General features: G+C 63.5%; 446 protein-coding genes, 3 tRNA genes and 5 pseudogenes (2 of these 454 cut by a window edge). 248 read left to right on the top strand and 206 right to left on the bottom strand.

Translation table 11 applies throughout. The features are described from left to right. Window positions 1-21: the end of a phosphoribosyl-ATP diphosphatase gene (locus AC3EML_RS05050; protein WP_023681408.1), read on the top strand. It extends 303 nt beyond the left edge of the window; only the last 21 of its 324 coding nucleotides appear in the window; its start codon lies off the left edge, out of view; its stop codon occupies window positions 19-21. Window positions 22-153: 132 nt separating this feature from the next. Further along, a complete protein-coding gene (gene coaA, locus AC3EML_RS05045) occupies window positions 154-1113 on the top strand; it encodes a type I pantothenate kinase (RefSeq protein ID WP_023672313.1) in 960 nt (319 codons plus the stop codon). Here the strand turns inward: coaA and AC3EML_RS05040 are convergent. From AC3EML_RS05040 to AC3EML_RS05020, 5 genes are all read right to left on the bottom strand, one after another. Then, window positions 1100-2260 carry a phosphatase PAP2 family protein gene (locus AC3EML_RS05040; protein WP_352520635.1) on the bottom strand — a complete coding sequence of 387 codons (1161 nt, stop codon included), beginning with the start codon at window positions 2258-2260 and terminating at the stop codon, window positions 1100-1102. The genes coaA and AC3EML_RS05040 overlap by 14 nt on opposite strands. A 37-nt stretch (window positions 2261-2297) precedes the next feature. Further along, window positions 2298-3386: a phosphatase PAP2 family protein gene (locus AC3EML_RS05035; protein ID WP_352520636.1), complete on the bottom strand. Its 1089-nt coding sequence runs from the start codon at window positions 3384-3386 to the stop codon at window positions 2298-2300. Window positions 3387-3468: 82 nt separating this feature from the next. Then, window positions 3469-4104, bottom strand: a complete 636-nt coding sequence (locus tag AC3EML_RS05030) for an alpha-ketoglutarate-dependent dioxygenase AlkB (protein WP_352520637.1) — start codon at window positions 4102-4104, stop codon at window positions 3469-3471. Between the two features lie 153 nt (window positions 4105-4257). After that, the gene (gene arfB, locus AC3EML_RS05025; RefSeq protein ID WP_023672309.1) at window positions 4258-4692 is read right to left on the bottom strand and encodes an alternative ribosome rescue aminoacyl-tRNA hydrolase ArfB; all 435 of its coding nucleotides are present in this window, start codon (window positions 4690-4692) and stop codon (window positions 4258-4260) included. An 86-nt stretch (window positions 4693-4778) separates the two neighbouring features. After that, on the bottom strand, window positions 4779-6389 hold the full coding sequence (locus AC3EML_RS05020) for a phosphoenolpyruvate carboxykinase (RefSeq protein WP_023752326.1): 1611 nt from the start codon (window positions 6387-6389) through the stop codon (window positions 4779-4781). A 346-nt stretch (window positions 6390-6735) separates the two neighbouring features. On the opposite strand from AC3EML_RS05020, the gene AC3EML_RS05015 reads away from it, so the two are divergent. The 14 genes from AC3EML_RS05015 to AC3EML_RS04950 all read left to right on the top strand — a co-directional run bounded on the left by AC3EML_RS05015 (window position 6736) and on the right by AC3EML_RS04950 (window position 25191). Further along, window positions 6736-7437, top strand: coding sequence for a response regulator transcription factor (locus tag AC3EML_RS05015; RefSeq protein WP_010912942.1), 702 nt, complete (start codon window positions 6736-6738; stop codon window positions 7435-7437). Between the two features lie 85 nt (window positions 7438-7522). Further along, window positions 7523-9304 carry a stimulus-sensing domain-containing protein gene (locus AC3EML_RS05010; RefSeq protein ID WP_352520638.1) on the top strand — a complete coding sequence of 594 codons (1782 nt, stop codon included), beginning with the start codon at window positions 7523-7525 and terminating at the stop codon, window positions 9302-9304. A gap of 12 nt (window positions 9305-9316) precedes the next feature. Continuing rightward, window positions 9317-9778, top strand: a complete 462-nt coding sequence (locus AC3EML_RS05005) for an HPr kinase/phosphorylase (protein ID WP_023681402.1) — start codon at window positions 9317-9319, stop codon at window positions 9776-9778. A gap of 164 nt (window positions 9779-9942) precedes the next feature. After that, a complete protein-coding gene (locus tag AC3EML_RS05000) occupies window positions 9943-10344 on the top strand; it encodes a PTS sugar transporter subunit IIA (RefSeq protein ID WP_023672304.1) in 402 nt (133 codons plus the stop codon). After that, window positions 10341-10631 carry an HPr family phosphocarrier protein gene (locus AC3EML_RS04995; protein WP_023672303.1) on the top strand — a complete coding sequence of 97 codons (291 nt, stop codon included), beginning with the start codon at window positions 10341-10343 and terminating at the stop codon, window positions 10629-10631. Before AC3EML_RS05000 ends, AC3EML_RS04995 begins: the two co-directional genes overlap by 4 nt. Before the next feature lie 206 nt (window positions 10632-10837). Further along, on the top strand, window positions 10838-12238 hold the full coding sequence (gene ahcY / locus AC3EML_RS04990; protein ID WP_023681401.1) for an adenosylhomocysteinase: 1401 nt from the start codon (window positions 10838-10840) through the stop codon (window positions 12236-12238). Window positions 12239-12545: 307 nt separating this feature from the next. Then, window positions 12546-15110: a sensor histidine kinase gene (locus AC3EML_RS04985; protein WP_023672300.1), complete on the top strand. Its 2565-nt coding sequence runs from the start codon at window positions 12546-12548 to the stop codon at window positions 15108-15110. An 8-nt stretch (window positions 15111-15118) separates the two neighbouring features. Next, window positions 15119-16630, top strand: a complete 1512-nt coding sequence (tsaE, locus tag AC3EML_RS04980) for a tRNA (adenosine(37)-N6)-threonylcarbamoyltransferase complex ATPase subunit type 1 TsaE (protein ID WP_352520639.1) — start codon at window positions 15119-15121, stop codon at window positions 16628-16630. Window positions 16631-16644: 14 nt separating this feature from the next. Beyond that, the gene (locus AC3EML_RS04975; protein ID WP_031197320.1) at window positions 16645-17349 is read left to right on the top strand and encodes a nucleotidyltransferase family protein; all 705 of its coding nucleotides are present in this window, start codon (window positions 16645-16647) and stop codon (window positions 17347-17349) included. Next, on the top strand, window positions 17346-20483 hold the full coding sequence (gene addB / locus AC3EML_RS04970; RefSeq protein WP_352520640.1) for a double-strand break repair protein AddB: 3138 nt from the start codon (window positions 17346-17348) through the stop codon (window positions 20481-20483). Before AC3EML_RS04975 ends, addB begins: the two co-directional genes overlap by 4 nt. Continuing rightward, complete coding sequence (addA, locus tag AC3EML_RS04965; RefSeq protein WP_352463445.1) at window positions 20480-24001, top strand: double-strand break repair helicase AddA; 3522 nt, start codon at window positions 20480-20482, stop codon at window positions 23999-24001. Before addB ends, addA begins: the two co-directional genes overlap by 4 nt. 73 nt (window positions 24002-24074) lie before the next feature. After that, window positions 24075-24398 carry a thioredoxin gene (gene trxA / locus AC3EML_RS04960; protein WP_023672297.1) on the top strand — a complete coding sequence of 108 codons (324 nt, stop codon included), beginning with the start codon at window positions 24075-24077 and terminating at the stop codon, window positions 24396-24398. 190 nt (window positions 24399-24588) lie between these two features. Beyond that, on the top strand, window positions 24589-24870 hold the full coding sequence (locus tag AC3EML_RS04955) for a cupin domain-containing protein (protein ID WP_023696001.1): 282 nt from the start codon (window positions 24589-24591) through the stop codon (window positions 24868-24870). 72 nt (window positions 24871-24942) lie between these two features. Beyond that, window positions 24943-25191: a hypothetical protein gene (locus AC3EML_RS04950; RefSeq protein WP_023827359.1), complete on the top strand. Its 249-nt coding sequence runs from the start codon at window positions 24943-24945 to the stop codon at window positions 25189-25191. Window positions 25192-25213: 22 nt separating this feature from the next. On the opposite strand, the gene AC3EML_RS04945 is transcribed toward AC3EML_RS04950, so the two are convergent. From AC3EML_RS04945 to AC3EML_RS04920, 6 genes are all read right to left on the bottom strand, one after another. Beyond that, entirely contained in the window at window positions 25214-25633 is a 420-nt protein-coding gene (locus AC3EML_RS04945; protein WP_023681395.1) for a VOC family protein, read from the bottom strand. Window positions 25634-25659: 26 nt separating this feature from the next. Further along, complete coding sequence (locus tag AC3EML_RS04940) at window positions 25660-26985, bottom strand: bifunctional folylpolyglutamate synthase/dihydrofolate synthase (RefSeq protein WP_023672293.1); 1326 nt, start codon at window positions 26983-26985, stop codon at window positions 25660-25662. Between the two features lie 62 nt (window positions 26986-27047). After that, entirely contained in the window at window positions 27048-27974 is a 927-nt protein-coding gene (gene accD / locus AC3EML_RS04935) for an acetyl-CoA carboxylase, carboxyltransferase subunit beta (RefSeq protein WP_352520641.1), read from the bottom strand. A gap of 102 nt (window positions 27975-28076) precedes the next feature. Further along, entirely contained in the window at window positions 28077-28916 is an 840-nt protein-coding gene (gene trpA / locus AC3EML_RS04930) for a tryptophan synthase subunit alpha (protein WP_352520642.1), read from the bottom strand. Between the two features lie 2 nt (window positions 28917-28918). Beyond that, window positions 28919-30169 carry a tryptophan synthase subunit beta gene (trpB, locus tag AC3EML_RS04925; protein WP_023681393.1) on the bottom strand — a complete coding sequence of 417 codons (1251 nt, stop codon included), beginning with the start codon at window positions 30167-30169 and terminating at the stop codon, window positions 28919-28921. Window positions 30170-30259: 90 nt separating this feature from the next. Further along, window positions 30260-30919, bottom strand: coding sequence for a phosphoribosylanthranilate isomerase (locus AC3EML_RS04920; protein WP_286461238.1), 660 nt, complete (start codon window positions 30917-30919; stop codon window positions 30260-30262). A gap of 109 nt (window positions 30920-31028) precedes the next feature. Here AC3EML_RS04920 and AC3EML_RS04915 point away from each other — a divergent pair, with 109 nt between their 5' ends. Next, the gene (locus AC3EML_RS04915) at window positions 31029-31247 is read left to right on the top strand and encodes a hypothetical protein (RefSeq protein WP_023672288.1); all 219 of its coding nucleotides are present in this window, start codon (window positions 31029-31031) and stop codon (window positions 31245-31247) included. Between the two features lie 18 nt (window positions 31248-31265). Here the strand turns inward: AC3EML_RS04915 and AC3EML_RS04910 are convergent, their stop codons facing one another. The 4 genes from AC3EML_RS04910 to AC3EML_RS04895 form a co-directional block, all read right to left on the bottom strand. Next, entirely contained in the window at window positions 31266-32024 is a 759-nt protein-coding gene (locus tag AC3EML_RS04910; protein ID WP_023681391.1) for a M48 family metallopeptidase, read from the bottom strand. A 198-nt stretch (window positions 32025-32222) separates the two neighbouring features. Continuing rightward, window positions 32223-32708 carry a DUF2852 domain-containing protein gene (locus tag AC3EML_RS04905; RefSeq protein WP_023672286.1) on the bottom strand — a complete coding sequence of 162 codons (486 nt, stop codon included), beginning with the start codon at window positions 32706-32708 and terminating at the stop codon, window positions 32223-32225. Between the two features lie 117 nt (window positions 32709-32825). Continuing rightward, window positions 32826-33968, bottom strand: coding sequence for a benzoate/H(+) symporter BenE family transporter (locus AC3EML_RS04900; protein ID WP_023681390.1), 1143 nt, complete (start codon window positions 33966-33968; stop codon window positions 32826-32828). Between the two features lie 6 nt (window positions 33969-33974). Further along, window positions 33975-34745, bottom strand: a complete 771-nt coding sequence (locus AC3EML_RS04895) for an alpha/beta hydrolase (protein WP_023681389.1) — start codon at window positions 34743-34745, stop codon at window positions 33975-33977. A gap of 247 nt (window positions 34746-34992) precedes the next feature. Here AC3EML_RS04895 and infC point away from each other — a divergent pair, with 247 nt between their 5' ends. The 8 genes from infC to AC3EML_RS04855 all read left to right on the top strand — a co-directional run bounded on the left by infC (window position 34993) and on the right by AC3EML_RS04855 (window position 42259). Then, window positions 34993-35529: a translation initiation factor IF-3 gene (infC, locus tag AC3EML_RS04890; RefSeq protein ID WP_023744911.1), complete on the top strand. Its 537-nt coding sequence runs from the start codon at window positions 34993-34995 to the stop codon at window positions 35527-35529. Between the two features lie 132 nt (window positions 35530-35661). Further along, on the top strand, window positions 35662-36300 hold the full coding sequence (locus AC3EML_RS04885; protein WP_023681388.1) for a methyltransferase family protein: 639 nt from the start codon (window positions 35662-35664) through the stop codon (window positions 36298-36300). Between the two features lie 348 nt (window positions 36301-36648). Continuing rightward, window positions 36649-36852, top strand: coding sequence for a 50S ribosomal protein L35 (gene rpmI / locus AC3EML_RS04880; protein ID WP_006201248.1), 204 nt, complete (start codon window positions 36649-36651; stop codon window positions 36850-36852). A 39-nt stretch (window positions 36853-36891) separates the two neighbouring features. Further along, a complete protein-coding gene (gene rplT / locus AC3EML_RS04875; RefSeq protein WP_023672281.1) occupies window positions 36892-37293 on the top strand; it encodes a 50S ribosomal protein L20 in 402 nt (133 codons plus the stop codon). Between the two features lie 296 nt (window positions 37294-37589). Continuing rightward, on the top strand, window positions 37590-38642 hold the full coding sequence (gene pheS, locus AC3EML_RS04870; protein ID WP_032885996.1) for a phenylalanine--tRNA ligase subunit alpha: 1053 nt from the start codon (window positions 37590-37592) through the stop codon (window positions 38640-38642). Then, entirely contained in the window at window positions 38639-39085 is a 447-nt protein-coding gene (locus AC3EML_RS04865) for a GFA family protein (protein WP_023696009.1), read from the top strand. Before pheS ends, AC3EML_RS04865 begins: the two co-directional genes overlap by 4 nt. 2 nt (window positions 39086-39087) lie before the next feature. Then, window positions 39088-41496, top strand: coding sequence for a phenylalanine--tRNA ligase subunit beta (gene pheT, locus AC3EML_RS04860; RefSeq protein ID WP_352520643.1), 2409 nt, complete (start codon window positions 39088-39090; stop codon window positions 41494-41496). A gap of 160 nt (window positions 41497-41656) precedes the next feature. After that, window positions 41657-42259 (top strand): nucleotidyltransferase family protein, encoded by a 603-nt coding sequence (locus AC3EML_RS04855; RefSeq protein WP_352520644.1) that lies wholly within the window; start codon window positions 41657-41659, stop codon window positions 42257-42259. A gap of 148 nt (window positions 42260-42407) precedes the next feature. On the opposite strand, the gene AC3EML_RS04850 is transcribed toward AC3EML_RS04855, so the two are convergent. Then, window positions 42408-43403 carry an aldo/keto reductase gene (locus AC3EML_RS04850; protein ID WP_352520645.1) on the bottom strand — a complete coding sequence of 332 codons (996 nt, stop codon included), beginning with the start codon at window positions 43401-43403 and terminating at the stop codon, window positions 42408-42410. A gap of 95 nt (window positions 43404-43498) precedes the next feature. Between AC3EML_RS04850 and AC3EML_RS04845 the strand changes: the two genes are divergently transcribed. The 4 genes from AC3EML_RS04845 (at window position 43499) to AC3EML_RS04830 (ending at window position 46827) form a co-directional block, all read left to right on the top strand. Then, entirely contained in the window at window positions 43499-44389 is an 891-nt protein-coding gene (locus AC3EML_RS04845; RefSeq protein WP_352520646.1) for a LysR family transcriptional regulator, read from the top strand. A gap of 150 nt (window positions 44390-44539) precedes the next feature. Further along, complete coding sequence (locus AC3EML_RS04840; protein ID WP_352520647.1) at window positions 44540-45118, top strand: cytochrome b; 579 nt, start codon at window positions 44540-44542, stop codon at window positions 45116-45118. A gap of 68 nt (window positions 45119-45186) precedes the next feature. Beyond that, a complete protein-coding gene (locus AC3EML_RS04835; protein WP_352520648.1) occupies window positions 45187-45762 on the top strand; it encodes a YceI family protein in 576 nt (191 codons plus the stop codon). A 78-nt stretch (window positions 45763-45840) separates the two neighbouring features. Next, on the top strand, window positions 45841-46827 hold the full coding sequence (locus AC3EML_RS04830; protein WP_352520649.1) for a Gfo/Idh/MocA family protein: 987 nt from the start codon (window positions 45841-45843) through the stop codon (window positions 46825-46827). A gap of 85 nt (window positions 46828-46912) precedes the next feature. On the opposite strand, the gene AC3EML_RS04825 is transcribed toward AC3EML_RS04830, so the two are convergent. Both AC3EML_RS04825 and AC3EML_RS04820 read right to left on the bottom strand, forming a co-directional pair. Then, window positions 46913-47770, bottom strand: coding sequence for an alpha/beta hydrolase (locus tag AC3EML_RS04825; RefSeq protein ID WP_352520650.1), 858 nt, complete (start codon window positions 47768-47770; stop codon window positions 46913-46915). 53 nt (window positions 47771-47823) lie between these two features. Further along, window positions 47824-48189, bottom strand: coding sequence for a VOC family protein (locus tag AC3EML_RS04820; RefSeq protein ID WP_352520651.1), 366 nt, complete (start codon window positions 48187-48189; stop codon window positions 47824-47826). Window positions 48190-48336: 147 nt separating this feature from the next. Here AC3EML_RS04820 and AC3EML_RS04815 point away from each other — a divergent pair, with 147 nt between their 5' ends. Together AC3EML_RS04815 and AC3EML_RS04810 are read left to right on the top strand one after the other, a co-directional pair. Then, a complete protein-coding gene (locus AC3EML_RS04815) occupies window positions 48337-48645 on the top strand; it encodes a hypothetical protein (protein ID WP_023681378.1) in 309 nt (102 codons plus the stop codon). A gap of 32 nt (window positions 48646-48677) precedes the next feature. Beyond that, the gene (locus AC3EML_RS04810) at window positions 48678-49568 is read left to right on the top strand and encodes a sigma-70 family RNA polymerase sigma factor (RefSeq protein WP_352520652.1); all 891 of its coding nucleotides are present in this window, start codon (window positions 48678-48680) and stop codon (window positions 49566-49568) included. A gap of 30 nt (window positions 49569-49598) precedes the next feature. Here AC3EML_RS04810 and AC3EML_RS04805 read toward each other — a convergent pair whose 3' ends face one another. Beyond that, the gene (locus AC3EML_RS04805; RefSeq protein ID WP_031202946.1) at window positions 49599-50327 is read right to left on the bottom strand and encodes a GntR family transcriptional regulator; all 729 of its coding nucleotides are present in this window, start codon (window positions 50325-50327) and stop codon (window positions 49599-49601) included. 146 nt (window positions 50328-50473) lie between these two features. Here AC3EML_RS04805 and AC3EML_RS04800 point away from each other — a divergent pair, with 146 nt between their 5' ends. Next, the gene (locus AC3EML_RS04800; protein WP_352520653.1) at window positions 50474-51070 is read left to right on the top strand and encodes an autotransporter; all 597 of its coding nucleotides are present in this window, start codon (window positions 50474-50476) and stop codon (window positions 51068-51070) included. A gap of 189 nt (window positions 51071-51259) precedes the next feature. Here the strand turns inward: AC3EML_RS04800 and AC3EML_RS04795 are convergent. Both AC3EML_RS04795 and AC3EML_RS04790 read right to left on the bottom strand, forming a co-directional pair. Beyond that, window positions 51260-51336, bottom strand: a tRNA-Arg gene (locus AC3EML_RS04795). 193 nt (window positions 51337-51529) lie between these two features. Next, window positions 51530-53062, bottom strand: coding sequence for an ATP-binding protein (locus tag AC3EML_RS04790; RefSeq protein ID WP_460221919.1), 1533 nt, complete (start codon window positions 53060-53062; stop codon window positions 51530-51532). Window positions 53063-53429: 367 nt separating this feature from the next. Between AC3EML_RS04790 and rpmH the strand changes: the two genes are divergently transcribed. From rpmH to yihA, 6 genes are all read left to right on the top strand, one after another. After that, a complete protein-coding gene (gene rpmH / locus AC3EML_RS04785) occupies window positions 53430-53564 on the top strand; it encodes a 50S ribosomal protein L34 (protein ID WP_008833937.1) in 135 nt (44 codons plus the stop codon). A gap of 16 nt (window positions 53565-53580) precedes the next feature. Then, window positions 53581-53934 carry a ribonuclease P protein component gene (rnpA, locus tag AC3EML_RS04780; protein ID WP_023681360.1) on the top strand — a complete coding sequence of 118 codons (354 nt, stop codon included), beginning with the start codon at window positions 53581-53583 and terminating at the stop codon, window positions 53932-53934. 14 nt (window positions 53935-53948) lie between these two features. Further along, window positions 53949-55763, top strand: a complete 1815-nt coding sequence (yidC, locus tag AC3EML_RS04775; protein ID WP_023681359.1) for a membrane protein insertase YidC — start codon at window positions 53949-53951, stop codon at window positions 55761-55763. 339 nt (window positions 55764-56102) lie between these two features. Next, window positions 56103-56669, top strand: a complete 567-nt coding sequence (locus AC3EML_RS04770) for a fasciclin domain-containing protein (protein WP_023673244.1) — start codon at window positions 56103-56105, stop codon at window positions 56667-56669. Window positions 56670-56987: 318 nt separating this feature from the next. Beyond that, window positions 56988-57626, top strand: coding sequence for a CatB-related O-acetyltransferase (locus AC3EML_RS04765; protein WP_023732746.1), 639 nt, complete (start codon window positions 56988-56990; stop codon window positions 57624-57626). After that, window positions 57623-58282, top strand: coding sequence for a ribosome biogenesis GTP-binding protein YihA/YsxC (gene yihA, locus AC3EML_RS04760; protein ID WP_023673242.1), 660 nt, complete (start codon window positions 57623-57625; stop codon window positions 58280-58282). The genes AC3EML_RS04765 and yihA overlap by 4 nt, the downstream gene beginning before the upstream one ends. Window positions 58283-58348: 66 nt before the next feature. Here yihA and AC3EML_RS04755 read toward each other — a convergent pair whose 3' ends face one another. After that, complete coding sequence (locus AC3EML_RS04755; RefSeq protein ID WP_023681357.1) at window positions 58349-59092, bottom strand: TetR/AcrR family transcriptional regulator; 744 nt, start codon at window positions 59090-59092, stop codon at window positions 58349-58351. Between the two features lie 146 nt (window positions 59093-59238). Here AC3EML_RS04755 and AC3EML_RS04750 point away from each other — a divergent pair, with 146 nt between their 5' ends. Both AC3EML_RS04750 and AC3EML_RS04745 read left to right on the top strand, forming a co-directional pair. Then, entirely contained in the window at window positions 59239-60420 is a 1182-nt protein-coding gene (locus AC3EML_RS04750) for an HlyD family secretion protein (RefSeq protein ID WP_023732747.1), read from the top strand. 21 nt (window positions 60421-60441) lie between these two features. Further along, window positions 60442-62043, top strand: coding sequence for a DHA2 family efflux MFS transporter permease subunit (locus AC3EML_RS04745; RefSeq protein ID WP_023732748.1), 1602 nt, complete (start codon window positions 60442-60444; stop codon window positions 62041-62043). Between the two features lie 118 nt (window positions 62044-62161). Here the strand turns inward: AC3EML_RS04745 and AC3EML_RS04740 are convergent, their stop codons facing one another. The 5 genes from AC3EML_RS04740 to AC3EML_RS04720 form a co-directional block, all read right to left on the bottom strand. Beyond that, window positions 62162-63709, bottom strand: coding sequence for an FAD-dependent monooxygenase (locus tag AC3EML_RS04740; RefSeq protein WP_352520654.1), 1548 nt, complete (start codon window positions 63707-63709; stop codon window positions 62162-62164). 153 nt (window positions 63710-63862) lie between these two features. Beyond that, window positions 63863-64363 (bottom strand): peptide-methionine (R)-S-oxide reductase MsrB, encoded by a 501-nt coding sequence (gene msrB / locus AC3EML_RS04735; RefSeq protein ID WP_352520655.1) that lies wholly within the window; start codon window positions 64361-64363, stop codon window positions 63863-63865. A 212-nt stretch (window positions 64364-64575) separates the two neighbouring features. Continuing rightward, window positions 64576-65133, bottom strand: a complete 558-nt coding sequence (locus tag AC3EML_RS04730; RefSeq protein WP_023681353.1) for a fasciclin domain-containing protein — start codon at window positions 65131-65133, stop codon at window positions 64576-64578. A 222-nt stretch (window positions 65134-65355) separates the two neighbouring features. Continuing rightward, entirely contained in the window at window positions 65356-66078 is a 723-nt protein-coding gene (locus AC3EML_RS04725; RefSeq protein WP_023673235.1) for an anti-sigma factor, read from the bottom strand. Then, window positions 66075-66614 (bottom strand): sigma-70 family RNA polymerase sigma factor, encoded by a 540-nt coding sequence (locus tag AC3EML_RS04720; protein WP_023673234.1) that lies wholly within the window; start codon window positions 66612-66614, stop codon window positions 66075-66077. The genes AC3EML_RS04725 and AC3EML_RS04720 overlap by 4 nt, the downstream gene beginning before the upstream one ends. Before the next feature lie 147 nt (window positions 66615-66761). Here AC3EML_RS04720 and AC3EML_RS04715 point away from each other — a divergent pair, with 147 nt between their 5' ends. After that, window positions 66762-67184, top strand: a complete 423-nt coding sequence (locus tag AC3EML_RS04715) for an amidase (protein WP_245270238.1) — start codon at window positions 66762-66764, stop codon at window positions 67182-67184. A gap of 100 nt (window positions 67185-67284) precedes the next feature. After that, a complete protein-coding gene (gene argB, locus AC3EML_RS04710) occupies window positions 67285-68178 on the top strand; it encodes an acetylglutamate kinase (RefSeq protein WP_013528489.1) in 894 nt (297 codons plus the stop codon). A 42-nt stretch (window positions 68179-68220) separates the two neighbouring features. Here the strand turns inward: argB and AC3EML_RS04705 are convergent, their stop codons facing one another. The 3 genes and pseudogenes from AC3EML_RS04705 to AC3EML_RS04695 all read right to left on the bottom strand — a co-directional run bounded on the left by AC3EML_RS04705 (window position 68221) and on the right by AC3EML_RS04695 (window position 70861). After that, window positions 68221-68619: a RidA family protein gene (locus tag AC3EML_RS04705; protein ID WP_023710405.1), complete on the bottom strand. Its 399-nt coding sequence runs from the start codon at window positions 68617-68619 to the stop codon at window positions 68221-68223. A 108-nt stretch (window positions 68620-68727) separates the two neighbouring features. Beyond that, a pseudogene (gene bchE, locus AC3EML_RS04700) lies at window positions 68728-70273 on the bottom strand (magnesium-protoporphyrin IX monomethyl ester anaerobic oxidative cyclase). 111 nt (window positions 70274-70384) lie between these two features. Next, the gene (locus AC3EML_RS04695; protein ID WP_023687465.1) at window positions 70385-70861 is read right to left on the bottom strand and encodes an Lrp/AsnC family transcriptional regulator; all 477 of its coding nucleotides are present in this window, start codon (window positions 70859-70861) and stop codon (window positions 70385-70387) included. A gap of 139 nt (window positions 70862-71000) precedes the next feature. Here AC3EML_RS04695 and phhA point away from each other — a divergent pair, with 139 nt between their 5' ends. After that, window positions 71001-71837, top strand: coding sequence for a phenylalanine 4-monooxygenase (phhA, locus tag AC3EML_RS04690; RefSeq protein WP_023687466.1), 837 nt, complete (start codon window positions 71001-71003; stop codon window positions 71835-71837). Between the two features lie 196 nt (window positions 71838-72033). Here the strand turns inward: phhA and AC3EML_RS04685 are convergent, their stop codons facing one another. The 3 genes from AC3EML_RS04685 to AC3EML_RS04675 form a co-directional block, all read right to left on the bottom strand. Continuing rightward, window positions 72034-73473 carry a GMC oxidoreductase gene (locus tag AC3EML_RS04685; RefSeq protein WP_352520656.1) on the bottom strand — a complete coding sequence of 480 codons (1440 nt, stop codon included), beginning with the start codon at window positions 73471-73473 and terminating at the stop codon, window positions 72034-72036. Then, window positions 73470-73640 carry a hypothetical protein gene (locus tag AC3EML_RS04680; RefSeq protein WP_023725316.1) on the bottom strand — a complete coding sequence of 57 codons (171 nt, stop codon included), beginning with the start codon at window positions 73638-73640 and terminating at the stop codon, window positions 73470-73472. Before AC3EML_RS04680 ends, AC3EML_RS04685 begins: the two co-directional genes overlap by 4 nt. 177 nt (window positions 73641-73817) lie before the next feature. Further along, entirely contained in the window at window positions 73818-74579 is a 762-nt protein-coding gene (locus AC3EML_RS04675) for a GGDEF domain-containing protein (RefSeq protein WP_023696034.1), read from the bottom strand. Window positions 74580-74754: 175 nt separating this feature from the next. Here AC3EML_RS04675 and AC3EML_RS04670 point away from each other — a divergent pair, with 175 nt between their 5' ends. After that, window positions 74755-75474, top strand: coding sequence for a pyrimidine 5'-nucleotidase (locus tag AC3EML_RS04670; protein ID WP_023687469.1), 720 nt, complete (start codon window positions 74755-74757; stop codon window positions 75472-75474). 80 nt (window positions 75475-75554) lie between these two features. Here the strand turns inward: AC3EML_RS04670 and AC3EML_RS04665 are convergent, their stop codons facing one another. Then, complete coding sequence (locus AC3EML_RS04665; protein ID WP_023681343.1) at window positions 75555-76400, bottom strand: LOG family protein; 846 nt, start codon at window positions 76398-76400, stop codon at window positions 75555-75557. A 148-nt stretch (window positions 76401-76548) separates the two neighbouring features. Here AC3EML_RS04665 and dapD point away from each other — a divergent pair, with 148 nt between their 5' ends. The 3 genes from dapD to AC3EML_RS04650 are packed head-to-tail and all read left to right on the top strand — an operon-like array spanning window position 76549 to window position 78596. Continuing rightward, the gene (gene dapD, locus AC3EML_RS04660; RefSeq protein WP_023673222.1) at window positions 76549-77403 is read left to right on the top strand and encodes a 2,3,4,5-tetrahydropyridine-2,6-dicarboxylate N-succinyltransferase; all 855 of its coding nucleotides are present in this window, start codon (window positions 76549-76551) and stop codon (window positions 77401-77403) included. Continuing rightward, the gene (locus tag AC3EML_RS04655; protein ID WP_081725464.1) at window positions 77400-77804 is read left to right on the top strand and encodes a DUF805 domain-containing protein; all 405 of its coding nucleotides are present in this window, start codon (window positions 77400-77402) and stop codon (window positions 77802-77804) included. The genes dapD and AC3EML_RS04655 overlap by 4 nt, the downstream gene beginning before the upstream one ends. Before the next feature lie 21 nt (window positions 77805-77825). Then, a complete protein-coding gene (locus AC3EML_RS04650) occupies window positions 77826-78596 on the top strand; it encodes a hypothetical protein (RefSeq protein WP_352520657.1) in 771 nt (256 codons plus the stop codon). 66 nt (window positions 78597-78662) lie between these two features. On the opposite strand, the gene AC3EML_RS04645 is transcribed toward AC3EML_RS04650, so the two are convergent. Beyond that, window positions 78663-79676, bottom strand: a complete 1014-nt coding sequence (locus AC3EML_RS04645) for a 2-dehydropantoate 2-reductase (protein WP_352520658.1) — start codon at window positions 79674-79676, stop codon at window positions 78663-78665. Window positions 79677-79791: 115 nt separating this feature from the next. Between AC3EML_RS04645 and dapE the strand changes: the two genes are divergently transcribed. Then, a complete protein-coding gene (dapE, locus tag AC3EML_RS04640; protein ID WP_023673218.1) occupies window positions 79792-80982 on the top strand; it encodes a succinyl-diaminopimelate desuccinylase in 1191 nt (396 codons plus the stop codon). A 2-nt stretch (window positions 80983-80984) separates the two neighbouring features. Beyond that, window positions 80985-81590, top strand: coding sequence for a transporter (locus tag AC3EML_RS04635; protein WP_352520659.1), 606 nt, complete (start codon window positions 80985-80987; stop codon window positions 81588-81590). On the opposite strand, the gene truA is transcribed toward AC3EML_RS04635, so the two are convergent. Genes truA through def form a run of 4 tightly spaced genes read right to left on the bottom strand, consistent with a single transcriptional unit; the run spans window position 81587 to window position 84337 of the window. Beyond that, window positions 81587-82342, bottom strand: coding sequence for a tRNA pseudouridine(38-40) synthase TruA (gene truA / locus AC3EML_RS04630; RefSeq protein ID WP_023681338.1), 756 nt, complete (start codon window positions 82340-82342; stop codon window positions 81587-81589). The two genes, AC3EML_RS04635 and truA, sit on opposite strands and share 4 nt — an antisense overlap. Window positions 82343-82353: 11 nt before the next feature. Next, window positions 82354-82860: a GNAT family N-acetyltransferase gene (locus tag AC3EML_RS04625; protein ID WP_023819252.1), complete on the bottom strand. Its 507-nt coding sequence runs from the start codon at window positions 82858-82860 to the stop codon at window positions 82354-82356. Then, window positions 82857-83801: a methionyl-tRNA formyltransferase gene (gene fmt / locus AC3EML_RS04620; protein ID WP_352520660.1), complete on the bottom strand. Its 945-nt coding sequence runs from the start codon at window positions 83799-83801 to the stop codon at window positions 82857-82859. The genes AC3EML_RS04625 and fmt overlap by 4 nt, the downstream gene beginning before the upstream one ends. Before the next feature lie 5 nt (window positions 83802-83806). Further along, window positions 83807-84337 carry a peptide deformylase gene (gene def / locus AC3EML_RS04615; protein WP_023828841.1) on the bottom strand — a complete coding sequence of 177 codons (531 nt, stop codon included), beginning with the start codon at window positions 84335-84337 and terminating at the stop codon, window positions 83807-83809. 103 nt (window positions 84338-84440) lie between these two features. On the opposite strand from def, the gene AC3EML_RS04610 reads away from it, so the two are divergent. Beyond that, window positions 84441-85694, top strand: a complete 1254-nt coding sequence (locus AC3EML_RS04610; protein ID WP_023828842.1) for a DNA recombination protein RmuC — start codon at window positions 84441-84443, stop codon at window positions 85692-85694. A 101-nt stretch (window positions 85695-85795) separates the two neighbouring features. Here the strand turns inward: AC3EML_RS04610 and AC3EML_RS04605 are convergent, their stop codons facing one another. The 4 genes from AC3EML_RS04605 to AC3EML_RS04590 form a co-directional block, all read right to left on the bottom strand. Then, a complete protein-coding gene (locus AC3EML_RS04605) occupies window positions 85796-86602 on the bottom strand; it encodes a class I SAM-dependent methyltransferase (RefSeq protein ID WP_352520661.1) in 807 nt (268 codons plus the stop codon). Window positions 86603-86683: 81 nt separating this feature from the next. Continuing rightward, window positions 86684-87088 carry a GFA family protein gene (locus tag AC3EML_RS04600; protein WP_023692994.1) on the bottom strand — a complete coding sequence of 135 codons (405 nt, stop codon included), beginning with the start codon at window positions 87086-87088 and terminating at the stop codon, window positions 86684-86686. Continuing rightward, window positions 87085-88119 carry a cation diffusion facilitator family transporter gene (locus AC3EML_RS04595; RefSeq protein ID WP_023692993.1) on the bottom strand — a complete coding sequence of 345 codons (1035 nt, stop codon included), beginning with the start codon at window positions 88117-88119 and terminating at the stop codon, window positions 87085-87087. Before AC3EML_RS04595 ends, AC3EML_RS04600 begins: the two co-directional genes overlap by 4 nt. A gap of 110 nt (window positions 88120-88229) precedes the next feature. After that, window positions 88230-89039 carry a transglutaminase-like domain-containing protein gene (locus AC3EML_RS04590; RefSeq protein WP_023687480.1) on the bottom strand — a complete coding sequence of 270 codons (810 nt, stop codon included), beginning with the start codon at window positions 89037-89039 and terminating at the stop codon, window positions 88230-88232. 213 nt (window positions 89040-89252) lie between these two features. On the opposite strand from AC3EML_RS04590, the gene AC3EML_RS04585 reads away from it, so the two are divergent. After that, the gene (locus tag AC3EML_RS04585; protein WP_006200611.1) at window positions 89253-89378 is read left to right on the top strand and encodes a hypothetical protein; all 126 of its coding nucleotides are present in this window, start codon (window positions 89253-89255) and stop codon (window positions 89376-89378) included. A 214-nt stretch (window positions 89379-89592) separates the two neighbouring features. Next, window positions 89593-89907: a quaternary ammonium compound efflux SMR transporter SugE gene (gene sugE, locus AC3EML_RS04580; protein ID WP_352520662.1), complete on the top strand. Its 315-nt coding sequence runs from the start codon at window positions 89593-89595 to the stop codon at window positions 89905-89907. An 85-nt stretch (window positions 89908-89992) separates the two neighbouring features. On the opposite strand, the gene AC3EML_RS04575 is transcribed toward sugE, so the two are convergent. Continuing rightward, complete coding sequence (locus tag AC3EML_RS04575; protein ID WP_023673205.1) at window positions 89993-90421, bottom strand: DUF6481 family protein; 429 nt, start codon at window positions 90419-90421, stop codon at window positions 89993-89995. Window positions 90422-90655: 234 nt separating this feature from the next. On the opposite strand from AC3EML_RS04575, the gene AC3EML_RS04570 reads away from it, so the two are divergent. From AC3EML_RS04570 to pmtA, 7 genes are all read left to right on the top strand, one after another. Then, window positions 90656-91717 carry an LLM class flavin-dependent oxidoreductase gene (locus AC3EML_RS04570; protein ID WP_023681325.1) on the top strand — a complete coding sequence of 354 codons (1062 nt, stop codon included), beginning with the start codon at window positions 90656-90658 and terminating at the stop codon, window positions 91715-91717. 110 nt (window positions 91718-91827) lie between these two features. Continuing rightward, window positions 91828-92997 carry an AI-2E family transporter gene (locus AC3EML_RS04565; protein ID WP_023673203.1) on the top strand — a complete coding sequence of 390 codons (1170 nt, stop codon included), beginning with the start codon at window positions 91828-91830 and terminating at the stop codon, window positions 92995-92997. Between the two features lie 82 nt (window positions 92998-93079). Next, a complete protein-coding gene (locus AC3EML_RS04560) occupies window positions 93080-93283 on the top strand; it encodes an arylamine N-acetyltransferase (RefSeq protein ID WP_023673202.1) in 204 nt (67 codons plus the stop codon). A 22-nt stretch (window positions 93284-93305) separates the two neighbouring features. Then, on the top strand, window positions 93306-94304 hold the full coding sequence (locus tag AC3EML_RS04555) for an LLM class flavin-dependent oxidoreductase (protein ID WP_023673201.1): 999 nt from the start codon (window positions 93306-93308) through the stop codon (window positions 94302-94304). A gap of 371 nt (window positions 94305-94675) precedes the next feature. Continuing rightward, complete coding sequence (gene dnaK / locus AC3EML_RS04550; RefSeq protein ID WP_023673200.1) at window positions 94676-96592, top strand: molecular chaperone DnaK; 1917 nt, start codon at window positions 94676-94678, stop codon at window positions 96590-96592. Window positions 96593-96811: 219 nt separating this feature from the next. After that, window positions 96812-97942: a molecular chaperone DnaJ gene (gene dnaJ / locus AC3EML_RS04545; protein ID WP_023681322.1), complete on the top strand. Its 1131-nt coding sequence runs from the start codon at window positions 96812-96814 to the stop codon at window positions 97940-97942. 117 nt (window positions 97943-98059) lie between these two features. After that, on the top strand, window positions 98060-98665 hold the full coding sequence (pmtA, locus tag AC3EML_RS04540) for a phospholipid N-methyltransferase PmtA (RefSeq protein ID WP_023681321.1): 606 nt from the start codon (window positions 98060-98062) through the stop codon (window positions 98663-98665). 78 nt (window positions 98666-98743) lie between these two features. Here pmtA and AC3EML_RS04535 read toward each other — a convergent pair whose 3' ends face one another. Continuing rightward, on the bottom strand, window positions 98744-99652 hold the full coding sequence (locus tag AC3EML_RS04535) for a LysR family transcriptional regulator (protein WP_352520663.1): 909 nt from the start codon (window positions 99650-99652) through the stop codon (window positions 98744-98746). A 122-nt stretch (window positions 99653-99774) separates the two neighbouring features. Here AC3EML_RS04535 and AC3EML_RS04530 point away from each other — a divergent pair, with 122 nt between their 5' ends. From AC3EML_RS04530 to AC3EML_RS04515, 4 genes are all read left to right on the top strand, one after another. Continuing rightward, complete coding sequence (locus AC3EML_RS04530; RefSeq protein ID WP_352520664.1) at window positions 99775-100386, top strand: LysE family translocator; 612 nt, start codon at window positions 99775-99777, stop codon at window positions 100384-100386. Between the two features lie 120 nt (window positions 100387-100506). Continuing rightward, window positions 100507-101103 carry an NADPH-dependent FMN reductase gene (locus AC3EML_RS04525; protein WP_023701964.1) on the top strand — a complete coding sequence of 199 codons (597 nt, stop codon included), beginning with the start codon at window positions 100507-100509 and terminating at the stop codon, window positions 101101-101103. Beyond that, window positions 101100-101813 (top strand): orotidine-5'-phosphate decarboxylase, encoded by a 714-nt coding sequence (gene pyrF, locus AC3EML_RS04520; protein WP_023696050.1) that lies wholly within the window; start codon window positions 101100-101102, stop codon window positions 101811-101813. Before AC3EML_RS04525 ends, pyrF begins: the two co-directional genes overlap by 4 nt. Window positions 101814-101826: 13 nt before the next feature. Further along, a complete protein-coding gene (locus tag AC3EML_RS04515) occupies window positions 101827-102114 on the top strand; it encodes a DUF1330 domain-containing protein (protein WP_023681317.1) in 288 nt (95 codons plus the stop codon). A gap of 18 nt (window positions 102115-102132) precedes the next feature. Here the strand turns inward: AC3EML_RS04515 and AC3EML_RS04510 are convergent, their stop codons facing one another. The 8 genes from AC3EML_RS04510 to AC3EML_RS04475 all read right to left on the bottom strand — a co-directional run bounded on the left by AC3EML_RS04510 (window position 102133) and on the right by AC3EML_RS04475 (window position 111306). Further along, entirely contained in the window at window positions 102133-103386 is a 1254-nt protein-coding gene (locus AC3EML_RS04510) for a low temperature requirement protein A (RefSeq protein WP_352520665.1), read from the bottom strand. A 91-nt stretch (window positions 103387-103477) separates the two neighbouring features. Beyond that, window positions 103478-104539 (bottom strand): D-alanine--D-alanine ligase family protein, encoded by a 1062-nt coding sequence (locus AC3EML_RS04505; protein WP_352520666.1) that lies wholly within the window; start codon window positions 104537-104539, stop codon window positions 103478-103480. A 95-nt stretch (window positions 104540-104634) separates the two neighbouring features. Continuing rightward, window positions 104635-105510 carry an SMP-30/gluconolactonase/LRE family protein gene (locus AC3EML_RS04500; protein ID WP_488505163.1) on the bottom strand — a complete coding sequence of 292 codons (876 nt, stop codon included), beginning with the start codon at window positions 105508-105510 and terminating at the stop codon, window positions 104635-104637. Then, a complete protein-coding gene (locus AC3EML_RS04495; RefSeq protein ID WP_023710385.1) occupies window positions 105510-106151 on the bottom strand; it encodes a 2-dehydro-3-deoxy-6-phosphogalactonate aldolase in 642 nt (213 codons plus the stop codon). Before AC3EML_RS04495 ends, AC3EML_RS04500 begins: the two co-directional genes overlap by 1 nt. Window positions 106152-106172: 21 nt before the next feature. Further along, on the bottom strand, window positions 106173-107117 hold the full coding sequence (locus AC3EML_RS04490) for a 2-dehydro-3-deoxygalactonokinase (RefSeq protein ID WP_031199008.1): 945 nt from the start codon (window positions 107115-107117) through the stop codon (window positions 106173-106175). A 5-nt stretch (window positions 107118-107122) separates the two neighbouring features. Beyond that, complete coding sequence (locus AC3EML_RS04485) at window positions 107123-107890, bottom strand: SDR family NAD(P)-dependent oxidoreductase (protein ID WP_352443612.1); 768 nt, start codon at window positions 107888-107890, stop codon at window positions 107123-107125. Window positions 107891-108059: 169 nt separating this feature from the next. After that, a complete protein-coding gene (locus AC3EML_RS04480; protein WP_023681311.1) occupies window positions 108060-109409 on the bottom strand; it encodes a putative bifunctional diguanylate cyclase/phosphodiesterase in 1350 nt (449 codons plus the stop codon). A gap of 100 nt (window positions 109410-109509) precedes the next feature. After that, window positions 109510-111306, bottom strand: a complete 1797-nt coding sequence (locus AC3EML_RS04475) for a GtrA family protein (protein WP_352520667.1) — start codon at window positions 111304-111306, stop codon at window positions 109510-109512. A gap of 127 nt (window positions 111307-111433) precedes the next feature. Between AC3EML_RS04475 and AC3EML_RS04470 the strand changes: the two genes are divergently transcribed. From AC3EML_RS04470 to gshB, 3 genes are all read left to right on the top strand, one after another. Continuing rightward, window positions 111434-112438: a glycosyltransferase gene (locus tag AC3EML_RS04470; RefSeq protein WP_023710382.1), complete on the top strand. Its 1005-nt coding sequence runs from the start codon at window positions 111434-111436 to the stop codon at window positions 112436-112438. A 4-nt stretch (window positions 112439-112442) separates the two neighbouring features. Continuing rightward, window positions 112443-112817 (top strand): GtrA family protein, encoded by a 375-nt coding sequence (locus tag AC3EML_RS04465; RefSeq protein WP_352520668.1) that lies wholly within the window; start codon window positions 112443-112445, stop codon window positions 112815-112817. An 80-nt stretch (window positions 112818-112897) separates the two neighbouring features. Then, window positions 112898-113851 carry a glutathione synthase gene (gshB, locus tag AC3EML_RS04460; protein ID WP_352520669.1) on the top strand — a complete coding sequence of 318 codons (954 nt, stop codon included), beginning with the start codon at window positions 112898-112900 and terminating at the stop codon, window positions 113849-113851. Window positions 113852-113943: 92 nt separating this feature from the next. On the opposite strand, the gene AC3EML_RS04455 is transcribed toward gshB, so the two are convergent. After that, window positions 113944-115017: a glycosyltransferase family 2 protein gene (locus AC3EML_RS04455; RefSeq protein WP_352520670.1), complete on the bottom strand. Its 1074-nt coding sequence runs from the start codon at window positions 115015-115017 to the stop codon at window positions 113944-113946. 184 nt (window positions 115018-115201) lie between these two features. Between AC3EML_RS04455 and AC3EML_RS04450 the strand changes: the two genes are divergently transcribed. Together AC3EML_RS04450 and AC3EML_RS04445 are read left to right on the top strand one after the other, a co-directional pair. Further along, window positions 115202-116266 carry a glycosyltransferase gene (locus AC3EML_RS04450; protein WP_352520671.1) on the top strand — a complete coding sequence of 355 codons (1065 nt, stop codon included), beginning with the start codon at window positions 115202-115204 and terminating at the stop codon, window positions 116264-116266. 250 nt (window positions 116267-116516) lie between these two features. Then, a complete protein-coding gene (locus AC3EML_RS04445) occupies window positions 116517-118049 on the top strand; it encodes a YifB family Mg chelatase-like AAA ATPase (RefSeq protein ID WP_023687500.1) in 1533 nt (510 codons plus the stop codon). A 208-nt stretch (window positions 118050-118257) separates the two neighbouring features. On the opposite strand, the gene AC3EML_RS04440 is transcribed toward AC3EML_RS04445, so the two are convergent. Next, entirely contained in the window at window positions 118258-120429 is a 2172-nt protein-coding gene (locus AC3EML_RS04440) for a malate synthase G (RefSeq protein WP_352520672.1), read from the bottom strand. Window positions 120430-120805: 376 nt separating this feature from the next. Beyond that, entirely contained in the window at window positions 120806-122827 is a 2022-nt protein-coding gene (locus tag AC3EML_RS04435; protein WP_352520673.1) for a hydantoinase/oxoprolinase N-terminal domain-containing protein, read from the bottom strand. Window positions 122828-123022: 195 nt separating this feature from the next. Between AC3EML_RS04435 and AC3EML_RS04430 the strand changes: the two genes are divergently transcribed. The 3 genes from AC3EML_RS04430 to AC3EML_RS04420 are packed head-to-tail and all read left to right on the top strand — an operon-like array spanning window position 123023 to window position 125006. Beyond that, window positions 123023-124000: a threonine ammonia-lyase gene (locus AC3EML_RS04430; RefSeq protein WP_488505162.1), complete on the top strand. Its 978-nt coding sequence runs from the start codon at window positions 123023-123025 to the stop codon at window positions 123998-124000. 8 nt (window positions 124001-124008) lie between these two features. Beyond that, a complete protein-coding gene (locus AC3EML_RS04425; RefSeq protein WP_023681284.1) occupies window positions 124009-124389 on the top strand; it encodes a nuclear transport factor 2 family protein in 381 nt (126 codons plus the stop codon). A gap of 17 nt (window positions 124390-124406) precedes the next feature. Continuing rightward, window positions 124407-125006 carry a DNA-3-methyladenine glycosylase gene (locus AC3EML_RS04420; RefSeq protein ID WP_023748245.1) on the top strand — a complete coding sequence of 200 codons (600 nt, stop codon included), beginning with the start codon at window positions 124407-124409 and terminating at the stop codon, window positions 125004-125006. A gap of 4 nt (window positions 125007-125010) precedes the next feature. Here the strand turns inward: AC3EML_RS04420 and AC3EML_RS04415 are convergent, their stop codons facing one another. Genes AC3EML_RS04415 through AC3EML_RS04400 form a run of 4 tightly spaced genes read right to left on the bottom strand, consistent with a single transcriptional unit; the run spans window position 125011 to window position 128715 of the window. Next, window positions 125011-126147, bottom strand: coding sequence for an ABC transporter permease (locus AC3EML_RS04415; RefSeq protein ID WP_023696062.1), 1137 nt, complete (start codon window positions 126145-126147; stop codon window positions 125011-125013). Next, a complete protein-coding gene (locus tag AC3EML_RS04410) occupies window positions 126144-127064 on the bottom strand; it encodes an ABC transporter ATP-binding protein (protein ID WP_352520674.1) in 921 nt (306 codons plus the stop codon). The genes AC3EML_RS04415 and AC3EML_RS04410 overlap by 4 nt, the downstream gene beginning before the upstream one ends. Beyond that, window positions 127061-128014 (bottom strand): HlyD family secretion protein, encoded by a 954-nt coding sequence (locus AC3EML_RS04405; protein WP_352520675.1) that lies wholly within the window; start codon window positions 128012-128014, stop codon window positions 127061-127063. Before AC3EML_RS04405 ends, AC3EML_RS04410 begins: the two co-directional genes overlap by 4 nt. Beyond that, on the bottom strand, window positions 128011-128715 hold the full coding sequence (locus AC3EML_RS04400; protein ID WP_352520676.1) for a CerR family C-terminal domain-containing protein: 705 nt from the start codon (window positions 128713-128715) through the stop codon (window positions 128011-128013). Before AC3EML_RS04400 ends, AC3EML_RS04405 begins: the two co-directional genes overlap by 4 nt. A gap of 91 nt (window positions 128716-128806) precedes the next feature. Between AC3EML_RS04400 and AC3EML_RS04395 the strand changes: the two genes are divergently transcribed. The 3 genes from AC3EML_RS04395 to AC3EML_RS04385 all read left to right on the top strand — a co-directional run bounded on the left by AC3EML_RS04395 (window position 128807) and on the right by AC3EML_RS04385 (window position 131198). Next, window positions 128807-129304, top strand: coding sequence for a CYTH domain-containing protein (locus tag AC3EML_RS04395; protein WP_023728787.1), 498 nt, complete (start codon window positions 128807-128809; stop codon window positions 129302-129304). An 86-nt stretch (window positions 129305-129390) separates the two neighbouring features. Further along, complete coding sequence (locus AC3EML_RS04390) at window positions 129391-130329, top strand: CHAD domain-containing protein (protein WP_352520677.1); 939 nt, start codon at window positions 129391-129393, stop codon at window positions 130327-130329. Window positions 130330-130370: 41 nt separating this feature from the next. Continuing rightward, window positions 130371-131198: a C40 family peptidase gene (locus AC3EML_RS04385; protein ID WP_023741343.1), complete on the top strand. Its 828-nt coding sequence runs from the start codon at window positions 130371-130373 to the stop codon at window positions 131196-131198. Between the two features lie 50 nt (window positions 131199-131248). On the opposite strand, the gene AC3EML_RS04380 is transcribed toward AC3EML_RS04385, so the two are convergent. Beyond that, the gene (locus AC3EML_RS04380; RefSeq protein WP_352520678.1) at window positions 131249-132625 is read right to left on the bottom strand and encodes an adenylate/guanylate cyclase domain-containing protein; all 1377 of its coding nucleotides are present in this window, start codon (window positions 132623-132625) and stop codon (window positions 131249-131251) included. A gap of 116 nt (window positions 132626-132741) precedes the next feature. Next, on the bottom strand, window positions 132742-133542 hold the full coding sequence (locus AC3EML_RS04375) for a helix-turn-helix domain-containing protein (RefSeq protein WP_352520679.1): 801 nt from the start codon (window positions 133540-133542) through the stop codon (window positions 132742-132744). Window positions 133543-133657: 115 nt separating this feature from the next. Here AC3EML_RS04375 and AC3EML_RS04370 point away from each other — a divergent pair, with 115 nt between their 5' ends. Continuing rightward, the gene (locus tag AC3EML_RS04370) at window positions 133658-134515 is read left to right on the top strand and encodes an SMP-30/gluconolactonase/LRE family protein (RefSeq protein WP_352520680.1); all 858 of its coding nucleotides are present in this window, start codon (window positions 133658-133660) and stop codon (window positions 134513-134515) included. 18 nt (window positions 134516-134533) lie between these two features. Here the strand turns inward: AC3EML_RS04370 and AC3EML_RS04365 are convergent, their stop codons facing one another. Beyond that, entirely contained in the window at window positions 134534-136255 is a 1722-nt protein-coding gene (locus tag AC3EML_RS04365) for a SulP family inorganic anion transporter (RefSeq protein WP_352520681.1), read from the bottom strand. Between the two features lie 79 nt (window positions 136256-136334). Continuing rightward, the gene (locus tag AC3EML_RS04360) at window positions 136335-136604 is read right to left on the bottom strand and encodes a helix-turn-helix domain-containing protein (protein ID WP_023673276.1); all 270 of its coding nucleotides are present in this window, start codon (window positions 136602-136604) and stop codon (window positions 136335-136337) included. 79 nt (window positions 136605-136683) lie between these two features. Between AC3EML_RS04360 and AC3EML_RS04355 the strand changes: the two genes are divergently transcribed. Then, window positions 136684-136875: a hypothetical protein gene (locus AC3EML_RS04355; RefSeq protein WP_352520682.1), complete on the top strand. Its 192-nt coding sequence runs from the start codon at window positions 136684-136686 to the stop codon at window positions 136873-136875. Between the two features lie 16 nt (window positions 136876-136891). Here the strand turns inward: AC3EML_RS04355 and AC3EML_RS04350 are convergent, their stop codons facing one another. Next, window positions 136892-137602, bottom strand: coding sequence for a phosphatase PAP2 family protein (locus AC3EML_RS04350; protein WP_023687516.1), 711 nt, complete (start codon window positions 137600-137602; stop codon window positions 136892-136894). A gap of 4 nt (window positions 137603-137606) precedes the next feature. After that, on the bottom strand, window positions 137607-137948 hold the full coding sequence (locus AC3EML_RS04345) for a hypothetical protein (protein ID WP_023681268.1): 342 nt from the start codon (window positions 137946-137948) through the stop codon (window positions 137607-137609). A gap of 240 nt (window positions 137949-138188) precedes the next feature. Between AC3EML_RS04345 and AC3EML_RS04340 the strand changes: the two genes are divergently transcribed. Continuing rightward, window positions 138189-138413: a hypothetical protein gene (locus tag AC3EML_RS04340; protein ID WP_023736970.1), complete on the top strand. Its 225-nt coding sequence runs from the start codon at window positions 138189-138191 to the stop codon at window positions 138411-138413. A 118-nt stretch (window positions 138414-138531) separates the two neighbouring features. Here AC3EML_RS04340 and AC3EML_RS04335 read toward each other — a convergent pair whose 3' ends face one another. The 3 genes from AC3EML_RS04335 to AC3EML_RS04325 form a co-directional block, all read right to left on the bottom strand. After that, entirely contained in the window at window positions 138532-139212 is a 681-nt protein-coding gene (locus tag AC3EML_RS04335) for a GNAT family N-acetyltransferase (protein WP_023703859.1), read from the bottom strand. Then, window positions 139209-139694, bottom strand: a complete 486-nt coding sequence (locus tag AC3EML_RS04330) for a MarR family winged helix-turn-helix transcriptional regulator (RefSeq protein WP_023703860.1) — start codon at window positions 139692-139694, stop codon at window positions 139209-139211. The genes AC3EML_RS04335 and AC3EML_RS04330 overlap by 4 nt, the downstream gene beginning before the upstream one ends. A 395-nt stretch (window positions 139695-140089) precedes the next feature. Then, entirely contained in the window at window positions 140090-141292 is a 1203-nt protein-coding gene (locus tag AC3EML_RS04325) for a flavin-containing monooxygenase (RefSeq protein WP_352520683.1), read from the bottom strand. A gap of 133 nt (window positions 141293-141425) precedes the next feature. On the opposite strand from AC3EML_RS04325, the gene AC3EML_RS04320 reads away from it, so the two are divergent. Then, on the top strand, window positions 141426-142457 hold the full coding sequence (locus AC3EML_RS04320; protein ID WP_352520684.1) for a phosphatidylglycerol lysyltransferase domain-containing protein: 1032 nt from the start codon (window positions 141426-141428) through the stop codon (window positions 142455-142457). A gap of 192 nt (window positions 142458-142649) precedes the next feature. Here the strand turns inward: AC3EML_RS04320 and AC3EML_RS04315 are convergent, their stop codons facing one another. Further along, window positions 142650-143411 (bottom strand): ABC transporter permease, encoded by a 762-nt coding sequence (locus tag AC3EML_RS04315; RefSeq protein WP_023681263.1) that lies wholly within the window; start codon window positions 143409-143411, stop codon window positions 142650-142652. After that, entirely contained in the window at window positions 143408-144334 is a 927-nt protein-coding gene (locus tag AC3EML_RS04310) for an ABC transporter ATP-binding protein (protein WP_352520873.1), read from the bottom strand. Before AC3EML_RS04310 ends, AC3EML_RS04315 begins: the two co-directional genes overlap by 4 nt. A 269-nt stretch (window positions 144335-144603) precedes the next feature. Here AC3EML_RS04310 and AC3EML_RS04305 point away from each other — a divergent pair, with 269 nt between their 5' ends. After that, entirely contained in the window at window positions 144604-145965 is a 1362-nt protein-coding gene (locus tag AC3EML_RS04305) for a cytochrome ubiquinol oxidase subunit I (RefSeq protein ID WP_023732790.1), read from the top strand. Between the two features lie 108 nt (window positions 145966-146073). Beyond that, window positions 146074-147078, top strand: coding sequence for a cytochrome d ubiquinol oxidase subunit II (locus AC3EML_RS04300; protein WP_023732791.1), 1005 nt, complete (start codon window positions 146074-146076; stop codon window positions 147076-147078). Between the two features lie 246 nt (window positions 147079-147324). On the opposite strand, the gene msrA is transcribed toward AC3EML_RS04300, so the two are convergent. The 3 genes from msrA to AC3EML_RS04285 form a co-directional block, all read right to left on the bottom strand. Further along, window positions 147325-148050, bottom strand: coding sequence for a peptide-methionine (S)-S-oxide reductase MsrA (gene msrA, locus AC3EML_RS04295; protein ID WP_023732792.1), 726 nt, complete (start codon window positions 148048-148050; stop codon window positions 147325-147327). A 111-nt stretch (window positions 148051-148161) separates the two neighbouring features. Beyond that, entirely contained in the window at window positions 148162-148446 is a 285-nt protein-coding gene (locus AC3EML_RS04290; protein ID WP_023732793.1) for a hypothetical protein, read from the bottom strand. 79 nt (window positions 148447-148525) lie between these two features. Continuing rightward, window positions 148526-149227 (bottom strand): DUF1223 domain-containing protein, encoded by a 702-nt coding sequence (locus AC3EML_RS04285; protein WP_023732794.1) that lies wholly within the window; start codon window positions 149225-149227, stop codon window positions 148526-148528. 194 nt (window positions 149228-149421) lie between these two features. Here AC3EML_RS04285 and AC3EML_RS04280 point away from each other — a divergent pair, with 194 nt between their 5' ends. Continuing rightward, window positions 149422-149793 carry an endonuclease domain-containing protein gene (locus AC3EML_RS04280; RefSeq protein ID WP_023681256.1) on the top strand — a complete coding sequence of 124 codons (372 nt, stop codon included), beginning with the start codon at window positions 149422-149424 and terminating at the stop codon, window positions 149791-149793. A 141-nt stretch (window positions 149794-149934) separates the two neighbouring features. After that, entirely contained in the window at window positions 149935-151740 is a 1806-nt protein-coding gene (gene lepA / locus AC3EML_RS04275) for a translation elongation factor 4 (protein WP_023824050.1), read from the top strand. 855 nt (window positions 151741-152595) lie between these two features. Here the strand turns inward: lepA and AC3EML_RS04270 are convergent. Beyond that, window positions 152596-152805, bottom strand: coding sequence for a YegP family protein (locus tag AC3EML_RS04270; RefSeq protein ID WP_352520685.1), 210 nt, complete (start codon window positions 152803-152805; stop codon window positions 152596-152598). A gap of 499 nt (window positions 152806-153304) precedes the next feature. On the opposite strand from AC3EML_RS04270, the gene AC3EML_RS04265 reads away from it, so the two are divergent. From AC3EML_RS04265 to AC3EML_RS04250, 4 genes are all read left to right on the top strand, one after another. Next, window positions 153305-153772, top strand: coding sequence for a hypothetical protein (locus AC3EML_RS04265; protein WP_352520686.1), 468 nt, complete (start codon window positions 153305-153307; stop codon window positions 153770-153772). A gap of 338 nt (window positions 153773-154110) precedes the next feature. Next, on the top strand, window positions 154111-154458 hold the full coding sequence (locus AC3EML_RS04260) for a hypothetical protein (RefSeq protein WP_352520687.1): 348 nt from the start codon (window positions 154111-154113) through the stop codon (window positions 154456-154458). Between the two features lie 319 nt (window positions 154459-154777). Continuing rightward, window positions 154778-155149, top strand: coding sequence for a hypothetical protein (locus AC3EML_RS04255; protein WP_352520688.1), 372 nt, complete (start codon window positions 154778-154780; stop codon window positions 155147-155149). A 96-nt stretch (window positions 155150-155245) separates the two neighbouring features. Continuing rightward, window positions 155246-155617 carry an endonuclease domain-containing protein gene (locus tag AC3EML_RS04250; protein WP_352520689.1) on the top strand — a complete coding sequence of 124 codons (372 nt, stop codon included), beginning with the start codon at window positions 155246-155248 and terminating at the stop codon, window positions 155615-155617. 168 nt (window positions 155618-155785) lie between these two features. On the opposite strand, the gene AC3EML_RS04245 is transcribed toward AC3EML_RS04250, so the two are convergent. Continuing rightward, complete coding sequence (locus AC3EML_RS04245; protein WP_023728762.1) at window positions 155786-156106, bottom strand: hypothetical protein; 321 nt, start codon at window positions 156104-156106, stop codon at window positions 155786-155788. Between the two features lie 163 nt (window positions 156107-156269). Here AC3EML_RS04245 and mbfA point away from each other — a divergent pair, with 163 nt between their 5' ends. After that, window positions 156270-157253 carry an iron exporter MbfA gene (gene mbfA, locus AC3EML_RS04240; RefSeq protein ID WP_023673250.1) on the top strand — a complete coding sequence of 328 codons (984 nt, stop codon included), beginning with the start codon at window positions 156270-156272 and terminating at the stop codon, window positions 157251-157253. Between the two features lie 160 nt (window positions 157254-157413). Here mbfA and AC3EML_RS04235 read toward each other — a convergent pair whose 3' ends face one another. The 3 genes from AC3EML_RS04235 to AC3EML_RS04225 all read right to left on the bottom strand — a co-directional run bounded on the left by AC3EML_RS04235 (window position 157414) and on the right by AC3EML_RS04225 (window position 158400). Continuing rightward, on the bottom strand, window positions 157414-157758 hold the full coding sequence (locus AC3EML_RS04235) for an antibiotic biosynthesis monooxygenase family protein (protein ID WP_023819290.1): 345 nt from the start codon (window positions 157756-157758) through the stop codon (window positions 157414-157416). Next, the gene (locus AC3EML_RS04230) at window positions 157755-158111 is read right to left on the bottom strand and encodes an NIPSNAP family protein (protein ID WP_023692959.1); all 357 of its coding nucleotides are present in this window, start codon (window positions 158109-158111) and stop codon (window positions 157755-157757) included. Before AC3EML_RS04230 ends, AC3EML_RS04235 begins: the two co-directional genes overlap by 4 nt. 85 nt (window positions 158112-158196) lie before the next feature. Beyond that, complete coding sequence (locus AC3EML_RS04225; RefSeq protein WP_352520690.1) at window positions 158197-158400, bottom strand: DUF1127 domain-containing protein; 204 nt, start codon at window positions 158398-158400, stop codon at window positions 158197-158199. A gap of 69 nt (window positions 158401-158469) precedes the next feature. On the opposite strand from AC3EML_RS04225, the gene AC3EML_RS04220 reads away from it, so the two are divergent. Then, window positions 158470-159174 (top strand): ArsR/SmtB family transcription factor, encoded by a 705-nt coding sequence (locus AC3EML_RS04220; RefSeq protein ID WP_352520691.1) that lies wholly within the window; start codon window positions 158470-158472, stop codon window positions 159172-159174. Window positions 159175-159384: 210 nt separating this feature from the next. Here the strand turns inward: AC3EML_RS04220 and ligD are convergent, their stop codons facing one another. Together ligD and ku are read right to left on the bottom strand one after the other, a co-directional pair. Beyond that, on the bottom strand, window positions 159385-161895 hold the full coding sequence (gene ligD / locus AC3EML_RS04215; RefSeq protein WP_352520692.1) for a DNA ligase D: 2511 nt from the start codon (window positions 161893-161895) through the stop codon (window positions 159385-159387). An 11-nt stretch (window positions 161896-161906) separates the two neighbouring features. Next, window positions 161907-162773, bottom strand: a complete 867-nt coding sequence (gene ku / locus AC3EML_RS04210; RefSeq protein WP_023825849.1) for a non-homologous end joining protein Ku — start codon at window positions 162771-162773, stop codon at window positions 161907-161909. 345 nt (window positions 162774-163118) lie between these two features. Here ku and AC3EML_RS04205 point away from each other — a divergent pair, with 345 nt between their 5' ends. From AC3EML_RS04205 to AC3EML_RS04195, 3 genes are all read left to right on the top strand, one after another. Further along, window positions 163119-163268 (top strand): hypothetical protein, encoded by a 150-nt coding sequence (locus tag AC3EML_RS04205; protein ID WP_196813601.1) that lies wholly within the window; start codon window positions 163119-163121, stop codon window positions 163266-163268. Between the two features lie 179 nt (window positions 163269-163447). Then, window positions 163448-163873 carry a thiol-disulfide oxidoreductase DCC family protein gene (locus AC3EML_RS04200; RefSeq protein ID WP_352520693.1) on the top strand — a complete coding sequence of 142 codons (426 nt, stop codon included), beginning with the start codon at window positions 163448-163450 and terminating at the stop codon, window positions 163871-163873. A gap of 62 nt (window positions 163874-163935) precedes the next feature. Next, window positions 163936-164124 carry a hypothetical protein gene (locus AC3EML_RS04195; protein WP_352520694.1) on the top strand — a complete coding sequence of 63 codons (189 nt, stop codon included), beginning with the start codon at window positions 163936-163938 and terminating at the stop codon, window positions 164122-164124. 32 nt (window positions 164125-164156) lie between these two features. On the opposite strand, the gene AC3EML_RS04190 is transcribed toward AC3EML_RS04195, so the two are convergent. Then, window positions 164157-164618, bottom strand: coding sequence for a RidA family protein (locus AC3EML_RS04190; protein ID WP_352520695.1), 462 nt, complete (start codon window positions 164616-164618; stop codon window positions 164157-164159). A 235-nt stretch (window positions 164619-164853) separates the two neighbouring features. On the opposite strand from AC3EML_RS04190, the gene AC3EML_RS04185 reads away from it, so the two are divergent. Both AC3EML_RS04185 and AC3EML_RS04180 read left to right on the top strand, forming a co-directional pair. Next, on the top strand, window positions 164854-165222 hold the full coding sequence (locus AC3EML_RS04185) for a YciI family protein (RefSeq protein WP_023681239.1): 369 nt from the start codon (window positions 164854-164856) through the stop codon (window positions 165220-165222). 7 nt (window positions 165223-165229) lie between these two features. After that, the gene (locus AC3EML_RS04180) at window positions 165230-166474 is read left to right on the top strand and encodes an RNA polymerase sigma factor (RefSeq protein WP_023732802.1); all 1245 of its coding nucleotides are present in this window, start codon (window positions 165230-165232) and stop codon (window positions 166472-166474) included. Window positions 166475-166483: 9 nt separating this feature from the next. Here AC3EML_RS04180 and AC3EML_RS04175 read toward each other — a convergent pair whose 3' ends face one another. The 3 genes from AC3EML_RS04175 to AC3EML_RS04165 all read right to left on the bottom strand — a co-directional run bounded on the left by AC3EML_RS04175 (window position 166484) and on the right by AC3EML_RS04165 (window position 169082). Further along, a complete protein-coding gene (locus AC3EML_RS04175; RefSeq protein WP_352520696.1) occupies window positions 166484-167110 on the bottom strand; it encodes a glutathione S-transferase family protein in 627 nt (208 codons plus the stop codon). 200 nt (window positions 167111-167310) lie between these two features. Continuing rightward, complete coding sequence (gene cysK, locus AC3EML_RS04170; RefSeq protein WP_023672045.1) at window positions 167311-168285, bottom strand: cysteine synthase A; 975 nt, start codon at window positions 168283-168285, stop codon at window positions 167311-167313. A gap of 179 nt (window positions 168286-168464) precedes the next feature. Next, window positions 168465-169082, bottom strand: a complete 618-nt coding sequence (locus tag AC3EML_RS04165; protein WP_023698059.1) for a LysE family translocator — start codon at window positions 169080-169082, stop codon at window positions 168465-168467. 178 nt (window positions 169083-169260) lie between these two features. On the opposite strand from AC3EML_RS04165, the gene AC3EML_RS04160 reads away from it, so the two are divergent. Further along, window positions 169261-170166, top strand: coding sequence for a hypothetical protein (locus tag AC3EML_RS04160; RefSeq protein WP_156937162.1), 906 nt, complete (start codon window positions 169261-169263; stop codon window positions 170164-170166). 23 nt (window positions 170167-170189) lie between these two features. Here the strand turns inward: AC3EML_RS04160 and AC3EML_RS04155 are convergent, their stop codons facing one another. From AC3EML_RS04155 to hrcA, 3 genes are all read right to left on the bottom strand, one after another. Continuing rightward, on the bottom strand, window positions 170190-171539 hold the full coding sequence (locus tag AC3EML_RS04155) for a PQQ-dependent sugar dehydrogenase (RefSeq protein ID WP_023732804.1): 1350 nt from the start codon (window positions 171537-171539) through the stop codon (window positions 170190-170192). A gap of 106 nt (window positions 171540-171645) precedes the next feature. Further along, window positions 171646-171846, bottom strand: a complete 201-nt coding sequence (locus AC3EML_RS04150; RefSeq protein WP_023672050.1) for a hypothetical protein — start codon at window positions 171844-171846, stop codon at window positions 171646-171648. A gap of 36 nt (window positions 171847-171882) precedes the next feature. Further along, the gene (hrcA, locus tag AC3EML_RS04145) at window positions 171883-172968 is read right to left on the bottom strand and encodes a heat-inducible transcriptional repressor HrcA (protein ID WP_023681233.1); all 1086 of its coding nucleotides are present in this window, start codon (window positions 172966-172968) and stop codon (window positions 171883-171885) included. A 148-nt stretch (window positions 172969-173116) separates the two neighbouring features. Here hrcA and rph point away from each other — a divergent pair, with 148 nt between their 5' ends. The 6 genes and pseudogenes from rph (at window position 173117) to AC3EML_RS04115 (ending at window position 177004) form a co-directional block, all read left to right on the top strand. Then, window positions 173117-173833, top strand: a complete 717-nt coding sequence (gene rph / locus AC3EML_RS04140; RefSeq protein ID WP_023672052.1) for a ribonuclease PH — start codon at window positions 173117-173119, stop codon at window positions 173831-173833. A gap of 190 nt (window positions 173834-174023) precedes the next feature. Next, the gene (locus AC3EML_RS04135; protein WP_023692947.1) at window positions 174024-174434 is read left to right on the top strand and encodes a VOC family protein; all 411 of its coding nucleotides are present in this window, start codon (window positions 174024-174026) and stop codon (window positions 174432-174434) included. After that, on the top strand, window positions 174434-175081 hold the full coding sequence (gene rdgB, locus AC3EML_RS04130) for an RdgB/HAM1 family non-canonical purine NTP pyrophosphatase (RefSeq protein ID WP_023692946.1): 648 nt from the start codon (window positions 174434-174436) through the stop codon (window positions 175079-175081). The genes AC3EML_RS04135 and rdgB overlap by 1 nt, the downstream gene beginning before the upstream one ends. Further along, a complete protein-coding gene (gene hemW, locus AC3EML_RS04125) occupies window positions 175081-176238 on the top strand; it encodes a radical SAM family heme chaperone HemW (protein ID WP_023681230.1) in 1158 nt (385 codons plus the stop codon). Before rdgB ends, hemW begins: the two co-directional genes overlap by 1 nt. A gap of 68 nt (window positions 176239-176306) precedes the next feature. Beyond that, on the top strand, window positions 176307-176678 hold the full coding sequence (locus tag AC3EML_RS04120) for a hypothetical protein (protein ID WP_023672057.1): 372 nt from the start codon (window positions 176307-176309) through the stop codon (window positions 176676-176678). 3 nt (window positions 176679-176681) lie between these two features. Then, a pseudogene (locus AC3EML_RS04115) lies at window positions 176682-177004 on the top strand (low molecular weight protein tyrosine phosphatase family protein). A gap of 113 nt (window positions 177005-177117) precedes the next feature. Here AC3EML_RS04115 and AC3EML_RS04110 read toward each other — a convergent pair. Together AC3EML_RS04110 and AC3EML_RS04105 are read right to left on the bottom strand one after the other, a co-directional pair. Next, a complete protein-coding gene (locus AC3EML_RS04110; protein ID WP_023672058.1) occupies window positions 177118-177306 on the bottom strand; it encodes a hypothetical protein in 189 nt (62 codons plus the stop codon). 7 nt (window positions 177307-177313) lie between these two features. Beyond that, window positions 177314-177499, bottom strand: a complete 186-nt coding sequence (locus AC3EML_RS04105) for a hypothetical protein (protein ID WP_023672059.1) — start codon at window positions 177497-177499, stop codon at window positions 177314-177316. 172 nt (window positions 177500-177671) lie between these two features. On the opposite strand from AC3EML_RS04105, the gene rsmI reads away from it, so the two are divergent. Both rsmI and AC3EML_RS04095 read left to right on the top strand, forming a co-directional pair. Further along, window positions 177672-178580 (top strand): 16S rRNA (cytidine(1402)-2'-O)-methyltransferase, encoded by a 909-nt coding sequence (gene rsmI, locus AC3EML_RS04100; RefSeq protein ID WP_488505161.1) that lies wholly within the window; start codon window positions 177672-177674, stop codon window positions 178578-178580. After that, on the top strand, window positions 178573-178950 hold the full coding sequence (locus AC3EML_RS04095) for a YraN family protein (protein ID WP_488505160.1): 378 nt from the start codon (window positions 178573-178575) through the stop codon (window positions 178948-178950). Before rsmI ends, AC3EML_RS04095 begins: the two co-directional genes overlap by 8 nt. 175 nt (window positions 178951-179125) lie before the next feature. On the opposite strand, the gene AC3EML_RS04090 is transcribed toward AC3EML_RS04095, so the two are convergent. Beyond that, window positions 179126-179932 carry an undecaprenyl-diphosphate phosphatase gene (locus AC3EML_RS04090; RefSeq protein ID WP_023745885.1) on the bottom strand — a complete coding sequence of 269 codons (807 nt, stop codon included), beginning with the start codon at window positions 179930-179932 and terminating at the stop codon, window positions 179126-179128. A gap of 169 nt (window positions 179933-180101) precedes the next feature. Here AC3EML_RS04090 and AC3EML_RS04085 point away from each other — a divergent pair, with 169 nt between their 5' ends. The 9 genes from AC3EML_RS04085 (at window position 180102) to AC3EML_RS04045 (ending at window position 189252) form a co-directional block, all read left to right on the top strand. Beyond that, window positions 180102-180794 (top strand): glutathione S-transferase family protein, encoded by a 693-nt coding sequence (locus AC3EML_RS04085; RefSeq protein ID WP_023672063.1) that lies wholly within the window; start codon window positions 180102-180104, stop codon window positions 180792-180794. Then, window positions 180775-181929 carry a tRNA epoxyqueuosine(34) reductase QueG gene (gene queG, locus AC3EML_RS04080; protein ID WP_352520697.1) on the top strand — a complete coding sequence of 385 codons (1155 nt, stop codon included), beginning with the start codon at window positions 180775-180777 and terminating at the stop codon, window positions 181927-181929. Before AC3EML_RS04085 ends, queG begins: the two co-directional genes overlap by 20 nt. Beyond that, window positions 181926-183026: an SDR family oxidoreductase gene (locus AC3EML_RS04075; RefSeq protein WP_352563437.1), complete on the top strand. Its 1101-nt coding sequence runs from the start codon at window positions 181926-181928 to the stop codon at window positions 183024-183026. Before queG ends, AC3EML_RS04075 begins: the two co-directional genes overlap by 4 nt. Before the next feature lie 46 nt (window positions 183027-183072). Continuing rightward, window positions 183073-184155, top strand: a complete 1083-nt coding sequence (gene mepA / locus AC3EML_RS04070; protein ID WP_373420153.1) for a penicillin-insensitive murein endopeptidase — start codon at window positions 183073-183075, stop codon at window positions 184153-184155. 137 nt (window positions 184156-184292) lie between these two features. Then, a complete protein-coding gene (locus AC3EML_RS04065; RefSeq protein ID WP_352520699.1) occupies window positions 184293-185312 on the top strand; it encodes a glucokinase in 1020 nt (339 codons plus the stop codon). 279 nt (window positions 185313-185591) lie between these two features. Beyond that, entirely contained in the window at window positions 185592-187451 is a 1860-nt protein-coding gene (locus tag AC3EML_RS04060; protein WP_352520700.1) for an ABC transporter ATP-binding protein, read from the top strand. Then, a complete protein-coding gene (gene dapB, locus AC3EML_RS04055) occupies window positions 187448-188269 on the top strand; it encodes a 4-hydroxy-tetrahydrodipicolinate reductase (RefSeq protein WP_023747442.1) in 822 nt (273 codons plus the stop codon). Before AC3EML_RS04060 ends, dapB begins: the two co-directional genes overlap by 4 nt. Window positions 188270-188296: 27 nt before the next feature. After that, a complete protein-coding gene (locus tag AC3EML_RS04050; protein WP_352520701.1) occupies window positions 188297-188917 on the top strand; it encodes a 2,3-bisphosphoglycerate-dependent phosphoglycerate mutase in 621 nt (206 codons plus the stop codon). Window positions 188918-189167: 250 nt separating this feature from the next. Next, window positions 189168-189252, top strand: a tRNA-Leu gene (locus tag AC3EML_RS04045). A gap of 102 nt (window positions 189253-189354) precedes the next feature. Here the strand turns inward: AC3EML_RS04045 and AC3EML_RS04040 are convergent. The 3 genes from AC3EML_RS04040 to AC3EML_RS04030 form a co-directional block, all read right to left on the bottom strand. Next, the gene (locus AC3EML_RS04040) at window positions 189355-189699 is read right to left on the bottom strand and encodes a low affinity iron permease family protein (RefSeq protein ID WP_023672069.1); all 345 of its coding nucleotides are present in this window, start codon (window positions 189697-189699) and stop codon (window positions 189355-189357) included. A gap of 198 nt (window positions 189700-189897) precedes the next feature. Then, window positions 189898-190206 carry a DUF1236 domain-containing protein gene (locus AC3EML_RS04035; protein WP_023681217.1) on the bottom strand — a complete coding sequence of 103 codons (309 nt, stop codon included), beginning with the start codon at window positions 190204-190206 and terminating at the stop codon, window positions 189898-189900. Between the two features lie 48 nt (window positions 190207-190254). After that, entirely contained in the window at window positions 190255-190485 is a 231-nt protein-coding gene (locus AC3EML_RS04030) for a hypothetical protein (protein WP_033001362.1), read from the bottom strand. A 206-nt stretch (window positions 190486-190691) separates the two neighbouring features. Here AC3EML_RS04030 and AC3EML_RS04025 point away from each other — a divergent pair, with 206 nt between their 5' ends. Continuing rightward, entirely contained in the window at window positions 190692-190991 is a 300-nt protein-coding gene (locus AC3EML_RS04025; RefSeq protein ID WP_023681215.1) for a DUF1236 domain-containing protein, read from the top strand. 47 nt (window positions 190992-191038) lie between these two features. Here AC3EML_RS04025 and AC3EML_RS04020 read toward each other — a convergent pair whose 3' ends face one another. Beyond that, window positions 191039-191704 (bottom strand): hypothetical protein, encoded by a 666-nt coding sequence (locus AC3EML_RS04020; RefSeq protein ID WP_352520702.1) that lies wholly within the window; start codon window positions 191702-191704, stop codon window positions 191039-191041. A gap of 445 nt (window positions 191705-192149) precedes the next feature. Here AC3EML_RS04020 and AC3EML_RS04015 point away from each other — a divergent pair, with 445 nt between their 5' ends. The 3 genes from AC3EML_RS04015 (at window position 192150) to AC3EML_RS04005 (ending at window position 197548) form a co-directional block, all read left to right on the top strand. Then, a complete protein-coding gene (locus AC3EML_RS04015; RefSeq protein ID WP_352520703.1) occupies window positions 192150-195341 on the top strand; it encodes an amino acid permease in 3192 nt (1063 codons plus the stop codon). Between the two features lie 234 nt (window positions 195342-195575). Further along, window positions 195576-197243, top strand: a complete 1668-nt coding sequence (locus AC3EML_RS04010) for an FAD-dependent oxidoreductase (RefSeq protein ID WP_023745894.1) — start codon at window positions 195576-195578, stop codon at window positions 197241-197243. Further along, window positions 197243-197548, top strand: coding sequence for a UBP-type zinc finger domain-containing protein (locus tag AC3EML_RS04005; RefSeq protein WP_023698083.1), 306 nt, complete (start codon window positions 197243-197245; stop codon window positions 197546-197548). The genes AC3EML_RS04010 and AC3EML_RS04005 overlap by 1 nt, the downstream gene beginning before the upstream one ends. A 39-nt stretch (window positions 197549-197587) precedes the next feature. Here AC3EML_RS04005 and AC3EML_RS04000 read toward each other — a convergent pair whose 3' ends face one another. From AC3EML_RS04000 to AC3EML_RS03975, 6 genes are all read right to left on the bottom strand, one after another. Next, complete coding sequence (locus tag AC3EML_RS04000; protein WP_196814852.1) at window positions 197588-197779, bottom strand: hypothetical protein; 192 nt, start codon at window positions 197777-197779, stop codon at window positions 197588-197590. A gap of 132 nt (window positions 197780-197911) precedes the next feature. After that, window positions 197912-199093: a trans-sulfuration enzyme family protein gene (locus AC3EML_RS03995; protein WP_352520704.1), complete on the bottom strand. Its 1182-nt coding sequence runs from the start codon at window positions 199091-199093 to the stop codon at window positions 197912-197914. Continuing rightward, a complete protein-coding gene (locus AC3EML_RS03990) occupies window positions 199090-200523 on the bottom strand; it encodes a pyridoxal-phosphate dependent enzyme (protein ID WP_352520705.1) in 1434 nt (477 codons plus the stop codon). The genes AC3EML_RS03995 and AC3EML_RS03990 overlap by 4 nt, the downstream gene beginning before the upstream one ends. 227 nt (window positions 200524-200750) lie before the next feature. Beyond that, the gene (locus AC3EML_RS03985; RefSeq protein ID WP_023692935.1) at window positions 200751-202118 is read right to left on the bottom strand and encodes an FAD/NAD(P)-binding protein; all 1368 of its coding nucleotides are present in this window, start codon (window positions 202116-202118) and stop codon (window positions 200751-200753) included. 16 nt (window positions 202119-202134) lie between these two features. Continuing rightward, on the bottom strand, window positions 202135-202611 hold the full coding sequence (locus tag AC3EML_RS03980) for an RrF2 family transcriptional regulator (protein ID WP_023672084.1): 477 nt from the start codon (window positions 202609-202611) through the stop codon (window positions 202135-202137). A gap of 415 nt (window positions 202612-203026) precedes the next feature. Further along, entirely contained in the window at window positions 203027-203188 is a 162-nt protein-coding gene (locus AC3EML_RS03975; RefSeq protein ID WP_023681206.1) for a hypothetical protein, read from the bottom strand. Between the two features lie 231 nt (window positions 203189-203419). On the opposite strand from AC3EML_RS03975, the gene tauA reads away from it, so the two are divergent. The 8 genes from tauA to AC3EML_RS03935 all read left to right on the top strand — a co-directional run bounded on the left by tauA (window position 203420) and on the right by AC3EML_RS03935 (window position 210475). Beyond that, entirely contained in the window at window positions 203420-204433 is a 1014-nt protein-coding gene (gene tauA, locus AC3EML_RS03970; RefSeq protein ID WP_023710332.1) for a taurine ABC transporter substrate-binding protein, read from the top strand. 161 nt (window positions 204434-204594) lie between these two features. After that, window positions 204595-205386, top strand: a complete 792-nt coding sequence (locus AC3EML_RS03965; protein WP_352520706.1) for a taurine ABC transporter ATP-binding protein — start codon at window positions 204595-204597, stop codon at window positions 205384-205386. Further along, window positions 205383-206243, top strand: a complete 861-nt coding sequence (locus tag AC3EML_RS03960) for an ABC transporter permease subunit (RefSeq protein WP_023702434.1) — start codon at window positions 205383-205385, stop codon at window positions 206241-206243. The genes AC3EML_RS03965 and AC3EML_RS03960 overlap by 4 nt, the downstream gene beginning before the upstream one ends. Window positions 206244-206323: 80 nt before the next feature. Further along, window positions 206324-206506: a hypothetical protein gene (locus AC3EML_RS03955; protein WP_023672089.1), complete on the top strand. Its 183-nt coding sequence runs from the start codon at window positions 206324-206326 to the stop codon at window positions 206504-206506. Between the two features lie 194 nt (window positions 206507-206700). Then, complete coding sequence (locus AC3EML_RS03950) at window positions 206701-207654, top strand: sulfonate ABC transporter substrate-binding protein (protein WP_352520707.1); 954 nt, start codon at window positions 206701-206703, stop codon at window positions 207652-207654. Between the two features lie 67 nt (window positions 207655-207721). After that, window positions 207722-208891: an FMNH2-dependent alkanesulfonate monooxygenase gene (gene ssuD, locus AC3EML_RS03945; RefSeq protein WP_352520708.1), complete on the top strand. Its 1170-nt coding sequence runs from the start codon at window positions 207722-207724 to the stop codon at window positions 208889-208891. After that, window positions 208888-209664, top strand: a complete 777-nt coding sequence (locus tag AC3EML_RS03940; protein WP_352462797.1) for an ABC transporter permease subunit — start codon at window positions 208888-208890, stop codon at window positions 209662-209664. The genes ssuD and AC3EML_RS03940 overlap by 4 nt, the downstream gene beginning before the upstream one ends. Before the next feature lie 7 nt (window positions 209665-209671). Then, window positions 209672-210475, top strand: coding sequence for an ATP-binding cassette domain-containing protein (locus AC3EML_RS03935; protein WP_352520709.1), 804 nt, complete (start codon window positions 209672-209674; stop codon window positions 210473-210475). Between the two features lie 231 nt (window positions 210476-210706). On the opposite strand, the gene AC3EML_RS03930 is transcribed toward AC3EML_RS03935, so the two are convergent. Then, window positions 210707-210892: a hypothetical protein gene (locus AC3EML_RS03930; protein WP_023710328.1), complete on the bottom strand. Its 186-nt coding sequence runs from the start codon at window positions 210890-210892 to the stop codon at window positions 210707-210709. A gap of 310 nt (window positions 210893-211202) precedes the next feature. On the opposite strand from AC3EML_RS03930, the gene AC3EML_RS03925 reads away from it, so the two are divergent. The 4 genes from AC3EML_RS03925 (at window position 211203) to AC3EML_RS03910 (ending at window position 214401) form a co-directional block, all read left to right on the top strand. After that, on the top strand, window positions 211203-211562 hold the full coding sequence (locus AC3EML_RS03925; protein WP_352520710.1) for a septal ring lytic transglycosylase RlpA family protein: 360 nt from the start codon (window positions 211203-211205) through the stop codon (window positions 211560-211562). 252 nt (window positions 211563-211814) lie between these two features. Continuing rightward, window positions 211815-213092, top strand: a complete 1278-nt coding sequence (locus AC3EML_RS03920) for a polyhydroxyalkanoate depolymerase (protein WP_023710326.1) — start codon at window positions 211815-211817, stop codon at window positions 213090-213092. A 192-nt stretch (window positions 213093-213284) separates the two neighbouring features. Further along, window positions 213285-213902, top strand: a complete 618-nt coding sequence (locus AC3EML_RS03915) for a transglutaminase-like cysteine peptidase (protein ID WP_023672098.1) — start codon at window positions 213285-213287, stop codon at window positions 213900-213902. A gap of 292 nt (window positions 213903-214194) precedes the next feature. Continuing rightward, window positions 214195-214401, top strand: coding sequence for a hypothetical protein (locus AC3EML_RS03910; protein WP_023710325.1), 207 nt, complete (start codon window positions 214195-214197; stop codon window positions 214399-214401). 90 nt (window positions 214402-214491) lie between these two features. Here the strand turns inward: AC3EML_RS03910 and AC3EML_RS03905 are convergent, their stop codons facing one another. The 4 genes from AC3EML_RS03905 to AC3EML_RS03890 form a co-directional block, all read right to left on the bottom strand. After that, window positions 214492-214860: a helix-turn-helix domain-containing protein gene (locus tag AC3EML_RS03905; protein WP_023687588.1), complete on the bottom strand. Its 369-nt coding sequence runs from the start codon at window positions 214858-214860 to the stop codon at window positions 214492-214494. Next, a complete protein-coding gene (locus AC3EML_RS03900) occupies window positions 214860-215378 on the bottom strand; it encodes a Smr/MutS family protein (protein WP_023672101.1) in 519 nt (172 codons plus the stop codon). Before AC3EML_RS03900 ends, AC3EML_RS03905 begins: the two co-directional genes overlap by 1 nt. Then, window positions 215375-216475, bottom strand: coding sequence for a murein transglycosylase A (mltA, locus tag AC3EML_RS03895; protein ID WP_023832972.1), 1101 nt, complete (start codon window positions 216473-216475; stop codon window positions 215375-215377). Before mltA ends, AC3EML_RS03900 begins: the two co-directional genes overlap by 4 nt. Before the next feature lie 79 nt (window positions 216476-216554). Further along, window positions 216555-217259 carry a Tim44/TimA family putative adaptor protein gene (locus AC3EML_RS03890; RefSeq protein ID WP_023672103.1) on the bottom strand — a complete coding sequence of 235 codons (705 nt, stop codon included), beginning with the start codon at window positions 217257-217259 and terminating at the stop codon, window positions 216555-216557. A gap of 196 nt (window positions 217260-217455) precedes the next feature. Here AC3EML_RS03890 and AC3EML_RS03885 point away from each other — a divergent pair, with 196 nt between their 5' ends. After that, window positions 217456-217956 (top strand): FxsA family protein, encoded by a 501-nt coding sequence (locus AC3EML_RS03885; protein ID WP_352520711.1) that lies wholly within the window; start codon window positions 217456-217458, stop codon window positions 217954-217956. Between the two features lie 139 nt (window positions 217957-218095). After that, a complete protein-coding gene (secB, locus tag AC3EML_RS03880) occupies window positions 218096-218596 on the top strand; it encodes a protein-export chaperone SecB (RefSeq protein ID WP_023672105.1) in 501 nt (166 codons plus the stop codon). A 242-nt stretch (window positions 218597-218838) separates the two neighbouring features. On the opposite strand, the gene dnaQ is transcribed toward secB, so the two are convergent. The 5 genes from dnaQ to AC3EML_RS03855 form a co-directional block, all read right to left on the bottom strand. Further along, complete coding sequence (gene dnaQ / locus AC3EML_RS03875; protein ID WP_023672106.1) at window positions 218839-219543, bottom strand: DNA polymerase III subunit epsilon; 705 nt, start codon at window positions 219541-219543, stop codon at window positions 218839-218841. A 125-nt stretch (window positions 219544-219668) separates the two neighbouring features. Beyond that, window positions 219669-220253, bottom strand: a complete 585-nt coding sequence (coaE, locus tag AC3EML_RS03870) for a dephospho-CoA kinase (RefSeq protein ID WP_023687592.1) — start codon at window positions 220251-220253, stop codon at window positions 219669-219671. A gap of 27 nt (window positions 220254-220280) precedes the next feature. Further along, window positions 220281-221108, bottom strand: coding sequence for a shikimate dehydrogenase (locus AC3EML_RS03865; protein WP_023685038.1), 828 nt, complete (start codon window positions 221106-221108; stop codon window positions 220281-220283). Continuing rightward, window positions 221101-221700 (bottom strand): Maf-like protein, encoded by a 600-nt coding sequence (locus tag AC3EML_RS03860; RefSeq protein WP_023685039.1) that lies wholly within the window; start codon window positions 221698-221700, stop codon window positions 221101-221103. Before AC3EML_RS03860 ends, AC3EML_RS03865 begins: the two co-directional genes overlap by 8 nt. Before the next feature lie 58 nt (window positions 221701-221758). Next, on the bottom strand, window positions 221759-222697 hold the full coding sequence (locus tag AC3EML_RS03855) for a pyruvate, water dikinase regulatory protein (protein ID WP_488505159.1): 939 nt from the start codon (window positions 222695-222697) through the stop codon (window positions 221759-221761). Window positions 222698-222980: 283 nt separating this feature from the next. Between AC3EML_RS03855 and hemE the strand changes: the two genes are divergently transcribed. The 4 genes from hemE to yddG all read left to right on the top strand — a co-directional run bounded on the left by hemE (window position 222981) and on the right by yddG (window position 227181). Further along, window positions 222981-224012 carry a uroporphyrinogen decarboxylase gene (gene hemE / locus AC3EML_RS03850; RefSeq protein WP_023687594.1) on the top strand — a complete coding sequence of 344 codons (1032 nt, stop codon included), beginning with the start codon at window positions 222981-222983 and terminating at the stop codon, window positions 224010-224012. Beyond that, window positions 224012-224554, top strand: a complete 543-nt coding sequence (gene hemJ / locus AC3EML_RS03845; protein ID WP_023692917.1) for a protoporphyrinogen oxidase HemJ — start codon at window positions 224012-224014, stop codon at window positions 224552-224554. Before hemE ends, hemJ begins: the two co-directional genes overlap by 1 nt. 163 nt (window positions 224555-224717) lie before the next feature. Then, complete coding sequence (gene rho / locus AC3EML_RS03840; RefSeq protein ID WP_023672113.1) at window positions 224718-225983, top strand: transcription termination factor Rho; 1266 nt, start codon at window positions 224718-224720, stop codon at window positions 225981-225983. A gap of 265 nt (window positions 225984-226248) precedes the next feature. After that, window positions 226249-227181, top strand: a complete 933-nt coding sequence (gene yddG, locus AC3EML_RS03835; RefSeq protein ID WP_352520712.1) for an aromatic amino acid exporter YddG — start codon at window positions 226249-226251, stop codon at window positions 227179-227181. Between the two features lie 276 nt (window positions 227182-227457). Here the strand turns inward: yddG and AC3EML_RS03830 are convergent. Beyond that, window positions 227458-227620 (bottom strand): annotated as a pseudogene (locus AC3EML_RS03830) (DUF255 domain-containing protein); the annotation flags it as partial. Between the two features lie 46 nt (window positions 227621-227666). On the opposite strand from AC3EML_RS03830, the gene mnmE reads away from it, so the two are divergent. The 5 genes from mnmE (at window position 227667) to AC3EML_RS03805 (ending at window position 233738) form a co-directional block, all read left to right on the top strand. Further along, entirely contained in the window at window positions 227667-228989 is a 1323-nt protein-coding gene (gene mnmE / locus AC3EML_RS03825) for a tRNA uridine-5-carboxymethylaminomethyl(34) synthesis GTPase MnmE (protein WP_352520713.1), read from the top strand. A gap of 432 nt (window positions 228990-229421) precedes the next feature. After that, entirely contained in the window at window positions 229422-231296 is a 1875-nt protein-coding gene (gene mnmG / locus AC3EML_RS03820) for a tRNA uridine-5-carboxymethylaminomethyl(34) synthesis enzyme MnmG (protein ID WP_352520714.1), read from the top strand. Beyond that, window positions 231293-231925: a 16S rRNA (guanine(527)-N(7))-methyltransferase RsmG gene (gene rsmG / locus AC3EML_RS03815; protein WP_352520715.1), complete on the top strand. Its 633-nt coding sequence runs from the start codon at window positions 231293-231295 to the stop codon at window positions 231923-231925. The genes mnmG and rsmG overlap by 4 nt, the downstream gene beginning before the upstream one ends. 65 nt (window positions 231926-231990) lie before the next feature. Then, window positions 231991-232788, top strand: coding sequence for a ParA family protein (locus tag AC3EML_RS03810; RefSeq protein ID WP_023692913.1), 798 nt, complete (start codon window positions 231991-231993; stop codon window positions 232786-232788). 62 nt (window positions 232789-232850) lie between these two features. Beyond that, window positions 232851-233738 (top strand): ParB/RepB/Spo0J family partition protein, encoded by an 888-nt coding sequence (locus tag AC3EML_RS03805; RefSeq protein ID WP_023819327.1) that lies wholly within the window; start codon window positions 232851-232853, stop codon window positions 233736-233738. A gap of 272 nt (window positions 233739-234010) precedes the next feature. On the opposite strand, the gene holA is transcribed toward AC3EML_RS03805, so the two are convergent. Further along, window positions 234011-235054: a DNA polymerase III subunit delta gene (holA, locus tag AC3EML_RS03800; protein ID WP_352520716.1), complete on the bottom strand. Its 1044-nt coding sequence runs from the start codon at window positions 235052-235054 to the stop codon at window positions 234011-234013. Between the two features lie 510 nt (window positions 235055-235564). Between holA and AC3EML_RS03795 the strand changes: the two genes are divergently transcribed. The 4 genes from AC3EML_RS03795 (at window position 235565) to lpdA (AC3EML_RS03780) (ending at window position 240840) form a co-directional block, all read left to right on the top strand. Continuing rightward, window positions 235565-236797, top strand: coding sequence for a 3-methyl-2-oxobutanoate dehydrogenase (2-methylpropanoyl-transferring) subunit alpha (locus AC3EML_RS03795; protein WP_352520717.1), 1233 nt, complete (start codon window positions 235565-235567; stop codon window positions 236795-236797). Between the two features lie 2 nt (window positions 236798-236799). Then, window positions 236800-237813: an alpha-ketoacid dehydrogenase subunit beta gene (locus AC3EML_RS03790; protein ID WP_023687603.1), complete on the top strand. Its 1014-nt coding sequence runs from the start codon at window positions 236800-236802 to the stop codon at window positions 237811-237813. A 2-nt stretch (window positions 237814-237815) separates the two neighbouring features. Then, on the top strand, window positions 237816-239216 hold the full coding sequence (locus tag AC3EML_RS03785; protein WP_352520718.1) for a dihydrolipoamide acetyltransferase family protein: 1401 nt from the start codon (window positions 237816-237818) through the stop codon (window positions 239214-239216). Between the two features lie 235 nt (window positions 239217-239451). Further along, window positions 239452-240840 (top strand): dihydrolipoyl dehydrogenase, encoded by a 1389-nt coding sequence (gene lpdA, locus AC3EML_RS03780; RefSeq protein WP_023672169.1) that lies wholly within the window; start codon window positions 239452-239454, stop codon window positions 240838-240840. 160 nt (window positions 240841-241000) lie between these two features. On the opposite strand, the gene AC3EML_RS03775 is transcribed toward lpdA (AC3EML_RS03780), so the two are convergent. Then, the gene (locus tag AC3EML_RS03775) at window positions 241001-242104 is read right to left on the bottom strand and encodes a saccharopine dehydrogenase family protein (RefSeq protein ID WP_023672168.1); all 1104 of its coding nucleotides are present in this window, start codon (window positions 242102-242104) and stop codon (window positions 241001-241003) included. 150 nt (window positions 242105-242254) lie between these two features. Here AC3EML_RS03775 and AC3EML_RS03770 point away from each other — a divergent pair, with 150 nt between their 5' ends. Further along, window positions 242255-242683 (top strand): Lrp/AsnC family transcriptional regulator, encoded by a 429-nt coding sequence (locus AC3EML_RS03770; RefSeq protein WP_023672167.1) that lies wholly within the window; start codon window positions 242255-242257, stop codon window positions 242681-242683. Window positions 242684-242772: 89 nt separating this feature from the next. Here AC3EML_RS03770 and AC3EML_RS03765 read toward each other — a convergent pair whose 3' ends face one another. From AC3EML_RS03765 to AC3EML_RS03745, 5 genes are all read right to left on the bottom strand, one after another. Then, complete coding sequence (locus AC3EML_RS03765) at window positions 242773-244806, bottom strand: aldo/keto reductase (RefSeq protein WP_352520719.1); 2034 nt, start codon at window positions 244804-244806, stop codon at window positions 242773-242775. A 29-nt stretch (window positions 244807-244835) separates the two neighbouring features. Then, the gene (locus AC3EML_RS03760) at window positions 244836-245915 is read right to left on the bottom strand and encodes an ABC transporter ATP-binding protein (protein ID WP_352520720.1); all 1080 of its coding nucleotides are present in this window, start codon (window positions 245913-245915) and stop codon (window positions 244836-244838) included. Between the two features lie 12 nt (window positions 245916-245927). Further along, window positions 245928-246764, bottom strand: a complete 837-nt coding sequence (locus AC3EML_RS03755) for a carbohydrate ABC transporter permease (protein WP_023672164.1) — start codon at window positions 246762-246764, stop codon at window positions 245928-245930. Then, complete coding sequence (locus AC3EML_RS03750; RefSeq protein WP_023752837.1) at window positions 246761-247621, bottom strand: carbohydrate ABC transporter permease; 861 nt, start codon at window positions 247619-247621, stop codon at window positions 246761-246763. Before AC3EML_RS03750 ends, AC3EML_RS03755 begins: the two co-directional genes overlap by 4 nt. A gap of 202 nt (window positions 247622-247823) precedes the next feature. Then, window positions 247824-249092: an ABC transporter substrate-binding protein gene (locus tag AC3EML_RS03745; RefSeq protein WP_023685055.1), complete on the bottom strand. Its 1269-nt coding sequence runs from the start codon at window positions 249090-249092 to the stop codon at window positions 247824-247826. Window positions 249093-249198: 106 nt separating this feature from the next. Between AC3EML_RS03745 and AC3EML_RS03740 the strand changes: the two genes are divergently transcribed. Next, on the top strand, window positions 249199-250068 hold the full coding sequence (locus tag AC3EML_RS03740; RefSeq protein ID WP_023706782.1) for a helix-turn-helix domain-containing protein: 870 nt from the start codon (window positions 249199-249201) through the stop codon (window positions 250066-250068). Between the two features lie 119 nt (window positions 250069-250187). Here AC3EML_RS03740 and AC3EML_RS03735 read toward each other — a convergent pair whose 3' ends face one another. Then, on the bottom strand, window positions 250188-251576 hold the full coding sequence (locus tag AC3EML_RS03735) for a HAMP domain-containing sensor histidine kinase (RefSeq protein ID WP_352520721.1): 1389 nt from the start codon (window positions 251574-251576) through the stop codon (window positions 250188-250190). A gap of 56 nt (window positions 251577-251632) precedes the next feature. Further along, window positions 251633-252304 (bottom strand): winged helix-turn-helix domain-containing protein, encoded by a 672-nt coding sequence (locus AC3EML_RS03730; RefSeq protein ID WP_352520722.1) that lies wholly within the window; start codon window positions 252302-252304, stop codon window positions 251633-251635. A 224-nt stretch (window positions 252305-252528) separates the two neighbouring features. On the opposite strand from AC3EML_RS03730, the gene AC3EML_RS03725 reads away from it, so the two are divergent. Continuing rightward, window positions 252529-253530 (top strand): LacI family DNA-binding transcriptional regulator, encoded by a 1002-nt coding sequence (locus AC3EML_RS03725; RefSeq protein WP_023692902.1) that lies wholly within the window; start codon window positions 252529-252531, stop codon window positions 253528-253530. Between the two features lie 6 nt (window positions 253531-253536). Here the strand turns inward: AC3EML_RS03725 and ocd are convergent, their stop codons facing one another. Both ocd and rocF read right to left on the bottom strand, forming a co-directional pair. Further along, on the bottom strand, window positions 253537-254598 hold the full coding sequence (ocd, locus tag AC3EML_RS03720; protein WP_352520723.1) for an ornithine cyclodeaminase: 1062 nt from the start codon (window positions 254596-254598) through the stop codon (window positions 253537-253539). Continuing rightward, entirely contained in the window at window positions 254595-255530 is a 936-nt protein-coding gene (gene rocF / locus AC3EML_RS03715; RefSeq protein WP_023692900.1) for an arginase, read from the bottom strand. Before rocF ends, ocd begins: the two co-directional genes overlap by 4 nt. A 146-nt stretch (window positions 255531-255676) precedes the next feature. On the opposite strand from rocF, the gene AC3EML_RS03710 reads away from it, so the two are divergent. The 5 genes from AC3EML_RS03710 (at window position 255677) to AC3EML_RS03690 (ending at window position 260312) form a co-directional block, all read left to right on the top strand. Then, window positions 255677-256117: an Lrp/AsnC family transcriptional regulator gene (locus AC3EML_RS03710; RefSeq protein WP_023818377.1), complete on the top strand. Its 441-nt coding sequence runs from the start codon at window positions 255677-255679 to the stop codon at window positions 256115-256117. A gap of 99 nt (window positions 256118-256216) precedes the next feature. Then, window positions 256217-256477, top strand: coding sequence for a hypothetical protein (locus AC3EML_RS03705; protein WP_023672151.1), 261 nt, complete (start codon window positions 256217-256219; stop codon window positions 256475-256477). A gap of 229 nt (window positions 256478-256706) precedes the next feature. Continuing rightward, complete coding sequence (locus AC3EML_RS03700) at window positions 256707-257921, top strand: glycosyltransferase family protein (protein WP_352520724.1); 1215 nt, start codon at window positions 256707-256709, stop codon at window positions 257919-257921. Between the two features lies 1 nt (window position 257922). Continuing rightward, the gene (locus AC3EML_RS03695; RefSeq protein WP_352520725.1) at window positions 257923-259167 is read left to right on the top strand and encodes a glycosyltransferase; all 1245 of its coding nucleotides are present in this window, start codon (window positions 257923-257925) and stop codon (window positions 259165-259167) included. Beyond that, complete coding sequence (locus AC3EML_RS03690; RefSeq protein WP_023824401.1) at window positions 259164-260312, top strand: glycosyltransferase family protein; 1149 nt, start codon at window positions 259164-259166, stop codon at window positions 260310-260312. Before AC3EML_RS03695 ends, AC3EML_RS03690 begins: the two co-directional genes overlap by 4 nt. Here AC3EML_RS03690 and AC3EML_RS03685 read toward each other — a convergent pair. Beyond that, window positions 260290-260961, bottom strand: a complete 672-nt coding sequence (locus tag AC3EML_RS03685) for a class I SAM-dependent methyltransferase (RefSeq protein ID WP_081731654.1) — start codon at window positions 260959-260961, stop codon at window positions 260290-260292. The genes AC3EML_RS03690 and AC3EML_RS03685 overlap by 23 nt on opposite strands. Window positions 260962-261223: 262 nt before the next feature. On the opposite strand from AC3EML_RS03685, the gene AC3EML_RS03680 reads away from it, so the two are divergent. From AC3EML_RS03680 to AC3EML_RS03670, 3 genes are all read left to right on the top strand, one after another. Continuing rightward, the gene (locus AC3EML_RS03680) at window positions 261224-263938 is read left to right on the top strand and encodes an ABC transporter transmembrane domain-containing protein (RefSeq protein WP_023732839.1); all 2715 of its coding nucleotides are present in this window, start codon (window positions 261224-261226) and stop codon (window positions 263936-263938) included. Window positions 263939-263972: 34 nt separating this feature from the next. Continuing rightward, on the top strand, window positions 263973-264440 hold the full coding sequence (locus tag AC3EML_RS03675; RefSeq protein ID WP_023672144.1) for a cyclic nucleotide-binding domain-containing protein: 468 nt from the start codon (window positions 263973-263975) through the stop codon (window positions 264438-264440). Window positions 264441-264551: 111 nt separating this feature from the next. Next, the gene (locus AC3EML_RS03670) at window positions 264552-265403 is read left to right on the top strand and encodes an MBL fold metallo-hydrolase (protein ID WP_352520726.1); all 852 of its coding nucleotides are present in this window, start codon (window positions 264552-264554) and stop codon (window positions 265401-265403) included. Window position 265404: 1 nt separating this feature from the next. Here the strand turns inward: AC3EML_RS03670 and AC3EML_RS03665 are convergent, their stop codons facing one another. Together AC3EML_RS03665 and AC3EML_RS03660 are read right to left on the bottom strand one after the other, a co-directional pair. Beyond that, window positions 265405-266163 carry a polysaccharide deacetylase family protein gene (locus AC3EML_RS03665; protein WP_352520727.1) on the bottom strand — a complete coding sequence of 253 codons (759 nt, stop codon included), beginning with the start codon at window positions 266161-266163 and terminating at the stop codon, window positions 265405-265407. Beyond that, window positions 266160-267248, bottom strand: a complete 1089-nt coding sequence (locus AC3EML_RS03660; RefSeq protein WP_023816112.1) for a glycosyltransferase family 4 protein — start codon at window positions 267246-267248, stop codon at window positions 266160-266162. The genes AC3EML_RS03665 and AC3EML_RS03660 overlap by 4 nt, the downstream gene beginning before the upstream one ends. A 74-nt stretch (window positions 267249-267322) precedes the next feature. Here AC3EML_RS03660 and AC3EML_RS03655 point away from each other — a divergent pair, with 74 nt between their 5' ends. The 7 genes from AC3EML_RS03655 (at window position 267323) to AC3EML_RS03625 (ending at window position 276957) form a co-directional block, all read left to right on the top strand. Beyond that, window positions 267323-268501: a DUF3095 domain-containing protein gene (locus tag AC3EML_RS03655; RefSeq protein ID WP_488505158.1), complete on the top strand. Its 1179-nt coding sequence runs from the start codon at window positions 267323-267325 to the stop codon at window positions 268499-268501. 304 nt (window positions 268502-268805) lie between these two features. Continuing rightward, window positions 268806-270146: an adenylate/guanylate cyclase domain-containing protein gene (locus tag AC3EML_RS03650; RefSeq protein ID WP_023672139.1), complete on the top strand. Its 1341-nt coding sequence runs from the start codon at window positions 268806-268808 to the stop codon at window positions 270144-270146. Between the two features lie 151 nt (window positions 270147-270297). Then, complete coding sequence (locus AC3EML_RS03645; RefSeq protein WP_352520728.1) at window positions 270298-272193, top strand: ABC transporter ATP-binding protein; 1896 nt, start codon at window positions 270298-270300, stop codon at window positions 272191-272193. Further along, window positions 272190-274088 carry an ABC transporter substrate-binding protein gene (locus AC3EML_RS03640; RefSeq protein WP_023672137.1) on the top strand — a complete coding sequence of 633 codons (1899 nt, stop codon included), beginning with the start codon at window positions 272190-272192 and terminating at the stop codon, window positions 274086-274088. Before AC3EML_RS03645 ends, AC3EML_RS03640 begins: the two co-directional genes overlap by 4 nt. 2 nt (window positions 274089-274090) lie before the next feature. Then, window positions 274091-275089 (top strand): ABC transporter permease, encoded by a 999-nt coding sequence (locus AC3EML_RS03635; RefSeq protein WP_023672136.1) that lies wholly within the window; start codon window positions 274091-274093, stop codon window positions 275087-275089. Next, a complete protein-coding gene (locus tag AC3EML_RS03630) occupies window positions 275086-276267 on the top strand; it encodes an ABC transporter permease (RefSeq protein ID WP_031198424.1) in 1182 nt (393 codons plus the stop codon). The genes AC3EML_RS03635 and AC3EML_RS03630 overlap by 4 nt, the downstream gene beginning before the upstream one ends. Window positions 276268-276477: 210 nt before the next feature. Next, window positions 276478-276957, top strand: a complete 480-nt coding sequence (locus AC3EML_RS03625; protein ID WP_023672134.1) for a class I SAM-dependent methyltransferase — start codon at window positions 276478-276480, stop codon at window positions 276955-276957. Window positions 276958-276972: 15 nt separating this feature from the next. On the opposite strand, the gene AC3EML_RS03620 is transcribed toward AC3EML_RS03625, so the two are convergent. Then, on the bottom strand, window positions 276973-278388 hold the full coding sequence (locus tag AC3EML_RS03620) for an adenylate/guanylate cyclase domain-containing protein (RefSeq protein ID WP_352520729.1): 1416 nt from the start codon (window positions 278386-278388) through the stop codon (window positions 276973-276975). A gap of 226 nt (window positions 278389-278614) precedes the next feature. Between AC3EML_RS03620 and AC3EML_RS03615 the strand changes: the two genes are divergently transcribed. The 3 genes from AC3EML_RS03615 to AC3EML_RS03605 all read left to right on the top strand — a co-directional run bounded on the left by AC3EML_RS03615 (window position 278615) and on the right by AC3EML_RS03605 (window position 281539). Beyond that, complete coding sequence (locus tag AC3EML_RS03615; protein WP_352520730.1) at window positions 278615-279511, top strand: hypothetical protein; 897 nt, start codon at window positions 278615-278617, stop codon at window positions 279509-279511. A 136-nt stretch (window positions 279512-279647) separates the two neighbouring features. Then, entirely contained in the window at window positions 279648-280166 is a 519-nt protein-coding gene (locus tag AC3EML_RS03610) for a GNAT family N-acetyltransferase (RefSeq protein ID WP_352520731.1), read from the top strand. Next, complete coding sequence (locus AC3EML_RS03605; RefSeq protein WP_352520732.1) at window positions 280166-281539, top strand: hypothetical protein; 1374 nt, start codon at window positions 280166-280168, stop codon at window positions 281537-281539. The genes AC3EML_RS03610 and AC3EML_RS03605 overlap by 1 nt, the downstream gene beginning before the upstream one ends. A gap of 20 nt (window positions 281540-281559) precedes the next feature. Here the strand turns inward: AC3EML_RS03605 and AC3EML_RS03600 are convergent, their stop codons facing one another. Continuing rightward, window positions 281560-283323, bottom strand: a complete 1764-nt coding sequence (locus AC3EML_RS03600; protein WP_352520733.1) for an adenylate/guanylate cyclase domain-containing protein — start codon at window positions 283321-283323, stop codon at window positions 281560-281562. Between the two features lie 290 nt (window positions 283324-283613). Between AC3EML_RS03600 and AC3EML_RS03595 the strand changes: the two genes are divergently transcribed. Both AC3EML_RS03595 and AC3EML_RS03590 read left to right on the top strand, forming a co-directional pair. After that, the gene (locus tag AC3EML_RS03595) at window positions 283614-286898 is read left to right on the top strand and encodes an adenylate/guanylate cyclase domain-containing protein (RefSeq protein WP_352520734.1); all 3285 of its coding nucleotides are present in this window, start codon (window positions 283614-283616) and stop codon (window positions 286896-286898) included. A 19-nt stretch (window positions 286899-286917) separates the two neighbouring features. Beyond that, a complete protein-coding gene (locus AC3EML_RS03590) occupies window positions 286918-287598 on the top strand; it encodes a redoxin domain-containing protein (protein WP_023672127.1) in 681 nt (226 codons plus the stop codon). Window positions 287599-287618: 20 nt separating this feature from the next. Here the strand turns inward: AC3EML_RS03590 and AC3EML_RS03585 are convergent, their stop codons facing one another. Next, window positions 287619-289826 (bottom strand): SAM-dependent methyltransferase, encoded by a 2208-nt coding sequence (locus AC3EML_RS03585; protein ID WP_352520735.1) that lies wholly within the window; start codon window positions 289824-289826, stop codon window positions 287619-287621. Between the two features lie 143 nt (window positions 289827-289969). Beyond that, window positions 289970-290044, bottom strand: a tRNA-Gly gene (locus AC3EML_RS03580). 218 nt (window positions 290045-290262) lie between these two features. On the opposite strand from AC3EML_RS03580, the gene AC3EML_RS03575 reads away from it, so the two are divergent. From AC3EML_RS03575 to AC3EML_RS03560, 4 genes are all read left to right on the top strand, one after another. Further along, entirely contained in the window at window positions 290263-290760 is a 498-nt protein-coding gene (locus AC3EML_RS03575; protein WP_488505156.1) for a prolyl-tRNA synthetase associated domain-containing protein, read from the top strand. An 80-nt stretch (window positions 290761-290840) separates the two neighbouring features. After that, on the top strand, window positions 290841-291848 hold the full coding sequence (gene trxA, locus AC3EML_RS03570; protein ID WP_352520737.1) for a thioredoxin: 1008 nt from the start codon (window positions 290841-290843) through the stop codon (window positions 291846-291848). Window positions 291849-291959: 111 nt separating this feature from the next. After that, window positions 291960-292631 (top strand): LON peptidase substrate-binding domain-containing protein, encoded by a 672-nt coding sequence (locus AC3EML_RS03565; RefSeq protein ID WP_023685086.1) that lies wholly within the window; start codon window positions 291960-291962, stop codon window positions 292629-292631. A 30-nt stretch (window positions 292632-292661) separates the two neighbouring features. Further along, window positions 292662-292904: a Trm112 family protein gene (locus AC3EML_RS03560; RefSeq protein ID WP_023672122.1), complete on the top strand. Its 243-nt coding sequence runs from the start codon at window positions 292662-292664 to the stop codon at window positions 292902-292904. Window positions 292905-293141: 237 nt separating this feature from the next. On the opposite strand, the gene AC3EML_RS03555 is transcribed toward AC3EML_RS03560, so the two are convergent. From AC3EML_RS03555 to AC3EML_RS03545, 3 genes are read right to left on the bottom strand one after another with little or no spacing between them, the layout of a single operon-like run. Continuing rightward, window positions 293142-296414, bottom strand: a complete 3273-nt coding sequence (locus tag AC3EML_RS03555; protein WP_352520738.1) for an error-prone DNA polymerase — start codon at window positions 296412-296414, stop codon at window positions 293142-293144. Continuing rightward, window positions 296411-297889 carry a DUF6504 family protein gene (locus AC3EML_RS03550; RefSeq protein ID WP_023736736.1) on the bottom strand — a complete coding sequence of 493 codons (1479 nt, stop codon included), beginning with the start codon at window positions 297887-297889 and terminating at the stop codon, window positions 296411-296413. The genes AC3EML_RS03555 and AC3EML_RS03550 overlap by 4 nt, the downstream gene beginning before the upstream one ends. Continuing rightward, window positions 297831-298883 (bottom strand): ImuA family protein, encoded by a 1053-nt coding sequence (locus tag AC3EML_RS03545; protein ID WP_023747409.1) that lies wholly within the window; start codon window positions 298881-298883, stop codon window positions 297831-297833. The genes AC3EML_RS03550 and AC3EML_RS03545 overlap by 59 nt, the downstream gene beginning before the upstream one ends. A gap of 229 nt (window positions 298884-299112) precedes the next feature. On the opposite strand from AC3EML_RS03545, the gene AC3EML_RS03540 reads away from it, so the two are divergent. The 3 genes and pseudogenes from AC3EML_RS03540 to AC3EML_RS03530 all read left to right on the top strand — a co-directional run bounded on the left by AC3EML_RS03540 (window position 299113) and on the right by AC3EML_RS03530 (window position 300207). Beyond that, window positions 299113-299535 (top strand): metallopeptidase family protein, encoded by a 423-nt coding sequence (locus AC3EML_RS03540; RefSeq protein ID WP_023673918.1) that lies wholly within the window; start codon window positions 299113-299115, stop codon window positions 299533-299535. Window positions 299536-299600: 65 nt separating this feature from the next. Continuing rightward, window positions 299601-299916: pseudogene (locus tag AC3EML_RS03535) on the top strand (type II toxin-antitoxin system RelE/ParE family toxin). 9 nt (window positions 299917-299925) lie between these two features. Further along, entirely contained in the window at window positions 299926-300207 is a 282-nt protein-coding gene (locus AC3EML_RS03530; protein WP_352520739.1) for a helix-turn-helix domain-containing protein, read from the top strand. A 30-nt stretch (window positions 300208-300237) separates the two neighbouring features. Here the strand turns inward: AC3EML_RS03530 and AC3EML_RS03525 are convergent, their stop codons facing one another. Together AC3EML_RS03525 and AC3EML_RS03520 are read right to left on the bottom strand one after the other, a co-directional pair. After that, window positions 300238-300444 (bottom strand): DUF1737 domain-containing protein, encoded by a 207-nt coding sequence (locus AC3EML_RS03525; protein ID WP_023673921.1) that lies wholly within the window; start codon window positions 300442-300444, stop codon window positions 300238-300240. A gap of 39 nt (window positions 300445-300483) precedes the next feature. Then, window positions 300484-301380, bottom strand: a complete 897-nt coding sequence (locus tag AC3EML_RS03520) for an HpcH/HpaI aldolase/citrate lyase family protein (protein ID WP_352520740.1) — start codon at window positions 301378-301380, stop codon at window positions 300484-300486. Between the two features lie 631 nt (window positions 301381-302011). On the opposite strand from AC3EML_RS03520, the gene AC3EML_RS03515 reads away from it, so the two are divergent. From AC3EML_RS03515 to AC3EML_RS03500, 4 genes are read left to right on the top strand one after another with little or no spacing between them, the layout of a single operon-like run. Further along, a complete protein-coding gene (locus AC3EML_RS03515) occupies window positions 302012-303550 on the top strand; it encodes a DUF4153 domain-containing protein (RefSeq protein WP_352520741.1) in 1539 nt (512 codons plus the stop codon). A 4-nt stretch (window positions 303551-303554) separates the two neighbouring features. Continuing rightward, the gene (locus AC3EML_RS03510; RefSeq protein ID WP_027050469.1) at window positions 303555-304250 is read left to right on the top strand and encodes a response regulator; all 696 of its coding nucleotides are present in this window, start codon (window positions 303555-303557) and stop codon (window positions 304248-304250) included. Next, window positions 304238-305833, top strand: coding sequence for a sensor histidine kinase (locus AC3EML_RS03505; RefSeq protein ID WP_352520742.1), 1596 nt, complete (start codon window positions 304238-304240; stop codon window positions 305831-305833). The genes AC3EML_RS03510 and AC3EML_RS03505 overlap by 13 nt, the downstream gene beginning before the upstream one ends. A gap of 23 nt (window positions 305834-305856) precedes the next feature. Continuing rightward, window positions 305857-307023 (top strand): NAD(P)/FAD-dependent oxidoreductase, encoded by a 1167-nt coding sequence (locus tag AC3EML_RS03500; protein WP_352520743.1) that lies wholly within the window; start codon window positions 305857-305859, stop codon window positions 307021-307023. 206 nt (window positions 307024-307229) lie between these two features. Here the strand turns inward: AC3EML_RS03500 and AC3EML_RS03495 are convergent, their stop codons facing one another. Together AC3EML_RS03495 and AC3EML_RS03490 are read right to left on the bottom strand one after the other, a co-directional pair. After that, window positions 307230-307961, bottom strand: coding sequence for a DUF72 domain-containing protein (locus AC3EML_RS03495; protein ID WP_352520744.1), 732 nt, complete (start codon window positions 307959-307961; stop codon window positions 307230-307232). 145 nt (window positions 307962-308106) lie between these two features. Next, entirely contained in the window at window positions 308107-308532 is a 426-nt protein-coding gene (locus AC3EML_RS03490) for a GNAT family N-acetyltransferase (RefSeq protein ID WP_352520745.1), read from the bottom strand. 163 nt (window positions 308533-308695) lie between these two features. On the opposite strand from AC3EML_RS03490, the gene leuD reads away from it, so the two are divergent. From leuD to leuB, 5 genes are all read left to right on the top strand, one after another. Continuing rightward, window positions 308696-309301, top strand: coding sequence for a 3-isopropylmalate dehydratase small subunit (gene leuD, locus AC3EML_RS03485; protein WP_023694556.1), 606 nt, complete (start codon window positions 308696-308698; stop codon window positions 309299-309301). A 64-nt stretch (window positions 309302-309365) separates the two neighbouring features. After that, the gene (locus tag AC3EML_RS03480; protein ID WP_352520746.1) at window positions 309366-310289 is read left to right on the top strand and encodes an Ivy family c-type lysozyme inhibitor; all 924 of its coding nucleotides are present in this window, start codon (window positions 309366-309368) and stop codon (window positions 310287-310289) included. A 306-nt stretch (window positions 310290-310595) separates the two neighbouring features. Further along, entirely contained in the window at window positions 310596-310979 is a 384-nt protein-coding gene (locus AC3EML_RS03475; protein ID WP_023683820.1) for a RidA family protein, read from the top strand. 13 nt (window positions 310980-310992) lie between these two features. Continuing rightward, a complete protein-coding gene (locus tag AC3EML_RS03470) occupies window positions 310993-311343 on the top strand; it encodes a VOC family protein (RefSeq protein ID WP_023671691.1) in 351 nt (116 codons plus the stop codon). Between the two features lie 149 nt (window positions 311344-311492). Beyond that, the gene (gene leuB / locus AC3EML_RS03465; protein WP_352520747.1) at window positions 311493-312596 is read left to right on the top strand and encodes a 3-isopropylmalate dehydrogenase; all 1104 of its coding nucleotides are present in this window, start codon (window positions 311493-311495) and stop codon (window positions 312594-312596) included. Between the two features lie 12 nt (window positions 312597-312608). Here the strand turns inward: leuB and AC3EML_RS03460 are convergent, their stop codons facing one another. The 4 genes from AC3EML_RS03460 to AC3EML_RS03445 all read right to left on the bottom strand — a co-directional run bounded on the left by AC3EML_RS03460 (window position 312609) and on the right by AC3EML_RS03445 (window position 316216). Further along, window positions 312609-313037: a DUF805 domain-containing protein gene (locus AC3EML_RS03460; protein ID WP_352520748.1), complete on the bottom strand. Its 429-nt coding sequence runs from the start codon at window positions 313035-313037 to the stop codon at window positions 312609-312611. Continuing rightward, window positions 312982-313257, bottom strand: coding sequence for a S1 domain-containing protein (locus tag AC3EML_RS03455; protein ID WP_352520749.1), 276 nt, complete (start codon window positions 313255-313257; stop codon window positions 312982-312984). The genes AC3EML_RS03460 and AC3EML_RS03455 overlap by 56 nt, the downstream gene beginning before the upstream one ends. A gap of 70 nt (window positions 313258-313327) precedes the next feature. Further along, entirely contained in the window at window positions 313328-314050 is a 723-nt protein-coding gene (locus tag AC3EML_RS03450) for a DUF805 domain-containing protein (RefSeq protein WP_352520750.1), read from the bottom strand. A 324-nt stretch (window positions 314051-314374) separates the two neighbouring features. After that, window positions 314375-316216 carry a DEAD/DEAH box helicase gene (locus AC3EML_RS03445; protein ID WP_352520751.1) on the bottom strand — a complete coding sequence of 614 codons (1842 nt, stop codon included), beginning with the start codon at window positions 316214-316216 and terminating at the stop codon, window positions 314375-314377. Window positions 316217-316639: 423 nt separating this feature from the next. On the opposite strand from AC3EML_RS03445, the gene AC3EML_RS03440 reads away from it, so the two are divergent. Together AC3EML_RS03440 and AC3EML_RS03435 are read left to right on the top strand one after the other, a co-directional pair. Then, a complete protein-coding gene (locus AC3EML_RS03440) occupies window positions 316640-317674 on the top strand; it encodes an aspartate-semialdehyde dehydrogenase (RefSeq protein ID WP_023671698.1) in 1035 nt (344 codons plus the stop codon). 179 nt (window positions 317675-317853) lie between these two features. Further along, window positions 317854-318306: a GNAT family N-acetyltransferase gene (locus AC3EML_RS03435; RefSeq protein ID WP_023671699.1), complete on the top strand. Its 453-nt coding sequence runs from the start codon at window positions 317854-317856 to the stop codon at window positions 318304-318306. 3 nt (window positions 318307-318309) lie between these two features. Here AC3EML_RS03435 and AC3EML_RS03430 read toward each other — a convergent pair whose 3' ends face one another. Next, window positions 318310-318717 carry an ACT domain-containing protein gene (locus AC3EML_RS03430; RefSeq protein ID WP_023671700.1) on the bottom strand — a complete coding sequence of 136 codons (408 nt, stop codon included), beginning with the start codon at window positions 318715-318717 and terminating at the stop codon, window positions 318310-318312. A gap of 357 nt (window positions 318718-319074) precedes the next feature. Between AC3EML_RS03430 and AC3EML_RS03425 the strand changes: the two genes are divergently transcribed. From AC3EML_RS03425 to AC3EML_RS03415, 3 genes are all read left to right on the top strand, one after another. After that, the gene (locus tag AC3EML_RS03425) at window positions 319075-319485 is read left to right on the top strand and encodes a DoxX family protein (RefSeq protein WP_023687655.1); all 411 of its coding nucleotides are present in this window, start codon (window positions 319075-319077) and stop codon (window positions 319483-319485) included. Between the two features lie 14 nt (window positions 319486-319499). Beyond that, window positions 319500-320027, top strand: a complete 528-nt coding sequence (locus tag AC3EML_RS03420) for an SRPBCC family protein (RefSeq protein WP_352520752.1) — start codon at window positions 319500-319502, stop codon at window positions 320025-320027. A 153-nt stretch (window positions 320028-320180) separates the two neighbouring features. Next, entirely contained in the window at window positions 320181-320444 is a 264-nt protein-coding gene (locus tag AC3EML_RS03415; RefSeq protein WP_023687657.1) for a YMGG-like glycine zipper-containing protein, read from the top strand. Window positions 320445-320531: 87 nt separating this feature from the next. Here AC3EML_RS03415 and AC3EML_RS03410 read toward each other — a convergent pair. From AC3EML_RS03410 to AC3EML_RS03380, 7 genes and pseudogenes are all read right to left on the bottom strand, one after another. Next, window positions 320532-321378 (bottom strand): annotated as a pseudogene (locus tag AC3EML_RS03410) (acyl-CoA thioester hydrolase/BAAT C-terminal domain-containing protein). Window positions 321379-321465: 87 nt separating this feature from the next. Beyond that, window positions 321466-321867, bottom strand: coding sequence for a 30S ribosomal protein S16 (gene rpsP, locus AC3EML_RS03405; protein WP_023671705.1), 402 nt, complete (start codon window positions 321865-321867; stop codon window positions 321466-321468). 105 nt (window positions 321868-321972) lie between these two features. Next, the gene (locus tag AC3EML_RS03400; protein ID WP_023671706.1) at window positions 321973-322299 is read right to left on the bottom strand and encodes a chorismate mutase; all 327 of its coding nucleotides are present in this window, start codon (window positions 322297-322299) and stop codon (window positions 321973-321975) included. A gap of 7 nt (window positions 322300-322306) precedes the next feature. After that, window positions 322307-323902 (bottom strand): signal recognition particle protein, encoded by a 1596-nt coding sequence (gene ffh / locus AC3EML_RS03395; protein ID WP_352520753.1) that lies wholly within the window; start codon window positions 323900-323902, stop codon window positions 322307-322309. A 383-nt stretch (window positions 323903-324285) separates the two neighbouring features. Beyond that, window positions 324286-325236 carry a CPBP family intramembrane glutamic endopeptidase gene (locus AC3EML_RS03390; RefSeq protein ID WP_352520754.1) on the bottom strand — a complete coding sequence of 317 codons (951 nt, stop codon included), beginning with the start codon at window positions 325234-325236 and terminating at the stop codon, window positions 324286-324288. A gap of 147 nt (window positions 325237-325383) precedes the next feature. Beyond that, window positions 325384-325983, bottom strand: a complete 600-nt coding sequence (locus AC3EML_RS03385) for a DUF1236 domain-containing protein (protein ID WP_023683834.1) — start codon at window positions 325981-325983, stop codon at window positions 325384-325386. A gap of 62 nt (window positions 325984-326045) precedes the next feature. Then, complete coding sequence (locus tag AC3EML_RS03380) at window positions 326046-327143, bottom strand: zinc-binding metallopeptidase family protein (RefSeq protein WP_023730269.1); 1098 nt, start codon at window positions 327141-327143, stop codon at window positions 326046-326048. Window positions 327144-327436: 293 nt separating this feature from the next. Here AC3EML_RS03380 and AC3EML_RS03375 point away from each other — a divergent pair, with 293 nt between their 5' ends. Next, window positions 327437-328234 carry a lytic murein transglycosylase gene (locus tag AC3EML_RS03375; protein WP_023671711.1) on the top strand — a complete coding sequence of 266 codons (798 nt, stop codon included), beginning with the start codon at window positions 327437-327439 and terminating at the stop codon, window positions 328232-328234. A gap of 100 nt (window positions 328235-328334) precedes the next feature. On the opposite strand, the gene AC3EML_RS03370 is transcribed toward AC3EML_RS03375, so the two are convergent. From AC3EML_RS03370 to AC3EML_RS03360, 3 genes are all read right to left on the bottom strand, one after another. Beyond that, window positions 328335-328613 (bottom strand): hypothetical protein, encoded by a 279-nt coding sequence (locus AC3EML_RS03370; RefSeq protein WP_352520755.1) that lies wholly within the window; start codon window positions 328611-328613, stop codon window positions 328335-328337. 215 nt (window positions 328614-328828) lie between these two features. Further along, window positions 328829-329251: a hypothetical protein gene (locus tag AC3EML_RS03365; protein ID WP_023755652.1), complete on the bottom strand. Its 423-nt coding sequence runs from the start codon at window positions 329249-329251 to the stop codon at window positions 328829-328831. Between the two features lie 140 nt (window positions 329252-329391). After that, window positions 329392-330624 carry an argininosuccinate synthase gene (locus tag AC3EML_RS03360; protein ID WP_023698861.1) on the bottom strand — a complete coding sequence of 411 codons (1233 nt, stop codon included), beginning with the start codon at window positions 330622-330624 and terminating at the stop codon, window positions 329392-329394. Window positions 330625-330812: 188 nt separating this feature from the next. On the opposite strand from AC3EML_RS03360, the gene AC3EML_RS03355 reads away from it, so the two are divergent. Next, window positions 330813-331454 carry a LysE family translocator gene (locus AC3EML_RS03355; RefSeq protein WP_352520756.1) on the top strand — a complete coding sequence of 214 codons (642 nt, stop codon included), beginning with the start codon at window positions 330813-330815 and terminating at the stop codon, window positions 331452-331454. On the opposite strand, the gene AC3EML_RS03350 is transcribed toward AC3EML_RS03355, so the two are convergent. The 5 genes from AC3EML_RS03350 to AC3EML_RS03330 all read right to left on the bottom strand — a co-directional run bounded on the left by AC3EML_RS03350 (window position 331426) and on the right by AC3EML_RS03330 (window position 334829). Beyond that, window positions 331426-331893 (bottom strand): hypothetical protein, encoded by a 468-nt coding sequence (locus AC3EML_RS03350; RefSeq protein WP_023694539.1) that lies wholly within the window; start codon window positions 331891-331893, stop codon window positions 331426-331428. The genes AC3EML_RS03355 and AC3EML_RS03350 overlap by 29 nt on opposite strands. Next, on the bottom strand, window positions 331890-333122 hold the full coding sequence (gene rlmN / locus AC3EML_RS03345; protein ID WP_023828747.1) for a dual-specificity RNA methyltransferase RlmN: 1233 nt from the start codon (window positions 333120-333122) through the stop codon (window positions 331890-331892). The genes AC3EML_RS03350 and rlmN overlap by 4 nt, the downstream gene beginning before the upstream one ends. A 110-nt stretch (window positions 333123-333232) precedes the next feature. Continuing rightward, window positions 333233-333736, bottom strand: coding sequence for an invasion associated locus B family protein (locus tag AC3EML_RS03340; RefSeq protein ID WP_023671718.1), 504 nt, complete (start codon window positions 333734-333736; stop codon window positions 333233-333235). Between the two features lie 314 nt (window positions 333737-334050). Beyond that, a complete protein-coding gene (locus AC3EML_RS03335; RefSeq protein WP_023671719.1) occupies window positions 334051-334413 on the bottom strand; it encodes a YkvA family protein in 363 nt (120 codons plus the stop codon). 119 nt (window positions 334414-334532) lie between these two features. Beyond that, a complete protein-coding gene (locus AC3EML_RS03330; protein ID WP_352520757.1) occupies window positions 334533-334829 on the bottom strand; it encodes a 4a-hydroxytetrahydrobiopterin dehydratase in 297 nt (98 codons plus the stop codon). 104 nt (window positions 334830-334933) lie between these two features. Between AC3EML_RS03330 and AC3EML_RS03325 the strand changes: the two genes are divergently transcribed. Then, window positions 334934-335461 (top strand): low molecular weight protein-tyrosine-phosphatase, encoded by a 528-nt coding sequence (locus AC3EML_RS03325; RefSeq protein ID WP_352520758.1) that lies wholly within the window; start codon window positions 334934-334936, stop codon window positions 335459-335461. Here AC3EML_RS03325 and thpR read toward each other — a convergent pair. Both thpR and AC3EML_RS03315 read right to left on the bottom strand, forming a co-directional pair. Then, a complete protein-coding gene (gene thpR / locus AC3EML_RS03320; protein WP_023671722.1) occupies window positions 335365-335961 on the bottom strand; it encodes an RNA 2',3'-cyclic phosphodiesterase in 597 nt (198 codons plus the stop codon). The two genes, AC3EML_RS03325 and thpR, sit on opposite strands and share 97 nt — an antisense overlap. Window positions 335962-336234: 273 nt before the next feature. Further along, a complete protein-coding gene (locus tag AC3EML_RS03315) occupies window positions 336235-336897 on the bottom strand; it encodes an arylesterase (RefSeq protein ID WP_488505155.1) in 663 nt (220 codons plus the stop codon). Window positions 336898-336983: 86 nt separating this feature from the next. On the opposite strand from AC3EML_RS03315, the gene AC3EML_RS03310 reads away from it, so the two are divergent. From AC3EML_RS03310 to AC3EML_RS03295, 4 genes are all read left to right on the top strand, one after another. Further along, the gene (locus AC3EML_RS03310) at window positions 336984-337685 is read left to right on the top strand and encodes an ABC transporter ATP-binding protein (RefSeq protein WP_023687673.1); all 702 of its coding nucleotides are present in this window, start codon (window positions 336984-336986) and stop codon (window positions 337683-337685) included. Then, a complete protein-coding gene (locus AC3EML_RS03305; RefSeq protein WP_352520759.1) occupies window positions 337685-340234 on the top strand; it encodes an ABC transporter permease in 2550 nt (849 codons plus the stop codon). Before AC3EML_RS03310 ends, AC3EML_RS03305 begins: the two co-directional genes overlap by 1 nt. Window positions 340235-340473: 239 nt before the next feature. After that, a complete protein-coding gene (locus AC3EML_RS03300; protein WP_023826872.1) occupies window positions 340474-341214 on the top strand; it encodes a Bax inhibitor-1/YccA family protein in 741 nt (246 codons plus the stop codon). 117 nt (window positions 341215-341331) lie between these two features. Beyond that, complete coding sequence (locus AC3EML_RS03295; RefSeq protein WP_023698867.1) at window positions 341332-341913, top strand: GNAT family N-acetyltransferase; 582 nt, start codon at window positions 341332-341334, stop codon at window positions 341911-341913. Window positions 341914-342041: 128 nt separating this feature from the next. Here the strand turns inward: AC3EML_RS03295 and AC3EML_RS03290 are convergent, their stop codons facing one another. The 3 genes from AC3EML_RS03290 to acnA form a co-directional block, all read right to left on the bottom strand. Beyond that, entirely contained in the window at window positions 342042-342428 is a 387-nt protein-coding gene (locus tag AC3EML_RS03290) for a DUF2794 domain-containing protein (protein ID WP_023683844.1), read from the bottom strand. A gap of 610 nt (window positions 342429-343038) precedes the next feature. Next, window positions 343039-343818: a DUF1223 domain-containing protein gene (locus AC3EML_RS03285; protein ID WP_023671730.1), complete on the bottom strand. Its 780-nt coding sequence runs from the start codon at window positions 343816-343818 to the stop codon at window positions 343039-343041. Window positions 343819-344265: 447 nt separating this feature from the next. Beyond that, a complete protein-coding gene (gene acnA, locus AC3EML_RS03280; RefSeq protein WP_352520760.1) occupies window positions 344266-346956 on the bottom strand; it encodes an aconitate hydratase AcnA in 2691 nt (896 codons plus the stop codon). Between the two features lie 285 nt (window positions 346957-347241). Here acnA and ccmA point away from each other — a divergent pair, with 285 nt between their 5' ends. The 4 genes from ccmA to AC3EML_RS03260 all read left to right on the top strand — a co-directional run bounded on the left by ccmA (window position 347242) and on the right by AC3EML_RS03260 (window position 349637). Further along, a complete protein-coding gene (gene ccmA / locus AC3EML_RS03275) occupies window positions 347242-347850 on the top strand; it encodes a heme ABC exporter ATP-binding protein CcmA (protein WP_023687677.1) in 609 nt (202 codons plus the stop codon). A 229-nt stretch (window positions 347851-348079) separates the two neighbouring features. After that, on the top strand, window positions 348080-348745 hold the full coding sequence (ccmB, locus tag AC3EML_RS03270; protein ID WP_023687678.1) for a heme exporter protein CcmB: 666 nt from the start codon (window positions 348080-348082) through the stop codon (window positions 348743-348745). A 122-nt stretch (window positions 348746-348867) separates the two neighbouring features. Continuing rightward, entirely contained in the window at window positions 348868-349059 is a 192-nt protein-coding gene (ccmD, locus tag AC3EML_RS03265; protein WP_023671735.1) for a heme exporter protein CcmD, read from the top strand. Then, window positions 349056-349637 carry a DsbE family thiol:disulfide interchange protein gene (locus AC3EML_RS03260; protein WP_023671736.1) on the top strand — a complete coding sequence of 194 codons (582 nt, stop codon included), beginning with the start codon at window positions 349056-349058 and terminating at the stop codon, window positions 349635-349637. The genes ccmD and AC3EML_RS03260 overlap by 4 nt, the downstream gene beginning before the upstream one ends. Window positions 349638-349822: 185 nt before the next feature. Here the strand turns inward: AC3EML_RS03260 and AC3EML_RS03255 are convergent, their stop codons facing one another. Beyond that, window positions 349823-349990 carry a hypothetical protein gene (locus AC3EML_RS03255; RefSeq protein ID WP_023671737.1) on the bottom strand — a complete coding sequence of 56 codons (168 nt, stop codon included), beginning with the start codon at window positions 349988-349990 and terminating at the stop codon, window positions 349823-349825. A 286-nt stretch (window positions 349991-350276) separates the two neighbouring features. Here AC3EML_RS03255 and AC3EML_RS03250 point away from each other — a divergent pair, with 286 nt between their 5' ends. Beyond that, the gene (locus tag AC3EML_RS03250) at window positions 350277-351197 is read left to right on the top strand and encodes an SMP-30/gluconolactonase/LRE family protein (RefSeq protein WP_023671738.1); all 921 of its coding nucleotides are present in this window, start codon (window positions 350277-350279) and stop codon (window positions 351195-351197) included. A gap of 164 nt (window positions 351198-351361) precedes the next feature. Then, the gene (locus AC3EML_RS03245) at window positions 351362-351568 is read left to right on the top strand and encodes a tautomerase family protein (protein WP_023683852.1); all 207 of its coding nucleotides are present in this window, start codon (window positions 351362-351364) and stop codon (window positions 351566-351568) included. 83 nt (window positions 351569-351651) lie between these two features. Here the strand turns inward: AC3EML_RS03245 and AC3EML_RS03240 are convergent, their stop codons facing one another. From AC3EML_RS03240 to AC3EML_RS03205, 8 genes are all read right to left on the bottom strand, one after another. Next, the gene (locus AC3EML_RS03240; protein WP_023683853.1) at window positions 351652-352200 is read right to left on the bottom strand and encodes an NADPH-dependent FMN reductase; all 549 of its coding nucleotides are present in this window, start codon (window positions 352198-352200) and stop codon (window positions 351652-351654) included. Window positions 352201-352259: 59 nt separating this feature from the next. Continuing rightward, window positions 352260-352880 carry a pyridoxamine 5'-phosphate oxidase family protein gene (locus AC3EML_RS03235; RefSeq protein WP_023683854.1) on the bottom strand — a complete coding sequence of 207 codons (621 nt, stop codon included), beginning with the start codon at window positions 352878-352880 and terminating at the stop codon, window positions 352260-352262. Between the two features lie 60 nt (window positions 352881-352940). Continuing rightward, window positions 352941-353612 carry a septation protein A gene (locus tag AC3EML_RS03230; protein ID WP_023687683.1) on the bottom strand — a complete coding sequence of 224 codons (672 nt, stop codon included), beginning with the start codon at window positions 353610-353612 and terminating at the stop codon, window positions 352941-352943. Window positions 353613-353673: 61 nt separating this feature from the next. Next, on the bottom strand, window positions 353674-355665 hold the full coding sequence (gene ftsY / locus AC3EML_RS03225) for a signal recognition particle-docking protein FtsY (RefSeq protein ID WP_352497729.1): 1992 nt from the start codon (window positions 355663-355665) through the stop codon (window positions 353674-353676). A 3-nt stretch (window positions 355666-355668) separates the two neighbouring features. Next, a complete protein-coding gene (mtaB, locus tag AC3EML_RS03220; RefSeq protein ID WP_031195600.1) occupies window positions 355669-356997 on the bottom strand; it encodes a tRNA (N(6)-L-threonylcarbamoyladenosine(37)-C(2))-methylthiotransferase MtaB in 1329 nt (442 codons plus the stop codon). Continuing rightward, entirely contained in the window at window positions 356997-357881 is an 885-nt protein-coding gene (dapF, locus tag AC3EML_RS03215) for a diaminopimelate epimerase (RefSeq protein WP_023687687.1), read from the bottom strand. Before dapF ends, mtaB begins: the two co-directional genes overlap by 1 nt. 73 nt (window positions 357882-357954) lie before the next feature. After that, window positions 357955-358116: a DUF1328 family protein gene (locus AC3EML_RS03210; protein ID WP_023683859.1), complete on the bottom strand. Its 162-nt coding sequence runs from the start codon at window positions 358114-358116 to the stop codon at window positions 357955-357957. A gap of 98 nt (window positions 358117-358214) precedes the next feature. Further along, window positions 358215-358838, bottom strand: coding sequence for a hypothetical protein (locus AC3EML_RS03205; RefSeq protein ID WP_245263098.1), 624 nt, complete (start codon window positions 358836-358838; stop codon window positions 358215-358217). 373 nt (window positions 358839-359211) lie between these two features. Between AC3EML_RS03205 and AC3EML_RS03200 the strand changes: the two genes are divergently transcribed. Both AC3EML_RS03200 and zapE read left to right on the top strand, forming a co-directional pair. Further along, the gene (locus AC3EML_RS03200; protein ID WP_023687689.1) at window positions 359212-359751 is read left to right on the top strand and encodes a protease inhibitor Inh/omp19 family protein; all 540 of its coding nucleotides are present in this window, start codon (window positions 359212-359214) and stop codon (window positions 359749-359751) included. 30 nt (window positions 359752-359781) lie between these two features. Then, a complete protein-coding gene (zapE, locus tag AC3EML_RS03195) occupies window positions 359782-360966 on the top strand; it encodes a cell division protein ZapE (protein ID WP_352520761.1) in 1185 nt (394 codons plus the stop codon). Between the two features lie 209 nt (window positions 360967-361175). Here zapE and AC3EML_RS03190 read toward each other — a convergent pair whose 3' ends face one another. Further along, window positions 361176-361604, bottom strand: a complete 429-nt coding sequence (locus AC3EML_RS03190; protein WP_023687691.1) for a GNAT family N-acetyltransferase — start codon at window positions 361602-361604, stop codon at window positions 361176-361178. A gap of 233 nt (window positions 361605-361837) precedes the next feature. On the opposite strand from AC3EML_RS03190, the gene mdh reads away from it, so the two are divergent. From mdh to lpdA (AC3EML_RS03135), 11 genes are all read left to right on the top strand, one after another. Then, window positions 361838-362806, top strand: coding sequence for a malate dehydrogenase (gene mdh / locus AC3EML_RS03185; protein ID WP_352519378.1), 969 nt, complete (start codon window positions 361838-361840; stop codon window positions 362804-362806). 19 nt (window positions 362807-362825) lie between these two features. Beyond that, a complete protein-coding gene (gene sucC / locus AC3EML_RS03180) occupies window positions 362826-364019 on the top strand; it encodes an ADP-forming succinate--CoA ligase subunit beta (RefSeq protein WP_352520762.1) in 1194 nt (397 codons plus the stop codon). 6 nt (window positions 364020-364025) lie between these two features. Then, entirely contained in the window at window positions 364026-364397 is a 372-nt protein-coding gene (locus AC3EML_RS03175) for a cupin domain-containing protein (RefSeq protein WP_023670539.1), read from the top strand. 2 nt (window positions 364398-364399) lie between these two features. After that, on the top strand, window positions 364400-364897 hold the full coding sequence (locus tag AC3EML_RS03170; RefSeq protein ID WP_023752711.1) for a DUF1579 family protein: 498 nt from the start codon (window positions 364400-364402) through the stop codon (window positions 364895-364897). Window positions 364898-364909: 12 nt separating this feature from the next. Continuing rightward, window positions 364910-365815 (top strand): succinate--CoA ligase subunit alpha, encoded by a 906-nt coding sequence (gene sucD / locus AC3EML_RS03165; RefSeq protein WP_023724452.1) that lies wholly within the window; start codon window positions 364910-364912, stop codon window positions 365813-365815. 113 nt (window positions 365816-365928) lie between these two features. Next, entirely contained in the window at window positions 365929-368916 is a 2988-nt protein-coding gene (locus AC3EML_RS03160; protein WP_352520763.1) for a 2-oxoglutarate dehydrogenase E1 component, read from the top strand. Window positions 368917-368963: 47 nt separating this feature from the next. Next, the gene (gene odhB, locus AC3EML_RS03155) at window positions 368964-370256 is read left to right on the top strand and encodes a 2-oxoglutarate dehydrogenase complex dihydrolipoyllysine-residue succinyltransferase (protein ID WP_352520764.1); all 1293 of its coding nucleotides are present in this window, start codon (window positions 368964-368966) and stop codon (window positions 370254-370256) included. A gap of 10 nt (window positions 370257-370266) precedes the next feature. Beyond that, window positions 370267-370851 (top strand): hypothetical protein, encoded by a 585-nt coding sequence (locus tag AC3EML_RS03150; RefSeq protein ID WP_023706736.1) that lies wholly within the window; start codon window positions 370267-370269, stop codon window positions 370849-370851. Further along, the gene (locus AC3EML_RS03145) at window positions 370848-371363 is read left to right on the top strand and encodes a hypothetical protein (protein WP_352520765.1); all 516 of its coding nucleotides are present in this window, start codon (window positions 370848-370850) and stop codon (window positions 371361-371363) included. The genes AC3EML_RS03150 and AC3EML_RS03145 overlap by 4 nt, the downstream gene beginning before the upstream one ends. Continuing rightward, window positions 371360-372115, top strand: coding sequence for an SDR family oxidoreductase (locus AC3EML_RS03140; protein ID WP_023683871.1), 756 nt, complete (start codon window positions 371360-371362; stop codon window positions 372113-372115). The genes AC3EML_RS03145 and AC3EML_RS03140 overlap by 4 nt, the downstream gene beginning before the upstream one ends. Before the next feature lie 23 nt (window positions 372116-372138). Beyond that, window positions 372139-373545 carry a dihydrolipoyl dehydrogenase gene (gene lpdA, locus AC3EML_RS03135; RefSeq protein ID WP_352520766.1) on the top strand — a complete coding sequence of 469 codons (1407 nt, stop codon included), beginning with the start codon at window positions 372139-372141 and terminating at the stop codon, window positions 373543-373545. A gap of 847 nt (window positions 373546-374392) precedes the next feature. On the opposite strand, the gene AC3EML_RS03130 is transcribed toward lpdA (AC3EML_RS03135), so the two are convergent. Both AC3EML_RS03130 and AC3EML_RS03125 read right to left on the bottom strand, forming a co-directional pair. After that, entirely contained in the window at window positions 374393-375454 is a 1062-nt protein-coding gene (locus tag AC3EML_RS03130; protein ID WP_352520767.1) for a TraB/GumN family protein, read from the bottom strand. Window positions 375455-375527: 73 nt separating this feature from the next. Further along, the gene (locus AC3EML_RS03125) at window positions 375528-376466 is read right to left on the bottom strand and encodes a tyrosine recombinase XerC (protein WP_023670529.1); all 939 of its coding nucleotides are present in this window, start codon (window positions 376464-376466) and stop codon (window positions 375528-375530) included. A gap of 118 nt (window positions 376467-376584) precedes the next feature. Here AC3EML_RS03125 and rimM point away from each other — a divergent pair, with 118 nt between their 5' ends. Further along, a complete protein-coding gene (gene rimM, locus AC3EML_RS03120; RefSeq protein ID WP_023814767.1) occupies window positions 376585-377184 on the top strand; it encodes a ribosome maturation factor RimM in 600 nt (199 codons plus the stop codon). Continuing rightward, complete coding sequence (gene trmD, locus AC3EML_RS03115) at window positions 377181-377879, top strand: tRNA (guanosine(37)-N1)-methyltransferase TrmD (RefSeq protein WP_023706729.1); 699 nt, start codon at window positions 377181-377183, stop codon at window positions 377877-377879. The genes rimM and trmD overlap by 4 nt, the downstream gene beginning before the upstream one ends. Here trmD and AC3EML_RS03110 read toward each other — a convergent pair. Further along, window positions 377861-378613, bottom strand: a complete 753-nt coding sequence (locus AC3EML_RS03110) for a sulfite exporter TauE/SafE family protein (RefSeq protein ID WP_023683874.1) — start codon at window positions 378611-378613, stop codon at window positions 377861-377863. The genes trmD and AC3EML_RS03110 overlap by 19 nt on opposite strands. Before the next feature lie 326 nt (window positions 378614-378939). Here AC3EML_RS03110 and rplS point away from each other — a divergent pair, with 326 nt between their 5' ends. From rplS to leuC, 8 genes are all read left to right on the top strand, one after another. Then, window positions 378940-379500: a 50S ribosomal protein L19 gene (gene rplS, locus AC3EML_RS03105; protein WP_023687704.1), complete on the top strand. Its 561-nt coding sequence runs from the start codon at window positions 378940-378942 to the stop codon at window positions 379498-379500. A gap of 153 nt (window positions 379501-379653) precedes the next feature. Beyond that, window positions 379654-380082 (top strand): organic hydroperoxide resistance protein, encoded by a 429-nt coding sequence (locus AC3EML_RS03100; protein ID WP_023670524.1) that lies wholly within the window; start codon window positions 379654-379656, stop codon window positions 380080-380082. Continuing rightward, window positions 380079-380576, top strand: a complete 498-nt coding sequence (locus AC3EML_RS03095; RefSeq protein ID WP_023683877.1) for a MarR family winged helix-turn-helix transcriptional regulator — start codon at window positions 380079-380081, stop codon at window positions 380574-380576. The genes AC3EML_RS03100 and AC3EML_RS03095 overlap by 4 nt, the downstream gene beginning before the upstream one ends. 236 nt (window positions 380577-380812) lie before the next feature. Next, the gene (locus AC3EML_RS03090) at window positions 380813-381613 is read left to right on the top strand and encodes a transporter substrate-binding domain-containing protein (protein ID WP_023726051.1); all 801 of its coding nucleotides are present in this window, start codon (window positions 380813-380815) and stop codon (window positions 381611-381613) included. A gap of 242 nt (window positions 381614-381855) precedes the next feature. Further along, window positions 381856-382662 (top strand): amino acid ABC transporter permease, encoded by an 807-nt coding sequence (locus AC3EML_RS03085; protein WP_023683878.1) that lies wholly within the window; start codon window positions 381856-381858, stop codon window positions 382660-382662. A 58-nt stretch (window positions 382663-382720) separates the two neighbouring features. After that, window positions 382721-383356 (top strand): class I SAM-dependent DNA methyltransferase, encoded by a 636-nt coding sequence (locus tag AC3EML_RS03080; RefSeq protein ID WP_352520768.1) that lies wholly within the window; start codon window positions 382721-382723, stop codon window positions 383354-383356. Continuing rightward, window positions 383353-383562: a hypothetical protein gene (locus AC3EML_RS03075; protein ID WP_196813720.1), complete on the top strand. Its 210-nt coding sequence runs from the start codon at window positions 383353-383355 to the stop codon at window positions 383560-383562. The genes AC3EML_RS03080 and AC3EML_RS03075 overlap by 4 nt, the downstream gene beginning before the upstream one ends. 71 nt (window positions 383563-383633) lie before the next feature. Then, window positions 383634-385043 carry a 3-isopropylmalate dehydratase large subunit gene (gene leuC / locus AC3EML_RS03070; RefSeq protein WP_023670518.1) on the top strand — a complete coding sequence of 470 codons (1410 nt, stop codon included), beginning with the start codon at window positions 383634-383636 and terminating at the stop codon, window positions 385041-385043. Between the two features lie 108 nt (window positions 385044-385151). Here leuC and AC3EML_RS03065 read toward each other — a convergent pair whose 3' ends face one another. After that, the gene (locus tag AC3EML_RS03065) at window positions 385152-385463 is read right to left on the bottom strand and encodes a hypothetical protein (protein WP_023706723.1); all 312 of its coding nucleotides are present in this window, start codon (window positions 385461-385463) and stop codon (window positions 385152-385154) included. A 163-nt stretch (window positions 385464-385626) separates the two neighbouring features. Between AC3EML_RS03065 and AC3EML_RS03060 the strand changes: the two genes are divergently transcribed. After that, window positions 385627-386823 (top strand): GGDEF domain-containing protein, encoded by a 1197-nt coding sequence (locus AC3EML_RS03060; protein ID WP_023698369.1) that lies wholly within the window; start codon window positions 385627-385629, stop codon window positions 386821-386823. Window positions 386824-386860: 37 nt separating this feature from the next. Here AC3EML_RS03060 and AC3EML_RS03055 read toward each other — a convergent pair whose 3' ends face one another. Beyond that, window positions 386861-387232, bottom strand: a complete 372-nt coding sequence (locus AC3EML_RS03055; protein WP_023708760.1) for a hypothetical protein — start codon at window positions 387230-387232, stop codon at window positions 386861-386863. A gap of 252 nt (window positions 387233-387484) precedes the next feature. Here AC3EML_RS03055 and AC3EML_RS03050 point away from each other — a divergent pair, with 252 nt between their 5' ends. From AC3EML_RS03050 to AC3EML_RS03025, 6 genes are all read left to right on the top strand, one after another. Continuing rightward, complete coding sequence (locus AC3EML_RS03050) at window positions 387485-387955, top strand: hypothetical protein (RefSeq protein WP_023709350.1); 471 nt, start codon at window positions 387485-387487, stop codon at window positions 387953-387955. 240 nt (window positions 387956-388195) lie between these two features. Then, window positions 388196-388615: a succinate dehydrogenase, cytochrome b556 subunit gene (sdhC, locus tag AC3EML_RS03045; RefSeq protein WP_023683884.1), complete on the top strand. Its 420-nt coding sequence runs from the start codon at window positions 388196-388198 to the stop codon at window positions 388613-388615. Continuing rightward, a complete protein-coding gene (sdhD, locus tag AC3EML_RS03040; protein WP_023683885.1) occupies window positions 388615-389013 on the top strand; it encodes a succinate dehydrogenase, hydrophobic membrane anchor protein in 399 nt (132 codons plus the stop codon). Before sdhC ends, sdhD begins: the two co-directional genes overlap by 1 nt. Window position 389014: 1 nt before the next feature. Next, complete coding sequence (sdhA, locus tag AC3EML_RS03035; protein ID WP_023815320.1) at window positions 389015-390844, top strand: succinate dehydrogenase flavoprotein subunit; 1830 nt, start codon at window positions 389015-389017, stop codon at window positions 390842-390844. 40 nt (window positions 390845-390884) lie between these two features. Continuing rightward, window positions 390885-391664 (top strand): succinate dehydrogenase iron-sulfur subunit, encoded by a 780-nt coding sequence (locus tag AC3EML_RS03030; protein WP_023670510.1) that lies wholly within the window; start codon window positions 390885-390887, stop codon window positions 391662-391664. A 151-nt stretch (window positions 391665-391815) separates the two neighbouring features. Then, the gene (locus AC3EML_RS03025) at window positions 391816-392445 is read left to right on the top strand and encodes a YceH family protein (RefSeq protein WP_023683887.1); all 630 of its coding nucleotides are present in this window, start codon (window positions 391816-391818) and stop codon (window positions 392443-392445) included. Window positions 392446-392655: 210 nt separating this feature from the next. Here the strand turns inward: AC3EML_RS03025 and AC3EML_RS03020 are convergent, their stop codons facing one another. Further along, complete coding sequence (locus AC3EML_RS03020; protein ID WP_023807689.1) at window positions 392656-393081, bottom strand: OsmC family protein; 426 nt, start codon at window positions 393079-393081, stop codon at window positions 392656-392658. A 219-nt stretch (window positions 393082-393300) separates the two neighbouring features. Between AC3EML_RS03020 and AC3EML_RS03015 the strand changes: the two genes are divergently transcribed. Together AC3EML_RS03015 and AC3EML_RS03010 are read left to right on the top strand one after the other, a co-directional pair. After that, window positions 393301-393516 carry a hypothetical protein gene (locus AC3EML_RS03015; RefSeq protein WP_023834681.1) on the top strand — a complete coding sequence of 72 codons (216 nt, stop codon included), beginning with the start codon at window positions 393301-393303 and terminating at the stop codon, window positions 393514-393516. Then, entirely contained in the window at window positions 393513-393869 is a 357-nt protein-coding gene (locus tag AC3EML_RS03010) for a YciI family protein (RefSeq protein ID WP_023670506.1), read from the top strand. The genes AC3EML_RS03015 and AC3EML_RS03010 overlap by 4 nt, the downstream gene beginning before the upstream one ends. Before the next feature lie 24 nt (window positions 393870-393893). On the opposite strand, the gene AC3EML_RS03005 is transcribed toward AC3EML_RS03010, so the two are convergent. From AC3EML_RS03005 to AC3EML_RS02965, 9 genes are all read right to left on the bottom strand, one after another. Further along, complete coding sequence (locus tag AC3EML_RS03005) at window positions 393894-395501, bottom strand: GMC family oxidoreductase (RefSeq protein WP_352520769.1); 1608 nt, start codon at window positions 395499-395501, stop codon at window positions 393894-393896. Continuing rightward, window positions 395498-397036, bottom strand: a complete 1539-nt coding sequence (locus AC3EML_RS03000; protein WP_352520770.1) for an FGGY-family carbohydrate kinase — start codon at window positions 397034-397036, stop codon at window positions 395498-395500. The genes AC3EML_RS03005 and AC3EML_RS03000 overlap by 4 nt, the downstream gene beginning before the upstream one ends. Beyond that, the gene (locus AC3EML_RS02995) at window positions 397029-397871 is read right to left on the bottom strand and encodes a class I fructose-bisphosphate aldolase (protein ID WP_352520771.1); all 843 of its coding nucleotides are present in this window, start codon (window positions 397869-397871) and stop codon (window positions 397029-397031) included. Before AC3EML_RS02995 ends, AC3EML_RS03000 begins: the two co-directional genes overlap by 8 nt. Continuing rightward, window positions 397783-399591, bottom strand: a complete 1809-nt coding sequence (locus tag AC3EML_RS02990) for a glycerol-3-phosphate dehydrogenase/oxidase (protein WP_352520772.1) — start codon at window positions 399589-399591, stop codon at window positions 397783-397785. Before AC3EML_RS02990 ends, AC3EML_RS02995 begins: the two co-directional genes overlap by 89 nt. A 77-nt stretch (window positions 399592-399668) precedes the next feature. Beyond that, entirely contained in the window at window positions 399669-400664 is a 996-nt protein-coding gene (locus tag AC3EML_RS02985; protein ID WP_352520773.1) for an aldo/keto reductase, read from the bottom strand. Next, window positions 400654-401634, bottom strand: a complete 981-nt coding sequence (locus AC3EML_RS02980) for a sugar-binding transcriptional regulator (RefSeq protein WP_352520774.1) — start codon at window positions 401632-401634, stop codon at window positions 400654-400656. The genes AC3EML_RS02985 and AC3EML_RS02980 overlap by 11 nt, the downstream gene beginning before the upstream one ends. 1 nt (window position 401635) lies before the next feature. Next, window positions 401636-402622, bottom strand: coding sequence for an ABC transporter permease (locus AC3EML_RS02975; protein ID WP_352520875.1), 987 nt, complete (start codon window positions 402620-402622; stop codon window positions 401636-401638). 17 nt (window positions 402623-402639) lie between these two features. After that, on the bottom strand, window positions 402640-404166 hold the full coding sequence (locus AC3EML_RS02970) for a sugar ABC transporter ATP-binding protein (RefSeq protein WP_352520775.1): 1527 nt from the start codon (window positions 404164-404166) through the stop codon (window positions 402640-402642). 68 nt (window positions 404167-404234) lie between these two features. Next, window positions 404235-405194: a substrate-binding domain-containing protein gene (locus AC3EML_RS02965; RefSeq protein WP_352520876.1), complete on the bottom strand. Its 960-nt coding sequence runs from the start codon at window positions 405192-405194 to the stop codon at window positions 404235-404237. A gap of 400 nt (window positions 405195-405594) precedes the next feature. Here AC3EML_RS02965 and AC3EML_RS02960 point away from each other — a divergent pair, with 400 nt between their 5' ends. Then, on the top strand, window positions 405595-406125 hold the full coding sequence (locus tag AC3EML_RS02960; RefSeq protein ID WP_352520776.1) for a hypothetical protein: 531 nt from the start codon (window positions 405595-405597) through the stop codon (window positions 406123-406125). A gap of 224 nt (window positions 406126-406349) precedes the next feature. Here the strand turns inward: AC3EML_RS02960 and AC3EML_RS02955 are convergent, their stop codons facing one another. Continuing rightward, window positions 406350-407606 (bottom strand): ubiquinone biosynthesis hydroxylase, encoded by a 1257-nt coding sequence (locus AC3EML_RS02955; RefSeq protein WP_023726060.1) that lies wholly within the window; start codon window positions 407604-407606, stop codon window positions 406350-406352. 112 nt (window positions 407607-407718) lie between these two features. On the opposite strand from AC3EML_RS02955, the gene tesB reads away from it, so the two are divergent. From tesB to xth, 6 genes are all read left to right on the top strand, one after another. Beyond that, a complete protein-coding gene (tesB, locus tag AC3EML_RS02950) occupies window positions 407719-408594 on the top strand; it encodes an acyl-CoA thioesterase II (protein WP_023683895.1) in 876 nt (291 codons plus the stop codon). Window positions 408595-408812: 218 nt separating this feature from the next. Next, window positions 408813-409151, top strand: coding sequence for a P-II family nitrogen regulator (locus tag AC3EML_RS02945; RefSeq protein WP_023670499.1), 339 nt, complete (start codon window positions 408813-408815; stop codon window positions 409149-409151). Between the two features lie 31 nt (window positions 409152-409182). Continuing rightward, a complete protein-coding gene (locus AC3EML_RS02940; protein ID WP_352445001.1) occupies window positions 409183-410613 on the top strand; it encodes an ammonium transporter in 1431 nt (476 codons plus the stop codon). A gap of 346 nt (window positions 410614-410959) precedes the next feature. Next, window positions 410960-413629 carry a DNA translocase FtsK gene (locus tag AC3EML_RS02935; protein ID WP_352512776.1) on the top strand — a complete coding sequence of 890 codons (2670 nt, stop codon included), beginning with the start codon at window positions 410960-410962 and terminating at the stop codon, window positions 413627-413629. A gap of 138 nt (window positions 413630-413767) precedes the next feature. Next, entirely contained in the window at window positions 413768-414448 is a 681-nt protein-coding gene (locus AC3EML_RS02930; RefSeq protein WP_023834675.1) for an outer-membrane lipoprotein carrier protein LolA, read from the top strand. 198 nt (window positions 414449-414646) lie between these two features. Further along, entirely contained in the window at window positions 414647-415453 is an 807-nt protein-coding gene (gene xth / locus AC3EML_RS02925) for an exodeoxyribonuclease III (protein WP_352520777.1), read from the top strand. 159 nt (window positions 415454-415612) lie between these two features. Here the strand turns inward: xth and AC3EML_RS02920 are convergent, their stop codons facing one another. Continuing rightward, entirely contained in the window at window positions 415613-416068 is a 456-nt protein-coding gene (locus AC3EML_RS02920) for a cyclic nucleotide-binding domain-containing protein (protein ID WP_023730228.1), read from the bottom strand. A gap of 177 nt (window positions 416069-416245) precedes the next feature. After that, the gene (locus tag AC3EML_RS02915) at window positions 416246-416929 is read right to left on the bottom strand and encodes a response regulator transcription factor (RefSeq protein ID WP_023670493.1); all 684 of its coding nucleotides are present in this window, start codon (window positions 416927-416929) and stop codon (window positions 416246-416248) included. Window positions 416930-417074: 145 nt separating this feature from the next. Between AC3EML_RS02915 and AC3EML_RS02910 the strand changes: the two genes are divergently transcribed. Then, entirely contained in the window at window positions 417075-417611 is a 537-nt protein-coding gene (locus AC3EML_RS02910; RefSeq protein WP_198037337.1) for a L,D-transpeptidase family protein, read from the top strand. Window positions 417612-417759: 148 nt separating this feature from the next. Here AC3EML_RS02910 and AC3EML_RS02905 read toward each other — a convergent pair whose 3' ends face one another. Continuing rightward, a complete protein-coding gene (locus tag AC3EML_RS02905) occupies window positions 417760-417999 on the bottom strand; it encodes a hypothetical protein (protein ID WP_023670491.1) in 240 nt (79 codons plus the stop codon). Window positions 418000-418132: 133 nt separating this feature from the next. On the opposite strand from AC3EML_RS02905, the gene gcvA reads away from it, so the two are divergent. Beyond that, window positions 418133-419053: a transcriptional regulator GcvA gene (gene gcvA, locus AC3EML_RS02900; protein WP_023683901.1), complete on the top strand. Its 921-nt coding sequence runs from the start codon at window positions 418133-418135 to the stop codon at window positions 419051-419053. Window positions 419054-419068: 15 nt separating this feature from the next. Here the strand turns inward: gcvA and AC3EML_RS02895 are convergent, their stop codons facing one another. The 6 genes from AC3EML_RS02895 to tsaD form a co-directional block, all read right to left on the bottom strand. Beyond that, a complete protein-coding gene (locus AC3EML_RS02895; protein ID WP_352520778.1) occupies window positions 419069-419488 on the bottom strand; it encodes a DUF1761 domain-containing protein in 420 nt (139 codons plus the stop codon). A gap of 105 nt (window positions 419489-419593) precedes the next feature. Continuing rightward, window positions 419594-420292, bottom strand: coding sequence for a class I SAM-dependent methyltransferase (locus AC3EML_RS02890; RefSeq protein WP_196815008.1), 699 nt, complete (start codon window positions 420290-420292; stop codon window positions 419594-419596). Next, entirely contained in the window at window positions 420247-420672 is a 426-nt protein-coding gene (locus tag AC3EML_RS02885) for an EVE domain-containing protein (RefSeq protein ID WP_023826897.1), read from the bottom strand. The genes AC3EML_RS02890 and AC3EML_RS02885 overlap by 46 nt, the downstream gene beginning before the upstream one ends. 87 nt (window positions 420673-420759) lie before the next feature. Beyond that, the gene (locus AC3EML_RS02880) at window positions 420760-421056 is read right to left on the bottom strand and encodes a YciI-like protein (protein WP_023687732.1); all 297 of its coding nucleotides are present in this window, start codon (window positions 421054-421056) and stop codon (window positions 420760-420762) included. A gap of 23 nt (window positions 421057-421079) precedes the next feature. After that, window positions 421080-422096 (bottom strand): NAD(P)H-dependent glycerol-3-phosphate dehydrogenase, encoded by a 1017-nt coding sequence (locus tag AC3EML_RS02875; protein WP_352520779.1) that lies wholly within the window; start codon window positions 422094-422096, stop codon window positions 421080-421082. Next, complete coding sequence (gene tsaD / locus AC3EML_RS02870) at window positions 422093-423178, bottom strand: tRNA (adenosine(37)-N6)-threonylcarbamoyltransferase complex transferase subunit TsaD (RefSeq protein ID WP_488505390.1); 1086 nt, start codon at window positions 423176-423178, stop codon at window positions 422093-422095. Before tsaD ends, AC3EML_RS02875 begins: the two co-directional genes overlap by 4 nt. A 120-nt stretch (window positions 423179-423298) precedes the next feature. On the opposite strand from tsaD, the gene hemC reads away from it, so the two are divergent. The 8 genes from hemC (at window position 423299) to AC3EML_RS02830 (ending at window position 430583) form a co-directional block, all read left to right on the top strand. Next, window positions 423299-424222 carry a hydroxymethylbilane synthase gene (hemC, locus tag AC3EML_RS02865; RefSeq protein WP_023730223.1) on the top strand — a complete coding sequence of 308 codons (924 nt, stop codon included), beginning with the start codon at window positions 423299-423301 and terminating at the stop codon, window positions 424220-424222. A 1-nt stretch (window position 424223) separates the two neighbouring features. Further along, complete coding sequence (locus AC3EML_RS02860) at window positions 424224-424937, top strand: uroporphyrinogen-III synthase (RefSeq protein WP_352520780.1); 714 nt, start codon at window positions 424224-424226, stop codon at window positions 424935-424937. Window positions 424938-425049: 112 nt separating this feature from the next. Then, window positions 425050-426540: a COG4223 family protein gene (locus AC3EML_RS02855; RefSeq protein ID WP_023730221.1), complete on the top strand. Its 1491-nt coding sequence runs from the start codon at window positions 425050-425052 to the stop codon at window positions 426538-426540. 10 nt (window positions 426541-426550) lie between these two features. After that, a complete protein-coding gene (locus AC3EML_RS02850; RefSeq protein ID WP_023806421.1) occupies window positions 426551-428152 on the top strand; it encodes a heme biosynthesis protein HemY in 1602 nt (533 codons plus the stop codon). Between the two features lie 76 nt (window positions 428153-428228). Next, complete coding sequence (locus AC3EML_RS02845; RefSeq protein WP_023730219.1) at window positions 428229-428708, top strand: tellurite resistance TerB family protein; 480 nt, start codon at window positions 428229-428231, stop codon at window positions 428706-428708. A gap of 14 nt (window positions 428709-428722) precedes the next feature. Then, window positions 428723-429439, top strand: coding sequence for a glutamine amidotransferase (locus tag AC3EML_RS02840; protein ID WP_023752685.1), 717 nt, complete (start codon window positions 428723-428725; stop codon window positions 429437-429439). Window positions 429440-429627: 188 nt separating this feature from the next. Beyond that, window positions 429628-429891: a YMGG-like glycine zipper-containing protein gene (locus tag AC3EML_RS02835; RefSeq protein ID WP_023670477.1), complete on the top strand. Its 264-nt coding sequence runs from the start codon at window positions 429628-429630 to the stop codon at window positions 429889-429891. A gap of 56 nt (window positions 429892-429947) precedes the next feature. Further along, on the top strand, window positions 429948-430583 hold the full coding sequence (locus tag AC3EML_RS02830; protein ID WP_023687739.1) for a LolA family protein: 636 nt from the start codon (window positions 429948-429950) through the stop codon (window positions 430581-430583). 30 nt (window positions 430584-430613) lie between these two features. Here AC3EML_RS02830 and AC3EML_RS02825 read toward each other — a convergent pair whose 3' ends face one another. The 9 genes from AC3EML_RS02825 to AC3EML_RS02785 all read right to left on the bottom strand — a co-directional run. Continuing rightward, the gene (locus AC3EML_RS02825; protein ID WP_023694470.1) at window positions 430614-433817 is read right to left on the bottom strand and encodes an efflux RND transporter permease subunit; all 3204 of its coding nucleotides are present in this window, start codon (window positions 433815-433817) and stop codon (window positions 430614-430616) included. Further along, a complete protein-coding gene (locus tag AC3EML_RS02820; protein WP_352520877.1) occupies window positions 433814-434920 on the bottom strand; it encodes an efflux RND transporter periplasmic adaptor subunit in 1107 nt (368 codons plus the stop codon). The genes AC3EML_RS02825 and AC3EML_RS02820 overlap by 4 nt, the downstream gene beginning before the upstream one ends. A gap of 360 nt (window positions 434921-435280) precedes the next feature. Next, the gene (locus tag AC3EML_RS02815; protein ID WP_352520781.1) at window positions 435281-436522 is read right to left on the bottom strand and encodes an MFS transporter; all 1242 of its coding nucleotides are present in this window, start codon (window positions 436520-436522) and stop codon (window positions 435281-435283) included. Window positions 436523-436680: 158 nt separating this feature from the next. Further along, window positions 436681-437781: a pyridoxal phosphate-dependent aminotransferase gene (locus AC3EML_RS02810; RefSeq protein ID WP_023687742.1), complete on the bottom strand. Its 1101-nt coding sequence runs from the start codon at window positions 437779-437781 to the stop codon at window positions 436681-436683. Window positions 437782-437914: 133 nt separating this feature from the next. Continuing rightward, the gene (locus AC3EML_RS02805) at window positions 437915-438379 is read right to left on the bottom strand and encodes a Ros/MucR family transcriptional regulator (RefSeq protein WP_352520782.1); all 465 of its coding nucleotides are present in this window, start codon (window positions 438377-438379) and stop codon (window positions 437915-437917) included. A gap of 214 nt (window positions 438380-438593) precedes the next feature. Continuing rightward, window positions 438594-439298: an ROK family protein gene (locus AC3EML_RS02800; protein WP_023807698.1), complete on the bottom strand. Its 705-nt coding sequence runs from the start codon at window positions 439296-439298 to the stop codon at window positions 438594-438596. Between the two features lie 118 nt (window positions 439299-439416). Then, window positions 439417-440790 carry a glucose-6-phosphate dehydrogenase gene (gene zwf, locus AC3EML_RS02795; RefSeq protein ID WP_023687745.1) on the bottom strand — a complete coding sequence of 458 codons (1374 nt, stop codon included), beginning with the start codon at window positions 440788-440790 and terminating at the stop codon, window positions 439417-439419. A gap of 23 nt (window positions 440791-440813) precedes the next feature. Next, a complete protein-coding gene (gene gnd, locus AC3EML_RS02790; protein ID WP_023694463.1) occupies window positions 440814-441827 on the bottom strand; it encodes a phosphogluconate dehydrogenase (NAD(+)-dependent, decarboxylating) in 1014 nt (337 codons plus the stop codon). Window positions 441828-441869: 42 nt separating this feature from the next. Then, a protein-coding gene (locus tag AC3EML_RS02785) for a glucan 1,4-alpha-glucosidase (RefSeq protein ID WP_488505154.1) crosses the window boundary here: on the bottom strand, window positions 441870-442169 show its 3' end. Its footprint extends 2121 nt past the window's final position; 300 of the gene's 2421 nt are visible here — the last part of the coding sequence; its start codon lies beyond the right edge, outside the window — the gene reads right to left on this strand; the stop codon is at window positions 441870-441872.

Below are 442169 nucleotides of genomic sequence, written 5' to 3'. Positions count from 1 at the left end.
GCATCCCGGCCGAAAGGCTGACCGCGAGAGCCGGATGATTTCGGGCCGAGGCCTTAAATCTGAATCCGTCTCTAAATTGATAGAGGGAGCATGATGTCGCCCGAAAACCGCTTCACACTTTTCGGCCTCATGCTCTAGAGGGCAGGAAACTCGATGGACCAGCTCGCTCCGACCGAGAAATATTCCCCCTATCGTTTCTTCTCGGCCGAGCAATGGTCGAACTTCCGCGCCGACACGCCGATGACGCTGGGCGAAGACGAGATCAACCGTCTGCGCTCACTGAACGATCCGGTCGACCTGGAAGAAGTCAAGCGCATCTATCTGTCGCTCTCGCGGCTGCTTTCGGCGCATGTCGAGGCCAGCCAGTTGCTGTTTCGCCAGCGCCAGGCCTTCTTCAACGCGCTGGATGTGGTCAAGACACCGTTCATCATCGGCATTGCCGGTTCGGTTGCGGTCGGCAAATCGACCACGGCGCGCGTGCTGAAGGAGCTTCTGGCGCGCTGGCCGTCGAGCCCCAAGGTCGATCTCATCACTACCGACGGGTTCCTGCTGCCCAACAAGGTGTTGCGACGCGACAATCTGATGGAGCGCAAGGGCTTTCCCGACAGCTACGATGTCGGTGCGCTGCTGCGTTTCCTCTCGGGCATCAAGTCGGCCCAGCGCAATGTCCGCGCGCCCGTCTATTCGCATTTGACCTATGACGTCATTCCCGGCGAGTTCGTCACCATCGACCGGCCAGACATTCTGATCTTCGAAGGCATCAACGTTCTGCAACCCGGCAAATTGCCGAAGGACGGCAAGATAGTGCCGTTCCTGTCGGATTTCTTCGATTTCGCCATTTATATCGACGCCGACGAAAAGCTGATCCACCAATGGTACATCGCCCGCTTCATGCGCCTGCGCGAGACGGCCTTCCGCAATCCGGACTCCTTCTTCCACCGCTATTCGCAGCTTTCGGAAGACGCCGCGCGTGCCATTGCGGAAGGCTTGTGGGCCAACATCAACCTGAAAAACCTGCGCGAGAACATCGTGCCGACACGAGCGCGGGCCGACCTCATCCTGCGCAAGGGCGCCAATCATCTGGTCGAGGAAGTGGCGCTCAGGAAACTGTGACCGCCGCCTCCGGGCTGGTCGCGATATCGGCCGGTTGCGTATCCAGCGCCGGTCGCCGGAGATAGTGCCGGTCGGCCGGGACGAGTTTGCGCGCCGCGACATAGACAATCACCGAGACAGCTGCTGCGGCATAGCCGTCGATTGCATAGTGCCACGCCAGATAGACCGAGCTGACGGCAACAAAGGCCACATAGACAAACGCTACAGCGCCGAGACGGCGATTGTACTCCCATGCAAAAAGCGCGTTGAGCATCGCCAGGCCGACATGCACGCTGGGAAAGGCCGAAATGCCTGACGCGAAACCGGTCTGCCTGGCCTCATGAAGCCTCCACAAATATTGCTGGTAGGAAACAGCGGAATTGGAGGATTCGGCGCCGCGGGCCAGGAATGCGAGCTGTTCGCCAAACCGCGCCGTGTCGCCCGTGGCCATTCCGTAAAACGCCGGACCAGCCGACAGGAACAGTCCAGCCAATATGTTGCCGACGACGATCCAAACCACCATGAAGCAGATGACATAGCGCGTTCGAGCCGACGCCGTCCGGGGCGATGTCGCGACGAAGAACAAGGCGCCAAAATTGAGAACAAACCAGAATACGTTGTAATTCCACTCGATGGCGGCCCGCACGAAATCATTTTTTGCCACCAGATAGAGCCAGCGCCACGGATCGGCGCCGAAATGCAGGAACGCATCGATGTCGGCATGCAGCACGTCAAATGGAAAGCCGTCCTGCCAGACCGGCATTCCGTTCTTCACCGAGGTGAATGTGCCTTGAAAGATCATGAGCGCCATGAGGAGGCATAGACCCGAGAGCGAATATGCCAGCCGCGATGTCGAGAACACATATTTCGCCGCCAGACGGCGCCTGCTGTCGAAGCGATGTATAAGCAGGCTTATGTCAACAATAATGGCGAAGGTCGGCAGCATCAGGCCGTTCAATAATATCCACCGCCCGAAATATATCGAATACGCGCTGCGGTCGGCCGCGCCTATTGCATACAGAAAAACCAGTCCGGCCAATGTGTAGACGACTATGAACAGATAAACGCCTGAATCCCGGCGAATCAGCGGGATCGCTTGTTTGATGACTGCCCACAACTGACGGAAAACCACACTGCTCTTTGTCATTGTCCCGAGCCGACGTTGCAATGCCCGGGCACTTTATAAGGAAAATCTGTAGAATCGGTTAGTGCTGTGCGAGGACGCGCGCGCTCAAGAAAGTGTCGTCATTCGCCAGCCCCAATTTGCCACAGCCCCACCAGATGGCGAGCGCCGCGGCAATGCCGACAATTCCGTCCACGGCATAGTGCCATCCGAGGTGAATCGAGCCGAAGAACAACAAGGCGCCAAAGGCCAGCATGGCGTGACCGAACCTGCGATCAATTGAGTACGCGACAGCCACAAACAGCGCCGCCTGCGCGTTGTGCATGCTGGGCATGGCCGAAATGCCACCGGGCAAATCGACACGGCCAGTATAGACCTCCCAAAGAAAATCCTGTGTCAAGGATGACGACAGCGGATAGATCGACGCAACCTCGTCGAGATAGCGCATCAGATCGGCATATGGCGAGGGTGCGCCCGGCACCACTTCCGCAAAGTAACAAGGTCCTGCCGAGGAGAACAACGTTGCTATGACCAGGCCGATCAGGATCCACGAAATGACCGTCGCCCGCCAGTAGCGAAGGCGGATCCGCTCAGGCACGCGCGGACTGACAAGCAACCCCACCCAGAACAAGAACACCAGCAGCATCCACAGAGTGTACACTATGTCCAACAGGCGAGTTACCCAAGGCATGCCGACGACCGGCTGAATGATTTGCCACGCCTGATTCCCACCCAGGAGATTTGCATCCCAGTGGGAGAAAGTTTCGTCCCACTGGAAGGGGGCGACAATCGGAATCATCATTTTGTTGTAGAGGAATGCCGCCATGAAGAGAGCCAACACGACGCTAGCGCAGAAACCCCGCGCAAGGGTATTCGACATGCCTCCGAGGGAAGCGATAGCGATGCTGACTGGTGACCCATGGCGACCCTGAACGAGCGCGCAGGAACCAACCACGGCAACAAGGATAGAGCCCAGCAAAGGCAAAAAGCGCACAATTCGACCGGTATATTCAACAATATGGGGCAGGATCGAATCGCCCCTGATTGTCGCGATGAGAAAGGTCAACACGACAAATGCGAAGATCATTGCACTGCGGCGGCCCTCACGCGCGAGCCATGCGGGAAACCGGTCCACATGCGAAGGACTCTGCACGATTTCAGAAGAAGCCATAGGAACGGCCCCAATCTTTTTGAGAACAGTCCTTTGTGTCGCACCTATACTTTAATAAACAGTAAGTCGAAGAATACCCCTGCTACTCCAGGGTACGGTTGACCCGCCGCAGCGTCAGATTGATCCGGCCGCCATTTTTCAGCAGCGCCGAGGTCGACGGATAGATGCGGTCGACGCCGTGGAAGCAGAGCCGGCCTTCGCCGCCGAGCACGACGACGTCGCCGCTTTTCAGGCGGAACGATTTGGTACCGCCGTCGCGTGTGGCCCCCCTGCCCGTCACTTGGCCGACCCGGAACAGGCAATCGTCGCCAAGTGACACCGAGACCACTGGGGCCGAGAAATCGGCTTCGTCGCGATCCTGGTGCAGACCCATTTTGGCGTCCTGCGTATAGAAATTGACCAGGCAGGCCTCCGGCGGATTCGGATAGGCGGCGACCTCCCGCCACAATTGCAGCAGCGCGTCCGGGATCGGCGGCCATGGCTCTCCGGTGAGTGGGTGCGTTGGCTGGTAGCGATAGCCCAGCTCCTTGTCGGTGACCCAGCCGAGCGTGCCGCAATTGGTCATGCGCACGCTCATCTCCTTGCCGGTCCGCGGCATCGCCGGCACGTACAGCGGCGCCCGCTGTACAATTGTCCTCACCTCTTCGACCAGCGCTTCCTGCGCCGCGCGGGACAGATAACCAGGCATGTGGCGGACGCCTTTGGGCAGAACGAGCATGACTTCGCCTCCGGTTGATACTGAAACCATGCCACCGCCAATCAGAAACGGCGACCCGAAAGCCACCGTTGTCGGCCTCCCTTTCTGTGGCAATGGTGAAACCTTGCGGCTGCGGCAGGGGAGGCCGCTTTATGCACGCAGTCGGCGCGGTCCTTAGTCGTTCTCTACCCGGCCGCGCAGCTTTTTGATCGTGCCGCGCCCTGCCTTGCTTTGCAGCCGCCGCTCCACCGAGCCTTTCGACGGCCTGGTCTTCTTGCGCGGCGGCGGCGGCGGTTCCGCGGCCTTGGCGACCAGCGCCGTCAGCCTTGCCCGGGCATCGGCCCGGTTCTGCTCCTGGGTGCGGAAGCGGCCGGCCTCGATGACGATGACGCCGTCCTTGGTGGCGCGCTGGCCGGCGAGCTTGATCGTGCGCGCGCGCACGCGTTCGGACAGGCCAGCTGCATTGGCGGCGTCGAAGCGCAATTGGACGGCGGTCGCCACCTTGTTGACGTTCTGGCCGCCGGGACCCGACGAGCGGATGAAATCCTCGTGCAGGTCGCCCGGATGGATTACGGCTTCGTCTGATATGATGATGTCGTCGATAGGCATGCCGCAGTCATGGCGCGGCGGACCAAAAAAGAAAAGGCCCGATCGAGACCGCGCCTTTCAAGGATGCTTCGGTGAAGATGCCTGGACTATTCCGCAGCTTCCTGCAGGCGGGGTGCTGCGCCGAGCACGACGGCATCGACATGGCTCTCGAATTTCTCGAAGTTGACGGCGAACATGCCGACCAATCGCGCTGCCTGCCGGTCATAGGCTGCCTTGTCGGCCCAGGTCGAACGCGGGTCGAGAATGGCGCTGTCGACGCCAGGCACAGCAACCGGCACCTCGAAGCCGAAATTGGCGTCGGTGCGGAAACCGGACGCCTTCAACGAACCGTCAAGCGCTGCGGCCAGCAAGGCGCGCGTCGCCTTGATCGGCATGCGCTTGCCGGTGCCGTAGGCGCCGCCGGTCCAGCCGGTGTTGACCAGCCAGCAATCGGCGCCGTGGCGGGCGATCAGCTCGCGCAGCAGATTGCCGTATTCCTTGGGGTGGCGCGGCATGAACGGGGCGCCGAAGCAGGTCGAGAAAGTCGCTTCCGGCTCGGTAACGCCCTTCTCGGTGCCGGCCACCTTGGCGGTGTAGCCGGAGAGGAAGTGATACATCGCCTGCGCCGGGGTCAGCCGTGCGATCGGCGGCATGATGCCGAAGGCATCGGCGGTCAGCATGATGATGTTTTTCGGATGGCTGGCGCGTCCGCTCTTCGAGGCATTGGGAATGAAGTCGAGCGGATAGGCGCAGCGCGTGTTTTCGGTGAGCCGGCCGTCGTTGAAGTCCGGCACGCGGTCGGCGTCGAGCACGACATTTTCCAGCACCGTGCCGAAACGCTGCGTGGTGGCGAAAATCTCCGGCTCGGCCTCGGCCGACAGCCGGATCGTCTTGGCGTAGCAGCCGCCTTCGAAGTTGAAGATGCCGTGCGGTCCCCAGCCGTGCTCGTCGTCGCCGATGAGCGTACGTGACGGATCGGCCGACAGCGTCGTCTTGCCGGTGCCCGACAGGCCGAAGAAGATCGCTGCGTCGCCGCCCGGGCCCTCATTGGCCGAGCAGTGCATCGGCATGACGCCCTTTTCCGGCAGCAGATAGTTCAGCATGGTGAACACCGACTTCTTCATCTCGCCGGCATAGGAAGTGCCGCCGATCAGCACGATCTTGCGGGCGAGATCGACCGCAATCACCGTATCGGTGCGGCTGCCGTGACGGGCCGGATCGGCGCGGAAGGACGGCAGGTCGATGATCGTCATCTCCGGCACGAAATCTTCGAGCTCGGCGGCCTGCGGGCGGATCAAAAGATTGCGGATGAACAGCGAGTGCCAGGCGAATTCGGTGATGACCCGCGTCGGCAGCTTCAGCTCGGCATCGGCGCCGCCGACGAGGTCCTGCACATAGAGATCGCTATTCGCGGCGTGGACAAGGAAATCGGCGAGCAGCATTTCGAACTGGCCCGCCGAAATCGCCTTGTTGTTGTCCCACCAGACATGGGGCTCGGTGGCGCCATCGCGGACGACAAACTTGTCCTTGGGCGAGCGGCCAGTGTGCTGGCCGGTCTCGGCAAGCAGCGCGCCGCCGGCGGTCAACCGGGCCTCGCCACGACGGATCGCTGCCTCATAAAGGGCGGCCGCACCAAAATTATAATGCACCGTGCCGGTGGTTTTCAGGCCGATACGATCGATCGCGCAAGCAGAATTGCGTTTGCCGACTTCCGACATCAAGGGTCCCTTCTTCTGGATTCGCCGCACTTTGCCGGCGCGTTTCCGGCGAGCCCGCGTTAGGGGCTGAGACGGTGAGAACCAGAAAACTCGAATGATATCAAATCATTAATCGATTTAAAAATTTTGAAAGTTGTTTAAATCGTTTATATGTGCAAAAAATCACGGTGGTTCCCCAAAGGATTGGCACACAGTGTTCGTCCAACCCGTGTAGAGGTTCCGATGGGGCCGCCGGCAAGCCGTCCGCGACAGCGGGTGGAGCCTGTGCCACATTTTGTACCTAATTTGTCCTGCAAAAGCCCCTTCTCTAAGACAGAAGGGACAGCTCATGAGGGAGCCGCTTGAAATGGCAACAATCGCGCTTGTCGATGACGACCGCAACATTCTGACATCGGTGTCGATCGCCCTCGAGTCCGAGGGGTATCGCGTCGAGACCTACACGGATGGTGCGTCGGCGCTGGAAGGCCTGGCGGCGCGGCCGCCGAATCTCGCCATCCTCGACATCAAGATGCCGCGCATGGACGGCATGGAGCTGTTGCGCCGGATGCGGCAGAAGTCCGACCTACCGGTGATCTTCCTGACCTCGAAGGACGATGAGATCGATGAGCTTTTCGGCCTCAAGATGGGCGCCGACGATTTCATCCGCAAACCGTTCTCGCAGCGCCTGCTGGTCGAGCGGGTGCGCGCCGTGCTGCGCCGCGCCAGCGCCCGCGAAGCTGCGGCAAAGGCGCCCAGCCAGCAGGCCCGTTCGCTGGAACGCGGGCAGCTGGTCATGGACCAGGAACGCCATACCTGCACCTGGAAGGGCGAGCCGGTGACGCTGACGGTCACCGAATTTCTCATCCTGCACTCGTTGGCGCAGCGCCCCGGCGTGGTAAAAAGCCGTGATGCGCTGATGGATTCGGCCTATGATGAGCAGGTCTATGTCGACGACCGCACCATCGACAGCCACATCAAGCGGCTGCGCAAGAAGTTCAAGGCCGTCGATGACGACTTCGAAATGATCGAAACCCTTTACGGAGTCGGATACCGGTTCCGCGAAGCTTGAGTTGATGCATGTCGCCCAAAAGTGGTCGCGGTTTTTGGGACGACGACATGCATAAAACCAAAGACTAGGCGGGAGCTGCTATTCGATGGCAGTGGATGTACAGCGGAGCAGGCGACCGAGCGCTGTCAGGCGGTCGCGGATTCTGCCCGCATTCCTGTCGAGGTTGACGGTGCCGATGCGCCGCTTCCTCGGCCACCACATCTTTTCCAGCCTGACCCGGCGCATCCTGTTCCTCAACCTAGCCGGCCTCGCCGTGCTGGTCACCGGCATCCTCTATCTCAACACCTTCCGCGACGGGCTGATCGACGCCCGCGTCGAAAGCCTGATGACGCAGGGCGAGATCATCGCCGGCGCCATTGCCGCGTCGGCGACGGTCGAGACCGATTCGATCAGCATCGATCCGGAAAAACTGCTCGAACTGCAGGCCGGTGAAAGCCTCGGGCCGGGCTCAGACCAGCTCGACAATCTGGATTTCCCGATCAACCCCGAGCGCGTCGCGCCGGTGCTGCGGCGGCTGATTTCGCCGACGCGCACCCGGGCCCGCATCTATGATCGCGACGCCAATCTGCTGCTCGATTCGCGCCATCTCTATTCGCGCGGCCAGATCCTGCGCTACGACCTGCCGCCGGTCGAGGACGAGCAGCCGGATATGCTGGAGCGCGTGCAGAAATTCGTCTTCGACTTCTTCCGCAACAAGGACCTGCCCGTCTACCACGAGCAGCCCGGCGGCAACGGTGCGGCCTTCCCGGAAGTGGTCAAGGCGCTGACCGGCAGTCCATCGACGATCGTGCGGGTGAGCGAACAGGGCGAGCAGATCGTTTCCGTGGCGGTGCCGATCCAGCGCTTCCGCGCCGTTCTCGGCGTGCTGATGCTGTCGACGGAAGGCGGCGACATCGACAAGATCGTCGCCGCCGAGCGCAAGGCTATTTTGCGCGTGTTCGGCATCGCCGCCCTGGTCACCGCCATCCTGTCGATGCTGCTCGCATCCACCATCGCCAATCCGCTGCGCCGGCTATCGGCGGCGGCAGTGCGGGTGCGGCGCGGCGTCAAGAGCCGCGAGGAGATCCCCGACTTTTCCGACCGCCAGGACGAGATCGGCAATTTGTCGGTCGCGGTGCGCGACATGACCAACGCGCTCTATGCCCGCATCGAGGCGATCGAAAGCTTCGCCGCCGATGTCTCGCACGAGCTGAAGAACCCGCTGACCTCGCTGCGCAGCGCGGTGGAGACCTTGCCGCTGGCCAAGAACGACAATTCACGCGGCAGGCTGATGGAGATCATCCAGCACGATGTCCGGCGTCTCGACCGGCTGATCACCGACATTTCCGATGCCTCGCGCCTCGACGCCGAACTGGCGCGTGAGGATGCCGCCACGGTCGATTTGAAGAAATTCATTACCGATCTCGTCGCCGTGTCGCGCGAAGCGACGCGCAACAAAAAGGCTGTCGAGATCGAATTCAAGGCCGCCAAGCTGCCGCAAGGCGTCAAAGGCTATTTCGTCACCGGCCATGATCTGAGGATCGGCCAGGTCATCACCAATCTGATCGAGAATGCCCGCTCCTTCGTGCCGGAGGACCACGGCCATATCGCCATTTCCCTGGCACGCTCGGGCAAGGTCAACATCGTCACCGTCGACGACAACGGCCCCGGAATCCGCGCCGACGCCATCGACCGCATCTTCGAGCGCTTCTACACCGACCGCCCGGCGGGCGAGGCGTTCGGCCAGAATTCGGGGCTTGGCCTGTCGATATCCAGGCAGATCGTCGAAGCCCATGGCGGCACGCTGACCGCCGAGAACATCCCCGGCACCAAGCCCGGCGACATCAAGGGCGCGCGCTTCGTCGTTACGCTGCCGGCCGAAGGCTGATCGCGGCTGCGCATGCCCGATCCCACCGCGGAACCCGAGAACATCCATGCCACCGCAGTCCTGATTGGCGAGCGGGGCGTCCTGATCACCGGGCCGTCCGGCTCGGGCAAGACAACGCTGGCGCTGGCGCTCATCGACCATTTCAGCCGGCTCGGGCTGTTTGCGCGGCTGATCGGCGACGACCAGCTGTTTGTCGCGGCGCGTTTCGGGCGGCTGGTCTGCCATGCGCCCGCCAGCATTGCCGGCCTCGCAGAGGTGCCCGGGCTTGGTCCGAAGCCGCTTTTGTTCGAACCCGTGGGGGTCATCGACCTTACGATCCAGCTGGTTGCCGCAAACGCTGTGGAGCGTTTCCAGGAAGAGGCGAGCGCGACCATTGCCGGCTGTGTGGTGCCGCGCATCGACCTCGTTCAGCGCAACGTCACTGCGGCTTTGCCGGCGGTAATGGCGCGGCTGGCGATTGCGCCTTTCGTATGATCCGCCGCCGGTTTTTTGCTGCAATGCGTCAAATTGGCCATGGCCGACGCAATTTTGGGCTTGTCAACGCGCCGCGCGTCGACAAGATAGCGCTCCCGCCGCCTGGGATGGCCGGCGAGCATAAAAAGCGCCTGTGAAGCGGCGATGACGGGAGCCACCATAGAATGATCGGACTCGTGCTTGTAACGCACGGTCAACTGGCCGCCGAGTTCCGCCATGCCGTGGAACATGTCGTGGGGCCACAAGACAATTTCGAAACCGTGGCAATCGGCGCCGATGACGATATGGAGCAGCGTAGGCGCGATATCGTCGACGCCGTCGGCCGCGTCGACACCGGGACCGGGGTCATCGTTCTGACCGATATGTTCGGCGGCACGCCTTCCAACCTTGCCATTTCGGTGATGGAATCCGGTCGCACCGAGGTCATCGCCGGCATGAACCTGCCGATGCTGATCAAGCTGTCGTCGATCCGCAAGGGCGACAACATGGCGACCGCGCTCGACGAGGCGCAGGCTGCGGGGCGCAAATACATCAACGTCGCAAGTCAGCTGCTGAGCAGCAAATGAACGCGCTGTCGCCCGGTGAGATCGTGCGCGAGTTCCCGATCGTCAACCAGCGCGGCCTGCATGCGCGAGCCTCGGCGAAGTTCGTCCAGGTCGCCAGCGGCTTCGACGCCACCGTCCATGTCGAGAAGGATGGTCTCAAGGTCGGCGGCACCTCGATCATGGGGCTGATGATGCTGGCGGCGAGCCCCGGTTATTCGATCCGCGTCACAGCCAGCGGCGCTGAAGCCGCAGCGGCGATGGACGCGCTGGAGCAGCTGGTCGCCTCGCGCTTCGGCGAAGAGTGCTGAAGTTTTTGCTTTGAACGCCGTTGTCCCAAAACCGCGGGATACTTTTGGGCGGCATGCATCCCCGTAAACACATACGCGCATAAAGATTTCTTTATATCCCATTGTCGTCTTGGCGGCGATCTGCTAGTCAGGCCGGCATTCCGCGCCCTTCGACGCGCCGTGTGGCGCAGGCGCATTCTGAAGACAAATCACACCGGAGCACTGCCATGACAGGTAGCAAGGACTATGTGGTCGCCGACATCTCGCTTGCCGGCTGGGGCCGCAAGGAACTCGATATCGCCGAAACCGAAATGCCGGGCCTGATGGCCTGCCGCGAGGAATTCGGCGACAAGAAGCCGTTGAAAGGTGCGCGCATCACCGGCTCGCTGCACATGACCATCCAGACGGCGGTGCTGATCGAGACGCTGAAGGCGCTTGGCGCCGATATCCGCTGGGCCTCGTGCAACATCTTCTCGACCCAGGACCATGCGGCCGCGGCCATCGCCGAGGCCGGCATCCCGGTGTTCGCCGTCAAGGGCGAGTCGCTCGAGGAGTACTGGGACTACACCGACAGGATCTTCCAGTGGGCCGATGGCGGCCTTTCCAACATGATCCTCGACGATGGCGGCGACGCCACCATGTACATACTGATCGGCGCCCGCGCCGAAGCCGGCGAGGACGTGCTGTCCAACCCGCAGAGCGAGGAAGAGGAATACTTCTACGCCCAGGTCAAGAAGCGGCTGAAGGCTTCGCCCGGGTTCTTCACCAAGCAGAAGGAAGCCATCCGCGGCGTCACCGAAGAGACGACCACGGGTGTCAACCGACTCTACCAGCTGCAGAAGAAGGGCCTGCTGCCCTTCCCGGCGATCAACGTCAACGACTCGGTCACCAAGTCGAAGTTCGACAACAAATATGGCTGCAAGGAATCGCTGGTCGACGGCATCCGCCGCGGCACCGACACCATGATGGCCGGCAAGGTTGCGGTCGTCTGCGGCTACGGCGACGTCGGCAAGGGCTCGTCGGCTTCGCTCAAGGGCGCCGGCGCCCGCGTCAAGGTCACCGAAGTCGATCCGATCTGCGCGCTGCAGGCGGCGATGGACGGCTTTGAAGTCGTCACGCTGGAAGATGCCGCACCGACCGCCGACATCGTCATCACCACCACCGGCAACAAGGATGTGGTCACCCTCGACCACATGCGCTCGATGAAGGACATGGTGATCGTCGGCAATATTGGCCACTTCGACAATGAGATCCAGGTCGCGTCGCTGCGCAACCTGCAATGGACCAACGTCAAGCCGCAGGTCGACATGATAACCTTCCCGGACGGCAAGCGGATGATCCTGCTGTCCGAGGGGCGCCTGCTCAACCTCGGCAACGCGACCGGTCATCCGAGCTTCGTGATGTCGGCTTCGTTCACCAATCAGGTGCTGGCGCAGATCGAGCTCTACACCAAGCCCGGCCAGTACCAGAACCAGGTCTATGTGCTGCCCAAGCACCTCGACGAGAAGGTGGCGCGTCTGCATCTCGACAAGCTTGGAGCCCGCCTGACCGAACTTTCCGGCGAACAGGCCGCCTATATCGGCGTGACCCCGCAGGGTCCGTTCAAGCCGGAACACTACCGCTATTAGCCAAAGCGGCGTTTACCACTAGATATTGAAGCCGGGCGATTGACTTTTCGCCCGGCTTCTTTTTTGCGCGGATGATTCTTCACGCCGATTCCAGCACGCGCTATTGTGCTGATTCGTGGGCCGGGGACGAGGCCGGCGTACGCATCGAGAGCATGATTCGAACCGAAGGACCGCGTCAGCGAAAAGTGGGAAGCGGTTTTCGGAAAAGATCATGCTCTTTAGAAAAGAGTTAGGTCAGAAGGGCGTTTCATCAAACGTGATCCTGATCTAGGCGGTCTTGCATTCAGGCGGCGAAGAGGACCAAGGCATGCCGGGGGAAAACCCGCCTCGCGCGGGATCGGCCGTTTCCGGCGGCCATGACGATTCCGATAGCAATGGCTCCGTCACGACAGGCGGTGGCCTGAAGAGGCGCGTTGGCGCCCGCACCGCCGGCTTTCTTGCCACCTCAGCTCTTGCCGGCCCGCTCACCTCGTTTGCCGCCCATGCCGAGCCGGCCATTGCGCAGAAGGCCGGACTGTCGGTCAGCGCGGTCGAAGTCATCCAGCTCGCCATGTTCGTCGGCGTCATGGGCGCGGCACTGGTCTCGGCCATCTTCCTGATCCGCGAAAGAGCCCGCACCTCGGCGCAGAATGTCGAACTCAGAGCCCGCATTGCCGACATCAATGCGGCGCTGCAGCGCTCCGAGGCGCTGCTCAATCTGCGTGACCAGCGCGTCATCGTCTGGGCGTCGGAGAACAAGAAGCCGGAGCTGATCGGCACGCTGCCGCTGGAAAGCGGTGCGCCGGACGACCGTGCAGCCTTCCTCGCCTTCGGCCGCTGGCTGATGCCGCGCTCGGCGGCGGCGCTCGAAAATGCCGTCGCTGGTCTGCGCGAGAAAGCGAAACCCTTTGATCTCGTGATCGAATCGCAGGCCGGGGCGCCGCTTGAAGTGCATGGCCGCAAGAGCGCCGCGCATGTGCTGGTGCGCTTCGTCTCGCTGTCGGAAACTCAGAGGAGCCAAGCCAGGCTGAAGATCGAGAACCAGCGTCTGGCCGCCGACTACGAGACCATGATCGGCCTGCTCGACGCCTTGCCGATGCCGGCCTGGCTGCGCGCCACCGACGGGCGGCTGAAATGGGTCAACCGTGCCTATGCCGGAGCGGTCGAGGCACCGAACGCCGAGACCGCCGTGCGCGAAGCCAAGGAATTCCTCGGCGCCCAAGCGCGCGAACAGATCGCCGCGCAGCACAAATCGCGCCCGATCTTCGAACAGACGCTGTCGACGGTGATCGAGGGCGACCGCCGGGTGTTCGCCGTCACCGACTTCGCCGGTGCCGACGGCTCGGCCGGTCTTGCCTGCGACACCAGCGCCACCGAAACCATTCGCGGCGAATATGAGCGCACGGTGCGCAGCCATGCCGACACGCTCGACCAGCTCAACACGGCGGTGGCGATCTTCGATGCCAACGAGAAGTTGCGCTTCTTCAACCAGGCGTTCCAGAAACTGTGGGGGCTGGACCCGGGCTTCCTGCACAGCGCGCCCGACAATGCGCTGCTGCTCGACCGGCTGCGCAGCGAAGGCAAGATCGCCGAGCAGCCGGAATGGCGGCGCTGGAAAGAAGGCCTGCTTGGCGCCTACCGCGCGGTGGAATCGCAAGAGCATTGGTGGCATCTGCCCGACGGCAAGACCATCCGCGTGGTGGCCAACCCGCAGCCGAAGGGCGGCGTGACCTGGGTGTTCGAGAACCTGACCGAGAAGATGGACCTCGAAAGCCGCTACCAGACGGCGGTGCGGGTCCAGGGCGAAACGCTCGACAATCTGGCCGAAGGCGTCGCCGTGTTCGGTCCCGATGGGCGGCTGCGCCTGTCGAACCCGGCCTTTGTCGCGCTGTGGGGACTGAGCCAGGATGTGATCAAGCCCAACGTCCATGTCTCGGCGATCCGCGATCTCAGCGACCAGCGCGCCGTCGACAGCCCGTGGGGCGGGTTCGTCGCCGCCATCACCGGTTTCGACGACGAGCGCCGCGACCGCCATGGCCAGACCGAACTGAAGAACGGCACAGTGCTCAGCTACGCCGTCATCCCGCTGCCCAACGGCCAGGTGATGATGACCTTTGTGGACGTCACCGACAGCGTCAATGTCGAGCGCGCGCTGAAGGACAAGAACGAAGCGCTGCAGAAATCCGACCAGCTGAAGAACGAGTTCGTGCAGCATGTCTCCTACGAGCTGCGCTCGCCGCTGACCAACATCATCGGCTTCACCGAGCTTCTGTCGCTGCCGGCGACCGGGCCGCTCAGCCCAAAGCAGCGCGAATATGTCGAGCATGTCGGCTCGTCATCCTCGGTGCTGCTCACCATCGTCAACGACATACTCGACCTCGCCACCGTCGACGCCGGCATCATGCAGCTCGACATTTCGGAAGTAAGCGTCGAGCGCACCATCGAGGCCGCGGCCGAACTGGTCGCCGACCGGCTGCAAGAGCATTCGATCAAGCTCCGGATCGACGCCGCTGCGGCGCCGAAGAGTTTTCACGGCGACGAGACCCGGGTTCGCCAGATCCTCTACAATCTGCTCAGCAACGCCGCCAATTACGCGCCGGAGGCGAGCACTATCACGCTTGCCTGCCGGCATTTGGAGCAAGGTGTGGAATTCTCCGTCCATGACAACGGCCCCGGCATGCCGCCGGACCTGCTCGATTCGGTGTTCCGCCGCTTCGAGCCGCGCACCAATGGCGGGCGCCGGCGCGGTGCGGGCTTAGGCCTGTCGATCGTCAAGAGCTTTGTCGAGCTGCACGGCGGCAGCGTGCGCATCGAGACCGGCAAGGACAAGGGCACCACCGTCATCTGCACCTTCCCCGATGCACCGTCGGGCATCCGCGCCGCGGCCGAGTAGCGCGCTCGATGACCGTTGTTGTGCTGGAGCGTTTTCTCGCCGACGAGGCTGCGACCGCAAGGCTCGGCCAGGACCTGGCCATGGCGCTGCGGCCGGGCGACGTGCTGGCGCTCAAGGGCGATCTCGGCGCCGGCAAGTCGACGCTGGCGCGGGCCCTGATCAGGGCGCTGGCCGACGATGCCGGCCTCGATGTGCCGAGCCCTACCTTCACCTTGGTGCAAAGCTACGACACGCGCATCCCCGTGCACCATTTCGATCTCTATCGCCTGTCCTCGGCCGGCGAGATGGACGAGCTGGGTTTCGACGAGGCGCTGCTGCAGGGCGCTGCCCTTGTCGAGTGGCCGGAACGGGCGGAGGCCGCTCTGCCCAGGACGTCGATCTGGATCGAACTCGTCCATCAGGGCGAAGGCCGCCTGGCGAAACTATCGGGCCAAGGCGTTGCCTTCGAACGCGTGGCCCGATCGCTGGCGATGCGCGATTTCCTCAAAACGGCCGGTTGGGGCGACGCCGCGCGGCGCCATTTCGTCGGCGACGCCTCGGCGCGCTCCTATGAGATCGTCTCGCGCGCCGGCCTTGCGCCGCGCGTGCTGATGAATTCGCCGCGGCTGGTGCTGGGGCCGCCGGTGCGCGACGGCAAGCCCTATGCCGTGATCGCCCACACCGCGCAGTCGGTCACCGCCTTCGTCGCCATCGACAAGGCGCTGCTGGCGCAAGGTGTCAGTGTCCCAAAAATCCATGCCGAGGATCTCGAGCAAGGGTTTCTGCTGCTGGAGCATCTGGGCTCGGAAGGTTTTCTCGACGGCAATGGTGAGCCGGCGGCCGAGCGCTACACGGCAGCAGCCGAATTGCTGGCCATGATGCATGGCAAGACCTGGCTGCAGCGCATGGAAGCCGTCCCAGGCGTCTTCCACGAGGTGCCGCCCTTCGATCGCGACGCCATGCTGATCGAAGCCGATCTCTTGGTCGATTGGTATGTGCCGATGGTGACCGGCAGCCCGGCAAGCGAGGCTTTACGCGCCGGCTATCACAGGGAATGGAACGCGGTTCTCGATCGGCTGGACACACAGGAATACACGCTGATGCTGCGCGACTTCCATTCGCCCAACATCATCTGGCGCGGTGACCGCAAAGGCCACGACCGCCTCGGCATCGTCGACGTCCAGGACGCGCTGATGGGTCCGGCGGCCTATGACGTTGCGTCGCTGGCCATGGATGCCCGCGTCACCGTTTCGCCCGATATCGAGCAGCGGACCGTGGACGCCTATGTCGCTGCGCGCCACGCCGCCGGCGGCTTCGATGAGGACGCCTTCCGCGCGGCCTATGCGATCATGGCGGCGCAGCGCAATTCGAAGATCCTCGGCATTTTCGTGCGGCTCGAAAAGCGCGACGGCAAGCCCTATTATCTCCGACACCTGCCGCGCATCCGCGATTATCTCAGGCGGGCGCTGGCGCACCCGGCGCTGGCTCAGCTGAAGGAGTTTTACATGGCACATGGCCTGCTGGAGGAACGGCTCCCGTGACCTTGACCACAGCGATGGTGCTGGCGGCGGGTCTTGGCAAGCGCATGCGGCCGATCACCGACACCATGCCGAAGCCGCTGGTGCGGATCGCCGGCAGGACCTTGCTCGACTGGGGGCTGGACAGTCTCGAAGCGGCCGGCGTCGAGAAAGCCATCGTCAACGTGCACTATCTGCCGGACCAGATCGTCGCCCATATCGCCCACAGGCGGGCGCCAAAGATCGTCATTTCCGACGAGCGCGACGCACTGCTGAATTCGGCGGGTGGCATCGTCAAGGCATTGCCGCTGCTGGGCAGCGACCCCTTCTACATCATCAACGCCGATACGTTCTGGATCGACAGCGGCCAGCCCAGCCTCGAGCGCCTTGCCCTTGCATGGGACGGCGCGAAAATGGATATTCTGCTGATGCTTACCGATCTCGACTCGGCCACCGGACACGGTGTCGGCACGGATTTCCTGATGGCGCCGGATGGCGGCCTGCGGCGCTCGAAAGGCGATCCGGCCGGGTTGATCTATGCCGGAGCGGCAATCGTCAATCCCGCCATCTTCAGGGATGCGCCGGCCGGGGCGCATTCGCTCAACACCTATTTCGACAAGGCAATCGCCTCTGGCCGTCTGTTCGGCATGCAGATGCGCGGAAGCTGGATCACCGTCGGCACTCCCGACGCCATTCCGCAGGCGGAAGCGGCCGCCGCCGAAGCTCTCGCGAAGGTGGTATGAGCGGCGCGCGCCGCGTTCTTTCGATCCCGCCCGGAGCGCCATTCCTGCCGACTCTGGCCGAGGCCTTGCTGGCCGGACGGCTGGTGCCCGGCTTCCGGTTCGACGGCGATCCGCTGGCGCTGGCTGATGTCACCATCTATGTGCCGACACGGCGCGCGGCCCGTGCGCTGCGCGGCGCCTTTGTCGACGCGCTTTCGGGACCGGGATGGAGCCGCCGTTCGGCGATCCTGCCGGTCATCCGCCCGCTCGGAGAGTTCGACCAGGACGAAGCCGCCTTCGACGCCGGCACGCCGACCGAGCTTGAAATGGCGCCGCCGATCGCAGCCATCGAACGCCTGCTGCTGCTGGCGCCGCTGGTGCAGGCCTGGAAGCGCACCCTGCCGGCGCATGTCCTTGATATGTTCAACGAAGAGATTGTCGTGCCGGCCTCCGCCGCCGATGCGATCTGGCTGGCGCGCGACCTCGCCCGGCTCATGGACGAAATCGAAACCGAAGGCACGGACTGGACCAGGCTTGCCGATCTGGTCACCGGCAATCTTGCCGGTTGGTGGCTGGTGACGCTCGATTTCCTCCGTATCGTCACCGAGGCCTGGCCGAAATTGCTGGAGGAGCGCGACCGCTCCAACCCGGCCGCGCACCGCAATGCGCTGATCCGGCGCGAGGCGAAGCGGCTGGAACGCAACCCGCCCAAAGGCCCGGTGATCGCCGCCGGCTCGACGGGCTCTATTCCGGCCACGGCTGAACTGCTTGCCACGGTCGCCAGCCTGCCTAACGGCGCCGTGGTGCTGCCCGGGCTCGATGGGATGCTGGACGAACCGTCTTTTGCCGCGATTGCGGCGCCCGGTGCGCGGCCGGCACTGCTCGGCCACCCACAATACGGCATGGCCAAGCTGATCGGCAAGGTTGGCGTGCTGCGTGGCGATGTCGAGGAAGTGGTCGCCGCCGAGCCCGCACTGGTGCTCCGCGCGGCCCTTGTCGGCGAGGCGCTGCGTCCGGCCGAGACCACGGAACTATGGGCCGAGACCCGCATACGCTTCAACGCCCTGGATATCGCCGAGGCCTTCGCCGATGTGACGCTGGTCGAAGCCGCCAGCGAACGCGACGAGGCGGCGGCGATCGCCATCGCGCTGAAAACCGCCGTGGAACAGCCGGGGCACAGGGCAGCGCTCGTTACCGGCGACCGCGGGCTGGCGCGGCGCGTCTCGGCCGAGCTGTTGCGCTTCGGTGTGATCGCTGACGATTCCGGCGGCACGCCGCTCGCCAACACGCCTGCCGCCAGCCTGCTGCGGCTCACACTTCAAGCGGTATTCCGGCCCGGCGATCCCGTCGGCCTTTTGTCGCTGCTCAAGCATCCGCTGCTCGGGCTCGGACTTGAGCGCACCGGCGTGCGCCATGCCGCCGAGCTCATCGAACTCGTGGCGCTGCGCGGCGGCACCGGACGCCCCGACATCGCCGCCTTGCCAGCACTGTTCGAGGAGCGTCTCGCCGGGCTGAGCGGGGACAAGCGCCAGCCCTTCTGGTTTTCGCGCCTGAGCGTGCGCGGCATCGACGATGCCCGCGATATGCTGAGCCGGCTTGTGACGGCACTGGCGCCGCTGACCGCCTTTCGCGGTGAAGAGAATGCCGATCTTGTCGCGTTGACCAGAGCGAGCGTCGCCGCGCTGGAAAATCTCGGCCGCACGGCGGAGCGCAGCCTGGCTGAATTTTATGCCGGCGACGCCGGCGAGAAACTCGCCGAGCTGCTGCGCGGTGTGGTCGCGGCCTCGGCCTCGTTCGACTTCCCGGCCGACGAATGGCCTGATGTGATGGACGCGCTGGTAGCACCGGAAACGGTCAAGCCCGGGCAAGGCACCGACCGCAACATCGCCATTTGGGGGGCGCTGGAAGCGCGGCTGCAGAATGTCGACACGCTGGTCATTGGCGGGCTGAACGAGGGCGTGTGGCCACGCAAGCCGGAAAGCGATCGCTTCATGTCGCGGTTGATGAAGACCGGCATCGATCTCGAGCCGCCGGAGCGCCGTATCGGCCTTGCCGCCCACGACTTCCAGATGGCGATGGGGGCGAAAAAGGTGGTGCTGACGCGCTCCGCCCGAGCCGGCGACGCACCGGCGGTGCCGTCGCGCTGGCTGCAGCGCATCCTCACCTTCATCGGCAAGGATCCGGCGGCCGCATTGCGCGGGCGCGGCGACGAATTGCTTGCCTGGGCGCGCGCGCTCGATGCCGGCGAGCGGCAGCATTTCGCGCCGCGACCGCAGCCGAAACCGCCGCTGAGCATGCGGCCCACCCACTTCTCGGTGACCGAGATCGAGACGCTGCGCCGCGACCCCTATGCGGTCTATGCCAAGCGTATTCTGAGCCTTCTGCCGCTCGAGCCGGTGATCCGCGATCCCGGTGCGGCCGAGCGCGGCACGCTGTTTCATGACATCCTGCATCTGTTCTCGACAGAGGTGGCGGATCCCCGCGCGCCCGAAGCTCTGGAACGCCTCATCGCTGCCGGCCGGACCTGCTTCGCCGACATTGCCCTACCCGCCGATGTCGAGGCGGTGTGGTGGCCGCGCTTCGAAAAGCTCGCCGCCAACATCATCGAATGGGAGCGCGGCCGCGCCCCTGCCGTCGCCCGGCGGCATGCCGAGGAGCGCGCCGAAAAGACGGCTGTCGGCCGTACCGGTGTGACGCTGTCCGGCTATGCCGACCGCGTCGACCTTTTGGCCGGTGGCATGGCCGACATTCTCGATTACAAGACCGGCTCCTCGCCGTCCAAGGCGCAGGCGCACACGCTGCTGGCGCCACAGCTGGCGCTCGAAGGGGCGCTGCTCCGGCGCGGCGCCTTCAAGGGGCTTGGCGCGCGCGAACCCTCGCAGCTTGCATTCGTGCGGCTGAAGCCGAATGGCGAAGTGTTCGAGGAATCCATCCTCGACTACAACCGCCAGCCCCGGACCGCAGAAGACCTCGCCGAAGAGGCCTGGGCGCGGCTGGAAAAACTGCTCATTCACTATGCCGATCCGGCGACCGGCTATCTGTCGCGGGCGCTGCCGTTTCGCGAAGGCGAGAGCGATGGCGACTACGACCACCTGGCGCGCGTGCTCGAATGGTCGGCCGGCGGCGACAGCGATGACGAGGCGGGGGAGGCATGAAAAAAGCCTATCCCATTCCCGGCGAAACCGCCGCCAGCCAGACGCGCGCTTCCGACCCGAAGAACTCGGCCTGGGTGTCGGCCAATGCCGGATCCGGCAAGACGCATGTGCTGGCCCAGCGCGTCATCCGGCTGTTGCTCAACGGCACCGATCCGTCGAAGATCCTGTGCCTGACCTATACGCGGGCGGCCGCCGCCAACATGTCGAACCGCGTGTTCTCGACCCTGTCGGAATGGACGGCGCTCGGCGATGCCGAGCTTGCCACAAAGATTGAGGCGGTGGACGGCCGCCGACCCGACCGCGACACGATGCGGCGGGCGCGCCGGCTGTTTGCCGAAGCGCTGGAAACGCCGGGCGGGCTGAAGATCCAGACCATCCACGCCTTCTGCGAATCGGTGCTGCACCAGTTTCCGCTGGAGGCCAACATCCCGGCGCATTTCGAAATGCTCGATCCGCAGATGGAGGCCTCGCTGTTTGCTGGCGCCCGCCGCGACATGATTTCGGGCACGTCAGCCGGAGACGCCGGACTGGCCGAGGCCTTTGCCACCGTGCTGGAGCGCGGCGGAGAACACGGGCTCGATGCGCTGCTCGCCGAAATCGTGCGCAAGCGCGACGGGCTGCGCGGCTTCATCGATGCGGTCCGGCGCGACGGCGGCGGCTTTCAGGCCCTGTTCGACGAATTCCATTTTCGCCCCGGGCGGAGCGCCGAAGACATAGCGGCATCGGTATGGCCGCTGCCGGGTTTCCTGCCGGACTTCTTTGCAGTGTTCGCCAGTGCCGCCGAGGCCGCCGACGCCCGCACCGTGCTCAACAATCTCTTGCCCTATGCCCGGTTGGCCTTTGCCGAGACGGACCCGACCCGCCGGCTGCAGATGCTCGGCAAAGCCTTTCTCAAGGCCGATGGCGACCCCTATGATCCCTCAAAGTTGTTCAAGAAGGCGCTGCTCGGCCGGCTGCCCGACCTTCCCGAGCGCTATCTGGCGGCCGTCAAGTCGATAACAGACGTCTCCGACCGGCTGGCGCTGTTCCGGATGCTGGAAGGCACGGTCGCGGCGTTGACCATAGCCGACTGGCTGATCGTGCGGTACGAGCGCCTGAAGCGCAGCCGCGGCTTTCTCGATTTCAACGACCTCATCACCCGCACCGTCAACCTTCTGGCGCGGCCCGATGCCGGCCCCTGGGTGCAGTACAAGCTCGACCAGGGCATCGACCACATCCTGCTCGACGAGGCGCAGGACACCAGCCCCGACCAATGGGAGGTGGTGAAGCGGCTGGCGGAGGAGTTCTTTGCCGGCCACGGCCAGCGCGGCACGGCCAATCGCACGGTGTTTGCCGTCGGCGACGAAAAGCAGTCGATCTATTCCTTCCAGGGTGCCGCACCGGATTCCTTTGCCGACAGCCGGCTCTTGTTTTCCGGACGCGTGAACGCAGCCAATGCTTCGTTTGCCGACCTGAAACTGACCTGGTCGTTCCGTTCGACCGACGACGTGCTTGCCGCAGTCGACCGCGTCTTTGCCGATCCGGGCGTGCGGCGCGGCATCAGCCACGACCCCGATCCGCTCGACCACAAGGCGATCCGCAACGACGCGCCTGGCTATGTCGAGGTCTGGCCGTCGCTCGGCGCTGACGCCGTCGAGGAGCCCGACGACTGGACGTTGCCGGTCAATCATGCCAGCGCGCCGGCTGTGCGGGTGGCCGAGCACGTGGCTGCGACCATCCAGACCTGGCTCAAGGACCGCGAGATCATCGAGGGCAAGGGACGCAGGCTGAGGGCCGGCGACATTCTTGTGCTGGTGCGCAAGCGCGACCGCTTCGTCCATGCGCTGTCGCGCGCGCTGAAGGACCGCGATATTCCCGTCGCCGGCGCCGACCGGCTGAGCCTGCCCGGCCACATCGCGGTCAAGGACCTGATCGCACTCGGCCATTTCCTCATCCAGCCGCAGGATGACCTGTCGCTCGCCGCCGTGCTGCGCAGCCCGGTTTTCGACGTGTCGGAGGAGACGCTTTTTACGCTTGGCGCCGGACGGCCAGCCGGAACATCGCTGATCGCCTCACTACGCCAGCATGCTGGCGACAATACCGCGCTGACCGATGTCGTTGCCCGGCTCGACGGCTGGGCCAACGAGGCGGCGTTCCGGCCGGTGTTCGAATTCTACGCCGGGGTGCTGGCGCGCGACGGCCTGCGCAAGAAGATGATCGCCCGGCTTGGACCGGAAGCCGGCGACATCCTCGACGAATTCCTGAGTTTCTGCCTGGCCGAGGAACGCACCGGACTGCCGGGGCTGGAGGCCTTCCTGGCGACGCTGGAAAACACCGGCCCGGAGATCAAGCGCGAGATGGACCAGACGCGCGACGAGGTCCGCGTCATGACCGTGCACGCCGCCAAGGGCCTGGAAGCGCCTGTTGTCTTCCTGGTCGATGGCGGGTCGGCGCCGTTCAGCGACCAGCATCTGCCGCGGCTGATGCCGTTCGACGCTTCGGGCCGCAATTTCGACGGCAAGGGCTATCTCTGGCGCTCGGCCGCCGATGTCGCGAACGGCTTCTCCAAGGCGGCCTCGGCCAGGGCGCGGGAGCTTGCCGACGACGAATACCGCCGGCTGCTCTATGTCGGCATGACGCGCGCCGAGGACCGGCTGATCGTCTGCGGCTATCACGGCAAGCGTTCGCCGAGCACCGGCACCTGGCATTCGATTGTCAGCCGCGCGCTGCTTGCCGCGCCGGAAAGCACGGAGCGCCATCATCCCGCCAGCGGCGAGCCGGTGCATCGCTTCGTCATCACCAAGCTGCCGCCGGTGGCGCTGGCAGCCGCCGACGAGGCGCGGCTGCCGCAACCGCTTTTGCCGTTCTTGCCGGCAAACCTGTTTCGCCCTTTGCCGCCTTATGAAGAACTGCCGCGCCCGCTATCGCCCTCTGGCGCTTCGGCGCTGATCGACGAGGGCAAGGAGGCGGTCGTCGATACGCGTTCGCCGGTGCTGGACAGCGAAGCGGAGCCCGGTTTTGCCGTGATGCGCGGGCTGGCGCTGCACAAGCTGCTGCAGATGCTGCCCGGTTTTGCCGAAGACGAACGGCAAGGCGCGGCGGCGCAGTATCTCATTCGAGCCGGCGCCGACTGGCCGGAGGCCGAGCGCAACAAGGCGCTGGCTTCGGTGATGGCGATCCTCAGAGATTCGCGTTTTGCCGGGCTGTTTTCGCCGTCGTCCCGCGCCGAAGTTGCTGTGATGGGCAGCCTTGAGGTCAAGGGCAGACTGCGCTCGATCTCCGGCAAGATCGACCGGCTGGCGGTGACGCCCGGGCGCGTATCGATCGTCGACTACAAGACCAACCGGCCGGCGCCCGCAGGCCTGGCCCAGGTGCCGCCGGCCTATATACTACAGCTGGCGCTCTACCGCGCGCTGCTGAAGCCGCTTTACCCCGGCCGCGCGGTGACGGCAGCACTGCTGTTCACCGAGGCACCGAGGCTTATCGAACTGCCGGCGCAGGCGATGGATGACGCCCTTGCCCGACTCACGGGAGCGTGACACAAGTTCTGCTTGAAGAAGGGCTGCTGAACCACCACATTTGGTGCGAGATAAATTTCGAAAGGATTTTCGTATGGCCACCGTCAAGGTCGACAAGAGCAATTTCCAGGCCGATGTGCTCAACGCCTCGCAGCCCGTCGTCGTGGATTTCTGGGCCGAATGGTGCGGCCCCTGCAAGATGATCGGTCCGTCGCTGGAAGAGATCGCCAATGAGCTCGGCGACAAGATCAAGATCGCCAAGCTGAACATCGACGAGAACCCCGAGCTTGCCGCCCAATTCGGCGTGCGCTCGATCCCGACGCTGATGATCTTCAAGGGCGGCGAAGTCGCCGACATGAAGGTCGGCGCCGCGCCGAAGACCGCGCTGTCGCACTGGATCAATGGCAGCCTCGCCTGATCTGGCTTTGTTTTGATGCATGTCGTCCTCCCAAAACCGGGACCACTTTTGGGCGACCTGCATTAGTTCCCGAGATCGAAGCCCGGCCCTCGCGCCGGGCTTTTTCTTTGGCGTCATCGCCCGGCCGCCTCTGGCCCTCGCATCGGCGCACTCCATGTCATCTGCTTGAGGCAGGACAGGGAGAAACAGAATGACCGGATCCGCCAAGGCCACCGTCTTCATCGACAATGAGCGCGTCATCGTCACCGAGTATCGGTTCCAGCCCGGCGACAACACCGGCTGGCATCGCCACGGCCACGACTATGTCGTGGTGCCGCTGATGGACGGCAAGGTGAAGCTGGTGACCAAGGACGGCGAGAGTTTTGCCGAGATGAAGAAGGGTGCGCCCTATTTCCGAAAGGAGGGCGTCGAACACGACGTCATTAGCGCCAATGACGGCGAGTATGCCTTCATCGAGATTGAGCTAAGGTGATGGCTTGCCATCCTCTGCCATCTTGATGGCTCGTCCTAAATGGGGGATATATTTTCTCGAAGGTATTTTGAAATGGCCGAACCCCGGCTTTCCGCCCGCAGCGCAAAAGCACGAGATCTTGCGCATCGTCTTGCTCATCGCGAAAACCGCTCGATAGCGGATATCGTCGAACGCGCGCTTGAATCCTATGAGATTCGGGAGGCGGGGCGAGAACCGGCGTCCACCTTCTACTCCCGCCTGACGGCAAGCAGTGGCGCGGATATCGATCTGGAAGAAATCATCCGGAAAAGCCTCAAGGTCCATACAGGGCCGGAGCTTTGATCCTCGTCGACACCAACACAGCTCACCAGTCGGCGATGCGGTCGCCTCCGGTAAATTGCGCGCTTTTGGCGGTGTATTCGAACAGCTCTATCTTCACGCCGTTGGGATCGCGGATCCAGGCCTGAAAAGTGTCGTCGCAGGCGTGCTTCTTGGCGGTGACGTCGATGCCCTTCGATTTGATATGGGCGATCGCCGCGTCGAGATCTTCGACTTCCAGGCAGAAATGGTTGATCTGGTTCTGCTCGCTGTATGCAGTGCCGTCCTTCTGGAACACCTCGACATGGCTGCGGCCGCCGCAATTGAGGTAGAAGCCGAAGACCTTGTCGTCGCGCAGGAAATTGAACTGCGTGTCGAGGCCAAGCACGTCGCGGTAGAAGCTTCGCGTCGCCTCCAGATCATGCGCGAAGATGCAGACATGGGCGAGTTGCTTGACCTTGATCATGATGGGCTCCTCGCAGTGAAATGGCTTCAGGTTGGCGGCGTGCCGTTTTCGGCCAGCACCGCGCCGGCGAGATATAACGACCCCCCGATCAGGATGCGTGGCGCCGGCCCGTCCCAGGTGTCGCGCAGCAGCATCAGCGCACTGGCGACGGAACTGACCGGTTCGGCCGTGAGGCCGGCTTCGGTCGCCCGCACCGCCAGCTCGTCATTCGGCACGCCGGCATCGCTCATGCTCACCGGCACGGTGTAGACGTGCCGAGCCAGGCCCTTGAAGGCGTGGAAGTAGCCGCTCTGGTCCTTGGTGTTGATCATGCCGGAGATCAGAAACAGCGGCCGCGGGTTCTTTTCCTCCTGCTCGGCCAGCGCCTCGGCAATGACCATGCCGGCGCCCGGATTGTGGCCGCCGTCGAGCCAGATGTCGGCGCCCTTGGGCGCCAGCTCCATCAGCCGGCCCTGTACCAGTTTCTGCATGCGGCCCGGCCATGCGACGCTCGCCATCGCCTTCTCAGTGGCGCGATGACTGATTTCGAAACCGGTGGCCTTGACGGCGGCAATCGCTGCCGCCGCATTGGCGAACTGGTGGCGCCCGGGCAGGCGCGGTGGCGGCAGGTCCATCAGCCCGTCCTCATCCTGATAGACCATGCGGCCGTTTTCCTCGAAGGCGAGAAAATCCTGGCCGTAGACGAAGGTCGGGCAATCCAGCCGCTCGGCGGTTTCGATCAGCACTTGCAGCGCCGTCTCGCTCTCCTGCGCGCCGATGACCACCGGGCAGCCGCGCTTCATGATGCCGGCCTTTTCGGCGGCGATCAGTTCGACCCGGTCGCCGAGATAGGCTTCGTGATCCATCGACACCGGCATGATCACCGACACCGCCGGCCGGGCAACGACATTGGTGGCGTCGAAGCGGCCGCCAAGGCCGACCTCGATGATGGCGGCGGCAGCCGGATGCTCGGAAAACAGGATGAAGGTGACGGCGGTTAGGATTTCGAAGACGGTGATCTTCTGGCCGGCATTGGCCCGGGCGACGCGGGCGATGGCCTCGGCGAAGGTCTCGTCGTCGACCAGCCGGCCGCCGCCCTCGGCCGCCAGCCGGTAGCGCTCGGCCCAGTTCACCAGATGCGGCGAAGTGTGGACATGGACAAGGTGGCCGCCGGCTTCGAGCAGCGCGCGCGAAAAGGCCGCGCACGAGCCCTTACCGTTGGTGCCGGCGATATGGATGACCGGCGGCAGCCGCTCCTGCGGATTGCCGAGGCGTTCGAGCAGCCTTGTGATGCGGTCGAGCGAAAGGTCGAAGCCTTTCGGATGCAGCGCCATCAGGGCTTCGATTTCACGATCTGCGGCAAGCGTTGTCATGAGCGAATCCTACGCATGCGCGCAGGTGCACGCAATCGCGGTTTGCGGCCAGAAATGTCGCGTCAGGCTTGCGGGCGGGCTTCCGTCGGGATGACCGACGGCGGCAGGATTTCCGGCTCCAGCGGCTTTTGCTCCTGCGGCAGTTTGAGCAGGATTTTCAACAGCCGTGAAATCGTCTCGCGCAGTTCCAGCCGCGACACCACCATATCGACCATGCCGTGCTCCATCAGATATTCGGAGCGCTGGAAACCGTCCGGCAGTTTCTCCCGGATGGTCTGCTCGATGACGCGCGGGCCGGCAAAGCCGATCAGCGCGCCGGGCTCGGCAATGTGGACGTCTCCCAGCATGGCGTAGGAGGCGGTAACGCCGCCGGTGGTCGGGTTGGTCAAGACGACGATGTATGGCAGGCCGGCTTCCTTCAGCCGGTCGACGCCGATCGTGGTGCGCGGTAACTGCATCAGGGACAGAATGCCTTCCTGCATGCGCGCGCCACCGGAGGCGGCAAACAGGATCAGCGGCCGCTTGCGCTGCAAGGCGACCTCGAAACCGTGCACAATGGCGTCACCCGCGGCCATGCCGAGCGAGCCGCCCATGAAGGCGAAATCCTGCACCGTCACCACAACCGGCAGGCCTTTGACCGTGCCCAGCGCGTTGATGATGGCGTCTTCCAGGCCGGTCTTGGCCTTGGCGTCCTTCAGCCGGTCCGTGTAGCGCTTCTCGTCGCGGAACTTGAGCGGGTCCTGCACGACCTTGGGGTTCTCAAGCTGCTCGTATTTGCCGTCGTCGAGGAAGAATTTCAGCCGTTCCTTGGCCGAAATCTTCATGTGATGGCCCGATGACGGGATGACGAACTGGTTGGATTCCAGGTCCTTGTGGAACACCATCTCGCCGGTCTCGGGATCCTTGATCCAGAGATTCTCGGGCATGTCGGTGCGCCGGCCGAGCATCGAATTGATCTTCGGGCGAACGTAATTGGTGATCCAGTTCATCGCTTCGGCTCCTGTCCTGACGAAGAGTTGGCTAGTCCATGTCGCCCAAAAGTGGGAACCGGTTTTGGGATAACGACTTGCACGAGACTTTAAGTAGGAGAACTATTCGGCAGCAGCAAGGCGGGCTGAACGCACGCCCTGCGCCAGGCCGCTGACCAGAGTGGCGACGGCCTCGGCCGGGTCGGCGGTCTTCTCGCCCTTCGGTCCCAACACATTGGCGACCGCGTTGACGATCGCGGTGCCGACGACGACGCCATCGGCATTGGCGCCGATAATGCGCGCCTGCTCGGCGGTCTTGACGCCGAAGCCGACGCAGACCGGCAGATTGGTGTGGCCCTTGATGCGCTTGACCGCGGCGGCAACCTTGCCGGTGTCGGCCAAAGCCGAGCCGGTGATGCCGGTCATCGACACGTAATAGACGAAGCCCGACGTATTCTGCAGCACCTTGGGCAGGCGCTTGTCGTCGGTGGTCGGCGTTGCCAAGCGGATGAAGTTGATGCCGGCCTTCAGCGCCGGAATGCAGAGTTCTTCGTCCATCTCCGGTGGCAGGTCGACGACGATCAGCCCGTCAATGCCGCTGGCGATGGCGTCCTTGAGGAAGCGATCGACACCGTAGATGTAGATCGGGTTGTAGTAGCCCATCAGCACGATCGGCGTTTCATTGTCGGTGGCGCGGAAATCAGCCGCCGTCTTCAGCGTCTTGACCAGGGTCTGGCCACCTTTCAGCGCCCGCAGGCCAGCGGCCTGGATCGCCGGTCCATCGGCCATCGGATCGGAAAACGGCAAGCCCATTTCAATGATGTCGGCGCCGGCCTTGGGCAGCGCCTTCATGATCGACAAAGCGGTGTCATAGTCGGGGTCGCCGCTCATGAAATAGGTGACGAGCGCCGGGCGGCCCTCGGCTTTCAGTTTTGCCATGCGGCGGTCGATGCGGGTCACCATGATCAGATCTCCATGCCCAGCATCGAGGCCACTGTGTGCACATCCTTGTCGCCGCGTCCCGACAGGTTGACGATGACGATCTGGTCCTTGTCCATATCAGGCACGATCTTCACCGCATGCGCGATGGCGTGGGCGGATTCCAGCGCCGGGATGATGCCTTCGACGCGCGTCGTCAGCTTGAAGGCTTCCAGCGCCTCGTCGTCGAGGATCGGCACATATTCGACGCGGCCGGAATCGCGCAGCCAGGAATGTTCGGGGCCGACGCCGGGATAGTCGAGGCCGGCTGAGATCGAATGGCCGTCGAGGATCTGGCCGTCGGCGTTCTGCAAGAGATAGGTGCGGTTGCCGTGCAGCACGCCGGGCGCGCCGGCATTCATCGAGGCGCAATGCTCGATGCCGTCAAGGCCGCGGCCGCCGGCTTCGATGCCGATGATGCGGACTTCTTTGTCATCCAGGAACGGATGGAACAGGCCGATGGCGTTCGAGCCGCCGCCGACAGCCGCGATGATGGTGTCGGGTAGCCGGCCTTCCTGTTCGAGGATCTGGGCGCGCGCCTCGATGCCGATCACCGACTGGAAGTCGCGCACCAGCTCCGGATAGGGATGCGGGCCGGCGGCAGTGCCGATCAGGTAATAAGTGTCCTCGACATTGGTGACCCAGTCGCGCAACGCTTCGTTCATGGCGTCCTTCAGCGTGCCGTGACCGGCGGTCACCGGCCGCACTTCGGCGCCGAGCAGCTTCATGCGGAAGACGTTGGGGCTTTGGCGGGCGACATCGGTGGCGCCCATATAAACGACGCAGGGAAAGCCGAAGCGCGCCGCGACCGTGGCCGCGGCAACGCCGTGCTGACCAGCGCCCGTCTCGGCGATGATGCGCTTCTTGCCCATGCGCTTGGCCAGCAGGATCTGGCCGAGGCAGTTGTTGATCTTGTGCGAACCGGTGTGGTTCAAATCCTCGCGCTTGAAGTAGACTTTGGCGCCGCCCCCGAGGCCCTTCGCCGAGGAAACCTCACGAAGGTGTTTTGTGAGCCCTTCGGCGAAATACAGCTTTGATGGCCGACCGGCATAATGGGTCGACAGGTCGGTCAGTTCGGCCTTGAAGTCCGGATCGTTCTTGACCTCGTTCCAGTGCCGTTCGAGGTCGAGGATCAGCGGCATCAGCGTCTCGGCCACGAAGCGGCCCCCGAAGATGCCGAACATGCCCTGTTCGTCGGGTCCCGTGCGGAAGGAATTGGGTGTCGCCGGCTTGTTCATCGCCGATCTCCTGGTCTTGGTTCTGAGCATGTCTTATCGGAAAACCGGTTCCCACTTCTCCGGAACATGCTCGGGTTCGAAAGAAGTGCCTCAGGCAGCGCGGTCGTCGCGCGCGGCCCTGACGGCCCGGAAGAACTGCTCGATCAGCGCCGGATCCTTGACGCCCGGGCCGCTTTCCACCCCCGACGAAATGTCTATCGCGGGCGGATTGGCTGATATCAGGGCGTCGCCGATATTGGCGGCGTTGAGCCCACCGGAAAGCATGTAATCGAGCCCGGCGTCAAGGCCGGCCAGGATGCGCCAGTCAAAGGCGACGCCATTGCCGCCCGGAAGTTGCGAGCCCTTTGGTGGCTTGGCATCGAACATGAAGCGATCGGCAACGCCGATGAACGGCTTTAGCCGCTCGAGATCGGCTACCTCACTGACGGAGAACACCTTCATGACAGGCAGGCCGTAGCGAGCTTTCACCTCGGCCACCCGCTCGGGCGTCTCCGTGCCGTGCAACTGCAGCATGTCGGGGCGCATCTTTTCGACGATCTCGTCCAGGAACGCGTCATCGGCATCGACCGTCACGGCGACCGCCCTGGCCTTGCCGATTGCCGCCTCGCGCAGGCGGCCGGCTGCCGCAGGCTCGACATAGCGCGGGCTTTTAGCAAAGAAGATGAAGCCGACATGGCTGGCGCCGCCGGCCAGGGCCGCGGCCATTGCCTCATCGGTCTTCAATCCACAGATCTTGATATCGAGCGCCATGGCGCGGGGCTTGGCACGAAACCGGCCAAGAGTCGAGAAAAAGCATGCTGTTTGCCGGCAACGCCAAAGGCGCTACCTATTGATGGGAGAAGCAAGGCGGAGCAGACGAATGGCCGACCAGAGCATAGCCGAACTCAGGCAGAAGATCGCGCAAGCGCGCGACGTCATCGCCCATCTGATGCAAAAGGCCGCCTTCGACGGGGCGGAAGCGCACCGGGTCCTGGATTATTTCGGCAGCGATGCGTTCGAGCAGAATTTCCTGCCTTGGCCGCGCCATGGCGACGAAGGGCTGCGGCCTGAAGAGCTTAATGCGGCCAATGATGATTGAGCGCGCCGCCGGCGAAGGCTAATCGAACACAATCGCCTGCAATGCCCCACCATTCCGCTTCAGCCAGTCCTTGCAGCGGTCGGTGTCGGGGCAGAGCTGCTCGCACAGTTTCCAGAATTTCGGGCCGTGGTTCATCTCCTTGAGATGCGCCACCTCATGCGCGACCAAGTAGTTTATCACCGGCGTCGGCGCCATCATGATGCGCCATGAGAAGGACAAATTGCCGTCGGAAGTGCAGGAGCCCCAGCGGCTCGACGTGTCCTTGAAGCGGATAGCCTTGGCGCGCTTGCCGATGGCCTCGGTATGCTTGACCACCAGCTTCTCGATGTCCTTCTTGGCCTCGCGCCTGAGGAAATCGGCGATGCGGCGCGGCAAATGTATGCGCTCGCCATGGACGATCAGCAGCGGACCGCGCTCGTCGCGCGACACGGTGACGGTGCCGCGTTTCGACGGTTCGTGGACGATGCGATGCGCGACGCCGCGTATCGGGATCTTGATGCCGGGGCGCACTTGCGGCCGTGTCGGTACCTTGGCCAGACGCTGCTCCAGCCAGCCCTGATGGCGGTGAAGGAATTTCTCCACCTCGCCGCGGCGCAGGCCCGGCGGCACGGTGATGCGCAGCCCCTGGCCGCCCGAATCGATGCGCAGCGTCAGCCGCCGTGCGCGGGCGCTCTCGACGATCCTGAGCGGCAGTGTGCGGCCGGCAACGACGTGCTCTCGCTCTTCGACAGGCGAGGGTTTTGGTTTGGTCAGGTTGCGGAAAAAGCCGAAGGACATGGCTGAACGATACGCGATTCGAGGAAAACGACCAGAACAAAAAAGAAACGGCGCCGCTCGCGCGACGCCGTCCATCATGCCAAGGCCTGTCTTAGAGCGCCGCGCGTCTCTGACGCGCAAAGGACGCTGTAGCACTCTAATTCGGCGCATGAACCTTTCCGAAAATCGGTTTCGATTTTCGGGGTCATGCGCGCAGCCTCAGTCGTCAAGCAGGTTCGGGCCCTTGCGCTTGGGCGTCGCGGGCTTGGCCGTTTCGGCCGAGCCTGTCTTCGCAGGCGCTGTCGACTTGTTGCGGTTGGCCATGAAGCGGTCGAACTCGTCCTGGTCCTTGGCGCGGCGCAATTCGCGGGCGTACTCGTCGAACTCGCTCAGCATCTCATCGAGCTTGCGACGCTCTTCGGCGAGGCGTTCGAGTTCCTTCTCGCGCCAGTCGTCGAAAGCGACATTGCCGGTGCGGGCCGAACCGTGGCCCCAGCGCGCGGCCTTGTCGGAACCGCGGCGGCAGCCGGCGAAGATGCCGTCGGTGGCCCGGTTGACGTCGCGCTTGAAGCCGTCAAGCCGGTCGCCCCAGATGATGTAGGCGAGCATGGCGAAGCCAAGCGGCCAGAACACCATGAAGCCGATCACCATCAGCGCGATGGTCGCCGGCGTCCAGGCCGGGCGGATCAATGCGGATGTGTTCATTTTCTCCCATTCCTTCGGTTGGAGACAGCCAAGAGCGGCTGCGTGGATTCGAAATGGGATGAGAAAAACGGCGATTCAAGACAACGTCCGCCAAAACCGGACAAGGTCCTGAATTGATTATCGCTTTTTGACCGCTTCGAGGAAAAGCACGACCAGGCCGGCGACCAGACCCCAGAAGGCGGCGCCAACGCCGAACAAAGTCAGCCCCGACGCGGTGACAACGAAGGTGACAGTAGCCGCCATGCGCTGGTCCTCGTCCTTGAGCGCGATCGCCAGCGCGTTGGCCAGCGACCCCATCAACGCCAGGCCGGCCACCAGCACGATCAGGCTTTGCGGCAGCACTGCGAAGATCGCCACCAGCGAGGCGCCGAAAACCGCGAAGATCAGATAGGCAAGTGCATAGAAGGGTCCGGTCTTCCAGCGCTCGGCCGGGTCGGGATGGACGTCCGGCCCGGTGCAGATCGCCGCAGAGATCGCGGCCAGATTGGTGGTCGAGCCGCCAAACGGCGCCGACAGCAGCGAGAACAGGCCGGTGACGCCGATCAGCGGGCCGGGTTCGGGGTGATAGCCGGCGGCGCGCAAGACGGCGAGACCCGACAGGTTCTGCGACGCCATGGTGACGAGGTAGAGCGGCAGCGCCAGGCCGATGACAGCTGCGGCGCTGAAATGCGGAGCAATCAGCGTCAGCGTCGACAGTTCCGGTGCCGGCAGTCCGCCGACGCGGCCTGTCAGGAAGGCGGCGATGCCGCCGCCGATCAGCACCGCCAGCACCGACAGCGCCGGGTTGAACAGGCGAATGACGAAGAAGGCCGCGATCAGCGGCAGGATCAGCCAGGGGTCGACCGGAATGGTCTTGACGGCATTGAGCGCGAAGGTGACGACGATGCCCGCCAGCATGCCGGACGCGACTGACGCCGGTATCCTTGATATCAGCTGGGTCAGCGGCTTGAACAGGCCGGTGGCGATCAACATTAGGCCGGTGACGATGAAGGCGCCGACCGCATCGGCCATGGTAAACCCGCTCGATGCCGCCATCAGCGCCAGGCCCGGTGTCGACCAGGCGGTGATGATGGGTATTTTCGTGCGCCAGGACAGCCACAAGCATTCGATCGCCATCGCCACGCACACTGCCGTCACCCAGCTCGCGGTTTCGGCTTGCGTGGCGCCAACCGCCTTGGCGGCGGCAATGACGACGGCCAGCGTGCCGCCGAAGCCGACGATTGCCGCGACAAAGGCGGATATCGGGATGGAAATGCGCATTCTCGCCTACCCCGCCCGCTGAACCATGTCGCCCACCGCCCTCAGCAGCATGTCGAGATCCTGCGGCCGCGACAGGCGGTGGTCGCCGTCGGGAATGAGCGACAAGGTGACGTCGTCGGCCGGCAGCAGCGAGACCAGCTTCAGCGCATGGCTTGCCGGCACGTCGGCATCGGCCAGGCCCTGCAGGATGTGGACGGGGCAATGGGTATCGATCGGCCCGGTCATGACCCGGTTCGCCCTGCCGTCCTCGATCAGCGCGCTTGTGTAGATGTAAGGCTCGGCGGAATAGTCCGAAGGTTCTTCGAAAAAGCCTTTCTCCCGGAGGTCGCGCCTCTGTTCCTCCGTCAGAGCCGGCTCGACCAGCTCGGCGGTGAAATCCGGCGCCGGCGCGAGCAGCACCAGGCCAACCACATTGCTGTCGCCCGCCTTGCGCAGTTCCTGCACCATGCGCAGCGCGATCCAGGCGCCCATCGACGAGCCGACCAGGATTTGCTTGCCCTCGGTGAAACGCCGGAAGACGGCGAGGCTCTCGCCAAGCCATTTCGAAATGGTGCCGTCGGCAAAGGCGCCGCCGGATTCGCCATGGCCGGAATAGTCGTGGCGCAGATACGCGCGGCCTTCCCTTGCCGCCCAATCCGACAACGTCTGCGCCTTCGTGCCCAGCATGTCGGATTTATAGCCGCCGAGCCAGACGATGCCGGGCGTTGCGCCCGAGGAATGGCGAACCGCGATATCAATGCCGTCGACATCCAGCAGGGTTGGGGTGGTCGCGGTCATGGCTGTGGATCAATCCTGGTTCTGGGGGCCTGATTGCGGGAGCCTGATTTTACTCGCCGGTCTTTTGACACAGGCACAGGCGAGGCGGAAAGTGCTCGCGACATCCTTTGTTTGGTGCAGGCCTGCGATCAGGGTGATTTTCTGTCAGCGCTGTGCTATTGACTCCGCCCGCGCGCTCACCACATTGGCGCGTCCCGAACATTTCTAGATTTGAACCCTGAACGAAACGGCCAAGGAGACCACGACCATTCGCAGACCTTTCAAAGCAGCGGCGCCCACCAAGGATGGCCCGCGCTCCAACCGTGATATCCGGGTTCCCCGGGTCCAGCTGATCGACGCCGATGGCCAGAACCGCGGCGATATTTCCATCAACGACGCATTGCTGCTCGCCGAAGAGGCAGGGCTCGATCTGGTCGAGATCTCGCCCAATGCGGTGCCGCCTGTCGTCAAGATCCTCGATCTCGGCAAATTGAAATACGCCAACCAGAAGAAGGCGGCCGAGGCGCGCAAGAACCAGAAGGTCATCGAGATCAAAGAGATCAAGATGCGCCCGAACATCGACAGCCATGACTACGAAACCAAGATGAAGGCCGTGCGGCGCTTCTTCGAGGAAGGCGACAAGGTCAAGCTGACGCTGCGCTTCCGCGGCCGCGAGATGGCGCATATGGAACTCGGCATGCAGCTCCTGAACAAGGTGCGCGAGGAGACGGCTACCATCGCCAAGGTCGAAGCCGAGCCGAAGCTGGAAGGCCGCCAGATGATGATGGTGCTGGCCCCGCGCTAGATCAGTTCGGGCGTTGCGCTCTAAATCCGCCTGAATCCTGTCTCATGGCGTCCCGGCGATCGGCGGGACGCCAATTCTCCTGTCCAGACGCCGCGATCGCCGGCAAAGCTTCTCGACGATCGGATTCCCGACATGGCCAATGAAATCAACCCTGCGCCCATCAAGGAGCTGGGCGGCTACCAGCACATGCGCCGCATGGTGCTTGCGGTGCTGGTGGTGGTGCTGTTTGCGGCACTGCTGTTCGGCCAGTCGACCTTCCCGCCCGATACCCCGGTGCATGAAACGATCGAGATGGTCGGCGTGCTGCTGATCTTCCTTGGCGTCGTCGGCCGCTTGTGGTCGACACTCTATATCGGGGGGCGCAAATCCTCCGAAGTGGTCACCGGCGGACCCTATTCGATCACCCGCAATCCTCTCTACGTGTTCTCGACCGTTGCCGCCGCCGGCGTCGGGGCGCAGATCGGCTCGTTCTCCGGCATCGTCCTGTTTGCGCTGTTGTGCGCCGGCGCCTTCCACATCGTCATCCTGCGCGAGGAAAGGTATCTCAAGGAGGTTCTCGGCGCGCCCTACACAGCCTATCTGGCGCGGGTGCCGCGTTTCTTCCCCCAGCTGTCGCTCTACCAGGAAGGCGACACCGGCAGCTTCAAGCCGCGCCTCTTGCTGACCACCTTGCTCGACGGGCTGGTGTTTCTGGTGGCGTTGCCGGTGTTCGAGACCATCGATGGCGCCCAGCAATCGGGTATACTCCCGGTGCTGTTCAGGCTCCCCTAGGTAGGCTGATATTCAGGTGAGGCCGACCTGCAAACGGCCGATCCCTGCGCTTCCGGTGTTCACGTACTTAAGTACGCTCCGCTCCGGTTCTCGGCATCAGCCGTTTTCGGCTCGGCCTGACCTGAATCTCGACCCACCTATCGGAGCCCAGGCTTGCACCGTGAATTAAGACAGAGCGTCGCAGCCGCTCGGGTGTTGCGCGCCAGCCCGCTTTGAAGTATAGGACCGCCGTTCCAAGAAAACCGCCCGGCAGGGCATGCCGTGGCGGTTTCATTTGCTTTTCGGGCTTTTGGTCCGCCCGAAGCGAACAAGAAGCGCGATTGTGCGCCACCAATACGGAGTAGCAAAATGCCCAAGATGAAGACCAAATCGGCCGCCAAGAAGCGGTTCAAGATCACAGGTACGGGTAAAGTCCTGTCGGCTGCGGCCGGCAAGCGTCACGGCATGATCAAGCGTTCCAACAAGTTCATTCGAAATGCCCGCGGCACGATGGTTCTGGCTGAACCGGATGGCAAGAAGGTCATCAAGAATTTTCTGCCGAACGGCCTCTGAGCATTCGGTTTCAGGAACAGCGTTTAAGGAGATCATGACATGGCACGCGTAAAAAGAGGCGTCACCTCGCACGCCAAGCACAAGAAGGTCCTGAAAGCCGCGAAAGGCTTCTACGGCCGCCGCAAGAACACCATTCGCATCGCCAAGCAGGCGGTCGAAAAGTCGATGCAGTATGCGTATCGCGACCGCAAGAACCGCAAGCGCTCGTTCCGCGCGCTGTGGATCCAGCGCATCAACGCCGCGACGCACGAGCATGGCCTGACCTATGGCCGCTTCATCGACGGCCTCAACAAGTCCGGTATCGAGATCGATCGCAAGATCCTGTCCGACATGGCCATCCATGAACCGCAGGCGTTCGCCGCACTCGTGGCCAAGGCCAAGGTCGCGCTCGAATATCTGAAGAACACCACCCCGAATGCTTTTGAAAGCGCTGTCGCCTAGAGCATGATGCCAAAAAGTTGCTGACTTTTTGGACAACATCATGCTCAGGGAAATTTAGCGAGGAGCGCGATCTTTCCGAAAAGTCTGCAACTTTTCGGGATCGGGCTCCGAGCCCAGCGCTTCCCAGCATTCGCAATTCTGATTGGGGAACCCGCGCTGGCACGGCTGGCGCGGGTTTTTCTTATGGCTGAACTTTCAACTTGAAAGTGACTTTCACCTCAAAGTTGACTCCCAACACAGCGAGTTTGACCGTGAACGACATAGCTACCGGCTTGGATACTCTCGAAAACTCCCTGATGGCCGACGTCGCGTCGGCCGCCGATGAGGCTGCTATCGAAGCCGTGCGCGTCGCGGCTCTCGGCAAAAAGGGGTCGATCTCGGAATTGCTGAAGACACTGGGCGCGATGAGCGCCGAGGAGCGCCAGGTCAAGGGCCCCGCGATCAACGGCCTGAAGAACCGCGTCACCGAAGCGCTGACGACACGCAAGGTCGAGCTGAAGGATGTGGCGGTCACGGCGCGCCTTGCCGCCGAGACGGTCGACGTGACGCTGCCGGTGCGGCAATCGCCGGCCGAGCGCGGCCGCATCCATCCGATCAGCCAGGTCATCGACGAGATCGCGGCGATCTTCGGCGATCTCGGCTTTGCCATCGCAGAAGGTCCCGATGTCGAGAGCGACTATTACAATTTCACCGCGCTGAATTTCCCCGAAGGGCATCCGGCGCGCGAGATGCACGATACCTTCTTTTTCCAGCCGGACGAAAAGGGCGAGCGCAAGCTGTTGCGCACGCACACCTCGCCGGTACAGATCCGCACCATGGAGAAGCAGAAGCCGCCGATCCGCATCGTCATTCCCGGCAAGACCTACCGGCAGGATTCCGACGCTACACACTCGCCGATGTTCCATCAGGTCGAGGGGCTGGTGATCGACAAATCGGCCAATGTCGCCAACATGAAGTGGGTGCTGGAAGAATTCTGCAAGGCTTTCTTCGAGGTGCCGCAGGTCAAGATGCGCTTCCGGCCGTCCTTTTTCCCGTTCACCGAGCCCAGCCTCGAGGTCGACATCCAGTGCGACCGCTCGCGGCCCGGCGAAGTGCGATTCGGCGAAGGCTCCGACTGGATGGAGATCCTCGGCTGCGGCATGGTCCACCCCAATGTGCTGCGCGCCGGCGGGCTCGATCCCGACGAATATCAGGGCTTTGCCTGGGGCATGGGCATCGACCGCATCGCCATGCTGAAATACGGCATGCCGGACCTGCGCGCCTTCTTCGACGCCGATGTGCGCTGGCTGTCGCATTACGGTTTCAGGCCGCTCGACATGCCGACGCTGTTCGGAGGTCTTTCCGCATGACGGCGCCGCACACGGGTGGCTGCCGCTGCGGCGCGGTACGGTTCGAGGCATCAGTCGAACCGCACCATATCAGCTATTGCCATTGCGGCGATTGCCGGCGCGCCAGCGGCGCGCCGGTGTCGGCCTTTGTCGGCTTCCTGACCGAGCAGGTGGCTTTCACCGGCAAGGCGCTGAAGATGTACGAGAACGGGCCGGTGACGCGCTCGTTCTGCGGCATTTGCGGCTCGCCTATCGCCTATGTCGACGAGCGGCTGGAAGACCACATCTATTTCATGCTGGGCGCCATGGACATGCCGGCCTATTTCCGGCCGACGCACCATGCCTATGTGCGCGAGCAGCTGCCCTTCGTGCATATGCCCGACGACTTGCCGCGCCATTTGAAGACAAGCGTGCCCAGACCCGATGGACAAGGTCCGGGCGGGTACAGACAAAACGGAACATAGTGATGAAACTCACCCTTTCCTGGCTCAAGGATCATCTCGACACCGACGCCACGCTCGACGAGATCGTCGAGAGGCTGACCTCGATCGGCCTCGAAGTCGAGCATGTCGACGACAAGGCCGGCCTGAAGCCGTTCGTCATCGCCAAGGTGCTGACGGCGGTGCAGCATCCCGACGCCGACCGGCTGCGGGTGCTGACCGTCGACACCGGCAATGGCGCAGCCCCTGTCCAGGTGGTGTGCGGTGCGCCGAATGCCCGCGCCGGCCTGATCGGCGCCTTCGCCGCGCCCGGCGCCTATGTGCCCGGTATCGACGTGACGCTGACCGTCGGCAAGATCCGCGGCGTCGAGAGCCATGGCATGATGTGTTCCGAGCGCGAGCTGGAGCTGTCGGATGAGCACAATGGCATTATCGACCTGCCGGCCGATGCGCCTGTCGGCACCAGCTTCGCGGCTTACGCGCATCTCGACGATCCGGTGATCGAGATCAATCTGACGCCGAACCGGCCGGATGCGACCAGCATTTACGGCGTCGCCCGGGACCTGGCGGCAAGCGGGCTTGGCCGGCTCAAGACCGCGCCGGTCGAAGCGGTCCTTGGCAAAGGTGAAACGCCGGTCAAGGTGACCATCGAGGCGCCGGAGCTCTGCCCCGGTTTCGCGCTGCGCCTGGTGAAAGGCGTGAAGAACGGGCCGTCGCCGAAATGGCTGCAGCAAAGGCTGATCGCCATCGGCTTGCGCCCGATCAGCGCGCTGGTCGACATCACCAACTACGTCACCTTCGACCGTGGCCGGCCGCTGCATGTGTTCGATGCCAAGAAGGTCGCCGGCAATCTCGTCGTGCGCCGCGCACGCGACGGCGAGAAGGTGCTGGCGCTCGACGGGCGCGAATACACGCTGACGCCGCAGATGTGCGTGATCGCCGATGATAATGGCGTCGAATCGATCGCCGGTGTCATGGGCGGCGAGCATTCCGGCTGCGACGAGAGCACCACGGACGTGCTGATCGAATCCGCTCTTTGGGATCCGATCACCACGGCCCGCACTGGCCGTACGCTCGGCATCATCACCGATGCCCGTTACCGTTTCGAGCGTGGCGTCGACCCAGAATTCATGGTGCCCGGCGTCGAGCTGGCGACAAAGCTTGTGCTGGAGTTCTGCGGCGGCGAGCCGACGGAAATCGAGGTCGTCGGCTACGCCGGCCATACGCCGAAGACCGTTTCCTTCCCGCTTTCGGAAGTGAAGCGGCTGACCGGCATCGAGGTGCCCAGGGCGGAGAGCCTCGACATCCTGTCGCGCCTCGGCTTCAAGCCGCAGGGCTCGGGCGATGTCGTCGATGTAGCGGTGCCGTCCTGGCGCCCGGATGTCGACGGCAAGGCCGACCTGGTCGAGGAAGTCATGCGCATCCACGGTGTCGACAACATCGCACCGCAACCGCTGGGCGCGCATGATGCGGTCAATTCCAAGATCCTGACCACGCTGCAGGTCCGCACCCGCACCGCCAAGCGCTCGCTCGCCGTGCGCGGCATGATGGAAGCCGTCACCTGGTCGTTCATCCCGGCCAGGCACGCCGAACTGTTCGGCGGTGGCCAGACGGCGCTGAAGCTCGCCAATCCGATTGCAGCCGACATGTCCGATATGCGGCCCTCGCTGTTGCCCGGCCTGATCGTCGCCGCGCAGCGCAATGCCGACAAGGGCATTGGCGATGTGGCGCTCTTCGAGGTTTCGGGCACCTATGAGGGCGACGGCCCCGACCAGCAGCGGCGCGTTGCCGCCGGCGTGCGCCGCGGCACCGCCAAGCTCGACGGCTCCGGCCGCAGTTGGGCGGGCAATTCCGGCCCGGTCGGCGTGTTCGACGCCAAGGCCGACGCGATTGCGGCGCTGGAAGCCTGCGGCGCGCCGGTCGACAGGCTGCAGATCGAGCCAGGCGGTCCGGCCTGGTATCATCCCGGCCGCTCCGGCACGATCAAGCTCGGCCCGAAGACGGTGCTCGGCACCTTCGGCGAGTTCCACCCGAAGACGCTGGAGGGGTTGGACGTTTCCGGACCGATCTGCGGTTTCGAGGTCTATATCGACGCCGTGCCCGAGCCGAAGGCCAAGCCGACGAAAACCAAGCCAAAGCTGGAGCTGTCCGCCTTCCAGGCGGTGAAGCGCGACTTTGCTTTCGTCGTCGACAAGACGGTGGAGGCCGGCGCGCTGGTGCGCGCGGCGCTCGCCGCCGACAAGAAGCTGGTCACCGGCGTTTCGGTGTTCGATGTGTTCGAGGGGGCATCTCTCGGGACCGCCAAGAAGTCGATTGCCATCGAAGTATCTATCCAGCCGGTTGAAAAGACGCTCACCGACGAGGATTTCGAGGCGCTGGCCAAGCGCATCGTCGACAATGTTGGCAAGCAAACGGGCGGCATGCTGAGAACGTAGAGCGGCTAACGCCGCCCTACGTATTTCGACTTCACGCAATTCTTAGGGAAAGCGCGTCTTAGGGAAAGCGCGGCGCGCTTTCCCAGTAAAACCGCTACACACTTTTCCTGGAATTGCTTCTGAGGATTGCCGGCAGTTGCGAATCGCTCTCCAAAGGGCGATGGACCATCTGCGCTATTCCGGTCTGCCGTTCGAAGCCCAGCGCGGAGCGTTTCTCGCCATCGTGTTGGCGGATGCGCTCGTCAGCGACGCGCTGGAGCGGGCCCGCACGCTGGCGTTGCCGGACTGGCTGGTGGTGTCCGGCGCGCTTTACAACAGCATCTGGAACCACCTGACCGGCAAGCCGCCGGGCTACGGCATCAAGGATGTCGATCTCTTCTACTTCGATGACAGCGACCTGTCCTACGAGGCCGAGGACGCGGTCATCCGCCGGGCCGCGCAGCATTTCGAGGGGCTGGCTCTGCCGGCCGAGGTGCGCAACCAGGCACGGGTGCATCTGTGGTATCCGCAGAAATTCGGCCAGCCCTGCCCGCGCTATACGAGTTCCAGCGAGTCGGTGAGCTATTTTGCTTCGAAGACGCATGCGGTCGGGGTGCGATACGATGCCGACGGGCAGCTTGAGGTCGTGGCGCCGTTCGGGCTGGATGACCTCTTCGCGTTTCGCATCACGCCCAACCGGCTGATGGATAACAGGCGCACGCATGAGGCCAAGGGGGCGAGGGCGAAGGCGTGCTGGCCGGAGATTACGGTGGTGCCTTGGTGAGACTTACCCTCCCCGTTGTGGGGAGGGTCGGCTCGCTGTCGCAGCGAGGCGGAGACAGAGAGACGGGGTGGGGGTGCGCCTCACGAGGACCCCCACCCCGATCCGCTTCGCGGATCGACCCTCCCCACAAGGGGGAGGGTAAAGGCACTCACCCATTCACCAGCGCCAACAGTTCCTCCGTATAGCGCTTACCCACCACCTTATCCGGCGACAGCGCGTCGCCAATCGCCGCCACCTCGGCCGCGCTCAGCTCGATCCCGGCCGCCGCCGTGTTCTGCTCGAGATGGCGTATCTTTCTTGCGCCGGGGATCGGCACGATGAAGTCGCCCTGGTGCAGCACCCAAGCCAGCGCCAGCTGTGCCGATGTGACGCCTTTTTCCACCGCCAGCTTTTCCAGCGTCGCAATGACCTTGGCGTTTGCCGCCATGGCGTCGGCCTGGAAACGCGGCAAGGTGCGGCGCCAGTCGTCGTCGCTGAGGGCCTCGGGCTTGGCGATGGTGCCGGTGAGCAGGCCGCGACCGAGCGGGCTGTAGGGGACGAAGCCGATGCCGAGTTCGCGGCAGACATCGAACACTTCGTCTTCGGGGTCGCGGCTCCACAGCGAGTACTCACTCTGCACGGCAGCGATCGGATGCACGGCGTGCGCCCGGCGGATGGTGGCGGCACTGACCTCCGACAGGCCCAGCCCCCGCACCTTGCCATCGCGCACCAGCTCGGCCATGGCACCGACCGTGTCCTCTATCGGCACGTCGGGATCGACGCGGTGCTGGTAGTAGAGGTCGATAACATCGGTATCGAGCCGCTTCAGCGAGGCTTCCGCCACCGCCTTGACGTGCTCCGGGCGGCTGTCGACGCCGACCATGCGTTCGAGGCCTGAGCCTTCCTCTGAAATCTTGAAGCCGAATTTGGTGGCGATCGTCACCCTGTCGCGCACCGGCTTCAACGCCTTGCCGAGAAGGATCTCGTTCTCAAAGGGACCATAGACTTCGGCGGTGTCGAAAAACGTCACGCCGATCTCGACAGCGCGGCGCAGCGTGGCGATTGCGTCAACCTCTGCCTGACCGCCATAGGCGAAGCTCATGCCCATGCAGCCGAGGCCGACGGGGAAGACTTCGAGTTCAGTACCAAGTTTGCGGGTTTTCATGGCGCGTCTCCTTGTTGCGATGAAAGGGAGATAGCGCCTGGCTTTACGTTCGATAATCGGCTGTCATTCGCACGGGCTGTTCTATAAAAAGAGCAATGAACCGAGCGCATCTTTCTCAACTGGCTGTACTGGCAACAGTCGCCCAATGCGGCAGTTTTCGTGGCGCGGCGCGCGAACTGGCCATCGCGCCCTCGGCAGTGAGCCATGCCGTTTCCAGCCTGGAGGCGCGGCTCGGCGTGCGGCTTTTGGCGCGCAGCACCCGCAGCGTAGCGCCAACGGAAGAGGGCGCGCAGTTGCTCGAACGGCTGCGGCCGGCGCTGTCCGAGATCGATCTGGCGCTGGAAACGGCGATTGAGGCGCGCGACCGGCCGGCCGGCAACCTGCGGCTGACCGTGCCGCGCACCGCGGCCCACCTGGCATTGACGCCCAGGCTCGGCGGCTTTGCCGCGGCCTATCCCGACATCGTGCTGGAAATCGTCATCGAGGATCGCTTCACCGACGTCGTCGAAGGCGGCTTCGATGCCGGCGTGCGGCTCGGTGAGAGCCTGCAGCGCGACATGATCGCGGTGCGCATCGGACCGGACCTTCGCGGCGCCGTGGTCGGCGCGCCATCCTATTTCGCGACCATGCCAAGACCTCGTCATCCGCGCGATCTTGCCGACCACCGCTGCATCCGCTTCCGTTTTTCCAGCGGCATTCTTTACCGCTGGGAATTCGAGAAGGAAGGCGAAGAGATCGAGATCGCGGCGCAAGGGCCGCTGATCCTCGACGAAGACCATCTGATCGCCCAGACGGCGGTCGACGGCGCTGGGCTCGCCTTCGTCTTCGACGATTATGTGCGCGCGCCGCTCGCCGACGGCCGCTTGATCCGCGTGCTGGAAGACTGGTGTCCGCCCTTCGACGGTTTCTTCGTCTACTACCCCAGCCGCCGCCAGATGCGCCCGGCGCTGCGGGCGTTTGTGGATTTCTTCAAGGTCGGTGCTTAGCCACCTCCCCCTTGTGGGGAGGGTCGATCCGCGTAGCGGATCGGGGTGGGGGTCTTCGTAGGGCGCTACCCCCCACCCCGTCGCTTCGCGCCGACCCTCCCCACAAGGGGGAGGGTGGAAGAAAGCCCAGCTGCCATTCGTTCACCAACCATGCCGGCATTCATCACCAACAACTCAACCCGCTACGGCTGGGCGGCGATCGTCCTCCACTGGCTGATCGGCATCCTGTTCATCGGCCAGTTCATGCTCGGCTTCATCATGGTGCGGTTGACCAGCCAGCGCACCGCCTTCGAGCTGATCCAGCTGCACAAATCCTTCGGCTTCCTGCTGCTCGGCCTCCTCATCCTGCGCATTGCCTGGCGGCTCGGCAATGCGGCCCCGGCCTTGCCGGCCTCGGTCGGAGGCCTGGAGCGTCGGACGGCGCCGCTGGCGCATCTGGCACTTTATGGCTTCCAGCTCGCGGTGCCGCTGTCCGGCTGGGCACTGGTTTCGGTGTCGATGCTGGAGATCCCCAGCATGCCGTTCAACCTTTTCGTGATGCCGAACCTGCCGCTCGGCGTGTCCGACGAGGCGGAAAACTTCTGGGCGCTAGCACACTGGTATCTCGCCTATGCCGGCATTGCCTTGGTTGCGCTGCATGCGCTGGCGGCGCTGCGGCATCATTTCTGGCTGCGCGACAGCGTGCTCACGCGCATGATCACGCCTTCGTCAGATCAGGACATGGAATAGCGCGCGCCGCGCATTCGTTCATTGGAGTGAGGGCGCAACACTTCGCCTGCCCCAGAAGGACAAAACCCATGTATGCGCGCATCTTCGGATTGGCGGCTGTTGCCGCTTGCCTTGCCATGCCTGTCTCCGCCGCTGTGGACCTCGGCGACGCCGCCGGCAGCTACACGGTCAACCCGGCCAGCTCCAGCATTCGCTTCTCCATCGGCAAGGTCGGTGGCGGCGGCCTCGACGGCGCCTTTGGCCGCTTCAAGGGCTCCATCCGCATCGACAACAGCGATGTCGGCCGTTCCGCGGTCAACTTCACCATCTATCCCGAAAGCGTCGGCACCGGCCAGGGCCGCATCGACGCCTTCCTGCGCTCCGATGCGGTGTTCGACGCCGCCAACAGCCCCGAAATCCAGTTCCGCTCGACCAGCGTAACCCGAACCAGCGACACCACGGCGCTGGTCAGCGGCCGGCTGACGGCGCGCGGCAAGACGTTTGCGGAAAAGTTCACTGCCGAGCTCGGCGGGCTGAAGGGCGGCGTCATTAAATTCCACGTCACCGGCAAGGTGCTGCGCTCCCGCTACGGCATGGATGTCGGCACGCCGATCTATTCGAATATTGTCGATTTCGACATGACGCTGACGGGCAAGCGAGGCTAGCAGGACCAGCGATCCGCATTGGCTTTTCCCGCAATTTCGGGCAAACCTCCTCGCCTGTAAATCGATAGGAGAAGCCTGATGTTCCGATGGGGTGTTTTGTCGACGGCCAAGATCGGCCGCGAGCAATTGTTGCCGGCAATCGTCGAGGCCGAGAATGGCGTTTTGTCCGCGATCGCCAGCCGCGACCTGTCGAAGGCCGAGGCCCTGGGCGAGCGGTTCGGCGCCAGGCATGCCTTTGGCTCCTATGAGGAGCTGCTGGCTTCGAAAGACGTCGACGGCGTCTACATCCCGCTGCCGACATCGCAGCATGTCGAATGGACGGCCAAGGCCATCGAAGCGGGAAAACATGTGCTGGTGGAAAAGCCGCTGGCGCTCGACGCCAAGGACATCGCGCCGCTGATCAAGCTGCGCGACCAGAAGAAGGTGCTGGTCTGCGAGGCCTTCATGGTCATCTACCACCCGCAATGGATCAAGGTGCGCGATCTCATCGCCGATGGCGCCATCGGCCGGCTGCGCCATGTGCAGGGCGCCTTCTCCTATTACAATGTCGATCCCACCAACATGCGCAACCAGCTCGATCTCGGCGGCGGCGCGCTGCCTGATATCGGCGTCTATCCGACGGTGTCGACGCGGTTTTCAACCGGCAAGGAGCCGCTCCGCGTGCAGGCGACGATCGAGCGCGACAAAAAATTCGGCACCGACATCTACTCCTCGATCCGCGTCGATTTCGGCGACTTCGAACTGTCCTTCTACCTCTCGACGCAGATGGCGGCGCGGCAGGTGATGGTGTTTCACGGGGAGAAGGGTTTCATCGAGGTGTTCTCGCCGTTCAATGCCGGGCTCTACGACCATCACCGCATCGAACTGCACAACCAGAACCATACGGAGGCGCAGGTGTTCCGCTTTCCCGGCACCCAGCAATACCGGCGCGAGGTCGAGACGTTTGCCAGGGCGGCACAGGGCGGCAAGGAGCGTGTCTTCACGCTGGAGGAGTCCGTGCTCAACCAGAAGGTCATCGACGCCATCTTCCGCGCCGGCGGCAAGGAAGGCTGGGAGGCCGTCTGATACACCAATCTTAGCCGGTAATTTCATGGGAGAAGGGCGTCCGCATTGTGCATGCGGACGCTCCTTTCCTATTGGACTGACGATCTCACGCGCCTCTGAGCGTCAGGTGCAAGGTCTCGGCGAAGCGATCGGGATAGGGCGCAAAGCCCATATGGTCGCCGGGGAAGGCGGCGCGCTTGCTGCCGAGCCTGTCGGCCAGCGCCTTGCCCATGCCGTCGATCGGCTGGCCAATGGACTCTTCGCCGATGCCGACCACGACCGGGCGGCCGCGCAACGCCTCGATATCAGGATGGTAGAGCGACAGCGGCATGACGCCATGCGCCAGCCAGTATTCGAAATTGCCGCTGACCCTGGCAAAGGTCTCGGCCTCTTCGGGCGACGGTTCGAACGAAGGCGGTCCGTCTTGCGGCTCGTGCGGTCCGGCTTCACCCTGGTCCGGCCCTTCCGACAGGCCGTTCTCGCTGAAGAATTTCTGCATCGCCGCCTCGACGCCCTGGCTGCGATAGGTGTCGTGCAGGTCGCGCATGCCGGCCAGTGACGGCGACGGGTCGTCGAGCAGCATCATGCTGGGCGGCTCATGCGCCACCAGCGCACGAACCCGGCCGGGATGGCGGGCGGCGAGGTTGAGCCCGATCTGGGCGCCGCCGCTGGTGCCGAACACATAGGCCGGTCCGGCGCCAAGCGCCTCGATCAATCGCGCGGCATCGTCGCCATGGACATCGAGGTCCTGCTCTTGCGGCTCTCCGTCGAAGGTGCTGCGCGAATTGCCGCGCGGATCATAGGCGACCACCGTGTAGCGGTCGGCGAGGTAGCCCGCGACATCGGCGAAGACGCCGGCATCCTGCGGTCCGCCGGGGATTATCAACAGTACGGGGCCGGAACCGCGCATCTCATAATAGAGGCTGGCGCCCGGTACTTTCAGCGTCGACGTTTGGGGGGTCATGTCCATCTCTCCTGTTGTTCTCATGTCAAAGTTCGGGTTTGCGCCGGGTCCGATCATTTGCCGGTCACAACCATGAGGTTGCCCTCGCTGTCGCGGAATTCGGCGACCGTGCGGCCCGGCTGCCAAGGCGCTTCCTGCGGCTCGGTGATGATTTCGACGCCGCGCGCCTTCAGGCCCGCGACCGTTGCCTCGACATCGCCATCAACGAGCACCAGCACGGGCTCAGTGCCCGGCGTGTCATCGGGGCGTTTGACGAAATGCAAATTGGTGACGGCGCCGGGAAATGTCAGCTCGATCCAGCGCCAGCCGCTGTCGCCCATCAGCTGGTCCTCCGCCACCTGGCAAGCAAGATGTCCGGTGTAGAAGGCCTTGGCGCGGTCCTGGTCGAACACCGGCAATTCGGCAAACTGGATGTGCATGATGGGTCTCTCCTGCTCCTGGACGGCTGCCGCGCAGCCGTCGACGGGAAAGACGATCCGGACGATCGAAAAGATTCGCCGGGCGACGAATCTTTTCGAGGCCGCGAAACGTCTTCTCCGTGCAGAGTTGAAAAACAGGAGACGACAATGGGCTACAATCTCATCCGCTACGGCGTGAAGGACGAAAGCATCGCCGAGAACCGTATGCTGGTTGCACAGGTGTTCGAGGCACTCGACGACACGAAGCCGCAATCCGTGCGCTACCTCGTCCTGGAACTGGAGAATGGCGAGTTCATCCATCTTGTCAGCCAGGATGGCGACGGCCTGACGGGGCTCGCAGCCTTCAAGGCCTTCAGCGCCGATCATGCCGGGCGCCGCTCGACGCCGCTTGCCAGATCGCCGGCAAAGATCGTCGGCAATTATCGTATGCTGGCCGGCGAGGTCGTGCCGGCTTGAATGCAAAGACCGGCATTTTGGGAACGGACAGGATGAACACAGCAAAACTCGACCGCGTTGCCCTGGAGGCGATGCTCGGCGCCTTGCGACCGAAGCTGCACCGCTACTGCGCCCGCATGGCCGGCTCGGTGATCGATGGCGAGGACATCGTCCAGGAGACACTGATCAAGGCACTGCAGGCCATCGACGGCGACGCCACCGTTGGGCGTCCGGAGCAATGGCTGTTCCGCATAGCCCACAATGCCGCGCAGGATTATCTGCGCCGGCGCCAGCGGGAGCAGGCGCGCATGAGCGAGACCGACATGACGACGATCGAAGACCCCTCCGCAAGCGCCGATGCGAGGCTCGCCACCGCCGCCAGCCTGCGAAGCTTCATGCAGCTGGCAACAGTGCAGCGCAGCGCCGTGATCCTTGTCGACGTGCTTGGCCTCAGCCTGCACGAAACCTGCGAAGTGTCCGGCGCGACGCTGGCCGCGACCAAGGCAGCGCTGCATCGCGGGCGGTCGCAGCTGCGCCTACTGGCGTCACAGGACGAGCAGGCGCCTGCCCCAAAACTCGACGCCGGTGACGAGCGGCGCCTGCGCCGCTATGTCGACCTGTTCAACGCGCGCGACTTCGACGCCGTGCGCGCGTTGATCGCCGAGGACATCCAGCTTGAAGTCGTCAATCGCACCCGCATGCGCGGCAAGGCGCAGGTTTCCAACTATTTCGGCAATTACGACCGTGTCCAGGATTGGGCGCTGTCGCTCGGCTTCGTCGACGGCAGGCCGGCCATCCTGATCCGCAGCCCGCAAGCGGGAGATGACGCCGTGCGCGGCTTCATGCTGGTCGACTGGCAGGATGGAAAGGTCAGCCATATCCGCGATTTCCGCTACGCGCCCTATTGCCTTGCCGATGCGGACATCCGCTTCATCGACGAGTAAGCATCGGCCAGAGAGCGCGGGCTTCGCGCCTCAGGCGAAGCTTTGCAAATTGGCGTCCTGCAGCTTGGAGCCGGCGAGCAAGGCCTCGAGCACCTGCTTCTTGAGCGACAGGCACTGCGAGCGGGCAAGCTTTGCGATGGCCGAGACTTCGGCCAGCTCGCAGGCAAGCACCAACTCCTTCTGCTGGCCGATGATCGCTTGCGTGAAGTCGCGCGATTTGAAGCCGAGATGGAGGACACGCTCCGACTGGTCGAGCGTTTGGTCGAGCAGGCGAACCAGCCGCAGATTGCCGGAGAGTTCGGCCAGGGCCAGGCGAAAGGCGCGGTCGGCCGCCAGAAAGGCGACATGGCTGCGCAGCGTCTCCGGCTTCAGCACCTTCTGCGCCGCCAGCCTGATGTCGTCGAGCCCGCGTTCGGTGAGGTTTGCCGCGGCCACCCGGAACACTTCCGGTTCGATCAGGCTGCGGAGGTCGAAGATCTCGTTGACGTCGCGCAGGCTAAGCGGTGCGATGACATAGCCGCGGCGCGGCTCGCTCTTGATCAGCCCTTCCTGCGTCAGGCGGGCCAAAGCCGAGCGGATCGTCGCCTTTCTGATCTGGTAGCGGTCGCCGATCTGCTTTTCGGTCAGGCTTTCGCCGGGTTGCAGGACGCAGGCGACGATGTCGCTCTTCAGCTGCTCATAAGCTTCCTCGCTGCGCAATATGTCGGCGGTCGACGGCGCCTTGACGGCGGACGGTGACACTGATTTCGGAGGAGCCATATCTGCCTGCCCGTGTGGTCTGCCCGCGTGGTCTGCCCGCGTAGTCTGCTTGCCCGTTCGACCATCCGGTTGACGGGTCTGCCGGCATTCGCTAGCCTGAGCATCTCAGTTGTATTGGTTGAGCTTGCCAATGGAGATGACGACAAATGTCTCTTGCCGCCAACTCGCCTCTCTACGCCGTAACCGCCGATATCGTCAACGCAGCCAAAGGTGCTCATGCATTCGAACGGGTCAAGGCGGTGCTGCGCGAACACACCGATCGCTTCCATGCATCAGGCGTGCTCGCGCATGAGGAAGACGACGATGAGGTGCTGCTGCATGCCAGCCCTGACTTGACCATCTACCACATCACGCTGTCGCCCGGCCTGCAGTACCCGCCGCACAACCATCTGATGGATGCGCTGATCGGCATCTACAAGGGCAGCGAGACCAACTTCATCTATCCCGTCGACGGCAGCGAGATCGATGCGCCGGAACGCCACGACATCGCGGCGCCCGCGGTGGTGCATATGAACCCGGATACGGTGCATGCGGTCGCCAACACCGGCAGCGCCCGCTCGGGCGCACTGCATGTCTATCTCGGCAATCTGACGGAGACCCACCGCCACATGTGGAGCCCGGACAGCAACCAGGCAGAGCCGTTCGACAATATGCGGTATCTGGCTGGTGCGAGGCCGATCCGGGATAGGCGGAATAACGGTCGCCGCATACCGGCCCATTTCAAGAACACCGCAGCGCGTTGATTGGCGCAGTTAGTGCGGCAGGCTGATGCTGGCGACTGGGGTAATACATGAAGAAGCCTGGAATAGGCGGCGTCCAGTTCCCCAGCACTCGAATGAGGCGGTGCTCGGCAACCTGTTCCGCGACCTGCTCTTCATATGTGAGGCCAAGACCGGCTAGCGGATCGCAGGAAATCACAGTTTCGGCGGAAATGGCGCGCCCGAAGAGATTCGAACTCCTGACCCCCAGATTCGTAGTCTGGTGCTCTATCCAGCTGAGCTACGGGCGCGCAACAGGCCATGCTTTACATAGCCCCGCTAACCGATCCTGACGACCGGCCGCGACAAGACGTGTTCCCTAGCGACTGAATTTCCGAAAAGCAAGCCAATCCGGCAAAAGTTTTGTCGCAGCTGCTTCGACGGTCCGATCAAGGGGTGCTGAGATTCAGCTAAGTCCGGCTTCGGCTGAATATCAAATACAGCTCAGGCCGGGCGGCGCAGGCCGCTGCGGGCCTGGTCGAGGCGGACCGGCTGGTCGGGGATGGTGACGGCGAAGGTGGTGCGTCCGCCGATCAATTCGACCAGCTCCACCGTGCCGCCATGGGCGCGGATCAGTTCATGCGCGATGGCCAGGCCAAGGCCGGTGCCGCCGCTGCGGGCCGAGCCGCGAAACGCCGCGAACAGGTTTTCTCGCGCCTTCGCCGGCAGGCCGGGACCGGTGTCGGTGACAATGATGCGGCTTACGCTGCCTATGCGCTCGGCCGATACGGCGAGCCGGCGCACCAGCGCGCTCTCGGCGTCGGCCGCCATCGCCTGGACCGCGTTGCGACACAGATTGGTGAGCACGCGAAACAGCTGGTCGGAATCGGCATCGACCTCGAAGGCGAGCTCGACGGCATTGACGAACTCGATGCCATCTTCGATGTCGAGCAGGCCGTGGACGTCGTCGACCAGCTGGCGCAGCCGCAAGCGGCGGCGTGAGGGCGCCGGCTCCTGCGTGCGGCCATAGTGGAGCACGCCTTCGGAATAGGAGACGGCTCGGTCGAGCGCGCGCAACAGCTTTGGCGCGAAGGCCTGCACCGTCGGGTCCTTGACCAGGCGCAGGCGGTCCGACATCAGCTGCGCCGAGGCCAGGATGTTGCGCATGTCGTGGTTGATCTTGGAGACGGCGAGGCCAAGGTCGGCAAGGTGCTTCTGCTCCGACAGCATCTTTTGCAGCCGTTCCTGCATCTGCGACAGTTCGCGCTCCGCAACGCCGATCTCGTCGGCACGGGCGGCCGGGTGGATGATGCGCCCTGGATCGTCGGGCGCCTCGGAAAAGGACAGCATCGAGCGCGTCATGGTGCGGATCGGGCCGATCATGATCAGGTCGATCGCGGCATAGACCAGCATTGCGGTGAACAGCGAGATCAGCAGCGAGACGAAGGCGACGTTGCGCGAATAGCGCAGCATGGCGTTGCGCAGGGAATAGTCGGGCATGATCAGCTCGAATTCCTTGTCGCTGTCGCCGACGGGGCCGAACACCCGCAGCATGCGCTTGCCGCCGAAGAACAGCGTATCCAGCGCCCCGGTCATGCCCTTGATCATGCCGACATTGGCGATGTCGATATGCTCGTCGACCTGCGGCGGCATCTCGGCCACCACCAGCAGGCGCGATACGCCGCCGTCGCGCACCGCGATCGCCTTGGCGCCGATTGCCATCAGCACGTCGTTCTGGGCGGCGCGGGAGAGCGAATTGGGCTCGCCCTGCACCAGCACGATCGACACCGCGGCAGCGGTGCTTAGCCGCTCCTTCAGCCAGGCCAGGCGGTAGCTGGCGATCCAGGGCAGGAAAATGAGGACTTCGGCCAGGAGCACGAAGACAATGGTGAGCAAGAGCAGCTTGGTCGACAGGCCGCGCGCCAAGGGCACTGAACGATTGGGCACCGAACGGCTCGCAACCGGGCGAACGGTCGCCGGGCTGGCATCGGCTGTCGCCGGGCCGCTCCCTTCATCCGCTGATGCAACTTCGCTCATTAAGGCCTGTCTTCACAAACGCTTGATCGGTTGAGATTAGGTGATTGCGGCTTTTTTGCCAATTTCATCCTTCGTTGGACGATGGTGCCAGCAATAAAGATAGCCTCGAACTGGGTGTTCGCGCCGCGACGAACGGGGTGTCGCGTCGTGACGAACTGGCAGTTCGCACTGCGACGAACTGGCGTTCGCGCTGCGACGAACTCATAGTTCGCGCTGGATTGACTCCCAAAACCCTTCTTTCTATAAGCCGCTCACGCTCGGGCCATTCGTCCCGGCGCGGTTTCGATCGCGCCAATGCCGGCCCGGCAAAGCTCCTGTTACACAGTGACAGAATCAAGAAGGGCCGCACCCCGCGGTATTAAAACAAATGAAGCGTACCTACCAACCGTCCAAACTCGTCCGCAAACGCCGGCACGGTTTCCGTGCTCGCATGGCCACCAAGGGTGGTCGCGGCGTCGTCGCAGCTCGCCGCAACCGCGGCCGCAAGCGGCTCAGCGCCTGAACGGAAGACGAGATCGTTGCCCGCAACCGGCAAGCCAGTGGGACCAAACCCCAAGCGGCTTCTGAAACGTGCGGAATTCCTGGCCGTCCGCCGCGGTGAAAAGCGGCGCGGGCGGCTTTTTCTCGTTGAAGTTCTCGACCGCAAAGACGGTCTGCCGCCGCGCGTCGGCTTCACCGTCACCAAGAAGGTCGGCAATGCGGTTGTGCGCAACCGCGTCAGGCGGCGGCTGAAAGAAGCCGTGCGCACCCATGCCGCAAGTGACATGGCGCCCGGCAATGACTATGTCATTGTCGGGCGTGAAGACGTGCTCACCATTCCGTTCGGCCACTTGAAGGCCGAACTCTCCCGCCGTCTCAGCGGAACACGATAGGCCAAGGGCTTTCGATGGAAAATAACCGGAACTTCTACATCACCATCGTCTTGTCGGTGCTGATCCTCGGGCTGTGGCAATATTTCTATGTGCTGCCGCGGAGCGAACAGCAGCGCGAGGCGGCCCGCATCGAAGAGCAGCGGGCGGCGGAGCAGAAGAAGGCGGCCGAGGCCGCCAATCCCGGCGGCACGCCGGCGCCCGCGGCGCCCGGCGCCATTCCAAACGCGCCCGGCACCTATGTCACGACGCCGGAAGGCCGCGCGCAGGAAGTGGCCAAGACGGCCCGCGTCAACATCGACACGCCGAGCCTGTCGGGCTCGATCAACCTCACCGGCGCCCGCCTCGACGACCTAAAGCTCAAGCACTACACCGAGACGGTCGACAAGACATCGCCGCAGATCCAGCTGCTCAATCCGCAGGCGCTGCCCACCGGCTATTATGCCGAGATCGGCTTTGTCGGCAGCGACACGACCGGCACTGTGCCGGGCCCGGAAACGGTCTGGAGCGTCGACGGCAATGCGACGCTGACGCCGGCGACGCCAGTGACGCTGACCTTCACCAACGACAAGGGCCTGACCTTCAAGCGCACGATCTCCGTCGACGGCGACTACATGTTCACCGTTTCCGATGCGGTGCAGAATTCAGGCTCGACCCCCGTCACGCTGTCCAATTACGGCCGCGTCATCCGTTTCGACAAGCCGGCCGTCGCCAGCTCCTATGTGCTGCATGAAGGCCTGATCGGCGTCACGGGAACCGAAGGCCTGCAGGAGCACAAATACGCCGACATCGAGAAGAACAAGCTCTATACGCCGAGCAAATCGACCGATGGCTGGCTTGGCATCACCGACAAATATTGGGCGGTCACCCTGGTGCCGACCGAGAAGCAGCCCTTCCAGCCGCACTATGCCTATTACGACAATGGCCGCCCGCGCTACCAGTCGGACTTCCTCACCGACCCGATCACCATTGCCGCCGGCCAGTCGGCGACGGTCGAGACCGAGATCTTCGCCGGCGCCAAGGAAGTCAACAAGATCAACGCCTACGCCCAGGATCGCCAGATCAGGCTGTTCGACCGGCTGATCGATTGGGGATGGTTCATCTGGATCACCAAGCCGATGTTCTACCTGATCGACACGCTGTACAAATTCTTCGGCAATTTCGGTCTGGCCATCCTTGCCACCACCGTCGTCGTCAAAACCCTCTTCTTCCCGCTCGCCAACAAATCCTATGCGTCGATGGCGAACATGAAGAAGGTGCAGCCCAAGATGCTCGAGATCCGCGAGAAATACGCGGACGACAAGATGAAGCAGCAACAGGCGATGATGGAGCTGTACAAGACCGAGAAGATCAATCCGCTCGCCGGCTGCTGGCCGGTGGCGCTGCAGATCCCGGTGTTCTTCTCGCTCTACAAGGTGCTCTACATCACCATCGAGATGCGGCACGCGCCGTTCTTCGGCTGGGTCCAGGATCTGGCCGCGCCCGATCCGACCTCGGTCTTCAACCTGTTCGGCCTGCTGCCCTTCGCGCCGCCGGCATTCCTGCCGCATATGGGCGCCTGGGCGGTGGTCATGGGCATCACCATGTTCCTGCAGATGCGCATGAACCCGACGCCGCCGGATCCGACGCAGGCGCAGATCTTCACCTGGATGCCGGTGATCTTCACCTTCATGATGGGCAGCTTCCCGGCCGGCCTCGTCATCTACTGGGCCTGGAACAACACGCTGTCGATCCTGCAGCAGGGCGTGATCATGAAGCGCCAGGGCGCCAAGATCGAATTGTGGGACAATCTGACGGCATTGTTCCGAAAGAAACCCTCGCCAGCTGAATAAACAGCGTGGCAATCAAAGCCCCGGCTCGTCCGGTGTTTTTGTGGACGAGGCGCGCATCACGTTCCCGTGAGGCGCGAAACTTGCGGCGTGCAACCGGCGTGGCTGCTGCTTGTACCGCCAAGGCCGATCAACACCGATCAGCTCTAATCCGAAGACCGCTGTTTTTGATCCGTGACCCCGTCATGTCCATCGCGGGGATGCGGCGCGTGGAATGGGCATTCGTCTTTAAATATTTGTTATCATTATCCTTTTTTACTCTGCACCGAAACTTTCCCGCAATCGCCGCGTAACTCTTCCCGACAATCGAATCAACAATTGTCGCACCAGAAGGGTTCTCCAATGGCAAAGTCCATCCTCAAGGCATTCTGCTTTTCCGCCGGCCTGGCTCTATCGGGCCTCGCAGCTACGACGGCCTATACGCTCGCCAATCCCGCCGTTGGCGGCGCTGCGATGCTGACCTCGAAGAACATCGTCGAGAACGCCCTCAACTCGCCGATCCACAAGACGCTGGTTGCCGCCGTCAAGGCCGCCGGCCTGGTCGACACGCTGGAAAGCGCGGGACCCTTCACGGTGTTTGCGCCGACCGATTCCGCCTTCAAGAAACTGCCGGCCGGCACCGTCGCCACGCTGGTGAAGCCCGAAAATAAGGACAAGCTGACCAAGATCCTGACCGCCCATGTCGTGGCCGGCAAGATCTCGGCCAAGGATATGATGACCAAGGCCAAGGCGATGGGTGGCAAGTATGAAATGAAGACCGTCAGCGGCGACACGCTGATCGCCGAGGTAAAAAAAGGCGCGCTTTATATCGTCGACGAATCCGGCGGCGCCGCCAAGGTAACGGTCGCCGACGTCAACCAGTCGAACGGCGTCATCCACGTCGTCAACAAGGTGCTGTTGCCGAAGTAACGGCTTTACGCAACGGGGAATGACGGCGGGCTGCGACGGGCTTTCTCGGTCTGCCTTCCCCACCTCACGAGGAGGTGCCATTCTTTTGAAGCCGTCTTCGACACCACCGGGGTCCTGCTTGTCCTTCGCAGGGCCCCGTTTTTTTTGTTTCAGGGCGCCTTAGCCGACGGCGGCGGTCGACCTGATCGTGATCTGCCGCGGCACGAACTGAACATCGAAGCCCAGCAGGGCTCGCTCATCGGGCGATTGGTGCTATAGGGCGGATCACGCCATCTCGAATGGCGGCTTTAATTTGCGCCACTCTCGACGGATCTCGCCATGGACGGACCCAACCCAGACATCAAACACCCGATCCCGATGCACCCCCGCGTCGGCTTCCTCAAGCCCCTGGTCACCGCGCCGAATATCGAGATCGGCGAGTTCACCTACTATGACGATCCTGACGGACCGGACAAATTCGCCGAGCGGTGCGTGCTGCATCATTATCCCTTCATCGGCGACAAGCTGATCATCGGCAAGTTCTGCGCCATCGCCGAGGGCGCGCGCTTCATCATGAACGGCGCCAACCATGCCATGTCCGGCTTTTCCACCTATCCGTTCAACATTTTCGGCCATGGCTGGGAGCAAGGCTTCGACCCGAAGACGTGGTCGCAGGAACTGCGCGGCGACACGGTGGTCGGCAATGATGTATGGATCGGCATGGATGCGGTGATCATGCCCGGCGTGTCGGTCGGCAATGGCGCCATCGTGGCGGCGAAATCGGTGGTGACGCATGACGTGCCGGCCTATGCGATCGTCGCCGGCAATGCGGCAAAGGTGGTGAAGATGCGTTTCGACGACAGGACGGTCAGGCGGCTGCTTTCCGTGGCGTGGTGGAACTGGCCGGTGGACAAGATCGGCCGCAACCTCAACGCCATTCGGGGCGCCGATATTTCCAGGCTGGAGGCAGCGATTTGAACGCGCTGGGCAACACCGTCATCGGAACCGACCTGTTCACCAAGGGGTGGATCTTCATCCGCGGCGTGCCGGCGATGAAGTTCCTGCCGCCGGAGGGGCCGCCGGAGATCGCCTTTGCCGGCCGCTCCAATGTCGGCAAGTCGTCGCTGATCAATGCGCTGGTCGGCCATAACGGGCTGGCGCGCACCTCCAACACGCCGGGGCGCACGCAGGAGCTCAACTATTTCGTGCCGGGCGGGTTTTCCGGCGAAGGCACCGACTTGCCGCCAATGGCGCTGGTCGACATGCCGGGCTACGGCTATGCCAGCGCGCCGAAGGAAAAGGTGGACGATTGGACCAAGCTGGTCTTCGACTATCTCAAGGGCCGCGTGACGCTGAAGCGGGTCTATGTGCTGATCGATTCCCGCCATGGCATCAAAGCCAAGGACGACGAAGTGCTGTCGCTGCTCGACAAGGCGGCGGTGTCCTACCAGATCGTGCTGACCAAGACCGACAAGATCAAGGCCGCCGGCGTGCCGCAGCTGATCGAAGAGACATTACTGAAGATCAAGAAGCGGCCGGCGGCGTTTCCGTTCGTGCTCGCCACGTCGTCGGAAAAGGGCGAGGGTCTGGACGAACTGCGCGCGGCGATCGTGCTGGCGGCCAATGGCGGTTAAAAGCAACTCCGGGAAAAGTGTGAAGCGGTTTTCCGTCCGGAGTTGCGAAAAAAGACCTTTGGCTAACTAGGCCTTTGCCTTGGACTTCGCCTCGAGCGCGATCATCTGGTGGCTTTCTTCCTCGGCAAGCTTTTCGGTGCCGTAGGACTTCAGGAACAGGCTGACGCCCGACCGCACGATGTGGTCGATTTCATCCTGGCTCGGCGCCTTGGTGCGGTAGGCGAAGATGCACTGGCGAAACAGGCCGGCGAGGCACAGTTCGGTGAATTGATAGGCGGCAAGATCGACATCATCGATCTTGAGCAGGCCGCGTTCTATGGCTGCATTGAGGAACTTGACCACCTTGTCGTGGCCGCGTTTGGGGCCGCGTTCGTAAAACCGCGCGCCCATGTCCGGTATCCTGTCGGAGGCGCCGATCACGGTGCGTTGCGCCTGGATGACCTTGGCCGAGGTGATCTTCATCGACAGCACCTTGCCGAACTTCACCAGCGTCTGGCGCAGATCGTCGGCGCGGTCGAGCATGTCGTACATGTTCTTGAAGATGGTGCCGCGCTCTTCCTCGATCAGCGCCTCGAACAGCTCTTCCTTGTTGGCGAAGTAGACATAGATCGTGCCCTTGGAGACGCCGGCCTCGCGGGTAATGTCGTTCATCGACGCCGCTTCGAAGCCCTTGTCGATGAACACGCGCCGCGCGCCCTCGATAATCTGGCTGCGCTTGACCGGATCCTGGCCCGCCGCCGGGCGGCCGCGACGCGCACTATCCAGCACATCGCACGGATCATTTTCGACGTCGGGTAACGTGTCGGCCATTAAAGTCACACCTCGCGAAATAATTCGAACCGAGCGGTTCGATTGCTCTTGATATGGGCCTGCTTTAGCGCTATGTCAACGTTCGCATCGAACCGAACGGTTCAGTATAACACATTTTCCTTATGTAGCTACGGTAGCGAGATATCATGTCCTCGAACACGCCAACCACCGCCGAAGTCCGCCCCTTTCCCAACGCCAAGGTCTCGCCGGTTATCGAAGCGCCGGAAGCGCCCATCAAGCCTGCCGCCGAAGTTTTGGCCGAGGTGCCGGCCAAGAAGAAGCGGTCGGCTCGCTCGTTCATGCTGCCGATCATCGGCCTCGCTCTGCTCAGCGCCGGCGCCTGGTATGGCTATAATTACTGGACCGACGGCCGGTTCCTGATCTCGACCGACGATGCCTATGTCCAGGCCGACATGTCGTTCGTCTCGCCGAAGATTTCCGGCTATGTCGATCAAGTCAAGGTCTCGGAGAACCAGCAGGTCAAGGCCGGCGATCCGCTGCTGACGATCGACGACGGCGACTACAGAATAGCCGTTGCCCAGGCGGAGGCGCAGATCGCCACGCTGGCCAAGACGCTCGACCGTATCGACGCGCAGACCAAGGCGGCGCAAGCTTCGCTGCAACAGGCGCAGGCGCAGAAGGTCGCCGACCAGGCGGCAGCCGACAACGCCGCTCGCGCCCAGCAGCGCGCCGCGCAACTGGTCAAGACGCATGTCGGCACACAGGCGCAACTGGACGATGCCCAGACCGCTCTCGACCAGGCCAATGCGGCCCTCGTCGGCGCCGACGCGCAGATTGCAGCCGCACAGGCCAATATCGGCGTGTTCGAAGCGCAGCGCGCCGAATCGGCCAGCACGCTGGCTTCGCTGCGGCTGAACCGCGACAAGGCCGCGCGCGATCTGTCCTTCACCGTGCTCAAGGCGCCTTATGACGGCGTCGTCGGCAACCGCTCGGTCGAGCAGGGCGACCTCGTCAGCCCGGGCCAGAAGCTCGCCGTCGTGGTGCCGCTGGACAAGCTCTACATCGTTGCCAACTTCAAGGAGACGCAGCTGGCCAAGCTGGTGCCCGGCGAGAAGGTGCGGGTCTCGGTCGACGCCACGGACGGCCATGATTTCGAAGGCACGGTGTCGTCGCTGGCGCCGGCTTCGGGTGCGGTGTTCTCGCTGCTGCCGCCGGAAAATGCCACCGGCAACTTCACCAAGGTGGTGCAGCGCATCCCGGTTCGCATCGACGTTCCGGCCGATGTGCTGAAGGCAGGCAGGCTGCGCGCCGGCCTGAGCGTGGTCGTCGCCGTCGACAGCCGCACGGCTCCGGCTACGGCGAACTGAGCGAAAGCCGGGAGCAACGCCATGGCAACCGCAACCATAACCGCAGGAGCGGCGCCGGCGCCTGCCATGCCGGCGGTGCCGACGACCATCTCGACGCGCCGCCTCATCGCCTTCCTGGCGATGGTGTTCGGCATGTTCATGGCGATCCTCGACATCCAGATCGTCTCAGCCTCGCTGGCCGAGATCCAGGCCGGCCTCAGCGCCAGTTCCGATGAAATTCCATGGGTGCAGACCGCCTATCTGATCGCCGAGGTGGTGATGATCCCGCTGTCGGGCTTCCTCAGCCGGATGCTGTCGACGCGCGTGCTGTTTGCAGGCGCCGCGGCCGGCTTCACGGCGGCCAGCGCGCTGGCCGCGACCGCCACCAACATCGACCAGATGATCGTCTACCGAGCCATCCAGGGCTTTATCGGCGGCGGCATGATCCCGAGCGTTTTCGCCGCCGCCTTCACCATCTTCCCGCCGTCGCGCCGCGCCATGGTGTCGCCGATGATCGGCCTGGTGGCGACGCTGGCGCCGACCATCGGCCCGACCGTCGGCGGCTATATCAGCCATGCCATGTCGTGGCACTGGCTGTTCCTCATCAATGTCATTCCAGGCATTCTGGTGACGGTCACGACCTGGACCCTGATCGATTTCGACAAGCCCAATCTCGGCCTGTTCAGCAAGTTCGACTGGTGGGGCCTTGCCGGCATGGCGGCGTTTCTCGGCTGCATGGAATATGTGCTCGAGGAAGGTCCGAACCATGACTGGCTGCAGGAACAGGCCGTGTTCATCTGCGCCATCATCATGGTTGTCGGTGCGGCGCTGTTCTTCTGGCGTGCCTTCACCGCCGAGGAGCCGATCGTCGATCTCAGGGCCTTCACCAACGTCAATTTCGCCTTCGGTTCGCTGTTCTCTTTCGTCATCGGCATCGGCCTGTACGGTCTGACCTATCTCTACCCGGTGTTCCTCGGGCGCATCCGCGGCTACGATTCCATGATGATCGGCGAAGCCTTGTTCGTCAGCGGCCTGGCGATGTTCGTCACTGCGCCGATTTCCGGCATCCTGTCGAGCAAGATGGATTTGCGCATCATGATGATGATCGGGCTGTTCGGCTTCGCTGCCGGCACATGGTGGATGACGCATCTGACCGCCGACTGGGATTTCTGGGAATTGCTGATCCCGCAGATCCTGCGCGGCAGCTCGATGATGCTGTGCATGGTGCCGATCAACAACATTGCGCTCGGCACCTTGCCGCCGGACCGGCTGAAGAACGCGTCGGGCCTGTTCAACCTGACCCGCAACCTCGGCGGTGCGGTCGGCCTTGCCGTCATCAACACCGTGCTGATCGATCGCAGCGCCTTCCACTACGCCAGGCTGGCCGAGCATGTGGAATGGGGCAGTGCGGCGGCGCAGACCAAGCTGCAGAACATGACGCTCGACTTCCAGCAGACGCCTGGTCTCGACGCCACCAAGGCCGCGATCTCCAAACTGTCGGGCATGGTCCAGCAGCAGGCGTCGCTGCTGTCGTTCATGGATGTGTTCACCATGCTGACCGTGCTGTTCGCGACCATGGCGGTCTTCACCCTGGTCATCGCCAAGCCGGCGCCGCCCGCGGGCAGCGGTGGCGGAGGCCATTGAGCGCGCCGGACCCCCCCGCCTGGCGCCCTCATGTGTGACCCCGGAAATCACCCCCGATTTCCGGGGTCACGCTTAAGCATCGATCGTTATCAAGCTCCTTGGTCGAACACCCGGCGCGCTATGCTGCGGCAGGCGGCCCAAACCATTTGGTCAGCGAGTCGGTTAGCCCGGCTGCTTCAGGGCCGCCGACCCAGGCCACATAACCGTCAGGCCGGACCAGCACTGCGCGTGGGGCTTCGACTGCCCCCAGCACCGGAAGCTCCCATGCGCCATCGTAGCTGGCGTCGACCAGCTGAATCCGCTCCACCCACTGGCCGATACCAAAAGCGCCGGGCTCACCAAGATTAAGCAGCAGCGGCCGGGCGTCATGCAGCAGGGCGAAAACCGGCAGCGGACCGGCAGCGGTGACGAGGTCGAGATCCGGCATGCGACGCCCCAGCAGCGGATGCCCCTCGCCAAGATCGTAGTGGATGTCCAGGCCGGACAACATGCCGGCAAAACGCTTGCGCGGTTCTTCCATGCCGAGAAGTTCCGACACTGTATCGCGCAGCGCCTTGGTGCGCTCGTCTTCGCGACGGAGCACGACCGACGCCATGGTGTTTTTCATCACACGCGCGGCAATCGGGTGGCGCTCTGCCTGGTAGCTGTCGAGCAGGCTTTCGGGCGCAGTTTTCCTGACCACCTGGGCAAGTTTCCAGCCCAGATTGACCGCGTCCTGCACGCCGGTCTGCAGCCCCTGTCCACCGTCCGGCGGATGCACGTGCGCGGCGTCGCCGGCCAGCAGCACCCGCCCCTTGCGGTATGAGGCTGCCTGCCGGGTCATGTCGGTGAAGCGGGCCAGCGATGTTGGATTGTGGACGCCGTAATCGGTGCCGTAGACGGCAATGAGCGCCTCGCTGAGCTCATGCAATGTGGGCACGCCGCCGGCCCCGACCTCGCGTTCGGTCACCAGCACCCGTACCGTACCGTCTTCCAGTCTGCTGAGGCCGTGAATTCCGATGGCGTCGCGGTGGATACCCCATTGCGGCTCTTCTGTTACCTCGACCTCGGCAATCAAATTGCTGATTGTCGGCTCGGAACCGGGGAACTCTATGCCAGCCGCCTTGCGCACGAGACTTCTGCCGCCGTCGCAACCGACAAGATAATCGGCACGAAGCGACCCGCCATCTGTCAGCGCGACATCGACGCCGCCTGCATCCTGCACGAAGCCTGTCACCTCGCGGCCACGGTAGACCGTGACGCCAAGTTCATCGACCCAGCAGGCAAGGATGCGCTCGATGTGCTTTTGCCACAGCGCCAGCCCGTAATTGTGGCGGGTGGGGAAGTCGCTGATATCAAGCGAAACGCCGGCGAAACCCGCGACCTGGGCGGTCTGGCCTTGCGACAGGAACCGATCGGCAATGCCGCGCTGGTCGAAGATCTCGATGGTGCGCGAATGCAGGCCGCCGGAGCGCGCGCCCGCGAGATCCTGGTTCTCGCGCCGCTCGACGATGGCGACATCGATGCCGGCCAGGGAAAGCTCGCCGGCCAGCATCAACCCGGTCGGGCCGCCGCCGGCGATCACCACGGAATGGGATATTCGCGGCCGGTCCGCATCAACACCGTCGGTCGATTTGGCGCTCGATTTGGGCTCGCCGTCGCGAGCCCGTGCTTCAGTTCGTTGCATAGGTCCTGGCCCTCTCGTTAAGGGCTGCGGAATCTACGCATAAAAAGCCGTCTGCCAATTCTTGAAGTTGACTGTTTTCGCCCCATTTCAACAGATAGGAGGCGGTCGTCACGCCGGCGCCAAATCCCCACCCCGCTAAAAGACGCCGAACGGTCAGGCAGTGGCCGGCTTGAAGCTGAGCGCAACGCCGTTGATGCAATGGCGCAGGCCGGTCGGGGCCGGGCCATCGTCGAAGACATGGCCGAGATGGCCGCCACAGCGGCGGCAGTGGACCTCGGTACGGGTCATGCCGAGCGAACGGTCCTCGGTCTTGCCGACGGCGTTGGCAATCTCCTGCCAGAAGCTCGGCCAGCCGGTGCCGGACTCGAACTTGGTGTCTGAGGGGTAGACCGGCAGGTCGCAACCGGCGCAGGCGAAAATGCCCTTGCGGTGCTCGTTCAGCAGCGGGCTGGTGCCGGGATATTCGGTGCCTTCCTTGCGCAGCACGTTGAAGGCTTCGTCAGACAGGATGGCGTGCCATTCGGCGTCGGTCTTGGTGACCTCGAAGGTTTCGGCAGCTCTGGCGGGTTGGGGTCCGCCCATGCGCAGCGTTGCCACCGCGCCGGCACCGGCGGCAAAGGCGACGCCACTCAAAAGCAAGTCGCGACGGTTCATGACAGAAATCCTCCTGCGGGTTGTTTTGCCAGATTTAGCCGCCACTGGAAAATCAAAAGCCGGTGACGGTTGTCCTGCAGACGAACGCTCCACACCGGCTCCGCGCTTGTTGCGGACGGGATGGAGCGATCGGTCGTTTGCGCGGCCCACGGGGGCGGGGCCGCGCAATCTGCAGGGAGCTTACCGCCTGTTCGTCGGCGGCAAGGGCTTTGTTACATCTTCGGCAGCAGGACCTTGTCGATGACGTGGATGACGCCGTTCGACTGCTCGACATCGGCGATCGTCACATTGGCGACATTGCCGTTCTCGTCGGTCACGGTGACCTTGCCGCCGTCAGCCTTGAGCGACAGCTCGCAGCCGCCGACCGTCTTGACCTTATGGGTGCCGCCATCGGCCTTGGCCATCGAGGCGACATCGGCGCCCATCGCTTTAGCGCCGATGACATGGCAGGTCAGGATCTTGGTGAGCTTGTCCTTGTTCTCGGGCTTGAGCAGCGTCTCGACCGTGCCAGCCGGAAGCGCGGCGAAGGCCTCATTGGTCGGCGCGAAGACGGTGAACGGGCCTGCGCCCTGCAGCGTCTCGACCAGGCCGGCAGCCTTGACGGCGGCGACCAGCGTGGTGTGGTCCTTCGAATTGACGGCGTTCTCGACGATGTTCTTGTTGGCGTACATGGCGGCGCCGCCAACCATCGGATTCTCGGCATAGGCGATTGTGGCGAGGGCGGAGACGGCAATGGTACCGGCGAGCAAAAGGGTGGCGATTCTACGCATAGTGTTCGAACTCCTCGGGGTTATTGTTTCCTCTTTCGGAACATGAGGAGATACGAAATAGAACTGCCTGAGTTTCCGCGCGCCGGGAAAAATTTCCTTTATTTTGTCGACGAATTAATCTCCGGAGATCGAACCTCTAATCTCCAGCAGCGTATCCAAAACGAAAACAGCGGAAGATGTACTTCCGCTGTCTTCATTGTGACGTCATGGTTTTACGATTTATCAGATGCCCTTCAGGTCGCCCGCGGCAACGACCGGTCCGGTCGGCTGTCCGGTCGTCGAACCGCCCGTCGGCTCGACGCTGACGGCAAGCACGGCGCCTTGCGCCAGCTTCTGCTGCACTGCCGGGGTAACCGGAATGTGCGTGACCTGGCCGGCGGGAATGACACCCATCGAGACCGGCGCATTCTTGCCTTCGATCATCCACAGTTCGAAGTCCTTGCCGGCGGCGCGTTCGCCCGAAACCAGCGACAGGCCGACATCGCGGCGGGAAGCGTCGTAGACGACGAGGTATTTGACATCGCTGCCTTCGGCAGCCAGCGAGGCGACGAGGCGCTCCTGCGGCACGACGACCGGCGACCTGACGTAAGGCACGGCGACATAGAGCACCAGGGCCGCGAGAGCCGCTGCGGTGAGGCCGCGCCAGAAGCTAAGGCTGGACCACAGGCTGCCGCTCGGGGCCGTCGTCGACGCCGCGGTGGAGGAGAACAGCCGGCGATCGATAGCCGGCTTGATGGTGGCCGGCGGCTCTACCTCAGCATAAGCGGCAGCCATCGGCGAGAGATTCACTTCCCAGGAATCGACGAGACGGGCAAAGCCGGTCTCCGCGTCGATGCGTCCGGAGGCTATCTGGCGCTCATCCGCCGGCAGCACGCCGAGAACGTATTCGGCTGCGAGCAGGTCGTCGCCTCCACGTTCCGGTCCATTTTCTTCTGCCAGGGTCATCTTTCCAGACATTCTCTAAGTTTCAACAGGCTGCGGCGCAGCCATGTCCGCATCGTGTTGAGCGGAACCTTGTGACGTTCCGCGAGCTCGGCGTAACTTTCGCCGTTCAAATAAGCACCCCGAACGGCTTGCGCCCGGTCTTGTTCCAACTCTTCAAGGCACTGATAGATGCGCTCGGATTCACCGCCCGCAACAACCATAGCCTCTGGCCCCGGACCGGGGTCAGCCACGTCGAGCGCGGCATCGATATCGGCAGCGGGCTTGCGTCGCGACCGGATGCGATCAATCGCATGATTGCGTGCTATGGCCACCAGCCAGGAGATTGGGCTTAGATCGGAAACAGCGAAACGGTCCGCCTTCGTCCACACTTTGACGAAGACCTCTTGCAGCGCTTCTTCCGCATCTCCGCGATCCTTCAATACACGAAGGCACACGCCGAAAAGTTTCGCACTGGTTTGCCGGTAAAGCAGATCGAACGCAGTCCGATCCTTCATCGAGGTCCGGACAATCAGGGTGGAGATATCCTGCGGCGTCATACGGACAAGCTAAGCGATCACGATTTATTTGCAAAGGCAGAAATCTTGTTGTCCACGCAAACGATGTCCGCGCCCGATCGCCAGTAATCGCCGGTCGGTGCCAAGGAAATCGGCTGTCGTTAGCCTCCCGCAGAAAGGGGAACAGCAATGTCGGCCGAACAGATGCTGTGGGAGAACGATGCAACCGGCTTGGCGGAGCTGGTGCATAGAGGCGAGATCTCGCCGCCGGACCTTGTCGATGCTGCGATCGCGCGCGCCGAGGCAACCCGATCATTGCGCATCCGCCGCTTGCCTGAGGCGCCATGGACCCGAAGGGGGCCGCGAGCTCATCGAAAACCTGCTCGACAAATTGCATTTGACCCGTCTCTTGGAGATCAGATCCCTGTTTGGGCAATTGATGGACAAGAGCCTGTGGTTCACCACTGGCCGGCGATCCAGAATGGCCTGCCGCTCGACATCCAGGGCGTCGGCCGCCCCGGCGACGAGCAGACGTTCTTGTCGCTCGCCGCGCAGATGGAGAAGATTTCCGGCTGGCTGACGCGGCGGGCGCCGCTCAAGGTGCCGGCCTGATCCGGCAGATTTCATCATCGTGATAGCAAAGCTGTTTGCGGCCTAGGCCAATTCCCGCTAAGACGCCGCCGTCCTTACCCGCATCCAGGGAACCATGCCGATGACGGAGATCACCGCCACCGCCGAAATGCAGGCCGCCCTGCTCTCGCGGGCCCTGCCCTATATGCAGCGCTACGAGCACAAGACGGTGGTGGTGAAATATGGCGGTCATGCCATGGGCGATATCGAGCTCGGCAAGGCTTTCGCCCGTGACATCGCGCTGCTGAAGCAGTCCGGCGTCAACCCGATCGTCGTCCATGGCGGCGGGCCGCAGATCGGCGCCATGCTGGCCAAGATGGGCATCGAATCCAAGTTCGAAGGCGGGCTGCGCGTCACGGACCAGAAGACGGTCGAGATCGTCGAGATGGTGCTGGCCGGTTCGATCAACAAGGAGATCGTCGCGCTGATCAACGCCGAGGGCGAATGGGCGATCGGCCTGTGCGGCAAGGACGGCAACATGGTGTTCGCCGAAAAGGCGCGCAAGACCATGATCGACCCGGACTCCAACATCGAGCGTGTGCTCGATCTCGGTTTCGTCGGCGAGCCGGTCGAGGTCGACCGCACCCTGCTCGACCTGCTGGCACGCTCGGAAATGATCCCGGTGCTGGCGCCGGTGGCGCCCGGCCGCGACGGCCACACGTACAACATCAATGCCGACACCTTCGCCGGTGCCATCGCCGGCGCCTGCCAGGCGACGCGCCTTTTGTTCCTGACCGACGTGCCCGGCGTGCTCGACAAGAACAAGAAGCTGATCGACGAGCTGACGGTGGCCGAAGCCAAGGCGCTGATCAAGGACGGCACGGTGTCGGGCGGCATGATCCCCAAAGTCGAGACCTGCATCGAGGCGATCGAGCGCGGCGTCGAAGGCGTCGTCATCCTCAACGGCAAGACGCCGCATGCGGTGCTTCTGGAACTGTTCACCGAACACGGCGCCGGCACGCTAATCGTGCCCTGATCGGCAAATGGCTTGGCGGCCAGTCGATCGGCTGGCCAGCCGTTAGGCAGGCTGGGGCAGGCGCGCGATGACCTTTATCTCGAAGTCGAAGCCGGCTAACCAGTTGACGCCGACCGCCGTCCAATTGGTGTAGGGCGGTTCACCGAACACCTTCAGCCGAACGGCATCGATCACGGGCCATTGCGCTGCCGGATCGGTGTGGAAGGTGGTCACGTCGACTATATCGTCGAACGTGGCGCCCGCTGCTTTCAGCACTGCCGCGAGATTGTCGAAGGCAAGCTGGACCTGCTTTTCGAAGACAGGTTCGGGCGACCCGTCCTCGCGGCTGCCGACCTGGCCCGAGACGAATAAAAGATCGCCCGATCGGATTGCAGCAGAATAGCGATTGATCTCGTAGAGAGCCTGCCTGCCGGCAGGAAAGATCGCGTCACGTTTGGTCATTTTCACTCCATTGTCCGGGGCACTCACATACGTCCCGTATGCATGAGGTGGGTACATACGCTGCGTATGTCAATACGCATGCGGTAGGTATGAAGGGCAGCGAGCCCGTCAGGCGCCGGCCGAGATCGCGACAGCCGCTTCGGCCGGCTTGCGCGACGGGCGCATGACGACCATGGATTCCTCATCGGCATCCTGCGGAGCGCCCCAGAACTCAGCCAGCGTCGGACCATCCTTGAGGCGGCGGTTGCGGGCCAGAAAACCCCAGACCTCGCGGAACCACACGCGGCGGCCCATTTGCGTGTACCAGCGCATCGAATGGCGCTGTTCGGGATCGGGGTGGAAGAGAATGCGCGCCAGCGCCTTCGGCCGCGACTGCACCGCGACCTCGATCAGCTTCACCGAGAAGAACAGCATCCACGGTTTCAGCCGGGTCATCTGCAGCACCTGGTGCTTGTAGTCCCACAGCCGGGCATCCGTCTGGATCACCTTGCGGTCCCTGGCGATGCGGAAGAACGGCGTCCAGCGGTGCGGCGTGACATAGAGCGCCTGGATCTGGTCGGGGTCGTAGGCAAGCAGCTGGCGAAAGCCGCGCCACAGATCGCGAAAGGTCTCATCCTCGAACCCGGCCACCCAGGTCGCCATGGACGGTATGCCATGCTGGCGGAGCAGCCGGATCGCCTCGCGGTCGGATGAGGTGCTGCCGCCCTTGCGGATCAATTGAAGCGTCTGTTCGTCGGTGTTTTCCATGCCGAGCAGCCAGCGGATGACGCCGGCCTTGCGATGGAGGTGCAGGATGTCGGCATCGCGCACGATGTCGTCGGCCCGGGTCGAGCCGACGATCAGCACCGGCACGTTCTCGGCGATCAGCGCATCGAGAAGGGCGCGCCAAACCTTCTTCGACACGGTCGGGTTTTCGTCGGCGAGGTTGATCAGTTCGACGCCGTGCTGGCGGTACAGCCAGGCAATCTCCTGCGCAAATTTCTTGGGGTCGCGATGCCGCCAGCGGGTCCAGAAACCACGTTGGCCACAATAGTTGCACAGATGCGGGCAGCCCCGCGAAAACTGCATAACCACGGCGCGCTTGCCGCCCCAATAGCTGTAGCGGCGGTGATCGATCAGCTCCCAGCTGACGCGGTACTCGTCCAGATTGGCAGTGGTCCCGGCCGGCCGCGTCGCGAAGGGGCGGCCGAGATCGTCGCGATAGGCGATACCCGCGACATCGCCCAGCGGCCGGCGATTGTCCAGTGCCACGACCAGGGCAAGGATGGTTGCCTCGCCCTCGCCGCGCACGATGAAGTCGAAGACATCGCTCGCCGCCAATATGTCGCGCCAGTGATAGGTCGGGAACACGCCGCCATAGATCACCAGCGTCGCCGGCTCGAGCGCCTTGACCATGCGGGCGATCGCGAGCGCGGTGGGATGCGCCGAGGTCGAGCCGGAGTGGCCGATCAGGATGCAATCGGGCTGGCCGCTGAGCGCATCGCGCACCAGAGTTTCCAACGGCATCGGCCCGAATTCGGCATCGACCAGCCGGACTTTATGGCCGGCGTCGATAAGCGGGCCGCCCAGCCAGCAGGCCGAGCGGTGGCAGATGGTCATCGGGCACGCGGCTGCCGATGGCGGTGTGCGGCGGATTGATCAGCACGATGTTCATGACGGACCTTTGAGCGACGGTCCGCATGGCGTAGCCGGCGTTTCAGTTTCGCATTTGGGCTCCGTTCAGCAGTTTGCGTGCAGCTTTTCCGCAGAAATGGCGGTGCGTGTCCTACCGCCTGAGGTGGGCGAGCGGCACGTGGCCCGGGCCCTTGATGTTCTGCAGCACCAGCTGGGTGTGAACGTCGCGCACGCCGGCAAGGCGCATCAGGCGGTGCATGACGAAGGCGTTGAGTTCGTCGACCGACGGCACCATGACGTGCAGCAGGAAATCGTGGTCGCCGGTCATCGTCCAGCATGACGACACTTCGTCCATGCGTTGCACGGCGGCGATGAAGGTTTCGGGCGAACCGTCGCTGTGGCTGGTGAGCCGCACCTGGATGAACACCTCGACCATCAGGCCGACGGCGCGGCGGTTGAGCACGGCGGCAAAGCCCTTGATGATGCCGGCCTCCTGCAGCGCCTCGAAGCGGCGGGCGCAAGGCGTCGTCGACAGGCCGATCTCCTGCGCCAGTTCGGACACGGGCTTGCGTCCATCGCGCTGAAGAACATCCAGCATCTTGATCTCGAAATCGTCGAACTGAGGCATTTTCACTCTCTTTCAGCTTCTGCTTGGTGATTTTTACCTCAAATCATGGACCCAAGCCATCATCAAAGCTGAATTGCCTCGCCGGCCGCCGCTAAACTCTGCGGACAGATTCAAGTGTCACGATCAGGGGAGAAGAACCATGACGACGATGAGCGTTGCCGAATATGCCCGTGATTGCGCGGCGCAAGGCCTGCGTGGCGACTATTCAGTGTGCCGTTCCGATTTCACCGTGGCGCAGGGCTATGATTACAGCGCCGACGAACAGGCGGTGTGGCGCACGCTGTGCGACCGGCAGACCAAGCTGACGCAGAAGCTGGCGCACCATTCCTATCTCGATGGCGTCGCCGCACTCGGCCTGCTCGACAAGATCCCGGATTTCGGCGCGGTCTCAGACAGGCTGCGCAAGCTGACCGGCTGGGAAATCGTCGCCGTGCCTGGCCTCATCCCGGCCGCGCCCTTCTTCGACCATCTCGCCAACCGGCGCTTTCCGGTGACCAACTGGCTGCGCACCAAGGACGAGCTCGACTACATCGTCGAACCCGACATGTTCCACGACTTCTTCGGCCATGTGCCCATCCTGACACAGCCGGTGTTTGCCGACTTCATGCAGATGTATGGCGAAAAGGCCGAGAGCGTGATTGCGCTGGGCGGTGACGAGATGATCACCCGGCTCTACTGGTACACCGCCGAATACGGGCTGATACAGGAGGAGGGCCAGAAGCTGAAAGCTTTCGGCGCCGGGCTGATGTCGTCGTTCACCGAATTGCAGTTCGCCGTCGCGAGCCCGGACGCGCACCACGTGCCCTTCGACCTCGAAACGGTAATGCGCACCGGTTACGAGATCGACAAGTTCCAGCGCGCTTATTTCGTGCTGCCGTCCTTCGACGTGCTGCGCGATGCGTTCCGGACCGCCGATTTCAAGGCGATCGTTGCCCGCCGCAAGGGGCAGCCGACCCTGGATCCAGCGACGGTTTAGCAAATCCTGAAGGGTTTGCGCGGCACCTATCCCCACCCTTAATCCTCCCCACAAGGGGGAGGGAGATCTCGTTGGCGCTGATTTCCGAGGGTTTCGACACCAAGGCATGGGTAGCGCCGGTAGAAATCCTGTCGCGCCGTTCGCTTTTTTGACAATCAGACGGTGATGACTTCGTCACACCGGGGGGATGACTTCGTCACACCGTGATTACTTTGGTCAGATGGTCGCCTAGCCGGCAGGCAAGTGCGGTGATCGTCGTCGTCGGGTTGCATTCGCCCGACGTGCAGAATACCGAGGAACCGCCGACATAGAGATTGTCCATGCCGTGCACCTTGCAGTTGGCGTCGACCACGCTCTTGGTGATATCGGTGCCCATGCGCGTGCCGCCCATATGATGGTGGCCGGCCAGTTCCTCATCCGTCGGGTAGTCCTCGCCATTGGTCAGCCAGTCCATGATGCGGACGCGGCCGAGGTCCTTCTCGATCAGCGTCGTTCCGAACAGCTTGAGCCCCTCGAGGATGGTGCGGCGCTCCAACGGCGACTTCTTCCAGTGCAGCTCGATGCGCGGCACGCCGGCACGGTCGACATCGGTCTTCGACAATTCGATATGGTTCGAGGCCAGCGGCGCCTGTTCCCAGGCGACGTAGAGCTGGGCGGCGCAGCGCAGGTTCTGGCTGAGCTGGTAGGCGATCCATTCGGCGGCCTCGGGCGCGGTGCAGGCGAGGTCGGCAATCAGGCTCTTGACGCCGGCATAGGGCGTCTCGATCAGGCGTATGCCGAAATTCATGATCTGCAGCCGCTCCATGGCGGCGAGCGTCGGCGAGAAGAACGCCTCGTTGACGGCATCAACCTCGAACTCCCTGTAATCGGCCAGGATGGCATTGCCGCCCTCGAAGGTCGGGTGCTCCATCCAGTAGCGGCCAAGTGCCGTGGCGTTCGGCACCACGCCGCCATTCGAGCGCTGGTTCGACCATAGAAGCAGCCGCGAATTCTCCAGCCCGCCGGCGCAGACGATGAAATAATCGGCGCTGAAGGCGCCGGCATCCTTGCCGTTCGACCACAGCCTGGCGCCGGTCACTCGTTTGCCGTCCCCGGCAAGTTCGGTGGCATAGGTGTTGAGCACGAGCGCTATGTTCTTGCTCTTGTCGAGCTCGTCGGAGAATTTCTCGCCAAAGCGCACGGCCGGGCTCTTGATCAGCTGCACCCAGCGTATGTCGTCTGAAATCGGCACATCGGGCTTGAAGTCGGGAAGCTCGAGTATGTCGTGCACCTCGGACAGATAGGGCTCGATGTCGGTCCGGGCGATTGGCCAGCCGGTGTCCGGCGCCCATGCCTTGGGCTCAAAGTCCTGCTTGTCGAGCACGCGGCACCAGCCGGCCCAGTGGTTCGACGACCCGCCCATGAAGCGCAGCCGGGTGATGTCGAGATCGAAATATTGATCGCCGACCGTGGAGCCGCGGTAGAAATCCTGCGACTCGTCGCTGAATTCGCGTGCGCCGGCCTCCAGCACCACGACCGGAATGCCGGCGGCGCCGAGCTTTCTGGCAATGGTGGTGCCGGCCGGCCCGGAGCCGAGAATGCAGACCTTGGGCTTGAAATCCGAGGCTCGAAACGCCTCATAGCTGTCGAAGATCATGCCAGGTCGCTCCGCTTCAGGATCCAGCCATTGACCACGACGATCTCGTCGGGATCGGCCGGGGGGCGGTCGCTGTCAGGCAGCTTGCGAAAAAGCTGTAGCGCCGGCATCGCAATCAGCGCCTGCACGATGGTGCGGCGCGATATTTTCCTGATGAAGAAACTCATGACACGTCTCTGGATGGGGGCTTCAATCCACGCCTGGCGTTCCCTGAACGGCACAGGTACCGGCCAGACATGCCATTCCCGTGCCAAGCCTTGCCTGTAAACGAGTTACACCCCGGTAAACGGCGCAGTTGCGTGGAAACAATGTTGGCGAACCATTAACAGCCCCACCACCAACACCTAGGCAGCTTCGGAAATGTCCCGGTCGAGGATCGACAAATTGCGGCCGCGGTGCTTGGCCTCGTAGAGCCGGCGGTCGGCGGCGCGCATCAGGTCCGAGACATCGGCATCTTGCGCACAGGTGATGCCGCCGATCGAGACGGTCAGCGGCACCGTGCGCTCGTCGACCGGACGAAAGCGGACCAGCTCGACTTCACGGCGGATGCGCTCGGCCACGCGCCGGGCTTCGGCTTCCGTAGCGCCGACCAGGAAGGCGCCGAACTCCTCACCGCCAATGCGGCCGAGCACGTCGCCGCTGCGGACGCCGCGCTCGATGGCGCTGGCGATCAACAGCAGTGCGTCATCGCCGGTCAGATGGCCGAAACTGTCGTTGATCGCCTTGAAATGGTCGGCGTCGATGATCAGCAGCGCGCCGCGATCGGATTTGCGCCGCGAGCCGTCCAACGCGGCAAAGAAGCTCTCGCGGTTGAGCATGCCGGTCATGTCGTCGCGGCTCGCCTTCGCCGACAGGCGCCGATGCGCGGCGGCGAGCTGGGCATGCGCGCGGGCGAGATCGCGATGCGCGTTTTTCAGTCGGTCGCTCTGCCAGAAGGTGCTGGCGCAGGCGATCCAGGCGAGCGCCAGCGGGCACACCGTCGATGTCAGCCAGACAGTGCGGTCGACCGGAAAACCCATGGCCGGAACGATGATCAGCGTCAGCAAAAGCGAGATGGCTACCGAGCCGAATGCGACCGCGGCGGACTTTAAGACTATGCGACTCATCGCTGGCTCCCACTGAACCGTCTCTGTGCCAGCAAGCCCTGAAGGCCACCTTTCCGTGATGGCTAAAATTTGAATGGTGAGCCCATTTTTACAACTCTAGATGCACATAGGTTGTGGATAAGCTCTACATCAGAAAGGGGTTCGAACGGCAGATATTTCATGCCATAAGGACGCCATGACCACGCTGCCCGATCCCGCCCGCTTCGCCCATGTCACCGACTGGGTGTTCGACCTCGACAACACGCTTTATCCGCACCATTCGAATCTGTTTTCGCAGATCGACGTCAAGATGACGGCCTATGTCGGAGAACTGCTCACGCTGCCGCGCGAGGAAGCGCGCAAGCTGCAGAAGGAACTCTATCTCGAATATGGCACGACGCTGAACGGGCTGATGACGCGTCACGGCATCGACCCCGACGACTTTCTCGAAAAGGTGCATGATATCGACTATTCGTGGCTGGTGCCGGATCCGGTGCTGGGCACCGCTATCCGCCAGCTGCCCGGCCGCAAGTTCATCTTCACCAATGGCGACCGCAGGCACGCCGAGCGCACCGCGCGCCAGCTCGGCATACTCGACCATTTCGACGACATTTTCGATATCGTCGCCGCCGGGCTGACGCCGAAGCCGTCGCGGCAGACCTATGAGAAGTTTGCCGAACTGCACGCCGTCACCGGACACAATGCGGTGATGTTCGAGGATCTCGCCCGCAACCTCGAGGTGCCGAAATCACTGGGCATGACCACGGTGCTGGTGGTGCCGCGCAATTTCGAGCCGACCTTTGCTGAAATCTGGGAACGCGATCCGGCCAATGAGGACGACGTCGATTTCGTCACCGACGATCTGGCGACGTTTCTGACGGGGATAGTGGAGGGGGTAGAGGAATTGAGGAGCTGAAGAATTGAAGAACTGGTGAAAGGGAGAACGATCCGGACCTCCCTTTCCTCAATTCTTCAGTTCCTCAATTCCCGGTTCCCCTACTCCCCCAACTTGTAGAAGCGGCTGATGATCCCCCAGGCCTCGTCGGCGGTGTCGACAAAGTCGATGATATCCTGGTCGCCGGGCGTGATGGTGCCTTGTTCGGCCAGGAAATCGAGGTCGATCGCGCGCTGCCAGAACGCCTTGCCGAACAGGATCACCGGCACGCGCTCCATGCGGCCGGTCTGGATCAGCGTCAGCGTCTCGAAGAATTCGTCCATGGTACCGAAGCCGCCCGGAAACACCGCGACGGCCTTGGCGCGCATGACGAAATGCATCTTGCGGATGGCGAAATAGTGGAAGTTGAAGCACAGCTCCGGGGTCACATAGGCGTTCGGCGCCTGCTCGTGTGGCAGGACGATGTTGAGGCCGATCGACGGCGCGCCGACATCGTCGGCGCCGCGATTTCCCGCCTCCATGACGCCTGGACCGCCGCCGGTGACGACGACGAATTCGCGGTAGTAGGACGTGGCCGATTGCTGTGAGCAGAGGCGGGCGAATTTGCGCGCCTCCTCGTAATATTTGCTGTTTTCCTCGAGGTTTTTCTTCTGCGTCTCGTTCTTGGCGGCCCAGGCCTCGCCGCCGGGCTCGGGAATACGCGCGCCGCCGAACAGGATGACCGTCGAGCGGATGCCGCGCTCGGCCAGGATCATTTCGGGTTTCAAGAGCTCAAGCTGCAAGCGCACAGCGCGCAATTCCCGGCGCGTCATGAAGTCGGGATCGTTCCAGGCCAGCCGGTAGGTTTCGGCGCGCGTCTGCGGCGTGTCGGGAACGCTTTTCGAGCGCTCCAGATCCTCGTCCGAATGCGGCAGCGGCGTCCATCCCGCCTTTTCCATAGGAGTCATATGCTTTCTACCCGTCCCAACAGTTCACTTGCGCCGTCCCATGGCGCACGCGCGATTGACCCCCAATACGCCTTAACATAGGGTCCGCGCGACTTTCAAAACAAGGTTAAGGCCGACGGCCTTAACAGCGTGGTAACGGAGCGAATTCATGTCGAAGCCTGATCTGGCCAGCCTCGAAAAGACGATCGAGAAGGCCTTCGAGGAGCGCGACACGATTTCGACCGCGACCCGGGGCGAAACGCGCGACGCCATCCAGTCCTCACTCGACCTGCTCGACCGTGGCACCGTGCGCGTTGCCGAGCGCCAGGCCGATGGCAAATGGCATGTCAACCAATGGCTGAAGAAGGCGGTGCTGCTCTCGTTCCGGCTCTATCCGATGGAGATCATCAAGGGCGGCCCCGGCCAGGCGGTCTGGTGGGACAAGGTGGCGTCGAAGTTCGACGGCTGGAGCGCGGTCGATTTCGAGAAGGCAGGCTTCCGCGCCGTGCCGTCTTCGATCGTGCGCCGCTCGGCCTATGTCGCGCCGGGCGCGGTGCTGATGCCGTCCTTCGTCAATGTCGGCGCCTATGTCGATAGCGGCACCATGGTCGACACCTGGGCCTCGGTCGGCTCCTGCGCCCAGATCGGCAAGAATGTGCACCTCTCGGGCGGCGTAGGCATCGGCGGGGTGCTGGAGCCGATGCAGGCCGGCCCGACCATCATCGAGGACAATTGCTTCATCGGCGCGCGCTCCGAAGTGGTCGAGGGCTGCATCGTGCGCGAAGGCTCGGTGCTCGGAATGGGTGTGTTCATCGGCCAGTCGACCAAGATCGTCGACCGCGCCACCGGCGAAGTGTTTTATGGCGAGGTGCCGCCGAATTCGGTCGTCGTCGCCGGCTCGATGCCGGGCAAGGCCTTTCCGAACAACGAGCCGGGCCCTGGCCTCTACTGCGCCGTCATCGTCAAGCGCGTCGATGCCAAGACCCGGTCGAAAACCTCGATCAACGAACTGCTGCGTGATTGATCCTGTCCGAGCAACCAGAGCGCTCCAGATTGCCCAACACACCACCACTTCCCTGGCTTTTCTTCAGCCTCTCAGGGCGCGTCAGCCCAAGTGCCTACGTGCTCGCCGGGCTGCTGCTGGTGCTTGCACAGTTTTTCCCGCTCTACCAGTTGTCGAGACTGGAACCCGGCACCGCAACCAGCCAGAACTGGGCACTTGTGTTCTGGGTCGTTTTGCTCATCTCGACATGGTCGAGCTTTGCGGTAACCGCAAAGCGGTTTCATGATTTCGGCAAGCCGACTTATTACGCGTTGATCTCTCTTATCATCGGCCCCATTCTTCTCATCGTTCTAGCGTGTTTCCGCGGTGACCCCGGTCCGAACCGCTACGGCAAACGCAGCAACGCGCCGGCTGAACCATGAGCGCCGACCGGATATCTCGCCATGCGCTACCGCACGCTTGATCCGAAACTGATCATCGACACCGCCGAGCGGCTGGAAGAGCGCGTCGCCGAGCGTTTTCCCGATGCCGGCCTGCGCGGCGTCGCCGCCGAACTGGTGTCGCTGTCGCGCGACCTGGCCAAGGCGGCGCAGGCGCTGGAAGCGCCGATCTGGTGGCTGCGCGGCGCCATCGTCGCCGCTGTTGCCGCCGGCGCGCTGATCTTCCTGTTCGTCGGCACCATCCTGCCGCTCATCCATATCTCGCAGGCCGACGATGCGGTGCAGTCGGTGCAAGGCATCGAAGCCACGATCAACATGATGATCCTTGCCGTGCTCGGCCTGCTGGCGCTGATCCGCACCGAGGAGCGCATCAAGCGCAAGCGGGTGTTTCGCCAGCTGCATGGGTTGAGATCGCTGATCCATGTCATCGACATGCACCAGCTGACCAAGGATCCGGCAGCATTGTCCGCCAATTTCAGGCCGACCGCGCATTCGCCGGCTCGCATCACCAATGCCGCCGACCTGGCGCGCTACCTCGACTATTGCTCGGAAATGCTGTCGATCACCGGCAAGATCGCGGCGCTGTTTGCGCAGTCGGTCAATGACGATGTGGTCATCGACGGCGTCAACGACGTCGAGAACCTGGCGTCCAACCTGTCGCGCAAGATCTGGCAGAAGATCACGCTGATCGAGAACCACCCGGCGGCGCAGCCCGTGCCGGCGCCAGCCCCGGCGAGCAAAGCGCCGGCTCCGAGGCGCGCACCAAAGCTGTGACGCGGCGGGCCCACGCGCCTCTTTTCGGGCTATGCGGGCCAAGGCCCGAGGCTCGCGGCAAGTAGACTATCCAGTGACGGCTTCCGGCGTCAGCCCGGGTGAGCCGCGCTTTTCCCGCTCGGCCTGCCGCACCAGCACGGTGACCCGCTTCAGCAGAGGCGCCGGCGTGCCGGCCTTTTCGGCGAGGCTCAGGACGGCCCCCTGCAGGTCACCGATCTCGGTCGGCCGACCGCGCTGGAGGTCGTCCCACATGGACGAGCGCGCCTGCGGGTCGATGGCGAGCATGCGGCGGGCGACCAGCCGGAACAGCCAGTCCGGCAGCCGGAGCAGCTTCGGCAGCAGGCCGGGACGCAAGCCGCCGATCCGCGCCGGCGCGATATGTAACGCCTTCATCGCCGCCAAGGCCTCGTCGATCTGACCGGCCAGGATCCGCCGCCAGCGGCGGTCGGCAAGTTCGCTCGCCAGCGGCAGGCCGGACAAGGCGACAAGCGCGTTGTTGAGGTTGATCAGCAGCTTGCCCCACTGAACGGCTTTCATGTCGGGATGGGTTTCCACGCCAAGCCCTTCGACATCGAGAAGGCCGGCAAGGCCGGTCACGCCATCTTCGATCATGACCTTGCCGTTGCTGGCGCGATGCACGTGAAGCTGCAAATTGCCTATGGCCGACTGGACGACATTGAACGGCACCATGCCGGCGAGCACAGTCCGTCCACCGAGCCCGGCGCGTAACCGGTCGGCATTGCCGACGCCGTTCTGGAGGCTGACCACCACGACTTCGCCGCGCGCATGTCCGGCAACAAGCGACGCCATCTCCTCGGTAGCGCCGTTCTTGACCGTCACCAGCACCACGTCGGCACTGGCCAGGGCAGCGGCGGGATCAGTGGTGACGGACTCCGGCCGGATGGATCGGTCGCGATTATCGAGATCGGTGATGCGCAGGCCGCCGTCCAGCAAGACCGTCGCGATGCTTGGCCGCGCCAAAAACACCACCTTGCGTCCGGCCAGCGCCAGGCAGCCGCCGACATAGCAGCCTATGCTGCCGGCGCCGGCAATGACGATGGTCTTTTCGGCGTTGGCCATGCGATTATCTCGTGTTGGCCTGCACTATACGACAGGAAAACCATAATGTCGGCGGCAGGACCGGTCATCATCTCTGGCCGTGACAGGCCTTTCGCTTTCGACTATCGCTTTGCCCATGAAACTGCCGACCGATCCCGCCGCCAACCTCGCGACCCTCATACGCTGCGCCTCCGTAACGCCCGCCGAGGGCGGCGCGCTGGCTGCCCTGGAAGGCATGCTGAAGCCGCTCGGCTTTTCCGTCGAACGCCCGGTGTTTTCCGAAGACGGCACCCCCGACATCGAGAACCTCTACGCGCGTCGCTCCGGCAATGGGCCGCATCTGATGTTTGCCGGCCATACCGACGTGGTGCCGGCGGGCGACGAGGCGTCGTGGACGCATCCGCCCTTCGCCGCCGAGATCGCCAAGGGCGAGATGTATGGCCGCGGCGCCGTCGACATGAAGGGCGGCATCGCCTGTTTCATCGCCGCCGTGGCGCGCCATGTCGAGAAAAAGGGTGGTCCGAAAGGCTCGGTCTCGCTGCTGATTACCGGCGACGAGGAGGGGCCGGCGATCAACGGGACGACAAAACTGCTCGACTGGGCGGCGGCCAGGGGCGAGAGATGGGACGCCGCGATCGTTGGCGAGCCGACCAATCCGGACACGCTCGGCGACATGATCAAGATCGGCCGGCGTGGCTCGATGTCGGGCAGTGTCACGGTCAACGGCCGCCAGGGCCATGTCGCCTATCCATTGCTCGCCGACAATCCGGTGCGCGGCCTGATCAGCCTGGTCGACGCCTTGCTGTCGCCCGTCTTCGACAAGGGCACGAAGGATTTTCAGCCGACCAATCTGGAAGTGACCTCGATCGATGTCGGCAACCCGGCGACCAATGTTATTCCGGCCAAGGCGACAGCCACCTTCAACATCCGCTTCAACGACACATGGACTGCCGAGACGGTGCAGGCCGAGATCCATAACCGCCTCGACCAGGCGGCGAAGCGCAAGAAATACCGGACCGGCAAGACGCCGGTCGACTACGAGCTGATCTGGCGCGACCGGCCGAGCCATGTCTTCCTGACGCGCGACGACAAGCTGATCGAGACGCTGCGCGGGTCGATCAAGGCGACAGTCGGCAAGGAGCCGGCGCTGTCCACCTCGGGCGGAACCTCGGATGCGCGTTTCATCAAGGACTATTGCCCGGTGGTCGAGTTCGGCCTCGTCGGCAAGACCATGCACATGGTCGACGAGCGCGTCGCACTGGCCGACCTCGAGACGCTGACCCAAATCTACCAGCGCTTCATCGATGACTGGTTCGAGCAGGGCTGATCATGCTTTCGGTTGACGAGACCTCTTCATCGCTTAACGGCGCCTGGCGGCTGATGCTCGGAAAGGCCGACGGCTTGCGGCTGCTCGACCTTTCGGCGGACGGCTTCTGGAATTCCTTCTTCGCCATCGTCGTCGCCGCGCCGGCGATGATCGTCGGCTGGGTCGGCACGGCCAACGAGATCGGCGATCCCAATGCGTTCGCCGGCCGGCTGGGCATGTTGATTCGCCTGGCGACCGTCGACCTCGGCTCGTGGCTGCTGCCCCTGGTTGTGCTTGCCCTGGTCGCATCGCGCGCCGGCATCGGCGACCGCTTCGTCCACTATGTCGTCGCCAGCAACTGGGCGTCGGCGATCACTGCCTGGATGCTGCTGCCTTCAGCGCTGATCAGGCTTTTCCTGCCGTCTGGCAACCCGGTTGCCGAATTGGTGTGGCTGGTTCTGGTGGTGCTGTCGCTGGTACTCTCCTGGCGGATGACCAACGCCGCGATCGGCAAGGGCGCGGCTGTCGGCAGCGCCATGTTCGCAGGCATGTTGGTGGTGTCTCTGGCCGTCTTGTTCGGCCTGGTGGCGCTGCTCGGCATCACTGTGCCGACCGCCGCTCCGGCTTAGAACTTTTCCGGATAGTCTACACCGACGAGAAAAAGCCCGTCGGGCGGCGCCACCTGGCCGCAGGCGGCGCGGTCTTGCGCCGCGAGCGCTGCCTTGAGGTCGGCGGCGGTCCAGCCGCCGTCGCCGACGCGTTTCAGCGAACCGACCATGGAGCGCACCTGGTTGTGCAGGAAAGAGCGCGCCGAGGCCCTGACTTCGATCAGGTCGCCCTGGCGGCTTACATCGAGCCGCTCCAGCGTCCGCACCGGACTGTTGGCTTGGCATTGCGTCGAGCGGAAGGTGGTAAAGTCATGTCGGCCGAGCAGGACTTTCGCCGCTTCGTGCATGGCGTCCGCATCGAGCCGCTTCGGCACCCACCAGACCTTGCCCTTTTCCATCGCTGCAGGCGCGCGCCGGTTGAGGATGCGGTAGAGATAGTGCCGTCCGGTGGCCGAGAAACGGGCGTCGAACTCATTGGGGACAACCGTGGCCTGCAGGATGGCGATGCGCGCGCCTGCCGCCTGCAGGTGCGCGTTGACGGCGTCGCGCACCTTGTCGTTTGGCCATGCCTTGGCGAGGTCGACATGCGCCACCTGGGCGGTCGCATGCACGCCGGCGTCGGTGCGGCCGGCGGCGCGTATCCGCACCGCCTCACCGCAAAATTTCTCGATCGCCTGCTCTATCGCCTGCTGCACCGAAGGCTGATCCGCCTGGTGTTGCCAGCCGGCGAAGAGGCTGCCGTCATATTCGATATCGAGACGAAAACGCGGCATACACCCTTCGTTCAGGCGGCGAGTGCGGTAAAGGCCTGGGCGTAGACCAGTTTGCCTTTTTCGGGTGCGTCACCCCAGGCCAGCGCCTGCAGCGCTTCGCCCTGATATTCGCTCTCGAACTCTTCGGCCCGCGCATGATTGTAGCCGAAGCGGCCGTAATAGGCCGGATCGCCCAACACAACGGCGAGCGTCTCGCCGGCATCCCTGAGGCGGATATGCGCCTCGCGGATCAGCGCACCGCCAATGCCCGAGCCGTGGAACGAAGGTTCCACCGCCAACGGCGCCAGCGCCACGGCTGCGAACTGCTTGCCGCCGTTCTGGACGAACAGCCTGGAAAACAGGATGTGGCCGACCACCTGGCCGTCTTCTTCCGCCACCAGTTCGACAACGGCGTCGCCGCCGGTGACCAGAGCGTCGACCAGCCCGGCCTCCGCCTGCTGGCCGAATGCGTGTTCCTCGACCAGGCGTATGGCCTCGCGGTCCCGCGGCGTCGCGCCGCGTATCGACATCATGCTCATGAGAACTTCATTCCTTTTTCGATCTTGGCCCCGCGCAGAAACTCCTTCGCGGCAGCAGGCTTTCCGCCCGCCCGTTGAACTTCGACCAGCCTGACCGCGCCCGACCCGCAGGCGACCGTCAGCCGGTCATCGAGAATTCCTCCCGACTCGCCCATGCTTTCAGAAAGCGTACCTTCAGAAAGCGTCGAGCGAAGCAGTTTCAGCCGTTCCGTGCGGCCGCCGATGTCGGCCTCGCACCAGGCGCCGGGGAATGGCGACAGCCCGCGAATGTGATTGTGGACCTCCGCAGCCGGGCGCGTCCAGTCCACACGTGTCTCCGACTTATCGATTTTCCTGGCGTAGGTCACCCCGTCAGCCGCCTGCAAAGTCGATGCCAGGGTATTTGTCTCCAATCGGGACAGCGCTTCCACCATCAGCGTGGCAGCAATATTCATCAAGCGGTCGTGCAGATCGCCGGCCGTCATATCGGGCTCTATGGCGCATTTTTCAACCAGTGCCACCGGACCGGTGTCCAGGCCCTCTTCCATGCGCATCACCATCATGCCGGTCTCGACGTCGCCGGCCATAATGGCGCGCTGGATGGGAGCTGCACCACGCCAACGCGGCAAAAGCGAGGCGTGGCCGTTGAGGCAGCCGAGGCGCGGAGCCTCCAGAATAGCCTTCGGCAACAGCAAACCATACGCGACGACGACCGCGACATCGGCACGCAACGCCTGGAAAGCAGCTTGCTCGGCCTCGCCCTTCAGCGACAGCGGCGTGCGCACTTCGATGCCCAGCCGCTCAGCCTCGCGCTGCACCGGCGACGGTGTCAGTTCCAGCCCGCGGCGGCCCGCGGCGCGCGGCGGCTGGGTGTAGACGGCTGCTATCTCGTGCCCGGCAATCGCGCGCAGCACCGGCACCGAAAACTCCGGCGTGCCCATGAAGATGACGCGAAGCGGCATCTTCCCTATCCCACCAGCTTGCCCGGCGCCTTGTCCTTGGCGAGCTTCTTGAACTTCTTGACCACCATGTCGCGCTTCAGCTTCGAGATGTGGTCGATGAACAGCACACCGTTGAGATGGTCGATCTCGTGCTGCAGGCAGGTCGCCATCAGGCCTTCGGCCTCGATCTCCCGCAGCTTGCCGTCGCGGTCGAGATATTTCACGCGCACCGAGGCGGGACGCTCGACCTCGGCGTAATAGTCCGGGATCGACAGGCAGCCTTCCTCGTAGACCGAGCGGGCGTCGGCGCTTTCGAGGATTTCGGGATTGATGAACACATGCGGCGCCGTTGGCTCGTCTTCCTTGGCGAGGTCGATGACCAGCATGCGCAGCGGCTCGCCGATCTGGATTGCGGCCAAGCCGATGCCCGGCGCATCATACATCGTCGCCAGCATGTCGTCGGCCAGTTTGCGCAAAGGCGCGTCGACGCGTTCGACTGGTTTGGAAACCTGGCGCAGGATGGGATCGGGAAGGATGATGAGCGGCTTGATCGACATGGCGCCTCACCTAAAACGTCGCAGGAGAAGCGTCAACCGGTGCGAATCGGTCTCGTTCACGTTTTGATCTGTGCCAGGTCTGCGAATCGGCTATGCTGGCGGGATGAACGACCTGAGCACCATCCTTTCCGAACCCGTTGCCCGGCTTGGCGCCACGACGATCACGCTCGGCCATGCACTGACCCTCGGCGCGCTGGTGTTTCTCGGCCTGTTCCTGGCGCTTGTCGTGGCGCTGTGGCGATCGGCCAAGGCGCGCACCATCGCCGCGGCGGAAGCCGCCGACCACGCCCGCGACGCCGAGGCGCGGATGGCCGGCATTTTGCAAAGCCAGGCCGAGATGCAGGGCCGCATGGGCGCCATCGCCGACGTGTTCGGCGCAAGGCAGGCCGAACTCAACCAGTCGATCGGCCAGCGCCTCGACGCCATGACCGGCAGGCTCGGTCAAACCATGACCGAACAGACCAAATCGACGCATGAGAGCCTCGCCAAACTGCAGGAACGGCTGGCGGTCATCGACACCGCGCAAGGCAACATCCAGTCGCTGGCCGGCCAGGTCGTGCAATTGCAGGCGATCCTGTCCAACAAGCAGACGCGCGGCGCCTTCGGCCAGTCGCGCATGGAGGCGATCGTCGCCGACGGCCTTCCGATGGGCGCCTACGAGTTCCAGGCAACGCTGTCAAACGGCAGCCGTCCCGACTGCCTGGTCAGGATGCCGAACGGTGCGCCGCAGCTTGCCATCGACGCCAAGTTTCCGCTGGAAGCCTGGAACGCCATCCGCGCCGCCGATGGCGCCGAACAACAGAAGATCGCGGCCCAGGCTTTCCGCCGCGACATCGAAATTCACGTCCGCGATATCTCGGAAAAATACCTGATCCAGGGCGAGACGCAGGACACCGCCTTCATGTTCGTGCCGTCGGAATCGGTGTTCGCCGAAATCCACGAGAATTTCGACGCCGTGGTCCAGAAGGCGCACCGGGCGCGTGTCATCATCGTCTCACCGTCGCTTTTGATGCTGTCGATCCAGGTCATCCAGGCCATCCTCAAGGACGCCCGCATGCGCGAACAGGCGCATCTGATCCAGGGCGAGGTGATCCGGCTGATGGAAGACGTCGCGCGCGTCGACGAACGCGTGCGCCGGTTGCAGACGCATTTTGGCCAGTCGGCCAAGGATATCGACGAGATACTGGTGTCGACGTCGAAGGTGACCAAGCGCGGCCAAAAGATCGAAGCGCTGGAGTTTGGCGAAAGCGAAGCCGAAGTGCGCGGTGGCGGACCCGCCAAGGCCGAAGCCGGGGTGCGGGTGGCGGATTCCAAGACGGGGCAGCTCAGGCTACGTGTCGTCGAAGGCGACGATTAAAGCGCGTCGCGCTGAACGGATTCATACGACGCGCTTTAAAAGTCTTTGTTTTGATGCATGTCGTTGTCCCAGAACCGCGGCACACTTCTGGGCGCCATGCATTAGACCGTAGCCACGATCACGTGCGCCTGGATCTTGGCCGCAACCTCGCCGCTGCCGTGTCTGGCTGCAATCACGGACGCGGCGTGATCGGTTGCGGCTTCCAGTTTTCCTCTGGCCTCGATTTCGTTGCGAAGCGGAGTTCCCTGGCAATAGGCAACCGCCGGAAGGCGCGGCGAGGAGGCACGGCTTTGTTCGGCCCTCGTGTCGATCACCACACGGGAGAAACCTGCGGCTTCCAACTCGCCGCGGATCAATGCAATGTCATTGTAGCCGTGCGGCGTGCGGGCGAGAAAGCGGGGCGGATCGTTCGGAAAAATCTCCGCAAGAGCATTCGTCACATCATTGGCGAATACATTGTCTTCGATGCGATCCCACACGTTGAACAGGAAATGGCCGCCGGTCTTCAGGACCCGCTTTGCTTCGCGATAGCCGGCGGCTCGGTCGGGAAAGAACATCGCGCCGAACTGACAGCAAACGAGATCGAAAGCCGCATCTTCGAACGGCAGCGCCAGAGCATCCGCCTGACGCCAATGTATACGACTGTCGGGAGCTTGTCGCGAGGCCGCGTAGTCGAGCATAGGCTGGTTGAGGTCGGTCACGACATAGCTTACGCCGGGAGACAGTTTTGGAGCCAATGCGCGGGTGACAACGCCGGTGCCGGCGGCGACTTCCAGGACGGCGCCGGGCGACAAGGACGCTGCCCGTCGTGCCAAATCCGCGGCGAACGGCTCGAAGATCAGCGGCACCATGTAGCGGTCGTAGTTTTCCGGAATCGAGCCGGCAAACACTTTGTCCGTTTCCGACATTGCTATCCCCCGCCATCCGTTTGATGGCTAGCCTAGCACATTATTGGCTGGTTTGGGCCGCGTTTAACCGGGAGGCAGGTGCTACTGCGCCTCTACGATGCTTACGCCCTCGAAATCCGGAAGCCAGTGCAGGGCCGATCGGTGCCATTTCTGTTGGGTCGGAACGAGATCCTCGCGTTGCCGCGCGGTCCCCGCCCTGATCCCATAGACCTTCGGCCCGTCGCCAACCGACGTTGCGTAAAGATGCGAACCGCAGTCGCCGCAGAACGCCTGGGCACGCTTGGCGCCGCTCGATCCCGTCTTGATATAAACCTTCGGTGTGCCCTTTGTGATCCTATAATGATCCTCAGGCGCGGGAACAGTGACACGAAAGGCGGTACCGGTCAGTTGCTGGCAGTCGGTGCAATGACAGATAGAGGTCTTTTCCGGGTCGACGTCTGCTTCATAAGTTATGGCGCCGCAATGGCACCCACCATCGATTTTCATGGTTGATTCTCCGAAATCCGTCGGGTGATCTTAGCGGGACCAGGCGACGGGGCCAACGGTGGACTGCTGGTCCAGAACGAGTCCGACGCCGCCTCGACCTGCTTGCGCCGGTGCTCCCAGGTTCCGGTCGTCTGCGGCTTGACGAACAGTCTGGTGATCTCCGGTATTTCTTTTTTCAAGAGCGCCTCGATGCGCTCGACACAGGCTTCGATCTCAGGCGCCGTCAGATGGTCCTCGAATTCGATGCTCAGCCCAGCGACGATCTGTTGCGGGCCGAGATGGACGGTGAGAACGCCGTTGGCCCGCTGCACCGCCGGATCCTGCTGGGCGATGGCCAGCACCTTGGCCTGCACTTCCGGCGACGCCGGCTCACCGATGAGCAATCCCTTGCTTTCGCGCGCCAGAAAGATGGCGGTGGCGCCGAGGATCATCGCGATGCCGATCGAGGCGACGCCGTCGAGTTCGGGCATGTCGAGGAGTTCGGCCGCCAATATGCCGGCGAAGGCGACGAACAGACCGAGCAGGGCGGCGCTGTCCTCGAACAGGATCGTGTAGACGCTCGGATCCTTGCTCGATTGCACAGCCTGCAGCCAGCCTTGCTTGCCCTTCTGCTGGCGGAACTCCTTCAGCGCCACGTACCAGGAGCTGCCCTCGAACAGCATTGAGAGGCCCAGCACAATGTAGTTGATTTTGGGATTGGCGACCGGCTCAGGCGCCATGATGTGGACGACGCCTTCATAGAAGGACACGCCGGCGCCGAGCGCAAAGACGAGCAGGGCGACAATGAAGCTCCAGAAATAAAGCTCGCGGCCATGGCCGAGCGGATGCGTGCGGTCCGGCGGACGGGCGGCGCGGTGCATGCCGTAGAGCAGCAGCCCGCCATTGCCGGTATCCACCAGCGAGTGCACGCCTTCCGACAGCATCGCCGAGCTGCCGGTGAAGAAGGCGGCGACGAATTTGGTCACAGCAATAGCGAGATTACCGGCGAGCGCCGCGTAGATGACCGTCTTCGACCCGCCATGTGCTGCCATGCTGTCCCTCCAAGGAACCTGATGTAACGCCCCTGAGCTCCACAGGCATCACAACGCACGAATCGCCCGGTCGTTCAGGGTCTTGTAGGCCAGCTTGCGGAAACACGCCCCTATTCGATGATCTCGTCCGTCCACACCTTGAAACCAGCCAGCGTGCCCGGTCCGAAGATGTGGGTCAGCGGCACGTCGGCGGCGTCGCGACCCGACGCGATCAGGATGCGGCCGATGCGCGGCGAATTGTTGCGTGGATCGAAGACATGCCAGCGGCCGCCGAGATAGACCTCCATCCAGGCTGCGAAATCCATGCTCGCCCAAGGTTTGGGCAGGCCGATGTCGCTGATGTAGCCGGTGCAGTAGCGGGTCGGGATGTTGAGCGCACGGCAGAAGGTGACCGCAAGGTGGGCAAAGTCGCGGCAGACGCCGCTTTGCTCGCGATAGGCTTCGGCCGCGGTGCGCGTCGGTCGGGCATTGCCGTAGCTGAAGACGATGTGGTTGTGGACGAAATCACAGACCGCCTGGACGCGGGCAATACCGAGCGGAGTGTGCCCGAACAGCCGCCAGGCTTCGCTGGCCAGCAGATCGCTCTCGCAAAAGCGGCTGGGCAACAGGAACAGCAATGTGTCCGACGGCAGGTCGCGCACCTCATGCTGCCAGGCCATCAGGTCGCCCATCTCGAAGGTACCGGGGTCGCGGATTACCGAATCGGTGCCGAAGGTGAAGCGTCCGGGCGGGGCGACGAAACGGTTGCACCAATTGCCGAAACTGTCGCGGTAGCTCTGGATCGGCACCGGCGGGTTGGAGGTCAGGAAATCCGGGCGCTCGAGATCGGAGGCCCTGGAGTAGTGGACGTTGAGCATCGCGATGAGCGGCGTTTCCTGCGGAAAATCGAAACTCATCTCGCTGCCGATGCGGATTCGCATTGTCGTCCTGACCGCACTGCCTGATCATCGCCGGGCGAAGGCATGGCCGATGCTGCAGTGCGAAGGCAACCATGGCACGGACCGGAATGGTTTACGAGCAAATTAGAAACCGGTTGAAAGCGGCCCGACGGCGCCGGCGACAGACGCCCGCCCCCTTGCAGTCCGGCGTTTCTCTTGTTTCACTTGGCCTCCCAGCAACTGGAGGAACGAATCATGGCTAAAGGTGCGATGAAGGCGGGCAAGGAAGCTCGGAAGCCGAAAAAAGACGCCAAGAAGCCCGCAGCGGCTCCGGCACTCAAGGCGCCGCCCGTGAAGGCGATGAGGCTCAAGGAAAAGTAAGCCCGCCTTAGGTCGTCAATATCTTGGGACGGCTGAGATCCGGGCAAACCGTTTCGGCGCAGATTTTGACACCGGCGGCATGAACGATGCGGCCGGTGTTTTTGTTGATCGCACCGGCGCAGCCGCTTGTGTCGAAGCGGCGAGGACGACCTCGCGCCTTTCTCAAAAATCCGGCCGGGACGCCCCGCCATCCTCATGGAAGGAGTGCATCCCGATGTCGTGGATTTTTCTGTTCTTCGCTGGTCTGTTCGAAATCGGCTGGGCGATCGGCCTCAAATACACCGACGGCTTCTCGAAGCCGCTGCCGACGGTGCTCACCGTCGCCTCGATGATCATCAGCCTGGGGTTGCTCGGCCTAGCGCTCAAGATGCTGCCTGTCGGGACGGCCTATGCGGTGTGGACCGGCATCGGCACGGTCGGCACGGCGCTGCTTGGCATCTGGCTGCTGGGCGAGCCTGCGACGGCCATCCGGCTCGCCTGCATTGCGCTCATCGTCTGCGGCATTATGGGGCTGAAGCTCGCCGCCTGAGCAAAGCAACCAAGGAAATCGACGCACAAACACATTCAGGGCCGCTTGAAGGCGACCCTGATGTCCGATCGTTTCGATCGAAGCGTTAGCGGGCGGAGAAGCCCGGAGGCGTCCTGCCGGTACGCTGCTTGCGCGCCGCATAGCGTGCGTCGCGCTTGGCCTTGCGTTCGGCTTCGTCGGCCAGCAAACGGGCGATGCGCTCGTTTTCTTCGGCTTCCTTGATCTTCGCTTCAGCCTGCGCTGCCTCTTCGGCCGCAATACGCGCCGCTTCGGCTGCTGCCTCGCGCTCGGCCTTCTCGACCGCCTCGCGTGCCAGCTTTTCCTGCTTCAGCCTGGCCTTTTCGGCCTCGCGTATCTCGCGAGCCTCAAGAATCGCCTTGCGTTCGGCCTGTTTGGCCAGAACCGCAGGATCATCAGCCGCCGGCTTTGACTTGAAGCGCTCCAGAAGCGCCTTCTTTGCCTCGTTCGCGGCATTGCGCCGCTCGAAAATGTCTTTTTCCCTGTAGATAGCCAAGTCCACTTCCCTGAAGTCAATTCGCGACGCTTACATACGCGCGAAAACCGAGAGTTCAAGCGCCAAAACGGTATGCCAGCCATGAAAGTTTATGCTGTTGCAGCCGGGAGACGCGTTTCCCCTGAAACAAAGCCGGCCGAAACCGACATGCACTGTTCACCATCCGCCCCTCTGGCGGCCGGGGCGGCTCGCCGCTACCTCTAGCGGCAAATCAGAACATTTGGATGACATGCCATGGAACTCGGTCTCTACACTTTCGCCGACGTCAGCCCGGAGCCCGGCCCCGGCGCGATCGGCCCGCATCAGCGACTACGCAATCTGATCGAGGAGGTCGAGCTGGCCGACCAGGTCGGCCTCGACGTCTTTGGTCTGGGCGAACATCACCGCCCCGACTATGCCGCGTCCGCGCCGGTGGTGGCGCTGGCCGCTGCCGCCGAACGCACCAAGCGCATCAAGCTGACCAGCGCGGTCACCGTGCTGTCCTCCGATGATCCGGTGCGTGTCTTCCAGCAGTTCGCAACGCTCGACCTTTTGTCGGGCGGCCGGGCCGAGATCATGGCCGGGCGCGGCTCGTTCATCGAATCCTTCCCGCTGTTCGGCTACAATCTCGAGGACTATGACGAGCTGTTCGCCGAAAAGCTCGACCTGCTGCTGGCCATACGCGACAGCGTCAAGGTCACCTGGTCCGGCAATCTGCGCGCGCCCATCAACGACCGCGGCGTCTATCCGCGGCCGCTGCAGGACAAATTGCCGATCTGGATCGCAATAGGTGGAACGCCGCAGTCTGCGGCCCGCGCGGGGGTGCTCGGCCTGCCGCTGGCGCTGGCCGTCATCGGCGGCGAGCCGGCGCGGTTTGCACCGCTGTTCGACATTTATCGCGATGCCGCCAGGCGGGCCGGTACCGACCCCTCGGGCCTTGCCACCAGCATCAATGTGCACGGCTTCATCGCCGGGACCACTGAACAGGCGGCCGACGATTTCTACGGCCCGCAGGCCGAAGTGATGAACCGCATCGGCCGCGAGCGCGGCTGGGGCCCGACCTCGCGGGCGCATTTCGATCAGTCGCGTGGTCCGAACGGCGCGCTGTTCGTCGGTAATCCGGAGCAGGTGGCGGAAAAGATCGTCGCCCAGCACAAGATCTTCAACAATGACCGCTTCCTGCTGCAGATGGCGATCGGCGCCATGCCGCACGCCAAGATCATGAAGGCGATCGAACTTTACGGCACCAAGGTGGCGCCGATCGTGCGCAAGGAGACCGCCAAGCCCGGCGTCGCCGTCGCAGCGCCAGCCGCCTGAGCGACGGGCGGCCCGGATTGAGGGCCTTGCCGGCTAACGGAACCTTGGGCTTGCAGAGGCGTTTCCGTCAGGGGAATGCACCAATTGCGGTGCGCCGCTGAGGGAAAATCATGAAAGCCGAACCCGCCGCTTTGGGTGCTGGCCTTGCCGAAACCGAAGAGGCGAGAGTTGTGGCGCGTGCCGACACGCATCTGATGCGTTCGCTGCTCATCGGGATCTTCCTGTTCATGGCCATCTACGCGCTGTATTTCGCGCGTGCTTTCTTCATGCCGGTCATCCTCGCCTTCCTGCTGACGCTGACGCTGACACCAATCGTGCGCTTCCTGCGCAAGCGCGGCATTCCGGAAGTGGTTTCGGCGACAATGTTGGTCGTGCTGTCGATCTGCGTCTTCGGCGTTGCCGGCTATCTGCTCAGCGGCCCGGTCATCGACCTTCTCAACAACACCTCGTCGATCGGCCAACAACTTACCGAACGGCTGGCGCAATTACGGCGTCCGCTCGAGAGGATCATGCAGATCTCGCATCAGATCGAACAGATGACGGAGACCTCGCAGGAGCCGGGCATCCAGAAGGTGGCGATGGCACAGTCCGGCGTCCTGTCGGCCGCCGCCAGCAACGTCCTGTCGGCGGGGACAAGCCTGACCATCATCTTCGTGCTGTCGCTGTTCCTGCTGGCGTCAGGCACGATGTTCTATGAGAAGATCATCCAGTCCTTCGCCAGCCTCAGTGAGAAGAAGCGGGCCTTGCGCGTCGTCTATGACGTCGAGCGCGAAATCTCGCATTATCTGCTCACCGTCACCGTCATCAATGCCGGTCTCGGCGCGGTTATCGGCCTTGGCCTGTGGGCGCTCGGCATGCCCAACCCGCTCGTCTGGGGAACGATGGCGGCGCTGCTCAACTTCCTGCCCTATGTCGGCGCGCTGATCACCATCGTGCTGGTCAGCGTCATTGCGATGATCAGCTTCGACTCGATCACCTACGCCCTTTTGGCGCCGGGCTTCGTGCTTTTGTGCGACATCGTCGAAGGCCAGTTCGTTACGCCGATGGTTGTCGGCCGACGCCTCGAGATCAACGCCGTGGCGATCTTCATCGCCATCGCCTTCTGGTCCTGGCTTTGGGGCTTTGTCGGCGCGCTGATGGCGGTGCCGCTGTTGGTCGTCGTCAAAGTGTTCTGCGATCATTTCGATGGCCTCAGCCATGTCGGCAATTTTCTCGCCGCACAGCAGACGGCCGTGGTGGAGGAAGAAGCGGCCGAAGAGAACGGAAAGGCAGCGGCATAAGCTTGCCGCGCCTGCCCGTCATCGCGCATTTGTTGTCTTCAGGCGGAGTGCCTATATCGAGCCGGTCAAGCCGGACCCTGCGATGAAAGATGCCTCCTTCGACCTCGATTCCTATTTCGACCGCATCGGCTATCGCGGCCCGATCGATGCTCCGCTCGGCACGCTGAGCGCGCCGCATCGCCAGCGTCCGCAGGCGATCCCGTTCGAGAATATGGACCCGTTGCTTGGCACCAGCTCGACATCGTCATTCCCGACCGCGCCTTCGAAACCAGGGTCAGGCAGTTGAACATCGTAAAGGCTTGAGGCCCATGACCGCACTTTCCGTTCTCGACCTGTCGCCGATCGTCGAAGGCAGCGACGCCTCGCAATCGCTGGCAAATTCGCTCGACCTGGCCCGCCATGCCGAGCGGCTCGGCTACAGGCGCTACTGGCTGGCCGAGCACCACAACATGCCGGGCATCGCCAGCGCGGCGACCGCCGTCGTCATCGCCCATGTCGCCGGCGGCACCAAGACCATCCGCGTCGGCGCCGGTGGCATCATGCTGCCCAACCATGCGCCGCTGGTGATTGCCGAGCAGTTCGGCACGCTGGCGGCACTGCACCCCGGCCGCATCGACCTCGGCCTCGGCCGCGCGCCCGGCACCGATATGGGAACAGCGCGCGCGCTGCGCCGCAATCTCGAGGCGTCAGACAATTTCCCCCAGGATGTCGTCGAGCTGATGGGCTATTTCCAGCCGGCCGCGGAAGGCCAGCGTATCCACGCCGTGCCCGGCGAAGGCCAGAAGGTGCCGGTCTGGATCCTCGGTTCCAGCCTCTATGGCGCGCAGCTCGCCGCCATGCTCGGCCTGCCCTATGCCTTCGCCTCGCATTTCGCGCCGGCCGAACTGGACCATGCGCTGGAGATCTACCGTTCGCGCTTCCAGCCTTCGGAACAGCTGGACAAGCCCTATGTCATGCTCGGCCTCAACGTTTTCGCCGCACCGACCGATGGAGAGGCAAAACTGCTGTTCACCTCGCTCCAGCAGGCCTTCGTCAATCTGCGCACCGGGCGGGCCGGCCGCCTGCCGCCGCCGGTCGAGGGCTATGACCAGACGCTCGAGCCGATGGCAAAAACCATGATTTCGCAGGCGCTGTCCTGCGCCGTCGTCGGCTCTCCCGAAACCGTCCGGCAAGGCATAGACGCGTTCGTGCGCCGCACCGGCGCAGACGAGCTGATGGTGACCGCGCAGATCTTCGACCATGCGGCACGCGTGCGCTCGTTCGAAATCCTGGCCGAGGCGCATAAATCGCTGTCGCAGGCCGCGTGACGCTTTTGCCTGTGTCTGCTGTGGGCAGGCGCCTTCCTCAGCCAGGAGCCGCCTCTCTCACGCATAGGTGACGTTTTCTTGTGGTTTCGAAGCCCTGACTGGGCGCTTCGCCGGGGGATCGCGCAGATCCTGGGGTTTTGAGCGCGGTTGGAGCACATCCGGGCCGCTGGGCGGCTGTTCAAAGGCGCCAAGTGCGGCGCGGTGGATGCCATGCGCAGAATGCTTGCGCCCGATGCCGCCTGTTCTTATATACGCGCCAAGCCGCCCAGTGCCGGAATGCCGGTTGCCGGAGCGGAATTTCTTGTGAACAGGGGCTTTCGTCGGAACGCCTTAAGGGTCCTGAGAGCCTGCTTAGCGGAGAGACTAGAAAAATGGCAAAAGTAATCGGTATCGATCTCGGCACCACCAACTCCTGCATCGCCATCATGGATGGCAAGGAGCCCAAGGTCATTGAAAATGCGGAAGGCGCGCGCACGACGCCTTCCATCGTCGCCATCTCGGGCGACGGCGAACGTCTCGTCGGCCAGCCGGCCAAGCGCCAGGCGGTCACCAATCCTGAAAACACCATCTTCGCGGTCAAGCGCCTGATCGGCCGCCGCTATGACGACCCGGTGACGGAGAAGGACAAGAAGCTTGTCCCCTACAAGATCGTCAAGGGCGACAATGGCGATGCCTGGGTCGAGGCCGGCGGCAAGAAGCAGTCGCCCAGCCAGATCTCGGCCATGATCCTGCAGAAGATGAAGGAAACGGCGGAGGCCTATCTCGGCGAGAAGGTCGAGAAGGCGGTCATCACCGTTCCGGCCTATTTCAATGACGCCCAGCGCCAGGCCACCAAGGACGCCGGCAAGATCGCCGGCCTTGAGGTGCTGCGCATCATCAACGAGCCGACGGCTGCAGCACTTGCCTACGGCCTCGACAAGAAGGATGGCAAGACCATTGCCGTCTATGACCTTGGCGGCGGCACGTTCGACATTTCGGTGCTCGAAATCGGCGACGGCGTGTTCGAAGTGAAGTCGACCAATGGCGACACCTTCCTCGGCGGCGAGGATTTCGACATGCGTCTCGTCGAATACCTGGCGGCCGAGTTCAAGAAGGAACAGGGCATCGACCTGAAGAACGACAAGCTTGCGCTGCAGCGCCTCAAGGAGGCGGCTGAAAAGGCCAAGATCGAGCTGTCGTCGACGACGCAGACGGAAATCAACCTGCCCTTCATCACCGCCGACGCGACCGGCCCCAAGCACCTGACGCTGAAGCTGACCCGTGCCAAGTTCGAGCAGCTGGTCGACGATCTCGTCCAGCGCACCATCGAGCCCTGCAAGGCGGCGCTCAAGGATGCCGGGCTGAAGGCTGGCGAGATCGACGAAGTGGTCCTGGTCGGCGGCATGACCCGCATGCCCAAGATCCAGGAGATCGTGAAGCAGTTCTTCGGCAAGGAGCCGCACAAGGGCGTCAACCCGGATGAAGTCGTCGCTTTGGGCGCCGCCATCCAGGCCGGCGTGCTGCAGGGCGACGTGAAGGACGTGCTGCTGCTCGACGTGACGCCGCTGTCGCTCGGCATCGAGACGCTGGGTGGCGTGTTCACCCGCCTGATCGAACGCAACACGACCATCCCGACCAAGAAGAGCCAGGTGTTCTCGACCGCTGAAGACAGTCAGTCGGCCGTGACCATCCGCGTCTTCCAGGGCGAGCGTGAAATGGCTGCCGACAACAAGGCGCTCGGCCAGTTCGACCTGGTCGGCATTCCGCCGGCGCCGCGCGGCGTGCCGCAGATCGAGGTCACTTTCGACATCGACGCCAACGGCATCGTCAACGTTTCGGCCAAGGACAAGGGCACCGGCAAGGAGCACCAGATCCGCATCCAGGCCTCTGGTGGCCTTTCGGACGCCGACATCGAGAAGATGGTCAAGGACGCCGAAGCCAATGCCGAGACCGACAAGCAGCGGCGTGCTTTGGTCGAGGCCCGCAACCAGGCCGAGGCGCTGGTGCACTCCTCCGAGAAGTCGCTGAAGGAATATGGCGACAAGGTTTCGGAAACCGAGCGCACGGCGATATCGGAGGCTATCACGGCGCTGAAGGCTGCTGCCGAAGGCGACGATGCCGCCGACATCGAGGCCAAGTCGCAGACGCTTGCCGAAGCATCCATGAAGCTCGGCCAGGCCATGTACGAAGCTTCGCAGAAGGAAGCGGCGGAAGCCGACGCCAAGGCGGACGCGGCCAAGGATAGCGACGTGGTCGACGCCGATTTCGAGGAAATCGACGAAAACGACGAGAAGAAGAAGTCGGCCTGACCGGTTGACGGCAAATAAAGCGGAAAGCCCGGCGCAAAGCCGGGCTTTTTTGCAACCCTCGCTGAAAAAGTGCGGGCCTTGCCGAAAAAGTCACTGAAAAACACAGGCACAAGCGCGCCGGCCCTAGCATCCGGGCATCACCGCTCCTAAATCGAGACAACGTGCCGGCAAACGACGCAACATGCATCAAGACGTTGAGCATCCGGACTGCGGGAAAAGATGAAAGCTGATTTCTACGAGACGCTGGGCGTGCAAAAGGGCGCCGACGAGAAGGAGCTCAAGAGCGCTTTCCGCAAGCTGGCCATGCAGTTCCATCCCGACCGCAATCCCGGCGATCACTCCTGCGAGCACAAGTTCAAGGAAATCAACGAAGCCTACGAAACGCTGAAGGACCCGCAGAAGCGCGCGGCCTATGACCGTTTCGGTCACGCCGCCTTCGAGCAGGGCGGCATGAATGGCGGCGCGCAAGGTTTTGGCGCCGGCGGCTTCGCCGACATTTTCGAGGATATTTTCGGCGACATGATGGGCGGGCGCCAGCGCCGCTCGTCGGGCGGCCGCGAGCGTGGCGCCGATTTGCGCTACAATATGGAAATCACGCTGGAAGAAGCGTTTGCCGGCAAGACCGCGCAAATCCGCGTGCCGGCCTCGATCTCATGCACGGAATGCTCCGGGACCGGCGCCAAGCCCGGCACCCAGCCGGTGACCTGCTCGATGTGCCATGGCCACGGCAAGGTACGAGCGACACAAGGCTTCTTCTCGATCGAGCGTACCTGCCCGCAATGCCAAGGCCGCGGCCAGACGATCAAGGACCCGTGCCCGAAATGCGCCGGCCAGGGCCGCGTCACCGAGGAACGCTCGCTGTCGGTCAATATCCCGGCCGGCATCGAGGACGGCACCCGCATCCGGCTTGCCAATGAGGGCGAGGCGGGCCTGCGCGGCGGCCCATCGGGCGACCTCTATATTTTCCTGGCGGTGAAGCCGCATGAATTCTTCCAGCGCGACGGCGCCGATCTCTACTGCAAGGTGCCGATATCGATGACGACGGCCGCCCTTGGCGGCTCGTTCGAGGTGACGACGCTGGACGGCAGCCAGACCAAGGTGAAAGTGACCGAAGGCACGCAGAACGGCCGCCAGTTCCGCCTCAAGGGCAAGGGCATGCCGGTGCTGCGCCAGCCCAATGTCGGCGACCTCTACATCCAGACCGCGGTCGAAACGCCGCAAAACCTGTCGCGCCGCCAGCGCGAGTTGCTGGAAGAGTTCGAGCAGCTGTCGTCGAAGGACAATTCGCCCCAGTCGAGCGGCTTTTTCGCCCGCATGAAGGACTTTTTCGAATCCTTCGGCGAGCACTGAACCCAAACCAAGGCCGCCACGCTTCCCGAACGTCATCAACATCTTATGCCAGATCGCGCCTTGCCTTGGACCTGTTAGCTGCTAAGTAGCGTTCGGGGAGTGTTGAGGAGAACTTGCATGGCACGTGGTCCGGGATTGCGGAAGGCGCTGGCGGAAAAGTTCGACGACGAACTCAAATTCTTCAAAGGCTGGATCGACAAGCCGAAGTCGGTCGGTTCGATCGTGCCGACAAGCTCCGTCACCGCCCGCAAGATGGCTTCCATCGTCAATCCGAAGTCCGGCCTGCCGGTGCTTGAAGTCGGCCCCGGCACAGGCGTCATCACCCGTGCAATCCTCGCCCAGGGCGTTAAGCCCGAAAACCTCTACGCGGTCGAATATTCCACCGATTTCGTGCGCCATCTGCGCCAGCTCTATCCCGGCGTCAACGTCATCGAGGGCGATGCCTTCAATCTCAACGCCACGCTTGGCGAGAAGAGCGGGATGGTTTTCGATTCCGTCGTCTCCGGCGTGCCGCTGCTCAATTTCCCGGTCGCACAGCGGATCGCCTATATTGAAAGCCTGCTAGACCGCATCCCGGTTGGACGGCCGATCGTGCAGCTGACCTATGGGCCGTTGTCGCCGATCCCGCCCGGCCGCGGCAATTACACGGTCAAGCATTTCGACTTCATCTTCCGCAACATCCCGCCGACGCAGCTGTGGATCTACCGGCGGGAAGCGCATTAGCTTGGTATCGAGGGCGGGAGAAGTCTCTGGCGCCTTATAGAGGATCGACGCTCCAGAAAGGATCCACATCCTTGACTGTTATCCGCCTCGCAAACTCGTGGCGACTTCTCTGATCGCCGCGCACATGGCCCGCACGGCCGTTGCTTCGGCGCTGCTGGAGAGCAGAAGCAGCAGAGGCCGACGCGCACGCGGCTCAAGAGGACGCCTCGCGACGGTTCGCTGCCAATCGGCCGGAAACGCCAGGCCTGGCGCAATCGACAAACCGCGCCCGGCCCCGACCAGAGCAAGCAGCGCCGCCATATCGCTCGCCGACAGGATGATAACTGGCGCAACGCCAAAATCCTGGAACAATTCGGCAAGCATTGGTCCGCAGCCGCCGCTCGACATGATGAATGGCTGGCCGTCGAGAGCGCGGATCGGAAATGACCCGCCTTGGACTGAGTTCTTTTGCGATGACGCCACAAAGAGTTCGTCGTCGACAAGTTCCTCGGCTTGGCAATTGCCGGCGATGTAGGACAGTCCAATATCGGCGGCACCGCGATCGACCCACTCCGCCACCTCGGTATCCGTGCCCAAGAGCAGTTCGACAGCAAGCTCCGGGTGCCGGACGGAAGTAATGTTCAACGCATATGGAGCAATCTTTACCGAGGCGCTGCTGACCAGCGCGAGTCGTACTCTGCCTTTGATGGAGTGTTCCCGTAGGCCGACAAGACGGCCTAAAGCATGCAAAGCGGCGCGCGCCGCGTCCAAAGCCGCCTCGCCGGTTGCGGTGAAAGCGACACCGCGCCGATCACGTATGACGAGGGGCGCGCCAACGATCTCCTCCAGCGCCTTCATTGCATGGCTTATGGCCGATTGAGAAAGACAGAGCCGCTCGGCGGTTTTGGTGAAGCTGCGCGTCTCGCTGAGCGATGTCAGGACGCGCACCATCGTGATGTTGATATTAGCTTTGTTCATGGCTGCCGAAATATCTTTCATTTCGCTCATATTAAAGAGCGCTGTAGGTTTTGTGAAGGTGAGGGAAACGACCCTCGAAATCGGCGAGCGGCTTTCCTGGCCTCTCCGGCATGCAGGCGTGCGGTACGACGAGACTGAAACTGGAGTATCGCATGAGCTACCTTCCGCAATTCTTGACCCTTGCTTCGGTCTTCCTGCTCGGCGCCATGAGCCCAGGACCCGATTTTGTAGCCGTGACTTCCCATGCGCTGATCAGCCGTCGCGCGGGGTTCCATGTGGCGCTTGGCATTGCCGCAGCGATCATGGTGTGGGCGGCTCTCGCGATGTGTGGCCTGGGCCTCGTACTGACGCAGATTGCATGGGCTCACCTTGCCGTCCGGATCGCCGGTGCCGTGTATCTCGGTTACCTGGGCAGCAAGATCCTTTTGTCGGCTTGGCAGGCGCGGCCACCGCTGGCCGTCGGTGGCGCAGAGACTACGGCTCCTTGGCGAAGCGGATTCGTTGTCGGAATTACAAATCCGAAGACGGCCGCGTTCTTCGCGAGCCTGTTCATATCGGTATTGCCGATGCAGGCTCCGATCTGGGTCCAGGCAGTGTCGCTGGCCATAATCGGGCTGGTCGCGATGGCGTGGTTTGGGCTTGTCGCGCTAATGTTCTCCACAAGAAAGGTTCGGTCGGTATATGGCAGCGTCCGCAGGCCGATAGATGCCTTGCTCGGAGTTGCACTCATCGCGCTGAGTGCAAGAATTGCGGTCACCCACTAGCAATAGCCCAGCTGCTCGGCACACCTTCGCGCGCTTGCCCCCCGATCGTTTCCGTTTTTTGAGCCAGTGCGTTGATTTGCGCAGCCTCTGGCTGTACCTGTCCGGGAACAAGAGTGGCCAATGGCTGTGATCGCGAAAATCCTCGTCTTCGCCGGCTCGGTGCGCAGCGGCGCCTTCAGCGGCAGGACCGCCGATGTGGCGCAGAAGGAGCTGGCCATGCAAGGCGCCGAGGTGACGCGCATTTCGCTGGCCGACTATCCGCTGCCGATCATCGACGAGGACCTCGAAAAGGAAAAAGGCGTTCCCGACAACGCCGTGAAGCTCGGCCGGCTGATCGCCGCCCATGACGGGCTGCTGATCGCGACGCCGGAATATAATGGCTCGATCCCGCCACTGCTCAAGAACACGATCGACTGGGTAAGCCGGGTGCGCCTCGATGGCGGCTGGCCGGTGAGGCCATTTGTCGGCAAGGTCGCCGGCCTGTGCTCGTCTTCGAACGGACATTTCGCCGGGATCCGCTGCATCAACCATCTGCGCGCCGTGCTGGTGCGCTGCCAGCTGGAGATGGTGACGCCGGAATGCTCGGTATCCGATGGCGGCAGTGCCTTCGACGGCGACGGCAATTTCAGGGATGATAGACTGACCAAATCGATGGAGCACCTATGCCGCACGCTGATCGAAACCTCGCGCATGCTGTCGACCCGGACCGGGGCATGATTTCCACAGCCATGCAGGCCCATACGATGAGAGACAGGCTGATCGTCGGCCTCGACGTGCCGACGGTGAAAGAGGCCGAACAGGCGGTGCGCGAACTCGACGGCGTCGTCTCCTTCTACAAGATCGGCTATCAGTTGGCCTTCGCCGGCGGGCTCGACTTCGCCAGGGAGTTGGCCAGCGGCGGCACGAAGATCTTCCTCGACATGAAGCTGCTCGACATCGACCACACGGTGGCGAAGGGTGTCGAGAACATCGTGCGCATGGGCATGACCATGCTGACCATCCACGCCTATCCCAAGGCGATGCGAGCCGCGGTGGAGGCCGCCAGGGGCAGCGACCTCTGCCTGCTGGCGGTCAGCGTGCTGACCTCGATGGACGAGCAGGACGTGATCGACGCCGGCTATGAATACGACCCTCACACGCTGGTGCTGAGACGCGCCGAACAGGCGTTGCATGCCGGCATGGGCGGCGTCGTCTGCTCGGCCGAGGAGGCGGAAGCGGTGCGCCGCATCGTCGGACCCGACCTGGCGGTGGTGACACCGGGGATACGGCCCAAGGGCAGCGACCATGGCGACCAGAAACGCGTGGTGACGCCCGGCCAGGCGATCCGCAACGGCTCCAGCCATCTTGTTGTGGGCCGGCCAATCGTGGCGGCAAGCGACAGGCGCGCGGCGGCGGAAGCCATACTGGAAGAGATGCGCGCCGCGTAACGAGGAGAAGAAAATGCCCAAGGGATACTGGATAGCCCGCGTCGATGTGCGCGACGCCGAAGGCTACAAGGACTATGTCGCTGCCGCCAAGCTCGCTTTCGACCGTTTCGACGTGAAGTTCCTTGCCCGTGGCGGTGAGCATGAAAAGGCCGAGGGGCCTGGCCGCGCCCGCAATGTCATTATCGAGTTCGAATCGCTCAGCGCGGCGCACGATTGCTACCACTCGCCGGAGTACCAGCGCGCCGTGGCCATCCGTCAGAAAGTAGCCGATGGCGAGATCGTGCTGGTCGAGGGTATCTGACGCGCGAAGCTGCTCTGCTCAGTGCGGCGCTTCCTCCTGCGCCAGCACCTCCAGTTGATGGCGGTGCCCCGACAGCTCATAGCCGACAACGGTGACGGCCGGCGCTAGCGTGAGTAAGATGAGGCAGACCGCCATGTCGACGCCGGCAAGGGCGGCGATGATGGCAAGTGCGACGACCGCAGCCGTTCCCGCCAGCAGCCAGACATGGAGGGGATCGAAGCGCTGGACGAGATAATAATACAGCGCGTAGATCGCCCCCAGGAACACGCCTAGCGGAATGGCGACCGAGAGCAGGGTCGCTACCGGGCCGATATGGGCCTTGTGCTCGATGAAATAGGCCCCGACATGCAGCCCGGCGCCGGTGGCGACGATGGCCGCCACGATCAGCATCTGGCCATAGCCCCAGACAAAAGAGCGATTGCGGTGCTGGTGCAGCACCGTCCCCGAGGGCAGCATGTAATAGACCCACCACATGCCGAAGGTGAGACCCATTCCGGCAATGCCGATCAAGGCGGCATCGAGGTTCCAGCCCTGCTCCTCGACCACGGCCGACAGCGTCGCCAGCGTGCCGACCACCCCTTCGCCCAGCGCGATGATGGCGAAGAGGCTGTAGCGCTCGGCGACGTGATGCGCGTGCCAGGGCGTGCCGCCATCCCGGCGTTCGGCGATGACCGGTCCGGCAAGCTCGATGAGAAGCAGGACCGCGCCGAAAGCCAGGCTCGTCGCCAGCGAGAAATCGACCAGGATCTGCACCACCCAGCCGATCTGGGCGATCGCGATGGCGATGGCATAGGTGAGACAGGCACGCCGCCGCCCAGGGTCCTGCCGCGCCGCGCGCAGCCATTGGAAGATCATGGCGACGCGCATGATGACGTAGCCCAGCACCATCACCGAATTGTTGAGGTGTTCGCCATGCTCGATCGAGGCGAACATGCGCGGCAGGCCGATGGCCAGCACCAGCACGCCGATCATCTGCACCATGGTGACGAGGCGGAAGATCCAATCGTCGGTGTCATAGGCGGAGGAAAACCAGGAGAAATTGATCCACGCCCAGCAGATCGCGAAGCTGGCAAAGCCGAAGCCGATCAGCGCCGCCGCGTAGTGGCCCTCGGCCAAGGCATGCGCCAGTTGCGACGAGGCAAGGCTGAAGGCGGTGACGAAGGTCAGATCGAACAGCAGCTCGAGCGGCGTGGCGACGCGATGCGCCTCATGCGGATCGCGCCCGGCCATGCGCCTTATGTGATGATGGAGGGAGCTTGCTGGTGTGCTCATCGCGCGGCCTTGCCTGAGGACTGTCCCGCGACACTAAAGGTGGAGCAAAAGCCGTCAAGGCGCGGTAGGTCGTGCCGGTCCCCGCGGCCTTTCAGATCGCCTGTCGGTTCAGTCGGTTCGCCGCCGTCTCGGCAACCGCATCGGCAAGCGTCATGCTCCATTGCATCAGGCAATAGGCGCGGAAATCGAAGCAGGGCAGGCCGGGACAGACCTCGAACTCGATGAGGTGGACATGGTCGTTAGCCTCGACCCTGAAATCGAGGGAAAACACGTCTCGCAGGCCGAGCCAGCTGACCAGCCGCTCGGCGATGCGGCGGATGGTTGCCGCGGCTGCCGGGTGGGTGTCGGCGACCGGCTCCAGCACCGGCTCGCTGTATAGTCCAGCCGCCTTGGCGGCCTCGCCGGTGTCGCCGTAAAGCGCCATTGAGTCCGCCATGGTCTGGAAATCGCCGCCGGAGTCGACGAACGCAATGCCGAGCGCTTCCGCCCCGGCATCCGTGTGCAGCCCAAGGAAGCTGGCGCGGACATTGCGACCGCCGACATAGGGCTGGACGACGACATCGTCGCGATAAGCGGCATAGACCCGCCGGCTAAGCTCCAGCGCATGGGCCAGGTCGCTGCAGCGTGAATCCGGCCAGATGCCTACCTTGGAGCCGAGCCGGTTCGGCTTGACGAACCAGCCGGCTTCCGAAGCTGGCGGGTCGGCCAGCCAGCGGCCGTCGCGGGCCAGGCCTGCCTGCGGCGCCGGCAGGCCGAGCGCGCAAAGCACGGCGCCGGAGCGGAACTTGTCCTGGCAAAGCGCGAACAGCGCATCGTCGGCTCCGATGGTTCTAAGCCCATTCAGCCTGGCAAGTGCGGGCGCTGCAGCACCGCGGAAATAGGCAATGCCGTCGGTCAGCGTCCAGACAAGCGTGGTTGCGGGATCGGCCTTCGCCAGCGCGCTTGACGCATCGTCGAGTGCAACCGGCATGAAGGCGAGGCCGCGCCGCCCGCAAGCGGCGGTGATTTCATCGAATTCGGGCGCGAGATCGGTCGATTGCGCCAGATAGGACGAGATTTCCAGGGCGCGCTCGGCGGGAAAGCCGTCGGCGACCAGCCGGTCGAGACAGGCCTTTTCCGGCTCATGGACGAGGATCAGGGTCGGGCGCGGCATGGATCAGGACCTTCGGTGGTGTTGTCCCACCATGGCATGGCCCCTGCTTCAGACTTGCGCGAAACCGACCGAGGCGGACGCCTGCGCGACAGCGCTCAGGCGATGACCACGCGCGGCTCGAAGCGGCCGTTGACGGGGATGTCGAGTAGGAAGGTCATGCCGGCCTGTGGGTCGAGCTTGCGCTGCTTGTCGTCCTTGCCTTTCCAGGCCGAGGTCACCGCCAGCCGATCGGCCTTGGCCCCGACAAAGGCCGGGCACGAGGACTGCCCCGCCGGCACGGCAATTTCGCGCAACAATGTGCCATCTGGCGAATAGGCCTTGACCGCCTTGCCGCCCCAGACGGCGTTCCACAGCACGCCGTCGCGATCAACGACCGAGCCGTCGACAAAGCCCTTGGACGAGCGATGGTCGACGAACACTTTCGACTCGCCGATCGGCAGGCCCGTCGCCGGATCGCAGGCGACACGCATCAACAGGCCGGTCGAGGTATCGGTGTAGTAGGCGATCGTTCCATCCTGCGAGAAACAGATCGAGTTCGACACGGTGATGCCGGTGTAAAGCGTGCGCAGCTCGCCCTTGAAGAACCAGTAGATGGAGCCGGCGCCCTTCTCCTCACCCTTGCCCATCGTGCCGACCCAGAAGGCGCCACAAGGGTGGACGCGCGAATTGTTGGAGCGGGTCAGCGCATTGTCGGCCTCGATGGGCGTATGCAGCGTCAGCTTGCCGGTCGAGACGTCGCGGACATGCAGGCCAGTCTCGGTGGCGATGAGCTGGCGATTGTCATCGACAATGGCGATGGCGCTGGCCATCTGGCCGAGTTCATGGACTTTCCGCGCGCCGGACGTGACACCCTGCTCCAGCAGCAGGCCGTTGACAATGTCGAACCAGAACAGCGTATCGGTGGCGGGATCGTAGCTCGGCCCCTCGCCGAGCTCGCAGACATGGTCCGAGAAAACCGAAACGTTTTCCATCATGCCGCTCCGCCGAAGGCCGCATCCCAGGCCGTCACCGCCGCCCGGGCGCGCGAGGCCACCTCGTCGACGCTCATACCAGGTTTGAACAGGCTGGAGCCAAGACCAAAAGCAGTCACCCCAGCGGCTTTGTAGCCGGCAAAGTCTTTGTCGGAAACGCCGCCGACGGCGCCGACCACGGTATCGGCCGGCAGCACGGCCCGCATCGCCGAAATGCCGCTAGGCCCGAGCACGCTTGCCGGGAAGAATTTGAGCGCCGAAGCCCCAAGCCTAATCGCCTGAAAAGCTTCGGTGGGGGTGAACACGCCTGGCATCGTCACCATGCCATGGTGCATGGCGCGGGCCATGACTTCGGCATCGATGTTGGGGCTGACCAGCAGCCTCCCGCCGGCCTTGGCCAGGGCGTCGACATCGGCTGAAGTCAGCACCGTGCCGGCGCCGACCAGCGTTGTCTTGGGCAATGCGGTGACAATGCTGGCGATCGATGAAAACGGCTCCGGCGAATTGAGCGGCACCTCGATGGCTTCGATGCCGGCGTCAAACAGCGCCTGGCAGATGGCAACCGCCTCGCTGGGTTTGAGGCCGCGCAGAATGGCGATAAGACCACGCTTGAGCTTCGGGAAGGGGGCGGTCTGGGTCACGCTGTCACTCCACTCTGGTGGTCATTTGGCGATCATGCCATTTTCGCGCGCTGCCTCAATAAGGCCGGCACGCACCGCCTCGTCGGCGTCGACCGTCCTGACGGCAAGCCCTGCAAGGTCGAGCGCCTGGCGGTAGAGGGCTGCTAGCGACCCCGAGGCGACCAGCACGATTGCAGTGGTGCTTTCGCCATAGCGGCGGCCCGCCGAGGCGATCTCGCCGCCGATCAGCAGGCCGGACAGGCAAGCGGCGGCATCGTCGGCCTTGAGGTTCTGCAGCAGGCCGGCGGCGCGGATCGAGAACAGCCGCGAGGTGACATCGCCGCCCTCCGCCAAAGCCTTGCGGCACCATTCCTGGAAGAACGGATTGTCCGGAATGACCGGCTTCGGGCTCTCGCCCAGCGAATGGCGCAGGATCGAGTGAGTGGCCAGCACCGAAAACAGCTCGCCGGTCGGCCAGGTGCAGAAGCCGTCGACCGCGCCGTCTTCGACCAGAACCCATTTCGAATGGGTGCCGGGCATGCAGACGAGATGGCGACCTTTTGCCGGCAAACCGGCGCCGGCAAGCTGGGTTTCCTCGCCGCGCATTACGTCCGGCGCATCTTCCAGGCGCTGCGCCAGGCCAGGCACGATGCGGATGTCGCGGCTCTGGCCGGGAATGCGGGCGGCCCCCGCGAGGATGGCACTGAGCGGCGCCGGCACGGTGACGTAAGGCGCTTCCAGCCAACCCTGGCGCGAGCCGGCCATGCCACAGATGATGACCGGCAGTGTGTCAGGTGCGCCGAGCGCCGCCAGATGGCCCTCGAGGATGGTCGAAAAGCCTTTTTGCTGCGCGGTGATCAACCCATCATCGCCGCGACGCTCGGCAAGCACCCCGCCCGCCTCGTCGACCAGCCAGACCCGCATGCGGGTCGTGCCCCAGTCGACGGCGGCGACTGCCGGCGTGCCTTTTGCCGGATTTTGATTCACCGGGCTCACAGGAAACCCCCGTCCACGATCAACATCTGCGCCGTCAGCATACGCGAGGCGTCGGAGGCCAGGAACAGCACCGTGCCGACGATGTCGTCGGGCTGCATGACCTGCTTGATGCATTGCTTGGCGACATGGGCGGCGAGCCTCTCCTCGGTGACCCAGAGTTCCCTCTGCCGGTCGGTGATCACCCAGCCCGGCGCAATCGCATTGACGCGGATGCCGTCGACCCCAAGCTTGCCCGCGAGACCTTTGGTGAGGCCGAGTATGCCGGCCTTGGCGGCGGTGTAGGCCGGCATATCGGGGTGGTTGATGAGATAGGAGGTCGAGGTGAAGTTGATGATCGACCCGCCGCCGGCCCGCTTCATGCCCGGCGCGACCGCCTGTGCGGTGAAGAAATGCGGGCGCAGATTGACGGCGAGATTGTTGTCCCAGAACTCGACGGTAACGTCGGCGACCTCGTGGCGTTCGTCCCAGGCGGCATTGTTGACCAGCACGGTGACGTCGCCATGCGCCTCAGCCGCTTTGGCGGCCGAAGCGCGCAACGCCTCGACGTCACGCAAATCGGTCTTGAGGTAGAGCGGTCGCCGGCCAAGTTCTTTTTCGACGCGGTCGGCAAGCAGCGTGCTTGGGCCATCGGCGATGTCGATGAAGGCGACATGGGCGCCCTGGCGAACGAAGCCCTCGGTCAGTGCCGCACCAATTCCGGAACCGCCGCCGGTGATCAGCACCGAGGCTCCCCTGAGGTCGGCAAAATCGGCCGATGGCATCATATTTTTCTCTCCCGATCCGGTCGGCGCGCATCCTATCCAGCCAAGTCCGGGGAGCAAGGGCGAAAACGGCGATTTGTTTGGCTTATGTCAGACAAAAGGACGCAAGATGGCGGCCACAGTCGATCTTGGCTCGCACCGCTGACTTGCTCGACGCAGGCAAGACCGCCGGTCAGACTGCCTTGGCGTAGAGGGCGCCGCGATAGGAATCGCGGAGGTAGCCGAGCGTGGCGTCGGCGTCGACCGGTTTGCCGAAGAGATAGCCCTGGCCGCCGGCGCAGCCGAACTGGACGAGGCGGTCGGCCTGCGCCTCCTCCTCGATGCCTTCGGCGACGACATCCATGCCGAGCCCTTCGCACATGGCCAGAATGGCGCGGATGATGTGTTCCGACGGGCGGTCGTCGAGGATCGAGGAGACGAAGGCGCGGTCGATCTTGAGCTTGTCGAAATGGAATTCGCGCAAGCGGCCGAGCGAGGACTGGCCGGTGCCGAAATCGTCGAGCGAGACTCGGATGCCGACGCGACGCAGGTCCTCGACGATCTTCTCGGCCGAGGCCGGATCGTTCATCAGGCCGGTTTCGGTGATCTCGATCTCCAGCCGTCGCGGATCGAAGCCGGTGCGGTCGAGGATCGACAATATGTGCAGGCCAGTGTTCTGGTCGACGAGCTGCGAGGGCGACAGGTTGAAGGACAGGAACAGGTCCTTCGGCCAGCTGCGCGCCGCTTCGGTCGCCTTGCGCAGCACCAGCTGCGATAGCGGGCCGATGATGCCGCGCTCTTCGGCGATGGGGATGAACACGGTCGGCGGGACGACGCCGAGGTCGCGATCGGTCCAGCGCGCCAGCGTCTCGAAGCCGATGGTGCGGCGGGTGGTCAGATCGACGATGGGCTGGAAATGCGGCTCGACCTCACCGGCCGAGACGGCGCGGCGCAGCGCCTGTTCGATGCGGGTGACGCGCTTGGCCGCCTCTTCCATTTCGCGGGTGTAGACGACGACGCGGCCACGGCCCGAACGCTTGGCGTGGTAGAGCGCCGTTTCGGCCTTGTTGACGAGGATTTCCGTGGTTTCGTCGCCGGAATAAAAGAGCGAGCAGCCGACCGAGGCCGAAAGCCTGGCGGTGCGTTCGCCGACATCGTAGGGCGCCGACAGGATTTCGATCATCATGCGCGACTTCTCGGCCGCCGCCTCCTCCGAGAACACCATCGGGTAGAGGAAGGCGAATTCGTCGGCGCCGATGCGGCAGACAGTAGAGTGGCTGTCCATCGAGGCGCGCAGCCGCATCGCCACCTGGATCAATATGTCGTCGCCGGCCTTGTGGCCGAACAGATCGTTGATCGGCTTGAAGCCGTCGAGGTCGAGAATGCCGACCGTGAACGGCGCGGGATCGTCTGCACGGTCGCTGATCAGGCGATCGACCTTGTCGAAGAAGCGGCGATGGTTGCCGAGCCCGGTCAGCGCATCGGTGAACGCCAGATCCGAGTTTTCCCTGCTTGCCTGCCCGGTGCCAAACGTCGTTTGCATCGGTATCCCTGTTTGTGACGCCCGAAATTTAGGCTGAGACTGGCAGCAAAGCGTTTAGGAAGCGTATCGCGAAATCGATTTTTCGCTGGCGAATGATGCTTTAGCGGACGCGGTAGAGTTCGACCGGGGTTCCGCGCGTTTCGGCCACCGGTTCGAGCCAATCGGGGACGCTTCCCTGCATCAGCCCGGCCAGGAAGCCTTGCGGCGCCTTGGCGGCAAGCATCTTGCTTTCGGCGCTGCCGCGGCAGAGCGCCATCAGGCCGACGTGGTGAGCCGCCGCGATCGTCCTCGCCTGGTCCGCCGATCCGAGGAAGGCATCGAGCGCAAGCAGGTCGCCGGCGATGTTGCGATGATAGGGGCCGGCAAAGACGCGGTGCCCGGAATAGGCCAGGATGGGCGAGCCGAGATTGGAGATGGCAAGCACCGTGGTGTGCGGCAGCCGGGCCAACGCCGCGAAGGAGGCCTTGCGCTCGCAGGACGGATCGCTGTCGGTGTCCTGTGCCTCGACCGAGACCTTGTTGGCCTCGAATACGCTCGACGTCGCGGCGGCAGCACCGGCCCAGACGGCATTCACCGACACCACCCAGACCGCCGCCATGCGCAGCGATACGCTGCGCGCAGGGCTGATCCTCGCCCGTTCGCGCCAGCTTGCGATCCAGGCCGACAGCGGGATGACGGCAAAGGCGATCGAGAATGTCGAGCCGCGGACCTGCCAGGCGCTGACGATGAAGGCGCCGACCAGCAAGGCGCCGACGAGGCTGTCCTGGCGGCGCCATGGCCCACGCAGGCGAAGCGCCATCAGCGCGATCGCCACCAGCGGCGTGACATAGCGCGCCGCCAGCGAGGCCGGCTCGCTGGCGGCAATACTGAACAGCGACTGCGCCTCGTCGATGTGATCGAGCCACAATTCCTTGAGGCGCGGATCGAGATTTGCGTAGGGAGCCGCAAGGCATTGCGGAAACAGCGCCGCGACAACGGCGCCCAGCACAAGCGCGAGCAGGCCGAGCGAAATCAGGCGGCGTCCGGCCGTGCCGTTGGACACCTTGAGCGACGTCACGGCGGCAAGGCCCAGTCCGGCGATTGCCGCGACGACGAATTGCACGGCCGAGAAGGCATCGCACTGCGCCTGGCCCCAGGCCGATGGCGGGATGGTGCTGACGAAGACGAGGGCTGAAACGCCGGCAAAGCCGAGACCGAAATCCCTGGCGATCCGGTGTTCGCCGCCGGGATCGACGACGAACAGCAAAGCGATGCAGGCGCCGATGGTGGCGACATAGGGCGCGGTTTCCATGCCGACGGCCAGCGTCAGGGCCGCACACAGCCCGGAAATCAGCGCCGCCCAGCGACGCGCCGGCGCCTCGAGCAGCAGGCTGAGGCTGGCCATGGTCAGCGTCAGCTGGACATTGTGATGATCGAGCGCACCCGGCAAGAAAATGCCGATGAAATGCAGCGCCGCCGCGCCGATGACGATAGCGGGCAGCACGGCGCCGACGCCGGCGAAGCTTCGTGCCGCACGGGCTGTAAAAAACACCGCCAGGCAAAACAGCAGCGACGGCCACAGCACCTGTGCGATCGCTTCGGCCATGGCCATGCTGCCGGTCAGCGCCGAGGCGGCGAGGATGATGGCGGCGAGCGGTGCGTCGACCAGCCGCGACCAGTGCATGACGAAACCGCCTTCCGGCCCCATCCTGTACTGATGCAGGTCGAACCAGCCCTGGCCGGCCAGCATGTCGCGAACCTCGACCAGCCGCAGCAGGCTGTCATTGTCGCCGCCGGCATTGCTCAATTCGCGAAAGCCCGTGGCGGCATTGACGGCCAGCACCACCAGCATGGCAAGCAGCGCCAGCGTCATATCGGACTTCCAGGAGGAAGCACCCGCCTTGGCTGCGTTCATCATCATGACCTTCGTCGGAAAGACTGCGGCCTTAAACCTAGCCTTAACAGCTTCAATAAATAGTAAAGTCGCCTGAGCGAGGCCGCATATGAGCGCGGCCGGAGGCTCCGCCGGGCGTCGGGAGACGGAAATGCCGCACGAAGTCCGCCATGAGCCGGCCATTGCCGTGCTCCTGCCTTGTTACAATGAGGAACTGACCATCGCCGAGGTGGTGCGGCGCTTTCGCGAGACGCTGCCGTCGGCCGAGATCTATGTCTATGACAACAATTCCAGGGATTTGACCGCGCTCAAGGCGCGCGCAGCGGGCGCCATCGTCGTCCGCGAGCCGCGCCAGGGCAAGGGCAATGTCGTGCGGCGCATGTTCGCCGACATCGATGCGGACATCTATCTGATGGCCGATGGCGACGGCACCTATGCGCCGGAAGATGCCTCGCTGCTGATCAACATCCTGCAGACCGAGCGCTGCGACATGGTGGTAGGCACCAGGCGCGGCGTCACCGACGATGCCGGCCGTTCCGGCCATGCCTTCGGCAACCGCATCTTCAATAGCCTCTACAAGCGGCTGTTCGGCGCCGACTTCACCGACATCTTCTCCGGCTACCGCGTCTTCTCGAGGCGTTTCGTCAAGAGCTTTCCCGCGGTTTCCGGCGGCTTCGAGATCGAGACCGAAATGTCGGTGCATGCCTCGCAGCTCAAACTGCCGGTGAGCGAGATCGCGCTCGATTATGGCCGCCGGCCTGAGGGATCGTCGTCGAAGCTGTCGACCTATCGCGACGGCGCCAGGATCCTGTGGATGTTCGCCATGCTGATGAAGGAAACGCAGCCGCTGCGCTTCTTCGGCGCCTTCGCGATTTTCTTCCTGGCATCGAGCCTTGCCCTGATGACGCCGGTGCTGATCGAATTCGCCCAGACCGGCCTCGTGCCGCGCATGCCGACCTGGGTGCTGTCGGTCGGCCTGCTGCTGCTCTCGATGCTTGCGATGGTGACCGGATTGATCCTCGATTCGGTATCGCGCGGACGCGCCGAGCAGAAGCGCATTTTTTATCTCTCGGTGCCGTCAGGCCGGGTCGAACGGCGCGAACGCACTGGTGAAATCCCGAAGGCCGAACCGGGCAAGACGCCCCGGGCCGCCTGAGGCCGTGAGCCGGCTCGTCCGCTTCGTCCTGGCCGGCGGCGTTGGTTTCGTCGCCGATGCCGCGGCGCTCTGGCTGCTCTTGGCGGTGACGCCGCTCGGTCCCTTCGTCGCCCGTGTCCTGTCGATCGGCTTTGCGCTGTGCGTCACCTGGCAGATCAACCGGCACCTGACCTTTTCGCCATCGAGCCGCGGCGTGGCGCAGGAGGGTGCACGCTATGGCGGCGTCGGCATTGCCACCAGCATCGTCAACTATCTCGTCTACTGCGCCATCCTGTTCGCGCTGCCGGCAATGCCGCCGCTGGCAGCACTTGCCGTCGCCTCGCTGTTCGCCATGGCGCTGTCCTTCCTCGGTTACTCCCGGCTGGTCTTCGACCGTTAAAGGTCTGGGCCAAGCAAGCGCGATTGGCAGAAGCCACCAAGTTCCGTATATCGGCGACAGAGCCTGCTGGAGACCGGAAGATGCCCCTGAAGATCGCCGTCCAGATGGACCATGTCTCTACCGTCTCGATTGCCGGCGACACGTCGTTTGCGCTGTCGCTGGAGGCGCAGCGGCGCGGCCACCAGCTGTTCCACTACACGCCCGACCGGCTGTCGATGCTGGGCGGCAAGGTGTTTGCCCGCATCGAAGAGATGAAGCTCCGCGACGAGAAGGGCAATCATTATACGCTGGGCGACAAGGTGCGCACCGACCTGTCGGAGATGGATGTGATCCTGCTGCGCCAGGATCCGCCTTTCGACATGAATTACATCACCACCACGCACATTCTGGAGCGCATTCACCCGAAGACGTTGGTCGTCAACGACCCGGCCTGGGTGCGCAACAGCCCGGAAAAGATCTTCGTCACCGAATTCCCCGATCTGATGCCCGAAACGCTGATCACCAAGGATTCCCGGGAGGTCGCGGCCTTCCGCAAGGAATTCGGCGACATCATCGTCAAGCCGCTCTATGGCAATGGCGGCGCCGGCATCTTCCATCTCAAGGAAGACGATCGCAACCTCGCCTCACTGCTCGAAATGTTCGCCCAGCTGTCACGCGAGCCGTATATCGTCCAGCGCTATCTGAAGGATGTGCGCAAGGGCGACAAGCGCATCATCCTGATCGACGGCGAGGCGGTCGGCGCCATCAACCGCGTGCCGGCCGAACACGATTCTCGCTCCAACATGCATGTCGGCGGCCGCGCCGAAAAGACTGAGCTGACGGAGCGCGAACGCGAGATTTGCGCCCGCATCGGCCCGTCGCTGAAAGAGCGCGGCTTCATCCTGGTCGGCATCGACGTGATCGGCGACTACATGACCGAGATCAACGTGACCTCGCCGACCGGCGTGCGCGAAGTGCAACGCTTTGGTGGCGCGGATATCGCCAGCCTGTTCTGGGACGCGGTAGAGGCGAAGCGGCGGAATTTGGCCGCGTAGTGTGCGTTGCTACGGAGGACTTTGGTGGGTCCAGAGAAGCATCGAAAGATGCTCTTTATCGGGTAAGACTGCCGAGCAAGCGGCTCATCAAATCAAACTATGTCCCGGAAGCGCCGAGGCCTCAGTTTCGGAGGAAGGAGACCGATAAGTCTGGTCTGCAATTTTCGCTGTGGTGTTGCCCAGTCTTTCAGCAGAAAACCCGCATCGGAGTTCTTTTCCAGCAATGCAAAAGCCGCAGACAGTCCGATCAGGTCGACCAAGGTCCTGCGCATTGAGTGGCGGGAGATTAAATGCGCCAGTCCCGGCGCCACTTCGCACCAACGATTGGCCAGTGCCCGCCGTATCGCTATTTCAGTATCAGGCGACATCCTGCCGAGGCCAACTCCGGTACCCAGGATGCGCCCGTCCGCCCAGCCATTGCCGCCGTGAAGCCGATAACTGCCAAGAGCCCGCCCAATCCTCACGGTTCCGCCGATCATATGGGCGGCACGAGCCATATAACCATCGGCACATATCTTTATTTCGTCCGGATCGGATGGACGCATGATTTCAAGCGGAGCTCGACGAAACATCATCCCCGATGTGGTTGACCAAAACCAACCCACGGTACCCCGATCAATAAATAATAATGTCGGGTCAGCTTCGGTGTCGACATGCAGGTAGCTGCTCATTTTCGGCATCGATCGCGGGTCATTCAGGTGGAATACGGGATGACCGCCCGCAAGCAGGTTGCCGGCCGTATCTATCACCACCTCATCGGAGCTCGACATTGCCGCGATACGGGTGTGGCTGAGATGCGCTCTCACATGGCATTCTATGAAGTCAGGATGCCAAGCATCGTCACCGTCAAGAAACGAGATCAGGGGCCCGGCTGTCGCGTCAAGCCCGGTCATCATTGTTGCCAACTGCCCGCCATTTTGCAGTCGGGGCAGAAAGCGGAAACGACTGTCGCCAAGCTGGGACAGACACTCTTCAATCCTTCGGCGGGAACCGTCAGTCGAAAAATCATCGACCACCACGCACTCGAACGCAGTGTACGTCTGCGCCGCTACGGATCGGATCGCAGTGTCGATGAATGCCTCTTGATTGAAACAGCCTACGCAAACGGATACGGTTGGTAGCGCGATGTGAGAACCAGCCCCGCTTGGGACGATGTTTTCTTTCAAGAGGCGCTTCTCCGTACACCAGATTTGATCGCCTGAGATATTCCGTCGATCAACTGGCGATGTTTCTTTGCCAAATTTCTCTCTGTCGAAGCGAGTTTTGCCCCGCACTCAAGATCGCAATTGCCGCATGTTGACCCTACAGCACGGGTATCGCCCTCCTACCAAATTCGAGATTGTCAGAGCCATGCTGCGTCATGGCCACAAGCTCAGAAAAGGGCACCCTTCCGCGAAGTCGCAACCTGCTCTTCAGGCCAGTATGCTGTCGAACGATCCGTTCATATCCTATTCGGGAATGTCCGGTACGCCGCTCGGATTAGCAAGTCATATGCCTTTTCTTCCACGCGGCCACCGCGCCTGGTTTCTCATCTCGCCAACCTGGTCCATCGAAAACAGTGCTAGCGTCAAAACCATCCGGACCTATGCCGTTCTGCATAGACTCAAGAACCCCCGTCACGCGCTAATCTTCCTATCCAACACTCAGGCAGAGGCTGATCTGTTGAACCAGTCCGGCGAGGCCGCCGTCCTGCACAACAAGACGTCAACAACCTCCGAACACATATTCAGGCCTCTCGATGACGTCCCTGTAGAATTTGATGCAATCTACAATGCGCAGCTGGCTCCGTGGAAGCGCCATGACTTGTCGCTTGGCATCCAGCGTTGCGCATTTGTCTTCTATCGAGATTCAAGCGGATCCTCCACGACGGAGTCGGAAAGAGCGCGAATAAATCGGCATAGGGAGCTCGCGCCGCATCACGTCTTTATCAACGAGTTTGACGGCACCGGCAAGCCGGTCCGATTGGCACCGGCTCAGGTGAACACGCATCTAAATCGTGCAGCCGTGGGAATTTGTCTCTCTCACCTGGAAGGACCAATGTTCGCCAGCACGGAATATCTTCTCGCGGGCCTTCCAGTGGTCACGACGCCGAACCATGGCGGCCGAGACCTTTATCTGGATGACGACTATTCGCTCACAGTTCCACCCGATCCTCGATCCATCGCGGAGGCTGTCTTAGCGCTGAAGGAGCGACGAATTCCCCGGGATTACATTCGTTCGCAAACTTTGAAACGAATCGAACGAGACCGCGGGCGGTTCATAGACCTTGTAAACGAGATTTTTCTGGAGAGCGGCTCTTCGCGCCGGATCGCCATGCCTTGGCCTTTCCGATATCCTGTCATGGAGTGGCTTCCACCGCAGGTCGCGATCGATCGATCGCTTTCAGGTTCGGTCGATGCCTTCATCACCGCTTAGAAGCAACACCCTCAGATTGCCGAAGGGCCTAGTCGCCCTTGTTAAACGCGGTCGAGGAGGCGGAGCAGCCGTTCCATTTTGCTTAACCATCTTCCGTTTTTGCAACCGGCACAGCGCGCTGCAACCACCACGAATGCATGTTCCTGTAATGTTCTTGCCTTGGCCTAAAATCTATGGTTGTCTTGTCCTGACGTCGCTCGCGGTCTGAACCACAAGGCCGAGGCGAGCCGGTATCCGGGGGCAGAGCAAGATGGTGGCGCGGGTTCGCACGGTGGCTTTCCAGGGCATCGAGGCCGTGCCGGTCGATGTCCAGGTGATGATCGCGCCGGGCAAGGTCGGCATGCAGATCGTCGGGCTGGCCGACAAGGCGGTGGCCGAAAGCCGCGAGCGCGTGCAGGCGGCACTGCATGCGTCGGGGCTGTCGATGCCGTCGAAGAAGGTGACGGTCAACCTGGCGCCTGCCGATCTTCCCAAGGAAGGCAGCCATTACGATCTGCCGATCGCGCTCGGCCTGATGGCTGCACTCGGCGCCATTCCGGGCGACATGCTGGCCTCCTATGTCGTGCTCGGAGAATTGTCGCTCGACGGCACCATTGCCACGGTCGCCGGTGCGCTGCCGGCGGCGATCGGCGCCAATGCCGAGGGAAAAGGCCTGATCTGCCCGTTCGGCTGCGGGCCGGAAGCGGCCTGGGCGGGCAAGGATTTCGACATATTGGCGCCGCGCAGCCTGATTGCCATCGCCAATCATTTTCGCGGCACGCAGGTGCTGTCGCGGCCCGAGCCCGGCATCCATGTCTCGGCGCGCGACCTGCCCGACCTTTCCGACATCAAGGGCCAGGAAAGCGCCAAGCGGGCGCTGGAAGTGGCGGCGGCCGGCGGCCACAATCTGTTGATGGTCGGGCCTCCCGGCTCGGGAAAATCGATGCTGGCGCAGAGGCTGCCTTCAATTCTGCCACCACTGGCGCCCAAGGAACTTCTTGAAGTCTCGATGATCGCCTCGGTGGCCGGCGAGCTCGGCGAAGGCAAGCTCACCGACCGGCGGCCGTTCCGCGCCCCGCACCATTCGGCTTCGATGGCGGCAATGGTCGGCGGCGGCATCAGGGCGCGGCCGGGCGAAGTATCGCTTGCCCATAACGGCGTCCTGTTCCTCGACGAGTTTCCCGAATTCACGCCGCAGACCTTGGATGCGCTGCGCCAGCCGCTGGAGACCGGCGACTGCATGATCGCGCGCGCCAACCACCGCGTCACCTATCCAGCGCGCATCCAGCTGGTGGCGGCGATGAACCCGTGCCGTTGCGGCATGGCCGGCGAGCCCGGCTATCGCTGCCTGCGCGGCGAGCGCTGCCGCACCGACTACCAGGCGCGCATCTCCGGCCCGCTGCTCGACCGCATCGATCTCAGGATCGAAGTGCCGGCGGTCTCGGCCGCCGACCTGATCCGGCCCGACCGGGCGGAGAAAAGTGCAGCCGTCGCCCAGCGCGTGGCGCGCGCCCGCACCATCCAGCGCGAACGTTTCGAGCGGCTGGGCGTCACCAGCGCCACCACCAACGCCCATTGCTCGCCTTCTGTCATCGAGGACATCGCCGCGCCGGACGCAGCCGGCCTGTCGCTGCTGAAAGACGCCAGCGAGAAACTCGGCTTTTCTGCGCGCGCCTATCACCGCGTGCTTAAAGTGGCGCGCACACTGGCCGACCTCGACGCCAGCGAAACCGTCGGCCGCATTCACCTGGCCGAGGCGATTTCCTACCGCATGATGTCGGAGCGGGTAGCGCAGGCGGCTTAACCCTCCCCCCTTGAGGGGAAGGTGACCGCGAAGCGGCCGGGTGGGGTCGCCGAAGAATGCTCGATCTTTTTTTTGAAGCCGAGCCGAGAAAGGGCCTCTGCGATGACATTGCTTGTAGTGTCGTCCGAAGGGAGTCGCCGCACTTCACGCAGGACCCCACCCGGCCCTTCGGGCCACCCTCCCCTCGAGGGGGAGGGAAACGCAGGCGCTAATTCGCCCGCTCTTTCGCCTTCAGCTCCAGCCTCCGCGCGTGCAGCACCGGCTCCGTATAGCCGTTCGGCTGTTCGCGGCCTCTAAACACCAGGTCGCAGGCGGCCTGGAAGGCGGTGGAAGCGTCGAAGTCGGTGGCCATCGGGCGGTAGAGCGGGTCGCCGGCGTTCTGCAGGTCGACGATCGCCGCCATGCGCCGCAGCGAATCCATCACCTGGATCTGCGAGCACACCTTGTGGTGCAGCCAGTTGGCGATGTGCTGCGAGGAGATGCGCAGCGTGGCGCGGTCTTCCATCAGGCCGACATCGTTGATGTCGGGCACTTTCGAGCAGCCGACGCCCTGGTCGATCCAGCGCACGACATAGCCCAGAATGCCTTGCGCATTGTTGTCGAGCTCGCGCTGGATCTCGTCGGGGGTCCAGTTCGGCCGCACCGCCACCGGCACCGACAATATATCATCGAGCTTCGCCTTCGGCCGGCTCTTGAGCGCCGCCTGGACGGCATGGACATCGACCTTGTGATAGTGCGTGGCGTGCAACGTCGCCGCCGTCGGCGACGGCACCCAGGCGGTGTTGGCGCCGGCCTTGGGATGCGCGATCTTCTGTTCCAGCATCGCCGCCATCAGATCGGGCATCGCCCACATGCCCTTGCCGATCTGGGCATGGCCGGCCAGCCCGCATTCGAGCCCGGCGTCGACATTCCACGCCTCATAGGCGGAAATCCAGGCGGCCTGCTTCATGTCGCCCTTGCGGATCATCGGCCCGGCTTCCATCGAGGTGTGGATCTCGTCGCCGGTGCGGTCGAGGAAGCCGGTGTTGATGAACACGACGCGCTCCTTCGCCGCGCGGATCGCTTCCTTGAGGTTGACGGTGGTGCGCCGCTCCTCGTCCATGATGCCCATCTTGATAGTGTTTTTGGCCATGCCGAGCAGCGCCTCGACGCGGTCGAAAATCTCGACTGCGAAGGCGACTTCCTCCGGCCCATGCATCTTCGGCTTCACCACATACATCGAGCCCGCGCGGGAATTCATCCGACGCCCGTTGGCGCCGACATCGTGCAGCGCGATCAGCGCCGTCATCGCCGCATCCAAGATGCCTTCCGGCACCTCGTTGCCATCGCGGTCGAGGATGGCCGGATTGGTCATGAGGTGACCGACGTTTCGCACCAGCATCAGCGAGCGGCCAGGCAAGCTCAGCGCGCCACCACTGGGCGCGGTCCAGGCGCGGTCCGGATTGAGTTTGCGCGTGAAGGTTTTGCCGCCCTTGCTGATTTCCTCCGCCAGATCGCCCTTCATCAAGCCGAGCCAGTTGCGGTAGACGATAACCTTGTCCTCGGCATCCACCGCCGCGACCGAATCCTCGCAGTCCTGGATGGTGGTCAGCGCCGATTCCAGGATCACGTCGGCAATGCCGGCCGGGTCGGTGCGGCCGATCTGGTTGGTGCGGTCGATGAGGATCTCGATGTGCAGGCCGTTCTGGACCAGCAGGATGGCTTCCGGGTTGGCGCCGTCGCCGCGATAGCCGGCAAATTGTTTCGGGTTGGCCAGCGTGGTGCCGCCGGCGCCGGCGCCGAGCCGCAAGGTGCCACCCGAAGCCGTCAGCCCGTTCACGCCGGCCCATTTGCCCGAGGTGAGCGGCACGGACTCGTCCAGAAAACTCTTCGCCCAGGCAACCACCTTGGCGCCGCGCACGGGGTTGAAGCTTTTACCCTTCTCGGCGCCACCGGTCTCGGCAATGGCGTCGGTGCCGTAGAGCGCATCGTAGAGCGAGCCCCAGCGGGCATTGGCGGCGTTGATCGCATAACGCGCATTCATCACCGGCACCACCAGCTGCGGCCCGGCAACGGTGGCGATCTCGGGGTCGACATTGTCGGTCGACACGGAAAAGGCCGGCCCTTCGGGCACGAGATAGCCGATCTCACGCAAGAAGGTTTTGTAGGCCTCCATATCGATGGGCGCGCCATTGGCGCGGTGCCAGGCGTCGATCTGTTCCTGCATGGCGTCGCGTTTGGCCAACAACGCCCGGTTCTTCGGCGCGAGATCATGGACGATGGCCGAAAAGCCGTTCCAGAAGGCGTCGGCGGCAATGCCGGTACCCGGCAGCGCTTCGCCGACAAAGTCATGCAGTTCGCGGGCAATCCGCAATCCGGCGATCTCGACGCGATCGGTCATCAGGGCTTCTCCAGATGAAAGGCTTTGCGGCCTTTGGCATGTCGGGGGTGAGGGGTCAATTCAGCTTAGGGTGAAGGCGGGGAATTTGAAGCTGCTGATCTCCCCCCTCGTGGGGGAGATGTCCGGAAGGGCAGAGGGGGCGCGAAGGAACGCAAACCTTTCCATGACCGATCGAACAGGCCGAGTCGCGGGGTTGAGCGTCGATGAGAGGTCGGCGGGACAGCGCCCCCCTCTGGCCTGCCGGCCATCTCCCCCACAAGGGGGGAGATTACCCTAAAGCGCGTCGCGCTGAACGGATTCATACGACGCGCTTTAAGTCTTTGTTTTGATGCATGTTGTTGTCCCAGAACCGCGGCACACTTCTGGGCGACATGCATTAAACCGCAATCCTCGGCCGACCCGATGCAACCGCCACCACATGCGCTTCGATAAACATCCGTTGGGCCTCAACCGTAGACACCTTGAACTCGGTCGAAACGTCGATCTCGGCATTATCCGTGCCGGCATCCTTCGCGCGCGCGGCTACGATCGCCCGCACATCAGCCTCCGCTGCCGCGATCGCCTCGGCCTCGTCCGTGAAGTCGCGCACCGTTTGCCCCGACCCCAAACGAAACAAACCTTCCCTGGGCTGGCTGACGCGGGCTTCGGCGGAGACGCGGACCTGGCCGACGACGGCGCCGAGCGCGTTGGCGACATCGGTATCCTCCGGCACCACGCACTCATTACCGACCAGCTCGGCCAAGCCGGCATAGTGCAGCGGCGCCGAGGCGCCGAGGCCAATGACCGGACGATCGAGCGCGACGCTGAGCCTTGCGATGCCGGGATGGGAATCGACGGCGCGCTGCACCAGCGCATGCGCGACGGTGGCGGCGCCATCCAGCCCATCCTCGGCAAAGGCTGTCTCCAGAATGTATTCGGCCGACCAGCGCGTGAGCGTCAGCAGCACGCGTTCGGAAATCACCTCCGGAGACGGCGCGATGTACTGGCCTCGCCCATCACGCTTGCGGGCAAACAGTTCGGCGCCGAGCCGGGCCGCAAGCGGGTCCCAGTTGGCCTGCTTGCCGAGCACATGGGCGGCGTCCGAAGGGGTGAAGCCCGAGATATGCACAAGACCGCGCGAGACCAGCCGGTTCAGCGTGGCGTTCTGGGCGTTCGAGGTGAGCAGCCTGTCGATGGCGAGCGGCACGGCACCAATCAGTTCATACAGTTTCGCCTCGGGCGCGGTCAGGCCGGCGGCGAGCCTGTCCGGCACGCCGGTGCGCAACGCAAAGCGGCCGTCCATGCGGCCGGGGTTGGGCGCCCTGAGCTGGCGCTCGAGCTCCGATGTCACTGAAGCACCATGCATCATGCCGGCCAGCGCCAGTGGCACCAGGCGGCGCGGCCCGAGCAGGATTTTCGGGTTGAGCGCGCCATCTTCCAGCGCCACTTCGGAATCGCCGCCGAGGCCGAAGGTGCGCATGGCGACCGCCTCGACCATGGTGCGGAAGCCGCCGACGGTGGCGCCTTCGGGATCGAGCCGAGGACGGCCGCCGTCGAGCACGGCGACATCGGTGGTGGTGCCGCCAATGTCCGACACCATGGCGTTGTCCAGGCCCGTCATGTGGCGGGCGCCGACCAGGCTGGCGGCCGGGCCGGAGAGGATGGTCTCGATCGGCCGCTGGCGGGCAAACGCCGCCGAAACCAGCGCGCCATCGCCGCGCACCACCATCAAGGGCGCTGCGATGTTGCGGGCTTCCAAAAATCCTTCGGTTGCCGCCACCAGCCGGTCGATCATCGAGATCAGCCTGGCGTTGAGCAAGGTGGTGAGCGCGCGACGCGGACCGCCGAGCTTGGCCGACAATTCATGGCTGGCGGTCACCGGGAGGCCGGTCTTTTCGCGGATGAGGTCGCGCGCGGCGAGTTCATGCGCCGGGTTGCGGGTGGCGAAATAGGCGCAGACGGCAAAGCCCGACACCGAGGCGCCGAGTTCAGGGAGTGCTGCTTCCAGCCCCGACAGATCGAGCTTGGCCGCATTGCCGTGCACGTCATGGCCGCCCGGACAAAACACCACCGGATCGGTGCCGAGCGCCGTCTTCAGCCCGTCGCGCGCAAGGTCGGCCCCGGTAAAGCCGATCATGATGAGCGCCACACGCCCACCCTGGCCCTCGACCAGCGCATTGGTGGCGAGCGTCGTCGACATCGACACGAGTTTGATCGCGGCCGGATCGGTGGCCGATTTTCCCAGCACCGCATCGACCGCGCCGGAAATGCCGACGGCAAGATCGTGCCGCGTGGTCAGCGCCTTGGCCTTGGCCAGCACCTTGCCTTTTGGCCCGCCTTGTTCCGACCACAGCACGGCATCGGTATAGGTGCCACCGGTGTCGATACCGAGGAACAGGGGTTTTGGCTTGGCGGTCATGTCTGGCGGTCCGGGATTCTGCTCCCCCGCCCTTAGCCGATACGGCCCGGCGGATAAAGGCGGGAGAGGTGGGCCAGTTTGACCCTCGTCGCCGCTCATGCCCGCCAAACTTTGTAACGGTCACATTTTTTCATTGGTGCGTGGCCTGCCTTTGCGTGCACCATGCGCCGATCTCATCCCTTTCAGGACTTCGCCATGACCACGCTTCCCGGCATCGCCGACATCCATGCCGCCGCCGCGCGGCTCTCCGGCCTGATCGCCGAAACGACCTTGATCGAATTGCTGGAACTCAACAAACGCTTCGGCGGCCGCATCCTGTTCAAGCCGGAGACGCTGCAGCGCACCGGCTCGTTCAAATTCCGCGGCGCCTACAACAAACTGTCTTCGCTGAGCGAAGAAGAGCGCAGCCGCGGCGTCGTCGCCTTCTCCTCAGGCAACCATGCTCAGGGCGTCGCCGCGGCGGCTGCCATGTTCGGCGTCAAGGCGGTCATTGCCATGCCGGCCGACGCGCCGGCGATGAAGATCGCCAATGTTCGCAAGATGGGCGCAGAAGTGGTGCCGTTCGACCGCTTTCGCGACGACCGCATGACGGTGGTGCGACCCTACATGGACAAGGGCATGGTGCTGGTGCCTCCTTTCGACGATCCGGCCATCATCGCCGGCCAGGGCACGATCGGTCTCGAACTGATGCGCCAGGCAAAAGCGCTCGGCGTCAGCCTCGATGCGGTCGTCATTCCCTGTGGAGGCGGCGGCCTGACGAGCGGCATTTCGATCGCCGTCAAGGATGCCTCGCCGGCCACAGCAGTCTGGGCCGTTGAGCCCGAGCATTTCGACGACACCCGCCGCTCGCTGATCGAAGGAAAAAGGGTTTCCAACGAGCCCGGCCACAGTTCGATCTGCGATGCCATCCTCACCGCAGAGCCCGGTGCCATCACCTTCGAGATCAACCGCAAGAACCTCGCCGGCGCCATCGCCGTCTCCGACAAGGCGGCCGCACAGGCGGTGCGCGACGCCATGGCCCATCTCAAGCTGGTGGTCGAACCCGGCGGCTGCGTGGCGCTGGCGGCGCTCTCGTCAGGCGAGATCGAACTGTCGGGCAAATGCGTCGCCGTCGTGCTGTCAGGCGGCAATGTCGATTTCACCACCTATGCCGAGATCATGGCCGCGGCCTGAGAACCGATATGGCAGACGCTGAGATAAGGGCGGCTCTCGATCGCCATTGGGCTGCCTCCGATGCCAATGATCTCGAGACGGAGCATCAGATCTATCGCGAGGACGCGGTGCTCGATTATCCGCAATCAGGCGAGCGCATCAGCGGACGGCACAACATCCAGTCGTCGCGCGCCACGCAGCCCAACCGGAAGCGCTTTGCCGTGCGGCGGATCACCGGGTCAGGCGACCTCTGGATCACCGAATATGTCCTGACCTATGACGGGATTCCGTCCTATACGGTGAGCATCATGGAGTTCGTCGATGGCAAGGTGGTTCGCGAGACCCAGTATTTCGGCGATCCGTTCGAGCCGGGGCAGTCGCGCGCGCAATGGGTCGAACGGATACCTTGAAACACGGCGGCGGTAGCATGACCGGCCACCATCCGCTCGATCGTGCCGAACTGCCTGATGATACGGCCGATCTCGCCCGCTATCTCATCGGCAAGCTCGTGGTGCGGGAGCTGCCGGAAGGCATCGTCAGCGGCCGTATCGTCGAGACCGAGGCCTATGTCACCGGCGACGCCGCCGGGCACGGCTATCGCGGCATGACGCCGCGCAACCGTTCGCTGTTCCTCGGGCCCGGACACGCCTACGTCTACCTCGCCTATGGGGTCTCCTGGATGCTCAATGTCTCGAGCGAGGGGCCCGGCACCGGCACCGGCGTGCTGATCCGGGCGCTGGAGCCGCTCGAAGGCATCGCCATCATGCGGCTGAACCGGGGCGTGGAGCGCCTGCGCGACCTGGCGCGCGGGCCGGGGCGGCTCGCCCAGGCATTGCGGATCGACCGTTCGCTGGACGGCCTCGATCTGTGCCGCCAAGGCCCGCTATGGCTGGCAGCCGACGAGCATCAGGCCAGCGACATCGGCCAAGGCATCCGCATCGGCATCACGAAGGATGCGGACCGCCCGCTGCGGTTCTATGTCAGGGGCAGCCCGTTCGTCAGCGGTCCGCGATCGCTCAATTCCTGAACGCTCAGTCGAGCGTGCGCCTGAACCGCACCAATGCGACGCCGGCAAACAAGGCCACGAACCCGACCAGCCAGGCGATCTCGCCCGCAACCGCCGGCAGTTCAGCGCCCTTCAGCATCACCGCGCGGGTGATGCGCAGAAAATGCGTCAGCGGGAAAATCTCGCCGAAGGTCTGCGCCCAGCCCGGCATGCCGCGATAGGGGAACATGAAGCCGGACAGCAGGATCGACGGCAGGAAGAAGAAGAAGGTCAGCTGCAGCGCCTGCATCTGCGTGCGGGCGATGGTCGAGATGGTGTAGCCAAGCAGCACCAGCGCCAGCACGAACACCAATACGGCGGTAAGCAGCAGCGACATCGAGCCGGTGAAAGGAATGGCGAACAGAAGCTTCGACGCCGCCAGCACCACCACCACCTGGACGCCGCCGACCACCAGATAGGGCAGCACCTTGCCCAGCATGATCTCGAACGGGCTGGACGGCATGGCGAGCAGGTTTTCCATAGTGCCGCGCTCGGTCTCCCGGGTCAGCGCGATCGAGGTCATCATCACCAGGGTCATCTGCAGGATGACGCCGAGCAGGCCGGGCACGATGTTGTATTGCGAGATGCCTTCCGGATTGTAGCGCTGGTGCACCACCACATCGAGCTGGCCCCTGGCGGCCTCACTCGCCGCCTCCTGCATGCCTTGCGCCCGAAGCAGCGCCTGGCTGGCCACTTTGCTTAGCGTCGAGATGGCGCCGCTGGCGGCGGCCGGGTCGGTTGCGTCGGCCTCGATCAGGATCTGCGGATTGTCGCCGCGCTCCACCCGGCGGCCGAAATCGGCCGGGATGGTGACGACGAAGGCGACATCGCCGCGCGCCATCAGGAATTCAGCATCCTCGGCACTTTGCGCGACATGGTCGAAGCGGTAGTAGCCGGTCGTCTGCAGGGCCGCGACAATGGCGCGGGTGTAGGGGTCGTTGCTGGTCGCCACCAGTGCGGCAGGCAGGCTTTTGGGATCGTTGTTGATGGCGTAGCCGAACAGCACCAGCTGCAAAAGCGGCACGCCCAGCATCATGGCGAAGGTGATGCGGTCGCGCCGCATCTGGATGAATTCCTTGATCAGCAGCGCACCTAGCCTGGCGAAGGAGAAGACGCTGTTCATGCCATATTGTCCTTCGAGCCGGACATGAACTGGATGAAGACGTCCTCAAGGCTGGTCTCGCCGGGTTTTACGCTGACACCCTTGTGCTCCTTCTCGACATCGGCGAGCGCCTTTTCGAGCTTTGCCTTGTCGGAGCCGACGACATGCAGCGTCGCGCCGAACGGCGCCACCTGGTCGACGCCGGGCCGGTCCCTGAGTGCATCGGCGACCTGGTCGAGGCGCGGTCCCTGCAGCACGAAGGTGGTCAGACCGGCATTCGTCACCACCTCGTCCACCGTGCCGGTGGCCAGCATCTTGCCGTAGGAGATGTAGCTGATGCGGTGGCAGCGCTCGGCCTCGTCCATGTAATGGGTGGAGACCAGCACGGTCAGACCGCCGCTCGCCAGCCGGTGGATCTCGTCCCAGAATTCGCGCCGCGCCTTCGGATCGACGCCGGCGGTCGGCTCGTCGAGCAGCAGCAGCTTCGGCTTGTGCATGATGCAGGCGGCCAGTGCCAGCCGCTGCTTCCAGCCGCCCGACAGCGTGCCGGCGAGCTGGTTGCGGCGGCTCGTCAGGCCAAGCTCTTCCAGCGTTTTCGACACATGCTCCTCGACCGGCTTCAGCCGGTAGAGCCGCGCCACGAATTCGAGATTCTCGCCGATCGTCAAATCCTCGTAGAACGAGAATTTCTGCGTCATGTAGCCGACTTCGCGCTTGATGCGGAGCGACTCGGTGCGGATGTTGAAACCCAGCACCGTACCTTCGCCGTCGTCGGGCGTCAGCAGGCCGCACATGATGCGGATGGTCGTCGTCTTGCCGGACCCGTTGGGCCCGAGAAAGCCGACGATCTCGCCCTCGGCCACCGTCATCGTCACATGGTCGACGACAGTCTTGTCGCCGAAACGCTTGACCAGGCCATGAACGTCGATGGCGTTCATTTTGCGGAGGCCACCAGCTCGACATCGACGATCTGTCCCGGCTGCAGCGCTTGCGCCTTGCCCTCAGGCCGCGCCTCGACGAGGTAGACCAGCTTCTGCCGGTTCTCGAGCGAGTAGATCACCGGCGGGGTGAATTCCGGGTCGGGCGAGACATAGCTGACGCGCGCCTTCACCTCCGGCCCGCAGCCGTCGCAATGGACGACAAGCAGCGTGCCGACCTTGATCGACGAGAACGCACTTTCCGGGACATAGACGCTGAGCTTTACCGCACCGTCCGGCAACATCGAAATGACAGGCGCGGTCGGACCGGCGGTGTCGCCGGGATTGCGGATGACGTCATTGATGCGGCCGGGCGAGGGTGCCGCCAGCACGCGCTTCGACAGCCGCCACTCAGACTGCTTCAACGCCGACTGCGCCTGTTTGACCTGATTGTCTGCCGCCTTGATCGTTTCGGGACGCGCAGGCAGACCGCCGACGGCAAGGTTGGCCTGCGCCTGGCCGACCTGCGCATTGGCGGTCTCCAGCGTCGCGGCGGCGGTGTCGTAGTCGGCCTGCGTGCCGGCGCCACGCTTGAACAGGTCGGCGGCGCGGTCGTATTTGCGCTTGGCATCCGTGGCCTGGGCCTTGGCCATGTCGACCTCGGCCTTCAGCACCGCGATCTCCTCCGGCCGCTTGCCGATCTGCAGGTCGGCAAGCTGCGCCTGCGCCTGGGCGAGCGCGGCCTCTGCCTGGGCGACGGCGATTTTTGCGTCGGCGCTTTCGAGAGTCACCACCGGCGTGCCTGATACAACACGGTCGCCGCGCTTGACCGCGACGGTCTCGACCTGCGCCACTTCGATCGGCGCCAGCAAGACATAGTCGCCCTCGACATAGCCGACGGCAAGCGGCGCTGCCGGCGCGCAGGCGCCGAACAGCTGGGCCGCGAGCGGCAGGGAACAGAGAAAACTCATCGCTTGCCCTCCTTGCGGGCGACCGGATTGCGGGCCGCCAGTATGGCGCCAAGATTGCCTGTCACCGCCGCCACCACCTTGGCGGCCTCGGTGTTGCCGATCTCGCGCCAGCCCATACGACGCATCACTGCTTCGCGACCGATGCGGAAATAGATGACCTGGCCGATCAGCGTGAAGACCACGAGCTTGGTGGCCTCGCTTTCGGCCGGCTCGCCCGTCGCCTGTTCCCAGATCTGGCAGAGGCGGCGATGCGTCGGTTCGAACACCCCGTCATAGATGCGGTCGAGTGCGGCGGTCGGATGCGTCAATTCCCTAAGTACAAATTGTACGATATCGCCAGCTTCCGGTCTGGCTACGATAAACGCCACCGTCGCTTCCAGCGCGGCGAACAATTGTGCCCTCGCCGCCTCCGGGCCGGCTTGACCCGGCAATTGCGTGCCGCCGAGCGCCTGGCCGGCAACCGACTGGATGGTTTCGACGATGTGGTCGGCGGCGGCCGCGCGCAACCCTTCCTTGCCGCCGAAATGATAGGCGATCGAGCCGATGTTGGCCTTGGCCTCGGCGGCGATCTCACGCGTCGACGTGCCGTCGAACCCTTGCCGTCCGAACAGCTTGAGCGCCGAAAGCACGAGTGCGGCGCGCGTCTGCTCTGCGGGGGATGTCTCCTGGCGGGGCGTTTTATCGGCTACGGTTTTGATCATGCTGGGCACTTAATCAATCGATTGATTAAAGTCAAATTGATTATCCGCGGCGGCTTGCCATGTCGGGCCGCAGACGCTTTAGTGGGCGGCCATGGGCAAGGAAGTCGAACGCAAGTTCCTGGTCTCCAGCGCCGAATGGCTGGAAATGGCCGAGGCGAATATACGCATTCGCCAGTTCTATCTTGCCGCAACACCCGGCCGCACCGTGCGCGTGCGCATCAGCGACGGCAGTTCGGCGAAGCTGACGCTTAAATTCGGCAGCAAGATCCGCGAGCGTGACGAATACGAATATGAAATTCCACTGGCGGACGCAGAGGAGATGCTGGCCTTCGCCATCGGACATGTCATCGAGAAGACACGCCACCATGTTAGGCATCGCGGCTATCTCTACGAAGTCGATGTTTTCGGCGGGATTCTAGCCGGCCTTGTGGTGGCCGAACTGGAGACGCCGGAGGATGTACCTGACGAAATGCTGCCTGATTGGCTCGGCCGCGAAGTGACCGGCGAGCAGAGATTTTACAACGCGTCGCTCGCCCTAGAGCCGGATGATTTTAGGTCGGGTCGACCTAAAATCGGAATCCGGCTCTAAATCAAAAGAGATGGAGCATGATGTCGTCCGAAAACCGCTTCACACTTTTCGGCATCATGCTCTAGGGGGATTCCGGAGATCGCCGCATGAGCTTTCGCATCGATCCGCGCCTGCCGCTGACCGGCGAGGTCAGGCGTATCCTTGGCGAGGAGATCGGCAAGGCGCTTGCCCATCTGGCCGTCGTGCGCGACCAGCCGGAGCAGGCATTGCACAAATGCCGCAAGCGGCTGAAGAGCGCGCGCGCCTTGCTGCGGCTGGTCCGTTCCGGAAATGAAACATTCTGTCGGACTGAGAACCAATGCTACCGTCAGGTGGCGGCGCTGCTTGCCGGGCCGCGCGAGGCGACCGCGCTGGTCGAGACCGTCGACCGGCTGGCAGCCGCCTTTCCCGAGCAGGTTGCCGGCGGCGGCCTCGACAGCGTGCGCGACCGGCTGATTGCCCGCCAGCATGAAATGCATGCCGGCGCCGGCCTCGACGCCGCCATAGGCGCGGCCACCGCCGCCTGCGAGGAAGGCCTCATCAGGATAGAGCGGCTGCTGCTCCCCGATCTGCCTGAGCATGCAGCCGATGTGCTTGCGGAAGGCGCTCGCAAGACCTTGCGCCGTGCCAGGAAGGCGCTGGACCGGGCGGGATCGCGCGGCGAAGCAGAGGATTTCCACGATCTGCGCAAGGCTGCCAAGACCCATTCGATGCATTTGTCGCTGCTCGGCCGGCTGTGGCCGACGCCGATCAAGGTGCGGCGCAAGGCGGTCGACGAACTGGGCGAAAGGCTCGGCGAACTGCACGACGTCTTCGTCATGCGCGTGTTGCTCGAGGCCGACGGTGAGCCGCTCGGCGATGCGCAGGACACAAGGCTTCTTGGCAAGCTTTTGAAGCGCTCGGAAAAAAGCCTGAAGAAGAGCTGCCTCGCCGGAGCGGCCGAGCTGTTCGGCGACAGCCCCAAGCGCTCGACAAAGAAACTCGCGCGCAATGCGCGCGACGACCTCGCCGGCCCGGTATTGTCGAAAGAGGTCCCGGTCGGTTGATCATGGCCGAGGACGTCACCTCGTGCTAGTCACACTTTACCATGACCGCGCCGCGCGACACGCTTCTCGACCGACTTGGCCGCTGGCTTGCCGGCCGGCTGCAGGACGAATCCTCCGGCTATGAGCCCTACACGCCGTCCGACGCCGAGACGTTGCGGCGCACGCTCGAGCCCGGCGACATCCTGCTCATCGAAGGCAACCAGAAGATCTCGGCGGCGATCAAATACCTGACCCAGTCGACCTGGTCGCATGCGGCCTTCTATATCGGCGATGCCTTGTCCGAGCCGGAGGACGGATCGGAACGGCGTCGGCTGATCGAAGTCACGCTCGGCGAAGGCTGTGTCGCCGTGCCGCTGTCGCGCTACCGCACCTACAACACCCGTATCTGCCGGGCGAGCGGGCTGACCCCGGAAGACCGCGACCATGTCGTCGCCTTCATGATCGGCAAGCTCGGCCTGAAATACGATCTCAAGAACATTTTCGACATGCTGCGCTTTTTCCTGCCGACGCCACCGGTGCCGGTGCGCTGGCGCCGCCGCATGCTGGCTTTCGGCTCCGGCGACCCGACGCGCGCCATCTGCTCGACCCTGATCGCCGAAGCCTATGGCGAGATCCGCTATCCGATCCTGCCCGAGATCACCCGCGCGCCCGGGCGCGCCTCGGCGCAGTCGAACTATTCGCGCCGCGAAATCCTGCACATCCGCCACTACTCGCTCTACACGCCGCGCGACTTCGACCTGTCGCCATTCTTCCGCATCGTCAAACCGACGCTGGAATATGGTTTCGACTACCGGGCGGTGACCTGGGAGGACAAGGCAGGCACCGACGCCGCAGCCGCGAAGGCTGGCGCAATCGCCTCAGACACGTGATGGCTTCGGCCTGAGTCATGAGGTGCAGGCGTCTCACATGGCGGCCTGCATCACGCCGAAACCGCGATGGCGCCCTGGTTTTCGGCCCTGTGTTCGACCCAGACATGGACCGGTTCGTCCCGGCCGCGGATGCTAACCGGTCCATGATCGCGCGCATTCAGCTGTGTCCCGAGCGATTCCCCCTTCGCGGCCTCAATCAGTCGTGACCCAAAGCAAATATTCGCCTGAAGCTCCCGGCAGAGCGCCTGCAAACGGCTGGCGACGTTGACGGTGTCGCCCACCACCGCGAAGGACAGGTTGCGCTCGCTGCCGACCGCGCCGAGGACGACGGCGCCATATTGTGCACCGATCCGAACGTCCAGCGGCGGATATCCCCTGGACACACGCTGGACATTCCAGTCTTCGATAGCGGCGATCATCGCTTCAGCGCACCGGATGGCCCGGGTTGCGTCGTCATGGCTGGCTTGCGGAACCCCGAAGGTCGCCATGATGCAATCGCCGATATAGTTGTCGACGGTGCCATGGTGGTCGAAAACGACCTGCTCCATGCGACGGTGGAACTGACGCAGTAGTTCGAACACTGCTTCGGCCGGATGATCCTCGGAATAGTGTGTGAAGCCGACGATGTCGGCGAACAGCACCGCGATATCCTGCCGGCGGACCGGACCGAAGGGCTCGTCATCCGAGGCGAGCTGGTCGACGACATTGGGCGAAAAATGCCGGGCGAGATTGGCGCGGGCGCGCTCTGCCTTGACATAGTCTTCCGACAGATGCCGGGAACGGGAGACGACCAGCGCCATGATCGCGCCGATAATCAGGACAACCAACACATTGGTCGCCTGCGCGAACGTATCGACGAAATTGGGGTTGAGATAGAGATTCAGTCGCTCTGTCATCGGCAGCGAATAGAGGTTCGTTGCCGGAATGACGGTTCCCGCATGAAAAACCACCCATCCCACCCCGATCGTCCACGTCAAGGCCGCGAGCGCGCCGAGATAGAGCGCCAATCGTGTCGAAAGGGTCAGCGCGCCAAGGCATACGAAAATCAGCAGGAATTTGAAGCTGCCCTCGCGCAGTTGCATCGCGGCCGGCGCGACCTCGAGGGAAAACGGGTTGGGCGTTACCAGCAGAACGGTCAACAGAATGATGTCCAGCGTACCGACGAGGTAACCGATCCACCATGGCGCGTTGCGACGGCGCGCAAAGCGAAACTGGATCAGGCCGACGAGTTGGAACAGCGCGAGGCCCGCCAGCACGAAGAGCAGCGAGGCATCCCAGCGGCTGATCAAGGAAAAGAAGCAGGAGATCACGGCGAGCGATGCCGTGCGCGCCCAGAACTGCAATGCAGCACCCTGGCGTTCTGCGCGCTCCCGCAAATTTTTCAGGCGCGAATAGCGGCGAAGTTCAAGTGTTGGCGCGGTCGGCATAGGATCACTTCGATTTTGCGGGGACGGCCACGCATTCGGCAAACCCGCCCCGTACAGTCTGGCAAATCAGCGCGCGAACTCTATCATGGTTTCGTTTTTGAAACGCGGCTGGCGCGTCAAGCCGGCAACGGGCGGCGTCCCTTTGCCGGAGCGGTGGGCCGGTCGGACGCACCGGCATCCCTGGGGTGCGGGCCGATCGGCATGATCGCCGGAAACGGGGTTGCGCCAAAAGCAAACGTCCATTTGTAGCCGGTCAGCCCGTCTTCCGGCGTCGTGTTCTGGTCGTGATGGGCGAGCAGTTTGGCGCGCTCGGCCAGTTCCTCCGCCTCGCGCTTCACCATCTCCGCCGTCTCCGGCCGCATCCGCCTGGAGAATGAGACGAAGGTCGCTTCCCGCTCCAGATGGGTGATCGCCCAGCCGATGAAATTCTTGTTTGTCATCTCGAACAGCGGCCTGAGCGGCCCTTCGAAATTCCACTGGATCGGTGTGTCGACCAGCAGCCGTGCCGACAACCCGCTGCCCAGCGCAATGAGGCCGAGCGCTTCGAGATCGCGCAGATAGAGGAACATCGACGCTTCGCTCAAGCCCTGCGAGCGCATGACGCCCTCGGGCGTGAATTTCTCCGATAGCATGACGAAGATGAACAGCAGCGCCGGCAGTCCGGCAAGCTTGCGCTCGACCTCTGGCGCGATGCGGTTGACCGGTCCCGGCCCCCGATTCATCGACCCCAGCACGTTTTCCAGCTCGACGCCGGCGGCAGCGCAGATCCCGACGAGACGGTCGAGCTTGCAGTTGCGCTCGTGGAAGATGCGCTTGACCGTCGGCTCGGAAACGCCCATCCGCCCGGCAAGCTCACGATAGGTGACGCCCTTGGCCTTCAGCGTCCGCTTCAGCGCCTCGAAGATCAGGCCGTTCATGGAATGCACCTCTTTTGCGCCATTTCGTATCGGTTTCCGATACTAGCTCGAATCGTCCTTCCGGAAAAGTATCGAAAATCCTAGCTCTCCGCCATCCATCACAGGAGACCTGGCCATGAAAACCCTCATCCCCTCTATTTGTCTCGCCGCCTTCGCTATCGCGCTCGTGCCTGCGGCCGAGGCCGCCGAACTCTGGCGCGCCTCGGGCTTCGAGCAACCGGAATCGGCGCTGTTCGACGCCGCCAACAGTCGCATCATCGTCTCCAACATCGTCGGCAATCCTGGGGAGGCCGACGGCAACGGCTATCTCTCGGTGCTGTCGCTGGACGGCAAGATCATTAGCCAGCACTGGACCGACGGCATGGATGCACCAAAAGGCTCGGCGATCTCCGGCGGCAAGCTCTACGTCGCCGATATCACCAAGGTGCGCATCGTCGATCTCGCCAGCGGCAAGCTCATCTCGACCATCGATGTGCCCGGCGCCGTTTTCCTCAACGACGTGACATCGGACAGTTCGGGCAAGGTTTATGTCACCGACATGCTGGCCGATGCGATCTACCGCATTGACGGCGACAAGCCGGAACTGTTCGTGAAGGATGCGAAGCTCGCCGCGCCCAACGGCATCTTTGCCGATCGCGATCGGCTGATCGTGGCGTCCTGGGGCAAGGGCATCAAACCGGACTTCAGCACTGCCGCGCCCGGGGGCCTGCTGTCGGTCGATCTCGCGACGAAAGCCGTGACGCCGCTGCCTGGCGCACAAAACTTTGCCGACCTCGATGGCGTCGTCGCCATCGGCGACAGCATCTACGCCACCGCCTTCATGACCGGCACGCTCTATCGGTACAAAGTCGGCGAGGCGCCGGAGGCTGTAGAGCAGTTCAAGCCGGGCAGCGCCGATATCGGCACAGACGGCACGCGGATTTTCGTGCCGCTGATGAACGAGGGCGAGATCGCGGTGCTGAGCCTGGACTGACGGCGCACACTTGCCGGCTCAGCCAGCGGGCGCGGCTTTGAGTTGCGCCCGCGAATCCTTGATCGAGGCGGCAAAGGTCACCAGCGGCCGCTTGACGCCGTGGTTGATCAGCATGCGCCGTGTCTGCGGCGAGGCGCCGGCGATGATGAAACGCACGCCGGCGCGTTTCGCCTTGTGCGCCGCGCCCTCGATGACATTGGCCGCGGTGGAATCGAAGAAGGGCACCGCCGAACAATCGAGGATGAAGTTCTTGCGCTGGTCGGCGATGCGGTCGAGCACCGTGCCGACAGTAGAGGCGGCGCCGAAGAAGAAGGCGCCGGAGATGCGATAGACGACGGTGTCGGCGTCGCTTGCCTCGCTTGCATCGTAGGCGCGGCCGCTGCTGTCGGCGACATCGTCCTGCACCAGCGGCAAATCCGCCTCCACGGCGATCGACTTGGCCATACGGTCGATGAACAGGATCGAGCCTAGCGCGAAGCCGACGACGATGCCTTCGGTGAGGTCGCGGAAGACGACGATCAGGAAGGTTGCCATCAGCACCAGGGCATCGCCGCGCGAAGCGCGCAGCAACGTGGCGAAGGCCTGCTTCTCGAACATGTTCCAGCAGACAACCGCCAGCACCCCGGCAAGGGCGGCAAGCGGGATGTAGCTGGCCAGCGGTGCGGCCACCAGCATGAAGACCAGCAGAAAAAGCGAATGCAGCATGCCGGAAACCGGCCCATGCGCGCCGGCCCGCACATTGGTGGCGGTGCGGGCGATGGTGCCGGTGGTGCAGATGCCGCCGAACAGGGCAGACGCGATGTTGGCAAAGCCTTGCGCCACCAGTTCGCAATTGGAACGGTGACGCCGCCCGGTCATGCCATCGGCGACCACGGCCGAGAGCAGCGATTCGATGGCACCGAGCAGCGCAAAAGCCACCGCATCCGGCAGCACCGCAAGCGCCTTGTCGAGGCTGAACACAGGCAGCGCCGGAAATTGCAGGCTGCGCGGAATGCCGCCATAGCGGGTGCCGATCGTTTCCGCCGGCAGCGAAAGCATCGCCACGACAAGGGAGGCCAGTCCGACGGCGATCAGCATGCCCGGCCAGCCGGGCCGCCAGCGCTTCACCCCAACGATGGTGGCGATGGTCAACGCCGCCACCAGCGTTGCCGAGATGTTGAGCGTGCCGGCCGCGTGGCCGATCGCCATCAGTTTCGGCAGCAGCGGCCCGGGCTCCGGCCCGGCAAGCCTCAGCCCGAACAGTTCGACGATCTGGCCGGAGAAGATGATGATCGAGATGCCGGCGGTGAAGCCGACCGTCACCGGGTAAGGGATGAATTTGATATAGGTTCCGAGCCGGAGATAGCCGATGGCGAGCAGGAAGATGCCGGCCATCATCGTCGCCAGCAGCAGTCCGTCGACGCCTTCGCGCTGCACCGTCGCCGCCACCAGCACGATGAAGGCGCCGGCCGGGCCGCCGATCTGGAAGCGGCTGCCGCCGAGCGCCGAGACGATGAAGCCGCCGACAATGGCGGTGAACAGGCCGCGCTCCGGCGTCACGCCCGAAGCAATCGCAATCGCCATCGACAGCGGCAACGCGACAATAGCGACGGTCAGCCCGGCCATGAAGTCGGCCTTGAACTGCGGCAGGCGGTAACCTTCGCGCCAGACCGTCACCAGCTTGGGCGTGAACAGCTCTGAAAATGTCGGCTTTGCCGACTTCTGGGCCGGTTGATGCACTGCCCGCCGGATCTGATCCATGGACTGCCTTCCGCTTGCGTGAAGGCGGCGGGATCGTCGGCAGGACTGTCGGCGGTCGCCGTCGCGACTATATGCCGGCTCAGCCTTGCGGGTTCGGCGGCGCGACCGGCTTGAGGCGCACGCCCCGGCCGCCGCGCTCGCTGGTCTGGTTCTCGCCGATGAGCTCCACCCCGGCCTCGTCGAGAGCCTGGATAACCTTCATCAGCGTATCGACCACACCCCTGACCACGCCGTCACTCGCTTCCATGCGCTGGATTGTCGGAAGCGAAACGCCGGCACGCTCGGCGAGCGTCTTCTGATCGATGCCGGCCAGCGCCCTCGCGGCGCGCATCTGCGCGGCAGTGATCATCGGTCGGAACCCCCGTCTGAGTCTGCGGAGACGACGTGTAATACAATCATAGTGATGTTTCAACCATCATAAAGCATACATGAAACATGATCTCTCCACAAAGCCGGATGGCGGGATACAGGATGAGCATGCTACGCTACCGCCTTGGCTCTTATTGGCGGGGAAATATCCGTTGAAGATTTTCAGGACCTTGACGACGTCGGCAGCCTTGCTGTCGGCGGTTTTTCTGCTGGCAGGCTGCGGACACGGGCTGATCAACCGGCTGATTTGAATGTCGCTCCGGATCGTCAGTCTTCGGGCTCGTTGCCATCGGCCACCGCCTTGTTCCGCTGCAGCATTCGCGCCGCCAGCCAGCACAGCGTCGCCCAGGTGAAGCCGGCGCACCATCCCGCCAGCACGTCGGAAGGCCAGTGGACGCCGAGATAGACGCGGCTGACGCCGACCAGCAGCGTTACCAGCACCGCCAGGCTGAGGACATAGATTTTCGTCGTTCGTCCCGGCAGGAAGCGCGCTGCCAGCGAGCCCAGCGTGAGATAGGTCACCGCCGACAGCATGGCGTGGCCGCTGGGAAACGACAGCGACGTCTCGTTGGCCAGGTGCGAGACAAGATCGGGGCGCGGCCGGTCGATGCCGGCCTTGAGCAAGGTCGACAGCAGCTGCCCGCCGGCCACCGCGACAAAGATCAGCAGCGCCGTCCTCGGCCTACGGATCAGCAGGAGGTAGACGATCACCGCCGTTACGATCAGCACCAGCACGCTGGAGCTGCCGAGGCTGGTGATGTCGCGCATCGCGCCTTCCAGCCATGCCGGGCCGACGGGAACATCCGGCTGACCCACTTTTCGGAAAGCGAGCAGGATCTCAGTATCGAAAGCGTGCGGCGTGGTGGCCCGCGCCACCTCCATCAGTTCCTCGAAGCCCCACAGCCCGGCGGCTATCACCAGCCCGGCCAGCAGCACCGGAAATTCAAGCCAGTTGGTGAACGCACGCGGGGTCTTCATCGGATTACAGTCGCCCCTGCAGGTAAGGCCCGAGCGAGATCAGCACCACCGCCGCGATGGCCAGCACGATGCCGGTCGCTTGCAAGGCATTGACGCGTTCGCCGAAGAACACCAGCGCCACCACATTGACCGCCACCAGCTGGATCACCGCCGACAGGCTGAACGACACCGACATGCCGAACTCACGAACCAGCCGCAGCATCATCAGATTGCCCGCCGTATACAGCGCCAGTGTCAGCACGATCTTGCCAAGGCTTGGCGCCAGCCCCCATTGCTTGGCCGCGATTGCCGCCAGCAGGAAAATCACCGTCGAAATGACGAGCTGCGCCAGTCCCCAGAAACTCACTTTTGTGCCTCGCTGTCGTTTGTGGCAGCCCTTGTTTCGCAAGCGCGCCGACACGTCAAGCAGACTGCGGCGAGACAGGCCCGACGATGACGAGAGGTGGCTGAATGAATGGCAGCACGATCGCGGTCTGATTGCAACGCTCGGGCCGGATTAACGCAAACCCAGGCAGCTGCCCACCCAAGCCCCGGATAAGAATGGACATTTAAACATGGCGCCCTACGTCTTCTGGAGGAGAGTGCCATGCCAAAGTCCGTCTATGACCGTGGCCTGCTGAAACCCGACGACATCGCCAGGCTGCAACGCGTGTTCGACGAAGCCTGCCGCAGGCGCGACGTGCATCCCGATTCGGCGGAGGCGCGGGAGATCGCGCTGAACCTGCTTGCGCTCCACAATGCCGGCATGATCGAGGAAGATATGCTTATGGAAACCGTGGGTTTCCGCAGGTTGGAGCCGAAATCAGCCTGAGGCCCGCAAGGCGGCCTGGAGCAATTCCAGGAAAAGTGTGAAGCGGTTTTCCGTCCGGAATTGCGTAAAAATAAAGGCCTAGGAGCGGTTCGCCGTTTCCGTGAAACGGTGAAACGCTCTAGCCGGCGCGCTGCACGACGGCCACATTCATCTCTGCCCGCAGCCTGAAGCCGATGGATTCGTACAACCCAACCGCGCCGGCATTGCTGGCATAGGCATGCAGGTAGGGAACTTCGCCGCGCGCAAAAATTCGGTTGGCCACGAACACCGACAGCAGCCGGCCGAGGCCGCTGCCGCGAAATTCGGGATGCGAGCAGACGCCGCTGAGTTCGCTGTAGCCGGGCTGCTTCATGCGCTCGCCGGCCATCGCCGCCAGCCGGCCGTCGATCTTCACGCCCCAGAACTCGCCGAGGCTCAGCGCCTTGAGCGTGAACGGGCCGGGCTTGGTCAGTGACGCCAAAGCAAGCATCTCGGCCGCGTCGTCCTGCGTCAGCTGCTGTACACGCTCGTCCGACACGGAAGGCAATGGCGCCTCGGCAACCATCTGAACGCCGAAGGCGGTCACGGTCGCGGTCAGTTCCGGCGGCAAGGCAATGGGGTCCGCCTGGAGCATGAACACGCTCTCACCTGCAGGAATGAGGCTTGCGAGCGCCTGCAGGCTCTCAGCGTCGTCTGCCCCGGAAGCCGCGAAGGGGACGATCGAGGAGGGATAGCGCCTGGCGAGCCTGTCGCCATACGCAAAGATCCGATGCCGCGTGTCGAGCGCGCTCCAGACCGGACGATCGAGGACATGGCTCATGGCGCGACATCCTGTTTCACACGACGGTCGAGCGGGGCCGCCGCCAGGCCGTCCTCTATTGCCGAGAGTTGTTCGAGAAGCGGCCCTGCAAGGTCTTTGCACAAGTCGGCAACGGCGTTCTCGATGCGCGGCCAAACGTCTCGCTTCGCCTTATCGACCAGGCGCTGGCCGTTCGCGGTCAGCGAGATCATCCTGCGGCGCTGGTCGTCGTTCGATGGCGCGGCCTCGACCAGCCCCAACTCGGCCAGCAGCGCCACGCTGCGCGTCACCCCCGGCTGGGTGATCCCCAGTGACTGCGCCAGCTCGCCGACAGGCAGCGGCCCGAGCCGGTCGAGCGCGGCCAGCAGAGGATACTGGCTGGACTGCACCGGCACCTCCAGCCCATCGAGCATGCGCTGCGTATCGGCCTGCAACTGCTCGCCGATACGCTTCAGCCTGCTGCCGAGGGTGAGGTAGCCGAGGGATCGAATGATGTCTTCCATGGGTGATCCGTCTCCTGGATAAGTATAACATGTTATATAATGATGCAATGAACGAGTTCAAGCGCCTGCTTTGGAGGTTGGCCGCAAGCATCTCGACTTCGTCGTCCTCGGGCGAAGCAGGAGCGAAGCTCCGTCGCGGAGACCCAGGGATCATGCCTTGGCCGTGGAAGCAGCGGAGCAGAACCTGCAACGCAGCGTAGCTCAGAAGTCACGGCATGGATCCTCGGGTCTGCGCCGCGTCGCTACGCTCCTTGCTTCGCCCGTGGATGACGACGGGATGGCGTTTTCGCCCAATCGCCAGGATATTCGATCCCGTCTTGCAGATGCGTTGAACCACCAGTCCGCGCCACAGCAGCAGCCCGAAGTGCGGTGGTTCTCCGTCCAGAAGCGCTCGTCTACAACCCCTTGGCGATCTGACGGGCAATCGCTTCGGCCTGCAGGCCGGCGCTGTGAAAATAGCTGGTCAGGCTTGGCCGCATGCCGATGAACCACAGGCCGGGCTGGCCGCTCGGGGTGCCGCCATTGGCCTTCGGCACGCCCTTGGCGTCGAGCACGCCGAGATCGCCCAGCATGGCCTCCAGGCCGGTGCGATAGCCGGTTGCCGCGATTACCACATCCGGCTCGAGCACCGTGCCGTCGTTCAGCCGCACGCCGGCGCCTTCGAAAGCCGCCACCGGCGCCACCACCGAAATCCGTCCGGCCTTCATTCCTGCGACGGCGCCGTCGTCGACGGCGATAGCGATCTGCTCGACGCCGAGCCGGCTGGCGCCGCCTTTCGGCGCCGGCGGCAGGCCGAAGCGGGCGAGGTCGCCGAACACCAGCCGCTGCGTCGCGGCAATCGCGGCATCGGCAATCCACGTCGGCAGCATCGCCATGAAACCGCCGAAGCGCGCCACGGCGACCTTGCCGATCCGTTTCGGCATCAGCGACGGACCCTGCCTGGCTGACAACCAGATGGCCTTGGTGTCGGCACGGGCGAGGTGGTTGAGCACGTCGAAGCCGGAATTTCCGGCCCCGACCACCAGCACGCTTTTGCCCACATAGTCCTGTGCTGTGCCGAAATCGGCGGCGTGGACAAGTTTGCCGGTGAAAGTCGCCTTGCCTTGCCAGTCCGGCGTCCATGGCAAGCGGTCGCGGCCGGTGGCGACGATGACATTGCGGGCGCTCAGCGTTTCCCGGCCCGTATGGACGAGCCAGCCATTGCCTCTGCGTTCGATCCGCTCGACGGCGGTGCCGAATTCGACCCTTATGCCGCGCGCGCGGGCAAAATCCTCGAGATAACCGACGATGGCATCCTTGTTCGGAAAGGCGGCGGTGCGGGGCGGATAGGCAAGGCCGGGCAGGGTCGACAGCGCGCGATGCGTGTTTAGGGTCAGCTTCTCGTGCCGCCGTCGCCACGGTTCGGCGATCCGCGGCTCCTTTTCAAGCACGACGACCCGCACGCCGCGCCGGCCAAGCGCGTCGGCGGCCGCCAGCCCCGCCGCTCCGGCGCCGATGACGATAACCGTATAGTCGGGTCCTTTCGGCCCCAGGACGATAGGCATCGTTTCGCTTGTCGTAGCCTCCATTCGGTCGAGATTTCCTTTCAGGTGCGCCATGGGGACCCGTCCTATATGGCACGTCCCATATGGCACAGGGGCGATATGATCGATAATGAGGTCGCGTCAATGCGACTGATTCGAGGCCTTGGGGGCAAGCCTCTGTTTATCATCGGCACGCGGAAGCTCGACCATGCCCTCCTTGCGCATCTTTCTCGACAGACTGCTGGAGGGCGCCGCAGCCAAGGTGCCGCGCCAGGATTTTTCGCATGTCGAGCGGCTGGCGCTTGTCCGCCAGCACGGCGACTTCTCGCTGGCCTATTCGACCGCCGTGCAGCAAAAACTGTCCTATTTCGGCGACGCCGACGGCTACATCGCCTTCGGCACCAAGATGAAGCACCATTTCGCGCTCGGTGACCCGGTCGCCCATCCGGCCGATCGGCCCGACTATATCAGGCGCTTTGTCGAAGCCGCCGACAGCCCGTGGTTCGTGCAGATCGGCGAACCGACGGCGCGCGTTCTGGCAGGGCTTGGCTACCAGGTCAACCGCCTCGGCGTCGACACGCGGCTGGAGCTGCCGGCTCACGATTTTTCCGGCAAGCGCAACGAAACCGTGCGCTATTCCGAACGCTGGCTCTTGAAGAAGGGGTTTTCCTTTGGCGAAGGAGCGGTCTATCTCGACGAGGTCCAGCGCCTGTCACAGAACTGGCGGGCCGACCGCATCGTCAAGCGCTGGGAGATGGCGTTCCTCAACCGCCCCTTTGCCGATCATCTCGGCATCGATATGCGCCGTTTCGTGCTCTACAGCCCGGAAGGCGAGCTCGTCGCTCTGCTCGATTTCGATCCGATGTTCCGGGATGGCAAGGTGATCGGCTATACCACCTCGTTCAAGCGCAAGCACATCGATGCCTCGCCGCATGCCGAAATCGGGCTGACCAAATTCGCCGTCGACCGGTTTCGCAATGAGGGCATTTCGGTCGTCACGCTCGGCCTGTCGCCGATGCTCGATGTCGGAGACAACAGCTTTGCCGAATCGAGCTTCTGGCGCAACGCCTTCGAGCGGGCCTATGAGTCGCCCTGGGTCAACCGCAGCAAGTTCAACCTCAAGGGCCAGGCGGCGTTCAAGCGCCGCTTCCATGGCGTCGAAGAACCGACCTACATCGCCTTCCGCGAGGGCAGGCTGATCGAGATGCTGGGGTTGCTGCGCCTCATCAAGGCGATCTAGCAAGAAGCGTGGCGGCCAACGTGGCCAATTTGCCCCCAGCAAAACTGTTGATTTGACCGGCGCACGGGCGATCGCCTATTTGCATGTCGCTCAAAAGTGGTCCCGATTTGAGCAAACGACATGCATAAAAACAAAGACCTAATGCGCGTCGCCTGAGTCCGTTCAAACGCGACGCGCTTTAGAGCGGCAGGGTCAGTTGCGCAGCCGGTAGCCGGTGCGGAAGATCCAGGCGACGATGGCGATGCAGATGGCGAGGAACACCATCGTCATGCCCAGGCTGACGGCGACCGAGACATCGGACTTGCCGTAAAAGCTCCAGCGGAAACCGCTGATCAGGTAGACGACCGGGTTGAACAGCGTCACCGTGCGCCAGGTCTCGGGCAGCATGTTGATCGAATAGAAGCTGCCGCCGAGGAAGGTCAGCGGCGTGATGATCAACAGCGGCACCAGCTGCAATTGCTCGAAGCTTTTCGCCCATATGCCGATGATGAAGCCGAACAGGCTGAAGGTCACCGCCGTCAAGACAAGGAAGGCCAGCATCCAGAACGGATGCTGGATGGTGAGCGGCACGAACAGCGAGGCCGTCGCCAGGATGATCAAGCCGAGGATGATCGACTTGGTCGCGGCGCCGCCGACATAGGCGATGACGATCTCCAGATACGACACCGGCGCCGACAAGAGCTCGTAGATGGAGCCGACGAATTTCGGGAAATAGATGGCAAAGGAAGCGTTGGAGATCGACTGCGTCAACAGCGACAGCATGATCAGCCCCGGCACGATGAAGGCGCCGTAGCTGATGCCGTCAATCTCGGTGATGCGCGAGCCGATGGCCGAGCCGAAGACGACGAAATAAAGCGATGTCGAGATCACCGGCGAGACGATGCTCTGCAGCACGGTGCGGAACGCACGCGCCATCTCGACCCGGTAGATCGCCCATACTGCTCGCCAATTCATGGCTCTTGCCTCAACAGATTGACGAAGATCTCCTCGAGCGAGCTGTTTTGCGTGTCCATGTCGCGGAACTGGATGCCGGCCGTCTCGAGTTCGCGCAGCAGCGATGCGACGCCGGGGCGTTCGCTCTGGTTGTCATAGGTGTAGGTCAGCTGTGTGCCATCGTCCGACAGCTCCAACGCGTAGTGCGAGAATGCATCGGGAATGGCGGTGAGCGGGTTGCGCAATTCCACGATCAGGCGCTTGCGGCCGAGCTTGCGCATCAGTTCGGCCTTGCCCTCGACCAGGATGATCTCGCCGCGGTTGATGACACCGACACGGTCGGCCATCGCCTCGGCCTCTTCGATATAGTGCGTGGTGAGGATGATGGTGACGCCATCGTCGCGCAGCCGCCGCACCATCGCCCACATGTCCTGGCGCAGTTCGACGTCGACGCCGGCCGTGGGTTCGTCGAGGAACAGGATGCGCGGCTCATGTGACAGCGCCTTTGCAATCATCAGCCGCCGCTTCATGCCGCCCGACAGCGTGATCGCCTTGGCGTCCTTCTTGTCCCACAACGACAAGTCGCGCAGCACCTTTTCGACGAAGCCCGGATTGGGCGGCTTGCCAAACAGGCCGCGACTGTAGGTGACGGTTGCCCAGACGCTCTCGAACGCATCGATGGTCAGCTCCTGCGGCACCAGCCCGATCAGGCTGCGCGCCGCGCGGTAGTCTCGGTTGATATCATGGCCGTCGACGGTCACCGTTCCCGACGAACGGTTGACGATGCCGCAGACGATCGAGATCAGCGTCGTCTTGCCGGCGCCGTTCGGCCCCAGCAGCGCGAAAATCTCGCCGCGTTCGATGTCGAGGTTGATTTCCTTCAGCGCCTTGAAGCCGGTGGCGTAGGTCTTGGTGACCCCGGCAATCGAAATGATGGAAGGCAAATTCGTGGAAGACATGAGGCCGAAAACGACTGTTTGAAAGAGGCGGGGATTATTATTGCGCTGAATGTCGGTGTGCAGGCTCGGAAGTCAATGCCGCTGCTGACAATTGTGGACAAACGTTCCCCTTTTGCCGTTTCGTCATGGGGTGTCGGGGCGCTGACGGTTTGATACGATCTGCTGCGACAACGCGCCCCGCGTGACGCCAAGCCGCTTTGACCGGACCGCATCCGCCGCCTATTCTGCGCCAACAAACAGCAGCCGGAGCCCGCATGGACCCGCTCATCCTGTCGCGAATGCAGTTCGGGGCGAATATCTCGTTCCACATCCTGTTTCCGACCATCACGATTGCGCTTGGCTGGGTGCTGCTGTTCTTCAAGCTCCGCTACAACGCCACCAATGATTCCGCCTGGATGCGCGCCTATTTCACCTGGGTAAAGGTGTTCGCGCTGTCCTTCGCCATGGGCGTGGTCTCGGGCGTCACCATGAGCTTCCAGTTCGGCACCAACTGGCCGGGCTATATGGAGCATGTAGGCAACATCGCCGGGCCGCTGCTTGCCTACGAGATCCTCACCGCCTTCTTCCTCGAAGCGGCCTTCCTCGGCATCATGCTGTTCGGCTTCCGCCGCGTCTCCAACCGCGTCCACACGCTGGCGACGGTATTGGTCGCCGGCGGCACCACGCTGTCGGCCTTCTGGATCATTGCGCTCAATTCCTGGATGCAGACGCCGGCCGGCTTCGAGATGATCGACGGCAAGGCGCATCCCGTCGACTGGTGGGCGATCGTCTTCAACCCGTCCATGCCCTACCGTCTGACGCATATGCTGCTTGCCTCCGGCCTGACGGTGTCGTTCCTGATCGCCGGCCTGTCGGCGCTGCGCTACCTCACCGGCGACCGGTCGGAATCGATGTGGAAGGCGCTGCGCACCGGCGTCTTCACCGCCGCCATCCTGATCCCGATCCAGATCTTCGCCGGCGACCAGCACGGGCTGAATACGCTGGAGCACCAGCCGCAGAAGATCGCCGCCATGGAGGCGAACTGGAACACCGGCCCCAACGTGCCGCTGGTGCTGTTTGCGCTGCCCGACGAGGCGGCGAAGGAAAACAAATTCGAGATCGCCATTCCCGACGGCGCCAGCCTGGTGCTGCGCCATTCCACCAGCGGTATCGTGCCGGGGCTCAACGACTATCCCGGCCTGCATCCGCCGGTCTTCCCGGTGTTCTGGGGCTTCCGCATCATGGTCGGCACCGGCATTTTGATGCTCATCGTCTCGTGGTCGGCGACCTTCTTCCTCAAGCGCCGCCACAGCCTGCCGAGGCCGCTGGCCATGCTGATGGTGCCGATGGCGCTCTCCGGCTGGCTGGCGACGCTGGCCGGCTGGTACACCACCGAAATCGGCCGCCAGCCCTGGCTGGTCACCGGCGTGCTGAAAACCGCCGACGCTATCGGCCCGGTCGCCGGCAGCCATGTCGCGCTGACGCTCTCCATCTATCTTATCCTCTATGTGCTTTTGCTGATCGCCTATCTCGGCGTGCTGGTGCACCTGGCGCTGAAGGCCGCCAAGGACGGCGATACCTCGCCGCTGCCGGGGGTGATGAAGACGGCCATGTCGCAACCGGCCGCGGGAGAGTGAGGAATGGTCCGCGTAGCCGACGAAAAGCCAACGATTCGGCTTTTCGAATGACGAACGCCCGGAGCCATAGCGAAGGGCAGAACCGTTGATGAGAGGGATGACAGACCGATGAGCTTCGACTGGCCAACCGCGCTGCCCCTGATCTTCGCCGGCCTGATGGGCCTCGCCATCCTGATCTACGTCATTCTCGACGGTTTCGATCTCGGCATCGGCATCCTGTTCTCGGTCGCCGAAGATGCCGAGCAGGACACCATGATCGCGGCAATAGGCCCGTTCTGGGATGCCAACGAGACCTGGCTGGTGCTGGCCGTCGGCCTGCTCCTGGTCGCCTTCCCGCTGGCGCATGGCGTCATCCTCACCGCGCTCTACATTCCGGTCTTCGTGCTTTTGGTCGGCCTCATCCTGCGCGGCGTCGCCTTCGATTTCCGCGCCAAGGTGCCGGCCGGCAAGAAGCATCGCTGGAACCGCATTTTCTTCCTCGGTTCCGTCATCGCCTCGGTGGCGCAAGGCTATATGCTCGGCGTCTATGTGCTTGGCCTCGATGTCGGTTTTGGTGGCATCGCTTTCGGCGCGCTGGTGGCGCTCTGCCTGTCGGCGGCCTATGCAGCGATGGGCGCGGCCTGGGTCATCTACAAGACCGAGGGCGAATTGCAGAGGAAGGCGGTGGCCTGGCTGCGGACAGCCCTGGTGCTGACCGCGCTCGGCATGGCGGCGGTGTCGCTGGCGACCCCATTCGCCAGCCCGCGCATCTTCGCCAAATGGTTCGTCTGGCCCGAAATGCTCTATCTGTCGCCGCTGCCGATCCTGTCGGCGCTGCTGTTCATGTGGCTGTGGCGGCAGACCTTCCACCTGCCCAAGCCCGACGACCGCCATGCGCTGCGGCCGTTCCTGACGCTCGCCACCATCTTCGCGCTCGGCTTTGCCGGGCTTGCCTGGTCGTTCTATCCTTTCGTGGTGCCCGACAGGCTGACCATCTGGCAGGCGGCGTCGGCGACGGAAAGCCTGGCCATCATCCTCGCCGGCACGGTCGTCGTGTTGCCGGTGATCATCTTCTATTCGTTCTATGCGTATCGGGTGTTCGGCGGGAAGGCGACGGATCTGACGTATGATTGAAGGGCTCTCTAATCGCGGTTTGCGCGAGGCACCCCCCTCTGGCCTGCCGGCCATCTCCCCCTCAAGGGGGGAGATCAGCTACTCACTGCGGCCTTCGCCAACCTTGCAAGATGAGCACCGTCAGCGACGCTGCCAATCTCCCCCCTTGAGGGGGAGATGCCCGGAAGGGCAGAGGGGGGTGCTGTCCCGCTGGCGTCTCAGGTAGGGCGTCGCCGCTCTCTGCGTCCGGCCAAGTCCTATCGCCCCTCAGCTCTTCCCCGCCAGCACCAGCACCGGCTTCTCGCTATACAACCCCGGGAACAGCGCCTTCAAATTCGCCACCTTGGGCAGGTCGTTGTAGACGATGTAGGGGTAGGTCGGGTTCAGCGTCAGAAAGTCCTGGTGATATTCCTCGGCCGGATAGAAGGTTTTGCCCGTCTCCAGCGTGGTGACGATGGGTTTTGAAAACACCTTGGCCTGGTCGAGCTGGGCGATGTAGCTCTGGGCGATCTTCTGCTGCTCGTCATTCTCGGCAAAGATGGTCGAGCGGTACTGGGTGCCCGAGTCCGGGCCCTGGAAGTTCAACTGCGTCGGGTTGTGGGCGACCGAGAAATAGACCTGCAGCAGCTGGCCATAGGTCACCTTGGACGGATCGTAGGTGATCTCGACCGATTCGGCGTGGCCGGTGCGGCCGCTGCCCACCGTTTCGTAGACGGCGTCATCCTTGGCGCCGCCGGTGTAGCCGGAGACGGCCTTGGTCACGCCCTTGACGTGCTGGAACACGCCCTGCACGCCCCAGAAGCAGCCGCCGGCGAAGATAGCCTTCTCGCTGCCGCTGGCGGCCTTCTCGTCCACTGCCGGCGGCGGGATCACCACCGCGTCCTCGGCCGAGCGCGCCGGGCTCTGCCAGAAGGCGGCCGCGGCGGCGGCGACGATGAGCGCGGCAAGCGCGCTCTTGAAGATCGGCGTTCTCGTCCTTGCAATGCCGGTCATGTCTGATCTCCTTGATGCTGGCGAAGACTATACGACAGAACGTCCCGCCTGGTTTCTCAAATTGCCGTGCGCCGGCCCGGCCACTGTGCGGCCGGGCCATGGAACCCAGCCTTATTGCGCGGGCGCCATGGCGTCCGCCGGCTTCATCGCATCCGTTGCGGGTTTCATGGCATCGGCCGGCTTCATGGCGTCGGTGGCGGGTTTCATTGCATTCGTCGCCATCGGATCGGCTGGCTTCATGGCATCGGTCGCCGGCGCCATGGCATCGGTCGCGGGCTTCATCGCATCGGTTGCCATCGCCGGCTTCATGGCGCTGGTCGCTTCGTCCCCGCGGGCGCCGGAGGCGAAGGCGGTCATCGAAAGCGCAAAAGCGAGCGCGGTCAGGGTCTTGGTCATGATGGTATTTCCTCCTTGAAGAGGGCGCGCGGATGCGAGCCCGGTTATGCCGCGCTAGCGGCGTTGCGTAGAAAAAGAATCAGTCGGCGGCTGCAGCCAGGATCGGCCCACCACCCGGCGACTGCACCAGCACCGCGGTGCTCAGCCCGCCGCTTGCCGCCGGCAGCGGCAGTGTGGTGGCGTCGCCGCTCCAGCTGCCGAGTTTCTCCAGCGAGTGCACGACATTGGCATGCGGCAGCGTGCGCCCGGTATTCTCGCCGCGCGCCACCGGCACTTCGACGACGCCCTTGTTGTAGCGGACCAGCCAGACATCAGCGCGGCCGGCCGGCGCGGAACCGACGCCGATGCTGATCTTGCCGCCGTCGAGCGACAGCGTCGGCCCGTTCGTGTGACCGCTCGCGGAAATCAGCTGCTCGATCTCGCCTGATGCCGCGCCCACCGCATCGGCACCGCCATTGACCACCACCTGCGGCGTGAACGGGCCGGAACGGCCGAGCGACGGCTCATAGCGCACCTGGCGTTGGGTGAATTCCTCGCGGCCGAAAATGTCCTTCCAGCCGAGATAGTCCCAGTAGGTGACGTTGAACGACAGCGCCAGAACACCCGGCTCGTCCTTGACCTTGATCAGGTTGGCATTGGCCGGCGGGCAAGACGAACAGCCCTGGCTGGTGAACAATTCGACCACGGTGAGCGGCTGGGCGAAGGCGGTGCCGCCAAGCATCATCAGCGCGGCGCCTACGGCAGCCAGCATGCCGGCGCGTTTTGGGTTGGATCCAGTCATTGGGGGTCTCCGTTGCGGCGGGTTCTTCCCACACTTCGCCGCTGCCAGAGGCTTCGTTACATGGTTCACCGCTTCGTGATTGGGGGCGGACGCGTCGTTGCCTTCTCCTCTTGTGGGAGAAGGTGGATCGGCGCGAAGCGCCGAGACGGATGAGGGGTGTTCCAGCGGAGTGAGACGTTGGTTAATCTAACGTCATGCCACATCAGCCCGTCGCTCCTGCCAAACGAAACTTTGCCCGTTCGCTCCGACGTGAAATGACGGAGGCGGAAGACAAACTGTGGCACGAACTACGTGACCGCAGGCTCGATCGGATCAAATTTCGGCGCCAAGTTCCTGTTGGAAAATACGTCGCCGATTTCGCTTGTCTTGAATCACTCCTCATCATCGAGATCGATGGGAGTCAGCATGCGGACTCAGAGTCAGACCAGGCCCGTAGAACGGAACTGGAGGCGAGAGGCTTTCGTGTGTTGCGCTTTTGGAACGACGATGTCCTGAAAGACATGGACAGCGTCTGCACCACGATAATCGCTTATGTAAGGGATGTCAGTTTGCAGCCATGGCGGTGAAAGAACGCCGGCGTCAAGCTGGAACACCCCTCATCCGTCTCGGCGCTGCGCGCCGATCCACCTTCTCCCACAAGGGGAGAAGGCAAGGGCACCGCCACCCCGCTTGCCCCTGCAACCCGCCCCTGCTAAAGCCGCCCCATCATGAGCACGCCTCTCGACCACATCCGCAATTTCTCCATCGTCGCCCATATCGACCATGGCAAATCCACGCTTGCCGACCGGCTGATCCAGTCGACCGGTGGGCTGGAGCTGCGCGACATGAAGGAGCAGGTGCTGGACTCGATGGACATCGAGCGCGAGCGCGGCATCACCATCAAGGCGCAGACCGTGCGGCTGAAATACCGCGCCAACAATGGCGAGGACTATATCCTCAACCTCATCGACACGCCCGGCCATGTCGACTTCGCCTATGAAGTGTCGCGCTCGCTGGCCGCCTGCGAGGGCTCGCTGCTGGTCGTCGACGCCTCCCAGGGCGTCGAGGCGCAGACGCTGGCCAATGTATACCAGGCCATCGACAACAACCACGAGATCGTCGTGGTGCTGAACAAGGTCGACCTGCCGGCCGCCGAGCCCGAGCGCATCCGCGAGCAGGTCGAGGAGGTCATCGGCATCGACGCCTCCAACGCCGTGCTGATCTCGGCCAAGACCGGCCTCGGCATTCCCGACGTGCTGGAGGCAATCGTCCACCAATTGCCGCCGCCGCGCGAGGGCGATGCCTCAGCACCGCTCAAAGCCATGCTGGTCGACTCCTGGTACGACGCCTATCTCGGCGTCATCGTCCTGGTGCGCATCATCGACGGCGTGCTGAAGAAGGGCGCGACCATCCGCATGATGGGCACCGGCGCAAAACACCTGGTCGAGCGCACCGGCGTGTTCACGCCCGCCCGCATCAATGTCGACGAGCTCGGCCCCGGCGAGTTCGGCTTCTTCACCGGCTCGATCAAGGAAGTGGCCGACACCCGCGTCGGCGACACCATCACCGAGGACAAGCGCCAGACCGCGCATGCGCTGCCCGGCTTCAAGCCGGCGCAGCCAGTGGTGTTCTGCGGCCTGTTCCCCGTCGACGCCGCCGATTTCGAGGATCTGCGCGCCGCCGTCGGCAAACTGCGCCTCAACGACGCCTCCTTCTCCTATGAAATGGAAACCAGTGCCGCGCTCGGCTTCGGCTATCGCTGCGGCTTCCTCGGCCTTTTGCATCTCGAAATCATCCAGGAGCGGCTGGAGCGCGAGTTCAACCTCGACCTGATCGCCACGGCTCCGTCCGTCGTCTACCGGCTGCTGCTTACCGACGGCTCGACGAAGGAGCTGCACAACCCCGCCGACATGCCCGACGTGGTGAAGATTTCAGCCATCGAGGAGCCATGGATCCGCGCCACCATCCTCACCCCCGACGACTATCTCGGCGGTATTCTAAAACTCTGCCAGGACCGGCGCGGCATCCAGGCCGACCTGTCCTATGTCGGCAAGCGCGCCATGCTGATCTACGATTTGCCGCTCAACGAAGTCGTCTTCGATTTCTACGACCGGCTGAAGTCGATCTCCAAGGGCTACGCCTCCTTCGACTATCATCTGACCGACTACAAGGAAGGCGACCTGGTGAAGATGTCGATCCTGGTCAATGAAGAGCCGGTCGACGCGCTGTCCATGCTGGTCCACCGCACCGCGGCGGAAAAGCGCGGCCGCCAGATGTGCGAGAAGCTGAAAGAGCTGATCCCGAACCACCTGTTCAAGATCCCGATCCAGGCCGCGATCGGCGGCAAGGTCATCGCCCGCGAAACCATCTCGGCGCTGCGCAAGGACGTGACCGCCAAGTGCTACGGCGGCGACGTGTCCCGCAAGCGCAAGCTGCTGGACAAGCAGAAAGAAGGCAAGAAGCGGATGCGGCAGTTCGGCAAGGTGGATATTCCGCAGGAGGCGTTTATCCAGGCGCTGAAGATGGGGGATTGAGAGGCCGGTTGGCGCGCAGAGCGCGCCAAGTCATCGATCCGGTGGATCGATGACAGGCTTCGAAAGCGGGGGAGCTGCCGGAGGCGGCGGGCTCCACGCCAGCGCGGCGCTGAAGCTGCGCCGTGGCATTATTCTCCGGGCGGCGGCGCGGGGTGATCCTCGGGGGGAGGCGGAGGTTCGCCCAAAGCGGCAGCGATCTCTCGGAAGATCCCGTCTACGTTCGTGAAAATCAGTCGCCCCAGGTCAATAACGTCCGACGCGTCGCCAAGGCGAATGAAGCGCATGGTCCTCAGGCACAAGACAGCCATATCGTCAGGCCCATTGTCCGCTGCTTGATAGGCTGGCTGAATTGAAGATAGGATCGCTCGGACCAATCTTGGTTCCAGTCGTGGCGTCGCGGTATTCCAAACATGTATTGCGACAGACTGGTCTCCAACCCGGAGGCCAAAGTTCGGCGTGAAGTTGACTGAAAACGTTTCTTCAGGGCTTCGCACCGTAGCCGCAGCGAATTCCAAAACTGCGCCTGGATTCAAAGTTCTCCAGGCATTCAGCCGCTCGAGACCAAGTTGCGCAGATCGCCTCTCCGGCGCTTTTGTAATTGCCAGTGTCGCCGCCAGCAAACTTTCTAATGGCTCTCCAGCCATCAAGCGCCGGCAGGACCGGCGAAGGCTACTATGAAAATCATAGCCTCCCTCTCTTGGCGTAGATCTTCGACGCAGCTCAGTTCGCTGCGGCCGATCGTTCATATGGACAACTCTTAGGAAGGCAGAAATTCCAAAAGATGGCATTGGATGCGCCCTTCTCAGACCCTCGAATAATGAAATGGCCCGCTGGCAGCGGGCCATTTCATATTCATCATGCGGCGTTCTCGAGATTCGCCGGGTACCAGACCAGGCTGTTGGTAGACGCTTTCATGATGTCGATACCGCGCTCGGCATCGACACGGCGCTTGTAGCCTTCGCTGCTTACGGAGATAGTCTCGCCGTTCGCAGCTTCGTATGTCCAACGCCATTCACCACGATTGTCCTTGTACAACCAGTACGAGGGGTAAGTACGCTGCGCCATAGGAGTCACTCCTTGATTGGCGTAAGCGAACGTCAGGCTTGACCATGGCGGATTATTCTGATTCAACATCAGTGTACCAAATACGCCATACCCCGCGCCTGACGTCCAATCTTGTGCGGATTAGAACTCTGAAACCGTCGCGGCTCGCCAGCTTTGCGGCGGTTTCTTGATTCTGGACGGCTTCAAGATGCGGTTAAGCTATGCCGAGAGTCAAGGCATGACTAATAAACCATTAACGGAAGCTAATGGTTTCGGGATTTCCCCACTAAGTACAAGCGCTTACGCAACTCCTCCCAGCGGGGATAACTCAGCGCAAAGCGATCCCGCTCCGACGAACAATACTTCTTGTTTTCTAAAAAGCAAACATCATGAAGAGGTCTGATTCTATCGCACTGCAACATAGGTCCACATCACTGACGCTTTATTGTAAGGCGACCATCGCCAAGTTTTGCGATCACCCTACCCTGCGGTATCCCCGCCCGGCTCAGGGAGACATCACATGCGCACCACCTCCGACACCGTCGCCGCCATCGGCCTCGCCATAGGCGGTGCCTTCGGCCTGGCCGGCACCTTCGTCTCCAGCGCTCCGCTCCGCGAAACATTCTGGGCGATCGATGGCGTGGCGCTTGTGGTGGCAACCGCGCTGCTCACCATGAAATACCAGCGACTGGGCAATGACTGCATAGCTGCCGGGTTCCTCACCTTCCTCGTCGGCGAGAGCTTGATCATATCAGGCAATGCGGCGGGGCTGGAGGCCAGCGTTCCCTCCTATGTCGGCGGCATCTCGCTGTGGGCGGCAGCGCTGGTCCTGATCGGCGCGGCGAACACCTTTGCACTCTGGATGCGGCTCACCGGCCTCATCGCCGCCGTGCTGTTTGTGGTGACGGTGGCCATGGTGCTGTGGGGCTCTCCCTTGCTGCCAACCTCGGCGCCGCTGCCCGCCGCCGGCTATCGTTCCTGGTGCTGACTTTTGCCGGCTGGATATGGACGTTGCTGAAGTCGCCGAGGTGATTGACGCGATCCGACGGCTGGCGCCGCATGTGAAGTGGGGCAGTAGGGGGCGTAGGGTATCACGAGGCCGCCCCCTCATCCGGCCGCTTCGCGGCCACCTTCTCCCCGCTGGGGAGAAGAGGCGAGCACCAGCGCCGAGCGAGCTCCTCTCCCCTCGGGGAGAGGTCGGATTGCCCCGAATTGCCTTTCGCAATTCGGCTGGCAGTCCGGGTGAGGGGGACTTGCCTAGCCGTGGCTCTAGGCCCGGCCCTCGCGGCGTGCGACCCTCGCATCTCCAATTCGGGACCGCCCATCATGCTCCGCCTCACCCTTGCCGCCCTCCTCATCGCCACGCCGGCGCATGCCGCCGATATGGCGTTCTTCGTCAAGAATTTGCGCAGCCAAGCGGTGGCGGTGGAGCTGTTCAGCCGTGACCGCAAGATGTCGTGGCCGGGCGGCGACCAGGTGTTTCTGATCGAACCCAGCTCGCAGAAGTCGGTGCCGATCTCGTGCAATCCGGGCGAGAACATCTGCTACGGCGCCTGGGTGAATGGCAATGATGCGATTTCGGCCGGCGTCGGGCCGGATAATGACCAGCCGTGCGATACGTGCTGCTTCATCTGCGTGGAGAAGACGACCGAGACGATCGATCTGGTTGAGTGAGGGGCGGGGCGCCGAAGCTGCTGATCTCCCCCCTCGTGGGGGAGATGTCCGGCAGGACAGAGGGGGGCGCGAAGGATCGCCAGCGTATGGATCAGCAAGCCTAAAATTGAAATGGCGCGGCTGCAGGAATGAGAGGTCGGCGGGACAGCGCCCCCCTCTGCCTTGCCAGGCATCTCCCCCACGAGGGGGGAGATCAGCAGCTCCACCAACCTCTCCCAATCCCCCCAAAATCAGTCACGCCCCGCCCTTCAATCTCCGCCGCCATCATGCGATGCTGATTCCCTCGGCCGGGGGGCCGATTTGCCTCGGGGGAAACACCATGTCTTTCACTTGTCTGCGCCGCATCGTCGTTGCGCTTTCGCTTGCCGCGCTGTTTGCGCCGTCGGCCTACGCCGCCGACATCACCTTCGCCGTCAAGAACAGCCATCCCAACGCCATGCGCCTCGAGCTCTACAGCCAGGACCGCGACTATGTCTGGCCGGGCAATGACAAGGATTTCTATCTCGACGATGGCGAGACCAAGCAGATCCCGGTGTCGTGCGACGAGGGCGAGTCCATCTGCTACGGCGCCTGGGTCGACGGCGACGAGGGAACCTATTGGGGCGTCGGCCCCAACAACAAGGAAAGATGCGAGGATTGCTGCTACACCTGCAATGGCGGCGAGACGGAAGAGATTGAACTGACGCCGTAGGAAGTAAAGCCAATCTCCCCCCAAGTGGGGGAGATGTCCGGCAGGACAGAGGGGGGCGCCGTAGAGCGCAAGCCTCGGCAACCACCGAGCATCGTAATGCCGCACACGCCTCTACCGCCTCGACATCGCGCAAACGCCAGATCGATGCGCAAAGTGCTGACGCCAGCCGAGCTCAAGCTCTGGAACGAACTTCGTGCTCACCGGCTGATGGGGCTTGGCTTCCGACGACAATTTCCGATTGCCGCCTACATTGTCGACTTCGCTTGTCCCGAGAAGAAGCTGGTCATCGAAGTCGATGGCTCCCAGCATACGGACGCCGGCGCGGCTGCCGGGGATGAAACGCGGACATCGCACCTCGAACAAGATGGCTGGACCGTCCTGCGGTTCTGGAATGACGACGTCATCCGCGACATCGACAATGTCTGCCAGCATGTTGTGATTGCGGCTGGGCTTGGAGGCGCATCCTGAACGGTGCTGGGCTTTAGGGCAGGGAAAGGTCGGCGGGACAGCGCCCCCCTCTGGCCTGCCGGCCGTTCGTCGCTCGGAAAGCCAAGCAGTTGGCTTTCCGTCCGCTGCGCGGACCACTCCTCAACCCCCACGAGGGGGGAGATCGGGTTTCCCCGCGGCTTTCGCCAATTAGCCCAGCAACGCCCTCTGCCGCTTCGGCCCGCCCGCCTTGCGCCAGGAGTTGAACCGGTGCGTCGCGGCGGCAAACGAGATCTTCATCTGCTGGGCGACCGAGTAGCGCGACCTGCCTTCGTCGAACAGGCGGTAGCAGCATTCGACGCCCTCCTCGGTCAGCTTGCCGTCGGGCGCCTTGTTGTGCGGATTGGCGGGGTCGAATTTTTCGACTTGCTGTTCGACCAGGCCTTTCAGCCGCTGCAAATCGGCCTCGATGCTGGCGATCAGATCGAGGACGGGTTTCGGATCGAAGTGGTCGTGCGGCTTTGCCGTCATCTTGCTCATGCCTTTCGCTTGCGTGTCGCGACAATATAGGTGAACATTTGCCGATAATGAAGAGCGCGTTGCAATCCGGCGCTTCAACATTTCTTGACTGGTGATTGACCGCGGAGACTGCAGCGCCTAGTTTAGAATTGTTCTAAACTGGGGTGAATTTCTCATGCTTTCCCGTGTCTTCGGTTTCGGCCGCCGTCCTTTCGAAACGCTGTCGGAACAGGAGATCCTGGCGCTGGCAATTTCGTCCGAAGAGGATGACGGGCGCATCTACCGCGCCTATGCCGACGGGCTGGCGGACAGTTTTCCGCAATCGGCGAAAGTGTTCGAGGCGATGGCGGAGGAGGAGGACGGGCATCGTGATTCCCTGATCGAGCTCTACCGCAAGCGTTTCGGCGAGCGCATTCCGCTGCTGCGCCGCGAGCACGTGAAAGGCTATTACGAGCGCAAGCCCGACTGGCTGGTGCGGCCGCTGGGCATCGAGCATGTGCGCCGCCAAGCCGAAGAGATGGAGCGGCAGGCCTATCGCTTCTATGTCGAGGCGGCCAAGCGCACCAGCGACGCCTCGACCCGAAAACTGCTCAACGACCTTGCAGCGGCCGAGCAAAGCCATGAGAATTCGGCGCATCGGCTGGAGCAGAAACTTGTGCCGGGCGAGGTGAAGGACGAGGAAGCCAGCGCCGAGCAGCGCCAGTTCATCCTGACCTATGTGCAGCCGGGACTGGCCGGGCTGATGGACGGCTCGGTGTCGACACTGGCGCCGATCTTTGCCGCCGCGTTTGCCACGCACGACACCTGGCAGACGCTGCTGGTCGGCCTCGCCGCCTCGATCGGCGCCGGCATCTCGATGGGCTTTACCGAAGTCGCTTCGGACGACGGCAAGCTGTCGGGGCGTGGCTCGCCCATCAAGCGCGGCCTGACCGTCGGCATCATGACGACGCTGGGTGGGCTGGGCCACGCGCTGCCTTACATCATCCCGCATTTCTGGACGGCGACGGCGGTGGCGGCCGTGGTGGTGTTCTTCGAATTGTGGGCGATCGCCTTCGTGCAGAACCGCTACATGCAAACCCCGTTCCTGCGCGCGGCGTTTCAGGTGGTGCTGGGCGGGGCGCTGGTGTTTGCGGCCGGGGTGCTGATCGGGAATGCGTGAGCGCCAAGCGCCCCCTCACCCAGCCTCCGCTTCGCTCGGCTGACCTCTCCCCGAGGGGAGAGGAGATTTTCGAAGCCTGCGCCAGTCTCTTCTCCCCAGCGGGGAGAAGGTGGCCGCGAAGCGGCCGGATGAGGGGGCCTGGCGCGACGCCGATACCTAGTCACCCATTCACCGCCCTGCTATCCTCTGGCGCCTCGTCCCTCTCCGTCAGCCCGTAATCCCGCACCACATGCGCAATCCGCAGCCGGTAGCCGGCAAATATTCCGCCGCGGCCCGCATGCTGCGCCTGCCGGTGCTCTTCCGTATTGCGCCAGGCTTTCACCGCTTCCTCGTCGCGCCAGAAGGACAGTGACAGGACCCGGTTGGGATCGCCCAGGCTCTGGAAGCGCTCGATCGAGATGAAACCGTCTATGCCGTCGAGCAGCGGCCGCAGTTCGGCAGCGATGCAGAGATAGGCATCGCGCTTTCCCTCAGCCGGTTGCACCTCGAAGATGACAGCGATCATATCTCCTCCTTGACCGCGGTCTGGAACAGCTGCCGCGGTCCATGCGGCCCCGACACCAGCTTCAGGAAGATGCGGTCCTCTTTCAAGATGAACTTTTCGCGGCGGGCGAATTCGTAATTGGCCTTGCCCGCCGGATCCGCGGCGAGACGGGCGCGATATGCTTCGTAGGCGGCGAGGCTGTCGATGCTGTAGGCGGCGTAGGCGGTGGTGGCCGAGCCCTCATGCGGGGCGTAGTAGCCGATCAGATCGGCGCCGCAGCGCGGGATCGCCTGGCCCCAGGCCTTGGCATATTGCTCGAAGGCCGGCTTGCCGAACGGGTCGATCTCATAGCGGATGAAGCAGGTGATGGTCATCGTGATCTCCTTGGGTTTCGCATCGATAGTTCGAGCGGCGTCGAAACGTTGTGCCGCAGGGTCTGCTAAGCAAAAGCGCTGGCGGTCAGGCCTGCCAGAAGGATTTTGCGCATTCGCGGCGCACATCCTCACGGGTCAGGCCGAGATCGCGCAGCAGATGGTCGTTGACCTCCGCGAGGTCTAGCCGCTGCAGATGGCGGTCGTACCAGCGGGCGAGAAGCCGCCGTTGCAGCCAGGTGACGAACGGGAACGGCCGGCGGCTGGCGAGTGGGGCGGAAGCGGTTGGCATCGGCGTTCTCCTTGATCCCGCCCGACAATAATGCTTATCTGACGAGAATGCTTCGATGGAGGCCTAACTATGCGTGAAGGACCCGACATTGCCCGCATCGCCAGCCTGGTCGGCGATCCGGCGCGGGCAAACATGCTGAATGCGCTGATGGGCGGCACGGCTTTGACGGCGAGCGAACTGGCGCTGGAGGCCGGCGTCTCGCTGCCGACGGCGTCCTCGCATCTGTCGAAACTGATGGAGGGCGGGCTTTTAACTTTGGCCAGCCAGGGACGGCATCGCTATTACGGCCTCGCCGGGCCGCAGGTTGCCGGCATGATCGAGGCGATCACCGGGGTGGCCGAAGCGGTCGGCCCCAAGCGGGTGCGGCCCGGCCCGCGCGACGGCGCCATGCGCGTGGCCCGCGTCTGCTACGACCACCTCGCCGGCGAGCAGGCGGTGGCGATGCTGGACCGGTTCGTCGCGCGCGGCATCCTGTTGCGCGACGACATTGAGATCAGGCTCGGGGAGACCAGGCCGGGGGAGATCCGGCTCGGGCCGTCGGCCGCATCGCATTTTTCCGCCATCGGCATCGATGTCGGCGCCAGGCCGCGCCGGCCGGTCTGCCGCGCCTGCCTCGACTGGAGCGTGCGCCGCTCGCACCTTGCGGGAACGCTCGGCGCGGCTATTCTGGACAAGATCCTGTCGGAGAAATGGGCAAGGCGGGAGAAGGACAGCCGCGCGGTGGTGTTTTCACCGCCGGGGAAGCAGGCGTTCGAGCGGGTGTTTTTGGGTTAGTTTGCAGGCGCTAATTGGGCGACGCTGGTGGGACAGCACCCCCCTCTGGCCTTCCGGCCATCTCCCCCTCAAGGGGGGAGATTGTACGCCTGGTCGCTTTCGCCAACCATCAACGCTGTAAGGCAGGAACGGCGAAACTGCTAATCTCCCCCCTTGAGGACAGAGGGGGGTGTGACGGAACGCTTGCGTAGCAGGTGAGGCGCGCGACGCTCACCCCCGCTTCAGCACCTTCGCCTGCTCGAAGAAATCCGCCCACGGATCGGCCTTCTCCAACTCCTTCAGCGTCGTCTTGTCGCCGATCGGGAAGGAATTCGGCGCCAGCCCCTTTTCAACCTCCGCCCACGTTACCGGCACCGACACCGTCGCGCCCTTCTTGGCGCGGGAAGAGTAGGGCGCGACCGTGGTCGAGCCCCTGCCGTTGCGCAGATAGTCGACGAAGATTTTTCCAGTGCGCGCCTTTTTCGACAGCGTCGCCGTGTAGCGGTCGGGCGCGGCCTGCTCTAGCGCCTTGGCGAAATCATGCGAGAAGGTTTTGACCGCCTCCCAATCCGCCGACGGCTTCAGCGGCACGAGCACGTGATAGCCCTTGCCGCCTGACGGCTTGACGAAATTCGGCAGCGACAGATCGTCAAGCTTGCCCCTGATGTCGAGCGCGGCCTCGCGCACCGCCTTGACGTCGACGCCTTCATCGGGATCGAGATCGAAGATGATCTGATCCGGCTTTTCCAGCTCATCGATCTTGCAGCCCCAGATGTGGACCTCGACCACGCCGTACTGGACCAGAGCGGCAAGGCCGTCGAAATCGCGGATGAACAGGATTTCCTCGCCATCGGTCGGGTCCTTCATGCGGGCAATCTTGTCGCTCATGCCGGCCGAAGCATGTTTCTGGAAGAAGCGCGGACCGCCGATGCCATCCGGCGCCCTGACTAGGCTGAGCGGCCGGTTGATGATGAACTGCTCCATGCGCGGCCAGACCAGCGCGTAGTGTTCGAGCAAAGCCTGTTTGGATATTTTTTCCTCGGGCCACAGCAGCTTGTCGGGATGGGATAGTTTTACCCTGGTCGTGATCGTCGCGGGCGCCTTAGCCCCGGCGGCCTTGCCGGCGCCGCTTGCCGCAGGCTTTGCCTTGTTCGCCGCCTTCGATGGCTTTTCCTGCACGACTTCCTCCGCCGGCTTGTCCTCGCGCAGTCCCTGGAACGACGCGTGGCGTATTATACGGTCCGACGTCCAGCTGCGGAACTCCACTTCGCCGACAAGTTCGGGCCTGACCCAGACCAAACCCTTGCCCTTCGGCACGGCGGCGGCAAAGGGCGAGGCGTCTGCCTTCAGCGCATCGAGTTTTTTCTTCAGATCGGTGGCGCTCCTGGCTGTGAAGCCCGTGCCGACGCGGCCGGCATAGTGGAGCTTGCCGCCCTCGTGGTAGCCGAGCAGCAGCGAACGCAGGCCGCGGCCGGTCTTGTCCGAGGGCAGATACCCGCCGATGACGAATTCCTGGCGGGCCGTGCATTTCGATTTCACCCAGCTTGGGCCACGGCCGCTGCGGTAGGGCGCATCGGCGCGCTTGGAGACGATGCCTTCGAGGCCCATGCGGCAGGCGTGCTGCAGCATGATCTTGCCGGGCTCAGCGAAATGGTCGCTGAAGCGGACGGCGGCATTTTCGGCCGTCTCGCCGAGCAACTCCTGCAGCGCCTGCTTGCGCTCGACCAGCGGCTCGCGGCGCAAATCCTTGCCGTCAAGCCGCATCAGGTCGAACACATAGTAGGTGAAGCGGTCGGTTCGATTGGCGGAGAGATCCTGCTGCAGCAGCGAGAAGGACGAAACGCCGCTGTCGGCGAGCACGACGATCTCGCCATCGATGATGGCGTCGCTGCATTTCAGCTGGGCGAGTTCCGCGACGATCTCGGGGCCGAATTTCCCCGTCCAGTCGAGGCCGGTGCGGGTCAGCAGCCGCACCTCCGTGCCGGCGATCTGCGCCTGCATGCGGTACCCGTCGAACTTCACCTCATGCAGCCAGTCCTCGCCGGGCGGCGCCTCGCGCTCCAGCGTCGCCAGCTGCGGCTCGACGAAGTCGAAGCGCTTGCCGGCTTTCGCCTTGCTGGATGCCGCGGGCTTGTTGGAGTGCCAGACCTTCGGCTTCTTGCCGTCGGCGGTCTTGCCTTCCGCGACCTCTTCGATGGTCAGGCCGGACTTCACCGATTTCGGTGCGTCCTTCAGGATATCCTCGCCGGGGCGGGCGGCGGCATCGTCGGATTTGATCAGCAGCCAGTTGTCGCGCTTTTCGCCCGGGCGGGGTCTTAACCTGACCAGATGCCACCGCCCATTCAGCTTCTGGCCGTTGAGTTCGAAGTCGATATGGCCCTTCTTCATCGCCTTGGCCGGGTCGATCTCTGGCGTCCATGTGCCTTCGTCCCAGACGATGACGGTGCCGCCGCCATACTCGCCCTTGGGAATGGTGCCCTCGAAGCCGGCATAGTCGATCGGGTGGTCCTCGACATGCACGGCCAGCCGCTTCTCGTGCGGGTCGAGGCTCGGGCCCCGCGTCACCGCCCAGCTCCACAACACGCCCTCATGCTCGAGGCGGAAATCATAGTGCAGCCTGGTCGCGTCGTGCTTCTGGACGACGAAGATGCCGCCGGGCTGCTTGCCGCGCGCGACCTTGCCCGCCGGCTCGGCCGTCTTCTTGAAATCGCGTTTGGACTGATATTGTTCGAGGCTGGCCACGGCGCCGACCCTCAAGCCGACTTGCGCTTGGGCGCAGAAGCTTTCGCCTTGCCGCTTTTTGCCGCCGGCTTGGCCTTCTTCGCCGGGCCTTCCGCCTGGCCGCCATCGGACAGGCTCTTCTTCAGCGCGTCGAACAGATTGACGACATTGGACGGCTTGGGCGCGGCCTGCGCTTTCGGCGCCTTCGTGCCGGCCTTCTTGGCGCGGATCAGTTCGAGCAGCGCGTCCTCATACTTGTCCTCGAATGTCGACGGATCGAACTTCCCCTTTTTCTTGTCGATGATGCGTTCGGCCATATCGGTCATCTCCTGGTCGGTCTTCACCGCCTTGATGTCGCCGAAGATGCTCTCCGGCTCCCGCACCGTGTTGCCGTAGCGCAAGGTGGTCAGCACCATGCCTTTGCCGCGCGGCTCGATGACCACGGGCCGCTCGCGGCTATAAAGCACGACGCGCGCCAGCCCGGCCATCTTCTTGTCCGCCATGGCATCGCGGATGACGGCAAAGGCCTCCTCCGACACCTTGTCGGCGGGCGTGACATAATAGGGCGTGTCGAGATAGATCTGCTCTATCGAGGCTTTGTCGACGAAGCCGTCCAGCGCCATCGTGTGCGAGGACTCGATCTGCACCGCTTCGATCTCTTCGTCCTCGATATGGACGAACTCACCGGGGCTCACCTCATAGCCCCTGATCTCGTCGCCATCGCCCAGCGGCTTGCCGGTTTCAGAATCGACATAGATGCGCTTGACCGTGTTGCCGGTCTTGCGGTTGAGCACCCGGAACGAAACTTTTTCGGCGTGGGTGACGACGTTGGTCAGTTCGACGGCGCAGGTGACCAGCGACAGTTTCAGATAGCCCTTCCAGGCGGGGCGAGGTGCCATGGCGAACTCCTGCGCGATGCGGTTCAAGCGAGAACGGGCAAGGCCCGTTCCGGTTCCGGGCGCGCAACCAGGGGCATTTCGGCAGCGAGCATGGAAATTTCGAGAGGCTCGCCAAATTTGAAACAGAACCGCGCTCAAGCGACATCCAGACGAAACATATGTGATGCAAAAGTCACAATGCCGGAAATGGCGACGAACCACACCGAAAGACCCCCAAACAGCCGCATTCCGGCCACGAAGCATGGGGTTTTCGACCAAAGATTAACATCGTGTTCACCGACTATTCACGCCTGGACGCTATGATCCCCGCAATCGGACGGGACATCCGAAAATCGGGACAGGGACTTGAGTAAAATGAAATTCTGGGGCCACATCGCCGGCTATGCCGCCGCCATCCGCGAGTTCATCGCGCCGACCTATCGGCCGGAGCGCTACTACATGCGCGGCCCGGGTCCGGCCTGCGCCCGTCGCGGCAGCTCGCTTGGCGCGCATTGATCATGACGTTCGAAACGCGTCACGACAGCCGGATCTGCAGACCGGAGGCCGATCCCCGCGCAACCACCTATCGCGCCGAGCGCCCCGCGCTGGCCGCGAGAAGCCGTGCGACAACGCCGCGGCTTTGATCCCGCTGCCGGCGGGCTTAGTGTCTGAAGACACAAGCTGCCGGACGTCCCGTGACTTCTTCTCCTGAACCCTTCGATGCCAGCCAGCCATTGATCGTTTTCGACGGCGTCTGCGTGCTGTGCTCGGGCTTCGTACGCACGGTGGTCGGGATCGACGGCAAAAACCGCTTCCGCTTCGCCACCGCGCAGTCGCCCTTCGGCGAGGCGCTGTTCCAGAGATACGGGCTGCGCACCGACAGCTACGAGACCAATCTGGTCCTTGTCGGCGGCGCTCCCTTCATCCGGCTGGACAGTTTCATCGCGGTGATGGCCGAACTCGGCTGGCCGTGGCGGGCGGCGAAGGCCCTGCTGCTCATCCCGCGCCCCTTGCGTGACTGGCTCTACGAACGCATCGCCAAAAACCGCTATGCCACGTTCGGCCGCAAGGACAGTTGCGAGATCCTGTCCGCCGCGATACGTGCGCGCGTGATCGGCTAATCGCATGTCACCCAAAAGTGACCTCGATTCCGGGAAAACGACATACGCAAAAGAGCGGCGCGATGAGGCTTCTGGTCGTTGGCGGCTATGGCATTTTCGGCGGCCGCATCGTGCAATTGCTGGAGAGCGAGCCACGCCTGATCCTGCTCGTCGCCGGGCGCTCACTGGCCAAAGCCGAGGCCTTGTGCAACGCCCGCACCGGCGCGGCGGCGCAGCTCGTGCCGGCGCGCGCGCTTCGGTCGCAACAGTGACCTCGCGCAAGGCCGGCCTGTTCGTTCGCGCCTCAGTCCGGCAGCGCCGCGACGGCGACGATCTCGATGACGATGTCTGCCTGGGCAAGCGCTGCGACGCCGATTACCTCCGAAGGAGGCGGATTGTTGTCGCTGCAATGCTTCGGACAATGCTCGGCGAAAAACGCGTCCAGCACGTCGAGACGAAAATTAGGCGAGCTGAGGACGCCGCCGTCGGGAAATGGCCCTTTGACGAAAAAGGTCAGCCTGATGAGATGGTCGAGCCCGCTGCCAAGTTCTTCCAGATCCGATTTGATGTTGCCGAGAACTTCCCGCCACTGCGCCGCGGCATCGCCGGCGAAGCCGCCACCCTTCTTGGCGGCCGGATCGTAGTCAGCCGATGTCGCGGTGTTGCCGCAGAGATAGACGGTGCCTTTCGCACCGCTGACGACCGTGCCTTTGCCCCATGGCATCAACCGGCCGTTCTTGAATTTCTTGTGGGTCACGAGTTCCATTCTCTTCTCCCATGCCTCGTGTGACGTGCCCGCCAACGACAGAGGATAGTGCTGTGCGGAGCCACGGCCAGTCCGCTGCCGGTCATCCGCCAGCAGACGGAGGAACATCTGGTCCTTGCGAAATCTCCTGGCGGAGGCGAAAGTTTTTTCTGAAGCCTGTCGAAATCGGCCGCCGCCGCGCGACATACGTCTGGCCCCGCTAGGACGCGGCCTTCGAAACCACGGGAGAAGACCCATGCGATACATGCTTTTGATCAACAGCGACGAAGCCGCGCAGGCGAACACGCCAATCGAGAAGGCTCAGCAGATGAGCGCAGCATATGCCGCCTATACCGAAGCGTTGAAGAAATCCGGCGCATGGCTCGCCGGCGAACGGTTGCGCCCGACCCAGGCGACCACCTCGGTGCGGATCACAGACGGCAAGACCAACGTGATCGACGGCCCCTATGCCGACACCAAGGAGCAGCTTGCCGGCTTCTACATGATCGAGGCGGCCGATATCGATACCGCCATCGACTGGGCGGCGCGCTGTCCGGCGGCGAGCGCCGGCACGGTCGAGTTGCGGCCGATCTGGGAAATGGCCGACTACATGCCCAAGAAATGACAATGTGATGGACAGTCGCCCGGAGATCGCGCGGGCGGCGGCCGAAGCGGCCGCCCGGCAGAGTTACGGCAAGCTGGTCGCCTGGCTAGCGGCGCGCACCCGCGACGTGGCCGGCGCCGAGGACGCGCTGGCCGAGGCCTTTGCCGCGGCGCTGGAGCGCTGGCCACAGACCGGCGTGCCTGAGAAGCCTGAGGCATGGCTGCTGGCCGTCGCGCGCCGCCGTGGTGTCGATGCGGTGCGCCGTCGGCTGACCAGCGAGGCGAGCCGCGACCATCTCAAGCTGATGGCCGAGGAGATGGAGGCGAGCATGGAAGACGAAGACCTGCCCGACGAACGTCTCAGGCTGATGTTTGCCTGTGCGCATCCGGCAATCGAAGCCAGCGTGCGGGCGCCGCTGATCCTGCAAACGGTTCTGGGTTTCGACGCGGCGACGATCGCCTCGGCCTTCCTGGTTTCGCCGGCGACGATGGGCCAGCGTCTGGTGCGCGCCAAGAGCCGCATCCGCGAGATCGGCATTCCGTTCCGCGTGCCGGATCGCGCCGAACTCGGCGAGCGGCTGGAAACGGTGCTGGAAGCGATCTACGCGGCTTTCGCCGAAGGCTGGACCGACCCGGCAGGGACCGAGACGAGAGCGCGCAATCTGGCGACCGAAGGCATCTGGCTCGGGCGGCTGGTGGCATCCCTGATGCCGGACGAACCGGAAGCGCTCGGCCTGCTGGCGCTGATGCTGTTTGCCGAGGCGCGGCGCTCGGCGCGGCGCGATGCGGCTGGAGATTATGTGCCGCTCGCCGACCAGGATTGTCTTCTTTGGGATCACGCGCTGATCGACGAAGCCGAGGCGCTGCTGGGCCGCGCCGCCACCATGGGCGTCATCGGCCGCTATCAGCTCGAAGCGGCGGTACAATCGGTGCATGCGACGCGGCGACGGACCGGCCAAACCGATTGGGCGGCGATCCGTAACTTCTACGATGCGCTGTCGGCGATATCAGGCTCGCCGGTGATTTCGATCAACCGCGCCGTGGCGATTGCCGAGGCCGATGGGGCGGCGGCAGGACTGGCGGCGCTCTACGTGCTGGGCGACGACAAGCGGCTCAACGACTATCAGCCCTATTGGGCCGCTCGCGCCGGCCTGCTGGCCAGGCTCGGCAATGCGGCGCAAGCGGTCGAAGCCTATGACCGGGCGATTGGCCTTGAACGCGACCCCGCCGTGCGCCGCTTCCTGCAGGCGAAACGGGCGATCCTGCGAAATTGAAGCGTCCGTTCAGGCCGGCCACATCTCATGCGTGGTGTTGAGCCGTTTCATCAGCGGATGCGCGAGCAGCGCCGACCATAAGCGTTCGATGTTCGGCCAGTCGGCTCGCGCCTTGTCCATGTCGGGGTGCCAGGCCACCAGCATGACGAGGTAGATGTCGGCCAGCGACATCGCGTCGCCGACCAGCCAGCCGCGCCCCTCGAGAGCTGCATCGACAATGGCGAAGCCGCGGTCCATCTCGGCAATGGCTGCCTGCTTGACGGCTTTCTTGCCGTCGGCATCGGTGGTGTAGCGATGGGCATAGTAGAGGCGCAGGATGGCGGGGTAGAGCACCGATGACATGAACGCCATCCAGCGCAGGAAACCGGCGCGATCCGGCGATCCGGCGGCCGGCGCCAGACCCGCCTCCGGATGGCGCTCGGCAAGCAGGATGCAGATCGCCGCCGATTCGGTTATCGATTGACCGTTGGGCAAGGTCAGCACCGGAACCTGGTTCAACGGGCTGATGTCGAGGAAAGCCGGGTCCGGCGGATCCTTCTTCGGCACATCGATCTGGTCGAATTGCGCGTTTGCCAGCGCCAATGCGGCCTCGACGACGAAACCGCCACTGCCTGGGCGCGTGTAAAGCTTGTACATGTGATTCTCCCCCTGCCCGCGCGAAGCAGGCCGGGGCGATTTGACCCTGAAGCCGCCTCCCGCTCAAGCCGGTGGCGGACGCCACAGCCGGGTTTTCTGCGGTCCAGCCATGAGACTTCCGATGTAGGAGGGACAGCACCCCCCGATGCCCGGCAGGGCAGAGGGGGGTGCGAAGGATCGCCGCCTATCTCGTTGAGACGTTAAGCGCCCAGCCCGTCGAACAGGATCGTCGACAGATAGCGCTCGGCGAAGGACGGGATGATCACCACAAGGTTCTTGCCCTTGTTCTCCGGCCGCGACCCGACGGCGATGGCGGCCTGCAGGGCAGCGCCCGACGAGATGCCGACCGGCACGCCTTCAAGGCGGGCGACGAGGCGGGCGTTGGCGACCGAATCCTCGTTGGAGACCTTGACGATCTCGTCATAGATCGAGGTGTCGAGGATCTTGGGCGCAAAGCCGGCGCCGATGCCCTGGATCTTGTGCGGGCCGGGCTGGCCGCCCGACAGCACCGGCGAGGCCTCCGGCTCGACGGCGACGACATGCACCGAGGGCTTGCGTTGCTTCAGCACCTGGCCGACGCCGGTGATCGTGCCGCCGGTACCGATGCCGGCGACGAAGATGTCGACCCCGCCATCGGTGTCGTTCCAGATCTCCTCGGCGGTGGTGCGGCGGTGGATCTCCGGGTTGGCCGGGTTTTCGAACTGCTGCGGGATGACGGCGTCAGGCAGGGTGGCGGCCAATTCGTCGGCCTTGGCGATGGCGCCCTTCATGCCTTTCGGCCCTTCCGTCAGCACCAGTTCGGCGCCGAGCAGCGCCAGCATCTTGCGGCGCTCCACCGACATGGTTTCGGGCATGGTCAGGATCAGCTTGTAGCCCTTGGCGGCGGCGGCGAAGGCGAGCGCGATGCCGGTATTCCCCGAGGTCGGCTCGATCAGCGTCGTCTTGCCGGGTTTGATCCGGCCCGACGCTTCCAGCGCCTCGATCATGGAAACGCCGATGCGGTCCTTGACCGAGGCGATCGGATTGAAGAATTCGAGCTTGGCAAGAAGGTTGGCAACGACGCCCTTCTCCTTGGCGAACTTGTCGAGCCGCACCAGCGGCGTGTCGCCGATCGTCTCGGTGATCGAGTTGTAGACACGGCCGCGGCCGGGCACGCGCGCGGAAGGCTTGTTCATTGGTTTCGCTCCCAAATCAGATCAGGCAATTGGCGTCGGCGGACAGAATAGGGCTTTCGCCCGCGCAAGATAGGCTGCCGGCCGAAAATATCGAGTGGGCCGCTTGCTGAAAACGCTTGTCTCCTCAAGCCGCATTTTCCGGATGGACCGATCGGCGGAATGGATGGGCCTGAACCGATCTACTGACGTGCGGCAATGGCAGCGGCCGCGCCCACCATGAAGCCGGCGGCGGTGCGGTTCAGCGCCTTCAGCGCGCGTGGCGATTTCAGGAACCAGCGCGCCTTGGCGGCCAGCGCAAGATATGGCACCAGCACCACGAAGAGCACGATGACGGTGAGCGCGACCAGGATGCCGTAGTCGGCGAGCGTGATGGTCTTCAGGTCGACGATGGTCGGCGTGATGGCGAGGTAGAAGATCATCGTCTTCGGGTTGCCCAGCGTGACGGTGAGGCCGGCAAGGAAGCTCGATACCAGGCCGCCCTTGCCTTTCCTGGCCTCGACAGTCTCGGGCGTGATCCCGGCCGTCCAGAAACGCCAGCCGAGGAAGGCGAGATAGGCGACGCCCAGCCATTTGATGGCGAGAAACACCATGCCGAAGCTTTGCGCGACAAAGGCAAGGCCGAGCACCACCGCGGTGAGATAAATGAGGTCGCCGAGCATCAGGCCGAACGACATGGCCAGCGACGAGCGGAAGCCGGATCCGAGCGCCCGCGCCACAAGCGCGGTGACGCCGGGGCCGGGAATGGCGGCGGCGATGCCCAGCGCAGCACTGTAGGCAAGGAAGCCGGTGAGGGTCATGACGGTCGCACCTCGTGAAACGACTCTGATGCCATGAAAGCCTGCAACGGCAAAACGGATTCGATTGCGCCAAGCAGGACATGAAAGCCGGTCATCCTCGCCTGAAAGCGAGAGATGGTTCACTTACGTCCCGAAGGCGGTCGGCTATCTCGCATGGCTCCGAACGGCAGGAGCACCCATGTTAGCCAAAAGACTTCACATCCAGCTCATGAAGTGGATGCCCAACAACTATTCCGAAGCACGCGGTCACGTCCACGAGCTGGAATGGTATCTGTGGTTCGAGGGGCGTCAGGCTTTCAGCCTGTTCGACAAGGGCGATAGCGATGTCGTTCCGCAGACTGGATATTTTACCGACAGCCGAAACCCTGGCGCTCACCCCATTCGTCCGATGATCTATCCGCTGGTCGTCAACAACCCCTTCAAGGTGCGGCTGGTGGCGATCGAGCGTGACGGACCGCAAAAGATAGACCCCGACGACACCGCCAAAGGCGAATTCTACATCGACCTCGACACCAAATATCCGCCGGTCTCCGACTGGCGCATCATCGCTGCCGATCCGCGCAATACCGACCTCAACGTGGAAGCGTCGTTCCAGCTGCAATGGCTGGACTATGTCGATACCGCCGAGATTGCCGAGGATGGCCCGCCACGCATCATCGACAAATCCAACTATCCCTATCCGTGGGGCGCCAATGTGATGGTGTTCGAGCACTGGCTCGGGCTTGGCCGCAAGGCGCCGCTCAAACTCATCGACCCGAACCGCGCTTCGCGCCGCGAATACTGGATGATCAATGGCAATGCGGCCCGGCGCATGGTGCAGGACCTCTATCGCTTCAACGTCAACCAGCTTGGCCTCGCCAACGACACCATCAGCAGTGTTTACGTGCCGAAGCTCAATGCCGGCCACGTCACGGTGACGCTTTACGAACACGATTTCAGCGACGGCCGCTTCGCGCAAGGGGCGAAGAAGTCCTTCGGCTCGGTCGGCCTCTTCAATCTCAGGGATACCGGTTTCGATGACCGTGTCTCATCGGCCGAGGTGATCCATACCTATCCCAAGGTGATCCATCGGGACGTACATTAGGGCCGGTTGCGCAGTTCGCCGGCTCAGGACGGGCCGTCGACATGGGTGATGCGCCAGATGGTGCCGTTGCCATCCTCGGTGACGATAAGCGCGCCGTCCTTGGCCACCGCGACGCCGACCGGCCGGCCCCAGACGGCGTCGTCGGAGAGGACGAAGCCGGTGATGAAATCCTGGTACTCGCCGGTCGGCTTGCCGTCGCTGAATCTCAGCCGCACCACCTTGTAGCCGGTCCTCATACCACGGTTCCAGGAGCCGTGCAGGGCGACGAAGGCGTCATCCTTGTACTCTGCCGGGAAATTGCCGCCGTCATAGAAGGCGATGTTGAGCGGCGCCGAATGCGCCTGCATCAGCACGTCGGGCACGGTGACCGAGCCGGCGAGGTCTGGGCGCGCGCCCTCGTGACGCGGGTCCTCGTTGGCGCCGATATAATACCAGGGCCAGCCATAGAAGGCGCCGTCCTTGACTGAGGTGGCATATTCGAACGGCACATCGTCGCCGAGACCGTCGCGCTCGTTGACGACACACCACAGCGCGCCGGTGGCCGGTTGCACGGTCATGCCCGAACAATTGCGCAGGCCGGTAGCGAGGATGCGGCCATTCTTGCCGTCGGGGCCGAAGGCCAGCACGTCGGCACGGCCATCCTCGGAACCCCAGGTGGCGCCGAGTGGCTGTGATTTTGCCCAGGCGTCAAGGCCGCCCTTCGGTGCCTTCTGCATGCCCTCCGCGACGTTCGATCCGGAGCCGACCGAGAGATACAGCGTCTTCCCGTCCGGCGAGAAGGCGATATCGCGGGTCCAGTGGCCGCCGGTAGGGATGTCGGAGACAATCGTCTCCGGTTCGCCGGAGGCTTTAAGGTCGCCGTCGCGATAGGCGTAGCGGACCACGCTGTCGTTGTTGGCGACGTAGACCCATTGCGGCTTGTCGCCAGGCGGGTAGAAGGCGATGCCATAGGGCTGGTTGAGATTGTCGGCAAAAATGCCCTCTTCGGCCGGCTTCGCGCTACCCTTGGCCAGCCGATAGACGCGGATCTGGTTGGCGTCACTGTCGGCGACGAACAGGTCGCCGTTCGGCGCCACGCGCACGACCCGCGGATTGGAAATGCCGGAAGCAACCAGTTCGGCCGAAAACCCAGGCAGCAGGACGGGCTTCGCGCCCTCGGGCCGATCGCCAAGGCCGGCGCTGTTGGAGGCGGATTCGGTGATGTTGGGTCTTTTCAGATCATCCGGCCTAATCAGCCGGCGCACACCTGGCTTGTCGGCCTTCCAGTCGCCGAAAGCGTCCTTGCCGGTCAGCAGCAGTTGATCAGCCTGCTGGGCGAAGGCGCTGGTGGCCAGAAGCAGGGCAAGGCCTGCGAAGCCGGCAATCCGGATCATGCTGTTCTCCTCGAACTCGCGCCGGTCGGCGCGTCACGACAAGGGAGATATTGTGCGGCCGCCGCAAAAGAGAAGCGTGCGCGCGCAGATTCGACGAGAGAACCGCTCAACTTTCCTCTTCGACGTCCAGATCGTCGTCGAGACGCTTTTCCAATGCGACGAGATCTTCCGGCAGCGGCAAGCCCATGGCGCGCATTTCGCGCAGTTTTTCGCGCAGCTGCTCCTGGATTTCGTGCTCGTCCTCCGGCTGGTTGACCATTTCTTCGAGCAGCATGCTGATCTGGGCCTTGAACGATTCAAGCGCCATTCTGCGCCCTCCTTTACGGTGATCCCGGCTTCGGAATTATCTTAACATCCGGGTAATCAATTGCGCAGTGTAGTCGACCATAGGCACGATGCGGGCATAATTCAGCCTGGTCGGGCCGATGACGCCGAGCGCGCCGACGACGCGGGCGTCCTTGTCGCGGTAAGGCGCCACGACCAGCGACGAGCCGGAGAGCGAGAACAGCTTGTTTTCCGAGCCGATGAAGATCCGCACGCCGGGGCCGTCCTCGGCGAGGTCAAGCAGCTGGATCAGCCCGTCCTGCGTCTCCAGATCCTCGAACAGGTGGCGCAGCAATTCGATATCGGCCTGGGCGGTGACGTTTTCGAGCAAATTGGCGCGGCCGCGCACGATAAGGCGCGCCGGCAGGCCGCTGTCGGCGCCGGCCCACACCGCCAGGCCTTTCTCGACCAGATCCTGCGACAGCGTGTCCAGCGCTGCCCTGGTCTCGTCCTTGATGCGGGCGATCTCGATGCGCGCCTCGGCGAGCGTGCGGCCCCTGATATGGGCGTTGAGGAAGTTGGAGGCCTCGTGCAGCTGCGAGACGGTGATGCCGGCCGGCAGGTCGACGACGCGGTTCTCGACATCGCCATTCTGCGACACCATCACCGCCAGCGCCTTGGTCGGCTCGAGTTGGATGAACTCGATGTGCTTCAGCGCCACCTCGTTCTTGGTGGCGAGCACCAGGCCGGCGCCGCGCGACATGCCCGACAGCATCTGGCTGGCCTCGGTCAGCATGTGTTCCAGCGTCGCGCCCGAGCCGGAGGCGCGCACCTGCGCCTCGATGACCCGGCGTTCCTCGTCGGAGAGATCGCCAAGCTCCATGAAGGCATCGACGAAGAAGCGCAGGCCGGTCTGGGTCGGCAGGCGCCCGGCCGAGATGTGCGGGGCATAGATCAGGCCGAGATGTTCGAGGTCGCTCATCACATTGCGGATGGTGGCCGGCGACAGCGACGACGGCAGGATGCGCGACAGGCTGCGCGATCCCACAGGCTCACCGTCCTTCAGATAGGATTCGACGATGCGCCTAAAAATGTCGCGCGAACGCATGTCGAGCGATTGCAGCGCGGGCGCCAGCAGACTGGGTTCGGTGACTGCCTTGGTCATTCGAGCCAAAAACCTCCGGCCCAAGGATATAGACTTCCCTCGCCCCCGCGCAACCCGGCGTCTGTATGGGGGCCTTTTCCTTTGCGCCATGGGCTGCATGCGTCTACAAGCCGCCGACGAAACCATAAAAGAACAGAAAGAGGCCTCGATGCGCCCTTCCAAACGCCAAGCCGACGAAATGCGCGCCATCTCCTTCGAGCGCGGCGTCTCCAAACACGCCGAAGGCTCGTGCCTGGTGAAATTCGGCGACACTCATGTGTTGTGCACGGCGAGCCTGGAGGAAAAGGTGCCGGGCTGGATGCGCAATTCCGGCAAGGGCTGGGTGACGGCGGAATACGGCATGCTGCCGCGTTCGACCGGCGAGCGCATGCGCCGTGAAGCTTCGGCCGGCAAGCAAGGCGGCCGCACGCTGGAAATCCAGCGGCTGATCGGCCGCTCCTTGCGCGCCGTTGTCGACCTGCAGGCGCTGGGCGAACAGCAGATCACCGTCGACTGCGACGTCATCCAGGCCGATGGCGGCACCCGCACGGCGTCGATCACCGGCGGCTGGGTGGCGCTCTACGATTGCCTGCGCTGGATGGAAGCGCGGCAGATGGCCAGTGTTGCCAAGGTGCTGAAGGACCATGTCGCGGCAATTTCCTGCGGCATCCATGACGGCCAGCCGGTCATCGACCTCGACTACATCGAGGATTCATCTGCCGGCACCGACGCCAATTTCGTCATGACCGGCAAGGGCGGCATCGTCGAGATCCAGGGCACCGCCGAGGGCGAGCCTTTCTCGGAAGGGCAGTTCGCGGAGCTGATGGGCCTTGCCAAGAAGGGCATTCAGCGGCTGGTGAGCTTGCAGCAGATGGCTGTGGCTTGATTGAATTTAACGTGATGACGTCGGCGATCCTTCACACCCCCCTCTGGCCTGCCGGCCATCTCCCCCGCAAGGGGGGAGATCAGAGGTCGCTACCGTTTTCGCCAACCATCAACGTTGAGACGCCGCCAGCGGAACTGCCAATCTCCCCCCTTGCGGGGGGGATGCCCGGCAGGGCAGAGGGGGGTGCCTGATGCAACCCTCCGCTATTCTTGAGTCAGCGCTTTACGTCACGGATCTCGCCGCTGCCGAAGCCTTCTACTCCAACGTCCTCGGCCTCCCTCTCCTCGGCAAGGTCGACGGCCGCCATCTCTTCTTCCGCTGCGGCCCGGGCGTGCTGCTCATCTTCAACGCCGAAGCCACCAAAATCCCGCCGGCGCCCGATGCGCGGCTGAAAGTGCCGCCGCATGGCACGGTCGGCGAGGGCCATCTCTGCTTTGCCGCAAGTGAGGATGAACTCGCACAGTGGAAGGCGCAACTTGAGGCGAAAAACATCGCCATCGAAAGCGAATTCGAATGGCCGCAGGGCGGGCGCTCGATCTACATACGCGACCCCTCGGGCAATTCGATCGAATTCGCCGAGCCAAGGATCTGGGGCCTTTGATGCATTCTCTCGATGGAAAGAAGATCGTCGTTGCCAGCCACAATGAAGGCAAGCTGCGCGAATTCGCCGATTTGATGGGTCCGTTCGGCTTCGAGGCGAAGTCGGCCAAGGACTACGGCCTGCCGGAACCGGAGGAGACCGGCACCACCTTCGAGGAAAACGCCTACATCAAGGCCTTCGCCGCGGCTAAGGCGACCGGCCTGCCGGCGCTGTCGGACGATTCGGGCCTGTGCGTCGACGCGCTCGACGGCGCCCCCGGCGTCTACACCGCCAATTGGGCCGAAGCTCCCGATGGCAGCCGCGACTTCGGGATGGCCATGCAGCGCACCGAAGTGGCCTTGCAGGAGGTCGGCGCCGCCAAGCCAGCGCAGCGCAAGGGGCGGTTCGTCGCCGTCATCTGCCTGGCCTTCCCCAATGGCGAGGCTGAATATTATCGCGGCGAAGCTGAGGGAACGCTGGTGTGGCCGCCGCGCGGCGAACTGGGCTTCGGCTACGACCCGGTGTTTTTGCCCGACGGTTTCGACAAGACGTTCGGCGAGATGAGCGCTGAGGAAAAACACGGCTGGAAGCCCGGTCAGCCGACGGCGCTGTCGCACCGCGCCCGCGCCTTCCAGAAATTCGCCCGCGCCAGGTTAGGCTCAGCTTAATGTCGCTGGACCGCAGCCCGGGCTTCGGGGTCTACATCCATTGGCCGTTCTGCGCCGCCAAATGCCCGTATTGCGACTTCAACAGCCATGTCCGTCACCAGCCGGTCGACCAGGAGCGCTTTGCCCGCGCCTTCGAGAACGAGCTGAAGACCATGAGCGAGCGGACCGGGCCGCGCGAAGTGACCAGTATCTTTCTCGGCGGCGGCACACCGTCGCTGATGCAGCCGCAGACGGTGGCGGCGGTGCTGGACGCCGTGGCGAAGAACTGGACGGTGCCCGACGGCATCGAGGTGACGCTGGAAGCCAATCCGTCCTCGGTCGAGGCCGAGCGATTTCGCGGCTACCGCGCCGCCGGCGTCAACCGTGTGTCGCTCGGCGTGCAGGCGCTGAACGACAAGGATCTGCGCTTCCTCGGCCGGCTGCACAATGTCGACGAGGCGCTGCATGCAATTGGCCTGGCACGGGACATATTCCCAAGACTTTCCTTCGACCTGATCTACGCCCGCCCCGGCCAGACGCTGGATGACTGGCAGGCGGAGCTCGAACAGGCGATCGGCCATGCCGCCGACCATCTGTCGCTCTACCAGCTGACCATCGAGGAAGGCACGCCGTTCCATGCCCTTCATGCGGCGAACAAATTCATCATCCCCGATAATGACCGGGCCGCCGATCTCTATGCGCTGACGCAGGAGATCACCGCAGCGCATGGCCTGCCGGCCTATGAGATTTCCAACCACGCCAGGCCGGGCGCCGAGAGCCGGCACAATCTGACCTATTGGCGCTATGGCGAATATGTCGGCGTCGGACCGGGCGCGCATGGCCGCTTTATCGAGAACGGCCACCGCACCGTGACGATCGCCGAGCGGATGCCGGAGACCTGGGCCAATCTGGTGGAGGCCAGGGGCCATGGCGTCACCGGCGGCGAGATCCTGACGCGCTCCGAAGAGGCCGACGAGTTCCTGCTGATGGGGCTGAGGTTGGCCGAAGGCATCGACCTTTCCCGCTACGAGGCGTTTTCCGGGCGCGGCCTGTCGAGCGCCCGGCTGACCGTGCTGCAGGATGAGGGGCTGGTGGCGCCGATCGGCAATGCCAGGCTACGCGCCACGCCAGCCGGCATGATCGTGCTCGATGCCGTGGTGGCGGATTTGGCGCGGTGAGCCCACAGGGCAAATGGCCGGGCTGTTGGACGATTTATCGGCTTGAGCAAGGATGTTAGAAAGTCGACTTGTTGAACCGCTGGCGTGCCAGCGCCGCATCCGAGGTGACTCCTGCGATGACGTTCCTGATCCACGAGACCTTGATGACATTGAACACGGATGATGTGTTCGAGTTTGGATTGACCGAAATCTTGAGATCTCCAGAGCAAGACGACCTCTTTGAGGCTCAGGCGATTTTCATCAGGAACGCAACGGTCACATCGAAACTAAAATTGACCCACTTGAGCGAATTCAGCGTTGTCCTCAGTTTCATAACATATATTGGAAATAAGCTTCGCGGAATCGCCAAGGATGAGTTGCTCGAGTTTGATCTGAATGGACTCACATTTGATCAGTACATCCCTCTCAGCAAAAATCTGCGTAAGATCTGGGATGAGTAGTCGGTGAAGAACGTCCTGTTCGTCTGCAGCCAGAACCGCTTGCGCAGCCCGACCGCCGAGCAGGTGTTCTCCAAACGTAGGGATATCGAGGTCGAGTCGGCCGGCACCAATCACGATGCAGACACGCCGCTGACGCATGAACTGGTCGCCTGGGCCGACATCGTCTTCGTGATGGAAAAAGCGCACCGCACCAAGCTGCAGAAGAATTCAAGGAGAGCCTGAAGAAGGCCCGCGTCATCTGCCTCGACATCCCGGATGACTACGGATCCATGGATCCGGAGTTGATCGACCTTCTGAAGGCACGGGCTTCGCGATATCTCGATTGAACTATGGGGGCTTCGCAACCACGCGTTCGTCATCCTCGAGTCTGCGCCGCGTCGCTTCGCTCCTTGCTCGCCCGTGATGACGAAGTGAGGGTGGTCCTCGCCAATCGCGAAGGTCAAGCGTCGTGCTTGAAGCGGCGCTTGCCGCGGTGTTTCTCGGCATGCGCCTCTCCGGTCCGGGCCGGCTTGGCGTCGCTCTTGTCCCGGCGGACGCTGTTCTGGTCGTTCATCGGATGCGGCGGCGCGCCTTCGCGGGCGCTCTTCGTTTCAAGACGGGTGATGAAGATATCGAAACGATTGGGCATCGTACGGTCAGTGCTCCGTCGTGCTGTCCGGTTTGTTGTCCGAAAGCCTGACATTCGTCGGCAAGGCGGTGGCCGTCCGACTGGCCAGGCCGGTGTCGCTTTCGGCGAGCGCACGCTTGCCCTTTCGCGCAGTGAAGCGCTTGCGCTCGGCATAATAGGGCTCGAAAACGTCCTGCAATTCCAGGCTGTCCATCCTGTCCTCCTCCTCAAGAGACTCAGGTATTCAATCCGCCAGCCACGCTTTCGTTCCCCACTGTGGCAAAGACATGGCCGCCGGGTTACATCGGCGTCAGGTTTGGCCCGACGTTCGGGAGTTTTGCAACCCGGCGCGCGCCATGCCAAACAGGGCGAAATGGAGAGACCCGGTGACCGGCGAGAAACGCAGCTATGTGATCGGGCAGACCGAGGTCGCAGTCCGGCCGCTGGCGCCGGCGCTGTATCTGGTGGCGACGCCGATCGGCAACCTCTCCGACATCACGCTGCGCGCCTTGGAAACGCTGGCTGCCGCCGACATAGTCGCCTGCGAGGACACCCGCGTCTCACGCGTGCTGCTCGACCGCTACGGCATCCGCAGGCGCACAACCGCCTATCACGAACACAATGCCGGCGAGGCGGGACCGAAGCTGATCGCAGCACTCGAGGCCGGGCAGAGCGTGGCGCTGATTTCGGATGCCGGCACGCCGCTGATCTCCGACCCAGGCTACCGGCTGGTCGGCGAAGCGCTGGAGCACGGCCTGCGCGTGGTGCCGATCCCCGGCCCATCGGCGCCGCTGGCGGCGCTGACTGCGTCGGGCCTGCCGTCCGACGCCTTCCTGTTTGCGGGGTTTTTGCCGGTGAAATCTGGGCAGCGGCTGACCAGGCTGGAGACCTTCAAGACGGTGCCGGCAACGCTGATCTTCTTCGAGTTGCCACGCCGGCTGGCCGATACGCTGCTTGCGATGGTCGAGGCGCTGGGTGGTGGGCGCAAGGCCGCCATCGGCCGCGAGCTGACCAAGACTTTTGAAGAGATGCGGACGGGAACGCTGCAGGCGCTGGCCGACCACTATGCGGCGGCTGACACGCCGAAGGGCGAGATCGTCATCTGCGTCGGGCCCGCCGAGATCAAGGCCGACCAACCCGCCGACATCGACAGGCTGCTGCTGTCGCTGGCCGCCGAAATGCCGGCGTCCAAGGCGGCGGCGGAAGCGGCGAAGATGACAGGCGGGCAGAAGCAGTCGCTCTACCGCCGGCTGCTGGAACTCAGGGATGCGGTTGGAGAAGGCGAAGGTGGCTGAGCGCCCGGCCGCCAGCCGCCAAAAAGCCTATCGGCGCGGCCATCGCGGCGAGTGGCTGGCGGCGGCGGCGCTGATGCTGAAAGGTTATCGCATCCTCGCCCGCCGGCATCGCACCCGCTTCGGCGAGATCGACCTGATCGCCAGGCGCGGCGACCTGGTGCTGTTCGTCGAGGTCAAGGCGCGGCGCACGCTGATGGAAGCGATGGAGGCGATTGGCCACGAATTGGAGCGCCGCATCGAGGGCGCGGCCGACATCTGGCTGTCGCGCCAACCGGATTATGGCAGATTGTCGATGCGCTTCGACATGATCGCGGTGCTGCCCTGGCGCTGGCCTGTGCATGTCGAGAACGCGTTTTATGGGAGGAGTTAGCGGCCTTTACCCTCCCCCTTGTGGGGAGGGTCGGTGAGCAAGCGACGCGTCGTTGGCGAAACGGGGCGGGGGTGTGGCGCCGACCCCCACCCCGATCCGCTTTGCGGATCGACTGACCGGGGCGAGCCGCCTGTCTCGCCCGTCCTTCGGACCCCCACAAGGGGGAGGGTAAAGCTCACCCCCAGATCATCAGCGCCACCAACCCCACAGTGCCCACCACCAGGCGCCACCAGCCGAAGAGCGAGTAGCCGTTGCGCGAGACGTAATCGAGCAGGAAGCGCACGACGATCAGCGCGGTAACGAAGGCGGCGACGAAGCCGATGGCGATGATCGGCAGATCGGCGCTGCTCAGCACGTTGCGGTTCTTGAACAGATCGAAGGCGAAGGCGCCGACCATGGTCGGTATGGCGAGGAAGAAGGAGAATTCCGCCGCCGCGCGCTTGTCGACGCCCAGCAGCAGCGCGCCGACGATGGTCGAACCGGAGCGCGACGTCCCGGGGATCAGCGACAGGCACTGGAACAGGCCGATTTGCAAATAAAGCCTTGTCGGGAAGCGCTCGACGTCGCGGTAGACCGGCTGCAGCTTCATGCGGTCGACGACCAGCAGCACGACGCCGCCGATGATCAGCATGATGCAGATCAGCCTTGGCGATTCGAACAGCACCGTCTTGATGAAATCATGCGCCAGCGCGCCGATGATGGCGGCCGGCAGGAAGGCAATCAGGATGCCGATGACGAAATGCCGCGTCAGCCGATCATGCGGCAGGTCGAGCAGCATCTGCCACAGGCGGCGGAAATAGACGCTGAGGATCGCCAGGATGGCGCCGAGCTGTATCAGGATCTCGAAGGCCTTGCCGGTGGAATGGAAGCCGAGGAAATGGCCGGCGAGCAGGATATGGCCGGTCGAGGAGACCGGGATGAACTCGGTCAGCCCCTCCAGCAGGCCGAGCAGCAGGGCTTCGACGATGGTGTGGCTATCCATGGCAACCTCGGGATTCAAGGGACGGAAGGAAACGGCTGGCAAAAGGGCTTGCTTGTCACGGCGCGGAAGTCCCCCTATAGGTCGCAGCACCGTGACGGCCGCATGACGGGCCGCCAAGACTTACCGGTGCGGACGGCGATTCGCCAGTGCGCCTTAATATCGCGGAATCATGCTGACGCTTTTCCATCACCCGATGTTCGCCACCTGCCGCTTCGTGCGCCTCGCCTTCGGCGAATATGGCGAGGAGCTGGCGCTGATCGAGGAAAAACCGTGGACGCGGCGCAAGGAGTTTTTGGCGCTGAACCCCGCCGGCACCTTGCCTATCCTGCTGGCCGAAGGCGACGTGCCGATCGTCGGCGCCATGGTGATCGCGGAATATCTCGACGAAACACGTGGTGTCCTGAAGCGCGACAAGCGCCTGTTTGCGGAAGACCCGATGCAGCGCGCCGAAATCCGCCGCCTGACCGACTGGTATCTCAACAAGGCCGAGAGCGAAGTGACCCGGCATCTGGTGCGCGAGCGCGTGCTGAAGCCGGTGATGCCGGAAACGGCGGGCGGCGGTTCCCCCGATTCGGCGGCGATCCGCGCGGCGCGCGCCAACATTCGCCAGCACATGAAGTACACCAACTGGCTGGCCGGCACCCGTCATTGGCTGGCCGGCAGCAAGGTCACCTATGCCGACCTGGCGGCAGCGGCGACGCTGTCGGTGCTGGATTATCTCGGCGAGATCGATTGGCGCGAGCATGCCGCGGCGCGCGAATGGTACACGCGGGTGAAATCGCGGCCGTCGTTCCGGCCGCTGCTCTCCGACCGGGTGCGCGGCCTGTCGCCGGTGTCGCATTATGCGGACCTCGACTTCTAGAAGCCAAACCCTGCGCGCGCTGGTCGACGCCGAGGCGCGGCGCGCCGGCTTCGATGCGGTTGCCGTCACCACGCCCGATGCGATCCCGCTGGCGCCAGCCAGATTGGCCGAATTCGTCGCCGATGGTTTTCACGGTTCGATGGCGTGGATTGCGGAGACGCTTCAACGCCGCAGCGAGCCTTCGACGCTGTGGCCCGAGGTGCGCTCGATCATCGTGCTGGCAATGAATTACGGCCCCGACCACGATCCGCGTGCGCTGCAGGCAAGGCGCGATCGCGGCGCGATCTCGGTCTATGCGCAAAACCGCGACTATCACGAGGTGATGAAGGGCCGGCTGAAGGAGATCGCCGGCAAGATCGTCGCGCGGGCCGGCGGCGACGTGAAGGTTTTCGTCGATACGGCCCCGGTTATGGAAAAGCCGCTGGCTGAGGCCGCCGGGCTCGGCTGGCAAGGCAAGCACACCAATCTGGTCAGCCGCGAGCACGGCTCCTGGCTGTTTCTCGGCACCATCTTCACCACGGCGGAGCTCACGCCAGATGCGACCGAGGTAGACCATTGCGGTTCCTGCCGCGCCTGTCTCGACGCCTGCCCGACCGATGCCTTTCCGGCGCCCTACCGGCTCGATGCCAGGCGCTGCATCTCCTACCTGACCATCGAGAACAAGGGGCCGATCCCGCAAGAATTCCGCGAAAAGATCGGCAACCGCATCTATGGCTGCGACGATTGTCTCGCCGCCTGCCCGTGGAACAAGTTCGCCCGCGCCGCCTCGGAGGCCAAGCTCGCCGCGCGCGATGAACTGCGCGAACCGCCGCTGGCGGAACTGTTGCAGCTGGACGACACGGCGTTCCGGACCTTTTTCTCCGGCTCGCCGATCAAGCGCATCGGCCGCGATCGCTTTGTCCGCAACGTGCTGGTTGCCGCCGGCAATTCCGGCGATGTTTCGCTGGCCGGCCCGGTGCGCGATCTGCTTGGCGATGCCTCGCCGCTGGTGCGCGGCGCGGCGATCTGGGCGCTGGCGCAGCTGGTGCCGGCCGCCGAATTCAACAGGCAGGCGGCGATCTACTCGAACACCGAAACCGACACGACAGTGCGGGAGGAATGGCTGTCCGCATTGCCAATTGAGGCGCACGCATGAGCGAAAAACAGGTTTTTATCTTCGGCGCCGGCTATTCGGGCAAAGCCTTTGCACGGGCCAATGCGGGCTGGCACGGTTTGCGCACTACGAATACCCCCACCCCTAACCCCTCCCCACAAGGGGGAGGGGAACTCGCGGAAGCGCCTACATTGGCAGACCCAGCGACTGGGATCGGTAAGAGCGCGCGGCAGCGTTCCCTCCCCCTTGTGGGGAGGGGTAGTGTGGGCGCCCCTCTTCACAAGAATCTCATTTTTGGCACCACGCGCTCATCGGAAAAATTCGACGCGCTGCGGCAGGCCGGCATCGCGCCGCTGCTGTTCGACGGCGCCCTGACCCCTGAAATCGGCGATGCGCTGGAAAAGACCACCCATCTCGTCGTCTCCGTGGCACCGGAGGAGGCCGGCGACCCTGTGCTTCTCGCCGCGCGCAAGGCGATCGAGGCGATGCCGGCGCTTCGCTGGATCGGCTATCTCTCGACCGTCGGCGTCTATGGCAATTATGACGGTGCCTGGGTCGATGAAACGGCCGAGTGCCGGCCGGTGTCGAAACGCTCGTCGATGCGAGTGGCGGCCGAGCGGGACTGGCTGCAGCTTGGCCTCGAGACCGGCAAGCCGGTGGCGATCCTGCGGCTTTCCGGCATTTACGGGCCGGGTCGCAACGCGCTGGTCAATCTGGAAAACGGCACGGCCAGGCGGCTGGTCAAGCCCGACCAGGTGTTCAACCGCATCCATTGCGACGACATCGCCGGCGCGCTCTGGCACCTCATCGGTGGCAATAGAGGCGGCATTTTCAACGTCACCGATGACGAGCCGGCGCCGCCGCAGGATGTCGTCGCCTATGCCGCTTCGCTGATGGGCGTCGAGCCGCCGCCGGAGATTCCTTTCGAGACCGCCCAACTTTCGCCCATGGCGCGGTCCTTCTATGGCGAGAACAAGCGCGTCGCCAACGCCGCGATCAAGGCAGCGGGCTACCGGTTCCGCTATCCGGACTACCGCCAGGCGTTCGATCGGATGTGGGCCGACGGCAGCTGGCGCGACGGCGAGCCGCGCAGCCCGATGAAGGTAGATAATCGAAACGCGAGCCCGAGGGTGATATGATTCGATTGTGTTGCGGACTTTTGCAGTGGGGTTCATGACGATTTCGATGCGATCCTTGACTGGCAGACGGCCGTTCCTGACGGCGGCGCTGGCGATCGTGGCGCTGGCCGGGCTGGTGGCGGGCGCAATCACGGCCGAGCCACGGGCAAAAGACCTGTTCGGCGCCAAGAAGCTGCCGGCGGTGGCTGCGGCGCAATCCTTCGGCTTCTATTCAAAGGGCTGCTTCACTGGCGGCGTCGCCATTCCGATGGACGGCCAGAACTGGGAGGTGATGCGTCCCTCGCGCAACCGGCGCTGGGGTCATCCAACGATGATTGCGCTGATCGAGAAACTGTCGCGCGATGCCGCCGCCGACGGCTGGCCGGGGCTTCTGATCGGCGACATTTCGCAGCCGCGCGGCGGGCCGATGCTGACCGGGCACGCCTCGCACCAGATCGGCCTCGACGCCGACATCTGGCTGACGCCGATGCCCGACCGCAAGCTTACGACCCAGGAGCGCGAAAACATCAGCGCCACGCTGATGGTCGACGACAAGACGCATCTGGTGAAGGACAGGCTGTGGAAGCCGATACATACCAAGCTGTTGAAGCGCGCCGCGAGCTATCCGGAAGTCGAGCGCATCCTGGTCAATCCAGGCATCAAGAAGAAGCTGTGCGACACCGTCACCGGCGACCGTACCTGGCTGAGAAAAATCCGGCCGTTCTGGGGCCATGACTATCATTTCCACATCCGCATCGGCTGCCAGCCGGGTTCGCCCAACTGCAAGGGACAGGAAGCGACGCCCGACGATGACGGCTGCGGCAAGCCGCTGGCCTGGTGGTTTACCGAGGAGCCGTGGCGCCCCAACAAGAACCCGGATGCGCCCAAGGCGCGCGACCTGATGACGATGGCGAACCTGCCGAAACAATGCCAGTTCGTGCTTGACCAGCCCGACGCGGACTCGGCCGAAGCCGTCACCTATCGCGGCGGCGGCGTGCCGATCGCCGCCAGGGCGCCGGAACCCGACGCGCCTCCGCCTATTGCGGGCAATGCGGGCGGCTTGCCAAACGCAGCCAACGCCTTCACCGCCACGCCGGAGATCGGCATTCCCCTGCCAAGGCGACGGCCGCCGGCAAACGTCGGACAGTGATGGCGAACTGACGCTTTCCCTTTCCGGGGCCATGCGCTAGTCAATCGATTGAACACCGGGCGATTGAACACCGGGCGATTGAAAAACCGGGCGATTGAAACGGTCGCAACGGCGCCGCAAAGGGGACGAGCAAGAGCATGTCAGGCGACGACGACACCGCGTTGCGGTTTCCAGTGCTGATCGGCGACATCGGCGGCACCAATGCGCGCTTTTCGATCGTGATCGACGCAAATTCGGAAGCCGGTGAGCCGCATATCGTGCAAACCGCCAATTTCGCCACCATAGACGAGGCGATCCAGGCGGCGGTGCTCGACCAGTCGTCCATCCGGCCGAATTCGGCAGTGCTGGCCATCGCCGGACCAGTCGATGGCGACGAGATCCCGCTTACCAATTGTCCCTGGGTGGTGAAGCCGAAGCAGATGTTTGCCAATCTGGGCCTGGGCGACATCGTCGTGCTCAACGATTTCGAGGCGCAGGCGCTGGCCGTCGTGGCGCTCGGCGAAGAGCACATGGAAAAGATCGGCGGCGGCACGCCGGAGGAGAATGCCGGACGCGTCGTGCTCGGTCCCGGCACCGGCCTCGGCGTCGCCGGGTTGGTTCATGCCCTCCATCACTGGATACCGGTGCCTGGCGAAGGCGGCCACATGGATATCGGTCCGCGGACGCCGCGCGATTTCGAGGTGTTCCCGCATATCGAAAAGCTGGACGGCCGCATTTCGGGCGAGCAGATCCTGTGCGGGCGCGGTCTGGTCAATGTCTACCGGGCGGCCGCCAAGGCCGACGGCAAGCCGGCGCCGTTCACCACGCCGGCCGAAATCACCGGGGCGGCGCTGGCCAAGACCGACCCGGTTGCCGAGGAAGCGCTGGCGCTGTTCGTCACCTGCCTCGGCCGCACCGCCGGCGACCTCGCGCTGGTGTTCATGAGCCGCGGCGGCGTGTTTTTGACCGGCGGCATCGCGCAAAAGATCGTGCCCGCGCTGAAGGAAGGCAATTTCCGCGCCGCCTTCGAGGACAAGGCGCCGCACAGCGCGCTGATGGCCTCGATGCCGGTCTATGTCATCACCCACCCGCTGGCGGCACTTCTGGGCCTTGCCGCCTATGCCCGCAACCCTTCGCTGTTCGGCGTCCAGACCGCGGGGCGGCGCTGGCGGGCATGATCCATTTCGTCCCGAAAACGGGTATTTTCCTGGAAATGGCTGCCGCTTTCGTGACCCCAACCTCGGGCCGCGACGAAGTTTCGCCATAGGCAAGCCGTAGCCGGGGCGCTAAGAGGGGCCGAATTCCAGCCTGGCATCCCTAGGGCCGGATGATTTCAGATCGAATTGACCTGAAATCTGAATCCGGCTCTAAATCAAAGAGATAGAGCATGATGTCGTCCGAAAACCGCTTCACACTTTTCGGCATCATGCTCTAGCAAACCACGAAGCGCCCGCGATTTGACCGCTCAAAGTCCACTCAAACTGAAAGTCCAGCCAGCTGAGGTCACTGCGGTGCTGCGCCGCATCCTGGCCGAAAACGGTAGTGAATATCGCTGGACCTATGTCGTTGCCGTCGGCTGCCTGCTGATTGTTTCCGCCACCACAGCCTTCACGGCGTGGATCATGGCCCCGATGATCAACGAGATCTTCTACGAACGACGCGGCGACATGATCGTCTGGATCTGCGCCGGGTTCATGGCCGCCTCCGTGCTGCGCGGCTTCGCCGGTTACGGCCAGGCGGTCGCGTTGGCCAAGATCGGCAACAATCTGGTCGCCCGCTACCAGAAGCGCAGCTTCGACCATCTGATGAAGCTCGGCGTCGACTTCTTCAACGATACGCGTTCCGGTCGGCTGGCGGCACAGGTCAACGAGAATGTCGGCGGCGTTCGCGATCTGCTGTCGCTGACGCTGACCTCCATCAGCCGCGACGCGGTCTCGCTGATCGCCCTCGTCGGCGTCATGATCTACCAGGATCCGGTGTTGTCGCTCAGCTCGCTGCTGATCGGGCCGCCGCTGATCTGGGCCGTCGTCTACATCACCCGCCGATTGCGGCGCATCAACCGGGAATCGGTGCTGATCAACTCGCGGCTGAACGGGTCCGTACAGGAGGCCACGCAAGGCATCGCCATCGTCAAGGCCTTCACCCTGGAAGCCGAGCTGGCGCGCCGGATCGGCATCATGGCCGATACGGCCGAGCAGCGTAACAACAAGATCGCCCGGGTCGCGGAGCGGCTGTCGCCGATTTCCGAGATTTTGGGCGGTCTCGCCATTACCTCCGTCCTTGCCTATTCCGGCTACCGGGCGCTGGTGCTCGGACAACCACCAGGCGCTGTGTTTTCCTTCATCACCGCGCTGATCATGGCCTACGATCCGGCACGGCGCCTGGCTCGTACGCAGGTCGGTATGGAACGTGCCCTGGTCAACGCCCGGATGATTTACGAGCTGCTCGACCTGGAGCCTAAACAGGGCGATGCGCCCGACGCGGTCGAAGCCAGGATCACCACCGGCGAGGTTCGCTTCGACAATGTGACGTTCGGCTACAGCGCCGACATGCCGGTGATCAGGAACCTGAGTTTCACCGCCGCGGCCGGCAAGGTTACGGCGGTGGTCGGGGCCTCGGGTGCCGGCAAGACGACGCTCGTGGCGCTGCTGCAGCGCTTCTACGATGTCGACAAGGGTTCGATCGAGATCGATGGCCAGGACATTTCCAAAGTCACCAAGCACTCGCTGCGCGGCTCGATCGCCTATGTCTCGCAGGCGCCCTATGTGTTCGAAGGCAGCATACGCGACAACATCCGTTTTGGCCGACTTTCGGCGACCGACGCCGAGATCGAGCGGGCGGCGGTGCTGGCGGCGGCCGACGAGTTCATCCGTCAGCAGCCGCAGGGCTACGACACGCCCGTCGGCGAGGGCGGCTCGACACTTTCCGGCGGCCAGCGCCAGCGCGTCTCGATTGCGCGGGCGATCGTGCGCAACGCGCCGATCCTTTTGCTCGACGAAGCGACCTCGGCGCTCGACAACGAGGCCGAGGCGCGCGTCCAGGAGGCGCTGACCCATGTGATGGAAGGGCGCACCACCATCGTGATAGCGCATCGCCTGTCGACGGTCGTCAACGCCGACCACATTATCGTGCTTGAAGAGGGGCGCCTGGTCGAGGAAGGCACCCATGCCGCACTGATGGCCGATCCAAACAGTGTCTACGCCCGCTTCCACCGCATTCAAGGCAAGAACGGACTGGGGCTTGTCGACGACTCGAAGCCCGTCCAAACTCCGGTCCGGCGCAGCCGCGCCAAGAAGGCGGTGGGGAGAACAGCATGAGCGAATCCAGCGAAATGGGCCTGGTGGTGGTGGGGGCGGCCGGCCGCATGGGCCAGACGCTGATCCGCGCCATCCATTCGATCCCCGGCGCCCGCGTCGTCGGCGCGGTCGAACGAACCGGATCGCCCTATCTCGGCAGGGATGCGGGCGAGCTTGCCGGCATCGGCATCATCAATGTGACGATCGGCGACGATCCGCTGCCGGTGTTCGCCAAGGCCGACGGCGTGCTCGATTTCACCATGCCGGCAGCCACCGTCGAATTCGCAGGCTATGCCGCGCAGGCACGCATTGCCCATGTCATCGGCACCACCGGCTGCTCGGCGGAAGACGACGCCAGGATCGAGGCCGCGGCGCGCCACGCGACGATCGTCAAATCCGGCAATATGAGCCTCGGCGTCAATCTTCTGGCGGTGCTGGTCGGGCAGGCCGCGCGCGCGCTCGGTCCAGAGGATTTCGACATCGAGATCCTCGAAATGCATCACAAGCACAAGGTCGACGCGCCCTCGGGCACCGCCTTGCTGCTCGGCGAAGCGGCGGCGGCGGGACGCGGCATTTCCCTTGCCGGCAACGATGTGCGGTCACGCGACGGCCATACCGGCGTGCGCAAGCCAGGAACGATCGGCTTTGCCAGCTTGCGCGGTGGCTCGGTGGTCGGCGACCACAGCGTCATCCTGGCCGGGACCGGCGAGCGCATCACGCTGTCGCACCATGCCGAGGACCGCGCCATCTTTGCCCGCGGCGCGGTCAAGGCCGCGCTCTGGGCGCGCGGTAAAAAGCCCGGACTTTATTCCATGCGGGACGTGCTCGGCTTGAGCTAAACCATCCATAATTTTGAAGGAGCAAACATGTCGGGAACTCTCGTGCTCGTGCGCCACGGCCAGAGCGAATGGAACCTGAAGAACCTGTTCACCGGCTGGCGCGATGTCGACCTTACCGAGCAGGGCCACAAGGAGGCCAAGGAAGCCGGCCAGAAGCTCAAGGCACGCGGCTTGAAATTCGACATTGCCTTCACCTCGGCGCTGATCCGGGCGCAGAAGACCTGCCAGCACATTCTCGACGCGGTCGGCCAGAGCGATTTGAAGACGATCCGCGACCAGGCGCTGAACGAGCGCGACTATGGCGATCTCTCCGGCCTCAACAAGGACGACGCGCGCCAGAAGTGGGGCGAGGAGCAGGTGCACATCTGGCGCCGCTCCTACGACGTGCCGCCGCCCGGCGGCGAAAGCCTGAAGGACACCGGCGCCCGCGTCTGGCCCTATTATCTTCACGACATGCAGTCGCATGTGCTGAAGGGTGGCACCGTGCTGGTCGCCGCGCATGGCAATTCGCTGCGCGCACTGATCATGGCGCTGGACGGCAAGAGCGGCGAGGAGATCGTCAAGCTCGAGCTCGGCACCGGCGTGCCGGTGATCTACAAGCTCAACGCCGATTCCAGTGTGGCGTCGAAGGACGTGCTGGAGGGGTGAGGTTTTCGGCCAACTCATTCGCCGAGTCGGCGCTGCCCCTCATTGCCAGCCTCGGCGCTCTTCTTGTGACGCAGGTGACCGGCGAAGATCATCGATGAGAGCGCCCCTCTCCCCGTCACTGTGCGGGGAGAGGATGCCGGCAGGCAGGTGAGGGGCGGCGTTGACCCCCGGGAAACTAAGCCGGCAGGCTGCGGCCCTCGAAAAAGCGCGTTGACACATATCGTTTGCCCGCTTACATGAGCCCGCACCAGCCCAGATGGCGGAATTGGTAGACGCGCACGGTTCAGGTCCGTGTTCCGCAAGGAGTGGAGGTTCGAGTCCTCTTCTGGGCACCAAATTCCCGTTTCGGATAAGTCCGAAATGATTTAGACGCGAAGCAAAAAAGCTCGGTTTTCCGGGCTTTTTTGTTGATGGATGACAGATAGTCCAGCGGAGGGTCAATGCGGCGGGCGAACCGCTTTCATTGCTTCTTCTTCGAGTGTCTGGAGCTTCTCCCGAATCTCCTCCGGCTCGGCATGCTCCAAGCCGACGACATCGTTTCTGGTCTCATTCAGCGAAACGATAATCTCATCAAGCTTGGCGTGAATGGCGGCCGTGTCGCGGTAACCCTGGATCAGCACAACGCCGGTGATCACGATGGCCGCTACCGACAATGCGTAGGTGACCACATTGGTCAGGCCGAATGGCACCAATGCAGTACAGAGCAGCATGGCTACAAGAAGGACATAGAAGCCCGGTGGCCGGGATAGAAAGTCGCCCATCACAAACAGGAAGCGATTCATATCCAGGCCGCGGTCAAAAATGCCACGAGTGCGGTGACGGCTACGCAAATTGGAATTGCCGCGAGTAAGGCAGCTTCCAGGACCCAAGTTTCCTTGTCGCTAAACATCAGACATCCTCCCGTTGAGAAAAGGCTGCCCGTAGACTTTCACAGGGCAGCCACAGCCCGCCGCTCCAGACCGGAGCGGCGGGCTCGCGCGTTATTCGATGATCTGCACGACCTTGCGCGTGTCGGGATCGACGAGAACCGCATGATCTCCGACAACCGTATACTTGTAGCGGACATCCGGAACGTCGATTGCGTGGAGCTCGACAGTGTCTGGAAGTGCCGTGCCGACATTGAGTTCGACGCCGAGCAAACTGACTGAGGCCAGCTTCTGCTTATGGATATATTCGCGAATGACCGTCTGTTGTTCGGGCTTGAGAACAATAACGTCCTCGGCAAACGAGGTGCCGATGCCCGCCATAAGGACGAGGGCGCCGGCGGCGCTGACGAAATATCTGGTCATGGGAATTTCCTTTTCATAGGTCAGTTCGGAAGCGTGGATACGAGCAGATCAGCCGCCACTCGCAGGGGCTGGGGCAGGTGCCGCAGGCTTTGCGGGTGCAGCCGGAGCTTCCACCTTTGGCGCTTCAACCTTGACGTTGATATCCTTGCCGCCGTCGCCGCGGATATTGATGACGCCGGTAAAAATAAGCAATACTACGACTGCAATAAGTGCAAGAACAACAGCAATTGCAGTGCCGCCCCCACCACCAGAATTAACAACAGTTGGGCCGTCGGCCATGTGTTCCTCTCCTGTTTTATTTAGTTGCATTTGGGAAACGCCTGCCCCGCTTGAACGTTCCGCCTCGGGACTTGGGTCTTAGCTGATATCCGACTTTGGTCTGGTTCGCCGCGGACTGAAGTCACAGGAACAATCTGGCTGATCTCAAGTTCGGTCCCTCGGCGAACAGGCGTGGTGCCGTCGCCGGATTACGCGAGGAGAAAACCATGAAAATCCACTTTGCAAGTGCCGCTGCAGGCTTGTTGCTTTTGGCTGGGGTCGGCGCCGCCGCAGCTCAGGATGTCGTCATCACACCGGAGCAGGATACGGTCGTCCGCGAATACGTAAAAAAGCAGCCGCTGGCCTCGGTGAAGATCCCGGGCGTGGAGCTGAACGTCGGCAGTGCCTTGCCTGATACGGTCGAGCTGCACGAAGTTCCCAACGTCAAATACCGCTACGTCGTGGTCGACAACCGCACCGTCCTGGTCGATCCCAGCACCCGGAAAATTGTGAAGGTCTACGACTGATCGAATAGCTGCCGCCCGCCGCCGGCCATGGCGGCGGGCAGCGGATTTCACATTGCGATCCAGGATGATCGAAGATGATCGATGACGTCGAGACATCGCCAGCCCTTGATACCCGCTTGGGTTCTCTCAGGGCGAGAATGCGCGATGCGCGCATAACAGAGGCCGACATGAAGACCTTTCAGAAAGTCGCATCCATCATGGTTGGCGGCAGTGGCCGCATCAGCGGCGATGACCTGATTGCAGCGTCGTTCGTCCTCGAGGACCAGCCGGAAGGCTCGTGAGGCGGAGTACTCACGTGTGCAGGCTCCCGCAACGCTGATCCCAAGTGTTCTGGTGCTGAACACATTCCTGCTACGGGCCGGCGTCGAAGGCGTGCCCGCTGGCGAGGTCGCGTCGCGCTCAAGCATCGTCCAGAACACCATGTCGCCGCATGTGACGATACCCGGCCATGCTAGCCGATGCGGGCGCCATAGAAAATCACCGCGGCCGGCAGAACCGGGCAGGCCGGTCCAGAGCGTCGCCACGCCTATGGTCAGAAATGTCACCGAGGCCATTTTGGTGCAGATCGGATGATGGTAGCGGGCGATCGCCATATCGACCGTACGGGCGCCGGCCTGGGAAGGACCCACCAGCGCGCCAAAACCGACCGCCGCGCCCAGCGTGGTCGGCGCGCTGTTGCCCTGCAACGCAGGGCTATGGGCGTGCTCGCACAAGTTAGCTCCAGCTTGAGGCACGGCGTGATGTCTTGGTCTTTGCCCGCGATGGCGAGGTACGAAGTCAAAAGCGGTCAATGTGATTAGCGATCTACAGTCGATTTCAGCCGCCTTCGGATGATAGCGCCGCAATCGCGAGATTTGTCGATAATAATCGATATTAGGCTGTATTCGCGACTATCCCTCATAGTGGGCGATTAGATAAAATTGATATGATATCCCAGATTTGAGGAGATCGATCCATTCGGGCCGGCATCAGCATGATTGAACCGCAGCTACCGCAAGTTGACAGCGATCATCGGGCGGATCTGGTTTTGTACGAAGTCTTAATACGTCTCACCTAAGGTCCAACTTTGACTTCGGGAGCGCGACGTTCGACAGACATATCTCCGCAGGTTACATTCGCCAGTCAGACAGCGCTCCGCACTCGAATGGATGTCTCTGAATGCCGGGCCTCACGCCTTCACGACCGCACCCGAGAACCTTGGGATGGATGGGCACGACAGCGCTCGCCATGGGTGGCAGCAATCAAAGCCTGTTTCTGATTGCCGCCCTTTTTGTCGGCCAGGGGAATATTCCCGGTCAAGGAAGCGCCGCGGTTCCTTTGCTCGTTGTTGGTCTGCTTCTAAGCTGGGCCGCCGCACCGGCGTGGACCGAATTGGTTCTCATGTGGCCAAACCGCGTCGGCGGTATCTCCGCAGCGTGCGCCGAAGCCTTCCGACCTTACAGTCCCGTTCTCTCGGCTCTGACGGGCACCTGCTATTGGTGGGGTTGGGTGCCGACCTGCGGACTGACAGCGGTTCTTTCAGCGTCTGCAATCCAGCAATGGTACCTGCCGGGCCTCCCCGTGGAGGCGGTCGCCTGCGGGCTTATCGCATTCTTTACGGCGGTCAACCTGTGTGGAATCAAGTGGGTGGTCCAACTGGCGATCCCGATCGCCACGGCCTCCGCGACGCTTGCGTTTCTCTCATCCCTCGTCCCGGTCATCAGTGGCTCGGTCGACTGGCGGCAGGCGACGGATTTTGCCCTGACCAGCCCGTTTACCGGCCTGTTCGGCGACATCACGTCGGTGATGGCGGGACTGTACCTGATCGGGTTTGCCGCACCGGCATTTGAGGCTGCAGCCTGCCATGTTGGCGAAACCATCGATCCCAACCGCAACATTCCTCTGGCGATGTGGGCCAGCGCCGCAATGGCGGGCGTCTATTTCCTGGTCCTGCCGGTTGTCTGGCTGGGTGTGCTTGGACCGGAGCCGCTCGGCACCGACCTCGCCATAGCTCTCGGGCCCACCTTTGCGCCCTTGTTGGGGAGTTTCGGCAAGGCGGCCGCCATCTGGCTCATCATGCTGAACATGTTCCATGGAACGTTGCAGCCATTGGCAGGCGCCGCGCGGACCCTTGCGCAGCTGAGCGAAGACGGCCTGCTGCCGAGCTTCCTGGCCAGGCGCACCTCAACAGATTGTCCCTGGGCGGCAACGCTGCTCACAGCTGCCGCGGCAATCGGCTTCATGCTGTGCGGGTATCCGCTCTGGATGATCGCCGCGGCCAATTTTACGTACCTGATCAGCATCTGCATGCCAAACATCGCAGTCTGGCTCTTGCGCCGTGACAGTCCCGAAGCCGAGCGACCCTTCCGGGCTCCCAGGGGAACGATCATCCTTGGCGTAGGCGCGGCTGCAATATGGCTGTTGACCGCCATATTGGGATTTCAGCAATTTGGCCTTCCTACCGTCCTGTTCGGTCTGGCTTTGGCATATTCGGGTGCTGCGCTCTACGCCTGGCGCACGATGGAGGATCGATACGCACTCGGTCTACCCTTGCTGCCACATACGCTTCACCTGAAGCTTACCGGAGCCATGCTTTTTGTGCTCGTGCTTGACGGTGCCGGCTATTTCCTGGCGATCGGCAGCGTTCCCCAAGGCGACACTTCATTGGTCGCCGCGCTGGAGGACATTTTTGTCGTTGTCGCGCTGCTGACCATCAGCGTTGGCCTGATCTTGCCGGGAATGATCACCCATTCGGCGACAGAGGTGAGCAACGCGGCAAAGCGTCTGACATCCGGAACGCTGAAGGACTTCTCTCTGGCCATGGTCGCCCTGGGGCGGGGAGACCTCGCGGCGGCGCATGCCTCCGTGAATATCATGCCGGTTACGGTAAACTCTCGTGACGAACTTGGAGAGATGGCCGAAAGCTTCAACCTGCTCCAGGACAAGGTGAGGGAAGCCGCCCACGGCCTGGACGACGCGCGCGAGAACATGAACGTAGCGCGCACCGAACTGATGGCACGGCATGAGGAAATCGCGCATCTCGCGCACCACGATCCGCTTACCGGCCTAGCGAACCGAGCCGCGCTTGCAGCACACCTGGCCACGACGCTCGAGCGCGCAAAAGCAACGCACGCCAGCTTTGCCGTCTTCAGCATCGACCTTGACCATTTTAAAGAGGCGAACGACGTTTTCGGGCACGCCGCCGGCGACGATCTGCTTTGCACCATTTCCCGGCGTCTCCAAACCGCGGCGCCTGAGGCCTTTATCGCGCGCATGGGCGGCGACGAATTCACGGTTGTCCTGGCCATGGATGACCGGTCCGCGAGTGCCAAGGACGTTGCGGACCGTCTGTTCGAATCGGCGGCAGGCAAATTCGAAATCCGAGGCCAGCACATTTCGATCGGGGTGAGCATCGGCGCGGCGATCTATCCGAAAGACGGAGAGAATGCCGCGGCGCTGATGGCAAATGCCGACGCAGCGCTGTACCGGGCCAAGGCGGACGGTCGTCGAATGGTGCAATTCTTCGATCCTGAGATGGATAAGAGGCTAAGAGAGCGCTACGCCTTGCAGCGAGATTTGCGCTCTGCGGTCGCCCATGGCGAACTTGTGCTTCATTATCAGCCGCAAGCCAGGATGGACGGCGAAATCTTCGGTTTCGAGGCACTCGCCCGATGGCACCATCCAAAGCATGGGCTCATCTCGCCAAACGCGTTTGTCTCGCTTGCCGAACAGGATGGCACGATCGTTGAGATAGGTGAATGGACGCTCAGGCAGGCGTGCAGAGACGCGGCCTCCTGGCCCTCACCGCTGCAGATCGCCGTCAACCTCTCTCCCGTGCAATTCCGTTTCGGGGACCTGGTAGGCCTCGTTCATTCTATCCTCTACGAGACCGGCCTTGCTCCGGGGCGGCTGGAACTGGAAATCACGGAAGGGGTTCTCATCCGCGACCGGGCAACTGCCTTGTCGGTTTTGCGGAGGTTGAAGGCGTTGGGCGTCAGGGTCTCGATGGATGATTTTGGCACCGGGTATGCCTCGCTGTCCTCGTTGCAGGCGTTTCCCTTCGACAAGATCAAGATCGATCGCAGTTTTGTTTCGGGTGTCGGCTCGAATGTCCAATCGGCCGCCATCGTGCGCACGATACTCAGCCTGGGGAATGCGCTGGCCTTGCCTGTCATCGCGGAGGGTGTCGAAACAGAGGACGAGCGTGCCTTCCTGATGAAGGAAGGATGTCCCGAAATCCAAGGATATCTGGTGGGGCGCCCGCATCCGATAGCGCTCTACAAAGATGTGACGAATGGGATTTCGCCAGGATCTGCCTTCGGGGAGCCCGAGGATACCACCGCACCTCAGGCGCTTGGCGTAACGCGATAGCCGCGGCGCCGTCCGTCGGCGCGCTGCTCTTGCAGCATACTGGTGAGCGAGGACTGCCGACGGTACTGCTCGGGCTCGCCCTTATAAAGGTCGCACTGGTCGGCGCGCTGTTTGCCTTGCAGCGCGGGGCCATGCGAAGCATCCGAACCAGTTGGCGCGGGAGCCACCTCCCCTTCCGGCCAGTCCTCCAACAAACCACTTCAAACCCGGCCGTCTCGGCGCTACGTTCTACCTATGGCCCCACCCACCCAGCCGATCACCGTCACCCGCCGCGACCAGATGTTTCCCATCCTGGGCGACGCCGATATCGAGCGCATGCGCCGGTTCGGCGAGGCGAGTTCCTATGCCGCCGGCGAGCACATCGTCACCGCCGGCACTGTGGCGCCGGGGCTGATCGTCATCCTGTCGGGCACGGCCGATATCACCCAGGATGTCAGGCCCGGCCGGCGCGAGACCATCGTCACCCATGGCCCAGGCAATTTCATCGGCGAGCTGGCGCAGCTTTCCAGCCGGCCGTCGCTGGTCAATGCGGAGGCGGCCGAGCCGGTCGAGGCCTTCGTCATCCCCTCGCAGCGGCTGCGCGACCTGATGGTGCAGGAGGCAAGCCTTGGCGAGCGGATCATGCGGGCGCTGATCCTGCGCCGCGTCGGGCTCCTGGAAAGTGGCAGCAGCGGACCGATCGTCGTAGGCCCGGCCGGCAATGGCGACACGCTGCGGCTGCAGGGGTTTCTGCGCCGCAGCGGCCAGCCGCACCGCGCGCTCGATTCCGACAGCGACCCGTGCGCCAAGACGCTGATTGAGCATTTTCATGTTGACCCGCACCATCTGCCGATCGTGCTCTGCCCCAACGGCAAGCTGATGCACAATCCCGGCGAAACCGAACTTGCCCGCTGCATCGGCCTGCTGCGGCCGATCGATCCCGACATGGTCTATGACGTCGCCATTGTCGGCGCCGGGCCGGCGGGGCTGGCGGCCGCGGTCTATGCGGCATCCGAAGGGCTGTCGACCATCGTGCTCGATTGCCGCGCCTTCGGCGGCCAGGCCGGCGCCTCCGCGCGCATCGAGAACTATCTGGGTTTCCCCACCGGCATTTCCGGCATGGCGCTGATGGCGCGCGCCTACAACCAGGCGCAGAAATTCGGCGTCGAAATAGTCATCCCCGACGAGGCCAAGCTGCTCGGTGCAGCAGGCGAGGGCTACACGCTCGCCGTCGGCGACGGTGAAAGCCTGCGCGCGCGCACGGTGGTGATCGCCAGCGGCGCCCGCTACCGCCGCCTCGACATCGCCAAGCTGGCCGAGTTCGAGGGCACGTCGGTGCATTACTGGGCCTCGCCGATCGAGGCGCGGCTATGCACAGGGCAAGAAGTGGCGCTGGTCGGCGCCGGCAATTCGGCGGGGCAGGCGGCGGTCTATCTCGCCAGCCAGGTCCGCAAGGTGACGATGCTGGCGCGCCGCGGCGGCCTCAGGGAAACCATGTCGCGCTATCTGGTCGAGCGTATCGAGGCGCAACCGAACATCGAGGTGCTTGGCGAGACAGAGATCAAGGCGCTGGAAGGCGAAGGCGGCAATCTCACCCAGTTGCGCTGGCGCAACCCCGGCGGCGTCGAGACGCGCCCGATCCAGCATCTCTTCCTGTTCATCGGCGCCGACCCCAACACCGATTGGCTGGCTGGGTGCGATATCGCGCTCGACGCCAGGGGTTTCGTGCGCACCGGCGCCGACATAGGGGCGGGCCAGATGGAGACCAGCCGCAGCGGCGTGTTCGCCATCGGCGACGTGCGCGCAGGCTCGGTCAAGCGGGTCGCCGCCGCCGTCGGCGAAGGCGCCCAGGTGGTGGCTGCCTTGCACGCCTATCTCGCGCGACCCGACGCAGCAGCGCCCGAACTGGCCAGGAGAGCATAATGGATGAATGCAAACACACGCGCGACATCAAGACTGTGACGCCGAGCGCGCTCGGTTGCGAGGAGTGCCTGAAGAGCGGCTCGATGTGGGTGCATCTCAGGCTCTGCCGTACCTGCGGCCATGTCGGCTGCTGCGACGACTCGCCCAACCGCCACGCCACCAAGCATTTCCACGCCACCAAGCATCCGGTCATCGAAGGCTACGACCCGCCGGAAGGCTGGGCCTGGTGCTTTGTCGACGAGGCGTTCATCGACCTGGAAGGCGACGTGACGCCGCAGAACGGCCCGATCCCGAAGTTTTTCTGAGGCGGCCGTTCCCGGGCAGGCAAGCCGACGGCCGTGCCGCTATTTCACCGAGCCCGTAACCGTGCGGTCGAGGGCGTCGGAACTGTGGTCGTTGCCGGCAAGAGCGGCAATGATCAGAAGGCTGGCGACGACCGGGACAAACAGGATGGCCACGCGGGCCTGCACATAAAAAATGGCGCGCCATTCGCTGCGCTTTTCCGGGTTGTTGTCCATCACACTCACTCTCGCCATGCCTCCCCGGGGCGGGACATAGCGGCGAAGAGTTAAGCAAAAGCTGCTGAATGTGTTAACGCGCGGCGGATTGGGATTTAATCTCGACGGTCAGCGCCGCCCCTCATTGTCATCGGTACGCATCCGGTACGCCTACCCCCGCAGCGCCTGGTCCAGGTCGGCGATCAGATCATCGCCATCCTCTATCCCCGCCGACAACCGCACCAGCGAATCCGAAATGCCGATTTCCGCGCGCTTTTCCGCCGGGATCGAGCCGTGCGTCATCAGCGCCGGGTGTTCGATCAGGCTTTCGACGCCGCCGAGGCTTTCAGCCAGCGTGAACAGTTGCGTCCGTTCGAGGAAGCGTTTGGTGCCGGCGAGGTCGCGGTCGAGGTCGACCGAGATCATCCCACCGAAAGCATGCATCTGTTGGACGGCGATGGCGTGCTGCGGATGGCTGGCCAGGCCGGGATAGACGACGCGGCGCACATCTTTTCGCGCCTCCAGCCACTGCGCAATCTTCAGGCCGTTCGTGGAATGCCGCTCCATCCTGAGCGCCAGTGTCTTGATGCCGCGCAGCGCGAGAAAACTGTCGAAGGGACCGGAGATGGCGCCGATGGCGTTCTGCAGGAATTTCAGCTGGGCCGCTAGATCCTTGTTGTCGCCGACGATGGCGACGCCGCCGACCATGTCGGAATGGCCGTTGAGATATTTCGTCGTCGAGTGGACGACGATGTCGATGCCGAGTTCAAGCGGCCGCTGGATGTAGGGGCTGCAGAACGTGTTGTCGGCGACCGTCAAAACCCCTTTGCGCCTGGCGAGTGCCGCAACGCCTTCGAGGTCGACGATACGCAGCAGCGGATTGGTCGGAGTTTCGACCCAGAGCAGTTTTGTCTCCGGGCGAATCGCTGCTTCCACCGCCGCCAGATCGGTGAAGTCCACAAAACTCACCTGCAGATTGGCCGAGCGCCTGCGCACCCGCTCCATCAGCCGGAACGAGCCGCCATAGATGTCGTCGGTTGCAACGATATGGGCGCCGCTGTCGAGCAGCTCGAGCACGGTCGAGATCGCCGCCAGGCCGGACGCGAATGCAAAGGCGGCCGAGCCGCTTTCGAGATCGGCCACCGAGCGCTCGAAGGCAAAGCGGGTCGGGTTTTGGCTGCGGGCATACTCAAACCCCTTGTGCACGCCGGGCGACTGCTGGCCATAGGTCGAGGTCGCGTAGATCGGCACCATCACCGCGCCGGTCAGCGGGTCATGGCTCTGGCCGCCATGGATGGTGCGCGTGGAAAAAGCCAGGCGGTTCTTGCCCGATGGGGATGTTTCAGCAGTCATCGTGCGCGCCTCAAATGGTTGATCAGGTCGATACGGGTTATCAGGCCGACGAACTCGTCGCCATCGAAGATGATGGCGACCTCGTTGCGGTCGAACACCGGCAGCAGCGCATCCAGCGTCTGATTGGGCTGCAGCGTGTGCAGATTGGAGGTCATGGCGGTGCGCACCGGGGCGTTGAAGCGGTCCCAGCGGCCGTCATAGGGGCCGTCGACCTTGGCCAAGATGTCGCCCTCATCGATAATGCCGACCAGCTTGCCATTGTCCAGCACCGGCAGCTGCGAGACATCGGAGCGGCGCATGCGCCCATAGGCGTTGAGCAGGCTTTCGTCGGGGCCGACATAAACGGTGTCGCCGGTGCGGTGCGAGCGCATGACGAGGTCGCGCAGATCGCCATGCTGTTCCTGTTCGGCCAGCCCCTGCTCGGCCAGCCAGAAATCGTCGAACACCTTGGACAGATATTTGTTGCCGCTGTCGCAGACGAAGGTGACGACGCGTTTTGCTGTCGTCTGCTCGCGGCAATAGCGAAGCGCGGCCGACAGCAGCGTGCCGGAAGACGAGCCGGCGAGAATGCCTTCCTTGGAAAGCAGGTCCCGCACGGCCAGCATGCTCTGCTTGTCTGGAATGGAATAGGCTTTCCTGACCAGCGACAGATCGGCATTGGGCGGCACGAAATCCTCGCCGATGCCTTCGACGGTCCAGCTGCCAGCCTCTTCCATCTTGCCGGTCTTGATCAGCGGCGCCAGCACCGATCCGACGGGATCGGCCAGCACCATTTCGGTCTTCGGCGATGTTCTGGCGAAGTAGCGACCAAGCCCGGTCAGCGTGCCGCCGGAGCCGACGCCGACGACCACGGCGTCGAGGTCGCCATCGAGCTGGGCAAGGATTTCCGGTCCGGTGGTGGTCTCATGCGCCTCGGGGTTGGCCGGGTTGGCGAACTGGTTGGCGTAGAAGGCGCCGGGCGTTTCCGATGCGATCTTCTCGGCCATGTCCTGGTAATATTCGGCATGGCCCTTGCCGACATCGGAGCGCGTCATGCGCACTTCGGCGCCGAGCGCGCGCAGATGCTGAATCTTTTCGCGCGACATCTTGTCGGGCACGACGAGGATGATGCGGTAGCCCTTGGGGATGCCGACCTGGGCGAGGCCGAGGCCGGTATTCCCGGCGGTCGCCTCGACGATGGTGCCGCCGCGCTTGAGCTTGCCTTCCTTCTCGGCCGCGGAAATCATAGACAGCGCAATGCGGTCCTTGATCGAGCCGCCTGGATTCTGGCTTTCGAGCTTGATGAACAGCCGGCACTTGCCGGTGTCGAATTTGGTCAGTTCGACCACCGGCGTCTGGCCGATGAGGTCGAGCACCGAGGCGTAGGGCGGACGCAGGCGGGATAACGCGCCGTCCGAACTGCCTGGCGCAGCTTTTCCGTGCTCGCTCATATCGATGTGCTCCCTTGAACAAGCGACCGCCTCGGGGGCAGAGCGGCAGCGTAGCTTCTTTTCCGGCCGTTTGCAGTCGGAAAGAAGGTAGATCGTGCCAATCAACCGGCGAGAGGGGGAATGGAATTCCAGTTTTAGGCCGGCTTTGGACTCAAGCCCAACACCCTCCGTAGCGATCCTTCCCACCCCCCTCTGAGGGGCGTGCTATCCCGCCGACGTCAACAGCTTTACCCTAGCAGCTGCTTGCTCAGCCTAGCGCATTGCACGCGGATGTCGGGGATGGCGTCGATCTCGAAGAAGGTGCCGCGGGTCAGCGGCCCGACGGCGAGGATCTTGGCCGATGCGGTGCCGTCGCCGGCGATGATTTCGCACTTGGCCGTTACATCGAGGCCAAGCCGCAGCGGGTCGGGCCGCGCCAGGCCGCGGTCGACCAGCGAGCGCACGACGCTGTTCGACGTCGTCGAGATGTCGCGGGCGATGCCGGTGCAATCATAGATGCGGGCGACCTGCAGCGTTTCCAGCGCCTTTGTGTGGCGAGACTGGATGCCGACGGTGAATCCATCGCCAGCCTCGATGCCGACGACACGGCCGGCGACCGGGCGGATGCGGCCGGTGCGCACCGCTTCGGTGACGCGGGCATGCACCTCGGGCGCCAGCCGATGGCGATGGATGTCCCACCAGGCCTTGGTGTGCTCAACGAAGCGGCGCTTGGCCGAGGACGGCCAGTTCTGCCAGATCTTCTGATTGAAGGGTCGCAGCCCATCGACGACGTCGCGCCAGTCGATGCCGGCCTTCTGGTTTTCGCGGATCAGGTCGCGGAACCAGCCGACGAAATAGGAGAGCTGCGTGCCGAGCGGAATGTCGGCGACGTCGAGCTTGATCGGGTTGCCCTTGCGGTGCGGCGACGGCAGCAGCCCGCGCCGCGATACGGCGACGATCTCGCCGCGATGGCCGCGCTGCTCGAGCGACAGGAAGGCATCGACCATGCTGAGCCCGGTGCCCAGCACCAGCACGCGGGCTTCAGGATCGAGCGCGGTGTCGGCCTCGGTGCCCATGCGGATGGCGTGGCCCTGGCCGGCGCCGGGCTGCTCGTCATGGCCGGTGGCAAGCACCGCCAGATGCGCGACGACGCTGGTGCCGTTGGCCAGCACCACTTCGACACCGGACGATGTCGGCGAGATCGATAGGCTTTCCTCGCGAATTAGCCTGAGACGGCCGGTTTCCTTTTCGCGCGCTTCGAGCTCGTCGAGCACTTCCTTGAGGTAGCGGGCATAGACGCTGCGCGGCGCATAGAAGGGTGTCTGCGGCGTCTGTTCCTGGCTTATCAGGCCGCGCCCCTGCAACCAGCGCCAGAAATTCAGGGGATCGTCGGCATAGGCGCTCATCCCCGCGGCGCTGACATTCAGCACGTGCGCCGACAAAAGCGTCGAATAGGCGATGCCCTGGCCGAAATGCGGACGCTTTTCGATCAGCGTGACGCGAAGGTCCGGGTTGGGCGACTTCAGCAGATGCGCGGCCAACACGACGCCGCTGGCGCCGCCGCCGACGATGATGATCGAGCTGGGGATGATCGAATTGGCGCGCGCGACGCTCATGCGAGCACGCTCAAGATCAGGCGGGGACCTTTTGCGCCGGCGCAAGCTCGTCGATGTCCCTCGCGACCGGAAGGTCGTCGAGGACGATGTCGCGCATTTCGGCCAGCGTGCGCTGGTCGAGCACCTCGGCGATCGCCTGCCGGACCTCGAGCATCAGATGTCGGACTTGGCATGTCGCCTCATTGCAGTCTTCACAGCGCTGATACTGGGTGCGGCTGGCGCAGGGGATGGGCGCCAGCGGTCCGTCGAGCACGCGCACGACATGGCCGACCTTGATCTCGTCGGCCGGGCGCGCCAAGCGATAGCCGCCATCCTTGCCCTTGCGGCTCTGGACGAAACCGGCATTGCGCAATTCGCCCAGAATGGCGTCGAGGAATTTCTTCGGAATGTTGTTGCCGCTGGCGATGTCGCCGACAAAGGCGAGCTGTCCCACCGGCAGATGCGCCAGATGGACCAGCGCCTTGAGGCCGTACTTGCCTTTTTTGGTGAGCATAGACCGAATGTTTCTCTGTCAGGCGATGGCCCAAACCATCGGTTGCGAAACGCCTGACGTGCCTCCCCGCCGCGTGCAAGCTGCTTCGACACATAAATTCTACTGACATGATATACAAGCCGAGAAACCTTGATTTTGCTTCGTTTTCACGCCGCAGGGGCCACTTTAGCAAGGCTTTGTGCCGTTACGGTCACAGCCAGCCGCGAGCGATTGCGGCGATGAGCGGCGGCTCCTGCTCCCAATGTCGATAAGATTACTATACTTACCCTCGAACACGCGGAACGTGTTTTCAAATCAACCGTCTTTTACAGCATGGATTTGCGCCATTTGGGGCTTTGCCGGGAATTTTGGGTCGCAGCCCGCGGATCGGCGAAACATGACTCCCGACAACTCGGGCGCCGCCCTGCGCCCGATATCAGGACGCCGCCTTGCCGCTCTGAGGCCGGGCGGCCTTGGCGGCCACCGGCACGCCGCTTGAGCGCAGCATCCAGCGGTGGCCGTCGCTGCGGAAGTCGGTGAGGCTCAACGGCTCGACATCGATCCTGCGGCAGGCCGCAAGCGGCGCGCCGAGCACCAAATCAGGCCTCTTCCGTAGGAGGGTTGGCAGGACCACCAACTCTTCAGCACCTTGGGGGCGCCGTTTGCGTTTGCGCAAGGTTCGGCACGGGCCGGTCACCGCGCCCGCATCAGCCGGTGGTTTTTTTCTAACAAGTGCTTCTTGCTTGGAAGGATTTAACTCTACAAGAATGATAGAATTAGCTGACTATGAACAGGCACCCGGTTTTTCTCATTTTTCATGGAGCCTTTCATGTCCAGCATTTCGCGACGCATTGTCCTCCTGTCGTCGGCAGCTTTGGCGGGTGCGGCCTTCCTCGGCCCGGCCCAGGCGCAGGACCTCAACATCACCATCGGCTACCAGACGGTGGTCGAACCTTCCAAAGTAGCGCAGGCCGACGGCGCCTATGAAAAGGCGACCAAGGCCACGATCGACTGGCGCAAATTCGATTCCGGCGCCGATGTCATCGCCGCCGTCGCATCCGGTTCGGTCGATATCGGCTATGTCGGCTCGAGTCCGCTGGCCGCGGCCGCCAGCCGCGAACTGCCGATCCAGACCATCTTTGTCGTCGGCCTGATCGGCCAGTCCGAGGCGCTGGTCGCCCGCAATGGATCCGGCATCGAGAAGATCGCCGACCTCGCCGGCAAGAAGGTGGCGGTGCCGTTCGTGTCGACCACGCATTACAGCCTGCTTGCCGCGCTGAAGCACGAAAACGTCGACCCGAAGTCGGTCGAAATCCTTAATCTCAGGCCACCGGAAATAGCCGCCGCGTTCGCTCGCGGCGACATAGACGCGGCCTATGTCTGGGATCCGGCGCTCGGCCAGATCAAGACGACAGGCAAGGTGGTGCTGGATTCCTCGCAGGTTGCCGCCTGGGGCGCGCCGACCTTTGACGCCTGGATCGTGCGCACCGACTTCGCCGAAAAGAACCCGGACGCCGTGCGCGATTTCGTCAAGGTGACCGGCGAATCCTATGCCCAGTTCCTGGCCAAGCCCGAGGCATGGTCGGTTTCGTCGCCGGAAGCGGCCAAGATCGCCAAGATCACCGGCGCCAAACTGGAAGAGGTGCCGCAGCTCCTCAAGGGTTACGTCTTCCCGACATTGGAAGAGCAGGCTTCCGACAAATTCCTCGGCGGCGGCACGGTCAAGGCGATCGAGGCAGCTTCGGCCTTCCTCAAGGAGCAGGGCAAGATCGACGCCGTGCTGCCCGACTATTCGAAATACGTGTCGTCGAAATACGTGACCGAGGCTCTGGCCTCGAACTGATCTTCAGTTTTACGCAATTCCGGACGGAAAACCGCTTTACACTTTTCCTGGAATTGCCCTGAACACGCGCGGTTTCTTCTTCCCTGACGCCGCGTGCTGCCTGTCCCGGATCCGCTTAACGAGGGCCGGGGCAGGCTGATTTTCTTCCGGAGCCCCTTTTCATGCCGCATCTCGTACTCGACCCGCATCTCGTACTCGACAAGGTCTCGGTTCACTATGACGGCCAGGCAGCGCCGGCGGTCGACCGGGTTTCCATCGATGTCGCCAAGGGCGATTTCGTCGTGCTGGTCGGCCGCTCCGGCTGCGGCAAGACCTCGCTGCTCAATGTCGCCGCCGGCCTGGTCGAGCCCGCGCGCGGGGTCGCCACGATCGGCGGCAGGCCGATCACCGGCCCAGGCTCCGACCGGGCGGTCGTGTTCCAGAACGACGCGCTGTTTCCCTGGCTGACGGCTCGTGAAAACGTCGCCTTTGCGCTCAGGCTGCGCGGCGTGCCGCAAGCGGAGCGGGCGCGCCGCGCCGACCAGTTGCTGGCGCTGGTCAAGCTTGACGGCGTCGGCGACAAACGCATCTGGGAATTGTCCGGCGGCATGCGCCAGCGCGTCGGCCTCGCCCGTGCACTCGCGGCCGAGCCGGAATTCTTGCTGCTCGACGAACCGCTCGGCGCACTCGATGCGCTGACGCGCGAGCGCATGCAGACGACGCTGCTCGACCTGTGGACCGCAAGCCGGGTCGGCGTGCTGATGGTCACGCATGGCATCGAGGAGGCGCTGGTGCTGGCCACAAGCATCGTCGTGCTGGCGCCCGGACCGGGCCGCGTGGTGCGGACATTCGAAACCGGCTTCAGCCGGCGCTATGCCGCAGGCGAGCCGATCCGCGCCATCAAGGCCGATCCAGCCTTTGCCGCGGCGCGCGGCGAGCTGACCGATGCGATCTTCGAAGGAGAGGCGGCATGAGCGTAACCTCCTACAGCGAGCGGCCGGCCACCGGGACCGGCGAGGCCGATGCCATTTCGGTGCCGTGGTCGCGGCCGGTGCGGAAGCGGCGCGGGGTTTCCTCGCGGGCGATCAGCGCCGTCACCATCCTGGCCGTGCTGGCGGCATGGGCGCTGTCTGCGCGCCTGCAACTGGTGTCGCCGGTGTTCCTGCCGTCGCCCGCCGCCGTGTGGACCAAGTTCATCGTGGTGATCAAGGACGGCTTCGTCGACGCGACTTTGCTCCAGCACATCGTCGCCAGCCTCGGCCGCGTGTTCGCGGCGCTGGTCGCGGCCATCATCGTCGGCGTGCCCGTCGGTCTCGCCATAGGCATCAGCACCATTGGGCGCGGCATCTTCGATCCGCTGCTCGAATTTTTGCGGCCGATCCCGCCGCTCGCCTATCTGCCGCTGGTCATCATCTGGTTCGGCATCGGCGAGCCGTCAAAGATCCTGGTGATCGCAATCGCCATGCTGGCGCCGGTGGCGCTGTCGACGGCCTCGGGCGTGCGCGGTGTCTCAAAGGAGCGCATCGATGCGGCCCGTTCGCTTGGTGCGACGCAGCGCCAAGTGGTGCGCCATGTCATCCTGCCCAGCGCGCTGCCGTCGATCCTCACCGGCCTGCGCATCGCGCTCGGCGCCGGCTGGTCGACGCTGGTTGCAGCCGAGCTGGTGGCGGCAACGCGCGGCCTCGGCTTCATGATCCAGTCGGCCGCCCAGTTCCTGGTCACCGATGTCGTGGTGATGGGAATAGTGGTGATCGCGACAATAGCCTTCGTGCTGGAATTCATTATCCGCCGAATCGAGCGTCAGCTGGTTCCGTGGGCGGGAAAGGAATGACAACAAGTTCTGCCGGTTTGACCGGCTGCTTCCCTTCGCAGCACGGCGACCGCCGACCCCGGAACAGAAGGAGTGATGTCATGACCCAGTCCACCGCGGTGCTGTTCGCCCATCTCGGCAACTGGCTGCTCGCCTGGCGGGAGAACTCATCGTCGCAGCCGCAGCCGAAATCGCCGGCCCCCGTGCAACTCGACGCCGAACGCGACCGCCTGCCGCCGCGCGACGAGGGATTTTACTGGGCCTGGCAGTATTGGTCGCAGTGAGGTGATTGGCGCTCCTCGCCCCGTGAACGGCGAGAAAGAGGCTTTCTCGACCCGCCCGTAGAAAACAATTCCGTTCCGCCTATTCATCTCGCAAAATCGTTTCTCTACTAAATTTATAGACCTACCTAGCCTTGTCTCTCATCCACGGCAGGGAGCCCTTCCCGGCGCCGGTTCGCAGCGAAGGAAGACGGATCATGTTCAGCCTGACCAGACGCGTTTTCGGCTTCGGCCTGTTGGCGGCGGGCATTGCTGCCTCGCTCAGTGCCTCGGCGCAGGAGTTGAAGCAGCTTAACATCGGCTATCAGAAGACCGGCCTGCCGGTCATCGCCCGGCAGCAGCAGGTGATCGAGAAGGCGCTGAGCGCCAAGGGCGTCGCGGTGAAATGGGTCGAATTCACCGCGGGCCCGCCGCTGGTCGAGGCGCTCAATGTCGGCGCCATCGATGTTGGCTGGACCGGCGACGCACCGCCAATCTTCGGCCAGTCGGCCGGCGCCAACATCGTCTATGCGGCGGCACTGCCAGCCAATGGCGACGGCGAAGCGATCTTCGTCAAGCCGGCATCGCCGATCCAGTCGCTCGCCGACCTCAAGGGAAAGCGCATCGGCGTCGGCAAAGGCACCAGCGCGCACAATCTGCTGGTCGCGGCGCTCGAAAAAGCAAACATCCCCTTCGACCAGATCACCCCGGTCTATCTCAGCCCGGCCGATGCCGCGGCGGCTTTCGCCAGCGACCAGATCGATGCCTGGGCGGTCTGGGATCCGTTCTACGCCATCGCCGAGACGCGCTACCAGCCGCGCGTGCTGGCGCGCTCCAGCGAGGTGCTGAAGGTGAACACCTATTTCCTCGCCAACAAGGATTTTGCCAAGGCGCATCCGGAGACGATCACCACGACGATAGCGGCGCTCGGCGTGGCGGCGAAATGGGCGGACCAGAATCGCGACAAGGTCGCCGCCGCCCTGCATGAGGTGACCGGCGTGCCGCTCGACGCGCAGACCATCGCCGCCAATCGCACCAAATTCGGCATCTTCCCGATCACCGACGAGATCATCGCCGGCCAGCAGGCGACCGCCGATCGCTTCTACAAGCTCAAGCTGATCCCGAACGCGGTGCGCATCTCCGACGCCGTGTGGACCGCACCGGGCAATTGAACTTTCACGTGCGCCGGGCGGAAAACGCCCGGCGCCTTTTTGCCGTTTCCGCTTCAGGGATTTCGCCATGACCGCTCCAGCCAATCCGCAAGCCAGCCCGCTCGATTTCTTCTGGTTCATTCCAACGCATGGCGACGGCTCCTATCTCGGCTCCGAACAGCAGCAGCGGCCGCCGGAGTTCGCTTACTTCAAGGAGATCGCACAGGCCGTCGATCGGCTCGGCTTTCCCGGCGTGCTTTTGCCGACCGGGCAGAATTGCGAGGATTCCTGGATCACCGCCTCCGGCCTTGCAGCGCTGACGGAAAAGCTAAAATTCCTGGTGGCGCTGCGGCCCGGCGTGACGCTGCCGACCTTCGCGGCGCGCCAGACGGCGGCGCTTGATCGCCTCAGCAATGGCCGCCTGCTGCTCAATGTCGTGGTGGGCGGCAACCCGACCGAGCTTGCCGGCGATGGCGTGTTCCTGCCGCATGACGAGCGCTATGCGCAGGCGCAAGAGTTTCTGACCATCTGGCGCGCGCTGGTGTCGGGCGAGAGCGTCAACTTCAACGGCAAATATTACCGCGTCGACAATGGCCGCCTTGACCTTCTGCCGCAACAGGAGCGGCCGCCGCTCTATTTCGGCGGCTCGTCCGATGCCGGCCAGGAGCTCGCCGCCGATCTCGTCGACATGTACCTGACCTGGGGCGAGCCGCCGGCGCAGGTGGCGGAAAAACTCAGCGCGGCGCGCAACAAGGCTGAACGGCGCGGCCGCAAACTGCGTTTCGGCATCAGGCTGCATTTCATCGTGCGCGAGACCGAGGAAGAGGCCTGGCGCGCCGCCGACCGGCTGATCAGCCACGTCACCGATGCCCAGATCGAAAATGCCCAGGCCCGCTTCACCAGGGAGATGGACTCTGTGGGACAGCGGCGCATGGCCGAACTGCATGGCGGCCGCCGCGACAGGCTGGTGGTTTCGCCCAATCTGTGGGCCGGCGTCGGCCTGGTGCGCGGCGGCGCTGGCACAGCTTTGGTCGGCTCGCCCGAGCAGATCGTCGAGCGCATCCGCGAGTATCAGGCGATCGGCATCGACACCATCATCGGCTCTGGGTACCCGCATCTCGAGGAAGCCTACCGTGTCGCCGAGCTTCTGTTCCCGCGTCTCGGCCTGGGCACCAGGCGGGCACGGGCGCATGAGAACATCGCCAATGAATTCGCCGTCGGCTTCCACGGCGCCAACCGCCTGCAGGCCTCGTCGTGAGTTTTGCCCGGCGCGTCAAACAGAACGGCATCGGCTGGCTGCTGCCGGCGCTGGTCATAATTGGCTGGGAAGCCGCCAGCCGCGCCGGCGTGATGCCGGCCAATGTGCTGCCGGCGCCGAGCGCGGTGGCCGAGGCCTTCTGGCGGCTGACGCTGTCGGGCGAGCTGATACAGAACATCGGCGTCAGCACGCTGCGCGCGCTGGCCGGCTTTGCCATCGGCGGCTCGATCGGCTTTGCACTCGGCCTTGCCAACGGGCTGTCGGCGCTCAGCCGCGGCCTGACCGACACGACGCTGCAGATGATCCGCAACATCCCGCATCTGGCGCTGATCCCGCTGGTCATCCTGTGGTTCGGCATCGACGAGGAAGCAAAACTGTTCCTGGTGGCGCTCGGCGTGTTCTTCCCGATCTACGTCAACACGCTGCTCGGCATCCAGAGCGTCGACCCGCATCTGGTCGAGATGGGCCGGGTCTACGGCATGGACCGCCGCGCGTTGTTTTTTCAGGTGATCCTGCCCGGCGCGCTGCCGGCGATCTTCGTCGGCCTGCGCTATGCGCTGGGCATCATGTGGCTGACGCTGATCGTTGCCGAAACCATCTCGGCCAGTTCCGGCCTCGGCTACATGGCCATGCAGGCACGCGAATTCCTGCTGATCGATGTGGTCGTGCTGTCGATCCTGATCTATGCGCTGCTCGGCAAGCTTGCCGACAGCTTCGCCCGCCTGCTCGAGCGGCTGTCGCTCGGCTGGCATCCCGCCTTCCAGAACGCCTGAGGGTTCGATGCCAACCGCCAGCCTGACCGCCATCCGTTCCTTCGTCGCCGCGCCGGAACCGTCACGGCCGGAGGAGGCCGTCGAAAGGCAGCGCGCCTTTGCCTTCAAGGGCGTGGAAAAGCGCTTTGGCGACAAGGTCGTGCTCGACGACATCGATCTCGATGTGCCCGTCGGACAGTTCGTTGCCGTCATCGGCAAGAGCGGCTGCGGCAAGAGTACGCTGTTGCGGCTGCTGGCCGGGCTCGATCGGCCAACCGCTGGATCCCTTACATTCGGGCCGGAGGCGAAGGCCGGCGCCGGCGAAGAGAGCCGCTTCATGTTCCAGGAGCCGCGGCTGCTGCCCTGGGCCAGCGTGGTGAAAAACGTCGAGGTCGGGCTGACCGGGCTTGCCACCGGTGCGGAAGCCAGGCGGCGCGCGCTCGCCATCCTGGGTGAAGTCGGCCTCGCCGACCGCGCCGACGAATGGCCCTCGGTGCTGTCGGGCGGCCAGAAGCAGCGCGTGGCGCTGGCGCGCGCCCTGATCGGCCAGCCTCAGATCCTGGCGCTCGACGAGCCGCTCGGCGCGCTCGATGCGCTGACCCGCATCGAAATGCAGCAGCTTCTGGAACGCATCTGGCTGGAGCAAAAATTCACCGCCGTGCTGGTCACGCATGACGTCGCCGAGGCGGTTGCGCTCGCCGACCGGGTGGTGGTGATCGACGAGGGCCGCATCGCGCTCGATCTCGACGTGTCGGTGGCGCGGCCGCGCCGGCGCGGTTCGGTCGAGCTTGCCAGGCTGGAGGGCAGGATTCTGGATCAGCTGTTCGGGTAGTGCTGTCGCGGGCAGGGCATTCTATCCGAACCGGATAGATCGGTAACAGAATGGACCGGCAGTATGGGTGGCTGTTTTCTTGCTCGCCGAGTTGGCCCTGTTTGCGACTGCGGGTTTGACCAGCGCCTTCCCCACTCCGCCTTTCCTCTCCCCCGTCGATCGGGGGAGAGGTGTCGAGCGAAGCTCGACGGAGTGGGGGTCGATCTGTGTGGGTCGATTTTTCGTCGCAACTCACCCCCGCGAACGGCTCGCCCATACCAGCCCGGCGAAACCGACCAGCATGGTCACGATGCCGATATAGAGCCATTGCGACTGGCCGGTCATGAAACTGCCGCCGACCACGCCAATGCCCTGCAGCGACCACAGCGCGCCAATGGCGAGCACGATCAGCGCCAGCAGATATCTGAACAGTCTCATCGCCAAGATTCCTTTCCGAAGTCGATCGTCACCTGCGCCATGACCGTGATGACAGAGCGAAAGGACGGCGCCCAATCGCGCTCTCTTCTACTTGTACTATAACGTCCTGCCTTGCTCACGGAATCTGTGAAACAGCTCGCAATATCGCCGGCGATACGGCCGCGCCACACGAAAGATGCCTGACAAACTGTTTCTCAGCGACTCCAAACGTGTGCCAGTGCCACGGAACTGCCCGATGCTTGCCGCATTTCCTGCCTTATTCGACACTTAACGGCTGGGGTCTGTCGAAAACGGAGCCAATCCCCCCAACATGAAGAAAACAAACCAGACCGCGCTTGTCGCGGTAACGGTCGCGGCTGGCCTAATGGTCGGTGAGTCCGCCTCCTCCGCCGCCGGCCAGTGCGGCCGCGCCTCCTGGTACGCACTGCATTCCAGGACCGCCAATGGCGAACGCATGAACCCGTCGGCGCTGACCGCCGCGCACCGCAGCCTGCCTTTCGGCACCAAGTTGAAAGTGACCAACCAGAATAATGGCCGCAGCGTCATCGTGCGCATCAACGACCGCGGCCCGTTCATCAAAGGGCGCGTGCTCGATCTGTCCAAGGGCGCCGCCGGCCAACTCGGCTTCATCGGCTCCGGCCATACCTCGGTGTGCATGGCGCGCGTCTAGATCTGTCCAAGTCCGGCCCGATCGGGCCGGACACATCCTGCCCCGTTGTCCAACAGCCTTGCATTTTGCAGTGCACATTGAGCCGGCTGCACCCGCCCAACGCGGTTTCTCAAGGCCTTGGACGAAAGATTGGCATATGTCACGCCACGTGACGTATTGCATCGCAGCAATATCTTGTTAACCTCCGCGCGAGACATTCAAGGCTCGGCGCTGTCCGTCGTCCCTTCGGTCACGGCAGCTGCGGAGTACCTGATGTTCTACCAGCTCTACGAAATGAACCATGCCGCCTTGCAGCCCGCGCGGCTTTATGCCGATGCGGTGCGGCTGTTCTACACCAACCCGCTCAATCCGTTTTCGCATACGCCGTGGGGCCGCTCGGTCGCCGCCACCGCCGAACTGTTCGAGCGCACGACGCGCCGCTACAGCAAGCCGCATTTCGGCCTGAGCAAGACCGTGGTCGACTGGAAGAGCGTCGAGGTCAGCGAAAAGACGGTGTGGTCGAAGCCGTTCTGCAATCTTACCCGCTTCGAGCGGTCGGTGCCCGCCGGGCGAAAGGCCGACCCCAAGCTTCTCATCGTGGCGCCGATGTCGGGCCATTATGCGACGCTGCTGCGCGGCACGGTCGAGGCGATGCTGCCCTATGCCGACGTGCACATCACCGACTGGGTCGATGCCCGCATGGTACCGGTGACCGACGGCCATTTTGACCTCGACGATTATATCGACTACATCATCGACATGCTGCATGCGCTGGGGCCGGACACCCATGTGATGGCGGTGTGCCAGCCTTCGGTGCCGGTGCTGGCAGCGGTGGCGCTGATGGAAAAGCGCGGCGATCCCTTCGTGCCCTCGACCATGACCCTGATGGGCGGGCCGATCGACACACGCCGCAACCCGACCGCAGTCAATCTTCTGGCCAAGGAAAAGGGCATCGACTGGTTCCGCGACAACGTCATCATGCATGCGCCATGGCCGGTGCCGGGCTTCGGCCGCGAGGTCTATCCGGGGTTCCTGCAGCTGTCGGGCTTCATGAGCATGAACCTCGACCGCCACATCACCGCCCACAAGGACTTCTTCATGCATCTGGTCAAGCATGACGGCGACAATGCCGAGAAGCACCGCGATTTCTACGACGAATATCTGGCGGTGATGGACCTGACGGCGGAATTCTATCTGCAGACCGTCGACACGGTGTTCGTGCGCCATGCGCTGCCCAAGGGCGAGATGACGCATCGCGGCGAGGTGGTCGACACCAAGGCGATCCGCAATGTCGCGCTGTTCACGGTCGAAGGCGAGAACGACGACATTTCCGGTCTCGGCCAGACCCAGGCCGCCCACGATCTCTGCCCCAACATCCCGGCTGACCGGCATGCGCATTACATGCAGCCGGCCGTCGGCCACTACGGCGTCTTCAACGGGTCGCGATTCCGCTCGGAAATCGTGCCGCGCATCGTCGATTTCATCACCAGCTACGGCCGCCAGAACCGGGTTGCGGTGAAACCAAGGCTGGTCCGCTCCGCCAAAAGCTGAGGCTCGATCCGGCTGCAGCGTGCATTGCCCACAAAAGCGGGGCGATTTTGCGCGCCACAGGCGTTCTGTTGCACAATAGACGCTGTTGGGCGGGCGCGGGTAACCATGCCGAAGAATCTGGCTCCCCTTATAATTGACACGGAGTGTAAATCCCCTTTAACCTTTCGTTAAGAACAAGGGCGAACGGGGACAATGACTTCCTCACCGATGGCACGGACGCTGCGCTTGTGGGCGGCAGCAGGGCTGGCGATCTCTGCGTGCTGGGCAGTGCCGGCACTTGCAGGCGGCGCCATGGCGACGGGCGGCATGACCTCGCAGCCGATCGGCCACTATGATTTCTGTAAAACCCAGCCCGGCGAATGCTCGATCCGGCCGAGCAACCTCAACCCCGCCGCGATGACCGACGCCTTCATGCGCAAGCTGATCAACGTGACGTCAAGGGTCAACGCCGCCGTCAAGCCGATGAGCGACTACGACATCTATGGCAAGGACGAGGTCTGGGCCTATCCCGACAAGGGCGTCGGCGATTGCGAAGACTATGTGCTGGAAAAGCGCCGCCAGCTCTCGCGCTCTGGCGTGTCGCTGGCCGATCTCTTGATCACCGTCGTGCGCAAGCCGGACGGCGAAGGCCATGCCGTGCTGACCGTGCGCACCGACAAGGGCGACTACGTCCTCGACAATCTGACCGACAAGGTGAAGATCTGGGACGCCACCGGCTATCGCTTCCTCAAGCGGCAGGCCATCGACAACACCGGCCGCTGGGTCTCGATCCGCGGCGGCCAGCAGGTACTGGTCGGCGCGGTTCAGTAAGGACACGACGCTTTCGAACGAGCGGGATATCGGCCCGCGCGCCATCTTCAGGATGAGTCAGCGCCGCCCCTCATCAACGCTGCGGAATAGGTGCCGGCGCAGCGGCTATCTCCCTTCCCCCGTCACTACGGGGAGAAGGTGCCGGCAGGCGGATGAGGGCAGCGCTGCCCTCGAAATCTTATCTCTCGAAACGCCTCCTCAAAAAATTTCGCTACCTGCGTGAACCAAACCGTCTCCAGCGGCGACACACAGCCGTAACCAGAACCCAACCACCCAAACATGGAGACTTCAAATGACTGCTTTCCTTCGTAATGCCTTCCTCGCCGTTGTTGCGGTGTCTTCCTTGGCCGGATCCGCCATGGCCGATCAGACCGGTTGCGCCAAGACCAACAACTGGGGCAATCGCTGTTGCGAGCTCAACTCGGACTGCCTGGGCGGTGGCCGCGGCGGCGATCATGACAGCACTGGCGGCCGTGGCGGCCAGGCCGGCGCGAAGTAATCGTGACATATGCCCGCTGGCTATCGGCCGGCGGGCATCGCTTTCAGGAACAGCGCAAGCAAACCTTGCGCCTTGGCATCGCTTACCGGATTACTCTCGCCGCTCCAGTGCGGCCCGGATCGACGCGGTGATGCGGGCAAGCTCGGCTTCGTCCAGCTTCTCGATGTTTTCGGCCAGGAGATTGGCCAACTCGGTGGCGGCAGGACTGAGGCCGGACGTATCGAGTCTCACCCGCGGATGTGAGGCCTCGGCCAGACGCGCCAGCTCTTCGGCATCGTCCCAGATGACGTTGAAATAGCCGATGATCTTCTGGATCAGCGTCCAGGTCGGCGCGCCACGGCGGCCATGTTCCAGCGCCGACAAATAGGCGGCGCTGACTCCGATCGCCTGCGCCATGTCCTTCTGGCGCAAGCCGCGCTCGGCTCGAAGCGCCCGCAGTTTTTCGCCGAAGGGCGTCATCAGCGGGTTCGCCTGAGTCGAACGTAGAGCGCGCCCGAACCGCCGTGGTTGCGGGCGGCGTGATCGTGGCTGGAGACCAGCGGCCGGAAGGCAGGCGTCGACAGCCAGGCAGGCACGGCGCGCCGCAAGACGCCGTCGCCGCCCGACGACGACCCTTTTCCCGTAATGACGAGGACATAACGGATGCCGCCGGCATGGGCCCGGTGCAGGAACGAAAACAGCAGCGAATAGGCCTCGTCCTGGGTCATGCCATGCAGATCGACGCGGCCTTCGATCGGCAGCCGGCCCTTCTTCAGCTTGTCCAATGTCGGCTCGTCCAGCGCGTGCGATACATGCTGCGCCTTCGGCTTGGCGGCGAGGACCGGACCGACAGCGACCGGCGTCTGTGCCGGCTTAGGGTCTACGACGATGTCGGGAATCTCGACCGCGGTCCTGCCCTTCAGCGGTCGGGCGGTGCGCGCCACCAGGTTCCACAGCACCCGATCGTCTTCGTTGAGTTTATCGGGGCGCTTGCTCATCGATTCCTCCCCGAAACGAGAGCGCCTGGAACCAAGGCATAGAAATCGGCCGCATTGCGAACGACGCCGGCGATCTCGCCGGCCGCATCGCCGGAGCCGGCGAACAGATCGCCCCGCGCCGGTCCGATGATGGCCGAGCCGGTGTCCTGCGCAATCATCAGCCGCCGGAACGGTTTTCCGTCGAAGGCGGTCAGCGACGGAGCGTCGATGTAGAAGGGGGTACCGAATGTGTGCAGCAGCCGGTCGACCGCGAGCGAACGGCCCGGCGTCAACGGCACCTTGGCGGCGGCGACAGGACCGAGTGCGGCATCGTCGACATCGGCTTCGCGAAAGAAGATGTAGGAGCGGTTCTGCCAGAAGATCTCGTCGACGCGATCCGGATGCGCCCTGAACCAGGCGCGGATAGACTGCATCGTCACTTTTTCCAGTGGGATTTCGCCGAGTTCGGCGAGAATCTTCCCCGGACCGCTGAAACGTTGGCCGGATTTGGCGGCGTAGGTGACGCGGCAAAGCCGGCCGTCGGTCATCTTCAGCCTGGCCGCACCTTGCACATGGATGAAGAAGACGTCGACCTTGTCGGCAAGCCAAGCGATTTCCAGGCCTTGGCCGGCCAGCGCGCCTCTCTCGATCTCACCGCGGTTGAAATATTCAACCGGGCCCTGCGGCGTGTCGCGGGCGAAGGCCAGGTAGTCGTCCATGCCCTTGGGGCGGTTGGCGTCATCGATGTCGACGAGGTCGGCCGGTCGCGCCAGAAGCGGCACGGTGAGTTCATCCGTGCGCACCGGCGAGGCCTCGGCCTCCGGCTCGTAGAAGCCGGTGACCAGGCCGGGGTTTTCGGATCGAATCTGGACTGGGGCGAAATGGCGCTCGAAAAAAGCCTTGGCCGCCGACCGATTCGCCGGCGAAACGGTGCGCGCCTCGTCATAAGCGCCGGCAAACGCGTCGAACCGTACGCCCAACGAACCGGTGCGGTAGGGCTTGTTCAGGACATGAAAGGCCGAACGGCGGAAGGCTTCGAAAGCGGGCAGATGGTCATCGGAATTCCAACCGGGAAGATCATCGAAGGACTTTTCCACGAAAAGCGGCGAGAGCGACACCTCAGCCTCGCCACTGCCCATGTTTGCCTGCATGTCGCTATCCCAAAAAAGCTGCCCGCACCGGGCGACATGCATAGGCTCAGTCTTCTTCCTCGGTGGCGACCAGCTTCCAGTTCGGATCGCGCGAGCGTGTGTCGCGGGCGAAGGTCCAGACATCCTTGACCTCGGCCACCGTCTCGGGATCGCCGTCGATGACGGCACCCGCCTTGTCGCGGGTCGCCGAAATCAGTTCGCTCACGATGCGCAGCGTGATGTGGGCCTCGCCGCCCTTCATCTCGGCCGAGACGATGTCGGCCTTGTCGATGCCGACGAAGGAGGACTGGATCTTTTCGGCTTTCGCCTCGCGGTCGCCAATCGCGGCAACGAAGCCGTCAAAAACCTCGCGCGACAACAGGTTCTTCAGCGTTTTTCGGTCGCCATCGGCATAGGCCATGACGATCATCTCATAAGCCATCTTGGCGCCGTCGACGAAGACTTTGGGGTCGAAGGAGGGATCATTGTCCTTGATCGCGCGCAGGCCCTTGTTGAGGTCGGTGTCGGGCTTGGCGAAGGCATCGATGGCCGCATAGGTCTCGGCAGCCGTCTCGCCCGGCATGCGCTTGCGTGGCAGCGAAACCACATTTTCGGGCTTCTGGGTCGCGTCCTTCTCGGTGCGGCTGGCCGTGTAGGGATCGAAGGGCGGGCGCTCGCTGCCCGTGCGGCGGCCAAGCACGTTGCGCAGCTGGAAAAAGATCACCACCGCCGCAATCAGAAAGAAAATGGTGCCGAAGTCGAAGAATCCCATATCTTTCGCCAATCAATCCCTGACCTGGCCGGGACCGCCAGCCAATCGGGCGGCGGTCGCATGGCGTTAAACATGCAAAGCATATAGAACGCATGGCGCAATCATTCAAATCAAAGGCAGGCATACCTATCTAACGGCCTCAGTGCCAGCGGCGATTATGCGCCGCCCGGCAAACATGGAAACGATCGGTCAAGATTTGCGCATTTCCTTCCTTCCTCTGTTCCTGCTTGCGCTGCCGCTGCTGGAAATCGTCGGTTTCGTCATTGTCGGCCGCGAGGTCGGGGCGCTCGCCACGGTCGGCCTGGTGCTGGCTTCAAGCATTGCCGGCGTGCTTCTGCTCCGGCACCAGGGTTTTGGCGTCATGGCGCGGGTCCGCGCCGAGATGGCCGGCGGCGGCGACCCCAGCCGCCAGCTCGCGCATGGCGCCATGATCGTGGTCGCCGCGATCCTGTTGATCATCCCCGGCTTCATCACCGATATTATCGGCCTGCTGCTGTTCCTGCCGCCGGTGCGCGACCTTGCCTGGCGCAGGCTCAAGGGCCGCATCGTCGTCGCGACCGATTTCACCGCCGGCGGTTTTCGCGGCAGGTCGCGCGACAAGGTCATCGACCTCGACGACCGCGACTATTCGCGCGAGGACGATTTCAAGCGCGGTCCCGACCATAACTCGCCGTGGCGCCGCCTGAAGGACGACTGAACGTCACCTTGCCAACGACTGACTATTGACCCCTTTCGGCCTGAAGGCGGCAAACCTTGTCTTGTCTTGCCGACCATGCTAGCCAACGCCCGATTTCAATTCGGTCAGCGCTGCTGTCCAGGCAAAAGGAACAAGGCTCATGGCCAGCAAAGATGACGCGCCGGTCGGCGCCGCCAACGGCAACGGCGAAACGGCGCAGCCGTCGCTCAACGTGCTTGCCCAGTATGTGAAGGACCTGTCCTTCGAAAGCCCCGGCGCGCCGAACTCGCTGCGCGGCCGCGACAAGGCCCCAGGCATTGCGATCAACGTCAATGTCAATGCCAACCCGCTCTCCGACAAGCAGTTCGACGTCAATCTGACCTTGAACGCCAAGGCGTCCTTCGACCAGGAAGTGCTGTTCAATGTCGAACTGGTCTATGGCGGCGTCTTCGCCATCGCCGGCTTCCCGCAGGAGCACATGCTGCCGATCCTGTTCATCGAATGCCCGCGGCTTTTGTTCCCGTTCGCCCGCCAGATCATCGCCGAAGCCACCCGCAATGGCGGCTTCCCGCCGTTGATGCTCGACCCGATCGATTTTGCCCAGATGTTCCAGCAGAAGCTGGCCGAGGACCAGGCGGCATCGAAGGTCAAGGTGAGCTGAAGGCAAGCGTCACGCGCATGAGTTGAAAGCCCGGCTTCGTGCCGGGCTTTTTGTATACTGAGATGCTGGCGGGACAGCACCCCCTCTGCCTTGCCAGGCATCTCCCCCTCATCGCGACCTTCGCCAACTTTAGACGTTGCAGGAATGGGCTGGAGCGGCGAAGCTGCTGATCTCCCCCCTTGAGGGGGAGATGGCCGGCAGGCCAGAGAGGGGTGTGACGGAACGCTACCTCCGCGATCCGTTCACCCCGCCGCCACCTTCAGCCACAGCGCCTTTTCACCCAGCGTCGCCACCAGCCCCGCATGCGCCGCTCGCTCGCCCTCAGTCAGGCGCGGCGGCAGGGCGATTGGCCTGGCGGCGATCGAGATGTCGATGTCGGCAACGTCGCCATTGCTGTTGAGCTGCACCACGACCGCGTCGAGGACAAGTGCGGCCTGCTTGCCGCCGATGAGTTCGATGTAGACCTCGGCCAGGAGCTCGGAATCGAGCAGCGCGCCGTGCTTGGTGCGGTGGCCGTTGTCGATGCCGTAGCGGCGGCAGAGCGCGTCGAGCGAATTGGGGCCCATCGGATGCTTGCGCCGCGCCAGCGCCAGCGTGTCGACGACGCGCCCGGTGTCTATGGCCGGCTGGCCGAGCCGCCCGAATTCCGTGTTGAGGAAGCCGATGTCGAAATTGGCGTTGTGGGCGACGAGCTTGGCGCCGTCGGTGAAGGCGAGCCATTCCTCGGCGATTTCGGCAAAGGTCGGCTTGCCGACGAGGTCGGCGGCGCTGATGCCGTGCACGGCTTGCGCCTCGACATGGACGGCGCGCCCCTGCGGATTGATGAATTTGTGGAAGGTGCGGCCGGTCGGGAAGCGGTTGACCAGCTCGACGCCGCCAAGCTCGATGATGCGGTCGTCGCGCATGTCGAGTCCGGTGGTTTCGGTATCGAAAATGATCTCACGCATAGAATCAACTCACTCCTGGAGGAGTAGAATCATGGAGCGCAACAAAATGGCAATGGGCAATGCCGACAGCCTGCCGTCAGGGGCCTGATGGGCGCGACTTATCCCCCAGGAGTTAGCAGGCGAGCTCAGCGCCCTGAGAGCTCGGCAATGATCGCGCCGACCGCGCTGCGGGCGGCGTCCATGCCTTCACCGGTGTCGATGACGAAATCGGCCTGCCGGCGTTTTTCGGCATCGGGCACCTGCTTGGCCAGGATGGCCGCCAGCTTTTCCTCGCTCATATCAGGACGCGCCAGCACGCGGGCGCGCTGGATATTGGCCGGCGCGGTGACGACGACGACCTTGTCGACACGGTTGCGGCCGCCGGTTTCGAACAGCAGCGGAATGTCGAGCACGACGAGCGGCGCGGCGGCGGCGCGGTGCCTTGCCAGAAAGGCATCGGCATCGGCCCGCACCAGCGGATGGACGATCGCCTCCAATGTCTTCAGCGCAGCAGCGTTGCCGAGCACGCGGCGCGCCAACTCGGTGCGGTCGACCGAACCGGCAATCACGGTGCCGGGAAAGGCCGCCTCGACGAGAGGTGCTGCCTTGCCGGCATAGAGGCGATGCACGGTCTCGTCGGAGTCATGCACCGGCACGCCGGCGTCGACGAACATTTTCGCCGTCGTCGACTTGCCCATGCCGATCGACCCGGTGAGGCCAAGCACGATCATCATTTTGCGCCCATCATTCGCGACCCATCATTTGGCGACGATGTCGGCGACGATCATCTGTCGCAACTCAGGCGTGACCTGCGGCTTCTTGCCGAACCAGCGTTCGAAACCGGGCACAGCCTGGTGCAACAGCATGCCGAGCCCGTCGACCGTCTTCAAGTTTCTCGCGCGGGCAGCGGCAAGCAGCGGTGTTTCCAGCGGCACATAGACGATGTCTGCGACAATGGCGTGAGCTGGCAGGCCGGCCGGATCGGCGGCCAGCGTCGCATCGCCATGCATGCCAAGTGCCGTCGTGTTGATCAGCAAGCCGGCATCGCCAAGCAAGTCGCCGACCGCGCCATGCGCCGAGACGCCGGCCCCGAAGCGGTCGGCGAGTTCCTGCGCCCGCGCCAATGTGCGGTTGACGATGCGGATATCTTTGATGCCGCGCGATTTAAGCGCGTGGATGACCGCGCGCGACGCGCCACCGGCGCCGAGCACCACGGCCGGAGCGTTTCTCTCCCAGCCCCGGGCATGCTCGTCGAGATTGCCGGCAAAGCCGATCCAGTCCGAATTGCCGCCCCACAGCACGCCGTCGTCCAGCCACAGCATGTTGACCGCGCCGATCATCTCCGCCGCCTCGTCGCGGCGCTCGACCCGGGCGAAGGCGACTTCCTTGTGTGGAATGGTGACGTTGCCGCCCTGATAGCCATTGGCCTGGAGGGAAGAGAGGAACTCGGGAAAATCGGCCGGCGCGACATCGATCGCATGATAGCTGCCGTCGATGCCGTATGTGTTCAGCCAATAGCCGTGGATCTTCGGCGAGCGCGAATGCGCGATCGGATGGCCGGTGACGAAAGCTTTTTTCTCAACCATCGATGGCTCCGAGCGCACGCAATTCCGCCAGCACCGGTAACAGCGGCAGGCCGACAATGGTGAAATAATCGCCTTCGATCTTTTCGAACAGCTGGATGCCTTCGCCCTCGATCTGGTAGGCGCCGACGCTCGACAACGCCTTGGCGCCGACGCGGGCCAGGTGCCGGCCGACGAAGGCCGGATCGAGCTTGCGCATGGTAAGGCTGGCGATGCCGACGTGACGCCACAGCACCTTGCCGTTGCGGCAGAGCACGGCGGCGCTGTTCAGCTGATGCGTCTTGCCCGACAGCGCCAGCAGATGGCGGCGGGCGCCTTCCATGTCGGCCGGCTTGTGGAACACTTCATCTCCCAGTGACAAAGTCTGGTCGCAGCCGAGCACCAGGGCGCCCGGTCTGCGTTCGCTGACCTCGGTCGCCTTGGCTTCGGCGAGTATCAGGGCGACATCTTCCGGCGACACACCGCTGTCCTGCAACGGCGCCTCGAGCGCACGCTCGTCGACATCGGCAGGCACCGCTTCGATGCCGAGCCCGGCATTGATGAGCATTGCTTTGCGGAACGGGCTGCCGGAGGCGAGGATGATTTTTTCGGTCATGGGTTCTGGGCCTGGTCGATAGTGGTTGATTGGGGCAGGAGGTCGCGTTGCCATCCCATCATCTATTCTTCCCCCGCAGGGCAACAATGGCTGCCGCGGTCTCTTCGATCGAACGGCGGCTGACGTCTATCATCGGCCAATTGTGGCGGGTGCAGATCTGGCGGGCATAGGCGAGCTCTTCGGCGATCGAGGCACGGTCGACATAATCGGTCGCTTCGTAGGTGCTGCTGTTGCCGAGCACGCGGTTCTGCCGGACATGCGAGATGCGTTCGGCGGTGGCGATCAGCCCGACGATCAGCGGCTTGGTAGCAGCGGCCAGGCTTTCGGGCACCGGCACGCCGAGCACGATCGGGATGTTGGCGGTCTTGATGCCGCGGTTGGCGAGATAGATGCTGGTCGGCGTCTTCGATGTCCTGGAAATGCCGATCAGCACGACATCGGCGTCGTCCATGTTGAGCGGCAGCTGCCCGTCATCATGCTCCATCGTAAAATTGAGTGCGTCGATACGGTGGAAATAATCGGCATCGAGCACATGCTGGGCGCCGACGCGGCGGCCGGCCGGCGTGCCGAGATAGGACTGGAACACGGTGAGGACCGGCTCCAGCACCGAAACGCAGGGCAGCCCCATGGCGGCGCAGCGCTCGTCAATACCGCGCGCCAGCTTCTGGTCGACGACGGTGTAGAGGATGATGCCCGGTTCCTCTTCTATGTCCTCGAAGACTTTCGCCACCTGCTTTTCGGTGCGGATGAGCGGATAGATATGCTCGATGGCGCGCGCATCCTTGTATTGCGCCGAGGCGGCTCGGCCGGCCGCCAGCAGCGTCTCGCCGGTGGCGTCGGAAATCAGGTGCAGGTGAAAGAAGCTCTGGGGTTTGTTCACAGGGGGCGCCTCAGGCTGTGGGCTTGTGTGGATAAACCGGGGCCGCAAAGGCGACCGGCTGGAGGCGACTGTATCAGAAGGCCAGTTGTCCACAATTCGATGCGCTGTCAGCTTCACTGTGCGGTTGGGGACAAATCTGGGGACGGGCGTTTTTGCCAGCGCTTCATCCACAGAGGCGGTTTTTCAGCGGCTACGTCAAACCATTGACTCCAGTGATGGAATCCTGGTCATCCACACTCTTTGCCAATCCGGCGGAAGAAACACGCGACAAAATGCTGGCTGGCCTTTTCCAGGGCAAAGCGGGACAGGTGACAACCACCGATACCAACAAACTCTTAGAATCAGAAGATTCTAGAAATAGACTATTTAATTTTAGAGAAGGCAGGGAAGAGAGCGCTCAATGCCCGAGAACCGCATCGTGCTGGACGTGCTGAGAGGCGAGGCAGTGTTTCCGCCGCCGCTCTGGATGATGCGCCAGGCCGGGCGCTATCTGCCGGAGTACCGCGAGACCAGAAAGCGCGCCGGGTCCTTCCTCGATCTTTGCTACAATCCTGATCTGGCCGTTGAGGTGACGCTGCAGCCGATCGAGCGCTTTGGCTTCGATGCCTCGATCCTGTTCTCGGACATTCTGGTCGTGCCGCATGCGCTGGGGCGCGATGTCCGCTTCGAGGAGGGCCGCGGGCCGCTGCTGACGCCAATCACTGCAGCTGAGATTTCGGCTCTCAACGGCGAAACGTTTCACGTGAATCTCGAACCGGTCTACGAGACGGTTCGCCGGCTGCGGGCAAGATTGCCTGACGAGACCACGCTGATCGGCTTCTGCGGCGCGCCGTGGACGGTGGCGACCTACATGATCGCCGGCCACGGCACACCCGACCAAGCGCCGGCGCGGCTGTTTGCCTATCGCGAACCGACGGCCTTCAAGCATCTCCTGAAAGTGCTCGCCGATCACTCCGCGGCCTATTTGATCCGCCAGATCGAAGCCGGTGCCGACGTGGTGCAGATTTTCGATTCCTGGTCCGGCGTGCTTGATGATGCGTCTTTCGAGCAGTTCTGCGTGCAGCCGGTGGCGGAGATCGTCAGGCAAGTTCGTGCGGTTCATCGCGATGTTCCGATCATAGGCTTTCCCAAGGGCGCCGGCGCCCGCTACGAGACCTATCGTGAGAAGACCGGGGTGACGGGGCTGGGGATCGACTGGACCGTGCCCCTGTCGGCTGCGAACGAACTGCAGCATTCAGGTGCGGTCCAGGGCAATCTCGATCCCTTGCGGCTTGTGGCTGGCGGCAAAGCCCTGTCGGACGGCGTCGATGCGATCCTCAAGGCGCTGGGCGACGGACCGCTGATCTTCAATCTCGGCCATGGCATTACGCCGGAGACGCCGGTGGCGCATGTCGAGGCGATGGTGAAGCAGGTGCGGAGCGCGACACGCTGATGGCTCAATCGGATAATACGGGCGGCAACAGCACTCGTGGGGCGATGATGCGCATGACCATCGGCATCGGAGTGCTGGTTGTTCTCACCGCACTTTTGTTTTTCTTTGCGCCTGAGGGTTTCTATCCCTGGGCGAAGGCAATCCATATCCTGGCCGTCATCTCCTGGATGGCCGGCATGCTCTATCTGCCGCGATTGCTGGTCTACCACGCCGACGCAGAGAAGGGGTCCGTCCAATCGGAGACCTTCAAGGTGATGGAGCGGCGTCTGCTGCGCGGCATCATCAATCCGGCGATGATTGTCACCTGGGTGTTCGGGCTTTGGCTTGCCTGGAAAGTGTTTGGCTTTCACGGCGGCTGGCTGCACGCCAAGATGGGCTTGGTGCTGTTGCTGTCGGGCGTGCATGGCTATCTGGCCGGTGCTGTCAGGAAATTCGCCGAGGACCGCAATGAAAAACCGGCGCGGCACTGGCGAATCGTCAACGAGATCCCCACATTGCTGATGATCGCCATCGTCATCCTGGTTGTCGTCAAGCCGTTCTAGGCCCATTTCGGTCGACAAAACGCAGCTTGCTCTTTCCCCCGACCGACGATAAAAGACGGGTCTTCCTTCCCGTCATGCGCCGCCCTTGATTGCTTTCGGCCGCGCCCGGCATTTATCGCATCCAGCCGATATATTTTCCCCAAAGCAGATTCAGAGTCCGTCTATGCAAGAAATGAAACTCGCAGAGTTCAAGAACAAGAAGCCGCCAGAGCTGATCGCCTATGCCGAATCGCTCGAAGTGGAAAACGCCAGCGTCATGCGCAAGCAGGAACTGATGTTTGCCATCCTGAAGAAACTGGCCGCCCAGGACGTCGAGATCATCGGCGATGGTGTGGTCGAGTTGTTGCAGGACGGTTTCGGCTTCCTGCGCTCAGCCAACGCCAATTATCTGCCGGGTCCCGACGATATCTACATCTCGCCCTCGCAGATCCGCCGCTTCTCCTTGAAGACCGGCGATACCGTCGAAGGGCCGATCCGCAGCCCAAAAGAGGGCGAGCGCTATTTCGCCCTTCTCAAGGTCAACACGATCAATTTCGACGATCCCGAAAAGATCCGTCACAAGATCCATTTCGACAATCTGACGCCGCTCTATCCGACCAAGCGGCTGAAGATGGAGATCGACAATCCGACCGGCAAGGACATCTCGTCGCGGGTGATCGACCTGGTGGCGCCGATCGGCAAGGGACAGCGCGCGCTCATCAACGCGCAGCCGCGTACCGGTAAAACGGTGCTGATGCAGAATATCGCCCACTCGATCACGGCCAATCATCCGGAATGCTATCTGATCGTACTTCTGATCGACGAACGGCCAGAAGAAGTGACCGACATGCAGCGTTCGGTGAAGGGCGAGGTCGTGTCCTCGACCTTTGACGAACCGGCGGTGCGCCACGTCCAGGTCGCCGAAATGGTCATCGAAAAGGCCAAGCGCCTAGTCGAGCATGGCCGCGACGTCGTTATTCTGCTCGATTCGATCACCCGCCTCGGCCGTGCCTACAACACCGTTGTGCCGTCCTCCGGCAAGGTACTGACCGGCGGTGTCGACGCCAACGCGCTGCAGCGGCCGAAGCGCTTCTTCGGCGCGGCCCGCAACATCGAGGAAGGCGGCTCGCTGACCATCATCGCCACCGCGCTGATCGACACCGGCAGCCGCATGGACGAAGTCATCTTCGAAGAGTTCAAGGGCACCGGCAACTGCGAAATCCAGCTCGACCGCAAGGTCGCCGACAAGCGCATCTACCCGGCCATGGACATCTTGAAGTCAGGCACCCGCAAGGAAGACCTGCTGGTCTCCAAGCAGGATCTGCAGAAGATCTTCGTCCTGCGTCGCATCCTGGCGCCGATGGGAACCACGGATGCGATCGAGTTCCTGATCGACAAGCTGAAGCAGACCAAGACCAACGCCGATTTCTTCGATTCGATGAACACGTAAGCTTCTCGTCGGGCCATCGGTCATGCATTGAAGCCCCGTTCCGGGAACTGGGACGGGGTTTTTTGCTGGGCGGGTAGCATTCCCGATATCGAACGGCCGCTTGCGGCAGCGTGGGGCACCGCCTTTATGCGAATACTCACGCATGTCGCTCAAGTGACCCCGTGACCCCGGTTTTGAGACAACGACATGCATAAAACAAAGACTAAAGCGCGTCGCCTGAGTCGGTTCAAATGCGACGCGCTTTCGGTGTTTCGGGGCTGGGAACGTGCGACGTGAAGAAAACATTCCGACCCTGATCGGCTTCTCGGCCATTCTGACATGGTCGTTCCTGGCGCTGCTTTCGACTGCGGCGGGACCGATTCCGCCCTTTCAGCTGGCGGCGATGACGTTTCTGCTCGGCGGGTTGGTCGGCGCGTCGAGCTGGCTTGTCCGTCCGGCGGCGATCAAGTCGCTGCGCCAGCCGTGGCAGGTCTGGGCGCTCGGCACAGCGGGGCTGTGCATCTATCACTGCGCCTATTTCTTCGCCATCCAGTCGGCGCCGCCGGTCGAGGTCAGCCTGATCGCCTATCTCTGGCCGTTGCTGATCGTCGTCTTTGCCGCCTTCCTGCCTGGAGAAAAGCTTAGGGCCCATCACATCGCCGGCGTCATGCTCGGCCTTGCCGGCGCCATTGTGGTGATCACCAAGGGCGGCACGATCGGACTGGCCAATGGTGTGATGAAGGGGCATGTCATCGCGCTGTTCTGCGCTTTCATCTGGGCCGGCTATTCGGTTTTGTCGCGCCGCTTCGGCAAGGTGCCGACCGATGTGGTCGCCGGTTACTGCTTCATCACGGCTGCGGTCGCCTTGATGCTGCACCTCACCCTTGAGACCACCGTCTGGCCACAGACGGCGACGCAGTGGAGCGCCATCGTCATCTTGGGCGTAATACCGCTAGGCGCCGGCTTTTACGCCTGGGACTATGGCTGCAAGCACGGGGACATCATGATCCTCGGCGCCCTCTCCTACGCGGCGCCCCTCTTCTCGGTCATCGTGCTTCTGCTGGCAGGCTTTGGTGTGTTTCACTGGTCGGTGGCTGTTGCTTGCATCCTGATCACGGTCGGAGCGGTGGTCGCCGCCAAGGATTTGCTGTTCGGGCCGCGGCCGCCATCCATTGATGTGACGCCGCTTCCTTCGGCCTTGGACGGAAACACGGGTTGAGCTACCGGCGTCGCAACAGCGGCTCGGTTCCTACGGATCCGGCGCCACCGGCAGGATAGCCGTGCATAGCCCCGGTCTGCCGGTCGGCGGCCGGATACCAAGCCGATGTTAAGTTGATTCGCATCCGTTCCGATCGCGGAGACGATATCGGCGTGACGCGGGTCGGGATTCGATTCGTAACCGGAACGAGGCCGGCCTGCGGGGGGCGATGGGATCCAGCTTCACGGTCCGGGCCAGGCACAGGCGTTAACGATGCGGCCTGCGTAGGGCTTGCTGGCCCGCCCAGAACTGCTTGGCGTCGGAATTAGGACCATGGTCAGCGGTCACCCGCCTGCTCCCCCATGGATGACAAGGTGGCCATACAGATTTGGCAATCCGGCCGCTCCTCGCGATCGACCTTGATATTGACGAACAGGCGGTTCATGACGGCCGCGACACTGTGGGATTGTTGACTGGATAGCTAGGCGACCGGTGAGAAGGGGCAAATGATTTCGGGCGATTCGATCGTTGCGCTTTCCAGCGGGCGCCTGCCCGCCGGCATCGCTGTCATCCGCATTTCCGGACCGAGGACTGGATTCGTTGTCGAAACGGTGGCCGGTGGCACGGTCAAGGACCGGGTTGCGACCCTGCGCAAGCTCCGAACGGTGGACGGGTCGCTTATCGACAACGGCCTGGTGCTGTTTTTTCCGGGGCCGAACAGTTTTACCGGCGAGGATGTCGCCGAGTTCCACGTCCATGGCGGCCGCGCCGTCGCCGGCAAGATGCTGGAGATCATTGCCGGGTTTGACGGCGTGCGTCATGCGGAACCTGGTGAATTTACGCGCCGGGCTCTTGTCAACGGCAAGCTGGATCTGGTCGAGACGGAGGCGTTGGCCGATCTGGTCAACGCCGAAACCGAAGCGCAGCGGCGCTTTGCCGTGCAGAATGCCGAAGGAGTGCAAAGCGAACTCTATCTTGGCTGGCGCCGTCGGCTGATCCATGCACGGGCGATGATTGAGGCGGAAATCGACTTCGCCGACGAAGACGACGTGCCCGGTTCCGTTTCGGATACGGTTTGGTCCGATGTGCGCGCGATGGCGGGCGAGATCGGCCGGCATGTCGATGGCTTCCATGCCGCCGAGATCATCCGTGACGGGTTCGAGGTTGTCATCCTCGGTGCACCGAACGCCGGAAAATCCAGCCTATTCAATGTGCTAGCCAGGCGTGAGGCGGCGATTGTTACCGACGAGCCCGGCACGACGCGGGATTTGCTCGAAGTGGTGCTGGATCTCCACGGAGTGCGGGTCAGGGTAACCGACACCGCGGGCCTGCGCGAGGGGCCCGGCAAGATCGAAGCGATCGGTATCGAAAAGGCGCGGGCCAAGGCGCACACGGCTGACCTGGTGCTGTTGCTGGAAGATCTGGCGGACCCGACTGCGATCGGCAACATGCCTGTCGACGCCCCGGTTTTGAGAATTGGCACCAAGGTCGATCTCTTGAAAGGTTCGCCGCGATTGGAGGCCTATGATGCGTTGATCTCGACGGTGGACGGCACTGGGTTGGCTGAACTCCTGGCCGAGATCGGCAGGCGCGCCGCAGCTGCTATCGGCGATGCCGGTGACATCCTGCCGTCTCGGTTGCGGCATGTGGAGCTGCTCAATGAGACCAGGCGCTTTCTGATCTCGGCTTTGTCGGGGCAAGAGCGCGGCCAGGAGCTGCGGGCGGAGGAGCTGCGTCTTGCGGCGGACCGGCTTGGCCGGATTGTCGGCGCGGTGGATGTCGAGGACCTGCTGCACGTGATCTTTTCGCAGTTTTGCATTGGAAAGTGACTCACGTGAAACAGGGGGGGCGTGTGAGTGACTCACGTGAAACACAGGGGGCCGCCCAAGTGCGTGTTTCACGTGAAATGAGGAGTTTGGCAAAAACGCCAAGTGCCGAAGGGCGGCCTCGCCCCTCATTGTCCTCCCGGGCATTTCTCACCGTACAGTGACAGGGAGAAAGGTACTGTTATCCGGGATTTCGCCAACCACCGAAGCGCGCCAGCGCTTGAGCTCTACCCTTCTCCCCGTCACCGGGAGAAGATGCCGGCAGGCAGATGAGGGGCAGCGCCAGCCGAGGTAATTGTCGCCGCTTCCCGACTCACGTGAAACACCTCTGCGGCTTTCAGCACTCCGTTCCCCGTGAACGAATCAACCTGCAATCCTTGACAGCGTCCTCTCGTGGGGACATGTGTCGCGAAATCTCGGAATCTGGAAGGGACAATGATCGATCACTATGATGTGGTTGTGGTGGGCGGTGGCCATGCCGGGTGCGAGGCTGCGAGCGCTGCCGCGCGCGCTGGCGCCAGGACCGCGCTGGTCACGCTGCGCTTCGACACGATCGGTGTCATGTCCTGCAATCCGGCGATCGGCGGCCTCGGGAAGGGCCATCTGGTGCGTGAGATCGACGCCATGGACGGGCTGATGGGCCGCATAGCCGATGCTGCCGGCATCCAATTCCGCCTGCTCAATCGCCGCAAAGGCCCTGCCGTGCGCGGGCCGCGCACGCAGGCCGACCGCAAGCTTTACCGGCTGGCCATGCAGGAAGCGATTCGGCAGCAGAACGGTCTCGACGTCGTCGAAGGCGAGGTTCTGGACTTCGACATCGTGGATGGACGCATCGCCGCTGTGCTCCTGGCCGACGGGCGCCGGTTGGCGTGCGGCGCCGTGGTGCTGACCACCGGCACTTTTCTGCGCGGTCTTATTCACATTGGCGACAGGAAGATTGTCGCCGGGCGGATGAACGAGCAAGCGAGCCTTGGCCTGTCGGCGACGATGAGCCGCGCCGGTTTCGCGCTTGGACGGCTGAAGACCGGGACGCCGCCGCGGCTCGATGGCCGAACCATCGACTGGGCGTCGCTGGAAAGCCAGGCGGCCGACGAACATCCAGTGCCGTTCTCGCTGCTCACCGACACAATCAAGAATCCGCAAATCCATTGCGGCATCACGCGTACGACGCCGGCGACGCACGCGCTGATCCGCGCCAATATCCGCCGCTCCGCCATGTATTCCGGCTCGATCGAAGGCGTAGGTCCACGTTACTGCCCGTCGATCGAAGACAAGATCGTCAAGTTCGGCGATCGCGAAGGCCACCAGATTTTCCTCGAGCCGGAAGGGCTGGACGACGACACGGTCTACCCCAATGGCATTTCGACCTCCCTGCCCGAGGATGTGCAACTCGACATTCTCAAAACTATACCCGGGCTAGAGCGGGCGACCATGCTGCAGCCCGGCTACGCTATCGAATACGACCATGTCGATCCGCGCGAGTTGGAGCCGACGCTTGAGGCCAAACGTATTGCGGGGCTTTTCCTCGCCGGTCAGATCAACGGCACCACCGGTTATGAAGAAGCCGGAGCGCAGGGCCTGCTCGCCGGACTCAACGCCGCGCGCAAGGCGGCGGCCGACGACCAAATCGTGCTCAGCCGCACCGAAGCCTATATCGGAGTGATGGTCGACGACCTCACCAGCCGCGGCATTGCCGAGCCCTACCGCATGTTCACTTCGCGGGCGGAGTTTCGCCTATCGCTGCGCGCCGACAATGCCGATGAAAGGCTTACGCCTCTGGCAAATCGGCTTGGTATCGTGTCGCCGGAGCGAACGCGGCGGTTCAATGAAGTCACACAGGATCTTGATAGGGCGCGAAAACTCGCAATTGCGACGACGATGACGCCCAACGAAGCGGCGCGGCATGGGCTGGAGATCAACAGGGACGGCGTGCGCCGCTCCGCTTATGAATTGCTCGCTCATCCCGGCGTCGATATAGCCTGGCTGGCCCGTGTTGCGCCGGCCTTTGGCGCAATCGACGTCAAAACCGCTGAGCGGCTCGAAACGGAAGCGAAATATTCGGTTTACCTTGATCGCCAGCAGGCGGATGTCGGACAGATCCGCCGCGAGGAAAGCCGGCTAATCCCGGCGTCGGTGGATTTCGCCGATGTTCCTGGCCTGTCCAATGAGCTGAAGCAGAAGATGCTAACGCGTCAGCCCCGGTCGATCGCTGACGCGCAGCGTATGGAAGGCATGACGCCGGCGGCGCTGGCCATCATCGTCGCGCACGTCCGCAACGCCGAATCGGCCGCCCAAAGGGCCGTTGCGTGAGCGCTGCCTCATGGGCGAGTCTGCAAGAGGCCGCGGGACCGGTTTCACGTGAAACATTCGATCGGTTGGTGACGTTCGAACGGTTGTTCCTGAAATGGAACCGCAACATCAATCTGGCCGCGCCGTCGACGCTGGACGATGTCTGGGGCCGCCATATTCTGGATAGCGCGCAGCTGGCGCGAATCGCACCGCAGGCCAAACGCTGGGCCGATCTCGGTTCGGGCGGCGGTTTTCCGGGCCTGGTAATGGCCTTCCTGCTGGTCGAACGCGATGGCGCGTCGATCGATCTGGTCGAGAGCAACCGCAAGAAAGCGTCGTTTTTACAGGCGGTCATTGGCCAGTTCGGTTTGCCGGCACGGGTCGTCGCCCGGCGCATCGAGGACAGCTATGCGCTTGTTTCCGAACCGGAAATCATCACGGCGCGGGCGCTGGCCGCGCTGCCGGCGCTGCTCGATTTGTCGGCGCCGTGGCTGACCAAGGGATCGCGGGCGCTGTTCCACAAAGGCCGGGATTATCGCTCCGAGGTGGAAGAAAGCACTCACCGCTGGGCTTTCGATCTGGTAGAACATCCGAGCATGACCGACGCCCATGGCGTCATCCTCGAAGTGACCGATCTGCAGACTGCGTAAGCTCTCCTTCGCAACCTTGGCGACGCAATGAATACCTGGCCCACATGAATACCTGGCACAGACCCATGAAAACCGGACCTCGCACCATCACCGTCGCCAACCAGAAGGGCGGCGTCGGCAAGACAACCACCGCCATCAATCTGGCCACGGCGCTGGCCGCCATCGGCGAAAAGGTGCTGATCGTCGATCTCGACCCGCAAGGCAATGCCTCGACGGGTCTCGGTATCGACCGCAAGGACCGCACCGTCTCCTCCTACGATGTGCTGACCGGCGAACTGGGCCTGGAAGAGGCCGCCATTCCAACGGCGGTGCCCGGCCTGTCGATCGTGCCGTCGACGCTCGATCTGCTCGGCATCGAGATGGAAATCGCCTCGGCGCCGGATCGCGTGCTTAAGCTGCGCAACGCGCTGCGCGCCGCCACCGAGCGCGGTGCGCCGTTCGGCTATGTGCTGATCGACTGCCCGCCCTCGCTCAACCTTTTGACTTTGAATTCAATGGCGGCAGCCGATTCTGTTCTTGTGCCGCTGCAGTGCGAGTTCTTCGCGCTGGAAGGGCTAAGCCAACTCCTGGAAACGGTGGAGCAGGTGCGTCGTTCGATCAATCCAGACCTGATCATCCAGGGCATCGTGCTGACCATGTATGACGGCCGCAACAACCTCGCCAACCAGGTGGTGCAGGACGTGCGGGCACACATGGGCGACAAAGTCTACGAGACGATCATTCCTAGGAATGTGCGGGTGTCCGAGGCGCCGTCCTACGGCAAGCCGGCAATCCTCTACGATCTCAAGTGCTCAGGCAGCCAGGCCTATCTGCAGCTGGCGTCCGAAGTGATCCGCCGCGAGCGCAAATTGCGCGCCGCTTGATTAGGCAGGGTCGATAAACAAAGCCGATCCGTCACCGAAACGATCAAGAATCTGGAATTGAGATGAGCGAAGACCTTTCGAGAAAGAGACTGGGGCGTGGACTGGCGGCGCTGATCGGCGAGATCGACCGCCCGGTGGCAGCCGAAAAGCCGGGCTTGAATGCGGACGGCAAGGTGCCGATAGAGTTCCTGAGCCCGAACCCGAAAAACCCGCGCCGGCATTTCGGCGACGCCGATCTGACGGATCTCGCGCAATCGATCCGCGAACATGGCGTCGTGCAGCCGGTAGTGGCGCGGCCTTCGCCGACGCAGGCCGGGCGCTACGAGATCATCGCCGGCGAGCGCCGCTGGCGGGCGGCGCAGCGCGCCGGGCTGACCGAGATCCCGATCATCGTGCGCGACGTCAACGACCGCACAGCGCTGGAACTGGCGATCATAGAAAACGTCCAGCGCACCGATCTCAACCCGGTCGAGGAGGCGCTCGGCTACCAGCAGTTGATCGACGACCACGGCTACACACAGGCTGACCTCGGCAATGTCATCGGCAAGAGCCGCAGCCACGTCGCCAACACGCTCAGGCTGTTGAAGCTGCCCGACGTAATCCGCGACATGCTGGTCGACGGCGTGCTGTCGGCCGGCCATGCCCGGACGCTGGTGACGGCGCAGGATCCCGCCGGGCTAGCCAAGCAGATCGTCGAAGAAGGGCTTTCGGTGCGCCAGGCCGAGGCGCTGGCGCAGATGCCGGCGGGCGGCACGCCGCCCAAGGCAAAACCAGCACACGGCGCATCGGGCAAGGATGCCGACACGCTGGCGCTGGAAAGGCTGATGACCAACACGATCGGCATGATCGTGACCATCGAGCACAAGGGCAAAGGCGGCGCGATCCGCGTGGACTACCGCAGTCTGGAGCAGCTCGACGAGCTATGCCGGCGGTTGAAGGATGAGCGGTAGAGGGTTGGGGCTGCGCCATATTTAGCCGGCGAATGAAGTTCTGGCTTAGGATGAAGAAAGGGCTTGGCGGTTGCCGGCCCTTCTTTTTATTGGCGATTGCCGAAGGGATCGAACTGCTGATCTCCCCCCTTGAGGGGGAGATGGCCGGCAGGCCAGAAGGGTCGTCTCCCATCAAGCGCCGACCTCGTTTGTCGTTGCGAAAGGCGCCAGCGCTCCACGCGCCGCGACCCCCTCTGTCGCCTTTGGCGACATCTCCCCCTCAAGGGAGGAGATCACCGCTGCGCCAGCCTCCCGCTCTCCACCGCAATGGCGAGCAGCGCCTGCCGCGCCAGCGCTTCCGACAAATCCGGCCTGCGCCTGGTCTGCAGCACGGCAGATTGCAGCCGGTTCAGCGCGCGGCTGAGCGCCTCGACGTTCCAGCGCTCCAGCGCCTTCTCCACCAGCTTGCGCCGCGAGAAAAACACCGGCGGACGGGCGCCGGCCACTGCCGAGGCGGCGTTGCGGCCGGCGGTGTCCATCTGGCCGCGCATGACCTGAAGCTGCTGCAGCTGCCGCATCGCCGAGGACAGTACCAGGAAAGGATGGCCGCCGGACAGGCAGTGGCGGGTGAAGGCGGTGTCGAAGTCACCGATCCTGCCCTCCAGCACAGCATCGACCGCGTCGTCGAAGGAGGCGCCGGAGACGTCGCCGGACATCGCCCTTACGTCGTCGAGGCTGATGTCCTTCTGGCCGTGGGCATAAAGCACCAGTTTTTCGATCTCGCCGCGTGAGGCCAACCGGTCGCCGCCGAGATTGCGGCGCAGCGCCTGGCGTGCGTCGAGCGCCATCGACATGCCGGCCTTGCGCAACTCGTCGTCGATGACGCTGTCGATGTCGCGGGCTTCATCGGCGTAGCAAGGCAGCGCCATGGCGGTGTCGGCGGCCTCGACGATCGCGCGCAGTCCGATGCCCTTTTTCAGGTCGCCGGCCTCGATGAGAATGATGGCGTCGCGCGCGGGCTCCGCGGTCAGCGCCTTGACGTCCTCAGCCAGCGGCTTCTGGCCGCTGGCGTTGCGCACCCACAGAAGCCGCCGGTCGGAGAACATCGGCACGGTGCGGGCTTCGTCCAGCAGCCGGCCCTGGTCGCGATCGACCTCCGCGCCGTCGAGCCGTACGACGGAAAACGGATCGTCGAGCGGCAGGCCGGTTTTCGCGGCAAAGGTTTTGGCCCGCTCGGCGACCAAGCCGCGGTCGGGTCCGTAAAGCAGGACGATCGATATGCGCGCGTCAGGCTTCGCCAGCCACGAATCGACCTCGTATCCTTTTTTCTGCGCCATGGAGGGTGGTTAGCATGATGCGGTCGCTGAGTGAACGTTCTCCAAAGCGTTCGAGACCTTGGCGCCCTTCCTCTCCCTCCGGAGGGGGGAGAGGTGGCTCGGCGAAGCCGAGACGGAGTGGGGGAACCACCTGGCAATCGCCGCGAACGGACAAAGGAAGGGCACTATCTCAAGCATTGCCTAGCGCCCAAGGGTCGACCCCCACTCCGTCGAGCTTAGCTCGACACCTCTCCCCCGATCACGGGGAGAGGAAAGCGCGAGTTCGCCGACCTTGGTGCGTTCATCTCTCCCGGAGGCCGTGAAGTGACTATCTGCCGGAAATCCTGCAAACTTTGCGCCTAATTGCGCGCTGCTCCCCAACATCGACAAGAAATTTCGCTGACATATCTGCATCTTGGCGTCGCCTGCCGGCCGTGACGCCGGATGGGTTGCGGCGCCCCATGAATTGGCGCTGTGCCGGGCGCGCGGATGTGCAAATATCGACGCCAGGCAAATGGGAGGACCATGGTCATGACCGATGCTGGGATGTTGCGGTTTCATGTGCCGGAGCCGGAAGTGCGGCCGGGCGGAACGCCCGACTTCTCCAACGTGCCTATCCCCAAGGCCGGCTCGGTGCCGCGACCGGACATCAATGTCGATCCGCGCACCATCCGCGACATGGCGTTTTCGATCATCCGTGTGCTCAACCGCACCGGCGAGGCTGTCGGGCCGTGGGCCGGGCTGCTCACCGACGAGGAGCTGCTCGAGGGGTTGCGCCACATGATGACGCTGCGCAGCTTCGATGCCCGCATGCAGATGGCGCAGCGCCAGGGCAAGACCTCGTTCTACATGCAGCATCTGGGCGAAGAGGCGGTGAGCTGCGCTTTCCGCAAGGCGCTGATGCCGGGCGACATGAATTTCCCGACCTATCGGCAAGCCGGCCTGCTCATAGCCGACGGCTATCCGATGGTCACGATGATGAACCAGATCTATTCCAACGAGGCCGATCCGCTCAAAGGGCGGCAATTGCCGATCATGTATTCGTCGAAGGAGCACGGCTTCTTCTCGATCTCCGGCAATCTGGCGACGCAATACATCCAGGCGGTCGGCTGGGCGATGGCTTCCGCTATCAGCAACGATTCGAAAATCGCGGCGACGTGGATCGGCGACGGCTCGACGGCCGAATCCGATTTCCATTCCGCACTGGTGTTCGCCTCAACCTACAAGGCGCCGGTCATCCTCAATGTCGTCAACAACCAGTGGGCGATCTCGACGTTTCAAGGCATTGCGCGCGGCGGCTCCGGCACCTTTGCCGCGCGCGGCCTCGGCTTCGGCATTCCGGCGCTGCGCGTCGACGGCAATGATTATCTCGCCGTGCATGCCGTGGCCAAATGGGCGGCGGAGCGGGCGCGGCAAAATCTCGGGCCGACGCTGATCGAATATGTCACCTACCGTGCCGGCGCGCATTCGAGCTCGGACGATCCGTCGGCCTATCGGCCGAAGACGGAATCCGACGCCTGGCCGCTCGGCGATCCGGTGATGCGGCTGAAGAACCATCTGATCCAACGCGGCGTCTGGTCGGACGAGCGTCACGCCCAGGCTGAGGCCGAAATTTTGGAGACGGTGATCGCCGCACAGAAGGAGGCCGAAAGCAACGGCACGCTGCATGCCGGCGGCAAGCCGTCGACGCGCGAGATGTTCGAGGGCGTGTTTGCCGAGATGCCGCCGCATCTCAGGCGCCAGCGCCAGCAGGCGGGAGTCTGACCATGCCGAGACGGACCATGATCGAGGCGATCCGCGACGCCATGGACGTGTCGATGGCGCGCGACGAACGCGTCATCGTCTATGGCGAGGATGTCGGCTTCTTCGGGGGTGTCTTCCGCTGCACGGCAGGCCTGCAAGCGAAGTACGGCAAGAGCCGCTGCTTCGATGCGCCCATCAACGAATCCGGCATTGTCGGCTCGGCCATCGGCATGGCCGCCTACGGGCTGAAGCCATGCGTGGAAATTCAGTTTGCCGACTACATGTACCCGGCTTACGACCAGCTGACGCAGGAAGCAGCACGCCTGCGCTACCGCTCGAACGGCGATTTCACCTGCCCGATCGTTGTCCGCATGCCGACCGGCGGCGGCATTTTTGGCGGCCAGACGCACAGCCAGAGCCCGGAAGCGCTGTTCACCCATGTGTCGGGGCTGAAGACGGTGGTGCCGTCCAATCCTCATGATGCCAAGGGGCTGCTGATCGCGGCGATCGAGGATCCCGATCCGGTGATTTTTCTGGAGCCGAAGCGGCTCTATAACGGACCGTTCGATGGCCATCACGACCGACCGGTGACGCCATGGTCGAAGCATGAACTGGGCGAGGTCGCCGACGGCCATTACACGGTGCCGCTCGGCAAGGCGGCGATCCGCCGGGCGGGCTCGGCCGTCACCGTGCTCGCCTACGGCACCATGGTCTATGTCGCGCAGGCGGCGGTGGAAGAAACCGGCATCGATGCCGAGATCATCGATTTGCGGACCCTGCTGCCGCTCGATCTCGACGCGATAGTCGCTTCGGTGAAGAAGACCGGACGCTGCGTCGTCGTGCACGAGGCGACACTGACCTCCGGCTTCGGCGCCGAGCTGTCGGCGCTGGTGCAGGAAAATTGTTTCTACCATCTGGAAGCGCCGGTGGCGCGCGTCACCGGTTGGGACACGCCCTACCCGCATGCGCAGGAATGGGACTATTTCCCGGGGCCGGCCCGTGTCGGCCGCGCGCTTCTCGAAACCATGGGAGCCTAGGGATGGGCGAACACATCATCAAGCTGCCGGATGTCGGCGAAGGCGTCGCCGAGGCCGAACTTGTGGAGTGGCACGTCAAGGTCGGCGACCTCGTGCGCGAGGACTCGGTGCTTGCCGCCGTCATGACCGACAAGGCGACGGTGGAAATACCTTCGCCGGTCGATGGCGAGATCCTGTGGCTGGGCGCCGAGATCGGCGACACGGTGGCGATCGGCTCGCCGATCGTGCGGCTGAAGGTGGCGGGTGAAGGCAATGTGAAGGATGCGCTGCCGGGCGAGGCCAGCGCCAAGAGCACCCCCACCCCTGCCGAGGCGAGCCACGGGTCTCGCCCGTCCTCCGGACCCCCACAAGAGGGAGGCGTTTCGGCCACGAAATCCGACGCCAAGTCGCCACCACCTGCACCAGCAGCCAAAAGCGCACGGGCAGCTGAGACTGAATCCCCCTCCCCCTTGTGGGGAGGGGCCAGGGGCGGGGGTACTGCGCCGACATCTAAAGGTGCGGCACCCTCCGGCGCGCCGCGCCCGGAGGGCGAAAAGCCCCTGGCGTCGCCCGCCATCCGGCTCAGGGCGAAGGAGGCGGGGATCGATCTGCGCCAGGTGTCGGGTACCGGCCCTGCCGGCCGCATCAGCCACGAAGATATCGAGGCATTCCTGGCACGCGGACCGCAGGTAGCGAAGGCGTCGGGTCTGGCGCGCAATGACAGCGTCGAGGATATCAAGGTCATCGGACTGCGGCGCAAGATCGCCGAAAAAATGTCGCTGGCGAAGTCACGCATCCCGCACATCACCTATGTCGAGGAGATCGACGTCACAGCACTTGAGGAGTTGCGCGCGGCGCTCAACAAGGAAAAGCGCAAGGGTGTGGAGAGGCCGAAGCTGACGCTGCTGCCGTTCCTGATGCGGGCGATGGCCAAGGCGATTGCCGACCAGCCCAACATCAACGCGCTGTTCGACGACGAGGCCGGCATCATCCATCAGCATGGCGGCGTCCATATCGGCATTGCCGCGCAGACGCCGTCGGGCCTGGTGGTGCCGGTGGTCAAGCACGCCGAGGCGCGCGACCTCTGGGATTGCGCGGCCGAGCTCAACCGCCTGGCCGAAGCGGCGAAGTCCGGCACGGCCAGCCGCGACGAGTTGTCGGGATCGACCATCACCATCACCTCGCTCGGCGCCATGGGCGGCGTGGCGACGACGCCGGTCATCAATCATCCTGAGGTGGCGATCGTCGGCGTCAACAAGATGATGGTGCGGCCGGTCTGGGACGGCACCCAGTTCATCCCGCGCAAGATGATGAACCTGTCATCGAGCTTCGATCACCGGGTGGTCGACGGCTGGGATGCGGCGGTGTTTGTGCAGCGGATCAAGGCGCTGATTGAGACGCCAGCGCTGATATTTGTGGATTGAGGGGCGGAACGACCGAGATGACGGCGGGACAGCGCCCCCCTCTGCCTTACCAGGCATCTCCCCCACAAGGGGGGAGATTGGACGTCACGCAGGGTTTCGCCAATCTCCATCGTTGCAGGAATGAGCGAAGCGAAGAAGCTGCTGATCTCCCCCCTCGTGGGGGAGATGTCCGGCAGGACAGAGGGGGGCGCGAAGGATCGCGACGGAACATTCCCTCGCATCAAAGGGTCACGCCATGAAAGAAATCTCCTGCAAGCTGCTGGTCATCGGCGCCGGGCCCGGCGGCTACGTCTGCGCTATCCGTGCCGGCCAGCTCGGCATCGATACGGTGATCGTCGAAGCCGGCAAACCGGGCGGCACCTGTCTCAATGTCGGCTGCATCCCGTCCAAGGCGATGATCCATGCGGCGGAAGAGTTCGAGAAGGTCGCGCATATGGCCGGCGGCAGCAGTCCGCTCGGCATTTCTGTGGCGGCTCCGGTGCTCGATCTCGGCAAGACGGTTGCGTGGAAGGACGGCATTGTTAGCCGGCTGACCGGGGGCGTTGCCGGGCTACTGAAGAAGGCCAAGGTCAAGACCGTCTATGGCTGGGCGACGTTCCGCGACGGCAAGACCGTCGCGGTCGAGACCGAGACCGGCACCCAGATCATCCGCGCCGAAACGGTTGTGATCGCCACCGGCTCGGCGACGGTGGAACTGCCGTTCCTGCCGTTCGGCGGCCCGGTGATTTCATCCACAGAAGCGCTGGCTCTCGGCGAGGTGCCGAAAAAGCTCGCCGTGGTCGGCGGCGGCTATATCGGGCTGGAACTAGGCATGGCGTTCGCCAAAATGGGCGCCGCGGTGACCGTGGTCGAGGCGCTGCCGCGCGTGCTGGCGCAATATGATGCGGAACTGACCCGGCCGGTGGTGAAACGGCTGGCCCAGCTCGGCGTCGAGGTGATGCTTGGCGCCAAGGCCGAGGGGCTCAAGGGCGACGCGCTGCTGGTCGAGACCGCGGACGGCAAGAGCACCAAAATCGCGGCAGACAAGATCCTGGTCACGGTCGGCCGCAAGCCGGTGACGGAGGGCTGGGGCCTCGATCAGATCGATCTCGACATGGCCGGCAAGTTCATCAAGATCGACGACCAGTGCCGCACCTCGATGCGCGGCATCTATGCCATTGGCGACGTCACCGGCGAGCCGATGCTGGCGCACCGGGCGATGGCGCAAGGCGAAATGGTGGCCGAGATCGTCGCCGGCCACAAGCGCAGCTGGGACAAGCGCTCGATCCCGGCCGTCTGCTTCACCGATCCGGAGCTGGTGACGGCAGGGCTAACGCCGGAGGAGGCGAAGGCTTCAGGCGAAATCAAGATCGGCCAGTTCCCCTTCGCCGCCAACGGCCGGGCGATGACGAAACTCGGCGAGGACGGGTTTGTTCGTGTTGTCGCCCGCGCGGACAACCATCTGGTGCTGGGCATCCAGGCGGTCGGGCAAGGCGTGTCGGAACTGGCGGCGGCGTTCGGCCTAGCGCTGGAAATGGGCGCGCGGCTGGAGGATATCGCCGGGACCATCCATGCGCATCCGACGCAAGGCGAAGGCTTCCAGGAAGCGGCGCTGAAGGCGCTGGGCCACGCGCTGCATATTTGAAGTGCGCTTACCCTTCCCCTTGTGGGGAGGGTCGATCCGCGTAGCGGAGCGGGGTGGGGGTCCTCGCCGACCGTCAGCGCTCACCCCCACCCCGTCTCGCCATCTCCGCTTCGCTCCGATTGCGCGCCGACCCTCCCCACAAGGGGGAGGGTGAAGTAGCTCAGCTTGCGAGCCGGCTCACCATCTCGTGCTGCGCATAAGCGCGCCCAAAACGATTGGCGAGAAACGCATCCAGCGCGATGTCTTCCTGCTTGACGAAACCGGTCGCCGGCAAGGTGCCGTCGGCCAGCATGTCGAGCACGGCGCAGATGCCGGACGCGGTGGTGATCTGGATTGCGCTGCGCACCTGGTTGCCGATGCGCTGCGAATAGATCTTGTTGGCGTAGGTTTCCTGCAGCAGGCGGCCATTGCGGCGGCCCGAGACGGTGACGAAGACGATGACCACGTCCTGCAGCGTTGCCGGCAGGGCGCTCTCGAAGATATCCTTCAGCACGTCGCGGCGGTGGCGCAGGCCGAGATCGTTGAGCAGCGCCTTCATGATCGCCGCGTGGCCGGGATAGCGGATGGTGCGGTAGTTCAGCGTGCGCACCTTGCCCTTCAGCGTCTCGGCCAGCGTGCCGAGACCGCCAGAGGTGTTGAAGGCCTCATAGGTGACGCCGTCGAGCGAGAACTCTTCGCGCTCCTCCAGCGGCGGCACCTCGATCAGCTCGCCCTCGACGATCGCCTCGCAGGGTTCGCAATATTCGTTGATGACGCCGTCGGTGCTCCAGGTCAGATTGTAGTTCAGCGCATTGGACGGGTATTGCGGCAGCGCGCCGACGCGCATGCGAACGCTTTCCAGCGTGTCGAAGCGGCTGGCGAGATCGTTGGCGACGATCGAGATGAAGCCCGGCGCCAGGCCGCATTGCGGAATGAAGGCGCTGTTGCCCGACTTGGCCAGCTCCTTGACGCGGCGGGTCGAGACGACATCCTCGGTCAAATCGAGATAGTGCACGCCGGTGGCGGCGGCCGCTTCGGCGATGCGCGTGGTCAAATGGAAGGGGGCGGCGCTCAGCACGGCGAAGGCGCCGGCAAGGGCGGCCTCGAGTGCGCCCGGCGCTGCGATATCGAGCTCCAGCCCCTCGACGCCGGCGGGAAGTTCGGCCGCGGCAAGCTGCGCCGCCGCGCGGTCGATAACGGTGACGTGGTAGTCGCCGCTGTCGGCGAGCATGCCTGCAATGGTGGAGCCGATCTTGCCGGCGCCGACGACGATGATTTTCTTCATGACCTTGCCCCTCGTGAAAACTCTTTGGCCCAGACCGCCGCGCGGTGGACGCGATGCCTTCAAGAATCGCAGCTTGCCTGTCGAAAGGAAGCGTGGGATCGTTCGAAATGAACCCTGCAATTGAACGATACGCCGACGAGGTTCGTCGAAATGCTCAGTGACGCCGAACAAAAACTGCTTTCCCTGCTGCGCGCCAATGCCCGCGCGTCGACCACTGAGCTGGCGCGCCAGCTCGGCGTTTCGCGCACGACGGTGCAGAGCCGGATCGAGCGGCTGGAACAGCGCGGCATCATCACCGGCTATGGCGTGCGGATGGCGCCGGACTACGAGCAGGGGCTTGTGCGGGCGCATGTGCTGCTCACCGTCACGCCCAAGCTCGCCGACAAGGTGGTGCGGGCGCTGCAAGCGCTGCCGCCGGTACGGACGCTGCACTCGGTGAGCGGCAATTTCGACATGATCGTCATCGTCGACGCGCCGTCGATCAGGGATCTGGATGCGTTGCTGGACGAGATCGGGGCGATGGACGGGGTCGAGCGGACGTCGTCGTCGATTATTTTGTCGACACGGATCGATCGGTAGGTGGAACGCATGAGCCGCTAATCTCCCCCGCAAGGGGGAGATCAGCCTTCGCCTTGGCTTTCGCCAACCTCCAAATCTGAGCTTGCTCCCTAAGCCCGCCGCCTTTCCGGCCCGCTATCCAGCCACGCCACATCCTCCGCCGACAGCTTGATATCCAGCGCCTTCAAACTGTCCTCCAACTCGTCCAGCGTGCGCGGGCCGATCAACGGCACCGACGGAAAAGGCTGCGCCAGCACATAGGCGAGCGCGATGTGGATCGGACTTTTGCCCAGGCGCTGCGCCAGCTCGATGGCGCGGTCGCGGCGGCCGAAATTTTTCTCGGAATACCAGACCCGCACCAGCTCCTCATTGTCCTGCTTGTCGCGGCCGGCGCGGTCGGTGAAGAAGCCGCGGCCCTGGCTCGACCAGGCGAAGTTGGGCATCTGCCTTTTCGTCAGCCAGGATTTCCAGTCGTCGGTGGACGAGGTGATGCAGCCGGCCCAGATCGGCTCCAGCATCTCGGCCAGCGAGAAATTGTTGGAGAGCACGCCGGGCTTCTGCTTGCCGGTGCGCTCGGCATAGGCAATCGCCTCGTCCATGCGCGCCATCGTCCAGTTCGAGCCGCCGAACGGGCCACGGATGCGGCCGGCCTTGACCTCGGCGTCCATCGCATCGACGAATTCGCCGACCGGCACATCGGGGTTGTCGCGGTGCATGAAATAGAGGTCGACATGGTCGGTCTGCAGCCGGTCCAACGACTGGGCGAGCTGCTTGCCGATGACATCGGGATAACAGAGCGGCGAGTGCGCGCCCTTGGCGATGATCACCGACTGCTCGCGCACGCCGCGATTCCTGAGCCACTGGCCAAGCAGCGTTTCGGTGTAGCCGGCGCCGTAGACATAGCCGGTGTCGAACAGATTGCCGCCGGCCTCGAAGAAGGCGTCGAGCAGGATTGCGCCCGACGAGAAGGTGCGGAAATCCTCGAAGCCGAGCGCCACCACGGAGGCCGGCTTCGACAGGCCCGGAATCTTGCGCTTGCCGATGGCGGTGCCGCCGGTGCGCAGCGGCCGGCCCGAAAGGGTGTTGGTTCGCTTAGCCGGCTTTTCGATTTCATATTCGAGCCCTACGGCAGCGCGCCATTTGTCGAGCACACGCAGCGTGCCGAGACTGTCGGCCCAGCCCATGCCCGGCCAGGCGAATTCCTGTTTGCCGGCCAGGATCGCCTCGCCGGCGGCGTCGACCTCAAAGGAATAGAGATGGCGGGTTTCGTTGAGGCTGATGGTCTCGCGCGTGTCGTCGGCGAGAATTACATCGATCCGGCCAGGGCCGCCATCGCGGTTGCCGCCGCCGGCGAACCAGAAATCCGGCACCTCGATGCGGCCCTTGGTGCCGAGGATGCGCAGGACATTGTCCTGTTTGAGCGAGATGCTGCAGGATACCTCGGCAACGATTCCACCGGGAAAATGCAGCAGCGCCGAGGCCCATTCGTCGACGCCGGACTTGCCGAGATGGGCGGTGCCGAAAACCTTGTCCGGCTCGGCGAAGGGTTTGCCTGTGGCAGCGCCCGCGATCAGCCGCACCATGGAGACGGGATAGCCGCCGACGTCGAGAATGCCGCCACCGGCGAGATCGTTGGCGTAGAGCCGGTGCTCGGGCATGAAGCCCGGCATGGCGAAGCCGAAGCTCGACTTGATCAGCCTGACATCGCCAATGACGCCCGACTGGATCACCTCGACCAGCTTCGCCGTCTGCGGGTGCAGGCGGTACATGAAGGCTTCGCCGAGGAAGGTGCCGGCCTTGCGCGCGGCATGGATCATGGCGTCGGCCTCGAAGGCGGTCAGCGCCAGCGGCTTTTCGCACAGCACATGCTTGCCGGCTTCCGCCGCCTTGATTCCCCATTCGGCATGGCCGGGATGCGGGATGGCGATATAGACGGCGTCGACCTCGGGGTCGGCGAGCAGCGCGTCGTAACCGTCGAGGATGCGGGCGCCGGGAAACGTCTCGGCCAGGCCTGCCTTGCCGGGATTGCGGGCGCCGAGCGCCACGATCGTGCCGGTGCGCGAGCCTGCCACGCCGCGGGCGAACGCTTTGGCGATGTCGCCGGGCCCAAGTATCCCCCAGCGGAGGGGCGCGGTTGCAGTCATGATCATTCTCCTTGCAAGGCTGGAATCGCTCAGCGCAGCCGCTGGCCGTCTTCATCGAACAGATAGGATTTGCGGATGGACACGGTGATCTCCTGGGTGTCGGGGACCTTTGCCGCGTCGCGCTGGATCACCAGGTCTTCGCCATGGGCGGTCCTGGCATAGATGAAGCTGGTGCCGCCGAGATGCTCGACCACGTCGATGCCGACGGTGAGGTCGGCTTCGCCTTCGCCGCCATTGCCGAAATGTTCGGGCCGCACGCCGACAATGACCTTGGCTCCTGTTTCTGGCACGGCGCCGGTCAACGGTTGCATAATGCGGGTCTTTTCCTCGCCCGCCAGCTCGACGGTGACGCTGCTCGTGTTGCGCCCAACGACGCGGCCCTTGATGAAATTCATCTTCGGCGAGCCGACAAAGCCGGCGACGAACTGGTTGTCGGGATTGTCGTAGAGATCGAGCGGCCGGCCGATCTGCTCGACATGGCCACCGCGCAGCACCACGATCCGGTCGGCCAGCGTCATCGCCTCGGTCTGGTCGTGGGTGACATAGATCATCGTCGTGCCGAGCTCCTTGTGCAGGCGCGAGATCTCGACCCGCATCTGGACGCGCAGCTCGGCGTCGAGATTGCTCAACGGCTCGTCGAACAGGAAGACTTGCGGTTCGCGCACGATGGCGCGGCCGATGGCGACGCGCTGGCGCTGGCCGCCGGACAATTGCCTCGGCCGCCGCGCCATCAACTCTGTGATGCGCAGGATTTCGGAGGCCCGCTTCACCCGCCGCTCGGTGTCCTCCTTGGGGTTGCCGGTCATCCTGAGGCCAAAGCTCAGATTCTGCTCCACGCTCATGTGCGGGTAGAGCGCGTAGGACTGGAACACCATGGCGATGCCGCGCTCGGCCGGCTCGACATCGTTCATCACCTTGCCGCCAATGGCGATCTCGCCGCCGCTGATATCCTCCAGCCCGGCGATCATCCTGAGCAGCGTCGATTTTCCACAACCCGACGGGCCGACGAAGACGACGAACTCGCCATCGGCGATATCGATGTTGGCGCCATGGATGATCTCATAGACGCCGAAGCGTTTTACGACATTGGTGAGGGTGACTGCCGCCATATCGCTCTAGTCCTACTTGACGGCGCCGGCGGCGATGCCGGCGATGAAATGGCGCTGCAGCAGCACGAAGACGACCAGCATCGGTACGGTCAGCATGACGGCGCCGGCCATGATGCCGCCCCATGAGACCTTGGTCAGGCCGATCAGCGTGCCGAGCGCCACAGGGGCCGTCATCGCGCCGGGCTGGCTGTTGATCAAAAGCGGCCAGAGATAATTGTTCCACGAGGCGAGGAACAGGATGATGGCGAGTGCGGCCAGCATCGGCCGCGCCAGCGGCAAAGCGACGAACAGGAAGATACGCCATTCCTTGACGCCCTCGACACGTGCCGCGTCGAAAAGGTCGGCCGGCATCATCGAGAAAGCCTGGCGCATGAACAGCACGCCCAGCGAATTGAACAAGGGTGGCACGATCAGCGCAATCCAGGTGTTGGCGAGCTGGAAGTCGCGCGCCACCATGATGAATTGCGGGATCAGCACCACCGCATAGGGCAGCGTGATGGTGCCGAGGATGATCGCCACCACCGCGCCCTTGCCGAAGAACTGATAGCGGGCGAGCGCCCAGCCGGCCATCGAGGTCAGCAGCACCGAGAAGAAGGTGTAGGTCACCGCCACCGCCACCGAAATACCAATAGCGCCGACGAAATTGGTGTCGCGCTGCAGGTTGTTGAAATTGTCGACGAAATTGCCGTGCGGCAGAAGCTCGATGCCGGGGCTGAAAATGCCGTTGTCGGGCATGGTCGAAAACACCACCATCATCCACAGCGGAAACAGCCAGATCACCGCCAGCGGTGTCAGGACCAGATGCAGCAGGACGCTGCGGCCGAGCCGGCGTTGCGACAGCGAACTCATTTCGGCTCTCTTGTCAGCCACAGCTGCACCAGCGTGATGGCGATGGCCAGCCCCGCCATGGTGTAGGCGACGGCCGAGGCGTAGCCGAAATTGAGCGAGCGAAAACCCTGGCGGTAGAGCAGCAGGCCAAGCGTCTCGGTGCCGCCGCCGGGGCCGCCGCGCTCCGTGATCAGGAACGGCTCGGTGAACAGCTGCATCGTGCCGATGATCGACAGCACGGCGCAAAACACAATGACCGGCTTGAGCAGCGGCAGCGTTATGTAGAAGAACTGCTTGAGCTTGCTGACGCGGTCGAGCGTCGCTGCTTCATAGACATCCTCGGGGATTGACTGCAGGCCGGCGAGCAGGATGATGGCGTTGTAGCCGGCCCAGCGCCAGGTCACCGCGATCATGATCAGCGCCATGGCCGGGGTGACGTTGGAGAACCAGTCGATCTTGGCCAGGCCGATGCCGGCGAGCAGCTTGTTGATGATGCCGAAATCGAGATTGAACATCAGCCGGAACACGGCGGAATAGGCGACCTCGCCGACCACCACCGGAGCGAAGAAGGCGAAGCGGTAGAGGCCACGTGCTTTCAGCAGCGGCGAGTTCAGCAGCACCGCCATGATGATCGCCAGCGAGATCATCACCGGCACCTGGATGACGAGGATGAGCAGCGTGTTCTTCAGCGCGTTGAAGAAAGCGGGGTCGCCGATCAGGCGGCCCCAGTTGAATGTCGGCGCAAAGCGCCAGGGCACCGTGCGCGTCGCCTGGAAGGAAATCATGAACGAGGAGATGATCGGCCACACCCAGAAGATGGCGAAGATCAGGAGGTAGGGCGTGAGGAAGCGATAGGCCGTGGCGTTCTGGTAGCGCATGGTTCCTCCTCCTTCCTCTTTCCCGGCTGATATCCGGCGTGTTGTTAGCCGGCGGACGCCGCCGGCAATTGGCGATCTGTTGGGCGAGAGCGTCCCTTTCCCCGCCACTATACGGGGAGAGGATGCCGGCAGGCAGGTGAGGGGCAGCGCCAACAGTCCGGCAAATTGCCCTATATCTGGCCCGCCAGCATCACCGCCTTGGTCACTTGATCGGCAGTCCCGTCGCCGAAGCGATCTGGCTGGCGGCGTCGTCGAGGGCGGCCTTGGCATCGGGATAGCCGCCGCCGAGATATTTGGTCTGCACGGCGCGCATGATGATTTCGGCGTCGCTCTGGAACGGCGTGCCGCGGCTCGGCACCACCTTGGGCAGCGTGGCGAGAATGTCCTTCCACACTGCCTGGCCGCCCCAATAGGGCAGGCCCTGCGAGACGTAGGGGTCGTCGAGGGCCGAGATCAGTGACGGCACCAGGCCGAAATCCCTGAGCATGGTGATCTGGCCTTCATTGGTCTCGAGCGTGTATTTCAGATAGGCGTAGGCGGCCTCCTTGTTCTTCGAGGCTGAGGTGATGGCGAGCGACGAGCCGCCGAGATTGGCGGCGCGCGGGCCGTCGGCGGTCAGGCTCGGCATCAGATAGACACCCCATTTGCCGTTTTCGCCGGCGGATTCGGTGCGGATGGTGCCCTCATACCAGCCGCCATAGACCTGGGTGGCGACGGTGCCGGCGGTGTTGTTGGTGATCTTGGTGCCCCAGTCGGCCGACGAGATGATGCCGGCGTCCTTCATGTCCTTGATCTTGGCCAGCGTGTCGACGCATTTCGGCTGGTTGACGGTGATCGACTGCCCATCGGCGGCGAAATAGCCGCAGCCCTGTTCGTTGGAAATCATGCGGAAGAATTCGGTGTCGCCGTTGAAATCGGCATTGGTCATGGTGACGCCGGGATTGGCGGCCTGGACCTTCTTGCCGGCGGCGATGAAATCGTCCCAGGTCTTGATCGAGGCCGGATCGACGCCGGCCTTCTCGTAGAAGTCGCGGCGGTAGAAGGCGGCTACCGGGCCGGAATCCCACGGCATGGCATAGGCCTTGTCGCCGACCTCCAGTTCGGTGCGCTTGAAGTCCGGGAATTTCTTCTGGTCGTCGGCGGTGTAGCCCAGCGTGTGCAAATCGACGAAGCAATCGGGGAACTGGCTCCAGTAATTCTCGGCCTCGCCGTTTTCGATCGAGACGATATCGGGCAGGCCGACGCCGCCGGCCGCGCAGCCGGCGATCGACTTGTCATAGGTCGGCTGGTTGCCGAGATCCTGAACGGTGACCTTGACGTCGGGATGCTGCTTGTTGAAGCCGGCCACCGTCGCCTTCAGCGACGAAGCGGCGATATTCCAGCTCCAGATCGTGATTTCGCCGGACTGCGCCAAAGCCGGGGTTGAGCCCAGGCCAAGCGCCAGCGCGGCACAGATCAGTGTCGTGCGCATTGAAATCCTCCCATTTCATTTGCTCTCTCTTCGCGAGCATGGCTAGACTAGGCGGCGCGGAAGGCTTGTCCCTGACAACGGGAATAAAAGATGGGCGGAAAGTAAGATGCCGGAACGGCCGTTTTACCAGCCTGGCGCCAGCAGCGTCGAAGGCCTGCCGATGGCTTTGCAGATGTTTCACAACCATCCGCTGGTGATGCTGAAGCCGCATTGGCATGCCCAGGTCGAGGTCAATTTCATCGTCCGCGGCAGCGTGCACTACCGCATGAACGAGCACGAGATCGCGCTCACGGCGGGCGACATGTGCCTGTTCTGGGGCGGGCTGCCGCACCAGATGGACGATCTCTCCGACGACGCCATCTATGCCGGCGCGCATCTGCCGCTGGTGCATTTCTTCCGCCTGCACCTGCCGACGGATGTCCGCCACCGGCTGATGACCGGAGCCACGCTGGTGACATCGGCGACCGACCAGGCCGACCATCACAATTTCGAACGCTGGAACCGCTATTTCCGCTCGGGCGATCCGGCGATAACCGAGCACGCCGTGAACGAGCTGCTGCTGCGGTTGGAGCGGGTGCGCTTCGAGCCCTACCGGCTGGTGCCGGAAACCGCCATCGGCCAGGAACCCGGCGGCCCGTTCGACCAGCAATCGCTGCGCAATGTCGGGCGCATGTGCGACTTCATCGCCGAGAATTTCCTCTACGACATAGACTGCGTCGACATCGCGGCGGCGGCCGACATCCATCCCAAATACGCCATGAGCATTTTCAAGAAATCGACCGGCATGACGCTCAACGAATATATGAACCTGTTGCGGCTGAGCTATGCACAGGCGCTTTTGATGCATGAAGACGCCAATGTGCTGCGCGTCGCCATGGATTCAGGCTTTGGCTCGCTCAGCGCCTTCAACAAATCCTTCCGCAAGCTGGCAGGGATGTCGCCTTCGGATTTTCGCCGGGGTGCGGTGGGCCGATAGGTTCAACGGTCATCTTGATCAACCCGCAGCCGTTCCGGGTGGAAACATGTGCAAGGCTAATCGCGGGAGAGGTGTCGAGCGAAGCTCGACGGAGTGGGGTCGACCTGGCTCTGGCGTTGTCATTTCAAGCCGGGACCGGTGCCCTCCGCCCGAGGAAACCCGACAATTACCGCCAGCCCAGGCCGGCGATCCTCCAGCGCAATCGTTGCACCATGCAGGTCGGCGATTGCCCGCACCAGGCTGAGGCCAAGGCCGCTGCCGGGCGTGGTGCGGCTGGAGTCGAGCCGGTAGAGCCGCTGGAACACTTTTTCGCGCTCCTGCGCCGGGATGCCGGGGCCATTGTCGGCGACCTCAGCCAGAATGCGGTCGCCTTGCCGCCGCACCGATAGAAGGATCGCCGTGCCATCGGGGCAATGCCGCAGCGCGTTCTCAACCAGATTGGCAAACAATTGCGTCAGCAGGTCGCAGTCGCCGTGGACCAGGCATGGGGTGCCGTGGACGATCGTGGCCGACAGCGACTTGCCGTCATCCTCGGCGACACCGGCGTAGATTTCGGCAATGGCATCGATGACGCCGTTGAGGTCGAGATCGACAAAGCGCGCCTTGCGAGCGCCGGCCTCGATCTGGGCAATACGCAACAGCGCATCGAAAGTATCGTTGATCTGCAGGCTTTCCCCACGTGCCTCCGCCAGCTCATCGGCAACGGCCTCACCCTGCGCGGTCCTGTCGGCCGCAGCTTCCAAAATCATCTGCAGCCGGTTGAGCGGCGTCTTCAGATCATGCGCGATGTCGGCGCTGACCTGGCGCATGCCGTCCACCAGCGCCGCCAGCCGCTCCAGCGCGGCGTTGACCTGGCGCGAGACGCCGTCAATGTCGTCGCCATTGCCGAGCAGTGGAATGCGGGCGTCGAGCCGGCCGTTGGAGACATCGTCCATGGTGGTGGCAATGCCGTCGAGGCGGCGCTGCACGCGCGCCGCCAGCAAGGCGCCGCCAGCCACCGCCAGCCCTGAAATGATCAGGGTGGCCCAGCCGAAGCTCATCAAAACGATGCGTTCCAGCTCCTCGGTTTCGGAGAGCGAGAAGGCGATTGTCAGGCTGTTGGGCCCGACCGAACCGGTCCAGGCGCGGTACATAGTGTCCGGCGCAACGCCAGGCAGGGAAGCGGCAAAATCCGAAAAGCCATCGGGAAGGTCGGCGGCGGTGAAATTCCCGGCCAGGCGATTGCCGGCGGGATCGGTGAGCGAGAACAGCTGTTCCTTGCTCGGGCTGAGCGCGGCGTGGCTGTCGACTGCCGAAACCAGATCCTCCCGGTCGTTTCCGGCATAGGTCACCGCCACGACCGAATAGGTCTCCTTGACCGACTGGTCGAGCTGCTCGGCAAGATCCGCGCTCATCAGCTGGTAGACGATGGCGCCTGACAGGATGAAGGCGAGCACGAACAGCAAGGCGAAGGTCAGGGCCAGCCGAAACGGCGTGCTGCGCAGCAGGCGAGAGCCTGTCTCAGTCATAGTGCGTTTCAGTCATGGCAAGCTTCAGTCATGGCAAGTTTCTGTCATGCCGCGCCTCAGTCGTGAACACTGTAGCCAGTGTTGCGCACGGTGTGGATCAACGTGGTTTGGAACGGCCTGTCGATCTTGGCGCGCAGCCGGCTGATATGGGTTTCGACGACGCTGGTCTTGGGGTCGAAGTGAAAATCCCAGACCCGTTCCAGAAGCATGGTGCGGGTGATGACGCGGCCCTCGCCGCGCATCAGCACTTCGAGCAGGCTGAATTCGCGCGGCTGCAGGTCGATCGCCTGGCCCTGCCTGGTGACGCGGCGCTGGATCAGGTCCATTTCGAGGTCTGCGATGCGCAGCGTCGTCTTCAGCTCCTGCACCGCAGGGCGACGGCCTAGCGCGTTGATGCGGGCGAGCAGTTCGGAAAAGGCGAATGGCTTGACGAGATAGTCGTCGCCGCCGGCCTCGAGCCCTTCAACCCTGTCGTCGACGCCGCCGACCGAGGTCAGAAAGATCGCCGGCGTACGCACGCCCGCTGCCCGCACCGCCTTGATCATCGACAGGCCGTCGAGGCCGGGCAGCATGCGGTCGACGACGATCACGTCATAGGCATCGCGTGTCGCGGCAAACAGCGCGTCGCGGCCATCGCGCCTGAGGTCGCAGATATGGCCTGCCTCGCCAAGGCCTTTGACGACATAGTCGGCGGTGCGTGGGTCGTCCTCGACAAGGAGAAGTCGCATCGTTGTTCCGATGGTTGGCGATTGAGCAGTTCGCGGCTCTCGAACCTTATCCGGTTGTGACAACAGGTCGACCACCAAACACCCAGCCTTGCGGCTTTTTCTTGGCGGCAGATCGCTCCGCTCAGCAGGTTGCTCAAAGGGACATTGACACTCGAAAGCTGCGCTCTAGCGTGCGACACATCCGGTTACGCAATCATTAGGCTAATCGAGTCAGAGGACAAGAAATGACGACGATTGCCGATGTCGCGCGCCATGCCGGAGTGTCGGTCGCAACCGTCTCGCATGTGATGAACCGCACGCGCCATGTCGAGCCTGAGACGGCCGAGCGCGTCCATTCGGCCATCGCCGCCTTGCGTTACAGTCCGAACACGCTGGCGCGCAGCCTGAGGCGCGGCGAGACCAAGACCATCGGCCTGCTGCTGCCGGACAATTCCAATCCGTTCTTCGCCGGCGTGGCACGCCAGATCGAGGATGCCGGCTTCCTTGCCGGCTATACGGTGATCCTGTGCAACTCCGACGGCAGCGCCGAGAAGGAGGAGCGCTACCTCCAGGTGCTGATGGCCAAGCAGATCGACGGGCTGATCTTTGCCGGCTCGTCCGATCATGCGCGGGTGTTCTCCAGCCTTCTGCCCGGCGTCCCGGCGGTGCTGATCGACCGCGAGATCCATTCGGTCAATGTCGATTCCGTGCTGGTCGATCACGATTATGGCGGCTATCTCGCCGGCCGCTATCTGGCCGGGCTCGGTCACGAGAAGATCGGCGTCATCGGCGGCCCGCGCGATTCCAGCTCCAGCCCCGCCCGCCTGCGCGGCTTCGCCAGGGCGCTGCAGGAAGCCGGCCTCGACCTGCCGCCGGCCTCGGTGGTGGATTCCGACTACCACTTCGCCGGCGGCCGCATGGCGATGGAGCGGCTGATGGCGCAGGCGCCGGGGATCACGGCGCTGTTTGCCTGTAACGATCTGATGGCCATGGGCGCGCTGACAGTGCTGCGCGGGCGCGGATTGCGGGTCCCCGGCGACATGTCGATGATCGGCTTCGACGACATACCCTATGCCGTCACCACCTGGCCGCCACTGACGACGATCGCACAGCCGGTCGAGAAGATCGGCACCCGCGCCGTCAGCCTGCTGCTCGAGCGGGTTGCCGAGCCGGCGGCGCATTCGCGCCGCGAAGTGCTCACCCCGGTGCTCGTCGAACGGGAGAGCTGCGCGCCGTTGCGCGGCTGAAGCCCCTCAGGCGGCTGCCGGCTGCAGCGCTGCCCTGAGCAGCATGCCGAAGAGGTCGCGCGGCTCGTCGGGATCGGCGAGCAGGTCGAGCTCCTCGTAGAGGCCGGTGGCCTGAAGCTGGTCTCTGATATAGCGCAGTGCGGAAAAATCCTCGGTGGCGAAGCCGACGGAATCGAACAAGGTGATCTGTTCCGCCGTCTTGCGGCCTTCCGCCTTGCCGGTCATCACCTGCCACAACTCGGTCACCGGATGGTCGGCGTGGAGCTGCTGGATTTCGCCCTCGATGCGCGTCTGCGGCGAGAACTCGACGAAGATGTCGGAGCGCAAAAGGATGTCGCGGTGCAGTTCCGTCTTGCCGGGGCAGTCGCCGCCGACCGCGTTGATGTGCACGCCGGAACCGACCATGTTGTCGGTGAGGATAGTGGCGCACTGCTTGTCGGCGGTCACCGTGGTGATGATGTCGACGCCTTCGACAGCATCCTGGCCCGTTGTGCAGATGGTGATGTCGAAGCCTTTGCCGGCGAGGTTGCGGGCGCATTTTTCCGAAGCGGAGCGGTCGATATCATAGAGCCGCAGCCGGTCGACGCCGAGCAGCGCTTTGAAGGCGACAGCCTGGAATTCGGACTGGGCGCCATTGCCGATGATGGCCATCGAGCGCGCGCCTTTCGGCGCCAGATATTTGGCCGCGACAGCGGAGGTCGCCGCGGTGCGCAGCGCCGTCAGGATCGTCATTTCGGTCAGCAGCATCGGATAGCCGGAGCCGACATCGGCGAGCACGCCGAAGGCGGTGACGGTCTGGCGCCCCTCGCGCATGTTCTTCGGATGGCCGTTGACATACTTGAAGCCGTATAGCCGGCCGTCGCTGGTCGGCATCAGTTCGATGACGCCGTCATGGCTGTGCGAGGCGATGCGCGGCGTCTTGTCGAACAGCTCCCAGCGGCGAAAATCCTCCTCGATATAGGCGGCGAGTTCGGTGAGGAACCGCTCGACGCCGATGGTCAGCACCAGCTTCATCATGCGGTCGACGCTGACGAAGGGGACGATGGCAAGGCGGGAAGGCTGGGTCATGCAATGCTTCCGGAATGGCTGCGGGTGGGGCGGTCCATGATGCGCCGGCCCATCAGGCTGGCGGCGAGGTCGACCATCAGCGTGGCGGTGCGGCCGCGCTCGTCGAGGAACGGGTTGAGCTCGACCAGATCAAGGCTGGAGACCAGGCCGCTGTCGGACAGCATCTCCATCACCAGATGCGCCTCGCGGAAGGTGGCGCCGCCGGGCACGGTGGTGCCGACGGCCGGCGCGATGGAGGGGTCGAGGAAGTCGACGTCGAGGCTGACATGCAGCAGGCCGTTTTCCTTTTCGACGATGGCCAGGAAGGCGCGCAGCAAAGGTGCGACGCCGTGCTCGTCAATGGTGCGCATGTCGTGCACGGTAACCCCCGCTTCGCTCAGCGCCCGGCGCTCCGCCGGATCGACGCTGCGCAGGCCCATGACGCAGATGTGGGCAGGGTCGACGGCGACAGGCAGGTCCGGGAAATAACCGTTGAAGCCCGGCCGGCCGCTGGCATAGGCGAGCGGCACGCCGTGCAGATTGCCGCTGACGGTGGTATCGAGCGTGTGGAAATCGGGATGTGCGTCGAGCCACAGCACGAAGAGCGGCCGGCCGCGTTCGGCGGCGCGGCGGGCTATGCCCGACACCGTGCCGGCCGATATCGCGTGGTCGCCGCCAAGGAAGATCGGCATGGCGTCCCGCGAAGCCGCATAGGCGGTCTCGGCAATTGCCGCCGTCCAGGCGGAAATCTCCGGTAGGGCCTTCAGCGCGAGATTGCCATGGACGATTGCGCGCACGGCGGCCGGTTGCACCGCGCCCCAGTCCTCGACCTCGTGGCCGAGTTCCGACAGCACCGAGACAAGCCCGGCCGTGCGCAGCGCGCTCGGCCCCATCTCGCATCCCATCCTGCCGGCGCCGTCCTGCACCGGCGCGCCAACGATCCTGCAGCGCATGGTTCTTGTTGTCCTTGCAAATTGATTGGGCGGTTGATGCGTGGAATGAACCATCCCGGCCCGGCAGTATGAACAGGCGAAATTGGCATTTCGAGAAGAATGATTTATCATTCCGATAAGTCGCTTTGGTCAAAGTGGATAGAATCATGGACTTGCTCGACGAAAGGCTGGTCACGCTGCTCAGGCATGTTGCCCGGCGCAGCATCTCCGATCTCGCGGTCGATCTCGGGGTGTCGCGCGCCACGGTCAGGGCGCGCATGGAGCGACTGGAAAAAACGGGCGAGATCATCGGCTACACGGTGGTGCTGCGCGCCGACGCGGTCGACCAGCGGATACGCGGCGTGATGATGATCGAGATCGAGGGCCATGCCGCCGACCGCGTGGTCCGGGCGCTCGGCGGCCTCGCCGAGGTTTCGACCATTCACACCACCAATGGCCGCTGGGACCTGGTGGTCGAACTCGGAACGGCGTCGCTCACCGATTTCGACGCGGTGCTTAGGCGGATACGGCTCATCCCGGGGATAACCGGCAGCGAGACAAGTCTGCTGCTGGCAACGCCGAGGACGACAAGGGCGCGGCTGGCTTAGCCGCCGTTCCGGCCGGCGTGTTCACGCAAAGCTTTGGGCGGAACTGGCGAATGGGTCGCCTGGCTGACGAATCTCATTGGGGCCGCAGCTATGCTCCACATGACGGACGAAGCCGGCATGACGCGAGATTGCACCAGCTTCAACGGTGCACGGACCGGACGCTTGCCACAGGCCAAGGCTGATGGCAGGATAAAAGGCCGCAACGTGCGGCCTCTGGCGGCCGTTGTGTTTCGATGGATTATGAAGCATTTTCCCAAGGTGCGGGTTCTCCTCACAATGTGCGGCAGCCTCGTTTCGCCTTGGTCGCCCTTGATTTTTCGCAATGTGCGCTTTGCCTGCCTCAGGCCGCAGGGCATTTAATTCCACGGGGTCAAGCCTCATGACAGAGATTTGTGCTCGGGCCGTCTATCGTCGGCGAAGACAAGGCATGGCGCCACAATCAGCGCCCCTGGCATTCGTGACCTGGTGAAGAATGCCGTTGCGTACCTCTCGCCCCCATGTTTCAAAACAGGTCGATAGACCCGTGAGAATGGTTTCGAAGCCTGCGGGGTTGCCCACGGTCCGGCGAGAATTCTAAAAGACGTTCACAATGACACAGCACGCAAAAGACGCACGAATTCTCATGTACAGCCACGACACGTTCGGGCTCGGCCATTTGCAGCGTTGCCGAACGATCGCGCATTCGCTGGTCGGGGATTTCCGCGGACTTCAGGTGCTAATCATTTCGGGCGCCACCATCGCCGGCGCCTTCGACTACCGCGCCCGCGTCGACTTCGTGAAGATCCCCAGCGTCATCAAGTTGCGCAACGGCGAATACACCTCGCTGGAAAAGGACATCGATCTGCATGAGACGCTCAGGATGCGGCAGTCGATTATTCGCCACACAGCCGAGAGCTTCCGGCCGGATATCTTCATCGTTGACAAGGAACCGCTGGGGCTGCGCGGAGAGATCGAGGATACGCTGTCCTACCTCAAGACGCGGGGCACCACGCTCGTGCTTGGCCTGCGCGAGGTGATGGACGCGCCGCATTTGCTCGAAGCGGAGTGGGCACGCAGGGATGTGATGCGCAAGATTGGCCTGTTCTACGACAAGGTCTGGGTCTATGGCCCGCCGGATTTCTACGATCCGTTGACCGGCCTGGACGTGCCGCCGGCGGTCAGGGCAAAGATGAAGTTCGTCGGTTTCCTGCAACGGAGCCTGCAGCAGAACCAATTGCCCGGCCACCGGCCCGAGGGCGACTATATCCTGGTTACCACCGGTGGCGGTGGTGACGGCGCCGACCTGATCCACAACGTCATCGAGGCCTATCAGCAGGATCCGCTATTGCAGCACAGGGCGCTGATCGTGCTTGGGCCTTACATGCCGGCGCGCAAGCGCAACAAGCTGGTCAGGAAAGGGGCCAAGATCCCCTATGTCAAGATCATCGAATTCGACAACCGCATGGAAGAGCTGATTGCCGGCGCCAAGGCGGTGGTGGCGATGGGCGGTTACAACACCTATTGCGAGATACTGTCTTTCGACAAGCCGGCGCTGATCGTGCCGCGCGTCACGCCGCGCGAGGAACAGCTGATCCGGGCACGGCGCGCAGCCGAACTCGGCCTCATCGAGATGCTTTTGCCCGAGGAGGCCGAGGATGCCCAACGGTTTGCCGATGCGCTGCAGGTTTTGCCGGGCCGGCCCCGCCCATCGCAGAGCAATGCGCATCTGACGCTGGAAGGGCTGCCTCATATTTCCGAAATCGTCGCGGAACTGCTCGACCGCCGGGCCGGCCATCACCTTTCGGTCATTGAAGGCATGAACTGAGTTGCAACACCGCAAGATCGTCGTGGTTCTGAAGGGCTATCCGCGGCTGTCGGAAACCTTCATCGCGCAGGAATTGCTCGGTCTCGAGCGTGCGGGGTTCGACCTGATACTTTTCGCGCTCAGGCGGCCGACCGACGCAAAACGTCATCCCGTGCATGACGAGATCAAGGCCCCCGTCCATTATCTGCCGGAATATCTGCACAGAGAGCCGCTGCGCGTGGTTCGATCGCTGTTTGCCTGTCTGCCGCGGCCTGGCTTCTGGCGCGCGCTCAAATCGCTCGCTGCCGATATCCGCCGCGACTTTACGCGCAATCGCGCGCGCCGCTTCGGGCAAGCGCTGGTGCTGGCGGCCGAATGGCCGCAAGATGCCGGATGGCTGCATGCCCATTTCGCGCACACGCCGGCATCGGTGACGCGCTATGCCAGCCAGCTTCGTGGCTTGCCCTGGAGCTGCTCAGCCCATGCCAAGGACATCTGGACGTCGGCGGACTGGGATCTGGCCGGCAAGCTTTCCTCGGCGCGCTGGACGGTCACGTGCACGAAAACCGGCTTCGACCATCTGAAAAAACTCGCCAACGGCAGTTCGTCCGTGCATCTGAGCTATCATGGGCTCGACCTTGACCGCTTCGGCAGTTTCGGCGAGGCGCGAAAACAGCGTGACGGCTCGGCGCCGGCCGAACCGGTCATGATCTTGAGTGTCGGACGCGCCGTTGAAAAGAAAGGCTATGATACGTTGCTGGAGGCTCTTGCCCTCTTGCCTGGCGATCTGGCGTGGTGTTTCGAGCATATCGGTGGCGGCGAGGAACTGAACCGGCTGAAGGCGCTGGCGCAAAGGCTCGGGCTGGAGGGGCGCGTCTCCTGGAAAGGCGCGCTGGCGCAGGAGGAGGTGCTTGAGCACTACCGCAGCGCCGACATTTTCGCTTTGGCCTGCAGGATCACCGCGGATGGCGACCGGGACGGCCTGCCGAATGTTCTGGTGGAGGCGGCCAGCCAGCGGCTTGCCTGCGTGTCGACCGATATTTCCGGCGTGCCGGAGCTTTTGTCGTCGGATGAAACCGGGCTGCTGATTCCCTCGGAAAACCCGACTGCCCTGGCACAGGCGCTGGAGCGCCTGATCCGCGATCCCGTCCTCCGCGCCCGTCTCGGCGACGCCGCGGAGCGGCGCGTGCGAAGCAATTTCGATCATGTGGCAGGCATTGGACAGCTCAAGGAACTGTTCGAGCGGGAGTGGCGGGCCGCCGAATGAAGCGGCTGCGCGCTTTCTTCTATGTTCAGCACCTGCTCGGCATCGGCCATCTCGCGCGCGCCAGCCGCATTGCGGCGGCTCTGGTCGATGACGGGTTCGACGTCACCGTCGTGACCGGCGGAGCGCCGATCGCGGGATTTCCGGGATCGGGTGTAAAATCCGTGACCCTGCCGCCTGTCACCTCCGGTGACGAAGGATTTTCCGGACTTGTCGACCTGCAGGGCAAAGCCATCGACGATGATTTCAAGACGCGGCGCTCAGAGATGCTGCTGCAGGCTTTCCGGGATTACAGGCCCGACATCGTCATTATCGAGGCGTTTCCCTTTGGACGCCGGCAGATGCGTTTCGAACTCTTGCCACTGATCGAGGCCATCGAAGCGACATCGCCCAGACCGCTGCTGGCGGCGTCCGTCCGCGACATCCTTCAGGAGCGCGTGAAGCCGAGCCGAAACGAAGAAACGGTCGATATCGTCAACAGGCATTTCGATCTTGTCATGGTCCATGGCGATCCGGCTTTCGCAACCATCGACAAGACATTTCCGCTGGCTGGGGCGATCAGGGCCGAGGTCGCCTACACCGGGCTCGTTGCCGCGCCGCCGGCGCAAGCGGCCTCAGAGCGCTTCGACGTTCTGGTGTCGGTTGGCGGCGGGGCGGCCGGAAAGAGCCTTGTCAGATCCACCGTCGCGGCGGCGCGAAGTGCCGATAACGCCTGGACATGGTGTTTGATCACCGGCCCAAACCTGCCGAAGGACGAGTTTGACGCGATTTCACGCGATGCCTCCCCACGCCTGTCCATCTTCCGGTTCCGCGGGGATTTCGCCAGCCTGCTGACCGGCGCCCGCCTGTCGGTCTCGCAGGCGGGTTACAACACGGTCTGCGATGTCATGCGCGCGGGGTGTCGCTCGCTGCTCGTTCCATTTGCAGCCGGCGGGGAAACCGAGCAGACGCGTCGCGCTCTGATGCTCGAAGAGCTCGGTCTTGCAACGGTGCTGACGGAACAGGACCTGACGCCTGAAGGTCTGGCGCATGCGATCGAGCAGGCGCTTGCCGGACCGCCGCCAGCCGCGCATCGTCTCGATCTGGAAGGGGCGCGGCGCTCGGCGCAAATCCTGCGCGAGCGCTTCAAACAGCTCCGATCAGCATGAAGCGTGTATAATTTTTTGTCGGCAATTCGCCGGAGAACCTGATCTGCCGCAGCGCCGCCATGGCTTCGAAGGCCGCAAGTGACGCCACGCAGTTGATGTGCGTCGGCTCGCTGAAATAATCGTTCGACTGCAGCAGCACGTTCGTACCCCGCGGAAGCAGGGCAAGCCAGGCGCTGAGATCGGCTATGTGTTCGCAGCTCGTATTGACCACCAGGTCAGGCCCGCCGGCGGCATAGTCGAGTGTGTACATATCTGCCGTCAGCGCTTGAAACCGCTCGCCGGCTTGCCGGTTGAGTGTCCGGGCGACCGCGCCGACTTCGGGATCGATGTCGATGCTGTCGATCGCCGCGATGTCGAAGCGGGCGTCGTTGAAAAGCATCGCCGGCAATACGCCGTACCATCCACCCAGAACCCATATGCGTTCGAACCGGCCGCCGTCGCTTTCGAACAGCCTGTCGAGCGCCCACATCTTGCAGGCGACCTGCTTGTGGTTGAAGGCATTGGCGATATCGGCCTGCGGATGCTTGGCGATGACGCGCGCCAGCCCGGCCACGAGAGGGTGGTCGACGTAGGCGGCAATTCCCCGCGTGAGGTCCAGGGCTTGCTCATGCCCACCCATGCCGGCATTGCGTGGTTGCGTGACATCCATCATATTCGTCTTCTATGTTGGGATTTCCGGCGACACAACGCAATCTTGCCTCTTGCCTGTTCGACTTGCGGACGCGACTGTGCCGCAAGCCGTTTCGCCATTGCCCGGAGGAGGCCGATTGAATTTGTCCGGACCATCGGCGCCCATCCGCCTGGCGCGCAGCTGCCGCTTTGAGCTCGTCGTTGGCGGCGAAGACATGGCCGATACACCATTTGCCAGCAGGTGCCTTTACATTCCGCATCCTTCAAACTGACAATCGCATATGGAAACCAGCCTAGCCCGCTATATCTGGACGCACACCAGGAAGCAGCAGCTCTGGATATTGATGATCGTCGTGCTTTCGATGGTCCCGTATTTCATGTCGTTCGACCTGCCGAAGCTGATCGTCAACGGCCCGATCCAGGGCAAGGGGTTCGAGCAACCGGGCGCGACCCTGCCATTCATGCGGTTGCACTATAACCTGCCGTTCATCGGCGAGGTCCAGTTCTTCTCCGGTTTTCAACTGGACCGCACCTCGACCCTGCTTGCGCTCAGCCTTGTGTTCCTCTTGCTGGTCGTCATCAACGGCTTGTTCAAGCTCTACATCAACACTTACAAGGGCCGGCTCGGCGAACGCATGCTGCGGCGTATTCGTTTCGATCTGGTCGATCGTGTGCTGCGGTTTCCGCCGGTTTACTTCAAGCGGGTGAAATCCGCCGAAGTGGCGACCATGGTGAAGGACGAGGTGGAGCCGCTGGGCGGCTTCATTGGCGATGCCTTCCTGCAGCCGGTGCTGCTCGGCGGCCAGGCGCTGACGGCCATGCTGTTCATCATGGTCCAGAACGTCTGGCTCGGAATGATAGCGGTCGTGATCGTGGCGATCCAGATCGTGCTTATCCCGCGAATGCGGCGGCGGCTGCTCGTGCTCGGGCGCCAGCGGCAGTTGACGGCGCGCGCGCTTTCAGGCCGGGTTGGCGAAATCGTCGACGGCATCGGCGCGGTTCACGTCCACGATACGTCGAACTACGAGCGCGCCGACATAGCAGCCCGGCTCGGGCTCATCTTCAAAATCCGCTTCGATCTTTACCAATGGAAATTCATGGTAAAGTTCCTCAACAATTTTCTCGCGCAGCTCACGCCCTTTCTGTTTTACATGATCGGTGGCTATCTGGTCATCCAGGGGCGGTTGGATGTCGGCCAGCTCGTGGCCGTGATCGGCGCTTACAAGGACTTGCCCGGACCGATGAAGGAACTGATCGACTGGGATCAGGACCGGCAGGATGTCCAGGTCAAATATCAGCAGGTCGTCGAACAGTTCACCGTCGAGAATATCATCGCGCCGGAAATCGGAGCACTGACGGTCGACGATCCCGATCCGATGACCAAGCCGCTGTCGGCGGTCAGCCTGTCGATAGCAGACGATGGCGGCGCAATGCTCCTCAATCGCATCTCGCTCGAGGTCAAGCCGGGTGAGACGGTGGCGCTGGTCAGCACCGCAACAGGGGGAGCGGAGGCGCTTGCGGAAGCCTTTGCGCGGCTGACCTGGCCGGACAGCGGAAGGATCGTTTCGGGCTCCGATGACTTGCTCGATCTCCCCGAAGCCGTGACCGGCCGGCGCATGTCCTACGCTTCGTCGGATGTTTTCCTGTTCCAGGCAAGCCTGCGCGACAATTTGCTCTACGGGTTGAAGCATGCGCCGCTGACATCGGTGACATATGACGGCGCCGCGGCGGACCAGCACCGTTGGAATATCGACGAGGCGCGCCGGTCGGGCAATCCGGATCTCGATATCCGCAGCGATTGGATCAACTATGCCTCCGCCGGCGCCACCGGCCCGCACGACCTCTTCGAAGCCGTGCGCCGGGTGCTCGACGCGGTTCTTCTGTCGCGCGACATTCTGGATCTAGGCTTGCGCTCTTCGGCCGACCTCAAGCGCCACACGAAGCTTGCCGGGCGGATCGTCGAATTGCGTGCGGCGCTGCGAACCCGGTTGGAGGAAGAAGGCCTGAGCGCGCTGGTGGTTCCTTTTGAACCGGGCGCCTACAACAAGGAAGCGACGATCGGCCAGAACCTGCTCTTCGGCGCTGCGGCCGGCCCCGAACTGGCTCACAAGGCACTGGCGTCCAATCCCTATTTTGCTTCCGTGCTGAAGCAAGCCGGCCTCGACCGCACGCTCTACGAAATGGGCATGGAGATCGCCGAACAGGCGATCGAGCTGTTTGCCGACCTGCCGCCCGAACACCAGTTCTTCCAGCAGCTCGCCTTCATGAGCGCCGAGGAGATACCCGCCTACGAAACCTTGCTGCAACGGCTCAAGAATCGCCCCTACGATGCGGTTTCGGAGAACGACCGCGCCATGATGGTCACGTTGAGCTTTGCCTATATCGAGCCCCGGCATCGCTTCGGCCTCTTGACCGACGAGCTGATGAGCAAGATCATCGCTGCACGCAACCAGTTCTATGAAAACCTGCCGGCCGAGCTGGAGAAAGCTGTCGAACGGTTTGACCCTGCCAAATACATCGCCGCGGCCACCGTCATGGACAACGTCCTGTTCGGGCGTGTCGGCAACAACCATCCCGACGCGCCGGACCGCATTCGCTCCATCGTCTATGATATTCTTGACGAACTGGGGCTTTATGCCGAGCTTCTGGATGTCGGCCTGGACTTCAACGTCGGCGCCGCCGGCAGGCGGCTGACCGGCGGACAGCGACAGAAGCTCGATGTTGCCCGCGCCTTGCTCAAGCGTCCCGATTTCCTCATTCTCAATCGGCCGCTGTCGGCGCTCGACCAGCGCGTGCAGGACAAGGTGCTGCGGAATGTGCTCGACGAAGCCAGACGCGACGGCCATTCGCCGGCAATTGTGTGGGTGGTGACGAATCCGGCAATGGCGACGATGTTCGACCGGGTTGTGGTCTTTGACTCAGGCCAATTGGTGGAAGACGGAACACATGAGACACTCTTGGCGGGAAACGGTATCTTCAAGGAACTTGTGTCATAGTCTGGCAAACGCGAATTCAGGAAGGTTTGCGACAATGCTGCTCAAGGATGAAGTTGGAATGCTGCAACGCGTTCCCTTGTTCTCTGGCATCGAGCCGACAAAGCTCAAGCTGCTCGCGTTCACGTCCGATCGCGTGAACTACAGTGCCGGCCAGATTCTTTTCCGGCAGGGCGACGAGGCAGACGCCGCCTATGTCATCCTTTCTGGCAGCGCGGATATTCTGGTCGATTCCGACAATGGGCCGATCAAAGTTGCCGAATTGCTGCCAAATTCGATCGTTGGCGAGATTGCCATATTGTGCAACAGCTCCCGTACTGCCACCGTCAAAGCGGCAAGTGAGCTGGAGGCCTTGAGAATCCGCAAGGACCATTTCCTGAGGCTTATGAAGGAGTTTCCCGAAATGACCATCGAGATATTGCGGGTTCTTGCCGATAGGCTAAGCAGTACGACCGCGGACCTGATCGACGCACGAACGGCCGAGAGCGATTCACAGTTGCACTGAAGCGGCGAGCCGCTCTGTTTCTTTGTTTGGATGCAGTTTCCGGAACCGTGTCACACCTTTCCTGGAACGACTCTGGCAGCAGTTGGTTGGCTACGATGGGCGAAAGGGTGCATGGACGACGATTTCTTCCTTGTCAGGTTTTGGGGCGTGCGCGGCAGCATTGCGGTGTCGGGGCCAGAATTTGCTCGCTATGGCGGCAACACGATCTGCATCGAGATGCAATGCGGCAATCATACGCTTCTGTTCGACGCGGGCTCCGGCCTGCGGCCTGCCGGCAGGACGCTTCGAGCGTCGGGCGTCACCGATTTCGACCTGTTTTTTACCCATTGCCATTACGATCACATCATCGGGCTGCCGGCTTTCAAGCCTATTTATGAACGAGGCATCAAAGTTACGCTTTGGTCCGGGCATCTCGCTGGACGCATGACGACGCGGCAGATGGTCGATGAATTCATTCGGCCGCCATGGTTTCCGGTGACACTCGGTGTCTGCAAGGCGAGCCTCGACTGCCGCGATTTCGCATCCGGAGACCTGCTTCGGCCACGCGAAGGAGTTGTTGTACGAACCGGTAGTCTTACCCATCCGGGCGGCTGCATCGGCTACCGGGTCGAATGGGGGGGCCGCGTCGTGGCGGTCATCACAGACACCGAGCACGAGCCGGGCAAACTCGATCCGGCGGTGCTCGGTCTGATCGAGAATGCCGACCTCGTCATTTACGATTGCACCTACACCGAGGAGGAAATGGAGCGCTACCGCGGCAACGGGCACTCGACATGGCAACAGGGCGTCAAGCTCTGCGAGGCGGCCGGCGCGCGCGGGCTTGCGCTGTTTCACCACGATCCGGCACGCACAGACGATGAGCTGGACGAGATGGAGAAACTGGCCAAGGACAGATTTGCCGGCGCTTTTGCGGCGCGGGATGGCCAGACGCTCACATTTCCAGTCTTGCACAAAAAGCGCTGAGCTATTTTCCGGCGCTGCGTTCTGTCAGTGTGCTGATCGGAAGCCATGCGCAGGCTTCTGCCCGCGCGGTGATCGTGAACAGCCGTTCGAGGAAAAGCCAGGCCGATTCATCATGGACGAGATGGTGGGTGAGCAGGCCGACCGGTTCGCCGCCGTCGAATGCACGCTGCAATTGCGCGACGATGGCCTGAACCAACAGACCATGATCGCGGCAGCCGCGCGTGCCATGCCAATCCATGATGTCGACATTGCTGTTGATGACCGCCAGGGAAGCCGGCCTTGCCGGCCCGAACACCGACAATGCCGCAAATCCTATCGATCCGAGGTCGGGTACCAGACCGGCGTCGATCCGGTTCCAGGGCGGCACCAGCATCGGAACCGCACGTGCGCCGTGCAGGCCGGTTACACGCGACAGCCCGCCGGCCAGCTCATCCAGCACCACCTCGCGTGGCCGATGCGCGCCGAGCTCCTGCTTTTTTTGATCCTCGGGCGCATGATTTCGGTGCGCCCAGCCATGAATGGCGACCGTGGCATGCGGCGCGGCGTCAAGCCGGACGACAAGCTTCCCGTCGGTCCGGGCCGGAATGACGGCCAGAGTGACCGGAACCGCGAAGTCACCGGTGAGGTCGAGCAACCGATCGAGCGCCGGCGTCGGATCCACGGCGTCGTCGTCGCGCAGCCAGAACTCTGCCTTGCGGCCCGCCCGTTGCCGGTGCGCCAGCTCGTCCACCAGGGGCTGCCAAGTCGGGTCGGATGTCATGACAACGGGATCATCTTGAGAAGTTCCGCCAGACGGGCCTTTGCAGCACCGAGAGAGCGTTCTTCCAGAACGAAACGTCTGGCCTCTGCAGCCATGATGGTTCTTTCGTCATTACTGGCCAGAAGCCTTGCGATGGCGGAAGCGAACGCCGCCACATCGCCCGGCGGGGTGAGAAACCCGGTCTGGCCATGCCGCACGACCTCCGGCACGCCGGCAATGTCCTGAGCCACCACCGGAAGGCCGGCGGCCTGTGCTTCAAGATAGGCAATGCCATAGGCCTCGCCGTAACCCGGCCAGACGTAGATTCCCCCGCTATAGAGGACATCCGGCACGGCGACCGGCTCGATCGCGCCAAGCCATTCGATACGGTCGGCGGGCAAGCCGGCGAATTGAGCCTTTACCTCGTCACGGGCAGGTCCGTCCCCGACGACCGACAGCGTCCAGGGGAGGTGGCCGATCAACCCGAGCGCCTGCGCCAGCATGCGATAGCTCAAGACCTTGTCGCCCGGGCGCATCATGGCGACGGTCACGAGGCGCGTCGGATAATCCAGTAGCGGCATTTCGTGGAATGCCGATGTGTCGATGAAGGGTGAAAGCATACCGAGAGCGGCGTGGGGAACAGCATCCGCCAGCCCCTGGCGATCCCTTTGCGTGAAGCAGATGTTCAGCGCCGCCTGTTCGATGGCTCGCGCCACCAATGCCTGGCTATCGGCCCACGAACCGGCGTTGCGCCGTTCGGAATAGGAGGCTTCGGCCGTCACATAGGGGACGGCAAAGGCCAACGCCAGCCCGGGCCCGATCAGGTCGGGCGCCTTGTAGTAGGGATGATAGGAGAACCAGAGATCGGGCTTGCCGTCACGGTCCCAAAGCCTTGTCAGTCGCGCGGCTTCGTCCCGCGCCTCGATCACGAGCGCATGGAAACTTTTCGGTTCCGGCTGGCGTAGATAGAAGCGCAACTCCGATGCCAGTTCGACGCTATGCCCGCCATGCTGCAGCGCCTGGACCAGCATCCGTGCCATCTGGCGGTCGCCGGAGACAACGGGATGATTGGGCGACTTCAGCGGGGCGTAGAAGGCAATTCGCATCGCGCGATCCTATCATCGCAAAGCCTGCCCAAGTCAATTTCGAGGCATGATTGACTTCACCTTCAAGCGCTGGAATGTGCTATCTGATGCTTATGGAAACAGCAGTCGCGTCCGACCCGTTCGTCGCTTCTTTGCCGGTCTTCGCAAAGTTCGAAAGCGTTGCCGATATCGACAACTATCGGCCTCTCCCCGATGGCTGGGCCCTGGCCACCGCCGACATCGTCGGCTCGACCAAGGAGATCGAAGCCGGGCGCTACAAAACCGTCAATATGGCCGGCGCCAGCGTCATTTCGGCGCTTCTCAACGCGCTGGGCCGGCAAGATCTTCCCTTCGTCTTCGGCGGCGACGGCGCGCTCGTGGCGTTTCCCGGCTCGGCGCTGGAGATCGCCCGTATCGCGCTGGCTTCTGTCCAGAGATGGGTGGCGGACGAACTGGACCTGACCTTGCGTGCCGCAATCGTGCCGATAAAGGACATAAGAGCGCAAGGCCTCGACGTTCGCGTGGCGAGGTTCCAGGCCTCCGAAGCAGCCTTCTATGCCATGTTCGCCGGCGGCGGCGGCAGTTGGGCGGAAGCCGAAATGAAAGCCGGGCGCTACCGCGTCGACCCCGCCCCGGCCGGCGCGCGGCCGGATCTGACCGGCCTCTCCTGCCGCTGGAACCCGATCGAAGCCCGGCATGGCGAAATTGTCTCGATCATAGCCGTGCCGGGGGCATCGCGCGACTTGCGTGGTTTCCAGTTTCTGGCTTCCGACATCATCGCCCTTGCCGGCAGGCAGGAGCGCGATGGCCACCCGGTGCCGGTGGACGGTCCGGCCTATAGTCTCTTGCCCGCCGGTCTCGATGTCGAGGCACGGGCCACGGCGCCGCCGGGGCGGCGGTGGCTGGCCAAGCTGTGGGTGATCTTCCTGATGACGCTTACGGCCGTCACCGACAAATTGGGCTGGACGATCGGCGGTTTCGACCCGAAGGTCTACAAACGCGAGGTGGCCAGCAATTCGGATTTCCGCAAGTTCGACGACGGCTTGAAGATGACCATCGACGTCGACGCGGATGTGTTGCAGCGGATCGAGAACCGGCTGAAACAGGCGGAAGAGGCCGGCATCTGCAACTATGGCCTGCACCGCCAGAAGTCGGCCTTGATGACATGCCTCGTCATCTCGCCGCTGCAGCGCGATCATGTTCACTTCATCGATGGCGCCGCCGGCGGCTATGCAATGGCTGCCGCAAGCCTGAAGGCGAAGGCGCCGGTCTGACGACGGCTTGGGGAAATCGATTTTCCGCAATACGCCTCGGCCATGGTTCTTGAGACCCGGCGAGCCCGACGGTGCCTGAGCCGACCAATTTTTTGCGCGATGTCAGGATCGGGATTGCACTTCGCCGGCAGCCTCGCCACATAGTGTCGCAGGTGATTTGTGCGGTCGACGTCTGCTTGCTTCCTGCAAGGACAGTCATTTGGGATATTCTTCGCCGGCTTCTGCCCCCGAAGCCGGCTTCATTGACTTCGAGAATTTTGCGGATCAAAGGAGATGGCTCGTCTTCGACGGGTTTCGAGATAGCATGAGCACAGCGCAAGCAGAAATTTCCAACATTCTCATGGATAAGGTTGCCGATTGGCTGACCCAGTCGGCGCTGGCGGGCGACGACCTGGAAACATTGGTCAAGGGCTTTTGTGAACGGCTGGCTGCTGCCGGCCTGCCGCTGAAGCGGGTGCATTTGAGCTTTTCGATGCTGCATCCGCTTTATGACGCGCTCGGTTTCACCTGGATTCGCGGCCAAGGCCTGGAAGTGGAAGGCTTCCGGAGTGAGAACGGCGTCCATTCCGACAGATTCCTGACCAGCCCATACTACCATCTGCTCAGCAACAAGCTCGACCATCTGCGGCGCCGGCTCGACCCGTCGGTGCGGTCGGAGTTTCCTGTTTTCGATGAGCTCAGGCTTATGGGCGTCACCGATTACATGGCTTTCGTCCATCCCTTCAACGGCGATACAAGTCAGGGCATGTTGGGGTCCTGGTCCACCGACAGTGCTTCAGGCTTCAGCGACAGCATGATTTCGGCGCTGCTGCGGATCCAGAACCATCTCGCTATAGCAAGCAAGATGGCGGTGCTCACCAAGCTCGCCGACAACATGATGACCACGTATCTCGGCGGTGACGCCGGCAGGCGCGTGCTGGACGGCCAGATCAAGCGCGGCGAGGGCGATACAATCCGGGCCGCGCTGGTGATGGGCGATATGCGCGGGTCGACAAGGCTCGCCGAAACCTCCGGCCGCGAAGTCTATATCGATACGCTGAACCAGTTTTTCGATGCCATCGCAGCACCTTTCAATCGCAAAGGCGGGCAGATCATGAGTTTCCTGGGGGATGGATTCATTGCCGTCTACCCCTGCGAAAGGCACCGCGCGCAGTCAGAGATCGCCTGCCAGGCTGCTCTTGCGGCTGCGCACAAGGCCAGCATGCGCATGATGGAGCTCAATCTGCGCAGAAAAGAGCAAGGACTGGGCGATATAAAATTTGGTATCGGCCTGCATGTCGGCAATGTGATGTTCGGCAATGTCGGGCTTACCGACCGACTCACATTCTCCGTCTTCGGCTCGGCTGTAAACGAGGTCCAGCGTCTCCAGACCCTCACCAAGAAATATCCGCACAGCGTTCTCGCCAGCAAGGACTTCGCCGGTTATTGCGGGGCCAACAGTTGGCTGACGCTCGGCGAGGAGGAACTGGCGGGCAGCAAGCAGAAGCTGACGGTGCTTTCACCCGATCTGTCGGGTGCTCTCGCACTCGATGAAGACGCTGCGCTGCAGCCGTTTCACGATCGGATCTCGGACGCCGAGCAGGTCATGCTACTTCATCGCGATGCCGCGCGGCTGTCGGCGGGCGACCGGAGGAAGCTCCAGTAGTCACCACCATCCGATCTGGACGCCCTGGTATGCTGTCCGGCCGCCGGTCGCCGGGGAATTCGTTTCGAATCCAAGTTGCTCTGCGCTGACAATGCGCTAGTCTTGCTTTTTGGGGCCGGTCGGGAGGCGCCAGATTGGGGCTGGTGTGGGAATGGATGCAGGCGTTGATCTGCTGCGGATCGAGGATGTTGGCATCTCTTTTGCCATTGTCGGGGGACCGTTGCATGCCGTCAGGCGGGCAAATCTTCGCGTCCTGCCCGGCAAGGTCACCGCGCTTGTCGGTGAGTCCGGTTCCGGAAAATCGGTTCTCAGCCAGGCCGTGATGGGCATTTTGCCGAACACGGCCCATGTTCGCGGCCGTATCCTGTTTTCCGATCCCAAAAAGCCCGGCACGACGCAGGATATCCTGCAGATGCCGCGAGACGGACCCGAAATCCGGGCGTTGAGAGGCAGCCGCATCGGCAAGATCTTTCAGGAGCCGATGACATCGCTGTCGCCGCTGCACACGATCGGCAACCAGGTCAGCGAATCCCTGCAGATTCATACGCACATGGACCGGACGGAGCGCAAGGCACGGACCGAGGAAATGCTCGGCCTCGTCGGGTTTCCCAATCCCAAGCGCGCCTACGACATGTATCCGTTCGAACTTTCGGGAGGATTGCGGCAACGCGCTATGATCGCCATGGCGCTTATCTGCCGGCCCGCTCTGTTGATCGCCGATGAGCCGACAACGGCGTTGGACGTCACCATCCAGGCGCAAATCCTGCAATTGCTTCGTGGACTCCAGACCAAGCTCAACATGGCAATGCTGCTGATCACACACGACCTCGGCGTGGTTGCCAATGTCGCCGACGAGGTGGTGGTCATGTACCATGGCGAGATCATGGAAGCGGGCCCTGTGGAGGCAATATTCCGCCGGCCAGGCCACCCTTACCTGAAGGGCCTGATGGCAGCCGTCCCGCATTTCGACCTGAAACCTGGCGAAAGGCTGAAGGCGCTCCGCGAGGTGCCGGTGAATGTCGGGACCCTGCTGGGCAAGCAGACGGCGCCGGAAGCGAAGGGGCCGGACGACATTCTGCTGTCGGTCAGGGATCTGAAAAAGGTCTACACCATCCGCAACTCCGGATGGTTCAGCGGGAGCCATCAGACCTCTGTTCGCGCCGTGGACGGCGTCAGCTTCGACATCAGGCGAGGTGAGTGCCTGGGCCTGGTTGGCGAAAGCGGTTGCGGCAAAACCACCGTCAGCAAGATCCTGATGCGGGCCGTCACCCCTACCTGCGGCTCCGTGATCTTCAACGGCCGCGACGGACCGATCGACGTCCTGGAAGCCGAGGGAGACGCCCTGCGCTTGCTGCGGGCGAAACTCCAGATGGTTTTCCAGGATCCGGTCTCGTCGCTTTCGCCTCGCATGACCGTGGAAAACATCTTGAGCGAGCCGCTGGAAATCCATCAACGTGGCAATGCCGCGTCCCGGCTAGCCACGGTCAAGAGCCTGATGCAGGCAATCGGGCTCGATCCGCGCTTCATCCAGCGCTATCCCCACAGCTTCTCCGGCGGGCAGCGTCAGCGTATCGGCATTGCGCGCGCCTTGGCGCTGGGGCCTGAACTGCTGATCTGCGACGAGCCGGTTTCGGCGCTCGATGTCTCCGTGCAGGCGCAGATCCTGAACCTTCTGAAGGACCTGCAGAAGGAACTGGGCCTGACCTACCTGTTCATATCCCACAATCTGGCGGTGGTGGACTACATGGCGGACCGCATCGCGGTGATGTGCGGCGGGCGTATCGTCGAGCTTGCACCGCGCGAAATTCTGCTCAGGAAACCGATCCACCCCTACACGCGCTCGCTGCTCGCCGCAGTCCCCTTCCCCGATCTCGACCGGCCGATGGATTTCAAGACGCTGAAGCTCGGCGGCGCTTCCGACACCAGCGCATGGGGCCCGCAATTCCGCGACGAGGGCGAAGAGGATATGCTGTCGCCGCTCGATCTCGGCGGCGGCCATCTCGTGCTGGCCCGACGTTCGGCCGATGTCAGCGAGTTACGCCATTGATCAGCCGCCGCACTGTCCTTGGTCTCATGGCTTCGGCATTTCTGCCGGGCACGGCGCGCGCCGGCGATCTGGAGCCGGATTTTCTTCAGCCGCAGCTGAAAGCCAGGGCTCTGCCGCCACTCGCGGAGCGCCTGCCCAAAAGCCCGCGCGCGTTGAACCTCGCGGCGATGGGCCGGCAGCCCGGCCAGTATGGCGGCACGCTGCGTACGATCATCGGCAGCCAGAAAGATATCCGGATGATGACGATCTACGGGTATTCCCGGCTGGTCGGCTATGACGAAAAGCTTAACTTTCAGGCCGACATTCTCGAAAGTTTCGACGTAAAGGATGATCGCGTCTTCACGTTCAAGATTCGTGAAGGCCATAAATGGTCAGACGGCAGCCTGCTGACGCCGGAGGATTTTCGTTATTGCTGGGAAGATGTCTGGCTGAACGATGAGCTTTCGCAAGGGGGGCTCGCCCCTGCCCTGCTGGCGGACGGCAAGCCGCCACGTTTCGAGATCGTCGATCCGTTGACGGTGCGCTACAGTTGGGACGCGCCCAATCCCGACTTCCTGCCCAAACTTGCCGCTGCTTCGCCGACACCGCTTGTTTTGCCGGCCGCCTATCTCAAGCAGTTCCACAAGAAATATCAGGATCCATTCCGGCTCGCCGGCCTGATGAAGGAGAACCGGACCGCAAAATGGACGCTCCTGCACATCCGCATGTCGCGGCAGTATCGCCCGGAGAACCCGGATCTGCCGACGCTCGACCCCTGGCAGAACCGAACCAAGCCGCCGGCCGAGCAGTTCATCTTCGAGCGCAACCCGTTCTTTCATCGAACAGACGAGAACGGCCGGCAACTGCCCTATGTCGACCGGATCATCATGAATGTCAGCTCGTCGGCGATCATCTCCGCCAAGACCGGTGCGGGCGAGAGCGACCTACAATGCATGGGAATCGACTTCAGCGATTACTCCTTCCTGAAGGACGCGGAGAAGCGCTACCCGGTGAAGATGCATCTGTGGAAACGCACACAGGGTTCGCGGCTGGCGCTCATGCCCAATCTGAATTGTGCCGACCCGGTGTGGCGTGGCCTTTTGCGTGACGTGCGCGTGCGCCGCGCACTTTCGCTCGCTGTGGACCGGCGCGAGATCAACATGGCCGTCTTCTACGGATTGGCGCAGGAAAGCGCCGATACGGTCTTGCCGGAGAGCCCGCTCTACCGGCCGGAATTCGCGAAAGCCTGGGTCGCCCACGATCCCGACCAGGCCAATGCACTGCTTGACGAGGTCGGGCTTCAGGCCCGTGACGATGACGGCCTGCGGCTACTTCCCGATGGACGCCCGGCGCAGATCATCGTGGAAACGGCCGGCGAAAGCACGCTGGAAACCGATGCGCTCGAACTCATCACCGATCACTGGCGCAAGATCGGCATCGCTTTGTTCATCCGGACTTCGCAGCGCGACATCTTCCGCAGCCGTGCGCTTGGCGGCCAGATCCTGATGTCGATGTCGTCGGGCATCGACAATGGCGTGCCGACCGCCGACATGAATCCATACCAGCTGGCCCCCACCATCGACGACCAGCTGCAATGGCCGCTCTGGGGCGCTTACTATCTGTCGCATGGCAAGATGGGTGAGGCACCCGATGTTCCTGAAGTCGTTGAGTTAATGGCTTTGCTCAAGCGCTGGAACGGGTCGACCGAATCCAGCGAGCGCGCCGAAATCTGGAACTCGATGCTGTCGATCTACACCGATCAGGTGTTCTCTATCGGTACGGTGAACGAAACACTTCAGCCGATTCTGGTATCGTCGCGGCTGCGCAACCTGCCTGACAAAGCACTCTACGGCTACGACCCGACCTCCTATTTCGGTGTCTATTTGCTGGACACATTCTGGCTTGGAGGCTCCTGAGCGTGCTTCGATATCTTGTCTGGCGCATCGCCGTGATGGTTCCAACGCTGCTGGTCATATCGGCGCTGGTGTTCACCATCATCGAACTTCCACCGGGCGACTATTTCGACAGCTATGTCGCCGAGCTTCGGGCCCAGGGCGAAGCGGTGGATTCCGACCGCATCCAGATGATGCGCAAGGAATATGGTTTCGACCAGCCGCCGGTCATTCGCTACTTCTACTGGGTGGGCGGGATGCTGCACGGCGATTTCGGCTATTCCTTCGAATATGAGCTGCCGGTTCGCGACGTCGTCGGCGACCGAATGTGGCTGACCGTGCTGGTTTCCTTCGTCACGATCATCTTCACCTGGCTCATCGCCTTTCCGATTGGCATGTACTCCGCCACGCATCAATACAGCTGGGGCGACTACGGCCTGACTTTCTTCGGCCTTCTCGGCCTTGCCATTCCGAATTTCATGCTGGCGCTGATCCTGATGTATTTCGCCAACATCTGGTTCGGCACCTCCATCGGCCATCTCATGGACCAGCAATATCTCGGCGAGCCGATGAGCTGGGCCAAGGCGAAGTCGATCCTCGCCCATCTCTGGATCCCGGTCCTGATCATCGGCACCGGAGGCACGGCGAGCATGATCCGGCGGCTGCGCGCCAATCTGCTCGACGAACTGCACAAGCAATATGTGGTGACGGCGCGCGCCAAGGGCCTGCATCCGTTCAAGGCGCTGGTCAAATATCCGCTGCGCATGGCACTCAACTTCTTCATTTCCGACATCGGCTCGATCCTGCCAGCCATCATCTCCGGCGCTGAGATCACGGCTATCGTTCTGTCTTTGGAAACGACCGGGCCGATGCTGATCAAGGCGCTGCAAAGCCAGGATATGTATCTGGCAGGGTCATTCCTGATGTTCCTTGCCTTCCTGACGGTTATCGGCGTGCTGATTTCCGACCTGGCGCTGGCGCTGCTTGATCCACGAATTCGTTTGCAGGGTGGCAGCACCAAATGAAGCAGGACTCGCCGCTGCCCGCTCCGGGTGCTCCACTGCAACACTACATTTCCGGCGCGCCCTTCGACCTGCAGTCGGTCGAGGCGATGACGCCGGAGCAATCGAAGGTCTTTCAGGCATCGCAGTTGCGGCTGATGTGGTGGAAATTCCGCAAACACCGGCTTGCGCTTATATCCGGCATATTCCTGGCAGTGCTGTATTCCGGGATACTGATCTGCGAGTTCCTGGCGCCCTACAATCTGCACTCGCGCAACATGGACTACATCTATGCGCCGCCGCAGCACGTGCACCTGTTCCACAATGGCGAGTTCGTCGGGCCGTTCGTCTATGGCCGCCAGATGACGCTGGATATGGACACGCTCAAGCGGAACTACATCGAGAACCACGACGATGTTCAGCGGCTCCGTTTCTTCTGCAAGGGCGACACTTATCGGTTCTGGGGCCTGATCGAAGGTGACAGGCATTTTGTCTGTCCTGCCGAAAACGGGCAGCTGTTTCTGGCCGGCACCGACAGGCTGGGGCGCGACGTGCTCTCGCGCATGATCTATGGCGCACGCATTTCACTGACTATCGGCCTCGTCGGCATCAGTTTCAGCTTCCTGCTCGGCATCGTCATCGGCGGACTGGCCGGCTATCACGGCGGTATCTTCGACCTGATCGTTCAACGAATAATCGAAGTCCTGCAATCGATTCCCAGCATTCCGCTATGGCTGGCCCTGGCGGCGATCATGCCGATAACCTGGAGTCCGATCCTGATCTATTTCGGCATCACCGTCATCCTCGGGCTGCTCGACTGGACCGGACTGGCGCGCGCCGTGCGTTCAAAGCTTCTGGCCTTGCGCGAGGAGGATTACGTTCTGGCGGCGCAATTGATGGGCGCCGGAAGCAGCCGCATCATCAGGCGGCATCTCATTCCCGGCTTCATGTCGCATCTGATCGCGACGGCGACGCTCTCCATCCCTGGCATGATCCTGGGCGAAACGGCGCTGAGCTTCCTCGGGCTCGGCCTGAGAGCGCCGATCACCAGCTGGGGCATCCTGCTCACCGAGGCGCGCAGCGTCAGCGTGATCGCGTTCTATCCATGGCTGCTTTTGCCGATGCTGCCCGTCATCCTCGTCATCATGGCGTTCAACTTCCTCGGCGACGGCTTGCGGGACGCCGCGGACCCCTACAAGTGAGATCGCCATTCCGCCACGCATAGTGCCGCCGACGCCACCCGGAATGTCGCTTGCCGGCCTCCTGTACGGTTGTTGCACTGTTTATTGTCCGCCCCTATATGTGCCGACTCGCAATCGAGCTTAGCGCGTCAGCTTCGGGATTCACCCGTGAACAGTTCTTGTCGCGGGCGTTACCGATCTCTTGATCTGGTTCAGGACACACAATCGCATATGAGTCGCCTCGATAATTTCATCAGCAGGATGACCGCGCAGCGCGACATTCTTAATCGAATCTGCCCCGAGGTGGCGAAGATGGAGGGGCTTGTGCTTGAGCTCGGCCTCGGCAATGGCCGGACATTCCACCATCTGCGCGAGCTTCTGCCCGGGCGCCGGATCGTGGTGTTCGACCGCGAAGTTGGCGCGCACACTAGCTCAATTCCCGAAGCTGAAAACCTCGTGCTCGGCGAAATACGCGAGACGGGCCGCAAGTTCATTGGCATCGAAGCCGCCCTTGTTCATGCCGACATTGGCACCGGCTATGACGATCGCGATGCAGTGACCGCTACCTGGCTTCCCGATCTGATTGCGAGCCTGCTTCGCGTCGGCGGCTTCGCGGTCAGTGGCACGCCGCTCGATCACCCGCTGCTGCAACATCTCCCGGCGCCCACTTCGGAGCCCGCCGACCGTTATTTCCTCTGCAAGCGCGTGTGAGCGGTAGAGAACTCTTCAGGGGATCGTATAGACCGCTATCTCCCGCTCGATGCCGCGCAGCGAGACCTCGTGCGGCACCGGCGTCAGCGCGTTCCTGTGCAACAGATCGGCGGTGAGATTGTCATCGACCACCGTACGCGTGGCGAAGATCGCCTGTGCGTTGGCGAGGTTCTGGACCCGCGAAGCAATGTTGACCGTCTGGCCGAAATAATCCTGCCGCTCGTTCATTGACACGGCTATGCAGGGGCCGGCATGAACACCGATCTTGAGCAGAAGGTCCTCGCGCCCGCTTTTGTCATTGAGGGCCCGCATGGCGTCGCGCATCCGCAGCGCCGCGGCAATCGCACGGTCAGGCGTCGCGAAGGTCGCCATCACCGCATCGCCGATCGTCTTCACAACCGCGCCTGCCTCCGCCGCGACGATCTCGTGCAGAACCTGGAAGTGCTCGCGCACGAGATCGAACGCTGAAAGATCGCCCACCCGCTCGTAAAGCTCGGTCGATCCGCGCAGATCGGTGAACAGGAAGGTCAGGCTGGTGATCTTCAGGCGCTGGTTGATATCGAGCGTATCCGTGCGATAGAGATCCCGGAACGTCTGGTTGGTGAGCAGGCGCTTGGCGGTCGCGAAGGGCCGGCGCTTGCCCAGGAAATCATGCAATACCGGGCAGGCGATGAAGACCGTCGGCAGCACGCGCGTGTCGGTCCTGTTTTCCAGCGAAATGCGCAATGGGCCGGGTTGCATCTCCAGCGTCTGGCTCTGGACATGGTCGCGGTCGAAGGCCAGAGAGAGGTTTCGCCGCTCTTTTGCCGGTTCGCCCTTCGCGTCAATGAACTGGGCCGAATGCGTGACCGGCTCGAAGACGATGATGAATTGGGGCGGAAGCTGGATGTGCAGAACCGCCTTTTCACCGGGCGCAAGCTCGATATCTTCCAGCGAGAACGCTTCCATCTTTTCCGCCAGATCCTCGTCCGGCAGATCGGCCCCGGACGCCCAGTAGATCTGGCGGTAATATTCCACCAACGGCAGTTCGTGTGGATTGTGGGCGGCAATCCTGCGCACGCGGGGACTGACGGTGAATGTCACCTCGACCATCTCGTCGAGTGTCGGCGAATAGCCCTGGGAGCACAGCGCGCAGGTGTATTCGTCCTTCTGCATGGTTTTCAGCGTGGCGTTGGTGTCGAGCACGCCGCCACAGCCGGGGCACAGAACATTCCAGGAAATGTCGAAGATGCCCACCCGCGCCGCATGGAGAAAGGCGCTTATGGTGCGTTCCTCGTCGAGGCCATGCTTGCTGGCGAAGGCCAGCGCATTGATGCGGCAAAGTTCGCGGTCCTTGCCCTCGGCGATGGTTTGCCGGATTGCGTCGATTGCCTGCGGATCGACATCGGTCGATTGCCGCAGAAGCGAGAACAGATCCTGAGCTTCGGTCATCGTGCAGGCTCCGGAAATTGCGCCGTTAGGGCATGATGCCGAAAAGTGTGAAGCGGTTTTCGGACGACATCATCCTCTATTTCCTGATTTAGAGGCGGATTCAGATTTCAGGTCGGACAGACCTGAAATCATCCGGCTCTAGGCGTGTTGGCCGGACCGATCTTCGACCCGAACGCTCCATCATACTGCGAAATGGACCGTACGGCCATTCGAATGGACAAGCCTGGTGACAGGTCAATTTCCATTTGTTGAATTCCAAACTATGATAGCCCATGGGGCATTCATCTCTGGGGTTTTCTCCATGCCGACACGCGACAACCCGCCATTTCCGGCGGCCCTGCGCCTTTTCTCGGCGGGGGTCATCATCGTCCTGATCGTCGGGGCCGGCCTGTTTTTCGCGCCCGGGCTGGTCAAGCCGCGCTGGCCCTGGGCCGTCACGCCGTTCAATGCCCGCTTCCTCGGCGGCTTCTACACCGCCGAAATGGCAGTGATGGCGGCGCTGCTGGTCTGGAATCGCTGGTCGCCCGGCAGGCTCGTGCTGGTCATGGCCTTCATCTTCACCGTCGTCGTGTCGGCGGCTTCGTTCATCAATCTCGGCTATTTCAACTTCGAGCGCAAAGCCCCCTGGCTCTGGTTTCTGGTCTATCTTGCGTCAGCCGCGGTATCCGGGCTGTTCCTGTGGCGGGCAAGGGCCCGCCCTTCTGCAAAGGGCGTGATCTTAAACCCCGCATGGCGCGCCTACCTACCGGTGGAAATGACGATCCTCGGGGTGTACGGCGTCGGCCTGTTGCTGTTTCCCCTGACATTCGGTGGCTTCTGGCCATGGCCGATCGATGCTTTTCACGCCCAGGTCTACAGCGCTATCTTCCTCGCGGGTGCAGGCGGCACCTATCTCGTCTGGAGAAGTGCGCCGCGTGAGGAACTGCTGGTGCTCGGCCTGGCGCAGTTTCTGGTTGGCCTGCTTGCCGTCCTTGGCCTCGTCATCACCGATGCTGCCGTGCACCGGATCGACTGGACGGCGGCCGGGACATTGTGCTGGCTTGCCCTTTTCGGCTGGATCGGCATCAGCGGTATCCTCAAACTCTGCGCCGCCCCCCGGCATTTTGCCGCGCAATCGGCATAGGTCGCAGAGACGGCTGGATTTTCAGGTGACGTCCGGTGCATCGTGCCGGGCATATTGCCTCTGTCCTTTGTTCTGACGCAATTCCGGACGGAAAACCGCTCACACTTTTCCTGGAATTGCTGTAGCCGGAAAAGCCATGACCAGCACGCCACCCCTAGAGAAAATCCAGCCGCAGCTCCGGGCCGTCCGGCCAAGCGATGCCGAGGCGCTGTGCGCTATCTTCAATATGCCGGGCTTCCGCTGGGGCACGCTCAGGATGCCGTTCGAGATGGTGGAGCAGGTGGAGCGGCGCATCGCCAAGTCCGGCCCGGAAACCACCTGGATCGTTGCGGAGCTGGACGGCAAGGTTGTCGGCCATGGCAGCCTGGTCGCGCAGGGTTCGTCGCGCCGCTCGCATATCGGCGAGATCAATATCGGCCTTGACGATGGCTTTGTCGGCAGAGGCATCGGCTCTGCCATCCTTGGCGCGCTGCTTGACGTGGCCGACAATTGGCGCGCCCTGAAGCGGGTCGAATTGAGCGTCTATGCCGACAACGAACCGGCCATCCGTCTCTACACAAGCCACGGCTTCGAGGTCGAGGGACGGCATGTGAAGGCCGGTTTTACCGACGGGCAGTACCACGACCTCCTGAGCATGGCCCGGCTGCGGTTCTGATGACCACCGTCCCTGCCCTTGCCCCTCCGGTGGACATTTTGGCCGTGCTGTCGCTGCTCTGCCCGGAGGTCGTGCGTGACATCGAGCAGAACTGGAATGCACCGGTTTCCGATTATGCCCGCCATCTGTGGCGGCCGGTGGCAAGGCCTGGATCGGCCCCGTCGATCGCTGCCCGCTCGATCCTGCGCGACGTCCTGCAGCAGCGCCTCGGTGCGATCATGCAGCCTGAAGCGATCGGCAAGGCCCTCGACGAATTCGACCACAGACCGGTTATCCAGTCCGGCCTGCACTGCCTGCTTCTGATGGATCGCATCACCTTCGATGCCCTGCTGCTTGCCTGGCTCGGCGCGGTCGAAAACGGGCTGTCGGCTTTTTTCGGCTTCATGGGAACGACGATGACCATGGAGACAACCGGCCGGGAGGGGCCGGGATGGCTCGATGTCGGCGACGACAAGGTCAATTTGTTTGGCATGGGCCGCCACAAACTGTGCCGCAAAAGCGCCTGCGCGGCCGGTCCCGTCGCCCTCAACGGGCGCGCGCTCGAAACGGTGGGCAATGAGACGGATGCCAGAAGCTGGCTCGGCACGCTGCTTGCCAGCCAGGACAAGGTATTTGCAACAGCCGCCGATGCGCTGACAGAACTCAACGAGCATCTGGTCGCCGATTGGGATCGTTCCGGCATGGCCCGGCCGGTTTTCATCGATGATAGGCTGGCCGCGACTGTCGTGGCGCGGCATCTGGAAGATGAAGGCAGTCTTCTTTCCAGGCTGCTCCTCGAGCCCGCAAGGCGCCGGCGTCTCGACCATGCCTTGCAAGAAGCCGCATCGGGCCCATTTGGCAGGTTCCTGCCCAATGCCACGGCCTATTTCTGGGGCATCCGCGAGCAGCGCGTGCGCAAGCTCGTCCTCGAGAACGGGCGGCTGATCGAGCCTGACAGGCCGCATGGTCTTTCCATCCCGTTCGAGCGGCCGCATCTCCAGCAGGCACTGCTGGACGGCATGCTTTTGCCGGACTTGTTCCTGATGTTCCTTGCCCTTGCCATATTGCCGCGCGTGCGGGTTGTGGGCGGCCTGAGACAGATTGGCTATGTCGCGCTTTTTCACTCGATCCTGCTGGCTGCGCTTGATGAAAACGCGCCAGAAGAGCGCGATCTGGCCGCCGAGCTGCAGGTTCGGGAAAATGCCTGGGGCATGCGGGTCATCGATGAACAAATCTCGGTCCGCGAGCAGCTTGCCGGACTGCCGGAAGGGGCGCTGTTCCCGGACCTGCTGCGGCAATACCGGTTGCGGACATTTGCCGAGACGACCGATGACCTGAAACCGGTTCGCGAAAACGCCCGATGGCGCAAGATCGGCCGGGCCTCAGGCCTCTGATCCGGCCGGGCTTTAGCCCGTCATTGCACCACGCCGGCCTTGCGGAGCCCCTCGACCATGAGTTCGAAATCGGCAGGGTTCTTGTAAGGCAAGACCTTGCGACGGTGTTCCAGCGAATAGGCGGGATTAACGCGAAGCAGGTCCTGCCATGCCGTATGGGCCCCCTCCAAACGGCCCAGATGGCCGTAGCATGCGGCCAGAAGCGCACGCGAGACGTCGGTGACAGCGTTGCGAGCCAGCCGTTGCAGCAAGAGGTCGACGGCCTCTTCGTACCTTCCCAGTTGAAACGATGCCAAAGCCTGGAAGTGCAGAAGCACATCCGGAAAGTATGGATTCAAGGTCTTTCCCCGGGCGAAACTCTCTAGCGCCTCCGCGGGTCTACCCGAATAATACAGCGCCTCGCCGCGGGCGACGTGCGCTTCGGCGAAGTTCGGATTGAGAGCTATCGCGCGCTCGACCTCGCCGATGGCCTCATCGTGCCGTCGTGTGTAAAGCTTGGCCGATGCCAGCGCCCAGTGCGCCCAGGGATCGCTGTCATCCAGCGTTACCGCTCGCGTTGCTGCCTCTTCCGCTTGCGCCATCGAGTCCGACGCACCCCACCTGTTGAGGTAATCGAGCCCGTGCGTGAGGGCTAGGAAAGCGTGGGCAGAGGCAAATTTCGGGTCCAGTTCGATGGCCCGCTGCAAGAGCTCGCGGGCCGCGACGTTCGTGTCCTTCGTCAGCCGGTGCCACAGCTCCCGGCCCCGCAGGAAACAGTCATACGCCTCCGGGTTGCGCTGGTGTTCGGGCGCCAGCCGCAGACGTTCATCGTCGGTCAGATTGAGCGCCAGCGCACCGACGATGTGCTGCGTCACGTCATCCTGCACGGCGAATATGTCGGTCAGATCGCGATCGAACCGCTCCGCCCAAAGATGGCCGCCTGAAATTGCATCGATGAGCTGCGCGGTGATGCGTACCTTGTTCCCCGACTTGCGTACGCTGCCTTCAAGGACATACCGCACGCCGAGCTTCGTGCCGACGTCCTGCACATGGACGTTCTGGCCCTTGAAGATGAACGACGAATTGCGAGCGATGACGAAGAGCTGTGACAGTTTGGACAGCGCCGTGATGATGTCTTCGGAGATGCCGTCGGCGAAGTAGTCCTGTTCGGCATCACCGCTCATATTGGCGAACGGCAGCACGGCGATCGACAGTTTCGGCGGCGTTGCCGCAGCCGGAGGGCTCGTCGGGGTTTGCGAGGTCGCGGCCACCTTGGCCCCGGCGCCGACTTGCAGCGAATACACTCGGATCGGCTCGGCGATGTTCTTGAGCTGTGTGCTGCCGAGATCGCTGACCGAGAGGTCAAGCCTGGCCTTGACCTGGCGATAGGCATCCTCGGACAGGCAGATGGCGCCGGGCGCCGCAACGCCCTCCAGACGCGAGGCGATGTTGACGCCGTCACCCATCAGGTCGCCATCGCTCTCTTCGACCACGTCGCCCAGATGGATGCCTATCCTGAACTCGATGCGGCGCTCCTGCGGTACGCCGGCATTGCGCTCAACCATACCGTTTTGAATCTCAACGGCGCAGCGCACGGCATCGACCACACTGCGAAACTCAACCAGCGCCCCATCTCCGGTACGCTTGATAACCCGCCCGTGGTGCACTGCAATGATCGGATCGATCAGGTCGCTGCGCAGGGCCCGCAACCTCGCCAAAGTACGATCTTCGTCCGCGCTCGCGAGCCGGCTGTACCCGACCACATCTGCAGCCAGGATTGCGGCCAGCTTACGGTTCTCGCTCATGGGTCGCCTCCTCATCTCCATCATAGCAGGAAGACGGCGGGACGAGGGAATTTTCGCAAATCACGGCCACGCGGCCGCCCGTATCGGCAGTGCTCCACCGCCGAACCCAGACCGATGCCCATTTGCGCTGCCGCTTGCCGGTTGACGACTATCGGTTCATCCTTGTGAATACCCCGGCCGTGACGAGCGTGGCGAGATCACGCGTCATGGCCCAAGGTCAAAGAGATAGAGCATGATGTCGTCCGAAAACCGCTTCACACTCTTCGGCATCATGCTCTGGTGAGGTGTCCATGAACTGCTCGGGCTGCGGTTTCGAGATCGAGGGCGGTTACGCCTTCTGTCCGAAGTGTGGCCGCCGCCAGCCCGTGCCATGCGCCAGTTGCGGCTACGCCTGCGCACCTGATTTCGAGTTCTGTCCTAAATGTGGGGCAAGCGTCGGTGCGTCCGCAAAAGCTGCCGAACGGCCTGCTCCGACACCAAGCCGCACCATTGCGCAGCCCTCTCGAGCTCCATCGCCGAACATCGAAAGCGAAGAGGGGCCGCATTCCGTCTCCGACGCCGATCGACGAACGGTAACGGTGCTGTTCGCCGATCTCTGCGGCTTCACGACACTCAGCGAGCAGCTCGACCCCGAGGTCATGCAGGCGCTGCAGAACGAACTGTTCAAGGAATTGACGGCGGCCGTGCAAGGCTTTGGTGGTTTCGTCGACAAATTCATCGGCGACGCTCTGCTCGCCTTATTCGGTGCGCCGGTCGCGCATGAGGACGATCCGGAACGTGCGCTTCGAGCCGCTCTCGACATGATCGCCCGGACGGCGCGGCTCGGTGAAAGCACCCGCCACTCCGGCTCGCCGCTGCTGCTCCACATAGGCATAAACACGGGTCCGGTCGTTACTGGCGGATTGGGCATCGGCACCGCCAAATCCTATTCGGTGACCGGCGACACGGTGAATACGGCGCAACGCCTGCAATCGCTGGCTGCACCGGGTGAGGTGCTGGTGGGCGAACTCACGCACAGGCTGACCCGGCATGCCTTCTCGTACGAGTCGCTGGGCGATGTCGTCTTTCGCGGCAAGGCTGGCAGTGTGCTCGTCCACCGACTGGATGCACCGCTTGCGGCGCCGCGTGCAGCGCGCGGGCTCGAGGCGCTCGGCCTCAGTGCGCCCATAATAGGTCGTGATGCGGAGCTCAACAGAATGCTGGCGAGCCTTGACTTGGCGTGCGGCGGCTCGGCCCAGCTTGTCCGCCTCGTCGGCGAAGCCGGTATCGGGAAGTCGCGGTTGGTGAAGGAGTTCGTCGCCCGCGTCGGCGACGAGGATCGTTTTCGCAACGTCGCCGTGCGGCAGGCCACGTGCTCACCGCTGGGTGAACAATCATTTGGCGCCCTGGGTGCAGTGGTGCGCAGCGCTGCCGGGATGATGCAAAACGACAATGGGGACGAAATGCGGGGCAAGCTCGCAGCCTTGCTTGCCGATCTCGGCCTGCAGGGCGAGGAGGCGAAGCGGCTGATGCCTTTGCTCTACCATGCGCTTGGCCTCGGCGACCCCGATGCCACCTTGCAGCATGTCGAGCCCGAGCAGCTGCGGCGGCAAATTCTCTACGCGGTCCGCACAATCATGGAACGGCGGCTTGCGTTGTCGCCGCTGTTGATTGTCGTCGAAGACCTGCACTGGGCCGACTCCGTCTCGCTCGAGGCACTGCGTTTCGTGATGGACAGACTGGAACGCACGCGGCTGATGTTGCTGGTCACGCATCGTCCGGCGTCGGACAACGACCAACTCGACTCAAGTCGGGTCAGCCACACAGCGCTCAGGCTTTCGCCGCTCGACAGCGATGACGGACGCCGCCTGGTGGCGGCGCTTTTCGGCGAGAGCTGGGTAAACGCCGCAGGAGGGCTTCTCGACCAGATCCTCGAGCGCGCGGGCGGCAACCCGCTTTTCTTGGAGGAGATCGTTCGCGGCCTTATCGATCGCGGTGTATTGGTGCGCGAGGGCCAGCAATGGCGGACCGTGGCAGGCGAAGTCGCAACCGGCATCCCCGCCACGATCCAGGCAATGTTGCTTGCTCGCGTCGACCGGCTGCCGCAAGAGGTGCGCCGGTTGGCCCAGGAAGCCGCGGTAATCGGCCCGCGCTTCGATGCCACGCTTCTGAAAGCCGTGGCAGCCGACCCCGGCCGACTGGAAGCGGGCTGCGAACTGCTTTGCGATGCGGAAATCATCGAGGAAGTTGCCGGATCAGGCTCGGTCTCGTCGCAAAGCTACCGCTTTACGCAAACATTGCTGCAGGACGTGATCTACCAGAATCTGCTCCTGCAACGCCGGACCGACATCCACCGCCGGGTAGGTGCCGCCCTGGAGCAACTGTGCGGCGACAAGCCGGAACGGTTCGAGGATCTGGCCGTGCTCGGTCATCATTTCGCTCAGAGCGCCGAGCGGGAGAGGGGCGCGCATTACCTGCAGGCGGCGGGAGATCGCGCTCGCATGATATACGCCAATGACGACGCCCTTCGTTTCTACGAGCGAGCACTGACTGCGTTGGGCGCGATCGGGCAAACACCGCTCAAACTGGCAATTGCAGAGCGCATTGCCGATTTGAGCGGCCCGGCAGGCCGCCGCGAGATTGCACACCGCCACTACGAGGCGGTGCTGCAGGCCTATCGCGAGTCAGCCGATCGTGTCGCGGCGGCGCGCGTTTTGCGCAAGATCGGTCGGCTGTTTTGGGACGTGGGCAAGCGGGACGACGCGGAATCGCGCTACGCTGAAGCGGCAGCGCTCCTCGATGGAGCGGATGCCCCGATCGAGCAGGCGCATCTCTGGCAAGAACGTGGCCGACAGGCGTTCCGCAGCGGAGATCACACTCTCGCGGCAAAATGGGCAGACGCGGCGCTGGATTGCGTACGCTCTCTGACAACGGAACATGTCTCCGATGATGCCACCCTCGTGACCGCCGAGGCACTTAATACCAAGGCTGTTGCGCTGGCTCGCCTTGGGCGAAACCATGAAGCCGTGCGTGAGGTTGAGCGCAGCATTGAATTGGCCGAAGCCGCCGGTCTGCTGGGCGCGGCCTGCCGCGGCTACACCAATCTCGGGGTGCTCTACACGACCATCGATCCGGCGAAGGCGATGGAGGTCTGTCGGCGCGGTCTTGAAGTGGCGCGCCGTATTGGCGATTTGGGTTTCCAGGCGCGCCTCCTCGCCAATCTGGCGGTAGCTTGTTGTACTTTCACGGATCGCTGTCCAACGGAGGGCGTGCCTGCTGCCGAGAAGGCCATCGAGATTGACCGGGCGCTCGACCAGCGCGAGCACCTGCCAGTGCCGTTGATCGTGCTTGGGCAGATCCACCAGTGCAACGGCCATCCGGAACTGGCGATCGGCTTGTTCCACGAAGCACTGGAGGTAGCCCGCGAAACGGGCGAGCCCCAACTGCTGTTTCCGTGCTATGATGGACTCGCAACGCTTAATCTCGACCTCGACAATCTGGCCGAGGCCGAACGCTACTTTTCCCTGGCGCAGGGTATATGCGCCCAGCACGGGCTCGACCCGGAAGCGCTTGTGGTGCTGCCTTTTCTCGACTAGCCGGGATAGGGGGTTGGACATGTCCGCGCCTAGTGGATTGATACCGCTTCAACCGGGCGACCGGGCGCCGAACCTGATACTCGACGCCATTACCCAGGAAGGCAAGATTGCGCTTGACGACTTTCGCGGGCAAAAACCGGTGCTGGTCGGCCTGTTTCGAGGTCTGCATTGTGCGTTTTGCCGGCGCCACATCGCCGCTCAGGCGCGTCTCGATCCGGAGCTGCGCGAAAAGGGCGTGGAGAGCCTGACGGTGGTCAACACGCCGATCGAACGGGCGCGGCTCTATTTCCGCTACCATCCAATGCCGAACCTGCTTGCGGCGTCGGACCCGGAACGCGCTTCACATCGTGCTTTTGGACTGCCCAATCTCGAATTCACCGAGAACGAGACGAACTGGCCGTACAAGGTCGCGATGGCAGCGGCACAGGACATGCGGGTCGACATACCTGGCGAATTGCCCGGTCCCATGGATCCGATGACAGCCGCCGCAATCCTCGACAAGAAGGACCACTACGAACTGACCGAAGCCGACGAGCAGATGATGGCCACGGGACACGGACAACTGGTTGGTCAGTTCCTGCTGGACCGGCAGGGGATCGTCCGCTGGAGCTTCACGGAGGTCCCGGAGGGTGGGCGATACATGTTTGGCGCCCCAAACCCGAAGGAGCTGATGTCAGCCGTGTCGCAAGTCGCCCAATAATGAACTGACAAGTTCACCGTTTATCCGAGCACGGCCTCGACAGTGGCGACAAAGTCATCGAGCGAGCGGTCGCCGCGAATCTCGATGCGCGGAAGGTCGATGAGATCGCTATCGAGGTCCGCCGGCCCGTGCCTGCGGCCGAAGCCTACTCGATAGCCGCACTCCCTGGCCAGCCGGCCAAGCCGCTCGTCGGTGACGGAGAAGGGTGCCGCGAACGCCCTGGTTGGCCGGCCGGTCCAGCGTTCGATGAACAGACGAGAGCGCAGGAGCTCGGCGGCCAGGTCAGCGCTCGACAGACCATCGATGGCGCGATGCGTCGCCATGTGGCTGCCGAAGAAGGCGCCTTCGGCAGCGAGGCGTCGCACCGTCCCGGCGCCCATAAGCGGCGTCGGCGGACCGATGTCGGTGTCCCACTTTGCACTTTCGCCCACCAGGTCCGTCACCAGGAACACTTCCGCGTTCAGGTCGTTGGCGCGCAAGATCGGCCAGGCATGGTCGGCGAAGTTCTGGAAGCCGTCATCGAAAGTGATGAGCACCGGGCGGCCGACGAAAGGCTGACGGTTGGCGATGGATGCTTCCAGCTGCTCGGAGCCAATGGCGTGAAAGCCATTGGCGCGCAGCCATCCCATCTGGCTGGCGAATGCGGCGGGCGTGAGCCGAAAGCGAGCGAGCGCGGCCGGACCTTCATCGGCAACGCCGTGATACATGAGGACAGGGATATGCTGGCGCTGCTCGTTACGTGCGACGTCGCGGCGCAAGGCTCGCGCCCCACCCCAGACGATATTTCGCGCGACGCCGATTTCGATGGGCGCGCGGATCGGCACATGATCGATCACCGGGTCCGTCGCCACATCGCCCGGCGACAGGCGGCGGAAGCGGTCTATGCGGTAGAGTTCGGTCTGGATCGATTGCTCGAGCACCAGGCCTTCGGTCGCTGCCAGCGTCTCGGAGATCGCCTGGGCACCGAATGTGTTCCAGTCGAAGCCCGTCTTTTCGACATTGTCACGCAACACGAATGCGTGTGCGCTGATGAAGCTGCCGCCAGGCGCCAACGCCTCGGCGAATTTCCTGGCGATGCGCCGTAGCTCGGCGAGATCATCGAGGTAGTAGAGTACTTCCGAACAGACGATCAGATCCATCTCACCCGGCAGCGTGTCGGCAGCGAAATCGAGTACGCCGAACTCGACATTCGGCTGATCGTTGCATCGGGCGCGGGCTCGCCCGACGGCTATGGCGGAAATGTCGGTTGCGGTCAAATGGCCGACGCGAGGCGCCAGCTGCCGCGTGAAGTGGCCCTCCGCGCAGGCCAACTCGAGCGCCCGCCCGATGGGACCGGGAGGCAGGATTTCGAGCTGGCGCTCGTATTTTTCCTGCTCATAGGACGAACCGTAGTTCCACGGATCCTCGGTCGCGAAATAGCTGTTCCAGAACGCCGTGCGATCCTTGTCGTGCTTGTCCGCGACCCGTGCGCGGCGCGGCGCAACAGGCTCTGACGGTTCAGCGCTCGACCGAACCAGGTCATGCGCCTGTGCGGCCAATTGCGCGAGTTTGCCGAAGTGGCTGTCCGGATCGGGCTCGCTTCCCGCCATGGCAAACGATGCCTCGGCTGCAGGCGTGTTTGACGTGGTCGCGCCGGCGCCCTTTTGCGGTGCAGGCGATCCTCCCGCAAGCCGCTCAGCAGGCACTACATCCAGGATCAATTCAATCCAATGATCGCTTGTCACCGTCCCGAGTGCACCGAACTGCACTACAGCCTCGATCCGGCCATCCAGCATCAGATGGGCATAGATCTGATCGATGCCTTCCGGCAGTTCGGTCGCGGTCGGATTGCGAGCGTCGACGCGAATTCCGAGCGTTCGCGCCAGCCTGCGCGGCGTGGCAAGATCGTCGGGTTCGAGAAGCATTTGCTCAAGCTGGTACTGGACGCGGCGAGCTGCTGCGGGATTGTCCCAGATCTTGCCGAGTTCGATGATCAACGCGGTGGTTGCGCTGCCGAACCTCGCCCATCCGGCAGCCAATTGCGCCGGCACCGACAGGCTTCCTGCCATGAGGCCATCGAAGATTACCTTGGCAATCTCATGCGCCCACTTGCGTCCCGCCGGGAGCGCGCGCAGGGGCTGCGGGTCGATCGAGCGCGAGCCTGAGCCGCATTCGGACGCGGCGTTCCGCAACGCCAGCCAAGCAAGCGCTTCGGATGCGGTGCCGCCGTTCGCCGAACTGGAAACCAAGGGATTATTCGCCACGCCGTACTACCCGCGCCTGGTTTTGAGGGAGAACAAGTGTCCCGCAACGCGCTTACATCGCCGGTCTGGAAAAAGCAAAAGGCGCCCCGAAAGGCGCCTCTTCATCGCTTGATTCCCCTAGAGGAAACTGGAGCGGGTGAAGCGATTCGAACGCTCGACCCCAACCTTGGCAAGGTTGTGCTCTACCCCTGAGCTACACCCGCTCACACGGCCCTCGGGGCCGCAAGCCGGGCCTATATGGCTGAAGAGCGCGGCGATTGCAACAGGGAAATGACGGGCTTTTTAGCCGCGCCAAATTCGCCTGGCCGAACCTTGTCGGCCACGCGGGTGGTTCATCGACTTCCCGCATGACGGTCTTGTCTCGGCGGCACCATTGGCCGTAAACGGCTTTGCCGCGCGCCGATACAGGGGAAGACCACCAATGCCGAAGACCGAAGCCGAGCTTCTCGCCTTTCTTGCCAATCTCGGCATAGACGTGTCGACCGTGCGTCATCCGCCGCTCTATACGGTGGCCGATTCGCAGTCGCTGCGCGGCGAGATACCGGCCGGGCACACGAAAAATCTGTTTCTCAAGGACAAGAAGGACAATTTCTTCCTGGTCAGCGTCGGCGAGGAGGCGGTCGTCGACCTGAAGCAGATCCACACGATCATCGGCGCCGCCGGCCGGGTGTCGTTCGGCAAGCCGGAGATGCTGATGGAGCTGCTCGGTGTCATTCCGGGCGCGGTCACCGTGTTCGGGCTGATCAACGACACCGAAAGACGGGTCAAGGTGGTGCTCGACCAGGATTTGATAGCACATGCGACAGTCAACGCGCATCCGCTGACCAATGAGGCGACGACGTCGATCGCGTCCGCCGACCTCATCAAATTCGTCGAGGCAACCGGACATGATGCTGCTATCTTGAAAGTCTCGGCTTGATCGCCACATGGATGGCGAAAACTGATCTCTAGTTAAGGACGTCGCGCTGCTCCGCGGGGCGCGATCGGAAGGGCGACGACATGAGCGACAACAACAATCCGTTTGGCGGCCAATTCGGCGGCAATTCTGGCCAGTACACCACGTCCGTGCAATATGGCGGCGCCGAGCCGGCCAAGTCGGCACTTGGCTCGACACCCGGCGCAGCACCTGCCGCTGGCGAGCTGATCAAGGACACCACGACCGCCACTTTCGCCGCCGACGTCATCCAGGAATCGCGCAAACAGCCGGTACTGGTCGATTTCTGGGCGCCGTGGTGCGGGCCCTGCAAGCAGCTCACGCCGCTTCTGGAAAAGGCGATCAAGGCCGCCGGCGGCAAGGTCAAGCTGGTCAAAATGAACATTGACGATCATCCCTCGATCGCCGGCCAGCTCGGCATCCAATCGATCCCGGCGGTCATCGCCTTCAAGGACGGCCAGCCTGTCGACGGCTTCATGGGCGCCATCCCCGAGAGCCAGATTGCCGAGTTCATCACCAAGGTCGGCGGCAAGGGCAATGGCGCGCCGCCGGTGGCCGAAGCACTGGCCGCGGCGGCGGAAGCGCATGCGGCGGGCGATGCGCAGACCGCAGCCGACATTTACGACGCCATCCTGGCGCAAGCGCCGGAGACGATCGAGGCGATTGCCGGGCTGGGCGAGCTTCTGTTCGAGGCCGGCGACAGCGACGGCGCCGAGGCGCTGCTGGCAACGGCGCCGGAGGCCAAGAAAAATGCGCCGGCACTTGCCGCGCTGCGTGCCAAGATGACGCTGGCTGCAGAAGCGGCAGCACTTGGCAATCCAGCTGAATTCGAGCAGCGACTGGCCGCCAATCCCGGCGACCACCAGGCGCGTTTCGACCTCGCCATGATCCAGAACGCCAGGGGCGAGCGCCATGCGGCGGCCGACAATCTTCTGGCGATTATAAAAGCCGACCGGACGTGGAACGAGGACGGCGCCAGGGCGCAGCTGCTGAAACTGTTCGAGGCCTGGGGCATGACCGACGAGGCGACGCTGGCGGCACGGCGCAAATTGTCGTCGCTGCTGTTTTCCTGAGCCGTTTGCCGGCCAAATTGCCGGGGCGTGGCTGTCGGGCCTTGCGGTCGGCGGCCGCCGCGCCAGATTAGGCCGATAACATCGCGCCCGAAGCGGGTCGGAGGAGTGAAGGTGCAGGTCGGAAACGCATTTTACCGGGTCGGCAAGGATCTGCCGGCAACCATTCCGGTGTTTCCGCTTGCCGGCGCGCTGCTGCTGCCGGGCGGGCGCATGCCGCTCAACATCTTCGAGCCGCGCTATCTGCAGATGGTGGATGAGGCGATCGCCGGCGCGCGGCTGATCGGCATCGTCCAGCCCAGCCTCAATGGCGCGTTGCGCGCCGACGGGGAGCCGGAACTGTGCAATGTCGGCTGCGCCGGGCGCATCATCTCGATGGCCGAGAGCGGCGACGGCCGCTATCTGGTTTCGCTGCAGGGCGTCTGCCGTTTCCGCATCACCAGCGAATTGCCGGTGAAGACGCCTTTCCGGCAATGCAAGCTGGCGCCGTTCCTCACCGATCTTGCCGAAGACCAGGCGGCAAGCGAGGTCGACCGGCCGGCGCTGTTGAAAGCGTTTCGCGCTTATCTGCAGGCCAACGATCTCGAAGCCGATTGGGAAAGCGTCAGCCGCGCCGAGAACACCATGCTGGTCAATGCGCTGTCGATGATGGCGCCCTACGGACCGGCCGAGAAACAGGCGCTGCTGGAGGCGCCCGACCTGAAAGCCCGCGCGGAGACGCTGATCGCGATCACCGAAATGGCGCTGGCGCGCGAGAATGAGGACTTTGGTTCCAGCCTGCAATAGGGGCTGAGCCGATGGCTGAAGGGGGATCCAATGGCTGCGGATGGGCGTGACGGCAAGTCGGTCAATGTCGATCCAAAATTGCTGGAGCTGCTGGCCTGCCCGCTGACCAAGGGGCCGCTGGCCTGGGACCCGGTGCGCGGCGAGTTGATCTCGCGGCTTGCCAAGCTCGCTTATCCCGTGCGCGACGGCATCCCGATCATGCTGCCCTCGGAGGCGCGGACTATTTCGGCGGAAGACGTGCTGTCGCCGCCGCGATTGGGTGGGCCGGGCTGAATCAGAGCGTCGCTGAAGTTTGCTGAAGGCTGGCGGGACAGCGCCCTGAAGTCCTGCCGGACATCTCCCCCACAAGGAGGGAGATTGCTTGTCGCTCCCGCTTCGCCAGTCTTTATTGTTGAAAAATTGGCTGGATGGCGAAGCCGCCGATCTCCCCCAAGTGTGGGGAGATGCCCGGCAGGGCAGAGCAGGGCGCGAAGGATCATCGTCGCTTCGCATTCGATGAATAAGCTGCGCCTACTGAAAATTCCGCCCCTTGGGCATGACCCTTTCAGCTTTGTCCGAGAGGGTGGCAATGTCGGGCCGGGCAGCCGGCGTCATCTCTTCCAGCAGCACCGTCAGCCACGGCGTCAAATCCTCGATCTTTTCGGCGACGATGTGGATGACGTCGGATTCCGACTGCAGCTTGCCGGTGACCTTGACGAAGCGCGCGCCCATGACGATGGGCCGGAAACGGGTAAAGGTCCGCTCCCAGAAAATGACGTTGGCGACGGCCTTGTCGTCTTCCAGCGTCAGGAAGATCGCATTGCCCTTGCCGGGCCGCTGCCGCACCAGCACCAGGCCGGCGACCGAGACCCGCCTGCCGTCGCGCACCGAGCCGAGATTGGCATTGGGAATGACGCCGGCGCGGTCGAGCCGCTCGCGCAGGAAGGCGACCGGATGCGCCTTCAGCGACAGGCCGAGCGCGCGGTAGTCGTGGATGACGTGCTCGCCGAGCGGCATTGTCGGCAGTTTTGTCTCGGGCTCGAGTTCGCGCAGCCGGATCGCCGGCTGGTCGAACAGCGGCAGACGTTCGGCGGCGCTCTTGCCATCCAGCGCGCGCACCGCCCACAAGGCTTCACGACGATCGAGGCCGAGCGAGCGGAAGGCGTCAGCCTGCGCCAGTCTTTCGATTTCGCCGACATTGAGGCCCGAGCGCAGCCACACATCCCTGACGCTTGTATAGCCGGCGCCGCGCCGCGCGGTGAAAGCTTCCATACGCTTCTCGGCCAAGCCCTTGATCTGACGGAAGCCAAGCCGGACGGCGTACCGGGTCTTGATGACACCGCGCATTTCGGCATGGCGCCCCAGGATGCGGCCTGGATCGAATTGGGCTTTCTCCAGGGTGCAGTCCCAGTCGGAAAAATTGACATCGACGTCGCGGATATCGACGCCATGGTCGCGCGCGTCGCGCACCAGCTGGGCCGGCTGGTAAAACCCCATCGGCTGCGAATTCAGGATCGCGGCGCAGAACACGTCGGGATAAAAGGTCTTGAACCAGCAGGAGGCATAGACGAGCAAAGCGAAGGAGGCGGCGTGGCTTTCGGGAAAGCCGTATTCGCCGAAGCCTTCGATCTGCTTGAAGCAGCGCTCGGCGAAGTCCTTGGTGTATCCCTTGCCGACCATGCCGTCGATCATGCGCTGGCGGTAATTGCCGATGGTGCCGGTGCGCTTGAAGGTGGCCATGGCGCGGCGTAGTTCGTCGGCTTCGCCGGGTTTGAAACCACCGGCGACGATTGCAATATTCATCGCCTGTTCCTGAAACAGCGGCACGCCGAGTGTCTTCTTGAGAATAGCCTCCAGCTCTGGCTTTTGATATTCAGCCGCTTCCTTGCCCTGCCGACGGCGCAGATAGGGGTGCACCATGTCGCCCTGGATCGGGCCGGGCCGCACGATCGCCACCTCGATGACCAGGTCGTAGAATTCGCGCGGGCGTAGACGCGGCAGCATCGACATCTGCGCGCGCGATTCGATCTGGAAGACGCCGAGCGTGTCGGCGCGGCAGATCATGTCGTACACGTCGTTCTCTTCCGGCGGCAGGGTGGCCAGCACATAGGGTCGGCCGTAATCATCCCGAGCCTTCGGATAATGGTCGGTGAGCAAGGTGAAGGCGCGCTTCAGGCAGGTCAGCATGCCAAGCGCCAGAATATCGACCTTCAGGATCTTCACCGCGTCGAGATCGTCCTTATCCCACTCGACCATCTTGCGCTCGTCCATTGCCGTCTTGACGATGGGGACGATCTCGTCGAGCCGGTCGCGGGTAATGACGAAGCCGCCGACATGCTGCGACAGATGCCGGGGAAAGCCCATGATCTCGTTGGCGTGGGCGATCACGTGACGGGTCGAGGTCTCGTTGCGGTCGAGGCCGCCGGCATGCGCCTCCTTCTCGCCGAGCTCCGAGGTCGACCAGCCCCAGATCGAACTGGAGAGCGCAATGCGGACATCGTCCGATAGGCCCATGGCCTTGGCCACCTCGCGCAGCGCCGAGCGGCCGCGATAGCTGATGACGGCGGCAGCCAGCGCGGTGCGCTTGGCGCTGTATTTGGAGTAGATGTACTGGATCACCTCCTCACGCCGCTCATGCTCGAAATCGACGTCGATGTCGGGCGGCTCGTTGCGCTCCTCGGAAATGAAGCGCTCGAACAACGTGTCGATGCGCTCGGGGCCGACCTCGGTGATGCCGATGCAGTAGCAGACGATCGAGTTGGCGGCCGAGCCTCTGCCCTGGCACAGAATGCCCTCATTGCGGGCGAACTGGACGATGTCGTAAACGGTCAGGAAATAGCGCGCATAATTCAGACGCTCGATCAGAGCGAGCTCCTCACTGATGCGCTGCAAGACGGAAGCGGGGACGCCCGCCGGATAGCGCGTGGCGGCCCCCTCCCTGGCCAGACGCTCTAGCTCGGCCTGCGGCCCAAGCCCTGATTGCGTCGGCTCGTCGGGATAATTGTACTGGAGGTCGCTGAGCGAGAAGGTCAGTTCGCCGGCAAAGCGCAGCGTCTCGGCCAGCGCCGGTGGATGGCGGCGGAAGAGACGGGCCATTTCCAGCGGCGGCTTCAGATGGCGCTCGGCGTTGGCCGTCAGCTCCAGCCCGACCTCGGCGACCGGCAAATTGAGGCGGATGGCGGTGAGCACATCTTGCAGCGAGCGGCGCTCGGCGCTGTGATAAAGCACGTCGTTGGTCGCCATCAGCGGCACGCCGGCGATGTCCGCCATGCCCGCCGCCTGCTCGATGCGGAAACGGTCATTGCCGCGATAATCCGGCGCCATGCCTAGCCGCAAATTAGCGCCGAAACGGTCTTTCAGTTGACGGACCAATGCCAGGGGATCGTCGGCATTCGCCGAGAGGTCCGGCAGCACCGCCAGCGACAGCAGGTCGCCCCATTCGAGCAGGTCGCTGCGCTGGAGAAGGGTCGCGCCCTTCTCGTTTTCATCGCGCAAATTGGCTTGCGTCAGCATGCGGCAGAGATGGCCCCAGCCCTTGCGGTTCTGCGGATAGGCGAGAATGTCCGGCGTGCCGTCGCCGAACACCAGGCGGCAACCGGGGTGATAGGCGAGCTTCTCGACCTTGGCCTGCTGCCAGGCGCGCACGACGCCGGCCACCGTGTTGCGGTCTGCCAGTCCGATCGAGGAAAAGCCGAGGAATTTGGCCGCCACCACCAGCTCCTCCGGCTTGGAGGCGCCGCGCAGGAAGGAGAAGTTCGACTGGATGCCGAATTCCGCATAGGGGATGACGGTCAGCGCGTTCATGCGAAGACCCCATGCATGAACCAGCGCGGCGGCACCTGCGGGTTGCCATAGAGGCCTTGCCGGTAGAGCCAGTAGCGGCGGCCGTCGGCATCCTCGATCCGGAAATAGTCACGCGTCGATGTGAGCGGATCGCTTGACGTTTCACGCCACCATTCCGGCGCGATGCGTTCCGGCCCCTCGGCGCGCGCGACCCGGTAGAGCGCGCGGCGCCAGCGGAAATTCATCGGCGGACCCTCAGGCATTTCGGTGGCCGGCACCTCGATCGGCTCGGGCGAACGGAACAGCCGGATCGGCCGTTCCGGCGGGAAGATGGTTGCGCGCGGCGCGTCTTTCGAGCCCGGCTTCCTGAGCGGTGTTTTGCGTTGTGGCGCTTCCGAGAACGGGATGGTGGCGATGGCGCGCTCCGGCAGATGGCTCTCGAGGGCGACCGGTTTCAGCACCGCACTGTCGCCGAGCCTGGCGCGGATGCGGTCGGCAAAGAGTGCCATGTCGGCGCCGTCATCCTCGGTCTCGCCGGTCAAATCGGCCTGCTGCATGTCGAAGCCGGCGGCCGCCAGCACCGAAAGCCGCACCAGGTCGAAGCCGTAGCCGGCATCGATGTCCTGTTCGAGCGCGGCCAGCCGCTCATGGAACAGGCGCTGGATAAGCTTGGGTTCGCGCAACGGTCGCGAGGTACCGACAGCGATGCGGCTGACGGCGCCGTCGACGCGAAACAAAAGCAGCGCCAGCATCCTTGCGCCCTCGCCGCGGCGTTCGAGATCGGCCTTCAGCGTCACCGCCAGCAAGAGCACCAGCCGTTCGATCTCGGCGGTCAGCACGACCGGCTCGGCCAGGTGGCGTTCGACCGAAAGCGGGGCCACGGGCAGGCGCGGCGATACCGCCTCGTCGAGACGGCCGAGCGCCTGGTCGAGCCGCAACAGCAAGGTCGCGCCGAAGCGACGGGCGAGCGGCGCGCGCGGCGCTGCCATGATCGCGCCGGCGGTCCGCAGGCCGACGCTTTCCAAGCTGGCGCGGATATCGGCTTCGATGCGCAGTGCCGCCAGCGGCAAGGGGGCGAGCAGCGCTTCCTCCTCGCCGGAGACAACGATGCGGTTGCCGCAGAAGCGCGCCGCCGCCCAGGCTGCACCCGGCGTCGCGGCCAACCCGGCGCGGACATCGAAACCCTGCTGGAAAAACCGCGCAAGGATGTCGTCCAGCATGGCGCGCTCGCCGCCGAACAGATGCGTGCAGCCGGTGACGTCGAGATAAAGGCCATCAGTACCGTCGAGCGCCACCAGCGGCGTATAGCGATCGCACCAGTCGGCGAGGCCTTCGAGCAGCCGGCGATCGGCGTCCGGATCGGCCTCGACGATGTCGATCGAGGGATGCATGGCGCGCGCATCGGCAATGCCCATGCCAGGCTTCAGATGCAGCGCCTCAGCCCGCTCGTCGAGGGCCGATATGCGCTGGGCGTTGCGGTCGCGATGGCTGATCACGAGCGGTGGGTGAGATGGCGGCAGATGATCCGAAGGCCGGGAACGCCACGACCGTCCCAGGCGCTGGCGCAGGATCCGTTCTGCCGCCAGATGCGGGAACCACAGCGACAGAATTCTCTGCCCGTTTTTCGCGGGGCTTTCTTTCTTCGAATGCGTGTTCATCGGGATTCCACTCCAGTGTGAATTGTCCAGGCAGAGCGGTGCGGCTCTTGCCGATGCTGACGGTGAAGGCAGGCCGGCCGATCGAGCCGGCGAGCGACCCGGCGATCGTCCGGCGGCTCGCCGCTGGTGCAGCCGACACGATGAGGCGCACCGGGGCGGCGGTCGGCTCGGCTTCGCCGGCCTGGCGCAGCAGGAACACCGGCCGGCCGGCGTTTTGGGCGCGCGCGTGCAGCCGGCGCGTCGCGGTGAGGTCGAGCCGCTGCGGGCTGCCACGGATTTCGAGGATGATTGCGGCGAGCGCCGTCATCTTCGCGGCCTCCTCGGCTACCCACAGCGCATCGGTGAGTTTCGGCGCCTCGGAAAACAGCAATTGCTCCGGTGCGATACCGAAAATGCCCTGCAATCCCCTGGCATAGGGAAAGCCGGCCTCGCGAAAAATCTCCGATGTGCCGATCCACAGCACGGGCAAGGGCTGGCCCTTGAGGATCAGGCTGACAAGCGACAGCACAAAGCCGGCGACGGCCCCGGCATTGCGGGTCTCAAGGCCATGGATTTCGCTCAAGGCGGCTTTCGGAAGGCCGCCGCTGAGGGCCGCATCGAGGCGCTCGACGCCGGTGGCCAGGAAAGCATCCGGCGAAGCCACGGCAAGCCCGCGCCGGATGATGGTGACATCGGCATCGGGTTCAGGCGCGGCGTCGAGACCGCCGCCAGGACCCGCGCGCAGCCCCTCGCCAGCCGGCGCGGCCAGGCGCTCGGGCAGCGTTCCCTCGATCTTCGCGATCTGGCGGCGCAGGGCAAAAACAGTCTCCCGCGCCACGGCTGATGTCGCCATGACGGTCAATTTCTCTCACAACTGTTCCTGTTATGTTCCTATAGATTCCAGAGGGTGCCGGAAGAGTCAAGCGGAGTCAGAAGGAATTTATTCCTTGATCAAAGGTGGCGAGGCCAACCTTGGACTTTGGTCGCAGCCATTCGGCGCAAAGAAACAGTCATTGGCCAGGTACCCGTCCATTTGCCGAGTCCGGAGGGAAAGCCTATATGCCGGCATCAAAGGACAAAGCATGGCCCGCATCTACAAGACCCGCACCTGGCACGATGAACTCTCGCCTTCGATCGAGGAGATCGAGTTTCTGGCGCTGGAGGCGTACGCACATCTGCCCGACGATTTTCGCAAGCTGACCGGCGAGATCGTCATCATGATCGCCGAATTCCCGACCGACGAGATCATGGACGATCTGTCGCTGGAGACGCCGTTCGACCTGCTCGGCCTGTTCGAGGGCCGCGGCATCGCCGAGCGCTGGAACCCGCAGACCGGCGAAGGCCCGAACCGCATCACCCTCTACCGCCGCGCCATCCTCGACTACTGGGCCGAGAACGAAGAGACGCTGGGCGACATCGTCACCCATGTGCTGATCCATGAGATCGGTCACCATTTCGGCCTGTCGGACGACGATATGGAAAAGCTTGAAGAGGCGGCGGAGTAAGGCTGTGCGATATTCAGGTGGCGAGCCTGCTTGTGAAATTATACAAGTTTTGATATAAAGTCTGTATGCCGACCAAGCGACTGGAGTTTCTTGGACATTCTCTTGCCAAGCTCCGGGCTTTTCCAGAGGCGGTGCGCAAGGAAACGGGCGCTGCACAAGGTTCAACTCGGATTTGAGCCAAGCGATTGGAAGCCGATGACGACGATAGGCCTAGGCGTACGGGAAATCCGTGTCCGAGACGATGCTGGCGCGTTCCGGGTGCTTTACGTCGCCAGCATAGGTGACGCCGTCTTTGTCTTGCACGCCTTCCAGAAGAAGACGCAACAGACGGCGAAACGAGACTTGGCTCTTGCCGCATCGCGGTTCAGGCAAATTCAGTGAGACATGCTCATGGAACGTCAAAGCTTTGAAAATGTCTGGGATGCGCTGGAAGACACCCCGGCTCAGTCCGCCAACATGACTATGCGCTCCAATTTGCTGATCGCGATCGAACAGCGGGTGCGGAGTTGCGACGTTACCCAAGCCGAAGCAGCCAACCGGCTCGGGATTACCCAGCCACGCCTTAGCGATCTTCTGCGGGGCAGGATCGCGAATTTTAGTCTGGACACCTTGATCAATCTGGCCACACAGGCCGGACTTACAGTGCGTCTTGATATTGCCGAGGCAGCCTAGCGCTGTCTTAGACAGGCTGGCAAAGCTCGCCTACCAATCACTCAGCTTCGTATCCGGCCCGTATTCCTGGCCGTCGATATCCTTCACCACCGCCTGGCCGCAGCGCATCGATTTGGTCTTCTTGTCATAGGCGTAGGTCGGTGAGCCGTACAGGTGCCAGCCCTTGTTCAGCGCCGCGGTGACCTTGTGGCAGAAGGTTGAATCGTCGGGGGCGGACAGAAAGCGGTAAAGTCTCATGGGTCAGGTCCTGTCGTGAGTTCGTCTTTTCGGGGCGGATCATGCGCCGATGGCGGCGGCCTTCGCCAGCAATTTCTCGGCCTGCGCCAGGTGCAGCCGCTCGACCATCCTGCCGTTCAAAGCAATCACGCCCTTGCCGGCATTTTCCGGCAAGGCGAAGGCATCCTTCACCGCGCGCGCCTCGGCCAGAGCTTCGGGCGCGGGCGCAAAGGCTCGGTTGGCGGTTTCGATCTGGGCGGGGTGGATCAGCGTCTTGCCATCGAACCCCATGGCAGCGGCTTCCGTGCATTCGCGCGCAAACGCGTCGAGGTCGCGAAAATCGTTGGAGACGCCGTCGAGCATGTCGATGCCGCCGGCCCGCGCCGCCAGCACCATCTGCATCAGCCAAGGCACGAGGTAGCGCCGATCAGGCGTCGCCAGAATGCCGGTTTCCTTGACCAGATCGTTCGTTCCGGCAACGAAACAAGCTAGGCGCGAGGCCGGGTCGCGGCCGAGTTCGGCAATGGCGCCGATATTGAGCATGGCCTTCGGCGTCTCGATCATCGCCCAGAGCTTGACGCTGTCGGGGGCAAAATTATCGTCGAGCACGTCGCCGACTTCGAGGATATCGCGCGGCGTGGCGACCTTGGACAACAGGATGCCGTCGGGCTCGAATTTCGCCGCGGTCAGCAGGTCATCGTTGCCCCATTCGCTGGACAGCGCGTTGACGCGCACGATCATTTCGCAGCGGCGCCCATGCTGATTGGCAACTGGCCGGCTGGCGAAGATGCCGACCAGTTTGTCCCGCGCCGCAATCTTGTCGGCGGGGGCAACGGCGTCCTCGAGGTCGATGATGACGGCATCGCAGGCAAGCGTCGCGATCTTGGCCAGCGCCTTGTCATTGGAGGCGGGGACGTAAAGCACCGAGCGGCGCGGGCGGTAAGGTTCGCTTGTCATGGCCGATCTATGCCGCGTGGGGGCGGGGGAGGCAAGCGTCCGACCGGTACCTGATGACGAGCCAACTGCGAAAGCTTGCGCTGCCCCGCCCGTCCCGCAGCAGTTGCGGAAGGGGGGCCTTTCCTCTCCCCCGTCGATCGGGGGAGAGGTGTCGAGCGAAGCTCGACGGAGTGGGGGTCGACCCTTGGGCGCAACGCGAGCAATGCGCTCAGTGCCCTTCCGATGTCCGTTCGCGGCGATTGCCAGGTGGTTCCCCCACTCCGTCTCGGCTTCGCCGAGCCACCTCTCCCCCCTCCGGAGGGAGAGGAAAGGAGCCTGGCTGGGACAGCGCCAACGTCCGGAAAGATGGCGGGCAGCGCCCCGGCCGTAAGCGCAGGTCCTGCACGAAAACTGCACATCCCTGCGGAAAACCTCCTCCGCTCCGCCCCGCCGTTTCCATGCGAGCCCGCGACAACAGCGGCATGCAACAGCGAAACGCTCACCGTTGGTCCCTGCCCTATCGCCTGCGCAGCGAAAGCTGGTGGTTGGTGGATCCGCCCCGGACGGAGGCCCGCCCTTACCTGGAAGCGAGCCTGCTCCCTTTTATCCGCCCACCGGCCGAGCGGACCAAGCCCGTCAGGAAAATCCGCGCATGACATCGTTTGCAAGCTTTTCCAGCCGCTTTGGCATCGCCGTCCTGCTCGTCGCCCTGGCGGATTTTTTCTTCTATGGCCAGCCCGCCGGGATCACTGTCCTGCTGTTTGCCATCCTGATCGCCGGCGCGGTGGTCGCTGTGCATCCTGCCGCGCTGAATTCCACCCGACCCTGGCTCAAGCCGGCCGCTTTGTTCGTCGCGCTGCTGCCGCTGGCCGAGAACGTCAGCCCGCTGTCGGTGGCGATAGCTGTCGTGGCGCTGGTGGTGTTTGCGCTGTCCCTGTCCGGGCGGCTACGGCACGGCATCGCCCGCATTGCCGGCCAGGTCGCGCTGTTCCTGCTGGCGGCGCCGCTGCGCCTTATCCGTGACTTTTTCCACTGGCGCCGCACGGTGCGCCGGCTTGGCGGCCGCCGCATCCGCCTGGCGTCCATCATCGTCTGGGTCATGCCGGTGACGCTGGGCGCGGTGTTCCTGTTCTTGTTCGGCGCCGCCAATCCGGTGATCGAATACTGGCTGTCGCTGATCGACCTGATGAAGCTGCTCGATCTCATCCAACTGGCGCGGATCGTCTTCTGGCTGTTCGTGCTCGCCGGCGTCTGGGCTTTCCTGCGGCCTCGCCTGCCGCGTTTCCCGCGCCGCCTTCCACGCCGCCTTCCACCTTTGACGCCGCCTGCAGCCGTGGCCGCACCGGCCGCGACTAAACCAGCGACAACGATCGAGGCCGTCGTCTTCGGCAAGGCCGCGATCTTGCGCGCGCTGATCGTCTTCAATGCCCTGTTTGCGCTGCAGACCGGGCTCGACGCCGCCTATCTCTGGGGCGGGGCCGCCCTTCCCGACGGGTTGAGCTATGCCGCTTATGCCCATCGCGGCGCGTATCCGCTGATCGCCACCGCGCTGCTGGCCGCCGGCTTCGTGCTGGCGGCGCTGCGGCCGGGCAGCGAAACCTCAGGCGATCCGCTGATCCGCCGGCTGGTCTATGCCTGGGTGGCGCAGAACATCGTGCTGGTCATCTCGTCGATTCTCAGGCTCGATCTCTATATCGGCGTCTATGCACTGACCTACTGGCGCATCGCCGCCTTCGTCTGGATGGGGTTGGTGGCGTCAGGGCTTGCACTGATCATTGTCCGCATCGCGCTTGGAAAATCCAACGAATGGCTGCTCTCCGCCAATCTTGCGACGTTATCGGCGACGCTTTATGCCTGCTGCTTCATCAACTTCGCCGCAGCGATCGCCAATTTCAATGTCGACCATTCCCTTGAAATGACCGGCGACGGCACGCCTATCGATACCGAATATCTGCGCTCGCTCGGCGCTGCCGCCATGCCGGCGCTGGACCGCCTCTACATGCACCAATTCGGAAACCAAACCACCTGTCTGGCCGACCAAATGATGATCGACGACACTATCGCCGAGCAGAAGCAGTGGCGCGCCTGGAGCTTTCGCGGCTGGAGGCTCCTGCAGGTTCTCGACAAGAGAGGTCCGCTCGTGCTTCCTCCACCTACCCAGCCCTCGCAACCTTCAGTGCCGGACCGTTAGATCCATGCCGCATCAGATCCTGGTCGCCGACGACGATCCGCACATACGCGAGATCATCTGCTTTGCGCTGGAGAAGGCCGGCATGAAGACGCAAGCCGTGTCCGACGGCGCCGCGGCCCTGCAGGCGATCGAGCGCCGCGTGCCCGATCTCGTCGTGCTCGACATCGGCATGCCGGAGATGGACGGGCTGGAAGTCTGCCGGCGGCTGAGGCAACGCTCCGACGTGCCGGTTCTGTTCCTGTCCGCGCGCGACGAAGAAATCGATCGCATCCTCGGGCTCGAAATGGGCGGCGACGACTATGTGACGAAACCGTTCAGCCCGCGCGAGCTGGTGGCGCGCGTCAACGTCATCCTGCGCCGCGCCCGCCCGGTGGCCCCGGACCCCGCCGGTGACAAGAACTTTGCGCATGGCAAGCTCAGCCTGGTGCCGGCCAGCCACGGCGCCAGTTTCGACGGCAAGGCGCTGGCGCTGACGGCGATCGAGTTCTCGATCCTGAAGGGGTTTCTGGCGCGGCCGGCGCATGTGCTGGGCCGCGACCTGGTGGTCGCCAGCGCCTATGCCGCCAACATCCATGTCGCCGACCGTACCGTCGATAGCCACATCCGCAACATCCGCGCCAAGCTGGCGGCGGCGGGCTGTCTCGACGCCATCGAAACCGTGCATGGCGTCGGTTTCCGGCTCGGCCGATGCGGCGCCTGAGCGACGCCAAATGGATCGGCACCAAATGGCGGCCAAGGCTGGCCACGGTGGTCCTCGCCATCCTCATCATGGTGCTGGCGCTGCCGCTGGTCGGCCTGTTCTTCTTCCGGCTTTATGAAAACCAGCTGATCCGCCAGACCGAGGGCGAGTTGATCGCGCAAGGCGCCGTCATCGCCGCCATCTATGCACAGAATACCAGTGACGCCGGCATTGCCCCGGAGAAGCTTGGTGTGCCGATGCAGGCTGACAGCGGCGAAGCCAGCCGCGGCGACGACTCGCCTTACCAGCCGATCGAGCCGACACTCGATCTCGCCTCCGACTATTTGCTGCCGACCCGGCCCGCCGGCATTGTTGGCGCCACCGATCCAGCCTTCGCGGCGATCGGCGCCAGCCTGTCCGGCATTCTCGACACCACGCAGAAAACCACCCTGGCCGGCTTCCGGCTGCTTGACCCGCATGGCGTCGTCATTGCCGGGCGCGACGAGGTCGGCCTGTCGCTGGCCAATGTCGAGGAGGTGCGCACCGCCCTTGCCGGCCACTATGCCAGCGCGCTCAGGCAACGAATTCCCGATCAGCCGCCACCGCCGCTCTATTCGGTCAGCCGCGGCACGAAAGTTCGCGTCTTTGTCGCCATGCCGATCGCGGTCGACGGCCATGTCGCCGGCGTGATCTACCTGTCTCGAACGCCGAACAACATCGTCAAGCATCTCTATGGTGAGCGCGGCAAGGTGACGCTGGCGGCTATCGCCATGCTCTTCGGCATGCTGCTGATCGCGCTGGTGTTCCTGCGCACCGTCAGCCGGCCGATCTACGCGCTGATGGAGCGCACGAGGCGCATCGCCGCCGGCGACCGCGACGCCATCCGGCCGCTCGACCATCACGGCACGCGCGAAATGGCCGAGCTGTCCGCGGCCTTTCTCGACATGGCCGAAAAGCTGCAGGCGCGCTCCGACTCGATCCAGACCTTTGCCACCCATGTCTCGCACGAGCTCAAATCGCCGCTGACGGCGATCCAGGGCGCGGCCGAACTCTTGCGCGATTCCGGCGAGGCGATGGACGCGGCAGAGCGCAAGCGGTTTTCCGGCAACATCGTCAACGATGCCGGAAGGCTCAATCTGCTGGTACGGCGCCTGCTCGATCTGGCGCGCGCGGAAAACCTGGCGCCGAGCGGCGAAAGCACATCGCTCGATGCGGCGCTGGCATTGCTGCCGGTGGACGGCAGGCTGGCTGTGACCATCGAGACGGGCGGCGAAACCGGTCTGCGCATCTCGGCCGAGAATGCGGCGATCGTGCTTGCCAACCTGATCGACAATTCCGCCAGGCACGGCGCGACCCAGGTTTTGCTGGCGGCTGCCAGCGCCGACGGCAAAGTGACGATTGCGATCAGCGATGATGGCGCCGGCATTTCGCCGAGCAACAGGGCGCGCATTTTCGAGCCGTTTTTCACCACGCGGCGCGAGTCCGGCGGCACCGGCATGGGCCTCGGCATCGTGCTGGCCCTCCTGAAAGCGCATGATGGCACGATCGCGCTGGTTGACTCCGGGCGCGGCACGCGCTTCGAGATTTCCTTGCCAGCCGCGTGAGGGCTGGTGGATCGGAGAACAAAGTGCGCTACGACATCGTCATCATCGGCGGAGCCATCGTCGGCTCCTCGGTCGCCTACTACCTTCGCGAGGAAGGCTTTTCCGGCTCCATCGCGCTGATCGAACGCGACCCGCAATTCGCAAATGCGGCAACGACGCTGTCCATGGCCTCGATCCGTCAGCAATTCTCGATTCCGGAAAATATCCGGCTGTCGCAGTTCACGCTCAACCTGTTCCGGCGGCTGAAGGAGACCTTCGGCACCGACGCCGATATCGGTTTTCGCGAAGGCGGCTATCTCATCCTGGCCGGCGACGCCGGGTTGCCGATCCTGAAAGCCAACCACGAGGCGCAGGTCGCCGAGGGCGCCGACATTCTGCTCGAGGACGCCGACCAGCTGGCAAAGCGCTTTTCATGGCTGTCGACCGAAGGCATCAGCGCCGGCGCCTTCGGCCGTACCGGCGAGGGCTGGTTCGACGCTCATGCCATGTTGACGCTGTTTCGCAAGGCATTGCGTGACAGACAAATAGATTTCATCGCCGCCGACGTCACCGGCATTGAGAGGCAGGGCAACCGCGCCACCGGAGTGGACCTCGACAATGGCGAAAGACTGCAAGCCGGCATCGTCGTCAACGCCGCCGGGCCGAATGCCGGCAAGGTGGCCGGCATGGCGGGACTCGTGCTGCCCGTCGAGCCGCGCAAGCGCAACGTTTTCGTCTTCGAGGCGCGGGAAAAATACGCCGACATGCCGCTGCTGGTCGACCCATCCGGCATCTATGTCCGGCCTGAAGGCTCGGTCTATCTCACCGGCGGCGCCGAGCCGGAGGAGGGTGACGGTCCCGCCGACCCCAGGGATTTCGGCGTCGACTGGCCGCTGTTCGAAGAGGTGATCTGGCCGGTGCTGGCAACCCGCATCCCGGCCTTCGAGGCGATCAAGCCGACCCGCGCCTGGGCCGGCCATTACGACTACAACACGCTCGACCAGAACGCCGTGGTCGGACCGCATCCCGAGGTCGGCAACTTCATCTTCGCCAACGGATTTTCCGGCCACGGCCTGCAACAGGCGCCGGCGGTCGGCAAGGCGCTGGCGGAGTTGTTGGTGCATGGCGGGTATCGGACGGTGGATTGCTCGGCGTTTGGGTACGCCAGAGTGGCCGAAGGAAGGGCGTTCCGGGAATTGAATGTGATTTGAGGCGGCAAAAGCTCACTGTCGAGTTCCCGCCCACCCCCCTCTGCCCTGCCGGGCATCTCCCCCGCAAGGGGGGAGATTGGCAGCTTCGGCGAAGGCGCCATTCTTGCAACGTCGGCGATTGGCGAAAGCGGTCGCGGCATCTGATCTCTCCCCCCTTGCGGGGAAGATGGCCGGCAGGCCAGAGGGGGGTGCTGTCCCGCGAGAGTCTAAGCAACCATCGCACTGACAGCCATCGCGTTGCCCAGTGCATGCCCGGCGGCCGTGTTGTCGAAAATGCCCCAGACCTCGGCACCGGAAGCGGCCGCTGCTTCCACTTGCCGCGCAAACCGGTCGAGCGTTTCGGCATCGTAACCCGAATAGTAGATGCGCGGCGCGCCGTGCCAGCGGAAATAGGCAAGGCCGGGCGAGCCACCCGGCCCTGCTGCCTCCGGAACCGAAGCCGGGTCGGCGGCGACCCGTGCGACCTGGTGACCGGCGAGCAGTGCGTCCGCCTCGGCACCGAACCAGCTGGGATGGCGCGGCTCGCATGCCAGCCTTGCCCGGACACGCTTGCTCAACATGTCGAAGAAACCGCCGGCGACCTCCGGCTCGAAGGGCAGGCTTGGCGGCAGCTGCGCCAGAAGCACGCTCAGCTTTTCGCCGAGACCTTCGACCTGCCCGAGAAAGTCCTCCGTCAGCCCCTCGCAATCGGCGAGGCGATGCTCATGGGTCATGCTCTTCGGTGCCTTGACCGCGAAGCGGAAGTGCTCCGGCACGGCGTGCGCCCAGCGCTCATAGGTCTCGCGGCGGTGCGGCTTGTAGAACGAGGTGTCGATCTCGACGACCGGAAAGCGTTTTCCGTAACGTTCGAGATGCGACCCGGGCTGCGGAAAGTCAGCCTTGTATCGAGACGGAATTCCCCAGCCGGCGGTGCCTATGAGAGATCGGCGATTTCCCATGCTGGGGATGTGGACCGGATGAAGCGCGGGTCAAGGGCGGCGCCGGCCGGCGTTGTTCCGCGGGGTCCTGAACACCGTTCCGCATTGCCCGAGAACCTTGCCCGCCTTGACTCCCAACCCGATCGGCAATTGCGCCCGACGCTCGTCAGCCCTCGCGGGAGAACCAGAACGCGTCGGCGATTCGCGTCATGCCAATACGCTCATAGAAGCCGACGGCGTCGGGCATCGAGATCAGGCTGATGGCGACCGAAGGCCCAAGCTGCCGGCGGGCCTCGTCCATCAGGCCCTTGCCGATGCCGAGGCCTTGCGCAGATTGGGATACGGCGAGCTCTGAGACGTAGCACACCCAGGAAAAATCGGTGATGGCCCTGATAACCCCGATCAGCGGCCTGCCTTCGATGTCGAGCCGCGCCGTCAGCACCAGGTTCGCGCCCGAAAGCATCGCCTGCAGCCGGGCGTCGTCATCGACGGGGCGTGTTTCGCCGAGCGTGGATTCAACCAGAACGCGGCGGAATTCGGCGACGTCGAGTTCAGGCTCCCGGGCATAGATAATCTTCGATTGTGCGGTCATGGGCGTAAGGTGCACCAACGGCAGCCGGTTTTAAAGACAGTGCCGCGCCGATCTTTCGATCGGGCCGCGCACCAACAGTTGCCTTTTATTTGCCGGCGGCTTTGTGTAAACCGGGCGCAGCAAACCCTGACGCAACGAATTCGATCAAGAACGGGCAAAAGCCATGGAAAAATTCACCAAGCTCACTGGCGTCGCCGCACCGATGCCGATCGTCAATGTCGACACCGACATGATCATCCCCAAGGATTATCTCAAGACGATCAAGCGCACCGGGCTCGGCAGCGGCCTGTTCGCCGAAATGCGCTACAAGGACGATGGCTCGGAAAACCCCGACTTCGTGCTCAACAAGCCAGCCTACCGCAAGGCGCAGATCCTGGTCGCCGGCGACAATTTCGGCTGCGGTTCGAGCCGCGAACACGCGCCGTGGGCGCTGCTCGATTTCGGCATTCGCTGTGTCATCTCGACGTCGTTCGCCGACATTTTCTACAACAACTGCTTCAAGAACGGCATCCTGCCGATCACCGTCAGTCCGGAAGATCTGGAGAAGCTGATGGACGACGCCTCGCGCGGCTCCAATGCGACGGTTTCGGTCGACCTCGAGGCCAAGGAAATCCGCGGCCCCGACGGCGGCGTGGTCACCTTCGACCTCGACGACTTCAAGCGCCACTGCCTGCTGAACGGTCTCGACGATATCGGCCTGACCATGGAGAAGGCCGGCGCCATCGCCTCGTTCGAGAAGAAGAACGCTGCCGAGCGTCCTTGGGCCTGAGTGGTACGAGATGGCCCGGCCGCCACAAAGCCGGGTTCGTGGCGGCTGAACGGAGGGGACAGTCATGACACGTTTTCTTCTTGCCGGCGCCTGCGCGCTGGCGTGGATGCTGATGCCGGTGGCCGGCGCGCAAGCACAGACCGACACGGTCCTCGTGCCGGCAGAAGATCCGTCCGCCGCCGATCCGGGCGCGTCGAGCAATGCGGCCCTGGCGGACGATGACAGCCAAGGGCCGGTCCCGTTCGAGGGCGGGCAGCTGATCATCACCCAGCCGGAGCAGGATGGCGAAAAGGTGCTGGCCTATGACGGCAAGCAGCTGGCCAGCAATTACGACGTGTTCTTCGACAGAACAGTCAAGGTCGGCGGCGTCGACGTGGCGCTGGTCGATGTCGGCGACGGCGGCAACCAGTGCGGCCCGGCCAAGGTCATCGTCTGGAAGCCGGAAGGCGGCGAGATACAAAGCCTCAAGGTCGAACAGGACGAATGCGGCGCGCCGCCGGCGGCGGTGGCCGACAACGCCATCTATTTCGTGCCGTATCTGTTGCCGGGCGATACGAAGCAAGCGCTGCAATGGTCGCCCAGCGACGGGCTGACGATCTCGGGCGACCTGACCTACGCGCCGGAGCCGGGTACGGACTGGAAGGACGTCGATCCGGCCAAATACCAGAACATCATCGACGCCTTCCACAATGAGGCCGTCTACAAGGCGGCGCAGACGCTACTCGGCGACACCATGCCCGACATGGCGACCAGCCTGCTGGTCGGCGGCGGCACCGCAAAGACGGCGTCGGGCGCCTTCTACGCCACCGGCTGCGTGCCGCACGCATGCGGCAGCAATGACGGTTTCATGGCGGTCGACCCGGCCAAGCACACGCTCTACTTCGCCCGGCGCGGCGACAATGGCGAGCCGCAGGCGTGGCCTGACGTGAAGACCTGGCCTGCGGATGTGAAGGAAGCAATGGACAAGGCGCAGGAGTCGGGGAACTAGAGTTCGCGGCAGCGCGGCGAACACTCGGTGTTCATGCTTGTTCCGTCGCGATCCGTCACACCCCCCTCTGCCCTGCCGGGCATCTCCCGCTCAAGGGGGGAGATCAGACGTCACTCTGGCTTTCGCCAATCGCAAATGTGGAAAGCGAGAAAGGCGTCCGAACTGCTAATCTCCCCCCTTGAGGGGGAGATGGCCGGCAGGCCAGAGGGGGGTGCTGTCCCGCCGACGACCAAGATTTGCACCTGACTTGGCCCATGGTCTGGCCGGCCCTTTCCTGCAAAGTGTCCGAAACCACAGCGAGGCTCCATGCGCACACTCATCTCCACCGGTTCGCCCTTCGAAAAAACCGCCGGCTATTCGCGCGCGGTGGTGCAGGGCGACTGGTGCTTCGTGTCGGGAACGACCGGCTACGACTATGCGACGATGACCATGCCGGAAACGGTGGAGGCGCAGACGCGCAATTGCCTGGCGACCATCGCGGAGGCGCTGAGGGATGGCGGCTTCGACATGGCCGATGTGGTGCGGGCGCATTACTACATCACAGACCGGGCCATCGTGGACGTCGTCTTCCCCATCCTCGGCGAGGCTTTCGGCGAGATCAGGCCGGCGGCGACGATGATCGTGTGCCAGCTCAACAAGCCGGAAATGAAGATCGAGATCGAAGTCACGGCGCTGCGGCGCACGGCTTGAAGAGGCCAAAGCCATGACGGTCCGGCGCATCGTAGCCAATATCGGGACGCAGGACGCGGCGGCGGCGAAACGCTTCTATCAGGACGTGCTTGGCCTCGATGTGCTGATGGATCAGGGCTGGATCGTCACCTACGGGTCCGACGAACGGATGCAGGTGCAGATCAGCTTCATGGCCCAGGGCGGCTCCGGCACGCCGGTGCCGGACCTCTCCATCGAGGTCGACGATGTCGATGCGGCGCTGCAAGGCATGAAGGCCGCCGGCTTTGCCGTCGAATACGGTCCGGCCGACGAGCCGTGGGGCGTACGGCGGTTTTATGTGCGCGATCCGTTCGGCCGGTTGGTGAATATTTTGTCCCATAAGTGATTTGTTCCTCTCCCCCGCCTCTGTCGAGGGCGAGGAACCCAGGTTCTGAGAGGCGGGCACCGTCGTAGCGTTCTTCATCCCCTTGCGCCGCAAGCTCTTGGCGTTTAGCAAGGCCGCGGTTTCTCCAAACAGTGTTGGGACGGTTCTCCATGGCTTCGAAAAATCTTCTCCTGCTCGCCGGCGATGGCATCGGCCCCGAGGCGATGGCCGAGGTGAAGAAGCTGATCGCGGCCATGAACGCAAAGCTCGGCAGTGATTTCGTCACCGATGAGGGTCTGGTCGGCGGCTGCGCCTACGATGCGCATGGCGCGGCGATTTCGGATGCCGACATGGCAAAGGCGATGGCTGCGGACGCCGTGCTGTTCGGCGCCGTTGGCGGGCCGAAATGGGACAAGGTGCCTTACGAGGTGCGTCCCGAGGCCGGGTTGCTACGGCTGCGCAAGGATATGGAGCTGTTCGCCAATCTCCGGCCCGCCATCTGCTATCCGGCGCTGGCCGCGTCCTCTTCGCTGAAGCAGGAGGTGGTCGAAGGCCTCGACATATTGATCGTGCGCGAGCTTACCGGCGGCGTCTATTTCGGCGAGCCGAAGCAGATCATCGATCTCGGCAACGGCCAGAAGCGCGGCATCGACACGCAGGTCTACGACACGTTCGAGATCGAGCGGATTTCGGGCGTCGCCTTCGAGCTGGCGCGCACCCGCAAGAACCATGTGACATCCATGGAGAAGCGCAACGTCATGAAATCCGGCGTGCTGTGGAACGAGGTCGTCACCCAGACCCAGAAGACTCGCTATGCCGACGTCAAGCTCGACCACATGCTGGCCGATGCCGGCGGCATGCAGCTGGTGCGCTGGCCAAAGCAGTTCGACGTCATCGTCACCGACAATCTGTTTGGCGACATGCTGTCCGACATCGCCGCCATGCTGACCGGATCGATCGGCATGCTGCCGTCGGCCTCGCTCGGCGCGCCCGATGTGAAGACCAGGAAGCGCAAGGCGCTGTACGAGCCGGTGCATGGCTCGGCGCCCGACATTGCGGGACAGGGCATCGCCAACCCGATCGCGATGATCGCGTCGTTTGCCATGTGCATGCGATATTCCTTCGGCATGGTCGATGAGGCCGACAAGCTCGAAGGCGCAATCGCCGCCGTGCTCGACGACGGGCTGCGGACGAAGGATATTTTGTCCGAGGGCATGACCGAAGTCGGCACTGTCGCAATGGGCGATGCCATCATCGCCAAGTTCCTGGGATGAAGGGAACCGCAGCTAGATCCCTACGCCAGTTGGCATCTGTCCCCAGCGATTTTCGCCGAGTTGAGAGGGGATCACTCCGAGAACGATGAAGGCGATGGCGTTCAGAGCCGGGGCGAAGCAAAGCAGGGCGAACCATCCGCTGAGGCCGATGTCGTGCAGGCGACGGACGGAAAGGGCGACGAGCGGCACATATATTGCGAACACGAAAAGCAGGGCGGGGATATAACCGATGGAGGTCCTGGGACCATTTCCAAAACCGCTTATCGCAAGGTTAAGTAGAGAGCGCCGAAGCCGAAAAAAGCGACAAACAAGATGATCAAGCCGAAATAGAATGCCCAGAATTCCTTTCGGCGCGCGCGTCCATTGAAATTGGCGTAATCCGCTATCACAGCGCGCGAAAATAGGCCCATAGTCCCAGCGCAGGCTGATCCGCCACCACATGGCCGGATTGTGCCGGGCGTTCGGCGCTCATTGGCGATGTGGCCGATACAACTATGTCATGCGCGGCGCCATCATCAGGCTCAAATTCGACAGCTGTGCCCCTGGCAAGAAGCGCGCCATGGCGAAAGTCGGCGCGTGTAAACAGATAGCGTTTGCCGTCGAAGCCGTTGATGTAGCCGTAATCATGACCTTCGTCGAAGTGGTAGACCGTACCGCGCATGCGACTACCCCTTGTCTCGCACGGATGATACTATCTAAGGTTGCATGCGATTTCAACACTGGAGGTGGCTCTAGACCGCAACGCCGTGCGGCACCGGCCCCCACTGGTTTTCGTGGTCCTGAGTCGGGATCAATCCGAGGATCAGGGCGAGGATCAGCGTGGCCGGAGCGAACATGAAGGTGATTGCGAAGTAAGGTATTGCCAGCCAGCCGGTCAGGCCGATGTCGTGCAAGCGGCGCACGACGAGCCCGACCCAGGGCAGGAACGTCGCTAGCCAAAACAGCCCCCAGACGCCGATCATCACAATCGGCCAGTTGCCGGCATCGAAATTGCCGACGGCCTGGTCGGCGAGGGCGCCGGCAATTCCGACCAGGATGAAGCTGACGGTCCAGAACAGGCAGTAGCCCCAAAATTCCTTGCGGCGGGCGCGTTCGGCGAAGTTGATGTAGTTGCGCGTCACGCCTCGCCAGAAATAACCCGGCAGTCCGCTATCGCGAACCGCGCCGTCTTCCGCCAGGCGGCCGAAATGCTGTGGCGCGGCTGAAGCGACAGCCGCCTTGGGCGGCGCGGCGCTTGCCGCTGGCGCAGCGGTGGCGGGACTGGCGGGCTGGGCGCGGATTGAAAAAACGTCGCGCGCCTGACCGCTTGCCGGCAGAAACTCGACCACAGCGCCGTTCGCGATCACGGTATCACGGCGCAGATCCTCGCGCGCGAAGGTGTAGCGGTTGCCGTCCGCCCCGGTGATGAAGCCGAAACCCTGGGCCTCGTCATAGTGAAGAACTTCGCCGCGCATTTAGCCTCGCCCCCGTACAGGCACAGACTGTTCAAAGTTGCGGCGGACTGCAAGGGGGTGGACGAAATGGAGGGCAAACGGTTCAGGCATGAGTTGCTTTATTTTCCGGTGCGTTGGCGCTGCCCCTCACCTGCCTGCCGGCATCCCCTCCCCGTATAGTGACGGGGAGAGGGGTCGCTGTTATCGACGATTCCGCCAATCACCAACGCTGCAAGAAGAGCGCCAAGGCTGCGGTCCGCCCTTTCTCCCGTCACTATACGGGGAGAAATGCCCGGCAGGGCAATGAGGGGCAGCGCCTGCATTTGTAATTGGCCGATAAGAGCCTCAAACCGGCCGCTTCTTCGGCTTCTTGTTCTTCGGCGGTCCCGCCTTGTCGAATTTCGGTTTCCCGGCCCAAGGTTTTGCATCGCCGGCGGGCCGTTCCCGCTTCTCGAATTTCGGCTTGTGTGCGCTTTGCGGCGCCTCGAACGGGCGCTTGCCGCGATGCGGCTTCTTGTCGGGCTTCGGCGCCTGGTAGCCGGCGCGCGACAGGTCGGGCGTGCCGTCCAGCCGCTTCACCACGATGTTGCCCTGCAGCTTCTTGTCGGGGCCGATGGCGGCGAGGAAGCGATCGGCCCAGTCGGCCGCGATCTGCACGTAGGTCTCATCCTGCTGCATCTTGATGGAGCCGATCTCGCGCTTGGAGATGTTGCCGGTGCGGCACAGCATCGGGATCAGCCAGCGCGGCTCGGCATTTTGCTTGCGCCCGATCGACAGCGAGAACCAGACACTGTCGCCGAAGTCGTCGCGCCGGCTTGGCGCTTCATCGCGGCGCTCGAATTTTTCGCCCGCCGGTTTGTCACGCGAAGGCGTGAACGGTGCGACATCCGTAAGCTCCTCGGGCGCCGAGCGGCTGGCGCGGCATTGGCGCACGAAGGCGGCCGCAATCTGTTCGGCGCCATGCCTGGCCAGAAGCGTGTCGACGAAACCGCGCTCGTCCTCGGCTACCGGCTCGTCGAAGGCTGGATCGGCAAGGATGCGCTCGTCGTCGCGCTTGATCACGTCGTCGGCGGAGGGCGGGCTCGCCCATGTCGCCTTGAGGCCGGCATTCTGCAGCAGGCGCTCGGTGCGCTTGCGGGCGCCGTTGGGCACGATCAGCGCGCTGACGCCCTTGCGTCCGGCGCGGCCGGTTCGGCCGCTGCGGTGCAGCAGCGTTTCGGGATTGGTCGGCAGATCGGCGTGGATGACCAGTTCGAGATTGGGCAGGTCGATGCCGCGCGCCGCGACATCCGTGGCGATGCAGACCTTGGCGCGGCCGTCGCGCATCGCCTGCAGCGCGTGGGTGCGTTCGTTCTGGCTGAGCTCGCCCGACAGTGCGACGACGGAAAAATTGCGGTTGTTGAAGCGTGCCGTCAGATGATTGACGGCGGCGCGGGTGTTGCAGAACACCAGCGCGTTCTTCGCTTCGTAAAACCGCAGCACGTTGATGATGGCGTTCTCGCGGTCGGGATTGGCGACATTCAGCGCCCGGTACTCGATATCGAGATGCTGCTTTTCCTCGCCGCCGGCCGAGATGCGTACGGCGTCGCGCTGATAGCCTTGCGCCAGCGTGGCGATCGAGCGCGGCACGGTGGCCGAAAACATCAGCGTGCGGCGCTGAGCCGGTGCGGCATCGAGGATGAATTCGAGGTCCTCGCGAAAGCCGAGGTCGAGCATCTCGTCGGCCTCGTCCAGCACCACGGCTTTCAGCGCCGACATGTCGAGAGAGTTGCGGGTGATGTGGTCGCGCAGGCGGCCGGGCGTGCCGACGACGATGTGGGCGCCGCGCTCCAGCACGCGCCGTTCGGAGCGCATGTCCATGCCGCCGACGCAGGACGCGACGGTGGCGCCGGTCGGCGCGTAGAGCCATTGCAATTCGCGCATCACCTGCAGAGCGAGCTCGCGCGTCGGCGCCACGGCCAGCGCCAGCGGTGCGCCAGCCTGGTCAAAACGCTCGGCGCTTCCAAGAAGGGTCGGCGCCAAAGCGAGGCCGAAGGCGACAGTCTTGCCTGAGCCGGTCTGCGCCGACACCAGAGCGTCGGACTCGCCGAGCTCCAGCACCGCCTTCTGCACTGGCGTCAGCTCGGTATAGCCGCGTTTTTCCAGCGCTTCTGCCAGCGCAGGAACAATAGCTTCGAAATTGGACATCTCACTCTTTCGGAATTCAGGGTCTGGGCTCATCATGGAGCACATGCCGGGGCTGACGCACGCCAGCCAAACACTATTTGGGCGTTCGTACTTCTTGCGGCCGCTATTGTACAGGGCAGGCGTATGCCTGGCCGCAATTGACTCCTGACGCAAACCGCGTAAAAGCCGGCATCGAACGGGATCATTTTCGATGCGCGGCCTTCTGATGGCTCTTCTTGCATTCGACTTCCCCGGCCACAATCATGGGGCCGGGCGCGTTGGCGCGTCTTACCGTTCCAGCAAAACTATGGCCAAAACCACCACCAAAACGGTGTGATTCCCTTGGCCTAACCACCCTCTCCCGGGTCCGGCCCGGGGGACGAAACCCGCATTGGCCGGCGGGTTTTCTCCAAAAACCAAGCGGAGAGGGACAGGAGATTTCTGATGAGTTTCAAGGTTGCGGTAGTCGGCGCCACGGGCAATGTGGGTCGCGAAATGCTCAACATACTGGAAGAGCGCGGCTTTCCGGTAAGCGAAGTCGTGGCGCTGGCCTCGCGGCGCAGCCAGGGCACCGAAGTGTCGTTCGGCGACCGTTCGCTGAAGGTCAAGACGCTCGACCAGTATGATTTTTCCGACACCGACATCTGCATCATGTCGGCCGGCGGCAACGTCTCGAAGGAGTGGTCGCCGAAGATCGGCAAGCAGGGCTGCGTCGTCATCGATAACTCGTCGGCCTTCCGCTATGATCAGGACGTGCCGCTGATCGTGCCGGAAGTGAACCCGGATGCGATCTCGCTGTTCACCCGCAAGAACATCATCGCCAATCCGAACTGCTCGACGGCGCAGCTGGTCGTGGCGCTGAAGCCGCTGCACGATGTCGCCACCATCAAGCGCGTCGTCGTCGCCACCTATCAATCGGTATCCGGCGCCGGCAAGGAAGGCATGGACGAACTCTTTACACAGACCCGCGCGGTGTTCGTCGCCGATGGCGTCGAGGTCAAGAAGTTCACCAAGCGCATCGCCTTCAACGTCATTCCGCATATCGACGTCTTCCTCGACGACGGCTCGACCAAGGAAGAGTGGAAGATGGTCGCCGAGACCAAGAAGATGCTCGACCCCAAGATCAAGCTGACGGCGACCTGTGTGCGCGTGCCGGTGTTCATCGGCCATTCCGAAGCCGTCAACATCGAGTTCGAAAAGCCGATCACCGCCGACGAGGCGCGCGATATCCTGCGCGAAGCGCCGGGCTGCCAGGTCTTGGACAAGCGCGAGGATGGCGGCTACATCACGCCGCTGGAATCGGCCGGCGAGGACGCCACCTTCATCTCGCGCATCCGCGAGGATTCGACCATCGACAACGGCCTGTCGATGTGGATTGTCTCCGACAATCTGCGCAAGGGCGCGGCGCTCAACGCGGTGCAGATCGCCGAGCTTCTGGTCGAGCGCGGCCTGATCCAGCCGAAGAAGAAGGCGGCATAGTTTATTCGCTCACGGGCCGTATCTCCGCTGCCGCGGCGGGCCCTCCGCGGGGGCGCCGGAAAGCCGGCGGCCCGCAGTCGCGGGCTCGGCCTTCGGCCGAAGCCTTCCTTCTCCCGTTCACGGGGAGAAGGTCCCGGCAGGGGGATGAGGGCAGCGCTGACCTCTGTTGAGAAACGCCTTTGAACGATCCCACCAAAATCGTGCTGCGCCCCGCCACGGCTTTGGATGCCGCGACCATCGCCATTGTCATGCGGGCCGCACTTGGCTCGTTCTCCTGGATGCCGGTCATCCACACGCCGGATGAGGATCTTGCCTTCATCCGCGAGATCGTGCTGTCCCGGCAGCAGGTGACGGTCGCCGAGGCCGGCACCGGCATTGTCGGCTTCATTGCCCTGAGCGGCGATTGGGTGGAACAGCTCTATCTCGACCCCGCCTGGACGGGGCAAGGCATAGGCAGCCGGCTGCTGGTGCAAGCGACCGCCGCGCTACGGATCGTTAAACTGCATTGCTTCCAGGCCAACACCGGCGCGCGTCGCTTCTACGAGCGCCATGGCTTTCGCCCCGAGGCGTTCGGCGCGGGCACCACCAACGAAGAAGGCCTGCCGGATATTCTCTACGTGCGTCGAGCTTGATATTCAGCCGGCGTTATCCTTGGCCAGTTGGCGCAATAACTCCATCGCTTCCTCGGCCCGCTCAGCGGGCACGAACAGATGGTCATGATAGAAAGCAGAGACCGGATTGACGCCCATGCCGGCGGCGGCAAGCCGGGCGGTGATGGCGGCGAGGAAGCCGACGGCTTCCAGCGAGGAGTGGACGTTCAGGGTGATCATGCGGCAGCGGAACGAAGCGGTCAGCCCGGCCGCCCGTGCCGCGTCCTCGGTCACGATCAGTGTCACACCCTCGCGCTCGCGAAAGACCATCACGGGATCGAGGCCTGCCTGCCGGCTGATTCCAGGTGTGAGCGTAGCGAACACGTAGACGTCCGGCAGCAGTTCCGGCGTCATCGCCGCCAGCAGCTTTTTCAGATCAGTCTCGCCGGCCATTCGCTCGTCTCTCGCCCAGCCCTATCAATAGCCGTGACTGGTGGATGTCGATAGTCCGTCAAGGTGGAGGGACAGCGCCCCCCTCTGCCCTGCCGGGCATCTCCCCCGCAACCAGGGAGATCGGCGGTTTCGATGCTCCGCTCATTCATGGAACATTGCCGAAGCGGTCGAGCGTGTAATCTCCCCCCTTGCGGGGGAGATGGCCGGCAGGCCAGAGGGGGGTGTGAAGGATCGCCACGCAGCGGCTTTTGCTTGCTGCTACCCAAAAAGAATCCGCACCCTGTAGGATCGCCGCCCCATCGCTCGTCCTTGGTCCGAAGCCAGCAAACGGCTCGAACCGCTTAGGAGGGAACACCCGTGAGTATTTCTCAAACCATGCCCGTCTCATCGGGCGCCCTGTGGACCGGCCGCGTGCTCAGCGGCCTCATCATCCTGTTTATGATCTTCGACGGCGTCATCAAGCTGCCGCCGCTCGATGTCGTCACCCAGACCATGGTGCCGCTCGGCTGGCCGGCCGATGTCAATGTCGCGCGCACGCTCGGCATTATCGGGCTGATCTCGACCGCGCTCTATGCGCTGCCCCGCACCTCGGTGCTCGGCGCCATCCTGCTCACCGGCTATCTCGGCGGCGCCATCGCCACAAATATGCGCGTCGGCAGCCCGTTGTTTTCGCACACGCTGTTTAGCGTCTATCTCGGCATCATCCTGTGGGGCGGTCTCTATCTGCGCGACCCAAGCGTGCGCGCCCTGATCCCGTTCAGCCGTTAAGCGAGGAGAAAAACATGCTCAGCACCATTCTCATCCTCCTGGTCGTCATCATCGCCGCCGTGCTCATCTATGCGGCGACGAGGTCGAATGATTTCGTCACCGCCCGCACCGCCAGCATCAAGGCCGCGCCGGAAGCGATCTTTCCGCTGATCAACAATTTCAAGCACTGGCCGGAATGGTCACCCTACGAAAAGCTCGACCCGCTGATGAAGCGCACGCTGTCGGGCGCTGATGCCGGCAAGGGCGCCGCCTACGCCTGGGAAGGCAATGCCAAGGCCGGCAAGGGACGCATGGAGATCGTCAATTCCGTGCCATCCTCGCTGGTGTCGCTGATGCTCGACTTCGAGAAGCCGTTCCGGGCCAGCAACAGCGTCGACTTCACCCTGAAGCCCTCGGGCGACACCACCGCAGTCACCTGGGCAATGCGCGGCAGCCGGCCCTTCATTGCCAAGCTGATGGGCCTGTTCATGAGTTTCGATACGCTGATCGGCAAGGATTTCGAGGCTGGCCTCGCCAATCTGAAAAAGGCAGCCGAAAGGTAGAAAAGCCTGGATTTTCAACAAGCTCGGCGGCGGTCGGCACGAATGTGACCGGCGCGGACACCGCGATCTCTCACGTCATCGGGATCAAATCAGCCGTCTGGGAGTTAGAGCCGTGGCGGCGAGGACGGCGATCCGCGTGAGAGAGGAACGATAATGAAAAGAGCGATGATCATTCTGGTACTGGCGACCGCACTGGGTGCGTGCTCGCAAACCGAAAAGGGTGCCGCGGTCGGCGGCCTCGGCGGCGCGGCGGTTGGCGCAGCTGTGGCAAATGATCCGGTTCAGGGCGCCGTCGTCGGCGGCGCCGTCGGCGCCGTGGCCGGCGCGCTGATCGGCCGTGCCAGCGAAAGCGGTCAATGTCGCTACCGCGGCCGCAACGGGCGCACCTACATCGCCAGCTGCCCCGACGGTTATTGAACACAGCCAGGTCCAACATCGGAAACCGGCGGCTATAGATCGCCGGTTTCGCTGTTGCCCAAGGCAGCTGGACCATGGCTGCCTGCGCTACAGCAATCCCCGGATATGCTCCCAAGCCAGGCGGCCCAGGCGTGTGTCGGCGTCGTCATTGCCGCCATGGGCGTTGCAGCCCCGAGCGCGGCGTGTTTTCGCCCGGCAGCAGAATGCGGTGGCCGGCGTCGGGCACTGAGACGAGGCAGGTGGTCATTGCTGTGTCCTGGCGACGCCGAACGATCGACTGGGCAAAATCCAGCGATGGCCATAGCGCGTCGTCGCCGCCCGCAACCAGAACAATGTCGGCTGAAATAGCTTCGGCGGGAATGGCAGCCTTGGCCGCTGCGTCCTTGAAGGTTTGCAAGGCACGTAGGAAGAGCCCCCGGTAGGACACCAGACCATCGACATACTCAGCGTTCCAAGCGGGACTGCTTGGGACAAACGGCAAAGGAATCCCCTCGAGCGTCCACGACGATCGTTCCGGCCAGCTGACGCCGTCGCGGCCCGGCCCGATATTGCCCCAGACCACCGATGTCGGGCTGATCGCAACCACGAGGCCGATGCGTGGATCGTGAGCCGCCGCAAGCAGGGAGGCCTCGGCGCCTTTCGAGGTCCCGACATAGACGATGCGCCGGCATCCCATCTGGACAAGATAGTCGGTCGCCGCGAAAAACGTTTCGAGCGGGATCTCGCAAATGCCGGGCACCTGACCTTCGCCGCCAAACCATTGCAGCGCGAGAGCGGATGCTCGTTCCTTGGCAAAGAGCCGGGCGCGGGTGACGTCGATGCGGCCGCTCGATCCGCTGAGCACGACGACGCCTGTCGTGGCGCCGGCGCATCGCAACAGCGTTCCGGCTACGCCGCCGAAAAGGGTCTCTTCCGTGACGGTCCGCTCAGTCATCTTTCGTTCGAACGCATATGACATCGCCGCACATTAGCAAAACGGCGGGCACAGGCCCGCCGTTTTGTCGATGCGATGACGCGATGCTTATTCTGCGGTGGCGGCTTCCGCTTCGGCCGGGGCTGCAGCAGCGGCGGCAACGGCGGCGGCAGCGTCTTCCTGGGCCTTCTTCAGCAGAGAGGCGCGTTCCTGCGCCTTCTTGCCGGGCTCGGCCTTCTTCGGGTTGGAGCGGGCTTCGCGCTTGAGGAGGCCGGCCTCATCGAGGAAGCGCAGCACGCGGTCGGTCGGCTGGGCGCCGTGCGACAGCCAATGCTTGACGCGGTCGGCGTCGACCTTGACGCGCTCGCCGTCCTTGGGCAGCAGCGGGTTCCACGAGCCGATCGACTCGATGAACCGGCCGTCGCGCGGCGAACGGGCGTCGGCGATGACGACGTGGTAGTAAGGGCGCTTCTTCGAGCCCGCACGGGCCAGTCTGATCTTCAAGGGCATTTCATTTCTCCTAAAATTTCTGATCTCAGTGTTGGGTTAATGGCTTTGTCTGGTGCAGGTCGTTGTCCCAAAACCGCTGCGCACTTTTGGGCGACATGCACTTTGTTAGCCGGTTTTGCTTGCGCCGTTGGACGCGGCGATCTGCTCGTGATGGCGGATCACTTCGCGGACGACGAAGTTGAGGAATTTTTCCGCGAAATCGGGGTCGAGATGGGCGTCCTTCGCCAACTGGCGAAGGCGGGTGATCTGCTCCTGCTCGCGCGCCGGGTCGGCGGGCGGCAGGCCATGCTCGGCCTTGAGCACGCCGACCGCCTTGGTGCAGCGGAAGCGCTCGGCCAGCATATGAATGAGGGCGGCGTCGATGTTGTCGATCGAGGCGCGATAGCCGGCCAGGATGGTGCGTGCGTCGGCCATGTCTTTTTCTTCGTTCATAGCGTCCTCACTTCTTCTTTCCGAGGCCGGGCAGACCACCGCCGCCAAGGCCGGGAAGCTTCATGCCGCCGGGCAGACCGGGCAGGCCACCGCCGCTCGGGGCGGGCCGGCCCTTCATGCCGCCAAGACCGGGCATCTGCTTCTGCAAGGCTTCGAGCTGCTTGGGATCCATCTTGGAGAGGTCGGGCATGCCGCCACCCATCATGCCGCCGGGGCCACCCATGCCGCCAGGCATCATGCCGCCGAGGCCCATCTTGGAGGCAAGGCCGCCCATCATGCCGCGCATCAAGCCGCCGCCTTTGCCCTTGCCGCCCATCGCCTTCATCATGTCGGCCATGCCGCGATGCATTTTCAAGAGCTTGTTGATCTCGGCCGCATCCGTGCCTGAGCCGGCGGCGATGCGCTTCTTGCGCGAATGTTTCAGCATGTCCGGATTGGCGCGCTCGGCCTTGGTCATCGACGAGATGATGGCGAGTTGGCGGCCGAACATCTTGTCGTCGAGGCCGGCGGCCGCCATCTGGTCCTTCATTTTGCCCATGCCGGGCATCATGCCCATGATGCCGCCCATGCCGCCCATTTTCGACATCTGCTGAAGCTGGCCGGCAAGGTCGTTCAGGTCGAACTTGCCCGACTGCATCTTTTTGGCCATCGCCGCCGCCTGCTCGGCGTCGATGTTTTCGGCGGCCTTTTCGACCAGCGAGACGATGTCGCCCATGCCGAGGATGCGGTCTGCAATACGCTTGGGGTGGAATTCCTCCAGCCCGTCCATCTTTTCGCCGGTGCCGATCAGCTTGATCGGCTTGCCGGTGACGGCGCGCATCGAAAGCGCGGCACCGCCACGGCCGTCGCCGTCCATGCGAGTCAGCACCAGGCCGGTGATGCCGACGCGCTCATCGAAGCTTTTGGCAAGGTTGACGGCGTCCTGGCCGGTCAGCGAATCCGCGACCAGCAGGATTTCGTGCGGGCTCGACACCTTCTTGATGTCGGCCATCTCCACCATCAGCGGCTCGTCAATATGGGTGCGGCCGGCGGTGTCGAGGATGACGACGTCATGACCGCCGAGCTTGGCTGCCTGGACGGCGCGCCTGGCGATGTCGACCGGGTTCTGGCCCGCAATGACAGGCAGCGTCGCGACTTTGACCTGCTCGCCGAGCTGGCGCAGCTGCTCTTGTGCCGCGGGCCGCCGCGTGTCGAGCGAGGCCATCAGAACCTTCTTGTTCTGGCGCTCGGTCAGGCGCTTGGCGATCTTGGCCGAGCTCGTCGTCTTGCCGGAGCCCTGCAGCCCGACCATCATGATGACGACCGGCGCCGGCGCATTGAGGTCGATGGCGACGCCCTCGGCGCCGAGCATGTCGACCAGCTCGTCATGGACGATCTTGACGACCATCTGTCCGGGCTTGATCGACTTGACGACGGCGGCGCCGACGGCCTTTTCGCGCACCTTGTCGGTGAAGGAACGCACCACTTCCAGCGCAACGTCCGCCTCGAGCAGCGCACGGCGCACCTCGCGCAACGCCGCCGAGACATCAGCCTCCGACAGCGCGCCGCGGCCTGTCAGGCCGTTCAGGATGGAGCCAAGGCGCTCCTGAAGTGATTCAAACATTGGTCAACCCGCCGCGCGAGAGCGCCTTGGATTCATGGTGATCCCTGTCGGGCCGATGGCCCTCCACGCCTCTTGTGCGCTCCTGCAGCGATTCAAACATTCCGTTTCCTTTTTCTCAGGCACCCCGATGGTGCCCGAGAGGTAGTGCGTTCGCGCCGCTCATCCAAGCAAAGCTCAAAACCAAAAAGCACCCGGGGGCGCTCAGCGCTGCCGGGTGTTGGCCTCCAGGATCTGTTTACAGCACCCACCTCAAAAGGTTTTGGCGTCCTGGTCGGCTTGCTCGGAGGGATACTCGTCGCGGATTTCGGGGCTGTAGACAGGAAATCGGCCGAAGAGTCAAGACAAGGGCGGCTTGCCGGTCTCTGGGTCGGTCCCTGTTTAGTTCACCTTGCATCCCGAGGGTCGGCCGTAACCTTCAGCGGCGAGCGCGGGTGCAGAAGCAGCAGCATCGTCAGCAAGGTGCAGACGATACCGATGCCGGCGATGATGACGGCATCCGTCGTCGTCCAGTCCGGACCTTCCAGCGGCTTGGCGTTGAACAGGGCGAAGGAATTGTAGTTCTCCTGATGCGAGATCAGCAGGAAGCCGGTGAGATTGTTGCCGAGATGGGCGCCGAAGGCGGCGCCGAGATTGCCGGTGACATAAACCACCAGCGTCAACAGCAAGGCGAACGCGGCGATCGAGGCCAGCACGCAGGCGTTGATGGCGGGGGTCGAGCCCGGGCTCCAATGCAAGGAGGTGAACAGCAAAGCGGGCAATAGCGCCCACACGTAAGGGCTCTCGAAGCGCCTGGCCAGGCCGCGCAGCAGATAGCCGCGAAACAGCATCTCCTCGGACGAGGTCTGCAGCAGGGTCAGCGCCACGATCGGGAGCAGGAACAGCAGCCAGGTCGACAGGTTGATCGTGCCGCGGGCGATTTCGGGCTGTAGCCAGTAGAGCAGGATTTCGGAAAGCGCCGATGTGATCAGCACCGCGACCAGGCCCTTGAGGAAGCCCGACAAGGACACGCGGCGACTGGCGCCGAAAAGCGCCGAGAGCGGCTCGCCATGGACGAAACGCATGGCAAGCCAGAGGCCGAGCCAGATGCCGGTAAACGAGGTGAGTGCGGCGAGTATGCCGATGGGCGAGGCCAGAAAGCCCTGAAGCGGCCCGCGCGGATCGTCCGGCAATACATGCCAGACGATCGCGACATAGGTGCCGCCAAGCACCACAACCAGGGTGATCGCCACCCAGAACAGGACGACGACCGCCGTTCCGATTATCAGCCGCGGCAGGTTCGTCTTTTCGGTGGCCGTGTTGCTATAGCGCTCGAAGGCGGCTGGATCTGATATCACGCGAGTTCCTCTGCCGAACGCATCGGGTCGCATGATCTAGGGGATCGTCGGCTCTCGCGCAATTGCTGCTGTTCAGCGGCCCTTTTGCCGCCCTCAGCCTCGGCAGGAGGGCGGCACGAGTTCACTTGTCATTCTTTCCAGGCAAAATCAGCGCACGACGTACATGATGCGCCGTGTCTGCGGGTCGACCAGCGCCTGCTGGCCATTCACATAGACGTAGCGGTAGCGGTAGTCGGGGATTTCGCGCAGTTCGACCGTGTCGGGCAAGGTGGCACCGGTCACCACCTCGCCCTCGAGATAGACAGGATCGAGCCGGTGCGTGCTGACATAGGTGCCGACTTCCGCCGGTGGCCTGTCGATGGCGTCGACGGGGCCGTCGTCGGACAGAATCGCACCGGTATAGGTATCGGGATAATCATCCTGCGGCGGTGTAACCACGGTGATGGCGGCGTCGGCGGGGCGGCGTGTCAGAACGACCCGGTTGCCGCCGAAATCGGCCGTGACATAGTCGGAATAGACCCAGCCCTGGCCTCCGGCTTCGGCAATGGTGCACCATTTGCTGTTTTCGATGCAGCCATTGAGCGTCGCCGACTGGCCGGCGGCGAGCACGCCGATCACAGGATATTGCGGGCCGGGGCCGGCGCGCACATTAAGATCGGTGACGGCCGAGACGGCGGTATCGGCGAGTGCCGCACCCGACATCGCGACAAGCGCCCCGGCGACGGCCGGAAACAATATGCGTCTCATGGTTTCTCTCCCTTTCATGGTCCCTCGCGACACCAAACGAAACCAGAACGCATGCGTTCCGGCTAAAATACCGACGCCAGCTCACGATTTGTTCCGGTTTCTTTCGGCAAACCGGTCAAAAGCTCATGCACGAAGCTGAGTTTCTGCGCCGTCACGTCCGAAATGACGAAGGGATAAAGGTCGGGCAGGCCCATGCAGCGGTTGATCGAGTTGGAGGCTTCCGAGAGTACCAGCCAGCGGGCGAGAATCTTTTCGAAGGGCTCGGGCACGGCGTCAGGTTCCGCGGGCGCCGCCTGCAACCGGCCGCCGGTGTCGCCTTGCGGCAGCACATTGGTCTCCATCGTCTCAAGCTGGCCGAGTGGAAAATTCAGCGCGTGCACCATCTCCAGCGTGTCGGTGATGTGGAGATGGTGCGCCCAGGTCTCGGCCCAGTCTTCCCATGGATGCGACGTCGCATAGGCGGAGATGTGGTTCTGCTGCCAGTCGGGCGCAGCGCCATTGGCGTAATAGGCCTTCAGCGCCTGCTCGTAGTCGGGGCGTTCGTCGCCGAACAGCGCCCGGAAGGCATCGAGCCGTTGCGGCTCGTCGCGGATCAGCCGGTCCCAGTAGTAATGGCCAAGCTCATGACGGAAATGACCGAGCAGCGTGCGGTAATTTTCGCCCATCTCGACGCGACGCCGCTCGCGCTCGGCCGAGTCCGCCTCGGCGACGTTGAGCGTGATCAGGCCGTTGTCGTGGCCGGTAAGGATGCGTTCGCCGCCGGGACCGCCGCCGATCGGATCGGCAATGAAGTCGAAGGCGAGGCCGATTTCGTCGCCGTGCTTGTGCTTGGGCGCGACCGGAAGGCCGAAGGCGAGCAGCGAATAGACGGCGCGCTTCTTGGCCGCCTCGACGCGAATCCAGCGGCGGCGGTTGCCGTCGACGGAGAGGTCGGGGATCAGCTGGTTCAGCACGCAGGCGCGGCAGTAGGTATGACCCGGTTCGGCCATCCAGTTGCAGGCGCATTCATCCGCATTGGTGCAGTGGAAGATGCCGTCGACGTCAGACAAGGCAAAGCGCGCATGCTCAGGATCGTAAAGCACGAGACTCCCGCAATTCAGGCACTGCGCATTCTCGAAGTAGAGGCGGTGGCCGCAATGCGGGCAGTCGAACAGTTTCATGTCGATCTCGATGCGTCAGGCGTTGGCGTATGGCGTCAGAGGAGGAATATGGTGCGGAGCGGCGCCTCGCCCAAACGCCCGCCACGGGCCGCCGTTCCATGCCCCCGTCACCTCTTTTTACCCGAGCAGCGAATTCGCCTGCCCGGCGCCGGGCGTTTCGGCCACAATAAGCACTTGATCGTAAGCAAATTCCGCTGCATTGGCCAGGGTAGCGCCGGGGGTACGGTGACAATGGCGCGTTTCGCTGGCAAGTTCGCAACCGGGACGTGATTCAGGCAATCAGGAGAGAAAGCATGGCATTGCTTGCCAAGGGAAAGATTATTGCTGCCGCGGTGGTCGCGGTACTCGCGCTGGCGACGGGCGCGCAGGCGGCGGCCAGCTGCGGCAAGACCGGCGCGGGCTTCGAAGCGTGGAAGCAGGACTTTGCCGCGCAGGCCAGGTCCGAAGGTGTTGGTGGGAAGGGTCTCGCTGCTCTGGCCGGTGCCAGCTACGCGACAAAGACAATCTCCGTCGACCGCGCCATCCACAAGGCGTTCAGCGGTTCGGTGGACGCCTTCATGAAGCGCCGTGGCGGAGCTGCGATCATTTCCAGGGGCCGTGCGCTGAAGAAGTCGAATGCGGCGATGTTCGACAGGATCGAGAGCAATTACGGCGTGTCGCCGGGCGTGTTGCTGGCCATCTGGGGCATGGAAACCGGCTTCGGAGCCTCCCTGGGCAACCAGAACACGGTCTCCGCCATTCTGACGCTTGCCTATGATTGCCGTCGCCCGGGCTTCTTTTACCCGCATGCCATTGCGGCGCTGAAGCTGGTCGATCGCGGCGCGCTGAGCGCCTCGTCGGTCGGCGCTGCGCATGGCGAGATCGGCCATACGCAGTTCCTGCCCGGCAATGTCCTGAAGTATGGCGTCGGCAACGGAAATCTGCGCGACAAGGCGACGGCCTTGGCTTCGACGGCCAACTTTCTCAAGGCTCATGGCTGGCGGGCGGGTGCGAGCGCGAGTGCGAATATGGGGGCCATCGCCGGCTGGAATTCCGCCAGCGTCTACCAGCAGGCCATCGCCCAGATCGCCGACGCGATCGACGGCGGCTGATAGAAATATCCAGATCGAAGAACGGAAAGCCCGGCCATGCGCCGGGCTTTTCTGCAAGGACTGGAGCTTTTGGCGTTCAAACCGTTCAGCAGCCGAGCGGCTACCCGCCTTTTATGACCTTCCAGATGTCCGTGGACTGGTCGAACTGGAGGCGGTTTATGTCGGAGAAGGTCAGCCGGCCGGTCTTCATGGCATCGACAAGGCGGCGGCACAGCAGTGGCGGCATGCGCTCCAGGGAAACGCCCATAAAAGCGGCGATCTCGTGTTTGGCCGATATATTCGATATGGCCACCTTGGTGATGCAGCGATCGAATGCCGCCTCGGGATCCTGTTTCACTTGCTCCTGCCCAGTCTGGCAACCGGCCAGCATGACGACCATTGCAGGCAGCGCCACAAACCACGGCTTCATTGTCAGCTGCCCCCATCGATTGTGAGGAGGCTAGATAAGGGCCCGAAAAGATCAAGCAGGAAAAGCACTGAGTTCTTTGCCGGCGCTCTATTTCTTTGTTTTTACGCAGTTACGGACGAAGTCGGGCATGCTCTTTCTCGAATTGCTCGATCGTTGGCGCAAATGCCGGCTGAGCGACTGGGCTCTCAATAATGTGCGTAGCCGCTCAACGGGCACTTCTCGGAAATAGGAACCTCGAAGGCGCCTTCAGTACCTTTGCAGCTCCGGAATTTGGAGTTGCGCAGCACCGGCGCGGCCCTGGCAGCCGCCTTTGACTTGCCCTTGATGACCAGCCATATCTCGGTCGGCAGGTCTAGCTGCACTCTGTTCAAATCGGAGTAGCTGATCCGCCCGCTGCGTACTCCTTCGGTGATGCGCTGGCAGAACAGGGCCGGCATGCGCTCCTGCGAGACGCCCATGAAAGAGGCGATTTCGTGCTTGAACGTGATGCTCCATAGATGGACGGCGGAGATGCACCCGTCCTGCTCGCGTTTTGCGGCCGCCTGCGAGGACTGGCATCCGGTAAAGACGATGGCCGCCGCAAGCATGAGAAAAATGGCGTTTTTCACGATCAGAATCCCTCCGTCCCGCGAAGGAATTTAGATGAGGCTTTTAAAAGGTCAAACGGAAACCATGTCAGCCAGCTTGGCCTCTTATATTAGAGGTACCAAATAAAAACCCTGCGTGACCGCCGGGTTTTCCTGGAACACTAGTTTGGTTCACCCTTGCGGCTCCTTGCCGCCAGCGTCCTCAGCCGCAGCGCATTGAGGCGGATGAAGCCGGCGGCGTCCTTCTGGTCGTAGGCGCCGCGGTCATCCTCGAAGGTGACCAGCGCGTCGGAATAGAGCGTCTTCTTGGATTTGCGGCCGGTGACCATGACATTGCCCTTGTAGAGTTTCAGGCGCACCGTGCCTTCGACGTCTTCCTGGCTCTTGTCGATCATCGCCTGGAGCATCAGCCGCTCGGGCGAGAACCAGAAGCCGTTGTAGATCAGCTCGGCGTAGCGCGGCATGAACTCGTCCTTGAGGTGGCCGGCGCCGCGGTCGAGCGTGATCGATTCGATGGCGCGGTGGGCGACGATCAGGATGGTGCCGCCGGGGGTCTCGTAGACGCCGCGCGATTTCATGCCGACGAAGCGGTTCTCGACCAGATCGAGCCGGCCGATGCCATTGTCGCGGCCAAGATCGTTAAGCGCCGTCAGCATGGCGGCCGGCGACAGCTTCTTGCCGTTCAGTGCAATCGGATCGCCCTTCAAAAATTCGATCTCGATCTCGGTGACCTTGTCCGGCGCCTCCATCGGCGAGACGGTGCGCTGATGGACGAATTCCGGCGGCTCGCTCCACGGGTCTTCCAGCACCTTGCCCTCGGAAGAGGAGTGCAGAAGGTTGGCGTCGACCGAGAACGGCGCCTCCCCCCGCTTGTCCTTGGCCACCGGGATCTGGTGCTGCTCGGCGAAGTTGATCAGGTCGGTGCGCGACTTGAACGACCAGTCGCGCCACGGCGCGATGACCTTGATGTCGGGATTCAGCGCATAGGCCGACAGCTCGAAACGCACCTGGTCGTTGCCCTTGCCGGTGGCGCCATGCGCAATAGCATCGGCGCCGACCTCCTGGGCGATCTCGACCAGGTGTTTGGAGATCAGCGGCCGGGCGATCGAGGTGCCGAGCAGGTAGGTGCCTTCATAGACGGCATTGGCGCGAAACATCGGGAAGACGAAGTCGGCGACGAATTCCTCGCGGACATCGACGACGCGGATATCCTTGATGCCCATCATCTCGGCCTTCTTGCGCGCCGGCTCCAACTCGCCACCCTGGCCGAGATCGGCGGTGAAGGTGACGACTTCGGCGCCGAGCTCGGTCTGCAGCCATTTCAGGATAATGGAGGTGTCGAGACCGCCGGAATAGGCGAGCACGACCTTCTTGACGTCTTTTGTCTTGGGCATTGCTGGGGACATTTTGGCGGTTCCGCGCGTGAGTTTCGCGGGCGAGGTATCACGGCATTTCCGGCCAGCGCAAGGGATGAACGGGCGCCGGCCGCCGCAGCCGCTGGACCAGATGCCACGCCAGTCAGTTGCTGGCGTGAGCGGGGAGGCTGCGTTATAGACCGACGATCATTCGCCAGGGGCCACCGATGTCCTTCATTCCCGACACCACAACACTGATCCAGTTCGCCATCGCCACCATGATCCTGGCGATCACGCCGGGGCCGGATATGACGCTGTTCGTCTCGCGAACACTGAGCCAGGGCCGCGCCGCCGGCTTTGCCTCGCTGGCGGGTGCTCTGTTCGGCACGCTGATCCATACAACTTTGGTGGCGGTCGGCATCTCGGCGCTGATCGTCGCCTCGCCGATGGCCTTCCTGGTGCTGAAAATCTTCGGCGCCGTCTATCTGGTGTTCCTGGCCTGGCAGGCGATGACCAAGGGCTCGGCGTTTTCACCGCAGAAGAAGAATGGCCCGCAGATTTCGCTGTTCCGCAGCTGGGCTGCCGGGCTTGGCGTCAATCTGCTCAACCCGAAGATCATCCTGTTCTTCATGACGTTTCTGCCGCAGTTCGTCTCCGCTCACGATCCGAACGCGCCGGGAAAACTGTTCTTCCTCGGCCTCATGTTCATCGTGCTGTCGGTCCCGGTGACAGCGCCGATGGTGTTTGCTGCGGAAAGGTTTTCGGCGGCGATGAAGGCCAGCCCGCGGGTGACGCGGGTGGTAGACTATCTCTTTGCCGGTGTGTTTTCGGCCTTCGCGCTCAAGATCCTGACCGCTCAGGCGAAGTAGCGGCCTGCCACCAGCTTCCGGCCCAGCGGCCGGCGCTTAGCCAGTAGAAGATGCCGCCGACCATGCCGCAGCCGATCACCGCGGCGATGGCGCGCGGTTCGGTGACGTCGAAATCCACGTTCTGGTGGACGAAGCCAAGGAAGGCCGCGGCCACCAAGCCGCCCGCGAGTGCATAGAACAGCCAGTCGCGGCGGCTGAGGACCTCGGAGATCAGGATTGCGACCACCGCCGGTATGAAAGCGAAATAGGCGACAAACAGCGCCACGAACGGGATCGAAAAATACAGCGCCGCGGCCGCCGCTGGGTGCGCATCGTCCGGCATATAACCGACGGAAGCCAGGAACAGCACGTTGAGAAAGGCGCTCGCCGCCAATGAGGCGACGACATAGCCGAACAGGATGACAGCGAAACGGAGGATATAGGCGAAGAGGCGGCTCACGCCTCGCCATGCCCCGCAATCATCATGGCTTCCAGCGCCAGGCGGTCGACCTTGCGCATGCGTTCGGAGTCGGATTTGAGCTGCCCGCAGGCGGCCAGGATGTCGCGGCCGCGCGGCGTGCGGATCGGCGAGGCATAGCCGGCATTGTTGATGTAGTCGGCAAATTTCTCGATCGTCTCCCAGTCCGAGCACTGATAGTTGGTGCCCGGCCACGGGTTGAACGGGATCAGATTGATCTTGGCTGGAATGCCTTTGAGCAGCTTGATCAGCCCCTTGGCGTCCTCGATGGAATCGTTGACGTCCTTCAGCATCACATATTCGAAGGTGATGCGCTTGGCGTTGGACAGGCCGGGATAGGCGCGGCAGGCCTCGATCAGTTCCTTCAGCGGATACTTCTTGTTGATCGGCACAAGCAGGTCGCGCAGATCGTCATTGGTGGCGTGCAGCGAGATCGCCAGCATGACCCCTATCTCCTCGCCGGTGCGGAAGATCTCGGGCACCACGCCGGAGGTCGAGAGCGTAATGCGGCGCTTCGACAGCGACAGTCCGTCGCCGTCGGAGGCAATCAGCAGCGCCTTCTTCACCGCCTCGAAATTGTAGAGCGGCTCGCCCATGCCCATCATGACGACGTTGGAGACTTTTCTGCCCTCGGCAGGGACGATGGCGCCGTCGGGTGTGTCGCGGTCGGGGAAATCGCCGAGCCGGTCGCGGGCGGTGAGCAATTGCGCCAGGATCTCTTCCGCCGTCAAATTGCGCACCAGCTTCTGCGTGCCGGTGTGGCAGAACGAGCAGGTCAGCGTGCAGCCGACCTGCGATGAGATGCATAGCGTGCCGCGGCCTTCTTCGGGGATGTAGACGGTCTCGATCTCGACGGGACGGCCGGCGCCGCGCGGCGGAAAGCGGAACAGCCACTTGCGCGTGCCGTCGGAGGAAATCTGCTCCTCGACGATTTCGGGCCTGGCGACGGTGAAATGCTTGTCCAGTTCGGCGCGCAGATCCTTGGAGATGTTGAACATGCCGGCAAAGTCGGAGACGCCGCGCACATACATCCAGTGCCAGAGCTGTTGGGCGCGCATTTTCGCCTGGCGCTCGGGCACGATGCCGGCACTGATGAGGGCGTCACCGAGCTCGGCCCGCGTCAGGCCGATCAGCGACGGCTTCTCGGGCGTGGCGCGGGCGCGCAACGCATCGCGTGCGCCCTCAGTGGTGAGATCGAAGGAAAGGGTCATATCAGCGCCAATATAAGCGAATTGCGGCCGATTTCATCCATCGTGCCGAAAAGAAGCGCGGCGCATAGCACAGGTTGCGGCGAGAGTCATGCGGCGGGAACCGCGCTAGCCTACTTGCACTTGGCGATCGACGTCAGCGCGGCCGAGATGCCTTTCAGCGAAAACACATAGGTCGTCGGATTGCCGCGGCCAGACTTCGCCGAGACCTTCATGTCGGTGCCGGTTTTCATGGCGGCGATCAGCACCGGCTCTTCGGCGGCGTTCTCGACCCAGGCCGACTTGCCGCGGGTGAACATCGAGAACGTCTTCTTGTCGATGGTGACGGTGGCCTTGGAGCCTTCCTGGAATGTGTAGCCGGCGATGAATTGCGGCTCGTAGGACACTTGCTGGCCCGGCCGCTGGCTGACGAAGAAGAACATGTCGCCGTGATCGAGCGTCGGCGGCTGCTTGTCGGTCGGCACGGTGAGCACATAGCAGACCTTGCCGCCCTGCGCCTGGTAGCTGTAGGTGCCCCAGGCATTGTGCTGGCCGATCTTGGTCGCCTGCTGCGCCAGCGCCGGCGCGGCAAAAGCCACCAGGACCAGGCTCGAGACTAGTGCAATCAATCCGCGCATCGCTTTTCCCGTATTCCAAATGGTGCGGGGCAGGCCGGCTTGGCGTCCTGCCCGTCGCTTCATTTTGATTTAATCTGGGTTACCAAACGGTGAATTTCCCTCGGAAAAGGACATTCACCCATGGAAACCACCGCCATTTCCGCGCCGCTTCTTGAAAAAACGGCTTTCGCAATGTCCCTGCGGCGACTTGGAGGCCACGAAAGCGGCAAGAGTTTGACTTTTCCAACGGCCGCAGCGGAACCCGAAGCCAAGCCGCTATCGTCCTGTTTGAGCGGAGGATTTCTTCTGAACCCAGTTGCCAACGCGACGCCGATTCAGCTCTTGTCGGCGATCGCCTCCTTGGCGGCCTTGCGGTGCGCAGGGGTGATATGGGCGCTTACCGTGGAGATCGCGGCGGTCAGCACGGCGATGTCGTCGGTGAAGCCGAGGCCGAAGACGAAATCGGGTATGACGTCGACCGGCAGCACGAAATAGCCAAGCGCTGCCAGCAATATGCCCTTGGCACGCAAAGGCGTCTTCCTGTCGAGCGCGCAATAATAGCCGGCGACGACCTCTTCCATGAACGGAATCTGCCGGGCGGCCTTCTTGGCCGTGCGCCAGAATTTGGCGCGCACTTCACTCTCGTCGCCGAGCTTGCTGCCGAAGCCGAAGAAATCAAAACCGGGCTGCTGCGCCATCAATCCTCTCCTTGCCGGCCGTCGCGCTACGCGTTGCGCGCGGCCGCCACGGAAAATGTGGTGAAAGTCCCGGTCCACTGCAAGAGGATGGAGCCGATTTGGCGTTGCCGCCCCAGCGTTCAGCCGCCAGCATACCCATTCATCTTCTTGGCCAGCGCGATGTCGAGCGCAGTGACACCACCGGCATCATGGGTGTTGAGCGTCACGTCGACAGTCTTGTAGACGTTCGACCAGTCGGGATGATGGTCCATCTTCTCGGCGGCCAGCGCGACGCGGGTCATGAAGGCGAAGGCTTCGGAAAAATTCTTGAAGTCGAAGCTGCGCTTGATGGAGGCGCCATCGGCTGCCTGCGACCAGCCGGCCAGTTCGGCCAGTGCGGCGGCGATGGCGTCCTTGCTGAGCTTCTCTCTCTTCATGATGATTTCCCGTGCTATCCCAGATATCGACCCTCACCATAATGCAAGTCGCCCAAAAGTCCTTTGCGTTTTGGGCTTCCAAATGCACGAACGGCGCATATCGAATGAGCGTAAAGCCGATAAATTCCATACTCTTCGTCTGCCTCGGCAACATCTGCCGTTCACCCCTGGCCGAAGGCGTGTTTCGCGCCGTGCTGGCGGAGCGCGGCCGCGACATGGTGCTGGACGATATTGTGCTGGACTCTGCGGCGACCGGCGGCTGGAACCTCGGCGAAGCGCCCGACCCGCGCTCGATCGCGATTGCGGCCCGCCACGGCATCGACATATCAGGGCAGCGGGCACGCAAGGTCGGGCCGGGGGATTTTTCGCGCTTCGACCTGATCCTCGGCATGGATCGGCAGAATGTCCGCGACCTCAAGGCGTTGGCGCCGGCCGGTGCGCGCGAACGTATTCATCTCTTGGCAGAGTTTGCGCAGGGCAAAACCCGCGACGTGCCGGATCCCTATTATGACGGGGCCGAAGCGTTCGCTTCGGTCTACCGCATGATCCGCGAAGCGTCGGAGGCGCTGGCGACGAGATTGGTGGCGCGGGCGTCGACGCCGGAGAGCGGCCACGCCTCCTCGACAATGTAGGGACCGCCGCCGACCGAATCGCGCGACGACATCAGCACGAAGCGGCCGACGCGAAACGGTAGCGTCGCAAAATTGCCGCGCGCCGACAGGTACTGGGCGACGTCGAGCGGGCTCGAATTGCGCAAGCGTGCCAGCGTAACATGCGGGGTGAACTTGCGCGGGTCGGCGGGCAGGCCGAGCCGCTGGCAGATGCGGTCGATTTCGCTCTGCAGCGCCGAAAGGTCGGGCGAGGCGAAGACGCCGGCCCAGACGGCGTGCGGCTTCTTCTGGCCGAAAGCGCCAACTCCGGACAGGGTGAGCGAGAAGGATGGGCGGTGCACCCGGTCGAGCGCGTTGGCGATTTCGTCGGCGATATGGCCTTCGACGTCGCCGATGAAGCGCAGCGTCAGATGGTAGTTTTCGACATCGATCCAGCGGGCTCCGGGCAGGCCGCCCCTGAGCAGGGACAGCGAAAGAGCGGCGTCACGCGGTATTTCGAGGGCGGTGAAAAGACGCGGCATGGTGAGCCTCCCTTCCTCGAATCGAACTGTGCCCCTAGCGAATCATCGATAGTCAAACGGGGCAAGTGGTTTGTTGGTTGCAGGCATTTTTACGAACAGGCGCCTCCAAGCGATGAATAAGCACTATTGCCGTGCCGCTTCGGCGCTTGCATTACCCAGATGCTGCATATGCTCTTCGAGCGCAGCATGAATGACTCGGGTCATCGGCAGCCCGGTCTTTTGTTTCAAAGTTCGCGCGAGGCGAACGCCGCGTTATTCTCGTCAGGCCGGCGTTCAACCGCCACCCTGAACTGCCGCAACAGCCTTCTCCACGGCGGGCAGGATGCGCTCGACCATCACTGCGACGCCCTTCGGATTGGGATGCAGGCCGTCCTCCAACTGCAGGCCGGACTGTCCGGCGACGCCATCGAGAAAAAACGGATAGAGCGGCACATCGTATTTCGCGGCCAGCTTTGGATAGATCGCATCGAAGGCGTTCTGGTAGTCGGCGCCGAGATTGGGAGCGGCGCGCATGCCGGCCAAAAGCACCGCGATCTTGCGCGCTTTCAGCTTCGCCAGCATGTCGTCCAGGTTCTTTTCCGTAATGCTAGGCGAGACGCCGCGCAGCATGTCGTTGGCGCCGAGTTCGAGGATAACCAGCCTTGTCCCATCCGGCACCGACCAGTCAAGCCGCGCCAAGCCGCCGCTCGAGGTGTCGCCTGAAACGCCGGCGTTGGCTACTGTGACGTCATGGCCTTTGGCGCGCAGCGCAGCTTGCAATTTGTCGGTAAAGCCATCGCCAGGCCCGAGGCCGAAACCGGCCATCAGGCTGTCGCCGAAGCCGACGATGGTGAACGTCTCGGCGCGCACGGACGAAATGGCGCCGCAAAGGGTGACGAAAAGGACGAGCCCTGCGGCATTCAAGCGTTTGAAAGATATCTTGCGTTTGAAAGACATGTGGCAGGCCCCATATACCCGAGGAATTCTTCCGGCGACGGCTTCCGGCAAGCAGAGCCTTCATCCTGATATAGGACGCTTTAATTGTGACAGAAGCCGTCATCGCGCTGAAAGACATATCCCTGACCCTGGGCCAAGGGGCTTCGTCCGTGCATGTGCTGAAAGGCGTCAGCCTTGACGTGACGCGCGGCGAGGCGACCGGCATTGTCGGCCCTTCGGGGTCCGGCAAGTCGACCTTGCTGATGGTGCTTGCCGGGCTGGAGCAGGTCGATTCGGGGACGGTGCGGATCGCCGGCGAATTGCTGAACGGCAAAAGCGAGGACGAGATCGCATCGTTTCGGGGCCGAAACATCGGCATCGTCTTCCAGTCGTTCCATCTCATTCCCAACATGACGGCGCTCGAAAATGTCGCGGTGCCGCTGGAACTGGCCGGCCATGCCGATCCGTTCGGTGTCGCGGCGCGCGAGCTGGCAGCGGTGGGCTTGAGCGACCGCGTCACCCACTATCCGGGCGAGCTGTCCGGCGGCGAACAGCAGCGCGTGGCGATCGCCCGCGCGCTGGCGCCGTCGCCGCGCATTCTCATCGCCGACGAGCCGACCGGCAATCTCGATCAGGCGACGGGGCGGCAGGTTGCCGACCTTTTGTTCGCCAAGGCGGCCGAGCGCGGCATGACCTTGGTGCTGGTCACGCACGATCCGGCCCTTGCGGCGCGCTGCTCGCGCCAGGTGTCGATGCGCTCGGGCCGCATCGAGGATGCGCCGGTAGCGCAGGTCAAGGTGCCGGCCTGATGCCACTGTCGCAGACGCTGAAGCTCGCGTTCCGCTTCTCGCTGCGCGAGATGCGCGGCGGGTTGTCGGGTTTCCTGATCTTCCTTGCCTGCATTGCGCTCGGCGTCGCTGCAATCGGCGGGGTCAATTCGGTGGCGCAGGCGATCACCGCAGGCGTTGCAGACCAGGGCCAGACGCTGCTTGGCGGCGACTTGCGCTTCCAGCTCAACCAGCGCGATGCGACGCCAGCCGAAAGCACCTTCCTCGACCGCCTCGGCACTGTGTCGCACAGCGCCAATATGCGCTCGATGGCGCGGCTGGATGACGGCTCCGACCAGGCGTTGGTTGAGGCCAAGGCCGTCGACGACGCCTATCCGCTCTATGGCGCGCTCGAGACCGCGCCGCAGCTTGGCAGAGAGGATTTGTTCGGCGAGAAATCAGGCGTCTTTGGCGCCGCCGCGCCCGACCTGTTGTTCGACCGGCTGAATGTGGAGATCGGTGACCGGCTGAAGGTCGGCAGCGCGACATTCGAATTGCGGGCCAGGCTGGTGAGCGAACCGGATGCGGTGTCGGACGGTTTCGGCTTCGCGCCGCGGCTGATGGTTTCGATGCAAGGGCTCGCCGCCTCTGGTCTGATCCAGCCAGGCAGCCTGGTCGAGAATGCCTACAAGGTTCGGCTGCCGGCCGGCGCCAGCGAGGCCGATCTCAAGGCCATCCAGGATCGGGCGGCGAGCGATTTCCCCGAAGCCGGCTGGTCGATCCGCACCCGCTCGAACGCCGCGCCGGCGCTGTCCTCCAACATCGAGCGCTTCTCGCAATTCCTGACGCTGGTCGGGCTGACGGCGCTGGTCGTCGGTGGCGTCGGCGTTGCCAATGCGGTGCGCGCCTATCTCGACGGCAAGCGCGGCGTCATCGCCACCTTCAAGAGCCTTGGCGCCTCGGGCGGCTTCGTCTTCACCGTCTATCTCGTGCAGATCCTGATGATCGCCGGCCTCGGCATCGCGCTTGGCCTCATCCTCGGCGCCGCCATGCCGTTTGCAGCCAGCGCTGCGCTCCAGTCGGTCATTCCGGTGCCGGCTGAAGGCGGCTTCTATCCCGGTGCGCTGGCTCTTGCCGCGCTGTTCGGGCTGCTGGTGACGCTTGCCTTCGCGCTGTTGCCGCTCGGCCGCGCCCGCGATGTGCCGGCGACCGCGCTGTTTCGCGAAATGGGTTTTGAGGGCCGCGGCTTTCCACGCCTGCCCTATCTTGCCACGGCGGTCGGCATCGCGGTCGCTTTGGCGGCGCTCGCCATCCTGTTTTCCGGCGACCGGCGCATCGCCTTGATCTTCGTCGGCGCGACGGTCTTTGCCTTTCTGGTGTTGCGCCTGGTCGGTGCGCTGGTGCAGTGGGTGGCGCGCAAAAGCCCGCGTGTGCGCTCGGTCGCGCTCAGGCTCGCCATCGGCAACATCCACCGGCCCGGCGCGCTGACGCCGTCCGTCGTGCTGTCGCTGGGCCTCGGGCTGACGCTTTTGGTGACGCTGGCGCTGATCGACGGCAATCTCAGGCAGCAGATCTCCGGCAGTCTGCCGGAACGGGCGCCGAATTTCTTCTTCGTCGACATCCAGAATAGCGAGGTCGATGCCTTCTCGACATTGATCGGCAATGAGGCGCCGAAGGGAACGCTGGTCAAGGTGCCGATGCTGCGCGGCCGGGTGATGGCGCTGAACGGCGTTAGTGTCGACAAGGCCAATGTGCCATCGGAAGGCGCCTGGGTGCTGCGCGGCGATCGCGGCCTGACCTACGACGCCAAACAACCGGCCAATGCGACATTGACCGAGGGCAGCTGGTGGCCGGAGAACTACAGCGGCGAACCGCTGGTCTCGTTCTCCAACGATGAAGGCAAGGCGCTCGGCCTGAAGCTCGGCGATACCGTCACCGTCAATGTGCTCGGACGCAATGTGACGGCCAGGATCGCCAATTTCCGAGAGGTGCAATGGGAGACGATGGGCATCAACTTCGTCATGGTGTTCTCGCCCAACACTTTTGCAGGCGCGCCCCATGGCTGGCTGGCGACGCTGACCGAAAAGGATGCCACGGCAGCAGAGGATGCCCGCCTGCTCAACGCCGTCACCCGCGCCTTCCCGGCGGTGACGACAGTTCGGGTCAAGGACGCGCTCGACGTCGTCAACCGGCTGGTCGGCCAGCTCGGCACGGCGATCCGGGCCGCGGCCGGCGTGGCGATGATCGCTTCGGTGCTGGTGCTGGCCGGCGCGCTCGCCGCGGGAAATCGCGCCCGCATCCACGATGCCGTGGTGCTGAAGACGTTGGGCGCCACGAGGCGCACGCTGATCGCGGCGTTTTCGCTGGAATACATGCTGATCGGCCTGGCCACCGCGGTGTTTGCGTTGGCTGCCGGTGGCATCGCCGCCTGGTACATCGTTGCCCGCATCATGACGTTGCCGTCGCATTTCATGCCGGAGGTGGCAGTGGCGACCTTGGTGTTTGCGCTGGTGATCACGGTCGGCATCGGCCTTGCCGGCACCTGGCGGGTGCTCGGGCACAAGGCGGCGCCGGTGCTGCGCGACCTCTAGGCCCAAAACGGCAAGGTTGGCCGAATCTGCCGTTTCCGATTAAATCTTGGTAATGTGCAGTCATGGAAGCCCAAGAAAACCGGCTTCCGGAGATTCACCAAGCGTTGCAGCCCGTTACGGTCTTGTTCTTGACGTCAAGAACCATCATATTTCGCCACAGGCATGCTGGAGCCCCGCCAGCGGCGCCCAGGTCCGAAAGGGCCTGACACCGTACGGGGCAGAAGCAACAGAGGATTCCAATGGCTGAGCCCATTCGCAACTACCAGACTTCGGCCGTGCCGGGCGCGCGCGCCGACATCGACCAAGGCCTGCGCACTTACATGCTCAAGGTCTACAATTTGATGGGGCTTGGCCTCCTCATCACCGGCGTCGCCGCCTGGGGCGCTTTCCAGCTCGCCGTCACCGGCGACGGACAGCTGACCGCTTTCGGCACGCTGATCTATGCCAGCGCCTTCCGCTGGGTGGTCATCCTGGCTCCGCTCGCCGCCGTCTTCTTCCTGTCGTTCAGGATCCAGTCGATGAGCGTGGCCGCGGCGCAAACCACCTTCTGGGTCTATTCGGGCCTGGTCGGCCTGTCGCTGTCGACCATCTTCCTGGTCTACACCGGCGCCTCGATCACTCAGACCTTCTTTGCCACGGCGGCCGCCTTCGGCGCGCTGTCGCTCTACGGCTACACGACCAAGCGCGACCTTTCGGCGTTGGGCTCGTTCCTGGTCATGGGCGTGGTCGGCCTGGTGATCGCCATGCTGATCAACATCTTCCTGCAGTCGTCGGCGCTCGGCTTCGCCATCTCGGCGATCGGCGTGCTGATCTTCGCCGGGCTCACCGCCTATGACACGCAGACCATCAAGGAAATGTACTACGAAGGCGATCAGGCCGACGTTGCCGGCCGCAAGGCGATCATGGGCGCGTTGAGGCTATATCTCGACTTCATCAACCTGTTCATGTTCCTGCTGCAGTTCATGGGCGATCGCCGCTAGGCGGTCTTCCCATCAGGCAACTGGACCAGCGGATATCAAGAGGGCGGCCAACGGCCGCCCTTTTCTTTTGTGCCGGCCTTTGCTGTCATGGAGGCAGATGAATCGTCTGCATAAATCATGAGCACTATTTCCATCCGCGCGGCCTTGGAAGGCGACCTCGGCCGAATCACCGAGATCTACGGCGATGCCGTGACGCATGGCACCGCGAGCTATGAGCTCGAGCCGCCCAGCCGCACTGAGATGGGTGGGCGCTTCGACAGCCTGACGGCGGGGGGCTTTCCCTATCTGGTGGCGGAACGAGATGGCGCGCTGCTCGGCTACGCCTATGCCGGCGCGTTCCGGCCGCGCCCGGCCTACCGCTTCATCGTAGAGGATTCCGTCTATGTCGCGCCTGATGCGAAGGGCCAGGGCGTCGGGCTGCTGCTGATGCAGGCGCTGATTGAAGCCTGCCGTATGGCGGGCTTTCGCCAGATCGTCGCGGTGATCGGTGACGGCCATGCAGACAGCGCCTCGGTGCGGCTGCATGAAAAGCTCGGCTTTCGCCATTCCGGTCGCCTGGAAGGCTCCGGCTACAAGCATGGGCGCTGGCTTGACACGGTGTTCATGCAGCTGTCGCTGAATGGCGGCGCAACGGTTCCGCCCGATCCGCATTCGCTGCCGGAGCGGAAGTTTCGTGAGAGCCTGAGGAGCGGGAATTGAGGAGTTGAAGAACTGAAGAATTGAGGATTCGAATAGCAACAAACCCGGCGGTATTTCGACCGTTACATCCTCTTTTTTCAATTCTTCAATTCTTCAATTCTTCAATTCTTCAATTCCCCAATTCTCAATTAGGCCTGGACAATCTTCAGCTTAGCATCGAAGACGTTGAGCACGCGACCGAGTTCCTGGCCGCGCTTGAGGATTCGGCCGCCGGCGGCGATGACGGCGAAGGCGCCTTGCCGGCGCGCCAGTTTCGGATCCTTGACGATCTGGAACAGCGGCACTTCGCTGGCCCGGCGGAAGACTGAAAACACAGCCCGATCAGACAGATGATCGATGGCATAGTCGCGCCATTCGTTGGCGGCGACCATGCGTCCGTACAGCCTCAGGATCTCATCGAGTTCACGCCGGTCGAAACGGACCGGCTGGTCGAGGCGTTCGCGTCGCGCCTCGTGCAGCGGGATCAATATTGCGGATGCGTCCCCATCCTCCGTCCCACCGCTGCGATCGGTCATCCCGCGATCCCTTTGAAAATGAATCTCGCTTGCAGAAGTTGGCGTGTTCGCCGTGGAATTGCAAGGCCCGGCTAACCATCCCGGGACCGCGCTGTTTTCGCAACGTCCAGTCACTTTTATAAAACGCGGTGTTTGAATTGGTGATGCCTCGCCACATTTCCGCCCTTTTTTATCCGCGCTCATGCCCCAATGTCCGACGAATTTACCGGCGTTGCCTGAGACGGTTCGGTCCGGCACCGGCTCGTAAACCCCAAGCCCCCCGCCCACGGGTCTGCGTCGGATCGAACCAACCTCGGACTTTCCTCAGGGAGAGACCGGGTGCGACGATCCCAAAGCCTAAATGACCGACGTCAGAAGCAAGCTGACGTCGGTTTTTTTGTTGGGCGGCGCCAGACACTTGTCGTCGTGATCCTTCACACCCCCCTCTGTCCTGCCGGACATCTCCCCGCAAGGGTGGAGATCAGATTTCGCGTTTGCTTTCGCCAATCTCAAACGTGGGACAGGATGGCGGATGTGGCGAAGCTGCCAATCTCCCTCCTTGCGGGGGAGATGGCCGGCAGGCCAGAGGGGGGTGCTGTCCCGCCGATATCAAAAGGTATGGACCAGCCTCTTAAGGCTTGTGAATAAACGCCGCGCCCAGAATAGGCCCCGGCAGGCCGTCCTTGCCAACCGATTGCAGCAGCACGGCGCAGCCGCCTTTCTTGGCGATCTCGGTCATCGGCAATTCGTAGCGCTGCGCCTTGCCGTGCCACATGCCGGCGGTCTGGATGCCGGTGACGGCGTTCCAGTAGGTCATGCTGCGGCCGGTGTTCTCGCCCTTGGCGATGGTCACCGTCTGCGGTGGTTCGAAATAGACGATGACGACATGGGCGTCGCTCGGGCCGCTACCGGCGTCGCCGGCATCGATCATGACGCGATCGCTGGTGCGGCTGACCTTGACGCTGACCCGCATGCCTTCACCGGATTTCTCCATGCGGGCAAGCGCGCCGTCGACCTCCTTGCGGCTGGCGCCGTTGACATGGCTGCGACCATTGATGACGGCTTGCGGCGTGTAGACGGAGCGGGTGCCGAAGGCGCGCATATAGTCATATTGCCGGTCGGTATTGTCCTTGCTGCTCAGCGTGTCCTGCCAGCCGAGATAGTCCCAGTAATTGACGTGGTAGGCGAGCGCGACGACGTTGTCCTTGGCCGCCAGCTCGGCAAAGAAAGCGTCCGCCGGCGGGCAGGAATTGCAGCCCTGGCTGGTGAACAGCTCGACCACGCCCAAGGGCCTGTCAATCTGCGGTTTGTCGGTCTGGGTCGTTCCCGATTCCTCGGCGAACCCGGTCCCGGCAAGCGCCGAGAAGGCCAGCGCAAAAGCCGCAAGCCGCAGAGGTTGTCGAGGTGCCATGATCGTTCCGATTCCCGCCGGTGACGCCGGCCTTGTTCTGGTTGCCCAGATTTGTGGCAGAAGCGACAGTCAACGGGAAGTCACGTTGCGGTGAAATTTTTGCTGCCGCAACCATGGGTATGGCATCACAGGGGGAGCACTTCACCGCCCGGTTCGATCGGGAGCATGGCATCAGGAGCGTGGGGCAGATCTTGCTGAGCCCAGCCGGTTTTTACTCCTGTCGTACAGGGCGGGGCTTCGATCGGGTCGGGCAATGCTTTGGAAAGACTGGGAGTAGGGAGTAGGGAGTAGGGAGTAGGGAGTAGGGAGTAGGGAGTAGGGAGTAGGGAGTAGGGAGTAGGGAGTAGGGAGTAGGGAGTAGGGAGTAGGGAGTAGGGAGTAGGGAGTAGGGAGTAGGGGATGTCGTTCCCCGCTACCGCCCAATCCCTACTGCCTAAGCCCTGGCCGCTACGCGGCCAGATCGCGCAGCACGTATTGCAAAATGCCGCCATTCTTGAAGTAGTCGAGTTCGTCCAGCGTATCGATGCGGCAGATGATCGGCACGTTCTTCACGGTGCCGTCGCCATAGGTCACCTTGGCGATCATCGTCTGGCGTGGCTTGATGGTGCTTATGCCGTCGATCTCGACCAGCTCGTCACCCTTGAGGTTGAGCGAGGCCCATGAGGTGCCTTCCTCGAAGACGAAGGGGATGACGCCCATGCCGACTAGGTTGGAGCGATGGATGCGCTCGAAGGACTGGGCGATGACGGCACGGACACCGAGGAGATTCGTTCCTTTAGCTGCCCAGTCGCGCGAGGAGCCGTTGCCGTATTCGACGCCGGCGAAGATGACCAGCGGCACGCCTTCCTTTTTGTATCTCATCGCCGCGTCGTAGATCGATTCCTCTTCCTTCGACGGGTAGTGGATGGTGTAGCCGCCCTCGCGGCCGTTCTCGCCCAGCATGTGGTTGCGGATGCGGATGTTGGCGAAGGTGCCGCGCATCATCACCTCATGGTTGCCGCGCCTTGTGCCGTACTGGTTGAAGTCGGCAACGCCGACGCCATGGTCGGTGAGGTATTTGCCGGCCGGGGAAGCGGCCTTGATCGAACCCGCCGGTGAGATGTGATCGGTGGTGATCTTGTCGCCGAACAGGCCGAGCACGCGCGCGCCCTTGATGTCGCCGATCTTGCCGAAACCGGAGGTCATGCCGGCGAAATAGGGCGGGTTCTGCACATAGGTCGAGTTGTCGTCCCAGGCATAGGTCTGGCCTTCCGGCGCCTTGACGTTCTGCCAGTATTCGTCGCCCTTGAAGACGTCGGCATATTTGCGGGCGAATAGCTCACGTGTGACGTTCTTCTCGATGAACTCCTGGATCTCGGCCGAACTCGGCCAGATATCCCTGAGATAGACCGGCTTGCCGTCGCGGCCTTCGCCGAGTGGCTCGGTGGTCAGGTCCTTGGTGACGGTGCCGGCCAAAGCATGGGCTACCACCAGCGGCGGCGACGCCAGATAGTTCGCCTGCACGTCAGGTGAAACACGGCCTTCGAAGTTGCGGTTGCCGGAGAGCACTGCGGCGGCGATCAGGCCCTTATCGTTGATGGTCTTGGAGATCGGCGCCGGCAGCGGGCCGGAATTGCCGATGCAGGTGGTGCAGCCGAAACCAACCAGGTTGAAGCCGATCTGGTCGAGCTCCTTCTGCAGGCCGGACTTTTCCAGATATTCGGCGACCACCTGGCTGCCCGGCGCCAGCGAGGTCTTCACCCACGGCTTCTGCTTGAGGCCGAGCCGGTTGGCGTTGCGCGCCAAAAGGCCGGCGCCGATCAGCACGCTCGGGTTGGAGGTGTTGGTGCAGGACGTGATGGCGGCAATGACGACATCGCCATGACCGAGATCATGGTCGGTGCCTTCGACGGCATAGCGCTTGTGGATTTCGGCAGCCTTCTTGTACTCGGTTTCCATCGCCTTTGCGAAGCCGGCCGGAATGCCTTCGAGCGGAACGCGGCCTTCGGGGCGCTTGGGACCTGCCATCGACGGCACGACGCTGTCGAGCTCGAGTTCGAGCAGGTCAGTGAAGACAGGGTCGGCCGAGCCGGCGTCACGCCACATGCCTTGCGCCTTGGAATAGGCCTCGACCAGGGCGATGCGGCTTTCCTCGCGGCCCGACATTGTGAGGTAGCGGATGGTCTCGCCGTCGACCGGGAAGAAGCCGCAGGTGGCGCCATATTCGGGCGCCATGTTGCCGATGGTGGCGCGGTCGGCCAGCGTCATGTTGGACAGGCCCGGGCCGAAGAACTCGACGAACTTGCCGACGACGCCCTTCTTGCGCAGCATCTGGGTGACGGTCAGTACGAGGTCGGTGGCGGTGATGCCCTCCCTGAGCTTGCCGGTAAGGCGGAAGCCGATGACTTCGGGCAACAGCATGGAAACCGGCTGGCCGAGCATCGCCGCCTCGGCCTCGATACCGCCGACGCCCCAGCCGAGCACGCCAAGGCCGTTGATCATAGTGGTGTGCGAATCGGTGCCGACGCAGGTGTCGGGATAGGCGGTCGTTCCGCCGTCTTCCGTGTTGGTCCAGACGACCTGACCGAGATATTCGAGGTTGACCTGATGGCAGATGCCGGTGCCGGGCGGGACGACGCGAAAATTGCGGAACGCCTGCTGGCCCCATTTCAGGAATTTATAGCGCTCTTCGTTGCGCTCATATTCGAGCTCGACATTCCTGGCAAATGCCAGTGGCGTGCCGAATTCGTCGACGATGACGGAGTGGTCGATGACGAGGTCGACCGGCACCAGCGGATTGATCTTCTGCGGATCGCCGCCGAGCGCCTTGAGGCCGTCGCGCATGGCGGCCAAGTCGACCACCGCCGGGACGCCGGTGAAATCCTGCATCAGGACACGCGCGGGGCGATAGGCGATCTCGACGCCGGCGGTGCCCTTGTCGGTCAGCCAGCCGGCAACAGCCTGGATAGAGTCCTTGGTGACGGAGCGGCCGTCTTCATTGCGCAAAAGGTTTTCCAGCAGCACCTTCATCGAATAAGGCAGCTGGGCAATGCCGGTGAGGCCGTTCCTCTCGGCCTCGATCAGATTGTAATAGACATAGTCCGCGCCACCCACGGTGAGGGTGCGGCGGCAATTGAAACTGTCGAGGGATTTTGACACGTGCGGTCCGTCCTTGTCTGTTCAGCCTGAAAGGGAACGGACGCCGATGGGCATGCAATCACGCGCAAAGGTGCGGGTACGGCCATTTCCGCTGTCCGTTCCCAGCCAACCCGAGCCGTTCAAGGCGGCGCGTGCGCTGGTTCGGCGCAAATTCTGTTCCCGTGCCGACCGCTGGCACGGATGTCCCGCATATAGAGAATTTTCTGGAATAGTTCTAGACAGTTGCGGAGCAAATTTGTGCGATGCGGCAGCTATCGCGCGGTAAAGTTTTCGGGACGGGCAGGCATGCGGCTGATTGCCGAAAATCTGGGCGGCGAACGCGGCGGCGAGACGGTCTTTTCCGGCATCGGTTTTGCGCTCGACAAGGGCCAGGTGCTGGTCGTCACCGGGCCGAACGGTTCGGGCAAATCGACGCTGCTCAGGGTCATCGCCGGGCTGCTGCCGAAGGCGCAAGGCGACGTGCGCATCGAGGGCGGCGGCGAGACGTTTCCGACGATCGCTTCGGCGGTCCACTATCTCGGCCACCTCAATGCAATGAAGACGGCGCTCAGCGTGGCGGAGAATCTGCGCTTCTGGCGCGATTTCAACGGCGATGGGCAGTCGGGTGTCGAAGAGGCGCTGGAGACGGTTGGTCTCGGCGGCATCGGCCATCTGCCTTTCGGCTATCTGTCGACCGGGCAAAGGCGGCGCGCGGCAATTGCGAAATTGCTGGTCAGTCATAAGCCGCTGTGGCTGCTGGATGAGCCGACGGCCGGGCTGGACAAGGCTTCGGAGGCGCGGTTTGCGGGGCTGATGACGAGGCATTGCGCAGAAGGTGGAATCATTGTCGCGGCGACGCATTTGCCGCTCGGATTGGATGGGGCGAAGGAATTGAGGATGGGAGCAACAGGGTGATGTCGGCATTCCCGCCCACCCCCCTCTGCCCTGCCGGGCATCTCCCCCGCAGGGGGGGAGATCAGATGTCATGCCGGCTTTCGCCAATCACCGGCATTGAAAAAGAGGCGTCAGCAGTGGAGCTGCCAATCTCCCCCCTTGCGGGCGAGATGTCCGGGAGGACAGAGGGGGGTGTGAAGGAACGCCACCTTCGGCAAGATGGCGATCAAACCGCAGGCGCGGCTTGGCAATGCTAGCCCTCTTCCTGCGCGACATCCGCCTCTCCGTCCGCGCCGGCGGCGGAGCGCTCACCGGCGTCATCTTCTTCCTCGCCGTCATCGCCACCATCCCCTTCGGTGTCGGACCGGACCTGAAGCTGCTCGCCCGCATCGGTCCGGCGATCCTTTGGATCGGCGCTCTGCTCGCCTGCCTGCTCGGCCTCGACCGGCTGTTTCAGGCCGATCGCGAAGACGGGTCGCTCGATCTTCTGGTGCTGGGCAATGACCGCCACATGCTGGCGTTGACGGTGCTGGTGAAGTGCCTGGCGCATTGGGCGGGCAGCGTTCTGCCGCTGGTGGTTGCGGCACCTCTGCTGAGCCTGTTCATGAACATGGAGCCGCTCAGCATCGGCGCCACCGCGCTCACGCTGCTGGTCGGCACGCCGGCGATCACTTTCATCGGCGCGGTCGGGGCGGCGGTGGCGGTGGCGCTGCCGCGTGGCGGTCTGCTGATCTCGGTGCTGGTGCTGCCGCTGACCATCCCGGTGCTGATCTTCGGGGTGTCGGCGAGCTACGGCGCGGTGGCCGACCCTGATCCGTTCCTGCAGCCCTTCCTCATTCTTGCCGCGCTGACGCTGTTTCTTGCCGTGCTGGGTCCGGTGGCGGCAGCACTGGCGCTGCGGCATGGAACGGATTGATATGACCGCTGCGGCGCGACGATCAATTGCGAAGCCCCAGCCGCAAAGCTAAGAAAGCCGCAAAGCCATGGGAAGGCCATGATCGAGCACGACGAAGTGACGGTGGAAGGGGAGCGAAGCGCATGAGTGCACACGCACTCTATGTCGCGGCCGCCTATGGCATCACGGTGATCGTGCTGGCCGGGCTGATCGGCTGGATCCTGCTCGACCAGCGGACCCGCAAGCGCGAACTGGCAGACCTCGAAGCGGCCGGCGTGCGGCGTCGCTCGGACAAAGCCGGTACTGGGGCCAGCACTGGGGCCAGCAAGCCATGAGCACGGAAAGCGAAACGACGGCGTCGCCGCGCCGCCGCCTGATCGTGCTGTTGCCGCTGCTGGTTTTTCTCGGCCTCGCCGGATTGTTCCTGTCGCAGCTTTTGTCGGGACGCGATGAGGCGGCAGTGCCGTCGGCGCTGATCGGCCTGCCGGCGCCGCAGACCAACCTGCCGGCGCTGGAAGGGTCAAACCTGCCCGGGCTGGATTCGAAAGCCTTCGCCGGCAAGGTAACGCTGGTCAACGTCTTTGCATCGTGGTGCGCGCCGTGCCGGGAAGAGCATCCGGTGCTCTTGCAGCTGTCGCAGGACAAGCGCTTCGTCATGGCCGCGCTAAACTACAAGGACCAAGCGCAAAACGCGCGCCGGTTCCTTGGTGATCTCGGCAATCCGTTCCAGGCGATAGGTGTCGACGAGGCCGGCCGCACGGCCATCGACTGGGGCGTCTACGGCGTGCCGGAAACCTTCGTCATCGGCAAGGACGGCAAGATTGCCTACAAGCATGTCGGGCCGCTGACAGGGGAGTCGGCGAGGGATGTTCTGTTGCCGCAGATTGAAAAGGCGCTCGCGGCACCGAGCTGACGTTGGCGCCATGCCCCCTCATCGGGCCGCTACGCGCCCCCTCCTCCCCGTGGGGGAGAAGAGGGAAGCATCGGCACAGGCTAGCTCCTCTCCCCGGGGGGAGAGGTCGGATTGCCCGAATTGCTCATGCAATTCGGTTTGGCAATCCGGGTGAGGGGGCGGTGCCCCGCTGAGGTCTGAAATGCTCAGCCGTAGATCTGCCTGTGGACCTGGTAGAGCATTTCCGAGCGGTCGGCGCGCAGGTCGGCCAGATCGCGGCTCGTCAGGTTTTCGATTTCCGCGACGAGGCGGTTATAGTGGCGGCGCTTGGCCATCGAGGTGCGCGCGCGGGAGAAGAGGTTGTCAAAAGCCATAGCAAGGGTCCTTTCGTGCCGCATATCAGCGGTGAATTTGTTCCTCCCTTGGTCGTTCGCACCATGACATAGGAATGGTGCGATGCAAAAAGAAGATGTTGCAATGCACCATTGCACAGGGCGCATAGCGGGTTAATACAGCGCTCCAGCACCATAAACGGCCGGACAGGCTGGCGGGCCATGCCGGCCGGGCACCTTTTGTCTTACAAATTGCGCCTGCGCCACCTTGCCATCGCGCCCGCAGGCTGGCTTGATCCGCGCGTCACGTGATGCCCGGAGGAAATGCATGGCGACCGCAGACTATTACGAAATTCTGGATCCGCGTTTCGCGCGGCTGTTCAACGGCAACGCCCAGGTGGAAAAGCTGTTTACCGGATGTCAGTGGGCGGAAGGGCCGGCCTGGTTCGCCGCCGGCCGCTATGTCGTCTGGTCCGACATCCCCAACAACCGCATGCTGCGCTATGACGAGACCGACGGCAATGTCAGCGTCTTCCGTCAGCCCTCCGGCAATTCCAACGGCAACACCGTCGACCGCCAGGGCCGACTGGTGACGTGCGAGCATTCCGGCCGCCGCGTCAGCCGCACCGAGCATGACGGTTCCGTCACCACCATCGCGGCCGAATGGAAAGGCAAGCGGCTGAATTCGCCCAATGACGCGGTCGTGAAATCCGACGGCTCGATCTGGTTCACCGATCCGAGCTACGGCATCGACACCGACTATGAGGGCGACAAGGCCGAAAGCGAGATCGGCGCTTGCAATGTCTACCGGGTCGATCCGGATACGGGCGAGGTCGAGGCCGTCATCACCGACATGGTCCGGCCGAACGGGCTTGCCTTTTCACTGGATGAAAGCCAGCTCTATGTCGTCGACACCGGCCGCACCCATGGCGCGCAGAACCCCGCGCATATGCGGGTCTTCAACGTCGGCAAGCACGGCAAGAAGGTCTCGGGCGGGAAGGTGTTCGCTGACTGCACGGCCGGTCTATTCGACGGCTTCCGGCTCGACGAGGCCGGCCGCATCTGGACCAGTGCCGCCGACGGCATCCATTGCTACGATCCCGACGGCACGCTGATCGGCAAGGTCAAGGTGCCGGAAGTGACCGCCAATTGCGTGTTCGGCGGCAACAAGCTGAACTGCCTCTACATCGCCGGCACCACGTCGCTCTACATGGTGCGGCTGATGGTGAACGGGGCGAAGACGTATTGAGGCTGCTGGAAACGCTTCTCTGGCGGCCCTTGATGGCGTTTCTGCGCCTGCCGGCGGCGCCTGTAGCGCTGCGGCCGCGGAACCACCGCCAAGCGGTTCGCCGGAGCGGATTTCGAAGCCGCCCAGCGGCGGCGGTATCAGACACAATTCAAGGGGAGGACGTCATGCCATTCGTCAACATCCGCATCGTCAAGGAAGTGATCGCCGCTGATCCCGCTGGCAAGAAGGCCGACATTGCCAAAAAGGTCACGGCGGCGATCATGGACGCCACCGGGCTTAGCAATGACGACGTCTGGGTGGTGTTCGAAGAGGTCAACGCGCGCGACTGGTATGTCGGTGTGACCGATGTCGAGACGTTGCGGAAGGGGTAGCACAGCGGCACGTTGGGGTGCGCCGCACCCTTTCGTTCGTCATCCTAGGGTCTGCGCCGCGTCGCTTCGCTCCTTGCTCCGCCCTAGGATGACGAGGCAACGTTTGCGCGTATAAAACTCGCGAAAACCTGCACCGCTTCGCGCATGGCCCGCAGGTTCTCGTCCTCTCCCAGGATCGCTTCTATCTCCGGCGGTTTCTTGCCGAGCAAGGCAATCTCCAGAACCGCATTCTCACAAAGCGCGAACGACATGGTGCGCATGATCTCGGCCAGCGCGGCGCGGGCATAGAGCGAGCGCGCGGAGGCGTGGGCCAGCATGGCGGGCTTGCCGACTGCGGCGTCGCGCGAGACCAGCCAGTCGAGAGCGTTTTTCATGCCGCCGGGCACGCCATGGGCATATTCGGGGCAGGAGACGATGATGCCATCGGCGCTGGTGACGGCCTCGATCAGCCGCATGGCCTCGGCCGGTGTGCGCTCGCCTTCGTCATCCGGGTTGAAGATCGGCAGCAGGCCGAGCCCGTCATAGACAGTTACGCGGCAATCCGAAGGCGCGTTCGCGGACAGCGCCGCCAGCAGCGCCGAATTGGTCGAGGCGGCGCGCAGGCTGCCGGAGATGGCGAGGAGTTCGATCACGGGGAAACAGGGCTAGGGAAAACCGGCAAAGGACCGCAATGGCGAATCGTACCCGAAATCTACCACAGGGTCTTGCTGTAGGCTTCGTCCAGCGAGCGGTCGAAATCGTCGGCAGTTTCGGCATGCGCCATCTGATCGGACAGGATCTGACCGAGCGTCGGCAACGTCGCGCGGTCGTGCCAGCTGTCCGGCTTCCACAATTCGGAGCGCATGAAGGCCTTGGCGCAGTGCATGTAAGCGGCCTTGACGCTCACCACGACGACGCTTTGCGGTTGCTTGCCGTCGACGGTGAGGCGCTCGCGCAAACCGGCATCGACGGTTATGCGGGCGTCGCCATTGATGCGCAGCGTCTCGTTCATGCCGGGGATGAGAAAAAGCAGCCCGACCGAAGGGTTGAGCAGGATGTTTTCCAGCGTGTCCAGCCGGTTGTTGCCGGGCCGGTCGGGAATGGCGATGGTCCTGTCGTCGAGGACAAGGGCAAAGCCCGGTCTGTCGCCTTTCGGCGTCACGTCGGCATTGCCGGCGCCGTCGGAAGAACCGATCAGCACGAAAGGGCTCTTGCCGATGAAAGAGCGGCAGTGGCCGTCGAGCGCCCTGAGTTCCTTGCGCATCGAGGTGTCGGTCGGCCGCGGGGTCTTGTAGATCGTCCTCAGTTCATCGCGCGTGGTGACGAATTCCATGGCCGTCTCCGTTTATTCTGACGCAATTCCGGACGGCTTCACACTTTTCCTGGAATTGCTCTACTTGCCGGCTTCTTCCACCTTCTCGGCCTTATCCTCGATCGAATGGTGCAGGATCAGCGGCATCTGGCTGAAGGTGAACAACAGGGTGATCGGCATGATGCCCCAGACCTTGAAGGTAACCCAGAAGTCGGTGGAAAAATTCCGCCACACCACTTCATTGGCAAGAGCCAGGAACAGGAAGAACAGGCCCCAGCGGAAAGTCAGCTTGCGCCAGCCTTCGGCATCGAGGCGAAAGGCCGAATCGAAGACATAGCCGAGCAGCGATCGGCCGAAATACAGACCGCCGAGCAGCACGCCGCCGAACAGGGTGTTGACGATGGTCGGCTTCATCTTGATGAACACGTCGTCCTGCAGATAGAGCGTCAGCGCGCCGAAGATGAAGACGACGACGCCCGAGACCATCGGCATGATCGGCAAGGTGCGCAGCAGCAGCCAGGAGGCGATCAGCGCGATCGCCGTCGCCGCCATGAAAAGGCCGGTGGCGACGAAGATCGGCCCGCCGAATTCGGCCAGGACAGGAAATTTCTGCACCAGCCAGGCGCCGCGTGCATTGGCGAAGAAGAACACCATCAGCGGCCCGAGTTCCAGCACCAGCTTGAGCAGCGGATTGACGCTTTCTTTCTTCTTTCGCGGGTCGGACGGGTCGCGTTCGAGGATGGGTGGGTTCATGACTTCCTTCTGACGCATGATCTTGTCCAAAAAGCCGTCAGCTCTTCGGGATCATTGCCTGTTACGCTACGCCGGCGATCGCCCTGGCGAATTCGCCGGCCGAGAATGGTTCGAGGTCGTCGACCTGTTCGCCGACGCCGATGAAGTAGACCGGCAGTTTGTGCTTTGCCGCGATCGCGACCAGAATACCGCCGCGCGCCGTGCCGTCCAGCTTGGTCATCACCAGGCCGTTGACGCCGGCGACATTGCGGAAGATCTCGACCTGATTGAGCGCATTCTGGCCGGTGGTGGCGTCGACCGTCTGCAGCACGGTATGCGGCGCTTCCGGATCGAGCTTGCCCAGCACGCGCACGATCTTTTCCAGCTCCGCCATCAGTTCGGTCTTGTTTTGCAGCCGGCCGGCGGTGTCGATGATCAGTACGTCGGAGCCGGCCTCCTTGGCGCGTTCGAAAGCGTCGTAGGCAAGGCCGGCGGCATCCGCGCCGATCTTCGAGGCGATGACCGGAGACTTCGTCCTCTCGCCCCAGATCTTCAGCTGCTCGATGGCTGCAGCGCGAAAGGTATCGCCGGCGGCCAGCATCACCGACAGGCCACCATCGGTCAGTTTGGCGGCGAGCTTGCCGATGGTCGTGGTCTTGCCGGTGCCGTTGACGCCGACCACCAGAATGACATGCGGCTTGTGCGACAGGTCGAGCTCCAGCGGCATGGCGACATGGGCCAGCACCTTCTCCACCTCGGCCGCCATGATGGTGCGGACATCCGCGTCGGAGACATCCTTGCCGTAGCGGCTGGCAGCGAGGGCATCGGTGACGCGCAAGGCTGTTTCCATGCCCAGATCGGCACGGATCAGCACGTCCTCCAGATCCTGCAGCGTCTCCTCGTCGAGCTTGCGCTTGGTGAAGACGCCGGCGATGTTGCCGGTGAGTTCTTTCGAGGAGCGGGCAAGCCCGTCGCGCATGCGCTGGAACCAGGAGCGTCGCGGCGCCGGTTCGGGCGCCTTTTGCGGCTCGGCTTTCTGCTCGACCTTTCTGGTGACGGTGACTTTGCCGACTGACGGTGTCGGCTGTGGTGTCGGCGGAAAACCCGGTTCAGGCATGGGCGCAACCCCCGCCGTGGCAGCCCGGACTTCGACCGGCGCGGGTGTGGCTTCGACCGGAGTGCGCTTTACCTCCCCCTCGATGGGGGAGGTCCCAAGCGAAGCTTGGGGGTGGGGGTGATTTGCGCTGGCGTCAGCGCTGTCACCCCACCGCGCCGCTTCGCGTCGACCCTCCCCATCGAGGGGAGGGTGGGTCGCCTCGTCCTTCTCCCCGTGGCTATACGGGGAGAAGGTGCCGGCAGGCGGATGAGGGGCGGCGCTGACCTCTGAGGTAGGCTGTGCGGGAGGCGCGGACGGTTGCGGCACTTCGATCGGGGCGGCCGGTTCTGCGGGAGTCTCGGCAGGCGTCGGCACTTCGACGGGAGCGGGCTCCAGCTGCGGTTCCGGACGCGATGGTTCGATCTCCGGCTCGGCCGGCGCCGGCGGCACTTCTTGGGGCTGCGGCTCGGGAGCCGGCTCCGGAACGGCTGGCGGCGCAGGAACTTCTTCCGGTGCAGGCGGCTCGGGTATCTCCGGCTCAGGCTGCGGTTCTTCTACCGGCGCGGGCTCCGGCAACGGTTCCGGCTCGGATGGGACGACCGGTTCCGGCGCGGGCGGGATGGTCGGCGTGGGTTCGGGCTTCGGTTCTTCTGGCGCCGACTGCGGCGCAGGCTTTACCTCCCCCTCGATGGGGGAGGCCCCAAGCGAAGCTTGGGGGTGGGGGTGAGTGGCGTCGGCGTCGGCGCTCTCACCCCTCCCCGCCACTTCGTGGCGACCCTCCCCATCGAGGGGAGGGTGGGGCGTCGGCGGCTCGGGCTCCTCGCGCTTCAAGAACTCCGGAACGACCTGCTCGGCCGCCGGCTTCAGCGCCTCAAGCGCATCCCATTTGATCGGCGGCAGGGGAGCGGTTTCGTCGATGCGCTCCTCGACGACTTCCTTCTTGCCGAACGAAAATATGTTCTTGAAAAAACCGGCCATGCTTCAATCGTCGCAGGCGGCGCGGGCAGTGAGCGGGGCCGCTATCAGGCGCACGCCGTCATGGCCGGTGATGTCTGCCTCGACGATCTCGCCCGGCGCGCCTGTGCCGAGCCCGGCAAGCGTGAACCCTTCGGTGCGGCCGACGCCGTCGCGCTCGATAAGGATCGTTTGGCGCGTTCCGGGAAGCGACGACAGATGGCGGCGATACGCAGCCTCACCAGCGGCGCGCAGCTGGGCCGCGCGCTGCTTGACCAATTCGCGGCGGACCTGCGGCATGCGCGCGGCGGGCGTGCCTTCGCGCGGCGAAAACGGGAAGACATGCAGGTGCGTCAGCCCACATTCCTCGACGATCTTTATCGAATTCTGAAACATTTCCTCGGTCTCGGTCGGGAAGCCGGCGATGATGTCGGCGCCGAAGACGATTGCCGGGCGCAATTTGCGCACATCCTCGCAGAAGCGGATCGACTGGTCGCGCAAATGCCTGCGCTTCATGCGCTTCAGGATCATGTCGTCACCTGATTGCAGCGACAGATGCAGATGCGGCATCAGCCTGGGCTCGGTGGCGATGGCGTCCAGCAGATCGTCGTCGGCCTCGATCGAATCGATGGAGGACAGCCGCAGCCGCCTCACATCAGGCACCTGCTTCAGGATGGTCTTCACCAGCTTTCCCAGCTTCGGCGCGCCCGGCAGGTCGGCGCCGAAAGAGGTCATGTCGACGCCGGTCAGCACGATCTCGGCGTAGCCGTTGCCGACGAGACGCTTGACCTGCTCGACAACCGCGCCCATCGGCACCGAGCGTGAGTTGCCGCGGCCATAGGGGATGATGCAGAAGGTGCAGCGATGGTCGCAGCCGTTCTGCACCTGGACGAAAGCACGTGCCCGGCCGTCAATGGCGTCGACCATGTGGCCGGCGGTCTCGCGCACCGAGAAAATGTCGTTGACGCGCGCCTTCTCGCTGTCGTTGACGCCGAAATCCGGCAGCGCGCGGTAGGAGTTGGCCTTCAGCTTCTCTTCGTTGCCAAGCACGAGGTCGACCTCGTCCATGGCGGCAAAATTCTGCGGTTCGGTTTGCGCGGCGCAGCCGGTGACGATGATGCGCGCCGCCGGATTTTCGCGGCGGGCCTTTCTGATCGACTGCCTGGCCTGGCGCACCGCTTCGGCGGTGACGGCGCAGGTGTTGAAGATAATGGCGCCGCCTTTGAGCGCGCCGAGACCTGCGCTTTCGGCCTCGCGGCGCATCACTTCGGATTCATAGGTGTTGAGACGGCAGCCAAAGGTGACGACGTCTATGCCTTGGGAGTTGGGGCCCTTGGTATCGGCAAGCGCAGACATCAGGCCGCGCTTTCGGTGTCGCGGGCCCAGGTGCCGGTCGACGGATCGAAATTGCCGGAAAACTCCCATTCGGCAGCGCCGGTCAGGATGACGTGGTCGTCGTCGCGCCATTCCACATGCAGCGAGCCGCCGCCGGGCGTCATCAGCGTAACGCTGCGGCCGGTGCGCCGGGTGCGGGCAGCGGCGACGACGGAAGCGCAAGCGGCCGAGCCGCAAGCCCTGGTCAGGCCGGCGCCGCGCTCCCAAGTGCGGATGATCATCGTCTCCGGCGACGTTACCTGGGCGATGGTGATGTTGGCGCGCTCGGGGAAGATCGGATGGTTTTCGAGCAGCGGGCCGAAACGCTCGAGTTCGTAGGACCAGACATCGTTGTCGACCCAGAAGATAGCGTGAGGGTTGCCCATCGAGAGAGCCGAAGGCGAATGCAGCACCGGCGCGTCGATGGGGCCGATCTGCAACTCGATCATGCGGGTGTCGCGGAATTCCTCGGCCAGCGGAATGTCCTGCCAGCCAAAGCGCGGAGTGCCCATGTCGACCGAGATGGTGCCGTCGGCATGTTCGACGGCGTTGAGGATGCCGGCGCGGGTCTCGAAGGTGAAAGTCTTCTGGCCGGTTTCGGCGGCCAGCGCCTGGACGACACAGCGCATGCCGTTGCCGCAGGCCTGCGCGCCCGAGCCGTCGGAATTCAAAATGTCGATGTAAAACGCGGTGCCCGGCGTGCGCGAATCGTGGATCGCCATGATCTGGTCGAACCTAGTCGCCGCATCGGCGTTCAGCGCGACAGCCGACGCCGCCGTGACCCTATCGGCACGGCCACGCATGTCGGCGACGATGATTTCGTTGCCGATGCCGTTCATCTTGGCGAAGGGGGCAGTGCCTGCCATGATCTGAGGTAATTCCTGTACGTTTCGCCGCTATATGGCGGAAACGGGCGGGAATTACCAGTGTGGGCTGCGTTTAGGTTACCGCGAAAACGCCGAGCACGATCAGCAGGAAGATGACGAGAACGATGCCGATCAGCACGCGCGCGCCGGTGGCGGCGGCACCGGCCAGCGCCGGCATGCCGAGCAGGCTGGCGGCGGCAGCAACGATGAGAAGAATGATGATCCATTTGATCATGGACAATGCCTCGCAAATTGACTGGCCTGCAGCCGGCTTAAGAACGCATCTGCGGCGCTCTGGTTCCGTTGCCGCGAGGCTCTTTCCGACTGGGCGCGCTATTCGGCAATCTCGAAGTCGGTCGTGAAAGGCGCCGTCTTTTGCGAGTTCTCGTCGTGCATGAGGAAATCCGCGCGGTATTTGCCGGGGGGAACGCCATCCAGGGAGACGTTTAATTTGAAGAACATCTCTCGGTTATGCGAGCGCGAGGCGAGCTGGACCCGGCCAAGCTTTTCGACGGTTCCCAGCTTCTCGCCCGACTGGGAAAGCACGGTAAGGTCAACGTAAAGCGCGATCTGGTTGTTGCCGAGCCCATCCGAGCCGTAGCCGTAACCGACCGGCTCCATATAAAGCACAATCTCTTCGCCCGGCTTGTAGACATGGTTCGGGCGCTCGGCGTAGGCCCCGAACCCGCTGGCCGACATGATGTGTTTCACATTTTGCACGCCAAGCGGCATCGCTTGCCACAGAGCGTCCTCGGCGCTGCGGAATTTGTCCAGCGCGCCGGCACCATCACCCGCCTGCAGTGCCTTTTCGGCTTCAGCGGCGCGATCGGTGATTTCACCCGCGAAAGCGGCCGGCGTCGAAATTACCAGCGCGATCAAAACTGCCAAGATTGATTTCATCTGTTCCCCCTGTTGCGATAGACCATCGGCTAAAACGGCAGTGCCGTAAACGGCCAAATGCAGACTTCAGCCGCGCTCGATCTCGGGAACGTCCCAAAGCTCGCCCGGACGGAAGGCGCGAAACCGCTCACCCAGGCCTTGCGCCTCAAGCGCTTCAGTCAGTTTTGCGCCGGCATTTGCGCTCGACCGCCGATGCGCCGACCTGCCGCGGGCTCCGGTGCCGCTTTCGCAACCAATGTACCGGTTGGAACCGCGCTAGAGCGAAGACATGCCTTTTGTCCGCCAGCCATTTTGCGACAAATTTACAACAATTCGTGGTGCAAACCCTATTTTAACCATATCGGGTTGAAATTTCGCCACCTTCTCCATCTTGGTGAGGGGTGAGATTGTGCGGACGGCTTCCCCCCAGCCGGATCCGACGGAGGTTGGAATGATTTTTTCGAGAAGCGGGCTGATGGCCGTATCGCTGGCAGCGCTCGTTGCGAGCGGCTGTTCGACCTCGCGTTTTTCATCGATGGATGACCAGCAGCCCGCCCCGCTGCAGCCCGCGCCCGCCGGCACGGTGAGCGGAAGCCAACTGCCGCCCCCGGCAGCGCCGGGCACCACCGACCCATCGCAATTCCCGACCGCGCCGGCAGGCGCGCAGGTCGCCTCGCTGCCGCCGGACGGATCGGCGCCGGCCGGAGCCTCCGACCTTACCGCTGCGAGCGTTGCCGGCGTTTGGAACGCCAGCGTGTCCGGACAGAGCTGCAAGGTGGCGACGCCGCAGACCAAATTCGGCGCCGGCTTCCGCGCCGGGCCGCTGCATTGCCCGCCGCCCATCGACGGCATCAAATCGTGGAACGTCGCCGGCAAGCAGCTGACGCTCTATGACGAGAATGGCGGCACGCTGGCGCGGCTCTATTCCTCGGGCGGTTCGAAATTCGACGGCCAGACTACCAACGGCTTGCCGATATCGCTTACAAGATAGGCTGCCTATCCCTAGACAGCGACGTGACCGATGCATCTGCGTGACGGCCTCCAGACCCATGCGACCGTCAGGCAGCGCTACAACCATCTGGTCGCAACCGGCGCCATCGAGCGCGATGCGGCGCAGGAGCGCATTGCCGCCGCGCTCGACCGGCTGACCGACGAGATCTCGGTCAAGCGGCTGGCGCACAAGTCGAGCGCGCTCGGCTGGCTGTTTGCCCGCAAGCGCGAGACGCGCGAGGTCGTCAAGGGCCTCTACATTCATGGCGACGTCGGTCGCGGCAAGACCATGCTGATGGATATGTTCTTCGAGTTGTTGCCGGTCAGGCGCAAGCGCCGCGTTCATTTCAACGACTTCATGGCCGATGTGCAGGACCGCATCCAGAAGCACCGGCAGGCGCGCAAGAACGGCGACGTCAAGGAGGACGACCCGATCCCGCCGGTCGCGCTTCAGCTTGCCGAACAGGCCTGGGTGCTGTGCTTCGATGAGTTTTCGGTCACCGACATTGCCGATGCGATGGTCCTGTCGCGGCTGTTTTCGGCGCTGTTCGCCAATGGCGTGGTTCTGGTCGCCACCTCGAATGTCGCGCCGCAGGACCTTTATCGCGACGGGCTGAACCGCCAGCTTTTCCTGCCCTTCATCAGCATTCTCGAGCGCCACGCCCATGTGCTGACGCTTGATGCCGACAAGGACTACAGGCTGGAAAAGCTCGCCCGCACGCCGGTTTATGTCACCCCGGCGGATGCCGAAGCCGACCGTGTGCTCGACGAGGCCTGGCAGGCGATGACGCGTGGAGCGCTGACGGCCGAGACCTCGCTGACGCTCAAGGGGCGGCAAGTGAGGATACCGGCTGCCGCCGGGGATGCAGCGCGGTTTTCCTTCGCCGACCTCTGCGAAAAGCCGCTCGGCGCACGCGATTTCCTGGCCATTGCCGGCCGCTTCTCGACCGTCTTCATCGATCACGTGCCGGTGCTGGGCGAAGGCAAGCGCAACGAGGCCAAGCGCTTCATCCTGTTGATCGACACGCTCTACGATCATCACACGCGGCTGGTGGTGAGCGCTGAGGCTCCCCCGCCTGAGCTTTACACGGCCAGGCGCGGCGTCGAGGTGTTCGAATTCGAACGCACCGCCTCGCGGCTGATCGAGATGCAAAGCCGCGACTGGCTGGAGGACTGGGCGGAACGGCAGAAGGACAACGCGGAAGCGCAGGTCTGAGGGTTCCAAGAGGTCATTATGTAGTGATCCTTCGCGCCCCCCTCTGTCCTGCCGGACATCTCCCCCACACGGGGGGAGATTGGCGGTTTCGGCGCTCCGCTCATTCATGCGGCCATTGGAGATTGGCGAAAGGTCGCGTGACGTCCGATCTCCCCCCTCGTGGGGGAGATGCCTGGCAAGGCAGAGGGGGGGCGCTGTCCCGCCGACGCCTAAAGCTCGTACACATACATCACAAACGACTCCGCCGGCCCATGCACCTCCTTGCGCGATTCATAAAGCGCGCGCGCTGGCACATTGTCCGGTTCGGTGCCGACCCAGGCTTCGCCGCATCCCTGCTCGCGGCCGAGCGCGAACATGGCGTCGAGCATCTTTCGCGCGATGCCATGGCGCTGGTAGGCGGGTGAGACGCCGACCTCGTCGATGTAGAGTTCGCTGACCTTGTCCAGGTGGCGGTGGATGACGGCAGCACACTGGCCGACGACGACGCCATCGGCCAGTGCCACAATCATCATATGACCTGAGGAGGCGAGGTAGGCGGACAGTCTGTCGGCCCGTACCGGTTCATCGAACACGTCTTCGGCGATGCGCTTCACAAGGGCGTCATCGCCTGGATAGAGTCTTCTGATTTCCACGTTCATTGTGTAAAACCTCTCAAGTCGGCTTACAAACTTTGACGTTTACGTAAATCCCAATGTTTCTAACCGATTGAAATTATTCACTCGAAAATAACCGATTGAATATATTTTCCACCAGGGCTACTGGATGCGGCGAAATCTCGCTGAGACCACAGCATTCCGGCCTCTTCCTCGACGCCGTCAACAGATCGCCAGGGATTTGGGCGTCGTCACAGACAAAGGGAAAATTTCCTCACATGGCACGCAACAAGATAGCGCTTATCGGCTCCGGCATGATCGGCGGCACGCTCGCTCACATGATCGGCCTCAAGGACCTCGGCGACGTGGTGCTGTTCGATATTGCCGAGGGCATTCCGCAAGGCAAGGGGCTCGATATCGCGCAGTCTTCGCCGGTCGACGGTTTTGACTCCCGGCTGACCGGCGTCAATGATTATGCCGGGATCGAGGGCGCCGATGTCTGCATCGTCACTGCCGGCGTGCCGCGCAAGCCGGGTATGAGCCGCGACGATCTGCTGGGCATCAACCTCAAGGTCATGGAACAGGTCGGCGCAGGGCTGAAGAAATACGCGCCCAAGGCTTTCGTCATCTGCATCACCAACCCGCTCGACGCCATGGTCTGGGCGCTGCAGAAGTTTTCCGGCCTGCCCAAGACCCATGTCGTCGGCATGGCCGGCGTGCTCGACAGCGCGCGCTTCCGCTATTTCCTGGCCGAGGAGTTCAAGGTTTCGGTCGAGGACGTTACCGCTTTCGTGCTCGGCGGCCACGGCGATTCCATGGTGCCGATGATCCGCTATTCCACGGTGTCGGGCATTCCGCTGCCCGACCTGATCAAGATGGGCTGGACCTCGAAGGAAAAGCTCGACCAGATCGTGCAGCGCACCCGCGACGGCGGCGCCGAGATCGTCGGCTTGTTGAAGACCGGCTCGGCCTTCTACGCCCCGGCCGCCTCGGCCATCGCGATGGCCGAATCCTACCTCAAGGACAAGAAGCGTGTGCTGCCTTGTGCTGCGCATCTCTCGGGCCAGTATGGCGTCAAGGGCACCTATGTCGGCGTTCCCGTGGTCATCGGCGCCGGCGGCGTCGAGCGCATCATCGAGATCGACCTCAACAAGGCCGAGCAGAAGATGTTCGACGCTTCGGTGGCGACGGTGCAGGGCCTGACCGAGGCCTGCGTCAAGATCGCCCCGCATCTCGCCTCGAAATAATCCTCCGGAGACCATCCAGATGAACATCCATGAATATCAAGGCAAGGCGCTGCTGAAGTCGTTTGGCGCGCCGGTGGCCGAAGGCGTGCCGGTGTTCAAGGCAAGCGAAGCGGAAGCCGCGGCACAAGCGCTTCCCGGTCCGCTCTATGTGGTGAAGAGCCAAATCCATGCCGGCGGCCGCGGCAAGGGGAAGTTCAAGGAACTGTCGCCCGACGCAAAGGGCGGCGTGCGGCTGGCTAAGTCGGTTGCCGAAGTCGTTGCCAACGCCAATGAGATGCTCGGCCACACGCTGGTGACCAAGCAGACCGGCCCCGCCGGCAAGCAGGTCAACCGCCTCTATATCGAGGACGGCGCCGACATTGAGCGCGAGCTTTATCTGTCGATCCTGGTCGACCGCTCGGTCGGCCGCATCGCTTTCGTCGTCTCGACGGAGGGCGGCATGGACATCGAGGGCGTCGCCCACGACACACCGGAAAAGATCATCACCCGCGCCATCGATCCGCGGGCCGGCGTGACGACCACCGACGTCGACATATTGGTGGAAGCGCTGGGACTAAACGGCGATGCCGCCAAGGATGCCGGCACGCTGTTCCCGATCCTCTACAAGGCCTTTGTCGAGAAGGACATGAGCCTGCTCGAGGTCAACCCGCTGATCGTGATGAAAAACGGCCGCCTGCGCGTGCTGGACGCCAAGGTGTCGTTCGACAACAACGCGCTGTTTCGCCACCCCGAACTGATGGAATTGCGCGACACCACCGAAGAGGACGAGAAGGAGATCGAGGCGTCGAAATACGACCTCGCCTATGTCGCGCTCGACGGCAATATCGGCTGCATGGTCAACGGCGCCGGCCTTGCCATGGCGACGATGGACATCATCAAGCTCTACGGCGCCGAACCCGCCAACTTCCTCGATGTCGGCGGTGGCGCGTCGAAGGAGAAGGTGACGGCGGCGTTCAAGATCATCACCCGGGATCCGGCGGTCAAAGGCATTTTGATCAACATCTTCGGCGGCATCATGAAGTGCGACATCATCGCCGAGGGCGTGATTGCCGCGGTCAAGGAAGTCGGCCTGGAAGTGCCGTTGGTGGTGCGCCTCGAAGGCACAAACGCCGAACTCGGCAAGAAGATCATCAACGACAGCGGCCTCAACGTCGTGTCGGCCGACGATCTCGACGACGCAGCCAAGAAGATCGTGGCGGCGGTGAAGGGCTGAAGGCGAATGCCTCCGCGCAAGATAAACCTGGTCGAGGCGGCGGATCGAACGATCACCAAGGTCTTCGATCCGCATATCGCCGGCGACGTCAATGACAGCCAGGCGAAGGTCGCCAAGTTCGGCGAGACCTTCGACTGGCATGCACATGAGCATGAGGACGAGGCCTTTCTCGTGCTGCGCGGACGCATCGCCATCGATTTTCGCGACGGTCCGGTCGAGCTCGGCGAGGGCGACTTCATCGTCGTGCCAAGGGGTGTCGAGCACCGGCCGCGGTCGCTGACCGCCGAGCCCGTGGTGCTGATGTTCGAGCCGGCAACGACACTCAACACCGGCAATGCCAAGAGCGACCTCACCGTCACCGACCTGAAGCGGCTCTGACCATGAACGCGGCTTCCTTTTCCTCGCTCTCGGCCGATCACCAGCGCCTGCAGGCGCTGGTCGGCGCGTGGCGCGGCGAGGAAGAGGTGGCGGAAACGCAATGGGCCGATGGCGGCACGGCGACGTCGGAGGTGCTGGCGGAGGCGCAGTTCGGCGGCCTGTTCGTGGTGCAGCGCTATCGCCAGCGCCGCGACGGCACGGTCTCGTTCGGGTCGCACTCAGTGTTCGGCTTCGACCAGCCAAACAGCCTCGTCACCATGCATCAGTTCGATTCCATGGGTTTTATGCCGGCCTCGCCGGCCACAGGTGCATGGAACGGCGCAGAACTGATTCTGGAGCGGTCATCGCCGCGCGGCTCAGCGCGCGTGACGTATATTTTCGACACTCCCGATGCCTACCGGATGCGACTGCATTTCAAACCTGCCGGCAGCGACAGCTGGCAAGACATGGTGAGCGGCGTCTACCGGCGCGTTTCGCCTTCCTCGATCAACGGTTTTTAGAAAAGGGCTCCGATGTCCATTCTCATCGACAAGAACACCAAGGTGCTGGTTCAGGGCCTGACCGGCAAGACCGGCACGTTCCACACCGAGCAGGCCTTGGCCTATCACGGCACCAAGATGGTCGGCGGCATCCATCCCAAGAAGGGCGGCGAGACCTGGACCGGCGCCAAGGGCGAAAACCTGCCGATCTTCGCTTCCGTTGCCGAGGGCAAGGAAAAGACCGGCGCCAATGCCTCGGTTGTCTATGTGCCGCCGGCGGGCGCCGCCGAAGCCATCCTCGAAGCCATCGAAGCCGAGATCCCGCTGATCGTCTGCATCACCGAAGGCATTCCGGTGATGGACATGGTCAGGGTCAAGGCGCGGCTCGACCGCTCGACCTCGCGGCTGATCGGCCCGAACTGCCCCGGCGTGCTCACCCCCGACGAATGCAAGATCGGTATCATGCCCGGCAACATCTTCCGCAAGGGCTCGGTCGGCGTTGTTTCGCGCTCGGGAACGCTTACCTATGAGGCAGTGTTCCAGACCACCAATGTCGGCCTCGGCCAGACCACCGCCGTCGGTATCGGCGGCGACCCCGTCAAAGGCACCGAGTTCATCGACATGCTCGAAATGTTCCTCGCCGACGACGAGACCAAGTCGATCATCATGATCGGCGAGATCGGCGGTTCGGCCGAGGAAGACGCCGCGCAGTTCCTCAAGGACGAGGCCAAGCGCGGCCGCAGGAAACCGATGGCCGGCTTCATCGCCGGGCGCACCGCGCCGGCCGGTCGCACCATGGGCCATGCGGGCGCGGTCATCTCCGGCGGCAAGGGCGGCGCGGAAGACAAGATCGCGGCGATGGAATCGGCCGGCGTCAAGGTATCGCCATCGCCGGCCCGGCTGGGCACGACGCTGGTCGAGGCGATCAAGGCTAAGTGAGTAGCGAGTAGTGAATAGCAAAAGAGAGTAACGGCGCGACCCGGGAAAAATTGCTACTCGCTACTCACTATTCGCTTTTGAAAAGGAGACGGAGCCAGGCTCCGCGGACAAAAATGGCAAGACAAGATCAGGCCAACGACCAATTTTCGCTCACCTCTTTCCTCTATGGCGGCAATGCCGACTATATCGACGCGCTGTACGCGTCCTATGAGGACGATCCGGAGTCGGTAAACCCCGAATGGCAGGACTTCTTCGCCGGGCTGAAGGACGACGCCGGCGATGTACGCAAGAACGCCAAGGGCGCTTCCTGGGCAAAGCCCTCCTGGCCGCTGCAGGCCAATGGCGAACTGGTGTCGGCGCTCGACGGCAATTGGGGCATCGTCGAGAAGCATCTGGAAAAGAAGGTCAAGGACAAGGCGGTCACCAATGGCGTCGTGCTGTCGGATGCCGACGTGCATCAGGCGACGCGCGATTCGGTGCGCGCCATCATGATGATCCGCGCCTTCCGCATGCGCGGCCATCTGCATGCCAATCTCGACCCACTCGGCATCGCCAAGCCGCTTGAGGACTATAACGAGCTGTCGCCGGAGAATTACGGTTTCACCGCAGCCGACTACGACCGGCCGATCTTCCTCGACAATGTGCTCGGCCTCGAATTCGGCACCATCCGGCAGATGCTGGAAATTCTGACCCGCACCTATTGCTCGACGCTCGGTGTCGAGTTCATGCACATTTCCGATCCCGAGGAGAAGGCCTGGATCCAGGCGCGCATCGAGGGCGCCGACAAGGAGATTTCCTTCACCGCTACGGGAAAAAAAGCGATCCTGCAGAAGCTGGTCGAGGCCGAAGGCTTCGAGCAGTTCATCGATGTCAAGTACAAGGGCACCAAGCGCTTCGGCCTCGATGGTAGCGAAGGCCTGATCCCGGCGCTGGAGCAGATCATCAAGCGCGGCGGCCAGCTCGGCATGAAGGAGATCGTGCTCGGCATGGCGCATCGCGGCCGGCTGAACGTGCTGTCCCAGGTGATGGCCAAACCGCATCGCGCCATCTTCCACGAGTTCAAGGGCGGCTCGGCCGCTCCTGACGAGGTCGAGGGCTCGGGCGACGTGAAGTACCATCTCGGCGCTTCGTCGGACCGCGAGTTCGATGGCAACAAGGTGCATCTGTCCTTGACCGCCAACCCATCGCATCTGGAAATCGTCGATCCGGTGGTGATGGGCAAGGCGCGCGCCAAGCAGGACTATCTGTTCGGCCGCAGCCGCGAGGAGATCGTGCCGCTGGAAGAGCGCGCCAAGGTGCTGCCGCTGCTTCTGCATGGCGACGCCGCCTTTGCTGGCCAGGGCGTAATCGCGGAAATTCTCGGCCTGTCGGGCCTGCGCGGCCACCGCGTCGCCGGCACGCTGCATTTCATCATCAACAACCAGATCGGCTTCACCACCAATCCGCGTTTCTCGCGCTCGTCGCCCTATCCATCCGACGTCGCCAAGATGATCGAGGCGCCGATCTTCCACGTCAATGGCGACGACCCGGAAGCGGTGGTGCACGCCACGAAGGTGGCGATCGAATTCCGCATGAAGTTCCACAAGCCGGTGGTGGTGGACATGTTCTGCTATCGCCGCTTCGGCCACAATGAGGGTGACGAGCCGGCTTTCACCCAGCCGGTCATGTACGCCAACATCCGCAACCACAAGACGACGGTGCAGATCTATGGCGACCGGCTGATCGCCGAGGGCCATATCAGTCAGGCCGAACTCGACAAGATGAAGGCCGACTGGCGCGCCCATCTGGAGTCCGAATGGGAAGTCGGCCAGCACTACAAGCCCAACAAGGCCGACTGGCTGGACGGCGCCTGGTCTGGTCTGCGCACCGCCGACAACCAGGACGAACAGCGCCGCGGCAAGACCGCCGTGCCGGTCAAGGTGCTGAAGGACATCGGCAAGAAACTGACCGAGGTGCCGAAAGGTTTCGAGGCGCACAAGACCATCATCCGCTTCCTCGAAAACCGCCGCCAGGCGATCGACTCCGGCGAAGGCATCGACTGGTCGACGGCCGAGGCGCTGGCCTTCGGCGCCATCCTGCTCGACGGCAATCCGATCCGGCTCTCCGGCCAGGATTCAGAACGCGGCACCTTCTCGCAGCGCCATTCCGTGCTCTACGACCAGAAGGACGAGACCCGCTACATCCCGCTCAACAATCTGTCGGCGGCACAGGCCGGCTACGAAGTCATCAACTCGATGCTGTCGGAAGAGGCGGTGCTTGGCTTCGAATATGGCTACAGCCTGGCCGAGCCGAAGGCGCTGACGCTCTGGGAAGCGCAGTTCGGCGATTTCGCCAACGGCGCCCAGGTGGTGTTCGACCAGTTCATCTCGTCGGGCGAGCGCAAGTGGCTCAGAATGTCAGGCCTGGTCTGCCTGCTGCCGCATGGCTATGAGGGTCAGGGTCCAGAGCATTCTTCGGCCCGGCTCGAGCGCTTTCTGCAGCTTTGCGCCGAAGACAATATGCAAGTCGCCAACTGCACCACGCCGGCCAACTACTTCCACATATTGCGCCGGCAGCTGAAGCGCGACTTCCGCAAGCCGCTGATCCTGATGACGCCGAAGTCGCTGCTGCGCCACAAGCGGGCAGTGTCGACGCTGCCGGAGATTTCGGGCGAAAGCTCGTTCCATCGGCTGTTGTGGGACGATGCCCAGCTGTTGCAGAACCAGGCGATCAAGCTCACCAAGGATTCCAAAATCCGCCGCGTCGTGCTGTGCTCGGGCAAAGTCTATTACGACCTCTACGAGGAGCGCGAGAAGCGCGGCATCAACGACATCTATCTCTTGCGCGTCGAACAGCTCTACCCGTTCCCGGCCAAGGCGCTGATCACCGAGCTGTCGCGCTTCCGCAATGCGGAGATGGTGTGGTGCCAGGAGGAACCCAAGAATATGGGCGCCTGGTCGTTCATCGATCCGTATCTGGAATGGGTGCTGGCTCATATCGACGCCAAGCATCAGCGGGTGCGCTATACCGGACGTCCGGCGGCGGCATCGCCGGCGACCGGTCTGATGTCGAAGCATTTGGCGCAGCTCGCTGCCCTGCTCGAAGACGCGCTCGGCGAATAGAACAAACCCGGCGAATAGAACAGACAGAGAAGAAACGGACAGGCACAATGGCTACCGAAATCCGCGTTCCCACTCTCGGCGAATCCGTCACCGAGGCGACCATAGGCAAGTGGTTCAAGAGGGTCGGCGATGCCATTGCCGTCGACGAGCCGCTGGTCGAGCTCGAAACCGACAAGGTGACGGTGGAGGTGCCTGCCGCCGCCGCCGGCACGCTGGGCGAGATCACCGCCAAGGAAGGCGAGACCGTCGGCGTCGGCGCGTTGCTGGGTTCGATCTCGGCAGGCGTCGCCACGGCCGCCCCGGCGTCCAAGCAGGAGACCAAGCCGCAAGCTGTGTCGCAGGCGTCGAGCCCCGACGCGGCACATACGACCAAGCAGGCCGCGGCCGAGACCGCCAAGATAGCCGGCGATGCCGGGCCGGTCGAGCCGCGCACAATGCCGCCGGCGCCAGCTGCCGCAAAGCTGATCGCCGAGAACAATCTGTCGGTCGACCAGGTTTCTGGCTCGGGCAAGCGCGGCCAGGTGCTGAAGGGCGACGTGCTCGACGCGATTTCCAAGGGCGCGCCGTCGCAGCCGGCCGAAATTCCGAAGGCCGCACCGGCTCCGGTCGCCGTGCGTGCGCCGTCCTCGGGCGACGATGCGTCGCGCGAGGAGCGCGTGCGCATGACCAAGCTGCGCCAGACCATTGCGCGCCGGCTGAAGGAAGCGCAGTCGACCGCCGCCATGCTGACCACCTTCAACGAGGTCGACATGTCGGCGGTGATGGCGCTCAGGACCAAGTACAAGGACATCTTCGAGAAGAAGCACGGCGTGAAGCTCGGCTTCATGGGCTTCTTCACCAAAGCGGTTACGCACGCATTGAAGGAAATCCCCTCGGTCAATGCCGAGATCGACGGCACCGACATCATCTTCAAGAACTATGCCCATATCGGCGTTGCCGTCGGCACCGAAAAGGGTCTCGTCGTGCCAGTGGTGCGCAATGCCGACCAAATGTCGATTGCCGAGATCGAAAAGGACATCGGCCGGCTGGGCATTGCCGCGCGGGACGGCAAGCTGTCGGTCGCCGACATGCAGGGTGGTACGTTCACCATCTCCAATGGCGGCGTTTACGGCTCACTGATGTCGACGCCGATCCTCAATGCGCCGCAGTCCGGCATTTTGGGCATGCACAAGATCCAGGACCGGCCGGTCGTGGTCGGCGGCCAGATCGTGATCCGGCCGATGATGTACTTGGCGCTGAGCTACGATCACCGTATCGTCGACGGCAAGGAAGCCGTGACCTTCCTGGTCCGCGTCAAGGATAGCCTGGAGGATCCCGAACGGCTGGTGCTCGATCTGTGAGTGATCCGGGATGGCCGAGCCCGCCCAGCCGATCGACCTGTTCGAACTCCTGACGACTGGCCGCGCGGGTCCTCTCGAACTCGGCAAAAGCAGCCGTGAGGCGGTTCGACAACTGATCGACGCGGAGGATGTGCGGGTGGACGGTCATTATCGCCACGGGGACACGGAGTCCGCGTGGTGTATCTATGGCGCCAATTGCGAATTCTTCTTCAGCCCCGATTTTCGCTTGCGATCGATCAGCGTCGAGCCCTCCAAGACCGCCTTGGCACTCAATGGCATGATGGCGACCTGGCGCGGCGATTTCGAACTCAATCTGGGAAGACATCCAACCATTCTGGCTGGCAACGACCCGATTGCATTTCACGCGTTGCCGAAAGCGCTGCAGGTCCTGAACAAGCCTGAGTTCAATTGGACAATCGGTGGCGGCGATGAGCGCGACATCTATATCGAACTGTCGGAAGGCTCCCGCTATTTGACCCTCAAGTATGAGATCAACACCATTCCGGTGGACGGGGATGCGAAAATTGTCTTTGAGATAGATTACTTTCTAGCAGCGGTCTTCCTTGTCGACCGGGATGTTCAGGGCGACGAATGACAATCCGGTCCTTCCGCATTTCGCAGCGTGTTCTGGCCCTGTCGCTAGCAGCAGCGGTGGCGACGCCGATCCCCGCCCAGGCCGCCTGCCCGCTGGCTCTCGCCGTCTATGGCGATGCCGAGAGCGATGCCGGCATCGATTTCCGGCCGACGACGGATGCGGTCACCGTCACCAACTCCTTCACGATGGTGCTCGATAAAGGTGTCGTTCTCGACGGCATTGTCATGTGGACATCCGGTGTTTCGCGACCGCAAGGGTCGCTGATGTACAAATGCCCGACCGGCGACGTCACCGGTGACGAGCTTGCCGCCTGCACGGTCTGGCATGGCGTCATCTACAGCGCCGACGACAAGGGCAACATCGCGCTCCTGGCGGCGGAAGGCACGGACGCGCCGCAGAGCCTGATCTTCCCCGATCTCGGGCCGTCGCTGCAGATGTCGACGGCCTTCGGCCCGAACGGTTTCTCAAAACTGCCATGGGACGTGTTTCTGCTGAAAGGTTGCCAGGAATGAGCGCGTCCAAGAAGGTGCTTCTGGTCACCGGCGGCAGTCGTGGCATTGGCGCGGCCACCTGCCGGCTTGCGGCAAAGGCGCGCTACCGGGTCGCGGTCAACTATGCCTCGAACGAGGCTGCCGCCAAGGCGCTGGTCGACGAAATCGAGGCGGCGGGTGGCGAGGCATTTGCCGTCAAGGGCGACGTCGGCGTCGAAGCCGACATCGTCGCCATGTTCGAAGCCGTCGATCGCGCCTATGGCCGGCTCGACGCGCTGGTCAACAATGCCGGCGTCGTCGACGTCAAGGCGCGCGTCGATGAGATGAGCCTGGCGCGGCTGGAGCGCATGATGCGCATCAACGTCATCGGCTCGTTCCTGTGCGCGCGCGAAGCGGTCAAACGCATGTCGAGCAAGCATGGCGGCCAGGGCGGCGCCATCGTCAACATCTCGTCCGCGGCGTCGCTACACAGCTCGCCCGGCGAATATGTCGACTATGCAGCGTCCAAGGCGGCGATCGACACTTTTACGCTCGGCCTGGCGCGCGAAGTCGCGACCGAAGGCGTGCGCGTCAACGCGATACGGCCGGGCATCATCGACACCGAGATCCACGCTTCGGGCGGCCAGCCGGACCGGGTCGAGCGGTTCCGCGACATGCTGCCGATGAAACGAGCCGGCACGGCGGATGAAGTCGCGCATGCCGTTCTCTATCTTTTGTCGGATGAAGCGTCCTACACGACGGGCGCAATCCTGAATGTAAGCGGCGGCCGCTGAGCCCCAAGCTAAGGGAAACGAACATGGCTTATGATGTCGTTATCATAGGGTCGGGACCGGGCGGCTATGTCTGTGCCATCAAGGCGGCACAGCTCGGGCTCAAGGTCGCGGTGGTCGAGAAGAACGCCACTTTCGGCGGCACCTGCCTGAACATCGGCTGCATCCCATCCAAGGCGCTGCTTTATGCCTCGGAGATGTTCGCCGAGGCCGGCCATTCCTTCGATGCGCTGGGCGTCGAGATACCGGCGCCGAAACTCAATCTGAAGAAGATGATGGCGCACAAGGACGCGACCGTTTCGGCCAACGTCAATGGCGTCGCCTTCCTGTTCAAGAAAAACAAGATCGATAGTTTCCGTGGCACCGGGAAGGTGGTTGCGGCCGGCAAGGTGTTGGTGACGGCTGAGGACGGCAAGGTCGAGGAGATCGAGACGAAAAACATCGTTATTGCCACGGGCTCCGATGTCGCCGGCATTCCCGGCGTCAAGGTCGACATCGACGAGAAGGTGATCGTATCGTCGACCGGCGCGCTGTCGCTGGAGAAAGTGCCGGGACATCTGGTGGTGGTCGGCGGTGGGGTCATCGGTCTGGAGCTCGGCTCGGTCTGGGCACGGCTCGGCGCCAAGGTCACCGTGGTCGAATTCCTCGACACCATCCTGGGCGGCATGGACGGCGAGGTCTCCAAGCAGTTCCAGCGCCTGCTTTCCAAGCAGGGTTTCGAGTTCAAGCTCGGCGCCAAGGTGACAGGGGTGACCAAGGCCAAAAAGGGCGCCGCCGTTGCGTTTGAACTGGTCAAGGGTGGTGCGGCCGAGACCATCGAGGCCGACGCGGTGCTGATCTCGACCGGACGCCGGGCCTATTCCGACAGCCTCGGGTTGAAAGAAGCCGGCGTCGAGGTCGACGAGCGCGGCCGGGTCAAGACCGACGGGCATCTCAGGACCAACGTGGCCGGCATCTACGCCATTGGCGACGTCATCGCCGGGCCGATGCTGGCGCACAAGGCCGAGGATGAAGGCGTGGCGGTGGCCGAGACCATTGCCGGCCAGGCCGGCCATGTGAATTACGACGTCATTCCGAGCGTCGTCTACACCAGCCCGGAAATCGCTTCGGTCGGCAAGACAGAGGAAGAGCTGAGGAAGGCCGGCATCGACTACAAAACCGGCAAATTCCCGTTCACCGCCAACGGCCGCGCGCGCGCCATGCTGCACACGGACGGCTTCGTGAAAATCCTCGCCGACAAAGCCAGCGACCGCGTGCTCGGCGTCCACATTGTCGGCTTCGGCGCCGGCGAGATGATCCATGAGGCGGCGGTGCTGATGGAGTTCGGCGGCTCCTCGGAAGACCTCGCCCGCACCTGCCACGCGCATCCGACGATGTCGGAAGCGGTCAAGGAAGCGGCGCTGGCGACGTTCTTCAAGCCGATCCATATTTAAGGAAACGCTGGAGGAACAGCACCCCCCCTCTGGCCTGCCGGCCATCTCCCCCTCAACGGGGGAGATTGGACTTCACCGCCGCGTCGCGAGCCTTCAAGTTTCTCACGTTTCTAACCTGGGCTGTTCGTGAGACAGCCGATCTCCCCCTTGAGGAGAGATGTCCGGCAGCACAGAGGGGCGGTGAAGAATCGCGACGCTCGCCGATAGGTGCCCCAAACAAAACGGCCCGCTTTTCAGCGGGCCGTTCTTGGGTTGGAAGCAAGATGCCAGATCAGTTGGCCAGATTACGGGCTCGGCGCCGGAGCAGGCGCGGGCGCCGGGGCTGGCGCAGGAGCCGGTGCGGGCGCAGGGGCTGGTGCGGGAGCCGGTTCGGCGGGCTTCATCGGCTCAGCCGGTGCAGGTGCGGGCGCCGGTGTGCTGGCTGCCGGCGGCTCTGCGGGCGCAGGATGTTCGCCGCTTCTGCCGAAAACATAGTACGCGACAATCGCAAGGATGACGACGACCAGCGCAATCAGCCAGCCGCTGCCACCACCCGACCTGGGCGCTGGATCGTTAGGGTTCGCCATAAAAGTGTCCTCCGTGGATGAAAAGCATCAATCAACACCCCTCAACGCGCAACCGTTGAACGGGTTCATACTAGGCCTTCAAATTGACGAACGCAGGAAAATTCTGATTCGCAACCGCTTGTTGGCCTGTATTTCCCCCGCAAAATCAATCACGAAAGAGGTAGAACGAGCTTAGCTGGCCTTTTCCGCCAAAAATAGGGCCAACCGCCTCCGCTTTGCGAATCAGTTGCGCACCGCACAGAGCCGGGCTTACGTGATTCGGCATTCAAGACGGGCGCTGCTCAGTCGACGGCGGTGACGGTATAGCCGGCCTTGCGAAAATCCTCGACCAGGCCTTCGGGGCCGGGAAGATGCATGGCGCCGACGGCCATGAAGGCATTGCCCTTGGCCAGGATCGGTGCGGCATGGTCGGCCATGACCTTGTTGCGGCCGGTGATCATCGTCCGGTCGAATTCGGCGTAACCTGCGTCGTCTTCGTCGGGCGAGATCGAACGCAACAGCGGCCAGAAGGTGCCGGTGTCGCCGCGCTGGTAAAGCACGATCATGGTTTCGTTGATGTCGTTTATCTTGTCGCCGAGCTTCAGGGTCTCGACCAGCCCCTTGATGTGGAACGCAAGCGGCAGCGAGGCCATGGCGCGCAGCTGGCTGGCTGCGGTCTCCAACCCTTCCACCGGCTTGCCATTAGCCTTGGCGTCCTGCGCCAGCTTGACGTCGAGAACCGGTGCGCCGCCTGCCTGACGGGCGACCTCACAGACCGGCAGCGCGACCATGGCCGACAGCAGCCACGGCTTCATCTTGGAGACGCTCGCCGGCGGAATGCCGCGCGCATCGAGCCCTTTGTTCACCACCGCCGCATCCTCCGGCGACAACAGCGACGACAACGTCGTGTTGTCGGTGAACATCATCAGCTCGGGTTCCTTGAGCATGGCCTCCATCATCTTCTGCTTGTCGAGCACGTCGGTGGTCTCGATGATGATGGTGCCGGCAGCGCCATAGGCTTTCCTGGCTGCCGGCGGCAGAGTGGTCACGCGCGGGTCGGTCATGTGCATGGTGCCGAACAGGAAGGATGGCTTTTCGCCTGATTTCTCCAGCTTCCACAACAGGCCCTTGCCGTTCAGCGTCGCTGCTGCTTCCGTCTTGATCCTGGAATAGGTGGCGGGGTCTTCCTTCTGCAGGGCCGACAGCAGATCGGCGCCGGCGCAGGCCGGGGCTTCGGCATGCGCCCTGCCCATGGCAAGCAGCAGCACGATGAGGAAAGACAGGAAAAACAGGGCGTTGAGCGCGACGAGCAGCTTCAGCGACACAAGGGCGGCGCGGTCGGCGATGGCAAGGGCGCGTTTCATGGTGCGGTTCTAGGACTGAAAAGCGGCGAAACGGTTAACCGGCGTGGGGAAATTGTCCTGGACTTATACAGTGTCACGCGCGGGGATGGGCAGATTCGTAGATCTCGAGCAGCCTTGCCGTGTCGACGCCGGTATAGACCTGCGTCGTCGACAGGCTGGCGTGGCCGAGCAGTTCCTGGATGGTGCGCAGGTCGCCGCCGCGCCCGAGCAGATGGGTGGCGAAGGAATGGCGCAACGCGTGCGGCGTCGCGGTGTCGGGCAGGTTCAACGCCGAGCGCAGCCTGGCCATGTCGCGCTGGACGATGGCCGGGTTGAGCGGCCCGCCGCGGGCGCCGCGAAACAGCAGGCCCTTGGGATCGAGATGGTAGGGACACAGTTTTCGGTATTCGGCGATTGCCCTGAGCGCCACCGGCAGCACCGGCACCAGCCGTGTCTTGCCACCCTTGCCGGTGACGCGCAGCACGGTGTCGGCTTCCGATGCCAGGTCGGCGGCGCTGAGGCCCAGCGCTTCGGAAATGCGCAGGCCCGATCCATAAAGCAGCGTCAGCACGGCGGCGTTGCGGGCGGCGATCCAGGGCTCTTCAGCCAGCTGGCCTTCCACCGACACGACATGTTTGGCATCGCTGGCGGTCAGCGGCTTGGGCAGCGATTTCGGCTGGCGCGGCGCGCGCAAAGCTGCTGCACCCGCGGCGTTGGCGAGGCCGCGCCGTTCGAGGAAACGCAGCAGCGAACGGATGCCGGCGAGGCCGCGTCCGAGCGTGCGGGCGCCAGCGCCAGCGTTGCGCCGCGCGGCAAGAAAGCCGCGCAGATCGGCCGGGCGTAAGGTTGCGATGTCGGAAATGCCGGGCGAGCCGCCGCAATGTCCGGTCAGGAAATGCAGGAACTGGCGCGTGTCGCGCTCGTAGGCCTCGACAGTCGCCGGTGACAGCCGACGCTCGCGCGCCAGCATCTTCAGCCAGCTTTCGCGCGCTGCCTGGAGGTCGGGTTTTGCCGGGATGAGAAATTCCTGCATGCCGCCATTGTCAGGCAGCCGGGTTAGGAAGCGGTGAAGAACCTGTCATTGAACTGGCCACGGGCGATCATTGAAATGACGCCGGTAGGGCGTTAGAGCAGGGCAAAGGATATCAGCCATGTCGAAGCCCCAGAACCCCGTGCAAATGGCCGTGATCGGCGCCGCCCACGGCATCAAGGGCGAATTGCGGGTGAAAACCTTCACCGGCGAGCCGCTGGCGCTGGCGGATTATGGCCCGCTCTATGCCAAGGACGGCCGCGCCTTCCAGATCATCGACATAAGGCCGGCAAACACTGTCGTCGTGGTGCGTTTCAAGGGCATTGCCGACCGCAACGCCGCCGAGGCGCTGGCCGGCACGGAGCTGTTCGTCGACCGCTCGATGCTGCCGGACGATGGCGAAGAGGACGAGTTCTACCACGCCGATCTCGTCGGGCTGGAAGTCCGCGACGACACGGATGCGGTTGTCGGCAAGGTGGTCGCGGTACACAATTTCGGCGGCGGCGACATTCTCGATGTCACGCTTGGCGGGCGCAAAGGCGTGCTGATCCCGTTCACGCAGGCCGCCGTGCCGCAGGTGGTGGTTGCCGAAGGTTTTGTCCGTGTCGATCCGGCGGCGGCCGGGCTGGTCGAGGACGAGGATGGCGAGGCGCCGCGCGAAGAAGACTTCGACGCGAAGGGCCGGCCGCGCGGGCCACGCGACGCCGGGGGCAACCGGTGACGTTCAAGGCTTCGGTGCTGACGCTCTATCCCGAGATGTTTCCGGGCGGGCTAGGCCTGTCGCTGGCCGGACGGGCGCTCGAAGTCGGGACATGGTCGCTGGAAGCTATCCAGATCCGCGACTTCGCCAGCGATCGCCATCACACCGTCGACGACACGCCGGCCGGCGGTGGCGCCGGCATGGTGATGCGCGCCGATGTGCTGGCCAAGGCGATCGACCACACGTCGCCGGCGGGCGATCCGCGGCCGCGTTTGCTGATGAGCCCGCGTGGAAAGCCGCTGACGCAGGCGCGCGTGCGCGAACTGGCTGGCGGGCCAGGCGCCGTCATCGTTTGCGGCCGGTTCGAGGGCGTCGACCAGCGGCTGATCGAGGCGCGTGGACTGGAAGAGGTCTCCATCGGCGATTTCATCCTGTCGGGCGGCGAGCCGGCGGCGCTTGTGCTGCTCGACGCCGTTGTGCGGCTGTTGCCCGGCGTCATGGGCAATGCGGTGTCGGGCGAGGAAGAAAGTTTCGAGAACGGCCTGCTCGAACACCCGCATTACACGCGGCCACAGGAGTTCGAGGGCAGGCCGATCCCCGACGTGCTGGTCTCCGGCAACCACAAGAAGATCGCCGCCTGGCGGCGTGCGGAGTCCGAGAAGCTGACCAGGGAGCGCCGGCCGGATTTGCTCGCCGCTCAGCCCTTGGCAAAATAGTAGACGGCGAGAAACAGGCCGACGGCGATGACGAAGCCGCGTACTGCGTTTTGCGGCACGCGCTTGGCGATCCATACGCCGGCATAGCCGCCGAGCGCGCCGCCGGGGATCATGACGATTGCCTGAGGCCAGGCAACAACGCCGCCGGAAACGAAGACCAGTATGGCAACGGCGGCGATGACCACGGCCAGCATGTTCTTCAGCGCGTTCAGCCGGTGATAGTCGCCGGATTGCGTCAGGCCGAGCGTCGCCAGCATCATGACGCCCATGCCGGCGCCGAAGAAGCCGCCATAGATGGCGGTAGCGAACTGCGCCAGCGAACCGGCCAGAGAGCCGACCGTGGCTTCATGCCCAGGCTTCGGCGTTGGTTTCAGCCACGGCCCGGCGGCGAACAAGGCGGTTGCGGCCAGCAGCAGCCACGGCACGAGGGCGCGGAACGACGGATTTGAGAGCGCCAGCAGGATGAGCGCACCAGCCAGCGCGCCCAAAGCCGAGATCAGGCAAAGCAGCAGCGCGCCGCGCCAGAAATGCTTGATGTCGGTCCAGTAAGCCAGCGTCGAGGTGATGTAACCGGGAAACTGCGTTACCGAGGACGTGGCGTTGGCGACGATCGGCGGCAGGCCGGCCAGCGTCATGGCGCCGAAGGTTATGAAGGTGCCGCCGCCGGCAACCGCGTTGACGGCGCCTGACAGAAAACCCGCGAGGAAGAGCAGGACTGCGTCGAAAACAGACATTGTGAGGCCGCCGGACAAGTGTGCTGCTCCCGGATTAGGAAGCTTGAAGGGCCGGCGCAACCCTGCACTGGACGATTGCGTGGTGGCATGCGACCAAAAAAGACAGGGCCAAGGCGTGACAAGTCAGTGAAATAGCTGTATGTGCCCGCCCGTACTGGCGAGAAAAATCTCCCGGACCCGTCAACAATGACGGTGTAGTCGCCCCTGCCCAATGTTTCGAAGACAAGATGTCTCGGGGACAAAGGGCATAGCCGAGCGGTCAATGGAACTGCAAGGCGAGTGTCGGACGCTCTGACTGTCGGAAGAACAAGAAGTGGACTTTTGAGATGGATATCATCCGTCAGCTCGAGGCCGAACAGGCCGCCAAGATCGAAGCCAAGCGCAAGCTTCCCGAGTTTCAGCCCGGCGACACCGTGCGCGTCCAGGTCCGCGTGACCGAAGGCACCCGCACCCGCGTCCAGGCCTATGAGGGCGTCGTCATCGCCCGCGCCGGCGCCGGCTTCCAGGAAAATTTCACCGTCCGCAAGATCTCCTACGGCGAAGGCGTCGAGCGCGTTTTCCCGGTCTACTCGCCGATGGTCGAAGGCGTCGAGATCGTGCGCCGCGGCAAGGTGCGCCGCGCCAAGCTCTATTATTTGCGCGACCGTCGCGGCAAGTCGGCCCGTATTTCGGAAAACACCGGCGTGCGCGCCCGCAAGCTCAACGATGAGGAGCGCGACGCGCTGAACGCCGAGAAGGCCCGCATCGAAGCCGAGAAGGTTGCCGCTGCCCAGGCGCTGGCCGCCGAGACGGCCGCCAAGGAAGCTGCCGAGAAGAAGGCCGTCGACGAAGCCGCCAAGGCCGCCGACGAGGCTGCAAAGGCGGCGGAAGCGACCCCGGCCGAATAAACCTGGTCCAAGGATTTTGAAAAGGCGGCTTCGGCCGCCTTTTTTCGTTTCACCAGACTGTGAACGATTGCCGGCCGAGAGTTTGGCCATGGCTGTTGACTCGAATTATCTTGTACACTAAATGATAGTGTACAAATAAAATGGAGAACTGACATGGCACTCTACACCACACAGGCTCGCGTCACCGGCGGCCGCGCCGGCCACGGCGAGACCAGCGACGGCCTGCTGAAGGTCGACCTCGCTTTGCCGAAGGAGCTCGGCGGACAGGGTGGCGCCACCAATCCCGAGCAGCTGTTCGCGGTCGGCTATGCCGCCTGCTTCGAAAGCGCCATCCGCTTCGTCGCGCGCAAGCAGAAGCTGCCGCTGGACGATGCGGCGGTGAGCGCCACCGTCAGCCTGCTTCCCAATGGTGAAGGCTTCAAACTTGGTGTCGCACTGGCCGCCGAGACCAAAGGCCTTGATCAGGCGGCGGCGGAAGCGCTTGTATCGGCCGCGCATCAGATTTGCCCCTATTCCAATGCGATCAAAGGCAATGTCGAGGTGGCGCTTTCGACCGTGGCGCTTCCGGCAAAGGCAGCATGACGACGAAGACCGAAACCAGGGCCAGCGAAGTCCCGGCGGACACGGCCGGGAGGATCGCCGTTCCGCGCCTCGACCAGCAGCTTTGCTTCGCGCTCTATTCGGCGAGCGGGCTGATGACCAAGCTCTATCGGCCGCTGCTTGACCCGCTCGGCCTGACCTATCCGCAATATCTGGCGATGCTGGCGCTGTGGCAGCATGCGCCGAGCACGGTCGGCGAACTCGGCGAGGCGCTGGGGCTGGATTCGGCGACATTGACGCCTCTGCTCAAGCGGATGGAAGCGGCTGGTCTCGTCACCCGCCGTCGCGATCCGGCCGACGAGCGCCGCGTGCTGGTCGAACCGACTGCCAAGGGCCAGGCGCTGCGCGCCCGCATCAAGGACGTATCCGCAGGCCTTGCCTGCGCCATGCCGCTGGAAGTCGAGGAGCTGAAGTCGCTGCACCGGACCTTGACCGGATTTGTCGCCAAGCTGCGTGAGGCTACGTCACCATCCTGATCCGTCATCTGACGGGTTCCCGTGTCCAGGAGGGGCCTGGTTTGCCGGCGGCGCAATCACGGAATAATTCCGACCACGGGGCGTTCTAAAACCGCGTTGGTTGAAGGCATTGGAATCCGCTTTCACCGGACGCTGAGCACCGGACCGGCTTGCAAGCCGTCTGCGGACGGCTAAAGTCGCGCCTGGATTTTCATGCGAGCCCGGCTGCAAGCGGGCTTCTCATCCTGGAGCGTGTCATGACCAAATCGAAGCTGCTGCTGGCCGCCCTCGCGGCCTGTTTCCTCGCGCCCGTCGCTGCATGGGCGGCCGATGCGCTGCCCGATCTCGGCGGCAAGAAGGTCGTGGTGGTGACGGAAAACGCCTATCCGCCGCTGCAGTTCATCGACGCCAAGACCGGCAAGCAGATCGGCTGGGAGTATGACGCGATGGACGAAATCGCCAAGCGGCTGAACTTCGAGGTGGAGTACCAGAACACCTCCTGGGACGCGATGATCCAGGCGGTTTCCGACAACCAGTACAACATTGGCATGACCGGCATCACCATCAAGGACGACCGAAAGGAGAAGGTCGATTTCTCCGACCCCTATATGCGTTCGGAGCAGTTCATGCTGGTGCGCGCCGATGAAAGCCGCTTCACCGACGCCAAGACCTTCGCCGCCTTCAAGGACGGGTTGATCGGCGCGCAGGCCGGAACGACGCCGTTCTACACCGCCGTCTACAGCGTGCTCGACGGCAATGAGCAGAACCCGCGCATCAAGCAGTTCGAGACCTTCGGCGCTTCGGTGCAGGCACTGAAATCCGGCGACGTCGATGTCGTCCTGACCGACGGCACCGCCGGCAAAGGCTATGTCGATGCCTCCGGCGGCAAGCTCAAGCTGATCGGCGGCCCGCTCGGCACCGAGGATTTTGGCTTCATCTTCCCGAAGGGCTCGGACCTGGTGAAGCCGGTCAACGCGGCGATCGCGGCGCTGAAGGCCGACGGCACGATCGAGGCGCTGAACAAGAAGTGGTTTCTCGACTACAAGATGGGGCAGTAGGCCGTCTTGGCGCGACGGCCGCTGACCCCCCTTGCGGGGGAGATGCCCGGCAGGGCAGAGGGGGGTGTGAAGGATCGCCTCCCTTTTGTTTTGAGCTTTTCCAAAGAGGCCAAAGGTTGTGACTGTAACCGTTTGACAGGTTGGAGGGACAGCACCCCCCTCTGTCCTGCCGGACATCTCCCCCGCAAGGGGGGAGATCGGCAGATCTTGCGAGCGCAGCTGTTCACCAGCGTTGGGCATTGATGCTCGCCTCAACCTCAAAACCCGATTTTCCCTGGTGGCTTGCCGCCGCGATCGCGCTCGCCGTCGTCGCTGCGCTCTCCATTGCCGCCAGCGATCTCTACGCCCAGGTTTTTGCCACCGTCGCCAAAGGCATCGGCATCACCATTCTTGTCACCGTGGTCGCCTTCGCGCTGGCTTCCGCCGTCGGGCTCGGCATTGCGCTGATGGGGTTGTCGGGGTCGCGTTGGCTCAAGCAGATCGCTCGTTTCTATGTCGAGATCATCCGCGGCGTGCCGATCCTGGTGCTGTTGTTCTGGATCGCCTTCGCCGGCGCGCCGGCCTTCGTGGCTGCGTGGAATGCGCTGACCGCGCCGCTGCAAAACGCCGGCTATCTCGGCGAGCTTTTGGTGCGCGACGTGTCGCTGTTGTGGCGTGCGATCATGGCGCTGACCATCGGTTATTCCGCCTTCATCTCCGAGGTCTTCCGCGCCGGCATCCAGTCAGTCGAGAAAGGCCAGATCGAGGCTGCCAAGGCGCTCGGGCTGACGCGCACGCAGCGCTTCCGGCTGATCGTCTTCCCACAGGCGATCCGCACCATCCTGCCGCCGCTCGGCAATGACTTCGTCGCCATGGTCAAGGATTCCTCGCTGGTCTCGGTGCTCGGCGTCGCCGACATCACGCAGATGGGCAAGATCTACGCCGCCGGCTCGTTCCGCTTCTTCGAGACCTATTCGATCGTCGCCTATATCTATCTCATCCTCACCGTCAGCCTGTCGCTGGCGCTGCGGGGGCTGGAGCAACGACTGCGGCGGGCGCAGCAGGAATAGAAGTCCGACGCGGGCACGGCTACGATCGCGGAGGACAGGATTCCGGAGGATGCAGGCGATGACGATCGACAAGGCCAATGCGGCGCTGGGTACCGTCTATTCGGCCGACACGCCGGAAGGGCTGGCCAAGGCCTATGCAGACTGGGCCGCGACCTATGACGGCGAGACCGCTTCGCTCGGCTATCTGCTGCCGTTCCTGATCACCGCCTGGGTGGCGCGCCATGTGAAGGTGGGTGAAGGCCCGCTGCTCGACGCCGGCTGCGGCACCGGCCTGTCAGGCCCGTCATTGAAGGCGCTGGGTTATCACGACATTGCCGGCCTCGACCTCTCCGACGACATGCTGAAGATCGCCGGCAGCCGCAATGCCTATGGCGATCTGAAGCAGGCCATGCTCGGCGGGCCGCTACCCTGGCCGGACGGGCATTTCCGCGCCTTCTTCTCGACTGGCGTGTTCACCATCGGCCATGCGCCGGCGTCCGGCCTGCACGAGCTTGTCCGCATCACCAGGAAAGGCGGCCACGCCATCTTCACCGTGCGCGACCAGGTTTTCGAAAGCGGCGGCTTCCAGGACGTGTTCGACGGGCTGGAGCGGGCCGTGAAATGGCGGCCGGCCGAGCAAAGCCCATGGTTCCGCTGCTATGCGATCGCCGAGCCGGACGCGCTGGTGAAGACTTTTGTGTTCGAGGTGCTTTGAGCGCCGCCCTCTTCGCCTTCTCTCACAAGGGGAGAAGCGAAAACACGCCGCAATTGCCGAAAAGCCAAAACATTGGTATGAGCCACGCCATGGAAGAGCTTTTTGGCGATCCGGCCTATAAGGGTTTCGTGCTGCAGGACAGAAAACGCCTGCCGTCGCGTTTCTCTTCGCGCATTTCCGGCGCGCTCACCAGCCGACTTAGCTAAGCCGCTTTCGCCGCGCCGAAGGCTTCGCGCGTCTGCCCTTCCCCTTTTTGCAAATCGACGGATTTACGCACATGAGCGCACCGCGCACCCTCTACGACAAGATTTTCGACGACCATGTCGTCGACCGCCAGGATGATGGCACCTGTCTGCTCTACATCGACCGCCATCTCGTCCATGAAGTGACCAGCCCGCAGGCCTTCGAAGGTCTGCGCATGACCGGCAGAAAAGTCCGGCATCCGGAAAAGACGCTGGCCGTGGTCGATCACAATGTCTCGACCTCGCCCGAGCGCAAGTTCGGCATCAAGAACGAGGAAAGCCGCATCCAGGTCGAGGCCTTGGCCAAGAACGCTAGGGATTTCGGCGTCGAATATTACTCCGAAAACGATATCCGCCAGGGCATCGTCCACATCATCGGGCCGGAGCAGGGCTTCACGCTGCCTGGCATGACCATTGTCTGCGGCGACAGCCACACCTCGACGCATGGCGCCTTCGGCGCATTGGCACATGGCATCGGCACCTCCGAGGTCGAGCATGTGCTGGCGACCCAGACGCTGATCCAGCGCAAGGCCAAGAACATGCTGGTGCGTGTCGATGGCCAGTTACCGGAAGGCGTCACCGCCAAGGACATCATCTTGGCCATCATCGGCGAGATCGGCACCGCCGGCGGCACCGGCTATGTCATCGAATATGCCGGCGAGGCGATCCGCGCGCTGTCGATGGAAGGCCGCATGACGATTTGCAACATGTCGATCGAGGGCGGCGCGCGCGCCGGCCTGATCGCGGCCGACGAAACCACCTTCGCCTATGTCAAGGGCAAGCCGCGCGCGCCGAAGGGCGCGTCGTGGGACGCCGCGCTCGAATACTGGAAGACGCTGCAGTCCGACGAGGGCGCGCATTTCGACAAGGTGATCGTGCTCGACGCGGCCAAGCTGCCGCCGATCGTCTCCTGGGGTTCCTCGCCCGAGGACGTCGTTTCGGTGCAGGGCGTCGTTCCCAATCCGGAAGAGATCACGGACGAGAACAAGCGGACGTCAAAGATCCGCGCGCTCGACTATATGGGGCTGACGCCGGGCACGAAGATCACCGACATCACGCTCGACCGCGTCTTCATCGGCTCCTGCACCAATGGCCGCATCGAGGATCTGCGTGCGGTGGCCAAGGTGGTCGAAGGCAAGACGGTGAGTGCGCATGTCGATGCGATGATCGTGCCGGGCTCCGGTCTGGTCAAGGAACAGGCGGAGGCCGAGGGTCTCGACAAGATCTTCATTGCCGCCGGTTTCGACTGGCGCGAGCCGGGCTGCTCGATGTGCCTGGCCATGAACGACGACCGGCTGAAGCCGCATGAGCGCTGCGCCTCGACCTCGAACCGCAATTTCGAAGGCCGGCAGGGCTTCAAGGGCCGCACCCATCTGGTATCGCCGGCAATGGCGGCGGCGGCGGCGATCGCCGGCCATTTCGTCGACATCCGCGACTGGAAATAGCGCAGACTGGTTCAAGCCTGATCTGAGCGTATGCAAAACCCCGAACGGCAAAACCGTTCGGGGTTTTGTTTAAAGCGCGCCGCTCTAAGACCCTTGGGGTATTATGCCCTAGCCGGCACGCCGGATGATTTCATGAAATTCCTCCCGGCTGCCGGGTTCGTCGGTCGCGACCACCAGCGCCAGTTCGCGCTCGTCGAAGATCTTGAACCACTCGTCCCATTCGACCAGCTCGTAGCCGCCTGCGTTGACCGGGCGTTCAGGCTGATCCTGGTCCTGATAGGCGTGCTGGCCGAAGACGAGCCTCAGCAACGGCTGCGTTCCGGTTTCGGGCGATACATCGACGATCGCCGGAAATCCGGCGCGCCCTGCGGCCCATGAGCGAATTGCTTCGTGATCGGTCAGCGTGATCGTGTCGGCCATGAACAACTTCTCCTTGATTGCTGTCAGGAAACGCCGGCCTCAGGTCCCGGTTCCGTGCACCAGCTTCATGAGTGGCGACTTGCATATTCGTCCCGGCTTAACCGCTTGTTGGGGCTTGCGCTCTAAGGTCTTCCCTGACGTCAAGCGGGGAAGTCACCGTCCTTTGGACACCGGCCTGTTCATAGCGCTGCTCAATCCGACGATCGCGCTGGCGCTCGGCGCGGCGTTCCTCGTGCTGTGGTTCTATCAGCGCCACCGGCCCTATCTGGCTGTGCTCGGCACGAGCTATTGCGTGTCCGCGCCCGGCTTCCTGCTGCAGTATTTCACGCTGCCCGGCGGCATGGTGCTGACCAAGCTGGTCTCCAACCTCTGCTTCACGCTCGCCGCCTGTTGCCTCGTCGGTGCGATCATCTCACGCTACGGCAGGCGCGTGCCCTATATCGCGATCGGCATTCTGGCGGGTGGCGGGATGGTGGCATTCTGCTGGTTCCTGTTCGTCCAGCCGGACTTGACTTGGCGCATCCTGTCGATCAATTTCGGCTTTGGCGGCCTCAGCCTGCTGGTCGCTGCCGAGCTGCGCGCCGTGCGCAAGAACGGCCCGACGGAAAAAATCCTGTTCGTGTTGTCGCTGCTGTCCGGGCTGAACTTCATCGGCCGCACGCTGCTCGTCGTCATCTCGCACGGGCCGTTCACCAGCTATGACGGGTTTTATGGCTCGTCCTACTGGACGACGGCGCTTTTGACGCACGCGCTGCTGTCGTTGCTGATCGCGCTCTGCCTGTTCTCGGCAGCTGCGCTCGACGTGATGAAGGCGCTGAAGACCGAGACGCACACCGATCCGCTGTCTGGCCTGCTCAACCGCAGGGGTTTCGAGGAGCGCGCCTTGCTGGTGCTGCAGCATTGCGCTGTTACCAAGGTGCCGGTCGCGCTGGTGCTGGCCGATCTCGATCACTTCAAGGCGCTCAACGACAAATACGGACATGCCGCGGGCGACCAGGTGATCGCCGACTTCGCCGCCAAGCTTCGCGCGGCCGCCGGCACGCGTGCGGTTGCCGGCCGCATCGGCGGCGAGGAGTTCGCTGTGCTTCTGTCGCTGAGCGATCTTGCCACGGCGCGGCTGTTTGCCGAAGCCGTGCGCACGCACTATTCGGCCGGCAGTGTCGACGGGTTGCCGCCGGGCACCAGGGTGACCGCGAGCTTCGGCGTCGCGGCGCGCACCGGCGACGAAGGGCTGGAGCCGCTGATGCGGCGCGCCGACGAAGCGCTCTACAAGGCCAAGAAGAACGGCCGCGACAGCGTGCGATTGTCCTATGAGCGGGCGGAAACGGTGTTCATCCCGGATACAGGCAGCGTCGGTTAGCGTCTCGCTTAAACGGCCTCTCGGCCGTGCCGGATCATCAGCGGCAAGGGCTGAGGTTGGGCATTTCGCCATCGGAGAGGCCGTACATATAGGAGCGGCCCTTCACGAACACCGGCGGCTGGTAGCAGCCACGCCTGGAGATGTGATCCGCCTCGTCTTCATAAAGGACTTCCGGTTCCGCTTCCGGCTGCCCGGCGCTGGTGTAGTCGGACAATTTCTTGGCCAGCCTGCCTTGGCCGGCAATGATGCGCTTGTAGCCGGCGGCGCTGTCGATGACGAGATTGCCTAGGGAATCGGCATAGACGCGGTCATGATGGCGCGACCAGGCCATTGCCGGGGCGGCGAAGCCGAGACTGGCTGTCGCCAGCACAAGCGCCGCAAGGCGCGCTCTTCCTGAATTCGAAAGCATGGTGTCCTCTCTGCTGTGGACCCGATCGAATCGGAAATTAACCTTTTCTTAACCTTTGTTAAGAGGGCAGGCGCATCCGGCGGCGATCTCTCGCCAAACATGGTTAATATCCGACGGGATGGAAACCCGGGCGTCATCATTCGGCCATGCTTGCCCGCACCATCGGCCGCGACGCACACAACTACGCTGACGTCGGATGAGCTTGATCTTGGTGGAACATCGCGGCTAGTTAGCCGCGCAGGAGGACAGCATATGGCGTTACGCCGGACGTTTCGGGTGACGCTGTTGTCGATCCCCTTGCTGACTGCCGCAGCCTGCGTGCCGCAGAACGGCGCGCCGACGGCGGTGAATACCGTACCACCCACTGTCGCGCCCGTGCCGGCTCAGCAGTCCGCCGCACCTGTGGCGCCCCCGGCTTCCGCAACGGCTCCGACAGCGCCTGCCGCACCTTCAGCCAAGATCGTCACCGACCTTACCGCGCCGCGGTCTGCTGTCGGCACGGCAACTTACAGATGCGGCAATGGCGGCATGATCACCATCCAGAACCTCGGCACGGCGTTGCGCGTTGTCAGGCCCGATGGCACGACCGAGGAGTTTGCCGCATCACCCGCCAACCAGTCCAGCCGCTACCAGGAAGCTGCGTCGCATGACGCAATCGTGATCGACGCGCGCGAGGCGCTGGTGATGAAGAGGGGCTCGACACCACAGACCTGCAAACGATAGCCTGGCGTCGATTGCAAAGGAAATGCCGCACTGCAGCGAACGGTGCGCTCGCTTTCGACGGTGGCCAAATCGATTGAAGCGAAACAGCAGCCTTTTGTCAGACTAAATGACGTTTTCAAAACGATTTTCCGGCTTTGACGCGGTGCAAAAAGAGCATTAGAAACCGGCTGTCTGAAGTCATATATCGAGGCGGTAAGTGCCGCTTTCCACCGCGGCTCCGGACATCGAACTGGGGCAGCCATGAGCAAATCACCAGCCACCCGAACCGCCAGACGTGAACGGCCGCTCTCGCCGCACCTGACGATTTACCGCCCACCGATCACCATGACGATGTCGATCATTCACCGCATCACTGGCGGGGCGCTGTATTTCGGCACGCTGCTGGTCGCCGCGTGGCTGATGGCGGCGGCGAGTTCGCAAGGCGCTTTCGATTGGATCAACTGGGCCTTCGGCACCTGGCTCGGCCGGCTCATCCTGTTCGGCTACACCTGGGCGCTGATGCACCACATGCTGGGCGGCGTGCGCCATCTCGTCTGGGACACCGGCGCCGGGCTGGAGAAACACACGGCATCGAAGATCGCCTGGGCGACGCTCGCCGGTTCCATCCTGCTCACGCTGCTGATCTGGGTCGCCGGCTACATGGCGCGGGGAACCTTGTGATGAGCGGCACGAACAACAACGATATGCGCACGCCGCTGGCCAAGGTCCGCGGTCTGGGCTCGGCCCGCGAAGGCACCGGGCATTTCTGGCGACAGCGGCTGACGGCCATTGCCAACATCCCGCTGATACTGTTCTTCGTCGGGTTCCTGATCGCGCTCAATGGCGCCGGCTTCGCCGAGGTGCGGGCGGCGCTCGCCAGTCCGTTCGTGGCGCTGGTGTTGGCGCTGGTGCTCGTTTCCGGTCTCACCCATATGCGTGTCGGCATGCAGGTCATTATCGAGGATTACGTGCATGCCGAAGGCATGAAGCTGGCGCTGATCGCACTCAGCACGTTTTTCACCATAGCGGTCGGCGTCGCCTCGATCTTCGCCCTGCTCAAACTGGCATTCGGAGGCTGATTTGGCCAAGGACGCGAAATCGGCCACCGGCTATACCTTTGTCGACCACAAGTTCGACGTGGTGGTCGTCGGCGCCGGCGGCGCCGGCCTGCGCGCCACGCTCGGCATGGCCGAGCAGGGCCTGCGCACGGCCTGCATCACCAAAGTGTTCCCGACCCGCTCGCACACGGTGGCGGCACAAGGCGGCATTGCCGCGTCGCTGTCCAACATGGGTCCGGACTCCTGGCAGTGGCACATGTACGACACCGTCAAGGGTTCGGACTGGCTGGGCGACGTCGACGCCATGGAATATCTGGTGCGCGAGGCACCGGCGGCGGTCTACGAGCTCGAGCATTACGGCGTGCCGTTCTCGCGCACCGAAGAGGGCAAGATCTACCAGCGGCCGTTCGGCGGACACATGATGAATTATGGCGACGGCCCGCCGGTGCAGCGCACCTGTGCTGCCGCCGACCGCACCGGTCACGCCATCCTGCACACGCTCTACGGCCAGTCGCTGAAGAACAATGCACAGTTCTTCATCGAGTATTTTGCGCTCGACCTGATCATGGAACCGGACGGCACCTGCACCGGCGTCGTCGCCTGGAACCTCGACGACGGCACCATCCATCGCTTCTCCGCCAAGATGGTGGTGCTGGCGACCGGCGGATATGGCCGCGCCTATTTCTCGGCGACGTCGGCGCACACCTGTACAGGCGACGGCGGCGGCATGGCGGCACGGGCCGGCTTCCCGCTGCAGGATATGGAGTTCGTGCAGTTTCATCCGACCGGCATCTACGGCGCCGGCTGCCTGATCACCGAAGGCGCGCGCGGCGAGGGCGGCTATCTCGTCAATTCCGAGGGCGAGCGCTTCATGGAGCGCTACGCGCCGTCGGCCAAGGACCTGGCGTCGCGCGACGTCGTCTCGCGTTGCATGACGCTGGAGATCCGCGAAGGCCGCGGGGTCGGCAAGAACAAGGACCATATTTTCCTGCATCTCGACCATCTCGATCCGGCCGTGCTGCATGAGCGGCTGCCGGGCATTTCGGAATCGGCCAGGATTTTCGCCGGCGTCGACCTGACCAAGGAGCCGATCCCCGTGCTGCCGACGGTGCACTACAATATGGGCGGCGTGCCGACCAATTACTGGGGCGAGGTGCTGAACCCGACTGTCGAGAATCCTGACCGGGTGTCACCCGGGCTGATGGCGGTCGGCGAGGCCGGCTGTGCCTCCGTGCACGGCGCCAACCGGCTGGGCTCGAACTCGCTGATCGATCTGGTGGTGTTCGGCCGCGCCGCCGCAATCCGCGCCGGCCAGGTCATCGACCGCAATTCGGCGATCCCTTCGCCAAACGAAGCCTCGGTCGAAAAGATCATGGACCGCTTCGACCGGCTGCGCCACGCCAATGGCTCGACGCCAACCGCCGTTCTGCGTGAGAAAATGCAGAAGGCGATGCAGGAAGACGCCGCCGTGTTCCGCACACAGGAGTCGCTCGAAAACGGCTGCAAGCGCATTTCGCAGATATGGACCGGGCTCAAGGACCTGAAAGTCTCCGACCGCTCGATGATCTGGAATTCCGACCTGGTCGAGACGCTGGAGCTGGAAAATCTGATGGCCAACGCCATCACCACGGTCTACGGCGCCGAGGCGCGCAAGGAGAGCCGCGGCGCGCATGCGCGCGAAGATTTCTCGGCCCGCGACGACACTATCTGGCGCAAGCATACGCTGGCCCGGCTAAGCGAGGACGGCCAGGTGAGCCTCAGCTATCGTCCCGTGCACACCGAGCCGCTGGTGGCGGAAAAGGACGGCGGCATCAGTCTTGCCAAGATCGCGCCGAAGGCCAGGGTGTACTGACCATGGTGCCGAAGCCCGTCATCCGAAAGGATCTGAGGTAATGGTCGAACTCACGCTTCCCAAGAACTCCAAGGTGCAGCCGGGCAAGACCTGGCCGAAGCCGGAGGGCGCCACCAACCTGCGGGAATACCGCATCTACCGCTGGTCGCCCGACGATGACGAGAACCCGCGCATCGACACCTATTTCGTCGACATGGACGATTGCGGGCCGATGGTGCTCGACGCGCTGCTCTGGATCAAGAACAAGATCGATCCGACGCTTGCCTTGCGCCGCTCATGCCGCGAAGGCATTTGCGGCTCCTGCGCCATGAACATCGATGGCTCCAACACGCTGGCCTGCACCAAGGGCTGCGACGACATTTCCGGCGCCGTCAAGGTCTACCCGCTGCCGCATATGCAGGTGGTCAAGGATCTGGTGCCCGACCTCACCAATTTCTACGCCCAGCACGCCTCGATCCAGCCATGGCTGAAGACAGTGTCGCCAGAGCCGGCCAAGGAATGGCTGCAGAGCCATGAGGATCGCGAAAAGCTCGACGGGCTCTACGAGTGCATCCTGTGCGCCTGCTGCTCGACCTCGTGCCCGAGCTATTGGTGGAACGGCGACCGCTATCTCGGCCCGGCGACGTTGCTGCAGGCCTATCGCTGGCTGATCGACAGCCGCGACGAAGCCACGGGCGAACGGCTCGACGATCTCGAAGACCCGTTCCGGCTCTACCGCTGCCACACCATCATGAACTGCGCCCAGACCTGCCCGAAGGGGCTCAACCCGGCCAAGGCGATTGCCGAGATCAAGAAGATGATGGTGGAGCGGCGGGTTTAGTTGAGGCGAGTTCGCTCGCGGCAATCTCGAACGCGGCGATCCTTCGCGCGCCCCTCTGTCCTGCCGGACATCTCCCCACGGGTGGGGAGATATCCGGTAGGACAGAGAGGTGGGCGCTGTCTCGCCGGCGCTAGAAAGGATACTCAACCCAATGAGCGAAGAGCTTCCAATCCTTAATCCGATCGAAGTCCGTGTGCTCGGCTGCCTGATCGAGAAGAAGGAGCTGACGCCGGATGTCTATCCGCTGACGCTGAATGCAGCACTTGCAGCCGCCAACCAGAAGACGGCGCGCGAGCCTGTGATGGCGCTCGAGCCGACAGAGGTGCATCGGACGCTGAAGCTGCTCGAGCAGAAGGGGCTGGTGCGTCAGATGTTCGGCTCGCGCGTCGAGCGCTATGAGCATCAGATGGCGCAGCGCTTCTCGCTGACGAGGCCGCAGACTGCGGTGATCGGCCTGCTTTTGCTGCGCGGGCCGCAGACGGCGCATGAGTTGCTGGCGCGAGCTGAGCGCATGGCGCGGTTTTCGTCGATCGAAGACCTGCGCGCTGAACTCGACATGCTGATCGGCCGCCGACCGCCGCTGATCCAGGAAATACCGCGCGGGCCAGGCCAGCGCGAGGACCGCTACGTGCATCTGCTCGCAGGACCGGTGGACGTCGCGGCGTTATCGGTGCAGCGGAGCGCGCCGGCCTTGCCTGCTTCCGACCTGGAAGCGAGATTGGAGGCTCTGGAGCAGGAAGTCGCAGCCCTTCGCGCCCGGCTTGATGCGCTGGGCGCCTAATAGTTATCCGAGACGTTGGTGGGACAGCACCCCCCTCTGGCCTGCCGGCCATCTCCCCCTCAAGTGGGGAGATCAGGTGTCACGCCGGCCTTCGCCAATCACGAACGTCGAAAGAAAGTGCCAGCTACCGAGCTTCCAATCTCCCCGGGAGATGCCCGGCAGGGCAGAAGGGGGGCGCGAAGAATTGCTACCCCGGGCAAAATCGGCGGATCACCCCAGCTTCGCGTCGAGCGACACTGCGATGGCCCCCAGTGCCTTCGAAACCGGGCACTCCGCCTTGGCCTTCTCGGCCAGTTCCTTGAACTTCGCCGCATCAATGCCCGGCACCTTGCCGATCAGGGTGATGGCGCTGCCGGTGATGCCGGTGCCGGGGACCAGCGTCACCACCGCCTTGGCGTCGAGTTCAGTGGCGGGCGTGCCGTTCTCGGCCAGGAAATGCGACAGCTGCATGGCGTAGCAGCCGGCGTGTGCCGCCGCGATCAACTCTTCGGGATTGGTGCCGGATTTGCCGCTCTCGTCCTCGAAGCGAGCCTTGAACGAATAGGGTGTGCCCTTCAAGGTGCCGCTCTGGCTGTCGAGCGTGCCCGTGCCCTCCTTCAGATTGCCTTTCCAGACGGCGTTTGCGGTACGGTCCATAGAATTCTCCTTGATTACAGCGACAGCGCCGGCCACGCGGCGTTCCCTCCAACTATAGCGCGGCGGCAGGGGAAGACCACCGCGCTGTTTCGGCCGGATGCGACGCCGGCGAGCCCTGCAAATCTTTTCTGAAAAATGTGCGTGCAAAAATGTCGACTTGCATCGGCGCCGGCCGTCCTGCGAGCGTCCACGGATTCTCGTGGCGGATGGAGATCCAAGATGAACAATCTGTTTTCTGCCCATTGGAACGACGCCGACAAAAGCGCGCGTCTACACGAGATCGAGTGCTCGCGACCTTCCGGCTTCGGCCGGCTGCTTGCTGCGGTCGCTGTGATCGGCATTGCGGTCTGCGTGCTCGACCACGCTGCTGCCGGCAGGGATGCCGCCGGCGCCGTGATCGCATATGCTTCGTCACAGCAAGGGAGCTGGAAATGAAATATGTCTGTCTGGTCTACGGCGAGGAAAAGGACCTCCATGCCATGACGCCGGAGCGTTTGGCCAAGCTCGACGCCGATTCGATGGCCTATGATCGGTCATTGGACCAGCAAGGCAAGCTGATCATCGCGCAGGCGCTGCAATCGGTGAAGACGTCGAAGACGGTGCGGCGGCGCCAAGGCAAGCGGCTGATCACTGACGGTCCGTTTGCCGAAACCAAGGAGCAGTTGCTTGGTTTCGTCATGATCGAAGCCGACACTCTCGAACAGGCGCTGGAGATCGCCGGCAAAATTCCGCTGGCCGAAATCGGCACCGTCGAAGTCAGGGCGATCTACGACGTGCCGGGGTCTTAAACTAGCCCCCGCTCCCTCACACATCTATGCAGGCCGGCGGATCATATCCGCCGCCTTCTCGGCGATCATCACCACTGGCGAGGCGGTGTTGCCGGAGACGATGCGCGGCATGATCGAGGCGTCGACGACGCGCAGGCCCTCGACACCGATCACGCGCAGGTCCGGGCTGACGACGGCGCGGCCGTCGACACCCATCCTACAGGTGCCGACCGGATGAAAGATGGTCGTCGCGATCGAGCCGATCTGGTGCAGCAGGTCCTCGTCCGACTGGTGGGCGAGACCAGGCAGGATTTCTTCCGGATGGAAGCCGGCAAGAGCCTTGGCGGTCATGATGCCGCGCGCCTGGCGCACCGAACGCAGCGCGATCTCGCGGTCGCGCACCGTCGAGAGATAGTTCAGCCGGATTTCCGGCTGCACCGCCAGGTCGCGGGTCGTGGCGTGCACCGAGCCGACGCTCTCGGGCCGCAGATTGCAGACCGACATGGTGATTGCCGGGAACGGGTGCAGCGGGTCGCCCAGCCGGTCGGTAGACAAGGGCTGGACGTGGTACTCCAGGTCCGGCGTCGCCATCGACGGACCGGATTTCGAGAACATGCCGAACTGGCTCGGCGCCATCGACATCGGTCCCGAGCGGCCAAAGGCATATTGCAGCGCGATCTTCGCCTTGCCGCTCAGGCTGTTGGCTAGCGTGTTGAGCGTCAGCGCCGACGACACTTTGTAGACAGTGCGGATCTGCAGATGGTCCTGAAGGTTCTCGCCGACATCGGGGCTGGCGTGAACCACATCGATGCCGAGCGCGGCGAGGCGATCCGGCTCGCCGACCCCGGAAAGCTCCAGCAGTTTCGGCGTGTTGATCGAACCGGCGGTCAGCAGCACCTCGCTCCTGGCCTTTGCCTCAATGGTTCGGCCGCCGGCGCGATAACAAACGCCGATAGCACGCTTGCCCTCGAACAACACCGTCTCGACATGGGCGTTGACGACCAGCCTCAGGTTCGGCCGTCGCAGCGCCGGGCGCAAGAATGCCTTGGCTGTGTTCCAGCGCACGCCCTTGCTCTGGTTGACTTCGAAGAAGCCGGACCCCTCATTGTCGCCGTCGTTAAAATCCTCGCGCGGCATGATGCCGAATTCCTTGGCCGCCTCCTGCACCGTGTTCAGGATCGGCCAGGACAGGCGTTGCCGCGCCACTTTCCATTCGCCGCCGGAACCGTGCAGCTTGGTCTTGCCGCCGTGATGGTCCTCGGATTTGAGGAAGTAGGGCAGCACATCGTCCCAGCCCCAGCCGACATTGCCCATCTGCCGCCAGCCATCGTAGTCCGCCGCCTGGCCGCGCATGTAGATCATGCCGTTGACCGAGGTGCAGCCGCCCAGCACCTTGCCGCGGGGATAGACCAGCGAGCGGCCGTTCAGGCCGGCTTCGGGGGCAGTCTTCATCATCCAGTCGGTGCGCGGATTGCCGATGCAATAGAGATAGCCGACCGGGATATGCACCCAGTGATAATTGTCGCTGCCGCCGGCCTCGAGCAGCAGCACACGCGTCGCCGGGTTTTCGCTCAGGCGATTGGCCAGCACGCAGCCAGCGGTGCCTGCGCCGACGATGATGTAGTCGTAGTCGCCATCGAGCCGTTGGGTCATTGCGGTGGTTTACTCGGCGGTGTTCTACTCGGTTCTGCCGCCTGTTCGGCCCAGAACGATCGCAGCGTATCGGCAAGGCCGCAATAGGCGCGATAACGCCTGTTGTAATGGTCCTGCATGGCCGGGTTCGGACGATAGGCGGCGCTTGACCGGGTCATGGCGTCGACGCCGGCCTCGTAGTCGGCGAACAGGCCGGCCGCGACCCCGGCGCCGATCGCCGCACCAAGTGCGCCGGTCTCGCGTGCTTCAGGGACGGTGATCGGCACGCCAAGCCCGTCGGCGAAGATTTGCGGCCAGTGCTCGCTGCGCGAACCGCCGCCGGACAGCACCGCTTTGTCGAAGCTGACACCGGCGTCCTTCAGGACATTGATGTGGCGCCGGTGCTCGAACATCACGCCCTCGAACAGCGCGCGCAGCATATGGCCTTCCCTATGCCAACCGGCGAGGCCGTAGAAGCCGGCGCGGAACTCCGCCCCTTGTCCCGACCCGTAGAGAAACGGGTGGAACATCGGATCGTCCCAGGTTGGCGTCACCGCGCCGACAGCCGCGTTGCAGTGGCCGAACGGATCGTCATAATGGGCACCGCGCTCGACGAGTTCGCGTACATACCATTCGAGATTGGCGGCCGATGTAGCGCTGGATTCGATGTTGACGAAACGGCCGGGACCGAAGCGCGCCACCATGAAAACATCTGGGTCGGCAACCGGCGCGATGGAGAAGACCTGATTGACGGACCATGTGCCGGCGATGATCGAGGCTTCGCCGGGACGCACGACGCCGGCTCCCATGGCGCTGGCGACGACGTCGAAATAGCCGGCGATGACCGGCGTGCCTTCAACCAGTCCGGTCTCTTCAGCCGCTTGCGCGGTGACCGCGCCAGCAATGTCGGCGCTGTCGAGCAGCCGAGGCAGTTTGGCCTGTGCATCCTCGATGCCGTAGAGCGCGAGAAGCTCGGAATCATAGACGCCTTCGGGCATGCGGACGAGGCCGCAACCGGACATGTCGGAGACATCGCTGACCCGCTCGCCCGTCAGGCGGTAGGCGATGAAATCCTTGCACAGCATCGCCGTGCCGGTTGCGGCATAAAGGTCGGGCGCATGCTGCTTGACCCAGGCCAGCAAGGTCGGCGTCTGCGCCGGCCACGGCTTTTGCAGGCAGATCGCGTGCAGCGCTGCGGCGTTGCGCGAGGCCAGCGTCGACGCCATGCCGGCGGCGCGCGTGTCGAGCGACTGGATGCCGATCAGCGGTTCGCCGGCACGGTCGACCAGATAAAGGCCGTTGCCATGGCCGGCGCAGCCGACGGCGGCGATCTCGCGGGCATCGATGCCGGCCTGCGCGATGCAGGCTCGTATGGCGTCGCGCGCAGCGGCCCACATGCCGCCGAGGTCGCGCTCGACATAGCCCGGCTGCGGCGTGTGCGAACGGCCGGCGACCGCATGCATGGCGAGCTGCCGTCCCGTATGATCGAACAGCACCGCCTTGATGATGGTGTTGCCGGCGTCGAGGCCGAGCAGATAGGCGGCTTGATCAGCCATTGTTGTAGATGTCCCAAGCCTCTTCGCCGCCGGCGTCGTTGTGGATCATCGCCATCAACGCACTCACTACCGCCTTCGGATTGGCATGCTGATAGATGTTGCGGCCATAGACCAGCCCCTTGGCGCCTTGTCTGAGCAGGGCTGACGATTTTGCCAGCACCGTCTTGAGATCATCCTTGCCGCCGCCACGCACCAGCACCGGCACGCGTGCCGCCTCGACGACGCGGTGGAAATCTTCCGCGTGCTCGGTGGGGTCGGCCTTGATGATGTCGGCGCCCATTTCGGCGGCGAGCCGCACCAGCGTCACGATCTTTTCCGCATCGCCGTCGACCTGATAGCCGCCTCTGATATCGTTGGGCAGCATGACCAGCGGCTCGATCATCAAGGGCATGCCGTATCGCTGGCAGGCGGCGCGGACCTTGGCGATGTTTTCGACGCATTGGCGAAACAGCTCCGGCTCGTCGGGCAGCATGAACAGATTGACGACGACGCAGGCCGCATCCATTTCCAGCGCGCCGATGATCGGCTCGTCATGGTTCTGCAGCATCGACCACATCACCCGGTGGCGCTGTGCATTGTAGGGGTTGCCCATGTCGATGCGCATGACCAGCGCCGGCTTGTCCTTGTCCGGCCGCGATTGCAGCAGATCGGCCTGGCCATAGGCGAGCTGCAGCGCATCGGGCCCTGCCGCGATCAGCGTGTCGATGACACGTGGCATGTCCTCCAGGCCGATGAGAAACCCCGGTTCATTGCAGACGCCGTGATCGAGCGCCACGTCGAGGCAATTGCCGTTGGTGAACATCCGGTTCATCCGGGCCTTGGTGCTGACTTTCATGTTCTGCTCCTGGGATCGTGCGTTGGTCGAGCATCTCTTGCGAGACGCCGTGATAGGTGTCGAGTTCGGCGATGAGACTTTTTATCTCCTCGTCGCGGTACGGATCGCTCCAGCCGCGTTCGGCGGCCAGTACATCGGCGATGCGCTCGATTGATACCGTCGAGATGTCGCCGGCAATGGCAAGCGACGTGCGGCGCAAGACAACATCCGAGAGGCAGGTCACGAACTCATGCCGGGCGAGATAGACGATCTCGGCCGTCGTGGTTTCGGTCCTGTCGTCGAGCCTGATATCGTCGGGACGTCCGAGGCAGAACAGGATGATGTCGCGCGCGCCGCTGCCGTAGCGATCGACGAGATACGCGGCGCGGTCGGTGCTGATCGCGAACTCACCGGCGAGATCGGCTGCCATCGATGCCGGATCTGCGGGGAAACCGAGGCCGCCGCCTATCGGCAGCGCCAGCGTGCCGCGAATGCGCTCGCGGCCAAGCTCGGCCAGCACTTCGTCGGCCGCCTGTTCGGCGAAGGCGCGGAAGGTCGTCCACTTGCCGCCGATCATGCAGAACTGCGGGATGTCGCCGGCTATGCGATGCACGGAATGGCCGCGCGATATCCTGCCGGTGAAGGCATGGTCGCTCTTCGGCAGCGGCCGGATGCCGCTATAGGTGAAGACGACGTCGGCGGCACGGACCGGAATGGACGGGAATACCAACCGCGCCGCCGCCAATATGTAGTCGGTCTCGGCCGGTTCGCAGCGCACGCGCCCGGCCTCGCTGACGCGGATGTCCGTCGAGCCGACCAGCACCTTGCCGAGATAGGGAAACATGATGCAGACGCGGCCGTCGGCATTCTCGAAGAAAATCATGTGGCCACTGAGCGCCTGGTACAGCGGCTCATTGTCGAGGATGAGGTGCGAGCCCTTGGTGCCCTCGACCAGGGGCGCCGCGGGCTTTTCGGAGGCCTCGAGCCGGGCGATCGCCGAATCGAGCCAGGCACCGGTCGCATTGACGATCGCCTTGACGGTCACGGCGAAACGTTCTCCGCCAGCCGTGTCGGTGAGTTCGAAGGCCGACCCTACCCGCGCGATCTCGGCGCGATTGAGCGCGAGGCTGTCGGGCGCCAAGCGTGCGGTATCGAGCAGCAATTCGATGCCGAGCCGTTCGGGGTAGCTGATCCAGGCGTCGTAATAAGTAGCGGAAAAGCGCAGTTTGGGATCGAGCGCCGGCCATTGCGCGAAGGTCGCCCTGGCGCCACGGAAACTGTGGCGCGGCAGCACCCGGCGCTTGCGCGTCGTCCAGTCGTAGAGCGCGAGGCCTGCCTTGATCGCCAGCCCGCCGCGGCTGGAAGGCGTTTCCGAAAAGCCGAGAAAGCCTGCCGCGCCGTTCATCAGCCCGGAGAAGACGGAGCGGATCGGAATTGTCGTCGGCAGCGGCCGCACCATATGCGGCGCATTGGCCAGCAGCGCGTCACGTTCGCGCAGCGATTCCTGCACCAGGCCGAACTCGCCATTCTCGAGATAGCGCAGGCCGCCATGGATCATGCGCGAGGGTGCCGCACTGCAGCCCGAACAGAAATCGTTGCGTTCGACCAGCAGAACTCGGAGACCCTGCAGCGCCAGTTCGCGGAAAACGCCGATGCCGTTTATGCCGCCGCCCATGACGACGACATCGAACGCGCCGTTGCGGCGGATCGTGTCGAGGATGACGGTTCTCTGATCAGGCATGGCTTTGCCGGGCAAGGTTGGGCCGTTCTGCTGTCCGGTGGACGGCAGCTCAACTTGGTTCGGGTTACTGGTGGCGGTCAGGCGTCGAGATTGGTCAGATGGCGGCTGGCGGCCTCACTGATCTGGTTCAACTCGTCACCGGACAATCTGATGCGGCCGGCCTGCGCGTTTTCCCTGGCTTGCTGCGGGCTGCGCGCGCCGCAGAGTGAGAAGGTGATGCCGGGCTGCTGCAGCGTCCAGGCGATGACCACCTGCGCCTCGCTGGCGCCGTGCGCCTCGGCACTCGGCCTGATCGCTTCCATCAGCGCTGCCACCTTGCGGCGGTTGGCGAGCGAGAAGCGCGGATTGTCCTTGCGCTGGTCGTCGCCGGTAAAGACGCGGTCGGGACCGATCTTGCCCGAGAGCAGACCGAGCGCCAGGGAGGAATAGCTGAGCACCGACACGTTGTTCCCGGCGCAGAAGGGCAACAGGTCTTGTTCTATGTCGCGCGCAACCATGCTGTATTCCTGCTGGACCGCATCGAGTTGGCCGGCCGCGAGATAGGCCTTCACATCGGCGACGCTGACATTGCTGGCGCCGATGGAGCGGATCTTGCCCTGGGTTTTCAGCCGGTCGAGCGCTTCCATCGTTTCAGCGACCGGCGTCGTCGGATCCTGCCAGTGGGTGATGTAGTGGTCGATGTGGTCGGTGCCGAGACGGCGCAGGCTCTGCTCGACTTCGTAGACGACAGAGTCGGCACCGAGATAGCGATGCACAGGCGCGCCGTCATAGTCGAAGAAGTGGTTGCCCTTTTTCGCGTGCCAGATCAGCCCAAGCTTGGTGGCGAGCACGACCTTGTCGCGGCGGCCCTTGATCGCCTTGCCGACGATTTCCTCGGACAGCCCCTTGCCGTAGGCCGGCGCGGTGTCGATCAGCGAAACGCCTTCGTCGATCGAGGCGCGGATGGTGTCGATGGATTGCGCCTCGTCGGTGCCGCCCCACATCCAGCCGCCAATGGCCCAGGTGCCAAGGCCGATTGCGGAGGCGGATATTCCCGACGCGCCAATGGTGCGCGTCAACATTTCAGGCGACATTGCGTATGCTCCCCGCATTGCTCAGGACTGCATTGGCCGTCTCTTCGTCGACGACCAGTGATTTGAGATAGTTGCCGCGAAGCGCGGCACGGATTGGCCAGACTTTCTCGGCGCCGCTGGCCACCCCCATCACCGACCGGCAGCGACCGAGTTCTGGCGGCGCCAGCGCCACCAGGCGGTCATTGGGCGGATAGTCGGCCAGCGTGCCGTCGTCGCGGATCAGATGCGCAAGGAACTCGCCGACCGCGCCGCTGGCGGCGAGTTTTTCGCGGTCGGGATCGAGGCCGGGGTGGAGGTCGTAGTAGCTCGACCCCGGCGTCTGAATCGAGCCGACGCCGACCAGCGCGATCGCGGCTTTGCGCGCCAGGTCGAAGATTTCGCGCACCGAGGCCATGTCCAGCAGGAGATCGCGCTGCTCGCGGCTTTCGGCAAAGAGCGGCGCGTGCAAGAGCATGCTGGTACCGCCGAGGCGTTCGGCCAGCCGCGTCGCCAGATGGTTGACGTCGGTATAGTGCTTGCCCTGGACGCCGCCGGTCAGCGGCACGACGGTGACGTCGAAGGCGCGCTCGGGCTGCAGGTTTTCGACCAGCGCGCTGATCGCCTTGCCGCCGGTGATGGCAATGACGTCGCCGTCGCGCAAGGTCTCGAGCAACTGGTTGGCCGCCGCGCGTCCCACTTGCTGCAGCGTGCTGTCGGGACTGCCGGCCACGGTCGGCGTCACGATCGCGGCCGCCAGTTGCGCGACCTCGATCAGCTGCTTTTCGATGTCGACAAGGCGCTGGAACGGGCTCTCGACCGCGATCCTCAGCATGCCGAGCTTGCGCCCTTGCGCGATCAGCCGATTGACTTTCGACGCCGAAAGGTTGAGCGCCGCTGCAATGTCGTTCTGCTTCATGCCGTCGACGAAGTGCAGCACCAGAACGGTGTGGATCTGCCGGATCGCCTCGAAATCTTCCCTGCCGTCCGCCATCTCAGCCCCGCCGCTTGTTGAAGTAGTAATCGGCGGTGACCGCCGTCAGCAGAATGGACCCGCGGATGATGTCCTGCCAATAGACGGACACGTCGAGCAGAGCGAGCGAGCTTGAAACGACGGAGAGCAGGATGGTGCCGAGGATGGCGCCGAGAATGGTGCCGGAGCCGCCGGTCAGGCTGGCGCCGCCGATCACCGCGGCGGCGATGACGTTTAGTTCCATGCCGGAGCCGAAGGTCGGCTGGGCCGAGCCGAAACGGGCCATGTAGATCACGCCGGCAAAGCCGCACAGGGTCGAGCAGAGCGTCGTCGTCAGGAACACGACCTTCTTGGTACGGATGCCGGAATAGGCGGCGGCCTTCTCATTGCTGCCGGTGTAGAAGACTTTGCGAAACATCGTCGTGCGGCGCAGCATGAAGTCGGACAGGATGACGAAGACGATGAAGATGATGATGACGACCGGAATGCCGCCAATGGCGCCCTGGCCGATGAATTTGAACTCGGGCGGCAGCGTGTAGAGCCCGAGCGGCCGGCCGCCGGTGCCGAGCAGGCAGAGCCCGCGCGCAATCACCATCACCGCCAGCGAGACGATGAAGTGGTGCAGCCCCACTCGGGTGACGAAGAAGCCCATAAAGGCGCCGATGCCTGCACAGGCCGCTATTGCAATCAATGATGCCAGCCAGGGGTCGACGCCGCCGAGGAAGAGCAGGCCGGCAATGACCATGGCGAGTGCGGTGACCGAACCGACCGAAAGGTCGATGCCGCCTGAGATCAGAAGGATCGTCATGCCGACGACGACGATGCCTTCGACCGCGAAGGCCATCGCCATCGCCCGCATGTTGTCCCAGGTCAGGAAGTACGGCGATGCGAACGACATGACCGCAAAGAGCACGGCGATGATGAGGATCAGACCGGTCTCGCGCATCCTGATCAGGCTGCCAAGCCTTTCACCGAACCCGATGCGGGCCGGCGGCGTCACGCTGTCCATGCTTTCCCCCACGATGCTCATGCGGCGCTCCGTTGCCGGCCGTGATCGGCAAGCGATGCCAGGACCATGATGTTTTCTTCGGTCATTTCCGCGCCGGTGACCTCGCCGGTGATGCGTCCCTCGCGTACGATCAGCACCCGGTCGCAGACACCGATCAGTTCCGGCAGTTCCGACGAGATGACCACGATGCCGACGCCGTCGCGCGCCAGCTTGCGCAGGATCCGGTGGATTTCGGCCTTGGCGCCGACATCGACGCCGCGCGTCGGCTCGTCGAGGAAGATCACTTTCGGGTCGACCGACAGCATCTTTGCGATCGCCACCTTCTGCTGGTTGCCGCCAGACAGCGTCGAAACCGGCTGGCCGACATGGCCGCATTTCAGCGACAGCTGGCTGCCGATGGTCTCTGCCTGCTGCTTCTCGCGCCGATCGTTGATGAGGCCGAAGCGGGTCGAGATCCGGTCCACCGCCAGCGCCGAGATGTTGGCGGCGATCGACATGTCGAGGAACAAGCCGTCGCCCTTGCGGTCCTCGGAGAGGTAGACGATGCCGGCCGCGATGCTGTCGCCATAATGGGCCAGCGACAGCGGCTTGCCATGCAGGCTGACATTGCCGGTCACCTGACCCTCCAGCCGGCAGATACCCCGAACGATCTCGCTGCGACCGGCGCCGATCAGGCCGCCAATGCCGAGGATTTCGCCCTTGCGCAACTGGAAGCTGATGTCGCGGAAGGTGGTTGCTTCGCAGAGGTTGCTGACCTCAAGCAGGATCTCCTCAGCCCGCTCGTCGCCGCGCAGCTTCTCGGGATAGAGGCTGTCGATGACGCGGCCGACCATGGACGCCACCACCTGTTCTGGCGTCGTCGCCGATATGTCGAGCGTGGTGATGTACCGGCCGTCGCGCAGCACCGTGACGCGGTCGCAGTTTTCGAAGATTTCGGCCATGCGGTGCGAGATGTAGATGATGCCGATGCCTTCGCCGGCAAGCTGGTGGATGATCTCAAACAGTTTCTTGGCCTCGCGCTCGGTCAGCGCTGCCGTCGGCTCATCGAAGATGAGGATGCGGCAATCGAGCGTCAGCGCCTTGGCGATCTCGACCAGCTGCTGCTGGGAGATCGACAGGCTGCGCACCATCGCGGTCGGATCGATCTTGCCAAGCCGCGCCAGGATCGCGGCAGCACGTTTCTCGAGGTCGCGATAATTCATCAGCAGCGCCTTGCTGGCGTTGGTGATCGACATGAAGATGTTTTCGGCCACCGAGACATCGGGGCAGAGCGCGATCTCCTGGTGCACGAAGCCGATGCCGAGCTTTTGCGCCACCAGCGGCGAGCGGATCGAAACGGAGCGGCCGTCGATCTGGATGTCGCCGCTGTCGGGCGGCAGTATGCCGTCGATAACCTTCATGAGCGTCGACTTGCCGGCGCCGTTCTCGCCGGCAATGGCGTGGATTTCGCCGGCGCGCAGCTCGAAACCAACATCGCGCAACGCACGGACAGGGCCGAACGATTTGCTGAGGCCGGATACTTTGAGGAGGGCCGGTTTTTCCACGGAGGTTCTCGACTGCACAGGAAGATGGAGGCAACCGCGCCAAGCGGCGCGGCTGCCCAATGGTCGGATCAGCTGGGATCGCGGCCCTGCATGTACTTGTTCAGGTCGAACGAGTCGGCATTCTCCTTGGTGATGACGGCAAAGCCGTTATCGGCGAAGGGGATGCTCATCGGGTTGTGGCCCGACGTCTTGTAGTCGTTGAACGGGTCGATCAGCTCCGGATGCGCCGCCATGAAGGTGGCGACGAAGCCGAGATAACCCTGCATGCCCTGGTTCGGGCTCAGCGCCATGTGGATGTTGCCGGCCTTGATCTGCTCCAGCGTCGCCGGGGTGATGTCGGCGTGCATGATCAGCACCTTGGCCTTGGCTTCGAGAACGGCCGCGACCGCGCCTTCGGCCGAACCGGCTTCCGGAATCCACAGCGCCTTGAGGTTCGGGTTGGCTTGCAGCATCGAGGCCACCGCCTTGTTGGCGACATTGGCGTCCTGATTGGAGGCCTGGCGTCCGACCAGCTTCATCTTCGGATAGTTCTTGGCGAGATAGTCGATGAAGGCGGTGACGCGCAGATCGTGGTTGCTCTGGCCGGGGTTCTCAAGCACGCCATATTCGGCGTCGTCGCCGACCTGCTTGACGATCTCCTCGGCGGCAAACTTGGCTTCCGCCAGATTGTCCGAGGTGATGTAGGAGACGCGCTTGGATTTTGGCGAGTCGGCGGCGAAGGTGACGACGGTGGTGCCGTTCTCGATGGCGCGGTTGATCGGCTCGATGAACGGATCGGCCTGCAGCACGCCGGCCGGCTTCTTGATCAGATCCTGTTCGAAGGAAGCGATCTGCTTGGCGATGTCATAGTCCGGCGTGCCCGAAAACACTGTCTTGCAGCCCATCGCCGCGGCCGCCTGCTTGAAGCCCTGATAGACCGGCACCCAATAGGGATGCGCGGAGACCATGACGTTCATCACGTAGGTCTCATCCGGCTTGCACTGAAACTTGCTCTCTGCCGACGCTGGCATCGCCAGGGTCAACGTCATCACAGCGGCGCTCAGCGCGCCCACCAGCCCAATCCTGTTCATTCTCTCCTCCGGGTTCCCCGACGATGAAAGCCTCGTCGCATCAGCTTTGCAAGAAATTTCATAAGATGAAATCTCTGGCGAGATTGAATACGGCGGGATTTATGGCATGTCAATGATGGCGAACGAAATATCAGTATGTGAAATATCTTGCAGGTGGGGTGGGGTGGATGCGAAGTCGGCGTTATCGCCAAGCGGTTGCATCATTATTGCCCGTGACGAGCGACCTGAACCCAGGACGTCCGATCTCGGCGTCTGGATGATCAGGGGGCCGCTCTGTTTCTCATCAGATACAATTCTTGCGTGTTGAAGCAACGCCGGAGTTCTCCTATCGTCGCCGCAATTTTCGGGGGAATTCGACATGCCTTTCCTGATTGCTATTCTCGGCGTGCTGGGAGCCGGGGCGTTCTGGTGGTATCGCATGAAGGCCATGAACGAAGCCGCGCGCGAGGTCGCCGACGTCGTCGGCCGCGTCCAGGGCAACATAAGGCGCAAGAAGCTGCGCAAGCAGGCGGCGCTGTCGCCGCTGACGGCGATCGACGATCCTGTGGTGGCGGCGGCAACGCTGATCACCGCACTGGCAGCGGAGCACGGCCCGATCCTGCCGAAGCGCGAAACGGTCATCCGCGAGGTGATCTCGCAGATTGCGGACAACCAGAAGAAGACCGATGAAGCCGTCGTCTACGCCAAATGGGCCGCGGCGCAGATCGACGACACGACGATCGTCATCGACAAGCTGGCGCCCTTCCTGCGCGAGCGCCTCGATCCCCACGAGCGCGAAGATCTGCTGCAGATGCTGGATCGTGTTGCCAAGAGCGGCGAGCATAGTTTCAAGGTCGCCGACCAACGCATGCTGCGACTGCGGCAGAAGCTGGGGTTTGAGGTCAACTGACCTCGGTCAACATTGATCTTGAACGGAAGGCGGTCGTCCCCACATCAATGGGACGGTACCCCCAAACCGTCAAGGCACAGATGGAAGCAATTGCGTACGTGGCTGCGGAATTGGCCGATCTGATCGGCATGCTGTTTGGTGACAGATTGCGCAAATCCCGCGCCGGCAGGCTGGTGGTCGGCACGCTGGTCGCCATTGTGGTCTTCTACTACCTTGTCTGGCTGCTAAATCGCCTCACCCTTGAGCAGCCGTGGTGTGCCGTTGGACAACCCCGACGCCTGGCGGATGAAGAACTCCTTCAGCCTGGGCATCCGTTCGACAAGGCCGAGGCCTATGTCGCGGAGCTGGCGCAGCGGGCCGATGTCGTTGGAAAACAGCCGGTTCAGCACATCTGTGGTGACGCCCATCTGCACCGTGTCGAAGCGGCGCCATTGCTGGTAGCGCTCGAGCACGTCGAGCGCGCCGATATCCTGTCCCAAGCGATCGGCCTCGACCACCACTTCAGCAAGGGCCGCCACATCCTTGAAGCCGAGATTGAGGCCCTGGCCGGCGATCGGGTGGATGCCGTGCGCGGCGTCGCCGGCAAGCGCGATGCGCGGGGCGACAAAGGCGCGCGCGATGGTCAGGCCGAGCGGCCAGGCGCGCGGCTTGTCGGTGACGCGGATTTCGCCGAGCTTCAGGCCGAAGCGCAATTCAAGCTCCTGCTCGAAGACGAGGTCGTCGCCCGAGACCAGCTTTTCGGCATCCTCGGAACGTTCGACCCAGACCAGCGACGAACGGTTGGTGCCGTCCTCGGTCGGCTTGAGCGGCAGCGTTGCAAACGGGCCGGCCGGCAGAAAATGCTCTTCGGCGCGGCCATTGTGCGGGCGCTCATGCGCCACCGTGCAGACGATGCCGGACTGGCCATATTCCCATTTCACCGTCTTGATGCCGGCCATGTCGCGCAATTTGGAATTGACGCCGTCGGCGGCGACCAGCAGCCGCGCCTCAATCGCCGCGCCGTCGGCCAGATGCACGGTGATGCCGGCGCCATTGCCGTCGAACGATGCGACCGCGACACCTTCGATGATGTCGATGCCGAGCTTTTGCGCGCGGCGGCGCAAGGCGCTGTTCAGGTCCTTGTTGGCGACCATGTGGGCGAACGGTTCGCCCGGCGCGACCTCGCCATCGAAGGTGAGAAACACCGGACGCACCGGATCGGCGGTGCGCGAATCGGTGACGATCATCTCGGTGATCGCCTGCGATTGCCCGACGATTTCCTGCCAGACGCCGAGCTGGTCGAGCATGCGGCAGGCGGCGGCGGCGATCGCCGAGGCGCGGCGGTCCTTCTGCCAGACGCCGGCGGGGGCAGCATCAACGACCGCCACGGCGAGGCCCGGCCGCGCCTGTTTCAGCGACACGGCGGCGGCGAGGCCGACATAGCCGGCGCCAGCGACCAGCACGTCGAGCGGGGTTTTTGCGTCCGGGTTGCGGTTCGCCATGTCAATTCCTTTCGAAGTCTCGACCATCCCCGCCCACTGGGGCATTCCGGCCTTGACTGCCCGCCATTCCTGTCGGAAACCGCCATAGCATCTTACGGCGAGGTCACGAAGCATGACGGCGGCCATGGACGAGCTTCTCAGCATTCTCGACCTCGAGCAGCTGGAACACAATCTGTACCGTGGTCGCAGCCCCAAGCTCGACTGGCAGCGCGTTTTCGGCGGCCAGACCATCGCCCAGGCGCTGGTCGCCGCGCAGCGCACCGTCGAGCCCGAGCGCCACGTGCATTCGCTGCACGGCTATTTCATGCGGCCCGGCGACACCAAGGTGCCGATCGTCTACGAGGTCGACCGCATCCGCGATGGCGGCTCCTTCGCCACGCGGCGCGTGGTGGCGATCCAGCACGGCCAGGCGATCTTTTCGCTGGAAGCCTCGTTCCAGCAGGACGAGGTTGGCCTTGAGCATCAGCTGCCGATGCCGCGCGACGTGCCGCCGCCCGACAGCCTGTTGTCGCAGCGCGAATTGCTGGGCAAGTTCGGCGAGGCGGTGCCGGACGGCATCAAGCGCTACTGGGAGCGTGACCGGCCGATCGAGATGAAGCCGGTGATGCTGAAGCATTACACCAGCCGCGAAAAGCTGGAGCCGCAGCAGAACATCTGGATCCGCACCACCGGCCCGGTGCCGGCCGACCGCGGCATCCAGGCGGCGGTGCTTGCCTACCTCTCCGACATGACGCTGCTCGACACCTCGACCTTTGCGCACGGCCGCGCCATTTTCGACCGCGACATCCAGGCGGCGAGCCTCGACCATGCGATGTGGTTCCATCGCAGCCATCCGCTCGATGACTGGATCCTGTACACGCAGGACAGCCCGTCGACGCAGGGGTCGCGCGGCTTCACCCGCGGCTCGCTGTTTGCCCGCGACGGCACGCTGATCGCCTCGGTTGCCCAGGAAGGCTTGATCCGGCTGAAGCGGCCGCCTGCCGAATAGGCATTTTCGAAAAATTGCCTACTTTTTAATCAGTGACTGTCCGTTGACAGTGCCCATCGTGCCGCCGCGACTCGAGCGATCCGTTTATTTACAATGAGTTAACACCCTGCTTCGGCAACTGGCACGGAGCTTGAATCCTGTTGGGCACTCTCCGGGCTTTTTGGGATCGGTGAAGGTGTGCAAACGCGGGGGACCGCAACAGCAAAGGGTGAAACCTTATGAAAATCGTGATGGCAATCATCAAGCCGTTCAAGCTCGACGAGGTGCGCGAAGCACTCACCGCCGTCGGCATCCAGGGCCTGACCGTCACCGAAGTCAAAGGCTACGGGCGTCAGAAGGGACACACGGAAATCTATCGCGGGGCGGAATACGCGGTCAGTTTCCTGCCGAAAATCAAGATCGAAGTCGCGGTTAGCACAGATCTGGTCGACAAGGCCGTCGAAGCCATCACGGCGGCGGCCAAGACCGGCCAGATCGGCGACGGCAAGATCTTCGTCTTCGGCATCGATCAGGCGGTGCGCATCCGTACCGGCGAAACAGACACCGACGCACTTTGAGCGGCGAACACGTATTCCAATGGAGAGTTCAATGAATATACCTTCCACCTTGAAGTCAGTGGCGCGCTCCGCGCTGCTGGGCTCCTTAGCGCTCGGAGCATTGGGCACGGTTGCTGCCTTCGCGCAGGAGGCGGCTCCCGCCGTCGCGGCGGCAGCGCCAGCAGCGCCGGCTTTTACCGTCGACAAGGGCGACACCACGTGGATGATGATTTCCACCGTGCTGGTGCTGTTGATGACCATTCCCGGCCTTGCGCTTTTCTACGGCGGCCTGGTTCGTACCAAGAACATGCTGTCGGTGCTGATGCAGGTCTTCACCATCACCAGCGTGGTCATGATCATCTGGGTCTTCTACGGCTACAGCCTCGCCTTCACCCCGGGCAACGCCTTCGTCGGCGGCCTTTCGAAGATGTTTCTCTCCGGCGTCAACGTATCGACGCTTTCGGAAACCTTCAGCAAGGGCGTCGCCATTCCTGAACTGGTGTTCGTCGTCTTCCAGATGACCTTCGCCTGCATCACGCCCGCCCTGATCGTCGGCGCATTCGCCGAACGCGTCAAATTCTCCGCCTTGATCCTTTTCGTTATCCTGTGGGTGACGTGCATCTACTTCCCGATCGCGCACATGGTCTGGTTCTGGGGCGGCCCGAGCGCCTATGCCGACCCGTCCGGCCTGATCTTCAGCTTCGGCGCCATCGACTTCGCCGGCGGCACGGTCGTTCACATCAATGCGGGCATTGCCGGCCTCGTCGGCGCGCTGATGATCGGCAAGCGCATCGGCTACAAGAAGGACATCATGGCGCCGCACTCGATGACGCTGACCATGGTCGGCGCTTCATTGCTGTGGGTCGGCTGGTTCGGCTTCAACGCCGGTTCGAACCTCGAAGCGAACGCCTATGCGGTGCTGGCGATGATCAACACCTTCGTCGCCACGGCGGCGGCGGCAGTGGCCTGGATCGTGCTTGAATCGCTGCTGCGCGGCAAAGCCTCCATGCTCGGCGCTGTTTCGGGCGCGGTCACCGGCCTCGTCGCGATTACGCCGGCTGCAGGTTTTGCCGGCCCGATGGGCGCTATCGTGCTTGGCATTGTCGCCACCTTCGTCTGCTACTTCTTCGTCTCGGTGGTGAAGAACACGTTCGACTATGATGACAGCCTCGATGTCTTCGGCGTCCACTGCGTCGGTGGCATCATCGGTGCGCTAGGCACTGGCATTCTGGTCAATCCCGCCCTCGGCGGCGCCGGCATCGTCGACTATTCGACGGCCGACTTCGCCGCCGGCTATGCCGGCACGGCCACGCAGCTCCTGGCGCAGGGCAAAGGCGTCCTGGTAACCCTGCTGTGGTCGGGCATCGGCAGCGCAATCCTCTACAAGGTCGTCGACTTGATCATCGGTCTGCGTCCGACAGCCGACGCCGAGCGCGAAGGCCTCGACCTGACTTCGCATGGCGAAGCGGCCTACCACTCGTAAGCCTTGCGGGGCGGCCTCGGCCGCCCCGCATTCTCCCATCCCGTCGTGACGCTCCCGAAAGGAGTTCACGCTTTGAGGCCCGGGTCATTCCGGGCCTCTCTTTTTGGCAACCGTGCTGGCAGGCCTCGGTCCCTGCGCAATCACGTTCTAGTGATGGCCGCCGGCGGGGAGACGTCGACCGGATTGGTTCCGAACTGTTGAGACTGCCTACAGTGGAGTGAGCAAGATCGTGGCTCTGGGTGCGTATAGTTAATGCGGCCTTAACCTTCCCCCCGATAGTCTGACATCCGAATCTGCCGGAGTGCGTCATGCGCCCGGCCAGTCCATGACAGACGGGGAACGAAGCATGCGTTCAGGGGCTTCAGCACCGCTCGCGCTGACCGATACGGGGCACGGCATCCAGGCATTCGCGCGGCGCCAGGTCGGGCGGCTGGTCGGCGCCGGCCTGTTTGCGCTGGTCGCCTTTGGCGTCGCGGCGCTGGCGACCTGGAACGTCGCCGATCCCAGCTTCTCGCACGCCACCGACAACATCGTCACCAACGCCATGGGCTATGCGGGCGCGGTATTCTCCGACCTCGCCATGCAGTTCTTCGGCCTTGCCGCGGTCGCCGCCCTGGTGCCGGCGGTGATCTGGGGCTTTCTCCTGTTTTCGGCGCGCGGCGTCGACAGGCTGCCGAAGCGCGGCCTTGCCTGGTTCGGCTTCGCGCTGCTCGCGGCGGCGATGGCCGGCTGCGTGGTGCCGCCCAAGACCTGGCCGTTGCCGACCGGCCTCGGCGGCGTGTTCGGCGACATGGTGCTCAATATTCCGGGCCTGGTCATTGGCGGCTACCCGACCGGCATCGTTGCCAGCGTCATTGCCATGGTGCTCATTGCGCCGGCGCTGTGGCTGTTTGCCTATGGCTCGGCGCTGATTGCGCGCAAGAACGGCTTTGCCGTCATGGAGCGCACCGCGGAGCCCGATCCCCGAGAGGACGACCTGCTCTTCGACGAAGACGACGACGAGGGCGACGAAGGAATACTGGCGCTCGGCGCCATTACCCACTGGTGGCTGTCTTTCCGCGCCTGGATGCATCGCCGGGCTGTGCGCCGCCAGCAGGAGCGCGACGAGTTCGAGCCGGAGATAGAGCAGCGCTCCACCGCATGGCGCCGCGCCGCCGAACGGGTCGAATCAGCGGAATTCGCCGAAGCGCGGATGAGCCCGGATGGCCGCGCCCGCGTCGAGCCGGAATTCTTCGCCGCCATGGTCAATGACCGCAGCGTTTCCGTCGATCCGGACGATGACGACGTCCTCGATGCCGGTTTCGACAATGGCGACGAGGAGGTCGAACTCGACGACGAGCCGGTCCCGCGCCGTGCCGCGCCGAACGCCAAGGTGCAAAACTTCCGGTCAGATGCGGCGACCCGCGTCGCCGCACCTGCGCCGCGTCCCGCTCCCGGCGCGCGCGTCCAGCGCGAGGCGCAGACCTCGCTGATCGGCTCGGAAACATTCGAAATGCCGTCGCTGCATTTCCTGTCGGAGCCGAAGAACGTGGTGCGCGACGCCAGCCTGTCCAAGGACGCGCTGGAGCAGAATGCGCGCCTGCTCGAAGGCGTTCTGGAGGATTTCGGCGTCAAGGGCGAGATTATCGCGGTACGGCCCGGCCCGGTGGTCACGCTCTATGAGTTGGAGCCGGCGCCCGGCATCAAATCGTCGCGCGTCATCGGCCTGTCCGACGACATCGCCCGCTCGATGAGCGCCATTGCCTGCCGCGTCGCCGTGGTGCCCGGCCGCAACGCCATCGGCATCGAATTGCCGAATGCCAAGCGCGAGACCGTCTATCTCCGGGAGATCCTGGCCAGCCGCGATTTCGAGACGACCAAGTCCAAGCTGGCGCTGGCGCTGGGCAAGACCATCAATGGCGAGGCGGTGATCGTCGACATCGCCAAGATGCCGCATGTGCTGGTCGCCGGCACCACCGGCTCCGGCAAGTCCGTCGCCATCAACACCATGATCCTGTCGCTGCTCTACAAGCTGACGCCGCAGGACTGCCGGCTGATCATGATCGACCCGAAGATGCTGGAACTTTCGGTCTATGACGGCATCCCGCACCTTCTGACGCCGGTGGTCACCGACCCGAAGAAGGCGGTGGTGGCGTTGAAATGGACCGTGCGCGAGATGGAGGACCGCTACCGCAAGATGTCCAAGGTCGGCGTGCGCAACATCGACGGCTTCAACGCGCGCGTGCAGTTGGCTGAAAAGAAGGGCGAAAAAATCTCGCGCACCGTGCAGACCGGCTTCGACCGCCAGACCGGCGAGGCGATCTACGAGACCGAGAACCTCGATCTCGAGCCAATGCCCTACATAGTGGTCATCATCGACGAGATGGCCGATTTGATGATGGTCGCCGGCAAGGACATCGAAGGCGCGGTGCAGCGCCTGGCACAAATGGCGCGCGCGGCCGGCATCCATGTCATCATGGCGACGCAGCGTCCGTCGGTCGACGTCATCACCGGCACCATCAAGGCCAATTTCCCGACCCGTATCTCCTTCCAGGTGACGTCGAAGATCGACAGCCGCACCATTCTGGGCGAGCAGGGCGCCGAGCAGCTGCTCGGCATGGGCGACATGCTGTACATGGCCGGCGGCGGCCGCATCCAGCGCGTGCACGGCCCGTTCGTCGCCGACGACGAGGTCGAGAAGATCGTCGCCCATCTGAAGCTGCAGGGCGTGCCCGAATATCTCGACGCCATCACCGAGGATGACGGCGAGGACGATGACGAGCCGTCGGGCAAGGGCGGCGCTGGCGGTGGCGGCAACAGCAATTTCGAGGATTCCGACGATCCCTACGACCAGGCGGTCTCGGTCGTGCTGCGCGACGGCAAGGCGTCGACCAGCTATATCCAGCGCCGGCTCGGCATCGGCTACAACCGCGCCGCCTCGATCATCGAGAAGATGGAGAAGGAAGGCATTGTCGGCCCGGCCAACCATGCCGGCAAACGCGAAATCCTGGTGCCGACCGAGGACGACAAGTTCTGATCAGCCGATACGGCCCGGCGGCAACCTTGAACCTTTTGGCGCGTTACAGCGACTGAGCGCTGTCCGGCCCGCCAAACTTAAGTCTAACTGGGGGTCCACGGACTGCAACGAGACACACACCACACGAGAGTGACCGGCATGAAAAACGATCTTTCCGCGATCAGCGATTTCGCTCCAAACCGTCGCCGGTTGCTCGGCCTTGGCCTGATGCTTGCCGGCGCCGCGGCCATCAACGTCGTGCCGGGGTTCCAGCTCTTGGCCTCGGCGCAGGCGGCGGTGCCGCCGACGGCGCAAAAGATCGCCGACCATTTCTCCTCGGTCAAATCGATGAGCGGCGAGTTCGTCCAGTTCGGCCCCAACAACCAGCAGACCGGCGGCAAGTTCTTCCTTGAGCGGCCAGGCAAGATTCGCTTCAATTATGACGGCAAGTCGAATTTCCGGGTGATTTCCGACGGCAAGTCGGTGGTCATCCTCAACAAGCGGCTGAAAACGTCCGATCTCTATCCGTTGTCGAAGACACCGCTGAAGCTGTTGCTCGACACCAAGATCGACCTCTCGGGCGGCCGCGTCAAATCGATCAAGGAAGAGAGCGACCTCACCACCATCCAGCTTGCCGACAAGTCGGTGTTCGGCAATTCGAAGATCACCATGATGTTCGATCCGAAATCCTATGATCTGCGCCAGTGGACCATCACCGACGCGCAGGGCAAGGACACCACGGTGATGATCTACAACACCAAGGAAGGCGTCAGCTTCCCTGCGGACACCTTCGCCATCGACTATACGGCGAACCGCGAGCTGAACACCAACCACCGCTAGATCCGGTCAGGCCGGCCTGCAAATGGCGATCTCCTGCGCTTCCGGCGCTCACGTGGTTTAAGTACGCTCCGCTCCGGTTCTCGGAGACCACCATTTTCGACTCGGCCTGACCTGAATCAGGGCCGCCGCCCGCAAAGGCTGGCTTGTGTTTGTGGCGCTCGGCTGGCAGTAGATCGGCGACCTTGTTCGGACCGCCGCATGCCCTTCTCCATCGCCACCTGGAACATCAACTCCGTGCGCCTGCGCATGCCGATCGTCGAGCGGCTGCTGACGGAGCAGGCGCCCGATGTGCTTTGCCTGCAGGAGACGAAGGTTCCCGACGAGCTGTTTCCGGAAAAGGCGTTCCGCAAGGCCGGCTACGAGCACATCGCATTCCATGGCCAGAAGGGCTATCACGGCGTTGCGACGGTGGCGCGGCGGCCGATCGAGATTGTCGAGAAACGGCGCTTCTGCGAGATCGATGACAGCCGGCATCTGTCGGTCAAGGTGCAGGCCGGCGGCAAGGCAATCCTGGTCCACAATTTCTACGTGCCGGCCGGCGGCGACGAGCCCGATCCGGAGATCAACCGCAAGTTCCGCCACAAGCTCGATTTCGTTGCCGAGATGAACGCCATCCGCGCCGCGCATGACCAGGTGTCGGCTTCGATCCTGGTCGGCGACCTCAACATCGCGCCGCAGGAGCACGATGTCTGGTCGCACAAGCAATTGCTCAACGTCGTCAGCCACACGCCGGTCGAGACGCAAAATTTCGACGCGATGCGGATCGCCGGCGACTGGGTCGACCTGATGCGGCTCGACGTGCCGCCAGACCAGAAGCTCTACACCTGGTGGAGCTATCGCGCGCGGGACTGGGAAGCCTCGAACCGCGGCCGCCGGCTCGACCATGTCTGGTCGTCACCGAACCTGGTGCCGAGCTTTGCCGGCTATGAGATCCTGCGAGAGGCGCGTGGCTGGGAGCGGCCCTCGGACCATGTGCCGGTGATTGCGCGGTTCGACCTGGATTAGGCGTGCCGATATTCAGGTGAGGCCGGCCTGCAATGGCCGATACCTGCGCTTCCGGTGCGTACTTTGAGTACGCTCCGCTCCGGTTCTCGGTATCAGCCATTTTCGACTCGGCCTGACCTGAATCTCGACATACCCAAGCGTGAGCGCGGTCGCGGGGACCTACCCGCCAAACCTTGGGGCCAGCTTCTCGATGCGGGCGATCATGGCCTGAAAATCATCGAGGATTCGCTGGTGCAGTTTCACCGCCACTTCGGGATATTCCTCCAGGATGCGGCGAAACATCTTGCGGCTCAACCTTATCACTTCCGAATCGGTCTCGGCCGAGGCGCTGGTCAGCCGTCTTGAGTCGGCGATCAGCGCCAGTTCGCTGAGGATCGTGCCGGGGCCGGCGGTGCCGATCGGGATGCGGTCGCCATCCTGCTCCCGGTAGAGCACGATGCGGCCACTGACCACGATATAGGCTGAGTCGGCTTCGTCATCCTCGCGGTACAGCTTGCGGTCGGCCTGCAGATGGGTGGCTTCGGCGCCGAAGGCGAGCAGGCGCAGCTGTTCCTGCGTGAAACCCTCAAAGAGCTTCACGGCGGACAGGATGCGGATGTCGTCATCCAGCGCCATCTCTAGCTGCGTCCCCGAACGGTCAGTCCAATCCCTCCCTTAGAGCGCCGCGCGTCCAATTGGACGCGCAAAGGACGCTCTAACACTTCAATCTGCGCAGCGGGCCGATCCAGGCTCCCCCAGCCGGATCCTCCCCGAAACAGTCCCGCCCCGACCGCTTATTGAACAATGAAAAGTTTAAGGAACCAGCTTGTAGCCGCCGCTTTCTGTCACAAGAATTTCAGCATTGGAAGGATCGCGCTCGATCTTCTGGCGCAGCCGGTAGACGTGAGTTTCCAGCGTGTGCGTGGTGACGCCGGAATTGTAGCCCCACACTTCCTCGAGCAGGACGTCGCGCGTCACCACCTTCTGGTCGGCTCGATAGAGATATTTGATGATCGAGGCTTCCTTCTCGGTCAGCCGCACCTTGCCGCCGCGCTGGTCGATCAGAAGCTTCTGGCTGGGCTTGAACGTGTAGGGCCCGACCGAAAAGGTGGCGTCCTCGCTCTGCTCGTGCTGGCGCAGTTGTGCGCGTATGCGGGCGAGCAGCACGGCGAAGCGGAACGGCTTTGTGACATAGTCGTTGGCGCCGGCCTCGAGGCCCAGAATTGTGTCGGAATCGGTATCGTGGCCGGTCAGCATGATGATCGGCGCCTTGTAGCCGCCCTTGCGCAGGATCTTCACCGCCTCGCGGCCATCCATGTCGGGCAGCCCGACATCCATGATGAGCAGGTCGATGAGCCCGCCGCGCGCCGCGGCGACGCCTTTGGCGGCGGTCGCTTCCTGCAAGACGTCGAATTCTTCGTAAAGGGCCAGTTGCTCGACGAGGGTTCCGCGCAGGTCGTCATCGTCGTCAACGATCAGAATGGTACGTGATGTCATGGATCAATCCATTGTTTTGAAAAGAATTTTCAGTTGACCGCCCCCCATTTATGCGGAAGCTGACCGGCGCAACAGTCCGATCACAGTGATTTGTTCCGTGACACGATCATACAAGAAAAAACGCGATCGCAATGCAGCCGGCGCAATTTTGCCGAAAGGGCTGCGTGTGCTGGTGGTTCGGGCGAGGCCGGGCAACCCCAGCCAGGGGATATTGCAGGCCGGCAGCAAGGTGTTTGCCTGTGCGCTCGGACGCGGCGGCATCTCGGCCAATAAGCGCGAAGGCGACGGTGCGACGCCGCTTGGCGAGATGCGGATTTTGTCAGGATATTTTCGGGGCGATCATTTCGCGGCCGGCCGCAAAACCCGGCTGGCGATGGCGCCGATCGGCGCCGATCTCGGCTGGTGCGAGGTGCCGGACGACCGCAACTACAACCGGCCGGTGAAAATCCCCTATGGCGCCAGCCATGAGCGAATGCGGCGCGACGACCGCCTCTATGACGCCTGCCTTGTGCTCGACTGGAACATGGCGCCGCGCCGGCGCGGCCGCGGCAGCGCCATCTTCTTTCATCTGACCCGCCCAGGCTTCACACCGACGCAAGGCTGCGTGGCGGTGACAGCGCGGACAATGGCGCGGCTGTTGCCGCTGGTGTCGGACCGGACGGTGGTGAGGGTGGTGAGGTAGGGAGTAGGGAGTAGGGAGTAGGGAGTAGGGAGTAGGGAGTAGGGAGTAGGGAGTAGGGAGTAGGGAGTAGGGAGTAGGGAGTAGGGAGGAGGATGGTCTCGGCGTCGTTTCAATCCTTCACTACTCACTACTCCCTACTCACCATTGCCTAACGCCTTCTCGGCTTCTGCCACCCAGTGTCCAGCAATCCAAGCCGGCCGAGTTCCCGGTCCACGGCCCGCGTCACGTCCTTGCGCTGCGCGCCGACGTCGCGCAGTTGGCGATCCGAAAGGTCCTCCACGTCCTGGCGCGGCAGGTTGATGGCGACTTTCGCCTGGCGAAGCCAGTCCGTTACGGCATGCAACCAGTTCGAGCGAGCTGCTGGCGAGTTCAAAACGAAGATGGACATGATGCGCTCCGTGTCCGCCGGATATCAAATCCGGCTTGATGGTGTTTCGATGGGTGCATCATCCCGCATTGAAATCCATGAGAGAAACGAGTAGTTCTTTTCGGATCGTCAAATTTTATTTGAGGATAAGGTGATGTCCCGTCTGTTGCCCGGAACGCGCGCGCTGAGGACTCTGGAAGCCGCCGCCCGCCACCTCAATTTCACCCGCGCTGCCGACGAGCTCGGGCTGACGCCGGCGGCGGTCAGCCACCAGATCAAGGAAATCGAGGATCAGCTCGGGCTGGTGCTGTTCACGCGAACCAGTCGTACCATCCGGTTGACCGAGGCAGGTACGGTGCTGTTCGAGGCCTCGATCGATGCGCTCGACCTGCTCAACCGGGCGGTGTCGCGGGCGCGCAAGCTGACGCGCGGCACGGCATTGCTGAAGGTGACGCTCGACGCGCAGTTCGCGTCAAAATGGCTGATGCGGCGCGTCGACGATTTTCGCAAACTTCAGCCCAGTATCGAACTGAGGTTCGACATCGGCTACGAAGTGCGCGATTTCGAACTCGACGACGTCGATGTCGGCATCCGGTTCGGGGTCGGCAAGTATCCGGGGCTTCGCGCCCATCGCCTGTTCGACAACATCCTCATTCCGGTGTGCAGCCCGAGCCTGCTGACCTCCGGCCCGCCGCTGCGCGAACCGCGCGACCTCTTCAACCACACGCTTGCCCATATCGAATGGTCGCGCCAAGGCGTGACATGGCCGAACTGGCGCATGTGGATGGCGGCGGCCGGCATCAACGATTTCGACGACAGTCGGACTATCGTGTTTGGAACCTCTACCGATGCCGTGCAGGCGGCGCTCGACGGCAATGCCGTGGCGCTCGCCGAGTTCGCCATGGTGGCAAACGACCTTTCCCAGGGAAGGCTGGTGCAGCCCTTTGAACTCGGTCTGCGCGTGGGGCCGGAGTTCGGCTACTTCCTGGTCTATCCCGAGAGCACTGCCAACGATCCGCGCATCATCGCTTTCCGCGAATGGATCCTCGACGAAGTCGCCAGGACGCAGACCTGACGACTTCTGCAGGCCTCAGCCGGCGACCGGCGCCCCGAACCAGCCGATCACCGCGCCGATGATCAACAGCACGCCGAGCCAGTGGCCGCCGTCGATCAGGGTCAGGTCCCAGCCGAAATTCTCATAGCGATGGTTGGCCGTCAGCGTCGTGGCGACGAAACCCAGCCAGAGGACGAAGCCGAAGACCAGCCCTGCGACAAGGACCGGCTCGCCGCCGGTCATCGCGCCGACGACCAAGGCTAAGACCAGCGCCATGATCAGCTCGGCGATGAAGGAGATGATGAAGGGCGATATCGATTTCTTTGACGTTGACGGATCGATCCTGGCCGCCCTCATCCAAGGCTTGCTGAGGGCCGTGTACCAGACGGCGCCAAACAGCCACGCCGCGACGGCCGCGACAATCACCGCCAGCCAGTTCACCACTGAAAAATCCATAAAGTCCTCCCCTCAAGCAAGCCGCCCAAAGCCTGACGGTTCTGGGATAACGACATGCGTATTCTTCAAATCAATGCGCGATGGAACGCCTGTTCGGCAATGCCGTCAAGCGAAGCGCCACACCGTGGTGCGCTTGACCAGGGCGTCCTCCAGCGCCCGCGTCACCGCCACTTCGTAGACTGCGAGCGGCTCCAGTCCCGCCTTCGGCATGTAGGAGCGGCCCGGATCGCCGACGAGGATGTCAGCGCCGCGCGCCTTCAGTGTCGAAAACCACGGCATCAGCGTGTCGGCGAAGGATTTTTCGTAGAAGACGTCGCCCGCCAGTACCACGTCCCAGCCGGCGTCGGTGCCGATGCAGTCCGTGCCGCAAAAGTCGATGGCAACGCCATTGGCCTCTGCGTTGAGGCGGATCGCCGTTTCGCAGAACGGGTCGATGTCGGCGGCGATCACGTGCGCCGCACCCGCCTTGGCGGCGGCGACGGCGACAAGGCCGGAGCCGGAGGCGAAGTCGAGCACGCGTTTGCCCCGCACATCCGACGAATTGTCCAGCACGTAACGGGCAAGGCCCTGACCGCCGGCCCAGGCAAAGGCCCAGAACGGCGGCGGCAGGCCGATTTCGATCAGCTCGTTCTCCGTGCGCTGCCAGAGGTCATGCGCTTCGTCGGCAAGATTGAGGACAATCTCCGGCACATGCGGCGGCGACATAAGCGCCGTGTTGTCGAGAATGAACTTTTTCGCGCTGTTCGGCGTGAGGGCCGTCACGGAGCCGGCGTCAGGCCGCCCATGCGGCAGACTTCCTTCCATTCGGCCGGCGTCACCGGCTGTACGGAAAGCCGTCCAAGCCGCACCAGAGCCATCTCGGCGAGTTTCGGATTGGCCTTGACCTGTTCCAGCGTCGGCGGGTTCGGCACATCCTTGAAGGCTCGGATGTCGACGCATTCCCAGCGCGGATCGTCGGTGCTGGTATCCTGATGGGCAAGCGCGCAGACCTCGGCAATGCCGACGACGTTCAGCCCCTCATTGGAGTGATAGAAGAAGCCGAGATCGCCGATCTGCATCGCCTTCATGTTGTTGCGCGCTGCATAGTTGCGCACGCCGTCCCACTGCGTGCCGGCCTTGCCCTTGGCCTTCAGCGCCTCGAAGGAGAAGACCGAAGGTTCGGATTTGAACAGCCAGTAGTTCATGTCTTTGCTCCAACTACTATTTTTGCGCAATTCCGGACGGAAAACCGTTACACACTTTTCCTGGGATCGCTCTAGGCGCCGCCGGAACTAACTAGCCGCCGGCTTGTTGAAGGTCCAGTTCCACTGGCGGATTTCGACACTTTCGAACAGCCCGGCCTTGGCGTAGGGGTCGGCAGCCGACAGCGCCTGCGCACCGGCGAGGTCGGGCGCTTCCACGACGACGAGGCTGCCATTGGGCTTGCCCTCGGCGTCGAGGAACGGGCCGGCAAAGGCCAGTTTGTTGTCGGCGTTCAGGCGTTCGAGAAAGGCGACGTGGACCGGCCGCGTATCGACCCGCACCTGCAGGCTGCCCGGCTTGTCCTTGCAAATCAACGCAAACAGCATGTTAAACTCCGGTTTGTAGGGGATCAGAGGTCGGTTTCGGTTTTCAGGGGTCGCGTCATCAGCGCGGACACAGCCTGCCGAATGGTGATCGTGCCGTCCAGTATCGCCGACACCGCTGCGATGATCGGCGCGTCGATGTCGCGCTCGGTGGCGATGCGAGCGGCGATCGCCGCCGTCGGCACGCCTTCGGCGAGCGGCAGTCCGGACAAGGGCTTACCTTGCCCCACCGCCAGCCCATAGGCGAAATTGCGCGACTGGGCGGAAGAGCAGGTCAGCAAAAGGTCGCCGAGGCCGGAAAGCCCCATCAGCGTCTCCGGCTTGGCGCCGAAGGACGCGCCGATGCGGCGCAGTTCGACGAAGCCGCGTGTCACCATGGCGGCCTGCGCGCTGGCGCCGAGCCCAGCGCCGGTGACGGCGCCAGCGGCAATGGCGAACACATTCTTCAAAGCACCGCCGATCTCGACGCCGATCAAATCGTCGCTGGAATAGCAGCGCAGATTCTGCGCCGAAAAGCGCGAGGCAAGCTCGGCCGCCAAGGCGTCGTCGCGTGCAGCAACCACGACAGCGGTCGGCAGACCCCTGGCGACGTCGGCGGCAAAGCTGGGACCGGACAGGGCCGAAACCGGAGTTTCGGGCAGAATCTCATCAACGATCGCCGACAGCAGCGCGCCGGTGTCGCGCTCAATGCCTTTGGCGCAGAGAACCAGCGGGATGCCTTTCGGCATATGGGGCTTTGCCGTCGTCAGCATGGCGCGTAGCGCCTGCGCCGGCGCCACGGCCAGCGCGCAATCGGCATCGGTCAGGGCCGTGCCGATATCGCTCGTCGCCGCAATGCCTGTTTCAATGGCGATGCCGGGGAGATAACGCGGGTTCTCGCCGCGGCGGATCGCGGAAACCGTCTCTTCGTCGCGGGCGTAGAGCCGGACATCGTGACCGGCGCGCAGCATCGCCAGCGCTAGCGCCGTGCCCCAGGCGCCGCCGCCGAGCACGGCGACGCGCCAGCCGGTTCTGTCCCTGCCGCTTGTGTTGCCGGCGCTCATGCTTTTGCTCCGCGCCGGCCGGAGCCGACCATCGGGGCCGAAATGCTGTCCAGCGGCCAGCGCGAACGCGGCACGAAATCGAAGCCGTTCTCTTGCGACAGGCCTGCCCGCAACCGCTCGATGCCGGCCCAGGCGATCATCGCCGCGTTGTCGGTGCACAGTTTGAGCGGCGGCGCGACAAAGGCGAAGCCGGCCCCGGCGCACTGCTTCTGCAGCGTCGCCTTGATCGCTCTGTTGGCGGCGACGCCACCGGCAACGACCAGCGCCGGCTCGGCCTTGTCCGGAAATTCGTCGCGGAAGCGGGCCAGCGCGCGGGCCACGCGGTCGCCAAGTGCGTCGGCTACCGCCGCCTGGAACGAGGCGCAGATGTCGGCGACATCCTGCTCGCTTAGCGGCTGGATGGCGGTCGCCGCCTGGCGCACGGCGGTCTTGAGGCCGGAGAAGGAGAAATCGGGCTGCGCCGAGCCCCTCATCGGCCGCGGAAAGGCAAAGCGCGTCGCATCGCCCGACATTGCCGCCTTTTCGACGTTCGGGCCGCCGGGATAGGGCAGGCCGAGCATTTTGGCCGTCTTGTCGAAAGCTTCGCCGAGCGCGTCGTCGATGGTCGTCGCCCAGCGCTGGTAGTCGCCGACGCCGCGCACGGCGACGATCTGGGTGTGGCCGCCGGAAACCAGCAGCAGCAAATAGGGAAAGTCGAGCCCGTCGGTCAGCCTTGCGGTCAGTGCGTGGCCTTCGAGATGGTTGATGGCGATCAGCGGCTTGCCGGCGGCCGCTGCAATCGCCTTGGCCGTCATCAGGCCGACGATCAGCCCGCCGACCAGGCCGGGGCCCGCAGTGGCGGCAATGGCGTCGATGTCGGCCAGGGCTACGCCCGAATCCGCAAGAGCGGCCTCGACAATGCCGTCCAGCGCCTCGACATGGGCGCGCGCGGCGATCTCCGGCACGACGCCGCCGAAGGCGGCGTGCTCCTCGATCTGGCTGAGCACGATGTTGGACGCAATCACCGGCACGGAATTGCCGTCCAGCGTCACCACGCTGGCGGCGGTCTCGTCGCAACTCGTCTCAATGCCCAGAACGCGGATCAATTCGTCGCTGTCTCCAGAGATTGTGTCGCCGGACTTTCCTAGTTAGTAGAGGCGGGCCTCGCTAGGGAGAGCGCCGGAAACGCAAAGCCAGCCGGGGGTTATCACGGACCGCGCGCCATGCAAACTTTGAAAATAGGAACACGCGGCAGCCCGCTGGCGCTCGCCCAGGCGCATGAGACGCAGGCGCGGCTGATGGAAGCGCATGGCATGCCGGCGGAAGCCTTCGAGGTCGTCGTCATTTCGACCAGCGGCGACCGCATCCAGGACCGGCCGCTGTCGGAAGCCGGCGGCAAGGGGCTGTTCACCAAGGAAATCGAAGAGGCGCTGCTGGCCGGCACGATCGATATCGCCGTGCATTCCTCCAAGGACATGCCGACAGTGCTGCCGGTCGGGCTGGAGCTGTCCGCCTTCCTGCCGCGCGAGGATGCGCGGGACGCCTTCATCGGCAAGGCGGTGGAGCGCATTGTTGATTTGCCGCAAGGCGCCAAGGTCGGGTCGTCTTCGCTCAGGCGCCAGGCGCTGATCCGGCGCATGCGGCCGGACCTAGACGTGGTCATGTTCCGCGGCAATGTGCAGACCAGGCTGCGCAAGCTGGAGGAAGGCGTCGCCGAAGGCACGATCCTCGCTTATGCCGGGCTGAAGCGGCTCGGGCTCGGCCATGTCGTCACCGATCTGATGCCGCTCGATGCTTTTCCGCCGGCGCCGGGACAAGGCGCAATCGGCATCGAAACCCGCATCGGCGACAGCGAGGTCGAAAAGATGCTGGTGGCCATCCATGATGTGCCGACAGGCCAGGCGCTGGCCTGTGAGCGCGCCTTCCTGGCGGCGCTCGATGGCTCCTGCCGCACGCCGATCGCCGGCTATGCGATGATATCGGGCGGCAGGCTGGTTTTCGCCGGCCTGATCATTTCGCCCGATGGCACGCAATCGCATGAGGTCAAGGCCGAAGGCTTGGCGCTGGATGCCGCTGACATCGGCACGGACGCGGCCAGGATGGTGCGGGTCAAAGCGGGCGAAACCTTCTTCGACGGCTGGGTCTGATATGCGTGTCCTGGTGACGCGGCCGCAACCTGGGGCGTCGCGAACCATGCGGCGGCTGCAGGAATTGGGATTTGAGCCGCTCCTTCTGCCGCTGACCGAAACGGTGACACTGCGGGTTGGCGCCGATGCTGCGAGCGACAATGCCGTGGCCGTCGCTGTGACCAGCGCAAATGCGGTGCGGCATGCGCCGAAAGAACTCATTCGTGCGCTCGCCGCCTTGCCTTGCCATGCCGTCGGACGCAGGACGGCTGAAGCGGCACGTTCGACAGGGTTCTTGTCGGTCAGCGAAGGGGCGGGCGACGCCGAGCGGCTGGCCGAGGCGATTGCTGCCGGCCTTTCCGGCAAGGCGGTCGTCTATCTCACAGGGCGCGTGCGGTTTCCGGCATTCGAGGCGCGGCTGCGAAAGGCCGGCGTCGAGGTCCGCACCGTCGAAACCTACGACACGATTTCGCTCGATTATTCCGATGCTGAAATCCGTACACGCCTGTCCGATCAGGCGGTCGACGCGGTGCTGCTCTATTCAGCCAAGGCGGCGGCAACGTTGCAGGCCTTGGCCAGCCGGGCGGGACTGCGCGATCTCTTTGAAAACATGCAGGCTTTTGCGCTCTCCGAGCGCGTGGCAGCGGCGTTTGACAATGCCGCCGGCAAAAAAATACGCATTGCGCGGGAACCGCAGGAGGAGGCGCTGCTTGAGCTGTTGCACCGCGGCGACTGAGCGCCGTGTCATCACGCCGCCCCTTTTCACCTGATGATGATGTGCTAGACCATTTTTCAAACCATCACGCGCCGTCGGGCGCCCAGACGAAGCAGGATTGCGGAGCCCAGGCATGGTCAAGACGCCGAAGATGCGACATTCGAAAAGCCACCGCGAGCCGGTGACCATCGAACTCGAACCCGGCGCTGTCTCGCGCATTGCCGATGCGGATGCCGCCAAGACGGATGTCGCCAACTCGGACGACGCCGGGGCCCCGGCAGGGTCGGTTGCGGCCGAGGATGCCGCTGCCATGGCCAATGCGCAGCCGGAGACGCCTGACGAGCCCGTTCATGCCGATCAGGCCGATCTCGAGCCGTGGGAGCACTCCGATGCCGCGGCGCAGGCCGCTCCCGAAAGCGCCGATGCGAAGGCGTCCACCCAGGCGGAGCAGCCTTACCCCACCGCTTCGGATGCGCCACCGCGCGCCAGAACCTCCGACTACAGTTTCGAGGATGCCTCGCCCAAGCCGGGTGCACCCAAGGAAACCCCAAGGACAGCCGGGAACCAGCCCATGGCCGCGCAACCGAAGCGCACGAACGGCATTGCCGCCGGCATCATCGGCGGTGTCATCGCGCTGGCTGCCGCCGGGGGGCTGCAGTTTGCCGGCGTGCTTGGCGCTCCGGGCTCAGGGGCGGGCACGGTCTCGCTCGACGGCGTCAATGGCGAGATCGCTTCGCTGAAGCGCGAAATCGCCGACCTCAGGGAAGCCAGCGGCAATGGCGCCGCAACGGCCAAGGTCGACGGGCTGTCTTCGGCGCTGGATCAGGTCAAGGCCGATGTCGCATCGCTGAAATCGGCGGTCGAAAGGGGCGGCGCCGGCGACAATGCCGGGCTTGCCTCGCTTGGCGACAAGGTCAAGCAGATCGAGACCGCGGTCGCCGCCCTTGGCCAGGCCGGTGGTGCAGCGCCCGTCGATCTCGCGCCGCTCAATGAAAGACTGGCGGGCCTCGACGCACTGGTGAAATCGGCCGGTGAGGCAGCCAAGACGCAGGAAGGCAAGATCGCCGCGCTGGAGCAGTCGGTGACGCAGCTCGCCGGCAAGGTCGATGCGCAGGCCTCGCAGCCAAAGATCGCGATGGCCATCGCCGCTTCGGCCTTGAAGGCGGCGCTTGACCGCGGCGCGCCGTTCGCCGCCGAGTTGGAGACCTTCGCAGCGATCTCGCCCGATGCACCGCAGATTGCGGCGCTGCGCCCCTACGCTGAAAAGGGCGTCCCGACCCGCACCGAGATTGCCGGCGAGGCCGACGCCGCGGCCAATGCGATGGTCGCGGCGGCGACGCCGGTCGATGAAAATGCCGGCTTCTTCCAGAACCTTTTGTCGAGCGCCGAATCGCTGGTCAAGGTTCGGCCGATCGGCGCCGTCGAAGGCGCCGGCGCGCCGGAAACCGTGGCGCGCATCGAAGTGGCGGTCAATCAGGGCGACTACGCCAAGGCGCTCAGCGAATACGCAACGCTGCCGGATGCGGTCAAGGCCGCCGGCGCCGACTTTGCCGGCAAACTGAAGGCGCGCATCGACGTCGAGACGCAGGTCGACGCGCTGATTGCAGGTGCGATGAAGGCATGAGGACGACACGATGATCCGCATTCTCATCTTTCTCGGCGCCGTCTTCGCCCTCGGTCTTGGCTTTGCCTGGCTGGCCGATCGTCCCGGCGAGATGGTCGTCACCTTCAACGGTTACCAATACCAGGTCAGCCTGATGGTGGCTGCGGTGGCGATCGTTGCCGTCGTCGCAGCGGTGATGATCGTCTGGTGGCTGATCAAGTCGCTGTGGAACAGCCCATACACGATCTCGCGCTATTTCCGCGTGCGCCGCCGCGACCGCGGCTACCAGGCGCTGTCGACCGGCATGATCGCAGCCGGCGCCGGCGACGGCGCGCTAGCCCGCAAGAAGACCAAGGAAGCCGCCAAGCTGATCCGCTCCGACCAGGAGCCGCTGATCCAGTTGCTCGAAGCGCAAGCCTCGCTGCTCGAAGGCGACCACGAGGGCGCGCGCGAAAAATTCGAGGCCATGCTCGACGACCCCGAAATGCGGCTGCTTGGCCTGCGCGGGCTCTATCTCGAAGCCGAACGGCTCGGCGACCGCAACGCCGCGCGTCACTATGCCGGCCGCGCCGCTTCCGTCGCGCCGCAACTGGCTTGGGCCGCCGAATCGACGCTGGAGGATCTGACCGGGCGCGGCGACTGGGACGGCGCGCTGAAGCTGGTGGAGGCGCAGAAGTCGACCAGGCAGATCGAACGCGACGCCGCCAATCGCCGCCGCGCTGTGCTGTTGACCGCCAAGGCGCAGGCGCTGACCGACAGCGACCCCAATGCAGCCAAGGCAGCCGCTCTCGAGGCCAACAAGCTCGCGCCCGATTTCGCGCCGGCCGCGGTTGCAGCCGCCAATCTTCTGTTCAAACAGAACGATGTGCGCAAAGGCTCGAAGATCCTTGAGGCAGCCTGGAAGGCTGAGCCGCATCCCGAGATCGCCGAGCTCTACACCCATGCAAGGCCGGGAGATGCCGTGGTCGATCGTCTCAACCGGGCGAAGAAGCTGCAGGAGCTGAAGCGCAACAATGCCGAATCGTCGATGACGGTGGCGCGCGCCGCGCTCGATGCGCAGGATTTTTCCACCGCCCGCGGCGAGGCGGAAGCGGCGATCCGCATGGATCGCCGGGAAGGCGCTTACCTGCTGCTGGCCGATATCGAGGAGGCAGAGACCGGCGACCAGGGCAAGATCAGGCAATTGCTGTCCAAGGCGGTCAGGGCGCCGCGCGATCCGGCCTGGGTCGCCGACGGCGTCGTCTCCGAACGCTGGGCGCCGGTATCGCCGGTCAGCGGCAAGCTCGATGCTTTCGCCTGGCGCGCGCCGATGGAGCGGCTGGGCCAGCTCATCGACAGCCATGAAGACGAAGCCGATGTGCCGGTGCTTGCGGCACCTGCCAAACCGGCAAAGGAAGCCGAAGTGATCGATCATCCGGCCATCGCCAGGACGAGCAGCGAGGCGCCGATCGAGCCGAAGCCCGCTGTGGGCGATGACCAGGTCACGCCGGTCACCGCCGCCGCTTTCGCCGCAATACCCAACGACGCCGAACCCGTCGAACCTGCCGAGGAACTGGCGCGGCTGCCCGACGACCCCGGCGTCGACCCCGATGACGAAGCGGAGAAGTCACCGCGCCGCTTCCGCCTGTTTTGATCCCTGAAGCATGATCCCAAAAAGTGGATACCGGTTTTTGGAAAAGATCATGCTCCAATAATGTGAAGTGAGCACCATGTTCGAACGCGTCCTGGCCTTTCTGAAAGACCTGCCCTCCGGGGCTGGGGCTCGCGCCAATGCGGACGATCCGCGCGTTGCGGCGTCGGCTTTGCTCTATCATGTGATGAATGCCGACGGCGTGCGCCAGGATGTCGAGTGGGAGCGGTTCAAGCAGGTGCTGGCGCAGAGCTATTCGATCAGCGGCGACGAGCTCGATGCACTGGCTGCCGCCGGCGAGCGCGCCGACAATGAGGCGATCGACCTCTATGCCTTCACCAGCGTCTTGAAGCGCCATCTCGACGCCGAGGCGCGCAAGGCTTTCATCGGCCTGATGTGGGAAATCGTCTATGCCGACGGCGAACTGCATGAACTGGAGGACAACACCGTCTGGCGCGTTGCCGAACTGATCGGCGTCGAGCGCCAGGATCGCGTCGAGGCGCGCCGCAAGGCGGCGGCCGCCGCGCCCGACGCCAGGGGAACGTCGAGCGACGAATAGGATTCCGCCTTTCCATGCCGCCCAGACCGAGCTCGAAACCAAAAGTCCTGATCGTGCTGCATCAGGAGACTTCGAGCCCCGGCCGGGTTGGCCACATGCTGCTCGAGGAAGGTTTCGACCTCGACATCCGCCGGCCGCCTCTCGGCGACAGCCTGCCGGAGACGCTGGAGGGACACGCCGGCGCCGTGGTGTTCGGCGGGCCGATGAGCGCCAATGACGAAGATGAGTTCGTCCGCCGCGAGACCAACTGGCTCAATGTTCCGCTAAAGGAGAACCGGCCCTTCCTCGGCATCTGCCTTGGCGCGCAGATGCTGGCCAATCATCTCGGCGGCAAGGTCGAGGGGCATGGCGAGGGGCTGGTCGAGATCGGCTGGTATCCGCTGAAGCCGACCGAAGCCGGCAAGAAGCTGCTGCCTTGGCCCGACATGGTCTACCAGTTTCACCGCGAAGGCTTTTCGCTGCCCAGGGATGCGACGCTGCTGGCGACGGCGGAAACCTACCCCAACCAGGCTTTTCGCTATGGCGACAATGCCTGGGGCATCCAGTTCCATGGCGAACTGACCCGGTTGATGATGCAGCGCTGGGTGGTGCGCGGCGCGCACCGTTTCGAATTGCCCGGCGCGCAGCCCGGCCGCGACCATCTCGGCGGCCGGCTGATCTGGGATATGCACCTCAAGCGCTGGCTGAGCGAATTTTTGAGCCTGATCTTCGGCAAGCCTACTGAGGGATAGAGCAAAATCCAACTACTCTGAACGGCCGAGCTTGCCCAAAGACGACTTACCTCTGGGAGGCGTGTACGATGGATCCGGGACCTTAGCCCGTTCCCGCAGATTTGGATTGCGCCCCAAACACTCCGATGGATCGAAAAGCTCCGTGGCGCATTTAAGCTTCGGCTAATAACGGCCCCAGGAGAGAACCAATGAAGAAGACGCTGCTCATTTTGAGCCTACTCATTCCGCTCGCGGCATGCTCCCGCACCGAACAAGGCGCTGCCGTCGGTGGTTTGGGTGGCGCAGCTGTAGGCGCAGCAGTGGCCGGCGACCCGGTAAAAGGGGCGGTTGTTGGCGGGGCGGTCGGAGCGCTGGCCGGGGCGGTCATCGGGCACGCCAGCGAAGCCGGCCAGTGCAGATATCGCGGTCGGAACGGTCGAGTTTACGTTGCTCAGTGCCCGGACGGCTACTGATCTCAAAGACGCGTGATCTCTTTCGATCACGCGTCTTTTCGGGGTAGGATAACTGAATGGCATATAACAGCAAAAGACTGCGGGCTTTCTGGTTCGCCGTTGTCAGCGCTGTCGCGATAAACGCCGAACTTTCGACCGCGGCCTTGGCCGCACCTGTAGAAGCGAAGACGATTGCCGATCACTTCTCATCGGTAAAGTCCATGTCCGGGGACTTTGTCCAGTCGGGCCCAAGAGCGGAAAGGACCAAAGGGAAATTTTTCCTCCAGCGGCCGGGCAAGATCCGGTTCAACTATGCAGGCCAATCAGGGGTCAGCGTAATTGCAGATGGAAAATCCTTGGTGGTCTATAACAAGAAGCTCAAGACATCGCGGCTTTATGCTCTCTCGAAGACGCCGCTCAAGCTGCTCCTCGACAATCAGGTCAACTTTTCCGGCAATCGCCTCAAAAGTATCAAGGACGATGGCGCCCAGGTGATCATCAGGCTGGCCGACAAGTCGGCCTTCGGCAATTCGAATATCACTATGGTGTTTGACAGGGAATCGCTCGATCTACGCAGATGGACCCTGACTGACGAGAGGGGCCTTACCTCGACAGTCACCATATCCAACGTGAAGCAGGGCGTTCGCGCTCCTGCGGGCACCTTCACTATCGACTATGCCGCAAACCGTGAATTCAACACCAAAACGAAATAGTCGGCAGCGCCACGAACTGCCCGTGTAACACTACTCGGCGGCCGTCTCCGACGGCACCTCTGCCGGTGCCGAAGGCTCGGCCTCGGCATGCGGCTTGCGCCGTGAAAACAGCGACCTTAGCGTGACGTAGAACACCGGCGTCAGGAACAGGCCGACGAAGGTGACGCCGAGCATGCCGGAGAACACCGCGGTGCCGAGCGACTGGCGCATTTCCGCGCCCGGGCCTGTCGCGATCATCAGCGGCACGACGCCGAGGATGAACGAGAAGGCGGTCATCAGGATCGGCCGCAGCCTGAGCCGGCAGGCTTCGACGGCAGCCTCGGCGGCCGACAGGCCGCGTTCCTGCGCCTGCCGCGCGAATTCGACGATGAGGATCGCGTTCTTGGCGGCAAGTCCGATCAGCACGATTAGGCCGATCTGCACGAGGATGTTGTTGTCCAGCCCTCGGAACGACACGCCGAGCAACGCCGCGAGCACGCCGAGCGGCACCACCAGCACGATGGCGAACGGCAGCACCCAGCTTTCATATTGCGCCGCCAGCGCCAGGAACACGAACAGCACCGACAGTCCGAAGATATAGACAGCGGCATTGCCGGTGTTACGCTCCTGATAGGCGAGTTCGGTCCATTCGTAGGAGGTACCGGCCGGCAACGTCTGTGCCGTGATCGCTTCCATCTTGGCAAGCGCATCGCCGGTGGAAACGCCGGGCGCGGCGTTGCCCTGCAGCGGCACCGAGACGTACATGTTGTAGCGCTGGACCAGCGCCGGGCCGGTGACGTCGCGGATCTCGATCAACGTGCCCAGCGGAACCAGCGCGCCGGTCGCCGAGCGCACCTTCAGTTTCAAGATGTCGGCGCGATCGAGGCGGAACGCCTGGTCGGCCTGCGCGCGCACCTGGTAGACGCGCCCGAAAGCGTTGAAGTCGTTGACGTAGGCGGTACCCAGATTGATCGATAGCGTCTCGAAGATGTTGGGGATCGGCACGTTCAGGATGCGCGCCTTGTCGCGATCGATCGCCAGGAAGAATTGCGGACTGGACGCGGAGAAGGTGGTGAACACGCCGGTCAGCCCCGCCGTCTTGTTGGCCTTGCCGGCAATTTCATAGGCAAGCGCTAGGATCTGCCGCATGTCGGCGCTGTTGCGCTCCTGGATCTGCAGCTTGAAGCCGCCGGCATTGCCGACGCCGCGGATCGGCGGCGGCGGCAGTGCGATAATGAAGGCTTCCTTGATGCTTTGCAGGCTGCCGAACAAATTGCCGATGACCTGGGTCGCGGACTGGCCGGCTTCCAGTCGCTCGTCAAACGGCTTGAACCTGGCGAAGATCACGCCCGCGTTGCTGGCATTGGTAAAGGTGGCACCGGAGAAGCCGGCGAAGGCGACCGCGTAGTCGACGCCCGGCGTTTTCTGGATGATCTGCGACGCCTGCTGGATGACGGCATCGGTCCGCGATAGCGAGGCGCCGTCCGGCAACTGGACGACGACGATCGCATAGCCCTGGTCGAGCGACGGAATGAAACCGCGCGGCACCGTCTGGACCATATAGACCGTGGCGTAGATGAGGGCCGCGAAAACGGCCAGCGTGGCGGCGATCGCTATCCGCGAGCCGACCAGCACGCGCACGATGCTCGAATACCAATGGGCGACCTTGTCGAAGCCGCGATTGAAGCCGTCGGCGAGCGCCCGTCCGAACCGCGCCAGGAAAAAGCGCGGCGGCGCCGCAGCAGTGTGGTGCGGCTTGAACAGCAGCGCGGCCAAGGCCGGCGAGAGCGTCAGCGAATTGAATGCCGAGATCGCCGTCGACACCGCGATGGTGATCGCAAACTGCAGGTAGAACTGCCCGGAAATGCCGGGAATGAAGGCTGTCGGCACGAACACCGCTATCAGCACCAGCGAGATCGCGATGACCGCCGTTCCGACTTCGTCCATGGTCAGATGCGACGCCGGATTGGGCGCCAGCCCGCTGGCGATATTGCGCTCGACGTTCTCGACCACGACGATCGCATCGTCGACGACGATGCCGATGGCCAGCACGAGGCCGAACAGCGTCAGCATGTTGAGGGAGAAGCCGGCGGCGTAAAGCACCGCCAGCGTGCCGATCAGCGACACGGGGATCGCCACGATCGGCACGATCGCCATCCGCCACGATTGCAGGAAGACGATGATGACGATGATGACCAGCACCATCGCCTCGAGGATCGTCTTGTAGACCTCCTGGATCGACTCGGCGACGAACTCGGTCGGATTGTAGACGATGTCGTAGCTCAACCCCTTCGGGAAGTCCTGGGAAAGCTCCTTCATCTTGTCCTGGATCTCCGCGGCTGCGGCGAGCGCATTGGTGCCTGGCCGCTGGAAGATGGCGAGCGCCACCGCCGGTTTGCCGTTGAGATAGGAGTTGGTGACGTAATCCTTGGCGCCGAGCTCGATGCGCGCCACGTCCTGCAGCTGGATCAGGCGGCCGTCTTCGGCCGATTTGACGATCACGTATCGGAAGTCGCGTGCGTCGTTGAAGCGGCCTTGCGTGGTGACCGTGTACTGGAACGCCGTGCCGGTATTGGTCGGCGGCGCGCCGATCGAGCCGCCCGACACCTGGACGTTCTGGTCGCGCAGCGCCTGCACCACATCGCCCGAGGTCATCCCCAAGGCGGACAGTTTTTCCGGATCGAGCCAGATGCGCAGCGAATATTCGCGTTCGCCAAAGATGATGAGGTCGCCAACGCCGTCCAACCTGAGCAATATGTCGCGCACCCGCGAGCGGGCGTAGTTCGAGACGTAGAGCTGGTCGTAGGTATTGTCGGGCGACAGCATGTGCACGACCATCATCAGGTCGGGCGAGCTCTTGATGGTGGTGATGCCGAGGCGGCGGACTTCTTCGGGCAGGCGCGGCTCGGCGACCGAGACGCGGTTCTGCACCAGCACCTGCGCCTGGTCGAGATCGGTGCCCAGCTTGAAGGTGATGGTCAGCGCCATCGCCCCGTCGCCGGACGAATAGGACGACATGTAAAGCATGCCCTCGACGCCGTTGATCTCCTGCTCGATCGGCGTTGCCACCGTCGCTGCCACTGTCTCGGCGTCGGCGCCCGGGTACTGGGCGCGAACGACGATGGTCGGCGGCGCGATCTCGGGATATTGCGCGATCGGCAGCTGGGTATAAGCAATCCCGCCGAGGATCAGCAGGACGATCGAAACCACCGATGCGAAGATCGGACGGTCGACGAAGAAATGGGCGAACCTCATTGCTGCAACCCGGCGGTCTCGACCTTGGGCGGCAACGTCACCATCTCGACTTTCACCTTGGTGCCGGGCCTGGCGTGCATCAGCCCATTGACGATGATCGTCTCGTCGCCGGTCAGGCCCGCGCGGATCACCCGGTAGCCGTCGAGAAGCGGGCCGGTGCGCACGGGCTTCGCCGACACCATCCCAGCCTCATCCACCAGGTACACGATGCGGCGATCCTGATCGGCGCCGACCGCCTCGTCGGGCACCAGGACGCCGCTATGCGGCAGCGACCCCGGCACGTTGATGCGCCCGAACATGCCTGGCTGGAGAACGCCGTCGGCGTTGGCAAACCTTGCACGCACCCGCATGGTGCCGGTCGCGTTGTCGATCCGGTTCTCGGCAAAATCGAGCTTGCCCTTGAATACCGCCTCCGCGCGGTCGGCGACGCGAACCACCACCTCGAGCCCGCCGGCGCCTTCCTGCATGCTGCCGCCGCGCTCCTTCGCGTCGCGGGCGTAGCTGAAATACAGGCGCTCATCGACGTCGAAATAGAAGTCGATCGGATCGCGCGTGACGATGGTCGTCAGCAAGGTGGAATCCGGCTGCACGAGGTTGCCGACCGACACCAGCCGGCGGTCGATGCGGCCGGACAAGGGCGCCTTGATCTCGGTGAACTCCAGGTTCAGGTTGGCCGTCGTCAGCGCCGCCGTCGCGCCCTGCATCTGCGCCTGCGCCGAAAGGTATTCCCGCCGGCGGTCGTCGACCGTCGCGGCCGAGATATTGCCGGTCTTGGCGAGCGCATCGGCGCGATCCAGCTGCATCTTGGAGAATTCGAGCAGGGACTTGGCGACGTCCACTTGCGATTTGGCGGCATCGTAGGCCGCCTGGTACGGACGCTGGTCGATGGTGAAGAGCAGGTCGCCTTTGTTGACCAGTGCGCCGTCCTGGAAGCTGATCTTGTCCAGATAGCCGCTGACGCGCGAACGGATGGCGACCTCGTCGACGGCTTCGAAGCGCCCGACGAACTCGTCGTCTTCGACGATTTCACGCACCACCGGCTTGGCCGCCGTCACCACCGGCAGTTGCTGGTCCTGCGCAAACGCGTTGCTGCTGAAAGCCATGCCGAGCAGGAATGCCACTGGGACGGCGGAGCGGGCCAGCCAGCCGACCGATCGGCTGGGTCGCCCGCTTGCGTCGCGATGCGATTGCCGATTCCCTGAAGTGTCCATTTGCGTCCCCGCTAGCTGGACCCGGAGGTCGGGTGGTTCTCTTCTATATTTAAGGTTTCTCGTCGAGACCAGAGCACTGCAGTATTGTGCATGGCAACATAATCATTTTCCATATGGACTGAAATGTCCACCCTGTGGCTGCCCCGCCATCTGGCTAGTTCGCCCAGAACCGGCCCATCCGCTTCCGGCCCATCTCAGCCGTCATCGGCGCAGCTGATTTGGACCGAGCGCCGGATCCTGCGGCTTACTCGATCAGTTGCGGCTGTTGAGATGCCGCACCCTTCGCAGTTGCGGAAACAGCACCGCCCACAGTCCGGCGACGGCAATCGCACCGACGCCGCCGATCACCACCGCCGGCACGGTGCCGATCAGCGCCGCCATGGTGCCGGCGCGGAACTCGCCGACTTCGTTGGAGGCGCCGACGAAGACCTGGTTGACGGCGTTGACGCGGCCGCGCACCTCGTCGGGTGTCCACAGCTGGATCAGCGTCTCCCTGATATAGACGCTGAACATGTCGGTGGCGCCGAGGCCGGCAAGGGCCAGGATCGACAGCCAGGTGATGGTCGAGACGCCGAACAGCACGGTGAAGGCGCCGAACCCGGCGACGAAGCCGAGCATGATCTTGCCGGCACTTTCGCGCAGCGGATGCCCGGCAAGCCAGACCGCGACACAGATGGCGCCGATGCCGGGCGCCGAGCGCAGCAGGCCGAGGCCCCACGGGCCGAGTTCCAGAATATCGCGGGCATAGACCGGCAGCAGCGCCGAGGCACCGGACAGAAGCACGGCGAAGAGGTCGAGCGAGATGGCGCCCAGGACGACCTTCTCGCTCCAGATGTATCGGAAGCCGGCAAACAGCGTCTCCATCGTCGGCTTGTCGGTGGCGCTCTGCTGGGCCGGTTTCGGAATGGTGAAGATCAGCAGACCGGCCACCAGCATCAGCACGGAGGCAACGGCGTAAGCGGCTTCGGCCGAGACGCCATAGAGCAGGCCGCCGGCGACCGGGCCGACAATGGTCGCCGTTTGCCAGGCGGACGAGTTCCAGGCGATCGCATTGCCGAAATCTTCCGGCGGAACAAGGTTGGCGAACAGCGACGACGAGGCCGGCCCATAAAAAGCGCGCGCCAGGCCGAACATAGCCAGCACGATGAAGATCGGCAGCGGGCTGACGAGACCGCGCAGCGTGAAGTACAACAGGACAAGCGCACAACCTGCCTCGACTACCGTCGCCAGCGCCATGATCAGGCGGCGGCCGAAACGGTCGGCGACAACGCCGGTGACCAGCACCAGCAGCAGCGACGGCAGGAACTGGACGATGCCGACAATGCCGAGATCGAAGGGATCGCGCGTCAGATCATAGATCTGCCAGCCGACGGCGACGGACACGATCATGGTGGCGAAGGTGGTCAGGAAACGCGCCGCCCAATAGCTCAGGAAGGAGCGATGGCGGAAGGCGGCGTAACGCCGGTCAGGCGGTGTATGGGAATGGGATGTCATGGATACAGGCCCCGTTGCTTGCATTGGCCGGCGGGGCACTTCCCGGAAATGGGCGCTGTTCCGGCCAATGAAACTTATCAAAGTTCGGGGCGCGTATGCGTGAAAATCGGGCCTGGATCAAGCGGTTTTCCAGCCGCTCGCCCGATTGCACGCGGACGTTACTGCCTCAGCGCGGCGGTGATGGCGTCGAGGCCGCCCTGTAATTCCGCCTCTTTCGGCCAGCCGAAACCGACGCGGAAGAAGCGCTTGGGCATATCGAACCAGTGGCCGGGACCGACATAGGTGCCGTGGTTTTCCAAGAGATTGACGTAGAAACGGTCGAGGTCGAAGTCTGGACTGACATTGAGCCTGGGAAATCCGACGACGCCGCCTTGTGGCCGCACCCAGTCGACCAGCGGCTCGCGGTCGATCCAGTCTTGCACAATGTCGCGGCGTTTCGCCATCTCGGGCAGCAGCGCGCCCAAGAAAGCGTCGCGGCGCCCCAGCATGCCGCGCGCAATGCCTTCGTCGATGACGCTGCCGCAAATGCCGATCTGCTCCTTGGCGGCGAGGAAGCGCTCCTGCAGTTCGGCATCGCTGGTGATCAGCCAGCCAATGCGGATGCCGGGAATGCCGAAGGCTTTCGACAGCGACGAGACGCTGATCGCCTTGGGGCTGAGAGAAGCCGCCGCCGGCAGGCGCTGTCCATAGGAGAGGTCGCGATAGGTCTCGTCGACCAGCAGATGGCAGCCGCTCGCTTCGGCCAGCGCAATCAGCGCGTCGAGATCGGCCCGGCCCATCATCGTGCCGGTCGGGTTGTGCGGGCAGGTGACGCTGATCAGCTTGGTGTTCGGTTGCATGCTGGCGGCGACGCGGCCGAAATCGATGGCAAAGCCTGCGTCGAAATCGAGATCGACATAGGAGATGGCGCAGCCGATCGCCTTGGGGGTCTCGATGTTGGTGGCGTAGTTCGGCCGGACGACGACAAGGTGGTCGCGCTCCGACAGAAGCGAGGTCGAAATGATGAAGAGCGCGCCCGCCGCACCGGCGGTCACAAGAACATCGTCAGGCGAAATGCCGGAATCCTGCGCCGCGATCAGCGCCCGCAACTCCTTGTCGCCGCGATGCTCGCCGTAGAACAGCGTGAGATCCGGCAGCGACAGGCCGACGTCGGAGAGTTTCTGATCGGCGATCGAGCTTTCGGAGAGATTGAACCGAATGCGATCGTAGCCGTATTCCTCCGGCGCCTCTTTCTCGATCACCATTCTGGCGTAGTTCATCGCTGCTCCCCCAAAGCAATCTCTGTGGTGTATCCAAGCCACAAAAGCACGAAGCCTGCCAAGGCTCATTCGCTGGCAGGCTTCTGTTCCAGTCGTCCAAACGATTGGCTCAGCGCCGAGGCGCTGAGCCCACTCAGGCCGGGACTTTGGCCTTCCGACCCTTGGCTTTGGCTGGCGGCGCCATTGCGGCCTTGCGGCCGAGGCCGATCGACTTGGCCAGCTCGGAGCGCGACGCCGCGTAGTTGGGGGCAACCATCGGATAGTCGGCCGGCAGGCCCCATTTGGTACGATAGGCTTCCGGCGTCAGGTTGAAATGGACGCCGAGATGGCGCTTCAGCGATTTGAACTTTTTGCCGTCTTCGAGGCAGATGATGTAATCCGGCGTCACCGACCGCTTGGGATTGACGGCCGGGATCTGCGGCGCCGCCACTGGGGCCGGCGGCTGGCTGAGCCCGCCGATCGACGCCGCAACGCTGGCGATGAGATCGCTCAGGCCGGCAACGGGCAAGCGGTTCTTCTCGACGTAAGCGGACACGATATGGGCGGTAAGCTCGAGCAGGTCGATGTCCTTGTCAGAGTCGTTGCTGTCGTCGGCCAATTTATCTCTCCGTCGCTAGGGGGGTGGCGGAAACTCCCAGAGTGGTCCCAGCGGAGCCGGAAATCCGCTCTAGTCATTTGTCTTGCCGCATATGTGCGGTTGCGCCAGATGATTCCATCCGGTGCAACCGCTCTAATCGCCAAATCTGCGTAACGCAATGACTTCGTATCGCGCCACACGTCATTTTGAACAACTATACTGGATTCTAATACTATCAGACGATCAGCGCCTTGTCGCGCCATAGTCGAAAACCGCCCTCGAACGCGCGCGTATTGTCGCCGCGCCTGGATGTGGCGGGCAATTCATCCAGTCTGTCGACATTGCCGCCGCCGATGACGACATAATCCGGCTGCAGCGCCGCACGCAGCCGCCCGACGACGTCGAAAACGTATTTGCGCCATTTTTTCTTGCCGTATTTCTCCAGGCCGCGCTCGCCGACATAATCTTCGAAACTGCCGCCCTTGCGGTACGGCAGATGCGCCAGTTCCATCGGCTGGCCGACATTGTTGAGGATCATCGCCGCGCCCAGGCCGGTGCCGAGGCCGAGGAACAGCATGCGCCCGCCATCGTAGCTGCCGATCGCCTGCAGCAGCGCGTCGTTGACGACCTTGACCGGCTTGCCGAAGGCGGCGGCAAAATCGTAGCCGTCCCAGCCCTTGCCGAGATTGGCGGGATCGAGCGAAGGCCTGTTGTGCTTGACCGGGCCGGGATAGCCCATCGAGATCACGTCATAGGCCAGCCCTTCGGCCAGCGTCTTCACCGTGGCGACCATCTGCTGCGGTGTCAGGTCCGGTCCGGAATCGGCGCGGCGCATCTCGCCGCCTGCGCTGGTGAGGATTTTCACATGCGAGCCGCCGACATCGATCGTCAGCACGATCGGTTCAGCCTTGGCCTTCGCGGGCCTGGCTGCCTTGGCCATGTCGTTTCCTCCGCTCACTTGGCGCATTCCCGCGTTTCAGGGAAACGGGGGAATGCTCCAACTCTTTGTTTTACCCAATTTCGGACGGAAAGACCGCTCGCACTTTTCCTGGAATTGCTCAACTCGGATTGATCCAGCCGTTGGGCGGCCCGAAGCTGGCCATGGCGTCGGCAGGCCCCCAGGTCTTCGGCTCATACATATGCGGCGGCGTGGTGTCGCCCAGCACCGGGCCGACGATGCGCCAGGCAAGCTCGCTGGCATCCTGGCGGGTGAACAATTGGCCATTGCCGTTCATGGCATCGCCGATCAGCCGCTCATAGGGCGGCATGTCGCCCTTCGAATCGTCCAGCGCGGTGAGCTCGACCTGCTCGCCGACCATGTCGTCGCCGGGCGCCTTGCGCTGCGCGCCGATCGAGATCGCCACCTGCGGGTCGATGCGGAAGCGCACGTAATTGGCGTCGCTGGGCTTGATCGGATCGAAGACGTCGAGCGGCGGCCGCTTCAGCCGCACGATCACTTCGGTCACATGCACCGGCATGTTCTTGCCGGTGCGGATGAAGAAGGGCACGTCCTGCCAGCGCCAGGTGTCGACCATGAAGCGCACGGCGGCAAAGGTTTCGACCGGCGAGTTCGGCTTCACGCCGGGTTCAGCGAGATAGCCTGTGAACTGGCCGCGCACGACGTCGTCCTTGGTCAGCGTGCGGATGGCGCGCAGCACCTGCACCTTCTCGTCGATCAGATCGTCGGCCGAGCGGCCGACCGGCGGTTCCATGGCGAGCAGCAAAAGGATGTTGAGCAGATGGTTCTCGATCACATCGCGGATAGCGCCGACATCGTCATAGAATTTGCCACGGCCTTCGACGCCGAAGTCCTCGGCCATGGTGATCTGTACGCTTTCGACGAAGTTGCGGTTCCAGATCGGCTCGAGAAAGGAATTGGCAAAGCGGAAATAGAGCAGGTTCTGGATCGCCTCCTTGCCGAGATAGTGGTCGATGCGGAAGATCGACTGCTCTTCGAACACCAGATGCAGCACGCGGTTCAGCCAGCGCGCCGATTGGAGATCGTGGCCGAACGGCTTTTCCACCATCAGCCGCGCGCCATGCGCGGTACCGGATTGCTCCAGCCCCTGGACGACGGTCTCGAACATGGTCGGCGGCACCGCCATATAGTGCAGAGGCCGCTGCGCCGAGCCGAGCGCCGTCTTCAGCTTCTCGAAGGTCGCGCCGTCGCGGTAGTCGCCGCTGACATAGCGCAGCAGACTGGCGAATTTGGCGAAGATCTTTTCGTCGATCTTGCCGAGAGCGTTGACGATGCCGTCGCGGGCCCTCGCCTGCAATTGGTTGATGTCCCAGGCATCGAAGGCGACGCCGATCACCGGCTCGGTCAGCGTCCCCTTGGCTACCATCTGGTAGAGGGCCGGAAATATCTTCTTGTGGGCAAGGTCGCCGGTTGCTCCGAAGAGCACCAGCGTGTCGGACCGTTCCGGGCTCATCTTGCGAGTCTCCCCTGCGGCCTTCACTTGCCGGCCTTCGGCTTTTCGACATGGCCGCCAAAGGCATAGCGCATGGCCGACAGCAGCTTGTCGGCGAATTCGGATTCGCCCTGCGAGGAGAAGCGGTCGAACAAAGCCGAGGACAGAACCGGCGCCGGCACGCCGGTGTCGATCGCCGCCTTCAGCGTCCAGCGGCCTTCACCGGAATCGGAGACGCGGCCGCCGAACTGGGCCAATGCCGGGTCGCTCTTCAGAGCGCCGGCGGTGAGGTCGAGCAGCCAGGAGCCGATCACACTGCCATGGCGCCAGACCTCGGCCACCTGCGGCAGGTCGATGTCGAACTGATAGTATTGCGGGTTTTCCAAAGGGCTGGTCTCGGCGTCGGCAGTGCGCTGTCTTTTGCCGGCATTGGCCGATTTCAGGATGTTCATGCCTTCGGCGTAGGCGGCCATGACACCATATTCGATGCCGTTGTGGATCATCTTGACGAAATGGCCGGCGCCGCTCGGTCCGCAATGCAGGTAGCCAAAGGGTGCGGTCCCGCCCGCCTTGTCGGGCGTGGCGCCGGCATCGGCGCCGGGCGCCAGCGTGGCGAAGATCGGATCGAGGTGTTTGACCGCCGTATCGGGGCCGCCGATCATCAGGCAGTAGCCGCGCTCCAAGCCCCAAACGCCGCCGCTGGTGCCGACATCGACATAGTGCAGGCCCTTGGCCGCGAGTTCGGCCGCCTGGTCGACCGCGTCGTGATAATAGGAATTGCCGCCGTCGATGATGATGTCGCCGGGTTCCATCAGCGCCGCCACCTGGTCGGCGATCTTGCCGGTGATCGCCGCTGGCAGCATCAGCCAGGCGCTGCGCGGCTTGGAAAGCTTGCCGACGAACTCCTCCATCGATGCGGCGCCGATGGCGCCATCGGCAACCAGGCCGGCAACGCTTGCCGGGTTGATGTCGTAGACGACGCATTCATGGCCGTCGCGCATCAGGCGGCGCACCATGTTGGCGCCCATCCTGCCTAGTCCCATCATTCCGATCTGCATGGTCTTGTCCTAGTCGCTTGAGGAAAGAAAATTGCTGGCGAGTTAGTTCTCAATGCCGACGGTGAAGTCGACATTCTCCCAACGGTCGCCGTCGGGCCAGAAAAAAGTGAAGACGATCGTATTACCTCGCGGAATATCGGCCACCGGCAGATCCGCCAGATGGACGCAAAAGACATTCACGGACGTGTTGATTTCATGGCTGGTCTGCCACTGGTCGCCGCTCCAGCGGATCAGTGCCGGCTGCAGCAGTTCAACCCGCAGCGTCTTGCCGGCTTCCATGGTGCGCAGCCTGTTGTTGAAGCGCCATATCCTCAGCGGCGAGCCGGTCTTGTCCCTGACATA

The organism is Mesorhizobium sp. P170090, from assembly GCF_057786115.1.
This window is presented reverse-complemented; position numbering and strand designations above follow the sequence as displayed.

What these genes read in the sequence shown, in the direction of transcription:
- coaA (WP_023672313.1), top strand. Translation starts at nt 154, where the DNA reads ATGGACCAGCTCGCTCCGACCGAGAAATATTCCCCCTATCGTTTCTTC.
- AC3EML_RS05035 (WP_352520636.1), bottom strand. Translation starts at nt 3,386, where the DNA reads ATGGCTTCTTCTGAAATCGTGCAGAGTCCTTCGCATGTGGACCGGTTT.
- AC3EML_RS05030 (WP_352520637.1), bottom strand. Translation starts at nt 4,104, where the DNA reads ATGCTCGTTCTGCCCAAAGGCGTCCGCCACATGCCTGGTTATCTGTCC.
- arfB (WP_023672309.1), bottom strand. Translation starts at nt 4,692, where the DNA reads ATGCCTATCGACGACATCATCATATCAGACGAAGCCGTAATCCATCCG.
- AC3EML_RS05020 (WP_023752326.1), bottom strand. Translation starts at nt 6,389, where the DNA reads ATGTCGGAAGTCGGCAAACGCAATTCTGCTTGCGCGATCGATCGTATC.
- AC3EML_RS05015 (WP_010912942.1), top strand. Translation starts at nt 6,736, where the DNA reads ATGGCAACAATCGCGCTTGTCGATGACGACCGCAACATTCTGACATCG.
- AC3EML_RS05010 (WP_352520638.1), top strand. Translation starts at nt 7,523, where the DNA reads ATGGCAGTGGATGTACAGCGGAGCAGGCGACCGAGCGCTGTCAGGCGG.
- AC3EML_RS05005 (WP_023681402.1), top strand. Translation starts at nt 9,317, where the DNA reads ATGCCCGATCCCACCGCGGAACCCGAGAACATCCATGCCACCGCAGTC.
- AC3EML_RS05000 (WP_023672304.1), top strand. Translation starts at nt 9,943, where the DNA reads ATGATCGGACTCGTGCTTGTAACGCACGGTCAACTGGCCGCCGAGTTC.
- AC3EML_RS04995 (WP_023672303.1), top strand. Translation starts at nt 10,341, where the DNA reads ATGAACGCGCTGTCGCCCGGTGAGATCGTGCGCGAGTTCCCGATCGTC.
- ahcY (WP_023681401.1), top strand. Translation starts at nt 10,838, where the DNA reads ATGACAGGTAGCAAGGACTATGTGGTCGCCGACATCTCGCTTGCCGGC.
- AC3EML_RS04985 (WP_023672300.1), top strand. Translation starts at nt 12,546, where the DNA reads ATGCCGGGGGAAAACCCGCCTCGCGCGGGATCGGCCGTTTCCGGCGGC.
- tsaE (WP_352520639.1), top strand. Translation starts at nt 15,119, where the DNA reads ATGACCGTTGTTGTGCTGGAGCGTTTTCTCGCCGACGAGGCTGCGACC.
- AC3EML_RS04975 (WP_031197320.1), top strand. Translation starts at nt 16,645, where the DNA reads ATGGTGCTGGCGGCGGGTCTTGGCAAGCGCATGCGGCCGATCACCGAC.
- addB (WP_352520640.1), top strand. Translation starts at nt 17,346, where the DNA reads ATGAGCGGCGCGCGCCGCGTTCTTTCGATCCCGCCCGGAGCGCCATTC.
- addA (WP_352463445.1), top strand. Translation starts at nt 20,480, where the DNA reads ATGAAAAAAGCCTATCCCATTCCCGGCGAAACCGCCGCCAGCCAGACG.
- trxA (WP_023672297.1), top strand. Translation starts at nt 24,075, where the DNA reads ATGGCCACCGTCAAGGTCGACAAGAGCAATTTCCAGGCCGATGTGCTC.
- AC3EML_RS04955 (WP_023696001.1), top strand. Translation starts at nt 24,589, where the DNA reads ATGACCGGATCCGCCAAGGCCACCGTCTTCATCGACAATGAGCGCGTC.
- AC3EML_RS04950 (WP_023827359.1), top strand. Translation starts at nt 24,943, where the DNA reads ATGGCCGAACCCCGGCTTTCCGCCCGCAGCGCAAAAGCACGAGATCTT.
- AC3EML_RS04945 (WP_023681395.1), bottom strand. Translation starts at nt 25,633, where the DNA reads ATGATCAAGGTCAAGCAACTCGCCCATGTCTGCATCTTCGCGCATGAT.
- AC3EML_RS04940 (WP_023672293.1), bottom strand. Translation starts at nt 26,985, where the DNA reads ATGACAACGCTTGCCGCAGATCGTGAAATCGAAGCCCTGATGGCGCTG.
- accD (WP_352520641.1), bottom strand. Translation starts at nt 27,974, where the DNA reads ATGAACTGGATCACCAATTACGTTCGCCCGAAGATCAATTCGATGCTC.
- trpA (WP_352520642.1), bottom strand. Translation starts at nt 28,916, where the DNA reads ATGGTGACCCGCATCGACCGCCGCATGGCAAAACTGAAAGCCGAGGGC.
- trpB (WP_023681393.1), bottom strand. Translation starts at nt 30,169, where the DNA reads ATGAACAAGCCGGCGACACCCAATTCCTTCCGCACGGGACCCGACGAA.
- AC3EML_RS04920 (WP_286461238.1), bottom strand. Translation starts at nt 30,919, where the DNA reads ATGGCGCTCGATATCAAGATCTGTGGATTGAAGACCGATGAGGCAATG.
- AC3EML_RS04915 (WP_023672288.1), top strand. Translation starts at nt 31,029, where the DNA reads ATGGCCGACCAGAGCATAGCCGAACTCAGGCAGAAGATCGCGCAAGCG.
- AC3EML_RS04910 (WP_023681391.1), bottom strand. Translation starts at nt 32,024, where the DNA reads ATGTCCTTCGGCTTTTTCCGCAACCTGACCAAACCAAAACCCTCGCCT.
- AC3EML_RS04905 (WP_023672286.1), bottom strand. Translation starts at nt 32,708, where the DNA reads ATGAACACATCCGCATTGATCCGCCCGGCCTGGACGCCGGCGACCATC.
- AC3EML_RS04900 (WP_023681390.1), bottom strand. Translation starts at nt 33,968, where the DNA reads ATGCGCATTTCCATCCCGATATCCGCCTTTGTCGCGGCAATCGTCGGC.
- AC3EML_RS04895 (WP_023681389.1), bottom strand. Translation starts at nt 34,745, where the DNA reads ATGACCGCGACCACCCCAACCCTGCTGGATGTCGACGGCATTGATATC.
- AC3EML_RS04885 (WP_023681388.1), top strand. Translation starts at nt 35,662, where the DNA reads ATGGCCAATGAAATCAACCCTGCGCCCATCAAGGAGCTGGGCGGCTAC.
- rpmI (WP_006201248.1), top strand. Translation starts at nt 36,649, where the DNA reads ATGCCCAAGATGAAGACCAAATCGGCCGCCAAGAAGCGGTTCAAGATC.
- rplT (WP_023672281.1), top strand. Translation starts at nt 36,892, where the DNA reads ATGGCACGCGTAAAAAGAGGCGTCACCTCGCACGCCAAGCACAAGAAG.
- pheS (WP_032885996.1), top strand. Translation starts at nt 37,590, where the DNA reads ATGGCCGACGTCGCGTCGGCCGCCGATGAGGCTGCTATCGAAGCCGTG.
- AC3EML_RS04865 (WP_023696009.1), top strand. Translation starts at nt 38,639, where the DNA reads ATGACGGCGCCGCACACGGGTGGCTGCCGCTGCGGCGCGGTACGGTTC.
- pheT (WP_352520643.1), top strand. Translation starts at nt 39,088, where the DNA reads ATGAAACTCACCCTTTCCTGGCTCAAGGATCATCTCGACACCGACGCC.
- AC3EML_RS04855 (WP_352520644.1), top strand. Translation starts at nt 41,657, where the DNA reads ATGGACCATCTGCGCTATTCCGGTCTGCCGTTCGAAGCCCAGCGCGGA.
- AC3EML_RS04850 (WP_352520645.1), bottom strand. Translation starts at nt 43,403, where the DNA reads ATGAAAACCCGCAAACTTGGTACTGAACTCGAAGTCTTCCCCGTCGGC.
- AC3EML_RS04845 (WP_352520646.1), top strand. Translation starts at nt 43,499, where the DNA reads ATGAACCGAGCGCATCTTTCTCAACTGGCTGTACTGGCAACAGTCGCC.
- AC3EML_RS04840 (WP_352520647.1), top strand. Translation starts at nt 44,540, where the DNA reads ATGCCGGCATTCATCACCAACAACTCAACCCGCTACGGCTGGGCGGCG.
- AC3EML_RS04835 (WP_352520648.1), top strand. Translation starts at nt 45,187, where the DNA reads ATGTATGCGCGCATCTTCGGATTGGCGGCTGTTGCCGCTTGCCTTGCC.
- AC3EML_RS04830 (WP_352520649.1), top strand. Translation starts at nt 45,841, where the DNA reads ATGTTCCGATGGGGTGTTTTGTCGACGGCCAAGATCGGCCGCGAGCAA.
- AC3EML_RS04825 (WP_352520650.1), bottom strand. Translation starts at nt 47,770, where the DNA reads ATGACCCCCCAAACGTCGACGCTGAAAGTACCGGGCGCCAGCCTCTAT.
- AC3EML_RS04820 (WP_352520651.1), bottom strand. Translation starts at nt 48,189, where the DNA reads ATGCACATCCAGTTTGCCGAATTGCCGGTGTTCGACCAGGACCGCGCC.
- AC3EML_RS04815 (WP_023681378.1), top strand. Translation starts at nt 48,337, where the DNA reads ATGGGCTACAATCTCATCCGCTACGGCGTGAAGGACGAAAGCATCGCC.
- AC3EML_RS04810 (WP_352520652.1), top strand. Translation starts at nt 48,678, where the DNA reads ATGAACACAGCAAAACTCGACCGCGTTGCCCTGGAGGCGATGCTCGGC.
- AC3EML_RS04805 (WP_031202946.1), bottom strand. Translation starts at nt 50,327, where the DNA reads ATGGCTCCTCCGAAATCAGTGTCACCGTCCGCCGTCAAGGCGCCGTCG.
- AC3EML_RS04800 (WP_352520653.1), top strand. Translation starts at nt 50,474, where the DNA reads ATGTCTCTTGCCGCCAACTCGCCTCTCTACGCCGTAACCGCCGATATC.
- AC3EML_RS04790 (WP_460221919.1), bottom strand. Translation starts at nt 53,062, where the DNA reads ATGAGCGAAGTTGCATCAGCGGATGAAGGGAGCGGCCCGGCGACAGCC.
- rpmH (WP_008833937.1), top strand. Translation starts at nt 53,430, where the DNA reads ATGAAGCGTACCTACCAACCGTCCAAACTCGTCCGCAAACGCCGGCAC.
- yidC (WP_023681359.1), top strand. Translation starts at nt 53,949, where the DNA reads ATGGAAAATAACCGGAACTTCTACATCACCATCGTCTTGTCGGTGCTG.
- AC3EML_RS04770 (WP_023673244.1), top strand. Translation starts at nt 56,103, where the DNA reads ATGGCAAAGTCCATCCTCAAGGCATTCTGCTTTTCCGCCGGCCTGGCT.
- AC3EML_RS04765 (WP_023732746.1), top strand. Translation starts at nt 56,988, where the DNA reads ATGGACGGACCCAACCCAGACATCAAACACCCGATCCCGATGCACCCC.
- AC3EML_RS04755 (WP_023681357.1), bottom strand. Translation starts at nt 59,092, where the DNA reads ATGGCCGACACGTTACCCGACGTCGAAAATGATCCGTGCGATGTGCTG.
- AC3EML_RS04750 (WP_023732747.1), top strand. Translation starts at nt 59,239, where the DNA reads ATGTCCTCGAACACGCCAACCACCGCCGAAGTCCGCCCCTTTCCCAAC.
- AC3EML_RS04745 (WP_023732748.1), top strand. Translation starts at nt 60,442, where the DNA reads ATGGCAACCGCAACCATAACCGCAGGAGCGGCGCCGGCGCCTGCCATG.
- AC3EML_RS04740 (WP_352520654.1), bottom strand. Translation starts at nt 63,709, where the DNA reads ATGCAACGAACTGAAGCACGGGCTCGCGACGGCGAGCCCAAATCGAGC.
- msrB (WP_352520655.1), bottom strand. Translation starts at nt 64,363, where the DNA reads ATGAACCGTCGCGACTTGCTTTTGAGTGGCGTCGCCTTTGCCGCCGGT.
- AC3EML_RS04730 (WP_023681353.1), bottom strand. Translation starts at nt 65,133, where the DNA reads ATGCGTAGAATCGCCACCCTTTTGCTCGCCGGTACCATTGCCGTCTCC.
- AC3EML_RS04725 (WP_023673235.1), bottom strand. Translation starts at nt 66,078, where the DNA reads ATGACCCTGGCAGAAGAAAATGGACCGGAACGTGGAGGCGACGACCTG.
- AC3EML_RS04720 (WP_023673234.1), bottom strand. Translation starts at nt 66,614, where the DNA reads ATGACGCCGCAGGATATCTCCACCCTGATTGTCCGGACCTCGATGAAG.
- AC3EML_RS04715 (WP_245270238.1), top strand. Translation starts at nt 66,762, where the DNA reads ATGTCGGCCGAACAGATGCTGTGGGAGAACGATGCAACCGGCTTGGCG.
- argB (WP_013528489.1), top strand. Translation starts at nt 67,285, where the DNA reads ATGACGGAGATCACCGCCACCGCCGAAATGCAGGCCGCCCTGCTCTCG.
- AC3EML_RS04705 (WP_023710405.1), bottom strand. Translation starts at nt 68,619, where the DNA reads ATGACCAAACGTGACGCGATCTTTCCTGCCGGCAGGCAGGCTCTCTAC.
- AC3EML_RS04695 (WP_023687465.1), bottom strand. Translation starts at nt 70,861, where the DNA reads ATGCCTCAGTTCGACGATTTCGAGATCAAGATGCTGGATGTTCTTCAG.
- phhA (WP_023687466.1), top strand. Translation starts at nt 71,001, where the DNA reads ATGACGACGATGAGCGTTGCCGAATATGCCCGTGATTGCGCGGCGCAA.
- AC3EML_RS04685 (WP_352520656.1), bottom strand. Translation starts at nt 73,473, where the DNA reads ATGATCTTCGACAGCTATGAGGCGTTTCGAGCCTCGGATTTCAAGCCC.
- AC3EML_RS04680 (WP_023725316.1), bottom strand. Translation starts at nt 73,640, where the DNA reads ATGAGTTTCTTCATCAGGAAAATATCGCGCCGCACCATCGTGCAGGCG.
- AC3EML_RS04675 (WP_023696034.1), bottom strand. Translation starts at nt 74,579, where the DNA reads ATGAGTCGCATAGTCTTAAAGTCCGCCGCGGTCGCATTCGGCTCGGTA.
- AC3EML_RS04670 (WP_023687469.1), top strand. Translation starts at nt 74,755, where the DNA reads ATGACCACGCTGCCCGATCCCGCCCGCTTCGCCCATGTCACCGACTGG.
- AC3EML_RS04665 (WP_023681343.1), bottom strand. Translation starts at nt 76,400, where the DNA reads ATGACTCCTATGGAAAAGGCGGGATGGACGCCGCTGCCGCATTCGGAC.
- dapD (WP_023673222.1), top strand. Translation starts at nt 76,549, where the DNA reads ATGTCGAAGCCTGATCTGGCCAGCCTCGAAAAGACGATCGAGAAGGCC.
- AC3EML_RS04650 (WP_352520657.1), top strand. Translation starts at nt 77,826, where the DNA reads ATGCGCTACCGCACGCTTGATCCGAAACTGATCATCGACACCGCCGAG.
- AC3EML_RS04645 (WP_352520658.1), bottom strand. Translation starts at nt 79,676, where the DNA reads ATGGCCAACGCCGAAAAGACCATCGTCATTGCCGGCGCCGGCAGCATA.
- dapE (WP_023673218.1), top strand. Translation starts at nt 79,792, where the DNA reads ATGAAACTGCCGACCGATCCCGCCGCCAACCTCGCGACCCTCATACGC.
- AC3EML_RS04635 (WP_352520659.1), top strand. Translation starts at nt 80,985, where the DNA reads ATGCTTTCGGTTGACGAGACCTCTTCATCGCTTAACGGCGCCTGGCGG.
- truA (WP_023681338.1), bottom strand. Translation starts at nt 82,342, where the DNA reads ATGCCGCGTTTTCGTCTCGATATCGAATATGACGGCAGCCTCTTCGCC.
- AC3EML_RS04625 (WP_023819252.1), bottom strand. Translation starts at nt 82,860, where the DNA reads ATGAGCATGATGTCGATACGCGGCGCGACGCCGCGGGACCGCGAGGCC.
- fmt (WP_352520660.1), bottom strand. Translation starts at nt 83,801, where the DNA reads ATGCCGCTTCGCGTCATCTTCATGGGCACGCCGGAGTTTTCGGTGCCG.
- def (WP_023828841.1), bottom strand. Translation starts at nt 84,337, where the DNA reads ATGTCGATCAAGCCGCTCATCATCCTTCCCGATCCCATCCTGCGCCAG.
- AC3EML_RS04610 (WP_023828842.1), top strand. Translation starts at nt 84,441, where the DNA reads ATGAACGACCTGAGCACCATCCTTTCCGAACCCGTTGCCCGGCTTGGC.
- AC3EML_RS04605 (WP_352520661.1), bottom strand. Translation starts at nt 86,602, where the DNA reads ATGTCGGAAACGGACAAAGTGTTTGCCGGCTCGATTCCGGAAAACTAC.
- AC3EML_RS04600 (WP_023692994.1), bottom strand. Translation starts at nt 87,088, where the DNA reads ATGAAAATCGATGGTGGGTGCCATTGCGGCGCCATAACTTATGAAGCA.
- AC3EML_RS04595 (WP_023692993.1), bottom strand. Translation starts at nt 88,119, where the DNA reads ATGGCAGCACATGGCGGGTCGAAGACGGTCATCTACGCGGCGCTCGCC.
- AC3EML_RS04590 (WP_023687480.1), bottom strand. Translation starts at nt 89,039, where the DNA reads ATGCGAATCCGCATCGGCAGCGAGATGAGTTTCGATTTTCCGCAGGAA.
- AC3EML_RS04585 (WP_006200611.1), top strand. Translation starts at nt 89,253, where the DNA reads ATGGCTAAAGGTGCGATGAAGGCGGGCAAGGAAGCTCGGAAGCCGAAA.
- sugE (WP_352520662.1), top strand. Translation starts at nt 89,593, where the DNA reads ATGTCGTGGATTTTTCTGTTCTTCGCTGGTCTGTTCGAAATCGGCTGG.
- AC3EML_RS04570 (WP_023681325.1), top strand. Translation starts at nt 90,656, where the DNA reads ATGGAACTCGGTCTCTACACTTTCGCCGACGTCAGCCCGGAGCCCGGC.
- AC3EML_RS04565 (WP_023673203.1), top strand. Translation starts at nt 91,828, where the DNA reads ATGAAAGCCGAACCCGCCGCTTTGGGTGCTGGCCTTGCCGAAACCGAA.
- AC3EML_RS04560 (WP_023673202.1), top strand. Translation starts at nt 93,080, where the DNA reads ATGAAAGATGCCTCCTTCGACCTCGATTCCTATTTCGACCGCATCGGC.
- AC3EML_RS04555 (WP_023673201.1), top strand. Translation starts at nt 93,306, where the DNA reads ATGACCGCACTTTCCGTTCTCGACCTGTCGCCGATCGTCGAAGGCAGC.
- dnaK (WP_023673200.1), top strand. Translation starts at nt 94,676, where the DNA reads ATGGCAAAAGTAATCGGTATCGATCTCGGCACCACCAACTCCTGCATC.
- dnaJ (WP_023681322.1), top strand. Translation starts at nt 96,812, where the DNA reads ATGAAAGCTGATTTCTACGAGACGCTGGGCGTGCAAAAGGGCGCCGAC.
- pmtA (WP_023681321.1), top strand. Translation starts at nt 98,060, where the DNA reads ATGGCACGTGGTCCGGGATTGCGGAAGGCGCTGGCGGAAAAGTTCGAC.
- AC3EML_RS04535 (WP_352520663.1), bottom strand. Translation starts at nt 99,652, where the DNA reads ATGAGCGAAATGAAAGATATTTCGGCAGCCATGAACAAAGCTAATATC.
- AC3EML_RS04530 (WP_352520664.1), top strand. Translation starts at nt 99,775, where the DNA reads ATGAGCTACCTTCCGCAATTCTTGACCCTTGCTTCGGTCTTCCTGCTC.
- AC3EML_RS04525 (WP_023701964.1), top strand. Translation starts at nt 100,507, where the DNA reads ATGGCTGTGATCGCGAAAATCCTCGTCTTCGCCGGCTCGGTGCGCAGC.
- pyrF (WP_023696050.1), top strand. Translation starts at nt 101,100, where the DNA reads ATGATTTCCACAGCCATGCAGGCCCATACGATGAGAGACAGGCTGATC.
- AC3EML_RS04515 (WP_023681317.1), top strand. Translation starts at nt 101,827, where the DNA reads ATGCCCAAGGGATACTGGATAGCCCGCGTCGATGTGCGCGACGCCGAA.
- AC3EML_RS04510 (WP_352520665.1), bottom strand. Translation starts at nt 103,386, where the DNA reads ATGAGCACACCAGCAAGCTCCCTCCATCATCACATAAGGCGCATGGCC.
- AC3EML_RS04505 (WP_352520666.1), bottom strand. Translation starts at nt 104,539, where the DNA reads ATGCCGCGCCCGACCCTGATCCTCGTCCATGAGCCGGAAAAGGCCTGT.
- AC3EML_RS04500 (WP_488505163.1), bottom strand. Translation starts at nt 105,510, where the DNA reads ATGGAAAACGTTTCGGTTTTCTCGGACCATGTCTGCGAGCTCGGCGAG.
- AC3EML_RS04485 (WP_352443612.1), bottom strand. Translation starts at nt 107,890, where the DNA reads ATGATGCCATCGGCCGATTTTGCCGACCTCAGGGGAGCCTCGGTGCTG.
- AC3EML_RS04480 (WP_023681311.1), bottom strand. Translation starts at nt 109,409, where the DNA reads ATGCAAACGACGTTTGGCACCGGGCAGGCAAGCAGGGAAAACTCGGAT.
- AC3EML_RS04475 (WP_352520667.1), bottom strand. Translation starts at nt 111,306, where the DNA reads ATGATGAACGCAGCCAAGGCGGGTGCTTCCTCCTGGAAGTCCGATATG.
- AC3EML_RS04470 (WP_023710382.1), top strand. Translation starts at nt 111,434, where the DNA reads ATGCCGCACGAAGTCCGCCATGAGCCGGCCATTGCCGTGCTCCTGCCT.
- gshB (WP_352520669.1), top strand. Translation starts at nt 112,898, where the DNA reads ATGCCCCTGAAGATCGCCGTCCAGATGGACCATGTCTCTACCGTCTCG.
- AC3EML_RS04450 (WP_352520671.1), top strand. Translation starts at nt 115,202, where the DNA reads ATGCTGCGTCATGGCCACAAGCTCAGAAAAGGGCACCCTTCCGCGAAG.
- AC3EML_RS04445 (WP_023687500.1), top strand. Translation starts at nt 116,517, where the DNA reads ATGGTGGCGCGGGTTCGCACGGTGGCTTTCCAGGGCATCGAGGCCGTG.
- AC3EML_RS04440 (WP_352520672.1), bottom strand. Translation starts at nt 120,429, where the DNA reads ATGACCGATCGCGTCGAGATCGCCGGATTGCGGATTGCCCGCGAACTG.
- AC3EML_RS04435 (WP_352520673.1), bottom strand. Translation starts at nt 122,827, where the DNA reads ATGACCGCCAAGCCAAAACCCCTGTTCCTCGGTATCGACACCGGTGGC.
- AC3EML_RS04430 (WP_488505162.1), top strand. Translation starts at nt 123,023, where the DNA reads ATGACCACGCTTCCCGGCATCGCCGACATCCATGCCGCCGCCGCGCGG.
- AC3EML_RS04425 (WP_023681284.1), top strand. Translation starts at nt 124,009, where the DNA reads ATGGCAGACGCTGAGATAAGGGCGGCTCTCGATCGCCATTGGGCTGCC.
- AC3EML_RS04420 (WP_023748245.1), top strand. Translation starts at nt 124,407, where the DNA reads ATGACCGGCCACCATCCGCTCGATCGTGCCGAACTGCCTGATGATACG.
- AC3EML_RS04415 (WP_023696062.1), bottom strand. Translation starts at nt 126,147, where the DNA reads ATGAACAGCGTCTTCTCCTTCGCCAGGCTAGGTGCGCTGCTGATCAAG.
- AC3EML_RS04410 (WP_352520674.1), bottom strand. Translation starts at nt 127,064, where the DNA reads ATGAACGCCATCGACGTTCATGGCCTGGTCAAGCGTTTCGGCGACAAG.
- AC3EML_RS04405 (WP_352520675.1), bottom strand. Translation starts at nt 128,014, where the DNA reads ATGAGTTTTCTCTGTTCCCTGCCGCTCGCGGCCCAGCTGTTCGGCGCC.
- AC3EML_RS04400 (WP_352520676.1), bottom strand. Translation starts at nt 128,715, where the DNA reads ATGATCAAAACCGTAGCCGATAAAACGCCCCGCCAGGAGACATCCCCC.
- AC3EML_RS04395 (WP_023728787.1), top strand. Translation starts at nt 128,807, where the DNA reads ATGGGCAAGGAAGTCGAACGCAAGTTCCTGGTCTCCAGCGCCGAATGG.
- AC3EML_RS04390 (WP_352520677.1), top strand. Translation starts at nt 129,391, where the DNA reads ATGAGCTTTCGCATCGATCCGCGCCTGCCGCTGACCGGCGAGGTCAGG.
- AC3EML_RS04385 (WP_023741343.1), top strand. Translation starts at nt 130,371, where the DNA reads ATGACCGCGCCGCGCGACACGCTTCTCGACCGACTTGGCCGCTGGCTT.
- AC3EML_RS04380 (WP_352520678.1), bottom strand. Translation starts at nt 132,625, where the DNA reads ATGCCGACCGCGCCAACACTTGAACTTCGCCGCTATTCGCGCCTGAAA.
- AC3EML_RS04375 (WP_352520679.1), bottom strand. Translation starts at nt 133,542, where the DNA reads ATGAACGGCCTGATCTTCGAGGCGCTGAAGCGGACGCTGAAGGCCAAG.
- AC3EML_RS04370 (WP_352520680.1), top strand. Translation starts at nt 133,658, where the DNA reads ATGAAAACCCTCATCCCCTCTATTTGTCTCGCCGCCTTCGCTATCGCG.
- AC3EML_RS04365 (WP_352520681.1), bottom strand. Translation starts at nt 136,255, where the DNA reads ATGGATCAGATCCGGCGGGCAGTGCATCAACCGGCCCAGAAGTCGGCA.
- AC3EML_RS04360 (WP_023673276.1), bottom strand. Translation starts at nt 136,604, where the DNA reads ATGATCACTGCCGCGCAGATGCGCGCCGCGAGGGCGCTGGCCGGCATC.
- AC3EML_RS04355 (WP_352520682.1), top strand. Translation starts at nt 136,684, where the DNA reads ATGAAACATGATCTCTCCACAAAGCCGGATGGCGGGATACAGGATGAG.
- AC3EML_RS04350 (WP_023687516.1), bottom strand. Translation starts at nt 137,602, where the DNA reads ATGAAGACCCCGCGTGCGTTCACCAACTGGCTTGAATTTCCGGTGCTG.
- AC3EML_RS04340 (WP_023736970.1), top strand. Translation starts at nt 138,189, where the DNA reads ATGCCAAAGTCCGTCTATGACCGTGGCCTGCTGAAACCCGACGACATC.
- AC3EML_RS04335 (WP_023703859.1), bottom strand. Translation starts at nt 139,212, where the DNA reads ATGAGCCATGTCCTCGATCGTCCGGTCTGGAGCGCGCTCGACACGCGG.
- AC3EML_RS04330 (WP_023703860.1), bottom strand. Translation starts at nt 139,694, where the DNA reads ATGGAAGACATCATTCGATCCCTCGGCTACCTCACCCTCGGCAGCAGG.
- AC3EML_RS04325 (WP_352520683.1), bottom strand. Translation starts at nt 141,292, where the DNA reads ATGGCGCACCTGAAAGGAAATCTCGACCGAATGGAGGCTACGACAAGC.
- AC3EML_RS04320 (WP_352520684.1), top strand. Translation starts at nt 141,426, where the DNA reads ATGCCCTCCTTGCGCATCTTTCTCGACAGACTGCTGGAGGGCGCCGCA.
- AC3EML_RS04315 (WP_023681263.1), bottom strand. Translation starts at nt 143,411, where the DNA reads ATGAATTGGCGAGCAGTATGGGCGATCTACCGGGTCGAGATGGCGCGT.
- AC3EML_RS04305 (WP_023732790.1), top strand. Translation starts at nt 144,604, where the DNA reads ATGGACCCGCTCATCCTGTCGCGAATGCAGTTCGGGGCGAATATCTCG.
- AC3EML_RS04300 (WP_023732791.1), top strand. Translation starts at nt 146,074, where the DNA reads ATGAGCTTCGACTGGCCAACCGCGCTGCCCCTGATCTTCGCCGGCCTG.
- msrA (WP_023732792.1), bottom strand. Translation starts at nt 148,050, where the DNA reads ATGACCGGCATTGCAAGGACGAGAACGCCGATCTTCAAGAGCGCGCTT.
- AC3EML_RS04290 (WP_023732793.1), bottom strand. Translation starts at nt 148,446, where the DNA reads ATGACCAAGACCCTGACCGCGCTCGCTTTTGCGCTTTCGATGACCGCC.
- AC3EML_RS04285 (WP_023732794.1), bottom strand. Translation starts at nt 149,227, where the DNA reads ATGACTGGATCCAACCCAAAACGCGCCGGCATGCTGGCTGCCGTAGGC.
- AC3EML_RS04280 (WP_023681256.1), top strand. Translation starts at nt 149,422, where the DNA reads ATGCCACATCAGCCCGTCGCTCCTGCCAAACGAAACTTTGCCCGTTCG.
- lepA (WP_023824050.1), top strand. Translation starts at nt 149,935, where the DNA reads ATGAGCACGCCTCTCGACCACATCCGCAATTTCTCCATCGTCGCCCAT.
- AC3EML_RS04270 (WP_352520685.1), bottom strand. Translation starts at nt 152,805, where the DNA reads ATGGCGCAGCGTACTTACCCCTCGTACTGGTTGTACAAGGACAATCGT.
- AC3EML_RS04265 (WP_352520686.1), top strand. Translation starts at nt 153,305, where the DNA reads ATGCGCACCACCTCCGACACCGTCGCCGCCATCGGCCTCGCCATAGGC.
- AC3EML_RS04260 (WP_352520687.1), top strand. Translation starts at nt 154,111, where the DNA reads ATGCTCCGCCTCACCCTTGCCGCCCTCCTCATCGCCACGCCGGCGCAT.
- AC3EML_RS04255 (WP_352520688.1), top strand. Translation starts at nt 154,778, where the DNA reads ATGTCTTTCACTTGTCTGCGCCGCATCGTCGTTGCGCTTTCGCTTGCC.
- AC3EML_RS04250 (WP_352520689.1), top strand. Translation starts at nt 155,246, where the DNA reads ATGCCGCACACGCCTCTACCGCCTCGACATCGCGCAAACGCCAGATCG.
- AC3EML_RS04245 (WP_023728762.1), bottom strand. Translation starts at nt 156,106, where the DNA reads ATGACGGCAAAGCCGCACGACCACTTCGATCCGAAACCCGTCCTCGAT.
- mbfA (WP_023673250.1), top strand. Translation starts at nt 156,270, where the DNA reads ATGCTTTCCCGTGTCTTCGGTTTCGGCCGCCGTCCTTTCGAAACGCTG.
- AC3EML_RS04235 (WP_023819290.1), bottom strand. Translation starts at nt 157,758, where the DNA reads ATGATCGCTGTCATCTTCGAGGTGCAACCGGCTGAGGGAAAGCGCGAT.
- AC3EML_RS04230 (WP_023692959.1), bottom strand. Translation starts at nt 158,111, where the DNA reads ATGACCATCACCTGCTTCATCCGCTATGAGATCGACCCGTTCGGCAAG.
- AC3EML_RS04225 (WP_352520690.1), bottom strand. Translation starts at nt 158,400, where the DNA reads ATGCCAACCGCTTCCGCCCCACTCGCCAGCCGCCGGCCGTTCCCGTTC.
- AC3EML_RS04220 (WP_352520691.1), top strand. Translation starts at nt 158,470, where the DNA reads ATGCGTGAAGGACCCGACATTGCCCGCATCGCCAGCCTGGTCGGCGAT.
- ku (WP_023825849.1), bottom strand. Translation starts at nt 162,773, where the DNA reads ATGGCACCTCGCCCCGCCTGGAAGGGCTATCTGAAACTGTCGCTGGTC.
- AC3EML_RS04195 (WP_352520694.1), top strand. Translation starts at nt 163,936, where the DNA reads ATGAGGCTTCTGGTCGTTGGCGGCTATGGCATTTTCGGCGGCCGCATC.
- AC3EML_RS04190 (WP_352520695.1), bottom strand. Translation starts at nt 164,618, where the DNA reads ATGGAACTCGTGACCCACAAGAAATTCAAGAACGGCCGGTTGATGCCA.
- AC3EML_RS04185 (WP_023681239.1), top strand. Translation starts at nt 164,854, where the DNA reads ATGCGATACATGCTTTTGATCAACAGCGACGAAGCCGCGCAGGCGAAC.
- AC3EML_RS04180 (WP_023732802.1), top strand. Translation starts at nt 165,230, where the DNA reads ATGGACAGTCGCCCGGAGATCGCGCGGGCGGCGGCCGAAGCGGCCGCC.
- AC3EML_RS04175 (WP_352520696.1), bottom strand. Translation starts at nt 167,110, where the DNA reads ATGTACAAGCTTTACACGCGCCCAGGCAGTGGCGGTTTCGTCGTCGAG.
- cysK (WP_023672045.1), bottom strand. Translation starts at nt 168,285, where the DNA reads ATGAACAAGCCTTCCGCGCGCGTGCCCGGCCGCGGCCGTGTCTACAAC.
- AC3EML_RS04165 (WP_023698059.1), bottom strand. Translation starts at nt 169,082, where the DNA reads ATGACCCTCACCGGCTTCCTTGCCTACAGTGCTGCGCTGGGCATCGCC.
- AC3EML_RS04160 (WP_156937162.1), top strand. Translation starts at nt 169,261, where the DNA reads ATGTTAGCCAAAAGACTTCACATCCAGCTCATGAAGTGGATGCCCAAC.
- AC3EML_RS04155 (WP_023732804.1), bottom strand. Translation starts at nt 171,539, where the DNA reads ATGATCCGGATTGCCGGCTTCGCAGGCCTTGCCCTGCTTCTGGCCACC.
- AC3EML_RS04150 (WP_023672050.1), bottom strand. Translation starts at nt 171,846, where the DNA reads ATGGCGCTTGAATCGTTCAAGGCCCAGATCAGCATGCTGCTCGAAGAA.
- hrcA (WP_023681233.1), bottom strand. Translation starts at nt 172,968, where the DNA reads ATGACCAAGGCAGTCACCGAACCCAGTCTGCTGGCGCCCGCGCTGCAA.
- rph (WP_023672052.1), top strand. Translation starts at nt 173,117, where the DNA reads ATGCGCCCTTCCAAACGCCAAGCCGACGAAATGCGCGCCATCTCCTTC.
- AC3EML_RS04135 (WP_023692947.1), top strand. Translation starts at nt 174,024, where the DNA reads ATGCAACCCTCCGCTATTCTTGAGTCAGCGCTTTACGTCACGGATCTC.
- rdgB (WP_023692946.1), top strand. Translation starts at nt 174,434, where the DNA reads ATGCATTCTCTCGATGGAAAGAAGATCGTCGTTGCCAGCCACAATGAA.
- hemW (WP_023681230.1), top strand. Translation starts at nt 175,081, where the DNA reads ATGTCGCTGGACCGCAGCCCGGGCTTCGGGGTCTACATCCATTGGCCG.
- AC3EML_RS04110 (WP_023672058.1), bottom strand. Translation starts at nt 177,306, where the DNA reads ATGCCCAATCGTTTCGATATCTTCATCACCCGTCTTGAAACGAAGAGC.
- AC3EML_RS04105 (WP_023672059.1), bottom strand. Translation starts at nt 177,499, where the DNA reads ATGGACAGCCTGGAATTGCAGGACGTTTTCGAGCCCTATTATGCCGAG.
- AC3EML_RS04090 (WP_023745885.1), bottom strand. Translation starts at nt 179,932, where the DNA reads ATGGATAGCCACACCATCGTCGAAGCCCTGCTGCTCGGCCTGCTGGAG.
- AC3EML_RS04085 (WP_023672063.1), top strand. Translation starts at nt 180,102, where the DNA reads ATGCTGACGCTTTTCCATCACCCGATGTTCGCCACCTGCCGCTTCGTG.
- queG (WP_352520697.1), top strand. Translation starts at nt 180,775, where the DNA reads ATGCGGACCTCGACTTCTAGAAGCCAAACCCTGCGCGCGCTGGTCGAC.
- AC3EML_RS04075 (WP_352563437.1), top strand. Translation starts at nt 181,926, where the DNA reads ATGAGCGAAAAACAGGTTTTTATCTTCGGCGCCGGCTATTCGGGCAAA.
- mepA (WP_373420153.1), top strand. Translation starts at nt 183,073, where the DNA reads ATGCGATCCTTGACTGGCAGACGGCCGTTCCTGACGGCGGCGCTGGCG.
- AC3EML_RS04065 (WP_352520699.1), top strand. Translation starts at nt 184,293, where the DNA reads ATGTCAGGCGACGACGACACCGCGTTGCGGTTTCCAGTGCTGATCGGC.
- dapB (WP_023747442.1), top strand. Translation starts at nt 187,448, where the DNA reads ATGAGCGAATCCAGCGAAATGGGCCTGGTGGTGGTGGGGGCGGCCGGC.
- AC3EML_RS04050 (WP_352520701.1), top strand. Translation starts at nt 188,297, where the DNA reads ATGTCGGGAACTCTCGTGCTCGTGCGCCACGGCCAGAGCGAATGGAAC.
- AC3EML_RS04040 (WP_023672069.1), bottom strand. Translation starts at nt 189,699, where the DNA reads ATGAATCGCTTCCTGTTTGTGATGGGCGACTTTCTATCCCGGCCACCG.
- AC3EML_RS04035 (WP_023681217.1), bottom strand. Translation starts at nt 190,206, where the DNA reads ATGACCAGATATTTCGTCAGCGCCGCCGGCGCCCTCGTCCTTATGGCG.
- AC3EML_RS04030 (WP_033001362.1), bottom strand. Translation starts at nt 190,485, where the DNA reads ATGGCCGACGGCCCAACTGTTGTTAATTCTGGTGGTGGGGGCGGCACT.
- AC3EML_RS04025 (WP_023681215.1), top strand. Translation starts at nt 190,692, where the DNA reads ATGAAAATCCACTTTGCAAGTGCCGCTGCAGGCTTGTTGCTTTTGGCT.
- AC3EML_RS04015 (WP_352520703.1), top strand. Translation starts at nt 192,150, where the DNA reads ATGCCGGGCCTCACGCCTTCACGACCGCACCCGAGAACCTTGGGATGG.
- AC3EML_RS04010 (WP_023745894.1), top strand. Translation starts at nt 195,576, where the DNA reads ATGGCCCCACCCACCCAGCCGATCACCGTCACCCGCCGCGACCAGATG.
- AC3EML_RS04005 (WP_023698083.1), top strand. Translation starts at nt 197,243, where the DNA reads ATGGATGAATGCAAACACACGCGCGACATCAAGACTGTGACGCCGAGC.
- AC3EML_RS04000 (WP_196814852.1), bottom strand. Translation starts at nt 197,779, where the DNA reads ATGGCGAGAGTGAGTGTGATGGACAACAACCCGGAAAAGCGCAGCGAA.
- AC3EML_RS03995 (WP_352520704.1), bottom strand. Translation starts at nt 199,093, where the DNA reads ATGACTGCTGAAACATCCCCATCGGGCAAGAACCGCCTGGCTTTTTCC.
- AC3EML_RS03990 (WP_352520705.1), bottom strand. Translation starts at nt 200,523, where the DNA reads ATGAGCGAGCACGGAAAAGCTGCGCCAGGCAGTTCGGACGGCGCGTTA.
- AC3EML_RS03985 (WP_023692935.1), bottom strand. Translation starts at nt 202,118, where the DNA reads ATGAGCGTCGCGCGCGCCAATTCGATCATCCCCAGCTCGATCATCATC.
- AC3EML_RS03980 (WP_023672084.1), bottom strand. Translation starts at nt 202,611, where the DNA reads ATGCTCACCAAAAAAGGCAAGTACGGCCTCAAGGCGCTGGTCCATCTG.
- tauA (WP_023710332.1), top strand. Translation starts at nt 203,420, where the DNA reads ATGTCCAGCATTTCGCGACGCATTGTCCTCCTGTCGTCGGCAGCTTTG.
- AC3EML_RS03965 (WP_352520706.1), top strand. Translation starts at nt 204,595, where the DNA reads ATGCCGCATCTCGTACTCGACCCGCATCTCGTACTCGACAAGGTCTCG.
- AC3EML_RS03960 (WP_023702434.1), top strand. Translation starts at nt 205,383, where the DNA reads ATGAGCGTAACCTCCTACAGCGAGCGGCCGGCCACCGGGACCGGCGAG.
- AC3EML_RS03955 (WP_023672089.1), top strand. Translation starts at nt 206,324, where the DNA reads ATGACCCAGTCCACCGCGGTGCTGTTCGCCCATCTCGGCAACTGGCTG.
- AC3EML_RS03950 (WP_352520707.1), top strand. Translation starts at nt 206,701, where the DNA reads ATGTTCAGCCTGACCAGACGCGTTTTCGGCTTCGGCCTGTTGGCGGCG.
- ssuD (WP_352520708.1), top strand. Translation starts at nt 207,722, where the DNA reads ATGACCGCTCCAGCCAATCCGCAAGCCAGCCCGCTCGATTTCTTCTGG.
- AC3EML_RS03935 (WP_352520709.1), top strand. Translation starts at nt 209,672, where the DNA reads ATGCCAACCGCCAGCCTGACCGCCATCCGTTCCTTCGTCGCCGCGCCG.
- AC3EML_RS03930 (WP_023710328.1), bottom strand. Translation starts at nt 210,892, where the DNA reads ATGAGACTGTTCAGATATCTGCTGGCGCTGATCGTGCTCGCCATTGGC.
- AC3EML_RS03925 (WP_352520710.1), top strand. Translation starts at nt 211,203, where the DNA reads ATGAAGAAAACAAACCAGACCGCGCTTGTCGCGGTAACGGTCGCGGCT.
- AC3EML_RS03920 (WP_023710326.1), top strand. Translation starts at nt 211,815, where the DNA reads ATGTTCTACCAGCTCTACGAAATGAACCATGCCGCCTTGCAGCCCGCG.
- AC3EML_RS03915 (WP_023672098.1), top strand. Translation starts at nt 213,285, where the DNA reads ATGACTTCCTCACCGATGGCACGGACGCTGCGCTTGTGGGCGGCAGCA.
- AC3EML_RS03910 (WP_023710325.1), top strand. Translation starts at nt 214,195, where the DNA reads ATGACTGCTTTCCTTCGTAATGCCTTCCTCGCCGTTGTTGCGGTGTCT.
- AC3EML_RS03905 (WP_023687588.1), bottom strand. Translation starts at nt 214,860, where the DNA reads ATGACGCCCTTCGGCGAAAAACTGCGGGCGCTTCGAGCCGAGCGCGGC.
- AC3EML_RS03900 (WP_023672101.1), bottom strand. Translation starts at nt 215,378, where the DNA reads ATGAGCAAGCGCCCCGATAAACTCAACGAAGACGATCGGGTGCTGTGG.
- AC3EML_RS03890 (WP_023672103.1), bottom strand. Translation starts at nt 217,259, where the DNA reads ATGGGATTCTTCGACTTCGGCACCATTTTCTTTCTGATTGCGGCGGTG.
- secB (WP_023672105.1), top strand. Translation starts at nt 218,096, where the DNA reads ATGGCCAGCAAAGATGACGCGCCGGTCGGCGCCGCCAACGGCAACGGC.
- dnaQ (WP_023672106.1), bottom strand. Translation starts at nt 219,543, where the DNA reads ATGCGTGAGATCATTTTCGATACCGAAACCACCGGACTCGACATGCGC.
- coaE (WP_023687592.1), bottom strand. Translation starts at nt 220,253, where the DNA reads ATGATCGTGCTTGGCCTCACCGGGTCGATCGGCATGGGCAAGTCGACG.
- AC3EML_RS03865 (WP_023685038.1), bottom strand. Translation starts at nt 221,108, where the DNA reads ATGGTTGAGAAAAAAGCTTTCGTCACCGGCCATCCGATCGCGCATTCG.
- AC3EML_RS03860 (WP_023685039.1), bottom strand. Translation starts at nt 221,700, where the DNA reads ATGACCGAAAAAATCATCCTCGCCTCCGGCAGCCCGTTCCGCAAAGCA.
- hemE (WP_023687594.1), top strand. Translation starts at nt 222,981, where the DNA reads ATGCCCGAGAACCGCATCGTGCTGGACGTGCTGAGAGGCGAGGCAGTG.
- hemJ (WP_023692917.1), top strand. Translation starts at nt 224,012, where the DNA reads ATGGCTCAATCGGATAATACGGGCGGCAACAGCACTCGTGGGGCGATG.
- rho (WP_023672113.1), top strand. Translation starts at nt 224,718, where the DNA reads ATGCAAGAAATGAAACTCGCAGAGTTCAAGAACAAGAAGCCGCCAGAG.
- mnmE (WP_352520713.1), top strand. Translation starts at nt 227,667, where the DNA reads ATGATTTCGGGCGATTCGATCGTTGCGCTTTCCAGCGGGCGCCTGCCC.
- mnmG (WP_352520714.1), top strand. Translation starts at nt 229,422, where the DNA reads ATGATCGATCACTATGATGTGGTTGTGGTGGGCGGTGGCCATGCCGGG.
- AC3EML_RS03810 (WP_023692913.1), top strand. Translation starts at nt 231,991, where the DNA reads ATGAAAACCGGACCTCGCACCATCACCGTCGCCAACCAGAAGGGCGGC.
- AC3EML_RS03805 (WP_023819327.1), top strand. Translation starts at nt 232,851, where the DNA reads ATGAGCGAAGACCTTTCGAGAAAGAGACTGGGGCGTGGACTGGCGGCG.
- holA (WP_352520716.1), bottom strand. Translation starts at nt 235,054, where the DNA reads ATGGCGCAGAAAAAAGGATACGAGGTCGATTCGTGGCTGGCGAAGCCT.
- AC3EML_RS03795 (WP_352520717.1), top strand. Translation starts at nt 235,565, where the DNA reads ATGACCGATGCTGGGATGTTGCGGTTTCATGTGCCGGAGCCGGAAGTG.
- AC3EML_RS03790 (WP_023687603.1), top strand. Translation starts at nt 236,800, where the DNA reads ATGCCGAGACGGACCATGATCGAGGCGATCCGCGACGCCATGGACGTG.
- AC3EML_RS03785 (WP_352520718.1), top strand. Translation starts at nt 237,816, where the DNA reads ATGGGCGAACACATCATCAAGCTGCCGGATGTCGGCGAAGGCGTCGCC.
- lpdA (WP_023672169.1), top strand. Translation starts at nt 239,452, where the DNA reads ATGAAAGAAATCTCCTGCAAGCTGCTGGTCATCGGCGCCGGGCCCGGC.
- AC3EML_RS03775 (WP_023672168.1), bottom strand. Translation starts at nt 242,104, where the DNA reads ATGAAGAAAATCATCGTCGTCGGCGCCGGCAAGATCGGCTCCACCATT.
- AC3EML_RS03770 (WP_023672167.1), top strand. Translation starts at nt 242,255, where the DNA reads ATGCTCAGTGACGCCGAACAAAAACTGCTTTCCCTGCTGCGCGCCAAT.
- AC3EML_RS03765 (WP_352520719.1), bottom strand. Translation starts at nt 244,806, where the DNA reads ATGACTGCAACCGCGCCCCTCCGCTGGGGGATACTTGGGCCCGGCGAC.
- AC3EML_RS03760 (WP_352520720.1), bottom strand. Translation starts at nt 245,915, where the DNA reads ATGGCGGCAGTCACCCTCACCAATGTCGTAAAACGCTTCGGCGTCTAT.
- AC3EML_RS03755 (WP_023672164.1), bottom strand. Translation starts at nt 246,764, where the DNA reads ATGAGTTCGCTGTCGCAACGCCGGCTCGGCCGCAGCGTCCTGCTGCAT.
- AC3EML_RS03750 (WP_023752837.1), bottom strand. Translation starts at nt 247,621, where the DNA reads ATGCGCTACCAGAACGCCACGGCCTATCGCTTCCTCACGCCCTACCTC.
- AC3EML_RS03745 (WP_023685055.1), bottom strand. Translation starts at nt 249,092, where the DNA reads ATGCGCACGACACTGATCTGTGCCGCGCTGGCGCTTGGCCTGGGCTCA.
- AC3EML_RS03740 (WP_023706782.1), top strand. Translation starts at nt 249,199, where the DNA reads ATGCCGGAACGGCCGTTTTACCAGCCTGGCGCCAGCAGCGTCGAAGGC.
- AC3EML_RS03735 (WP_352520721.1), bottom strand. Translation starts at nt 251,576, where the DNA reads ATGACTGAGACAGGCTCTCGCCTGCTGCGCAGCACGCCGTTTCGGCTG.
- AC3EML_RS03730 (WP_352520722.1), bottom strand. Translation starts at nt 252,304, where the DNA reads ATGCGACTTCTCCTTGTCGAGGACGACCCACGCACCGCCGACTATGTC.
- AC3EML_RS03725 (WP_023692902.1), top strand. Translation starts at nt 252,529, where the DNA reads ATGACGACGATTGCCGATGTCGCGCGCCATGCCGGAGTGTCGGTCGCA.
- ocd (WP_352520723.1), bottom strand. Translation starts at nt 254,598, where the DNA reads ATGACCCAGCCTTCCCGCCTTGCCATCGTCCCCTTCGTCAGCGTCGAC.
- rocF (WP_023692900.1), bottom strand. Translation starts at nt 255,530, where the DNA reads ATGCGCTGCAGGATCGTTGGCGCGCCGGTGCAGGACGGCGCCGGCAGG.
- AC3EML_RS03710 (WP_023818377.1), top strand. Translation starts at nt 255,677, where the DNA reads ATGGACTTGCTCGACGAAAGGCTGGTCACGCTGCTCAGGCATGTTGCC.
- AC3EML_RS03705 (WP_023672151.1), top strand. Translation starts at nt 256,217, where the DNA reads ATGACGGACGAAGCCGGCATGACGCGAGATTGCACCAGCTTCAACGGT.
- AC3EML_RS03700 (WP_352520724.1), top strand. Translation starts at nt 256,707, where the DNA reads ATGACACAGCACGCAAAAGACGCACGAATTCTCATGTACAGCCACGAC.
- AC3EML_RS03690 (WP_023824401.1), top strand. Translation starts at nt 259,164, where the DNA reads ATGAAGCGGCTGCGCGCTTTCTTCTATGTTCAGCACCTGCTCGGCATC.
- AC3EML_RS03685 (WP_081731654.1), bottom strand. Translation starts at nt 260,961, where the DNA reads ATGGATGTCACGCAACCACGCAATGCCGGCATGGGTGGGCATGAGCAA.
- AC3EML_RS03680 (WP_023732839.1), top strand. Translation starts at nt 261,224, where the DNA reads ATGGAAACCAGCCTAGCCCGCTATATCTGGACGCACACCAGGAAGCAG.
- AC3EML_RS03675 (WP_023672144.1), top strand. Translation starts at nt 263,973, where the DNA reads ATGCTGCTCAAGGATGAAGTTGGAATGCTGCAACGCGTTCCCTTGTTC.
- AC3EML_RS03670 (WP_352520726.1), top strand. Translation starts at nt 264,552, where the DNA reads ATGGACGACGATTTCTTCCTTGTCAGGTTTTGGGGCGTGCGCGGCAGC.
- AC3EML_RS03665 (WP_352520727.1), bottom strand. Translation starts at nt 266,163, where the DNA reads ATGACATCCGACCCGACTTGGCAGCCCCTGGTGGACGAGCTGGCGCAC.
- AC3EML_RS03660 (WP_023816112.1), bottom strand. Translation starts at nt 267,248, where the DNA reads ATGCGAATTGCCTTCTACGCCCCGCTGAAGTCGCCCAATCATCCCGTT.
- AC3EML_RS03655 (WP_488505158.1), top strand. Translation starts at nt 267,323, where the DNA reads ATGTGCTATCTGATGCTTATGGAAACAGCAGTCGCGTCCGACCCGTTC.
- AC3EML_RS03650 (WP_023672139.1), top strand. Translation starts at nt 268,806, where the DNA reads ATGAGCACAGCGCAAGCAGAAATTTCCAACATTCTCATGGATAAGGTT.
- AC3EML_RS03645 (WP_352520728.1), top strand. Translation starts at nt 270,298, where the DNA reads ATGGATGCAGGCGTTGATCTGCTGCGGATCGAGGATGTTGGCATCTCT.
- AC3EML_RS03630 (WP_031198424.1), top strand. Translation starts at nt 275,086, where the DNA reads ATGAAGCAGGACTCGCCGCTGCCCGCTCCGGGTGCTCCACTGCAACAC.
- AC3EML_RS03625 (WP_023672134.1), top strand. Translation starts at nt 276,478, where the DNA reads ATGAGTCGCCTCGATAATTTCATCAGCAGGATGACCGCGCAGCGCGAC.
- AC3EML_RS03620 (WP_352520729.1), bottom strand. Translation starts at nt 278,388, where the DNA reads ATGACCGAAGCTCAGGATCTGTTCTCGCTTCTGCGGCAATCGACCGAT.
- AC3EML_RS03610 (WP_352520731.1), top strand. Translation starts at nt 279,648, where the DNA reads ATGACCAGCACGCCACCCCTAGAGAAAATCCAGCCGCAGCTCCGGGCC.
- AC3EML_RS03605 (WP_352520732.1), top strand. Translation starts at nt 280,166, where the DNA reads ATGACCACCGTCCCTGCCCTTGCCCCTCCGGTGGACATTTTGGCCGTG.
- AC3EML_RS03600 (WP_352520733.1), bottom strand. Translation starts at nt 283,323, where the DNA reads ATGAGCGAGAACCGTAAGCTGGCCGCAATCCTGGCTGCAGATGTGGTC.
- AC3EML_RS03595 (WP_352520734.1), top strand. Translation starts at nt 283,614, where the DNA reads ATGAACTGCTCGGGCTGCGGTTTCGAGATCGAGGGCGGTTACGCCTTC.
- AC3EML_RS03590 (WP_023672127.1), top strand. Translation starts at nt 286,918, where the DNA reads ATGTCCGCGCCTAGTGGATTGATACCGCTTCAACCGGGCGACCGGGCG.
- AC3EML_RS03575 (WP_488505156.1), top strand. Translation starts at nt 290,263, where the DNA reads ATGCCGAAGACCGAAGCCGAGCTTCTCGCCTTTCTTGCCAATCTCGGC.
- trxA (WP_352520737.1), top strand. Translation starts at nt 290,841, where the DNA reads ATGAGCGACAACAACAATCCGTTTGGCGGCCAATTCGGCGGCAATTCT.
- AC3EML_RS03560 (WP_023672122.1), top strand. Translation starts at nt 292,662, where the DNA reads ATGGCTGCGGATGGGCGTGACGGCAAGTCGGTCAATGTCGATCCAAAA.
- AC3EML_RS03555 (WP_352520738.1), bottom strand. Translation starts at nt 296,414, where the DNA reads ATGAACGCGCTGACCGTCATCCCCTATGCGGAATTCGGCATCCAGTCG.
- AC3EML_RS03545 (WP_023747409.1), bottom strand. Translation starts at nt 298,883, where the DNA reads ATGGCGACATCAGCCGTGGCGCGGGAGACTGTTTTTGCCCTGCGCCGC.
- AC3EML_RS03540 (WP_023673918.1), top strand. Translation starts at nt 299,113, where the DNA reads ATGGCCCGCATCTACAAGACCCGCACCTGGCACGATGAACTCTCGCCT.
- AC3EML_RS03530 (WP_352520739.1), top strand. Translation starts at nt 299,926, where the DNA reads ATGGAACGTCAAAGCTTTGAAAATGTCTGGGATGCGCTGGAAGACACC.
- AC3EML_RS03525 (WP_023673921.1), bottom strand. Translation starts at nt 300,444, where the DNA reads ATGAGACTTTACCGCTTTCTGTCCGCCCCCGACGATTCAACCTTCTGC.
- AC3EML_RS03520 (WP_352520740.1), bottom strand. Translation starts at nt 301,380, where the DNA reads ATGACAAGCGAACCTTACCGCCCGCGCCGCTCGGTGCTTTACGTCCCC.
- AC3EML_RS03515 (WP_352520741.1), top strand. Translation starts at nt 302,012, where the DNA reads ATGACATCGTTTGCAAGCTTTTCCAGCCGCTTTGGCATCGCCGTCCTG.
- AC3EML_RS03510 (WP_027050469.1), top strand. Translation starts at nt 303,555, where the DNA reads ATGCCGCATCAGATCCTGGTCGCCGACGACGATCCGCACATACGCGAG.
- AC3EML_RS03505 (WP_352520742.1), top strand. Translation starts at nt 304,238, where the DNA reads ATGCGGCGCCTGAGCGACGCCAAATGGATCGGCACCAAATGGCGGCCA.
- AC3EML_RS03495 (WP_352520744.1), bottom strand. Translation starts at nt 307,961, where the DNA reads ATGGGAAATCGCCGATCTCTCATAGGCACCGCCGGCTGGGGAATTCCG.
- AC3EML_RS03490 (WP_352520745.1), bottom strand. Translation starts at nt 308,532, where the DNA reads ATGACCGCACAATCGAAGATTATCTATGCCCGGGAGCCTGAACTCGAC.
- leuD (WP_023694556.1), top strand. Translation starts at nt 308,696, where the DNA reads ATGGAAAAATTCACCAAGCTCACTGGCGTCGCCGCACCGATGCCGATC.
- AC3EML_RS03480 (WP_352520746.1), top strand. Translation starts at nt 309,366, where the DNA reads ATGACACGTTTTCTTCTTGCCGGCGCCTGCGCGCTGGCGTGGATGCTG.
- AC3EML_RS03475 (WP_023683820.1), top strand. Translation starts at nt 310,596, where the DNA reads ATGCGCACACTCATCTCCACCGGTTCGCCCTTCGAAAAAACCGCCGGC.
- AC3EML_RS03470 (WP_023671691.1), top strand. Translation starts at nt 310,993, where the DNA reads ATGACGGTCCGGCGCATCGTAGCCAATATCGGGACGCAGGACGCGGCG.
- leuB (WP_352520747.1), top strand. Translation starts at nt 311,493, where the DNA reads ATGGCTTCGAAAAATCTTCTCCTGCTCGCCGGCGATGGCATCGGCCCC.
- AC3EML_RS03460 (WP_352520748.1), bottom strand. Translation starts at nt 313,037, where the DNA reads ATGTGGTGGCGGATCAGCCTGCGCTGGGACTATGGGCCTATTTTCGCG.
- AC3EML_RS03455 (WP_352520749.1), bottom strand. Translation starts at nt 313,257, where the DNA reads ATGCGCGGTACGGTCTACCACTTCGACGAAGGTCATGATTACGGCTAC.
- AC3EML_RS03450 (WP_352520750.1), bottom strand. Translation starts at nt 314,050, where the DNA reads ATGCGCGGCGAAGTTCTTCACTATGACGAGGCCCAGGGTTTCGGCTTC.
- AC3EML_RS03445 (WP_352520751.1), bottom strand. Translation starts at nt 316,216, where the DNA reads ATGTCCAATTTCGAAGCTATTGTTCCTGCGCTGGCAGAAGCGCTGGAA.
- AC3EML_RS03440 (WP_023671698.1), top strand. Translation starts at nt 316,640, where the DNA reads ATGAGTTTCAAGGTTGCGGTAGTCGGCGCCACGGGCAATGTGGGTCGC.
- AC3EML_RS03430 (WP_023671700.1), bottom strand. Translation starts at nt 318,717, where the DNA reads ATGGCCGGCGAGACTGATCTGAAAAAGCTGCTGGCGGCGATGACGCCG.
- AC3EML_RS03420 (WP_352520752.1), top strand. Translation starts at nt 319,500, where the DNA reads ATGCTCAGCACCATTCTCATCCTCCTGGTCGTCATCATCGCCGCCGTG.
- AC3EML_RS03415 (WP_023687657.1), top strand. Translation starts at nt 320,181, where the DNA reads ATGAAAAGAGCGATGATCATTCTGGTACTGGCGACCGCACTGGGTGCG.
- rpsP (WP_023671705.1), bottom strand. Translation starts at nt 321,867, where the DNA reads ATGCCCTTGAAGATCAGACTGGCCCGTGCGGGCTCGAAGAAGCGCCCT.
- AC3EML_RS03400 (WP_023671706.1), bottom strand. Translation starts at nt 322,299, where the DNA reads ATGAACGAAGAAAAAGACATGGCCGACGCACGCACCATCCTGGCCGGC.
- ffh (WP_352520753.1), bottom strand. Translation starts at nt 323,902, where the DNA reads ATGTTTGAATCACTTCAGGAGCGCCTTGGCTCCATCCTGAACGGCCTG.
- AC3EML_RS03385 (WP_023683834.1), bottom strand. Translation starts at nt 325,983, where the DNA reads ATGAGACGCATATTGTTTCCGGCCGTCGCCGGGGCGCTTGTCGCGATG.
- AC3EML_RS03380 (WP_023730269.1), bottom strand. Translation starts at nt 327,143, where the DNA reads ATGAAACTGTTCGACTGCCCGCATTGCGGCCACCGCCTCTACTTCGAG.
- AC3EML_RS03375 (WP_023671711.1), top strand. Translation starts at nt 327,437, where the DNA reads ATGGCATTGCTTGCCAAGGGAAAGATTATTGCTGCCGCGGTGGTCGCG.
- AC3EML_RS03370 (WP_352520755.1), bottom strand. Translation starts at nt 328,613, where the DNA reads ATGGTCGTCATGCTGGCCGGTTGCCAGACTGGGCAGGAGCAAGTGAAA.
- AC3EML_RS03360 (WP_023698861.1), bottom strand. Translation starts at nt 330,624, where the DNA reads ATGCCCAAGACAAAAGACGTCAAGAAGGTCGTGCTCGCCTATTCCGGC.
- AC3EML_RS03355 (WP_352520756.1), top strand. Translation starts at nt 330,813, where the DNA reads ATGTCCTTCATTCCCGACACCACAACACTGATCCAGTTCGCCATCGCC.
- rlmN (WP_023828747.1), bottom strand. Translation starts at nt 333,122, where the DNA reads ATGACCCTTTCCTTCGATCTCACCACTGAGGGCGCACGCGATGCGTTG.
- AC3EML_RS03340 (WP_023671718.1), bottom strand. Translation starts at nt 333,736, where the DNA reads ATGCGCGGATTGATTGCACTAGTCTCGAGCCTGGTCCTGGTGGCTTTT.
- AC3EML_RS03335 (WP_023671719.1), bottom strand. Translation starts at nt 334,413, where the DNA reads ATGGCGCAGCAGCCCGGTTTTGATTTCTTCGGCTTCGGCAGCAAGCTC.
- AC3EML_RS03330 (WP_352520757.1), bottom strand. Translation starts at nt 334,829, where the DNA reads ATGAAGAGAGAGAAGCTCAGCAAGGACGCCATCGCCGCCGCACTGGCC.
- AC3EML_RS03325 (WP_352520758.1), top strand. Translation starts at nt 334,934, where the DNA reads ATGAGCGTAAAGCCGATAAATTCCATACTCTTCGTCTGCCTCGGCAAC.
- thpR (WP_023671722.1), bottom strand. Translation starts at nt 335,961, where the DNA reads ATGCCGCGTCTTTTCACCGCCCTCGAAATACCGCGTGACGCCGCTCTT.
- AC3EML_RS03315 (WP_488505155.1), bottom strand. Translation starts at nt 336,897, where the DNA reads ATGTCTTTCAAACGCAAGATATCTTTCAAACGCTTGAATGCCGCAGGG.
- AC3EML_RS03305 (WP_352520759.1), top strand. Translation starts at nt 337,685, where the DNA reads ATGCCACTGTCGCAGACGCTGAAGCTCGCGTTCCGCTTCTCGCTGCGC.
- AC3EML_RS03300 (WP_023826872.1), top strand. Translation starts at nt 340,474, where the DNA reads ATGGCTGAGCCCATTCGCAACTACCAGACTTCGGCCGTGCCGGGCGCG.
- AC3EML_RS03295 (WP_023698867.1), top strand. Translation starts at nt 341,332, where the DNA reads ATGAGCACTATTTCCATCCGCGCGGCCTTGGAAGGCGACCTCGGCCGA.
- AC3EML_RS03290 (WP_023683844.1), bottom strand. Translation starts at nt 342,428, where the DNA reads ATGACCGATCGCAGCGGTGGGACGGAGGATGGGGACGCATCCGCAATA.
- AC3EML_RS03285 (WP_023671730.1), bottom strand. Translation starts at nt 343,818, where the DNA reads ATGGCACCTCGACAACCTCTGCGGCTTGCGGCTTTTGCGCTGGCCTTC.
- ccmA (WP_023687677.1), top strand. Translation starts at nt 347,242, where the DNA reads ATGCGGCTGATTGCCGAAAATCTGGGCGGCGAACGCGGCGGCGAGACG.
- ccmB (WP_023687678.1), top strand. Translation starts at nt 348,080, where the DNA reads ATGCTAGCCCTCTTCCTGCGCGACATCCGCCTCTCCGTCCGCGCCGGC.
- ccmD (WP_023671735.1), top strand. Translation starts at nt 348,868, where the DNA reads ATGAGTGCACACGCACTCTATGTCGCGGCCGCCTATGGCATCACGGTG.
- AC3EML_RS03260 (WP_023671736.1), top strand. Translation starts at nt 349,056, where the DNA reads ATGAGCACGGAAAGCGAAACGACGGCGTCGCCGCGCCGCCGCCTGATC.
- AC3EML_RS03255 (WP_023671737.1), bottom strand. Translation starts at nt 349,990, where the DNA reads ATGGCTTTTGACAACCTCTTCTCCCGCGCGCGCACCTCGATGGCCAAG.
- AC3EML_RS03250 (WP_023671738.1), top strand. Translation starts at nt 350,277, where the DNA reads ATGGCGACCGCAGACTATTACGAAATTCTGGATCCGCGTTTCGCGCGG.
- AC3EML_RS03245 (WP_023683852.1), top strand. Translation starts at nt 351,362, where the DNA reads ATGCCATTCGTCAACATCCGCATCGTCAAGGAAGTGATCGCCGCTGAT.
- AC3EML_RS03235 (WP_023683854.1), bottom strand. Translation starts at nt 352,880, where the DNA reads ATGGAATTCGTCACCACGCGCGATGAACTGAGGACGATCTACAAGACC.
- AC3EML_RS03230 (WP_023687683.1), bottom strand. Translation starts at nt 353,612, where the DNA reads ATGAACCCACCCATCCTCGAACGCGACCCGTCCGACCCGCGAAAGAAG.
- ftsY (WP_352497729.1), bottom strand. Translation starts at nt 355,665, where the DNA reads ATGGCCGGTTTTTTCAAGAACATATTTTCGTTCGGCAAGAAGGAAGTC.
- mtaB (WP_031195600.1), bottom strand. Translation starts at nt 356,997, where the DNA reads ATGTCTGCGCTTGCCGATACCAAGGGCCCCAACTCCCAAGGCATAGAC.
- dapF (WP_023687687.1), bottom strand. Translation starts at nt 357,881, where the DNA reads ATGGCAGGCACTGCCCCCTTCGCCAAGATGAACGGCATCGGCAACGAA.
- AC3EML_RS03210 (WP_023683859.1), bottom strand. Translation starts at nt 358,116, where the DNA reads ATGATCAAATGGATCATCATTCTTCTCATCGTTGCTGCCGCCGCCAGC.
- AC3EML_RS03200 (WP_023687689.1), top strand. Translation starts at nt 359,212, where the DNA reads ATGATTTTTTCGAGAAGCGGGCTGATGGCCGTATCGCTGGCAGCGCTC.
- zapE (WP_352520761.1), top strand. Translation starts at nt 359,782, where the DNA reads ATGCATCTGCGTGACGGCCTCCAGACCCATGCGACCGTCAGGCAGCGC.
- AC3EML_RS03190 (WP_023687691.1), bottom strand. Translation starts at nt 361,604, where the DNA reads ATGAACGTGGAAATCAGAAGACTCTATCCAGGCGATGACGCCCTTGTG.
- mdh (WP_352519378.1), top strand. Translation starts at nt 361,838, where the DNA reads ATGGCACGCAACAAGATAGCGCTTATCGGCTCCGGCATGATCGGCGGC.
- sucC (WP_352520762.1), top strand. Translation starts at nt 362,826, where the DNA reads ATGAACATCCATGAATATCAAGGCAAGGCGCTGCTGAAGTCGTTTGGC.
- AC3EML_RS03175 (WP_023670539.1), top strand. Translation starts at nt 364,026, where the DNA reads ATGCCTCCGCGCAAGATAAACCTGGTCGAGGCGGCGGATCGAACGATC.
- AC3EML_RS03170 (WP_023752711.1), top strand. Translation starts at nt 364,400, where the DNA reads ATGAACGCGGCTTCCTTTTCCTCGCTCTCGGCCGATCACCAGCGCCTG.
- sucD (WP_023724452.1), top strand. Translation starts at nt 364,910, where the DNA reads ATGTCCATTCTCATCGACAAGAACACCAAGGTGCTGGTTCAGGGCCTG.
- AC3EML_RS03160 (WP_352520763.1), top strand. Translation starts at nt 365,929, where the DNA reads ATGGCAAGACAAGATCAGGCCAACGACCAATTTTCGCTCACCTCTTTC.
- odhB (WP_352520764.1), top strand. Translation starts at nt 368,964, where the DNA reads ATGGCTACCGAAATCCGCGTTCCCACTCTCGGCGAATCCGTCACCGAG.
- AC3EML_RS03150 (WP_023706736.1), top strand. Translation starts at nt 370,267, where the DNA reads ATGGCCGAGCCCGCCCAGCCGATCGACCTGTTCGAACTCCTGACGACT.
- AC3EML_RS03145 (WP_352520765.1), top strand. Translation starts at nt 370,848, where the DNA reads ATGACAATCCGGTCCTTCCGCATTTCGCAGCGTGTTCTGGCCCTGTCG.
- AC3EML_RS03140 (WP_023683871.1), top strand. Translation starts at nt 371,360, where the DNA reads ATGAGCGCGTCCAAGAAGGTGCTTCTGGTCACCGGCGGCAGTCGTGGC.
- lpdA (WP_352520766.1), top strand. Translation starts at nt 372,139, where the DNA reads ATGGCTTATGATGTCGTTATCATAGGGTCGGGACCGGGCGGCTATGTC.
- AC3EML_RS03130 (WP_352520767.1), bottom strand. Translation starts at nt 375,454, where the DNA reads ATGAAACGCGCCCTTGCCATCGCCGACCGCGCCGCCCTTGTGTCGCTG.
- AC3EML_RS03125 (WP_023670529.1), bottom strand. Translation starts at nt 376,466, where the DNA reads ATGCAGGAATTTCTCATCCCGGCAAAACCCGACCTCCAGGCAGCGCGC.
- rimM (WP_023814767.1), top strand. Translation starts at nt 376,585, where the DNA reads ATGTCGAAGCCCCAGAACCCCGTGCAAATGGCCGTGATCGGCGCCGCC.
- AC3EML_RS03110 (WP_023683874.1), bottom strand. Translation starts at nt 378,613, where the DNA reads ATGTCTGTTTTCGACGCAGTCCTGCTCTTCCTCGCGGGTTTTCTGTCA.
- rplS (WP_023687704.1), top strand. Translation starts at nt 378,940, where the DNA reads ATGGATATCATCCGTCAGCTCGAGGCCGAACAGGCCGCCAAGATCGAA.
- AC3EML_RS03100 (WP_023670524.1), top strand. Translation starts at nt 379,654, where the DNA reads ATGGCACTCTACACCACACAGGCTCGCGTCACCGGCGGCCGCGCCGGC.
- AC3EML_RS03095 (WP_023683877.1), top strand. Translation starts at nt 380,079, where the DNA reads ATGACGACGAAGACCGAAACCAGGGCCAGCGAAGTCCCGGCGGACACG.
- AC3EML_RS03090 (WP_023726051.1), top strand. Translation starts at nt 380,813, where the DNA reads ATGACCAAATCGAAGCTGCTGCTGGCCGCCCTCGCGGCCTGTTTCCTC.
- AC3EML_RS03085 (WP_023683878.1), top strand. Translation starts at nt 381,856, where the DNA reads ATGCTCGCCTCAACCTCAAAACCCGATTTTCCCTGGTGGCTTGCCGCC.
- AC3EML_RS03080 (WP_352520768.1), top strand. Translation starts at nt 382,721, where the DNA reads ATGACGATCGACAAGGCCAATGCGGCGCTGGGTACCGTCTATTCGGCC.
- leuC (WP_023670518.1), top strand. Translation starts at nt 383,634, where the DNA reads ATGAGCGCACCGCGCACCCTCTACGACAAGATTTTCGACGACCATGTC.
- AC3EML_RS03065 (WP_023706723.1), bottom strand. Translation starts at nt 385,463, where the DNA reads ATGGCCGACACGATCACGCTGACCGATCACGAAGCAATTCGCTCATGG.
- AC3EML_RS03055 (WP_023708760.1), bottom strand. Translation starts at nt 387,232, where the DNA reads ATGCTTTCGAATTCAGGAAGAGCGCGCCTTGCGGCGCTTGTGCTGGCG.
- AC3EML_RS03050 (WP_023709350.1), top strand. Translation starts at nt 387,485, where the DNA reads ATGGCGTTACGCCGGACGTTTCGGGTGACGCTGTTGTCGATCCCCTTG.
- sdhC (WP_023683884.1), top strand. Translation starts at nt 388,196, where the DNA reads ATGAGCAAATCACCAGCCACCCGAACCGCCAGACGTGAACGGCCGCTC.
- sdhD (WP_023683885.1), top strand. Translation starts at nt 388,615, where the DNA reads ATGAGCGGCACGAACAACAACGATATGCGCACGCCGCTGGCCAAGGTC.
- AC3EML_RS03030 (WP_023670510.1), top strand. Translation starts at nt 390,885, where the DNA reads ATGGTCGAACTCACGCTTCCCAAGAACTCCAAGGTGCAGCCGGGCAAG.
- AC3EML_RS03025 (WP_023683887.1), top strand. Translation starts at nt 391,816, where the DNA reads ATGAGCGAAGAGCTTCCAATCCTTAATCCGATCGAAGTCCGTGTGCTC.
- AC3EML_RS03020 (WP_023807689.1), bottom strand. Translation starts at nt 393,081, where the DNA reads ATGGACCGTACCGCAAACGCCGTCTGGAAAGGCAATCTGAAGGAGGGC.
- AC3EML_RS03015 (WP_023834681.1), top strand. Translation starts at nt 393,301, where the DNA reads ATGAACAATCTGTTTTCTGCCCATTGGAACGACGCCGACAAAAGCGCG.
- AC3EML_RS03010 (WP_023670506.1), top strand. Translation starts at nt 393,513, where the DNA reads ATGAAATATGTCTGTCTGGTCTACGGCGAGGAAAAGGACCTCCATGCC.
- AC3EML_RS03005 (WP_352520769.1), bottom strand. Translation starts at nt 395,501, where the DNA reads ATGACCCAACGGCTCGATGGCGACTACGACTACATCATCGTCGGCGCA.
- AC3EML_RS03000 (WP_352520770.1), bottom strand. Translation starts at nt 397,036, where the DNA reads ATGGCTGATCAAGCCGCCTATCTGCTCGGCCTCGACGCCGGCAACACC.
- AC3EML_RS02995 (WP_352520771.1), bottom strand. Translation starts at nt 397,871, where the DNA reads ATGAAAGTCAGCACCAAGGCCCGGATGAACCGGATGTTCACCAACGGC.
- AC3EML_RS02990 (WP_352520772.1), bottom strand. Translation starts at nt 399,591, where the DNA reads ATGCCTGATCAGAGAACCGTCATCCTCGACACGATCCGCCGCAACGGC.
- AC3EML_RS02985 (WP_352520773.1), bottom strand. Translation starts at nt 400,664, where the DNA reads ATGTCGCCTGAAATGTTGACGCGCACCATTGGCGCGTCGGGAATATCC.
- AC3EML_RS02980 (WP_352520774.1), bottom strand. Translation starts at nt 401,634, where the DNA reads ATGGCGGACGGCAGGGAAGATTTCGAGGCGATCCGGCAGATCCACACC.
- AC3EML_RS02975 (WP_352520875.1), bottom strand. Translation starts at nt 402,622, where the DNA reads ATGGACAGCGTGACGCCGCCGGCCCGCATCGGGTTCGGTGAAAGGCTT.
- AC3EML_RS02965 (WP_352520876.1), bottom strand. Translation starts at nt 405,194, where the DNA reads ATGACGTTGACCCTGGCGATGCCAGCGTCGGCAGAGAGCAAGTTTCAG.
- AC3EML_RS02960 (WP_352520776.1), top strand. Translation starts at nt 405,595, where the DNA reads ATGCCTTTCCTGATTGCTATTCTCGGCGTGCTGGGAGCCGGGGCGTTC.
- AC3EML_RS02955 (WP_023726060.1), bottom strand. Translation starts at nt 407,606, where the DNA reads ATGGCGAACCGCAACCCGGACGCAAAAACCCCGCTCGACGTGCTGGTC.
- tesB (WP_023683895.1), top strand. Translation starts at nt 407,719, where the DNA reads ATGACGGCGGCCATGGACGAGCTTCTCAGCATTCTCGACCTCGAGCAG.
- AC3EML_RS02945 (WP_023670499.1), top strand. Translation starts at nt 408,813, where the DNA reads ATGAAAATCGTGATGGCAATCATCAAGCCGTTCAAGCTCGACGAGGTG.
- AC3EML_RS02940 (WP_352445001.1), top strand. Translation starts at nt 409,183, where the DNA reads ATGAATATACCTTCCACCTTGAAGTCAGTGGCGCGCTCCGCGCTGCTG.
- AC3EML_RS02935 (WP_352512776.1), top strand. Translation starts at nt 410,960, where the DNA reads ATGCGTTCAGGGGCTTCAGCACCGCTCGCGCTGACCGATACGGGGCAC.
- AC3EML_RS02930 (WP_023834675.1), top strand. Translation starts at nt 413,768, where the DNA reads ATGAAAAACGATCTTTCCGCGATCAGCGATTTCGCTCCAAACCGTCGC.
- xth (WP_352520777.1), top strand. Translation starts at nt 414,647, where the DNA reads ATGCCCTTCTCCATCGCCACCTGGAACATCAACTCCGTGCGCCTGCGC.
- AC3EML_RS02920 (WP_023730228.1), bottom strand. Translation starts at nt 416,068, where the DNA reads ATGGCGCTGGATGACGACATCCGCATCCTGTCCGCCGTGAAGCTCTTT.
- AC3EML_RS02915 (WP_023670493.1), bottom strand. Translation starts at nt 416,929, where the DNA reads ATGACATCACGTACCATTCTGATCGTTGACGACGATGACGACCTGCGC.
- AC3EML_RS02905 (WP_023670491.1), bottom strand. Translation starts at nt 417,999, where the DNA reads ATGTCCATCTTCGTTTTGAACTCGCCAGCAGCTCGCTCGAACTGGTTG.
- gcvA (WP_023683901.1), top strand. Translation starts at nt 418,133, where the DNA reads ATGTCCCGTCTGTTGCCCGGAACGCGCGCGCTGAGGACTCTGGAAGCC.
- AC3EML_RS02895 (WP_352520778.1), bottom strand. Translation starts at nt 419,488, where the DNA reads ATGGATTTTTCAGTGGTGAACTGGCTGGCGGTGATTGTCGCGGCCGTC.
- AC3EML_RS02890 (WP_196815008.1), bottom strand. Translation starts at nt 420,292, where the DNA reads ATGGAAGGAAGTCTGCCGCATGGGCGGCCTGACGCCGGCTCCGTGACG.
- AC3EML_RS02885 (WP_023826897.1), bottom strand. Translation starts at nt 420,672, where the DNA reads ATGAACTACTGGCTGTTCAAATCCGAACCTTCGGTCTTCTCCTTCGAG.
- AC3EML_RS02880 (WP_023687732.1), bottom strand. Translation starts at nt 421,056, where the DNA reads ATGCTGTTTGCGTTGATTTGCAAGGACAAGCCGGGCAGCCTGCAGGTG.
- AC3EML_RS02875 (WP_352520779.1), bottom strand. Translation starts at nt 422,096, where the DNA reads ATGAGCGCCGGCAACACAAGCGGCAGGGACAGAACCGGCTGGCGCGTC.
- hemC (WP_023730223.1), top strand. Translation starts at nt 423,299, where the DNA reads ATGCAAACTTTGAAAATAGGAACACGCGGCAGCCCGCTGGCGCTCGCC.
- AC3EML_RS02860 (WP_352520780.1), top strand. Translation starts at nt 424,224, where the DNA reads ATGCGTGTCCTGGTGACGCGGCCGCAACCTGGGGCGTCGCGAACCATG.
- AC3EML_RS02855 (WP_023730221.1), top strand. Translation starts at nt 425,050, where the DNA reads ATGGTCAAGACGCCGAAGATGCGACATTCGAAAAGCCACCGCGAGCCG.
- AC3EML_RS02850 (WP_023806421.1), top strand. Translation starts at nt 426,551, where the DNA reads ATGATCCGCATTCTCATCTTTCTCGGCGCCGTCTTCGCCCTCGGTCTT.
- AC3EML_RS02845 (WP_023730219.1), top strand. Translation starts at nt 428,229, where the DNA reads ATGTTCGAACGCGTCCTGGCCTTTCTGAAAGACCTGCCCTCCGGGGCT.
- AC3EML_RS02840 (WP_023752685.1), top strand. Translation starts at nt 428,723, where the DNA reads ATGCCGCCCAGACCGAGCTCGAAACCAAAAGTCCTGATCGTGCTGCAT.
- AC3EML_RS02835 (WP_023670477.1), top strand. Translation starts at nt 429,628, where the DNA reads ATGAAGAAGACGCTGCTCATTTTGAGCCTACTCATTCCGCTCGCGGCA.
- AC3EML_RS02830 (WP_023687739.1), top strand. Translation starts at nt 429,948, where the DNA reads ATGGCATATAACAGCAAAAGACTGCGGGCTTTCTGGTTCGCCGTTGTC.
- AC3EML_RS02825 (WP_023694470.1), bottom strand. Translation starts at nt 433,817, where the DNA reads ATGAGGTTCGCCCATTTCTTCGTCGACCGTCCGATCTTCGCATCGGTG.
- AC3EML_RS02820 (WP_352520877.1), bottom strand. Translation starts at nt 434,920, where the DNA reads ATGGCTTTCAGCAGCAACGCGTTTGCGCAGGACCAGCAACTGCCGGTG.
- AC3EML_RS02815 (WP_352520781.1), bottom strand. Translation starts at nt 436,522, where the DNA reads ATGACATCCCATTCCCATACACCGCCTGACCGGCGTTACGCCGCCTTC.
- AC3EML_RS02810 (WP_023687742.1), bottom strand. Translation starts at nt 437,781, where the DNA reads ATGAACTACGCCAGAATGGTGATCGAGAAAGAGGCGCCGGAGGAATAC.
- AC3EML_RS02800 (WP_023807698.1), bottom strand. Translation starts at nt 439,298, where the DNA reads ATGGCCAAGGCAGCCAGGCCCGCGAAGGCCAAGGCTGAACCGATCGTG.
- zwf (WP_023687745.1), bottom strand. Translation starts at nt 440,790, where the DNA reads ATGAGCCCGGAACGGTCCGACACGCTGGTGCTCTTCGGAGCAACCGGC.
- gnd (WP_023694463.1), bottom strand. Translation starts at nt 441,827, where the DNA reads ATGCAGATCGGAATGATGGGACTAGGCAGGATGGGCGCCAACATGGTG.